Source organism: Henriciella sp. AS95 (genome assembly GCF_038900055.1).
GTDB lineage: Bacteria > Pseudomonadota > Alphaproteobacteria > Caulobacterales > Hyphomonadaceae > Henriciella.
The window spans coordinates 949196-1408551 of the sequence record NZ_JBBMQM010000001.1 but is presented as its reverse complement, the minus strand read 5'-3'; the positions used below and the strand labels follow the sequence as shown (position 1 = coordinate 1408551).

Here is a 459356-nt window from a genome sequence, read left to right as displayed (position 1 = left end):
TTTCCGGGCTTGCGCAGCGGCAGGAAACCCGCCCCAAGACGCACGGCCATGGCGCCGCCCAGAATGAAGCCGCGCGCGTCGATCCCCGCGACCTTGCTAATCCCCTGCCCTTCAAAGGGGCGGCACATCTCCTCGACCGCGCTCGCAAACGTGTCCGCATCGCTCATCAGCGTCGTCACATCGCGAAACATGATCCCTTTTGCCGGATAGTCCGGGATCGTCCTGATACGGGCCTTGTAATCCACGCGCGGGCTATTCCGCTGCATCGGCAGATTTGCGGGGTTTGTCCTCATCCTCATCGTCTTCGCCGGGCACGGTATCATCCAGCTTGCCGGTTTCCGGGTCTGGCTCAAAGGCGCTGAGGTCCGCAGCGTTCAGCACCGCGAACGGATCGTCCGCCGGTTGCCCGGACGGCACAGCCGCGGCAGCCTCGATTTCCGCATCGACAGGCGCGTCAGGCTCTGGGGTTGAGACGGCCTCCTCGACAGGCGCTTCTTCGTCAGACGCGTCCTCGTCGTCTTCGACGGCGTCATCGGCATCAGCATTGGCATTGGCATCGGCATCGGCATCGGCAAAGGCCGGGTCGACTTCGGCATCGTCTGAGAAATCCGTTTCGTCGGCCGGGTCTTCGACAGGGTCGGCGTCGTCATCTTCAGTTTCGGCGTCCGCGTCTGCACTTCCTTCGTCGCTGGTATCCGCCTTCACATCGATATCGGGTTCATAGGACACCGGCTCGATCTCTTCGGCCTCGTCCATATCATCCTCATCGGCAAGCTCGGACACCGCAGCCGCTGCGGCGGCGGCTGGCGCAATGGCCGCAGCCTCGACGACGGGCGTCTCTTCCGTTTCCTCGACCTCATCGGCGGACACCATAACGGCGTCCTCTTCCGCCAGCGCGGCCTCTTCGGCCTCGCTCTCCTCGAGACGGCGCGTTCCGAAAACGCCGCGCGGATCAGCATGGCGGTCGTACTGGCGCGAATAATATTCGTGCGCCGTCAGCGTCAGCGGCTGCGGCGTGAGCTCCATACCATTCTGGCGGAGGTCTTCCACCACCGCATCGCGCAGGGCCAGACCGGACAGGAGGTCCTGGGTAAAGCCATGCGCTTTCATCCAGTCACGCACCCACCAGCTGCGGGTCGAACGGGCCTTCTCAGGCGGTGCACCTTCATGGTCTTCCCAGAGATAGAGCGTCGAGATGCCCTGCACCGTGGCCGCCTTCAAAGCGGTCATCTCTTCATCATCAACCGCGCCATCTGCTAGTTGCATGCGCACGCGCCGCTTGCGCGCTTCGAGGATCTGATAGGTCGCCTGAATGGCGGCAAGCGCCCGCTTGTCTGTCGCAATCATTTCGCCAAGCACCGCATCGAGCTGCGGATGGGCCAGCGTCGGCAGATCAACCGGCAAGCGGATCATGCCGTCTTCGACGTCATTAATCTCGCGCACCATCTGAAACATGTTGAACCGGAACTCGTGTCCGATCCCCTCTAGCGCCAGGCCAACAGCCTCGCGCCGAACGTCATCCTGTCGCCAGAGCAGCCACGCAATGGAGAGCGCTGCCGCAACCATGAGCGCGAGCCCACCGACCATGAATGTCTCAAAGTACGTCCCGTTCATGCGACCTCACCCAAGTTGCATTTCCGGAAGCTTAGCAAAAGCAGACTCAGGCGTCGACAAGCGTCTTTACGTCTCGTTAAGACTGCGCGTTTGACGTCACACAGGCGCTCAGAGAACGCGCCCCGCGACCGCGTCCAGCTTTGCCAGAACGGCCGGGTCGCGAGCGTCAGGCGCAGTGATCATTGCGAAATCAAGACAGGTCTCGATGCCTTGCGGCGACGCGGTTCGCTCGGTTCCCTGCAGGCCGCCAACCAGTGCTTTCAGCGTCTGGCGCGCCTTGTCTGTATTATTTTTCATGACTTCCAGCACATTGCTCACCGAAACCGCTTCGCTGTCATCGCGCCAGCAGTCATAATCGGTCACCATGGCGATGGTCGCATAGGGAAGCTCCGCCTCGCGGGCGAGCTTGGCTTCCGGCATGTTGGTCATCCCGATCACATCGCAGCCCCATTGGCGATAGAGATGGCTTTCGGCCCGCGAGGAGAATTGCGGCCCCTCCATGGCGATATAGGTCCCGCCGCGATGCACCTTCGCGCCCGCCTGTTCAGCCGCGTCACCGGCCAGCCCGGATAGGCGCGAGCAGACCGGGTCCGCCATCGAAACGTGCGCCACCATGCCCGGCCCGAAGAAGGTCTTCTCGCGGGCGAAGGTCCGGTCGATGAACTGGTCGACCATGACGAAGTCTCCCGGCGCCAGCGCTTCCTTCAGCGATCCGCAAGCCGACACTGACAGGACATCGGTACAGCCGAGCCGCTTCAGCGCATCGATATTGGCCCGGTAAGGCACAGCGGTCGGCGTCAGTCTGTGCCCCTTGCCGTGGCGCGGCAGAAAGACAAGCGTGACATCCCCGATCTGACCTTTCACCAAGGGATCCGACGGCGCACCCCAGGGCGTCTCGACAGAAATCGTCTCGGCGTTTTCCAGCCCCTCTATCTCGTAGAGGCCAGACCCGCCGATAACACCGATCACCCATTTGCTCATCTTTTTCCGTCTCCACTCATGTTCTGCAATGGCTGAAGCAGGCGGGCGGACCGAAATCAAGAGCGCGAGCGTAGATGGCGGAACCAAGTGGTCATTCAACGCCTTCCTTCATCATGCAGAACTCCGATATCGCCGATAACGTCGCGTCTTCGAAAGCCTTCCTGGCTCGGCTGGGGCTTGGCGCCCGCGCCTTCGTCTATTTCGCTGTCGCGGTGGTCCTTCTGGACTCCGCCTTCACCTCAAAGCCGGAGAACGGGGCGAGTGCAGGTGACGCATTCCGCGCGATCGAGACCGAACAGGGCGGACGAATCCTCCTGATCACGCTCGCCATCGGGCTTTTCCTTTATGCGCTGTGGCGTTTCCAGCAGGCCGTGCTCGACCCTGAGGACCAGGGCAATGACGCAAAGGGCATTCTGGCGCGCGTCGGCATGGCCTCCTCAGGCATCAGTTATCTGCTGGTTGGCGTGGCAGCCGCCTCGGTCACCTTCGGCTCGAATGATGGCGGCGGCGGCGGCAAGACCGAAGAAACCGCGAAATGGCTGATGGAACAGCCTTTCGGCAGCTGGGTGGTCACTCTCGCTGGCCTTGCCCTTGTTGGCGTCGGCTGCGCGCAGGTGTGGCGCGCCAAAACCGGCCAGTGGAAAGACCATATCGATCTTTCAGGCTGGGCCGGCAATCTGACAGGCGTCATCTCCGCCGGCATAGCGGGCCGCGGTATCCTCTTCGCTCTGGTCGGCATCTCTCTTGTTGTCGCCGGCTGGGGCACTGATCCCGGCGATGTGCAAGGCCTCGCCTCAACGCTCGGCTGGATCCGCGCCCAGCCTTACGGCCTGTGGCTGTTCATCGCCTCGGCCCTGACCATCGGCGTCTATGGCATCTATTCAGCCGTCCAGGCCCTGCGCTATCGCTTCCCGGAAGACTAGGCTGGCGATTGTAGACCCAGTCGCCAGGTCCAGATGTTCTGCGTCACCTCATGAATCAAAAAGGCCATCCGCGAGACGTGCTCTGCGGATGGCCAATTTGGGATCAGGCAGTGTGATGCCTGGTCAGGCTTAGTGGTCGATCTTCCGCCAGATGCGGTGGAAGGAGAACCAGAGCAGCACGGCCAGAATGATCAGGTAGATCAGCGCAGCAAGACCGGTGGACTTGCGTTGGCTCTGTTTCGGCTCGCCAGCCCATTGCAGGAAGTTCGCAACGTCATGGGCCATCTGCTCGACCGTGGCTTCCGTGCCGTCGAGATAGGAGACGCGGCCTGGTGTCAGCTGCGGCGGCATCGCGAGGAAACCACCCGGAGGCGCATGACGCGGGTCACCGCGCCACTGGGCGGTCGTATCGCCTGCCATGTACGGATTGTAGTACTGGCCGACCGGCTGAATGAGGTCGCCCTCAAAGTGATGATCGCCATGAGAAAGCGCCTCGACACGGGACGGGTCGATGACGGTTTCGGTCTGCGGCGCGGCTGGTACAGCCGCTTCGGTTGCGTCTGCCGCAGCTTCGTCCATCGACGTGCCGTCTTCGGACACATCCGCATCCGCGGTCTGGTCAGGCTGCGCAGCGCCATCAGCGGCGGCAACCTCTTCCTCGACAATCGGCTCGCCTGCGATTTCACGGGTCGAAATCGCGTCTTCGGACGGGTAACCGGTCAGAAGGCTGTAGACATAGCTCGCACCGCCGTGACGCGCCTTGGTGATGACCGACAGGTCAGGCGGAAGCGCGCCGCCGTTTGCTGCGCGAGCCGCATTGGCGTTCGGATAAGGTGACTTGAACGGATCAGACGTGCGTGCCGGGCGATAGTCATAATCGCCGACATCATTCGGCTCAGTGCTCAGGATTTCATCCATGGCCGCGAAAGACTTCACCAACGGGTTGTCATTCGCGTTCGGATATTCCGGATCGTAGAACGGTCCACCCGGCTCACCGAGGTTGCGATAGCTCATAAGGCGCATCGAGTGACATGAGGAGCAAACCTCACGGTACACCTGATAGCCGCGCTGAACGCTATCCATGTCGAGCTCGCCAAGCGGGCCTTCAAAGGCCCAGCCCTCTTCAGGACCGTGGGCGTGGAGTGCGCCGCCAGCAGCATGGGCGCTCGCAACAATGGCAGCAGCACCCAGTCCAGCGGAGATAAAACGAAGGAATTTCATGTCCTTGACCTCTTATTCAGCTGGGGCCGGAGCGGCACGGTCATGACCGAGCACGGCTTTGTGGATGGAGGCTGGCTCATCCTTCGGCTTTTCGCGAAGGCCGAGCAGCGGCAGAATCACCAGGAAGTAGGCGAAGTAATAGAGCGTCAGGATCTGCGCGAGATGCACGAAGCGGAAGGCCGGTGCCTTCTGGACGGCAATCGTCGCATCCTGGCCCGCCTCGACACGCTGGTCACGGAACTCGGCGGCTGGCTCGTAGTCTTCATAGGTTTGCGTCGCGGCGTTGCCATTGGCGTCGGTATAGCTGACGACCAGCTTGTCCGAGCCCATCGGGATGATCGGATCATCCGGATTGGAAGCACCGCACCAGCCGAGAAGCAGGCCCGCGACAACAAAGCCAAGGAAGAACTGCCGGGCAACCGGGCGATACCGCATCGATTTGACCTTGGACGTGTCCAGCCATGGCAGAAGGAACAGGATCGCAATCGAACCGAACATCGCGATGACACCGAGCAGCTTGGCGTCGATCGGGCCGATATTGAAAGTGATGGCCCGCAGGATCGCGTAGAATGGCAGCAGGTACCACTCCGGCACGATGTGGGCCGGCGTCACCAGCGGGTTGGCCTCGATATAGTTGTCTGCGTGGCCAAGGACGTTCGGTGCATAGAACACGAAGGTCGCGAAGATGATCAGGAAGACGACGATCGCGAAGGCATCCTTGATCGTGTAGTAAGGGTGGAAAGGAACCGTATCCTTTTTCAGGCCTTCAGGGTCCTTGCGGGCCTCGACGCCGGTCGGGTTGTTATTACCCGGAACGTGCAGGGCCCAGATGTGCAGGATAACCACACCAGCGATCATGAATGGCAGCAGGTAGTGCAGCGAGAAGAAGCGCTGCAGCGTCTGGTTGCCGATCGACGGTCCGCCCATCAGCCAGGCCTTGATGCTGTCGCCGATGATCGGAACCGCACCGATCAGGCCGGTGATGACGTTTGCGCCGTGATAGGACATCTGGCCCCATGGCAGGACGTAGCCAAGGAAGGCCGTCCCCATCATCAGCAGGAAGATCACACAGCCGAGGATCCAGAGAATCTCGCGAGGGGCCTTGTAGGACCCGTAGTAGAGGCCACGGAACATGTGGATGTAGACCGCGAGGAAGAACATCGAAGCGCCATTGGCGTGGATGTAGCGGATCAGCCAGCCAAACGGCACATCGCGCATGATCCGCTCAACCGAGGCAAAGGCCCCGTCGACCGTCGGCGTGTAATGCATGGCCAGCACGACGCCCGTCAGGATCTGCGTCATCAGGCAGACCGCAAGGATACCGCCGAAGGTCCACCAGTAATTCAGGTTCTTCGGGGTCGGGAAGTCGACAAAGCTGTCATAGGCCAGCCGGACAACCGGCAGGCGCGAATCGAGCCATTTCGTGAAGCCGGTCTTCGGCTCGTATGTTGAGGGGTGTCCGCTCATCGTGTCGTCCGTCCTCTCCTAAAGCGAAATGTTGATGACGGTCGGGCTGACATAGCGGTAGTCAGGCACCGGCAGGTTTGCCGGAGCCGGACCACGACGAATGCGGCCGGACGTATCATAGTGAGAGCCGTGGCATGGGCAGTACCAGCCACCAAAATCGCCTGTATTGCCCTGTGCCGGACCAACCGGAACGCAACCAAGGTGCGTACAGCTGCCCGAGGTCACCAGGATGGCGCGGTTCAGTTCGCCATCTGGCAGCGGACGAAGGCGCTCATCGTCAGTTTGCGGGTCTTTCAACGAGCTGACGTCGACATTCTCTGCCGCCGAAATCTCTGCTGGCGTGCGGTGACGGATGAAGAACGGCTTACCACCGATCAGGACCCGGATCTCACCGCCCAGCGGGACTTTCGAAACGTCGACTTCAAGGCTGGAAGCAGCCTTCGTGTCGCTCGCAGCGTTCATCTGGTCAACGAAGACATATGCCAACGCACCCGCACCAGCGACAGCGGTGGCCGCCGTCGCAATGTGGATGAAATCGCGGCGATCTTCATCAATCGCTTCATGTGTATTGTTTGTCGCGTCGCTCACTCTTTTCGTCCTCTGGCCAAGGAATTCTCCGACTGCATACAATAGCGGGACAGGAAATCATTGCGGCGCAACGCCGCAAAACACACCTCCCCGCATGTTCCAGCGCTGCGGTTAGCGCGCTCTTCCTGCCTTTGCAAGCCACGCATGTACACCTGCGGCGGTAAGACGCCATGCAAGCTGCGTTTGCACATCCAGCCTGCGGCATTACAGCAGCTACGTAACCCGTAGCCGTACCGACTAGATTGCCGATTGCGCCTGAATGGAGAAGACCGGAATGTCCACCCCAGACCTCGAACACCAGAAGACAAAAGCCAAAGCCTGGTTCGAATCACTTCAGTCCGAGATCATCGAAAGTTTCGAGGCGCTTGAACGCGAAGCCCAGAGCCCGCTTTACCATGGCGAGCCCGGCACCTTCGAGAAAACCCCATGGACACGCGGCGACGGCTCTGAAGACCTCGGCGGCGGCACGATGGCGATCATGAAGGGAAAACTGTTCGAAAAAGTCGGCGTCCATGTCTCCTGCGTCCATGGCAGTTTTTCCGAAGCCTTTGCCGCGCAGATCCCCGGCGCCGACAAGTCAGGCGGCCGGTTCTGGGCGTCTGGCATCTCGCTCATCGCCCACATGCACAGCCCGCGCGTGCCAGCCGTTCACATGAATACCCGCATGCTGGTCACCTCCGAAAGCTGGTTCGGCGGCGGCGGAGACCTCACCCCCCTGCTCGAGAATCAGCGCCAGGACGACTTCCCGGACACGGTCGACTTCCACGCCGCCTTCAAAACCGCCTGCGACAGGCATGATCCTGAATATTATCCGCGCATGAAGCAGCAGTGCGATGAGTATTTCCATCTCGCGCACCGCGATGAACCGCGCGGCACAGGCGGAATCTTCTATGACCGCCACAATACAGGCGACTGGGACAAGGACTTCGCCTTCACCCAGGATGTCGGGCGCACCTTCAGGGATATCTATCCGCAGCTGGTGCGCCGGCGCATGGTCGAAAGCTGGACGCCAGAAGAGCGCGAGGAACAGCTCATCCGCCGCGGCCGCTATGTCGAGTTCAACCTGCTCTATGACCGCGGCACGACCTTCGGCCTGAAGACCGGCGGCAACGTCAACTCGATCCTCTCATCCATGCCGCCCGTGGTGAAGTGGCCTTAGACGGTTATTTGAATTCTCACTCGGCAAGTCGACGAAGAACGTCCTCATTCTCAACAAAGACATCTTCGGCAATAGCAAGAAGCTCGGCAATCTCGCGCTCGATATCGATCGGAGTTTCGCTGTCTTTATCATTGTTGCGATTGCACATAACACGCTCCCAATCAGAACTGGCAAGTATAACAAATTCGCTCAGAAGCTGAAATCATAAATTTTTCTCCAGCCGCCCCAACAGCTCTTCCCGCTCCGGCTGGAAGTCCTGATCGATCCACCATTCCTCGAGCTTGCGCAGCGCTTGGCCAATCTCTGGACCCTTCAAGCCGACGGCCAGCGCATCATCCCCGCCGACAGGGAATGCCGGCCGGCGCCACGCGAGGATCGCATGCACCAGGTCGCGCACATCCTGACCCGACAGCATCGCCCGGTCGACCACAGCCTGAGGCCCGTGCCAATAGAGCGCGCGGCGCAACTCTCTGCCATTAAACCCGGTCGGGTCGGGCAGATTGTCTGCTGCCCAGCGGCTGATTCGTTCTGTTTCGGCGTTCGACATTCGCAGGCGCTTCGACACGCCGACCACCGCCGCTGCCGTGCGCGGCAGCAGTGACATCAATCGCAACATCGGGTCTGGCCTGACCTTGAGCAGCGCCTCTGTGACGCGCAAATCGTAAAGCCCATCGACCATCACGGCTTCTGGCATCAGGATGGACAGCACACCGCTCCTGTCCATCGCCTCAACCGCGACAGACGGGTCTGGTGCCGCCAGCAGCTTGTGCAGCTCCTTCCAGATACGCTCGACCGCAATCTGTTTCAGGCCCTCTTTCTGGCGCTCACAGGCGGCCAGCCCCTCCTCATCGATGCCGGCGCCGTACCAGGCGTTGAAGCGGAAAAAGCGCAGGATACGCAGATAGTCTTCGCGAAGGCGCGTATCGGCGTCGCCAATGAAGATCACATGTCCGGTTTCAGCATCCGTGATCCCGCCACCCGTCGGGTCGTGCAGCGTTCCGTCGGCCTCGGCATAGATCGCGTTCAGCCGGAAATCCCGGCGGCCTGCATCCTCGGCCCAATCCTCGGTAAAAGCGACAACCGCGCGGCGTCCGTCCGTCTCGACATCACGGCGAAGCGTTGTGATCTCGAACGGCGTGCTGTTCGTGACGGCGGTAATCGTTCCGTGCTCGATGCCGGTTGGTATCGCGCGTATCCCCGCCGCCTCAAGCGCTTCGATGACGGCGTCCGGCTCCAGCTGGGTGGCGATGTCGATGTCTTCTTTGGCTGCCGCGCGGCCCATGATCGCATTGCGCACGCAGCCCCCGACAAAGCGCGAGCCGCCTTTCCGCGCCTTGTCCAGCGCCGTCATGACGGCGAGCGTTTCGTCTGCCGTCAGCCAGTCTGCGCCCAAGATCGATTTCATTCCGGTAAGTCTGGATCGTCCGGCAGCGTGTCAGACGCTGGCGGATCGTCTTCCGGCCGGATGTCCAGCGGTCCGGGCGGCGTGTCCGGCCCGGCCGGGTCTGTGTGGCCCAGCCCATTTGCCCGGCTGCCAGGGTCAAGGCTCGCCGGTATGCCGAGATCGGATTTTTCTTTCGGGCAAGGAATTTCCTGTCCCCCCACCATCTCGCCATCAACAAGCCGGCGCGGCTCATAGCAGGTCTCGCCGTCGCCACGGTCAATGATGATCAGGACAACCCATGCCGCAATCGCCAGGACAGCCCCAACAACAAAGAGAATGGTGATCGGCCAGGGCTTCTTGCCCTCTTCAATCGCCTCCTGACGCGCCAGACGGTAAAGCCCGAACGCGGCGAAGGGCGTCAGGAAAATGACCAATTCGAATATCAGCCTGTATGTCACGCGGCTCTCTCCCCCGAATCATATAGGCGTTCATATAAAGCGCGGATGATCCCCGCCGTCACGCCCCAGATCCTGTGGCCCTGATATGGCATCTCATAGTAGTCCCTTTCCCCGCCGCGCCAAACGGTCGAGCGGCGATTGTGATTCGCCTCATCCATCAGGAAGGAAAGCGGCGTCTCAAACACATCGGCCACTTCCGTCGGGTCTGGAACCGGAATGAAATCTGCGGGCAGCACGCCGATCACGGGTACGATGCGGAACCCCGTTCCCGTCAGATAGGGCGCGCCACGTGAGATGAGCTCCACGCTATCTGGCTCAACGCCGACTTCCTCATGGGCCTCGCGCAGCGCCGCCTCAACCTCGTCGGCATCAACCGGATCGACCTTCCCACCAGGAAAAGCAACCTGCCCGGGATGCGTCGGCATGGTATCGGGCCGGTGCGTCAGCAAAATCATCGGGCCTTGTTTGCGCGGGATGATCGGCACCAGCACCGCCGCACGGCGAATATTCTGGATCGTGCCAGCATCCAGCAGCTCGATGTCGCCGCCCTCCGCAAGGCGTTCCTTGCCGGTGACGCCATCAAGGCGCAGGCGCGCCCGCGCCAGAAAATCATCGAGATCAATAAAGGCCATGCGATCGAGGTCTCACTCCGTACCGGCTGGCCCAAGATCATAAAACACGCCCTGAGACCATACCCCCAGCCGATCTTCGCCGCCATCCGGCGCAGGCTCGGCCAGCTCTGCCAGCTCATAGAAGGCCGGGCGCGTCAGCTTCGCTTCAAGCCGCCCGCGCACCCGCACATAAGGCGACGGCTCCAGCGTTTCCGGATCGGTCTCAATACGCAGGGGATGATCAGGCCCCACCACGACCACATCGCCGAGATTGGTCTTCAGTACGAGCTGCTGGTCCCTTCCCCGCTCGCCCGCGACATCGACGCGCACGGCCATGAAGGGTGCATCCTCAACGTGTACAATGACCTTTTCATAAGGCGTGACCAGCCAGAAAGACCCATCCGCGTCCCGGCGCAGAATCGTCGAGAACAGCTTCACCAGCTTTTCGCGCCTGATCAGCCCGCCTTCATGCCACCAGCTGCCATCGGCGCGGATTTCCATGTCAATATCGCTCGAACGCTCCGGATTCCACGACTCCACGGGCGGTAAAGTCCGCCCGCTTGGGTCCGGTGCGATCTGTTTCAGCAGGTCTTCGAGGCTGATTGCAGTGTTTTGATTGGATTTCACGTCGCGCTCCGCCATGATTTTGCCTAGACGTAAGTCTCATGTACCCGGGAGTGAAGACGGAGACCTCATGGCAGACGATAATCAGGCAGTTGTTCAGGACGCAGAAGCAGCCGGCGAAACCCTCGCCAAGGTGAGGGATGAGATCGCGAAAGCCATCTTCGGACAGGAACGCGTCATCGAACTCGCCCTCTCGGCCATCCTGGCGGGCGGCCACGCCCTGCTGATCGGGGCGCCGGGCCTCGCCAAGACGCGCCTCGTCGAAGCCCTCGGCACAGCCCTTGGTCTCGATTCGGCCCGTATCCAGTTCACGCCTGACCTCATGCCGTCCGACATTCTCGGCTCTGAAGTGCTCGATGAAAGCGCTTCGGGCGAGCGCAGCTTCCGCTTCATCAAGGGCCCGATCTTCACCCAGCTCCTGATGGCCGACGAGATCAACCGCGCCTCCCCGCGCACCCAGTCTGCCCTTCTCCAGGCCATGCAGGAACGCCACGTCACCGTCGCGGGCGTGCGCTATGACCTGCCAGCACCCTTCCATGTGCTCGCCACGCAAAACCCGATCGAGCAGGAAGGCACCTATCCCCTGCCCGAAGCCCAGCTTGACCGCTTCCTCCTCAAGATCGACGTCTCCTATCCGGACGTCGACACCGAACGCAAAATCCTGATCGAGACGACCGGGCTTGGCGACGCCACAGTCGAAGCCGCCATCACGGCAAAAGAACTGATGAAGCTCCAGAAGCTCGTCCGCCAGATGCCGGTGGGAGAGAAAGTCCTCGCCGCCATTCTCGCCACGGTCCGCGAAGCGCGCCCCGAGCAGACCTCCGATGACCGCGTCAAACGTTTCGTTGACTGGGGTCCATCGCCGCGTGCCGGACAAGCCCTCATGCTCGCCTGCCGCGCCCGTGCGCTCCTGCGGGGCCGCCTGTCGCCATCCCTGGAAGATGTCGAAGCGCTCGCAGAGCCGTGCCTCGGCCACCGCATGGCGATGCGCTATGACCCAACCGGACAGGCTCCGCCCCTGCGCGACCTGATCGGCGACCTCGCGAGGGCACCTGCCTGAGATGACGCCTGCTCGTCCGACGCGAAAGGGGCTGGCAACGCTGGGACTGATTGGTCTTGGCGCCATCAGCGCTTGCGCGCCCACCAGTCGTGGGCCGGACACAAACGCCATGGGAGAATGCTACCGGACCATCCAGATCGCCTCGATCGCGGTGAATGCCGACGGCGTCGATCTGTCACCCGATGAGGTCGCAACGGCTGTCGACACGCTCGTTGAAGCCCGGTCTGACGTTCTTCTCGCCTGGGCCGAACGGGAAGGCGTTTCCCTGAAGCGCGACGACATCACCTACGAAACCCCGGCCGCCATTGAGTTTGTCAGGGGCGTCGAAGCCGAAGCGGCGCTGTCGCGTCAGGACATCCAGAACGAGATGGGTGAGGCCGACGCGAATCCGGAACAATGGTCGGACAAGCTGGACGCCGCCCATGAATGCACGGCGAAGGTCGCATCATGATGGACGCCGCCGCCCTGCGTGCCGAAGCCGAAGTGCTGGCCCGCTCCCTGCCGGGCCTCAACCTCAAGGCCCGCGCCGCTGATGCCGCTCATCTCGGCGCAGCGGGCCGCAAGCGCGCCGGCACCGGCGAACAGTTCTGGCAGTACCGCCACTATGCCGACGAAGACGCCGCACAGCGCGTCGACTGGCGCAAATCGGCGCGCGGCGACGAACTCTATGTCCGCGAAACCGAGCTTGAAACCGCTCGCACGGTCCTCTTCTGGTGCGATCAGACCGACGCCTTCAACTGGACCGGTCAGGCCGGGCGCATCACCAAGGCAGACGCCGCGCGCATCGCCATGCTGGCCGCCGGGCTGCTCCTGTCGAAAGCGGGCGAGCGCATCGGCGTCTTAGGCAGTGGTCGCCCCGCCAGCTTTGGCCGCGCCGCCGGCGAACGCCTCGCTGAAGACCTCAAACAGTCAACCAATGACAGCTTCCCGCCACCCCCGAAAAGCCAGGCCATCTTCGTCGTCGCGAGCGACTTCTACGATTCGATCGATATCTGGCGCGAACGGCTCGCCAGCCTCGCTTCGAAATCGAAGGAAGGCGTCCTCATCGCGGTCAGCGACCCGCTCGAAGAAGAATTCCCCTGGAAAGGCCGCACGCGCTTCTCCCGCCCGGGCGCACAGCTCTTCCGCATCTTTGGCCGCGCCGAAACCGTGCGCGATGAATATCTGGCCCGCTTCGACCAGCACTTCGCAGACCTTGAAAACCTCGCCTCAAGCTTTGGCTGGCAGCTGGTCCGTCACTCAACCGGCAATCACCTCCTGACACTTGGCGCAGACCTGAAAGCCGCGCTCGAAACCTTCGGGGCGCGCCTATGATGCTTGGCCCATTCCTCTTTGGCGCGCCGCTCGCCCTGATTGGCCTCATCGCCCTGCCGGTGATCTGGTACATTCTGCGCGCGACCCCGCCCGCCCCGAAAGAGGCAGACTTGCCGTCCCTGCGCCTGCTCGACGGTTACGCCCCACAGGAGGAAGAGCCGGCCCGCACGCCATGGTGGATTCTGCTGCTGCGCCTTGTCGCCGCTGCCGCCGCCATCATCGGCCTGTCCCAGCCGGTCTACGCGCCCGGTGCGAGCCCAAAAGCTGAGAGCGCCGGACCCGTTCTGGTCGTGGTCGACAATGGCTGGACGTCCGCTGCTCGCTGGAGCGAGATACGCAGCGTCGCGGCCAGCGCCCTGGACGGTGAGGCCCGCAATACCGCCGCCCACCTGCTGCTCACCGCCCCGCGCAGCCTCAATATTGATCCGGCCGAGCGCCTGTCGAAAACCGAACTGCCGCAGCGCGTGAACTCCCTCGACCCGGTCAGCTGGAACGCCGATCGCGCCGATGCGCTCACCCGTCTCGAAGAATCCGGCCTGGAGCCGGGCCGCATCTTCTGGGTCACCGATGGCCTGACGCCAGAAACCGCCGCGCCCTTCGCCAGAGAGCTCGCCGCCATCGCCCCGCTGAGCATCTATGCAGCGCCGCCGCGCGGGCCCGTCGCGATCAGCAATCTCAGCTCTGATGCCGAAGGCGCAAATGTCGAACTCACCCGCGCCAATATCGGTGAAGAGGCCAGCTATTTCGTATCGGCGCTGACGCTGGACGGCGCAGCCCTTGGCACCGCCGAGGCAGACTTTACCGACAGCGCAGCCACCGCCATTGCAAGCTTCGATATTCCAGCGGCAGCCCTCGCCCGCGTGGCCCGCTTCCAGATCACCGGGGCCGATGGTGCCGGCGCCGTCTGGCTCTGGGACTCGTCTGCCCGCTCCCGCCGCGTTGGCCTTGTCTCCGGCGATGCCACGGCCCAACCGCTCCTGTCCGACATGCACTATGTCCGCAAGGCGCTCGAACCATTCGCGAATATCACCGAGGGCGACGTTCTCGATCTCATCTCCGCCAATCCCGATGCCATCATCATGACCGACATTGGCCGCCTCGCGCCGAATGTCGAAGAAGAGGTGGCGGCATGGGTCGAGAAAGGCGGCGCGCTCATCCGTTTTGCCGGTCCGCGCATGGCCGCTCAGTCTGATAGCCTCGTCCCGACCCCGCTTCGTCGCTCATCACGGGCGATTGGCGGCGCGCTGACATGGGAAGAGCCGCAATCGATCGGAAGCTTCCCGGAAGGCTCCCCCTTCGCGGGCCTCACCGCACCTGAAGACATCAAGATCCGCCAGCAGGTCCTCGCCCGGCCGGACCCGGCGCTTGCGAGCCGCACATGGGCCCGCCTCACCGATGGCTCGCCGCTCGTCACGGCCGCCCCGCGCGGGCAAGGCATGGTGGTCCTGTTCCACATCACGGCCGGGCCAGACTGGTCTGACGTCTCTTATTCTGGCCTGTTCGTTGAAATGCTGCGCCGGGCCATCGCGGCTGGGCGTGGGGAAGCCGTTTCCGATACGGACGGAACCTATTCGCCTGACATTGTCCTCAATGGCTATGGCCGCCTTGTCAGCCCCGATTCAAGCGCCTCTCCGGTCAATGCAGCTGACTTTGCCGACATTGAACCAAGCGAAGCCCACCCGCCCGGTCTCTATCGCGGACCGGCAGGCACGCGCGCGATCAATGCCGGCCAGGATGCGACGGTCGAACTGATGACAGACTGGCCCGCCGGAGCGAAGCTGCTCGGTGACGCCGAAGCCAGGACCCTGCGCCTCGGCGGTCCGCTTCTTGGCCTCGCCGGCCTGCTGCTCGCCATAGACCTCATCGTCGCGCTCGCCATCGCCGGACGCCTGCCCCTGCCCGGCCGCGCCAGCCACGCCGTGATCGGTTTCCTCGCGATTGGCAGCCTCGCCTTGATCAACGCCCCTACCGCAGACGCCCGGCAATCCTACAGGCAAAGCCCCTATGGCTACGGCGTCAGTCCCGGTTATGGCGCGAACGTGCATGTGAATGGCGAGATCGACAAAGCCACCGAAGCCGCCCTCGAAATGCGCCTCGCTTACATCCCGACAGGCGACGCGGATGTGGACCGCGCCACGCTGGCGGGCCTGCGCGGTCTCTCCCTAATGCTTTACCGGCGCACCTCCGTCGAACCGGCTGAGCCGCACGAAGTCGACCCGGAAACCGACGCGATGGACGTATACCCCGTCATCTTCATCGGCCTGTCGGACGCAGCCGCGCCCCTCTCCGCAGAGGCTGTGCGCCGTCTCAATGAGTATCTGCGCAATGGCGGCACGCTCTTCATCGACACACGCAAGGGCGGCGACGCGGCAAACGCAAACAGCTTTGCAGACCTCGAACGCGTCCTATCCGGCCTCGACACCCCGCCGCTGGAGCCGGTGCCCAATGACCACGTCCTGACCAAGAGCTTCTACCTGCTCGACGGCTTTCCGGGCCGCTATGAAAACCGCCGCCTGTGGATCGAATCCTCCGGCATTGGCGACAAAACGGAACGCCGGGGCGATGGCGTCTCCCGCCTGATCATCGGCGATGCGGACTATCTCGCCGCCTGGGCCATCGATGAGCGCGGCCGTCCGATCTACAGCGTCGACGGCGGTGACACCCAGCGCGAAATGGCCCGCCGCTTCGGCATCAACCTCATCATGTACGTGCTCACCGGCAACTATAAGGAAGACCAGGTCCACATCCCGGCCCTTCTCGAACGCCTCGGCCAGGGCGAGGAAGGCGAGGACGATTTCGACATTGACGAAATCCCCCGCATCCAGGACGGAGGCCCGCGTTGACCGAAGCCGGACGCATCAGTTTCGACCCGCTGCTCGGCTGGCCCATCCTCTGGGCCTTGCTGGCTGTCGTGGCGATCACCTTCATCGCCTATATCCGATGGCGCGGCGCAGCCTGGCTGACCCGGCTTGCGGCCTTCGCCGTGCTCGCCGCCGCCCTCGCCAACCCGGCCTATGTCCGTGAGGAGCGCGAGCCGCTGCCATCCGTTGCCGCCCTCATCATCGACCGCTCCGAGAGCATGAGCTTCGGCGAACGCACCGCCATCGCAGACCGTGCCATGGAAGCCTTCCGCGATGCCATAGACGCGGACGCCTCGCTCGACCTGCGCCTCCTGGAATCAGACCCGGACGCCGACGGTACAGACCTCATCGCCGCTCTCGAAGGCCTGATGGCGGACGTCCCGCGTGACCGCATCGCCGGATCCATCCTCGTCACCGACGGACAGGTCCACGACGTCCCCGAAGACCTCTCTCCGCTCGCCGCTCTCGGCCCCGTCCACGCCGTCATCACCGGCGACCCAGATAGCGGCGACCGGCGCATCACCCTCGTCCAGTCCCCGGACTTTGGCATCGTCGGCGAGGAAGCGCCCTTCATCGTCCGCGTCGATGACCCGTCCGCAGACACCGCTACCGTTACCGTCTCCGTCAATGGCGGCCTGCCCCAGCGCATTACCGTCGAGACCGGCGAGGACACCCCGCTGCCCATCGAGATCGAGCGGCGCGGCGACAATATCGTCGTCGTCGAGACCCCGCCCGGCGATCAGGAACTCACCCTCGCCAATAATCGCACCGCCGCCACCCTGTCGGGCGTGCGCGACCGCCTGCGCGTGCTGCTCATCACCGGCAAGCCCAACGCCGCCGGCCGTGTCTGGCGCGACCTCCTGAAATCCGACCCCTCGGTCGATCTCGTCCACTTCACCATCCTGCGCCCGCCCTTCAAGCAGGACATCACGCCCCTCGAAGAGATGGCGCTCATCGCCTTCCCGACCGATGAGCTGTTCGAGGACAAGCTCGACGAGTTCGACCTCATCATCTTCGACCAGTATGAGCGCCGCACCGTCATCACCATGTCCTACCTCGCCAATATGGCGCGCTATGTTGCCGATGGCGGCGCGCTGCTGATCGCGGCGGGTGAAGACTTTGCCGGCCCGGCCTCCCTCGCCAACACGCCGCTTGCGGCCGTCCTGCCGGCGCTCCCCACCAATACGATCGAGGTTGGCGACTTCACGCCCGAGCTGTCAGACACAGGCCGCCGCCACACCGTCACCCAGGCTCTCGATGGCCGCTCATGGGGCGGCTGGGTCCGTTACATCGGCGCCACGGCAGAGGCCGGCGACGTCCTGATGACCGCCGAGAATGGCGACCCGCTTCTCGTCGTCGACCGCGTCGGCGAAGGCCGCGTGGCCCAGCTTCTGTCAGGCCAGATCTGGCTCTGGGCGCGCGGGCATGATGGCGGCGGGCCGTTTGCAGAGCTGATCCGCCGCATGGTCCACTGGCTGATGAAAGAGCCTGAGCTGGAAGAGCGACAGCTCCGCCTCGAAGCCCAGGGCGACACCGTCCGCGCCACGCTGCGCACCCTGTCGGACAATGCCCCCCCGCTCACCATCGAGACGCCCGACGGCAATACGATGGAGCCGGCCTGGCAGGAAGTCGGCCCCGGCGAGTTTGCCGCCGAAGCCCCGATTGACCGGCTCGGCCTGTTCCGCGCGCGCTCGGGCGGCCTCGAAGCCGTCACGCTGAATGGCCCGGTGAACCCCAAGGAATATGCCGCCCTCGAAGCGACACCGGATGTGCTCACCCCGCTGGCCGAGCGCACCGGCGGCGGCATCTATGAAGTCGACACCCCCTCAGCCGGCCTGCCAGACATCCGCCGCGTCAGCCGCAGTGCCGATGCCGAGGGCGCGAGCTGGCTCGGCCTCAGGGAACGCGGCGCCTACGCCGTGCGCAGCTCCACCAGCCTCCCCCTCCTGCCGGGCATACTGGCGATGGCGCTCATCATTTGCCTGCTGATGCTGGCGTGGAGACGTGAGGGGCGTTAGGAATGCACCGCCGCGGATGTCGGTTTGACATCGACATTTTTGAAATGGAGGTTTCTTGTGGCTCGGCCTAGTAAAACAATCGACGAGTACAGCTTTGCTGCACGTCCGCTGTTGTTTAGTTATGGCACTCAACAGTGCGGCATAGCTACGGGCTTTTTTTGGAAACATGGTGCCCAAGTTTTTCTTGTTACTAACTGGCACAACGTTACTGGGCTGGATCCGTCTTCGGGTCAGCCAATTCACTCGCAGGGTTGCCGACCAACAAATTTCGAAGTGTCTTTTTTCTCAGTGGCAGGCGACAATACGTTCGCGATACGATCATTCGATCTTTATTCTAATGGCAAACCTCGATGGCTAGTCCATCACGAACACGGCAAATTGGCCGACGTCGTAGCTATGCCGGTGAAAGTGCCAGATGGTCACACGGCACATCCGATCAATACTCTTTCACATCAGGATATGAAAATCCGGGTGGGACACGATCTTTTTATCCTGGGATTCCCATTCGCGACTACGATATTTGACCGAGGAGGTGTGCCGACATGGAAGCGTGCTTCCCTCGCATCAGAACCTGAATGGCAGATGGCATCCGAGGTATACTCCTTGGTCGACACAGCTTCTCGATCTGGTATGTCGGGTGCGCCCGTTATTCGCCGGACGTTTTCATCAACAGAGTTGAAGGACGGGACCTACCGAATTGGAGGGGCATCGAAATTCTTCGGGATTTATGCGGGCCGAATAGTATCGTCGAATAAAGAGGATCTTCAGCTTGGGCGAGTATACGAAAGGGATATAGTCGAAGAAGTGGTAACATTTGGAGTACCGGATACTTCGGCAGAAGAGCCGCCTGGCGCAGAAAAGAAGACTAAACTAATATCATCCCAGCACCTAAGTTCAGCTAACACCATGGAACTCTAGTTTTGAAAAAATTGCTCGATCACTCATTGCTCCGTTAATCATTGTTAGTTAACAACAGCCGTCGGGTCTTAAACGATTTAATAGATCGATATCTTCTCGCCGGAGATTCTTGCGGCCAGATCGCCGGGTACGGCGGTCCAAGTCGATGAGTGCGGTGACATAGGCTGAGTGGCGAGAATCGAGACTGCCAGCATCTTTCATTTGACGGACAGACGACTCTAGAATCCAACCTTGAGTACGGTCGACCTCCACTCCCTTCTGATCCAAATAGCGCGCTGCTCCTTCATTGAATATATGCATGGCGCAGCTTAGATGAGTTTTGAACTCTTCGACGAGATTTTCACCTCTGTTGACTTGCGCCTCTCCCGGCTGCGCACTTGAATTCAATGTATCTATCGCCGCCTGCAAATCGGCCAGTTGGCTACTCGCTAGGTCAATTGTACCAGCCGCCTCTTCTATATCCACCTTCAGAGTTTCAAACTTTTCACTTTGCTTACCCATTTGCGAAGTCAACTTATCTAGTGATGTCACTTGCCCCGGCAACTCGCTTAAAAATGTTCGCAAGGTAAGCACTTGCCCTAACATGCTAAGCCCTCCAACCAGCAATACTCCAATGGTGGGTACGGCTATGAGCACTGCAACGAACGGCCACGCCAGTGAGCTAACGTATTCGTCGGAAATACCTTGAGGGGTCGCTCTCAGCAAAAACCAAAACCCAGCTGCACAAACAACAATCCACACAACGAGCAAGGTTATGCCCAAGGCATAGAGGCCGAACCGAGCCAACAAACTCATCGCGCTCTCCTTCAGATACAACGCTAAGCCCTCTCATAACTTCAAATCAGAAGTAAACATCTTTTTCGAATCCATCCCCCTCCCCGCTGCCCCGTTTATAACCCTGCCGCATGGAGTTGACCCTCGGCATGATATGGAGCTGTCTGATGCGGGTGCCGGTGCGGCACTGGCGCACCCTGTTCCATTATCTCGGCTGCCTCCAGATGACCTTCGAGACAGCGCGGGCCGAAGGGCGCGGCTGGATCACCTGGCACCTTCGCCCGGATGGCGTCATCTGGATCTCGGCCTGGGAAGAGACAGAGGCCGAAAAGCGCGCCAAATGCGCCCTGCCGGACGGCTTTGACCGAACGCCCTGGACGCGGCTCGAGCCTGGCTATGACGCCCGCTTCCTCGCCCCGGTCCTCCGCCGCCTCGCACGAACGCAAGCCCTCGCCGCCCTGATGCTCAGCGCCGCCACCGGCCTCGCGCTCAATGGCGCAGGCGCGGATGCATCAGGCCTTTCCTCCCTCCCCTTCCTCTCCCCTTTAACCCACCCGGGCTCTCCCCTGCTTTTCCCGCCGTGAGTGAGCGATCACGTGTAATTCAGCCCCTCGCCGCGCTCCCAAACCGGAGTCTGCGGCCGCTGGTGCTGGTCCCAATGTCCGCCAGTCCCTGCGAAGGCAGGGACCCATGGTCGGACCTCGCGTCCAGACGTGCTGTGCCATCATGGATACCTGCCTGCGCAGGTATCGGCGGCACAAGAAAAATTCCGCTCATCCCAGCGAAGGCGGGGATCTCGTCCAGCAAGGTCCGACATCGCTGCCTGAGATCCCCGCCTTCGCGGGGATGAGCGGCGCCTCCTCAACGTGCAATGACCATTGCATCTCCCGCCGCAGCGCCGTAATCCCGCGCCCATGTTGCAAATCATCCCTGAGACGCCAGCCCTGCACGCCGAGGCCATCGAAGACCTGTTCGACCGCACCTTCGGCCCCGGCCACTTTGCCAAGACGGCCGAGCGCCTGCGTGAGTATTCGGCCTCCATCCCGGAGGTGAACCGCGTCGCCGTGCTGGACGGTGAGGTGGTCGGCGTCTGCCGCGTCTGGCCGCTCGTGGTCGGCCCGGCGAAGATGAAGGCGCTGTTCTACGGCCCGGTCGCCGTCGCCCGCGCGCATCGCGGCGACCGGCTGGGGCTGACCGTCACCGGCGAAGCGCTGGAGGCCGGCAAGGCGGCCGGCTGGCCCGCCGCGGTGCTGATCGGCGCGCCGGCCTATTTTGAAGAGATCGGCTTTGTCGTGACGCCGCGCGGCAAGCTGACCTTTCCCGGCCCGCAGGACCAGTCGCGCGTCATGGTCCGCGACCTGGCAGGCGATGCCTCGCAGCTGGAAGGGCTGGTCACGGCGCGTTAGCCTGTCATCGGCCTGAAATCGACCCGGTATCGGCCTAGGATCGGCCTATAATCGGCCTGCTTTCAGACCCGCCGTTCGATCACCTTGAAGACCCCCGTCCCGGTGAGCAGCGTCCGCTCCCCGCTCCAGATGCGGCCCTCCACGGTGAACACATCCCCGGCCTGCCCCACCACCGCGCCAGAGCCCTCAACCCACTCGCCAAGCTTGGCCCCTGATAGGAAGTCACAGAGCAGCCGGATCGTCACCCACCAGGTGTCGTCATCCTTCTCAACGGCCCCGCCCCAGCACATATCGGCAAAGGTCATCAGCATCCCGCCATGCGCATTCATCATGCCATTGGTGTGATGCTCCTCAACGCGGAATGCCCGCGTCAGGCCGGTGTCGTCGCGCTTTTCAAAGAGCGGTCCGACCTGCCGGCCAAAGCCGCGATGCCAGGGCAGAAGCTCAAAGCCATCCGGCACATCGAAGCTCTGCGAGCGGGTAAAATCATCAGTCATAGGCAGCGGCCTTTGCCCCATGCGGGCGGGTCCAGCAAGCCTTCACCCAGCGGGAGGCGCAAGGCTCGCGAGGAAGGTGATGGTAGCATTCGCGGCAATGTGCGCAGCGATCGGCACCATCATGCTTCCGCTCTTCAGGCGCAGCCACGCAAAGCCAACACCCGCGACAAAGACAACGACGAGCGCCGGGATGGAGTACTGGAAATGCAGGAAGGTGAAGGCCGCGCTCGACAGCACCATCGCCATCCACGGCGGCACGCCCCGGCAGACCATGGCCCCAAGCGCCACGCCGCGAAAGGTAACCTCCTCCAGGATCGGCGCAAGCAACAGTGCGAAGACGATATACGTCGCGCCCCAATTCTCCGGCGCGAACAGGCTGGTATTGACGTCGCCATTATATTCCCACCCCTCAGTGCCCCCGAATATCATCCCGGCGATGATGTTTGGCGCGAGCAGGATCGGCGGGCCGAGCAGAATGGCCGCGATCAGCCAGTTTGGCGTGACCCGCATATCTCCGGCAAAAGCGCCCGCACCGACGCGTTCGCTCCAGAGGCTAAGAACCACAAAATGAGCAAAATGGATCGCGGCCATGACCATCCAGATACTGGAGATTGCTTCGGGTGACGGCGCATCAGAGCCGATCGCATCGCTGAAGCCGGGCCAGGCCAGCGTTACGAGCGTCATGCCAATGACGGGAAAGAGGAGCGGTGCTACCAGGACCCAGAAGGCCGCTGTGAACGGCTCGCGGCCGAGCGCGATCGGGGTATTAAAGGGGCCGGTTTCCATCCTTCGGGCTTAGAGGCTCAGCGGACGATTGCAAAGCGCTCTTTGCGTTCTGGATGCTACAGTTCAACCATGTCGAAGTCAGATTTCGGCGTGCCGCATAGCGGGCATATCCAGTCTTCGGGCACGTCCGCCCAGCGCGTGCCTGGCGCGAGTCCCTCGTCCGGGTCGCCCTCGGCTTCTTCATAGATATAGCCGCAGGTTCGGCACTGCCAGGTCTTGTACGATGCATCACTCATGGCGTTCTCCTGCAGCGGTTTACGGTGCCAATTGAGCGCGCAGCGCACCAATCAGACTGTGGCGGATCGGCGCGATATCCGTCGACGCATCGATGAGGTTTTGCATCCGGATCCCAATGAGGGCGCACCCCGCCATAAGCGCTGTCGCATCCGCATCGACATCTGGGCGAACGCTTCCATCTTCCTGGCCGCGCTCGATGATCCGGCGGATCAGGACACGCTGCACCGCATGGGAATCGGCAAAAGCTTCCCGGATATCAAGCCGGTCAGCGACGGCCGCCGCGAGCAGCATATAGTACGCCTTGTCTTCTTCGTGGCCCTCCAATGTGCGGCAATGAAGCTCCACAAAAGCGCAGAGCGCCGACAGGCCATCCATCGACCGCACATGCGCTGCATCCAACGCACTCTGCTGCCAGTTATAAAGGCCATCGATCAGGGCGCGGATCAGCCCGTCCTTGGACCCGAACCGTTGCGTCACAAGCCCTCGCGAAAAACCGGCTTCGCGCGCAATGGCTTCGAAAGTTGCGCCGGCAACGCCCTGCTTGGAGACGACCCGCATTGTGGCTTCGAGCAGTTCCTGATGCGAGCGTTCACGCCGCTCCGCCTGGGTCAGGCGCTGGCTGGAATCGCTGAGAGCTTCAACATCGGACATGGTTGCCCGGTAACATATTTGTTGGCTGTATAGCAAGTATATGTTAGTCGATACCACGTGACGAGGCGAAACCGCCCGCGGAGGAAACCATGACCATACCCACCGACATTGCCAATGCCGTCGTTAACCCAAAAGCCTATGCCGACTGGGAACAGTCTCATCAGGCGTTTGCCTGGCTTCGCAAGAACGCCCCGCTCGACGTCGCGGAGGTGGACGGATACGACCCATTCTGGGTTGTCACCAAGCATGCCGACATCAAGGAAATCGAGCGCCAGAACGACCTCTTCCACAATGAAGACCGGTCTGCGACGCTGACGACAATCGAGGCGGATCAGAAAGTCCGCGCGATGATGGGTGGCTCACCCAACCTACTGCGGTCACTCGTCCAGATGGATAATCCGGACCACCTACAGTATCGCCGTCTGACCCAGGGCTGGTTCATGCCGCAGAATTTGCGCAAGCTTGAGGACGATATCCGCGAAATCGCCCGCGGATTCATCGACGGCATGGCCGACAAGGGTACCGAATGCGACTTCGCCAAGGACGTCGCTTTTCTCTATCCGCTTCACGTCATTATGAAGGTGATTGGCGTGCCGATGGAGGATGAACCACGCATGCTGAAACTGACGCAGGAGCTTTTCGGCGCGCAGGACCCCGATGTGAACCGCACCGGTGCCGCCGTCGAGAACACCGAGATGGGCATCGGAAACATCATGGCCACGGTCACCGACTTCATGACCTATTTCGGCGCCATGACTGAAGACCGGCGCAAATGCCCGCGTGAGGACCTCGCCAGCGTCATCGCGAACGGCGAGGTCTATGACAAACCCCTCGGCCAGCTCGAAGCCATGAGCTATTACATCATCGCGGCGACAGCGGGCCACGACACCACGTCAGCCACGACGGCCGGCGCGCTCTGGGCGCTGGCCGAAAATCAGGATGAGTTTCGCAAACTGAAGGCCGATCCATCGCTGATTTCATCCATGGTGGACGAATCCATTCGCTGGGAAACGCCCGTAAAACACTTCATGCGCACGGCCATGGACGACACTGAAGTCGCTGGCCAGCCAATCAAGAAGAATGACTGGCTGTTCCTCGCCTACCCTTCTGGCAATCGGGATGAAGACGTGTTTGATGACCCGTATACATTCAAGGTGGACCGGCCTTCGAACAAGCATGTCGCGTTTGGCTATGGCGCGCATGTCTGCCTTGGCCAGCATCTGGCCAAGATGGAGATGCGCATCCTCTGGGAGGAGCTGCTGCCTCGTCTCAAATCTGTTGAACTGAACGGCACGCCAACGCGGGTTCAGGCGAACTTCGTGTCTGGACCGAAGTCTGTGCCGATCAAGTTCGAGATGGCCTAGCTTGCCTGCAAGCCAACGCTCGACAGGGCTTCGGCCTGAAGGTTCGCCACTGTCTCTTCGCTGAAGCCTTCAAGGCTCTCTTCGAAGAGCTGATGGAAATTGAGTTCGGCCTTGAGGCGCAGATAAGCTGCACCAAGGCCGATGGCAGCCCGGTCCATGAAGACAAATTCTCGCGGGATCGTCACCGGCCCGCGCTCTTTGAGCAGCTTGCGAACCTCGAAGGCTTCCTTGCGGCCATATTCGCCGGGCTTCACCCCGTCCGCGACGCTGCGGACCCGGTTGTCCAGCAGCGGCCCATAGATGAACCGCGCCCAGATGTTCAGCACTTCGACAAGCTCACGATTGAGGTTCTTGAAGCCCCACTTTTCATAGGCCGCGTAGGACGCATCGAAATCATCGGCAAGCAGGGAGCGGTAGAGATCGACAACGCCGCCCACGAAGACCGGTGGAAAGATGCGAACGCAGCCAAAGTCCAGCAGGTTCAGGGACCGGCCGCCATCCGTCACCTGGTAATTGCCAAGGTGCGGATCGCCATGAATGACGGCGTGGTGTGTGAAAGGGAGCCACCAGGTCCAGTAGAGACGCTTTGCGATATCGTTTCGCACGCCCTGCGGCGCGTCTTCATAGGCGCTCAGCGGATCGCCGCTGACCCAATCCATGGTGAGCAGTCGATCTGTCGATAGAGCATCAATCGGCTCGGGAATATTCACGAAATCCTTGCCGCCCAGCATGTGCCGGTAGAGCTGCATGTGCTGGCGCTCGCGCTTATAGTCGAGTTCCTCACGCAGCCGGTCGGAGATCTCATCGACCATCTCGCGAGGGTCGATCGACCCATCCATGCGCCGGAAAAGGCCGAGCAGGTTTTTCAACTGCCCGACATCCGACTCAACGGCGCTCGACATGTCGGGGTATTGCAGCTTGCAGGCAACTTCGCGGCCGTCGGGCAATGTCGCACGGTGCACCTGACCGAGCGAGGCCGCATGGGCTGCTTCCTTGCCGAAGGTTTCGAACTTGTCCTGCCAGTCAGGCCCAAGCTCAGCGCGCATGCGGCGCTTCACGAAAGGCCAGCCCATGGCCGGCGCCTGCGCCTGTAGCTGGGAGAGTTCGGCGGCGTATTCGGCGGGCAGAAAGTCCGGAATGGTCGACAGCATCTGGGCGACCTTCATCAGCGGGCCCTTGGTTTTCCCCAGCGCCGATGCGAGCGCCTTGGCGACTTTCTCATCGCTGTCATCGCCGCCGAACATGCGATTGGCGGCAAAGGAAAGACCAGCCGAAGACAGATTGGTCCCGACCTTCGCTGTGCGGGCGATGCGGGCAGTCAGCCTGTTTCGTTCGGGGTCGCGTTCATCAGACATTTTCGAGTTACGGCTCCTGTTTCCGCAGATACCTGCGAAGGCAGGTATCCAAAGCTCAACCTTTCAGCTTGTCCAGCGCATCAAGGTCATGCCATGGACCCCTGCCTGCGCAGGGGTCTGCGGATGACCGGACCATGAGAGCCCTGTCACCACGACCCGATATTCTCGGCGCTCGCCCATGGCTCTTTCGGCGGTAGGGGGTCACCTTTCTGGAGGAGCTCGACCGATATGCCATCTGGCGAGCGGACAAAGCACATCCGTCCGTCGCGCGGCGGGCGATTGATCGTCACGCCCAGCTTTTCGAAGCGTTCAGTCGCCTCGTAAATGTCGTCGACCTTGTAAGCGAGGTGACCGAAGTTGCGCCCCCCTTCCAATTCCTCAGGGTCCCAATTGTGGGTCAGCTCGACCATTGGAAGCCCGGGTGGCAAACCCTGCTCGCCTTCGCGCGCCGCTGGGTAGCGGACGATATCTTCAGGCGAGGCAAGGAAGACCAGCGTGAACCGGCCGGCTTCATTATCGACCCGGCGTAGCTCCTGCAGCCCGAGGCCGTTACAGAAGAAGTTCAACGCCGCATCGACATCGCTGACGCGGATCATGGTGTGCAGATATTCTACGCTCATGAGTCTTTTCCTTCGAGGCGTTTGATCTCTGACCGCAAGGACGGCGGCGCGTTTCGATAATAGTGGGAGGTCACGAGGAAGAGAAAACCGACGATGATGGCCATCAGGAAGACGAACGTCATGAAGCTGTGGAACATATAGCCCCGCTGCATCGGCCCTTCGACAGCACCGCCCAGTCGCCAGAGAAAATCCCAGATCCAGTTGAAGGCCATGATCAGCGGCGGCAGAGCGATCAGGCTGACCAGGGCGGCGACCCAACGATAGGTTCCCGCAAGCGGCGCTTCGCACCGGATGAAGCTCTGCTTGAAGAGGTCGCGGTCAACCGAATCTGAGAGAAGGCCTTTCTCGACCATGGAATTATAGACCGCGTTCGAAAAATCCGGCAGCTCACGCCATTTCATGATGAGCCAAACGCCCCATAGCCCCAGCGCGACAAACATCAGCGCGTAGAATGTGAGTATCTGCATCTGGTATCCTGCAAGTTGGCGGGCGCGCCAGGCCTGCCATCACTACAGGTCAGGCCGCATGGGCACGCTCGAAAGTCAGCATGGCACGCTTACGCGCCACTCCCCAATGGTAATTATGTAGCCTCTTGTCCGAGGCAAGGGCACGATGGCAGGGAATGAGCCAGGCGATGGTATTGGCGCCGATCGCTGTGCCGGCTGCACGGGCGGCTTTTGGCTGACCTGCTGCGGCTGCAACCTCGCCATAGGTGCGGGTCTCGCCAGCCGGGATATCCAGTAGCGCGCGCCAGATCTGACGCCGGAAGGGTGTTCCGTATAGCGCGACGGGAACGGGGTCTCCAGACTGGAAGATACGCTGCGACCATTTCATCGCTTCAGCGTCGTCGCGGCGGGGCTCCGAATTGGGATAACGGCTCGCGAGATCGGCGAAGACGCGGTCTTCTGAATATCCCGGATGCTCAAAGCCGGACTTCTGCCCGGCGCCATCATCAGCAAAGCCAAGCCCGCAGAGGCCGCGCGGCGAGGCCATGAAGATGCCCGTGCCGAAAGGTGTTGGCGCCTTGCCGATGATCAGATCGGCGCCGCCGCCTCCGGCTTTGGCTTCGCCCGGGCTGAGGCCTTCATGAGCGATGAAGAGGTCATGGAGGCGAGACGGACCGGAGAGCCCGGTCTCCAGCGATGCATCAAGGACAGACGCCCCCTGACGCAAAAGGTCCCCCGCCTCTGCATGGGCCAGCGCGGCCTGAAACTGTTTCGGGCTGATACCGGCCCAGCGGGTAAACTCGCGCTGGAAGTGATGCGGAGAGAGACCCATCGCGTGGGCACACTGGCTGAGGTCTGGCCAGTCGCGCCAGGTATCCCCCAGGAAAGACAACGCGTCAGCCATGCGTTCATAGGCCACGGCGCGCTCATCGAGATTGGGAAGTGTCCTCGTCATGAGGGAGAGTGTCCCTCAATCGGTTTGGCCTTTCCACCCGTTTCTTGCGGATCAGACGCCCATGCCGGATTTCGCGTAGCTGATGCCTGCGCCCATCCAGATATTCATCATGATGGGCAAGCCGATCACGCCGGACACGCCGAGAGCGATGACTTGCGCGCTACGCCGGCGCTGCTGGCAGAAGAGCGCGGCACCGCTGAACAGTCCGAGCATGAAAATCTGCCGCCCAACATACCAGATGAGGCTGCCCTGAGGATTGCGACCATCGGCCATCATGCCAGACATCATTTGATTGAAGTCAGCGCCCGCGAGGATCGCGACCGCGAGCGCCGCATAAAAGCACATCGCGATGATGAAGCGCTGGTGCGGGAACTTGTTGGCCAGAAACTCGCCAATGCCCGCGCCAACCAGCAGGCCGAGCCCTCCCAGCAGGAAGAAACCCGGCATGAAGATGTTGACCATGACTAGCCGACTTTTTGCTCGTCACCGTCAAGTTCGTATTCGCGTATCTTGCGGTAAAGCGTCGACCGCCCGATGCCGAGACGGCGGCTGACTTCGGACATGTGGCCCTGATAGAAATCAATGGCGTACTCGATGATGTCGCGTTCGATTTCTGACAGCTGACGAAGTTCGCCAGCCTCGTCCTTCACCGCGATCGGCCCTGCTGAGGCAGCAATCTGGCTGGTATCATTCGCGGCACCGACAGATTGCGGAACCGGTGGCAGGTCAACCATCTCCGGCATCACGCCGGAGATTTGCGGGAAGTCGTGCGTCTGGAGTTCGCTTCCCTCACAAAGGATCACGGCCCGGAACACGGCATTTTCAAGCTGGCGGACGTTGCCCGGCCAGTCATGAGCGCAAAGCATTCGGATCGTCTCTTCGCTCGCCGTCTGCACGTCCCTGCCCTCGGACGCGTTGAAGCGCGAGATGAAGAGATCGACCATGGCTGGAATATCTTCCTTGCGCTCGCGCAGGGACGGCATGTCGATCGGGAAAACGTTGAGACGGTAATAGAGGTCTTCGCGGAAACCACCGGCCTTTACCTGCTCGGCAAGGTCACGATTGGTCGCGGAGATGATCCGCACATCGACTTTTGTCGGACGGCGCGAACCGACCGCGTCGACCTCGCCTTCCTGAAGGGCCCGCAGCAGTTTGACCTGCATGTCGAGTGGCAGCTCACCGACCTCATCAAGGAACAGCGTGCCGCCGTCGGCTTCGACGAACTTACCCAGGGATTTTGAAACGGCGCCCGTAAACGCGCCTTTCTCGTGACCGAACAGGATCGACTCGACGAGGTTTTCCGGGATCGCGCCGCAGTTGACCGTGACGAAAGGCTTGCCAGCACGGTCTGAAGCGCCCTGGATGCACCGCGCGATCACTTCCTTACCGACACCGCTTTCACCGAGAATGAGCACCGGAATGTCAGAACTTGCCGCGCGCTGGCCGAGGCGAACGACCTGGCGCATGGTCGGGGCGGCCGCGATCATGTCGTCAAAGCTCATCCCGCCTTCTGATTTGCGAGTCAGGCGTTTTACTTCGCCAGTCAGCGTAGACATTTTGAGCGCATTGCGAATTGAAACCACGACGCGTTCGGGATTGGCAGGCTTCACGATGAAGTCCACGGCGCCTGCGCGCATGGCCGAAACGATCGTGTCGATACCCGACGTCGCGGTGAGCATGATGACCGGCACATCCGGCACACGCTCTGACAGTCGCTCCAGCGTTTCCATGCCTGAAAGACCGGGCATTGTGAGGTCCAGAAGGATGACGTCGGCACCCGCCTCCGTCGCGGTGGTGAAGCCGCTCTCTCCATCGGGCGCCGTACGACAAGCAAAGCCGGCCTTCTCCACAGCCGCCTGAATCAGTCTGCGCTGCGTAGGATCGTCGTCGATCACCAAAACCGTTTTGGCCATATATCTCACCCGTGTTTCGGACCCATTGGGTCATTTCGTTACGGCCCGATATGGCACACAGAGATGGAGTTATGGTTCAGCCGATCCTTGAAATTTGATGGAAATACGATCTCTCGCGCAGAACGGTCTATTGCGTCACCGAGAGCTCACGCCCGTCCAGCGTTTCGAAGAAGGCGTCGTTTGTGACAACAAAACTGCCATCATTCATCTCGAACGCACGGTCGTATCCCTGTGGCAGCTCGATCTGACCGCTCGGCGTGTTGGCATTGTAGGTTTCAACGCCGCGGATCCACTCACTCGTCTCGCGCGGGCTTGATGAGGTGATTTCATTTCGCTTTTTCCAGCCATTGAAGGTGATGTCGGAAATCTCGTCATACGTATTGGAGACGACAGAGCTCGCACTCGGCTGGCGAGGGGTGTTTTTGGGCCGTGAGGCTTCGAGATACGCCTGAATCCGACGATCCCATTCAGGGTTGGAACGGTAATTCTTCAGGAACAGCATAAAAGCTGGCACATAGTCTTCGATCTGATCTTTCGGCGCTGCGATCAGGATTTGAACCACTGCAGCACCATATCCAGCCTCCAGAGGCTGTCCGAAGCCGAAGCTGTGTCCGCTAAGCATATAGCTGTGCGTCGAAAAGACGATCATCGCAGCGGTGTAGTCCTTGCCGTCGCGCTTGTAGTCGAATGTCACGCTGGCGGCGTCCCACCAGTTCTTGGAATAAGGATCGCCCTGCATCTCGTAAGTAAACGGTGGCTTGGCGAGGGCTTCGGAGGTCGCCGGATCGCGCTCCACACTGACGATCTGAGGGCTGTCGAGCTGGCCGATAAAGCCCTGCACATACTCATCGGCGGAATTAATGGCTGCAGGTATGCACCCCTGACCGACCGGCATGCCCTGATTATTGAAGCGCCAGCTCGTCTGCGGGAGCATACGGATCATGGCTTCACCGTCAGCAGAGGTCGCGGTCCAGTCGGTTCGAAAGCCCTTATTGCAGTCCATGCCCATCTGCCAGACAATCCCGCCTTCGGTCGTCCAGTCAGCAGGGATGACCGAGGTCGCGGCGACGATGGGCTTCTCGAATCCCGTCGGGTCCATGATCTCTGTGACCTTGAAGCGCATATCCTTCGGTTGCGCATTCGCGGTGAACATCGACATGGCCGCGATACCGCCAGCCAGGGCCACCCTGATGATGGATTTTGATAGCGTCGACATGAAAACCTCCGAAAACTCGCCTCTGTCATTAGAGGCGGGCTTTCGGAGGAAATCAGGTCAGAACGGAATGAGTAGTCCCGGCCAAACAGCCGGAAACAAAAGCTCTATATACGTTCGATGATGATGGCCGGGGCCATGCCGCCCGCGGCGCACATGGTCACGAGACCATACTTGCCACCGGAGCGCTCCAGCTCATCCAGGGCCGTGCCGATCAGGATGGAGCCGGTCGCGCCGATTGGGTGGCCGAGCGCCATCGCACCGCCATTGATGTTGACCTTCTCGCGGTCGAGCTTGAGGTCGCGGATGAACTTCTCTGCGACGACAGAGAAGGCTTCGTTGATCTCGTAAACGTCGATATCGTCCGTTGTCAGGCCAGCCTTTTCGAGGACTTTCTTCGCAGCCGGCACCGGTGCGTTGAGCATCAGCGTCGGGTCGTCGCCCATATTGCAGGTCGCAACAATCCGGGCGCGCGGCTTAAGGCCATGCTTGTCAGCATACTCTTTCGAGGTGACGAGGATCGCTGCTGCGCCATCGACGACGCCGGAAGAGTTACCAGCGTGATGGACGTGGTCCACGCCGTCCTTCAGTTGCGGATACTTCTTCTCGATCATGTTGCCATAGGTCAGACCCTTGTCGTCGACCGGCACATCCCAGAACATGTTGAAGACGGTCTTGAGGCCAGACAGGCTTTCCATCGTCGTGCTGGGGCGCGGGAACTCGTCCTTGTCGAGCGCCAGCGTGCCGTCGCGGTTGTAGACAGGGATCACGGACTTGTCGAAACGGCCTTCATCCATGGCCATCTTGGCGCGCTGCTGCGAGACGACGGCAAGTTGATCAAGAGCTTCACGGTCGATGCCCTCAAGGGTCGCGATGGCATCAGCGCAACAGCCCTGCTGGGACTGCGGATGAAGTTCGCGCAGGTGAAGGTTGCCTGCATCCATCATGGGCGGGTTCTTCGGGTCTGCAGTCGCAGCGGTGTAGCTCATCATCTCACAGCCGCCTGCGACGACGCAGTCTTCCATGCCGGACATGATTTGAGCCGCAGCGAGCGAAACCGTCGTGATGCCCGAGCCACAGAAACGATCGAGCGTGACGCCGGAAGCCGTCACGTCGTAGCCGGCGTCGAGCGCCGCCATGCGGCCCATGTCAGCCCCTTGTGCGCCGCGCTGGGAACTCGTGCCCCAGATCACATCATCGACGGTCGCGGTGTCGAGATTGTTGCGGTCACGGATTGCAGCCAGCACCGTGGCGCTGAGATGTTGTGGATGCAGGTGGGCAAGCGAGCCTTTGCCAACCTTACCGATGCCACGCGGCGTGCGAACCGCGTCAATTATGTATGCGTCTGCCATGAATGTCTCCCGAAGGCATTGATCGAATGGGATCAGCTAGCCGCCTTCCGCAGAGTAAATGCAATCTATGCCGTTGCGTCAGAGTCCGAGCACGTCGCTCATATCATAAAGACCCGGCGACTGGCGGATCGCCCAGCGGGCAGCGGCCAGTGCTCCATTGGCGAAAACAGCCCGGTCGAGCGCCGTATGGGAAAGCGACACGATTTCCATATCGCTGCCAAACGTGACTTCATGCTCTCCGATGACCCCGCCAGAACGGCGCACGGCAAAGCCGATCTTTCCAGGCTCCCGCTTTGCATCGGGTCCATCATAAGGCTCTGAGCGCAGCGTTTTGAGGTCAGCGCCCCGCCCGCTTGCAGCCGCATCCCCCAGCATGAGCGCCGTTCCAGACGGCGCGTCGACTTTGCGCCGGTGATGCGTTTCGAGGACCTCGATATCCCAGTCTTCACCAAGACTTTGCGCGGCCCGTTTTGTGAGCGCGCAGAGCAGGTTCACACCCAGCGAATAATTGCCAGCCTTGACGATTGCGAGGTCACCTGCCGCTTCTGAGATCTCTGCTTCGGCGGCCGCGTCAAAGCCAGTCGTGCCAATGATAACAGCCTGGACGCTTGTCTTGCGCAGGGCCGCCAGAGCGGCAAGCGTCGCCTTTGGTGTGGTAAAGTCGATCCATATATCGGCTTTCTTCGCGGCGTCTTCGACACTGTCGCTGATGGAGGTGGACAGACCCGGCCGGGCGAGCACTTCGCCGACCGTCTTGCCAATGTTTGGCGAGCCGGGTGCTTCGCTCGCGCCTGCAAGGATGTGACCGCCGTCAATGGCCGCATTTGCCAGTTGTTGGCCCATCCGTCCGGCGATCCCGGCAATTGCGATTTTCAGTCCTGAAGTCATGGCGACACTCTTAGACGGTTTTGCTCTGCTGCGCATAGGGCAGAAATTGGTCTATCAGCCAAGGACGTTACTCTGTTTCGACGCGGCGGACCGGCACGCTAAAACTGCAAATGTCCAGGATTTCCGGCGGCTTACGATAGAAGAATTCGTCGTTCCTGATCCGCTTTGAGCGCTTGAAGTCCTCAAAGGCCTGGCTGCCAGTCACCATCGCCTCCCATTTCGGCCGCGCCTCTTCCGGAAGGTCGGATGCCATCCGGAAAGACAGGATAACGTCACCCTGCAATGGGGGTTGGATCACACCATTCTCGATCTCGCGACTGCCGCGCTGGAGCGCCTGGACATGTTCCATCCCGTCAATGACGCGGCCAAAGACTGTGAGGTTTCTGTCAAGATAGCGCTGGGCATCAAGAACGATGTAGAATTCGGTCGAACCGCTGTCTGGATCGACATCTCGCGCCATCGCGATTGCGCCCGGACAATGAAGCAACCATTCGCGCCCGATCAATTCGCTGCGGCCGACCGGAAAACCAGTAATGTGGCCAACTTCGGGGGCGAAGAGATCTTTATTTCCGAGCGGCGTGAAGCGACCTGACGAATAGGGCCTGTCATTTTCATTGGTGAGGTTCGGCCAATCGAGAATAGCGGTCTCGTCCTGGAAGCCACCCTGAGCAACGAATCCGTCAATCACGCGATAGAAGCGATTACCGGCCATGATGCCGCCAAAGGCCAGCTTGCGCATACGATCAACATGAGCGGGCGCAAAGTCCGGATTGAGCTCGATGCTGATCGTCCCGTGTTCTGTCTCAATAAGCAGCAGGTTCTCAGCCTGGATCGGCCGCCATTCAGGCAGGACCTCCACACCGGCATCGGTCTCCTGCGCAGACCCAGGCAGCGAGATGATGCCAATCGCAGTTGCCACAAGGCACACCAGCATCGCTTGCCAGATGAAACGCGTCATTGCCTGCTCCCTGATTCCCGGTCGACACATGAAGACTATCGAGGTTTTGCGCGCTCTGCTATGCGCTTGCCGCAATGTATCAGATATCTGCAAAAGGCCCGCGTGAGGCCATTGAAGCGGCGTGGGACGCCCTCGCCTGGGCTGACCCTTCCCCTGCTGGCGCCGTCGATGCGAAAGAAGAAGGCCGCCATGCCTGGCGCCTCGACGCTTACGCGGAAGACGCCGATGACGCCGAAGCGTGCAAGGCGCTGATCCTGGAAACCTCTCCAGACCTCAACCCGGTTGTCGAAGAGCTGGAAGACCGCGATTGGGTGACCGTCTCCCTGGAAGGCCTTCCACCGGTCGACGCTGGACGTTTCATCGTCGCCGGTAGCCATGCTCTGGCCAAGTCGGCGCCGGGCAAGACACCAATCCTGATCGAAGCTGGCCCCGCTTTCGGGACCGGCCACCACGGCACGACGCTTGGCTGCCTGATCGGTCTGGAACATGTGTTGAAGGTGGGACGCCCGCAAAAAGTGCTGGATATCGGCACCGGCTCAGGCGTGCTCGCCATTGCCGCGATCAAGGCCGGGTCCAAGCGGGCGTGGGGCACGGAAATCGACGCCGACAGCGTCCGGGTCGCCAATGAAAACGCGGCGAAGAACCATGTTGCGAACGCATTCAAGACATTCGAGACCGCTGGCGGCGTCAATGCCACGCTTCGCGCGGATGCGCCGTACGATCTTGTTTTCGCAAACATCCTGTTCCGTCCGCTCGTCGGGCTTTGCCCAACCATCGCTCACCTGACCGCGCCGGGCGGCCACGTCATCCTGTCCGGCCTGCTGGCACATCAGGAACCACTGGTGCGCGACGCATATACCGGCCACGGCCTCAGCCTCGTCAAACGTATCCGCAAGGACGGCTGGGCAAGCCTCGTCTTTCGCAAGCCGCACTGAACAAGTTCTTCCGCTTCTCCACTGGAAGCACTAGATTAGCCGCATGAGACAGAATTTTGACGTGAAAGGCGGTCCACAGCTCGGCCGCAATAACCTGCCCAAGCTTCGCGACGCCATGAAGGCGCAAGGTCTGGATGGTTTCTACATCCCGCATGAGGATGAATATCAGAACGAGTACCTGCCCGCTTCGAATGACCGGTTGACCTGGGCCACCGGCTTCACCGGTTCGGCCGGCGCGGCAATGGTTCTGCAGGACAAGGCGGTCATCTTCGCCGATGGCCGATACACACTTCAGGTCCGCGACCAGACCGATCCTGACTTGATAGACGTGGAAAGCCTGCCCGATCCTGGTCCATTCGGCTGGCTCGCAGAACAATCGATGCCCGGCAAGACGATTGGCTACGATCCGCGCCTGATGACGCCGGATGAGTTGGCCAAACTCGAAACCGCTGCGAAGAAAGCCGGGGCGACCCTGGAGGCCGTAGAAACCAATCCAATCGATGCAGCCTGGGATGACCGGCCGGCTGAACCGATGGCCCCCGTCGTGCCCCAACCGCTGAAACATGCCGGCGTCGAAGCCACGACAAAGCGCGAAACAATCGCCAAAGCCCTTGAGAAGGATGGCGCGGACGCAGCCATCATAACGTCGCCTGCGTCCGTCGCATGGGCCTTCAATATCCGGGGCGGAGATGTCGCCTGCTCGCCGCTGCCGCTCTCGCGCGCAGTGATCAACAAGGACGGCTCGGCCGACCTGTTCCTCGATCCCCGCAAGGCGAGCAAGGACCTGCGCGAGCATCTCGGCAATACCGTGACGCTGCGTCCCATGGACGAACTCGAAACTGGGCTCGCTGGGCTGTCCGGAAAGACGATCAGCCTGGACCCGGCGCTCGCCTCGGCATGGTTCTTCAAACAGGTCGAAGATGCGGGCGCGACGATCCTTCGCCAGCCCGACCCCGTCTTGCTGCCAAAGGCCTGCAAGAACGAGACGGAAATTGCCGGTTCAGAAGCCGCCCATATTCGCGACGGTGCAGCGCTCACCCGCTTCCTGCATTGGCTGGACACCGAAGCGCAGTCTGGCGAGGTGACCGAAATCGATGCTGCGCTGAAGCTGGAATCGTTTCGAGAGGATCTCGGCGACCTCAACGACCTCTCGTTCGAAACCATTTCTGGTGCAGGTCCGCACGGGGCGCTGCCTCACTACCGCGTTTCTTCAGCGTCAAATCTGAAGCTCGAGCGCGGTACGCTCTATCTTGTCGACAGTGGCGGCCAATATCTCGACGGCACAACGGATGTGACCCGCACGGTGCCCATCGGCGATGCCTCAGGCGACATGAAACGGCACTATACGCTGGTGCTTCAAGGACACATCGCGCTGGCCAAAGTCCGCTTTCCGAAGGGCACGACGGGCACGCATCTCGACGCGCTGGCCCGCCACCCGCTCTGGCAGGCCGGCCTCGATTACGACCACGGCACCGGCCATGGCGTCGGCGTCTATCTTGGCGTTCATGAGGGGCCGCAGCGGATCGCGAAACCGTGGAATGCCATCCCGCTCCGGCCAGGCATGATCGTATCGAATGAACCGGGCTTTTACCGCGAAGGCCAGTACGGCATCCGCATCGAAAACCTGCAATATGTGACCGAAGCCACCGATATTCCCGGCGGCGAAAGAAAGATGCTGGGCTTCCAGTGCCTGACATGGGCGCCGCTCTCGCGCGACCTCATTGTGCAGGACATGCTATCGCCCGCTGAGCATGAATGGGTCGACCAGTATCATGCAGAGGTGCTCGAGAAGATCGGCCCGCTGGTCGAAGGCGATGTCAGCGACTGGCTGAAGGCCGCTTGCGCGCCGCTCTAAACGCCGGCCATCTCCAGCCACTCGTCTTCGGTCATCACCTGGATCCCGAGGTCTTCAGCTTTCTTGAGCTTTGAACCGGCGCCCGGACCTGCAACCACGATGTCTGTTTTACCAGAGACCGAGCCGGACACCTTTGCGCCGAGAGCCGTCGCGCGGGACTTGGCCTCGTCCCGCGTCATCTTTTCAAGCGTGCCCGTGAAGACAATCGTCTTGCCAGAAACCGCCGATTCGGAGGCCGGTGCTTCGGCATCGGCGACGTCGACCTTGTCGAGGAGGGCCGTCAGCATCTCCTGATTGTGCGGCTCGGCGGCGAACTCCTTCAGGCTTTTCACGGCCGTCTGCCCCACCCCATCGATGGACAAGAGATCGGCTTCCGCCGTTTCGTCTCCGCCCGCCGCTTTCTCGACCGTCTGCCAGAAAGCGGGCCAGCTAAGATAGCTGCGCGCAAAAACACCCGATGTCGTCTCGCCGACATGGCGAATGCCAAGCCCATTCAGAAATCTCTGGAAGGGCGGATTACGGCGGGCATCAATCGACGCGAACAGATTATTTGCAGATGTCTCGCCAAATCCTTCCCACTCCTTCAGAGGACGAAGGCCAGCTTCCTCAATCTTCTGCGCCAGCCGGAAAATATCCTGCGGGCCTTTCACAACGCCCGTGGAGTAAAAAAGCTCGACCTGCTTTGCCCCTAGCCCGTCAATATCCAGCGCCTTGCGCGAGACGAAATGTTTCAGTCTTTCAACGGCTTGCGCCGGACAGGTGAGACCGCCCGCACAGCGGCGGCGAACATCTTCCTCGCCGGTCTCGTCCGCTTCGCGAACGGCCGCTGCGCCACATTCCGGGCATTCAGTCGGCATCTCATAAGGCGCTGGCCGGTCGGTACGGTCCGGATCGACGACGCCGAGCACTTGTGGAATGACATCGCCCGCGCGCTGGATCTCGACCTTGTCGCCAGGGCGGACATCGAGCCGCGCAATCTCATCTTCATTGTGCAGCGTGGCATTGGAGACGACCACGCCGCCAACTGTGACAGGCGTCAGGCGCGCGACCGGCGTGAGCGTTCCTGTCCGGCCCACCTGGATTTCGATCGCTTCCAGTGTAGTGACAGCCTTCTCAGCGGGAAATTTATGAGCGATGGCCCAACGTGGAAAGCGACTGACGAAGCCGAGCCGTTCCTGCCAGTCGAGACGGTTCACCTTGTAGACCACGCCGTCAATGTCATAGCCAAGCGCAGCCCGCCGCTCTGCAAAATCATTATAGGCGTCGATGAGGCCAACCGTGTCCTTGTGCGGTTTGAACAGGTCATTCGTCACAAATCCCCACTCGCCCAGCATGGTGACGGCCTCTGTCTGCGTGTCGGCAAACTGGGCCGATACGGCTCCCCAAGCGTAGGCGAAAAAGCGGAGCGGGCGCGACCGGGTAATTGCGACGTCGAGCTGCCGCAAGCTTCCCGCAGCGGCGTTGCGAGGATTGGCGAACACCTTCTTCCCCGCGGCTTCCTGATTGGCATTGAGCGCCTCAAATGCATCGCCAGTCATGTAGACTTCGCCGCGTATCTCGATCATCTCAGGCCAGGTGTCGCCAGCCAGTTCGACGGGAATATCCTCAATCGTGCGGGCATTCGTCGTGACGTCCTCACCAACCTGCCCATTACCGCGCGTCGCAGCCCGGACGAGCTTTCCGTTTTCATAGGTGAGGCTGAGCGACAGTCCGTCGATTTTCGGCTCTGCCGTGATGACGAGTTCCTCAGTGTCAGCCAAGCCGAGATAACGTCGGATCCGAGCGACAAACTCTTCAACGTCTTCATCGGAAAAGGCATTGTCCAGCGAGAGCATGGGCACGCCATGGGTCACCTTCGAGAAAGCCTCAGACACCTCAATGCCCACCCGTTCGCTTGGGCTGTCTGAGCGTTTCAAATGCGGGAAACGCGCTTCGATCTCGAGATTACGAGCGCGGAGCGCATCATAGTCGGCATCGCTCAGGTGAGGATCATCATCCTTGTAATAGGCCGAATCGGCCAGCCGGATCTCGGTGGCGAGTCGGGCCAGTTCCCGTCGGGCGTCAGCTTCGTTCAACGCCTCGACGGGAACAGGCTTGCTCATACATCCTCCAGCAATCGCGATGCTGCCGCACGCGCCTCCTCAGTGATCGTTGAGCCGGAAAGCATGCGGGCAATTTCTTCATGTCTAGCGTCTGCATCTAGCCCGGTCAGCACCGTCCGGCCAAGTCCGTTTTGACCGTTGCTGTCCTTTGATATGAGCCATTGTCCGCTGGCGGCCGCTGCGACCTGCGGGCTGTGCGTGATGGCAAAGACCTGACGTGACGTGGCGAGGCGCGACAGGCGCTCACCAATTGCTGCGGCAACGGCGCCGCCAACGCCCTGATCGGCCTCGTCAAACACCATCACCGGCACAGCATTGGATTCCGCCAACACGCACTGGAGCGCGAGCGAAAAGCGGGCAAGCTCGCCGCCCGACGCGATCTGGCGAAGCGGACCAAAGCCGGCACCGGGATTGGTCTCGACCTCGAACTCGACTTTCTCTCGTCCCATCGCGCCAGATGCCCCTTCTTCGATCTCGTCGAAGCGAACACGCACACGTGTCCGGTCCAATTTCAGGGGTTTCAATTCGGTTTCGATAGAGGCCTCGAGCTGACGCGCCGCTGTCATGCGCGCCTGGCTCAACCGGTCTGCGACTGTTCGCCAGCGTGCCGCGGCATCCTTTTCTTCCGAGCGCGCCTTTTCGACATGGCGTTCAGGCGCATCGAACAGGTCGAGTTTCTCGGCGATCTCAGCGGTAAAATCTGACAGCTTGTCCGGCTCCACATTGTATTTGCGGGCGGCAGATTTCAGCGCAAACAGGCGCTGTTCGGCCTTTTCCAGTGAAGCCGGGTCATGGACCGCTGCATCGGCGAGCAGGTCCAGTGCAGAGCGCGCTTCCCCAAACTCGATAAGCGCCCGTTCAAGGGCCTCAGCAGCCGCCTTTGCCGCCTTCGACAGCGGACCACCCGACGCTTCAAGGCCATCAATGCGAAGCACGCGCTCGGCAGAGCGACTGGCCCGCGCCAATGCGCCCTCAATGTCGCCTTCGTCACAGGCAGCGACAGATTCAGCAACCGACTCGGCGATCTTCTCAGAATGCATCAAGACGCCGCGCTCACTGCTCAGCCGGTCATATTCACCGGCTTCAGCCCCGAGCACGTCCAGCTCTTCGGCGGCCGCGGACAGCCAGGCATAGCGTTCCTCTGATTCGGCAAGATCAGCTTCTAGAGCCTCACGCGCGGCGCGTTTTTCCTGATAGGTTTTCCAGGTCGCCGCGCATTGCGTGAGCAAGTCCTCATTTCCAGCAAAGAGATCAAGCATGGATCGATGCTGGGCCGGTTTCATCAGGCCGGAGGCGGCATGCTGACCGTGGATTTCGACCAGCGTCTCACCAACCGCCTGCAACAAGCCAGCGCTGGCGGGCTGATCGTTGATGAAAGCCCTCGCTGGTCCGGTCGATGAAATCACCCGCTTCAGCATCAGGGTTTCGAACGGCGACGCTTCGACGCCCTGCTCGGTCAGAACCGCCCAGACAGGGTGATCCGGCGGCAAACAGAATTCAGCCAGGACACTTGCCTGGTCTTCGCCCTTGCGGACGAATTTGCGATTAGCCGGGTCGCCAAGCGCCTGTCCCAGCGCATCAAGGATAATGGACTTGCCCGCACCGGTTTCCCCGGTGAGAGCGGTGAAGCCTTGGGCGACCTCGATGTCGAGTCGCTCAATAAGCAGGAAAGATCGTATAGAGAGCGCAATAATCATGCGCCCTCATAACACTGGAACAAAAAGAGAACAAGAGGTCTTGTTTAGACCGCTACCAAGGGGTCAGCTTCTGCAGCAGCGTCCGTTCAGATGACGTCCGCTGGGCCCCTGAGCTGTTGTTCTCGATGAGGTCATAGCTCATCTCGTACCAGGGCGAATTCGGATAATTGTAGCCGAGCACGGAAGCAGCAGCCACGGCCTGGTCACGCAAGCCAAGCGAGAGGTAAGCCTCGACCAGACGGTGGAGGGCCTCGGGCGTATGGGTGGTGGTGTCGAAGTCTTCGACCACGGTTTTGAACCTGTTCACTGCGGCCAGATGTTCATTCCGGCGCAGATACCAACGGCCGATCTCCATCTCCTTGCCAGCGAGCTGATCGCGGACCATGTCGATCTTCACTTCAGCATCACGCGCATAGTCGGTCTGCGGGAAGCGGCGGACAACATCGTTCAGCGCGGCCAGGGCGAGTTCGGTTGTCTTCTGGTCACGGCCGACGTCGACGATCTGCTGGAAGTAGCTGAGCGAAATGATGTAATACGCATAAGGCGCGCCCTGACCGGCCGGATTGAGCGACAGGTAGCGCTGAGCCGTCGATACCGCATCATCATACCGGCGAGAGCGGTAGGAGGCATAAGCGGACATCAGCGTGGAGCGGCGCGCCCATTCGGAATATGGGTGCTGGCGCTCGACTTCGTTAAAGAGCTCAATCGCGCTGATATAGTCCCGCTTGTCCAGTTCCTCAGCGCCGGCATTGTAAAGCGCTTCCACCGGCCGTTCGACATAGGCAAGGTCCCGTGCTTTGCGGCTGGAGCTACAGGCGCTCACGGCCAGGGTAGCTGTCGCGATGACGAGAAGGGATGACGACTTCAACTTCATGGATATGTCCACTGTCCACTAGAGTGGTCTGCACTTTGCCGCTGGAGCGGCTGATGTAAAGTGGGTGCGTGCAGGAACTTCTGTTCACATTCCTTGTTATTTTGACCGAACGGACTACCATCCGATTTGGACCACGCCGAAACCGGGAACGATAGGCGCCCGGCGATCAAGGCCGATAGCAATGACGACGAAGGAAAATAGCGGTTTCGCCGCCTCAGAAGTTGATACAATTGTCGGCGAGCGAATCCGCCGCCGCAGAATTCTGTCTGGCCTTACCCAGGACCAGCTTGGCGAAGCGCTCGGCGTTTCCTATCAGCAAATCCAGAAATACGAGACCGGTGCCAACCGCGTCAGCGCTGGCAGACTCTATCTGCTCGCGGCGGAACTCGACATTTCTCCGGGCTGGTTTTTCGAAGGTCTCCACGACACTCAGGACCCTGCCGACGACGAGATCGCGTCTTCATCGCGCTTCGCGATAGATTGCGTGCGGAGTTTGACCAAGATCAAGGATGAGCGCGTGCGCGCCGCCATTCAAACCATGATCCGGACTCTTGCAGAGGCTGATGATGTCGATGAGGCCGTAAGCCTGAGCGCGGCGCCTATTCAGCCATCCAACGGCCTGCCCGCCGAATAGACGGGCGCCCGTTTCCTGAACTCACACAATTTGAACGCGATAGACGCTTAAAGATGGGCGGCGGTAACAGCGTGCGTGGCGAGGGCCTCATCGGTTTCCCAACACCAGGCTGCAGGACGATCCAGCAGTGCACAGACCAGTTTGTTGTTCAGCGCATGTCCGGGCTGACGCGCTTCGTACACGCCAGCGATGGGCGCACCGGCCAGCATCAGATCACCAATTGCATCGAGGATCTTGTGACGAATGAACTCGTCATTCGTGCGCAAGCCTTCAGGGTTCACGATGTCATCACCGTCAAGGACAACCGCATTGTCGAGTGATCCACCACGCGCCAGACCCATTGCTTGCAGTTTTTCGACGTCTTTGGCGAAGCCGAATGTCCGGGCGAAGGCAATATCACGTGCGAACATGCCCGGAGACAGGCGCATGGACATCTGCTGCGTGCCGATCGCGCGGCTTTCAAATTCGATCTTGGCGTGGATTGAAAGATAATTGTCATCGGACGGGCTGAGACGCGCCACCTTCACACCGTCAGTGACTTCGATCTCTTCAAGGATGCGGATACGGCTGCGCAGCGCGCTCTGCTCGCGCAGCCCCGCCGACAGCAACAGCTCACAATAGACGGCTGAAGAGCCATCCATGATGGGTACTTCCGGCCCATCAATCTCGATCATGAGATTGTCGACACCAACGCCGGCGCAAGCGGCCAGAAGGTGCTCAACAGTGGCGACGGTGATGCCAGCTTCATTGCGCAGCGTCGTTCCAAGCTGGACTTCCGAGACCTGATCTCCGCGCGCAACAATCTCATTGTCACGGTCAGAAATATCTGTCCGGCGGAAACGGATACCTGTTCCAGCCTTGGCCGGTTTCATCACGATGCGCGCGCGCTCACCGCTGTGAACGCCAACGCCTGCGCAAACGACAGGACAATTGATGGTTTGCTGGAATTGCACGCTACTCATGAGAAGGACGCCCCTTTGTCATGGTTCTTATGAAGGGAGTCATCGTCCAGCTTCAAAACAAGGAGTATTGCGCTTTATTACAAAAAGGGCTCCGGGAGACCCCAGAGCCCTGATTTCATGTTAAAATTTAGGCTTCAAAACCTGCTGCTTCTAGTGGTTAGCAGACCGTCTCAGGAAGGCCGGGATTTCAAGATCGGCGTCATCGAATGGAGCGGCATTTGGATGGTCGTCGGGCGAGGAAACAATCTTCTCAGGCTGCTCGACGGCGCCCTCATCATTGTCTCCCGGTGTGGTGCCCTTGCGCCAGCCGAAAAGGTTCGCAAAGCCTGCCCCGCCATCATCCTCGTCCCGTTTTGAAGATTTTTGCGGCGTTCTCGAAAAAGCCTGATCAGCGGAGACCTGGTCGCTGCCCTCAGCGCGCTCAATGTGGGCTGGGGGAAGTGAGCGACCTTTGAAGTCTGGACGCGGGTCGCTTTCGAACATGTCATCCTGTTCGGAGGCGCTTCCACTGACCACGACTTTTGGCTGTTCTGTCTCAGCCTCATCCGGTGCGGCCTCGACCGAAACAGCCGCTGGCGCTTCAGCGTGGGCGACCGGGCTCGCAGCCTCGCCAGCCACTTCAATGCCTGCTGCAACAACAGACACGCGAAGGCGGCCTTCAAGTTCCGGGTCGAAGGTGGAACCAAGGATGATGTTGGCGTCTGGATCGACTTCACGGCGAATTTCATTGGCCGCTTCGTCGAGTTCAAACAGGGTCATGTCATAGCCGCCAGTGATGTTGATCAGGACGCCCTTGGCACCCTTCATCGAAACATCGTCCAGCAGCGGATTGTCGATGGCAGCGCGGGCAGCTTCGAGCGCGCGGCCTTCGCCTTCGCTCTCGCCCATGCCCATCATGGCAGAGCCCATGCCCTTCATGATCGTGCGCACGTCCGCAAAGTCGAGATTGATGAGGCCAGGCATGACCATGAGGTCGGTAATGCCTCGAACACCGGAATAGAGCACGTCGTCGGCCATGCGGAAGGCTTCGGCGAACGTGGTGCGCTCATTGGCGATGCGGAAAAGATTCTGGTTTGGAACGACGATCATCGTGTCGACGCCGTCGCGCATTTTTTCGAGACCGCTCTCGGCGATCTTCATGCGCCGCGCACCTTCGAAACCGAAAGGCTTCGTCACAACGCCAACGGTCAGGATACCTTTGTCGTGGGCAGCCTTGGCGATGACCGGTGCAGCCCCCGTACCGGTTCCGCCGCCGAGACCAGCAGCGATGAAGACCATGTGCGCACCTTCAAGGTACTCATTGATGTCGTCGATGGATTCTTCGGCAGAGGCGGCGCCGACTTCCGGACGAGCCCCGGCACCAAGGCCGGAGGTGGTTTCGAGACCAAGCTGGATGGAGTTCTCAGCCTTCGAGCGCTCCAGCGCTTGCGCGTCTGTATTCGCCACAACGAACTCAACGCCTTGCAGCTTCGCCTCGATCATGTTGTCGACAGCGTTACCGCCAGCGCCGCCGACACCAAATACTACGATCCGGGGCTTGAGTTCTTGAGTCATGAAAATAGTCCGCCTTTACAAATCTACCATGCAGGTTGTCAGGCTATAGATTGACGGCCTCAGACTAAGAGACAGTTAAGTGAAGTCTTCTGGCGTCAAAAATTTTCACTTAGCCAGCGAAAGACTTTCTTCAGCAATCCACCTTTGCCCGGCGTACCTCCACTGTCGGACGTGCTGCCAGCCCTAGCAACGTCCTTAAATCCCCTGAACTCATAGGATAGCAGACCTGCGGCTGTGGAAAAGACCGGATTGGCATGAGATTCACCTAAAATATCGGCTTCCACAGGCTTTCCAAGCCGTACAGGCTGCTGCAGGACGCGCGTGGCGACATCACGAACACCAGGCAGCAGGCTTCCGCCGCCGGTAAGTACGGTTCGTCTCGGCATGATTTTCTTCAGTTCGCTGCTGGAAAGCAGTTGCGATGTATATTCGAAGATCTCTTCGACGCGCGGTGCGATAATCTTGGCAATCTCGCCGCGTTCCATCCGATAGCCATTGAGCCGGCCATCATCACCAAGCCGCGCCACTTCAACGCGCTCGGCCATTCCCGGACCATCAGCGGCCGCATTGCCATGGATTGTCTTCATGCGCTCGGCAGCCGCAAACGTCGTCCCGATGCCTTGAGCGATATCGCCCGTCACATTGGCGCCGCCCGCGGGAACAAGGCCCAGCCACGCCGGAGACCCATTGATGAACGCGCAGGCCGCCGTCACGCCGGACCCCATGTCGATGCACAGCGCACCATTCTCGATTTCATCATCGATCAGCGTGCCAGCACCACTGGCGACAGCTGACGGAACGATGCGGTCAACATGCAGGTGTGCCCGGCCAACGCATTCAACGAGGTTGCGCACGAGCGATTTCGGCGCAGAAATGACGGACAAGAGGACGCTCAGCTTCTCGCCGATCATTCCAACCGGGTCCTTGATTCCTTCCTGGTCATCGAGTTGGTAGACCACCGGATGGGCGCTCAGGATTTCGCGCTGTTTCGGATTGACCTTTGAAAGCGCCGCGGCGTGCAGTTTCTTCAGGTCTTTCGCCGTGACGTCCCGTCCGCCGACATCAACCAGCGAAGCGACAAACTCACAGCCAACGCGCGGCCCTGTAATGCCGAGCACGACGTGCTCAATCCGCTCGCCTGCCTGGCGCTCTGCGTCTTCCACGGCGAGACGGACAGAGCGCTCCAGCGCATCCATGTCCTTGATCGAGCCACCGTTAAAGCCGCGCGATTGTTGCCGGCCACCACCGAGAAAAGTGAAACCCGCCTTTGAAGACGGATCGTACCGGCCAATCAGGCAGGTCACCTTCGAACTGCCGATGTCGAGCGACGCGATTGCCTGCCCGATACGGGCGGCCTTTGCAGGTTTCAGTCGTGACTCGGCAGTTGCCATGATCAGCTTTCCGCTGGCGCGCTACCGGCGCCAACTGTGCGTGTGGGTTTGAGAAAAATCTTTCCCGGGACACGCAGATCGATGCGGTCCAGGCTTCTTGAAGTCAGGGAGGTTTTGTTGTCGAGTTCGGCCAGCATCGCTGCAGCACCGCCAACAGAATGATCAACCGGCAGACGAATGGTGGCCCCGGTCTTGAGCTTGATGTCCCAACGGCGCTCGGAAACGCGCTGTGCATACGAAACCTTGGTTGCAAGGGACTGGTTAATGCCCATTGCCCGCACAAGCGCCGGAACGCCATCAGGTGCGCCCTGCCCCGCGACGCGGATAAGATCGGCGTGCTGCTCGGGCGGGACACCTTTTATGAGCTTCCCAAGGCTGTCGACCACGGTCCATTTTTCTCCATCATGCCACAGAGCAACTGGCTCGGCGGGAGACGCATGGATCAGGATCTGGTTCGGCCACAAGCGGTAAACCCTGGCGTCGGTCACCTGCCCTGTCGCCAGAATGCGGCGGCGGATCTTGTGTGGGTCAGAGGTAAACATGTTGTCGCCGCTTTCGACTTCAGCCTGGCGGACCACCATGGCAGCAAGAGCGGCATCGCCTTCCAGGCCGACAACTTTGACATCGGCAATGGCGAGGCCAAACGCCCCCGCCACGCCATCAAACGCTCCGGTCGCACGATTGCCCATTTTCGACAGTGAGCCGCCCATCAGCGCCGCGCCAGCGACGATAACGGCCAGAACCATGACGAGACCGAAGACGACCGATGAGGCATCGACGCTTTCATATTCCGGCTCAGGCGGTGGTGGCGCGGCCTTGCGGCGGCGTCCTCGCGCTGGCTCTACGGCCTGTTGTCTGCGTCCTCTTACCGGCGGCATGAAGCGTCCTCGATCATCCACGAAACGAGGTCCTCGAACGCGATGCCGGTAAAGGCAGCCTGTTCGGGCACTAGGGATGTCGGGGTCATGCCTGGCTGGGTATTTGTTTCCAGTATCACGAGCCGGTCCTTTTCCTCGTCAAAACGAAAATCGGACCGCGTCACGCCTCTACAACCGAGAGCTTGATGCGCCTTCAGGGATGCCTCCAGAGCCTGTTTAGTAACATGCTCGGGAATGTCTGCGGGCACAACGTGGCGCGATCCACCTGCAGCATATTTTGCGTCAAAATCGTAAAACTCCCTTAACGTTGTGATTTCAGTGACAGCCAGAGCTTTGTCACCCAGCACGGCAACGGTGAGTTCGCGGCCGGGAATGTATTCTTCGGCCATGAGATTGTCGCCATACTTCCAGTCGTCAGACAGCAGCAATTGCGACGGGCCGTTGTTTTCCTCGCGAACGAAGACGACACCGAAACTCGATCCTTCATTGACCGGCTTGATCACATAAGGCGGCTTCAATGGGTGCGCCCGAGCGGCTTCCTCGCGGGTCACGGCAACGTCCTGCGCCACATCCAGCCCAGCCTGGAGGTAGACCGCTTTGGACTTGCGCTTGTCCATGGCGATCGCGGACGCAGTCACACCCGAATGGCTGTAGGGAATGTCGAGAATCTCGAAGAGGCCCTGCACGCAGCCATCCTCGCCCCATGGTCCGTGCAGTCCATTGAGAATGACGTCCGGTGATGCATCTGCGATCTGCTGAGCGAGATCTCGCGTCGCGTCGATACCGACAGCGTCGTAGCCCGCCGCCTTAGCCGCCCGCAACATCTGGGTGCCGGACGAAACAGACACCTCCCGCTCGGACGACCAACCTCCATACACAACGGCAACTCGTTTCATGACTTTCTCCAGATCGGCGCGGCCGGATACCCGGCCTCATTGTCATAGACCCAACCACTCTGACGGGCAGAAATTAAGGCAGTGCTACGACATCCGACACCCGACAAAACAGGCCCTCAACATTACGAAATAGTAAGTTGCGACCGAAACCGGATTCGTATCGTTACAAGTGTAACGCTATCGACAGGGTGTCGCACCTAATTACCCTTCTGGGAGGAAGTACCGAGTATGAGTTTTAGAACCGCCATTTTGGCCGGTACCGTCCTGACTGTGCCTTTTGCTGCCGCAGCGCTCGAACTGACATATCAGGCCGGCGCGCCCGTCGGCACAACTTATACGCCCGAAGACTTTGCCCAGTATTCACCGACGACAGCGCTGGATATGGTGGCACGTATACCAGGCTTTTCCATTCAGGAAGAGAACTCCAATGAGCGCGGCCTCGGCCAGGCGGAAGGCAATGTTCTCATCAATGGCCGCCGGGTCGCAGGCAAGTCGCTCACGCTCCGCGATGCGCTCAGTCGCATCCCCGCGACAAATGTAGAGACAATAGAGCTCGTCGACGGCGCAACACTCGATATTCCAGGTCTTTCGGGCCAGGTTGCGAATGTAAAAGCGACCGTTAATGGCATGTCCGGCACCTGGAAATGGCGGGCGCGGTTCCGTGAAAACCTTCCCCCCTATTATCATGGCGGCAACATCTCGGTGACCGGCAGGCAAAACGCACTCGCCTGGACGCTTGGCCTCACAAGCAATCCCATTCGCGGTGCCGCTCGCGGTCCTGAATTTGTCTATGATGGGACCGGCGCTCAAATTGAAAGGCGCGATGAGGATGCAAACAATGTCGGTGACGAAAGCGGCGTTTCCGCGTCGCTCGAATGGACACCGCTCAACGGGTCGATCGCCAATTTCAATGCCGAGTACAACATCTTCGAGATCGATTCGCGCGAAATATCGGAGCGGTTTCCAACGGACGGCTCCCCTGCCCGCTATCGCCGCTTCACGGATGCAGAAGATGAGTGGAACAGCGAAGTCGGCGGCGACTATGAATTCGCTTTGGGGCCGGGCCGACTGAAAACGACCGCGCTTTGGCGCTTCGAACACAGCCCCGTCATCTCCAGCGTTCAAACCACTCAAGCAGACGGTTCGCTCAGCGAACGCTCCATCTACGACCAGACCGTCGACGAGGGAGAATCCATCCTTCGCAGCGAATATGGCTGGCAGCCAGCTCCCGGCCGCGACTGGCAGGTCGCTCTGGAGGGGGCCTTCAATTTCCTGGAATCTGAAGCCGCGCTTCAGTCGCTGGACGGGTCTGGAGTGCTCGTTCCAGTGCCGCTCGACAAGGCGAATTCACGCGTCGAAGAGAAGCGCGCAGAAATCAATGTCACCCATGGGCGAAAGCTGTCCGACACGTTCAGCATCCAGGCATCATTGGGCGCTGAGTATTCCGAACTGTCGCAGACCGGCGGCGCGAACCAGACACGGGAGTTCACACGGCCAAAAGGCTTCGTGTCGGCCGCGTACGAAGTGAACGACAAGCTCACGATAAATGCCAAACTCGCGCGCGAGGTCGGACAGCTGAATTTCTTCGACTTCATTTCCTCTGTGAACGTCAATTCGGGCAATGGCAACGAGGGCAATCCGGACATCGTTCCCGAGCAGAGCTGGGTCGGCGAAATCGAGTTCGAAAGGCAATTTGGAGCAGCAGGCGCGCACACGATCAAACTCTATTACGAGGATATCGAAGATGTCGTCGACCGGGTTCCGTTCGGGGTTGACCGGGATGGACCCGGCAACATCGACAGCGCAAGCCGCTATGGCATCGCCGCAAACGGGACGTTCAAGTTCGCCCCTATTGGCGTTGAGGGCTTGCAACTTGAATACGAAGTCGAAGCTCGTGATTCTCAAATCAAAGACCCGCTGACCGGAGAAACGCGCCGCATCAACGATGACACAATCTTCGGGGGCTACCTCGAACTTCGTTACGATGTCCCCAATACGGACTGGGCGGTCGGCATTGGGGCTGAACGATATGACAATGCGAAATTCGTGCGACTCAATGAAGTCCAGCACTTCGAGGTCCGGCCTGTCTTCGGCTGGCTGTTCCTCGAAAACAAGGACATATTTGGCATGACTGGTCAGGTCGAGTATTTCAATATCTTCGATGGGGACGAGCAGTTCACGCGGCAGGTCTATACGCCGCGCCGCACCGGCGCCCTCCTGTTCACCGAAGACCGAAGCTGGAGCCCGGGCCCCATCCTGACTGTGTCGCTGAAAGGCAGCTTCTAGCGCTCACCCTGCAGGCGGCCGATCCGGCGGATTTCCCATCTGAGGTCAACGCCGGTCACATCGAGCACCCGGGCGCGCACCAGCTCGCCCAGCGCTTCGATATCAGCAGCGGTCGCGTCACCCGTATTGATCAGGAAATTGCAGTGCTTCTCGCTGACCTGCGCCCCGCCGACACGAAGGCCCCGGCAGCCGGCCGCGTCGACCAGCTTCCAGCTGGACCGCTGGTTTGGCGTGCCCGGCGGATCGGGATTGGCAAAAGTCGAGCCGCCCGTCTTGTCCTTGATCGGTTGTGTTTCGGACCGGCGCGCCTGGTGATCGGCGATCTCCTGGGCAAGCGTATCGGGATCGCCTTCGCCAGACCCTGTCAGCAGGATGCCGGTCACGATGACATCATCCGGGAAATTGGTGTGGCGATAAGAGAACTCGATCTTCGGGTCGCCATATTGAGCGATCTCGGCCTCGAAGCGCACGCGCTCGCCAGACCGCGTGACCCCTTCGATCTGGTTCGCCACGTCTTTCAGCTCGCGGCCATAGCAGCCGGCATTTGTCCGCACCGCGCCGCCGATGGAGCCCGGAATGCCCGAAAAGAAAGACAGGCCGGCAATGCCTTCGCGTGCCGCCGCCTTTGCCACCGACAGATCAAGCGCTCCCGCACGGGCGAAGAGGGAGTTTGGACCCGCTGGCTCCACCTTGCCCCAATAGCCGCCCATCAGACGGATCGTGACACCTTCGATGCCGCCGTCACGGACGATGGTATTGGAACCGACCCCCATGAAGGTGACCGGGACATTTTCCGGCAGCGCCTTCAGAAAGTCAGCCAGATCATCCTCGTCAGCCGGCAGGAACAGCGCATCGGCAGGTCCGCCCACCCGGAACCAGGTGTACGGCGCGAGCGGTTGATCCAGCAGCACTTTACCGCGGACGTCTGGCAGTTTGTCTCGCCACTCTGCCAAGTCAGCCGCCCAGTTTCGCGGCCAGCGCATTTGCATGCGCGGTAATATCGCCTGCCCCGAGGCAGACAATCATGTCGCCCGGCTTGGCGACATCACGGATCACATCCGGTAGCTCATCAAGGTCAGACAGGGTGCGCGCATCCTTGTGACCGTGGGAGCGGATGCTTTTGACAAGCTCGGTATGCGACGCGCCTTCGATAGGGTCTTCGCCGGCGGCATAGACCGGCGCGATCAGCGCGATGTCGGCTTCCCGGAAACATTGCGAGAAGTCCTCGAAAAGATCGTGCAGGCGCGAGTAACGGTGGGGCTGCGCAACGGCAATCACGCGGTTGGCGCCCTGCATCGCCCGCGCCGCCTTGAGCACGGCCTGGATCTCCACCGGGTGGTGGCCGTAATCATCAATGATCCGGATACCGTTCCACTCCCCTGCTGGCGTGAAGCGCCGTTTGACACCGCCAAAATTCTCGAAGCTGTGCTTGATCTGCTCGGGCGTGGCATTCAGCTCAAGCGCGACAGTGATGGAGGCGAGCGCGTTCGAAACGTTGTGTTCGCCGGCCATCGGCAGCCGCACGCCTTCAATCGTCATGTCTTCCCGACCGAGGCGTCCCCGCACCATCACGTCAAAGGTCACGCCGTTCGGGTCGGACTCCAGATTGACGGCGCGCACATCAGACTGGCGATTGAAGCCATAGGTGATGATCCGGCGGTCCGAGACACGGCTGACCATGGCAGAGACTTCAGGGTGGTCGGTGCAAAGCACGCCGAAACCATAGAACGGGATGTTGCCGACATAGGTGTCGAACGCTTTGCGCAGCGCCTCCATGCTCCCGTAATGCTCCATGTGTTCCGGGTCCATATTGGTCACGATGGCGATGGTGGGCCTGAGCTTGGTGAACGTGCCGTCGCTTTCGTCGGCCTCAAGCACGATCCAGTCGCCCGTCCCTGCTTTCGCATTGGAGCCATAGGCATTGATGATGCCGCCATTGATGACGGTCGGGTCTACGCCTGCGCCATCAAGCAGCGCGGCCACCATGGTTGTCGTCGTCGTCTTGCCATGCGTGCCGGCGACAGCGACCGTCCACTTCATGCGGATGATCTCGGCCAGCATGTCAGCGCGCCGAACGACCGGTATACCGGACTCCCGTGCCGCAACCACTTCAGGATTGTCGCTCTTGATCGCCGAGGAAATGATGACGGCACCGGCGCCGATCACATTCTTTGGAGAGTGACCGATCAACACAGTCGCACCCTTCTCGCGAAGGCGCTCGACATTTGCGCTTTCCTTCACGTCAGAGCCCTGCACCTGATAGCCAAGATTGATCATGATTTCGGCAATACCGGACATGCCGATTCCGCCAATGCCAACAAGGTGCGCTGGTCCGAGTTCGAAGGGAGAGGGTTTGAGTGTCATGAGCGTTGCTTTGCCACTTGTTCTGCCAGGTCCGCAAGATCGCTTGCTGCGGTTATGGTTCCCGTCACACGCGCCAACGCCGCCCTGTTTTTGAGATCGGTCGCATCTTCCATACGCACCTTGATGAGTTCGCCGAGCAGATTGGGATAGAGATTATCTTCCAGAAGCATGTCCGCTGCGCCAGCATCGACCAGCGCTTCAGCATTCGCTGTCTGATGATCATCCATCGCAATCTTCAGCGGGATCAGGATACTCGGACGGCCGACGGCCGCGATCTCGCTCACCGTGCCAGCGCCGGAACGTGCGATTATCAGATGCGCCGCTGCGAGCCGTTCCGGCATGTCAGAGAAAAAGGGCTTCAATTCATGGCGAAGCTGCACCTTGTCATAGACGGCGGCGACTTGTTCAAGCTGCTCTTCACGCACCTGTTGAACGACCTTCAGGCGCGAGCGTAAGGGGGCTGGGAGATGGTTTGCGATGGCGAGCGGAATGATGTCGCCCAGAATTTTCGCGCCCTGACTGCCACCGGTAATAAAGATGGTGAGGTCACCATCGGTCGACGGATAAGGCTTGTCTCGCATGGCCGCGATGGGCGCGCGAACCGGGTTACCGACCGGATGATGGATCGCGTCAGATGGCAGCCTGTCCAGGCGGTCAAAACCGGAGGCCACGATGGCAGCCTTGCTGGCAAAGCGACGATTTACGCGGCCGAGCACGGCATTCTGTTCGTGGATCAGGATCGGCACTTTGCGGCGCGCTGCAGCACTGAGCGCCGGAAAGGCCGGATAGCCACCAAAGCCCGCGACAAGCGACGGCTTAAGCCGCTTCATCGTCGACGCGGCCGAATTGATGCCGCCCCAGATTTTCAGAGCGGCGCCTGGCAGCGTCCACGGTTTGCGCGTGTTCGGGCTTGCCGCCTTGACCTCTTCCTTCCAATCAGCCGGAAACGTGTCGGCATAACGAAGGCCGCGCGCATCGCTCATCAGTCCGACCTGCCAGCCGCGTGAGCGCATCTCTTCGGCAAAGGCTGAAGCCGGGAACATATGACCGCCGGTTCCGCCAGCGCCGATGATGACGAGGGGTTTTGCTGCGTCAGGGTCTGCCATCTGGCCTCCAGGTCGTCGAACTCTGTCGCCGAATAAGCGCCAGGGCGAGACCCAGTGTCAACGCGATGCCGAGCATTGATGAGCCTCCATAGGAAATGAAAGGCAAGGTCATGCCTTTCGGGGGAATGAGGCTCACATTCACACCGATATTAATGGCAGCCTGAAGGCCGAAAAGCGCAAAGAGTCCGGCAGCGGCCGCTCGCGGGTACGGGTCGTGCACACGAGAGGCTGCACGAAAGCCGCGCCAGCAAATGAAGACGAAGAGCCCAATCAGTGCGAGCGCGGCGACATAGCCAAACTCCTCGCTGAGGACGGCGTAGATAAAATCGGTGTGGGCGTCCGGCAGCTCTGTTTTCACCGTGCCCTCGCCCGGTCCTGCGCCGAAAATACCGCCTCTTCCGATGGCCTGAGAGGCCTTGTCGATCTGGTAGGTGTCGTAATCCGACGGATTGATGAAGCTGTTCACACGAAACCGGACATGCGGAAGCAGCGCGTAGAGCGTCGCACTCAGACCGAGCCCACCGCCGAAGAACATCGCTGCCCAGCGCCAAGGCAGACCGGAGACAAAGAACGTGACGATGAACGCCGCGGTCAGCAGTGCAGACTGACCGACATCAGGCTGGAGCAGCAACAGCCCGAGCGTGACAACATAAAAAACCAGGGCAACGACCGCCCATGGACCGCCCGGATAAAGTTGACGCTGTGCGAGCAGCCAGCCCGAGAGAATGATAAGCGCCGGCTTCACGAATTCCGATGGCTGCAGCGTGAAGCCGCCATACTCGATCCATCGCTGGGCGCCCTTGGCTTCGTGGCCGATAATGAGGATTGCCGCCAGCAGGACGAATGCGCCGCAGAACACGAAAGCCGAGATGCGTCTGACCCATGTGCGGTCCAGAAGGCTCGCGCCGAACAGCGTAATAATCGCCGCCACGGCAAAGAAGGCATGTCGTTTGACGAAGTGGAACTCGTCGGCCTTGTCCAGGCGTTCCGCAGCTGGCGGTCCAGCGGCCAATGACAGGATGAGGCCAAGGCCAAGCAGAACCAGCGCGGAAATGAGGATCGGCCAATCAACACTGCGGCGCCACTCGGTGATATGAGACCGGTCGGATCGCGGCAGGATCAGCGCTTCTCCGAGCTGGACGCTCATGCTGATTCCTTCATCACTTTCACAAGCGCATTGCCACCAATGTCTTCCACGATGTGGCGGAAGGCGTCCCCGCGAGCCTCAAAGTCCTTGAACTGGTCAAAGCTCGCACAGGCGGGAGAAAGAAGGACGATCGGGCTCTCATCTCCGGACGCTTTTGCGTCGCGATAAGCAGCCGAAACGGCTTTTTCGAGCGTTCCCGACTTCTCGCAAGGGATGGCATCATCAATCGTGCGCGCGAACGCGTCTGCCGCGTCACCAATCAGATAAGCCTTTGCGACCCTTTTAAACAGACCGCTAAGCGGGCCGATCCCTTCGGCCTTCGGTACGCCACCGGCGATCCAATAGACCTTCGGGTAGGCGCGCAGGGCCTGTTCGGCTGCCTGAGCGTTGGTCGCCTTGGAATCATTGACGAAGCGCACGCCATCAATCTCGCCGACCTGCTCCATGCGGTGGGCGAGCCCCGGAAAGGACTGGATCGCCGCATAGATCCGAGCCGGATCGATGCCAAGCGCGCGACAGGCGGCGTAAGCAGCAGCCGCATTCTGATGGTTGTGGCGCCCAGGCAGGGCGGGCGCTTCAGTCAGATCGCCAACACGGAGCGCATTGCCGGACAAGCTGTCGAACAGATTGCCGTTGATGGCGCTGACACCGCGCCCAAGTGCAAACTCTGAGGAAACCTGAGTGACCCGGACACCGCCGCGGGCCGAAAGGTCCATGGCAAGGGTCTGCGTGATCGTGTCGTCTACAGCGATGATCGCCGTGTCGCCCGGCTGCTGGTTGAGGAAAATGCGGCGCTTGGCGTCGACATAACCCTTCATTCCGCCATGGCGGTCCAGATGGTCTGGCGAGACGTTGAGCATCACGGCAACATCGCAGTGCAGGCTCTTCACCAGGTCCAGCTGGTAGGAAGACAGCTCCAGCACGTAGCAGGCATTCGCATGCAGCGGCGCCATATCCAGCACACCGGTGCCGATATTGCCGCCAATGCGCGCATCCATGCCGCACTCTGTCAGGATGTGTCCGATGAGAGCCGTGGTGGTCGACTTACCATTGGTCCCGGTGATCCCGATCACCTTCGGACGGCCACGCTCCGGCAGCTGCTGCACCGCGCGGGCAAAAAGCTCCATATCGCCAACGACTGGAACGTTGGTCATCTGTGCAAGGCGCACGAGGCGATGCGGCTGCGGGAAGCGATACGGAATGCCCGGTGACAGCACCAGCGCCGCGAAGCTCTGCCAGTCGCGCTTGTTGAGGTCAGACAGTGGAATGCCAGCGGCTTCGGCTCTGGCGCGGGTTTCCTCGCTGTCATCCCAGGCATGAACCCGCGCCTTACCAGCCTTCAAGGCGCGCGCAGCCGCAAGGCCTGTCCGGCCGAGGCCGTACACCGCAACGTCTTTTCCAGCATATTCGGTAATTGGGATCATAGGGTGCGGACTACCTCAGCTTCAGCGTGGCGAGGCCCGCGAGGGCGAACAGAACGGACAATATCCAGAAGCGAACGACGACACGGGTTTCCGGCCAGTTCTTCTTCTGGAAATGGTGGTGCAGCGGCGCCATCAGGAAGATGCGCCTGCCTTCACCGGTGAGCTTTCGGGTGATCTTGAACCAAGTCACCTGCATCATCACAGACAGGGCTTCGAGAACGAACAGCCCGCCAATGACGGCCAGCGCGAACTCGTGCTTCACAGCGACGGCAACGACGCCGATCAGACCGCCGAGTCCAAGCGACCCTGTGTCTCCCATGAAGACACGCGCCGGATAGGCGTTGAACCAGAGAAAGCCCATGCCAGCGCCAATCATCGCGCCGAGCAACACGCCCATCTCGCCCGCGCCCGGCGAGAACTGAATGCCGAGATACTCGGCAAAGATGAAGTTACCCGTCAGATAGGCAATCAGCGCATAGGACGCGCCTGCAAACATCATCGGCACAATCGCAAGCCCATCGAGGCCATCGGTGAAGTTCACCGCATTTGCGGCCCCGACAATGACGACCATTGCAAACAGGATGAACAGGCCGCCCAGCGGAACGAAATAGTCGTTGACGAAAGGCACCGCGACGCCGCCAGAGAAGGACTGATCATTCGGCTCGACGGTTGTTTCCGGCGCCAGGCTGGCAATCATCTGCGCCAGATCGTTCAGTGGCCCCCATTCGGCATGGCCAAGCGGCGTGTGCGCGCCATGAATACCCATGATGAAAGCACCAGCGAGCGCCGCAACGCCGAACTCGACAAGCAGACGGACCTTCGCCGACACGCCAGCATCATCCTGTTTGGTGACCTTGGCGTAGTCATCGAGAAAGCCGAGCGTTGCGTATGACACGGTCACAAAAAGGACCGTCCAGATGTACGGGTTTGTCAGGTCAGCCCAGAGAACGGTCGCGAGCAGCAGGCCGATCCAGATCAGGAAGCCGCCCATGGTGGGCGTGCCGCGTTTGGACAGCTGCGCCTCAAGAGAAAGATCGCGAATCGGCTGGCCCTTGCCCTGGCGGCGTTGAAGCTGGCCGATGACCCAGTCACCCGTCAGAACGGAGAAGAGGAAAGCTGTGACGATCGCGCCGCCCGTGCGGAACGTTGTGTAGTTGAAGAGGCGGAACAGCCCGTCATCGGCTGCCAGCAGATCATACAGCATCGTTACCCCCTGCCACTCGTTCTGAGTCGCGGTCCATCACTTGCTCGTCTGCGGTCTTGCTCCAATGGCGCAACCTGTCTGCGAGCCCGCCCATCCCGGATGCATTCGAGCCTTTTATCAAGAGAAGATCACCGTTTCTGACGGAGTTTTTAACAACCGAATCCAGCTCTTTTGCATTGACTTGCCAATGCGTCTCGATTCTCCCCTCGAGCGAATCTGCGAGCGGCTTCATCCCTTTTCCGGCGAGAAATACAATCTCGGCTCCGCACTCAAGAATGGGCTCCTGAAGCGAGCGATGTTCAGTCTCTGATGTGACGCCCACCTCAAGCATTTCACCCAGCGCAACGAGGTGGCGTGGGCCACGCCGGGCTGCGAAGCTCCTGAGTGCTGCGCGCATGGACGCCGGGTTTGCATTATAGGCGTCGTCCACCAGAGTGATTTCACCACCGGTTGGGAGCCTCAACACCTCGGCCGTGCCTCGCCCGGGGGGCGGCGTGTACCCCGAAAGATCGCGCGCCGCCTGATACATGTCGATTGAACTGTTGAGCCCGCTTGCGAGCAACGCGCAGGCAACATTGTCGGCCCAGTGGTCCCCCACGGCGTGAATTTCGACATCAAGCAGGCAGGTCAGGGCGTTGAGCGAAATGTGGCTCATACCACCAGCCGTGGCATAGCTCTCGACCCAGGCGAAGCCGTCCCGGTTGCTGACCCATTCGACCCCCGCACGATCTGCCTTCTGGCCAAACAGACCGATCGGCGCATCAGGCTTCAGGGCGCGGACATGCTCCACGAGTGTCGATAGCATCAGATCGGACGCCGGAAGCACGACCTGGCCGTCAGGCTCTATCAAACCCGCAGCGATGTCAGCCTTTTCTTTCGCCACACCCTCGATCGAGCCAAGCCCTTCAAGATGCGCAGACGCAATGCGTGTGATCACGGCAACATGCGGCTGGGCCATTTTAGAGCGCGGCGCGATTTCGCCCGGCGTCGACATACCAATTTCGAAAACCGCAAATTCGGTATCCGCCGGCATTCGAGCGAGCGTCAGCGGGACACCCCAGTGATTGTTGAAACTCTTGACCGACCAGTGCGCCTTGCCCGCACCGCGATGGATGCGCGCGATCATTTCCTTGACGCTGGTCTTGCCAACAGAACCGGTGATCGCAATGCGAACGGCATCTTTCGCCCGTTCACGCGCCGCGATTCCAAGCTTCTCCAGCGCCTCGAGCACATCATCCACGATGATCAGTGGCCCGGTGACACCCTCGATTTCGCGGCTCACCAGCGCGGCACCTGCCCCCGCCTCGAACGCGTTGGCAACAAAGTCATGCCCGTCGCGCACATCTTTCAGCGCGACGAAGAGATCGCCTGGCTCAAGGCTGCGCGTATCGATGGAGACGCCATTCACATCAAAGGGCGCCGTGACACGGCCTCCGGTAGCGGCGGCAATTTCATCTGACGTCCAGAGCGGGCGTGTCATGCTTTCACCCCCTCAAGCGCGGCTTTGGCGGTGTCCTGGTCTGAGAATGGAATGACGGTGGAGCCGATGATCTGTCCGGTTTCGTGGCCTTTGCCTGCGATGAGCAGCGTGTCGCCAGCCTTGAGATCTGCGATGGCTCTACGAATCGCTTCGCCGCGATCACCGATCTCAACGCCATTCGGAACGGCTTCGAAAATCGCCTTCCGGATACTGGCAGGATCCTCAGAACGCGGATTGTCGTCCGTGACGATCACCACATCTGCATGTTTGGCAGCGATCTCGCCCATGAGCGGACGCTTCTTGCGGTCACGGTCGCCGCCGCATCCGAAGATCACAACCAGCTTTCCCGCCGTGTGCGGACGAGCCGCCCTGATCAGGACATCGAGACCATCTGGCGTGTGAGCATAGTCGACAAAAACACCAGCGCCGTCAGCGGTTTCGCCGACGAACTCAAGACGCCCCTTCACGGGCTTCAGTTTCGACATGCCCTCGCAGACACCGCTCAGCGGAGCCTCCAGCGCCAGGGCAAGGCCCGCTGCTGTCAATGCATTCAACGCCTGGAACTCACCGATCAGAGGCAGCTCCACCTCGAACGCTTCACCGCGCCATTTCAGGAACAACTTCTGCCCCGTGGCGCGCGGCATCAGCTCTTCAATCTTGAGGTCTTCGCCGCGCCAGCCAACCAAAACCGGCTTGAGACTGGCCGCCTTTGCGCCGGCTTCGAAAGCACCCCGCTCAGGGCTGTCAGCGTTGACGACAGCTGGAGCGCCGGCAGGCATCAGCTCGGTAAACAGGCGCATCTTCGCAGCCCGGTAGTCGTCCATGTCGGTGTGGTAGTCGAGATGGTCCTGCGTCAGGTTCGTGAAGGCACAGGCAGAGAGCTTCACGGCATCGAGACGATACTGGACCAAGCCGTGAGACGAGGCTTCCATTGCACAATGCGTCACGCCCTGGTCGGCGAGCAGCGCCAGCGTTTCATGAATGGCGACAGGGTCAGGCGTGGTGTGGCCGAGATCGATATGTCCCTGAGGACCAATCGCGCCGAGCGTACCCATCGACGCCGCCGTCAAGCCTGATGTCTCCCAGATCTGGCGAAGGAAATCGACCGTTGAGCTTTTGCCATTTGTGCCGGTTACCGCGACTACAGTTTGTGGCTGGCGCGCATAGTAGGCCGCTGACGCGGTGGCCAAAGCGAGGCGCGGCTCCTCGACTTCGATAGCGATAGCGGGCGACACATCGGGCAGGTCGTGGCCGATGATCGCGACAGCGCCTTTTTCAATGGCTTGCGGAATGTAATCACGGCCATCCGCAGCGACACCCTTCAGGGCTGCAAACACAAAACCCGGCTGCACCTTGCGGCTATCGGCGGTGAGGCCCGTCACTTCAGTGCCGGCGTTGCTGTCCAGTCCGGGGAAAAGCGCACTCAAATTCATAGACTACTCCTTCTCTGAGAGACGGAGCGGACCATCGGGCTTTCACCGCGGCCCAGATCTTCGAATTTCGGCTCGACACCCAACATCGGCGCAACCCGTTCGATCACCCGGCCGACCGTCGGCGCAGCATTATATGCAGCTGTTCGTCCTCGGCCTGCTCCTGCTTTGGGCGCATCGAGCACGATCAATACGACATAATCAGGGCTGTCAGCTGGAAAGATTGCTGCGAATGAGGAGATGTTGTCGTCTTCAGCGTAGCCGCCAGCGACGGGCTTTTCGGCGGTGCCGGTCTTGCCCGCCACACGGTAGCCGGCAACCTCCGCATGAGAGCCTGTGCCATCCACCACCGCTTCCCGCAGCATCTGCGTCACAACGGCCGCGGTTGGCGCCGACATGACGCGGCGCGTGCGGCGACGCTTGCCGTCCAAAACGATGGTCGGTTCGACCACCTCTCCGCCATTGGCAAACACGGAGAAGGCCGTCGCAAACGCCATTGGCGAGACAGCGATACCGTGACCATAGCTGACAGTCGCGGCGTGAATATCATCGAACTGTTCCGGCAGCAGCGGCGCAGCGCTTCCCGCCAGCTCAATCGGCGAGCGATTGAACAGGCCAACCGCAGCCAGCATTTCCTGCTGACGGCGCGCGCCGAGCATGATCGCGATCTTCACCGTGCCGATGTTCGAGCTGTCCGCAACGATGCGCGTTGGCGAAGCCTGGCCTGAAATCGGGTGATCATCATGGATGGTGCGCCCGGAAATCGTCAGCGGCTCGCGAACATCGAAGCGGTCGCTCGGTCGGATTGCGCCAGTGTCGAGCGCGGCCGCAACCGTCAGCGGCTTGTAGACCGATCCAAGCTCGAAAAGTGCGCCAACCGCCCGGTTGAGCCGGGCTGGGTCATCGCGGTCAAGCTCGAGCACGCGGTTCGGATCAATAGGTGGCCAACTTGCCAGCCCCATGACTTCGCCATTGCGCGCATTCAGCACCACGCCCGCGCCGCCCTCGACTTCGTATTCACCCGCCGCCGCCGCAAGTTCAGCTTCGAGCGCGAACTGCACATTGGAGTCGATCGTCAGTTTGAGCGGGTCCGAACGGACGAGCAGCTCAGAATCCATGGCGTATTCGACACCGGCGAGACCTTGCCCGTCCGTGCCAGCATAGCCGAGAATGTGTCCGGCGAGCGTTCCACGCGGATAGGCGCGGCGGCTCTCTTCCCGGAAATCGAGACCTTCTAGCCCGAGCTCATAAACAGCCTGGCGCTGGCGCGGCGTCAGCCCCCGGCGCACCCAGACAAATGCCCGCTCCTTATCCGACAGGTCTGCCGTCAGCGCATCGACGTCGATATCCGGGAATATGCTGCCGATGCCTGTGGCAACTTCAGCCGGATCCCAGATGGCGCGCGGGTCAGCAAACAGCGAGTAGACAGCGACCGACGTCGCCAGAAGCTGACCATTGCGGTCGACGATGTCAGCGCGGCGAACGGGCTCTTCAAAGGCGCGGGATGCGCCCCCGTGAGACGATTGAGGCGTCATCGCGACCATGCCGGCCTTGCCAGCAATGACAGCAAACCCAAGACAAACACCGAGCGAAACGAGCTTGGCGCGCATTGAGGCGCCCTCAGTCGGCCCGGAGAAGCGGAGATCATCCATCATTGCCCCCTTCCCGCTCGCTGCGGGGCTCGCCAGCCTCATCATCCGCAGCAGGCGGACCGATCAAATGATCCAGGTCCTCTGGGCGGGCGAATTGCTCAGCGCGCGCGGGCACCATTCCGAGTTCCGAGCGAGCATATTCCTCAACCCATTCCTGCCGCGACAAATGGCTGAGCTCGCCGAGAAGAACGCGGCGTTCGCGAATCGCCTCATCGATTTCGGCTTCGACAGCGGCAATTTCCTCGGCGCTTTCCCTGGCGCCGTATTTTGCGCGGTACAGGCTGAAGATGAGGAGACCGATAATCGCCACCCCGACAATGAGGGCACGGCGGCTCATGATGCGGCCTCCAGCCCGGAAAGATCCGGCAGATCAACACCGGTGGACACAGGCAGCGCCATAGGCGGCGCATCGGTTCGCACGGCAACGCGCAAACGTGAAGAGCGCGCACGAGGATTGGCCTGGATTTCGGCGTCTGAAGGCTCGACCGCCTTCTTTGATGGCATCTCGAAGCTCGGGCGCGGCCCATCCAGTTTTTCGGGCATGTGACGGGAGCCGCCGCCCTGAAGACCTGAGCGCTCCCGCATGAAAAGTTTCACCATCCTGTCCTCCAGTGAATGGAAGGTCACGATGACGAGCCGGCCGCCTTCTTTCAGGACTTCTTCTGAAGCTGTCAGTGCGCGGGCAAGTTCTCCAAGCTCATCATTCACGAACATCCTGATCGCCTGGAACGAGCGGGTTGCCGGATGCGTGCGTGAGCCGCGCCGACCACCGAGCGTTTCCTCGATCAGATTGGCAAGATCGAGGGTTGAAGTGAAAGGAGACTTAAGGCGACGCTCTTTAATGGCGCGCGCGATACGACGGGACTGTTTTTCCTCACCGAGGCGGAAGAAAATCGTCGCAAGGTCGCGCTCATCCATCTGATTGACGACGTCTGCTGCCGACGGCCCGGACTGCCCCATGCGCATATCCAGTGGCCCGTCGCGCATGAAAGAGAAGCCGCGTTCGGCCTCATCCAGCTGAAAGGATGAGACGCCAAGATCAAGCGTGATGGCATCCACGGCAGGCATACTGGCGCTGGCAAGAAGCTGCTTGATGTCGCCGAATTGCCCCAGAAGCGGAACGAGACGCGGCTGCGATTTCGCAATCTCCATGGCACGCCTGATCGCATCGCCATCGCGGTCGATACCGATCAGCGTGCAATCGGCGGCAGCAAGAAGCGCTCTGGCATAACCGCCGCCACCAAAAGTGCCATCGACAAGCACGTCGCCATCGCGCGGCGCCATCGCTTCAACGACTTCATTCAACAGAACCGGGACGTGCGCCATTACTCACCTCCCCCGTTTCCGAGCCCTGGAAGCCCGCCCGCCGCCATGGCCTGCTGGAACGGCTCAGCCATGGCATCCTGGTTATTCAGGGCCGTTTCGGCCATTTGCGCATCGAAGGCGGCAAAGCGTGACGGCTCCCAGACATGGAAGCGGTCAAACGCACCCGCGAAGACAAGCTTTTTTTCGATACCGGCAGCCTCAAGCAGGGTGGCAGGAATCGAGATGCGGCCCGTGTCATCCATCTTCAGGTCGGCAGAGCGGGTGAAGATCGTGTGCATGAAAGCGCGCCGGTTGGGGTCATTGGGCGCCATACGGGCCAGCGTCTGGCGGTACAGCGTCATCAGCTCGTCACCGCCGCCTTCAAGGCAACCGGAACCATCGATCGCAGGCCAGAGAAAAATGCGACTTCCACCAGCAAGCGCCGCGCGGAAGGGAGCGGGCACAGAGACCCGACCTTTCGCATCAAGCGATGTTTCATAGGTGGAAACAAACACCAACCGCTTCCCTTGTGCCCTACCACCCCAGTTCTTGGGACAGCATCATCAGCATCTGGGATAGCATGGGTAAATTTGGGAACCAATGGGGCAAGCCCATGATTCGGTTACTCCACAAGAGATCAAATATAGAACATATTGAGAATAAAGCGGAATTCACCCAGCACCCACTGGGCTTCGCTCGCGTTAACAATTTGAAAAGGCTTTATTTACAGAGCATTAACCAGCCCGAAAAATCGCACAGCTTTTTTGAGAAAATCGCAGCGCGTTCAGGGCAATGCGGTCAAACCTGCACACCGAAAAAGCAATCTGTGAAGAAATTGACGGCTTCGCAGGGTTTTCGGTGTTAAGGGCAGTCCCGATGCAATTGCGCGCCGTCATATTTGCCATCGGACTGATGATCGCCCTTCTCGGCGCGGCCATGATTCCGTCAGCCCTGCTGGATATCGCAGACGGCACCGAACAATGGCACGTCTTCCTCATATCGGCCGCCATCAGTATCCTCATCGGCGCTGGACTCGCCGTCCTGGTTGGCGGCGCCCCGCCATCGACGGGGGCGCGAGAAGCCTTTCTTCTGACCGTGATGATCTGGATCGTCCTGCCTGTCATCGCGACGATCCCGTTTCTGAATTACGGCATGTCGTTTACCGACTCCATGTTCGAGTCCGTGTCAGGCCTCACCACAACCGGCGCAACGGTCATGACGGGGCTAGACACCACGTCACGGGGCATCCTTCTGTGGCGGGCTATCCTGCAATGGATTGGCGGCATCGGCATTATCGTGACCGCGATCGCAATCCTCCCGATGCTTCGCGTGGGCGGTATGCAGCTTTTCCAGATCGAAAGCTCTGACATGTCCGGCAAATTCCTGCCGCGAATCACCGAGATCACGGCTCAAACCGGCATTGTTTACGTCATCATCTCATCGGTTTGCGCGATCAGTTACGCCGCCTGCGGGATGAGCGCTTTCGATGCGATCGCTCACGCCATGACCACAATGTCTGCAGGCGGGTATTCGACGCATGACACGTCATTTGGATATTTCAGCGACACGCCGGCTGCCTATGCGGCGACCGTCTTCATGTTTGTCGCCGGCCTTCCCTTCAGCCTGCTGGCGCTCATGATCATCCATGGCCGCTGGCGCCCGATGTTCACCGACCCCCAGCCGCGGCTCTACGCCTTCCTGGCCGTTGGGTTCGCGACAGTGATCGTGGTCTGGCATGAAGCTGTGGTCGACCCGCCTATTTTCAATCACATCTTTCACGGTTTCCGGCAGGCACTCTTCAACATCATCTCCATCATGACCGGCACTGGCTATGCGTCGGCGCCTTATGACACCTGGGGCGAGCCGGCGGTTGTCATCTTCCTCATCGCAACATTTCTGGGTGGCTGCGCCGGGTCTGCAGCCTGTGGGATCAAGATGTTCAGGCTCGAGATTAGCTTCAAAGCGGTGCTGGCTTACGCCTCGCAGATCGTTCGTCCCAACCGCGTTGTCCGTGTGCGCTACGCTGGCCGCGTTGTTTCGTCCGATACGCTTCAGTCGGTGATGGTGTTTGTGTTCCTGTATCTTGCGACCTTCATTATCGCGACGATCCTGCTCTCAATGACAGGGCTCGATTTGCTGTCAGCAATCTCCGCCTCTGCGACAAGTGTTTCCAATGTCGGCCCCGGACTTGGGCCTCTGGTCGGTCCGTCGAGCACGTTTCAGGACATTCCCGAAGTCGCTAAATGGATCTGCTTCATCACCATGCTGATGGGCCGTCTGGAGTTCGTGGCCGTCTTTACGCTGATGACGGCGCGTTTCTGGAAGGGCTGAAGCCGCCCCCTATAAGAATGGCTACACAAGGCTTTAAGTTGCGAGGCTGCGCGCTTTGCGGCTAATAAGCGCCATGACCATGATTTCGAGCACCAAACATCCATCGCTCCAGGACCAAATGCTGGAGATTGGCCGCCGCGCCCGTACGGCGTCCACTCGCCTCGCCTCTCTGACAGCGGCAGACCGGACTCGCGGCCTGAACGCGATGGCAGATGCGCTTGAGTCTTCAAAAGACTTCATTCTCGACGCCAACAAACGCGATATGGCGGCCGCCAAATCCAAAGGTTTGACCGACGCAATGCTGGACCGGCTGATGCTGGATGGCGAGCGTTTGCGGGGTGTTGCCAATGCCGTTCGTGCCGTTGCCAAACTAGACGACCCCGTCGGCAGTGAGATCGCGCGATGGACCGTTCCATCCGGGCTCGACATTGCGCGGGTGCGCACGCCGCTTGGCGTGATCGGCATCATCTACGAATCCCGGCCGAACGTAACAGCCGATGCAGCGGCGCTCTGCCTGCGCTCGGGGAATGCCGCAATCCTTCGAGCCGGAAGTGAAAGCCTTCAATCGGCCCTCGCCATTGCAACGGCGCTGAGGTCAGGTCTGGAAGGCGCAGGCCTGCCAGCCGATGCGATCCAGCTTGTCGATACGCCGGATAGAGAAGCGGTTGGCCACATGCTGACCGGCCTTGAGGGCAAGGTTGATGTCATCGTACCGCGCGGCGGAAAAGGGCTGGTCGCTCGTGTCCAGCAGGACGCGCGCATCCCTGTCATCGGCCATCTCGAAGGCCTCTGTCACGCTTATATCGATGTCGATGCCGACCCGGACAAAGCCGTGAACGTGGTCTTCAATGCGAAGATGCGGCGGACGGGTATCTGCGGCGCGCTCGAAACGCTTCTCATCAACAAGAGCGTTGCCTCGCAATTGCTGCCGGCCATCGCTGCTCCGCTTCGTGATGCAGGCTGCGAGCTGCGCGGCGACGAGGCGGCTCGCGAAATCCTGCCAGACATGGTTCCGGCAACGGATGAGGACTGGCGTACGGAATATCTCGCCCCGATTCTCTCAGTCCGGATCGTCGACGACCTCGACGACGCCCTGCGCCATATCGCAACGTTCGGGACTGGCCATACCGAAATGATCATCACCGAGAATACAAGCACTGCAGAGCGCTTCCTGTTGACGGTGGACGCGGGCATTGTCTTGCACAACGCATCGACACAATTTGCCGATGGGGGCGAGTTCGGCATGGGTGCGGAAATCGGCATCGCCACCGGTCGTATTCACGCGCGGGGGCCGGTCGGCGCTGAACAGCTCACCATCTTCAAATATGTTGTACGCGGCACGGGACAGACCCGTCCGTGATATTCGACAAGCGGTCGTCGCCGTCTTTTCTATCACCTGTCCGCACACTTCCGCCGACCGGGACGACGCAGCGGATCGGCTTGTTTGGCGGGTCATTCAATCCGCCGCACTCGGGACACCTGCATGTGGCGGAGACAGCGCTGAAGCGTTTGCGCCTCGACTGGGTTTACTGGCTGCCCGCGCGTGGCAATCCGCTGAAATCCAAGCCGGCTGATTTTTATGAACGCGTGCATCAGGTCCGCGAACTCATTGGCCACAATCCGCGCATGTTCGTCAGCGATTTCGAGCACTGGGCTAATGTCCGTTACACGATCGACGTGCTGAACACCTTCACGCGGCACAGCCCGAAAGCGAATTTCGTCTGGCTCATGGGAGCTGACAGCCTCAGAAACTTTCACGACTGGAGAGCGTGGCAGGCAATCGCGGAGACCATCCCGATCTGCGTCGTTTCACGCCCTGAAGCGGGACCACGCGCGCTGCGAGCCCCATTTGCCAGACGGTATGCGAATTGTCGGCTGCGCGAACGAAATGCCGCCCTGTTGCCGAACTGTACCGCTCCGGCCTGGGTGTATCTCAAAGCTCCCTATGACTGGACTTCTTCGACCCAACTGCGGCGCAACCCGCAAAAACGCTAGAGCCAGATTGGCGGGCGTGATATGGTGCCCAGGAATCGAGATAAAGGAATTAAGACCCTGCCTTCCACGAGTACGCAGCCCATCAAGGCCGCCAAAGCTAGCATTGATGACATTCGCGCGCTGGCCGACACCGTCATCAACAGTCTTGAAGACGACAAAGCTGAAGACGTCACCGTCATCGATCTTCAGGGCAAGTCATCGCTCGCAGACATCATGGTCATCGCGTCTGGCCGCTCAGCCCGGCACGTCGCTTCCATCGCCGATCACCTTGCCCAGACTGTCAAGGAAGCCACGGGGCGACCGGTGAAGCTGGAAGGCCTGCCAAATGCCGATTGGGTTCTGCTCGATGTTGGTGACATCATCGTGCACCTCTTCCGTCCTGAAGTGCGCGCCTTCTACAATCTCGAAAAAATCTGGTCCGACGACAGCGCGCACGGCCACGCCTGATTGCCCGCGCACGTCCGGGCCGCCGGTTCAGGGATAGGACAAGAGCCTGAATGGCTGATCTTGAGCGATTTCGGCAAGCCCAGCAAGGCGTCTACGAAACGGCGCTTGGCGAAATCCAGACTGGCCGAAAACGATCCCACTGGATGTGGTTCATTTTCCCTCAGATAGAGGGCCTTGGACAATCTGCGATGAGCCAGAAATACGCAATACGTTCCCTCGACGAGGCGGTTCGATATCTGCGTGACCCGCTCCTGGGCACGAGGCTGAGAGACATCACCGCTGCCCTTCTGACCCACAGTGACAAAAGCGCGACCGACATCATGGGCACGCCTGACGACATGAAGCTGGGCTCCTCGCTGACGCTGTTTCATCTTGCTGCTCCGGACGACCCGATATTTCAGAGCGCACTCAACGTGTTTTTCGACGGCACGCTAGACCCTCTCACCCGCGAACGGGTTCAATACTAATGCGGATCACAATCATCTCGGTCGGAAAGCTGAAATCCGGCCCCGAATTCGATTTGTGCGAAGACTATCTCGACCGCTTCCGCAAAACGGGGCGTTCGCTCGGGTTTCGCAGCGCAGATGTTATTGAAGTCGATAGCGGCGGCGGGCTTGATGCCGAAGCCGAGCGACTTCTTTCAAAGATTCCGGCAGGCGCCCAATCAATCCGTCTGGACGAGTTCGGTAAGTCATGGCGCTCGACCGACTTCTCGCAATATCTCGCCCAGTTGCGAGATCAGGGTCAGCCCGACCTCTGCTTTCTGATTGGCGGCGCTGAAGGCTATGGCGATGCTCTAAAGGCGGTGGTTCCGCAAAAGATGGCTTTTGGCGTGCAAACCTGGCCTCATCGACTGGTGCGCGCCATGCTGGCTGAGCAGCTTTACCGCGCCGCAAGTATCGAGGCTGGCTCGCCCTACCACAAAGACTGACCCGGTCCGCTGAATTTCTTCGCCTACTCATAATAGAGGAACGAAGGAATTGAGGTCCCAGATCATGATCAAGCACTTGCTCGCCGCGCTCGTAATCCTGTTACCGCTGCACGCCTCAGCAGAACCTGACGATAACGTCATGACCGTGGAATCGCTCGATGCAGCCATCAAGGCCGCCGCTGAACAGGAAAACTATGAGGAAGTGCGCTGGTTGTCAGAAAAGGGATGCTTATTCGAGGTTCCCGAATTCTGCTACACATACGCCTTCGTGCTTCACAATGGATGGGGTGGCCCGGAGGATCTCTCCAAAGCCGAACCCGCATACACGCTGGCCTGTGAGAACGACATTCCAGATGCGTGCAATGCGCTTGGGACGTTTGCTGAAAACGGCAGCGTCGGAGAGGTCGACGGCGCAGCAGCACGTAGCTTCTACAAGAAAGCGTGCCGCCTGGGCGAACCCATCGGATGCTACAACCTGGCCTATACTTGGCAGGAGGGCATCGGCGGAGACGTCTCCAGAGACAGTGCGACCGAACTTTACAGGCGCGCATGCACGAACGGCATGGCCGAAGCGTGCCTGAACCTCTCCCTATTGCTCGATACAGATGACCCGGAAGCGCGTAGCGCGATGAACCTCGCCTGCGAGGCTGATATTCCATCGGCTTGTTACTATCACGGCGAGATGCTGCAAAACGGCGAAGGCGGCCCCGTGGACCTTGAAAAGGCTTATGACCGGTACGCGCTCGCCTGCTCAATGGATTACGCAGACGGCTGCTTCCTGCAAGGCGTGGCGCTAACTTCCGGCGACGGCGTGCAAGAAGACCCCGTTCTGGCGCGCAAGCTCTTCCACGCAACCTGCCAGAGCGACCACGCCCATGCATGTGCGCTTTACGCGTTCATGCTCGAAGATGGTTCGGGCGGCAAGAAGGACCTCAATGGGGCACATGACGCCTATGTCCGCGCATGCGATCTTGGCCTCGAGAACGAGATTTGCAGCAAGCTTTGATCATGCGACGTTGGCGTTTGTCGCTCTCAGGCCGTTCCCGCAGCCCGCTTGCACCAAATGCCTTCGCTGAACAGGGGCCTGCGCCCTGTTTTCACCGATAGGGCTTGGGCATCTCTATCGGGTCCAGCTCCAGCTTCGTCCGCTCTGAATTTATGGCTGAGGCCAGCTTTTTCTGAAGCGCGACATAGCGCGGCGTATCCCGCAGCGGTTCGAATACGGGGTTCATAATGAAGCCCATGCCGCGATTGCCATTATCTAAGGCCTGTTCCAGCATCGCAATGGCATCGTCTGGACGGCCTTCCATCAGAAGCAGCGCTGCTTCCAGACCATCAATGTCGCCGCCCTGAATGCCGTCCGCCCGAAACGCGTCGATGCGTCTTCTGTAGTCACTGACCAATGAATCCGCATCGGGATGTCCTGCCGCCTGTAGCGGAGGCGCCACTATGCCATAGGGAGGGAGGCTGTAACCATTTTCAAAAGCTTCCTTATCCCCCCAGGCCGTGTCGTAGAATTGGACGACCTCATCCCACTCGCCCGCGAAATATTGCGCGCTCACATAATCCTGTTGCACAAAAGGAAAATCGGGGCGTTCAGCCAGATGTCCCGTCACCCGGTCGATGGCCTCATCCTTGCGGCCAAGAAACAGAAGGGCCGTAACTTCCATGTCCTCAATGCCCGAGGTCAGAACCTCGTCGAACTCACCAAGGGACAGCAAGGACTGATACATAAGCCGCATGGCTCGAGGATCAGCAGGTGCGCGCTCAACAACTTTCTTGTCGAGCAGGTAACTCTGCGCAAGCTCCCCGCGCGCCCTGTGCATCGCTGACCGGAAGCCAAGAGGCCCAGTATTTTCGGGTGAGATCGCCTCCCAACGATCGATGAGGGCTTCAACCCGGTCAAAGTCGCGGAGACGCAAGAAATGTGCGGCGAGGTTTGTGTTGACATCATTCTGAGCAGGATCATGCGCCAGGGCGATTTCCAGCTGCTCGACGGATTCGTCTACGCGCCCCTGCGAGTTCAGGAGATAGCCGTAATCGTTTCGTGCCAGGGGAAAGTTCGGCTTCTCTTTGAGCGCCAGCTCATAATAGCGCTCGGCCTGGGCCCGATCTTCAGCATCAAATGACATGGACAGCCATCCCGCCCGTGCAAAGAGGGCGTCTGCTGACGCCGGGTCGAGAGCCAGGGCATGGCCGGTCCAGGCACCGGCACGCTCCAGCGCCTTTTCTATGGGTATGTTGCCGGCTGCTCCATCGCCATCCGACATCATCAGCTCGTAATATCCCCGCCACGCTAGCGCGGGCACAAAGTCCGGGTCGATGGACAAAGCGCTGTCCAACGCCTCGGCAGCAGCCTCATAACCGGCCATATTGCCCGCTGCGGCTTTCTGTTGTGCCAGCAGGTAGAGATCATAGCTGGAGATGTCGGTGCGCGGCGCAGCCACTGGCTCGATCTCACCCAGCAGTTGAGGCTTCAACGCTGTCAGGATGGCGTTTGCAATTTCGTCCTGAACGGCAAAGATGTCGATCAGGTCGCGGTCATAGGTCTCAGACCAGAGATGAAAGCCATTGTCGGTGCGCACCAGCTGCGCCGTGACGCGTATGGTGTTTCCGGATTTTCGGACTGAACCTTCCAGCACATGGGCCACATCGAGCAGCTGCCCGATTTCCCGCAAGTCCTGGTTCTTACCTTTGAAAGCGAAAGAGGATGTCCTTCCCGCGACGGCGAGGTCCGGCACCTGCGCCAGGACATTCAACAGTTCTTCCGAAATACCGTCGGCGAAATATTCCTGGTCCTGCTGCGGACTCATGTCCGCAAACGGCAAGACGGCAATCGAGAATTCGCCGGCATTGGCCAGCGTGGACGCCTTGGCCGTGGAATCTGCAGGCAGGAACCGGTCGCCGACAATTACGAGAACCAGCGCTGCAGCGGCAACCGCGATAACCAGATCAAGCCGCTTTCCTGTGCGCGAAGCGATGCTTTCGTCTTGTGATACCCGCGCCGTCGGTCGAATGCCGTCAGGTGTTAGCTCGAACGACCAGGCAAAGATGACCGCGATTGGAAATCCGATGATGACGAGGATGGTGACAAAGGTATCAAACCAGGGCGGCAAAAGCAGCGTTGTCTCGAGAACAACAGCAAGCTGCATCAATAACCACCCGGTGATGGCGTAGATCGAGGCGACGCGGAAGACATTCCGGCGTTGCAACTCGCGAAAGATTTTTTGCACGTGACGTCCCCGATTCAATCACCCGGCGGAAACCTAGCACAACCGGTATCGGTTGTCTTCGCACATGCGAGCGGCGGCATACGCCGCACTCATGACCTCTGACAGGATGTTGACGGAGGCCGACCGGCTCCGGCATTGATGGCCATCAACCACACTTCATGCCGGGGAAAAGAGACTATGCCGACTGGTGAACTGGAAGGCCGCAAGGCGCTGGTGACGGGATCTGCAACTGGGCTGGGCCGGTCAATTGCGATCCGCCTTGCTGAGCGCGGGGCTGAAGTGATCATCAATTGTACGCGAAGCGTGGAAGAGGCCGAAGAGACCGTCGCAGCCTGCAATGCAGCGGGCGCTCAGGCCCAGCTTGTAACGGGCGATGTGTCCACTGAGGAAGGCTGTAAGACGCTTGCAGACGCCGCCGCACAATGGGGCAAACTCGACATCCTCGTGAACAATGCCGGCATTACCCGTCATGCCAGAAACCACGCAGATCTGGACGCACTTTCGCGGCAGGATTTCATGGACACCTATGCGGTAAATGTCGCCGGTCCATTCCTTATGATGCAGGCCTGCCGTGACCTGATGGTCACAGCCCACAAAGAAAGTGGCCGCGCAGCCGCTGTGCTCAATGTTTCATCAATTGCCGGTGTCACAGGAATCGGCTCCTCGGTCGCATATGCCGCTACCAAAGGCGCTTTGAACACAATGACGCTCTCCTTGGCCCGTGCGCTTGCCCCAGCCATACGTGTAAATGCCATTTGCCCGGGATTCATCGGTACACGGTGGTTCAAGGATCGGCTCGACGAAGATCAGTACAACCGGATGGAGCAAGGCGTGCGCGATTCGGTCCCGCTCAATGTCGCCAGCGGCCCCGACGACATTGCAGATTCAGCGATTTTCTTCCTGACCGATTCGTCACGTCATGTGACGGGCGAAACGCTGCTCGTGGATGCCGGTATGCACCTCGGATATGCGCCTCTAAGCGCACGCTAATTGGCGAATCAGCACTTTTGACAGGCTGATATTGCGCCAGTTGCCCGATTTTCGTGCTGCAACGCAAAAAATGACGCGCTCGCCGTCATGTAAGTGGATCACACCCTCCTGCCGCCCCCACTCTTGCCGGGTGATGAGGACGAAAAGGAGGTTCATTATGAGCAAGTCATTCACACGTGCAGCCGTATTGGCAGTCGCAGCAAGTGTAATCGCAACGCCAGCCCTCGCCGAAGGCGAGTGGAGCGGCAACGTCACCCTGACCAGCGATTACGTCTTCCGCGGATTTACGCAGACTGACGGCGCACCGATGATTCAGGGCGGGTTCGACTTCGCTTCTGATGAATTCTACATTGGTACCTGGGCTTCGGGTGTCGATTTCAACGACGGCACGTCAACAGAAATTGACGTTTATGCTGGCTGGACACCAACTGTCGGCGTTTTCGACCTCGACCTTGGTGCTATTTACTACTGGTATCCGGACGCTCCGGACGATCCATCCCAGAACTTCGTTGAAGTATATGCCGGTGCCAGCACGACGCTCGGCGAGTTCGTCGATGTCGGCGCTTCGGTTGCTTACTCTCCGGACTTCTATCTCGAAGTAGGCGATGCCTTCTACTGGTCGGCCAGTGCTGGTATTCCACTGGGTGAAAGCTTCGGACTTGATGCGACCATCGGTTACTCCGACTTCTCGGATCTCAGCGGCTCTGACTACACCGACTGGTCCGTTGGTCTGACCACGGCGCTCGAAGGCTTTGATTTCGACTTCCGCTACATCGGAACCGATGTTGACGGCAATGACGACACCTTCGTCGTCTCCGTCAGCCGCGCGCTTTAAAGCCGCGCCAAGAACAGACCTGACGGGCGTTTCTCTCCTGTAAACGCTTGCCAGGACATCAGGCCGCCGCTCATTCCGATGAGCGGCGGCCTTTCTTTTGCCGGAGAACATATCAATATGTGTCAGAAGGAGGCTGGACATGGCGGATCCCGCAAGCACACCCGTTGATGCGCTGATTCCAGCGATGACCCTGCTGGCAGCGGGCGGCGCCGCCGCGCTTGTCTGCAAGGCGCTGCGCTTATCTCCGATCGTTGGCTACCTTGCCGTGGGCATCCTGATCGGCCCCGACGCCTTTCGGCTGATCGAGGAGAGCTCGACCACGCACCTGCTGGCCGAGCTCGGAGTGGTTTTCCTGCTCTTCGATATTGGCCTGCATGTTTCCCTTCGCGAATTGAAGGAAAGTGGCCGCGACCTCATGGGGCTGGCTCCGTCGCATCTGGTGCTGAACAGTTTGCCGTTCACAATCGCGCTCATGCTCTTCGGCCTCGACTGGCCCATTGCACTCGCCCTCGGCCTGTCATTCGGTCTGTCGTCGACGGCGGTTGTCTCGCGAGTGATGGCAGAACGTGGACTTGGCTCCTGCCCGCTCGGCCGGTCTTCCACACATGTCCTGATTTTCCAGGATATCGTGGCGATCTTCCTGCTTATCTTTGCGACATCAATCAGCTCCGGCGGTGATGCCGGGGCATTGGCGCTAACGCTGGCGCGCGCAGCCGGGCTCGCCGTCCTCGCCTTTATTGTGGCCTTTGCAGCCGGTCATTATCTCATGGGCCCAGTCTTCAAGAGCCTTGCGCAGACCCGAAACCAGGAAGCCTTTACCGCGGTTACGCTTTTACTCGTGCTCGGGGCTGCATCCGCAACCGCGCAGCTGGGCCTGTCGCTGACGCTTGGCGCGTTCCTCGCCGGGCTTGCTGTCTCCGGTACATCCTTCCGTCATCAGATCCAGATGGAGACCGGCCCTTTTCGCGGCCTGCTCCTGTCCTTCTTCTTCATGTCCGTCGGCCTTTCGGTGGACCTCAACGTGCTGGCAAGCCAATGGCCGCTCGTCGTCGGGATTGCCCTGTCCATTCTGGTCATCAAGACGGTCTTTGGGTTTGCAGCGGCTCGTCTCAACAAGTGGAGCAATCCGGGCAGCGTGCAGCTCGCCTTCCTGCTGGCGCAGGGCTCAGAGTTCACACTTGTCGTTCTATCCATCCTGACCTCTGTCACCGGCATGGTGCCGCCCTTCATCGCGACCATTTCCGTCGCCGCCGTTGCGCTGTCCCTTGCTGTCGCTCCATTCTGGGCGGCTGGGGGCATGAAGCTCTCGCGCAAGGTCGCCAGGCTGTTTGCCGGGCAGACCCGTCCTGACAATGAGATCACACCCGTCGCACCCAACCGGCCTGTCATCATTTTCGGCATGACTCCGGCCGGCAGGCTGACCGCAGATGCGCTATCAGACCATAATATCCCGCATGTCTGCCTCGATGCCGAACCGGAGCGCTTCGTCTCCGCAATTGCCGACGGTTACAAGGTTGCATTCGGGAATGCTGCGAACCTGCGCCTTGTCGAGGCCGTCGCTGGGCGCAATCCGCGCGCCGTCGTGATCGGTGCGCCGCGCTATGAAGTGTCGCGGGATCTGACACCAGCGGCGCAACGGGCGTTTCCGAATACGCCTCGCTTTGTCGCCGTCGACAATGAAGCTGACCGGCAACGCTTCTCCGACCTCGGCATGCGGGCGTGGCTATCGATGGGGCAGCCTGTGGGAATCGAAATGGCTGCCGATGCTCTGCGCCAGCTGGGCATAGAAGAGAAGCAAGTCGTCGATTGGATGTCGCGCGAAGCCGACCGCTTCGATGTCCAGGAACCGGAGGCTGAATCCAGCGACAGTCTGGAGAGCGAAGCCGCTTAAGCAAAAAAAAAGACCGGACACTCGAAGGCGTCCGGTCCTCTTATTCATTTGCCGAGCGGCTCGGTGGGGTCCTAGCCGGCGATCCTGCGTGGTTCGCTGTCGCTATTGGACTTGCGGTCGCGCTTGCGTTGCGGCTGGAACGCCACCTTGGCATGCTCCGCGCAGTACGGTCCGCATTCGGACTTGCGACCGCAGAAGGCAAATTTCGGATCTGCTGGATCACCGATTGGCCATTTGCACATGGAGTCGCGCAGGGTGAGGATGGTGGCGGCTTCACCGTCGGCCACTGGTGCCGGCTGGAGCGCGGACACAATGGCCTGCTGCTCGGAGCGGCGAATACGCGTATCTTCCGGCGACTTCGCCGGTGCTGACACGCTTCCATCCGGACTCAGCCGTGGCTTCGGACGCGCCAGACGTGGTGGACGCTTTACCGGTCGCGATGGCGTCGCACGACCTGACAGGCCGAGCCGGTGGACTTTGCCGATCACTGCATTGCGGGTGACACCGCCCAGTTGTTTCGCAATCTGGCTGGCTGAATGTCCTTCAGCCCAGAGTTTCTTCAAAACTTCGACGCGTTCTTCCGTCCAAGACATGGATAGCCTCCTGGCGCTTTGCACCCCTAGATGTTGTAGCAGCTAAAATCAGCCGCCCCCGTTAACACCTAGATATCGTATCAAGGGCGAAACGAAACACAACATGCTGAGTCAGGTTCTCCACAACCTTTCAACATATTGTGTCAGCTGTGGATAAAATCAAAAATAATCGGGGATTCGCGGTTTGCCTATCGTCATCTGCATCAACCATCCTTAAATAGCCGCGATGACTGATCAGACTTCTGCTGTATCCCGCCCCCTCCCAAAACCGCCGCGTTCCTATGGTGCCGTCAACTGGATTGGCCTCTGGACGCTCTACAAGCGTGAGGTTGGCCGGTTTCTGAAGGTATGGATGCAGACCCTGTTCGCACCCGTCATTACGACATTACTGTTCATGACCGTGTTCAAGCTGGCGTTCGGCAACCGCGGAACGCTGACGGGGGATTTTGAGGGCCTCGACTATAACAGCTTCCTTGCGCCCGGCCTGGTGATCATGTCGATGCTGCAGAACGCCTTCCAGAACACTTCCTCGTCGCTCACCATTGCCAAGGTTCAGGGCAGCCAGGTCGACTTCCTCATGCCGCCCCTGTCGCCGGTTGAGCTGACTCTGGGCTTTATCTTCGGCGCCGTCACACGCGGCCTGATGGTGGGCATCATTGGCGCGCTGGCGATCCACCTGACAGGGCTTGCCGATCTCAGCATCGTCAACTTCTGGCCCGTGCTGTGGTTCAGCCTGATGGCGACGATCTTCCTGGCCGCGCTGGGTGCGGTCGGCGGCATCTGGGCTGACAAATTTGATCACCTCGCTGCCGTGACGAACTTCGTGATCGTGCCTCTGACTTTTCTGTCGGGCACATTCTACGACATTAAAGTCCTGGTCGAACCGTTTCAGACGGCGGCACATTTCGACCCGATCTTCTACCTGATCGACGGCTTCCGCGCCGGGTTTATAGGCGTCTCCAATTCCGACTTGATGGTGGGCTTCATTGCCTCAGGCCTCTTCACTTTTGTCGCCTGCCTCTGGGTGTGGTGGCTGTTCCGGATTGGTTACAAGCTGAAAGCCTGATGGAAGCGGCTTGACGCAGCCGGCTCATCGGCACACCAGAAGCGCCATGGCAGACCTTCCCATCCTTCGCCTCGCCGAAGTCGAACTCACCTTTGGTGGCACACCGATCTTCACGGGCGTGACGTTCACCCTCGCCAAGGGCGAGCGGGCTGCGCTTGTGGGCCGAAACGGCGCAGGAAAGTCGACGCTCATGAAGCTGGTCACAGGCCGCCACGAACCGGATGCCGGCGACCTATGGCTGCAACCGGGGACAGACGTCGCGGTCGTCGAACAGGAACCTGACCTGTCAGCATTCGACACGGTTCTCGACTATGCCAGCGAGGGCACTGACGAGATATGGATGGCGGAAGCCGAACTTGGCCTGTTTGGTATAGATCCGGCCGCTAGCCCCTCAACGCTCTCAGGGGGACAAATCCGCCGCGCCGCCCTCGCAAGGGCTTTTGCCAAAGACCCCGACATCCTGCTGCTGGACGAGCCTACCAACCATCTCGATGTCCCGATGATCGAGACGCTGGAAGACCGTCTCAAATCCTTTCCAGGGGCTGTACTCCTCGTCAGCCACGACCGGCGCTTCCTTGAGAATGTCACGACGACGACGCTCTGGCTCCGGCAGGGCAAGGTCTGGAAGTCACCGCGCGGCTATGCCGAGTTTGACGACTGGGCCGCCGGCGTCGAAGCCGAGGAGGAAAAGCAGCTGCAGCGGATGAAGACCCACCTCAAGGAGGAGCAACACTGGCTCGCCCGGGGCGTCACCGCACGCCGCAAGCGCAATATGGGCCGACTGGCGCGCCTGCATGAGCTTCGCGCCCAGCACGCCAAACAGAAATCCCTCGTCAATGATGCAAAATCCACGGCGGGTCTTTCAGCCGAAAGCGGCGATAGCCAAAGCCGAAAAGTCCTCGAAGCTTTTGGCATCTCCAAAGCCTTTGGCGATCTCGTCATCGCGGATGATCTATCCCTGCGCATCTTGCGCGGTGACCGCATCGGCATTGTCGGACCAAATGGCGTTGGCAAGACAACGCTATTGAAAATCCTTCTGGGCGAGCTTGAGCCGGACAAAGGCTCGGTGAAGCTGTCACAGGCACTGACCGTGACTTATCTCGACCAGACCCGCGAAACGCTGAAACCGACCGACACACTCTGGGAAGCCCTCGCTCCGGCTGGCGGAGACGCGATCATGGTTCAGGGCCAGTCAAAACATGTGGCGGCGTATGCCAAAGACTTCCTGTTTTCGCCTGAACAGTTGCGCCAGCCCGTATCCGCCCTGTCCGGCGGCGAACGCAATCGGCTGACCCTGGCGATTGCGCTGGCAAAACCCGCTGACGTTCTCGTTCTCGATGAACCGACCAACGATCTCGACATGCAGACCCTCGACCTTCTGGAAGAGATGCTCAGCGATTTCGATGGCACCTTGATCCTTGTCAGCCACGACCGCGCCTTTCTCGATGCAATCGTCACATCCTGCCTGGTGCCCGTCGGTAAAGGCCGGTGGGTCGAGACGGCTGGCGGCTGGAGCGATGCGGCCGCGCAGGTCCCTGCCCTCACAAGCCAGAAGGCGGCCAAGGCAGAGAGTACGTCCAAGCCCAAACCAGCATCCCAGCCTGACCGGGCGGCCCGCCGTGACGCGAAACTTTCCTTCAAGGATCAGCACCGCCTGAAAGAAGTTGAAGCGGCGATGCCCCGGCTCGGAAAAGAAATCGAGAAACTGGAAGCCGAGCTCGCCGACCCTGACCTCTATGCCTCCAATCCCGACCGGTTTCAGACCGTTTCCGAACGTTTGGAAGACGCCCGCCGTGAACTGGATGCGGCCGAAGAGGCATGGCTTGAAATCGAGGCTTTGAAAGAGGACCTGGCCAGCGGCACTTAAGCCTAACACTGTCTTAAACGCTTTGCGCGATACAGATTGAAAGCCCACCGAAGGACGCCAGCCCAATGCTGCGCACGACGATATTCCTCGCGACTCTTTTGTTCCCACTGACGCTGCCGGGGCTCGCTCAACAGAGCCACCCCTTCGCCGCATCATCCGAGCACGGCCAGGATCTGCCAACTTATTATTCCCAGCGCGGGACGTCGCCCGCCGCCTGTGAAGCCAAATGCGCCGAAGACCCAAATTGCGCAGGCTGGACGCTGAGCCTGCCGACCTTCCGCATGGGACCGCGATGTGAGTTGAAGCAGGCCGCAGGGTCGCGGCCCGCCCTTAGCGCCCCCTCCCCGCGAAGAGTTGAAACTCCCCTGCCAGCGCCAATGAAAGAGCCGGTCAACATAAGCCAGAGCGCCAAAACGCCTCCTGTGGCCGCGGCGCCACCTCAGCCAGAACCGGTCGAGCCGAAGCGTCCAATACCGGCCCCGCCGAGACGATCTGAGCCCACCGCGCCGACGCAGCCGGCAAATGTTCAGCCTCGAACGAAACCGCCCGCTCCTCCGCCTCTAATTGCCCGGCCAAGCGTGGTGGAGGCGCCACTCGCGCGCCGGGAAGCTGCATCCATCCCAGCACCGGCGCCAACTCCCATTCCAGAACAGGATAAACCGCCATTGCCGTCTCTCGGGGGGCGGGTGGACCTGGCGCCTTTGCCTGCCCTCGGCCAGGATGACCGCCCGCCGCTGCCGCGGCGCAGGCTAAACGAGGGCGCAGGTTACTCGGTCCAAAACCTTGAACAGCTTCCAGGTGACCGGGAAGCAACCGCTGGATTTATCGATAGCGTCTCTGAAGAAAACGGTCCGGCCAAGCCTGCGCCCGCCGCGTCTGAAGACTAAGCGGGCGCTTTGGTCTTAAGGGCGAGCGCATGCAGCTCTCCGCCCATCTTTCCCTTTAGAGCAGCGTAGACCATCTGGTGCTGTTTCACCCGTGGCACGCCAGCAAACTGCGGAGAGACAATCTCGGCCTGCCAATGATCATTGTCCCCGGCGAGATCGGTTAGTGTGATCTCAGCGTCGGGAAACGCGTCCTTGAGGTGGGATTCGAGTGTTTCGCGATCCATTGCCATTGCAGGTGTCTCCTTTCGCTGGCACATGGCGCGCAACGCTCTTAGGGTCAAGACTAAGTCCTGATCCGGAGACATTGAATGAAGTACGTTTTATCAGCGCTCGGCCTCTGTCTGGTTGGGTGCTCAAGCGCGTCTGTGGAACCAGCGCCTTCAACCGTCCCGTTCAATATCGAAAACTACACCGCCGAGTATCATGATCAGGATCGAGCCCTCGATAACCTGAAGACACTTTCGTCGGATGAGTTTGAGGGCCGGAAAACCGGAACTGAGGGCAATCGCCGGGCAATGGCGTGGATAGAGGCCCGACTTCGCGAAAGCGGCGTCAGCCCCGCCAAAAAGGATGGCTACCAAGCGCCTTTCACTGCGCCAAATTTCGATGCGCCGGAAAACGTGATCGAGGGGACGAACCTCGTCGCTGCGATAAGGGGGACAACGACCCCACGAACCGCCCTTCTGATCTCTGCGCACTATGATCACCTTGGCGCGGCGGACGGAATTTATAATGGCGCAGACGACAATGCGTCAGGCGTCGCCGCTCTTCTGGAAACAATCGCCTGGTTTCAGGACAACCCACCCCAGAACTCCATCATATTTGCCTTCTTCGATGCTGAGGAACAGGGCATTGTTGGCTCATCGTCCATGGTCGACACGTTAAGCACAACCGAAAAAGAGAATATCGCGATCAACCTCAATCTCGACATGGTGGCCCGGGCCGACAAGGGCGAACTTTACGCCGTGGGCGGCTATCACTTTCCGGAACTCATTCCAGTGATTGAGGATGTCGCCTCGCGGGCGCCGCTGAAACTCCTGCGCGGACACGAAACGCCGGACCTTGGCATTGACGACTGGTCGTTCGCATCCGATCACGCGCCATTCCTGCGCTCGGGCATCCGCATCCTGTATCTCGGCGTCGAAGATCATGCTGACTATCACAGGCCAAGTGATGAGTTCGACAAGGTGAACCCGGCAGCGTTCGCCCGTTCGATCGACACGGTGATCATGACCGCAGAAGCGCTTGATGATTGGGTCGCGCAGGAACAGAGCGACGCTGATCAGTAAGCACCCTGCCCCATTGAGAAACCTTCTGGAAAGACTTTCGTAACCTTTTGGAAACCATATTCGGCCCGTTTTCAGACGGAGGCCGACCATGGTGCGCGCGTTCAAATCTTTTTTCTTCGGGCGTTGGCTCCGCGTTCAGGGCGGTGATGTTTCGATACTGCCGCTGATCCTGCTCATCATCATGGCGCTGGCGGTCTCTTACTGGAACAAGTCACGCGAGCAGACCGATGTGCTGGGCCCGGTCTTCTTTTCGACGTGCAGCGGCAATGTCCGCCTCAATTGCGTCGTCGATGGCGATACGATCTGGGCACATGGCGACAAGATCCGTCTGGCTGACATCGACGCGCCTGAAGTTTTCTCGCCTGATTGCCCATCGGAGAAAGAGCTCGGACAGAAAGCCACCATCCGTCTCGCAGCCCTGCTCAATCAGGGGCAGGTCGAACTACGCACCTCCGGTTCGCGAGACCGCGACAAGTATGGCCGCCTGCTGCGTGTCGCGACAGTCGATGGCCGGTCGGTCGGGCAAATCCTGATTTCTGAAGGTCTCGCCTACAGGTGGGGCAATCACCAACAGGGTTGGTGCTCATAAAAAATGCCCCAGCCTGCAATGAGGCCGGGGCAAGGCAAGTCAGAGCCATCGGCGCTGGAGAGATTTCGTTTTCCTAGCGAAGGCCGGGGGTGAGGGCCTTGTAGGCGCGGCGGATGCGATTCGGTCGCTCCGCAACGGGCGTAATATTTTCGTTCCAGATCGGATGGCGATCGGCAATCTGTGCGTTTGCTTCCGAAATGAGAGCGCGTGTGCAGGCCCGCTCGTGGCGCACGGCGTGGCGAAGCGACATGCCGTTCTTGCAGAAGTTACGCGCTTCGATCGTCAGGTTTTGCTTGATTTCAACACGACCGGCCTGCGTCGAGATGAGCGCCGGATTGTAGTTGAACTCGAACTTCTCAGACGTATTGGCCGCATGAGCCGCGCTTGCGATGGTAAATTGCAGGCCGATAAGGGTTGAGAGGGCTAATATCTTGGTCAGTTTCATTTTGGTTCTCCATTTTTTGCACTAAGGGGGTTGGTGTGTGTCAGGGCGCCAGTGCGTGAGCCGCCTTCTGAACGAACGGCGTTTGGGCGAGCGTGTGAAGAACCGTGGTAATTCAATCGAATAGCGTGGGAATTGGCAATTTCCCCAATTTTTGCATTTTTTGCATGCCCTGAGTCGGCAATAAAAAGCCCCGGACCAGAGGCCCGGGGCTGGATATTCAGAACGGAAGGCTTGTTAGTCCCAACCGCAGGACCGGCCTTCATTCTCTTCTTTGAGGTAGGTCATCAACGGGTCGAAATACTCGATAATGGCGGAGCCATCCATTTCACGCGTACCGGTGAAGGTTTCCAGCACGTCCGGCCATGGCTCGGAAGCGCCCATTTCCATCATCGCATTAAAACGCGCGCCGACCTCCTCGTTTCCATAGATCGAGCAGCGATGCAGCGGCCCTTCCCAACCGGCCTGCTCACAGGCGGCCTTATGGAACTGGAACTGCATGATGTAGCTCAGGAAGTAGCGCAGGTACGGCGTGTTGCCTGGAATGTGGTACTTCGCCCCCGGATCGAACGCATCGGCGGGGCGTGGGCCCGGAGGCACGATACCCTGATACTTGGTCCGCTTTTCCCACCATGCTGTGTTGTAGTCTTCAGGTGGCGTCGTGCCGTCGAGCACGTCCCAGCGCCAGCTATCGACTGTGATCGCGAAGGGCAGGAACGCGATCTTGTCGAGCGCGGTATTCATCAGAAGCGAGATATCGGCATCTTCGCCCGGAACCTGGCTCTCATCGATCAGGCCGATGTCGACCAGATAGGACGGCGTGATCGACAGGGCGATGAAGTCACCGATAGCCTCATGGAAGCCGTCATGGGCGCCATTCTTGTAGAGGTAATCCTGGTCCTTATAGGCGCGTTGGTAGAAATTGTGACCGAGTTCGTGATGGACGGTGTTGAAGTCTTCGGCGTTGACCTCCGTACACATCTTGATGCGCACATCCTCTTCGTCATCCAGGTCCCATGCCGATGCGTGGCAAACAACTTCGCGCGGGGCCGGCGGACGCACAATCATCGAGCGTTCCCAGAAGGTTTCCGGTAGTGGCGCAAGGCCAAGCGATGTGAAGAAGGCTTCACCCGTCTCGACCATCTTGATCGGATCATAGCCCTTTTCGACCAGCTCTTCTGTCAGGTCATAGCCCTGCCCCGGAAGGCCTTCAGGCTCGACAATCGGATAGATGCCGGCCCAGCTTTGCGACCACATATTGCCAAGAAGGTCTGCGCGGATTGGCCCGGTAGCAGGCTGGACCTCATCGCCATATTGCTCATTCAGCTCCGCGCGGACATAGCAGTGCAGCTCTTCGTAGAGCGGCTCGACCTGCGTCCAGAGCCGGTCGACCTCTTCAGCCATCTCCTCTGGCGGCATGTCATAATTCGACAGCCACATGGTCTTGAGATTGTCATAGCCTAGCTCGTTCGCGCCAGTATTGGCGATCTCGACCATGCGGGCGTAATTGTCCTTCATCGGCGGCGAAATCGTGCGCCATCCTTCCCAGACGGTTTTCAGCTCTTCAGGGTCCCGGCTTGTCTCGATAATGGTCGAGAGCTGGTCGAGGTTCAGCTCCTCGCCCTTATAGGTGAATGTGCCGGTGCCATAGGTGGCGTCCAGTCCAGTCGTGATTTCAGACAATTCCTCCGCAGCACCTGGCGTCGATGGCGCTGGAATCGTGATGCCGGACTGAAGTCGCTTCATTTTGCGATCGAGGTCAGCCGGCAAATCAACATCCTTGAACTTCTTGGTTTCATTGGCGAGCGAGACAGCCAGCTTGGTCGCTTCGGCGCCCGCGACAGCAGCAGCGGCATTCGTCTCGTCCGTGATATTGGTCGCTTGTTCCCAGAAGATCGGGCTGACATCTTTCGACATCTGGGCCAGCTCAGCCTCGGCGCGGTCGAGGAAAGCACGGGCGTCTTCGACGGTCGGGCCGGCGTCGGCGACAGGCGGCGGCACCGGAGCTTCGGCAGGCGGGACGTCTGCACTGTTTCCGGCACATCCAGCCAGCATCGCAAAGCCGAGCGCTGCGGCGCTGGCAGAATAAAGGGATCGTTTCATTTGGGGAACCTCCATGATGGCGCAAACGAAGCGCTAACCTTGTTTAAGGTCAATGGCACTTGAGCAAATTTCGCATGACCAAAGGCGCAATTTTATTTCAGGCCAGCACACGAGGCAGGACGCAACCATGCGCGTTGTCCGGTCATTCCCGGAGCTTTCTTGCCCGAAAGCACGCTCATCAGGAATCTGAAAGTGGACATCGCGCTGGAAGTGCAGCCAGTTTGAGGGTGAAGCCGCAGTCTCCCAGCGCGATATGAGAGCAAAGCCGGACGTTTGGGTGTGGGGACGAAGTACGCCGCAGACTTTCCAGCTCTCATGGTTAGTACGCACGGGCCTCGAAAACGGGTCACTCGGCTGATCTTAAACTTATGTAATTGCGACCAGGGGCGCCTAGCCCTCGCCCGCCATATAGCGCGGCAGCCAGCCTTCATGGGCTTCGCGGAGCGTGGCCAGCGCGATGCGCGCATGCACTTCCTTCTCGCCCAGCACAAGCTCGGCCACCTCCGCATTGACCGCACCGCACTTCACCGCGCTCACGCCCGCCTTCGCCGCCGCCCGCAGCACGGCATCTGCATCACCCGCCGCGAGCGTCAGCACGAAGCAGCCCTGATCTTCAGCGAACAGCGCGGCGACATCCGCTTGCTTGTGACCCTTCAGCGGCGCTTCCAGCACATCGGTCCAGAGCGAAACGCCCTGGCCGGACTGCAGCGCAAGTTCGGCCACCGCGCAGAACACCCCGCCTTCCGACACATCATGAATGCCATGTATGCGGCCCGTCTGGACGAGCCCACGCACAAAATCACCGCTGGTTTTCGCTTTGCCAATATCCACCGGCGGTGGCGGGCCGAGGTCCTCACCCTTCAGGCCCAACCATTCGCGCGCATAGAGCGAGGCACCGAGATGGCCCTTCGTCTCGCCGATCAGGATCAGCACGTCACCCGGCTGCGCGCCTTTCAGCGTTGCGATCTTCGAGACATCCTCGATGAGCCCCACACCGCCAACGACCGGGGTCGGCGGGATCGCAACGCCATCGGTCTCATTATAGAGGCTGACATTGCCTGAGACGACGGGAAAATCGAGCGCGCGGCAGGCCTCGGCCATGCCTTCAATGGCTTTCACGATGTAGCCCATCGTGGCGGGCTTTTCCGGATTGCCGAAATTGAGGTTGTCGGTGATGGCGATCGGCGTCGCGCCGACGGCTGAGAGGTTGCGATAAGCCTCCGCTACTACGGCCTTGCCGCCTTCATACGGGTCGGCGGCGACGTAATGCGGGTTGCAATCGGAACAGATCGCCAGCGCCTTGTTCGTGCCGTGGATGCGGACGATCGCCGCGTCGCCCATGGACTGCGAGCTGTCGACCGTGTCGCCCATCACGTGGCGGTCATACTGTTCCCAGATCCAGCGCTTGGAGGCCATGTCAGGCGAGGACATAAGCTTCAACAGCACCGCGCCATAATCATCAGGCTCAGGATATTTCGAAATATCGAGTGGCGCGCGCGGTTCCGGCGCGGTCCATGGCCGGTCATAATTCGGCGCATCTTCGGCCAGCGGCGCGACGGGGATATCGCACACTGTCTCACCGAACTGCTTCAGCACCATGTTGCCAGTATCGGTCGTCATGCCGATGACTTCGGCTGACAGGTCATATTTGTCGAAGATCGCCTTCGCGACGTCGATCTTGTCTGGATAGAGCACCATGAGCATGCGCTCCTGGCTCTCGGACAGCATGATCTCATAGCCGGTCATGCCGGTCTCGCGCTGGGGCACCTTGTCGAGGTCCATCTCGATACCGATACCTTCACCATTCTCGCCGCCTGACGCCGCCATCTCTACGGACGACGAGGTGAGGCCGGCCGCGCCCATGTCCTGGATCGCCTGAATGGCGTCGGTGGCCATCAACTCCAGACACGCTTCAATGAGCAGCTTTTCGGTGAACGGGTCACCGACCTGCACGGTCGGGCGCTTTTCCTCATCGCCTTCAGAGAATTCAGCCGATGCCATGGTCGCGCCGTGGATGCCGTCACGGCCCGTCTTGGAGCCGACATAGAAGATCGGGTTTCCGGGCGTCGCGCCGCGGGCATAGAAAATCTTGTCCTGATCGGCGAGGCCAACCGCCATCGCATTGACGAGGATGTTGCCATTGTAGCCCTCGTCGAACTGCGTCTCGCCCGCAACGGTCGGCACGCCGACGCAATTGCCATAGCCGCCAATTCCAGCGACGACGCCGGCAACGAGGCTGCGCGTCTTCGGGTGATCAGGTGAGCCAAAGCGCAGCGCATTGACCAGCGCAATCGGGCGCGCGCCCATGGTGAAAACGTCACGCAGAATGCCGCCAACACCGGTCGCTGCGCCCTGATAGGGCTCGATGTAGGACGGGTGGTTGTGCGACTCCATCTTGAAGATGGCGGCCTGCCCATGACCAATATCGATGACGCCCGCATTCTCGCCCGGCCCCTGGATGACGCGGGCATTCTTGGTCGGGAATTTAGACAGGTGCCGGCGCGAGGATTTGTAGGAGCAGTGCTCGGACCACATCACCGAATAGATGCCGAGTTCCACAAGGTTCGGCTTACGGCCGAGGCGGGTGACCAAGCGGTCCCACTCCTCGGCGTTGATCCCGTGACCAGCCGCATCGGCTTCGGTCTGTTCAGCTTTCAGATGCTCAAGAATGGCAGATGTGTCCGTCATGCCCGCTCCATAGCCGCATGAGCGGCGAGTCGCCAGTCGCATTCGCGTCAAATACTGCAGTCTCAGCAACCCCCTGTACTTATAGGCCTTGAGCGTGTTGATAGATTTGGCTTAAGTCAGACACGGAAAACACATCAAGGAGTGCCCCCATGAGACTTGCTTTGCTGGCCCTGCTGCCGGTCATGCTCGCCGCCTGCGGCAATGAACGCATCGATCCCGAAGCCCGGATGCCAACACCATATCCGGAAGACAGCGAGCCGGGCGCGACCGTTTCGCCTACTTCCAACGAGTATGCCGTCGTGTCGACGGACGGCTCGGGAATCGAAGGCGAATGGACATCGACCCGTATCGATGGAAACGACTCACTCGTGTTCACGAGCGCCACTGAAGAGCAGATTGCCGGGGTCGGATGCAAGGAAACAGGCGAAGACGCACAAAACGGCGTCCTCTTTCACCGGTTCATGGCGTTTGACGATGTCGGCGATTCCATCTCGGTCTATATGTCGTCCGGTTCGAAATCCTACGGCCCGGCCGGCGACAACCCCGTGACGATCACGGTCGCCGAGGATGACCCATTTGCTGTAATGCTCGCCAGCGCTCAGGGCGATATCCGTATCGTGACCGGAAGCGGCGATGTTACCGTCATTCCAACAACCGAAGAGGTTCGTGAGTTCGTGGCTGAATGCCGCGGTGCCTATGTCTACACGCCTCCGGTTGAAGAAGATGAAGAAGACACTGAGAGCGAAGAATAAGACTTCTCGCTCGATACCATAAACAGAAGCGCCGCCCCGATCTCGAGGCGGCGCTTTTTTGTATCGTGTTGGTCAGGCTCTATTCGTCAGCGGGGTGGGCCGCGGCCCAGGCGTCTGACTGAGCACCAAGGATTTTGACCAGATTGCCCATGGCTGCGTGCATATCCACGAGGTGGAGGCCCCAGCCGGCATTCACGCCGTCCGCCCCGATAACATCGCCAACAATATCGTCCGCGCGCGGGTCTGACGGATCGCCATTCACCGTGATTTCCAAGTAGGAATAGCTGCCATCATCGACACACTCTGCCGTCAGCAACCCTGGGACAGACGCGAACGGCGTATCGACGCCTTCTCCATTCACGAATTCCGACTCGCCTTCACCATACCAGCCGCCTGATGACAGACGCGCGTCCAGCACGCCATCATCGCCGGAAAGCTCAGCCGGGTTTATACACAATGCCGAGGTCCCTTGCGGGCTTTTGCCGCCAAACAGCGCGCCCTGCTTTGGCGGCAATGTTGAGCGATAGGAAGAATAAGCAATGATGCAGCCGGTCTGGTTTATCGTGGTGCACGGCTCGTACGGACCAAAGTTGCCTGTTTCGGCATCGACATGGGTCGTCATGCCGATCGGCATCAGCGAGATGACCTTGTCTTCCATGTCCGAGCCGACAATTTCCTTCTTCACAAGGTCCTGGACCATGCTGGACCCTTGTGAATGGCCGACGATGACGACGCCGCGGCCATCATTGTAATTCTCGACATACTCATTCCATGCGCCCGTCACGTCAGACCAGCGCATGGCAATATCGGCGGTGAACCCTTGGCCACCGAGCCCCCGGCGAAGCTCTGGGACCGTGATCTGACGATACAGCGGCGCAAAGATCCGGCACTCCTGGCCAAAGGCGGCAAGCTGCCCTTCCACAACGCGCAGCTCTTCGTCATTCGCCGTCATGTCACTATTAGGCGTTTCGTCCATGGAGACAGTCGGATAAATGTAGAAGCAGTCGATCGGCGGGTTCTCAGCGAGTTCCACCTCTTCTACCGATGTCGTCCCGTCAGCATTCACCACAGTGTAAGTGAGATCGACATCGCACGCGTCATTTGCCTTGTCCGGGTGGCAAAGCCAGTTGGCGGCGTCTTCATAGTCTACGACCTCAAAGCCGCCGTCTGAGTCAGCGGCTGCCGTCGCAGTCTCGTCTGCATCCACCTCGGTTTCCGCCGGCGGCGTCTCAGCGCTTTCAACGTCCGCAGTCTCGTCAGCCGACGGGCTACACGCCGTCGCCAGCATCGCTGAGGCAAGCAGCGCACCATAAATTCTTTTCATCGCCATTCCTCCCTGGCCTTCATGATAGGCTACTCCATTAAGCGCAATCGTGCGGGCACGCAAAACGCTTTTCGAATTGCGTGAAATTTACTCGATCTGTTTCAGAGGATCTGAGTCTCCATTTGCTAGCTTTCTCGTCTGGAGGGAGCGTACATGGCCAAATGCAGGGAGCTTGTTGCCGGTGACATTCCGGCCATTGTGAAGCTGGCGCGCGAATCCGGATTTCCGGCACGAAGCGAAGCAGGCTGGCACTGGGCTCTTTTTGAAAACCCTGAACAGGCAGATCTTCCGGTCGGCTATGTTGCCGAACAGGATGACGAGATTGTTGCGATGCTTGGCACGCAGGCGCGGGGATTTCACTTTGGTGCCCGCCGTATTTTCGCTGCTTCTGGACACACGTTCATATCTTCGAAAAACGGCAAAGGCGCCGGTTTCGCCCTGGCAAAACGCGCGCTCAACAACACAGACTTTGCCGCGATTTACACGCTCAACAATAATGAGATTGCAGGCCGGTTTCACAAAAAAGTGGGCTTGAAGGCCTGGCTTGGCAATCGTGGCCGAACCCGGCTGGAGTGGCCGGTCAAGCCGGTCAGCATGGCGCTGGGAACAGCGCTTTCCAGATTGGCGCGCGATGAAAAAATGTATGCACGTCTATCGGAATCGGAGAAATACTCCGGCAGCGCCAGGGCCATATCACGCCTGAAGCATATGCCCGATCATGTGGTCTACCTCGACCCTCACATCCAGGCCGACGCCAGTCGCATCTCAGCATTCGATGAACGTCTCTCACGGGCCAGACCAGCCGCGCCTGTTCGAAGCCCGGAAGTTTTCTCTTATCAGCACCGCGACCCGGACGCCCCGGGCCGCTCAGCGCTGCTGGGCCTGTTGGACGGCGATCACATCGAGTGCCTGATGCAGGTCGTCATCACCAAGCCGAACGCTTATGAGCCTGCAGAGCTATATATTTCCGACCTTGAAGTCCTGCCGGGGCGTGACGGTGTTCGTGTCATTCCGCCATTGATACGAGCCGCGAAATACATCGCCCGCCAGCACGGCCTCGCCCGGCTACGCTTGCCCTTCGCGGACCGGTTTGAAGCGCTTTGTTTCAATCAAACCGGCGTCAGATTCTATCGTCAGCACAAATATGACTGCGCTCATGGGCGCTTCACAAAAGGCGTCGAGCAGCTTGAAAAGCACTGGGTGCCGACCGGGTTTGAGGGCGACTATTTCTTCGCGCTTCGGGTCACGCCCGAACGACGAAAAGCGTCTCGCGGGGAATCGAGCCAGCTTGCCAATACCGCCAACGGCTTCATTGACCGCCGCTCGCAGGCTTGAAGCTAAAGCGCGCCCATCAGGCTTTCGAACATCGCACGGCCATCGGTTCCGCCTTCATGCCCGCCAATCGCGCGTTCGGGATGTGGCATCAGACCCAGCACGCGACCATTCTCTGACAGGACACCGGCAATGTCGCGCGCTGATCCGTTTGGATTGCCGGCATAGCGGAATGCAACGCGCCCCTCGCCTTCCAGCCTGTCCAGCGTCTCTTCATCGGCGACATAATTGCCGTCATGGTGAGCGATGGGAATCGAGATTTCAGATTTTCCGGCATAGGCGCTGGTGAACGGCGAATTGCTATTCTCGACCTGCAGGCCCTGCGGCTTGCAGACGAATTCCAGACCAGAATTGCGAATGAGCGCACCAGGCAAGAGCTGTGTCTCGGTCAGCACCTGAAAGCCATTGCAGACACCGAGAACATATCCGCCGCGATCAGCATGTCGCTTCAGCGCAGCGATGATCGGCGAGTTCGCGGCCATCGCACCGCAGCGCAGATAGTCACCATAGGAAAAACCACCGGGCACCATGACCAGGTCCACGTTTTCAGGCAGGTCGCCATCCTTGTGCCAGATCATGTCTGGCGCCGAACCCGTAATGTCCGTCAGTGCGGTCTGGGCGTCGCGGTCGCAATTGGACCCGGGAAATACAATCACTGCGCTCTTCATAGCGCCCCAATAGCAGGGAGTCGGTGCGTTTGGAAATATGCGAATGACGTTCGGGCATGACCAGCCGCACCTGCGGCCCAATCTGGAATCATGAGCAGACCTCTGGCATAAGCCGTTGCCATGTCTATTCGCGTTTCAGCCTTCTACAAATTCACGCCGTTCGACGACATCGAAGCGATTCGCGAGACTGTGCGTACTGCCCTGTCTAACGTCGGTGCGATGGGGACCGTTCTCATCGCCAGCGAAGGTATTAACGGCACGATCGCCGCAGAGGGTGACGCGCTGGACGATGCCATGGCGACCCTGCGCGCCTTGCCCGGTTGCGCGGACTTTGAGCATAAGGAAAGCCATGCCGATGAAATGCCCTTCCTGCGCCTGAAAGTACGGCTGAAGCGGGAAATCGTGACAATGGGCGTTCCTGGCACAGACCCAAACAAGCTGGTGGGGACTTATGTTGAGCCAGAAAGCTGGAACGATCTGATCACTGATCCAGACACGGTCATCATCGACACCCGCAATGACTATGAATACGCAATCGGCACCTTCGAAGGCGCGGTCGACCCCGAAACGCGCGCCTTTCGCGAATTCCCGGACTGGTTCCGCCAGTTCCGCGCTGACCTTGAAGCAAAGGGCCGCAAACCAAGAATCGCCATGTTCTGCACGGGCGGCATACGCTGCGAGAAAGCGACGAGCTTCGTCAAATCCGAAGGCATCGACGAGGTCTTCCACCTAAAGGGCGGCATCCTCAAATACCTCGAAACGGTGCCTCAGGCTGAAAGCAAATGGCAAGGTGAGTGCTTTGTTTTTGACGATCGCGTTTCGGTCGGGCACGGCCTCGAACTCGGCACCTTCTATCTCTGCTATGCCTGCAAGACCCCGGTCAGCGAAGAAGAGCGACAGGATGCACGCTTTGTCGAAGGGCTCTCCTGTCCCTCCTGCCATGACAAACTCACCGATGACCAACGCGCCCGGTTCAGTGAACGCCAGCGACAGATTGCGCTCGCGAAACAACGCGGTGAATTGCATCTTGGGCGCGCAAAGGCGAAAACAGCAGGGTAATGAGCCTGCCGATCCTCTATTCATTCCGCCGATGTCCCTACGCCATGCGGGCACGCCTCGCCATTCAGTCGGCTGGTTTCAAGTGCCGGCTGCGCGAGGTGGTGCTGCGCGACAAGCCGCCGGAAATGCTGGAGATTTCGCCAAAAGGCACAGTGCCCGTTCTGCAGTTGACGTCCGGACAGGTCATTGAAGAGAGCCTCGATGTGATGAGCCACGTCCTGGATGAGGCAGACCCGGAAGGCTTGTTAGCGCCTGAAAGCGGATCACTGGCCGACATGACGGCGCTGATTTCTGCCTGTGACGGCCCGTTCAAGCACCATCTCGACCGGTACAAGTATCCTGATCGCTATGACGGCGCCGTTGCCGAAGATCACAGGGAGGCGGCCGAAGCCTTTCTTCAGACGCTGGACACGCGGCTTGAAACCATGGCGCAGCTCTTTGGAGACCGCATATCGCTCGCAGATCTCGCCATCATGCCGTTCATTCGCCAGTTCGCGAATACGGACAGAGCCTGGTTCGACGCTCAGCCTTATCCATCCTTGCAACGCTGGCTGAACGGGCACCTCGAGAGTGACCGTTTCAAATCGATCATGCCGAAGTTCGCACAATGGAAAACCGGCGACAGCGAACCGCTTTTTCCGGCAGAAGCCTAGCCAGCAAGCGCCTTGCGGACAGCCTCCAGCGCCGCTTCGGCCTTGTCGCCATCCGGGCCGCCTGCCTGGGCCATGTCTGGCCGGCCGCCGCCGCCCTTGCCGCCAACTTCCGCCGCCGCAACGCGGACGAGTTCAACTGCGGACACCTTGCCTGTCAGGTCATCGGTCACGCCGACTGCCACGGCAGCCTTGCCCTCGTTCACGCCAACGAACACCGCGATGCCTGACCCAAGCTTCGACTTCGCTTCATCGACGAGGCCGCGGAGATCCCGTCCGCCAACACCGTCTGCGACGCGGGCAATCAGCTTGTAGCCACCGATCTCTTCCGGCCCGGCTGGCGCCGATGAACCACCGCCGCCCATAGCGAGCTTTCGCTTGGCATCGGCAAGCTCGCGCTCCAGATTGCGGCGTTCCTCGCTGAGCGATGCGACCTTGCGGCCAACATCTTTCAGCGGCACCTTGAGCTGGTCCGCGAGGTCCAGCGCAACCTGAGCGCGGCCCTTTAGGAATGAAATCGCCTCAGCACCAGTTGCCGCCTCGATCCGCCGCACACCTGCAGAAACGCCGCCTTCTGACGTGATCACGAATGCGGCGATATCGCCTGTGCGGGCAACGTGTGTCCCCCCGCACAACTCGACAGAATAAGGGCGCTCATCTGAATCAAGCGACTGCCCCATGGAAAGGACCCGGACTTCGTCGCCATACTTTTCTCCGAAGAGAGCAAGCGCGCCAGCCTCAATGGCCTTGTCCGGCGCCATAACGCGAATTTTCGCTTCGTCATTCTGGCGAATGACGGCGTTCACCTGGTCTTCAACGGCTTCAATTTCAGCAGGGGTCAGCGGGGCGCCGTGAGAGAAATCGAAGCGAAGCCGATCTTCCTCGACAAGCGAGCCTTTTTGCGTGACGTGTGGCCCAAGCACGCTGCGCAGCGCGGCATGAAGCAGATGTGTGGCCGAATGGTTGGCGCGAATACGCTGGCGGCGCTCATAGCTGGCCACCAGTTTCGCAGGGTCACCAATCGTGATGGCCCCATCGGTCAGCTCGCCGATATGGACATGCACGTCGCCGGCGCGCTTCTGAACATCGCGCACAATGAAACGGGCACCACTTTCAAAATGGATTTCGCCATGGTCGCCCGCCTGGCCGCCACTCTCGGCATAGAAGGGCGTCTGGTCAAAGACGAGTTCGCAGTCGCCGCCCTCAAACGTGTCGGTCATCGCGCCGCCCGCAACGATGGCTTTCAATGCACCGCCTGCGTCGACGCCCTGATAACCGAGAAATTCGGTCGGGCCGACCTTGTCTCGCACGCGGAACCAGATCGCGTCAGATCCGGCATCACCGGAGCCTGCCCAAGCCTCGCGGGCCGCCTTTTTCTGCAAGTCCATGGCATTATCAAAGCCTTGCGTGTCCACGCTCATCCCCCGGCCGCGCAGAATATCCTGCGTCAGATCGAGTGGGAAACCAAAGGTGTCATAGAGCCGGAAAGCCGTTTCGCCAGGCAATTCGCCATCGTCCGCTAGGCCTTCCGTCGCCTCATCCAGCAGGGCAAGGCCGCGGCCCAGGGTCCGCTGGAAACGGGCTTCTTCCTGCTCGAGCGCGGCTTCGATTGCGGGCTTGGCGCGAACGAGTTCCGGATAGGCTTCGCCCATCTCTTCGGAGAGCGCACCGACAAGTTTATACATTGCCGGTTCGCGCGCGCCCAGGAGATGGCCGTGACGCATGGCGCGGCGCATGATCCGGCGAAGCACGTATCCGCGGCCTTCATTGGATGGCGTTACGCCATCGGCAATCAGAAAGGCCGAAGTGCGAAGATGGTCCGCGATAACGCGGAACGAAGCCAATTGATCACCAGTTGCTTTCGCGTTGTAGATGTCTTCTTCGGCGGCAATCAGCTTCTGAAATAGATCGATCTCGTAATTGTTGTGAACGCCCTGCAGGACGGCAGCCATACGTTCAAGACCCATACCGGTGTCGATGGACGGCTTGGGCAGGTTTGTGCGCTCGCCGTTCGCTTGCTGCTCAAACTGCATGAAGACGAGGTTCCAGATTTCGATGAACCGGTCGCCGTCTTCATCCGGTGACCCTGGAGGGCCGCCTGGAATTTTGTCGCCATGGTCGAAGAAGATTTCCGAGCAAGGGCCACAAGGACCGGTATCGCCCATCGACCAGAAATTATCGCTGGTCGCGATGCGAATGATCCGGTCATCCGGCAGACCGGCAACCTTCTTCCAGAGCGCCGCCGCTTCTTCATCTTCGGAATAGACAGTCACCAACAGCCGGTCCTTGGACAGTCCGAGCTCTTTCGTCACCAGCTCCCAACCGAATGCGATCGCATCATCCTTGAAATAGTCGCCGAACGAAAAGTTGCCGAGCATTTCAAAGAAGGTGTGATGGCGCGCCGTGTAGCCGACATTATCGAGGTCATTGTGCTTTCCGCCGGCGCGAACGCACTTTTGCGATGTCGTCGCGCGCGGGGCAAAGGGGGTCTCGGCGCCGGTGAAGATATTCTTGAACGGAACCATGCCCGCATTGACGAAAAGCAGGGTCGGATCATTATCCGGCACAAGCGGCGCGGATGCCTTGCGGGTGTGTCCCTGTCTCTCGAAATAGGAGAGAAAAGTCTCGCGAAGTTCGTTGACGCTTGTCATCTTTGGTATCCTGGCCCCGTAATCCATTAGCTGTCATGCAGGCAGTCGCCTGCACCAGCATCGAAGTAGCGGATATAAAGAGTCACTTGCGGCGCGCCAAGCGTCAGGCGCGCCGCAAGTCCTATTCAATTACAGTGCGACGGAAATGTCTCAGCCTGCCTCGGCCGCATCTGCATCACCGGCATCATCAGACTCGGCATTGTCTTCGGACAGCATAACATCAGAAAGCAGGCCAGAGCGCTTGCGGATTTCGTTCTCGATCTCATCGGCGATTTCAGGATTTTCCTTAAGGAATTGCCGGGTTTTCTCACGGCCCTGCCCGATCCGGTCTTCCTTATAGGAATACCAGGACCCCGCCTTGTCGATAACTTCGCATTTCACACCGAGGTCAATCAGTTCACCCGTCTTGGAAATGCCTTCGCCGTAGATAATGTCGAATTCCACCTGGCGGAACGGTGGGGCGACCTTGTTCTTGACGACCTTCACGCGCGTCTGGTTGCCAATCACTTCGTCACGGTCCTTGATCGCGCCAATACGGCGAATATCAAGACGGACGGACGCGTAGAATTTTAGCGCATTACCGCCCGTCGTGGTTTCCGGGCTACCAAACATCACACCAATCTTCATACGGATCTGGTTGATGAAGATGACCATGCACTTCGATTTCGAGATCGAACCCGTCAGCTTGCGCAGCGCCTGGCTCATCAGGCGAGCCTGAAGCCCCGGGAGGCTATCGCCCATCTCACCTTCGATTTCAGCGCGCGGGGTCAAAGCCGCAACCGAGTCGATAACCAGCAGATCCACAGCACCGGACCTCACCAGCGTATCGGCGATTTCAAGGGCTTGTTCGCCTGTGTCCGGCTGGGAAACGAGGAGATCATCGAGATCGACGCCAAGCTTGGATGCGTAGACCGGATCGAGCGCATGTTCCGCGTCGACAAAGGCGCAGACACCGCCATTTTTCTGGGCTTCCGCCACAGAATGGAGCGAGAGCGTGGTCTTGCCGGAACTCTCCGGGCCATAGATTTCGATAATCCGGCCTTTGGGCAGGCCGCCAATTCCGAGCGCAATATCAAGGCCAAGCGAACCGGTCGAGACCGCCTCGATGTCCATGGTCTGCTTGTCGCCCAGCCGCATGACCGAGCCCTTGCCAAAAGAGCGCTCGATGTTCGAGAGGGCTGTTTCAAGTGCTTTCTGCTTATCCACGCCGGATTCCTTGTCCACGAGTTGCAATGCGGGTTTGGCCATGAGTCGTCTCCTTAGGTCCATATCTAGCCCTGCATTGCAAGGCCGGCGTTTCATCTAGAGAGAACTCTGTACCACATATGTTCTCAAGAACAAAACAAAAACTTTCGTCATGTCTGAGACGCTTGCCAGCAAGGGTCGGACACGCCTAGACTCCTGTTCATTGGTCGTGGTTTCAGGGAATGTCATGTTGCAAAATCGCGCACTCTGGATAGCAATCTGCGCCGCGTCGCTGTTTGCGCTGCAAGCAGTCGCCCAGGATTCGACCACAGAGCAGGCGTCGGCAGCCGATGAGCCGCCACCAACGACTCTTCCCTTCGCGCCGACGGTTCAATCCGCCCCGCCGACCAGCCCGTCCTATCCGACAACCACGCGAGTTGTGGAAGCGCCGCCGGTCGATCCGGTTTGCCTGGAAATCGGCCCCATCATTCGCGCGGGCGTTGTTGCGTCCCGCTTTGCGACCCTGTCGCCGTCAACGCTCGATGGCGCGCCAATCGGCAAGCACCAGACGGGCGATGCCTTCAAGGCACTTGGCGCAGACTACTGCACCATTGTCATCCCGGCCGCTTCGGACCTGACCGCGGACAGTGTGTATAATCAGGTGACCTGCCAGCTCGACATGGCAAATGGCGAGGCCGAATACCTCGAAGATATGCGTGACCGGCGAACTGAACTGGCTGAACAGATTGCCGCTTGCCCCGCCATGGCGCGCTGGACGGCAACCCCGCCCGAAGAAGCAGATCTCTCCGCTGGCGATATCAATGAGGACTTCCTGTTCTCCCATCCCGACGTGCCCGTAGAGCTTGTCCTCAGGACCCGCCAGCATGCCCGTACCGGAGACTGGCCGCTCACTTATATGCGCAGTCTGGACCTGATCTTCCGGACGCCCAATCCGGACAGGCCGGAGCCGCTTGAAGATGAACCGGCCCCTTAAAAGAAGCAGCCGCGCGAGAAAGAGCCCTTTCACCGGACGCTCAAACGTATCATTATAGGGACATGCTGACACGAACTGGAAAACCTGCTGGTGAAGCGCGCCTGCGCTATCTCGATGCCGACCTCGAGGTCATCGAACCCGGCGACTATGTCACCTGCGCGGTCACAGGACGAAAAATTCCATTGCAGGCGCTCCGGTACTGGAGCGTTGATCGCCAGGAAGCCTATGTCGATGCCGAGGCGGCTGCGTCCCGCATGGTCGAGAAATAATCGGCAGCCAATGCTCTTTCTTCGCGACCTGATTTTTCCCGGTCTGCTGTTTCTCATTCCCGCGGCGCCGGCGGCCGCTGAACTGTCATGCGGCGGAATTGCCAAACAGAGCGGCCTGTTGGTGTGTTCGGGCCCGGCCGAAACAGAAATCGACGTGTCGACGGCGGGCGGCGAAAACGTGCGCACTGTAAAGACAGATGCTGACGGCCAGGTTGTCATCGGCCTCGCGCAGGACGAAGCGCCTGACCTTGTCCTGACCCCCAAAAGCCCCGGCGCAGCCCCCCTGAATATGTCGATAGCTCCGCGCAATGACGACTATCGGGTCATTCGCGGTCTCGATTGCGACAAGGTCGATGCCCGCACCGAAGAACAGAAGCAGCATGCCGCTGACAGCTGGGTAAAGAAACAGGCAGCCTTCGAGACATTCAACCGTGGGCCGGCCGCCTCCCAAGGCTTTGTCAAACCCGCTTCCGGTCCGACGTCGTCGCCTTTTGGACCGACCCGCAAATATATTGGCGTCGGGGCCGACGGGAAGGAATGCGAAAGCACGTCCGTTCACCGCGGCTATGATATGGCCATCCCGACCGGCACACCAATTGTCGCGCCCGCGAGCGGCGTCGTCATCCTTGGCGATCCCGACCTATACTATGAGGGCGGCGCTGTGTTCCTTGATCATGGCGGCGGCCTGGTGTCGGTTTTCATGCATATGTCCAAAGTCGAGGTGAAAGCGGGCGATTTCGTCGGCACGGGCAACCAGCTGGGCCTTTCAGGCAACACGGGCAGGACCACCGGCCCGCACCTTCACTGGGCGGTCAAATGGCGAAACACCGCAAGCGACGATCGCGACGGCGATTTTTACATCGATCCGGCGCTCCTCCTTGAGCTTCAGCCGGACAGCGCTGCTTCAGCCGAAGAGATGCCAAATTAGGGCCTCAGCAGTGTTGACCCTGTCGTACGACGATTTTCCAGCGCGCGATGGGCGTCAGCCGCCTTCTCCAGCGGAAAATCCTGGCCGATCTGCGCCTTGATGGTTCCTGTCTTCAATGCGCCGAGCAGCGCCGAAGCGCCTCGCCGCCAATCATCATCATTGGAGGTGAAATGATACAGGCCGGGACGCGTCATGACGAGCGAGCCGCGACGGTTTAGCTCCCCGGGAGCGAGTGGTTCCACCGCGCCAGACGCATTTCCGTAAGTCATCCACCAGCCGCGCGGCTTCAGGCTGTCGAGGGAGGCCTCGGCGGACGCCTTGCCAACGCCGTCATATGAAACGTCAACGCCTTTTCCGCCTGTTAGCGCTCGCACACGACCGGCCACATCTTCATGTGAAAAGATGACCTCATCGGCGCCAGCCTTGCGAGCCAGCTCCGCCTTGTCCTCGGTCGATGTGACGGCAAGCACGCGCACACCCATGGATGTCGCCCAGGGTACCAACAGCGATCCAACCCCGCCCGATGGCGCCCAGACGAGTGCGGTGTCGCCCGGGGCGGCGCGGCGGATTTCGAAAAGAAGCATCCAGGCAGTGAGCCCCTTCAGCAAGGTGGCGGCCGCATCGTCTTCGGATATCCCTTCCGGTAGCTTGATCATGCGCGCGGCAGGGCCCGTGAAATGCGTCGCATAGGTGCCGGTGCCCATATAGGCGACGCGGTCGCCAGGCTGCACGTTTTCAACACCCTCCCCGACGGCCTCGACCGTGCCGGCCGCCTCCTGGCCCGGGGTGAAGGGCAGCTTCACCGGATATAGCCCCGTGCGAAAATACGTATCGATGAAATTGAGGCCAATTGCGGACTGGCGGACCAGCGCTTCGCCAGGTCCCGGCTCTCTCGGCGCCATCGAAACCTTGGTTAAGACTTCGGGTCCGCCCAGCTCGTTAATCTGAATGCAATATGCGTCGCTCATGGTTAAGGCTCCCGGAATCATGATGGATTGGTATCGTTATGACCAAGATAGGAATGATCTGCGGCGTTGACGAGGCCGGACGCGGTCCCTGGGCGGGGCCGGTGACAGCTGGTGCGGTCATTCTGGACCCGGCACAACCCATTGATGGGCTGACAGATTCCAAGAAACTGACGGAAGCGCGTCGCGAGGCTCTCTACCCGGAAATCAAGGCCAAGGCGATCACCTTTGGTATTGGCTGGGCGAGCCCGGATGAGATCGACAAGCTCAACATTCGAGAGGCGACGTTTCTCGCCATGAAACGGGCCATCGCCATTATGGGGATCGTTCCTGACAAGATTCTTGTGGATGGAAACTCACTTCCACAGCCCCTTCCCTGTCCGGCCAACGCGATTGTGAAAGGGGATCTGACCGAGCCTGCGATTTCGGCAGCTTCCATCTTGGCAAAGGTCGCGCGTGACCGCGCCATGGTCGATCTGTCCAACCGTTTTCCGGGCTACGGTTTCCGCAAGCACAAGGGATATGGCACGGCGGCGCACTCCTCGGCGCTACAGGAACTCGGCCCCTGCAAATGCCATCGCATGACGTTCGCGCCCGTTCGAAAAGCGCTGGAAGCAGCAGCCTGAGCCTGGCACCTTATTCGAGGCAAGCGCCGACGGGTCGGTCAATCAGATCGGCAACCAGCGGCTCAGAAGGCTCACTTTCAAACTGGCGCGAAAAATCATTGTCAGGTGACATCGCGACCTGGCTTAACTCATGAACACATTCGGCGACCGAATCTTCGACACGGCTGAAAACCCTGAAGAAAACCGTGTCCGACAAGCCATAGACAAACAGTGCGCGTTCCAGTTGTGGCGTGCTCGATCCGAACCACTCGTCGACATCGCCAGCGCCCAGCAACGTCCCGGTTCCATTTGATGATCCGGCGTCACAGGTCTCCATGATCGCCAACTCAATTTCCAGCGCTACCAGGTCATCCGGCGACGCATCACTTAGCGTCCGGTAAGCCAGTTTTTCCTGACCGGCGATGCACGCCGCCTTATTATAATCCTCTGACGTCGTTGCCGTCAGATAGGCCAGAGCCTGAATGACGCCTGCCACATAGGCCATTTTTTCCGCCTTTGAGAAATCCGCCATCTCGCCAGCGCGGGCGGGCGGTATGGCGCCCTCGTCTTCCGCAATCGCCGGCAATGCAACTGACAGCGACACCGCAATGGCGGCTGTAATTCTGGATAGTTTCATCGAATAGCTCCCCTTTGCTGGGGCTGTTATGTCCCCATCTAACTAGGCGTAGAAACCTTCCAATCGGGGTCAGGACATTCCAAATCGCTGGATCGCTCACTCAAGAGGCAGGTGCGAGCCTGTCCAACTCTGACGACCAAACAACCTCCCCAGCGCCCCAATCTGTTAACCTGCCATTAACCATTCCGGCAGGAGTCTCCGCAAAAGTTCGGAGGAGGCAGGCACATGATCGTGTTTGGTGCTCATCCCTGGTTTGGAGAAACCGGGCGCAAATACAAATTCAACGTCACCCTCACCGACAAGGGCATTCCTGACGGTGCGGGCATTTACGTATTTGTACGCCGTCGCTTCGTGTTCTTTCTGGACCCGCTCTACATCGGCAAGGCAACCAACCTGAAAAGTCGCCTCATTGGCCACGAGCGCTGGGCGGAAGCCTGGTGGAACCGCGGCGCCACCGAGCGCCACATCTTGAAAGTGCCGAATGCTCGCGCCCGCGCGCGCATCGAGGAAGATCTGATCCGGCGCTACCAACCTGTCATGAACGACATGCTGATTCCGCGCGGACAGCTAGACGCCCCAAATCATCGCGGCCTCGAAAAAGCCTGGCGCCGCAAGCGCTTCTGGAACCGCTTCTGGTGGGGCAAACCTCACATCGGCTAGCCAACGCTACGTCAGCCCTCCCCGGTGCCCCTCTTTTCTGCTTATCTTGCTGGAAAATAAAAATAGCCACCAGGGAGGCAGCTCATCATGGGCGACAGCATCTTCAATCTCGGAGACATGCTCGACGCGGTCGGTCGCGAGCTCGGTCCAGACGATCCGGCCCTCATCCATGGCGACCGGGTGATTTCATGGCCAGAGATGACGAGCCGGTCGAACAATGTCGCGCGCCACCTTCGCGCCCACGGGATCGAAACCGGAGACAAGGCCGGGTTCTATCTGCGCAATCAGCCCGAATACATGGAAGCGCTCGCGGCCTGCTTCAAAGCCCGGTTCACGCACGTCAATGTGAACTATCGCTATCTTGATGATGAGCTGACCTACATCTTCGACAATTCAGATTCCGCTGTCGTTTTCTTTGATCGCGAGTTTCGAGAGAATGTCGAGCGCGTGCGCGCCAAGCTGCCCAAGGTAAAGGCCTGGGTAGAGATTGGCGGTGACGGTTCAGACACACCAGACTTCGCCATCGCATATGAGGACATCGCCTCAGACGGTGATGGCTCAGCCCTCGATATCGAACGGTCCGATGATGACCAGCTGTTCCTGTACACCGGCGGCACGACCGGAATGCCCAAGGGCGTCATGTGGAGCCACCGTATCTGGCGCGAAAGCTCTCGCGAAGCGATGGTGAAAGTCTACGGCTTCGCGCCAGAAAGCATGGAGCAGCACATCGCCTGGACGCAGGAGGCCGGCAAGCTTTCACGCCAGCTGCCTGCCTGTCCTCTGATGCACGGCACGGGTCTCTTCACCGCCATGGGCTCGATGATTGCCGGCGGCTGTATCGTGACCCTCGAAAATACGAAGAAATTTGATCCAGTCGAACTCTGGGAAACCGTCGACCGGCGCGGCGTGACGGCCATGGCGATTGTTGGTGATGCCTTTGCCAAACCGATGCTGAAAGTGCTCGACGCCCATCCTGGGAAGTACAATCTCTCCTCGGTGCAGACCATCACCAGCTCTGGCGTGATGTGGTCAATGGAGGTCAAGCGTGGCCTTATCAAACACATGCCCCAGGTCGCACTGATGGATAGCTTCGGGGCTTCTGAAGCGGTTGGTTTCGGCATGTCGGTGACCACGGCTGAAGGCGTTCAACAGACGGCCAAGTTCCAGATCGGCGACAAATGCAAAGTGTTCACCGAGGATCGCCGCGAGGTGAAAGCCGGATCAGGTGAAGCCGGCCTTATCGCACGAGGCGGGGCCGTTCCTCTTGGCTATTACAAGGACCCGGAGAAGTCAGCGAAGACGTTCTGGGAGGTTGAAGGCGTTCGCTATGCCGTGCCGGGAGACTGGTGCACGGTGGAGACCGACGGCACGATCACTCTGCTCGGGCGGGGGTCGAATTGCATCAATTCAGGCGGAGAAAAGATATATCCTGAAGAAGTCGAAGAGGCCCTGAAAAACCATGAAACCGTTCGCGATGCGCTGGTCGTCGGGCTTCCGGACGACAAATGGGGATCAGCGGTCACCGCCGTGGTCGAACTGAACGATGGCGCGCAGGTCGATGAAGATACGCTGCGCGGCTTCGTGCAGACCCAGCTTGCCCGATACAAAGCGCCCAAGCGCATCTTCTTCAAGCCAGACCTTGGGCGCGCGCCAAACGGAAAGGCCGATTACAAGTCGATCAGGGAATTCGCGCTCGAACAGGCCGGCGTGCAAGCCTGATCTGGTCGCTCCTGAAACACTGGCGGTCAATCCAGCTTGAATTCGCGACATCCCTGTGATGTCTAAGCGCCGGATTTGTCAGTCGAGGGGACGATAAATGCGCCGGGCCTTATTTATCCTACTTGCGCTTGTTCTGATTGGGGGCGGCATCGGCACAACGCTGCTTCTGCTTCAGCCGAAAACGACGCTTTTTCATCCTGATTTCGGCAATGACTGTCGCGACCTGCTGACACCACAGACCGAAGAGGCCGTCGATTGCGTTCGCGTTTTTTACGGCACCAATCGCAAGATTGAGTTTGATGGCTCCGCGCCGGCCGCTGACAGCGAAATTGATACCACAGGGGTCAAAAGCGAAGACGCTGGAGAACTCCTCATCGGCCGAGCCGATGTCTGGCTCCCGAAACTTGTCGAGGAAGGTGGCAGCCGTGAGCGCGGTGAGACGCCATTCCTGCAGGGCGAAGTCCCTGAAGAGCAGAATGAACTGGTCAAATACGTCTTCCTGACACGGATTACCAAGGCGGGCCGGGAGCGGTTCCTTGCCGAGCTCGATGACGCCTTGATCGCGAACAATTCCTACTCGGCCCTGCTGTTCGTGCACGGCTTCAACACACCATTTGAAGACGCGCTCATCCGCTCAGCGCAATTGTCTGTGGACCTCTCCCGCCGTGACCTGTTCGACGTCGGCGTGCCCATTCTTTTCAGCTGGCCATCCGCTGGCAAGGTTTCGCTGGGCGACTATCGCGGGGACCAGGATCGCTCACTGGCTGCCGCTCCATACCTGGAGGAATTTCTCGATCTCATCATTGAGAACGCTGACATCGACCGGATCAACATCGTCGCCCACTCCATGGGCAACCGCATCCTGACAAAGGCGCTGGAAGACTATGCCGCCGACTATCTGGAGCGGCACGGCGAAGACGATATCGAGTTCCGGATCATCCTCGTCGCAGCCGATGTCGACCGCGAGATATTCGACCAGGTGACCGGCGTTCTCGACAATCTGAAGGCCAATGTGACCATCTATACGTCCGATGCAGACCGCGCGCTGCATGTCTCCGAGATCGTCAACAAGAAGCTCCGTCTCGGCGATACGGACGGAAACAAGCCCTATATCCGGCGCAATGAGTTCTATGAAACGGTCGATGCGACGGGGGTTGCAACCGAGCTGTTCGGCCTCGGGCACAATTACTATTCAGACAATCCCTTCATCCTCGGCGACATGCTCTGTGCAATGGCAGAGGCCGCGCCGGAAGAGCGCGCGCTCGAACGGCTTCGTTTCGGCGCGCTGGAAGATGGCGACGAATATTACCGCGTTAATGCGGCCGTCGCACCAGGCTATGAAGAATGCTCACTCTTCCGGGATGCCTTCCCGCTGACCGATGTGCGAGAGGCCCCCGAAGGTGACCGCTTTAAGCCAGCGCGTGAGATGGCTCCACCGCCGCCGCCAGAGACACAGACAGAGACAACCCCGCGCAGCGCGCCGGAACCTGGACTCCTGCCACCGCTTGATGTGACGCTCTATATCGAGGACCGGGACAATTTCGACCCCGAAGCCTTCGCCCCGCAATTCATGCCAGCGCTCACACGCGGCGACGTCTCCATCATCACGATCCGCGCCCATACAGACACGGTCGGCACGCCTGAAGAGAACCAGGCCAGAACCAAGGCCTGGGCGGACGCCCTCAAGGCCTACATCGTGAATGAGACAGGCATCGAGCCAGACTTCATCCTCGCTGAAGGGCGCGGCGACACCGAGCCTGCCGTTGAAACAGACGACGAGGTCGCCGAACTACGCAACCGCCGCATCGAAATGACGGTGGAGTACGAGTAGAGGCACAATACACCCTGTCCGCAAACGCGAATAAGTGGAGGCTTGCGCGCTGCGACCGCTTCGGTGAGAGTTCTCCCGTGTTGAAGGGGGACATTTGATGCTCCAGCGCTATTTCTCGCTCCTGCCGCTTCCGGCGCGCGATCCTGATGTGCCGCACAGGGCCGCAACGCCTCTTGAGCTTTTCTTTGACCTGATTAGCGTCGTGGCGATTGCTGCGATCACTGCTGGCCTGCATCACGCGATCAGCGAAGGGCATGGTGTCGAAAAGCTCCCCATCTTCGCCTTTCTCTTTATCGGCATCTGGTGGGCCTGGATGAACTTTACCTGGTTTGCGTCTGCCTTCGACAATGACGGGCCGTTCTATCGCACGCTTGTCATGGTGCTGATGGGTGGCGAAGTTCTATTCGCAGGCGGTGCGGCCTATATGTTCGAGACCGGCGATTTTAGCTGGGGTATTCTTGGCTGGACCGTCATGCGTGTTGCCATGGCCGTGCTCTGGTTCCGGGCCGCCGGAAACATGGCCTATCGCAAGACCTGTCTCAGATATGGCTTCGGGGTGATGTTCGCACAATTGCTCTGGATCGCCTTCTACGTCCTGACTGTGCCCGGAAGTCCTTTATTCTACGCCGCGGGCATCGCCATTTTTCTTGTTGAATTTGCAGTGCCACTCTTCGCCGAGCGGGCAAGACAAACACCATTCCACCGCCATCACATGATCGAGCGCTATGGCCTGCTGACCATCATCTCGCTCGGTGAAGTCGTGCTGGCAATCAGTCTCGGCTTTGGCGCGCTTTACGGAGAACACGCCGCCATCGGTCCCGTGATCACGGCGGTCGCTGCACTCGTGCTCGTCTTCTGCCTGTTCAGCCTCTATTTCTGCAAAGGCGACCATCTGGTGTCGAGCGACTTTGCAACGGCATTTAGCTGGGGCTATGGCCACCTCCTCGTTTTTGGGTCGATCGCCGCCATTGGCGCTGGCATTGCGGCCGAGCTCGACTTGGCGACTCATCATAGCCACACCACACAGGACTATGTTGCCTGGTGGATGGGCGGACCTTTGGCGGTCTACTTCCTGTCACTCTGGTTCGTTCGGGATCGGTACCATTCCCTGGGCAACCGGCAGGTCGCCTTGCCGGTCATGGCGCTGGTCGCGCTTATTGCGTCCTTCCTGGGATCTCCGAGCTGGATGTTCGCGCTGATCGCATTTGGCGCGCTCGTCTGGCGGGTGCCACCGCCTCTGGCGTCAGAGGGGCAAGGCATGGCAGAAGGCCGTCATGGCTGACGATATGATGACGGGCATGGTCCCGCCGCTCTTTGCTGATGTGCCCAAGAGCGTGACCTTCAAGAAGCTGCGCAAGCGGATCGTGCGCAATGCGCTGCAGGCGATTGACGATTTCGGCATGGTCGACCGAGCGCGCGCCGACAAGCCGAAATGGCTGGTCTGCCTGTCAGGTGGCAAGGACTCTTATGGCCTGCTCGCCGCACTGCTGGACCTGCAATGGCAGGGCGCGCTGCCGGTCGAGCTGATCGCCTGCAATCTCGATCAGGGCCAGCCGGGTTTTCCGAAACATGTCCTGCCGGAATGGCTCGACAAGGTCGGCGTGAAATATCGGATCGAGACCGAGGACACCTATTCCATCGTGACGGAGAAGGTGCCGGAGGGGCGGACTTTCTGCTCGATGTGTTCGCGTCTGCGCCGGGGGATCCTCTACCGTATCGCGCGCGAGCAAGGCTGTGAGGCGATCGTGCTCGGCCATCACCGCGACGATGCGCTTGAGACCTTCATGATGAACCTTGTGCATGGCGGGCGGATGGCGGCGATGCCGCCAAAGCTGCTCAATGATGCCGGCGACATGTTCGTGCTGCGGCCGCTGATCACCTGCGCCGAGGACGACCTGGCGAAGTTTGCCGAGGCGATGAACTTCCCGATCATCCCGTGCAATCTCTGCGGCTCTCAGGATGGGCTCCAGCGCGTTGCGATGAAGCAGATGCTGGATGAGTGGGAGCGCAAGAAGCCGGGCGTGCGGCAGGTCATGGCACATGCGCTGGCCACCGTGCGCCCGAGCCACCTGCATGACCCGCGCGTGTTTGACTTTGCGGGCCTGGCACTTGGTGGGACCGGCGAGGACGATCCGAACGTGCCTTTCTAGGCGGCTCCCGCCCTAAGCTGCGCCGTTGAGACGCCGCGTACATTCCTCGACGCCAGCGCGGACATTCGCTTCCTCATAGAGATCAAGCGCTTCGCGCCAGTGGTCGACAGCTTCGGCGCGGTGGTCGAGAATATCCAGAAGGCGGGCGAGCGGCCGGATCGCATTCGCCAGCGTCGCAGGCGGCAGATCGTCAATCTCGCGATATAGATCGAGCGCTTCCTCATAATGGGTCTGGGCGAGGCCGAACCGGCCAAGCTCGGCGGTGACATCGCCAAGATGACGTATGACATGCGCTGTCACCAGCGGCGAGACACGCTCGCGCCGGCAAATATTGGTTGCTTCGACATAGAGCTTTTCAGCGTCCTCGAACCGGCCTTCGTCGCGATAGCACTGTCCCTTGGCCATCAGGGCGCGGACGAGCAGTTCCGGATCATTCGCGCCGCGCGCATATTCGAGTGCATCTCTGGCAAGAGCGTGAGCTTCGTCGGGGCTTGCGTCCCGGCGCGCGGCGTAAACCCGCTCGACCAGCTCGTGGATATCCTCTTGCATGACGATGTGAACCTAGCAGGTTTCCGCAAGGCTGGCGACTGAAACCGGGGCAATGGTTCCTAATCGCTAAATGTCACTTCGACGCCCTCATCGACCATCCCGGCAAGTTCAGTCGCGTCCCAGTTCGTCAGGCGGATACAGCCATGTGACTGTTCCTTGCCAACAAGGTGCGGATCTTCGGTGCCGTGGAGGCCGAACGTGTCCTTTTCCAGATCGATCCAGACCGTACCGACGGGGCCGTTCGGGCCGGGCGGAAGCGTCATCGCCTCTGCATTATCGCCCTGCTGGAAGTTCTTTTCCGGATTGTAGGAATAGGTCGGATTAATCGCGATTGCGGTCACCTTGTAGCTGCCTTCCGGGCTCGGCGTGTCGCTGGAACCGATCGTTGCCGGATAGCTGGCGATAAGCTTGTCATCAGCGTCATAGGCGAGGAGCTGCGCCCTGGACTTGTCAGCGGTGATCTTCGCGACCTTGCCTTCAAGAGCGGCCCCCGGATCGAGCACCGCCACCTCCGACCCGGCTGACCAGTCGGCGTCCGGGTTCATGTCGATGAGAAGGTCGCGGTCCATGTGGTAGGCCTCTGCGACCAGTTCCTCGATAGTCCGGAAGCCAAGCCGGTCGCGTTTGGCGAAATCGCCATAATCATGGGTCAGGTCCGGCATCAGGCCGGCGAGGTCTTCTTCGGTGATCGTGTAAGTCGTGGTGAGCGTGTCAGCCTCGCCGAGCGCTTCCCAGACTTTCTCGTCCATGACGCCGTCGATCTCAAAGCCATTCATCTCTTCAAAATCGCGAATGGCATTGTCGACATTCTCACCCGTGTAGCCGTCAATTACGCCTGGCGAGACGCCAGCCCGATCGAGCATGACCTGCACTTTCGCAGTGATGGCGCTCTGACCATCCGGCAGCGCGCCGCCCTCATAACTGGCCGAATTCACATCCTCCGGGGCGACGGACGCCAAAGCGGCGGGCGCGGCGATACCAAGAGCGAGCGCGGCGGTAGTGAGGTGGAGAATTGGGCGGGTCATGAGCGATCCTTCTGATCAGGGGGACGTTTGTTCCTGACTGATCAACGCGTCGCTGACGCCAAGGCTCCGATGCGGCTGTTCAGTCTTCCGTCCAACCAAAGACATCTTCGAGACCGACGCCGAACACGCGCGATATCCGGAAGGCGCTTTCAAGCGAGGGCGAATAGCGCCCCTGCTCTATCGCGATGACGGTCTGGCGAGTGACGCCGATCGCCTTGGCGAGTGCGGCCTGGCTCATGCCGTCATGAGCTTCGCGCAGTTCCTTCACGCGATTGGTGATCGGGGGGCGTTTGGCCATTGTCAGACGCCTCGGCGGTAATTGACGAGTTGAATAACCGCGCGGCCGAGTTCGCCGAAGACAAGACCCACTACAACGCTGTGAAACAGCAGGTTTGCATTCTGGTGAATGAACCAGGCGGCGAGGGCGAGGAACATCACGGCCGAGACCAGGTGGCCATACCCGGCTTCGGATTTCGTTTTCACCAGAGTATCGCGTTCATCCATGCCGCCGGGCAGGCCCGCGAGTTCTCCGCCTTTTGAGGCTCGAGCGGTCGAAACCGACACGCCAATCGCCGAAATCGCGATCTGAAGGACGAGGTAGCTGATGAAGGTGAACAGGCTGGGCGGTGCGACGGCGCCAATGGCCATCGACTGGATGAGCACCATGACGAGATAGTAGGTACCACCGATCAGGCTGCCGAGCCCCAGGATGATGGTATTGCGTTCCCAGTAAGGCATGGAAGTCTCCGTGTTTGAGGCAGACATGGGTTCAGGTCGGCTCAGAAGCCGCCGCGGTAGTAGACGATCCGCGCGCCATATTCGGCGATCTGGGCGATCATCATCGCGCCGAAGACAGTGTGGAACATGAGGTTGCCATCATAGGTGAAGAGGTAGGCGCCCAGCCCGCCCAGCACGCCGAGCCCGAGCAGCACGCCAGCGATGTTTCCGGCGCGGGCGGCGATCAGCTTGTCGCGCTCATCCATCGTGTCGTCGGCTTCGGACGGTTTGGAGATGGCGATCAGGATATGGCTCGCAATCGACAGGATGACGATGACGACCACATAGGTCACCACGACCGGCAGGACGGGCGGCGCGAGCGTCTCCATGCCCTTCGACATGCGGTCAACCAGGCTGAAATAGTAGATGAGGCCAGCCAGCATGACGGCGGCCATCGCCCAGGACGATTTCTCGTGGAATGACATGACGTGTCTTCTCTCCGTGTCAAAAATATCTGACACGATAGATAGTCAAAAATTTTTGACTGTCAAATATTTTTTACAAGTACGTCGCCCTGCCCTAGTCCGCTTTGCTGATCCGCCAGACGGTGTTGCCGACATCATCGGTCACCAGAAGCGCGCCATCTTTTGCGGTCGCGACATCGACCGGACGGCCGCGTGCCTTGTTGCCATCGAGGAAGCCGGTCAGCACGTCCTGCGGCTGGCCCGAGGGCTGGGCGCCGTCAAACGGGACGAAGACGACCTTGTAGCCGCTTCGGGGTTTCCGGTTCCAGGAGCCGTGCTGGCCGATAAAGGCGCCTGAGGCGTAGTCAGCGCCGAGATCTGTCTCTTCGGAAAATTCGAGACCGAGAGAGGCCGTGTGGCTGCCGAGCCCATAGTCAGGCGCGATCGCCTTGGCGACCATGTCCGGCCTGGCCGGCTTGACCCGCGTGTCGACGGTGTCACCATAATAGCTCCACGGCCAGCCATAGAAGGCGCCATCCTGAACCGAGGTCATATAGTCAGGCACCAGATTGTCGCCGAGTTCGTCGCGTTCATTGACGGCGGTCCAGAGCATGCCGGATGAGGGATTCCAGTCCATGCCATTGGGATTGCGCAGGCCCGTTGCAAAGAGGCGTTTCTCGCCGGTTTCGATATCGACTTCCCAGATCGCGGCGCGGCCCTCTTCGGCGTCGATGCCGTTCTCGGCCACGTTCGAATTGGAGCCCACGGTCGCATAAAGTTTCGTGCCGTCTTCAGAGGCGAGGATGTTTTTCGTCCAGTGATGATTGATCTCGCCGGCCGGCAGTTCCGTCAGCGTTTCGCCGAGCGCGCTAATACTTGTTGCACCCTCCTCATAGGGAAAACCGACAATCGCATCTGTGTTGGCCACATAGAGCGTGTCGCCGACAAGCTGCATGCCGAAGGGCGAATTGAGATCGGTGAGAAAGGCATGGCTTTCATCGGCCACGCCGTCGCTGTCGGTGTCGCGCAGTAGCGTGATCCTGTTGGCGCTCGGCACGGCGGCACCGGCTTTCTCCATCGCCTGTTTCATGAAGAAGCCTCGAATACCCCCGCCATTCTCTGGCCGTGGCGGCGCATTGGTTTCTGCGACCAGCACATCGCCATTCGGCAGAACGTGGAGCCAGCGCGGATGGTCGAGCCCGCTTGCGAAGGCCTGTACCTCCAGCCCGTCAGCGGCAATCGGCATCTCGCCGGCCGGCCAGCCCGTCGCATCGGCGACCTTTACCGTCGGGATCAGCTTGTTTTCCGGCTTCGGCAGCACGGGTGACGCGCCGTAACCAATCGAGACAGGCGCATCGGCCTTGCCTGCGCAACCGACGCAAAGCGCCGCAATCGAAACTATGAGAATGGGGGACATCTGGCGCATGGGGACTCCTGGGCATCGCTAGGGCAATAGCGATGAAGCTGGAGCGATGTTCCCGCACGTCTAGCCCGGTGGCGACTGCAGCTGCGTTATTTGCTCGATCCACGGCGTAAAATGGTCCGCCCGCGTATAGACACCGGGGCTGCCGGCGCGGGCGCAACCAAGCCCCCAGCTGACAATACCAATCTGGGTCGGCTCGCCATAATCGTCGCGCATCACCAGCGGACCGCCACTATCACCGTAACAGGAATCTGTCTGTCCACCGCCCGCGCACACAGTGGTCTCACCGATACTGTAATCACCATAAATCCCCCCCAGCTCATGTCGTTCGATGACATCATCGAGGGCGGCTTTGCATTCATCAGGACCTATGAGCAGGAGCGCCGCTTGCTGAAGTCTCAGGCTCGGCGCGTAGACAGCGCGCCCACGCGCATTCAGGCTGCCTTCCGAAGCGTCCATCTCCTCTGTATTTCCATAGCCGGCAACGTAACCGTACGAGCCCTCGACCAGATCGACCGGCCCAGAGTCCAGCCCGTCGACACGCATATATGGACCTTTATAGCCTGCCTCGATCTGCAGCAGGGCAATGTCACTGCCACGCTCGAACTCTCCGGCGACATAATCGGGATGGATGTGAATGCCGGTCACCGCATAGGTTTTGACATCTTCGTCGGCGGCAAGGTCGGTGCGCCCGATTGCAACCCGCATGGGGCCGAGCCGCTGCATCATGCCGTCTTCGCGCCGCCGGAATTGAGCCGCTTTGCCACTTCGCTCGATCCGGGCCTCGTCTACGCAATGGGCTGCGGTCAGGACCCATCGCTCTGCAATGACCGAAGCGCCGCATTCGTGCATCATTGACCGGCCTTGCGCAAACTGCAGAGAGGCAATGCCCGGCCAGTCTTCGGCCAGCGCATCTTCACCTTCAACCACACAGGAAGCGGCCAGCAGCAGCGCCGCTCCCAGCAGAACAGAACTTTTACCGTCAATTCGTTTCATGTCGCGTCCCCTTGCAATGCAAGCTTGTCAGTCCGGCCAGTTTCACTGACCCAGGAACAATACATGACAAATCGACCGAACTGAAAAGTTTCAATCCCAACCTCTCGCCTTCCGAGCAGGAGAGTGCTTTGTTGCCAGCCAGCACTGAGTCAGAGCACCGAAAAGCGTGCGGCCAGCATGAGGAAAACGACAATGAAAAAGACACTCACCGCCAGCCTTGGCATTCTCGCTTTGGCGGCATGCAGCAGTTCGCCGACCGACTCCGAAACGGCTCCCGCCATTGCGCCTGAAGCGGCCACGCCTTCGGACATGGTTTATACGATCCTCGTCAGCGGCACGAAGATTGGCGACATGGTCGTCACCGAAGCCGATGACACGATCAGTGTCGACTACGAATACCGCAATAATGGACGCGGTCCGACCATGCTGGAAACTGTCGAGATTGGTGAGAACGGTATTCCGGTTTCGTGGACGGTCAAAGGCAACTCAACGTTCGGAAATGCGATCAATGAGACCTTCACGCTCGACGGCTCGTCGGCCAGCTGGACAGACTCGACAGGCGATGGGTCTGCTGAAATCACCGAACCTTCAATGTACATCGCCCAGTCCGGTACGCCCTATTCTCTCGCTGTGTATTCCGATGCATTGCTTGCTGACCCTGACCAGTCGCTACCAGCATTGCCCGGTGGCTCCCTGTCCCTTCAAAAGCTCGAGGACTTCCCTGTCAGTGGACCTGAAGAGGAGACGGTGACATCCTATGCGCTGATCGGGCCGGAACTCGATCCGACCTACTTTCTGCTCGATGATCAGGATGATCTGTTCGCGCTGATCTCCCCGGAATTCCTGATCGTGAAGGAAGGCTATGAGAGCGAAGACGTCCGCTTGCGCGAAAAGGCCGTCGAGTATTCAACGGCCCGGTTTGAGCAATTGCAGGCGGACACGGCTCATTCATTCGATGCGCCCGTCCGCATTACAAATGTCCGCATCTTCGATCCTAACACCATGGACCTCACACCCCCCGCGTCGGTGCTCGTGGACGGTGAGCGGATCGTGTCGATCGATGCGGCTGGCGCATCGGCCGCTGGCGAGTATGTCATTGATGGCGCGGGCGGCACGCTGGTGCCGGGCCTGTCGGACATGCATGGTCATATGGGACAGGACGCAGCCATGCAGAACCTGGCGGCCGGCGTCACTTTCGTGCGCGACATGGGCAATGACAATGACGTCCTCGGGGACCTGATCGAGAAGATCGAAGCCGGCACGCTCGCGGGGCCACGCATTGTCCGCTCGAGCTTCATCGAGGGCAAAAGCCCATACAACTCGAACAATGGCATGATCGTCACCAGCCAGGAGGAGGCAAATGACGCCGTCCGCAAATCCTGTGAGATGGGCGTCTTCAACCAGATCAAGATCTACAATTCCATGAAGGGCGAATGGGTGCCCGAAATGGTGGACCTGGCGCACGAATGCGGTCTGCGCGTCGCCGGACACGTTCCGGCTTTCTCTCGCGCCGACACGATGATCCAAGCCGGATATGATGAGCTGACCCACATCAACCAGGTGATGCTGGGATGGGTGCTTGATGCAGACGAGGACACGCGAACCCTGCTGCGCCTGACAGCCCTGCAGCGCCTGCCGAAGCTCGATCTCTCATCCGACGCGGTTCAGCACACTCTGGACCTGATGGTGGAGAACGATGTTGCAATCGATCCGACCTTCGCGATCCACGAATCCCTGCTGCTGTCACGCAATGGCGAACTCAACCCGGGCATGGTGGACTATATCGACAACATGCCAGTCGGCGTACAGCGCAGTGCCCGTCAGGCCTGGTCGAACATTGAAACGCCCGAAGACGACGCCGCCTATGCCGGTGCCTTCGATCAAATCACCGAGACTCTGCAGATGATGAAGGATCGCGGTATCCTGATCCTCTTCGGGACCGATCTCGGCGGCGCGCTCACGCTTCACCGTGAGCTTGAGCTTTACCAGACCATCGGATTTACGCCGGGCGAGATCCTGCGGCGCTCCACACAGGATGCCGCTGATTATCTTGGAATGGGCGATGAGGTCGGTTCAATCGAAGAGGGCAAGCTCGCCGACTTCTTCCTCATTCAGGGCAACCCTGTTGAAGACCTGAAGGCGATCAAGACGATCCGGATGGTCATGAAAGACGGCGTCGCCTACTTCCCGACAGAGATATATCCGTCCTTCGGTATCGAACCCTTTACGGACGTGCCGGTGATTGAGGCGCCAGAGGAGTAGACATGACAGCCACCTCCACCAGATATGCCGTGGCAACCCTGGTCGCCAGCCTTGTCGCGGTTTCGCCTGCCCTCGCGCAGAGGCTGTCTTATGAGACCAACCCGTTCTTTGTGTTCGACTGGGACGAGCGGCTCACGGCGGGGGTAGAGCTGGCCGATGTGGACGGGGACGGCGACCTCGACGTGCTGGTCGCCAATGGCCGGCACTGGGCGCAGCCGGATGTCGTCTACTACAACACGGGCAATGGCCGACTGACCACGGCGCGCCAGCTCGGCGACGTGCATGGGCCGAGCTACATCGTGCGCGCAGGCGATCTCGACGCGGATGGCGACATGGACGCGGTCATTGTCGGCGACGGTGTTCCGGCAAAAGTGTTCACCAATGACGGGACGGGTGTTTTCACGCTGCTTGGAGAAATCGAAGGCAGCGATGGACCCGCGCGCAATGCCTTGCTGGAAGACCTCAATGGCGACAGCGCGCTGGACCTCGTCACCGTACAGCGGAGGGGCGGCGTTCGGATGTTTGCCGGCCTCGGCGACGGAAGTTTCGATGCCCCCTACCAGATGCCGGGCGACCTGCGCGGCTCAACCGGTATCGACATGGGCGACTTCAACGGCGATGGCCGGCCGGATCTGGCGGTCGCCTGCCGCGATGGTGGCCCGAGCTATCTGCTGATGAACCTCGCCGGACGTGGCTGGACCGCTGAAGCACTGGCCGGCAGCGAAGGCGATCACCGCCAGATCGTTGCGGGTGACTTCAACGGCGACAGGTACGCCGATGTCATTCTGGGCGCGGTCGATGGCGGCCTGCATGTCCTGCTTGGCGGGTCAGAGCGGAGGTTCACGCCGGGCGGGTCGATTGACGATGCCGGGCCGTTGCCGCCCTCCCCCGAAGACCTGCCGATCCAGGCGCTAGCAGCCGCCGATCTTGATGGCGATGGCGATCTCGATTTCGTCGCCGGGCTGGAGGAGAAGAACAACCGGTTCTACATCAATGATGGCGCGGCAAACTTCACAGTGTTCACACTCGAGGACGAGGCAGAGGACACGTATGGCGTCGCAATTGGCGACATGAACAGTGACGGTTTGCCTGATCTCGTCTTTGCCAGTTCCGGCGCGCCGAATTTCGTCATGCTCGCAGGCTGGATGGAGCCGGAAACGGACCTGCCTTGAGCCTTGTCATTCATGTCGATGCCGATGCCTGCCCTGTAAAGGATGAGGTCTACAAGGTGGCGCTTCGCCATCGACTGCCCGTCAATATCGTGGCCAACAGTTTCATTCGCGTGCCGCAGAACCCGCTGTTCAAATTCATCATGGTGCCGGACGGGCCCGATGTCGCCGATGACTGGATCGCCGAGCGGGCGGATGCAAGCTCGGTTGTGATCACCGCGGATATCCTGCTCGCCGAACGCTGCCTGCAGAATGGCGCGCGCGTGCTTTCACCGAAAGGCAGGGCCTTCACGGCGAACTCCATCGGCCAGCAGGTCGCCACGCGCGCCATCATGGAGGATCTGCGCTCGACAGGCGAACAGACGAGCGGGCCAGCGCCCTTCAAGCCTGCCGACCGCTCGAATTTCCTGTCAGCGCTGGAAGTCGAAATCCAGAAGGTTAAGCGCGGGCGCTAGCGGCTCGCTGGTCCCCGCATCAGCTCCGGGTCGAGTTCGCTGATACGCGTCGCGCCGAGAAGCGCCATTGTCCGCAGGAACTCATCCTCGATGATCTTCAGCGCGCGCTCAACGCCCGGCTGTCCGCCAGCGCCTAGCCCATAGAGCGATGCCCTGCCCAAGGCGACACCCGTCGCCCCGCGCATGAGAAGCTTTGCAACATGGCTCCCCCGGCGCACCCCGCCATCAGCGATGATATCCGCCCGGCCCCGCACAGCATCGACAATTTCGGGGAGCAGGTCGATGGTCGGCACCGAGGTATCGAGCTGACGCCCGCCATGATTGGACACCCAGACAGCGTCCGCACCGATATCGATCGCACGCTTGGCGTCCTCGGCTCGCGAAATGCCCTTGATCGCGAAACCTGGCCCCCAGAACTCGCGCATCCATTCCACGTCTGACCAGGTAACAGCGCGCGAGAACTGTTGGTTCACAAAGCCGACAACCCCGCCCTGGTCACCCTGTTTTCGCATGTGGCTGAAGTTGGCCGGTTTGATCTTCGGACTGCGCATCAGGTCCCAGGCCCAACCGGGCTTTGTCGCCACCTGCCTTGCCAGGCTGAAATTTGGCTTGGGCGGCACTGAAAACCGATTGCGCGGATCGCGTTCGCGATTGCCGCCCACTGGCAGATCGACCGTCAGGATGCAGCCCGTAAATCCCGCCTCCTTGGCGCGGGCAAGGAAGTTTCTGACGATCTCCTTGTCCTTCCAGACATAGATCTGCACCCATTTCGGCCCAGAGGTCGCATCGGCGATATCCTCCACCGTTTGCGACGCCAGCGTGGAGCATGAATAAATCACCTCGCGCGCTTCGGCCGCTCGCGCCATGGCAAGTTCGCCCTCGGCCGGATGAAACAGGCGCGTCGAAGCTGTCGGTGAGATGAAGAATGGAAGCTTGGTCTGCTGCCCCATGATAGACGTCGATGTGTCGATCTTTGTGACATCTCGCAGGGCCCGCCAGGTCAGCTGATAGTCGTCAAACCGGCGAACCGATTCGCGAAGCGTCACCTCATCATCCGCGCCGCCATCGATATAATCGAACACCATGCGAGGAAGCTTACGCTTCGCCATAGTGCGCAGGTCGTCAATATTGAGCGCCTGTTTGAGTTTCATCGCTCAAGCCCTCCCGGCCCCTGCGGCTCTTCGACCGCAGGCAAGCAGTACCGGCTTGATGGCCTCCGCGTCAATTTTCCTCTTATCGCAAGGTTTGCGGCACGCACTAGCGAGCGCGCGTAGACCGTGTAGTCTCTAGCCCGACTCAAGGAGACAGCCCAAATGCGCCTCATTATGCTACCCGCCCTTGCCCTCCTCGCATCTGCCTGCGGAGGCGGCGACAGTGACCTGCCCGCCGACGATATGGCCGCGCCCACCCCGCCAGCCGAAACCAGTATTGTCGACGAAAGCGAAACCGACATGCCGATCGTCGGCGGTCCATGCAGCTACGATGACAGCGTCATCGATGCGCACGTTATCACCATCGAGGATGGCATCGTCGAGCTTGCTGGGACGGACAGCGAGAGCTTCTACATGCCGGTCGAGGACTTTCCCTCTGTCCCGGAAGCCGGCGCCGACTACACGATCAAGGCGGAGCTGATCACCGAGGGCACCTGCACCCCTGAAATCTACACCGTGATCGAAGGCGATGTCGGCGGTGTTGAGTAGGGCGGCTCGGCAAGCCTAGCGCCGTCCGAAGAGGCGTTCGATGTCGGCGAGTTTCAGCTCGACATAGGTCGGGCGGCCATGGTTGCACTGGCCTGAATAGGGCGTTGCTTCCATCTGGCGGAGCAGCGCATTCATCTCTTCGGCATTGAGACGGCGCCCGGCGCGCACGGCCCCGCCGCTGCAGGCCATATTGCCCATGACGTCTTCAAACCGCTCCTTCAGGGCCAGGCCTTCATCATACTCAGCAAAGTCATCAGCCAGATCCTTGATCAGGCTGGCAGCATCCATATTGCCAAACAGGGCCGGTGTCGCCCGGACGCAGACTGCCCCAGCCCCGAACGCCTCGACTTCCAGCCCCATTTCAGAGAGTTCGTCGGCGCGTTCGATAATCCTCGCCGCCTCATCCTCACCCAGTTCAACTACTTCAGGAATGAGCAGCGCCTGTCGCTTCACGCCGTCTCCCGCCATCTGGGTTTTCATCTGCTCGTAGACGAGGCGTTCATGCGCCGCGTGCTGGTCGACGATAACGATGCCGTCGCGGGTCTGGGCAACGATATAGGTTTCGTGGAGCTGCGCCCGCGCAACACCAAGCGGAAAATCATGCGTCGGCGCCTCGGCAGCGGGAGTGTCCTCCATACGCACCGACGGCGCGTCATACCGCGCTTCATTTTCAGCCACTCCAGCGGGCGGCGCGGGTTCGAAAGATTGCGGCTGCTGACGCGGCGGCGTCGCACCATAGCTGTCCCGGAATAGCGAGCTTCTGTCCCAGACCGAAGGCTGCGGCAGCGGTGCATCGCGCTGCACACCCTGCTCTGCCTGCATCTTGCCAAGCGCATAGCCCGCCACCGTCGTGCTGGCACGATGGCCTGCAGCCGCGAGCGAGTGGCGCAGTGACCCAATGATCAGGCCGCGCACATTGCCGGCATCGCGAAAGCGCACTTCGGTCTTGGCCGGGTGGACGTTCACATCGACCAGCTCCGGGTCGCAATCAACAAACAGCGCCGCCATGGGGTGACGATCTCGCGCCAGGAAATCCTGATAGGCGGCGCGAATGACTCCTGTCAGCATCCTGTCCTTTACCGGGCGCCCATTCACGAAGAGATACTGGTACGACCCGTTCCCGCGGTTCAATGTCGGCAAGCCGGCAAACCCGGACAGCTGCACCCCATCGCGCTCGGACTCGATGGGGATCGCATTCTCACGAAAGTCACGCCCCATGATGGCGCCCAGGCGCTCGAGATGACCCTCAGGTGTGGCACTATGCGCGGAATAGCGAAACGTGTTGCGGCCATTGCTCTCGAGAGAGAAGGACACATGCGCATTCGCCATGGCAAGGCGCTTGACCGCGTCCGTCACCGCCATGGTCTCGGAGCGCTCCGACTTCATGAATTTCAGGCGCGCAGGCGTTGCGTGAAAAAGATCGCGAACCTCAATGCGTGTCCCCGTCTCTCCTTTACCGGTCCAGGCGGCTGGTTTCGGGCCTTCGACACGCCCGGCTTCAACGAAGACTTCGGCAGCATCTTCACCGGCTGCTCTCGACGTGATCGTCATGCGTGAGACGCTGGCAATCGACGGCAACGCCTCTCCGCGAAAGCCCATTGTGTGAATATTGAGAAGGTCAATCAGGCCATCATCGCCGGGAACGAGCTTCGATGTCGCGTGTCGCTCCAGCGCCATCAGCATGTCGTCGGCGCTCATGCCGCAACCATTGTCTTCAACGAGGAGGCGTTTGAGTCCGCCATCCTCGATGCTGATGGAAATGGCGCGCGCACCCGCATCGAGCGCGTTTTCGACAAGCTCCTTCACGACCGCTGCCGGGCGCTCGACGACTTCGCCGGCCGCAATGCGGTTGACCGCGTCAGGCGGCAGCTGGCGGATGACCGGACGGTCTGGAAGGCGCGCAGAATCAGGCATGAGGTCAGTTTACAGTATGCACAGCCGCCTGTCGCCCGAACGGCTGGTCAGAGCGCCAGTTGTGGACGATCTCGGAACCAGATTGAAAGGAGCCACTTTTCTCCGCTCGTAGGTGTGCGCCCACTATGAAGCGTGCGCTCATCTGGCTGGCCATTGCTCACACTGTCGAATGCGAGCATGCCACCAGCGGGCATACGGATTGCCTGGTCGAGCCGATCAAAGCCCGTTTCACCGCCTTCAAATGCGTCATTCAGATAGACGAGTGCCGTCGCGACGCGCTGACCGTGCACCTTGATGGCATCTGCGAAGGCAGGATTTTGGGGATCGAAAAAGTCGTAGTGCGACGAATACTCTTCGCCAGGCTGATATCGCAGGACATTTGGCGGCTCATGATGCGCGAATGGATGACCAGCTGCTCCCGCAATTCTGACCATGCAGGCCTGCGTAACAAAGTCGGTGTGCGTGAAGCGCAGCCCCGCATTCATATTGGTGCGAACGTCATCGGGACGCGTGCCACCCTGCTCTGCGTCCCAGACCGTTGCGCGCTGAAGACGGGTGCGCGCTATCTCGATCCACCACTGGCACATCGGCGCTGGCAGGCAATCCTCCAGCGTGACGATCCGCGGAGACTCGCTGCGAGTTTGCGCTTGTCCGGGGCTCAGGAAGGCTTCCAGCGCCTCGTCATTGCGGATGCCAGACTGCAACAGCAGGTTAATCTGCGTCGCTGCATGGACATCACCGGCCCTGGCCGCATCGGTCAGCAGCGCCAGCGCACGCCGAGGAGCACGTTCACAGCCGACGCCAGAAATACGCAGCATCGCGAGCGCCCGCATGGCTGGCAAGTACCCGGCGCGCGCGGCCATCTGCACCCACTTGAAACCGTTTTCGGGATCGATTGGCGCGTCCAGTCCGCTAACGAGCCGGAACCCCATTTCGACCGCAGCTTGAGGATGCCCAGCCTTCGCGGTCGCCACGATCACCTCAAAGCTGCGCTCAGGCTGGTTGTTTTCAGCGAGGACGGAAGAAAGCTGCAAGCCTGCCTCAAGGTCATTCTGCGCGAACAGTGACTCCAGCCTCTCGATCTCTGTCTGTGCTTCTGCGGTCGTCATTACATTTCTCGTCCATGGAGCAGCCTGTCGCGCGGACCGCTCATCCACATATTGCCAATGGCCTAGCCGTGATCCGGGTCCGGCATGGCGTCGGTTTCCTCCGCCTCGTGCTCTTCCATGTCACCGGCCTCATCCAGCGTGACAACCTCGCCGGCGTCCAACGTCAACGCGGTTTCTTCGATGCCGTCCGGCTCACCAACCACGATGAATGTGAAATTCTCGGGCTGCAGATACTCCGCCGCGATCCGGTTCACATCGTCCAGCGTCACCGCCTCAACAAGCGAATTGCGCTTGTCGAAATAGTCGACACCGAGTTCCTCCAGCCGAACGCCCATCAGATTGGACGCAATCTTGGAGTTGCTATCGAAGGAAAGCGGATAAGAGCCTGTAAGATAAGCTTTTGCGTCCGACAGTTCCTGCTCGGTCACACCATTGGCGACGATGTCGTTCATCTCGGTCTTGATGCCTTCAATGAACTCACCGGCGCTCTCATTCTTGGTACGGCCACCACCGCGCCAGGTGTTCAGGTGATCTCCCGTCGAAATGCCCGTTGAGACGCCATAGGTGAGGCCTTTCTCAACCCGAAGATCCTTCATCAGGCGGCTTTCGAAGCCGCCGCCGCCAAATGTGTAGTTCAGTACGTAAGCGCCGAAAAAGTCGGGATCATCACGGGCAGGCCCCGTCGCCGTGAAGCTGACGAGACTTTGCGGCTGCGGCAGGTCGACCACGATCGGTGCCTGGAGCGGCGCGTTGAGTGTCACATCCTGGATCGCCGGCAATTCAGAGCTTTCCGGCAGACCAGACAGGGCCGCATCGAGCAATGGCGCAAGCTCATCCGGTGACATCGCGCCGACAGCCGTCACCAGAAGCCCGTCCTGCACCATGATCTGATCCTTGCGGGCCATTATCAGATCCTGGGTGATTGCCGTGATGCTGTCTTCGCTTGTCTCGCGGGAGAATGGATGGTCAGGCATCAGCGCCTGATCGCGCGCCCGGGCAGCCAGATAGCCGTCATTGGTCTCACGCGTGCGAATGCCAATGAGTTCCTCGCGCTTGAAGCGCTCGATCGGGTCGGTATCGAAACGCGGCTCCGTCATGGCCAGAGCGACAAGCCCCATGGCGTCATCGGCATTGTCAGTCAGCATGCTGGCTGAGCAATACGTCGCCTCATTGTCGGAACCGCACCCGAAGCTCATATTGAGTTCTTCCATGCGGGTTGCGAAGGCCAGCGAGTCGAGGTCGCCCGCCCCCTCATTCATCATGTAAGTCGTCGCATTGGTTAGCCCCTCAAGGCCTTCCGGATCCGTCGCGGCGCCTGTCTCCCACGCCATTCGCAGCGCCATGATCGGGATGGAGGGCTCTTCAACCAGCCAGACGGAAATGCCGCCTGGCGTGGTGAACTGCTGGATCGTTGCGAAATCGCCTTCATGAACCGTGACGGCCAGCTCATCGCTATCAGGCGCGACCACATCCATCGCCGTCGTCGTGTCTGCGGTTTCTGCTGGCACCTGGCACGCGGCCAGAAGCAGCGAAACTGCGACACTGGCTCCAAGACCGAGTTTGAACTTATTCATCATCCTGGCTCTCCTCTTCCGGAAGCAGGTGGGCTTCAATGTAATTCTTGTCTTCCGCGAGAACGCGGCGCAGGGCGGCAATCGCGTCGTCGGCTGTCACAGCGCGAATGTCGTCAGGATAATCGAGCACGTCTTCAATCGAGCCGCCGATCGCAAGCGTCTGCCCGTAATTGTTTGCCATGCTGGCCTGACTGTCGCGCTGATAGATGGCGCTCGCTGCGAGGGAATTGCGAGACCGTTCCACCTCGGCCTCGGTAAAGCCGTTTTCGAGGACGTCTGCCACCACGGCCATATAAGCCGCCTCCAGCTCGTCCAGGCTCACGCCATCAGACGGCGACGCGGACAAAACCGTCGGCGCGGTATCGTGCAGGGACAGCCAGGCGCCAGCTGAGGCGCTGACCGCGATCTTCTGGTCTTCAACAAGTGCCTGATAAAGACGGCTGGTTCGCCCACCGCCAAGAACATCCAGCGCCACATCCAGGGCGTAGGCGAATTCCTTGTCCTCCTGATAGGAGGTCGACAGGTACCAACGGTCCCATTCCGGCTGGCGGACTTTCGGGTCGCGGTGCTCGATCGTCTGGGTTTCAGCAAGGGGCTGAACCTCCTGCCATCCGCGGGTCGGGATTTCTGTGCTGGCGACCTCGACCTGACCATAGGTCTTTTCCGCCAGGGTCCGGACCTCATCGGCTGTCACATCACCGGCGACCACAAGGATCGCTTCAGATGGCGTGTACCATTTCTTGTAAAAATCGAGGCCGTCCTGCGGGGTCAGCGCGGCGACCTCATCCATATTGCCAATGACCGTGATGTGGTAGGGATGATCCTGATAGAGCGCGGACATCACCTGCTCCTGCAGAATAACGCCCGGATTGCTGTCGATCCGCTGGCGGCGCTCTTCTTTCACAACGTCGCGCTCGGAAATGAACGGCCCTTCCGGATCATCATTGATGATGAGATCCGTCATGCGCTCGACTTCGAGCTCCATCATCTTTTCAAGGTGCTGTTTGGCGACGCGTTCGTAGTAGGCTGTGTAGTCCCACGAGGTGAAGGCGTTCAGCTGGCCACCATTGCGTTGAACGATCGTCGTAAACTCTTCCGGGCCGATATCGTCGGTTTCCTTGAACATGACGTGCTCAAAGAGGTGGGCGATACCGGATTTGCCGGGGTCTTCATCGACGGCGCCAACCTTGTACCAGACCATATGCGTCACGACAGGTGCGCGATGGTCGGGGATGACGACAACTTCCATCCCGTTCGACAATTCGAACGTCGACGGCGCCGCTTCAGCCTCTGCTGTGTCGGCTTGGGCAGGTGCGACCGCAAATGCGACCGTTGCCACCAGACCCCCCGCAAGAAATGCTCTCATATTCTTACTCCGGTATTTGTCTGGGCTAACAGATAGATTGGATAGGCCGCTTACGTTCCTGGCAGTTTGATGCGTTCGCCGCTGCCGCGCGCAATGGACACGTCTGCTCCGCCGGTTGCGGAATCGTCGGTCACGCCGTCACCATTGTTAGTCAGGATGGTGTCGGCACTGTCGCGCGTCTTGCGCACGATACCGGCTTCTTCATAGTCGATCACTGAGCGGATCATCGGGTTCACGGCATTGGCGCCAGCCGCTGTGACAAGCGCGCGTTCAACAGGGCTCGCATCCTGGCCCATTGAGGTCCCGAAAGCCGTTGCAACCGGTGCGCGGGTCGCATCGGCTTCGGCAGGAATGGTCTTGCCGGCTGCCGGTGGACGAAGGCTATATTCCGGCGGGACCGAAAGCGGAGCTTTGGTCACGACACGAAATTCGTCTGGACCGGGCGCACTGCCACCCCGAAAAATGGAGCATCCACTGGTCGCAAGGAGCGCCCCCAATGCCGCGCTGGTCATAATTGCCTTATTCATTGGCGTCCTCACTTCAAAAACACGTTCTAAACACCGGTCGCATCGCCGGTCTCGTTTCGAGACATTAAAAACTGATCGAAAAACAGCAAGACCGCGCCGACAGTAATCCCGGCGTCTGCGATATTGAAGACCCACGGGAAGCCGACGGGCCAGTTGCCGATATAAGCGCCGAACCAGGGTCCCGAGAAATCCAGAAAATCGACGACGGCGCCAAAGCGGATACGGTCGATCAGGTTGCCAATTGCGCCGCCGATGACGAGCGCCAGTGACAGGGAGGTCAGCCACCGCTCAGCCCGCAATAGCCAATAGCCAAAGGCTGCAGCAATGCCGGTCGTCACCAGGACCAGAACCCAGCGCATCAGGCCGTCGGACTGAAGCGTGCCGAAACTGATACCGAAATTCCAGAGCATGGTGAGATCGAACACTGACGATATCTCGATCTTGCCGCACTGGCTTCGATCGGGAAGACAATTGATGGCATTGAACGCCGGCTCATTAAGAATGAGCCATTTTGTCAGCTGATCCGAGATGATGACCGCGGCGATGACCGCCAGCCAGATCGCCCTATTCCGTGCAGACGCCATCAGGCAGCGCTCCTTATGGCTTTAACAGCGGCCGCATCGCGCGGCGTGATGTCCGGATAGGCCGGATCTGCCGTCGCAGGGTCGAAGTACTTCCAGCTGCGCGCGCATTTGATACCCTCTGCCTTGGTCGGCACAACGCTGACACCAGCCGTATCGTCCAGCCTGTAGGCATCTGCAGGCCCGGACCCCTCGATGAGCTTGGCGCCCGACGTGATGAACAGGTCAGCCGGGTTTTCACCCTCAAAGGCCGCGATCAGGTCAGCATTCTCAACATAAACCTCAGGCGCCGCCTCAAGCGATGCCCCGATCCGCTTTTCGCGGCGTTCGATCTCGAGCGCCCCTGTGACGACCCGGCGGACCTTGAAGATCTTCTCCCAGCGCGCCGCCAATTCAGGATCGAGCCAACTGTCTGGCGTCTCCGGGAATGTCAGCAAGTGGACGCTGTCTGCCTTGTCAGCGAAGTGGCTCATCAGAAAGGCCTCTTCAGTGGTAAACGGCATGATTGGCGCAAGCCAGGTCAGCAGGCGCTCAAGCACCAAGCTCATCACCGTGCGCGTGGCGCGGCGACGGACGTCCGATGGCGCATCGCAGTAGAGGCTGTCTTTCCGGATATCAAAATAGATCGCCGACAGGTCCACACCGCAGAAGTTCAGCATGGCGGACATGACGCGTTTGAAGTCGAAATTCTCGTAGGATTTTCGCACCAGCGCGTCGCTTTCGGCCAGACGATGCAGGACCCATTTTTCAAGGCCCGGCATCTCGTCGCGCGAAACCGTTTCATCTTCGCTATAGCCGTCCAGCGCGCCGAGCAGATAGCGCAGCGTATTGCGCAGGCGGCGATAGGACTCCGCATTGGTCTTCAGGATGTCGTCGGAGATGCGGAGGTCTTCGGTGAAGTCCGAAGACGCCGTCCAGAGACGCAGGATCTCGATCCCGAACTGGTCAGCGACCTTTTGCGGCTCGACCGTGTTGCCGAGCGACTTGGACATCTTTTTCCCGTCAGCGTCGACGATGAAACCGTGGGTGACGACCGTCTTGTAAGGCGCCATACCGCGTGTGGCACAGTTCTCCAGAAGCGATGACTGGAACCAGCCACGATGCTGGTCGGACCCTTCAAGATAGACATCGGCCTGACCGGTGTCTTCGTCGATGATGCCGCGATCGCGCAGGGTGAAGGCGTGGGTCGTGCCGCTGTCGAACCAGACATCGAGCACGTCGTTGACCTTCTCCCAGCCCGCCGGGTCCACGATCCCATCGAGGAATTTGGCAGCGTCGGCGGAGAACCAGGCTTCGACCCCCTCGGCTGCGATGGCATCGAGGATCCGTTTGTTGACGTCCATTGCCTTGTCTTGCGGCAGGGAGACCGTATGCGGCTCGCCATCAGGGCTGACGAGCAGCGTGATCGGCACGCCCCAATTGCGCTGGCGTGAGATCAGCCAGTCTGGCCGGTCTGCGACCATGCTTGTGATCCGGTTGCGCAGTTGCGGCGGCACGAAGGCCGTGTCCTCCAGCGCGTTCAGCGCGAGATCGCGCAGCGGTTTGGAGCCATCAGAGGCCGTCTTGTCCATTGCGATGAACCATTGCGGCGTCGCGCGGCGGATGACGGGGGCCTTGGAGCGCCAGGAATGCGCATCGCGGATCATGGTGACGCCGCGCGAGAGGAGGTTTCCGGCCTCTGTCAGGAGACGCATGACCTCCTGATTGGCCTTGCCCTGCTCGCCTCGCTTCTTGCCGGACGTGCGGATGATATCGAGGCCCTGCAAGGCTTCCGGCAGGTCGTCATGCTCGTAGACGCCGTCCTGGTTGACGATGTCGCGGATGTCCGACGCCTTGTGACCCGACGCGATCCAGACAAGGAAGTCGTCCTCGCCATGGGCCGGCGCTGTGTGCACGAAGCCGGTACCCGCATCATCGGTGACATGGTCACCAGCGAGCATGGGAATGTCGTGCTTGTAGAAGTCCGAGAGATCATGGAGCGGGTGAGAAAGCACCCAGCCTTCCGGATTGACGTCCGAGACGCGCTTGAAAGACGACACTTTAGCGCTGTCCATGACGCCCTGCGCGAGCGCATCTGCCAGCACATATTTATCACCGGGCGCAGCGAACGGTGCGAAGCCTAGTTCTTCCTCGCTCATCACGGTCTCGACTTCGTAGAGACCGTAATCGATAGAAGGATTGAAGCTGACGGCCTGGTTGGCCGGGATCGTCCAGGGCGTGGTCGTCCAGATGATCACCGACGCGCCGACCAGCGCATCGATCTCTTCCTTCGAGCCGATATCACCCCAATGCTCAGCATCGGTCTTGATCGGAAACTTCACCCAGATCACCGGCACCTTGCGGTCGTAATATTCGACTTCGGCTTCGGCAAGCGCGGTACGCTCCACAGGGCTCCACATGATCGGCTTGGAGCCGCGCACGAGGCGGCCGGACATGGCGACGCTCAAGAATTCGCGCACCGTGGCGGCTTCGGACTCGTAATTCATCGTCAGGTACGGATGGTCCCAGTCACCCTCAACGCCGCAGCGGCGGAAGCCCTGCTTCTGGACCTCGATCCATTTCTCGGCATAGGCGCGGCAGGCGCGGCGGAACTCGTCGCCCGGCACATCATCCTTGGTGCGGCCCTTTGAGCGGAACTCCTCCTCGACCTTCCATTCGATCGGCAGGCCATGGCAATCCCAGCCGGGGATGTAGGAGGCGTCATAGCCCAGCATCTGGTGGCCGCGCACGACAAGGTCCTTGAGGATCTTGTTCATCGCGGTGCCGAGGTGGATCGGGCCGTTCGCATAGGGTGGGCCGTCATGCAGGATGAAGGGCTCAGCGCCACGCGCCTTCGCATCGGCCCGCATGCGCTCATACAGCTTCATCTCATCCCAGCGCTCGATCCATTTGGGCTCCGCTTTTGGCAGGCCGCCGCGCATCGGGAATTCGGTTTTCGGAAGAAAGAGCGTGTCGCGGTAGTCATTGCCCGCGTCGCTCGTCGTTTCGTTACTCATTGTCTCTGATCAGTCTCGAATTAGCAGTTGTCCTCAGGTCGCACGGGATAGCCCCGGCTTCGCATGACGCCTCTATTCGAGGCAGGTCATAGCAAAGCCGGGCGGCTAATTCGAATCGCGGAATATTTGGCCGGGTTCGTCATCACGTCTGGCGTCTAGCAGAGCCTTCCGGCAATGTCATCTTCCCGACAGCAAGTCGCGCCCTACTCTTCGTAGAACATGTCGATCACGGCAGGAACGATCGCGATGAAATTATCAAAATTGATCTGGATGTTTTCCTCAGTCATCCCGCCATCGAGGATCACATAGCGCGAAATGCCAAGCGTATTGTCCAGCAGCCAGACGCTGACGGCGGCCCGCCGGATATTGGCGTCATTGATCGTTTCCAGTGTCACCTGCTCGTTCGCGTCGAAACGCGCGCTCATATTGATGCCGGTACAGGTCCCGTCCGTGCAGGCAGTGCCCGTGAGATAGTAGACGATCCCGTCAGCGCTCTCCGCGCGCACGGAAACCTCGCCCGCTTCACCATACCCCAGAACTTCATGGCCCTGCGCCTCTGCGAAAGCAGCGAGGCTGTCCTCCGTCACCGACGAGATCAGCCCTGCGTCCTGCGCCATAGCCGGCAGCGACACGGCCATCGCTGCTGCAACAAGTGTTGTGAATTTCATTATCTTCCCCTCTCCTTCGAGATTGGTAATGTTTAAGCCGCTTCGCCGGTTTGTCACCCCGCGCAGCCGGCTCAACTTGCAAGGAGCGCTTTGGCATCCTCGCAGTCAGCCTTCATCTGCTCGACCATGTCATCGACAGATGGAAAGGCGAGCTCGGGTCTCAGATAGTGGTGGAGTTCGACTTCGACGAAATGGCCGTAGATGTCGCGATCAAAGTCGAAAATGAATGTTTCGAGCAGCGGGTCGCGGACACCTGTGGTCGGTGTCCGTCCGAAATTTGCGACGCCCGGTAGCCACTCTCCGTCACGATCAATTCTGAGCTTGACGGCATAGACACCGTGTCTGGGGTGAATGAGGGTCCCGAGATGGATATTGGCCGTTGGGAAGCCCAGGGTTCGCCCGCGCTTCTCGCCATGCTCGACCGAACCATCGGCGATCCAGGGGTGACCCAGCATCGTCGCGGCTTTCTGAGGATCGCCGGAGATCAAGGCTTCACGTATCGCCGTGGAAGAGGCCTTGATGACATCAACGCCCTCGACACGGTCGACAATGCTGACATCAAAACCGAGCGAGCGCCCTAATGAGGAGAGTCTGGTCGCATCGCCCATCCGCCCTCGGCCGAACCGGAAATCGAAACCCACCGCGACATGACGAACACCCAGTCCGTCGTGAAGCACCACCCGACAGAATTCCTCATCCGTCATGGAGGCCATTTCGCCATTGAACGGTAACTCGTACACCGCATCGGCACCGAGTTCGATCAGCCGGTCGTTGCGCCTGCTGGGCCGGTAAATTCTGAACGGCGGATCGTTCGGCCGGAAATAGGCGCGCGGTGGCGGCTCGAACGTTGCCACGCCAAGCGGCGCAGCGTCGATCCGCGCGGCTTCAATGACGGCCTGGTGACCGGCATGCACACCGTCGAAATTGCCGAGCGCAATCGAGTGGCCCCTGGCGGACTCCGGTAGGCCGCGAAAGTCGGCGAAGACGGGCATCAATCGTCCTTGCCCGGCACCATGACCTTGGCTTCTCCGGCCACAACCGCCTTGCCATCCACGCTGCAGGTGATCTTGAGCGTCACGCGGTTGCCGCGCTCGAACATTTCCGTGATTTCTGCGCGTGCGGTAACGGTGGAACCGATAAAGACCGGACGCCGGAAACGCATTTCAAGATGGGTGAAAATGGCGCCTGGACCGGGAAGGTCATTGCCGAGAATGCCTGAGATATAGCTCGCCGTGAGGGCGCCGTGAGCAATCCGCTGACCGAAGGGCGTCTTCTTGGCAAACTCCTCATCCATGTGAATCGGGTTGTAATCACCCGATACCTTGGCGAACATTTCAATGTCTTCTTCGGTAATCGTGTGGTGGGTCTCATGCGCCATGCCCACACTCAATTCCTCAAATTTGTAACCGTCCTTGACGCTCATCAGCGGTACTCCGAATTTCAAAACCTGTTACTGTTACAATGCGACGGACGTGCCGTCACCACCTGAGCGCGGGCATCGCCCATCGCGCCGTTGTGTCATACTGCTCAAGCAGCGAAACCAGTTCCTGCCTGAAATTCTCCCCGTGCTCAGCAAGTCCGGTGCCGACATAAAGCCCGTCATGGCCGTGCATGATCGCCCCGCGCATATCCGTCGCAGGACTGTCTCCGATACACAGCACCTTTTCGGGAGCCCTCCCGCGAATGGAGGACGCGCGCTCCGCCGCCAGCTGATAGATCGCCTCGTGCGGCTTGCCCGGATAGATAACCCGGCCGCCCTCTTCTTCGTAGATTTTGGCCAGGGCCCCGGCACACCAGACGAGTTGGTCACCGATGCGAACCTTTATATCCGGGTTTGCACAAATCATCGGCATATTCCGCTCGACGCCTTGCTTCAGCATCTCGCGATAATCTTCCGGATCATCATTCACCTGGTCACGCAAGCCAATACACAACAGCGTCTCTGCCTCATCGGGTTCGACGAAGTCGAGGTCGAGCCCCTTATAGAGAAACGCATCGCGCTCCCAGCCTGAGTCGACGCCGAGCCGCCAGATCTTTTCATGCCGCCGCTTGTTCAGCTCTTCGCGTGTCGCGTCACCAGACGAGACACAATCGTCGAATGCATCCGCCGGAACGCCCATCGGCTTGAAATAGGAGATGACCTGCGCCTTTGGCACCGGCGCATTGGTGATCAACACCACGGTGCCGCCTTGTTTCCGGAAATTCTGAAGCGCCTCACAGGCGGGTTCGAAAGCCCGGCGGCCATTATGGATCACGCCCCACACATCGCAAAAGACGGTGTCATAGCGGGACGCGATTTCGGACAGGCCGGCAGGAAAATCTGGTTGGGTCATGCGGAAAGCTCAGTAGTGAGCGCTGCACCAGCGGTCAAACCCCGGCGCCACTTCAGCCGAATGCAGACAGCTTCGCGATGAAGTTGGCGGGCGGTGCCGTCTCTTCCATCAGGGAAGACTTGATCGGTTTCGGCGCACCAAACACATGCCCCTGACCGTATGGGATCTCATATTCGAGAATTTCCACCACGCTCACTTCTTCTTCGATCTTTTCGGCAACCAGCGTCACGCCAAAGCGCGAACATACTGCCGAAACCTCTTCGCCCTGAATGCGCCGCTCAACATTCGAGATCGGACGCGGACCGGACGGGTCGCGAAGCTGGTCGATGAGGTCGCCGCCCCTCATTTTCACAAACCGGACACCTGCATCCTGCATGCGTGGCAGGTCGAGCGCGAGATCGCTTGCATGATCGATCGAGAAGCGGAAGCCAAGCGCAGTCAGCTTCTCCATGCTTGCCCGCAATTCGCGCGAGCGGTTTTCGAACCGGTCTGCTGGGATCTCAAAAATGAGCGCACCGGAGAGGTCACGGTTCTCCTGCATGAATTCGAGGAATTGCGGGAAGAAGTGCTCATCCGTGAGCGAATGGGTGGAGATGTTGCAGAACACCCCAACGCGCCGATCGCGCTCTGACAAGCGGCGGACGATCTGTACGCAGCGGAACAAGAGCATGTTGTCGATCACACCCATCAGGCGCGCGCGGCGGGCTGCGTCAAGGAATTCAGCCGGCAGGATCAGGGAGCCATCCGGGCGGCGCAGGCGCGTGAAGCCTTCGTAAAAAGCCACGCGGCGCTGCGGCAGCGACACGATCGGCTGGAGATGGAGGTCGACACGGCCATCCTGTAGCGCATCTTTCACGTTGCGCAGGACGGCGTCTTCCTGGGGTTTCACCTCTGCTGGGCTGGTCTCGGAAAGCTTGTTTTCGAAATTGCGCGAGAGCCGATCAATGAGTCCTTCAAGCTGGCGCATCTCGGAGACCAGCGCATCGCGCCGCTCGGTGAGTTCATGCTTCAGGGTCGATTCCACGCTCTCAGTGCGCGCCTCGATCATCTCAATTCGCTCACGCGCAGCCGATTGCGTCTTTTCCAGGTGCTCGATCCGGTCTTCAGCGTCGCCGGTCTTGGTGACGTGCGCGATCAGCAGGTGAAATTGGCCCAGAATTGCCGTGGCGACGGCGCCCAGCGCAACAGACACAGGAATGGTGAAACCGGCATAGGAGTGCAGGCCGAAGCCCAGCGCAGCGCCAATCGCAACATAGAAAAAGAACAATATTCCAATCATTAATTCGGCAGCCCCAAACTCGCTTAACCTTAACAGCTATGTGCCAAGAGTTAACGAATTGGTAGCAATAGGCCTGATTTGGGGTCCTTGCCAATGTTCTCAGCAGAGTTGCCCACAGCGTGTCGCATAGGACACACTTTCCCGCCGCATGCGGAACAAGACGACAAGAAGTTTGACTCAAGACCGAACGGCGGTACTCATAAAAGGTGACCCGCGCCTTGATGTCCGCGGCCTATTTGGCCGGACGGGGGCGTCTCGGGGGAGACCGGGGTCCTGCCAAGGCGGGACCCCGTAGCTTTTTCAGGCCAGATTATTTCGTGATTTTGATAACGTCCCGGATCGGCCAGTTAAGGTCGGCGTCTTCGCCATCACACGCAATGACAGTTACGGATCGCGGCTCTGCATCATAATTTGGCGCGGCCGGCTCGGGCCCGGAACACGGCTTGAGAACCAGATCATGCCAGTTACCAGCAAGATCACGGTAACCTATTCGGTACGTCAGGTGTGAGCCCGGGCCAGACACACCCGACACTTTCAGATCTCCGGAATCGAAAGCAGCCGCTTCGGACACGACCTCAACACCAGCTTGAAGAAGCGCCGCATTGAAGCCCCCGCGCGGGGCACCCTCCTCCACATAACTCAGTGCGTCGGGCTGCTCGAAAGCCAGATTAAGCGCCGTAATCATGTCGCCCACGCCTTCAGGTCCGGCAACAATCAACGCATCGGCGCGGCCCGCTCTCCAGCCTCGATTGCGCACCTCATCAAGTCCTTCGACATCGCGCGGCATCAGCGAAAACAGGAACGTGCTGTCGAGACTGGCAAGCCTGTCTTCAGATATGCCATTCGAGAGGCCGGCAGGCGCTCCAAACAACAAGCCCTTGCCACCTGCGAACACAAGCACGCACGCGGCATCCTGCGAGGCACCACATGGCACGAGTGCGAAATCGTTCGAGCTGATCACGACCTCGGCGGGCGGTTCGGCGGAAACGGCAATTGCTTCTGTTGAGCCGCTGTCGCACGCGGCGAGAAGACTTAGCGGCAGAAATAGGCAAACCGCCCACTTCACAAGGGCACCCCGCCGATTTCTGCGGTATCTGGCTCGTCGATCACTGGGTTCTCCAATACGCCTACATTTTCGATCTCAACCCGGAACCGGTCTCCGGCCTTCAACCACTTCGGCGGCGTATGACCGATCGCGACGCCCGCGGGCGTCCCGGTGAAAATAATATCGCCCGGTTCCAGAGTGAAGGCAGCGCTCAAGTGTGCAATCTGTTCCGCGATATTGTGGATCATGTCACCGAGCTTGGCATTCTGGCGCAGCTCATCGTTGACAAAACCCTTTATGCTCAGCTGCTCCAGCGGGCCGACCTCGTCTGGTGTAACGAGCGCAGGCCCAAAAGGCGCATGCGTGTCGAAGCCCTTGCCCATCATCATTGTCGGGCTCGCTTTCTGCCAGTCGCGCACGGATGCGTCACACCCGCACGTAAATCCCGCAATGATATCCATCGCGCGGTCAGCCGGGACATGGCGACCGCTTTGACCGATCACCACGACCAGCTCAGCCTCGTAGTCGAGCATGCTGGAGACCCGGGGAACATGGATCGGATCGCCCGGCCCGGACGCCGCTGTTACCTGTTTGTTGAACCATATCTGGGCGCTCGGTTTTTCTGTGTCGACAAAGCTCGCACTTTCAGCGACATGCGCGGCGTAATTGAGCCCGATCGCCAGAATTTTTCCCGGCCGGATAACCGGCTGGCGAAGTCTCACACTTTCTAGCTTGAGCGGCTCAGCAGTGAGCGCTGCGTTTTTTTTGGACGGAAGATCGCCTAGAAAATGACTGAGGCAACACGGTTCAACCGGATGAACCCGTTGATTATTCAGCAGTCCGCACCATAATTTCCCGTCAACCTCGAAGTTCACCCATTTCATCTGTTCGTTGCCCTCCCGACACACCTGTTCGAAAACGTCCGAACCAAGAGTGTATTCAATGACTCCTGGACGCTAATCCGAGCGTATCTAACGTCTACTAAGTCTATCGGGGATATCAATGGATTCAGGGATAAAGGCGCAGACCTGCAGCCTCGCAGAGCTGCTTGCACGAGATGTCGAACTCAAAATGCCCCCCTACCAGCGCAGCTATGTCTGGGACAAGGAAGAAGTCGGCGAACTTCTGGGGGATTTGAAGGAGGCGTCGGGCGACATGCGTCATCACTTCATCGGCGCGATCGTTCTAGTCGACCTCGACCAGTACACCTCGCTTGTCGTCGACGGCCAGCAACGGCTGACAACGTTGACCATGATCCTCGCAGTACTGCGCGATATGGAAGATGACGAAGCCACGACAACCAATATTCACAGCATGATTGGCGATCGCGACCGGGCCAGAAATGGCCAGGGACGCGCCTGGCGCCTCACCCTCAACCATGTCGACAACCCATTTTTTCGCGAGGCTGTTCAGGAGGAAGGGGCCACCCAGCGCCGCGACATAGAGACGGACGAGACCTCCAACCACAACCGCATTCAGAAGAACCTGCAATTCCTTGAGACCGAACTGAAAAAACTGTCGGCCGCGCAGCGGTCTGCCCTGTTTCAGACGATCCGCGACCAAGTGGTCGTCGTTCGCGTCACCGTTCCCAATCGCAACGAAGGCAATGAGGTGTTTCGCGTTCTCAACACGCGCGGCAAGGCGCCAAACGCCCACGACATCATCAAGACCGAGATTCTCCAGAAAGCCGACGTTCCGCTCGAGCAGGCCGGAAAGTATGCCCGCGACTGGCTGGACTTCGAAGCCCAGCTTGGCGGTAGCGGCCTCAATGACCTGATGAACATCATCCGGCAAATCTACAGCAAGGGCCAGCGCGGCAAGTCGTCTGACTTCGCAAAGGTTGTCCTGTCAAAAGTGGACGCGAAAACCTTCCTCGAGAAGGAGCTGCCGCGATACGTGGAAGCGTACCGCACCGTCCTGAAGGGAGACCCGGAATTCGGCTCACATAGCGAAGAGATCAAGACAGCGCTGGATCATTTGCGCCTGATCGATCACGGGCTTTGGCGCGTGCCGGCCGTCGCCTACCTGTACAACAATGGCCATGACAGCGAAGAAGCCCTGAAGTTCTTTCGCCTGCTGGAACGATTTGCCTTCGTGATGATGCTGCACATCACCGACCGCACGCCCCGGCAGAAGCGATACACCAAGCTCACCCAGAGCGTGCTGGGCGGCAAACAGCTGTTCGACGGCAAGAGCGTCCTGTACTTCTCGAAGGAAGACCAGAAAAAGGTCCGCGACCGCCTGGGGGGACGTTTTGGCAATTTCTCGCAGCGCCGGGCCATCGCCTTGCGCCTGAACGCGGCCTTGGAAAACGGGCAATCGATTACCCCGGAAGACGACGCCACGGTCGAACATGTATTGCCCCGCGCGGTCCCGGAGGATTCCTTCTGGAACACAGTCTGGCCCAAAGGTCCGGTTCAACGCGAACTCTGCGAGACCATCGGCAACTTTGTGATCGTGCCGCAGCACATCAACCGCGCAGCCGACCGAAAGGATTTTCGTGAGAAGAAGAAGATTTTCTTCGAACAGGGCGGACAGATCTTCTCTCTCACGGAAGACCTGCGCACACGCCAGAGCTGGACGGCCGAAGATGTTCGCGCCCGCACCGAACAATTGGTGGACATCCTGATGATGGCCTGGTTCTCGGATCAGGACGGTTAGGCAGACAGGCGCGCGTCAACGCGCCGTGCCGATTGATTGCTAATCAGCTGCTGGCGGTCTGAGCAGGTGTATCGTCGGCATAAGCGCTCGCCAGCTGGTCTGCTGACAAACGGGCTTCGTCAATGGACGACGCCAGCTGCGCGAGGGCGAGTTCAGCGCCGGTCAGACCCGTATTCCCGCGGCCGCCTGCAATGCCTGCCGCTTCGGAAAAGCTGCGATAGCTTTTTTGAGCCACCACGAGGGCGCTTTCGAAACTGATGACATCAGCGCGAGAGACCTCACCGCTGAGCAGCAATTCGCCGGCAAGAACATCAAGTTCCGTCAGGGACGTCGCGGCCTGGCGCGCATCGGTCTCGATGGTCTGGAAGACGGCATCGACATCCTCGTCACCCGCTCCGATCTTGTCGCTATAAGACGCTGGCGCGCGGTCGGTCTGCTCAGAGGCGCCGCCAAACAGAATATTGGCAAAGTCGGCAAGACCTCTGGACTCAGACACCCAGCCCTGGGTTTCGGCGCTGGTCTTGAAAGCGTCAGCAGAGTCGCGAAGCGCTGATTGCTCGGCTGCAATTTCGGTTTCAACGATGGCTTGCTTCGAGACCATGGAAACGGTCGCGCATCCTGACAGAAGCAGGACTGACAGAGAAGAAAGCACTTTCATCATCGACAATTGATCGCCCGTAAATTACGCAACCCCGCACTGAGGATTACAGATTGGCCATTACGCGTCCAGACCTTAATCCCATATAGAATTGCAATTGTGTGAAGAGGGCGTGAACAAAGGATTACAATGTTAAAACTTTATCCACCAATTGAAGCGCGCAAAACCGGGCGCCTGAAAGTTTCCGACCTCCACGAGATCTACTGGGAAGAGTCGGGCAACCCTGACGGCCTGCCAGTCATCGCGCTACATGGTGGACCTGGTGGCGGCTCAAACCCCGAAATGCGCCGCTTCTTTGATCCAGAACTTTACCGCATCATTCTCTTCGATCAGCGCGGCTGTGGCCGCTCGACACCGCATTCAGAGCTACGCGAAAACGATACCTGGGCTCTTGTCAGCGACATGGAGGAGATCCGCACGCATCTCAGAATCGACAAATGGGTCGTTTTCGGCGGCTCCTGGGGCTCTACCCTGTCATTGTCTTATGCGGTCACCCATACAGACCGCGTGCTTGGCCTGATCCTGCGCGGCATCTTCCTGATCACTGAAGCAGAGATCCAGTGGTTCTATCAGGATGGCGCCAGCCGGCTCTTCCCCGATGCTTACGACCGCTATGTCGCCCCTATTCCCGAGGACGAGCGCGGCGACCTGTTGCACGCCTTCCATAAGCGCCTCACCAGTGATGACCGGCAAGAACGGATCACGGCCGCCAAGGCGTGGGCCTGCTGGGAAGGTGAGACGATTTCGATTCAGGGCCCATCATCACGACCAGCCAAATTCGAAGAGGATGCCTTCGCGGATGCATTCGCTCGCATTGAGTGCCACTACTTCGTCAATAAGGGTTTCTTTGATGAAGATGGCTGGCTGCTGAAGCAGGCTGAAGAGAAGCTCCAAGGCATTCCCGGCGTCATCGTGCATGGCCGGTATGATGTCGTCACGCCGCTGTCGACCGCCTGGGCACTCACCAAGGTCTGGCCGGATGCAGAGCTGCACATCGTGCCGGACGCAGGACACTCCAGCCTCGACAATGGCATCATCGACCAGCTGATCCGCGCAACGCGGAGCTTTGCGAAGAAGTTCGGATAAGACGTCTCCAACCGGTGACAACAAAGCTATCACCAATTGAGGCCGCACCACCCCCGTGGTATATGATATCATATCACATAGGGAAGCATGATGAAGCCACTCGTCACCTTCGCAGGCCTGGCCATTCTGGTCGGGGCCGTCGCACAGGCCGAACCGTGCAACAAGTCGACGTTTAGCAGTAAGACCGGAGAGGCCTATCTCGAAGCCGAGACTGCGCTAATGGAGAAAAACGATCCGGCAGCGGCGCTGCCCATCACCACGGCGCTTTGGACGTCCAACCTCAACTGTTTTGAACGCGATTCCGTCCGCAAGCTGCGGGCGGCTGTCTTCGTCGAACTCAAGGACTTCGGGAACGCCATCTCCTTACTGGACCCTATCGTCTCTGATGAGAGCCAGCCGCGCGAAGAGCGTGCACGGACCGCTTACAATATCGGACAGCTTTATCGTGCCATGGGCAATGTCGAGGCAGGCGCCCCCTATCTGGCACTCAGCGAAAAGCTGAAGGCTGAGTAGGCTCGGCCCAACAACATAAAGAATAAGGGCGCCGCGATATGGGCGCCCTTTTCTTTTGCCTGTACCCTGCCCTACTCCGCCGGCAGCTCATTGTTCGGGCCGAGGAAGCTCGTCATGAAGCCCGGCAGCTGGACGTTGTATTGCTGCTGGATCTTGTCGAAGAAGCCAAAGAACAGAACGAAGGCGAGGAAGATTGGCACAGGCCAGCGCATCAGGAAGCGCCAGATATTCATCACCGTGCCTTCACCGATTTCGCTTTCCAGCATGTCTCGCGAGAGAATCCAGCCTGCGAAGATGACCGCCAGCAAGCCGCCGAGCGGCAACAGCAGATTGCCCGTCAGGAAGTCCACGAAGTCGAGATAATCGAGCGAGAAGACATAGGCCGCCCCGACAACGAACAGGATCACGCCCATACCCAGCGAGGCCCCGAACCGCGTGACGCCCTGGCGCTCTTCAAGCCATGACACCGACACCTCCATAAGCGAAATCGAGGAGGTGAACGCTGCGAACAGGGCGAGACCAAAGAAGATCACGGCCATCAGCTCACCGCCCGGGATGCTGCCAAAGGCGACGGGCATGGAGACGAAGAAGAGGCTTGGACCGCCAGCCGGGTCGAGTCCGGCTGCGAAGACGATCGGGAAGATCGCGAAACCGGCAATCAGCGCGACAAGCGTATCTGAGCCCGCCACAATGCCGGATGCCCGCGGGATGTCCGTATCGCGCGCAAGATAGGCACCATAGGTGATCATCAGGCCAACCCCGACGCCAATCGAGAAGAACGCCTGGCCAATCGCTTCCAGGAACGTGTTGAAACCAACATCCTCCCATTTGGGCGTCAGAAGGAATTCAGCAGCCGCACCGCCATCGCCATTGGCGAGCGAGAAGCCCACGACCACGACAAGCATGATGAAGAAAGCCGGCATCAGCACGGTCGCCGCTCGCTCAATACCGCCTTTCACACCGCGTCCGACGATCCAGACATTCGCGGCAAGGAACAGCGCAAGAAGGAAGAGGATATACCATTTCGATGTCATCGGGTGCGCACCGATGCCGATAACGTCGGCGAAATTGGTGCCGGAAGCGGCGGCATCCATGTCGGTGAATTTGCCCTGCACCGCCTGCGTCGTGAACGCCATCAACCAGGCGGAGATCACAACATAGAAGCTGAGAATAAACGACGCCGTGAGCGTGCCGACCCAGCCGACAATGCCCCAGTTGAGGCTTTTTCCTTCGGCGCGGGCGAGCGATTCCACACCTTCTACAGCCGACATGCCCGACTTTCGGCCCATGGCGTACTCAGCCATCAGCAAGGGTAGACCGATGAGGGCCACACAGACCAAGTAGATGATAATGAAAGCCCCACCGCCGTTTTCACCGGCCGTGTAAGGAAAGCGCCAGAAATTGCCGAGGCCAACCGAAGACCCCACGGCGGCCATGATGAAGCCGAACTTCGAGCCCCAGGTCTCTGTCTTGCGGCCAATTTCCATATTTCGCTCCCTCAAGGAAATGATTTTCGCCGGACAGTATCCACGGCGGGATAAAGGTCAACGCTTGGTCGCGCTTCGGGGTTAAATTCCCCCCTGCGCCGCCAACCGCTCTCCACGTCCCAGATGGACTGAGATGATAATACCGAAGCACGCCATTGTCGTGAACATCACGGTGCCGCCATAGGAGACGAGCGGCAAGGGTACTCCCACCACGGGCACGAGTCCGAGAACCATTGCGACATTAAACAGGATGAAGAAAGCCACCGTCGCGACCGACCCTACGGCTGCAAACCGGCCGAACACACTGGTCGAACGCCCCGCAATATAGAGTCCCCAGGACAGGATGATTCCCCAGATCAGCAGCAGCCCCGACGCGCCGAGAAATCCGAACTCTTCGGCGATTACCGTCAAAATGAAGTCTGTGTGCTGCTCCGGGATATAGTCGAGCTGGGCTTGCGTGCCTTCCATGAAGCCCCGCCCTTCCCAGCCGCCCGAACCAATGGCGATCTTGGCCTGCTCGATCTGGTAGCCGTCATCCAACGTGTTGACGGACTCGCCCGTCAGCTGCGCAACGAACGTATCGACGCGCTCCTGCTGGTATGGCTCAAGCACGAACTGGTACACCGGCCACGCGCTGAGAAGCGCGGCGACGACCACAGAAATGATGACGCGGTACCAGAGGCCGCCGAGATAAATCAGCACAAAGCCCGACGCGAACAGAGCGAGCGTGGTGCCGAAGTCCGGCTGTTTGAAAATCAGCGCCGCCGGCACGAGGATCATCAGCAGCGGCGGAAAATGTATGAGAAGCCGGCCTGACTGATAGCTGAGATTGTTGTGATAATAGCGGGCAAGCGCCAGTGTCAGCGCGAGCTTCATGAACTCGGACGGTTGCACGGCGATCGGCCCGAGCGGCAGCCAGCGCTGCGCCCCACCGCGTGTCACGCCAAACAATTCGACACCAACCAGCATGGCGAGCGTGACGAAATAAGCCGGCCACGCGGCCTGCAGCCATACGCGTATGGGCACCAGCGCCACCACAAACATCAGGCCGAGCGCAATCGCGAAACGGACCGCATGTCGCGCGGGAAGCGCTGCTTCATCCGGGTTTGTGAATGTGGCACTGAACAGAGCCGCCGTGCCGATGCAGGCGACCATCACCAGAAGCAGGATGAGGCCCCACGGCAATGACGCGAGCGTCTTGCCGAAGTCGCGGTCCTCAACGCGGACCGAAGAGGCGCTGGATGTCCAGGCCATCAGGGGGCGCCGCGGTCACTGCCGCCGGATGGACGCCCGGCCGTCTGCTGCCACTTTGCGGCTTTGCGGGAATCGCGGCGGATCGCTTCAGCGAGAATGTCGCGTGCGACAGGGGCGGCCGTACTCGAACCACCCTCGCCGTGCTCGACAACTACGGAAATCGCGTATTTGGGATCGTCAGCCGGCGCATAGGCCACGAACAAGGCATGGTCGCGAAGCTTGCGGTCAATCTGGTCACCCTTGAGAACACCAGACCGGCGTTCAGCCTCGGAGATGCGGCGCACCTGCGCCGTACCCGTCTTGCCCGCAAGGCGCGGCCCGCCGAGACCAAGGTCACCGGACCGCCAGGCGGTGCCACCCGCCTCGGATGTGACACCATACATGCCGGCCATCATCCGTTCCATCATCTCCGGATCGAGCGGCGCATCTTCCTTGATCGGCTCGTCAGGGCGTGGACCGTCACCGATGATATAAGGCTCGATGATGCGGCCCTTCGCAGCGATCCGCGCCGACATCAGTGCCAGTTGAAGCGGAGTCGTCGAGAGATAGCCCTGGCCGATACCATAGTTCAGCGTCTCGCCTTCATACCATGGCTCGCCAAGCGCCTTGCGCTTCCATTCATCGTTCGGGACGGTGCCGGAACGGCCACCGGTCAGACCGAGCTCCCAGCGTTGACCAAAGCCAAACTTCTTGGACACTTCAGCAATCTTCTCGACGCCCACGCGGCGTGCGATCTCATAGAAATAGACGTCGCAACTGCCCTTGATGGCCCAATGCATGTTGACCGACCCGTGGCCGCCGCGCTTCCAGCAGTGCCATGTCCGATTGCCGAAACGATAGTAACGATTGCAATGCACACGCATGTTCGGGTCGATACCCGATTCAAGCGCAGCCGTTGCCACGACCATCTTGAACGTCGAACCGGGCGGATAGGTCCCGTCATAGGCCTTGTGATAGAGCGGCGAGCGATCATTCTCACGAAGCAGATTATAGTCTGCGTAAGAGATGCCGTTGACGAAGTCATTCGGGTCGAAGGCTGGCGTCGACACGAAAGCGAGAATGGCGCCGGTCTCGATATCGAGGACGACGGCCGCGCCGCTTTCCTCACCGAACCGGTCAATTGCCGCCCGCTGGAGTTCGGCGTCCACGGTCAGGCCGATATCCTTGCCGGGCGTCGGCGCGAGATCGTCACTGTCCAGTTCACGAATGACGCGGCCGGCTGCATTCGTTTCCAGCCGCCTGAACCCCGGCTCACCGCGCAACCAGCTCTCGGCATGACGCTCGACGCCTGAACGCCCGGTGCGCATGTCGGGATGTTTGAACAGCCGCGTCAGCAACCGAGTCTCTTCGTCGCCAAGCTCTTCAGTCAGACGGGCCAGATCATCCTGACTCGCCTTGGCGACATAACCGAGCACATGGGCGAAATCCCGCCCGCGCGGATAGGAGCGCGTTGCAGCCATATCGACCTGCACCCCGGGAATATTCGCTGCGATAAGCGACATGCGCGCAAAATCTTCATACGATAGCTCGCTGCGCACAATGGCCGACTGGAACGAGGCCTGCTGGCGCGCCTGACGCGCAATTCGCGCCTGCTGCTCAGGCGGCAGATCAATGTGTTTCGCGATCTCGGCGAGCGATGCTTCGAGATTGGGGGTCTGCTCGCGCACGATGGAGACACGCCCTGCCTGACGGTGCGATGCGAGCGGCACGCCGAAGCGGTCATAGATTGTACCCCGGAGGGGCGGGGCAAGATCCAGCTTGACCCCGTTCTCCTTGGCGATCTCCATATAGCGTTTGCCTTCGAACAGCTGCAGCTGTGCGAGGCGCGCGACCAGACCCGAAAACATAAGACCACCGGCAATCCCGGTGGCGACCGTTCGCCGGTTCAGTCGATCATCAAAATCCTTGGGAGAACTCATACCATGCTTCCTGTCATGGGAGTGATGCGGCGTCCGAGATCAAATACCGGCGCCACCAGCATATGCATTATGTAGGTCACGACGAAAGCGCCGACGAGGGGTGACAGTTGCACCATATGTCCGGACGCAAAGCTCGCAAGTAACCAGACCAGGCCGAAGGCTGCTGAATAAAGCAGGATCGGAGCAAGCATTGTTATGATCGGTGCACGCTCACGGTCGAACGCCCGGCTGAGTGCCGCGCTCATGCCGAAGACGCTGAGATTGATGAAGCCGAAGCAACCCAGCGGCGCATAGGCACTGACATCCTGCGCCACGCCGAGGATGACCAGAATGACCATGGGGCGAAAGGCAACGCCGCTACGGCCCCACCCAATGGCGGCCACCAAGGCGGCATACGGCCAGATCAGTTCCTGGCTGAAAAGCGTCTTGGGCGTCAGCCCGACGATCCCGATCAACGCCACAATCAACGTGCCGACAATCAGACGGCTGGTCGGTCCTGCCTCATGCCAGAGACGGGATATGCCAGAGAATGGGCCCTGTTTTTGACGGTTGGCCATGAGCTACGGCGCCCCCGGGTTCTGCGCGCCCTCTGGTTCTGACCCGTCGGATGCGGCTGTCTCGGTTTCGTCGATCGGCTCTTCTTCGATTGGGAATTCTTCCGGTGTCGGAATCTTCATGCTCGGCATCAGGCGCACAAAGCCGCCTTGCGACTCCAGCATTGAGAACTCCACGCGCCGAGCGCCGCCGCGCTGCACAATCTCTCCCACGACAACACCGCGCGGGAAGATACCGCCCTCACCTGACGTCAGTACGCGCTCGCCCAGAATGAACTCGCCTCGCTCGGGCAGGTCGGTCAGCGTTCCGAGGTCATCGCGGTCCCCAAACAGGATGCCACGAAGCCCGCTCGCCTCACCCATGACAGGCACGCGCGAATTGAAATCCGTCACCAACAGCACCCGCGCCGAGCGTTCGCCAAGCTGCACCACCCGGCCCACCAGGCCGCCTTCATTCTCGGCATAGGCTCCGCCTTCGACGCCCTGAAGCCGGCCAGCATTGACAAGAATGGCTTCGCGGAATGGCCCATTGGTCTCAGACGTAATCCGCGCCGTGACACCACGTACGGGAGGTTCGCCCATCACATTGAGCATGTCCTCATAAGCCTCAAGACGCGCCGCCATGGAGATCGCAACAGAGCGATAGCGCGTCAGTTCGCGGACCTGCGCTTCCAGTTCGACGATCCGCGCTTCACGCGCCGCCTTTCCGGTAATCTTGTCCCAGAGACCAGGCCGCGCCGAGCTTGCTAGCTGATCAGCTGCCATGGCGCGCGTCGGGTCGACCATCGCACGCAGTCTTGGAGATGTCTGGAGAAGTAGCACGCCGAAAAGGCCCACGAGAGCAATAAAAAGGGCGTATCGCCGCAATGGGCGACCCTTTAGACGCTTTCCTCGCACACGGGGCATGGACGTCCCTTCTGGCTCCGACCACTCGATTAATCCTGAATTGATCCGGCTGGTTTCGCAACCGGCAAATCAGCGTTGCTGCTCTTAGACTTCCGGCGACAGGACGTTCTTCATCCGCACCAGGTTTTCCAGAACATAGCCACAGCCATTGGCAACACATTTCAGCGGATCATCGGCAATCATCACAGGAAGCTGAGCCTGCTCACGGATCACGACATCCAAGTTGCGCAGCAAGGCACCGCCGCCCGTAAGGACGATGCCGCGGTCGACAATGTCAGCGGCCAGTTCGGGCGCCATCGCTTCGAGCGCCAGCTTGATCGCTTCGACGATTTCACCGACCGGATCGGCTAGCGCTTCTGCCATCATGGCTTCGTTGACTTCAACTTCGTTCGGAACGCCATCTGCCGATCCGCGACCGCGCACGGTCACGGTCAGGCCTTCGCCGCTTTCCGGCGCCTTGGCAGACCCGATTTCCTTTTTGATCCGCTCAGCCGACATTTCACCGATCATGATCTGCTTTGTCTTGCGCAGATAATTCATGATGGCGTGGTCCATCTTGTCGCCGCCGACGCGGACAGACCGCGAGTAGACGATACCGCCAAGCGAGAGAACAGCGACCTCTGTGGTGCCACCACCAATGTCGACGACCATGGAGCCAGCCGGCTCCTCGATTGGCAGGCCAGCCCCGATTGCAGCGGCCATTGGCTCCTCGATCAGCTGCACGTCGCGCGCACCGGCTGCCAGCGCAGACTGGTGAATGGCGCGGCGTTCAACGTTCGTAGCAGAGCTCGGCACACAAATAATGATCAGCGGGGAAACGAAGGCGCGGCGATTGTGCACTTTGCGAATGAAGTGCTTGATCATTTCTTCAGCGACTTCAAAGTCCGCGATCACACCGTCGCGCATCGGACGGATCGCTTCCATATTGAGCGGCGTCTTGCCCAGCATCTGCTTGGCCTGGTTGCCCACCGCGTAGACGACCTTGCGTCCACCCTGGTTCATATACGCAACCACAGACGGCTCATCGAGCTTGATGCCCTGACCCTTGACGTAGACGAGCGTGTTCGCCGTCCCGAGGTCAATGGCCATATCCGTGGAAAGCATGCCGAGGAGGCTACCGATCATTTGCAACGTCGCTTTTCTAGTGGCGCAAACGAAATTTCGTCCGCACGCAGGTGTGGATCTTGATCAGCCCCTTAACACCAATGCCGTTTCCACTCCGTTAACGCAAGTGAAACACTGTTGACAGACGGAACTCATCGTTCCCTCAAGGGATATGACAGTAGTGACGGGCGATCCGGGCAAGTGCGGGGAAAGAGCAATATCGTTTCAGAAACGAAACGTTCGGTACCCCGCAGGCCCCGTTTCAGGAAGTCTTAAGCTCAGCTCGGAGACGATCCGGGCACGCCTTCCTCCTCGAGTGTTTCCCCGAGGCCAATCCGCGCCGCGTTGAAATCCCGGCTGGCATCCTTCATCTGCCTGGCCGCCTTGGCCTCGTCACGCCGCGCGCGGTTGACCCGGTCCTCGGCCTTTTCGAGTGCCTGTTCGGCATGGTCGAGATCCTTGCGCGCGTCGCGCAGGTCATTACGGGCATCCTGCAGGCGGTCGTCATCATGGGCGACTTTCGCCTCTGCGATCTGGATCGGCGTCTTAGGTGCAGAGTTGGAAAAGCCGGCGCAGCCGCCGGTAAGTGTCAGGAGGGCGGCGGCGGCAGCCATCAGATGATAGGTTTTCATGGGTGGTCGTCCTTGTCATACGGCAACCCGAAAGGCAAAGGGGCGTCCGTCCGGGATCCGGCCCATAGGGGTCGGCGCCAGCTCCTGAATTGGGGAACCCAGCCGGTCAATGTAAGGGCTCATCCACCGCTGGCGGACGATTACTTCAGGCCGCCATGCGCTTCATCCGACGCGCTTCAAGCTTGTTGAGCGCGTGGATATAGGCCTTGGCGCTCGCGACGAGCGTATCGGGATCGGAAGCCCGCCCCACAGCCATGATGCCTTCGCCCTTGAGCCGCACACTCACCTCTGCCTGGGCATCGGTGCCACCTGTCACCGCGTGCACCTGATAGAGATCCAGCTTGGCGTCATGTTTCACGATGGACCGGATGGCGATGAAGACCGCATCAACCGGACCATTGCCTTCGCAGCTCGCAGCGCTCTCTTCACCATCAACAATCAGCGTAAGATCGGCGGTCTGAGGGCCTTCGGACCCAGCCACGACGCGCAGGCGCTTGAAAGCAACCCGCTCTCCCATGGCGGACAGCTGGTCATCGACCAGGGCCAGAATGTCATCGTCGAAGACGTGCTTTTTCTTGTCGGCGAGCGCCTTGAACCGCTTGAAAGCCTCGTTCAGCGACTCCGGATCGAGCTCATACCCCAGAGACTGCAGCTTGTCGCGGAAGGCATTGCGCCCGGACAGCTTGCCCATGACCAGCGAAGACTTCGAGACGCCGACGTCTTCCGGCTTCATGATCTCATAGGTCTCGGTGTTCTTCAGCATGCCATCCTGGTGGATGCCGCTTTCATGCGCGAACGCGTTCTTGCCGACGATGGCCTTGTTGTACTGGATCGGAAAACCAGTAATCCGGCTGACCATCTGGCTAGCTCGCGCAAGACGGGTCGTGTCGATACCCGTTTCAAATGGCAGGCTGTCGCCGCGCACCTTGAAGGCCATGACAACCTCTTCGAGTGAGGCATTCCCTGCCCGCTCGCCGAGACCGTTTATTGTGCACTCGATCTGGCGTGCGCCGTTCGCAGCCCCGGCAATCGAATTGGCCACGGCAAGCCCCAGATCATTGTGGCAGTGCGTTGACCAGACCACCTTGTCGGAGTTCGGGATATTCTCCCGCAAGCTACGGATCAGCGCGCCATACTCATCAGGATGCGTGTAGCCGACTGTGTCGGGCACATTGATTGTGGTCGCCCCGGACGTGATGGCCGCATCGATACATTTGCAGAGAAATTCGAACTCGGTCCGCGTTGCGTCTTCGGCGCTCCATTCCACGTCATCGACCAGATTACGCGCTTGGGCAACAGAGCGGCCAACCGCTTCAAGCACGGCATTCGGGCCCATTTTCAGCTTGTGCTTCATGTGGACCGGGCTGGTCGAAATGAAGGTATGGATGCGCGGGCGGGCAGCGGCGCGCACAGCTTCACCGCAACGGTCAATGTCACCGGGCGTGGAGCGGGCAAGTCCCGTAATCACCGAGGATTTGGATCGGCGGGCAATCTCCTGCACAGCGGCAAAATCGCCCTGTGAAGACGCCGGGAAACCGGCCTCGATGACATCCACGCCCATGGTTTCGAGCAGGTCGGCGAGATCCAGCTTTTCATTGTGCGTCATGGAGGCGCCGGGCGACTGTTCGCCGTCGCGCATGGTAGTATCAAAAATAAGGATTCTGTCTTTATCTGTCGTCATGGTCTGACCTGTTGGAAACTTGGGGGCTGGTACGGTGTGTACGAGGCTTGAAGCGTTCCCCTGACCAGGCGCCAGACAACTAGTGTCCGGCGGCGACCGGCCAGGGGCCGATAAGCAGCAGGTTAGATAGCGACAGCAGGGGCAATTTCTTGCGCATAAGCAGACTAATCAGATTTCTCACGCCGCGTGTCAACCGATTCAACCACGTCAACCGCAACAATCTTGCCCGCCCGTCGACGCTGGCGGGCATAGAGCCAGACGGCGCCAAAAACGACACCGGCGGCCAGCGCAAGCCCCAGCGCAAGAAGCGGTGACCCCTTTATGGCCGCCATCAGGCTTTGGCCCGCAAAGGTGACCAGCAGGATTTTAGGGATAATACCCACCGCCATTCCCAAAAAAAATGCAATGAATCTGGCACGAACGGCGCCGAAAGCCATGTTCACGATCAGGAATGGGCCAGTCGGAACATTGCGCACGATGGCGCTTGCCGCGAAAGCGTTCTTGGAAACAAACTCAGTGAATTTCTGGGTCCGGCGACCAGACAGGCGCGCGATAGCGGCCTCTCCGCTGAACCGCCCCAGCCAGAACGTAATCGCACCAGACACGAGGGTCGCAATCCACGAGTAAAGCGCACCGTAAACAGGACCGAATGCGACGACGGCCGCGCCAATCAGCCCGAACTGCGGAAAGCCGACAAAGGCAGCCCCACAAAATAGCGCGATAACCGCAGGCAGCGCCCAAGGCGTATCGGCAAGATCCTGCATCCGGCCGATAAACTGCTCCAGCGAGCCGAGCACGCCCGTCTTGCCGAGAATGAACAGAAGAATGACCGCCGCGCCGAGCGCGAGGCCGAACCACAGCGCCTTACGGGAACGGCGCGCGGGAAGAGAGGGGCTCTCAGGCTGCATCGCCGCTCCTTTGTTTCAGACCGCGCCTCGCGTCAAGCGAGACCGGCAGACCTCTCCGGTTCGCCCCGATCAGCCAGCTGGCTTCTCGAACTTGATCATGAACTGGTCGGTCATGCCGCGGACTTTTTCGTCAAAGACATTAACGGTGAGATCATCGTCCGGATTGTCGAAGAGATCGCTTTCGGCAACGAGGACGAAGCCCGCCTCTCTCGCCATGTCCTTGATGATCTGCGGATCGATGCGATGCGTATCTCCACCGTTGCTCGCGGGTGCCCCGGCAGGTGCGGTGTGGTCGATCACAACCAGAGTTGCACCCGGCTTCAATACGCGAAAAATCTCAGGAAACGCATTGTCAGGATTGGTCACCAGCTTTGTACCGCTCTCCGGCGTGTACCAGAGCTCGTGCGGTCCCTGGAACCAGGTCGCGACATCGATCGATGCGTCATCCAGCATCATCTCGTCGAAATTGACCTTCAGATATTCGACATTGCCGAGACCATCGAGACGGCTTTCAAGGCTGTTACCGAGAAATGCGTCAAACGCTGCAGGGTTCTGCATGTATAGCTTCGCGTCATCGTTCAGATAGCGCGAAAAGATCTCAGTGAAATAACCGCCCCCAGCTTCGAGCTCGAGCAATGTGTCGCCTGGCTGGAGGTCCATGAACTCGATGACCGCCGCCGGATTGCGCAGCGTGTCACGCTCAATGTCGGTTTCGGGACGCGCATCGTTGATGATCGCCGCATTGATACGCTCAGCATTCGCGTCGACCGTTGCCTCAGTCGGCGGCATCGGCACGTCAGCGGGCGCAAGCCCGGCTTCCTCATTCGTGGCGGCACATGCCGTCGCCAGCAGGACTGCCGCAGCACCCATCATCACTTTGCACTTCATGTCTTCCTCCCGGTTGCCGCAGCTGACGCGACGGCGCATCCAATTATCGACGCCTCGGCCCCATATTGGACCGCCAAACAGGTCTTCGCCAGAGCGAATGTTCAAGATCGCAGCGGATCAAACCCTCGCCAGCATGCCTTCGCTCATCTGCCAAAGCCGGTCCGCCTTGGTTTCATCGGTGATCCAGACGCGCGCATGCTGCCAGCGCGGGCTGTTCTCGTCTGCGAGCGTCGCGATGTCACAATCCTCGCAATACTCGCCGCCGCGCCCTTCCAGCTTCGGCGACGTCGCTGCCCAGACGGCTGTCGAGGCGCCCTGCTCAGGCGTTTTGAACATGGCTTTCACGGCCTCCGGGATCGTGCCGTCAGCATTTTTCCAGCCGAGGGCGACCAGTTCCTCTTCAGGCAAGTGGCGCTGCAGCGGCGTAAAAATACCGCCCGGATGAACAGAGAACGCTGTCACGTCCTTATGCTTCCACTTCCGGTCGAGCGCATTTGCAAAGAGGGCGTCAGCCGACTTTGCCTGACCATAGGCTTCCCACTTGTCATAGTCGCGCGTCTCATAATTGGGGTCATCCCAGATCACGTCGCTTCGAATATGCGCCGACGAGGACAGGCTGACGACGCGCGTCTGATTTGCCTTGTCGATGGCCGGCTCGAGCGCCAGCGTCAGCGCCATATGCCCGAGATGATTGATCCCGAACTGTGACTCCCAGCCCGGCCCTACCCTGTTGAGCGGGGACGCCATGACGCCAGCATTGTTGATCAGGATGTGGAGTGGACGCTCAGACGCAACGTAATCTCCGGCGAATGCCCGCACACTGGCGATATCCGCAAGGTCGATTTCCGCAATGGCAATTTCTTCGGATAGGTCCGCAAGCGCCGCCCTGGCGACGTCCAGGCGCCGTGCCGGCACCGTGACATGTGCCCCCGCTTCGGAAAGCGCACGCACCATTTCCAGCCCGATACCGCTATATCCGCCCGTCACGATGGCATTCATCCCGGAAAGGTCGATCCCTTCCAGCACCTCTTTCGCCGTGCTCTTGGCATGAAACCCTGACCCTACGGGCAACTGGTCCTTCGCAGCCATCCACGTCTCCCTTCATCCTTCTTTTCGGCGAAAGTGGCGCATAGCACCCCGCGTTGCAAGCAGAGACCGATCGGGGATGCGCGGGGCCTAGGAGGCGGGCCGGACGCTCCGCACGATCACCCAGAGGCCGGCGCACATCGCCAGCGGACCGATCACGCTCATGAAGATGGCGATCAGGAAGGGAAACTTGAAACTGCGCTCATACAGCTCTCCATCGGGAGCGCGCTTGACGCTGTGGCGGCTGCCCGGGCTGAACTTTTCCGCGACGCGATTGGCGCTGCCACGCGTATTGAGCGGCACCTCTGCCCCATCCGCGCGCTCGACAACGATATGGGCGGTGTAAGCAAGCCGTCCGCCGGCCCATGGGCTGGACGTGATCTCGTTCGAAACGGCCTCAACCTCCTCATTCGGCCAGAACAGCGAGGTCGGCGGCGGATCGCCGAACCCCCACATGAACCGCAGCAGGATCAGGGGAAGGACAATGAAACAGGTGCCGACGCCGGCGAGGAAAAGGCGCGTGCCGCCGGTCTCGGAAAAGAAAGACGCGATGAAGAAGCCAAGGATCACGATCGCCCCGCCCGTCACGACCACGGCCGTCCAGAGTTTGAGGCGCGGGTCGTCAGCGGCGAAGGCTTTAGATCCAGAGGGCTTGAGACGAAGCTCGACGGCGCTGCCAACCGGCCAGGCGGCCTTCACCGCATCGCCATCATGCGGCGCTTCGATCTGGATGCGGTAGACCTCACCTGCTGCAGTCGTGGCCTCCGGATAGGTGAAGTCCGCCATGCCGAAGCCGGTCTCCAATGCCTCTTCCGAATAGCCAGTGACATTGGCGCTTGCGGTGTCCCAGAACACCGCTTTTGGCGGCGGCGATCCGATCGACCAGACCAGGAAGATGGCGATGAGCGGTACGATGCAGCCAAGGATTATGCGCATGGATTGTCCCCCTGGCGACGATTGGTACCGATTCTTGACGGTGCCGCCAGCCCCATCGTTCAATACAGTGCCCGACAGGAAACCGCCACATTCGCGGCGTGTTATTGAGTTACAAGACATCCTCGCCCAAGGAGCCAGACCATGACCCGCCTGAAACTGTTTGCCGCCGCGACCCTCCTCGCCGGTTGTGTCACCCTGCCCGTCTCCGCCCAGTTTGGCCGCGAGCAGGTCGCGCGCCCTGACGCCGACGAGCTCTATGCCGACCGCGCCGTACAAAGAGGCTGGATTGACGATGCCGTCGAGCGTTACACACCGGCTTGCGAAGATGAGTCCCGCCAGAAAGCGGTGTGGGCTCGCAATTGCCGCAAGCTCGCGAACATCTACAGAATGGGAAACGGCATCCCGCAGGATTATGCCAAGGCCGAAGCGCTGTATGACCGCGCCTGTTTCGAAGGCGATGATGCGGCCGCCTGCAGCCAACAGGCGCATGTCTCCTTCAAGGGAAACAATGGCGAGGTCGACCTGCCCTATGCCCGCAAATTGTACAAAGCCGCTTGCGATCTGGGTGACCAGACATCCTGCGCCGGATATGGCTCGATGCTGTACCGTGGACAGGGTGGAGCCATGCAACGCAATGAAGGCAAGCGATACATTCAGAACGCTTGCGCCGCCGGAGATGAATGGGCGTGTGAACGGGCACGCGGCTTCGGCCTTCCAGAGCGCCAGGGATTGTAGCTAATTGAGCGGCATATGCAGCGTCCAGACCTGTTAAGCCGCTCAAATTGCATAAAATTTTCGATACGACATTACGCACATCTTTGCATTATCGGCGTACACATACCTCATGCCGAAGGACTATAAGCTTGTGAATGCGAGTTCGGGTGCCGCATTGCGCGCGCTCAAATTCTTCGCGTTCGTTCTGCTGACCGCTCTGTCGCTCGCGACAATTTTCGCGGTCTGCATGATCGCGTTTGGTGGGCTCCCACATGAACGCGCTGATTTCATCATTTCCGTAATTGCGATTTCTGCCTGCGTATCCGCGCCGATGGGCGCCATGGCGGCGCAGAACCAGTACCAACTGGACCGCTACCATTCGACCTTGCACGCAATGGCGTCGACTGACCCACTCACAGGCCTGTTCAACCGTCGGTCTTTCGAACGGTTTGCCGGAGAAGAGCTGGAACGCATCAAACGCACCGGCCACGAGTCGGTTATTGCCATTTTTGACCTCGACAATTTCAAGGCCTTTAACGACAGCTATGGACACGCCTTTGGCGACCACGTCCTGACGGAAATAGCTGCTATCAGTCACGGCCAGCTTCGAGGACCGTTTGACAAGATTGGTCGCTGGGGTGGCGAGGAATTCGTGGTTCTGCTGAGCAATTTGTCGATCGATCAGGCCGTCGGCGTTTGCGAACGCCTCCGCATGCGCATTGAAACCTCCCGGATGTTGTACAAAGGCAAGACCGCCAGCGTCACCGCCAGTTTCGGCATTGCGCCGCTCGATCCAGTCGCGGGTCTGGCTGCGAGCCTCGAGCGCGCCGACGAATTGCTTTACCAGGCCAAAGGGCGTGGCCGTAACCAGGTCACCGTCGCCCCCGGTGCTCGCGACGCCGCCTGACGCGAAGCGGCGACTGTTGCGTTCATTTGATTGCGGACCGGCTGAGCCCCCCTACATGTTAGGGCATGATACCGTTTTCTGTTCTCGACCTCGCCCCCATCGTTGAAGGTAGTAACCCTCAGGAGGCCCTGGCACGTGCGCGGCGCCTGGCAACCCATGCAGACAGGCTTGGGTACAAGCGATACTGGCTTGCCGAGCACCATAATATGCCCGGCATCGCGAGTGCGGCGACCGCCGTCATGATTTCTCATGCGGGTCAGGACACAAAAGACATCCGCCTCGGCGCCGGTGGCATCATGCTGCCGAACCACGCCCCAATCATGGTCGCTGAACAATTCGGTACGCTGGAGGCGATCTATCCCGGCCGTATTGATCTTGGTCTTGGACGGGCACCCGGCGGAGACCAGGCCGTGGCTCACGCGCTACGCCGAACCCTTGTGGGCGGCGAAGACCGGTTTCCTAAAGAAGTGGTCGAGCTTCAGGCCTGGCTTGACGACGTTCAACCCGGCCAGCGAATTCAGGCCGTGCCCGGCAGCGGCACCAAGATTCCGCTCTGGATTCTCGGCTCCTCGACTTTCGGGGCACAGCTGGCCGCGCATCTCGGCCTGCCATACGCTTTCGCATCTCACTTCGCGCCACAGCAGATGGAGCGAGCCGTCCAGATTTACCGCGAGACGTTTCAGCCATCAGCGCAGCTGAAACAGCCCTATGTCATGCTCGGCTACAACATGATCGCAGCAGACACGGACGCAGAGGCAGAGCACCTCGCCTCATCCCTGCGGCGGACATTCGTCAATCTTCGCCGGGGAACGCCAACCCGTCTGGCCCCACCTGACCCGTCCTTCGATGAAGAAATCCAGCCACACGAACATGTCATGCTTGAAACGATCCTGTCCTGCTCGGCGGTCGGTTCGGCCCAGACCGTGAAGGACAAGGTCGACGCATTCGTCAAACGCACCGGCGCGGATGAACTCATCCTTTCAGCCCATATCTTCGATGAGACAGCGCGCCACCGCTCCTATGAAATCGCCGCGGACGTGCGCGAAAGCCTGACGCCTGCGAAAGCTGCCGAATAAAAAAATCGGCGAGGCATAGCCCCGCCGACATTTCGTTGACTTGGAAAGTCTGTCCGCTTCCTAGGAAGGCGACTTCTGGATACGCATCGCGATTTCGTTGCGCTGGCGGTCAATATTCACCGCGTTGCGTTTCGCTTTATAGAGCGAGTCCAGATAGGCAACATCCCATTGGGTCATGCCCTTCACGTTCGTATCAGCTTCTTCGCCGGTCTCGAACAGGTTCATCACCGTCTCAAGGCCGCGCGTATTTGCATTAGGGTCGATCTGGGCAAGAGCCACCATCGAAATGTAGTCTGCCAGCGTCGACAGCGACACGCCTTGCGTCTTGCTTGCATCGACGATGATGATCACACGGGCGAGGTCCTGACGGACGCTTGCTTCGAGCCGCGAGCCGTTTGACCGCACGGTCGGCGCGTTCGAAAAGCCATCGCCGAAGCCACTGGCGATTGCATCACCCTTCAGAGGAATACCGTCCTTCGAGACCGTTTGTGACACGTGCCACCAACGCACGGCGCGGGGCGTATTCAGGAAATCGTCGAACGCATCGCGGCCCATGGTGGAGGTGTTGTCGTTATCATAATAGGCGAAAACTGAGCTGTCCTTTTCGAACATGCCCTGCGCGAGTTCGTTGCCGTCCGCAGTGACGAAAACGATGATGTTTCCGTCGCAACCCGGCTTTTCCGGGCGCAGACCAATGTCCATCGCCCGCAACGCAATCTGATCGACGATGAGTTGGCCCTGCTCGGCTGGCAGGCCGACGACCGTCGGACAGATCTTCTTGTTCCAGCGCGAGAGTTGCTCGGCAAAACGCGGCGCGGCCGAAAGCTGCTCAACAAATTGCTGTGCTTCATCCATCCGGCGCGCGGTGACCACAACGCGCTCGTTTACGAGCGGCGCCTCTTCGCTGGCTTCCTCGGTCTGGTCGACTGGCGCTTCGTTTGTGGCGCCGTCCTGCGCTGCAGCCATCGTTGAAGGCGCGCAGATAAAGCTCATAATTGCTGCGGCTGATACCGCTTTCCAAAGTGATTTTGGCATATTCATATGTTCCGTGTCTGTGTTCGGTTTCCCGAGTTGGTCTGTCGCTGTTCACTTCCCCTGTTGTCGTTTATCGATATCAAATTTGGCGTCCGCTGCCAAGCATTATTTATCGAAAAACGGAAAATAACATTCGCGGCGCCAGATTTTCTATGGTCAGCGGCGCGCGATCAGCGATAGAAGCGGGCGCTATGCTCGCACGCCTCCTCGCCGCCCCTATGCTTATTGCCGTCGTCGCAATTGCGATGGGGACCGGCATCGATGCGGCGGTAAAAGGCGTCGCGCCTGATGCGGGGCTGCAGCACCTTCTGGCGTGGCGTTTTCTGTTCGGGGGAATCATTGCTTTTGCGGTCTTCAAAGCAAAGAGAAGACCTGCCCCCAAAGCGGAGGCCATACGCTTCCACACCCTGCGCGGACTGCTGCAGCTGTTCTGTGCCTTTACATTCTTCTATGCGCTGACGCAGCTACGCCTGGCCGAAGCAACAGCGCTCGGCTTCACCGCTGCCCTGATGGTGGCACCTGTCGCTCGGCTTGTGATCGGCGAGAAGATTAGCCCCGTCGCTGTGGGTGCAGCGATAATCGGATTTCTGGGTGTCCTGCTTGCTGTCGCAGGGTCAGGCCAGACCGGCGCGGTCGAAGCCGGAAACAATCGCACGCTCGGCCTTGTCGCTCTGTTTTCCTCGACAATTGGCTATGCTTTTGTCCTCGTCCTGCTGCGCATGCGGGCGACAAAAGAAGACGCGACCACGATCGCGATGTTCACCAATGTCGTGCCCGCCATTGCTCTATTGCCAGTCACGTTTGGCCTGTTCGGCTTTACCACGCTCAGCTTGCTGCCGATTTTCCTGTTGTTCGGGCTGGCCGGATATTCCGTCTGGTTCCTGATGACGCTGGCTTATGCCAAGGCTCCAGCCCAGCGCCTCGCGCCGATCGAATACACAGCGCTCATCTGGAGCGCGATCCTGGGGCTCGTCTTCTTCGACGAATGGCCGGGCTGGCAGCTCTGGGCGGGCGCCGTCATCATTATCGCCAGCTGTATGATTGTCGCTGTCGATGGCCACTTCCGCACACGCCGGGAAGCGGGCCTTCCTGCCAGCGACATTCCAGAATGAAGCTTACGCCCCGCGGCCGATCTTCACGGCATCTCTGGCTTTGTCGGTGATCGCCGCCCAATCGCCATTCGCCATTTCGTCCTTGGTCGCGATCCACGAACCGCCGACCGCAATCACGTTCGGCAGCCCGAGATAGTCAGACGCGTTCTGCGGGGTGATTCCACCGGTCGGCATGAAATCCATATGGGGCAAAGGGCCCGCAAGTGCTTTCAGGAACTTCGCACCACCAGCAGCTTCCGCCGGGAAGAACTTGAGAACGCCATAGCCCTCGTCAAAGCGCGCCATGGCTTCGCTCGCCGACGCCACGCCCGGTAGGATGATGCCATCGTGACTGGACAGAGCCTCCAGCAAAAGCGGCGATGTGCCTGGCGTTACGAGGAAATCCGACCCTGCCTTCAGCGCCGCATCGACATCGCCTTCCGATATAATCGTGCCTGCGCCGACGAGCAGATCCTTTTGTGCTTCGCTCATCCGCCGGATGACTTCGAGCGCGGCTGGCGTGCGCAGTGTAATCTCGACACTGGTCATGCCGCCTTTAATCAGCGCTTCGGCGAGCGGTTCGGCATGGGCGGCTTCGTGCACTGTGAGGACCGGAACGATCGGTGCTGCTTCGATCGCCGCCCGGAAGGCTGTCATATTCTTCATTCGTCCCGTCCTTCATCGAAATAGAGCGCTGCTGCGCCGACTAGCGCCGCTTCACCAGCAAGCAAGAGGCGTACAGAGATAGGTGGCATGTAATCGCTCATGGGTCCGCGTTGCATGAACCTGGCCAGAGCCTCTGGTGCAAGCAGCCACTCTTCAAGCCGTTCGGCCACACCGCCGGTCACCACGACGCCGCCCTTGGTCCCGTTCATAAGCGCTGCATCGCCAAGGGCATAAAGGGTCCCACGGGCGCGGATTTCACAGATGTCCTTGCAGATCGGATCACCCTTGCGCGCAAGGTCCAGCATGTCACCGGGCGGAATTTCCTGCCACTCAACGCCGTCGATGTCGCAAAGCGCCTTGTGCACGGCGTTGAGGCCCGATCCCGACAGGACAAGCTCGCGTGAAACATATCCATGAGTCTCGAGCAGTTTCTCGTACAGCGCCCACTCGCGTTCATTGTACGGTGCAAAGGCCGCGTGACCGCCCTCGCCCGTCAGCACGCGCCAGCCGGTGCGGCCAACCGGGATCAGCGTGGCCATGCCAACCCCGGTTCCGGGGCCCGACACCAGAATGGGCTCGCGGCCATCATCCTCTTCATCCCCAGGGTGGATAACCCTGAAGGCACTATCGGGAAGCTCGGGAATGGCGCGCGCCATGGCGGCGTAATCATTGACCAGCTGCACCCGGTTCAGCCCGCACGCTTCGGCGAGGCGCCGCGAATCCACGATCCAGTCGCGATTGGTCAGCTTGACCACGCCATCCTCAACCGGACCGGCAATGGCAATCAGCGCATGCTCTGGTTTCTTGTGCCCGATTTCGGTGCAATAGGTCGCGAGAGCGAGGTCGAAGGTTTCGAAATCATCGCCCGGCATGACCGACACATCTGAAACGACCGGATGTCCCGCAAAACCCCGGCGGGCGAGCGCGAAGCGGACATTGGTGCCGCCAATATCACCAACAAGGACCTGCTCGCTCATGCCTTCAGGCTTCCCGGCAGAAAGAAGTCGAACAGGCTGCCTCCGGATTCAGGCCGGTCAGCATTGTCCCGGAAGGCGGAAAATAGTTCGCGGCCAAGCCCTTGGCCTGAAATGTTCGGACGGAACTGCGCCGGTTCACGCGCCTCAAAGACGCTCGGATCGATATCAACGTCCAGACGCCCCGTTTCAGCGTCGAGCGTAATGACATCTCCGTCCTGCACACGCGCAAGTGGTCCGCCGCGGGCCGCTTCGGGGCCCACATGGATCGCCGCCGGGATCTTGCCGCTCGCGCCTGACATCCTACCATCGGTGACGAGCGCAACCCGGAAGCCCTTGTCCTGAAGCGCGCCAAGCGCCGGCGACAGTGCATGTAGCTCGGGCATACCATTGGCCGCTGGCCCCTGGAAGCGCACCACGGCGACGACATCCTTGTCGAGCTCACCGGCCTTGAAGGCTTCCTTCAGCGCTTCCTGATTGTCGAAAACGCGCGCTGGCGCGGTGATCACACGCCGGTCTTCCTTGACCGATGACACCTTGATCACGCCGCGCCCAAGCGGGCCTTCCAGCATGCGCAAGCCCCCTTCGGCCTGAAACGGGTCAGACACCGGCCTCACAATGTCTGTGTCGCCGCTCACCGTCGGCGCATCGCGGAAAGCGAGTTTGCCGTCATCGAGCCACGGCTCCCTGGCGTGCTCGGCGATCGGTCCCATCACGCCTTTTGCGTCAGCATTCATCAGCCCGGCATCCAGCAGCTCGCGCATGACGAAGCTCATACCGCCCGCGGCCTGGAAATGGTTCACGTCGGCTGGCCCGTTCGGATAGATACGGCAGAGCAGCGGCGTAACGGCGCTGACATCCTCAAAGTCTTCCAGCGTGATCTGATAGCCGGAAGCGGCAGCCATCGCAGGGATATGAAGCGCATGATTGGTCGAGCCGCCTGTCGCCATAAGGCCGACCAGCGCGTTGACCCAACTCTTCGCATCGATCATCTCGCCCATCGGCGTGTAGTCGCGCTTGACGGTCAGCTCGACCGCCCGCTCGACAGACGCCCGCGTCAGCGCGTCGCGAAGCGGTGTGCCAGGGTTCTCAAACGCCGCACCGGGCAGGTGCATGCCCATGACTTCCATCAGCATCTGGTTGGAATTTGCGGTGCCGTAGAACGTACAGGTGCCGGGGCTGTGATAGCTCTCGGACTCGGCTTTGAGCAGCGCGTCACGGCCCACCTTGCCGAGCGCGTATTCCTGGCGAATGCGCTGCTTTTCAGGGTTCGGCAGGCCTGACGGCATCGGGCCGCCGGGCACAAAGACATGCGGCAGCCAACCAAAGCGCAGCGCAGCGATCATCAGGCCGGGCACGATCTTGTCGCAGATCCCAAGGTGTAACGCGCCGTCGAACATGTCGTGGCTGAGCGAGACAGCCGAGGCGAGTGCAATCACGTCGCGGGAGAAGAGCGAAAGCTCCATGCCCTCCTGGCCCTGGGTGACGCCATCGCACATGGCTGGCACGCCGCCTGCCACCTGCGCCGTCGCATTTACCTTGCGGGCCGCGTCGCGGATGATTTCAGGATAGTGCTCATAAGGCGCATGGGCTGAGAGCATGTCATTATAGGCGGTGATGATGCCAATGTTTGGCCAGCTCGCACCGAGAAGCTGCGTCTTGTCGATGACTGCGCAGCCGGCAGAGGCATGCGCAAGGTTACCGTCCGCGAGCTTTTCACGGGCAAAACCGCTCGGCTTTCGTGACCGTATCAGCTCAAGATAGGCCGCACGAGTCTCCGCTGAGCGCGCTTCGATCCGCTCAGTGACCTCTTTCAGCTTGGGGTGCAGGCTTGTCATTTTCCGTTGCTCCACCAGTCGCGGTCATCCTCGCGCAACAACATGCGCGCTTCAACCGGGCCATCTTCGAGACCCGCCGAGTAAGTCTGCATTGGCGTCTTGGAAGCGGCCCAGGCGTCGAGCAGGCCATCCACCCACTCCCAGGCTTCCTCAACCTCTTCGCGGCGCATGAAGAGCGCAAGATTACCTCGGACCACATCCATGAGCAGGCGCTCATAAGCATCCGGGTAGCGGACCTGGAAACTCTCCGCATAAGACAGGTTCAGCGGCAGCGATTGCACCCGCAGGCCGCCCGGTCCCGGCTCCTTGATCTGGACGTATAACTGCACGCCCTCGTCTGGTTGCAGACGAATGATCAGGCGGTTGGAATGGGCCTGTTCTTCGCCGAACATTGCGTGCGGCGCGGCTCGAAACTGGACGACAATTTCCGAGTGACGGCTCTTCATGCGCTTGCCCGTGCGCAGATAGAAAGGCACGCGCGCCCAGCGCCAATTGTCGACCCACGCCTTGACGGCAACGAAGGTTTCCGTGTCGCTCTCGCCGTCTTCAAGCTCCTCAAGGTAGCCTTTTACCGATTTGCCATCGACAGTGCCTGCCTTGTATTGCGCGCGAACGGTCTCCCGGTCAGCGCATTTGGCATCAAGCGGCCGCAGCGCATTCAGGACCTTGATCTTTTCGGTACGAATTTCGTCTGCCTCGACCGAATTTGGTGGCTCCATCGCGATCAGGCAGAGCAGCTGAAGCAAGTGGTTCTGGACCATGTCGCGTACAGCGCCAGCGCTGTCATAATAGCCAGCACGGTCACCCACGCCGACGCTTTCCGACACGGTGATCTGGATATGGTCGATCGCAGTGCGGTTCCAGAGCGGCTCGAACAGCGTGTTGCCGAAGCGAAGTACGAGAAGGTTCTGGACCGTTTCTTTTCCGAGATAGTGATCGATACGGTAAATCCGGTCCTCATCGAACACGGCGCCAACACCCTTATTGATCGCCCGCGCCGATTCCAGATCGGTCCCGATCGGCTTTTCCAGCACCACACGAGTATCGCCCTTCGACAGCCCCGCCTTGCCGAGCGCCTCACAGATCGGAACGTAGATTTTCGGCGTCACTGCGAGATAGAAGATGGTCGGACGGTCGTCGCTACCCAGCTTGTCTTTCAGGGCGCTCCAATCGGCATCCGGATCGGTCGCATCCATGCCGACATAAGACAGAAGCGTCTCAAAGGCCTTCCACTCCTCAGGTTTGAAGTCCTTTCCCGTCGAGGCCTTGCAGGCTTTCAGCGCGAATTCGCGGAATGCCTTGTCGGTCATCTCCGTCCGGGACACGCCGATCAGGCGCGAGTCTTCAGGAATCTGTCCATCCAGAAAGCGGTGGTAGAGCGCCGGAAGGAGTTTTCGTTGTGAGAGGTCACCCGTACCGCCAAAGATGACGATATCGAACGTATCAACAGGGATAAATTTGGCCATATGCCCCAGCGTGCTTGCGGTGCCGCGGCGGCGACAAGTCGAAGCCGCAGCATCCAGTTACGTTTGCTTGCACGCCCAGCTTCTAATGCCAGAACCGGGTCAGGTCTACCGAAATCCTTGCCCATTTTTGCATTGAGCTTGCACGATTTTGCAATGTCGCGACCCCAATGGCTGTTGCCTCAGCTGCAAGTGGGGCTCAGTTTTTTTGCAGAGGCGGATACGATCACGGGAACCTGGCTTTCCGCGGTGCCTGTCCAGCCTGTTGCATTAAGCTGAGCGGTGTCTCCGCTCATGCTCAGCAGGCCTTTCAACTCACCGGTTGGCGCGCCGGTACACTGCAGAGTGAACCGGTATCCAGCCCCCTCATACGCCCCGTCAGCGACTTGGCAGTCAGGATTGATGTCGTTCAACATGGCCTCGAACGAAGAGTCTGCGAAGGCCGGATCGACACAGTGCGTGCCTGCATCATTCATCGGGATCGGCCCCATCGCGGCGCGCGCTTCATAAGACCAGAGGCCCGGTGATACACTTTCTTCAGCCTGCGCCGCGACCGGGGCAAGAACGCTGACGGCGATACACGCACAGATAATCTTCATTTTCGATCCCATTGCTGACGATCCGGAGTGTCCCGAACTCTCGTCGACAGCTCAACACAAAGTAATTTAATTCATCGTTCAGCGCGAATTCAGATTGGCCTCGAACCGCTATGATTGTGTAGCAGCCCCTACACAATACGCGTGGCGGCCATGCCTGACAGGCGCCTTGATTCCCAATGGTGACGGGCGTGTCTGGACTGCCGGTAACCTTTTCTTCACTAACCTTAAGCAAATTTGACCTCAGGACATGCGCATCAGCAAGGGAGCGCACATGACCTTGGGCAGATTAAAACTGGCATCAATTTGTGGTGTTGCCGCCGTCCTGGCGGGCAACGCGTCGGCGCAGTTCGATATACAGGGCACATCAGAGCTCAATCGCGGAACCCTCGAGCGCCAGATCAAGGTGAATGACTTCGTCGACGTTCGCGCCAATGCGGAAGTGATCGCCGTCAAACCCGCTCATGCTCTCAACGAGCGGGACACCGAAACCGAACTCGAATTCGAGAGCCTTGGCACATTTGTCGATGTGCGACCGTTCCAGAACAGTTTCGTCATCACCGGCGGCCTCTATTCCGGCGACCGCTCGCGAATCGATGCTGCCACTTCGGGCACCACAACGAATGGCGATACCACGCGCTATCTCCCTGAACAGAACGGCAAACTGAAAATGGCTGTGAAGGGTGACGATGTCGCGCCATTTGTCGGCTTCGGATATGACACGACCTATAATAGCGACAGGCGCTGGGGCGTGAAAGTGATGGCCGGCGCCCTCTTCTCGGGAACGCCGGAAGTCGCCATGACCTCGCGCAGTGGCCCGCAATCCTCCGATTCGATTGTGCGCCTGCAGCTCGACCGTCAACGCCAGCAATTCGACACTGAAGACCCGGCGAAGACCGTCCACCCCGTCGTCCAGGTCGGCCTGTCTTACCGCTTCTGATCGACGGTTAGTCGCCTTGACCGTCTAGAATTGCGGCTTGCCTTGCAACGTAATCCGGATCTCTTCCCGGCCAGACCCTTCGGTCGCTGGAAGCTCATGAGACTCGAGCCTTACACCGTCAAGATCGCACGAAATGCCGAGCGCGCCGCGCTGCGTATAAGACCGGCAGGCCAGTTCGTTCGGCGACGTCTTTCCCGCCGCTGTGAACTCCGCCTTCAAAACCGTGTCGCCGGTCTCGGGCGTCATGTCCTTTTCCTTGAAATTGATGCCCGTCGTTTTGACTGAAATCGTCGATGGTAGCACCTGATCGGTGTCCATGCCGGTGACGCGCGCGTCCAGATCATCATCTGACTCGCACTGGCCGGTCCGCGTCAGCGTGAACGAGGCTTCGATCACGTTTGCGGTGTCTTCTTCAAAGACGAAACGCTCATCGCTCAGATCATAAGCGCACCGCAGGATCGCTGCGCTTTCAAACGTCTCGCGCCGCGTCCCTTTCGCGTCAACGTCGGCAATCTCGGTGACAACGCGCCCACTCGCCGCTGCCGCAGTCTCGCTCGACGCTGATGGAGCTTTGGTCGTTGTGGTCTCTGATGGCTCAGCGTCGCTGTCGCCGCCCCCGCAAGCAGCAAGCGCAAACCCCGCCAGAACGCTGGCCAGAAGAAGTGATGATCGCATGTGTGACGTCCCCGTTTAACGAAGATTCTGCGTGGCATACTCCCGCCGCATCATCAACCAGAGCCATCGATTCAAAAAACCGGAAAGTCCTCAATCCGGCGGCGCCATTACAGATCGCACGGCTATTAAATGCCGGAAAGGTTCGTCAATCAGGCGCGTGACGCACCGGTCTGCCCGTCTTTCTTGGGCCGATAAATCATGCCGCGCAGGCCACCGCTCGTCAGAATGGCGACATCCGCCAGCGCAATAGCAAGGTTCTGGCGCTCCGGGCCGCAGAGATAAAGCGGCTCCCAGACAGGGTCGAACTTGTTCTTGTAGCGGCGCAGCCCCTCGAACCCATAGACATCTTCTCCGTGCGAATAGATGAAATTGCCAAGCCGGCTCAGCGCATTCGCCTCGCGCTCCGTCGCAAGTCCTGAAAGCGGCGCCATGCCGAGGTCGAGCCGCACCGCACCCTGCTCACGCCCCCACAAGGCGAGCTGCGTGAACAGCGCGTCCATGGTGACGGCGAGCGCGTCAGGCCGGTTGCGCATCAGGTCGATACAGAGCGTTTTTCCATCGCCGGACTGCCAGACATTGGCGAAGGCGGCGAGGTCGTCGCCATACCAGATGGTCGCGATGAACTGCCGGTCGAGATAGGCTTCATCAAAGGCGCCGAGGGTAAAGCGTTTCTCCGCGCCCGAATGGTGCGCGAGCCAAGCGTCCGAAATCGATTTCATGGCCGCGCCGTGCTGGCTCATACTGCCCGGAGGCAGCATTTCGAAGCGGCCATTCTCCCGCTCCATCCGGCTGACGGCATGGCGAAGCTTGGCGCGGGCCGGACCGGCAAGGGTGAAGGTCTCGAGCGGAATGATCGCCGTCTCGCCAATCTTTCTCGCCGACAGACCAAGGTCGAGCGCGATCGGCAGAAAGCCCGTCGGCACAGCATAGAAGACAAGGTTGGCCCTGGCCCGGTCGGCCCGGCGCATTAGGTCGAAAGCGAGGGTGCGCGCCCTGTCCGGCGGCCCCATGGGCGGGCCCATCACGATCCAGTTGCGCCCGCGCACGCCGAACATGGCGAAGGCGTCGCCCTCATCGGTGAAGTGGAAGTGCTTGTCGGGAAGGAAGGCGAGGGCCGCATCCGGTTGCGGGGTACGCGGATCGCTGACGACCGCTGCGATCTTGCGGTCCAGTTCCGGCGTCCGCTCAGGCAGCGCCGGCGAGGTCGACTGGCTCAGCACACGCCAGAAAACAAAAAGAACCAGCGTCGAGACGATGATGACGAGCGCGCGCAGGAAGCGGGAGGCATCAGCATCGGTGGCGAAGGTCCACCAGAGATCATCGCGGTATTCGACATTGCGATACGCGAAGAAACCCAGCCAGGCGATGCCAGACACAATGATGATCAGGCTGATGATGGTCGGGATCGATACGCCCGCTCCGGCGACAGTCCCGCGCCGGTAAAAGGCATCCCGACTAGCGAAAAGGCCGAGACCGGCAAGGACAAGCCCGGCCGTCAGAAGGATATGATGCCCAACCAGGAAGCTGGTCGCCGCCAACAGGCCATAGACAGCGACTGTGATCAGCCATGCCATATGAAGACGCCGGCGAATGCCAAAGGAGAGCAGCAACAAAACCGTCGCCGCAAAGGACGACACAAAGTGCGACGCTTCCAGCACCGGAACGGGCAGACCGCCCGGAATGCGCTCAGCGGCGGCCGGCACGGTCAGTGCGACCATGACCAGCACCGCCGCCAGCGCCGTTATGATAGAAAAGGCCGTCGGCGCGAAAACGAAACGCAGCTCAGCAATAAGGCTTTGAAGGGCGGTCGGCTGCCTCGCCGCACCGCCCTTCGTTTCGCCTGCGGATGAGCGATCCGCTTCGCTCTTGTCGCTCATCGGCCCGGAGTGACCCTAGTTCCGCGACTTGTCGACGAGGCGATCATTCTGCGCCCAGTGCATCATGCCGCGCAGCTTTTCGCCGACTTCCTCGATCAGATGGTCGTTCATGCGGGCCCGCTTGGCGTGGAAGCCCGGCGCGCCGGCCTGGTTCTCCAGAACCCAGTTGCGCGCAAATGTGCCATCCTGAATGTCTTCCAGAACCTTCTTCATCGCCGCCTTGCTCTCGCTCGTCACAACGCGCGGGCCGGAGACGTATTCGCCATACTCCGCGGTGTTGGAGATCGAATAGTTCATATTGGCGATGCCGCCTTCATAGATCAGGTCAACGATCAGCTTGGTCTCGTGGAGGCATTCGAAATACGCCATCTCAGGCGCATAGCCCGCCTCGACGAGGGTCTCAAACCCGGCCTTGATCAGCTCGACAATACCACCGCAGAGAACGGCCTGTTCGCCGAAGAGGTCGGTTTCGGTCTCTTCGCGGAACGAGGTCTCGATGACGCCAGCGCGGGTGTTGCCGATGGCTTTGGAATAGGACAGCGCCACATCCTTGGCCGATCCGGTCGCGTCCTGATGGATCGCCACGAGGCCCGGCAGGCCGAAGCCGCGCTGGAACTGGTCCCGCAGCGTGTGGCCTGGGCCTTTCGGCGCCGACAGCGACACGTCAACGCCGGCTGGCGGACGGATCAGATTGTAGTGAACATTGAAGCCGTGGCCGAACATGATGTGCTGGCCATCGCGCACATGCGGCTCGATCTCGTTTGCCCAGAGGACAGACTGTTTCTCATCCGGGATAAGGATCATCACAACATCGGCCCAGTCGGTCGCTTCCGACGGCGTCATCACTTCGAGGCCAGCGTCCTTGGCCTTCTTGCGGCTGGACGAGCTCTCCTGCAGGCCGACGCGCACCTCGACACCGGACTCCTTCAGGTTCAGCGCATGCGCATGGCCCTGGCTGCCATAACCGATGACCGCAACTTTTTTCTTCTGGATGAGACCGAGGTCCGCATCCTGCTCGTAATAGACTTTCACTTCGATTTACTCCGATTTATTTGAACTATAGATTGACTGGTTCAGGATGGACCCATTTCACAGATTTAAGGCGAGGCGGACTTCCTCGTTTAATACTTTCGCGGCTCTCCAAGAATGTTCTGCTGATTTCCCGCAGCGGCACGACCTTTTGGTCTTTGTATCGATCGGTGTTTGCCTTGATGTACGACAACATCACGAAGCCGTTGATATCGAATGTAAACTGAGGCTGGTGTGGTGGCGCCCAATTGTACGCAATCGCGTCCGAATGGATGATCCTGTTTAGGGACCTTCCGATGTTATCATCCACTTCAACATGCTCGTTGATAATAACGATGCTTTTCTGGGGCAGCTTGTGAGCCGATAGATCAAGTCTAATACGCTCTGCGAGCGCCCGGAAGTGAAACGCGAAGCGATAAATGAGAGGCGCAACGATCAATCCTAGCTCGTCGCGGAATTCCCGAGGCAACAAAGCATACGTGACACTCATAATTTGAAGAGCTGACGATTCAGCTTCTCTGAAATGCATTGCCGCTGTCGCATCAAGATTACTGCTGCTCATCCCGCATCCTTCCCGCGGCGGATGCTGAGCACGCCGGTGCGGCTCACTTCGACGAGGCCGAGCGGTTCCATCAGTTCGGTGAACTGGTCGATCTTGTCGGAGGCGCCGGTGATCTCGAAGATGAAGCTTTCATTCGTCGTATCGATGACGCGCGCGCGGAAAATCTCGGCAATGCGCAGCGCCTCAACACGTGGATCCCCGGACCCGGCAACCTTGACGAGCGCCAGTTCGCGTTCGATGCCGCGCTTGGACTTTGTGATGTCGATCACAGCCGCCACCGGCACGAGCCGCAGGAGCTGCGCCTCTATCTGCTCCAGCATGTGCGCTGTGCCCGTCGTCACGATGGTGATGCGCGAGCGGCGCTTCGAACGATCGACTTCAGCGACCGTCAGGCTTTCAATATTATAGCCCCGCGCAGAGAACAGCCCGACCACACGGCCCAGCACGCCCGGCTCATTGTCGACCAGGACAGCAAGCGTGCGGCGCTCATCGACCTCTTCGGCATGGTCCATGTCATAGGCGCTGGCGGGGATCGGCTCTTTCGTCATTCAGCGGCTCTTTCATAGTCTTCATCGGGTTCGTCCGCGCGCTCGAAGGCGAGCTGCGGGCGGCGGGCTTTCAGTCGGTTCTTGAGCGATGACGAGCCGCGGATCGCATCTTCGCGATGGGCTTTGCGTTGCTTGTCATAGCGGCCGAGGATCATGTCGCGGCGGCGCGGATCGGTATGAGCCTGCAGCTCTGAAACCAGCAGTCGGCGGCATTCTTCGATAAAGTTCGCCGAATTGTCACCGGTCGGGCCACCTTCGCGCGTCATGGCCTCCAGCTCGTAATAGGCAAAGACCAGAGCATCGAGAATGGGCGGACGATTACCGCGATAAGCGCCTTCTTTCTCGGCGCCCTTCCCGTTCGGATCGATATTGGGGAAGTACATCCGGCCTCTCTCAATAATAGAGGAGAGGTTCATCATCAGATTGACCTTGTTATTATTGAACCCCTGATCATTGGGCTGTGCGCGCCGGGTGCGGGCGAACATGGCGATACGGCCGAGAATATCGATCGCCTGCGCGCCCCAATCGAGGCTGGCGCCATCAACACTCATGCGCAGGGTTTCGACCCGGATTTTCTCCTGCCGCCGCGTTTCAAGATGCGACGCGATCGCCCCGATCATGGCGAAAATCGCTGAGCCAACCGTGACGATAATCGTCCAGTTGCTCGAAGCAGAATCGATAAAGCTGCTGGTGTCCATCACTCTATTCCCGGAAAATAAGCTGATCCTCAGACTAGCTTACGACCTTCCGCATCAATTTCATCCCCGGAAATGCTGCCAAGGATCATCTCATTGTGCGCTGCACCCGATGGGATCATCGGCAGACAATTTTCAGCCTTGGTCACCAGACAGTCGAACACGACGGGCCCGGGATGCTCGATCATCTCCATGATCTTCGCGTCCAGTTCAGCCGGGTCGGAGCACTGAATGCCGTGCGCGCCATAGGCTTCGGCGAGTTTCACAAAGTCCGGCAGGCTTTCAGAATAGGAGTGCGAATAGCGCTCGCCATGCAGCAATTCCTGCCATTGGCGCACCATGCCCATCCACTCATTATTCATGATGAAAATCTTCACCGGCAGCTTGTGCTGAACGGCCGTCGACACTTCCTGCATCACCATCTGAACTGACGCTTCACCCGCAATATCGATGACGAGGCTATCTGGATGCGCGGCCTGGATACCGACCGCTGCCGGCAATCCATACCCCATCGTCCCGAGACCGCCCGACGTCATCCAGCGGTTCGGCTCTTCAAACCGATAGTGCTGGGCCGCCCACATCTGGTGTTGCCCCACCTCCGTCGAGATATAGGTGTCGCGGTCCTTGGTGAGTTGATACAGCCGCTCAACGGCGTATTGCGGGCGGATCGAGCCTTCATTGGCCGGATAGGAGAAGCAGTCGCGCTCACGCCATTTGTCGATCTGGGCTTTCCAGTCTTCCAGGTCGGGCTTGGCCCCCTTCATTTTCTTCCATCCCGCCAGCAGCGCTTTCAGCGCGGCCTTGCAATCAGCGACCATCGGAACATCCACACGGATGATCTTGTTGATCGAGGACGGGTCAATGTCGATGTGGACCTTCTTCGAGCCAGGCGAGAAAGCCGAAACCTTGCCCGTCACGCGGTCGTCAAAACGCGCCCCGACACAGATCATCAGGTCGCAATCGTGCATCGCATTATTGGCCTCATATGAGCCATGCATGCCAACCATGCCGAGCCAGTCCTTATGGCTTGCCGGAAATGCGCCCAGCCCCATCAAGGTAGATGTGACCGGAAACCCCGTCGCCGCCTGCAGCTCACGCAACAGTTCGGACGCTTCCGGACCGGAATTGATGACGCCGCCACCAGTATAGAAAATCGGGCGGCGCGCAGCTTTCATCAGCGCCAGCGTATCCTTGATGGCATGCGGGCTTGGCTCCGTCTTCGGCTGGTAGGTCGGCTTATGAACGCCCTTCTTGCCGATATAGGTCCCCGTCGCGAACTGGATATCCTTCGGGATGTCGATGACAACCGGGCCTGGCCGCCCGGACGTCGCGATGAGAAACGCCTCGTGGATAACGCGCGCGAGGTCGTCAACTTCGGTCACCAGATAATTATGCTTGGCACAGCAGCGCGTGATCCCGACCGTATCGCATTCCTGAAAGGCGTCCGTGCCGATGAGGTGGCTCGGCACCTGGCCTGTGATCACGACCATCGGGATCGAGTCCATCATCGCATCTGTGATCGGTGTGACCATGTTGGTCGCGCCCGGTCCGGACGTCACCAGCGCCACGCCCGGCTTGCCGGTGGACCGCGCATAGCCTTCTGCAGCGTGCCCTGCGCCCTGCTCATGGCGAACGAGGATGTGGCGGATTGAATCTTCGGAATAGAGCGCGTCGTAAATCGGAAGCACCGCACCACCCGGATAACCGAACATGGTCTCGACACCCTGCTCCTTGAGCGCCTCAATGACGATCTGTGCGCCGGTCATCGTGCGGGCTTTCGTCTCTGTTTGCTTCAATGTCTGGGTAGTCATGGTGGGGCTCATAAAAGTTCAGGTTTCAAATCACGCGAGCTGATAAAGAAAAAGGGCCTCACTTGAGACCCTTCCATACGCACCCGCGCCGACATCTTTAGATGTCGGTCACGGGCTAATAAGTACGACGACCTTCTGCTTACGCAAGGCTGTTTCCTCCAAAACGAAATTGGGGCATAACCTGCCTCAGCCTAGCGGTCAACCTCCTTGTAAAGGGCAGAAACAACCCTCATTCGGGTTTTCAGGTCAGACCCCGGAATTCTTGGCCAAAATGGAAACTGCCGTCCGATCCAGGTGAACTGTCGCTTGGCATAGCGACGGGTGTCGCGCTTGGCATTCTCAGCGGCGAGTTCGGAATTTATCTCGCCGCGAATGAACGCAGACAACCACGGCATGCCATGTGCCTTCATCGCCGGAAGGTCAGGATCAACATCCATGCGGACAAGTTCCCGCGCCTCTTCCATCGCCCCTTCCATCAACATGCCCTCGAACCGCTTGTCGATGCGCGCATAGAGTTTCGACCGCGGCGGCGTGAGCGCGACACCAAGCCATTCGTCGGCATTCAGGACAGGGTTGGACCGAATGTTCTGAAAGCTCGTGAGTGACTTGCCCGTGGCCAGCCAGACTTCATAAGCCCGCATCAGGCGCTGTCGGTCATTGTCCTCGATCCGGCGCGCCGCATCGGGATCAACGACCTGCAGGCGCACCTTCAAACCGCGCACACCGTCAGTCTTCAGGATCTCGATGACTTCGTGACGAATATCTTCCGGCACCGGCGGAATATCCGACAGGCCTTGCGTGAGCGCCAGCAAGTACAGACCCGTACCGCCAACCACCACTGCGGTCTTCCCGCGTTTCTGGATATCCTCAATGACCGGCCGGACCTGTTCGAGCCACTGTCCTGTCGAGAACCGCTCAGCCGCAGAGACATGCCCGAACAGGTGATGCGGCACATCCGCCATCTCTTCCTCGTCGGGCCGGGCGGAAATGACCTTCAACTCGCGGTATACCTGCATCGAGTCTGCATTGACGATTTCGCCATTCAGCTTACGGGCAATCTCGATAGAAAGCTCGGTCTTGCCGCTTGCAGTTGGGCCGTGGATCAGGATTGCAGGTCTCATCACGGAAAGCGTAGAGAGTTTAGCAACAGACGTTAAGTCAGGAGATGGCGCAAATGGATGAAAAAACTTCAGATTACAGCCATGTCGCGACAATCGTGGCGCTCGGCAGCGACAAGCGCCAGGTCCTCGCCGACAGGCTGGAAACCGTGCTGCGCGATCATGGCGCGGTCCACATTGCGCCTGTTCGCCTGCTGAGCGGCGACAGCAAGTTTACCGCCATCGAACAGGCGCTGAACTCAGGCGATCCGGCCAGCCTTCGCAGATCCCTCGAAGCCGAATTTGCCAAAGAGGCAGACATCTGCGTCACCCCGACGCTGAACCGACGCAAGTCGCTTCTCATTTCAGACATGGACTCCACGATCATCCAGCAGGAATGCCTGGACGAACTGGCAGATTTTGCCGGTCTGAAGGCTGAAATTTCGGCGATTACAGAACGCGCCATGCGCGGCGAGTTGAATTTCGAAGAAGCCCTCAGAGAACGCGTCGGCATGCTGGAGGGCCTCCATATTTCGGCGCTGGAGCGCTGCTATACCGAGCGCATCACACTGATGCCGGGCGCTCGAACACTTGTCGAAACCATGAAGGCCGGCGGCGCGCATTGCGTCCTCGTTTCAGGTGGTTTCACCTTCTTCACGTCGCGCATCGCCAAGGCGGCAGGCTTCCATGCCGATCAGGGCAATACGCTGCTCGACGACGGTAAAGCGCTCACCGGCAAGGTCGGCGAACCGATCCTTGGCCGCGAAGCGAAGCTTACCGCCCTGCAGACCGAGGCGAAGAAACTGAACCTCACACCCAGTGACACGATCGCCATGGGCGACGGGGCAAACGACCTCGCCATGATCGAAGCGGCCGGGCTCGGCATTGCCTATCGCGCCAAACCGGTTGTGACCGCCGCTTCCGACTGCGGGATTTCCGTCACCGATCTCACAGCAGCCCTCTACTTCCAGGGCTACTCCGACAGCGAGATCGTCTGGGAGAACTAGCGAGCCAGCTTGAAGCGATCAGGGTGGCTCGGAAATACGCCGATAATCTTCAGCGATGTCGAGAAGAAACCGAGCTCTTCCAGGGCCAGTTGAACAGACCGCTCATCGGGGTGGCCTTCGATCTCCGCGTAGAATTGCGTGGCCGTAAAAGACCCGTCCACCTGATAGCTCTCCAGCTTCGTCATGTTGACGCCATTTGTCGCGAACCCGCCCATCGCCTTGTAAAGCGCGGCAGGAATGTTGCGGACCTGGAACAGGAAGGCCGTGACGGTTGGCCCGTCTGAATGGTCATGCTCAACCGGCTCAGGCGACATGATGACGAACCGCGTCGTATTGTGCTCCGCATCCTCGATATTGCGAGCCAGAATTTCCAGATCATAGACTTCGGCCGCCAATTCCGGCGCAATGGCCGCAACAGATGGATCGCCAGTCTCCGCCACAATGCGCGCGGCCCCGGCCGTATCGGCCGCAATGACGGCTTCAATCGCGTGCTCGCGCAGGAACCGGCGGCACTGGCCGAGCGCCATGATATGGGAGTGCGCCGTCTTCACCTCGCTGATCGGCGTGCCCTTGAGCGCCATGAGCTGGAAGCGAATGGGCATGAAATGCTCAGCTATGATGTGCAGGCTTGTGCCAGGCAGAAGGTGGTGAATATCACCAACACGGCCAGCGATCGTGTTTTCCACAGGGATCATGGCCAAGTCCGCATCACCGCGCTCGACCATTGCAATCACGTCTTCAAACGTTTTGCAGGCCACAGGCTCCATGCCTGGATACGTTTCTTTGCAGGCAATGTGAGAATTGGCTCCCGGTTCGCCCTGGTATGCAATCCGGCCGTTCTTCGCAGTGGTCATGGCGCACAGCCCCAAAAAAGATCCCGCACTATTCCATTGGTCGCGGGAATTAAAGTAGCGAATGGAAATTTCGCTCGGCTCGAGCGCTCATATCACGTCGTTCGACCGGTCAAATTGAGTGCGCCGTTTCGCCGCTGCTAGCAAAGGCGCAATCTATAAGACATCCCGTTATATTGCCACCGACTCGATAGCGTGTCAGAAGGCGCGCGAACCAAACTAACCACGTTAAAGGATGATCCCTATGGGCGATCTCTTCTGGAACAAAGTCTTCGGTGCCCTGCTCGCAGTGGCGCTGGGCGTCATGGGGCTGCGCGTTCTGTCTGAAACGGTGTTTTCAGGTGGGCACGGTGGCGGCGACCATCATGGCGAAGAAGAAATGTCGCTGAACGACTGGGCACACAGCCGTTTTGCTTATTACACCGATATCGCCGACACGGGCGGCGGCAGCAGCGAGCCAGAAGAAGTTTACGACCTTGGCGCGCTCCTCGCATCGGCTGATGCGACGTCAGGCGAGCGGGCCTTCAAGTCGAAATGCTCGACCTGCCACACCATTGAGCAAGGCGGCTCAAACGGCACCGGCCCGAACCTGTACGGCATTATTGGCTCAACCCATGCCCACCGCTCGGACTTCGGATATTCCTCCGCCATGGCCGCAACCGCTGGTGAGCCATGGAATTACGAGAACATCGACCACTGGCTGACCAATCCAGGGTCTTACATCCGCGGCACATCGATGGCGTTTGCAGGCCTGCGCCGCGATGATGAGCGCGCTGACGTGATCGCTTACCTCGCGTCGAACTCTCCGGACGCGCCGGCCTTCCCGGAACCGCTTCCTGAAGACGCTGGCGATGAGGCCGCAGAGGGCGAAACCGAAGGCGAAGCGACAGATGCATCTGCTGACGCAACCGAAGGCGACGCCGTCGAAGCCACGGTTACCGAAGAAACCGTGACGGAAACGCCGACCGAAGCGACCGGTCAAATCGAAACGGTCGATACGATCGACGATACCGCTCAGCCAGAAGGCAATGAAGGCGAAGTCGAACTCGCGCCGGCTGATGCCGAAGACGAGACAGCGACTGAGACTGAAACTGAAGACGAGTAGACGCTAAGCCGCGCTGAGCCATTCAGGCGTGCGCAGTCTTTCTTCGTAAATATTGATACGGCGGGCTCCAATGGGCTCGCCGTAATGCTTTGCGATCCGCTGGATTGCGCCTGACAGGGGCTCGGCCTCGACCGCCATGTGATACGCATTGGCATGCAGCAGCGTCATATCGTCGAGCATGATGCCAACATGACCTTTCCAGAAAACAAGGTCATTGCGCTGCAGGGCACCGGCCGCCTTCCAGTCCGCAATTGGCGCACCACTCCAGGCAAATTGCATGTCGCTGTCGCGAGGAAGCGTCACGCCACAAGCATCAAAAGCGGCCCGCGTGAGGCCGGTGCAATCAAGTCCCTTGGCGTCGCATCCTCCCCAGAGGTAGGGCGCGCCAATGAAGCGTTCGGCGGTCTTTGCAGGGTCGCTTTCGAGGTTCTCGACAGGCACGACATGCTGTTCGGGCACCCAGAATCCGCCTTCGATCTCAACAAAGCGCTCATCAGCCTTGCTGACGGCAAGGCGCGCCCCCATTGGCAGTTGAAGGCGCATCGCTGACTTCAGGTCTGGCCGCGCATAAGCGTGGCTTTGCAATGCAGAGACGCGATGGGTTGGCGCACTTTCGGTGCGGGCAAGATCGGACAGCAGGATCCAGCCGACATAACGGTCACGATTGAGCTGCGCGAGGCCGAATTCACCGACACGCTCGTATACACACAGGGTTTCGCCATACAGCGCCTGTGTCACCATTTCGCTATCAAGTCTCGGCTTGGACCGCACCGGCGCAAGACCTGCGCTAACGGTAACGGTGGAAAGCAGGGCGCCCTGAGTGATCGTCAGGCGCGCATCATCATAAGTCGGCACACTAGGTCCCTCGTCCCTTGCACGTCAGGCCGCAGCGGTTTTCCTGTCCACCGTCTGACGACCAATATCTTCACCCGCATCTGCTGCAACAATCAGGCCAGCATATTCGCGCAACCAGTTCATTCCATCGACTGTGCGCTCAAGGAAGACACTACGCAGGTCATTTTCGTCTTTTTGACGGCGAACAAAGCCTAATTTTTCAAGTGCATCCAGAGCACGGGTCACGGCCGGCTTGGCAAGATTGAGGTCCGCAGCGAGACCGCGCACTGTATGCGGTCCGGGCTGGAGGGCGATGGTCATGAAGATGGCCTGCTGCCGCACGGTCAGATCGCCGTCACTTGTGCGAACATAGGAGGCCACAGCACGGCGCCAGAGATCGAGGGCTTTGCGTTCTGTAAGAGCCATTGCGTTCACTCCAATTCGTTTCATCACCGAATCGGATGAGAATCTGATTTGGAAGACTCGTAAAGAGTCAACCATGCATGAATTGAATGGGTGACTCTAGCGGTCTGGATCGACGGTAAAAAACATTGTCTGGCCTGCGCGATAAACGCGAATCAGCAGGCCGCGGTCGGCTGGGGCATTCGCCGGGTCCAGCGCATCATAGGCGTCCTCGAGGCTGGAAATCTTCTCAAATCCCATTTCCGTGATGACGTCGCCCTTCTGCAATTTGCCAAAGCTCGGCCCGGTTGCCGACACCGAGTTCACCAGAACCCCATCGACATCGCGTGCGATCCCATAACGGCGCCGCGCATCATCATCGATCACCTTGATTTCTGCCCCGAGTGGATTTTGGGCCAGGGCATTCTCCGGCAGCGGCTCGCGCTCGGGCACATCAGCAGTGTTCTCAAGCTCGCCAATCGTGAAACTCACCGTACGGCGTTTCCGGTCGCGGATGATATCGACGTCCACCTCGCTATTGATTTCGGTTTCCGCGACGACGCGGGACAGGCCACGTACATTGTCGACGGGCTTACCGTCGAATGCCAGGACGAGATCTCCGACTTCAAAGTCAGCGCTGGCGGCCGGCCCCTCATCATCAATCGATGTGATGATGACACCTTTGGGCTCATCGATGCCATAAGCGCTGGCGATCCCCTGATCGATGCCCTGCACGTTAACGCCAAACCAGCCGCGCCGGGGTTTGCCGAACTCCTGGATCTGTTCCGACACCTGCCTCACCAGATTGGACGGAATCGAGAACCCCAGGCCGACCGAGCCGCCGGTCGGAGAAATGATGGCCGTGTTCACCCCGACAACTTCGCCATTCAGGTTAAACAGCGGCCCGCCTGAATTGCCGCGGTTAATGGCAGCATCCGTCTGGATGAAGTCATCATAGCGGCCTGACTGGATGTCACGATTGCGGGCGGAAATGATGCCTGCTGACACCGATCCGCCAAAGCCGAACGGGTTGCCAATCGCCATGACCCAGTCACCGACTTCGGCCGTATCGCTGTCGGCAAAGTCGACATGCGGCAGCGGATCGTCGCTCGTCACTTTCAGGACCGCGACATCTGTTTCCGGGTCGGTGCCGATAAGTTCGGCTTTCAGCGTACGGCCCGAATTGAAAACGACATTGATCTCGTCAGCGTTCTCGATGACGTGATTATTGGTGATCACGATCCCATCCGGCGTGACCAGAAACCCGGAGCCCAGAGACCCTTCCCGGCGGAAACCATCCGGGTCGCGCCCGAAGAACTCATTGAAGCGCTCCAGGGGCGACCCGTCGGGGAATTCCGGCAGGCCGTCGGGCGCAATCGTCTGGCTCGTCGTGATATTGACCACGGCCGGCATGAGGCGTTTGGCGAGGCGCGAAAAGGATTCTGGTGCCTGCTTCTGGTCAATGACCGAGACACTGTCGGATAGCGAAGAATCGGACTGGGCAAGGCGTTCTGATTGCGCTGTCGCCGTCAGCATCATTGAGCCTGCAACACTCGCCAGCAGTGATATGGCAATACGCTTCATGATCGGTCTCCGCGTCGGTCAGGCATCAATAATAACCAATAACTATGGCGCTTCGCAGGCAAAGCGCAACGGATCATGCAAAGCGGATTGCAGCGTAGAAAATGACGATGCCCAGCAAGGCCGACCAGATGCCACCACTGCGAATGCTCTCGACTGGCATTTTCGACAGCCAGTCAGCCATTCGCTTCATCGTTTCTGGCGCGGCCGCGTAAAGGATACCTTCAATCGCGAACCAAAGGCCGATGGCGGCAAGGATGATGCACCAAAGCATTGGCCGTCTCCCTTGCCGCCCTCAAACTAGCGCGGCGTACCGCTAATCCGGGCCTGATCGATGAAGTCATTGCACAGGCCGAGCTGGTTCGGCGCAACCACAATACGCGTACCATCTGTGAAAGCCTGCTCGCAGGCGATCAGGGCGCGCTGGAACCGGAAGAACTCCGGATCACGCTCATAGGCTTCGGCATAGATCTCGTTGCGTCGGGCATCGCCCTCACCACGAATCTCTTCCGACTCCTGACGCGCTTCAGCCAGAAGAACAGTCCGTTCACGCTCAGCTGTTGCTCGAACGAGGCGCGCGCGCTCATCACCTTCCGCGCGGATCTGCTCGGCTTCCTGGTTACGGGTCGCTTCCATCCGGCTGAACACCCGCTCGGACACATCGTCCGGCAGGTCTGCACGGCGGATACGCACATCGATGATCTGGATACCCCGGCCTTCAATTGCCGATGCAAGATTATCGCGGATTTCGTCCATCAGCTCGGAGCGTTGCCCGGAGATGATATCCTCCGGCAGACGCGAGGCCAGCGCGTTACGGATGGCCGCATCCGTGAAGTTCAGAAGCTGGCTCTCGGCTTCGCTCTGACGGTTGAGGCGCTGATAGAAGGCCAGCGGATCGGAAATCTGCCAACGCACGAAGGCATCAACGATCAACTGCTCCTGGTTCGATGCGTACGCTTCGATATTCGGCACATCGAGGCCAAGGTTGCGTTTGTCGTAAACGATGACGTTTTGAAGAAGCGGGATCTTGAATTTGAGACCTGCCTCTTCGGTGCCCGGTTCATTGTAAGCTTCAACAGCACGACCAACCTGCAGGAGCAAAGCCTGCTTGCGCTGATCGACGATGAAGAACGAATTGAACGCGATGATCAGGATGAGAACGATCGCGACAATAGAAATTATTCCAAACGGTTTCATGTCTATCGGCCCTGATTGTTGCGGTTGACGCTATCGAGCGGGAGATAAGGTACAGCGCCGGAATCATTGTCGAGAATGAGTTTGTCGCTGCGCTCCAAGACGCGTTCCATGGTTTCAAGATACATGCGCTCGCGAGTCACCTGCGGCGCCTGCTGATACTCAGCCAGAATTTGCTTGAAGCGATTGGCCTGACCGGTCGCATCGGCAATCACCTGATCGCGGTAGGCTTCAGCATCCTGCAGGATCTGTTGGGCCGCACCACGCGCGCGTGGAATGATGTCGTTCGCATACTTGTTGGCTTCCTGGACGGCACGTTCTGCGTCCTGGCCGGCATTCACCACGTCGATAAACGCGTCGCGAACCTGCGCTGGTGCCTGGGCCTGCTGGATCTCGACGTTCTGAATCTGCACGCCAGCGCGATAGTCATCGAGCAGGGCCTGCAGCTGTTGTCTCACCTGAACCTGAAGCTCATTCCGGCCCGTGGTGATGACATCGTTGAGATTAGATTTGCCAACGACTTCACGCATGACGCTTTCTGCGGCCGCTTTCACCAGGGGCGCACCAGCATCGATGTTCAGGATGAAATCTTCCGGGTCTTCATCGTCATAATACCAGAAGACACGGAACTGGACGTCGACGATATTCTCGTCGCCCGTCAGCATCAGCCGCTCATCATTGTTCTGACCGATCTGGGTAACCTGTTGCTTCTCGGACGGCATGACTTCATGCGTCTCGATCGGTGCTGGCAGGTGTACATGAAGACCAGGCGGAAAGTTCTTCTGCCATTGGCCAAAGCGGAACACAGCGGCGCGCTCGCCTTCGTCAACAACCACAACGCCGGTGCCGAGCCAGGCAATCACGGCGACCAGGCCAAGAAGCGCGAAGCTGAAAGGACCAAGGCCCTGACCGCCGCCGCCTCGGCGACCGCCACCATTGCCGCCGCGTCCGCGACGGAACCGTTCCTGCATCCGGCGCATTTGCTCTTCGAGGTCAGGGCGATTGCCGCCGCCGCCTCCACCGCCGCCGCCAGAGCCACCGCCTCCCGGGCGAGTCCATGGCGAGTCAGACTTTTTTTCGCCAGATCCCCATGGGCTGCCATTTCCCTTGGACGGGCTGTCCCCATCCTTGTTCTCATTCCAGGGCATTGCCCCTCCTTCATGACTGTCAGTCTATGGCCATATAGGCTTTGCAGAGATATGTGCACCCCATAAGGTCCGCATCAAGGAGTAAGCCGCATGTTTCGTGGCAAACCGCGACAATCCGACAAGCTTGAAAGCCGTATTCGCGCCGCTCTCGGCGACCCCGAATGGTTGCAGGGTATTGCAACGAAACCGGACGGCGCTGTCACCCTCGTCATCGAAGGCGATCCAGACGCCATGGAGGCTTCAGAGACCCGCCGGGTCGAAGCCGAAGCCCGCGCGCTCAACGTGAAGGGCGTCAAATCAGCCCGCGCCATTCTGACAGCAGAGCGCGCGCCCGGTTCCGGCCACACGCATGCAGAGCCGCCCCAGCGTCCCGGCACGCAGCGTGTCCGCAAAGGAGCCCGCCTCTCTGACGAAGCGGTTTCGCAAGGTCAGCCAAGTGCGCCTTCAACCGACCGCATCCCCGGTATTTCCCGCATCCTCGTCGTCGCCAGCGCCAAGGGCGGCGTTGGCAAGTCGACCATCGCAACCGGTCTTGCCGCTGCCTTCGCCAAACAGGGCCTTCGCACCGGCCTGCTGGATGCTGACATTTACGGCCCAAGTGCCCCGACCATGCTCGGCACGGGCGGCGAAGCACCCAAGACAAATGCGGACGGAAAACTGGTCCCAATTGAAGCGCACGGCATCCAGTCTCTCTCGATCGGCAATCTGTCAGACCCGGATGCGCCAATGATCTGGCGCGGGCCGATGGTCATGTCGGCGATCACCCAGATGCTGAACGATGCGGCCTGGGGCACCCCGGAAGACCCGCTCGACCTGTTGATCATCGATACGCCGCCCGGCACAGGAGACGCCCAGCTCGCCATCGCGCAGAAAGTCCCGGTCACGGCCGCCATCATCGTCACGACGCCGCAGGAAGTCGCGCTGGCAGATGTCAGACGCGGCGCCGCCATGTTCGCAAAAACGGCCGTGCCTGTGCTTGGCATCGTGGAAACGATGAGCTGGTTCGAAGACCCGGCCGGCAACAAACATTATCTGATGGGCGAAGGGGGCGGCAAAGCCATGGCCCAGAATCTGGGTCTGCCCCTGCTCGCACAGCTACCGATGCTGACCGAAATTCGCGAAGGCGGCGATGCCGGCAAGCCATCAGCCCTTGGGAATGGCCCGGCCAGACAGCTGTTCCACGACCTCGCCCGCGCCGTCGCGCTCAATCTCGACAGCCTGCAGACCAAGGCCCCGCCGAAAATCATCTTTGAGGAATGAGCCACTGATGAGCCATGATGTACTCTACCTGCTGAAACCCGGCGAAGACCCCGACTATCCCGGCGAGACGTTCTATTGCCCGCCCTGTGCGATGGTCGAAGGGGTGCTGGCCTCCTTCCCGGAGCTCGCCAGGAAGCTGGATATCAGGCGGGTCGATTGGCCCCGCCCGCGCAAGGATGTGGTCGCCGTGGTTGGGCAGGACAATCAGTCCCTTCCGATGCTGCTGCTGACTGAAGGCGAGACCTCGGCGCACCAGTCGGGCACGTTTGAAGGCCGCGCCTTCATCAATGAGCGGGATGCCATACTGGCAGCACTGTCTGAACGCCACGGCTTCCCGGCCCCGCACCCCTAATCAGCGGACGCCTCACGCGTTGAAGTTCAGCGTCAATCCCGGCTCCGGCCAGCGGCATTTGATGAGCTTTCCTGTGCCCGACATCGTGATGTAGGCATCGCGCATATCCTCGCCGCCAAAAGCAATATTCGTGACGAACGGGTCGGGCAGCGCGATGTGGGAGTGTTCGCCATTCGGCTGCACGGTCGTGATTCCGCCCTTAAGGATGGTGGCGACGCAGACATTGCCCGCTGCCGAAATGGCCAGGCTGTCGAAGTATCGAAGGTCAGGCATGCCAGCGACCACTCGGCCTTTGGTGAAAGGTGTCGCCTGTTTCGCAACGCCGGGGCTTTCGAGGTCATAGGCCCAGACGCGGCCTGTCATCGTGTCGGCGAAGTAGACGGTGTTCTCGTCTGGAGAGAGGCCGATGCCGTTCGGTGATATCTGGTTGTAGTCGAGTTCCTCCACCGTGTCCGACCCCGCCGCCATGAAATAGACCCCGCCCGTATCGCGATGCGTCGGATAGGTTTTGCCGAGATCGGTGAAATAGAGGTTGCCCGCCTTGTCGAACACAAGATCATTCGGCCCCATCAGGGGGCGGTCGCCACAATGGGTCGCGACCACCTCAACCGTTCCGGTCGACAGATCGATCCGCTCAATGCGCCCGCCCGAATAGTCTGGTGGGCAGTGTCCCGGGATCAGCAAGCCGTTGCGCTCATGATATAGGAAACCGCCATTATTGGTGCACCAGAGCGCGCCATCCGGTCCGATCGCCAGACCGTTTGGTCCACCGCCCGGCTCGGCGACAGTTTCGGTCTTCCCGCCCGCCCAGCATCGCGTAATCTTCTTGCTATCGATTTCGACGACAATGACCGAGCCGTCCGACATGACGACAGGGCCTTCCGGAAAGCGCAATCCGTCGGCAAAGATTTCAAAGTCCATTGCGAAGCTCCCTTTATTTTTCAGGAACTGTCGCTCGGACACTGTGAGGTGGCAAGTCGGTCCGCCGCGTCAGACGCCAGCTTCGGGACGCTCCAGAATACGGAAAACGAAGCTGTACTCGTTCTTCTCGTCTTTCTCATGAGAAGAGCGGCCGGCCTCGACAAACTCACTTTCATCAAATTCCGGGAAGCGGACGTCGCCATCGATCTCGGCGTCGACATCTGTGACATAAAGCCGGTCTGCGATCGGGACCGCCTTCTCATACAGCGATGCCCCGCCAATCACAAAGACTTCGTTTTCGCCTTCTTTCGCGGCGATTGCCCTGGACGCATTCACAGCCGCATTAAAGCTCGAATAGACCCGCGCGCCCTCCGCAGCATACGACCAGTCGCGCGTCAGCACGATATTGGAGCGGCGCGGCAAAGGCTTCTTCGGCAGGCTTTCCCACGTTTTGCGCCCCATGATAATCGGTTTGCCGGACGTGACCTTCTTGAACATCGCCAGGTCAGCCGCCAGGCGCCAGGGCAGATCACCATCCTTGCCAATCACGCCATTTTTTGCGCGTGCTACAATAATGGATAGTCTGACGTCGGCTGGCATTTAGACGTTCTCCTCATCGATCCAGCCAAACGAGTCCCAAGCTGAATATTTGTTCACCCGACTCTGTTCATCATGTATCCATTCCCCTAGTTCAATACCGCGCGCACTCAGGCAGAAAAGTTTCAACCGATGATACATATTTGGGATGGCATTGTTTCTGTACTGACGCGTCAACCGGAAGATCTGCCCCTCGTCCTGATCGGACTGACAGCCACTCTGGGACTGATTTACTACTTCAAGGGGCGGTTCTGGGCCTTTCTCTATTTCGCGACCATCCCGTTCCTGAACTGGTCGTTCGGCATCATCGAACCTTGGACGCTCGTCTCAGCGAACGACACCTTTAAACAAGGGGTTGAGCTTCACCCGCTGACCATGGTTACCGGGCTCGTCTTCGTGTTCCGCGACTTCGTGCAGCGCGGCATGGGCCATAAGGTGCTGGTCGTCATGGCGCTCGCGATTGCATGGTCATTCTATTACGCGTGGCCGGTTATCGCCTTGGCGTCGGGGATCGCTTTTGCCATTTCGGAAATCACCGACTGGTTGATTTTTACGTTCACGAAGTACCGCCTGTCGACGCGAATTATTCTCTCCAGCGCGGTTGCAGCGCCCGTCGACACGACGGTTTTTCTCTATGGCGCAGACCTCGCCATCCAGCTCAAGGACAAGGGCGCGCTGGAATATGGCGAATTATTCGGCCTGATACCGATGCCTCTGGCTGACGGTAACATGCTTCACTGGGCGAACTGGATTGTCTTCATCATCGGCAAGATGGTGGGCGCTGTCATCGTGTCCTATCTGATCCGGCGGCGCGAAGATGCCGGCACGATTGACCCCTATGATGATGACGGCTTCACGCCGGATGCCGCAAAGGCATGACCTGACGGGACTGTTTTCAAGCCGTCATTAGAAGCTATCCTTCCTGAAAACGCTTGTCAGGGAGATCAGTCATGGACATTGGAAGCAACACACCCGCCGTCGTTACAGGCGGCGCATCAGGCCTTGGCCGCGCCACGGCCGAGGCGCTTGCCGCACAGGGTGTAAAAGTCGCCATCTTCGACATTCAGGAAGACTTGGGCAAGCAGGTCGCCGACGCGATTGGCGGCGTCTTCTGCAATGTGAACATCCTTGATGAGGCCTCCTGCGAGGCCGGCTTCGAGAAGGCCCGCGGGGCACATGGTCAGGAGCGGATTACCGTCCACTGCGCAATGACCTCCGGACGTGGCAAGACGCTCTCCTTTGACAAGGAGTCGATGAAATACAAACGTACGCCAACCGAACAATATGATCGCGGCGCGCAGGGCATCCTCGTTTCATCCTACCGCATCGCCTCCATGTCTGCTGAGGGCATGGCAAACACAGAGCCGCTGAATGAAGACGGTGAGCGCGGGTCGATCACGCTAACCGCCTCGGTGGCCGCGCAGGACGCCCAGATCGGACAGGTCATCTATGGCTCATGCAAGGCCGGCGTGAACGGGCTCGTCCTGCCCATGGCGCGTGACATGATGGATGTCGGCATCCGCGTGAACTCCATCATGCCGGGTATTTTCGCAACGCCCCTCATGCTTGGCGCGCCGGAGAAGGTGCTGAGCAGCCTTGCCGCCTCAGTCCCCTTCCCGAAACGCCTCGGCAAACCGGAAGAGTTCGGCTCCCTGGCGGTCGAGATTGCCCGCAACACCTATCTCAACGGCCACAATTTCCGTCTTGATGGTTCGATCCGGATGGCGCCGCGCTAAGTCGACACGAGCGGTTCCGTATTTCCCCCTATCGCTTCCTGCGCTCTTCCTCCCCAGATGACCGGTGAGTTACACAGAAAAGGAGACCGCCCATGGCAACGGGAAAGAAGGATTATGCCGCCATCACCAACGGGGTGAATGAGGGCCTGTCTGGCCTCAGCAAAGTGGCCGGCGGAACGCTGAGCGCGTTCAGCAACCTGTCCAAGGCAGCAAATGCTGACGGCGCGATCGATCACAAGACCAAGGAACTGATCGCCCTCGCAATCGGCGTCGCCAAACAGTGTGATGCCTGTATCGGCTTCCACACCAAGGCCCTGAAAAAGCTCGGGGCGAGCGATGAGGAAGTCGCCGATGCGCTCGGCGTCTGCGTCTATATGGGTGGCGGTCCGTCGCTGATGTACGCCGCCGATGCGTGGACAGCGTGGCAGGCGCTCACGGACGCCGGATAAGAAGGTCCGGCGTCCGCATTCGCGGCGTGCGCTCTATTCTTCCGCTTCGACAATGCCCGCTTTCAGAACGAGGCCGGCAAGGCCTGCGCCGATCAGCGGAGCGACAAAGAACAGCCAGAGCTGCGTCAGGGCTGCCCCGCCGACGAAGACAGCCGGGCCGAAGCTGCGCGCCGGGTTCACCGACACGCCGGTCACCTGAATGCCCGTAATGTGGATCAGGGTCAGCGTCAGGCCGATGGCCATGCCGGCAACAGCGCCCGGTGCCGCCTTCTGGGTTGAGCCGAAGATAACGATCAGGAAGATGAAGGTCGCAACGATTTCAAAGACGAAACCAGACAGCAGGCTGTAACCGCCTGGTGAGTGCTCGCCATAACCATTCTGGCCGAGACCGCCCGAGGCGAGGTCATAGCCGGACTGACCGCTGGCGATCAGGTAGAGCACGCCGGCCGCGACAACCGCGCCAACGAATTGCGCGGCCCAGTAGAGCAGCATTTCATTCAGCGGCATCCGCCCGGAGACGAAGCTGCCAAATGATACGGCCGGGTTGATATGGCAGCCCGAAATCGGACCGATGCCATAGGCCATGCCGGTAATGGTCAGACCGAAAGCGAACGCAATGCCCAGCTGGCCGACCTGCTCACCAGCAAGGACGGCCGCGCCACATCCGAACAGGACGAGCGTAAATGTGCCGATCAGTTCGGCGACAAACTTTTTCATGATGATATTTCCCCTCATGAGCGGCCCCACGCCGCGGGGGATTTATCTGCCAAAGTTTGAACGTCTTGTCTCGCTAACAGTATGCTGCAGTGCGTCAGACGGCGACAGGCGCCTTGATGTGCTTGTGCGCCTCATAACCGACAAGCTCAAAGTCCTCATACTCCCAGCCGAAGAGATCAGTCTTGTCCGGATTGAGGATCATCTTCGGCGGAGCAAGCGGCTCACGGGTGAGCTGCAGCTTCGCCTGCTCAACATGGTTTGAATAGAGATGCGCATCGCCAAAGGTGTGCACGAACTCGCCCGGCTTCAGTCCTGTTGCGCGCGCCATCATCATGGTCAGCAGGGCATAGGAGGCGATGTTGAACGGCACGCCGAGGAAGATGTCCGCCGAGCGCTGATAGAGCTGGCAGTTCAGCTTGCCATCCATGACGTTGAACTGGAACAGGCAGTGGCAAGGCGGCAGCGCCATCTCATTCACGTCCGCCGGGTTCCAGGCGGAAACGACCAGTCGGCGCGAGTTGGGATTGGTCTTGATCTCGTTCAGAACCCAGTCGATCTGGTCGATCACACGGCCGTCCGGCGCGGCCCATGAGCGCCACTGTTTACCATAAACGGGGCCAAGATCGCCATTCTCATCGGCCCACTCATCCCAGATGCGAACACCATTATCCTTCAGGTACTTGATATTGGTGTCGCCCTTCAGAAACCACAGCAGCTCAATGATGATCGAACGCAGGTGCAGCTTCTTGGTGGTGAGAAGCGGGAAGCTGTCTTCAAGATCAAACCGCAATTGACGACCGAAGACACCGAACGTGCCTGTCCCTGTCCGGTCCCCACGGGCCGAACCATTGTCGAGCACATCCTGAAGCAGATCGAGATATTGGCGCATATCCGCATCAATGCCGACTCGGCCGCGCAAGTCCAGATCAGTTGCAGGCTGGAGCCTGCAAAACCCGTGAAAAACGCTCGATCCGCCTGACAGGAAGTTAACAAACTCCTTCCTCGATGCAGACAAAACCGGGCTTGGCTTAAGCGTGACTTTCATCTGCACACCGTACGGGTACGGCATAATAGCTGGAGCTAGTACAATGTTTGGGTTGGGTAAAACAAAAAATTTCCGCGCCGATAAGCGGGCCAATGTGTCCATGATTTTTGCACTGACGATGGTTCCGATCATCGCGGTTGCGGGCTTTGCGATCGATCTCCAGCTGGCTTTTTCCAAAAAGGGCAAGGTTCAGCATTCGATCGATTCAGCTGTCCTGGCTGGTGCGCGCATGATGCAAAGCACCAACAGCAAGGCGGAGGTTCGCAAGCACACACGCGCCTATTTCGAAGCGATGACCAGCACAGAAACCGGCGGTCTGACCTGCGAATCTCTCGCCATCGAATTTATCGACGACGAAAACATTGAAGCCTCCACAGTCTGTTACCAGCCGACCACGCTTTCGCGGGTCATCGGCCAGGAACGCGTGACATTCAAAGTCAACGCGGCTGCCACTTATGGCATCAGTAAACTCGATGTGGCTTTCGTCTTCGACATTTCAGGCTCCATGAGCTGGGGCACCAAGCTTTCAGACCTCAAGGAAGCGGCAAAGGATGCTGCAGACACCATTCTGCCAGAGCCAGGCTCATCCGGCGAAGGCGACGTTCGCATCGCCATGGTCGCCTATAATGACATGGTGAATGCGGGTGACTACTTCGAAGAAGTGACCGGCCTGAAACCACGCCGGACATACACGGCCACGAACAATACCCAGAAACGCGAAACCTACATCGAAACCGAAGAAGAGTGCGGTTATGTGTGTACAAGGTTTACTGGGCGATTTGGCTGGTGCCGTCAGTATGAGTACCAGTGTCGCGAGGAAGAGGTTGAGAAAGAACGCTGGGTCGATGTTCAGGAAACGGTTTACAAGACCATGACATCGACCTGTGTCTGGGAACGCGCTGGAGACCACGCGTTCAGTGACACCCAGCCTGAACAACTCCCAATGGGTGCCCTTGTCAGCGAGTTGCCGGAGCGGTCACTGAACGCCAGTGACACTGGCAACAATGAAGAAGGCTTCCTGTCGGCTGGATTTGCCTACTGGGACGACTACCGCGACCGCTGGAATACGACCGGCACGTCCTGCCGGAACGTCGAGCCTTTTGAACTCAACGACAATTCAACCCAAATCGCCAAGTACATCGATGATCTTTGGGCGAGTGGCGGTACGGCTGGCCACCAGGGCATTGAATGGGGCTGGTATCTCATCTCCGAGCGCTGGGGCGACGTATTTGATGTAAAAGCGACACCGCTTCCTTATGACGAGCCGGACTCGGTGAAAGCGATGATCATTATGACGGATGGTGACTTCCTGAACGAGCACCACGTCTCACAAGGGGACTCAAACGAGCAAGCCAGAAAACTGTGTGACGAGATCAAGAAAGAAGACATCGTCATCTACACGGTCGCATTCGAAGCTCCCGAAAAGGGCGAGGAAGTCCTGGAATACTGTGCGTCTGGCCCCGAATTCGCGTTCAAGGCAACCAACGGTCTCGAACTGAAGAAGAGCTATCAGTCGATTGCCCAGTCCATCGCGGACCTGCGTATCAAGAGCTAGACTCAGACGGATAATCAGCACAGGCCGGGCAGGGTTAATAACACCCTGTCCGGCCTGTCTCAATTGGACGGTTCACCTAAAACCCCCGGCAAGAGAAGCAAGCGATAGTCTATCCGTTGCTGGGTGGTGTTTGCGGGGGTGTGCCATGTCGATACCTGTTTCTCTGTGCAAGAACACAGTGCGTCCGCTCAGGCTGGAAGCCCTCGGCGATCGCGCATTCTCGCACATAAGATCCTTGACGGTTCGCGAGGGCGGGCAAGTCATCGTGCTGTTTGCTCTGGCGATACTGCCGATTGCTTTCATCGCCGGCTTCGCGATCGATTTCCAATTGCTGACCCAGAAGAAGGCCAAGGCACAGTACAGCCTGGATGCCGCAGTGATCGCCGGCACGCGCGCCTATCAGAGCGGCGCCAGCGCGACGGAAGTCACAAATGTCGTCAACAATTATTTCTACTCGGTGATCTCAAACACCGAATACAATCTCGAATGCGACCAGCCCACCGTCACCATAGACGATACGGAAGTCGAGGCGGCGGCCCAGTGCATCATGAACACGACCCTGTCAGCGATTGCCGGTATCGAGGAAATGAAGTTCAAGGTCGAAACCGGAACGGCGTACGGGATTGGCAAGGTCGATGTCAGCTTCGTGTTTGACGTGTCGGGCTCAATGTCCGGGACCCGAATCTCAGATCTGAAGGTCGCCGCCTATGACGCGGTGGACATTCTCATCCCGGATGATCCGCAGCCGGGTCATGAAGACGATGTGCGCTTGTCCATGGTCTCCTATAACGGGGCCTTCAAAGCCGGACCCTATTTCGAGGATGTGACGGGCCAGTCTCCCAACCAGACCTATACCTATTACAGCGATGGTCGCTGGAGGGATTTCGACTACACCACAACATGTGTGTTTGAACGCGGCGGCAGCGAAGCGTTCACGGCAGTCCTGCCCGGCCCTGGCCAATACCTTGAAGGCGCTGACGTCTTCGACCGGAACGATTGCGACAATGCCAGCCCTCCGCTCGAACTCACTGCGAATGAGGAGAGCCTCAACGCTTATATCGAAGCGCTCGAAGCAGGCGGCAATACCGCCGGCCATCTGGGTGTGGCGTGGGGATGGTACATGATCTCCCCGGAATGGGCATCGCTTCTTCCGACGACGAGCGCGCCGCTTCCCTATGATGAGCCAGATAGCGCGAAAGCAATCGTGCTGATGACAGACGGTGCCTTCAATACTGTCGGTGACCCCGGTATCGGGTCGTCGACCTGGCAGGCCAAGAAAGTGTGCGACAACATCAAGGCCGCAGATATCGTCATCTATTCGGTGGCCTTCCAGGCGCCCTCGGCCGGCGAAGAGGTGCTTCAGTACTGCGCCAGTGACGCCGAATCCTTCTTTACCCCGCAGAACGGCGAACAGCTCCGCTCAGCCTACCAGGCCATCGCCAGCTCGATTTCGGATCTCAGAATATCACACTGACGCCCTTTTAAGGGGGCGCCCGCAGCGCTATATTAAATGTGTCCTTCGGGACTATGGCGATAAACGCGCGTGTAATAAGCGGTTCGGACCCGGGGGCGGTACCCGGCGCCTCCACCAATATCCCTTCCTTCAGCGGGACGGTTTTGGGGGCGAAATAGGATCGACGGACGTGTAAAGACGATGCCTTCGCCCGGATGAGCTCCGTTAGAAGCTCACTCAACAATAGTTGCAAATGACAACTTTGCTGAAGGTGAACTGATGGCCGCGTAAGCGGTCGGTAAGTGAACCGAACTTAACTCCTAGGGCTTCAGCGCCTTAGGCGGGGCCCGGAGGCGCCTGGCAACAGAAGCCTCCACCTTACCCCCTTTTTTCCTCCCTGCCGGAACAGCCGGACAGGCTTTGGCGTTGCTCCTGAAACGAATGGAGTAAACTATGTCATCTTTCGCACTGTATATTTTAGGCTTTGTGATCTTTCTGGGCGGTCTGATCTGGGCAGCAGTTGCGCTCGGACTACCGGGCCAGTGGGTTGCGATCGGCGCCGTGGTGCTATTGGGCATCGGCCTCATCACTGCAGTCACGCATACGCGCGCCAAAGATGAGACCGTCGCATCCGATGGTGAGCCCAGCGGCTAATTTTAGCCAAAACTAAAATACGGCCCGCGCTTGTATTATTGCAGTGCGGGCCTTTTTTATGTGCTGTAACGAGAATTATAAACGTCGGCGCGCGAACGTGGTAAAATAGCCTCGCTTTCTGAACGAAGCGAGTTGAATGCGCCAAATTCTGCCTTAAAACGTACCTATAGACAGGGATGGACTGGATGACGGATTATATCGGCTACGAAGCGCTTACTCAGGCTGCCATGCGAGGCGTGGTCCGGGAAGCCCTTCGCGAGACCGCTCGCAATGGGGCAGCACCTGGCGACCACCATTTCTATGTGACCTTCCGCACCAAGGCGCCGGGCGTAAAAATGGCCGAGCACCTTGTCGAACGGTTTCCTGAAGAGATGACCATTGTCGTCCAGCACCAGTTCTGGGACCTGGAAGTTTTTGACGGACATTTCGAAGTCATCCTCAAATTCAATGGCGTGCCTCAGCACCTCTCCATCCCGTTCGCAGCGCTGTCCCGCTTCGTCGATCCAGCCGTGAATTTCGGCCTTTCCTTCGAGAAGAATGACTCCGCAACGTCGACGGGTCAGGACGTCGTCGCTCCTGCTGCTGCGGCCATGGCAAATCCCCAGGCCAATGAGCAGAAGCTAGCCTCCGGCGATGACGGCAACGGCACGGTCGTCAATTTCGAAGCGTTCCGCCGAAAGTAGGCCATTGGCTGATCCGAACGAGGAAAAACCGCGCCTTAGCGACGCTGAAATGCTCGCGCGTTTTCGCAATTCGGATAAGCGCCCCGCCTGCTCAAATACGCTGGGCATGCAGCTTGCCGAAGTCCACCAGGATGAGATGCGGGTCGTCGTCGACTTTGTCGCCGATGAAAGCTTTGCCAATCCCACAGGCGCCATTCAGGGCGGCTTTATCGGCGCCATGCTCGACGAAGCCATCTCGACCAACATCATCATCGCATCGAATGTAACGATGACGGCGCCGACACTCGAGATGAAAGTCTCCTACCTCGCCCCGCTTTTCGTTGGCCCGGCCAGGGTTGAGGCAAAGATCCTGAAATTCGGAAAGACGGTCTGCTTCTCGGAAGCGAGATGCATGGATCCCGACGGCAAGGTCGTCGCCACGGCCACCGCCACCGCCGCCCCGAAACCCTTCAAGCGGTTCTGACAGGCAGAAATCCGCCGCCGGGCGTGACTAGAGCGCGCCGGTCGCGCAGACGTAGAGTACCATCAGCGTCCCGAAGAGGCCCACTGACCAGACGATGGTGCGAATGACAGAGATGCCCAGAAGATAGATCGGCGCATAGGCAAGGCGTGACCAGAAATACAGCGCCGCGCCCATCTTGGTCACGCTGTTTTCAAGGTCTGCCGTCTCGATGATCAGGATCGCAAATCCGAATAACACTAGGCCTTCGATATGATTGGAAATCGTTCGTTTCACACGGCCGGAAAACACGTTTTCACGGGCAGCTTCATCCCGAGGGCCAACGGCGTAGCCCATACCATTGTGGACGACGGTGTTTGCCGCCTGCGCCACTAGCAAACCGATCAAAATGACAATCGAACCGAACAGATACATCAATTCCTGAGACATGGTGGCGCTTCCTTCCCGTTTTAGTTTTATTGAGCGTATTCCTGTTCGGTCTGATTTTCCATTTCGCTAAATTAAAGCTGCAAATTCAATCGGTTGCCCGGACGCTCATAGATAGGCCGTTGCGATCGCCCACCCTGCGCCCTGCCGGCCGTGATCCAGTATCCATAAGACGGATGCTGGGCCGTTCACCTGCCCTCGCCGGCGATGACAAAAATAAATCAATCCGGGAATGAACCGATTTCTCCCGATCCCGCGCCAATACTCATAGGGCAATGCGAGCGCAGGAGATGATGATGCTGGGTAAATTGTTCAGCCGGAAGAAGAACAAACGCAGCGAAGATGCTTCCGCCGATTCGCCTCAATCGGGCCGCGAAGCCGACTTCACACGTCCAGAGGATTTCTCGGTAACCGCCCGTGACCTGATGACCGAGCCAGCCAAACTGGAGACCGCCTTCGCGACGGCTGTGTCGAAAGCAGACGCGGGCGAGCCCTTTGGTGTCGCTCTGTTCTTCGCGCTTCGCGAGATTGCGCAAAACAGCCAGTATGTGGATGAGATGGTCGACGAACTCCCGCCATGGGCGTTCGGCAAGCTACCCACCGAACATTTCGCCTATATCGCGCATCAATGGGCCCGCGCCACGACGGAAGACGAAAAAGCCGAGCACACACGCTTCAAAACCTATGCGATCCTCGCTGGATGGCGGCCGGGCGATGCCAATGCATACTGGTTGAGCTACCGGACCGGCGGAATCCGGGAGCTGCCCTCTCTGACACGCGACCCACTCGGGCGCGAGCACCTGCCGGAAAACCTGGAGATCAGCGAATCTGAATTGCAGGTCTACGCTCATCTGAGCGCCGAGGCGGAGAAATTCATGGGAGCTGCCGGTCATGCTTGAAGCCGAACTGATTCGAGGGCCGATGGGCCATGATGTGTCACCGAACAAGGTCGGTCTTGATTTCCAGACCACATATGACGCCATCGGCGCGGCGACGGAGAAATGCAAGGAAGCGTTTGATTTCTATGGCGCTCAGCTCTGGACGGAGCTGGCCAATGCCGGGGGCCGACTCTCTGCTATCGACCAGACCGTCGACCGCCTGCCACCTACGGCATTCGGTCGGGTCGCGCCATCAACGCACTTCACTGCCTTGACCAAGGAATGGGCGACCTATCGAACCCAGTCCATTCCGACCGGCTACGCCCTGTTCAAGAAGACCATGCTGTACGCAGGCTGGAAGCCCTCGCACGTGAATTCATTCCTCGTCATCTCCATGCGCATGGAGGAAATGATGTTTGGCGAAGCGATGATCGCAGAGTCGCCGCCGGATTTCAGCACACTCGACCAGAGCGACCTGAATGAACGTGAGCGATCTGTTGTTGCGATGATGCAGGAGAAAAATGAAGTTCAGTCGGCCTGAACCGGTTCAGCCACCCTTCTGAATTCAAGCTGCAAATTCAATCCATCGCCTCGACGCGCATATAGATGCCTTCGCGGTCGCCAACCCTGCGCTCGACCAGAAGACGGGCCACCTGATGATCGTCGACAAAGGCGTTTCCTGTCACGCTGTCGAGAAGCGCCTTGGCAAGATTGTCGAGATCCATCCACGGCGGATCGCCGGTATATTCCATCACGATGTGGACGGCATAATCGCCATGCCCCGGACGCAGACGCGTGAAATCCTTACGGAAGAATTCCCTCAGCAGCGGCTTGTAATATTTCGCCTGCGTCGTCAGCCCGAAACAACGCACTTCCAGCGCGCCTTCGTCAGTGATCCGGGCACGAACCTTGCCGTTCTTGATCCACTCGTCCATGGCGTCAGCGTATCGAACCGGGCAACCTAGTCTACCCAGCCGGCAAGCTCGCGCCCGGCCAGCGCTTCCAGTACATCGATCGCCCGGGTGCTGTCATTGAGACAGGGCGCGACGGAGAAATGCGTCCCGCCTGCTTCCATGAACGTATCGCGGCCTTCCATGGCTATCTCTTCCAGGGTTTCGAGGCAGTCTGAAATAAAGGCCGGGGACACCACGACCAGCTTCTTCACGCCTTCGTCCGGCAGCGCTTCCAGCGTCTTGTCGGTATAGGGTTGCAGCCATTCCGTGGGGCCAAACCGGCTCTGAAAGGTCGTCATGGCAAAGCCAGCTTCCCAGCCGAGCGCCTCGGCGACCAGCCGTGTCGTCTTGTGACACTGGCAATGATACGGGTCACCCTTGTCGAGATAGGCTTTCGGCACGCCGTGATAGCTCATCAGAACGCGGTCGGGCTGAAAATCCAGGCTGGCAATATGATCGGTGATCGAGCCGGCCAGTGCGTTGATATAGGCCGGCATATCGACAAATTGCGACGCCGTGCGAACGGCAGGCTGCCAGCGCATCTTGCCGAGAGCGGCGAAGGTGCGGTCGTAGACGCTTGCCGTCGTCGTGGCCGAATATTGCGGGTAAAGCGCGATCACCGCGATGCGCTCACAGCCCATATCCTTCAGCTTCTCAATCTTCGACGCGATGGACGGATTGCCGTAATTCATGGCGAAGTCGACGATGAGGTCTTCACTGCCAATCCGCTCGGCCAGTTTTTCCGCCTGGCGCTTGGTATACACCAGCAGGGGCGAGCCCTCTTCCATCCACACCTTCTTATAGGCCCGGCCAGACTTTGATGGTCTGAAGGTCAGGATCGGCCCTTGCAGGATAGGCTGCCAGAGCAGCGGATGAATCTCGATGACGCGCCGGTCCGACAGGAATTCAGACAGATAGCGCCGCATGGACCAGTAATCGGTACCATCGGGCGTCCCCAGATTGACCAGCAGCAGCCCGGTCTTGCCCTGCGCAACGGGCGGGTGGTTACCGGGCGCATGGGCGGGGATCTGTGACGCGTTCGTATTGCTGTTGCTCATACCGGTACTGACCAATGCTCTTTCAACAGCCCCATAGATAGATCGCTTTGGTTCGGGGCAAGCCCCCTGCTCTGCAAGGCACCGGAATCTTGAACCAATTACCCTCGCCAGCGGGAAGCCGGAGGCAGCCGGGTCGATCCATAACGAACAGCGTGCATGCGATAACGGCGAAGTAAGCGCGTGCGGTCCCATCGCTGGCGCTGACATATTCCTCAGCCACAGTGCCACAAAGCTGCATCGGGCCTTGCCTTGAACATGCACTACCTGCCACAAGGCCACAGTGGCAGTCAGGAGAAACCTGTATGACGGCAAATGTGACGACGGGTTTGATCGCCCTCTCCCTGTTCGCCCTCGCCGGCTGCGGCAATAATGACGACAACTCTATCCGATTTGAATACGCAGGCACCACCATGGACACCTGCGCGGAGACGAGTATCGGCTTCCATCCCGACAGCGTCGAAATCACGCCCACCGCTGAAACCATCCTGTTCGACACAGTCGACCATCTCGGTGTCGACTGCGTGGGCGCCAGCATCGACATCACAGCCTACCGGGGCGGCGAAGCCGAAGGCGTGGCCAACTCCAGAGCCCACGCCGTCGAAGCATCCATTCTCGACAATTACGACGTCTCCGACAGCCGCATCTCCAAGACAGTGGGTAAGCCACCTGCACCTGAAGAAGGTGGCCGCGTCCATGTTGCGCTGATGGTGGAAGTCCCGCTCGAAGAGTAACCATTGTATCGCATTTGCTACGCGCTGCCTGCATGCTAAAGCGCGCGGTAAGACAACAGATTTGCCGACTTTAAAGGAGTCTCCCGATGGGTATTTTTGGCGACAAGCAAGCCAAGCCACGCACCGAAACCGATACAATGGGCCCGGTGGAAGTTCCCGGAGACAAGTATTGGGGCGCGCAGGCCGAGCGCTCGCTCGGCAACTTCAAGATCGGCTGGGAAAAACAGCCCGAACCGATCATCCGCGCCCTCGGCATCGTCAAGAAAGCCGCCGCCCAGTCGAATATGGAACTTGGCAAGCTCGACCCGAAACTCGGTGATGTGATCATTCAGGCTGCCGAGGAAGTGATCGAGGGCAAGCTGGACGAGCATTTCCCGCTTGTCGTCTGGCAGACCGGGTCAGGCACCCAGTCCAACATGAACGCCAATGAAGTGATCTCCAATCGCGCCATCGAGATCCTTGGCGGCGAGATGGGCTCGAAAAAGCCCGTTCACCCGAACGATCACTGCAACATGTCGCAATCGTCGAATGACACCTTCCCCACCGCCATGCACATTGCCTGCGCCGAGGAACTGACCCACCGGCTGATCCCCGCGCTGTCCAAGCTGCAGGACGCCCTGCACACCAAGGCCGAAGCCTGGACCGACATCATCAAGATCGGCCGCACCCATACTCAGGACGCAACGCCCGTCACGCTCGGCCAGGAATTCTCCGGCTATGCCCAGCAGCTCGCCAATGGCATCGAACGCGTAAAGCAGACCCTCCCCAAGCTGATGGAGCTCGCTCAGGGCGGCACGGCCGTCGGCACGGGTCTCGCCTCGCCGGTTGGCTTCGATGAGCTTGTTGCCAGCAAGATCGCCGCCATTACTGGCCTGGAGTTCAAGACGGCCCCGAACAAGTTCGAGGCCCTGGCCGCGCATGACGCGATGGTCTTTGCCCACGGGGCGGTCAACACGGTCGCCATGTCCTGCTTCAAGATCGCCAACGATATCCGTTATCTCGCCTCCGGCCCGCGCTCGGGCCTCGGGGAACTGTCGCTGCCGGAAAACGAGCCGGGCAGCTCGATCATGCCGGGCAAGGTCAACCCGACCCAGTGCGAGGCGATGACGCAGGTCTGCGCCCATATCCACGGCAACAATGCCGCGATCGGTTTTGCTGGTTCACAGGGCCAGTTCGAGCTCAACGTCTTCAATCCGATGATGGCCTACAACTTCCTGCAATCGGTCCGCCTGCTTGCAGATGCCGCCGTCAGCTTCACCGACAATTGCGTCGTCGGCATCGAACCACGCCTCGAAAATATCGAGCGCGGCCTCAAGAACTCGCTGATGCTGGTCACGCCGCTCAAGGAAAAATACGGCTATGACCGCGCGGCCAAGATCGCCAAGACGGCTCACAAGAACGGCACCACCCTGCGTGAAGAAGCCATCAAGGACGGCATCCCCGAAGAGGATTTCGACGCGATTGTCGACCCAAGCAAGATGATCTCGCCGGGGTAATGACCAAACTCGCGGACTTCGCGGCCAGATGGGCGGATGCCGGAGACGGCTTCCGCTGCTGGCTGGGGGATGTCAGCGACATACCGGGCTCCAGTCGCGTGACAGCGATCGCCCGACAGGCAGGTTATGCCCCCCATTCCGACAAGGACTTCTTCCAGATTGATCGCCGGACAGCTGCGCGCGTCATGGCATACCTCCAGGAACAGTCCCTCGCGCACGGCGACCGCCGTTTTACCGAGACCAGAGCCAGTGAAATGCTCGGCATGCTGACCGAACTCGGACCGTCTGCTCAGTTCTGGTCGAATTCCCGCCATAGCGATTTTGAGGACGACACGCCCACTTTCACGCCCGACAATGCATGGATGTGGATCGGCCTCAGCGATGTCTGCTTCGACACCGGCGTCATCGCGTTCAACGACACGACCGGCTTCATCTTCTGGGTCGAGGAAGACGACTAGAGACTAATTTTAGCGATAGCCCGCTCCACCCACTTGCCCCTGCGCCCGTCATCCGCCAAAAGCTTCACCAGTGAAGCATAGGAGGACACGCCATGAGCAATGATTTCAGCAATCTCTTTTCCGTCAAAGGCAAGACTGTGGTCATCACGGGTGGCTCCCGCGGGATCGGTGAAATGCTCGCGGCGGGCTATCTCGCCAATGGCGCCAAGGTCATCATCTCATCGCGCAAGGCCGATGCCTGCGAAGAGACCGTTGAGAAGCTGAAGAGCGAATATGGCGGCGAGATCTACGCGATCCCGTCAGACGTCGGCCAGATGGTCGGCATCCAGCACCTCGCCGATGAGATTGCCAAGCGTGAAGACAAGATCGACGTGCTCATCAACAATGCCGGGGTAGCCTGGGGCGCGACGCTGGAAGAGTTCCCGGAAAGCGGCTGGGACAAGGTGATGGACGTCAACGTCAAAGGCATCTTCTTCCTGTTCCAGAAGCTGATCCCGCTCCTGCGCAAGTCCGCCAGCGCCGAAGATCCGGCCCGCGTGATCAACATCGCCTCGATCGATGGCCTGCATACCTCGCCCTTCAGCGGCTATGCCTATGGCACGTCCAAGGCCGCCGTCATCCACCTCACCCGTTTCATGGGCGCCCAGCATGTCGGCGAGCACATCCTCGTCAACGGCATCGCCCCCGGCCCCTTCCCGACCTGGATGCTGTCCACCGGCGTTGGCTTTGGCGGCAAGACCGAAGGCGTCGACTGGGACTCCGTGGCAGAGCGCAACCCGTCCGGCCGCGTCGGCACCCCGCAGGACATTGCAGGCCTCGCCATGTTCCTCTCGTCGCGCGCAGGCGCCTTCATTTCCGGCCACACTATCCCGTGCGATGGCGGGATCGTCTCGTCGAGCTAGGCAACAGCCACCGAGAAAATTCAGCTCCAATGACGGTCTTCGTGTTGCGCCGCAGCATGAAGGCCGTCATAGGCATGCCATGACTTTGAAACTGAACGGGTGGGCTGCCGCGTGACGACCAAGACAACCTTCCAGACATTCGCTGACCGCCTCGGGGCACAGAACTTCTCACAGGCGAACCTCGCCAAATTCACGCCGAGCCGCATCAAGACCGAACTTCTGTCCGGCCTGACGGTCGCGCTGGCCCTTGTCCCTGAAGCTGTTGCTTTCGCCTTTGTCGCGGGTGTGCACCCACTGGTCGGGCTTTATGCCGCCTTCATCGTCGGCCTGATTACGGCCTGTATTGGCGGGCGGCCCGGCATGATCTCCGGCGCAACAGGCGCGCTCGCTGTCGTCATGGTCGCGCTCGTCGCCCAGCATGGCGTCGAATACCTGTTCGCCACCGTCGTCTTGATGGGCATCCTTCAGCTGGCGGCGGGCATCTTCAAGCTCGGCAAGTTCATCCGGCTCGTGCCGCACCCTGTCATGCTCGGCTTCGTCAACGGCCTCGCCATCGTGATCTTCCTGGCGCAGCTCAGCCAGTTCCAGGTCCCCGGCACCGCAGAAGCTTCAGGCCATGGCATGGCGGGCGGCGAATGGATGACCGGCTGGCCGCTCATCCTGATGCTCGGTCTCGTGGCGCTCACCATGGCGATCATCTGGGGCATGCCCAAGCTGACAAAGGCCATCCCTGCGCCGCTTGCCGGCATCGGCCTCGTCGCCGCACTGGTCATCGGCCTCGGCCTCGACGTGCCGCGTGTGGGCGACCTCGCCTCCATCCAAGGCGGTCTGCCGAACTTCCATATCCCGATGGTGCCGATCAATCTGGAGACGCTTCAGATCATCCTGCCTTACGCTGTCATCCTTGCCGCCATCGGCCTGATCGAGAGCCTGCTGACGCTGAACCTCGTCGGCGAGATGACAAACAAGCGCGGCGGCGCGAGCCAGGAGTGCATCGCGCAGGGCACAGCAAACCTCGTCACCGGCTTTTTCGGCGGCATGGGCGGCTGCGCGATGATCGGCCAGTCCATGATCAATGTGAAATCGGGCGGGCGCACGCGTCTCTCCGGCATTTCGGCAGCGCTCTTCCTGCTTGCCTTCATCCTCGTCGGCTCCGGCATTATCGAACTCATCCCGCTCGCCGCACTGGTCGGCGTGATGTTCATGGTCGTGATCGGCACCTTTGCCTGGAACAGCCTCCGCATAATGACGCGTATCCCTCTGACCGATGCCATCGTCATCGTGCTCGTGACCGGCGTCACCGTCATGTATGACCTTGCCACCGCCGTCGTCGTCGGCGTGATCGTGTCGGCCCTCGCCTATGCCTGGAACAATGCGCGCCGCATCCGCATCATCGAGCGCGACTCGGTGCGCACACCCGGCGCCCACGTCTATGAGATTGAAGGTCCGCTCTTCTTCGGCTCCACCGATGGCTTTGCCGAACTCTTCCATCCTGAGACAGACCCGGACGTCGTCATCGTGGACTTCATGCGCTCACGCGTTGTCGATCAGTCAGCCTTGCAGGCCATTGAAGACCTCGCTGCAAAGTATGAAGCCCACGGCAAGACACTCCGTCTACGCCACCTCTCCCGCGACTGTCACAAGCTCCTGAAAAGAGCCGGCCAACTCATGGTCGATAGCGATGATGACCCCGATTATACGCTCGCAGCGGACTATTCGGTGCGCACCGGCGTGTTCGGCGGCGGGCACTGATACAGACTGGACAGGGCGTTCAGGCTGGTCTGGCTGCGGTGAACCGTGACAAGCGAATGCCGTCACGAATGTTCAGCCCGATCAGGGTAATATTGGTCGCCCCAGCGGCGAGCTCTATGCCCTGAACTACGGCAAAAGACAGATCGAAGTCGCCCTGGCCCGCCTTCCACCACAGAAAGACCGCGCTCGGCACCAGGATCAGCAGCCCATTGAGCGCAATGAAAGGCATCCGCTTTTTCTTGGCGTTCACAAGCCGCCCGACCCGCTTGCCAGCCAGGGCAAAGCCGCTGCCGGCCGTGATCATGAGGGACGGGATGAGCAATGCCATTGCGTAAAGAATGCTCCGCTTGGCCAAAAAGATCGCCTCTTCGCGGCCGCTAAGCTCGGTCAGAATTGTCGCCAGCCAGAAACTGCTGATCAGTAAGAGCGCCAGCGTGCCCGCCAGACGATGCACGATCTTTTTCATGACGCGCCTCCTTTCCCCTTCACGGGCAAGGCCGGGCGCCTCGTCGCGCCGCAAAGGTCCGACAGCGCCTTAAGCGTCGCGAGCGCGGCCCGGGCCTGTTCACCATCGATCTCAGACGCAAGCTCGCTGGCCCAGTCGTCCTGCCGCTTGATGGCATTTCCATAGGCCGCCTCTCCTTCAGGCGTCAGCGTGATCAGGGGCGCGCGTTTGTGATCTGGGTTCTCCATCGGCTGGACGAGGCCCTGCGCCGTCAGATCGTGGACGACACGCTGAACCGCCTGCCTCGACAGCCCCATGCGGCGGGCAATCTGCGCCACGGTCTGAGGCCTGCCCTCCAGCATGATGGCGCCCAGCACTTGCCAGCGCGCGCTGGTCAGGCCGAGGTCTTTGACAAGCCTGTCGCCCGCTTCGAGCAACGCCCCGTTCAGCCGGAACGTCTCCAGCATGAGATCCGTGATCACGGCGCCATCGGTCTGTTTCGTCTTCGTCATACGCACTCCATTTGTCCGCTTGTTGTCATTTCGACAACATATTGTCAATCAAGATTTAATGAGGGCGATGCTCTGGCAGCAGAATTGTTGGTCGGCGCGTCGTCTTCGACGGCGGACACTAGGTGGTTCTCCGCAGGTGACGCGAACGCGTCATTTACCTAGTCTGCCGACCATACCGGGAAACTGATTCGAAAGGCGCGCATCCATGTCCAAAGCCCCCATCGGCTCGAAAGCCAATCCGTCCGAATTCGACGTGCTCGACAAGATCGCAGACGACGAACCGTACTTTGTCATCCGCGCGCACGATCCGCTTTCGTCTGCCCTGGTCGAGCTGCACGCCTATATCGGCGCCGGACAGGCGGGGGCCGCTCACAACAAGCTTGCCGAGATCATGGCCCTGACATCCGCGCGCGCCCCGCGACCGGCCTCCAGTCCGAAATACCGTGAAACCTTCGCCATCTCGCTCGCCATGGAACAGTGGCGCGACACGCACGGCGACTAGAAAAAAGGCGGCCTATTCAGCCGCCTTCATCAGATTGTTCATGGTCTCGATCCAGCTGAGCCAGGCCTTGCGTCCTGAATCGGTGAGGAAGACGCGTGTCTGCGGCCGCTTGTCGACGAACCGCTTTTCCTGGCGCACATACCCAGCCGCCTCGAGCTTCTTCAGATGCGTCGAGAGGTTGCCATCCGTGGCGCCGACCTTGTCGCGTAACTCGCCAAAAATCGCCGGGCTCGCTGCTGTCAGATAGGCCATGATACCGAGGCGCAGGCGCCCATGGATGACATCGTCAATCGCTGCGTGATCAAAGGGATTGGTCTCACTCATCGTTCAGACCACCTCGGATGGCTCCTGGCGCATCAGGATGAGGCCAGGCAGAAACACAGTCAGCGCTGCGACAACGGCTCCAACCAGCCAAACCGTATTCGACCCGGTAAAGATTGCGGCGACACCAGACGATGCAATCGCGCCCCAGCCAGCAATCATGAGCGGGCGGCTTTTGGCCAACAGCCCTGATGTGAGCTGGCAGATGCCATAGATGCCCAGCACCAGCGGCACGGACCAGAGAAAGCCGATGCTCGCCTGCCCTTCCATGATGGACCGGATGATAACGCCCGCGAAAAATGAAAACAGCACCATGCCGCCCGCCATCCAGATAACGGCGCTGATCTGGTTACCGACAGAAGACGCGCCCGGCTTGGACTTCGGGAAAGTGGCCTGCATGATTTTAAAACCACCGAAGCCGATGACACCAAACGCGCCCCACATCCACGCAAACGCTGTGTCCGGCAAGCCAAAAACATCCGCCGCGATCGCATAGTGGGCGAGGTAGGCAATGGTGACGAGACCACCCCACCAGGCCAGGAAGCGCCCGCCCAGCAAGGGCGCGGTCTGCCCGCTCTCAGCAAGGTCTCTCAAATAGGATAAATCGTCGGTCAGGGACTGGTTCATACTTTGCTCCACTATCAACTTTGAACTTCAAAGTACTCTGTCAGCGCGATTTGTCAATGTCTTTTGCTGCGGGTGAGGATATAAACGAAACAGTCAGGACATTACGCGAGAGACCAAACGATGACGTCACCCATCAATCTCAACAAGGCTCGCAAGGCCAAAGCGCGGGCCGACAAAGAGCAGAAAGCCGAGGAGAACCGCGCCAGATTTGGCCGGACGAAGGCTCAGAAAGCCAGTGAGAAAGCCGCCGCCGACAAGACCAAAAAAACGGTCGAAGGCGCGAAACGGGAACGATAATCGAAGCGTGCGCGTTAACCCTGCAATCAGACCGGCTCGCATTCGAGGGCGCGAGACTGGCCAGACAAGCAAGGACTGACATGACCCGCATCCTCTACAAAACTTCGATCATCACCGCATGTTTTGCCGTCGCCGTCGGTATCGGCTTTCTGATGGGAATGGCGTAGACACGCCCGCCTAGCTTCCAGCCTCGCTCTCAGCAGGCGGAACGGCCATCCATTCGTCTTCACTGCGCACCAGCCTGTCGAGCAGTTGCAGCCCCGTCCTGTAAGACGCCATGCGCGCCAGAGACTGGCTGTAGTCTTTCATCGGCTGGCCGGTGCCACTCATCGCCGCTGACTGTTCCGCCGCCTCGGCGTAGAGCGTATGGGCGCCAAGGAAATCCCCAGACGATTCATAACAGGCCCCGAGATTGTGCGTCACCGCCGGCGCATTCGGATATTGATCCTTCAGAGCCCGCCACGTCGCGCACGACTCAAACGGTGCGTCCCGGCCTGCCTTCACGGCCTGCTCGAAGCGTGGATCAGCCCCGAGCACAGGATCGAGTGTCTCATCGACGAAGGTCGCACGCGCTGTCGTATTGCGCGGGGCGATATCGTTTCGAATCTGGTGCAGCGTATCTGACAACGCATCGATGACCATGTCGCGCGGCGGCTGCACGCCACCGATCAGGCCATATGAATAGCCGCCACCGTGGTGCTTCTTGCCGCGCCGGCCGCGCCAGTAAACCTCATCGCAGCTCTCATAGCTGTCAGAGCCATAATAAGTCTGGGAAAAGAGGACCCGGCCACTCCCATATTCTACCAATCGCGGATTGACCGACACCTCCACCTCTTCGCGAAGACAGATCTCCTCGACATCCTCGCGATGTTCACAATCGAACGCGCCGTCCCACTCAACACATTTGGATACGGTGCGTGAATACTCTTCGGCCTCATAGGACTCGATATTGGTGATGCCTTCATAGATGCCTGCCCGCTGGCCCTGCGGCACGTAGCCATCGGAATAGCGCGCGATCTTGAACCAGGGCTGGCCATCGAAACTCGCATTCACCAGCATCGCTTCGAACTGGCTCGCATACCAGTTACCGCCGGGGCCATCGAAGCGGCCGACATCGACAGTTCGCGTCTCGACTGCGGCTGTGTGCGGCGGAACGATCGCTGCGGAATAGTCGATGCCAGGCGTCGAACAGGCGGCCAGCGCGGCCAGTCCGGAAATCGCAATAAAAGCTCTCATCCCATTTCCCCTTTGGCGGAGTAAGTGACACCAAGTTTAGAATTGCTCAAGTGAATGTGTTCTGAATGTTTTGTCCGCTTATGGTCATTGATTGACGCTGGCGGTCTGCCCAGATACTTGCCCAGTGAAATAAATGGAGATCCTTCATGTCATCAGCCGCACCGCTGTTTGAACCGTTCAAGCTTAAATCGCTGGACCTGCCCAACCGGATCGTCATGGCGCCGATGACGCGGGGCTTCAGCCCGAATGGCGTGCCAACCGATGACGTTCGCGACTATTATGCCCGCCGCGCTGGCGCAGATGTTGGCCTGATCATCTCTGAAGGCACGCTGGTGCCGCGCAAGGGCGCGTCTGACAATCCAAATTACCCCCTCTTCCACACAGAGCCGGCGCTCGCGGGCTGGAAGAAGGTGATTGACGCCGTACACGCTGAAGGCGGCAAGATGGGACCGCAGATCTGGCATCAGGGCCTGCTCCGCAAGAGCGGCACCGGACATTATCCAGATGCGCCCTCCGACAGCCCGTCCGGCGTCACCCACAAGGGTAAGCAGATCTTCGAAGAGCCAAGTGAGTCGGAAGTGGCTGACATGGTCGCCGCCTATGCCAAGGCTGCAGCCAGCGCCAAGGAGCTTGGCTTCGACACCGTCGAAATCCACGGCGCCCACGGCTATCTGATCGATGAGTTCTTCTGGGATGTCATGAACAAGCGCGAAGACAAATATGGCGGCACCCTCGTCGATCGCGCCACCTTCGCTGGCGAAGTGATCTCCGAAGTGAAAAAGGCCGTCGGCCCGGACATTCCGGTCATCCTGCGCTTCTCACAATGGAAACAGCAGGACTATGACGCCAAGCTGGCCCAGACCCCTCAGGAATTCGAAGCCTTCCTGAAAGTCTTCGTCGATGCGGGCGTGGATGTTCTGCACGCCTCCCAGCGCCGCTTCTGGGAAGCCGAATTCCCGGACGTCGATGGCGAGAACGGCCTCAACACCGCTGGCTGGGCAAAAAAGCTGACCGGCCTTCCAACCATCACCGTTGGCTCCGTCGGCTTGTCGGGCGAGTTCATCGGCGGCATGCGCGGTGAAGACTCCAAGACCCGTCCGCTCACCGATGTGATCGAGCGCCTCGACAAGGGCGAGTTTGACCTTGTCGCTGTTGGCCGCGCCCTCCTTCAGGACCCGTTCTGGGCCCAGAAGGTCAAGGAAGGCCGCACTGACGAGCTGGAAGGCTACGACGCCAAGGCCATGGCAACGCTCTACTAGGCAATCCGCATTCGCAGACGCTCGCCTCCCCCCGGATTTGGGGGGAGGCTGAGCGACGCTGTGCACTTTCGAGAAACTTGACGATCTGCCTCTTTCGTGCGCGGCTTGCGGTCTGACAAATCAGGGGAAACGCACATGAAAAACATTATTGCCTTCACAACCTTGGGCCTTGTTGCTGCCACGGCTGGACTGTCCGCCACGGCGCAGACGCCGCCGGTTGATCCGGAAATGGAAGTCGTCGAAGCGGCCGAAGACGCCGCGTCTGCGACGAATTTGGTGAAGGGCGTCTATGCCGGTTTCGAGAGTGGCGACATTGCCGCCGCCACGAGTGGCTTTGCGGAAGAGATCACCTGGAACGAGGCAGAGAACAGCCCATACGCCGACAAGAACCCCTATGTCGGCGCCGAAGCCATCGTCACCGGTGTGTTCGCCCGTCTCGGCGGCGAGTGGGACTATTTCAATGCGGTGCCATCCGAATACATCGCACAGGGCGACAGGGTCGCCGTCATCGGCCGCTACCAGGCCAAGCATGCGACGACCGGCAAGGAGATGGACATTCCCTTCGTGCACGTCTGGACGGTTGAAGACGGGGCGATCACGGGCTTCCAGCAATACACCGACACGCTCACCCACACCGAGGTCATGTCCGACTAGGGTCGCGACACCGCCCGTGGCCTGAACCAGTTTGGATGAATGTGTTCGCAGGCAGCGAGACAATCAGCGCCTGACGGCGAATCTCAGGTGCCGGGTGGCCTGACGCCCCACATGCCGAGAATTCCGGCATGTCCCTCGGCCATCTGGCAGTGTTTGACTTTGACGCCGGCCGCCTCGGCGATGGCTGTGGCGGTTTCCCTGGCGAAAGTCGTGCGCATATCGTATCGCGGGTTGGTCGGCCGGTCTTCGGCGATCAGCAGCGCCTCGCCCTGCTTCGGGATAAGCCACCAGGTATCGATGACGCTTTCGGTGCCGAGCTGTGCGTAGAGTTCCGGGCGGCACTCGACGCGAGAGAGGTCGCTATAAGCCACCACGCCCGAATAGGCAGGAGGTCGATGATACAGGGATCGGCCGGACGGCAAGGACACCACTGCGTGATCTGACCTGACTTCAACCCGCCAGCCCCACTTGCCCTGCAGATCGCGCAACATGTACCGAAGGATCAGGCCGAGCGGGATCGCAATCGACGCCACCACTAGGGCCCATATATATTCGGAGGCCTGCCAGAGCTGGACCGCGCCTGCCAGCGTTGCGACCGCAACGAGTACAATCGACATCACAATCACGGCTGCACCAATCCGGCCGCCAATGGATATCCTGAAAACCTGCTTCGTCTCGGCCATGCCCGCTCCTCAATGCCTCTAACTCCAGAGGCGCAGGACCGGACAATTTCGGGTCAGGGCAGTTTGTGTGCCGGCCTGTTCACGCCCGATTATACGCCGCCTTGAGCCAGGCTTTGACCTCGTCATCGACTTCTTCAGCCGCCTGAAGCTTGATCTTGTGCGTGCACATCGAGCCAGGCTTTTCTTCGGTAAGACGCATGGTTCCGTTCTCGCCCTTGAGGTTCAAGCCGAGGTCGACCCGCGTCTTGGTGGCCGGGGTGACGACCGCGAAATTCTTTGACCGCCGGAAAGCAACGGAGGTCTTCTTCGGCGCGATCTCGACATCGCTTCCCAGCGTCTTCGCGAAGCTTTCAAGCGCCTCATAGATGGGCTTCAGCCCTTCCTTGCCCTGATACTGACCGGCAAGCAGATCATCCTCGCTCGCATCCAGCCGGCCCTTCGCCGCCTGGCAGATGAAGTTAGCGTAGCCATGCGTGAGGCCATGGTCACCTTTGAGCAGCTTCATCTGCTCGCCATGCTTCTCAAGCCCGCTCGACTTCACGATCGCGGTCCAGTGATCCAGCGGCTTGCCAGTCTTCTCCTCAATGCCAGCCTTCATGCTCTCCAGCATTTCCTCGGATGTCTTCGCCATTCTCGTCTCCCCACTCTTGGTTTTAGAACCCCTTATAGCCCCCTCGATCTAATCCACAGAGTCAAGTTTGATCCGGCCACCCTCCGCCAACGTATCCTGAGGCAAAGGAGACACGTCATGAAAGCGTCCGCACCTGCAGCAGGAGCACTAATCGCGACATCGCTCGCCGCCACCGCCTGCGTATCCAACGAAATCCAGGATTTTTCCGGAGCCGAAACGACACTTCTTCTGGAAGACTATTTTGTCGGCGAGTCGAAAGCCTATGGCATCTTCGAGGACCGGTTCGGCAAGATCCGCCGTCAGTTCGACGTGGACATCACGGGCACGCTGGACGGCAACACGCTGACGCTGGTCGAGGACTTCGACTATTATGATGGCGAGCAGGACACCCGCACCTGGACCATCGAAATCCTCGGGAATGGCCGCTATCGTGGCACCGCCAACGATGTGCCGGACATGGCCGAAGGCCAGGCTGTCGGCAATGCGTTCAACTGGAAATACAAGGTCGACCTGAAAGTGGGCGATGACACCTGGAATGTCGGCTTCGACGACTGGATGTACCTGTTACAGGATGATGTCCTGATCAATCGCGCCTATGTAACCCGCTACGGCATTCGCATCGGCGAAGTCACGATCGCCTTTCGCAAATAGCCTAGCGGAGATCGACGTTGTGCTTGCCCATCACGACGTCATTTCGGAACGCCAGACAGTCTGACTTGCCCGGCGCAGCTAACCCCTGCCAATGGGCGTGACACCTGCTATATGTTCTCCATGAGTTCCAACCCGAATCGCCAACGCTCGATCTCCGAAATGGCCGCCGCCCGTGCGCCCGTGGCAGATCGCAATGCGGACTATCTCGAAGGTCTGAATCCGGAGCAGCGCGAGGCCGTCGAGACGACCGATGGTCCGCTCCTCGTGCTTGCAGGCGCTGGCACCGGAAAGACACGTGTTCTGACGACCCGCCTTGCCCACATTATCGGCACCGGTCTGGCCTGGCCGTCGCAGACCCTCACCGTCACCTTCACCAACAAGGCCGCCCGCGAAATGCGGGAACGTGCGCTAAGCCTGATCGGCGATGCGGGCGAGGGACTTAGATGGCTCGGCACTTTCCACTCGATCAGCGCGCAGATCCTGCGAAAGCACGCAGAGCTCGCCGGCCTCAAATCCAGCTTCACCATTCTCGATACCGACGATGCCATCCGCCTCTGCAAACAGGTGATCGAGGCCGAGAACATCGACACCAAACGCTGGACCCCGCGCCATCTCGCCAGCCTGATTGATGGCTGGAAGAACCGCGCGCTGACCCCCGGCAAGGTCCCGCAGGACGAGGCCTGGAACTTCGCGGACGGCAAGGGCGTCAAACTCTACGAGACCTACCAGGCCCGACTCAAAGTCCTCAATGCCTGCGACTTTGGTGACCTGCTGATCCACAACATCACGATCTTCCAGGAAAACCCTGACCTGCTCGCCGACTATCACAAGCGGTTCAAGTACATTCTCGTCGACGAGTATCAGGATACGAACGTCGCCCAGTATCTGTGGTTGCGCCTGCTCGCGCGCGGCACCGGAAATATCTGCTGCGTCGGCGATGACGACCAGTCGATCTATGGCTGGCGCGGCGCCGAGGTCGACAATATCCTGCGCTTCGAGAAGGACTTTCCAGGCGCGAAGGTCATCCGGCTGGAGCGCAATTACCGCTCGACGGCGCACATTCTCGCGGCCGCCTCCTCGGTCATCAATTTCAATAAGGGCCGCCTCGGCAAGACGCTCTATGTCGGCGAGGAAACCTCCGCCGATCCGGACGCCGACAAGGTCAAGGTTCGCGGCCTCTGGGATGGCGAGGCTGAAGCGCGCCTCATCTGCGACGACATTGAGAGCTATGTGAACAAGGGCGGCCAGTATGAAGACTGCGCCATCCTCGTGCGCGCCTCATGGCAGATGCGCCTCTTCGAAGAGCGCCTCATTATGCTCGGAATCCCGTACCGCGTCATAGGCGGCCCGCGCTTCTTCGAGCGCGCCGAGATTCGCGATGCGCTTGCCTATCTGCGCCTCATCCGCAGCCCGGACGATGACCTTGCCTTCGAGCGCATCGTCAACCAGCCCAAGCGCGGCGTTGGCGCGACCACGATCCAGAAGCTGCAGACCTTCGCCCGCGAGGACGGCCGCTCGCTCTTCACCCTGGTCCCGATGATCCTGCAGACCGATGAGGTCAAAGGCCCCGCCAAGCGCGGCCTCACCACCTTCATCGACCAGATCAATATGTGGCGCGACCGGCTCGCCAATGACATGCCGCATCACGAACTCGCCCAGGTCATCCTCGACGAGTCCGGCTATACTGACATGCTGCAGAAGGACCGCAGCCCCCAGGCCCAGACCCGTCTCGACAACCTCAAGGAGCTGATCCACGCCATCGGCCAGTTCGACAGCCTCGCCGGCTTTCTCGAACATGTGCAGCTGGTCATGGATGTCGGCGGACAAAGCTCCGGCAATGAAGTCCAGATCCTGACGCTTCACGCCGCCAAGGGCCTTGAATGGCCGATGGTCTTCCTGCCGGGCTGGGAGGAAGAGGTTTTCCCGTCCCGCCGCTCGCTCGATGAGAGCGGGATGAAAGGCCTCGAGGAAGAACGCCGCCTCGCTTATGTCGGCATCACCCGCGCGCGCGAAAACTGCTCGATCAGCTTTGTCGCCAACCGCATGATCTTCGGGCGATGGCAGTCTGTCCTGCCATCCCGCTTCGTTGATGAGCTGCCGCATGACCATGTCGAGGCCGTCAGTGAGACCGGCTATTCCACCATGCCCGGCGGCGATACCGGCTTCACCGGCACGATCGAAGACCTGGGCGAGCGCAGCAACTACACCTCCCCCGGCTGGCGCCGCCTGAAGGAGAATGCCAAGTCCGCCAGCTCAAAACCCGGCCCCATCATCGACGGCAAGGCCGAACTCCTCGCCACCAGCGCCGGCAAATCCGCCTTCAAGATCGGCCAACGCGTCCACCACGACAAATTCGGCTACGGCCAGGTGCTCGCGGCGGACGGGACCAAGCTGCAGGTCAACTTCGAGAAGGTGGGCCTGAAGAAGGTGATCTCCACGTTCGTGACGGGGGTTTGAGTGGAGGCCTAGTCTCCACTTTATCGAGGAAGCCAACAAAAAAACCGAAAAGTAACCATCCCAACCGATAGATTAGGGAATCTCATCTTTTGGTTGATTTTCAATGTCCAAACGACTTGTTGATTCTTATCGAAATCTGCTGCCTCTGCAGTCACACTGTCCCCTTTGCCGCAGAGGCTTCAGTGATCAAAACAGGCCCACGGACGAACATATAATACCTTCTTGGCTCCAACAACGATTGGCGCTCCGACATCGTCGGCTTACTCTCCCGAATGGAATTCTTAGAGAGTATAAATCCATCCGCGTTCATGTTTGTAGAATCTGCAATACCCAGCGCTTTTCTCAGCTAGAAAATAAGATCACCCGCGCATGGGATAAGTGCTCTTCCAATGGCGAGGGCTTCTACGAAGAAGCAACAAATGTTCACGACGAAGAATTTGCCTTTTGGCTTGCCAAAATTTTCTGGCTACTTGCGCGGGTAGGCTACGAGTCTCCAGATCCGAAAACTCGCAATGACGTGACACCGAATACCGTCGTGCCAAGGGAATTGATGCCATTCATAACGTGGCTTGGGCTTTTCATCGCAATCTACGCACAAAAAAAATCAGCTTGGAGCTGCTTTCGCGACGATCCGGCAGACAAAAAATTCTATGGACCATCTTTTTCGCTTTATCGTTTTCGAATTGATGATCAGGGACAGGAAATTGAACGCTTTGACTTACACGATCACTACATAGCTACCGGAATATCGATGCGTTTAGGGGACTTGGGGCTCGTTTGTCTCTTTGACGATGGGTTACACGCGAATTGGAGGTCGCATAGATATGCTGACCTAATATCCACTTGGGTTCACCCTATTCAATTCGTCGAGATTGTCGGTCAAATGTACTACGACCAGCTTATGCTTCATCCCACTGCAAGAAATTTTGGACCGTTTTGGAATGGGCAGCATCGAGCACTGATCACATGCAATCACTGGCTCAGAAACTGGGATCCATACTGTGCAATTGATCACGATCTGGGTCTTTATATCGAGACTATAAACCGCCTTTTGCCCCGAGGCTGTCATCCAATCGAACGTATAGAAGATCGCTGTACAACCTACTTGCGTGACGCCGACGGCCGGCTTTGGGATTGCGTAAATAACAAGCCGCGCGATTAAGCCTACAACTCGATCGAATTGTTGAGTTCAGCCTAGCCTCACCCCACCCGCCGATAAATCTATGTCCTGACCTTCTCTTCCGGCCCCACGCCGCAGACCCCTGCGCAGGCAGGGGTCCAGGGGATGACTTTTGAGCCTCACTCAACACGCCGGTGGGGCGCCTGGGATACCTGCCCCTCATGGTGAGCCGGCCGAACCACGCAGGTATCTGCGGCGAACGAGACGCATTCGGTCGGGCGTCTCCCCGGACGTGATCCGGGGTCCATCTCCTGCCCTTCAGGCTGGATGAAACGGTGGGAGATGGACACCATGGTCAAGCCATGGTGAGGCGCAGAACTGTGACCCTAGCGCCCCCTCATCCCCGGCCCTTCTCCCGCGGGGAACAGAGAGCTGGCGCCTCACCCCACACGCCGATATATCTCTGTCCTGAGCCTGGCTTCCTCGACCTTGCCGGGATCGTCCACATAGACTTCCCAGACCGGCATCGCCTTCTTCAGCCCTTCAGCGTCACAATGGGCCCAGACCGCCTGGTGGCTCTGGTTCATGTTCGCGTAGGGCCCGACATGCGTCGTCGTCACCGCCTCGCCCGCTGGAATGACGCCCGCTTTCACATTGCCCGACGCCTTCGCGGCATCATCGGCTGACACGAATACGCCTGCGTGGAATCTGATCGTCGAACCGTCCGGCATCGCCGTGTAGAGCGTCATCGGCATGCTCTGCGGCGTGATCCCGGCCTGCCCGACAAAGCCGAACACTTCGCCAAAGCCAGACCCCATCGCCGTGCCAATCTCCGGCCCCATCGCGGCTTCGCGCTCGACATACAGATAATGCTGCTCAGGCAGCGTCTTCTTCTCGATGGCCATGTGCGTCTCCCTACCTCAGCGAGAGCTTTAGCCCATCACCCTCGGGGCGTCACCCCGGACTTGATCCGGGGTCCATCTCCAGCCGTTCAGGCTGGATGAAAGGGCGGTTGATGGACACCATGGTCAAGCCATGGTGAGGCGCAGATTTGATAAATTGGCACCCCCTCATCCCCGTCCCGAGATCTTCACCCCGCCACCTCGTATTGATCCTGATACCGCGTCACCACTTCGACGATCACAACCGACACGGCGTGGCCCGACAGGCCCACCGTCCACCAGATACTTGGCTGGAGCATCGCATAGCCCGGCCCGCCGACGGAGATACTGATCCCCGCGAAAATGAGCATACCCATCGCCCAGCTGGCCAGATGGATCCAGAAGACCAGCCGCATTATGGCGCGCGCTCTGGCGTTCTTCTGCGCGATCATGCTCGCCGCCTCGGCCTGCTGGTCGACCGCCAGCGCCATGACATCGACATTGAACGCCGCCGCCAGCGCTTTCAGCGACTCCTGCGAAGCGGGCTCGCCCGTCTCGATCCGCTGGACGGTGCGCACACCAACGCCAGCAAGCTCGGCCAAGTGCTCCTGCGACCAGTGACGCTCCTCGCGCCAGCGTTTGATTTTGGCTGAATCGGCTTTGAAGGACATTCATTCACTCCCGGCTTTGTTTGAATAACAGATGCCTCCAGAAAGTCGAAAACCAGCGCGACAGGCCACGCCAGCGGCCCGCCACCGTGCCGCCAGTCGCCCGCCAGCGCGCCGCCACGCTCACCCGAGCATGCAGTCCCAGCTGACAGCCCGAAACCCGCCTGGAACCCTGAAATCGTCCAGAAAACTGATTTCGATCAGTGCCGAAGCTTATGGAAAGCCTAGAAGTTCGGATGCATATCTGATGTAAATACGTCAGAGGCGCTGGAGAAAATTTTTGGACGAGCACCATCTAGCGACCGAGAACTGGCGCCTTAGCCCGGACATGTTGTGCATTCTGGACCAGAATGGTTGCTTTGCCGCCGTCAATCCGGCCTGGGAGGCGACGCTCGGATGGACGCCCAAGGAGATGGTCGGCCGCCCCTATCTCGATTTCCTCCATCCCGATGATGTCGCTCGATCGATGGAAGGGTTTGAGGAGCTGCGTAAAGGCCACCCTGTCCTGCGTTTCGAGAACCGATACCGCACGAATGACGGCAAATATCGATGGCTGTCATGGGTCGCCGTGCCCGAAGAAGGCATTTTCTACTGCACGACACGTGACGTCACCGACCACAAGGAACGTGACCAGACCATTCTGGATCAGCGCCTGGAAGCCGAACTGCGCGAACAGTTTCTCGCCATCCTCGGACATGACCTGCGCAACCCCCTGGGCTCGATCGTCTCAGGTCTGAACCTTCTGTCGCGTGAGTCCCATAGTGAAAAATCCGAAAAGGTCCTGCAGGGCATGCGCGCAAGCTCAGCCCGCATGTCCGAACTGATCAGCAACATGATGGACTTTGCCCGCGTGCGGCTCGGCGACGGTATTGGTCTGGAGAAGCGGCCTCATACGGATCTGGCGGACCAGATATCCCAGGTCATCAGCGAAATCAGGAACGCGCACCCCGCAGCTGTCTTCAAGGTGGACGTAGACATTGAGGGCGCGGTCACATGCGACGCCGCCCGGATCATGCAGGTCATGTCGAACCTTATCGGCAACGCGGTCACGCATGGCCCGCCAGGCGAGCCCATCCACATTCAGGCCGGACGCACCGGCGACAAGCTGAAAATATCGGTGTCCAATTCCGGCAAGGCCATTCCCGCCGACAGCCGCGAAAACCTGTTCCGGCCCTTCTTCAAGGGAAAGCCGCAGGCCAGCCCGCAGGGGCTCGGGCTCGGCCTTTATATCTCCGCGCAGATCGTCGAGGCGCATGGCGGCGAGATCAACGTGCTGTCGGACGATACGGCGACGCGGTTCGAGATCACCCTGCCCTGCTGAGGCAAGCCCCGGCGCCGTTCATCCCCTCATCTTGCAAAATTGCGCGAACCAGCCCCAACTTCCCTGATCCTGTGGGAGGGACGTGGAGAGCATGGCAAGACGCCCAAAGGCCGGTGAGCCCTTTTTTCAGTATTTCAGCCTGTTCCTGCTGCTGCTTGCCCTGGTCGGTCTCGGCGGGCGGGCAGCGTTCGATTATACAAACGACTCTCAACCGCCCCTCCCGGTCGTCGCGCATGCCATCTTCATGCTGACCTGGTATGCGCTCGTTGCGTTTCAGGCGACACTCATCCGCGGTCACAACATGATCCGGCACAAGCGGTTTGGTGTCCTCAGTCTCGCAGTGGCCGGCGGACTCATCTATACCGGCGCCTACGCCGCCGGTCGCCACTTCCTGATCCATGAAGACCCCTATGCCGTGCTCGCCAGCGCCCAGACCGTCGTCTCGTTTGCGATCCTGTACCTGCTCGGCTTCATCGGGCGGCGCGTGCCGCGCGCTCACAAGCGCTTCATGATCTACGCCAGCATCTCTGTCCTGCCGCCAGCCCTTATCGGCCTGCTCGCATCAATGGGCCTTTCCGGCCTGTTTGTTCTGCCGCTCTGGATTCTGATGATCCTTGTCCCGGTCCTGTATGATTGGCGCAAGAATAAGACGGTCTACGCTTCGACCTCTATCAGCGCGGCTTTCCTCATCGTCGGCCTGATCGTGGCCGTCACCGTCGGCCTGAACCCGGCCTGGGCGCATTATCTGGAAAGCATCAGAGCCTAGGACGCCTGGTCCGCGCCCCGGCCTTTCCACAACCAGGCGATCACGCAGAGGCTGAACATGGTCGCTGACATCCCCGCGGCAAGGACGGCGTTTCCGACCCAGCCAAACGCATCATAAACGGCCGTCCCCGCAGACGATGAAATCCCGCCGCCAGTGAACATGATCACAATGTACACCGTCATCAGGCGGGTGCGGATTTTTGGGTCGAGATTGAGGAAAGTCATGCGGCTGGAAATGTCGACGCCCGGCCCGACAAATGTCATCACCATGATCGGGATGATCAGGAGCCAGACACTGTGCCCCATCGGCCAGAGCAGACAGACGCCGAGGAAGTTCACTGACGCGAAAATCAGCCTCGCTTTGTAGGGCCCGATATTATCGGCCAGTTTTCCCAGCAAGGGTGTGGTGAAGAGGTTGAGGATCGAGAATGCCGCCAGATATCCGACCGTATCGACACCATAGCCCATGTCCGGCAGGTGTAGGCCAATCCCCATCCAGACCGACAGGAAGATGCCAAAGCCGAGCCCCTGGATCGAACCGGAAATCAGGATTTCCGGGTTCTGCCTGACGAGGCCGAACATCGAGAAAAGCAGGCTGAAATAGCTTTGCTTGGGCTGTTTATCGCTCCCGGCCTCACGCTCATCCATAATGAATGGCAGAAGCACCGACACGATCAGCATGAGGCCCGCAGCAAGGTAATAGACCGTCCGCCAGCCGAGCGTTTCAGCAATGACACCTGCACCCGCCCGCGCCACCAGAATGCCACCGATCACGCCGGTGGTCAGCGTCGCCGTAACCGCACCGAGCCTCGCCGGGTCGACCCGCTTGGACGCGTAGGTTGGCAACAGGTATGGCGCGATCGTGAAAAAGCCGAGAATCGTGGATGCCAGCGTGAACAGGCGAAAATCCTGCGCGAACGCCATGCCCGTGATCGACAGGAACTGCCCGGCCACGGTGAACGTCACCAGCTTGCGGTTTGAGATGCGGTCGCCCAGCGGCAGCAGCAACAAGACACCCAATGCGAGCGCAATCTGGTTCGCCCCCGGCACAATGCCGATGAGCCCCTGACCGACATCAAAGCCGCGAGCGACTTCAGAGATGATAGGATGGATGTAATAGGCGTTCGCCGTGACCACCGCCGAAGCGAGCGTGAGAAGCAGAACTTCGCTTCGCGAGAGACGACGCTCGGGCATGGAGGATGGCGGCGATGTGCTTTCCATGACGTCCTGACCCCGGCACTCAAATGCAAGGCCCTGACATAATTTGGTTCACGCCTGAAGCAATATTGACTCTACGCGACCCTTTCGAGCGCTGGGCCGGCATTGACCTGTAATCGGCCCGGTATCGGCCCGTAATCGGCCTAAAATCGGCCTAAGATCGGCCTGTCCAAACCGAGCTGAAATGACCGAAATTCCCAGAGGATTTATTCCAGTAACTGGACCATGGCGTAGCGGTTCATTGCCTTCTCATCGATACCGAAACCAGGGTCCTGCAGGGGCCGGTGCTTTCCATAATTCTGATAGGATTCAAAGGCTTCCTGAGGCACGCCCTGCGCCACCAAATAGGCTTCCACTGCCTTCGCCCGTTCCCGGCAGATACTCAGCTTCATCTCATCGCCCGAACAGCCTGAAACGACCCGTATGGTGCCGTTTTCAGCGTGCCCAGACGCCGAATAATCTGCAAATAATTCAAGGTGCTCAGCCGCTTCCGGCGTGATCTCTGCGGACTCGAAACCGAAAAAGACAAACAGGTCATCATCAAGCCGCGAGAATTCCGGGGCACCATCACTGGTCCGTGTCATAAAGGCTGCCTTCGCCGCCGTTTGCATGACATCTTTGCGCCAGGGTGAGACCATGTCACCGATCAGCGTATCGACGCCCAGTATCGCTTTCACCTGCCCCTCTGTAAGCGCGACGCTTTCCGGCTCTTCCTGGCTTTCAGAGGGATCGATGATCTCGCCCTCACTGTTGTAGCCACGGGAGATGTCGACGTCGCCAGGCGCATCCAGGGACTCCGATGGATCGGTGAGGGACGCGCCCTCCTCATCACTCAGGGCTTCCATCTCGGTTGGGTCCGGCGCCTCCAATTGGCGAAGGCGAGTTTCCACCAGTGACCGGCTTTTTGTGTTCGGGAAAGCCGCCAGAAAACTCTTCAGCACGCCCGGGCTCTCTGACGTGAGAGACGCCATCAAAGCCGCCGCTTCAGCTTTTTCACCCTCATCGGCGTCGCACCCGGCAAAACAGTAGTCCTGCGTCCCGCGAAGGCCACTTTCGACCCATGGCTGTTGGCGATAGCCCGTGCGTTGCTCCACCCGCGTCGCCACCCGCCGGAACAGCGTTTCAGCAGAGACTCCTGGCTGAGAGATAAGTTCGGACAGGGCCAGCGTGAACTCGCTGTTTCCGTCCACACCATCTTCTGCCACGGCGCCAGGCGCTGTCGAATAAGCGATCAGCGTTCCACGCACACGTCCGGCCGGTGCCAGCCCACCCGCGGTGCTGCGAACTGCAGCGGGCAAGGGATTATTGCGGCAGGCGTCAAGCACAATGAAGTTCGCTGCGTTGCCCGCATTTTCCAGATAGCGAAACAGCAATTCCAGACGCGGGGCATTGGCCCAGATGTCGGCCTCGTTATAGGCGACGAGGTCTGTCGGGATCAGATAGTTGAGGCCTTCGGACTGCACGCCATGGCCTGCAAAAAAGAAGAAGCCTGTCGCATCCGGACCGGCTTCCTTCAGCGCCGCGCCAAAATCAGCAAACGCCTGCTCCATGCCGTCCTCATCAGCGTTGAGGACCGTCATCACTTCGTAGTCGAGCCCTTCCAGCGCTGCCTTCATCAGGCGCGCATCACGCTCCGGGTTTTCCAAGGCCCAGCCGGGGGTTTCATATGTCGAATTACCAATGACGAGCGCAATTCGCGGCTCAGCCATCATCGGCAAGGCGAACAATCCGGCAAGTGCCGACGCGATCAGAATCCGCATAAAATCTCTCCCACCCGATGCAGACGCGCATCAGGCGGGAGGATAGGACAGTCCATGATGAACGGGCAAGTCGATTGCCGGTCCTGCAATATCTAGGTCGGATTAGGCTCGGCAATGCTTCCCGCAGCGGGCTTCGGCGTCTTACGCTGATCGAGGCGGAACATGGCCGGCCGGGTGTACAGGAAGTTCAGCGGCGTCGACTTGATCATCCAATGGAAGACCAGTGGCGAGGCAACACCAATCACCAGAACCAGCAGGCTGGCCGTGCCGATATCGGGAATGATCCCGGTCGACGCAAAGACTTTCTGCGCAACCTTCATGGGGATGAAGAATGTCAGGTAAATCACGATCGAGTTCTTGCCTGCATAACGGATGACCTCACCCACGCTGAAGCGCGCCATCAGAGACGCCACGGTGACGATGGCGAAAGCGCCTGCAAAGCCGAGAACCAGGCTGACACCGGGCAGTTCGCTCACGCCAAAGCTGACGATCGTGCCATTCCAGACGGCCCAGGCCAGAAGACCCGCAATGGCAACTTCAAAGTGGTTTGACACCTCTTTTGCGAATTTGAACACGAATGGCGCAAAGGCGTAGCCTGCAAAGAAGAAGACATACCAGTTCGCGAAACGGTTGGTGACAGACCAGCCGGTCTCGACGGCGCCGCGATAAAATGCTGCGTGCAGCAGAGCCGCGCCGAGGAAAACGGCGAACGGAGGCAGCTGGCGCACCAGACGGGTCACCACATAGAAAAACAGAAGTTGGTGGATGAACCACAGGCTGCTGGCCGGAAATATCAGCTGCTTCAGGAAAATCATCCCCACCGCAGCCGGATCATTCAGCAACAGATTTGCTTCGAATGCGACCGTCTGAAGCGCAAGCCACAGCACGTAGAAATAGGCGAAATGGACGACCTTGCGGTCAATATAGTCCCGGATCGGGCCATTGATCGACCGCGACAGGAAGAGACCTGCAATCATGAAAAAGTCCGGCATGCGGAACGGTTTGGCGAAGGCGACGACATCGTGCATCCATCCCGTACCATGTACCATGTGACCATAATTGATCGTGGAATGCATCATCACGACCAGGATGATGCAGATGCCTTTGCCGTAATCGACCCAGTTTACACGATTGTCGGTCATTTTCGCTGTCCTCGGAACTATCCTGACAGGCGAAATGCAAGTTCCGTGCACAATTCTCGAGGAGTATCCGTTAACAATTGTGGCAATCTGAAACACGGAATGCCTTCAAATCGTCTTCGTCCCCGCCAAGCTCTGCCACACCTGCAGTCTTCACTAATCCTTGACCGGGGGTTCCGGCATGGAGAAAAGCATGGTTCAAGACACGATGTACAGACAACCTGGCTCAGCCGGATTGGGTTTGAAGGAGGCAGCAATGGCGACGATCGCCCTGGTGGATGATGACGAGAACATCGTGGCATCGCTGAAAATGTTTTTTGAGGCGGAAGGCTATACCGTCAAAACCTACCATGATGGACTTGCCGCCCTGTCAGGCTTGACCGAAACGCCGCCTGATCTCGCCATTCTTGACGTCAAGATGCCCAAAATGGACGGTATGGAATTGCTGCGCCGCCTGCGCCAGACGTCTGAATTGCCCGTTATTTTTCTCACCTCCAAGGATGAAGAGATCGACGAGGTGATCGGCTTCAACATCGGTGCTGATGATTTTGTTCGGAAGCCCTGCTCCAACCGGTTGCTCTCAGAGCGCGTCAAAGCGGTTCTGCGTCGCTCGCGCGCCGGTGAGCCTGGCAATGAGGAAACCGACCAGAAACCGATCGTTCGCGGTCGTCTGACGCTTGACCCGAACCGCCATGCCTGCTCGTGGGATGGTGACCCGGTGCGTCTCACCGTTACTGAATTCCTGATCCTGCAGTCGCTGGCGCAGCGGCCCGGCTATGTGAAGTCACGCGACCAGCTTATGGACGCAGCCTATGACGATCAGATCTACGTCGATGACCGCACTATCGACAGCCACATCAAGCGCCTTCGCAAGAAGTTTCGCGAAGTCGACGATGAGTTTGACGCGATCGAGACGCTTTATGGCGTCGGTTATCGTTACAATGAAAGCTGATATTCTGGCCGCCCAATCGGGCGGCCACTTATTTTGTCTGACACACCGATAGCAACACACCCGGCTTGCAAGGCGCGCGTTTGGCGCACATCTCCTGAGTTCCCTTTTGCCTGCCTGTGCGTTAGGCGGGACAACAAGAAAACTGCTGAACAAGGAAAGGCCGCATTATGGCTGACGCTGAAAATACGATCCTCATGGAAACAACTCAGGGCCCGGTAAAGATCGAGCTTCGCCCAGACCTCGCGCCACAACATGTTGAGCGTATCAAAGAGCTGGCCCGCGAAGGCTTCTACGATGGCATCGTCTTCCACCGTGTGATCGATGGCTTCATGGCGCAAGCCGGTTGCCCGAATGGCACCGGTACCGGCGGCTCTGACAAGCCGGACCTGGCGCAGGAGTTCAACAATGAGCCGCATGTTCGCGGCACGTGCTCGATGGCGCGTACGAACAATCCGAACTCGGCCAACTCTCAATTCTTCATCTGCTTCGATGATGCCAGCTTCCTCAACCGCCAGTACACAGTGTGGGGCAAGGTCACGGACGGCATGGACAATATCGACAAGCTGAAGCGCGGTGAGCCTGTCCGCAATCCAGATTCGATCGTATCGATGAAAGTCGAAGCCGACGCATAGGGCGTTCGTGCAGGCAGACGACAGGTCGGCGCATGGCAAGGCAGGATAAAAGCAAAAGGGAATTCCGGGAGGGGAGCAAGCGGCTCGTCGGCTCGCGTATCGCCCGGCTTATCTTTGCATCCAACCTCGCCGGCCTTGCCATTCTGATCATCGGCGCAATGGTGCTGAACGAGATGCGGGCGAGCTTCGTCGTCGCCAAGAAACAAGACCTGATCGGACAGGCGCAGGTCTTTTCAAACCTGCTGGCCGAAGGCGCAACCTTTGGCCAGCCACAACCTGTCATGGACGAAGAACTCGCGCGCGCAACGCTTGCGGACCTGTCCTTGCCGGTGTCGGTTCGCGGCAAGGTATATGGGCCGGATGTCGATCTGATTGGCGATAGCTATTTCCTGTCTGATCGCGTGATCGTTTCAGCGCTTCCGCCTATTCAGGAGCCAAGCCAGTTATCGCGGTGGGGCCGGTCGCTGTCGGAATGGGCTGTCTCCACGTTCGGAGCGCTTGTACCAAATCGCGGCGGCGATGCCGTGCGCACGCAAACTTTCGAGGAAGAATTCGCTGTTGCCCTCGATGGCGGCGAAGCGGCAAGCCAGCGCTTTAATGACCGTGGCCAGCGCATCATCTCAGTGTCGGTCCCGGTGCAACACGTTTCGGCGGTTGTCGGCGTCCTGACGCTCGAATCCAACGATATCGACGATATCATTCGCGCCGAACGAGCGGCCCTCATACCCTTTATCGGCGTCGCTGTGCTGGTGGCGCTTATTACCTCAGCTTTGCTCACCTTGGGCATCGCTCGCCCACTGCGCCGGCTCTCCAGGGCGGCCGATGACGTTCGCTCCGGATCCACGCAACAGCTTGATCTGCCCAACATTACGCGCCGCCGCGATGAGATTGGCGCTCTCGCAAGCTCGATGGAAGCGATGACGGAGGCCTTGTTTGAACGCATCACCTCCAATGAACGTTTCGCGGCTGATGTCGCGCACGAGCTGAAAAACCCGCTAACCTCCATTCGCTCAGCCGTCGAAACCGCTGAGCGGGTGCAGGACAACCCCGAAGCCATGCAGAAACTTCACAAGGTGATCGCTCAGGACGTCGGGCGTCTCGACCGGCTGATCACCGACATTTCCAATGCCTCGCGCCTGGAGGCTGAAATCACGCGCGTGCCGACCGAAGCGCTTAACATTTCCCGCTTCGTTTCGGACATTGTCTCCACCTACGAACACATCGGTCTGGATGAGGACATGCCGTCTGTCGCGTTTGATGACCAGACCATGGGTGCCGGCCTTCGTGTGCGCGGCCGCGAAGGTCCGCTCGGCCAGGTCATCCGCAATCTCATCGACAATGCGATATCCTTCTCACCCAGGCATGGCACAGTGTCTGTTCGCATCGAGCAGGGACGGGACGGCCCACAGACGACCGCTCGTGTTATCGTCGAAGACGAAGGTCCAGGCATTCCGGACGACAAGCTGGAGAAGATTTTCGACCGCTTCTATACGGACCGCCCAAAAGGCTCGGCCTTCGGCAAGAATTCCGGTCTCGGCCTGTCTATCGTGCGTCAGATCGTGACAACTCACATGGGCAGCGTCAGCGCGGAAAACCGCGCACAGGGTGGCGCGCGCTTCATCGTGGAGCTCCCTGCGACCTGACCAAGACGGCAATTTATTCTTGACGTACCGCCGATGTCTGTCAGCATTCTGACGATAGGGGCTGTAGGTAGAGAAGACATGATCGGCATTGTGGTCGTCAGTCACGGTAAACTGGCGCGTGAACTCGTCAGAGCCACCGAGCACGTCGTTGGCGAGCAGGACTATTTCCGATCGATTTCAATTGAGGCCGAAGACGACATCGACGCGCGCCGGGAACAGATCCGCGAAACCGTCGCCGCCTGTAATACCGGCAAGGGCGTCATCATCGTTACCGACATGTTTGGTGGGACACCTTCAAATCTCGCCATTTCGGTCATGCCAGATGCGAAGATTGAAGTGATCGCGGGGGTAAATCTGCCCATGTTGATCAAGCTGATCGAAGTCCGCGAGCATTCGAAGCTGGACGAAGCGGCCAGCGTTGGTCGCGACGCGGGACAGAAATATATCCGCATTGCTTCAGAAGTAATGGGTCAGACGGCTTGACTGAAAATACAACGAGCATCGAACGGCGTGTTCGTATCGTGAACCGCAAGGGGCTGCACGCTCGTGCATCTGCCAAACTCGCCCGTTTGGCGGCAACGCTGCCAGCGGACGTTTATGTTCTGCGGAACGGCGATGTTGCGAACGCCATATCAATCATGGATTTGCTCATGCTGGCGGCCCATCAAGGCAGCGAAGTCGACATAAAGGCGAGCGGGCGTGAGGCTGAGGCTGCTGTCGATGCTGTTGCGGCGCTCATCGCCGACGGCTTCGGCGAGAGCGATGAAGACGACTGATTAGCCTACAACACCATCGGTGCGATCCAGAACCCGATTGCCGTGATGATCACAATACCGGCCATGTTGATGGCAAAGCCGCGCTTGACCATGTCCTCCACAGAAACATGCCCCGTCGCATAACCAATCGCGTTGGGCGCCGTGGCAACAGGCAGCATGAAAGCACAGGACGCCGCCACAGCTGCCGGTGCCAGCAAGGCTTCTGCAGGCAATCCAACCGCAGCCGAAAGCGCGCCCAGAACCGGCGCGAGCGTGGTCATTGTCGCGACATTGCTTGTGACTTCGGTCAGGAAAATCACCAAGAGCACCACTGCGCCGACAAAGAAAAGCGGCGGCAAGGTATTGAGAACGCCCAACTGCTCGCCGATCCACTCAGATAGTCCGGTCGTCTTGATAACCTGGCCAAGGCTGATGCCGCCTCCGAACAGCAGGATCACGCCCCAAGGCAGGTCCTCCGCCTCCTTCCATGTCAGCAGGCCGCGGCCACGTCCCGGTCCGGCGGGCACGAGAAACACAAACACAGCGCCGGCCATGGCAATCGACATGTCTGTGAGCGCAGCCAAGGGCAGAATATCGTTGGCCGTTCCAATCGAGTTGATGAACGGGCGAAGGATCCACAAGAGAGCGACCGCGCCGAACACGAGAGCAACGCGGGTTTCCGGCGCGCTCATCTTGCCCAATTCGTCGAGCTGCCGGCGAAACCTGGAGACGGCGGCTCTGCCATGCTCCAGCTTCGGCATATTGCGCGTCACAACAAACCATGCGGTCGGCAATAGAAGAAGCAGCGCTGGTATGCCGAACATCATCCAGGACGGAAAGGAGATGTCTGCGCCCGTATTTTGCCGCAACCAGTCAATGGCGATGAGATTGGTTGGCGTACTCACGGGGGTCGTCACACCGCCGATCGAGGCGGCATAAACCACGCCCAGGATGACAGCGACGTCAAATGTTCCAGTCTTGTCGCCAATCATCGCGGCAGCCGACACCGCAATCGGGATCATCATGAGGGTCGTTGCGGTGTTTGAAATGCCGATCGACAGCGCGGCCGTGGCCACCATGAACCCTCCGACCAGCGTCGCTGGGCCACTGCCAGATCTCGAAACGATGTTCAGCGCAATCCGCGTATGCAGATTCCAGACTTCCACACCGCGCGCTATGATAAAGCCGCCCAGCAGCAGCATGATGATCGGGCTGGAATAGCCCGCCGCCGCCTCGACTGGCGAACCTGCTCCAATCAGTGGGACAATGACCAATGGTAAAAGCGCAGTTGCGGCGATGGGGATAGGTTCCGTTATCCACCAGACCGCCATCCAGACCAGCAGGCAGAATGTGTACCAGGCAGGATAGTTGAGGTCCGGACTGTCAGGCGAAAGAACCAGGCCTTCTGGCGGCCCGACCAGCCCCAGCCCGATCGCGATCAGAGGCCCGAGGGCCAGCCCGATCCGCTTGATTGACATGACGTTTTCTCCCATTGGCGCGCAATGGGCCAGCATGAGCCAGTAACGTCAAGAAATTTTCGATGGGTGGCTATCGTTCCAGAACGAGATCATCACGGTGGATGATGGCAGGGCGTCCACGGTAGCCAAGTCGAACTTCAATGTCTTCGCTTCTGAGGCCGGCAATCCGCTGAACATCCGCTGCATCATATGCCGTTACGCCCTTGGCGACAGTTTGGCCTGACTGGTCCCGAATCGCGACTGCAGCCCCCTTTTCGAACCGGCCATCTACGCTGGACACGCCGACTGCCAGCAGACTTGATCCGCCCCTCAGAGCTGCGATAGCGCCGTCATCAACGATAATGGCACCTTCCGGCGTGAGATGTCCCTGAAGCCAGGTCTGCCGCGCCGTCGCCGGCGAAACGGGTGGGATGATCCAGGTTGCCCGCTCCCCCGCAGCCAGCGCGCCGATAGGATTGACCCGATCGCCAAGCGTAATCGCTGTTGCACAACCAGCGCCAAAAGCAATTCTTGCGGCGGCAAGCTTGGTCGCCATGCCGCCGGACCCGACACCCGCGCTATCATTGGCATCGCCCGCCATCGCATCATGCTCTTCCGTGAGCTCTGTCAGATGCCCGATATGTTCTGCCCCCGCATCCTTGCGCGGATCAGCCGTGTATAGTCCATCAATGTCGGACAGCAGGATGAGGACATCGGCGCTCAACATCTGAGCCACGCGGGCCGCGAGCCGATCATTGTCGCCGTAGCGGATTTCGTCCGTCGCCACGGTGTCATTCTCATTGATGACCGGCACGGCCCCCGCCGAAAGAAGCGTGTCGAGCGTGGCGCGTGCATTCAGCCAGCGGCGACGGCGCTCTGTGTCCTCAAGCGTCAGCAGCGCCTGGGCAACGCGGATGTCGTGCGGCTCGAAAGCCTCTGCAATCGAGGCGATCAGGCGAGGCTGACCGAAGGCGGCAGCGGCCTGCTTTTCCTCCAGCTTTTTCGGCTTGCCGATGCCAAGCGCCGTCCTGCCGAGCGCGACAGCACCTGATGATACCAGGACCACTTCCTTGCCTGACTGTTTGAGCCCGGCAATATCTCTGGCAAGTCCCGCCAGCCACTCACGCCGGGGCTCGCCCTGCGCCGCGATCAGGGCCGACCCGGTCTTGATGACAATCCGGTTCGCTTTTTCCAGAACGCCCTGCATCAGGGCTCCCAGCCTTCCTCTTCGGCCACGTCATCTTCTTCCATGGCGTCGAGGTGACCAAGCTCCTTCGCGATCAGGCCGAGCGCCTTTCGAACACCTGCGCCGGAAACCGAGGAAACTCTCAGCGGTTCATGTCCACAAGCGGCTTTCAGCTCGGCGGCCTGTTCGTCCACCATTTCCTCGGTCAGCGCATCGATCTTGGTCAGCGCAACGATTTCAGGCTTGGTCGCCATCTCAGGATCGTAATCTTCCAATTCCTTGCGGATGGTTTGCCAGGCTTCCCCAATATTGTCCTGCGTGCAGTCAACGAGATGCAAGAGGACGCGGCAGCGCTCAACATGGCCGAGGAAGCGGTGGCCGAGGCCGGCGCCTTCGGCTGCACCCTCAATGAGGCCCGGAATATCGGCCAGCACAAAGCGCGTGCCGGGGCCGAGATCGACGACGCCAAGGCCGGGATGAAGCGTGGTGAACGGGTAGTCCGCGACTTTTGGTTTGGCGGCTGTGGCCGCGCGCATGAAGGTCGACTTGCCGGCATTGGGCAGGCCCAGCAGACCGGCATCGGCGATGAGCTTGAGGCGCAGCCAGATTGTCCGCTCTTCGCCCTCCTCGCCCGGATTGGCACGGCGCGGGGCGCGGTTGGTTGAGGTCTTGAAGTGGAGATTGCCCCAGCCGCCATTGCCGCCGCGCGCCAGCATGACGCGCTGGCCGACTTCGGTCAGGTCAGCGATCATCGTCTCCTGGTCTTCCTCGAAGATCTGCGTGCCGACTGGCACCTTGATCACCTTATCGGCCCCACCCTTGCCATGACGCTGCTTTCCCATGCCATGCCCGCCGCGTTCGGCCTTGTGGTGTTGCTGGTAGCGATAGTCTATGAGCGTATTGAGGCCTTCAACGGCTTCGGCCCAGATATGGCCGCCGCGTCCACCATCGCCGCCATCCGGGCCGCCAAATTCGACATAGGCTTCGCGCCGGAAAGAAGAACTTCCGCGCCCGCCATCGCCGGCCTTGATGTAGATCTTCGTCTGGTCGAGGAATTTCATAAGCTGTCCTTACTGCGCCTTGGCGCGTCTGACCATGAAGATGTGGTCGATATGCGCGTGGCGCCCGAGGCAATAGACCGGCGCCTGGTGCGTCTTCGTAAAGCCGAGCTTTTCGAGCACTCGGCCTGAGGCGGGATTGTCGGCGAAATAGCCTGAGATGAGCTCATCACCGCGGCCATGCTCCTCGAGCCAGCCGATAAGGGCGCGGGCGGCTTCAGTGACATAGCCCTGCCCCCAATGCGCCGGCGCAAGCCAGTAGCCGATCTCGAAGGTCTCGCCCGCGCCGTTTCTATGCGCCGAGACGAGGCCGACGAGCGCGCCGTCCTTCTCGATGATGTAGATATGATCGGTATCGAGCACGCGCCCGCGCTGCGTCTTCAGGAGGAATGTCTCTGTCTGCTGTAGGGTCTGGCCGGCCGGGATGCGCGCGACCTTCTCATAGATGCGCGGATCGCCGACAAGGTCGGTAACCGCCTCTGCGTCCGAGACGCGAGGCTCGCGCAGGAGGAGCCGCTCTGTCCTGATTGCCTCGACCATGTCCGGTCATCCTTCCTTGGAACAGTGCCTTCCTGCCCGCTGCATAGCAAAAGGGGAGACAGCCACCTGTCTCCCCTTCGCAATTTCTTGTCCGGTTTGATCAAACGGTGGCAAGAAGCCCCGTTTGGCCCCGGCCTTATTCTGCAGCGTCAGCCATCGGGACGACCGACACATACTGACGGTCACCGCGCGAGCGCTTGAACTCGACCTTGCCTTCTTCAAGCGCGAAGAGGGTGTGGTCCTTGCCCATGCCGACACCCTTGCCTGGATAGGTCTTGGTGCCGCGCTGACGGATGATGATATTGCCGGGCACAACGTGCTGGCCGCCAAACTTCTTCACGCCGAGATATTTCGGGTTCGAATCGCGTCCGTTACGTGATGAACCGCCTGATTTCTTGTGTGCCATGAGGGCGTTCCTTCAATCTTTCCTTGAAGCCTATACCAGACTTCAGGCGTCCTTTGCCAGTTTCTTGGCCTGTTTGACCCATTCGTCACGCTCGATGCGTCCGCCGAGACCGGCCTCGTCATCAAGCTCAGACGCCTGCGTCTTGTTAAGGTCTGCAACCTGCCAGAAGTGGAAGATACCCGCTTCGTTGAGTTTCTTCTCCATGGCGGGGCCGACACCGGTGATCTCTTTGAGATCATCCTTCTTGCCTTCAGCCTTCTTCAGGCGACCGCGCTCGTCCGTCTTTGGCTTGGCGTCTGCTTTTGCCTCAGCCTTCGGTGCTGCTTCTTTCTTAGGAGCGGCCTCTTTCTTGGGAGCAGCTTCCTTTTTAGCAGCCGGCGCTTCCTTCTTAGGTGCAGCCTTGGCTTCGGTCTTCGGAGCGTCTTCTTTCTTAGGCGCAGCAGCCTTCTTCGCCGGGGCCTTCTTGCCGTCCGTCAGGATCGACGTGATCGTGACAACGCTTTCAAGCTGGCGGTGGCCTTTTTTGCGGCGATAGGTGTTGCGCTGACGCTTCTTCATGATCAGCTTCTTGTCGCCCTTGCGTTGGGCAGCAATCTCACCGACGACGCTCGCGCCCGACACGAGCGGTGCACCAACAGTGACGTTCTTGCCGTCGCCAAGCATCAGAACGTCAAAAGTGACATCTGCGCCAGCATCAGCAGCGAGTTTCTCGATGACAATCTCATCGCCTTCGGCGACTTTATACTGTTTGCCACCAGTCTTAATGACCGCGAACATGCCTCATCCTTCCGGAAGGTGAAATTAGTTTATTGTCCGCACGCGCACGGCGCCGGACATGAAGGCGCGGATAAACACTATCATCTGGCCCATGTCAAACCCCGATATGCATGAAATCCAGGGCTTGCGCCACTTCCCCGCACACGCTATCCCCCCGCCCCACGGAGAGGTGCTAGAGTGGTTGAATAGGCTAGTCTCGAAAACTAGTGAGCTCGCAAGGGCTCCGAGGGTTCGAATCCCTCTCTCTCCGCCACTTGGGCCCCTGATTTGAAGACCAGATCCGGGACGTCGCCAAATCGCCCGCCACTGGCGGGCTTTTTCATGGACTCGAGTCTCAGCGCGCCCGATTTTCCCTGCACCTCCCGCAATTTTCGTCGAAAGTCTCTAACCGCCATTTTCGTCAGATCTGCTAGAACTTGATCGCAGAATGCGGTTTACGAGAAACAGCTCAGCAGCTTCGATTTCGCCTCACAGCTCTGTTGCTCCCCCCTGTCTTTATTCGCCGACGCTACAATTTCCAATATTGCATAATATAAAAGAATTATGTTACTCATATCGGTAATATAATTATGGTGTCGTCGAGAGAAATTAGACCCACCCGAATAACGACCAAAAGCGACTTACACCGCCAAACGCTAGATCAAACGGTGAAGGATAAGAGGATAAAATGACAAAAGAAAAACGGATTCTTCTCGTAGGCGGCGGCGGACCGACGGGGCCCATTATCGTAAACTCCCTCATCGCTGAAGGACATGAGGTCTCGGTCATGAACACAGGACGTCACCCCGTCGAGTACGACGCGCCGGTCGAACGTATTATCGCAGACCCGAATTTCCTTGAGCCTGTACAGGATGTCGTGAGTGGTCGCTACTTTGACACAGTCATTGCATCGTACGGCCGACTGCGTTTCGTGGCGCAGGCCCTCACAGGTCATGTCGAACACTTTATTGGCGTGACCTCTACTTTCTATCCCAACTGGATCGATCCGCCAGCCACAATGCGCCCAAGTTCGGAAAGTGGCGTGGAGCGCGATTGGACAGCAACCTACCTTGATGAAGGTGGTGCCATGCCGCCTGAAACGCCGCTCGATCCGGTCGGAAAGTTCGGCCAACGTGTCGTCGAAACCGACACTGCGCTTCAGTGGGCTCATCGCCATGGTGACTTTATAGGGACCGTCCTGCGATATCCGAAAATTTATGGACCTCGCCAGCCTGGCGCCACGGAATGGAGCATCATCCGCCGTCTACTCGAGGGACGAGAGCGGATCATCGTTCCCGAAGGCGGCTTTCTGCTTCAAAGCATCCTCTATGCTGAAAACGCAGCTCGTATTGTTCTGGCAGCTGTTGCAGACCCCGACGCTTCAGGTGGCCAGATCTTCAATTGCGCCGATCCAGAACCAATCACGCTCCGCAAATGGATCCGTCTGATCGCTGAAACCATGGGCAAGACTGTCGACATGGTTTCAGCGCCGGCTGCAATCGCCAGGCCTGCCTGGCCATATGCGCGCTGGCCCCTAACAATTGGTCACCACATTCTTGATACCAGCAATCTGAACCGGCTGAACTATACGCCCGTAACAGCAACCACGGCGCTGCGTCGCACGGTAGAGTGGTACCTGGAAGATCCGAAAGAACGCGGCACAGCCGTGGAATCACAACTACGCGACACGTTCAGCTACGATTTGGAAGACCGCATTCTGGCGCAGTTAGACAAGGCGAAGTCCGAAATCGAGGCGATGGATTTCCCCGAATTCGATATGTCTCACTACTACGCGCATCCCAAAAGCGCTGACGACGGGAAACCGTCCAAGGAAACGTCCGCTTAAGTTGGCATGCTGCCGGCTGATGCCGACGCGGCGGGTCCGGTTTCCTCAGACCGGACTTCGCCGGTCATTTCGATATCCTTGCGGAGCGATCGGGCCGCGACGATATAGGCGATCATCGACAGGACACTTGCCAGCACGCCGGCCAGGAGTGCGAACCGCAGGGAATTCTCGCCGAGAGATGGGCGCAATACATCACTCACAAATCCGATCACGAGCGGGCCAAGACCGAGCCCGATCAAATTACCAATCAGCATCTGGATTGCCGCCGCCCTCGCCCGCATTCGGACGGGCGCGAGGGTCTGCACTGTTGCGATCAGCGGTCCGATGAAAACCATTCCCAGCGCCAGCGGAATAGCCAGCGCCCCGATGGCGAGCAAGCTGTTGTCGAGAATGATCACGATCGGCCAGAATGGCAGCGAGACGAGCGCTGCAATCGCCGGCACATACATGTTCCAGCGCATATCCTTCCGGCTGAGCCTGTCGGCAACAACACCGGAAAGGAAGGTGGCGGTGCCGCCGCCAAGCCCGACAAAGAGCGCCAGGATCAAGCCCACATCCGCAGGGTTCAGTCCATGTGACCGCATCAGAAAGGACGGCACGAACATCGTCACGCCGTAGCTAGCGAAAGCGCTGAGCCCGCCACCGATGATCAACCACAGGAAAGACTTGCGCTGCCAGAGTACCTTGACCGTATCGACAAGCGTCGGATTGTCGGGCTCATCGTCCTTACTGATGCGGAGAGGCTCTTTCACGAAGGCCATCAATATCAGTACGAGAACGAGCCCCGGCAATCCGGCCACGATAAAGGCCACCCTCCAGCCAAATTCCTGCGCGATCCAGCCGCCGCAGAAAAAGGCGATCATCAGCCCGACATTCACTCCGACTGCGTAGCCGGCCTGCGCCGTCGCGCGCTCATGAGGCCTGAACAAATCTGATATAAGCGACTGGGATGCTGGGCCGGTCCCTGCTTCCCCAACGCCGGTCAGAACGCGGGCGATCAGCAGTTGCCAGAACTGGGCGGCGAGCCCACAGGCTAGCGTCATCAGACTGAAAAATCCCAGCGACCAGGCGATCAGCCTCTTGCGACTGGTTCTGTCCGCCAACATGGCCAGCGGCACGCCCACGGTTGCGTAGAAAAGCGCGAAGGCTGGCCCGGCAAGCAGGCCGAGCACCGTATCGGACACGCCAAACTCAGCCTTGATCGGATCAAGCAGGATCGCGACGATCTGTCGATCAACGTAATTCACGCCGTAAATTGCGCTGAGAATGACGACAACGACGAACTTGTTCTGGTGCTGGGGGCCGGTCATCGGATTGCCGCTCGATTCTGTTTCGGGATAAGGATCAAGCTGTGCTCAGCTTGTAGTCTTTGAACTGCTCGCGCAGCGCTAGCTTGTTGATCTTGCCAGTCGCGCCAAGCGGGATGGCGTCGACAAAGACGACATCGTCCGGCGTCCACCATTTGGCGATCTTGCCCTCGAGTTCAGCCAGCACGTCTTCGCGCGTCGGGGGCTCATCCTTGACTGGCTCGATGATCAGCAAGGGCCGCTCATCCCATTTCGGGTGATAGACGCCGATCGCTGCGGCGTTGGCGACTTTAGGATGGCCGACCGCAATATTCTCGATTTCGATCGATGAAATCCATTCGCCGCCAGACTTGATGACATCTTTGGCGCGGTCAGTGATCTGCATCGTGCACTGCTCGTCGAGGGTCGCGACATCACCGGTGTCGAAGAAGCCGCGACCGTCGAGAACATCGCCGCCATCACCGCGAAAATAACCTGCGGCAATCGCCGCGCCGCGCACGAGCAGCCTTCCGGAAACTTTCCCGTCATGCTGGAGGGTCTGCCCCTCATCATCGGCGATCCGGAGCTCGACTCCGAAGGGCGGGCGCCCCTGTTTGAGTTTGTGCTGAATGCGCTGGTCGAGGTCTGCCTCGGCAAGGTCTGCCGGCAAGGTGCCGAGCGTGCCGAGTGGCGACGTCTCCGTCATCCCCCATGCATGGATAACCTCAACGTCATAATCCTCTTCAAAGGCGCGCAGGATGCGCTCCGGCAGCGCCGATCCGCCAATCACAACCTTGTTCAGATGCGGCAGCTTAAGGTCGTTTTCTTGCAGATGTGTCATCAGCATGAGCCAGACGGTTGGAACCGCGGCGGTAAACGATACCTTTTCGACTGTAAGCAATTCATAGATCGAGGCGCCGTCCATCTGGGCGCCCGGCATCACGATCTTCGATCCGACTGCTGGACACGCGAACGCCAGACCCCACGCATTCGCGTGAAACATTGGTACAACCGGCATGACCGAGTCCTGCGTCCCGATGCCAAGCGCGTCTTTGTTCAGGGCGATGAAGGTGTGCAGCAGGTTTGATCGATGCGAATAGACAACGCCCTTGGGGTTGCCCGTCGTGCCGGACGTGTAGCAAAGACCGCAAGCGGTATCTTCGGGAAAGTCCCCCCAGCGTGCTTCCGCCGGGCGGGCACGAACCCAGGTATCGAAGGCCACGGCCCCGAGCGTATTGTCGGGCATGGTGTCATCATCAGCATAGATCACAAACCGCTTTACTGAAGTCAGCTTCTCTCGGATCGACTCGATGATGGGCAGGAAGGTCTTATCGAGGATCAGCACCTTGTCCTCGGCATGATTTACGATCCAGGCAATATGATCGGGATGCAGACGCGGATTGACCGTATGCAGGATTGCACCGATGCCCATGGCTCCGTACCAGGTTGCCATATGGCGTTCGGAATTCCAGGCCAGCGTCGCGATGCGGTCGCCAAGACCGATCCCATCATCAATCAATGCGTTCGAAACCTGTTTGGCCATGATGTAGATGTCACGATAGGTCGTTCGCTCGATATGTCCTTCGACGCGTCGCGTGACGATTTCCCTTGTCGGGTTCACATGATTGGCGTGTTCGATCAGCTTGTTCACCGTCAGCGGCCAAGACTGCATGATACCCTTCATTGCGGTTCCTCTTCCCTGTGCGAGCAGCTTTCAAGCCCACTCTTTTGCTCTGTACACGAATTTTTTTGCTGTCCTCACGACCACATATCGACGAGGATGTGCCAGGCTTCCTGTCCGCTAAGCTGGCTCGCCGGCGTGAATTGCCCGAAACGGCTTTTCTGGAACACGAGCGGCGCGGCTTCCGCGATCTCGGCCTCCCTGATCTCACCAATGATGATCGTGTGATCGCCAGCCACATGCAGGTCTGCGACGCGGCATTCGATACGGGCCATTGCCCCGTCGATTTTTGGCGTGAGCCCACTGGCCTCGTCTGCGCGCTGCTCCAGGCCGGATGCGCCGGACCGGGCAAACTGCATCGCTGTGTCTTCCTGCCCTTCACTCAGAATATGGATCGAGAACGGCGTGCCGTCTGAAAAGGTCGAGAGGTGCCGGCTGCGATTGTCGAGGCACCACAGCACCAGCGCCGGCTCAAGCGAAACCGAAGTGAACGAATTGGCCGTAATGCCGAGAGGCGCGCCTTCATCATCATAGGCTGTCACGACTGTGACGCCTGTCGCGAACGCACTGAAAATCTGGCGAAGATCGCGTTGGTCCATGATCACGCTCCGTCGGTGCGCGCGGCGACACTCTTTACCGGGACATATCCGATCAGCGTCATTTCGCCTCCCGGGGACCGGCAATTGCCCCGGCCTCATGCAATCTTTGAATGTCTTCGCTACTAAAGCCGTACCCAGCCAGGACATCGTCCGTATGCGTTCCCGGCGCCATGGACGGCGTACAGTCTCCCGCTGGCGTCCGGCTGAACCTTGGCGCTGGTGCCGGCTGGACGGACCCATCAACATCGACGAACACGCCTCTGCTCTTATTGTGAGGATGCGAAGGCGCTTCTGTCATGCGAAGGACGGGCGCAAAGCACACATCGGTGTCCTCCAGGATCGCGGTCCATTCGTCCCGGGTGCGGGTCTTGAAAATCGCCTCAAGCATGGCGCGCTGGTCGGGCCATTGTCGCGGATCATTGCGATTGCCGAATGTCTCTTCATCCACGTCCAGCCGGGCCATCAACTCTGCAAAGAATTGCGGTTCGAGGGAGCCAATCGTGATGTGCTCGCCGTCAGAACACTCATACACCGCATAGAATGGCGCCCCACCATTGAGGATGGTTTCGCCGCGTTTTTCCTGGAACATGCCTTGGGCCAGCATGCCGTGAACGCCCGCTGTCAGCAGAGCGGCACCATCCACCATCGCTGCATCGACGATCTGTCCTTGGCCGGACCCCTTTGCCTCCATCATCGCGCACACCATCCCGAAGGCCAGCATGAGGCCGCCACCGCCAAAATCACCGACCAGATTGAGGGGCGGTACAGGCGGTCCATTCTTCTCGCCAATACTGTAGAGGGCGCCGGCCAGCGCGATGTAATTGATATCGTGGCCGGCTGTCTGGGCGAGAGGGCCATCCTGGCCCCAACCGGTCATGCGCCCAATGACAAGACGCGGATTGCGCTTCAGCAATTCCTCAGGGCCAAAACCGAGCCGCTCGAGCACACCTGGCCGGAAGCCTTCTATCAGGCCGTCGGCCTGTTCGAGCATCTGCATCAGGGCCTGTTTACCATCCGGATGCTTGAGGTCGAGCCGCAAGGTCTTGCGATTGCGGGCCAGGACGTCAAATTTTGCCTTAACGCCGATCCCGCCACCGCCGCTTGTCCGGTCGATCCGGATGACTTCCGCCCCCATATCGCCAAGCAGCATCGCGCCAAATGGGGCCGGCCCCAAACCGGCAAGCTCTATAATCCTCAAGCCGGCCAGCGGTCCTTTCCTGGCACTCATGATTTGCCACTTACGGGTGGCTCGTTTTCGCTCGCATCCCAGATATCCTTGTCCGGCACGGCCATCAGCTTTTCGTAGATGCCGGGCGGATAGTTCGACATGTGCGGGCCCGGCCCGCTCGTGTCAGGCTGGCGGACGGGTTGCTCGGGCACATCGAATTCCGGCGGATTCAGGTAACGCGCCAACTCTTCATCATTGATACCCGCGCGCGAAACGACGTCCGGGTCGATCCAGCTCATTGGCTCAATCGGCCCTTCCGAACAGGACAGTTCCAGCGCAAGGCCTTCAGGTCCGGCAAAATAGATGGATTTGCAGAAGCCATGATCGACCGGCCCAAGCACCGGCACCTCCTTGGACCGCAAGCGTTTCTGCATACGGAACAATTCGTCCATATCGGCGACTTTGAGGGCGATGTGCTGTGTGGTCCCAGCTGCGCTCGGCGCTGTCGGGTTGCCCGCATGCGTTTCGCCAAGCTTCGGGGCGACCTTTCCAACCAGCGGGCTCTGCACAAACGCAACCGAGCTTTCGTCATTCATCCTGAGAAAGCCGTGCCAAGTCTCCTTGGCGCCGTGCATCCAGTAAAGGGCAACCAGCTCCATGCCGAGCTTGTCGGTGAAGAAGTCGATCTGTGCCTTTATGTCCGCTGTACTGATCGCGAGATGATGCAGTCCCTGCACTTTGTTATCCATGATCAACTCCTTTCAATTTGTGTCTGATTCCCGCTCTGAGGCTCAGCGTCCCCGATAGTCGGGCTTGCGTTTTTCCAAGAAAGCCTTTGGCCCTTCGATGGCGTCCTCGGTGGCATGAACGCGCGCCGAATACTCGGACTCGATTGCGAGAGCCTGCTGTTCGGGAACACCCGTACAATCGCGAAACGAACTGCGGATGGCCTGAACCGCCAGCGGCGCATTCGCCGCGATCTTCTCAGCGATCTTCATCGCTTCTTCCATCAGGCTGTCGGCAGAAACGATGGCGTTCACCATTCCATATCTGAGAGCATCCTCCGCCGAAAATGAGTCGCCGGTCAAAAGGGCGTGCATCGCGTGCGCAAACGGGATCTGATCGCGTAGCCGGACTGTCGATCCGCCGCCCGGAAACAGGCCGACCTTTACTTCTGGAATCCCAAATGTGGCGTGCGGTGCACAAATCCGAATATCGGTGTTGAGAACCAGCTCCATGCCGCCTGCAACAGCATGCCCGTTGACCGCCGCGATGACCGGCTTGCCGACGTCAGTTTTGAACGGACCGCCGGACTTGCGGATTTCGAGCCACCGCCGTTCACACTCTGTTTCTGGCGGCCGGGCGCCAGTCATCAGGGGAATGACGGCTCCAAGGTCGCCGCCCGCACTGAAGGCCTTTGTGCCGGCCCCCGTAAGGATGGCGACGCGAATGTCCTCCGACTGACGGACCTGTTCGAAGATATCGATCAGTCCAACCGCCATTTCGGCATCCATCGCGTTCAGCTGCTCTGGACGGTTCATGGTGATCAGCGCGATCGACCCGCGAACTTCGAGATCGACTACCGCCATCTCACAACCTCCCGGAGCGAAGCCAGCCGCATTTCCTGGACGATCATACCAGGATCCCCGGAATTTCCTCGCCCAGCATCGCTGCTCCATGAAGTTCGAGGCGCGCATCAAGGTCGAACACGATGTGTGCGCCCACCGTGTTGATATCCCGGGCGGCCCGGCCAAGCGGGCTCGACTGGAAATGACCAGAGGCGCCAGCGGCCTCGCACACATAAGCAATTACGCTCTTGCACTGATCAACAGCGAAGGCGAGCTGGGTGGCCCAGCGTGTCCGGTCCAGCCGGGTCGCATTCTCGCGCAGCTCCATGACATCCTCGACGAGATTTCGAAGCAGAAGATAAATCTGATCGACCCGCACTTCGGCATGGGCGAGGCGCATCTTGCTAGCGGTGCCAACCCGCCGCGTTCCGTGAATTTCCATCCGGTCGTGCAGGCGTTCCTGGAACATCCGCACGCAGGCCCGCGCCTGTCCGAGGGCTGGCATGGCTGCGGCCAAGCCAAGCGTCGGAAGCATCGGGGTCTTGTACACTGGGCTCGGGTGTACCTTGGCTCCGGGCGCTTCGCCCTCGATCATCGCCTTGAAGGACAGCATTCTGTGCTCTGGAATGAATTTATCCTTGATCAGAACATCGTTGCTTCCAGTGCCCTGCATGCCGTCTACGAACCAGACGTCTTCAACCTCGACCTCTGATCGCGGCAGCGCGAAGAAGACAGGCGCCCGCTTACCATCTTCACCGGTCACGATAGCGGCTGGCAGCACCCAGTCGGCATGCATGATCCCGGTGCTCCAGGACCAGCGACCGTTGAGCCTGAAACCGCCCTCTTCGTTGGTCACCTGTCCGGTCGGCGACAACATGGCTGGCGCCAGAGCGTAACTATTGTCTGCGAACAATTCGTCCTGAAACTGTTCTGGAAACAGGCAAAAAATCCACACATGCTCGATATAGAAATTAGCAACCCAGGCCATTGAGGCATCGCCCTCACTGAGAGCAAGCCCAACCTCGAAAAACGTGTCCAGATCCATCTCGAAGCCACCATATTTTTTTGGTGCCATCAGCTTGAAAATCTCTGCGTCCTTCAATGCCTGAATAACCTCATCTGTCGGCCGGCGAAGCTTTTCAGCTTCGCCCGCCTGTGCAGCGAGGAGCTTGGACAGATCACGCGCCCTTTCGATCATTTCAGCACTGGTGGGCAAACTTTTGCTATCGATCCCCTTTTGAAGCACTGCTGCTTTTGCTGTCATGAGTATTCTCCTTTTAGATTTGATGGCGACGCTATGCGCATGGCTATTGGAACCGGTACTTGACTTGAAATGCCAATGTTCGCGGTGGATCGACGTATTGCTGGTAGTTGTTGCCCAGCAGGTTCGACAACGGAATGTCGTCGCCAAAATGAGCTGTTGTTTCGTCAGTCAGATTCTTTCCAACGAGAGCCAGCGTCCATGTGTCGTTGGGCGACGTAAATGTCAGAGACGCGTCGACTTTTGAGAACGCGTCCTGGGCGACAGCCGGATCGAGGTCGCCAGCGGTCGAAAACTCAGTCGTATGGAAGACCTTGCCCTGAAGCTCATAACCCCAGCCGGAAGAGAGTGTATCTGCCCAGCTCGCGTTAAATGCTCCAGAGAATTCCGGCGCATATGGCAGCGTTTTACCTGACAGGTCACAAACAGTTCCCTGACCGAAAGAGCACGGACCTGCCTCATACGAGTCGTATTCGGAGTTCAGAAACGTGCTGGAAACGCCCAGAGTGAGCTGATCAGTGGCCGCAAACTGGCTCTGAAACTCCAGTCCCGAAGATGTTGCCGAAGCCGCATTGCCCACCAGGAGCGCAGCGACGCCATCGAAGATACTGACCTGCAGATCGTCGTATTCGGAATAGAACGCAGCGGCTTCAAAGCGAAGCCTGCGATTCAAAGTTTCGCCTTTCAGGCCAATCTCGTAGCTGTCAGCGGTTTCATCGTCGAAGATGATCCGATCGAGAATCCCGCTGGAGTCGCCCTCGTCAAACCCGCCAGCCTTGAAGCCTTGCGTATAGGACGCATAGTACATCAGGTCGCCCGGTTGATAGCGAACCGTGAAAGCAAGCGAATCGTTGCTGGTTGTGCGCTCCAGGTCTCGAATAATATATGGCGAACCGAGACCGGCCGCAGTGAAAGGCGGCAGATCGGGATTGGGCACTGTCGACCCGAGGGCCGCAAAGTACATATCCCGATCCAAAGTCTTCTTATCGTCGGTGTATCGATATCCGAAAATGAATGAGAGCTCGTCTGTGGCGTTCCAGGTGCCTTCCGCAAACGCCGACCAGTTGTCCGTTTGCTGATGAAAGTCACGAACCCTGCTTCCGTCGCCAAGCGGAATTCCCACCGCGCCAAAGTCCAGCGATTCGACCTTGAAGCTCTCGAGCTCTTCGCTGGCAAGATAGACACCAGCTTGATATTCAAACGTCTGGCTCGCCGTTGACGCTATCCGCAACTCCTGCGACCAGGAGTGCCAGCGCTGATCCCACCCCTGCTGAATGAAATCGAGCGGCGTGAAATCACTGTCGAATGAATAATCGACATCATAACCAACATAGCTTGAAACACTCGTCAGATCATGAGCCCCCAGATCCCATACTGCGGTCAACGTCCCGTTATAGGTCGTATTGTCCTCGAATTCCCGATTGAACGGCGGATTTGTTCCGGGTCCGGATTTTACGTGATCCAGATTGAACTCGGCGTTTGGAGCGATCGGTAGAATGCGCTGGATCAGGGACGGCACAGCCTTTGTGATCTGTGATCGCCCGCCCTCCATTTCGGCCTCGCCATACTCCGCTTTGAGAGTTGCCTCGAATGTATCGGAAGGCTCCCAGACAAGGATCCCTCTGGCGACCCAATCGTCTCTTGATGGTGCGTCGGTTCCGAGGAAGTTGTTTTCAACAAATCCATCGGTCGTGTAGTGACGCGCGACGAGCCGACCGCGCAAAGTTTCAGAAATGGGGCCTGAAACGACAGCGGTGGTTCTGAACGTCCCAAATTCGGGTTCGACATACTCATCGAGCGAAAATTCGAACGCGTCGGTGGGTTTGCGCGTCGTGATATTGAGCGCGCCACCGATCGTATTCTTCCCGAAAAGGATTGGCTGGGGGCCTTTCAGCACCTCAATCCGGTCAATGTCGAGAAACGCATGACGCGATGACCGGCCTCGACCGTAATAGACGCCATCAATGAATGTCCCCACTGACATTTCGAAGCCCTGATTTTCACCAGACCCAATGCCACGAATAAACAGCAGGTCTCCAACCGGTGTTGGCGTTACGCTGACCCCCGGTACCGCCTGAAGCGCTTCCCCCAGCTGCTGGACACCCGTTTTCTCAAGGTCGGCTCCAGCAACCACCGAGACGGAGAGCGGAACGGTTAAAAGGTTTTCTTCTTTCTTCCTCGCTGTAACCAGCACGCTATCCAGCGTCCTGGCCGAAGTTTCCTCATCGCCGTCCTGTGCGCTGGCCTCGGTGACACCAGTGATCACCACAATAGCGGATACAGTTGCGTATAAAGCGCGAAGCCGCGCCTTCCTTCCTTCATTTCTAAACATTATATTCCTCCCAAAATAACAGATACGGTCTTCTTCCGGACGCTCTTGTTCCGTTATTTATCCGCGGCTCTTTGCTTTCTCGGCTTGTTGGACTTGTTCATTGGAGGAACCGAGCGCCCCCAATAATTCCTCATTGTCCTGACCAACCGACGGCGCAGGATGTCTGATGCTCGTTGGTGTTCTGGAAAACTTCACGGATGGCCCTGTCAGGGGCGCTTCAACGCCATCTACCAGCCGCACCGTCTGCAACATGTCGCGCGAAGCGGTGTGCTCTTCCGACGCAACATCCGTATACGTATTAACGCGTGTCGCTGCGAGCCCCTTCGCGGCGAAGGCATCGACAACCTCTTCGACCGGACGCGCACGGCACCAGTCCGCCAGAAGCGCGTTGAGTTCTTCCCGCCGCTCCAGCCGCTCAGGTAGTCGCAAGCCGGTCAAATCCGCCCGGCCCATAAGCTTGGCCATCGCATCCCAGTGGGAATCCAGCAGCGTGGCAATATAGGCAGACCCGTCACTGCACGAAAATACATTCGCCGGCATGGCTTTTGGAAACTGGTTACCGGTTTTTGGAATATCGATACCAAAAGCGCCTGCCGTGAGATGGCCATTACTTGCATAAAGCAGACTGTCGATCAGGGCGACATCGACGTGCTGCCCCTCGCCGGTGCGATCACGATGTCGCAGCGCAGCTAGCGCTCCGAGAGCGCCATGCATTCCCGCAAGGTCGTCACCCAGGAACGTCGGGGCCTTCATTGGCGGTTGGTCTGGGTCGCCGGCGATTGATGTCCAGCCACAATAGTTCTGAGCAACCGGGTCATAGCAAGCGCGGTCGGATAACGTCCCGAACTGGCCAAATCCGCTGATCGAAACGTACACGATGTCGGGCTTCACAGCCGCAACGTCGTCATAACCGATGCCCCACGAAGCCAGCGTACCCGGTCGGAAGTTTTCAATCACAACATCGGCGCGCTCACAGAGTTTCAGAAAACTGGCCCGCCCGTCAGGATCGCGCAAATCCATCGATACATTCCGCTTATTTCGATTGACCGTTTCGTGCATGATCATCAGCTGCGAATCCGGAATGCCGAGCGGCTGACGGCGCATGACTTCGCCGGCCGGGTGCTCGACCTTGATCACCTCCGCACCGAAATCAGCCAGAAGACACCCCGCCATTGGGCCCGCCCAGGATGTCGTGATTTCGATAACCACCAGTCCCTGACAGGGCCCCGTGCAATCGGTGCGTGCGTTCCTGTAGAAGTCTGCCTTTTCCATCCTGTTCCTCCGAATCTGCTCTCTTGCGGAGCTGTTGCGTTACAAGTTGAATGAGAATCCGCCATTCACCGGGTAGGTCTGTCCTGTGATCCAGCTCGCCGCGTCCGACGCCAGAAACAACGCCATATTGGCAACGTCTTCTGGCTCTCCGAATCGACGGATCGTGTACTGGCTCAACATTCGTTTAGCGCGTTCCGCATCTTCCGTTACGTCAGCAACGCCGGGCGTCCTCGTGGTGGCTATCGCAACGCTGTTTGCGGTGATGCCGTGGCGCCCCATTGACCGCGCCACGCCTCGCATGAAGCCTGCCGCGCCAGCTTTCGCCGCCGAGTAGATCTCAAGGCCGGACTCACCGACGCGCCCGGCATCCGACACGATCGTGACCAGTCGCCCCGATTTGTCCTCGATCATTCCGGGAATGACCGCGCTTGTGCAGTTCAATACACCGTACAGGTTCACCGCCAGAAACGCGTCCCAGGTGTCTGTCGACGCCGTCCAGAAGGGCGCCATTTCCACTTCATCGGGCTTGGCCCCCATATTGCCGGCATTGTTGACGAGAACGCCGATCGTGCCGAGCTCCCTGCTGGCCTTGCTGACCATCTCGTTAACCGAAGCGCGGTCAGTGACGTCTGCTGAGATCGCCATCGCTTGGCCGCCCATCGCCTTGATTTCTTCAGCGACATCGTCCGCGCGGTCCTGATGAAAATCATTCACGACGACCGCATCGGCACCGCTGCTGGCAAAGTGTAGCGCGACCTGTCGGCCGATGCCCTGCCCCGCCCCGGTCACGAGGCACACACGCCCCTTCAAGCTAAGTATCTGCTTTTCCACGGTTCTCTCTTTCAATTTGACTTGGCTTTTGTTGCCGAAAAAATTCCCGCGTAAACTGAGCTCTTCGCTGCCGATCGCGCCCGGAATTCTTCCCGCTCCTCATCCGACGCCATATCCCTTATGACCCTGCGCTCCAGCGTCAGGCCTTCATCTAAAGGAATACTCAGCGCTTCATTCATGAGGCGTTTGCCGGCGGCCAAAGCAAATGGCGCCTTATCAGCAAGCTTTGATGCGAGATCCCGAGCCGCCTCCAGCAGCTTTTCGCGAGGCACAATGGCCGTCACAAGTCCGGCGCTCAGAGCCTCATCTGCGGATAGGGGATTCCCGAGCAGGATCATTTCCTTGGCCTTGGCCAAACCCACGATACGCGGTAGCCGCTGGGTGCCCCCCGCCCCCGGCAGAGCTCCAAAGCGGATCTCTGGCAGCCCAATCTTCGCGTCCTCGGACATTATTCGAAAATCGCAGGCTAGCGCGATCTCGCACCCCCCGCCCATAGCCGCACCATTGATGACGCAGATCACTGGCTTCGACACTTCTTCTATATGTCGAATGAAGTCGCGCCGCGGATCACCTGTGACGCCCTCTTCGGTCATCATATTCTCGATCTCGCGAAGATCCGCACCGCCGCAAAAGTGCTTTTCGCCAGCGCCCATAATTAGAATGCAAGCAATATTCGGGTCGCGCTCAAGCTCGTCAAGCGCATCGTTGAAGTCGATTGTGAGCTGCAGTGTGATCGTGTTTGCCCGGTCTGGCCGGTCCAACAAAATGGTCGCCACCTCGCCCTCATATCGGACCTGAATTGGTTTGGTGTCTTTCACCTTATCCGTCCCTTTAATTCCTTGACTGGATAATTTAAGGACATCATATTATGCACGTCAACACATATTTCAAATTTGAGGGGAGAAGCGTGTGCACAAGCTTTATGATGATGAGGAGATGCCGCCGCGCCTGAAGGGGCAGCGCTGCGGCAGCTGCGACAGGGTCGCGTTTCCGCCCAACCCTTATGGATGTGAAACTTGTGGTGCCTTCGGTGCGCAAGTTGAAGAACAGCTGCTGGCAGGAAAGGGGCGACTGCTTGCATTCGTGACGACGCATCACGCCAATCAGCGCGATATTTCTGTGCCTTATACGATCGCTTCAATTGCGCTCGAAGATGGACCGGTCGTGCGAGCCCTTATGAATACGCCGACGGACTCCGCGTTGAAGGTGAACGATGCTGTCGAATCCGTTCTCGTCGGTCGACAGGCTCCGACAGGCGACGCCGTCGACGAACTTAGATTTCGAGTTTCGGGGGCAGACTGATGCGCAAGCCGCTTAATGAATTTCGGCCGGTCTATGTTATCGGAATCGGGCTCCATCGATATCAGTCCATCAGCGAAAAGACCTATGTCGAACTCGGCCTCACCGCTATACGTGAAGCGCTCGCTGATGCCGACATCGCGTTTTCGGAAGTAGAATCCGTCTATACAGGAACGACCTTTCTTGGGATGGCGCCAAGCCGGGCGATGTTGCGCCATCTCGGAGCATCCGGCCTGCCTATTGCACAGGTCGAGAATGCGTCAGCGTCCGGATCGACCGCAGTTCGGCAGTCTGTCATGGAAGTCGCAACCGGCGCTTGCGACGTCTCGCTGGCCATCGGTTTGGACAAGCCTGGTCGTGTGAGGCTGGCCCATGAGCAGGCTGGCGTACCGGACCTCGTCAATGAGTACGTTTCTCCATTCACACACTTTTCGCTGCTCGCGCATGAGTACATGACGACCTACGGAACGACCGCCGAACAGGTCGCAGCCGTCGCCGTCAAAAATTACAAGAACGCATCAAAAAATCCCTACGCGCATCGTCAGCAGGGGTTCACAATTGAAGACGTGATGGCGGGCCCGCCGATCTCAGGCACGCTGACCAAGCTGCAATGCTGTCCCATCGGCGAAGGCGCCGCGGCCGTCATTGTTGCTTCAGAACAAGCTATCAAGCGGCTTGGTGTCGATCCGGCGCGCTGTATCCAGGTTCTATCGTCCACCTCACGCTCTGAAAAAGTTTACGGCCCCGGCGCCGACCCGGATACCGAACTTACCCGCGAAACCCTCGCCATGAGCTGCGAGGAAGCGGGCATTGCCCCGGACGATCTCGACATTGTCGAATTCCATGACGGCTTTTCGATCGAGGAACTTCTTTATGTCGAAGCGCTTGGCATCTGCCCGCCGGGGAAGGCAGCCGAACAGCTGGAGCGCGGCGACTTCGACATCGGCGGCCGTGTCGCCGTCAATCCCTCGGGCGGGCTCTTGGCAATGGGGCACCCCATCGGCCCGACCGGCGTCGGACAGGTCTGCGAAATCACCCGCCAGCTGCGCGGCGAAGCCGGTGAACGTCAGCACCCGGACGCGCGGCTCGGTCTCGCCCATATGGTGGGGATCGGATCGGTCTGCCTCGTTCACATCCTGAGCAAGTCGGGTCCAGCCTGAAGCGGCCCCATGCCTCTCAACAGAAAATCGGAAACAGTCATGAGAATAGGTCAAATCGTACCGAGCTCGAACACTACGATGGAAACGGAAATTCCGGCCATCCTGCGCGGGCGCGAACGCACCCTGCCGGGCGAGCAATTCACATTCCATTCAAGCCGTATGCGGATGAAAAAAGTCACAAAAGAAGAACTGGCTGCGATGGACCGTGACAGCCTTCGCTGCGCTGCTGAACTGGCGGATGCCGAAGTGGACGTCGTCGGCTATGCCTGCCTCGTTGCCATCATGAGCATGGGGCTCGGATATCACCGCACCAGCCAGGGTGCTCTTCACGCCCGAATGAAAGAAGAAGGACATGCCGCCCCGGTCGTCACGTCCGCCGGCGCGCTCGTCGACGAACTGAAGCTCGCCGGCATCCGCTCGATTTCCATCGTGACACCCTACATGCCCGCGCTCACGGATCTGGTTGTCGACTATATCAAGGATCAGGGCATCGACGTCATCGATTCCATCGCGCTGGCGATTCCGGACAATCTCGAAGTGGGCCGGCGCGATCCGATGGCCCTGGTCAACGATGTCGACCGTCTGAACACCAGAGGCGCAGACCTCGTCGTCGTGTCGGCTTGCGTGCAAATGCCGTCGCGCGAAGCCATCCCGGTCGTCGAAGACAAGCTCGGACTGCCCGTCACCTCCGCCGCTGCGTGCACGACGCGGTCGATGCTACGCGCGCTCGGCCTCGACCCTGTTGCACCTGATGCAGGCTTCATCTTGAGCGAAGCCGCGAAAGCTGCGGCTGCCGCTTCCAGCGAAGACATTCAAGGCTAGTAAAAGGACAAGAACACCATGGCCAAGGAAGCCCCACGATTTACCACCTCGCCCGTCCTCATCGCGTTTACCGAAGAGAGCCAGTCCCGCGACACCTATGGCGGCGGCGTCTCCAACGTCATCCTTCAGGGCATGCACATGCGCCGCCCCGACGCGACAAAGGACACCGTGCTCGTCTTCATGCATCCAACGGCGACGCTCGACACGCTGCCTTTGCCGCGTGATCTGGCCCGCCTCGGCGTGCCGGTTCTGACCTGTGGCAGCCGCTACCCACACAATGACAGCGCGCTCATCATGGAAAAGGTGCTGGTCGACCTTGGCCAGTACATCAAATATGCGCGTGAAAGGCTTGGCTACAAACGGGTTGTCCTCGCCGGGTGGAGCGGCGGCGCGTCACTGTCGGTCTTCTATCAGTCGCAGGCCGAAGCGCCCAATATTACGCAAACGCCGTCCGGTGAGCCGGTGGACCTTTCGAGCTTGCCACCCGCAGATGCGATCATGCAGATGGCCGCCCATTCTGCGCGGGCGCGGATCATGACCGAATCGATGGACGCCTCGATCCTGAACGAACTCAACCCCGGTGAACGAAACCCGGAGCTTGATCTCTACGACGACAAGAACGGCCCAAAACCTCCGTACTCCGATGACTTTGTCGCCGCTTACCGGGCCGCTCAGATCGCACGCAACCGGCAGATCACCGCCTGGGTGAAAGACACGCTCGACCAGCTTCAGCGCAAGGGCGGCGACGACCAGGAGAGATGTTTTGTCACCCATGGCACCATGGCCGATCCACGATGGCTCGATCCGCGCATTGATGCGAATGACCGGGTTCCGGGCAAATGTTATCTCGGTGATCCTGCCGTCGTGAATAACGGCCCGATCGGGCTCGGCCGGTTCGCCACGTTGCGCAGCTGGCTGTCACAGTGGAGCATCGACGAGTCCCGCGCGATGACTGAGCGACAAGGCCCTGGCGTGAAAGTCCCGGCAATCGTGATTGCCAACTCGGCTGATGATTGCTGCCCACCCTCCCATACAGAGACGATCTATCAGAGCCTTGGAGGCCCCAAGGAGCTGCACACCATCCAGGGCGCCAATCACTACTACATCGGCCAGCGCGAACAGCTGAAGACCGCTTTGGATCTTTCCACCTCCTGGCTGCTCAAGACGGGCATGCTCGATGGCCTGCCTGACTGATGATCGACCAAAGGGCGTTTTTCCTCGCGCCATGCCTGCGCCGCAGTCCTTCGGGTCTGCGGCGCTTTTTTTGGGGCGCGTTAATGGCGGCGCTCTCTGCCCCGGGCCACTCTAGCCTGGGTCGACTGCGCGTTTTCACGGCTCATTCGCGCAAGGGGCGCCGACTACTTGTTCAAAACTGTAAATGCTACAGTGCCTCTGTATCACGCAGTGTAGAATTATAAGGGCTTAATTTACCTTGATCTCTTCATTATGTTGAATTGTTGGTGATTAGTCGGCACCAGGATCGGCAGCTGCCAGGCGCTACAGGCTCATCCGTGATAGCTGAACGAGCCTTGTCGCGTGAGGAAATTAGCCTCCAGCGTTTGGCAAACAGGCAGCGCCAGGAAATCTGAGGGACGAGAAAGACATGACCCTGAAATCGAAACCGGACGATGCTGCAGGCAAGGCTTCAACCTCGACGGGCGAAAAGAAGCGCCCCAAACGGCGCAAGAGACGAGAACAGCAGCGGGCGATCGATACAAAGCAGGCGATATTGACGTCGGCGTTGCGAGAGTTTGCGGACAAGGGCTTTGAAGGGGCGAGTACGCGCGAAATCGCAGAGCGCGCTGACGTAAACCACCGGCTCATCGGCCATCATTTTGGCAGCAAGGAACTACTCTGGAAGGCAACCGCCAAGGAGGTCTTCGGAACCTATGTGATCAAGCAGCGCGAACGCTATCAGGGACTGGACGGCGTCGACCAACCGATCCTTCTGAGGCTGATGCTGAGGGAATTCATCCTGTTCAGCGCAAGAGTGCCCCAACTGCACCGCTTCATGGTTCAGGCAAATGAAAGCGCAAATGAGCGCTTGTCCTGGTTGATTGAGAACCACCTCGCACCAGGCATTTCTCTGGATCTTCTATTGCTCAAGAAGGCGCAGGAAGCCGGCATGTTGCGCGACGGAGACGTGATGCATCTGCGCTATTTGTTTATTGGAGCCTCTACTTCGGTATTCACTCTCGCTGAAGAATATAAATTCATGTCAAAACAAGATCCTTTCGACAACAAATTTGTCGAGCAGCATATTGATATGGTGCTTTCCCTTTTTCTCACAGAGGCCGACTAATACCTCACGTTGCCAATTACCGTCGACGATACCGCCCAGCAGGGCATCGTCAGAAGAACTTGGCTTGAGAGCGGATAGCTAACCGCCCTACTGTGCTTGGCATGGCCAAGTTCCCCTTTCGCTATTTCATGACTTCGCCCGAGATCATTCGGCTCGCTGTGATGATGCATGTCCGCTTCCCGCTCTCGCTTAGAAACGTAGAAGACCTGTTGCACGAGCGCGGAATCGAAGTCAGCCACGAGACAGTCCGGTACTGGTGGAACCGATTTGGGCCACTCTTCGCAGGCGAGATCCGGAAGCGCCGTTCCCAGCAGCTTCGTCAGGTCACTCAATGGCGCTGGCACCTCGACGAAGTCTACGTGAAGATCAATGGCGTGACCCATTATCTTTGGCGTGCCGTCGATCATGAAGGCGAGGTGCTCGAAAGCTATGTCACGAAAACACGAGATAAATCAGCGGCCTTGAGATTTTTAAAAAAAGCAATGAAGCGCTACGGCGCACCGCGGACAGTCGTAACCGATCGGCTAAGATCGTACGGCGCAGCGATGAAGGAGGTCGGAAATATCGATCGCCAGGAGGTCGGTCGACATCTCAACAATCGGGCTGAGAATAGTCACCAGCCCTTCCGACGACGGGAGCGAGCAATGTCCCGATTTCAAAGGATGGGCAATCTACAAAAGTTCGCTTCGACTCACGCCTCGTTTCACAACCACTTCAACCTTGATCGGCACCTCAATTCAAGAATTCGCTTCAAGCTGAACCGAGACACCGCCCTCCTCGAATGACGCCATCTTCTGGCCGCCTAAACGCACTCAACTCCGGTCTAGCAGAGACGAGTTTGCATTAGTCTGACAACACCGCCACCCAGTCCCTGATTTGAAGACCAGATCTGGGACTTCCCCAAATCGCCCGCCACTGGCGGGCTTTTTCTTGGGCTGCAGTCTGTGCAGCCCACTTTTCAATGCATTTCCCGCAATATTCGGCGGAAGTCTCTGAGCGCCATCTTAGTCAGATCTCCTAGGATCTGAATTCATAATGCGGTGTATGCGAAAGAGATTGGCAGCTTCGAATTCTGCCCTCACCTGCAGTGATGATGTAGGTCCGTTTCCCGTGGTCACTGCGAAGTGTCGAAGACCTGCTCGCCCGCGAAAAACGAAGACGGGTTCGAATTCGTTCTGACCGTTCCGCCAGCCAGACCTCATAACAGAGAAAACCACACCCACCTGCGAATTCGGTCTGTAAATCAGCCCATCAAACTTGCATCTTGAAGCTGTGTCAGCAGTCTCATGCAATCCGGACCTGGTTATTTCGGATCAGCTGCAAGGGAGTGGGGGAAGCTCAGGTGAGTTCATATTCGTATTATAGCGTCATGCCGCACCGTTTGGCTGTCACGTGCCCCGAATGTGGAGGTGAAGCTGCTTTCGAGTATGCGGAACGCGTCAGGATAAAGACGAACGATGATCTTCGTTGGTTTGAAAAATCGACATACTTCGATTGCCTGAAGCAGGCAGGTTTGGATGGGCAGTATTATCGTACAGCGATCTACTACCATCAGCTTATGGGAAATACCCTCCCGATGATAAGCGATCTTCCGCGCGGCTATAAAATCGAGGATTGGGCACATTCCGAACATAAGTTCCGTCCCTTGAGTGATTGGCGGGGGACACTTGTCTGCGGCTCCTGTGGCAAACGTAGCAAGCATATTCTGGACTGGCCAAGGGAAGCCTATTTTCAAATTGAGTATCGGAATCAGAATTTGTGGGCATTTGATCGCGCAAGCACCGCAGAGTTGATAGACTATATCTGCGCGTCGCACCGAAGGCAGGATGATTTTGTCTATTGGCCGTTCCTGATGAGAATTCCTCACGTCTTCCTGACAAGGCAGGCGCGAGAGACCGTCGTGAAGCGTTTGAGAAAGAGACTAGCGTGAAATGGACACCGCAGCGAAACTCGAGGAAGGCAACGAGATCCGTCTGATCTGCTGGCGGGATTGGTATGACGGGCCGGTGTCCGGGCTCGTGCTATGGGAAGGCAAAGAGGTCTGGTTCCACCTCAGCAGCGATGCTGGGGAAGAGATCCGCACGTATGAGATTTTTGCACTTACGCCGGAACAGGTCGCGGAATGTCTGGCCTGGTTTGAAGAAAAGCGCGAATGGTTCGAAACCCGAGCGCCGCAAGTCCGGAAGATAAGACGCGACATTGCCGACACAGCCGAACAGGAACGCCTGATCGCAGTGCAAGGGTTGGCTTTACGGGAGTGGAATGGCCCTGAGATAGGCTCGCCTGCCATTGCGCAGTTTACCGATGATGATGCGGGGGCTGGGTGGTTCGATGCCGAGCGGTGGTGCCCGCTGCAAGACGAACCAAACCCGACCTAGGAAAAGCCATTGTTTTACGTCTTGATAAGCTGGATCGAGCTTATCGAACGTTTTATCAGGGGGACTATATTCATGAGACTTATATTTGTTGCGGCATTGTCCATGCTCGCGCTGAGCAGTCAGGCGGAACCTGCTTGCGACTTTCAGGAAGACATGTGCTTGGCGCAAGAAGCGTTTGAAGCGGCCGACGCGCAAATGGAACAAACGCTTGCAGCTATCGAGACCAAAATCGAGAACAACGGGTTCGAGGATTACTTTGTCGAGCCTGATGACATCCGCGACAGTCTGGAGCTGGGGCAGACATCCTGGTCGAGTTATCGAGATGCGCATTGCGCCGCCGTCTTTCGCCTGATGAGCGGCGGCACCACCCGCCATGAGGATGAGCTGGTCTGCCTTGCAGAGCTGACCGAGGCGCGGACTACGCAATTGCAGTCGCTTTATGAAGTGACGACGGACGCTATTACGGATGACGATCTCAGCTGGCTGAATGGCGTATGGTTTGAGAGCTGCGGCTCCAAACAGGCTTCATTCCGGTTCTATGTGGACAGCGACGGAGTTTTTGCCGAAGTGGCTCCAGATGCGGACATGCCTTTTGATCAAGTCCAGTTGACGAAAGTGGACATTCTTCTTGCCCGCAACGGTTTTATAGAAGTGACGCCGTATGGCTGGGACAATCTGTTCTTGCGGGTCAAATCAGCTGGTGAAGATCACATCATCGGAGACCTGGTCGAAATTTTTCCCAATAGCGTCGCTCCGATTGAAGCGATTGATCTTGTTCGATGCTCGGCCGCGCCGGACTCAGATGAATGAGCGTATCGGAAGATGATGTTTTAGGTGTTCTGAAAAAGATCGAGACGGGTGGTGTAACGCTCGTGCCTGATCACGATCCACAGGAGCGCATCAAGGGCGACATTTTATATCGCGCCAGCAATGGCTGGACGATCGAAGTATCCAATTGGAACGGTGAGTTCGCCGGGATCGTGGAGATTGGCCTTCCGGATGGCAGCGTTCTGGATATCGACCACCTTGATCGGCAAATGCCAGGTGTCGCCGAGTATTTTCCCGACAAAGACGTCGCCTGGCGGGCCTATCGCATGAAAGCGCTTGAGACAGGTTTCATCTATCTTTCCGATGACAAGCTTGGCCGGTTTGCGGATGCCAAGGAGGGGGCTGTGGTGTCCAACTCATCTCGCGAACCGCCATGGATCATTGTGGATCACAGCTTACGGGATGCGACGGTCGCTCGCTGGCCAGGCCGGCTTTGGCTGGCGCAGGTTCTGGACAGGCTGGAGCCGCAGGATCATCGTGGAAACTATACGCGATGCGTTTCCGTGAAGATCGTCCGGGAGATGCCTACGCATAATCTGTTTGGTCCGCATGGAGAGCAGGTGGAGAAAGTCCTGCGTTTTGCAGCCGGCCTTGATCGCGGAGGTGCTGATAGGTTCGCGGGCCATCGTCACCCGGACGCAGCCGACCTCACCTCTCAAGGCTGGCATCGCTGGCAAGCATTGGTGACGGGAAAAGACAATAGGCGGGACCGGGACATGCGCGGGGTCGTGACAGCGGCGAATAATCTGAAGTCACCTGTCGGCCACGGACTGTCGCTTGCTCATCGTGCTGTCTGGGATGCGGCCGAGCGAATTGACGGTGATGCGGCGTTTGAGGAAGATGAGGACGAACGCTGGCTGATCGGGCCGTGGGCAGCGGCCGGAAGCGCCATGCTGGAAACGGTCTGGGCGCTCGGCGCGCCGGAACTGTTTGACGTGCCTGAGCGGGAAAAACTTCTGCGGGCATGGCAGAACAGGCCGGGGCATGACGAAGTGAAATGTTGACCTCGAAGTACTTTATCGACGGCTCCATTCTTCCCAGTACGACTTGCAAAGATTGTCCAAAAATTCAATCGAATAGCAGGTGTGGTTTGCGTCCCAAACGTTTGCGCTTTGTGTCCGGAGAATGAGGTCGCCCCCGATAAAGTCTGACGGAAAGGCATGTTGAGCACATGTGACTTTCACAGTGCCATCATCTTCTTTTGCTTCGAGGATTTGCAGATCAGTGGACATAATAAATTCCAGATCCGTCAGCGTGCTCGACTTTTTTGTCTCATGGTCTGGCCAGGTCACGAATTTGATCGGGCCGGAAATTTCGAGTTCGACATGAAATCCCTTTAGTTCCGGAGAAATCCTTTGAGCCAGATACAGGATGCCAACTTCAAGAATGAGCTTGTCCTGCCTTAGTTCGTGTTGCTTAATTTCGCCGTCGTGAAAAAGTGAGAAAAGACGCGCTATGTCGCTGCTACCTGTTATCATTTGAGGGTGACCTTTGTTCGGTGAGGCGTCATCATCACGCTCAGAGATGAGAATCGATCCAGATTTCTTGAGAGTGCGAACCGTGAAGACGCGGTAGAAGACGCCTTAAGCGTGACGTTGTTGCCCCAATAATTCTTGAGCGTAGACACCGTAGCTTTCAGCTGCCCACATACCATTTCGGGTCATGACTTTCGGCATAAACGGTCAATGCGCGCTGGTGGATCTTCAGATCTTTGTGCTTTTTCCCATCTGGAAAATGAATGCAGAAACAGCCTTCGCCCACATGATCGATTTTGTACCGAACGTTTTGGTATTCGACATAGCCACCCCGACCTTCATGCACGACTTCTATTTTATCAGACATTGTCCGCCTCGTTATTCCAACACCTGCCACTCGGTGATCGAAGTCGCCGGGCGGACCTCCCAGTTCTCACCGTCGCGGCTGCGGTAAGCCGCATAGGAGGTGCAGCATCCGCCTGCGCCCAGTGCCTGAGTGCCGATTTCGATCTGGATATACTCCCCGTCAAATTCGAGGCGTTCTCTGACGCATTGTTGCGGCAAGGGATAGGGCGCGGGCTCAAACAGGAGCGTCCAGTTTTCCGGTGCGCCACCAGACGACGAAGATTTGTACACCTTGCAGGATTTGATTCCGAAAAGAACGGGCTCGCCAGTTGCTAATGGAAGCGCGACGGTTGGCGTCGTGAACACCGGCTCAGCCGCAGGCAAACTGTCCGGGGCCTGATGTGTCGGAGGTGTCGGTTCAGTGCAGGCAGTCACGGCAACCATAATGCCGATAAGGGTGATGAAAGGGATTGAGGGGCGCCATGACAGTATCTGTTGGCCACCCATCCGCTTATTGCGCTTCATGGCCCTCAACACATCCTTGATGAAGCATTCATGCGTGCAATCACTCTTCATCCTCCCAAATGAAGGCGCAGTCTTCGTCTTCCAGGAAAAGTTTCAGACGTGCTTTGTCGCCCGCAAAGACATAAGTCTTGTCCGGCATGGGGACGGCATCATTCAAGACATCTCCAATAAAGCCTTTGATTGCCGAATTCATGACGGCTTTGGAGCTGTATGGCAGACCGGCTTCCAGATAAGTCGAGCGTTCCACATATTTTTGAAGGCTGGCAATAACGGCATCATCATGTGCGCCTACACGCTTAAAGCTAAAGCTGACATGATCGTTGAGAATAATCCTGAAGATGATCTCCACATGGCCTTGGTAAACATAGATATCTCGCGACATCCCATAATAGGATTTGAGATAGGCACAGTCCTCAAAGTGCGTGATCAGTTTGCTCGATTCTGACATGATCACCCGGCAAACGCACGGCTGAAGGCAGTGATGAGTTTTGTGGTCATCGCTTTCAGGAAGTGTTCGAGCCGCTCAGTCTCCACATCGGCGTCATACTCGTGTTCGAACAATGCGAATGCGTCTTCCGTCTTCATGGTACCTTGAATCGCTTTCCTGACTTCGTTGTAAGGTTAGCCCTGACAAGGTGACGGGATAAAGGCGCAGATCGCCATAATTTGTTACCTTTCAAGCGTGTATGCACGCTCGCAGGAGGGATGCATGTTCAGGCATTTTGATATAAATCCGGAAGCCTCTTGGAGTGACTATGCCCGTAATGGCGTTCTGGCGGACCATATCTACAATCTGGCCCTGTCCAGGGTGAACGAGCAGGATTGGGCCTACATTAATCCGGCGAGCGGGATTGGCATATTTGAAGATGCCGCAGGAAATTACCTGTGCCTTGAGACAGCGGACGAGAGGGCAACGAATGTCATACAGTCCATGCATGGCGGACTGGAAGACGAGGCGCCTTCGGAGATGAAAACATTTATTGATCAGTTCGTGACGGATTTCGATCTGATCGTCGCACTAAAAGAAGACACTTAACGCAACGCCGAATTCGATAGAGCAGCAAGGCGTCAGATCACCGGCTTGGGTGATGGAAGAGGGGGGGATCCATTGAGCTTCAAAGCACTTGTCACAGCCACATTACTTTTCTTGGTGACCGAGCGTGAAAGATAATATGGACAACGCGTCGCTCGAGCACGCTGTCGCCTATTTAAAGCGATGCGGGGTCGAAGCTGTGCAGACTGACTATGGATTTCGGGTTTTGTATCCGGAGTTCAGTGATCGCATTTTTGCCGATTGCGGTGTGGATAATGATAGCTCCATTTCACTGTCAGTGAATACGGAAGAGTCGCCGCCGGTGATCTGGTTCTTCCGCAAGGATTATCTGGAAATGGCGAACTTCATCGCGCAGGCCTATGAGCATTGCGGCGATGTCGCTCCCACACCAGCCGCAATTGTAAGTGCTATGCGCGCGCTTGAAAAAACTTATGACGACACAGCTCTACGCGAAATGACCGCAGCGTTTCTCGGTGAATTAGAGGACGATCAAGGGTCGGCTTAAAGCCATTGCGCTAACCGACATTTTTGAAGGACGAACGGAATTTGAAGGACTCAAAAACACAACTTCACAGTAGAGCGGTCAATACGACTGACGTACACTTAACGTCATCCTTATTCCGGCGCCTTTGGCCAGCGGCTGTGGCGACGGCCGCCTTCTCTGCACTGGCGCATGCCGCGCTTGTCGCCGTCGCTGCGAGGTCGTTCGGTCTGGAACTCGCCTATATCGCAGTCCTCAGCTTTGTCGTGGCGCTGGTTGTCGCCCTGATTGGCGGGGCAGTTTTGCTCGCAATTGTCGGAGTATTAAGGCTGGGGCTCATCTCGTCCTTGCTGTTGTTTCTGATTGCTATTCAGGCGGTCGCCATCTGGCTGGAGTTCTATTTCTTCGAGTTCCAGAATGGCTGGGCCGATATGTCCTGGCAATATGGACTGATCTCTGTTCCCGCCTCGTTTGTCGCGTGGCACCAGTCAGTGTTTTACAATCATAAGCGTGCTTGAGGAGCGGCCCATGTCGAGATTTTGGATACCTGCAGCGATTGCCACACTTGGTGTTTGCCTCGCTGGCTACGCAAAGGCTGAGCCGCCGGAAGCAATGGACGAAGCGGCGGTGGTGCAAGACAGCGCTGAATCTGATCCGTCCTTCGCAGAACTGTCGCCGGACGATTTTGATGACCCCGGTATGTATGACCGGCTCGTCTTCATCAATACCTTCTCAGAACGCCTGAGAAGCGGTGCTGCGGTGGCGGACATGATGGCGCCAACCTTCTTCTTCGTATACGCGGAACAACATGAATGTGCAGGCTACACGACAGGGTTTGAGCCTGCGATGCCCGCCAGTGATATCGACAGACGTTTCATGTTTCCGGCGACCTTTGCATGGGATGGGGACGACTGCGACGTCCCACCCGATCCCAACATGGTTCTGCCGTTTCATCTCTCCGATACGGTTTCTAGCTGGGACCGGATAGATATTGAGGCCGTGGATGCCAACTACACCGTGTTCAGCCTGATGGACCCAAGCCGCCATGATTATGTGTTGTTGAATTCGGAGCCTTCTGGTGACACCTACGAGATCACCCAGATCGATTATCGGTGGGTATTCAAGTGATGCACAGAACGAGTGACGCATGTTTTGCGCAACAATGCACGCAGTGCGCTGACACGAGACCCAGCGGCTGCTTATCGATCGATAGAGAAGCTCGATGACAGAGTTGGTTGTCACCGTCGATAAACCTCGCCCTGACTTTCGGGTGTTTGTCGACCTTATGTATGGTCCGGACCGCAACGTGGACACTGAAGGTGACGCTATCAACGTGTGGAGCCGGGACTGGCGCGAGCTTTACATTCGCGAGCGCGAGCATGATACGCCTCGCGTGGAAATATACGCCGCACCGGAACAGCCGCTGAAATTTGCCGTTATATCGGATGACGCCGAGCTTGCGGAACTCGTGGCACTCTATCTGTATTTGTCTTGCGGAGCGGTGATTGAGCGAAATGGACACGCTTTTTCGGCGGAAGAAATATTACGCCTGAAAAAGAAGTACACAGATGAGGTTACTCGAGCTGCGAATTCTATCTGGCACCAGTCCGGTATCGACAATCCTTTTCCGAATTTAACGGCATGTCAGTCATGAGCAGGAAACCGCGAGAGCAAGACCGCCGTACAGCACGCAAGATAGCGCAGGCAAAGACTGCTTACATGAGCAACGCCAAGTGGCGGAAGCTCTTTTCTGCCTTGCACAAATTGCCAGGCGGATGCGCTGTGGTGGGGATCAAACTGATCAGTCATCCTACTGTACTCAGCGTGCCTACGCCCGGGCCGGATTTTGAGTTTGAAGATCATTTCGGTGAATGCGGCGGTGTTTCTTGTGTGCCGTTCACGCATATCGATTTTGTGGGCGTTTCTAATTTTCGTGCCACGAATTCGGAGCTGATCCAGCACCTCAATGCGTTTGGGAAATGGCCCGTCACGGAGGCCGACGAAGGCATCCTTATTCAAGGCTATGAATGGAGTTGAATGCAGCGATGGCACTGGATGTTCACGCGTATAGAGGTGGCCGTATGGGACGGCTTTTGTATCAGATCGATGATAAAACCTATGGTGTCCTTCAACCGGCCTTTGACAGGTTCCGGCAACGCACCGGAAGTTTCGTGGATCCGTATGGAGATCTTATCGTGGATTCGCAGCTTTCTGTTCTGATTTCCGAAATTGCCGAACTGAAAGTAAAAACGGATCTGTTGACCGTGCTTGAGGCGCGCAGAGACGAGGGCGGGGCGATTGTCTTCGTTGGGGATTGAGTTCGTCTGGATGGTGGAGGTCGATTGTGACTGACGCTCGCACCTTGCGCTTGTGCGTCCAATTCTATCCTCCGAGCCAGGGCGGCCGGATGGCCCTGCCGGACTCAATACCGCCCGCACCTGGTTTTGGATGACGAAGTGAACCCGGATTACCTGGGCGTGCAGTTTGTCGTGTGCGCCGATCCGGTGGATTTTGGCGTCGATTTGCAGGTGAGCGTCCAGCTGCTTTATGACGGGGTCGACTATTCCGGTCTTGTGCCGGGCAGCGCGTTCGCCATCAGGGAAGGCGCACGAACAGTGGGGGCAGTGCATGTCGTATCTTGCTGAGCAGCTTTCAGACTGGACGGACATCGACGTGGCCGCTTGGCACCTCGCCGTCTCACTGGGCTTGATGCAACCGCCACAGCCGGATGCACCGGCGTTTGCTTTCGGTGGCCGGAAGGATCTTTTCTGGACCAGCAATCCGCTTGGCGATCTGATGTTCCGGCTGCTTGGTGACCTGCAGACTCTGGGCGCTGTTGAGGAACACCCAAAGGACGACCATCTGCTCCGTTGGAATCCCGTTTATCAGAGTCCGGACCGATGATGCGGACATCGGTCGGCAAGACCAGCCACCAAATTTGTACTAGGGTTACCTCAAGGCCAAGGTATTTCGAGACGGCCTTGTCAGCGGAACCGGGGTTTAGGAGGTGAATTCGGAAGCGTAGCTTCGGCAAGTGACGAAATCACCCTTCCGCTACTTCAAGACATCACCCGAGATCCGCAAACGTCGATCTGAAAAAATGAGGCAGTTACCGCAATGGCGGCGGCATCCGGCCGAGGTCTTCGTGAAGATCCGGGGTGAACGGCATTACTTGTGGCGCGCGATCGATCATGAGGGCGATGTCCCGTTTCCGGCGCATGCGAAGTCTGCAAAAGTTCGTTTCAATCCCTGCGCCAGTATACAATCACTTCAACTTTGAAAGGCACATCAACTCCAGAATTCGATTCAGACAGAAACGTGGCGCCGCTCTACTCGAATCGCGGCAATCTCTGTCTTTCTGTGGTCCTTCTGTTCCTGCTACCCTCCCACCTTTGCGAAGAACCGCCAGAGATTGATGAAGACTGAAGACGCATTCGCCCTGATTGACCATGAGTATGAGGCCGATGACGGCCTGCTCATCAAGTTTCGCTTGAGCGACGATGTCGAAACCGAACGACTTGAACGGTTTCATGAGGCCCTTCAAACGCTCGCTGAACATTATGACCAGCAAACGCATATCGAGAGCGACGTGGCGTATAAAATCATGTCCTTGCGGGACACATTGTCAGCGAGTGCCGGCCACTGGAAAGTCTCCCGCCCCGAGGGCCTGACCGTCGAGATGACCACGAAGCTCATAATTGCCCTGAGCGGAGTCTTCGCCGGTGGTGGGACCTCACAGGCGAACCCGAACAAGCTGAACGGCACCATCCAGCAAAAATGGCGCGAAGGCTTTGTGGTCGGCTATGATTGCATTGCCTATGGCGACGGGCACATCGTCTTCGCGAATGCCTACAGCGTCTACGATCCGAATACCCATGAGACGACGCTCTACTGGTCGCCTCTCTGCGATACGACCGTCGCCTCGCTTCTCAAATATAATGACGATATCTGGACCGAGGTCGATATCTTCCGCGATCCCTTTGAGTTTGAAGGCCAGAAGATCGTCTTCGGTGATGGTGGCATGGGTAATGAAGGCTACATCGCCTCCGTGACGCCGGACAATGATCTCAACTGGAGCCTGTTCTTCACCAATTCGAACCCGATCATGCGCGCAGAAATGCGCGGCCGGACGATTGTGGCCTATGGCGAGACGGGCTTTATCGCCCACATCAACATCGACAATCCGGCGGACATCTCCGTCACCCATGAAAACGCGATCAGGGACACGTGAGCGCCCGTGTACCGCTACATCCAGATCGGCAGTGACCCGGCCTACTCCCAAAGCCTTCCGCGGCAGCAGATTGAAAACAGTCTGCGCGCATTGCCGGAGACAGTCGCAGACCGCCTTCCTGCTAACTGAAGAAGACTGGCCAGAGCAGGCTCCCGGCTTGGCAAAGAACCTTCATTCCGTGCTAAGGCAGTCGCTTGAGGCTTGGTGCATTGAGAACAACGCCAAACTGGTTATCGATGAGACCGGCATTGCCTTCTGAACCTGGTCAATTTTGCTAGCGGAGTTTCATCCCATGCCGAGTGGAAAACAGATTCTCCTATCTCAGCTGACCGAATACTCGCAGCGCCAAACCGCTGAGGATGAGATTGAAACCGCCAGTGAACGGATCAGGGCCGGCCTGCTCCTGCACGGGTCTACCTCACACGAGATGTGGAAAACCGTTTCTCATCTCGCATGGGTCCAAAGTCACAATCATACGGAAGGCCGACCGCCCTACCTTGAAAGGCAAGGATTGGGGCTTGGAAAGTCTGGCCTTCTTCTGAGTGATTTATTCGAAGCCCTCACCGATGATCCGGCAATAGCCGAGGCGTTCGCAGCCGATGACCCGAATTTGTCGAAGGACAGCGTACAGGCAGGCTTGCATGTGATCTGGCTGCTCCTCAAGGCACTGGAATGGTCGAAAGCCCATGAGGCGGTCGAGATTGATGGAAGTTTCAGTGAAGATCGCAAGACGCAGCTGATCGGGAGCTATGTCGACAAACTCAATGCGTTCGAAGCAAATCCGGATGATTTTTCATGAGATGGCGCTGATAGGTCTGCAGCACCTCCCTGGCTTCCCTGCATTCATCCATGCGAATTCGGGGCCTTCTCCATAAAGCAATCGGGGGCGGGCTGGTCCGGTTTAACCCGGATCTTCGCTTCGATATTCGAGCCTGTCTATGCGGAGCTCATCTTCTTCACCGGCAAGTTGGACGACCAGATAGTCAGACACGCCGCGTCCTTCGATGGATCCCCGGTACGGATCGTCTTCGTGCTGATACACTTCAAACCTGTCCCAGTCGGCCAGCATTTTCTGGAGGTCAAACGTGATTTCAGATTTCGAAACTGGCTTGCGTTCACATGCCCAACCGTCGCCGTCATTTGTGACTTCCAGGCGGAATGGCCCGTCAACGCGACTGGCGGGGAGCGCATCAAGCACGCCATCCGTATTTCCGTCGCACCGGTTGTCGACGTGGTAGACGAAGGTGAATTCGGGGGCCATGAAGGCTGAGACAGGCTGTCCGTTCTCGAGGCGCTCGGACAGTTCCGTTAGAAAGACGAGCGGTGCGTTTGCCTGCGCAACTGGCTCGGCATTGTCTGTTTGAGATGCCGGCGTGTCGCTTCCGGTTGTGGCTGTGGTCACAGTGTTTGGCGTTTCCGGCTCATGACATGCGGCAAGCGACAGTGCGACCGCCAGGACAAGAGCGCGGGGCGCTTGAGCGAACAACTTGCCGATGGCCTGCGGCGACTTGCGTGTGCTGAAACTTGCTTTGCCCATATCAGATCCGGTTCTTTCCGGAGAATCTGGAATGTTTGTCGCGGGCCGTCCCGTCGGCAAGAATTTCGAAGCTCTCACTATCGGCGTCCTTCAGGACGAAACTCATGAAGTAGATCTTGTCGCCGCTCGTCGAATAAGGCGGCTTGAGAAACGCCCAGTCATCCGCCTTAGCCCCAGCAAGTTTCTTCGAGTTATAGAAAACGCTCTGTGCATCGCGCGAAAAGCCATTCCTCACCATCTCCCAAGTCGCCACATCCGCGCCCTTGATGAGCGCGCCTTCGTAGAAGCACTGCGTGTCAGTCGTGGCGGCCGGAATGGGATACTCCCCGGTCTGTTCGACCAGCTTCAGGGTCATCGGCGAGGTACAGCTCGCAATCGGCCGGCCGCAATAATAGGCGAAGGCGGCGTCGCGCGCATATCCAGCGCCGATGACCTTGAGCCCCTCGGCAGAGCCGCTTTTCAAGGGCTTCAAGCTGGTTTCGAACTCGCAATAGCCGCAGTCCTTGTCGCGAAAATACCCATCTCTAAGCGGGGTGAAACTATCGCGATCGACGGTCTTCATCGTCGTCCAGGCATGGTACACAAAGGCTTTGTCACGGGCGATGAAGTCAGAGCCTTCCAGAACTTCAAAGCTTTCAACATCCGCTGAGCGATTCACCCGCGTCTGGTGCACGATCTTATCGTCCGTGACTTCCCAGAAGGATTTCGCCTTGTCGATGTGCATGGGCACGCGTTGGTCCGGCAGATCAGTGAGCTTGATCCAGGTCATGTGTCAGGCCTCCAGCCAGTCGATATGCGCAACCGCCGTGCCGCGCCGCTTTCCGGACAGGCGCTCATAGGTGTTGAGAAGCGTATCGAGCTTCTTGCGATTGCAGGCCGGGCAGAAGGCCCGCTGTCTTGAACCGATCGGCTTTATGAGCCCCATCGCGCCGCACTTGTCGCACGCATCCTCGGCATAGTTGGCCAGAAGATGCGGCACTGCTTTTTCACACCCCTCCGGCAGATACCGTTCCAGCTCCGCATAGAATTCAAAAGGGTGATGGAACGGGCTGATGTGGATATAGCGGAGCTTGCTGAAAGCCTGAAAGTCCGCCGCGTTGAACACCGTCTTCTTGCTGAAGAATTTCAGGTGTTCGAGGTTTGTCAGGGTGAACAGCGCGTCAATGTCCGGCAGCACACTGCCACGTCCATGCAGGTCGCCTTCAATCGCAAACTCGCGGAGGTTTGGAAGCGTGGCGAGGGCACTGATATCACTGAGCTTCAGCAGCTCTGACAGGAACAGGCTCTCAAGCTGCGCCATGCCGCTCAGGAATGACAGATCGGCCTGCTTCTTCACGTCGTAGAGGATGAGGTATTTGAGCGCCGAAAGCGGTGCCAGAGACGGCCAATCCTCCTGGCTGTCATGGCTGATCTGCATCACTTCCAGCTTTGGCAGCCGGGACAGGCTATCGAGCAGCTCAGCCGAAAACGTGTTCCTGCCCAGCCCGACATACCGAACCGATCTAAACTCAGGCAGAAGATGCAAATTCTTCGCCTTCGACCCGAAGCTGATCAGCTCGGCCTGCGGGTCAAGTTCCGCGAAATCGCCAACCGAAACCTCTCCCTCGTACACGCCGAGATACGGCATTTCGTAGCCACCATTTATTCTGGTGGTGAACGTCTTCATCGTCATCGTCCTCTGGTCCCCCTGATCCTATCCATGCGCCGCTCTAGTCAGCCAGGTCCGGAAAGACCTTGGACGCGACCTCGTAATCGACCCCCATGCGGCCTCTCCAGCCGGCCAGCGGATGCACGATATCGGAGCGTGCGGGCTGGCCATCCGTCTCAGGATCGCTCGGAAGAACGCCCGTGACAGCGAGTGTCTGAAGCATGCCGTAGCGCTTGTACTTGTCGGCCTTGGGCAGAAGTTTGAGAGACGCGATACGCTTTTCCAGCTGGCCGGGCGTTTCATCTTCGCTCGCATCATTGATCGCGCGCAGTAGCGCGGATAACCGCGCAATCTGCTCCTTCGTGACCTCCGGCGGCTCGAATGTGGAAGCCTCCTCCAGCTCCGGCAGGAAGTTCGCGGGGGCCTCATTCCAGCTATGGCCGAGATAATAGGTGTAGAGCGCATGGGTCCTGTCGAAGACGCTCTGCTTAGGCAGGCCGCAGACATCGCAATTCACATGGCGCTGCGATGGCGCAAACGCATGCGCTTCGAGCCCCGACATGAAGTGAAAACTCATCAGCGTTTGCCGGTAGCGCGGAAGATCGCCGGACAGACCCTTGATGAAAAAGCGCGAACAGGACTGCCAGGTGAGGCTGGTACTCTCTCTGAGCTTCAGGAACGCGCCAAGCAATTCGTCATGGCTCAGCGTCTGGAAATTGTTCGGCTGCAGATTGTGCTGGCGAAGCAAATCGGCGTCATCCGAGCTCAAGCAGTCCGTCTTGTATCCGATCTCACCAAAGTACTTTTTGTTATAATCGGTATTGTCATAACTGTAGACAGTCTTGAGCAATCGGAGAATTTTCGACAGTTTCTTGTACGGCATAGTCTTCTACTTAACGGGCAATGCGACAGAATTTCGACAAGTCTTGACCGACAATCAAAATACTAAAGGTGAACATGCTATGACGACATTCCAGTTTCAGCCGAAATGGATGGAAGAAATCGTCGTCAACGCCTCGGATGGAAGTTCCAGACTCGATCTGACCATGAGGGTCGTCCGCGCCACCTGATCGAAGGCGTGCCTGGCATTTCAAGGAGAGGAAATCATGGCGCTCTCAGAACAGCACCTGACCACCATCAGAACTGACTTCTCCGAGGAAGACATCCCCAGGGTCATCGCGGAACTGGAGCGGATCACCACTGCCGAGACCATGGATTCCGAGCACAATCGCGACAACGCCATCGGCGCCATTCTGAGTTTGAGCAAGGGCGATCTCGGGGAACTGAAAAATCTCGTCACCGCCGCAAAGACCGATTTCCGGGATGTGATCTACTGGTGGTATCTGGAAAACAAGAAGGCCACGCACCCTGAATGAGCCGGCCGAGCCAGGCGTTCGAATGACTGAAAACATCAAGACCGTCCACGAAGGCTTTCATTCTTCGCCTTCTCCGGAAGTGCCTGAGCATTTGTAAAGCGTGAAACGCTCGCTCGTGTCCCAGATCATGTCCGTGGCATCGCGCCTTGCCAGGATCGCATCGGCTTGCCCAGCCCCGACTGGCTTCAGGCGCAGTTCGGAGTTCAGCCAGTTCTGCGGACGAAACCGGGTATGCCCCTTTGACACGCCTTCGACATGTACGCGTCCCCTGCGTGGTGGATCGCTCTGCGCCTGGGCTTCCATGCCGGTGAGACCTTCAATGCCATCTGCTGAAACGATGAAACTGATCATGACATCCTTTGTATCGCAGCTTCGGTACCAGGTGCCGTCAATCCAGCCATGTTGTCCGAGAACAGACGGTTTCGGCCCGCAGGCGGCGAGAGTTGCCGTCGCAGCAACAGCAGCGATCGCATGTTTGTGCCAGACAAGCTTTGTCATGCGCCGCGCCAGATCATTGAGTCGCCGCAACCGGGTCGATCTTGAACAGTCTGCAAAGCGGGTGTTCGGCGCCGTCATAGAAATAGTCTGACCCTTCCCAGCCTTCCTGAAGCGGCTCAGCGCAGACCGGATGATCGAGAAAACTCGGATCGTCTTCACTGCCCCCCTTTGCCTCCCAGTCTGCGACCAGCCCAGGAAACTGAAGCCCGAAAGTTTCAAGTTCGTCCCAATAATATCGTGACTTGAAAACGATCGGCTCGGCATCCGTGCCATAAGAATCGTAAAGCCGAGAGAGATCGCTGGCATGGGCTTCGCAATCCCCTATTTCCGCTTCTTGAAGGGCCTGATCACCCTCTTGCAGCCAATAGTCAAAGCAATGCTGGGGCGGCTTATAATCCGGGTTCTGTTGCCACCCAAGGCGTGCGAACGTTTGTTGCGCTCCCAAATCCTCGATTAGCTGTCTTGCTGCCTCATCAGCTCTTGCGACGAAGTCGCCTCTGGGTGAATTCGATGCAGAGCTATTGAACTCTGCACTTGACTGCGTGCTGTTCTCGTTTGTTCCCACTTCAGTCGACGAACATGACACCATAAAACAGATGAGCGCCAAACCGACGACGCCTCTATTCAAGCCACCGAGTTTCATCAAGAATCGCATACATCCCCCACCGATCAGCAAAGGTTGAAACAATATTTTCGGGCGAAATAAGGGCATAGGGGCTTGTCAGTGGAACAAGCCGATTGAGCGGGCGGCGAGATCAGGCTGGCCTATCTAAATACCCCGAAATCCATCCGCTACTTCAAGACGTCGCCCGAAATCATCCAACTCGCGGTCATGATGTATGTGCGATTCCCGCTGTCTTTGCGCAATGTGGAGGATCTGCTTCACGAACGCAGCATCGACATCCGCCATGAAAGGCACTGTCAGACTAAATCGGCATTGAGCGCCTAGGTGGATCTGGATAAGTTTAGTCTATATCCAAGAGCCCCTTTCGCTATTTCATGACTTCGCCCGAAATAATACGTCTTGCGGTGATGATGTATGTCCGGTTTCCGCTTTCGCTCCGGAACGTAGAAGACCTGCTTCACGAACGAGGTGTAGAAGTCAGTCACGAGACCATACGCTACTGGTGGAATAGGTTTGGACCAATGTTTGCAGGAGAGATTAGGAAACGTCGATCTCAGCAGCTTCGTCAGGTCACGCACTGGCGCTGGCACCTCGACGAGGTCTACGTGAAGATCAATGGCGTGACCCATTATCTTTGGCGTGCCGTCGATCATGAAGGCGAGGTGCTCGAAAGCTATGTCACGAAAACACGAGATAAATCAGCGGCCTTGAGATTTTTAAAAAAAGCAATGAAGCGCTACGGCGCACCGCGGACAGTCGTAACCGATCGGCTAAGATCGTACGGCGCAGCGATGAAGGAGATCGGAAATATCGATCGCCAGGAGGTAGGTCGACATCTCTCCAATCGGGCTGAGAATAGTCACCTGCCCTTCCGACGACGGGAGCGAACAATGTCCCGATTCCGAAGATGGGCAATCTACAAAAGTTCGCTTCGACCCACGCTTCGTTTCACAATCACTTCAATCTAGACCGTCACCTCAATTCAAGAACCCGCTTCAAAAAGAACCGGGATGCCGCCCTCTTCGAATGGCGCCAGCTTCTGGCCGCCTAATTGCGTTTGCTTCTTCGAAAACAGAGACGACTTCGCATTAGTCTGACAACACCGCCACTTGGGCCCCTGATTTGAAGACCAGATCCGGGACGTCGCCAAATCGCCCGCCACTGGCGGGCTTTTTCATGGACTCGAGTCTCAGCGCGCCCGATTTTCCCTGCACCTCCCGCAATTTTCGTCGAAAGTCTCTAACCGCCATTTTCGTCAGATCTGCTAGAACTTGATCGCAGAATGCGGTTTATGAGTAGATCGACGCCCTGGCCCCGAGCGGCAGTAGATTAACGTGCTAACAAGTAATGAAGACTTAAAATTGATTGGCGGTTGTGCCTTCTCCGGCAGCTGGTAGTAATGAGAGGTAGAGAAAAAGACTATCATTAGGGGGAGGCGTTGGGCGCGGTATTCATCAGTTCGTCCGGCGACATGCGTCTTGAACGACAGCGAGCAAGTCGCGCCGTAAATCGTATCAGTGCCGAATTTGGCCCCCGAACCAAGTCTTTCAGTCCTTACGTATGGGAACAAGACGATCGGCTTTCAGATTATTCGGATGTCTACCAAGAAAATATCCCTCGCGCCGGAGGGGATTCAACCGAAGTCGCGGTTTTCATACTTGGCGAACGGGTCGGTCTCCCGCTTCCTCCGGATGCCTCGATACCGACACAAGTCGCCGAATATCTTGAACCGCTATCGGAACTATTCGATTGGCCGGGCCAGGCTGGCTACCCCTCGCCTCATAAGGTTCCGCTCACCGGCACCTTGTATGAACTGATAGATGCGCTCGCTTCTGACCATGTAAAATGTCTGATTTACATTAAGGCTCCTCCGCCATCCGATGTTGCTCCCCAGTTGGTGGCCTCGGCGAGGCGATTTGGATTTGGGTCTTATTTACGTGACTATACCGAGCGCTGCGGCGGATTCTTGAATGCAGAACAGCAGGCCTATTACGGTTCTCAAATCGAATGCATGGCTAGGGTCCAGAACTGGTTGGTTGGCCGCGCTACGCGGTACTTTGAAACCCCTGAGCAGTTTCAATTTCAGCTTGAGGCCGACCTAGGCAAGCACCTTCGTGGCACAAGACCTGCGGACGTGGAAGCGGCGTTCAAAGGCCTGGAGCACTTCGATATATCTGATGCGGCGCTTTTCTTCGGTCGAGACGAGGAAATCCGCGACGTTTTCAATTTCTTCGAAAGCTGTGGCGAGAGTAGTTCGCATACCTTGCAAACGTCTATTCTTCTGTCGGGGAGGAGCGGCGTTGGGAAAACCTCATTTCTTAATGCGGGCCTCTCCGCGACGGCTTTGAACCCGAATTCGAGGCTGAGATCGCTTGCCGATGAGCTTTCGGTAGAACCCCTCGTAGTTTCAGTACAAGACATAGAAGCCAGCTTTGACGGTCACTCGAAACGCCATGCGACACGCCTTCCTGCTTTCTTGAAGCTTCTAAAGCAGGGTTTCGATATGGATCTGTCGGAGACGATGGACCTCGACCAGATCAAACAAAGAATGGAAAATTACCCGTCCAAGATTCTTCTCCTTCTAGACGAGGTCGAACAAGCCTTTCAGAGCGAAGACGTAGCGACGGCGGCGCGTTGGCAGCAGATATTTGACCTATTAGACTATCTCACGAAAGCGCATGCGATTTGGTTAGTCGTTTCGATTTCCGACACTAACCGTATTGATGACGTTTCCTCGGGCTTTGTACATAAGTGGCAAGAACTAGGATTTCTTGAAGGCTCGCGACCAATGGAAATTTTTCCATTAGAGCCGACACCGATAATTTCTGCACACCAGGCGTGCTTTTTGGCCTGCGGCATGGTGCTCCGGGACGACACGAAAGACATCCTTAAGAAAAAAGTTCAGTACCTCTTTCAGTCTAACCAAGATCGGGATGGATCGACTCAAACACTCGTAGCAGTTGCTATGCAGATGACCGCGGAGGCGAGCCAGAAGAGAATAAGTAAAGAAATGAGTAGCCTCGTGCCAGCCCGGCGTGATGGCAGATCGCGCCGAATGTGGCGCGAACAATTTCTACAAGACCGCCCTCCAGTGCAGATTGCTCCAGATATGATGGTGGAGCCAGAAAAAGCTATCGCGCACTTGGCTGACCAGGCTTTCTTTGGCTTTCTCAGAACCGATCTTGGCTACGATAGCGTATCCGATCGCCCCCAAGCTGAGGCGGAAGGCCTCAGAATGTTGTCGAGTCTTCTCAGTTGGCTGGTCGTGGACAATGGTGCCGCCGCTTCGGGGCGCTTATCGGCTAAGCAAGAATTTTCGGCACGGCGCCTAGCTTGCCGTACCGCAAATCAAAGGCGTGTTGAGAAAGCACTAGGAGCAGACGGACCGGCTCTGGTTCAACGCTTCGTGAACGTCAGGCTCCTCCGGCGTGACAAACAGCGCAATATCGGACTCTCCCACCGCCTGCTGCTGGAACATTGGCCTATTGCCGAAAAGGCGGCGTCGATGGAAATCGAAAGACTGGCGGCCTATCGGAGACTTAGAAATCACAGAGAACGAGATGGGGTAACTCCTACTGACGAAGAGCGCGAGTCTTGGGCTTTTTTGTATCGAGCTTGGGGTGCGGCAGGGCCTTGGGACACCGCGGCGCGCGGAAAGGATCGGCTCACGGATTTGGACTGGCTGCGACTTGAATTGTTTGGCTCCATCTCCTCTGAAAGCGACCCTGCGACTCTAAAAAAAATACTGCAGAGCGCGTTAGAGGCGGGCGACGATCTCGTCGCATTCCAGGCTGTTCAGCAAGCCCAAAACGTTAAAGGCGACGCTATCACCATTCTGTCTTCGCGCGTGCCGAAGACCACGAACCCGATGAACCCACCTTTCATCATGCAGGCTGCTGAGCGCGGGATGGACAATACAGTTGAGCTCTTGATCAATACTCTATCGCAGCCATTCAGTCGGAATCTTCGCGGTCAGAGTATCCTTCACTTGCTAGCTTTCTCCCAGAAAGCCCGATTGCTACAGGTCGCTTCTGACAAGCTGGAGACCATGCACTGGAAACGCATAAGGTTCGTGAGATCATCCGAGCTTGGAAGCGCGCCGCTGGTTTCTCGTGGAGGCTGGACGCCACTTCATTATGCAGCTCGTGGCGGATCCGTTGCGGTGGTTAACAGCGTTTTGCGGATATACAGCGCGCTAGGTATCAAGCACGTTTCAAAGATCAACAACTATGCAAATGCCTTACCGGGAGCGAATCCTTTTCATCTAGCGGCGCATGCACCCCGCTGGCAAGCAACGAGAATGATCCGCGCGCTAGCGAAACTCGACGATAAGCGGATGTCGCCGGATCAGAGAGGGTATCTGCCGGCTCATCATGCCATCATGAATGATAATGCCCCCGCGTTAGCCGAACTCTGCAAGGGTGTGTTGAAGGCGAAACTGGGCGCACGATACCCGCTCGAGAACTCGCAAACGAAAGGCGAGCCTAACAAAGACGACACGTTGACGATTTTTGCGGCGCGCAGAGATGCTTCTCACTGCATGCAAGTGCTCAAGAGCTTCGGACTCCTAGATAGCAAGAAAGTTTTCCCTGAAGCATTCAGAATTGCCGCTGGCTATGGCGCTGACAGGGTGTTGGAAGTCATGCAAGAGCGATTGAGCAAGACCGGTATCGCGCAACTAATGCAGGGCAATGCTTTGGATTCCCAGAACCGCAACCCTCTGCATCTTGCGGCCCAGTACCGCCGAGCAGCGTTCGTAGATTATTTTTGTGGCCGTCCAGACGTCTCCGAGATTTTGCCCAGCCGAATGCTCGGAGGGCTTACCGCCCTTCACCTCGCCGCGAAATTCTGGCACGCGGACTCCGCAGAAGCGACACGCGGAATTGTTCGTCGGCTTCTCGAAGCTGGCGCTGATTTCGAAGCCAAGGACGACAACGATTTTACACCGTTGGACTGGGCTTTAGCGTCAAGAAACGTTGAAGCACTCCTAGCGATCCTAGATCACGTCCACGGCGGAAGGTTTCAACTTACACCGTGGCGACTAAGACAAGCCGCCTCTCTTCCCAATGAAACGGCAAGGCATCGCGTTTTTGACCTTGCGACCGATGAACAGTTTTACATTGCACTTGGCGAAGAGGTTAGCCTTGTTCATGAGCTGGCCCGGATGAATGATACCGAGCTCCTTGGGCGCGCAATCCAAGTTGGGCGGGGTATTCCGGACCTGGTTGAAAAGTCCGATTCCACCGAGGACGGCGGGGGGTATGATCGAACGCCCCTGATTGCTGCCGCTGAAGCTGATGCTGATGATTCAATTCGCTTGCTGACGAGACTAGGGGCTCGCCGGACGGCCGTTCAGCAAGGCCGACGCAATGCTTTGCATCTCTGCATTATCAAGGACAGCATTTTGGCTATGAATGCGCTGTTGGAAGGCGCCACTGCAGATGAGCTAAGAATGCTCGTTACCCAAGCTGATGAAGTGGGGAAGACCCCGCTGCATGTAGCCGCTGAGATGTCCTCCCCAGATGTTATTGCCAGACTACTCGATATAGGCTCCGATCCGGCCAGCCCTCAAGAAAACACGCCGCAGGTTAAAAAGTTGGAATCTGGACGTACGCCAGCCCACATTGCCGCGTATAACGGATATGCAGATACCCTTCGCCAAATGGTCTTGGCACATCCCGAGGTGGCAGCTATCCGGTCCCCACAATCAGGTGATTCCCTCTTGCACAGTGCGGCCGCGGGCGGACGTTCAGCGTGTGTTGATGTTCTGTTCGAGACCGAACCAACGGCTGCCTACGAAGCCCTGAGGTCGTGTAATTCAGCGGGTAGAACACCATTACATTCGGCTATCCGGGCGATACCGAAAGCGTCGAAGAATGGCAAAGCTGCGGAGGCCGAAGCAAAGGCGACTTTTGAGGCTTTGCTCAAGCGCCAGTTGAACACGCCCCTCGAAGATTATCCGGTCTTGGACCAGCAAGCGAACTCAAACAGGATCTGCTCTGATCCGAGCGCCTTGTCTGGCGCTGTCGCTGAGAATGATCTGGATACTTTAAAGCGGCTTATTGAGCTCGGCATGACAGAAGTTAGCGTCGCTCCGCCCAAAGCGTCGCCGTTGCACACGGCTGCTCATTTCAACAGACTTGAAGCGTTCGACCTACTATCGAAGTTCGCTGAAGAAAAAGATTATGAAAAGCTTGATCGATACAATCGATCTGTTTTGGAGACTGCGTGTGCTTCTGGTTCGGTCGAAATTGTCCGCCGTCTAGTTAAGGATGACACCGATATCTTGCTGTATTCAAAGAGAAATAGACCATCTCCGTTGTGCTACGCGATCCTGTCTGGGCGCAAATCGATTATCGAACTGGTGGACAAGCGTCGATTGAGACAATTCGCGTTAGATGAACCGGCATTTGCGGCGACCTGTATTCGCTTCGCAATATTTGGTGAGCAATCGCAAATCATGAGGAACCTCGTTGAATTGGGATTTCCGGCGGACGTCGAGCTGAAAACTGCGCAGAACGACTTAAAAGAGATTGGGGATCAGGAAGTTGGCATTGTGGACCAGGCCAAGATTTCTGAAGATCTGGACCTAGTTGAAGAAACACCTACGGGGCTTGGAAGCAACTCCCACGCTGGTACCACTGAAAAGCCCAGTACCTCCGACTCAGCAACACCGCGCAAGTTCCATGACTGGCCACTTTACCTAGCTTGGATGGTTTCCACTATCATGGCGATCTTGCTAGTAATTGCCATCACTTAGGTACCAATGCAGTGTATTCGACTGCGCGCGGGGTGACCGACCCCAGTAACAAAATTTGGCCCGACGTCTTTTGAGTTGTAGAGACCCGAAAGTTCGCTGGAATTCGCCGTTGACCTTGTCTCACGCGGGCCGTATCAACCCGCCTTCGCAACCGGATTGCCCAGGTGGCGGAATTGGTAGACGCGCACGGTTCAGGTCCGTGTGTCTCCCGACGTGGAGGTTCGAGTCCTCTTCTGGCACCAGCTCTCAGAAAAAAACCCTGTCGGCTTACGCTCTGATCGTTCGCCATATCTGTTTCGTTATTCGGCCAAGTAGCTTAATCTTGTTCGTCGGGTATCGCTGGCGGGCTAGTCGACGGACGGTCGCCTGTAATGTCTGCATCGATTTCGAAAGACGTCGGCGCTCCTTGGCCATCCTGAGTTTTATAACCATCTGCCTGTACGCTTGCATCATCTGAATGACTTTCTTGAGCAACTGATTGTGGTGCACTGTAGCGAGGTCCCTTCCAGGTGCTTCTGTTAGAAACCTCATACTTATAGAAGTGGCTTTCCACGGCTTGCATCAACTGCTTATAGCGCAGTTTATCCTGAGGCCCTGTCATGTCGTAGATTTGCACGAAGAACCTGCAGTCTCGTGCTTCTGAGGTATCGAAAAGCGGTTTTGTGAGCATCCGGAATTGGCTTGAAGATAGAGGCTGATCATACATTGAGCTGGAGAGCGGCAAAGCTTCTTGCTCTGCTTCCCATCTAGGTAGCGCATTGTCATAAATCACGATGCCGTCGGGGCGCAGAGCGATATCAAATATGTAGTCTGGCGTTCCCACTTTTCGCGCCCAGCAGGCAGGATACCCCAACCCATCTTGCTTCAATCGCCTCGATGCGTTGGCTAATTGTCCTTCGAGTCGATCCTGAGCCCGCTCGGCGTCTTCTAGAGCTTTGCGCATCGCTTCGATGTCGGCTTTTTCTTTTAGAGCAGCGTCTTCCGCCGCTTGTCGTTCGGCACTCTCTGCTGGCGGTAAAAGCTCTTCCAATTGCTTGGCAATATTGAGCACTTGTTGCACCTGATCGGGAGACACCTCCGAAGGAAAAACTTCGTTCAGAACCTCTCCGCGTGCAGCTGACTCTTGCAGAGCATCCGCAGAGCTCTTGCCATTCTCCGACGCCCGTTCCACAATCCGCTTGGTACGGTGTAACTCTTCAAGATCTCTTTGCTGCTTGTTGACCTTCTCCGTCAAACTAGCGAGCTTTGCTTGAGCCCTGTCTCGTTGCTCAATAGCTAGTGTGAGTTCTCCAAAAAAATCGTCGAAGGTTTGCTCAGCGTCCGAAGGAAAAGAAGCCTTCAGAGTGTCGATTGCCGCAAGCTTTGGTTGCGCACGATTGAGCTCCGCTTTCAGTTCATCGCGTTCCTGATTTTTCGTGACGATAATTGATCCCAGAGCGAGCAGAATTCCAAAGAGAATTAGCAAAAGAGCCTCTGCCACGGTAAAGCCCAAAACAAGTCCGCGGCGATAGGACTGGCGCGTTTCGTTGATGAGTTCCGAGCTCATGCTTTCTCAATGCGCTTAACAATGTACTCGGCCATGTCCGCAAGATCCGAACGAACTTTGGCGACAGACTTCTCGCTTTCCGCCATGCGTTCGGCGAAAAGATTTCCGCTGTTCATAAACTTCTCAGACACGGCGTCTAATTCGCCAACCGTCTTCTTGATGGAGGACAGAATATCGGAGACCTCCGACAAGTCTTTTTTGTTTCGTTGGTCAATTTGGTCGAAGGCGTGATCGAGACGACTTTGAGCTGTCTCCCCCAGAGCGACGATGGATGTTCGGGCTTTCTCGGAATCCTCCGAAAGCCCAGCAATTGCAGCGGTCATTGACTCTGTTGCCGTTCCGAGAGCCGCTATATTCCCAAGACTGTCTTTGAGGTCGTGTGCTGCCTTGGACAGGTTGCTGGAAACAGCGTCGAACTTTTCTGCTTGTTCGCCGAGCTTTTCTGTGCCGTCCATCGCTTGCTTTATTCGGTCCGACTGCTTGTCTAACTCATCCGCATGGCGCTCAAATGCGGCATTAAGCTTGTCCATGGCAGCTTGAACTGGACCGACAAAGGAGTCCTCATCCATATCGAGCGCTTCGACCGTTCGCTTGTGTTGGTCGAGCGTCTTTTCCATCGCCTCAGTGGTGCGAGCGAGTGTGCTTTCGATCGCTTCGTCGACTGATTGTTTCAAGCCAACCTGAAAGTTGCGAAGCTCTCTCGCGCTATGCTCAAGCTCCGTCCGAAAACTGCGAGAGAGCGACAGGAGGCTTGCACGCGTTTCTCGTTCGACATCTGCTGGGTCATCGCGCATCTGAGAAATAACGACTCGGAGCATCAATCCGACAATCGTCGTGACGAGTGCGACACCAAAGTTTCGGAGAATTGCGTCTGCGGCGTTTGGATCGTTGGAAAGCCGGATAATGGCTGCGGCCAGGCTCATCAATGTGTAGAGCAAACCGAGATAATAAACGTTGTCACCGATCTGGTCGGCGCGCGCCCGCATCGAAGGTATAAAGTAGGTACCCATCGCGTATGCCAGCAACAGTGCCACGCAGATCGACATCGAGTAGAGCTTGTTGAACTCAGTAACTTCGATGGCCGAGATCGTTAGAGCGCCCACCACTGCGAAAACTGCAAACATCCACTTTCCTGTCCTGTCCTGGAACCGGCTAGTGGAGCGCGAAACTTTCTGAGCTTCAGAAATCGCCATCCTTCATCCCTCAACTGGAAATACGCGAGACACCAAACCGTTCAGGTGCGCGAAGTAGGACTGCCAAAACTCTATGTGCTTGGCACCCTGAACGTCGCTTCGTGTGGTGCGGCGAATATACCAAAGCTCCACTTGGCCGCCCTTCAGATCGGTCTTTAGACGGCTGTACGAGGGCGTATCAAAATCCGTCTCTTCGATTCCTGCTGGGCTGTAGTGGCTACGCTCTGCGTCATACTCGAGCATGTCGGAAACGACGATGAGGCGGCGGTCGGTCGTGTCGGGCCACCGACCAAACCCCTTAACCGAAGCAGCCTGGATAGCCCGCATCAGCGGCGTGTGGTTGGAGCTTTCGTCTACGATTAAGTCATTGAAGGCCTTTTGCAGCGGAGCGACAAAGGCCGACTGATAGTTCTCTTTGATCTTCTCAGGATTTGAAATCGCCACGTTTGCGTTGCTGCCGTCGCCAGGCCGGCACTTTTCGAAAAGCGGCGTTAGCAAGTCAGCTTTGTCACTTACGGCAAACAGCTCAACGCGCTCGCCCTCCAACAAAGAACCAACGAGCCTATCGATTTGATTAGAAATCGACGCTCGCTGTACTGCGTTTAGGCTATCCGTAGCGTCGACCAGAATCAGCGTTACGCGGGGTGGGGCCGCACCTGAGCAAAGAGTTTCCTCGTCCAAGGTTGGCGCATTGGCTCGCAGGAACGCGCTTCCGAAAAGCACCAAAACAGCAATTATGGCCGCGCCACCCACAACAAATTTGTGAAGATTTGAACCCTTCGATTGGGCACGACGACTTCTTGAAGAGCGACGAGCCATTACAAGTCCGCCTCATCGAGCTCAAAGGAGGAGAGTTCATTGAGGCGCTTGTAAGCGGCATCCAAGTGACCGTTGAGCTCAGTTAAGCCCTTCTCGAGAACATCCTGGCCGCTCTCGACATCGCGGAGCTGACTAATGTCTTCTTCGAGCTCGCGAACTGGGGCGACGAGTATCATAGGCTCTAGCTCCCAGAGCGGTTGATCAAAATGCGCGGGTCTAGGGTCGGTGCGAACCGCTACGTTTTGCTCTCGGTATGCTGCGGCCAACTCATTTGCCGTTGCCTGGAGATAGTTCCCGTAGTCGGCAAGATCAGATTGGAGATGCTCAACACGCTTTTGGATTTCAATCGCTTCAGATTGAGCATTAGCTATGCGCTGGCGGGTCGCGACTAGCTCATTTGTGTGAGCCTCAAAAGCCTCATCGATTGCTTCTACGGCCTCTGCACGCTTATCGTTGAATTCGTCTTGGGCTTCCTGTCGATACGCGTCATAGCGCGAGTAGCTTGGGATCGGATCGCGAAAGGCAAGCGCGTCGACCATCGTGACGACTGAGACAGCAAACCCGATCGCAAAGAGCACCCAAGATTGCATTGATGCTAGATCAAAAGGACCATTGAGCAGCGTGGTAAGAGCTTCCGCTTTCGCGGCATCCGGATCGAAACTCGACAACGCATCCCTAAAATGAGCGACCCCCAAGTTAAAGGTCGTTGCAAACCCTAAAAAGCCGGCCAAGCCAAATAGCCCAATCGCCTTCTTGAGAAATTCGCGTCTCCAAAGCTGGCGGACGCTCCAAAAGACAATCAGCCAACAGATGGAAATGTTGATTGCAGGAATGAGCACCGCCTCCAGGGCTGCGCCTAATATTCCTGCGTCGTTTCCGGCTTCGAAGAAAAAATAGGAGTTAGCCGCAATCTCTAATAGGGCAACCAACGCAACGGGCGTCAGTGCCTTCCATAAATCTAACGGTGGCCGGGGTGATCGCTCGATACCCTGGTCTTCTTTAAAGCGCCGAAAATCTTCGGTCTTTCGCTTGACCTCGCGCTCTGGCTGGATGAGCAGCGCAACCTCATCAGTCGCCTCTTGCTCGAGAGCAAGGCCGGCTCGCTTTGCCATTGTACGGAGCTTGGCGACTTCTAGTCCCTCGCTACTCGCTTTTACCCGGCCAGAGTAGATCTCAAGAGCTCGACGAGCCTCCTCGAGGGTCGTGCCTCTCCAGTTGTCACACCGTCGACGAATTTCGAGCTCAGTTGAAGAGGGAGACGTCGCATCGTGGGGCGGCACATTCTCCGCTCCGTCTTGTCGACCTTTCTCCCCCAGATTCAATTCGTCTTTGATGCGGTCAACATCAATCGCTGAGAATACTTGCGTACCTGGAATATAATCGTGCCTCGGGCGAAATACCTTCTTCGCCATCGCATTGATCGACATACCCACCCCTCTTGGTCCCACTCATATTTGTTGGCACGAAGAGCGATTGTGAACAAGCCGCTAGTTTGAATCGGTGGTTGAGCACCCGAAGTACTGGGCCGGCGCACCAAGCATGTTCCCAGTCGCACGACAAAAGCTATTGTCGACGCGATTGCATAATTGCTGGTCATAGGAAGCTGACCGGTGTGTTCGAAGCCGGTTCTCACGCACGGGAGCGATTCCTTGGGCGAAGACGGAATTAGCGCTGGACTGTACGCTGTCGGTGGTTTTCCATTTCACGAGCCTTGAACAAAGGGGGAGGAAACGATGAAAGCCATGGCCGCGCCTTCCTCCATACCTGTCGTCAGTGCTGCCGCCACAGGTGACATCGCGGCCTTCATTCGCAAGTGCGGACTGGATGCCGAACCGGTCTTTCGGGATGCCGGACTGGATGTGAGGGTTTCCACCGATCCCTACCAGTTGATCGAACTGGCGAAATTTACCCGTCTACTCAAGGCTGCTGAGGAAACGACGCAGTGCGCCACAATTGGAATGCAAGTGGGCGGCCGTCAGGACCCGGCCCGCTGGGGGGCCTTCGGCTATCTGGTCCTCAATTCTCCGACGATTGGCGACGCGCTCAGAAACGTCGTCTCCCACGCCACGATATGGCAGACCGGGACCCATTTCGCCTTCCGGCAGACGAAAGAAGATATCGGCGTCGAATATGCGATTACACATCCTGCTGTTGATGACAGGCCGCAGGACGCCGAGTTCTCAATCGCCTATGTGAAAAACATCGTCGACCGGCTGAACGAGCGTCCGGCCACGCCATCCGATGTCTTCTTCGAGCATGATCCTATCGCAGGCATGGACGCCTACGAACAGGTTTTCGGTGTACGCCCCCTCTTCAATCAGCCGACAAATGCCATCTATTATCCCCGGCTCTATGAGAACAGGCGGATCGCGTTCGCGGACCTGCAGCTCTTCCCCGTCATCAAGCGCCATCTGATGGACATGGCATCCGCCGTACCCAAGAGCGAAAGCCTTGAGGGCGATGTCATCTACCACATCCGCCAGTCTCTTCCGCGCGGCACGGCAACCCTTGAGAACATCGCCGCCGTCATGGGCATTCAGTCTCGCACCCTGCAGCGGCGACTGAAGCAGGACGGCGTCAGCTTTACCGACCTTCTGGATCGGGTCCGGCACGAAACTGCCACCCATCACCTTGCCGAAACATCCATGTCGATCAGTGAGATCGCCTATTTGCTCGGCTATTGCGACACGAGCGCCTTCATCAAGGCCTTCAGGAAGCAGACCGGCACGACACCGTCACGCTTCCGCGATGCGCAAGGGGACGGACCGGCTGGCGGCGCGACTGGCGATCAGTAACGCACGCCGAGCTCTATGCCGATCTGGCTTGGCGCGCCAAGCATCAGCTGGTTCGCACCAATCGTATCGACCAGATCGAAACCATGCGAATAATACTCTTCGCCGCCGATATTCTTGGCGAACAGAGCCGCGTGCCAACGCCCGGACTCGCTTTCCACGCCGAGCTGCGCATTCCATAGCCAGTAGGCATCCTGGGAGAGCGGCTCGGCATTGTCGGAGGTGAAGTAGACCTTGTCCTGATAGCTGAAATCGACCTGGGCAGAGTAAAGCAGAGACCCGAAGAGAGGCCGCTCATACCGGGCCATGCCATTGGCGCTCCATTCCGGCGCCTGGACCAGCGCGTTCCCGGAGAAATCGCTCCCGCTATCTGTCTGATAATCCTTGAGCTCAGTATCGAGATAGGCGAGCCCAAGGGAAAGGTTCAGCCCTTCAGCTGGCAGCGCGGTCAGTTCGATCTCGGCGCCCTGCGTCACGGCATTGGCCGCATTGTCGAGCACCGCGAACGCAACCGGCCCGCCACCAGAGACGACGGTGAAGATCTGCATGTCGCTATAGTCATTGTAGAAGACAGCGGCGTTGAGGCGCGCCAGACCGTCTGCGAGGTCTGTTTTCACACCGAGCTCATAAGCCGTCACCGTTTCCGGGTCATACGGCTTCTGCTCGCTGACGTCGAAAAGGAAGCCGCCATTATAGCCGCCGCCCTTGAAGCCATTGGCGACGCTGGCATAGAGCAGCCCGCCCTCATAGGGCAGATAGTCGAGCCCGACCTTCCAGGACACTTCTTCATCGCTTTGCTCGTCACTGAAGTCGAAGAGCGGAATGGCACCCAGCGCGGCTTCATCGAAGCTCGCTTCCTGCGTGAAGTCCCTGTCTTCCTTGGTGTAGCGCAGGCCGAGCGTACCTCGCCACTGGTCGGTGAATTCGTAGTCGGCCTGGCCAAAGAGAGCATAGACCGTTGTTTCGAGACTATTGACGGTGCGGTAATCGAGCGCTGGCACGCCGATCGCGGCGCCGACCGGATCGAACCCGCCGGGAAACGACTGCGGGTCGACCGATTCAATCAGGGGCCGGAACTCCTTGTAGAGGTCGAGGCTCTGGTCCTGGTCGAGTGTGGAATTGGAATAGAACCCGCCGAGCAGCCAGTTCAGCCTGTCCTGGCTGCCCGCGATCTGGATCTCCTCGCTGATGTCCTCTGATTCCACGCCGTACTGGACGGTCAGGATATCTGCAGGCGACGAGTCACTGTCCTCAAGGAAGACCTTGTCGAGAGACTGATAGCCAGTGATCGAGGTGATGCTGAAACCGTCAAAGTCCCAGATCAGCTTGGCCTGCGCGGCATAGCTGTCGGCGTCGAGATATGCCGGCGTGTTCTGGTCGACGGCGTAGAAGCTGTCAGGGTTCTGGAAGCCCAGAACATTTACGCAATCATTGGCGATGATGGCCGCTGTATCGCACGGGGTCGCGGCATCGAGAGGGCTGAGCGCGCCCTGGCTGCGGTAGCGTGGCCCCGGCTGATCGACAAGCGATCCGTAAACACCGAACTCGCCTGAAAGCGTGTCAGAGAAGTCGACGTCGAGCAGGCCGCGGAATGACAGATTGTCCATTCCGCCGGCATCCGATCCGTCAAAACGGTTTGTGATGTAACCGTCGGAGTCGTTCTTCTCGAAGGCGACCCGGCCGCGAACCGCGCTTGAGATCGGTCCGGAGAGGAAACCGGTAAGTTTCGTGGTTCCGAACTCGGCATACTGCCCCGTGAGGCCAGCCTCGAGCGTGTCGGTTGGCCGGGCTGTCACGAACTTGATGGCGCCGCCCGTCGTGTTGCGGCCATAGAGCGTGCCCTGAGGCCCCTTCAGCACTTCGACGCGCGCAAGGTCGAAGACCTGCATCACCTGCGCGCCCGGCGAAGAGATGAAGAGATCGTCGACATACACGCCGACTGGCCCGAGATTGTTTGTCGCAAAGTCGTTCAGGCCGATCCCCCGGAGGAAGATGGCAGGCTGGTTCCCGGCGCCGGTCGGCAGGCCGATATTCAGGCCCGGCACGAGCCGGGCAAGGTCATTTGAATCAGACAGGTTCGCATCATTCAGTTGTTCGCCGGTGTAAGCCGTGACCGAGATGCCGACATCCTGCAACGACTGCTCCCGCTTCTGCGCGGTGATGGTGACCGTGCCGAGCCGGTTGGTTGCGTCTTCCTCCACCGGCGTTTCGGGGGCCGCCGCCTGCGCGAGGACGGAGGGTGCGAGAGCGAACACTGCAGCGCTCAGCAGAAGAACAGACCTGTACATATCTAAGACCCCTTGTTTGGTTGCGGCGACCCAATCCCACGGGCGCGATGAGGAGAGGCTACGATTGGCTGGACAAGGGGATTAGGACTTTTGCGACAACAAATGGTCCATACGCGTCATACGGAATGGGATTGAGCCGAATTTCCCGTATGTCTGCCGTTAGAGGCGGCGATTGACGTTCCGGATCCGGGCTTCCGTCTGGGTGCTGAAGAACTCCGAGGAGGTCAGATCGACCGCGTCCGCCTCACTGATGCTCTTCTCGACCAGCGCCATCAACTCCTCGGCCTCCTCCATCGTCATGATCAGAGGTGGCATGAACTGCGCACAGACCCGGTCATTGTTGGAGAAGACACAGAAGACGCCGTTTTCGTTGAGGCGGGCGACAGCCGAAATGCAGGTCGCGACATCGACGAATTCGATCGCCTGGAACATGCCGATCTGACGTAGCCCGGCCACCTTGTTGGACCGTTCGGCGAGCTCTTCCACGGCGTTCCGGAAAAAGTCGGAGAGCGCATTAACATGGGCCAGGAAGTCAGGATCGGTTGCATGGTCGAGCACGGTTTCAGCGGCGGCGCATCCGATTTCGCTGCCGCCGAAGGTCGAGAAGTGGATCATCGGATTCTGCTCGTAGACCTGTTCCATCTCATCCCTGTAGACGGTCGCGGCGATGGGATAGATGCCGCCTGAGAAGCCTTTGCCGGTCGCGAAGATGTCCGGCATGATATCGTAATGCTGGAAGGCCCAAGTGCGCCCCGACCGGCCACAACCGGTCTGGATCTCGTCAAGGATCAGCAGGACACCATGCTCGCGCGTCACCTTGCGGATGTGTTGCATCGTCTTTCTGGGGATCACGTTCATGCCGAGCGTTGCCGGGATCGTCTCCAGCGACACGGCAGCCGTATCCTCGTCGAAGAAGGTCTCGATCCTGTCGAGGTCCTCGAGGCTGACCTTCACGAACCCTTCGGGTTTGTAGTTCCAGGCATCGGTGTACTTCTCATCGCCTGCGCCCATGGAGAGACCGGTATGGCCATGATAGCCGCCTTCAAGGCAGAGGATTGTCGACTTTCCGGTGTAGCCCTTGGCCATCTTGAACGCGAAATCCATGGCTTCGCCGCCACCCGAGGCGAAGACCACCCGCCCCATGCGCTCGCCAGAGGATGTCTCGCCGGCAGACTCGACGAGCTTCTTGGCAAGGCGCGAGCGTTCCGACGACATGAGATGGTGGTTGCCGAGATCGACATGGTCGAGCGCGTCGCGCACGGCCTTCACCACTTTCGGATTGCGGTGGCCGAGATTGTAAACCCCGCCGCAGACATGGCAGTCGAAATAGCGCTTTCCATCGAGATCCCAGAAGAAAACGCCCTCGCGCTTGCCTTCCACCACGTCCCAGCCGAACTGCTTGAACAGGGGAAGCTTGTGCTTGGAAAGATAGGTCTCGTGCAGCTGAACGGTCTCGTCGCGGCTCGTCATCGTGGGCATCCTTGGAAGTGTGGGAATTGGGAAATCGAGATCACAGCCCGGCTGGCTGGCCGGCCGACACCGGAAGCGCGACGCCGGTCATGAAAGACGCGGCGTCTGTGGCGAGGAAGGTCACCACGCTTGCGACCTCTTCCGGCTGCGCGCCCCGTTTCAGAGCATTCTGCTGGGCGAGGGCGTCCCGCGCCTCCTCGAACGAGCATCCTTCGAGGCCCGCGATCATTTCGTATTCCTTGTCGCCCATTTCGGTGAGCACCATGCCGGGACAGACCGCGTTCACGCGAATGCCGGCTTCGCCAAGTTCCAGCGCCATGGTCTTGGTCAGGCCGACAATGGCGTGCTTGGTCATCACATAAGCCGACACAAAGGGCGCTGCCCCGAGGCCATAGATGGAGGCGTTATTGATGATATTGCCGCCGCCCCGCTCGATCATGGACGGGATCACCGCCTGGCTGACCTCGATCAGTCCGAGGACATTTACGTTGAAGGCATCCTGGAAGTCTTCCGGGGTCGTCTCGGTAAAGGCGTTGGCGAAAGCGGTGCCTGCATTGTTGAAGAGAATATCGACACCGCCGAAGGTTTCGACGGCAGTGGCCACGACCGCCCTGACCTGCTCGGGCTTTGCAACGTCCATGGGCAGCGCCATGCAGCGGACATTTTGAGCCAGCACCTGAGGCACCAGATCCTCGAATGCCTTGAACCGCTCGTCGCCGGTGACGGCCAGCCGGTCATCAATCTGGCCGCTGGTGCGCGCTGTCATGATGATATCGGCGCCCGCCTCAGCCAGCTTGAGGGCGGCGGCAAAGCCCATACCGCGCGCAGAGCGCGCGCCGGTAATCAGCGCCACCTTGCCCTCCAGCGGACGCGCCGCCTTTATTGAGCTCGCCGGGCGTGTTTCCGTTGTGGGCGTCGTCGCTTCAGCGGGGGCCCCGGCATCGGCCAGATACTCAGACGCGAGCGCACAGACGCCTTCGACGAGGGCTGGGCCAAGCTCCTTCGCCGCTTCGGTTTCTGCGCGGCTCTGGGCCCATGCCATATAGCTGAAGCCGCGCGCCAGAATCAGCCCGGGAAGCAGCGCCAGATGGTCATCCGGCAAGGAGCGTTCCGAGCGATATCCCTCAAGCAGGCCATCAAGGGCGGTATCGAAACCCGGCTCGCCCGCGAGGAAGAAAAGCGAGGTCGCCAGATCCATCAGGTGCCAGCCAAATCCGCAATCGTCGAAGTCTATGATCCGCAGCGTGTTGCCGTCCTTGAGCAAATTCTCCGGCAGGAAATCCCCCTGCGTCAGGCCATAGCGGTCAGCGCTCTTGCCATATGCGCTGAGTTCGTCGCGCAATTTCTCTCGTGCGGCGAGGAGGAGGCGGCGCTGGTCATCGCTCAGCAGGTCATACTTCCAGAAACATCCGAAATGGCCGTCGTCGCCAAACAGGCCCTCTTCATCCCAGTGCCGGCGTGTAAAACCGGCAGGCGGCGTCCAGCGCTCGGTAAAATTATGGATCTGCGCAGCCAGCCTGCCTGCCAGGACATGGTTCTCCCGCAGATTGCCGTCCGCTTCACCCGATTGGCTTTCAATCGCCCCGATAGGCGCACCGTCGACCCAGCCAAGAATATCGATCTGGCGCGGCTCGGGCACTTCAGGATGCTGAAGCGTGACGAACTGGTGTCCCTCTTCTGTCGCAATGGGTTCGGGCGTCGCAATCCCGCCCTGGCGCAGGGCGTCCATGAGCACGAGTTCCGAAGCAAGTTCAGCGTCGGAATGATAATTGGCGCGGTGCACGCGCATGGCGAAGCGGCCGCCCTGCTTGGGCTCGACTTTGAAGACTGCATTCTCGCGGTATTTTATAAGCGTGACCGCGGCATCCTCGAAGCCCCACTCGCCCAGCGCTGCGCGGCCGAGTTTTACCAGCCTCTCGACCTGCTCATCCTGCGGCAGGGCGTAAAAGGTCTCTGGAGCGATAGCACTTTCCTTGCTCTTGTCTCCGGCCTTGTTTTTCATCCAGTTCAGCATCGCCGCCCTCGCCATAAAGAAGTTGTTGCCGGCCAAATCAGGGCCGCCATTATGCGATGAGACGATAAGAGGACGAGGCTAGAGCGCGTTGTGAATACACGACAATGAATATGCCATAGGCGACAGACGTTCGTGTTATGACTTGCGCGAGGGTCATCTCCAGCTCAGTTGGCCGGATACTTCCTACTGTTCCGAACAATGCGGTGGGCCAGTCCTGACAGATGCTGACTTCATCACCTCCTGGCGCACAAAATCCTCTTCATGATCTGCCAGGTTCCCAGCAACGTCACCTGCGGGCAATACCAAGTGCGTCGAGGACATCATGATCTTCTGCGGCAACGGTCACGACCTCGCCCGCCGCATTGATCATGTCGATTGGACCCGCCTCGATCGGGTTGCACGCGCCGCTCGGCACCGCATGGGCCATCTGCTGGCGGTAGATCAGCCAGGCCTGATCAAAGGAATAGACGTCCATGCCGGCAGAACGCGCGGCGTCGAGATAGTGCCGCAGAAGGCGCTGCTCTTCCTTCCGGCGATCCTCGACCGAGAGCGCGCTCACAATCAGCCAGGAGACGTCGTGCATGTGTGTGCCGGCGAAATAGAGCTGGAAATCGAGAACACCGGGCGTTCCATCGCGCTCGAAGAACATGTTTCCGCCGTGCGCGTCGCCGTGGCAAAGCGTTTTGGGCGCAGCATCGTTCAGCTCCCACAGCCGTGTCAGCGCGTCCCGCAGCAGTTGGGGGTCCGGAAACACCCGATCGAGGCGAGGCCCGAACTGGCGTGTCTTCAATTCCTCCCAGTGCTTGTCGCGGAGCACGTACTGGAAGAACTCTCTCTGCGGCTTTTCAAACCCGTCTAGCCCCTTGAGCCGGGAGTCATCCGACCATCGCGCGTGCATGCGGGCGAACTGCTCCAGCAGGGCCGCGACCTCGTCGACGGTGAGCGCGCCCCAATTGCCGAACCTCGCGCCGCGCGTGGCCACGATATCTTCCAGCATTGTGAGGCCCTGCCGCTCGTCATCGCAGGCGGCAAAGTAGCAGAGTGGAATATTCATCGGCACATCTTGCGCCATGTCGTTGAAGAAGCGGACTTCCTGCTGCAGGACGACCCAGTACCGATTTAGCTGCTTCTCCGTGAACCCGCCCTTGATGTAAACGGAGCCGGGCGGATCGCCGACGCTTCCGCGGTCTGAGTATTCCAGCGAAAACGTACACGAGGCGGACGTCCCGATCCGGTCCCCGCTGCGGGTGAAATTGCTGACCTTTACGCCTGGGAATTTCACTGAAAGCGCTTCGGTGAACCAATCGGTTGTAAAGTCTTCGAAGGCGTGTGGCAGCATGAGTTCACTCATAGCGAATATCCTTTTTACAATTAAAACACTTGTATAATTTAATCGGTGACCTGGGACCTCAGGAAGTCATGAGGAAATGCGATGAACGGGCATTGTTTCAGGGGAAATTCCAGGTTCTACGTACTGAGCCGCTCCTACCCGGTTTGACTGTCTTTATCTCCGGCGCCCGGAGAGCCAAGAAGCTCGGCGTTGTGTTCTCCGAGCCTGGGGGCCCGACCTCTCGGACCTACAGCTGAACGGCTGAATGAAGCCGGGAAGTTCAGATGGCGGATCGCGCCGTACTCGCCGTCCTCGAGTTCTGTATAAGCCCCCGCATGCAGCGCCTCTTCGCCCTGCATGAACGTCGCGATATCGTTTACAGGCCCAAAGGGAACACTGTGTTTGGACATCAACGCCAGAAAGTCTTGCGTAGACATCGCTGAAACGATGGGCGCCACCTCCTTGTAAAGCAATGGAGTATTTCGCACGATCGACATCGCATCGCCAAAGCGGGGGTCAAGTGCAAGGTCCGGAACTCCGAGGGCTGTACAAAATTGCAGGCATTGTTTCGGCTGCAGGATCATGCCAATCACCCGCCCGTCGCGCGTATCGAGCGTGCTGAACATCCCTACAGGCCTGTCGACCACAGGGAATTCAGCGTCCCGGAACGTATGGTGATCCATGTTTTCCAGTAGCATGAAGGCCGCGTAGGCCGCGACCATATTCACAACGACTTTCTGGCCAACCTCTCCGTTCCGCTCCTTGTCGAGAAGGGCCGCCATTACCGAGTTTGCGGCCCAGATGGCTGTGATTTTGTCCGCAATGACGGTGTGGATTGCCTGGGGTGCGCCAGGAGTACCTTGCAAAGGCATGAAGCCCACAACGCCCTGCACAACCGGATCATAGGCCGCGCGATCCTTGTGAGGGCCATCTGCACCAAAGCCGCAGACTGACACATAGATCAGCTTTGAATTCAGAGCCTTGAGGTCTTCGTAACCGAAACCGAGCTTCTCCATTACTCCGGGGCGGCTATTTTCCAGAAAGATGTCAGCATTTCGTACTAAGGCCCTGACCTGCTCACGCCCTTGTTCGGACTTTACGTCAATTGATACGCTTTTTTTACCCCGGTTCACCTGCTCGAAGTAAGCGGACATATCGCGGTGGATTGGATCGACATGTCGTATGACATCGCTTCCCGGAGTTTCCACACGGATTACTTCAGCGCCGAGATCGGCAAGAATTTGGCTGCAATATGGGCCGGAAATCAACGCGGACATATCAATCACACGAAGTCCAGAACAAGGTCCAGGTTTCATCCTATACTTCCTTTTTTGTTCGGCGGTCCTGGTGCCGTATCCCTGCCAGCATCGCCGGATTTCCGGCGGCGCAGTTCAGAAGACACGTATTCGTAGAATGCTTGGGGTACGGGTTATTGAGGCCCGTACCCCAAGTGCCATTCTGCCAAGGCCTAGCGGTGAATGCTGAATTGAAGCGCTACCGTGCGAGGGGGCGCGAGAGAGGCATTGACGACACCGTTGATGAAGGTTGATGCCCGCGCATATGCAATCGTTTTCTCATCAGTCAGATTGCGACCGACCAAGGCGAGATCCCAGCCCTGAGACGCATTCTTCAACATGATGCGTGCGTTCACTTTCGTGTAGGCATCCGTACACGGTATCGTATTGCTCGGCGCTGACCCCGTGCAGGTGTTCTGGTTTCTCAAAGACCAGTACAGTTCTGAGGAATAGTCGATCCCGGCTTCGGCGGTAATTTCCAGATCATCGCTAATGGGAGCATCATACCGCAAATTGGCACTACCCGACCACTCTGGCGTGTTAAGTGGCCTGAGGCCATCTGCCTGCGGACTGAGATCTGTCTCATACGAAACATCTGCATATGTCGCTGTCGCGTTGATACCCCAGCTTGGTGTAAAATGGTATCGCGTATCGAACTCGAAGCCTCGAGACGACAGGTCGTACGGGCTCGTATCAAATCGGGTTCCGTTGAACAGGGCTTGCTGCAGCGCCTCAATCTGCGTGTCGAATGCGGCTATATTGAAGTAGCCCCCATTGAAATTGATCTTGGCGCCGATCTCAAAGCTGTCAGCCGTTTCTTTTGGCGCCGACGAGTTTGGAATATTCGTCGGCTGGGCAATAAAGCCCTCTCCTTTCGAACCTCTAGAGAAGGACGCATAGATCATGTGATCATCGTTCAACTCGTATTGAAGGCCGATCGACCCATCCACTGACGTTTCGTCGATTTCCGGTGGGGAGCCCACGAGATCAGGAAACAGGAAAGTGGTGAAAAGCCCGGAACGGCTTGCAATCCGCATGTATTCAGCTGAACGTTTTTCATTTGTGACCCTAAGGCCGAGGCTGCCCGTCAGGCGGTCATTGAACTCATAATTGGCTTGCGAAAACAACGAGTACGTATCTGTGGACTGGTCGTAATTATCCTGGTTGGCCCCGGCTATGGGAGACCCTCCGGCGATACCCGCAGCGAGGTCGGAATAGATGTCGTACTTGCGATGAATGTAGAAGTCTTCGTTTTGATAGTAGAGGCCGGCCAGCCAATTGAAGCGGTCGCCTGCCGGAGAAGCAATCCGCAATTCCTGGCTGAATTGCTCGTTGCCATTTTTGACGGGGTTCTGGTCTGCCCAGAGGCCTGGCCCGATATCAGTATCGAAGAAGCGCACCTGGTTGTACTCAGCACCTGCCGTGACCGAGGTCAGCGTATAATCACCGATGTCGTAATTCAGTGTAAGGATGGCCCGGCGGCCTGTGGTTCGATCCTTGATATCGCCGAAGTTCGAGCCTTGTACCTGATTTTTGTAGTTGAGCCGAGCTTCTGTCTGAATGCCTTCCAGCGCACCCCTGGCCGCAAGGATACCCAATGTGTCCGACGCGGCCTCCTCTGAACTTCCAATCATTTCGACTTCATAGTCATTGTAGGAGAAGATGGCATTGAAGCGGGCTGCAGGGGTCCAGACCGCCGTAAAGCGGCCGGCCAGGCTGTCGTTGCTCTGCTCGGTTCCGAGCGCGGTGTTTTTCACTGGGCCGGTAGCATTCATCGCCTGTCCAGCAAGCCGGAAGGACAAGGTATCGGATACCGGCAAGGTCACCCCCACATCGACGATGCTGGATCCCAACTCCATCTCGTACTGTGTCGACAGGTCGTAGCTGAACTCGTGGCCAGGTTTGCGCGTGGTCAGGCTTATGGCACCGAGGCTGGTGTTCTTGGCCAGCAGAGCGGCCTGCGTGCCCTTGATCACCTCAAGGCGCTCAAGGTCATAAAGTGGCTGATTATACTCACTCACACGACCAAGATATGTGCCATCAATAAACAGGGCGACGGACTGCTCAAAGGACTCAGAACCTCCTCCCGTACCAAGACCCCTGATCCGGAATGTCGGGATGTTGTTAGCGTTCCGTGACACGGTCAGCCCCGAAGTAACGGCGGTGACCTGCTCGATTGTTACTACTGCCTTTGCGCGAAGGTCTTCTTCACTGACAGCAGTAACGCTCAATGGGACATCCTGCACGCTTTCCGCGCGTTTACGGGCTGTCACGACAACTTCCTTCATTACAGCCTGGTCGGAGTCATCATCGCCAACCTGAGCCGTAGCAGCCGGCGCTAAAATCGCGGCCATCGCGATAGCGAAGACAGCTTTGCCTGTGATCTTTCTCATTTATTTCCTCCCATATTCCTCAGCGGCGCGCGCGGACGTGCGACCTTGAGCGCATAGCCAAGGGTTGGCGGCTAATGCCGCGCATTGGTGTTATCCGTTTTCCTATGAGGAGCGGCTGCGCCTTTGCTCCAATATACTTGTGGCTTGCGCTCTCGCATCGCCACAGGACTTGTCTTTAACTGAAACGGCTTCAGCCCCTGCCTTTGTTTATCTCAAGGGGGTGATGCCGAATTTGATAGTATGACTTTATGTCCCTCCCTTTTTCATACGCTGATATACTCATTAAGCCGTGAAATGCGCCCGCCACGCACGGTTGCGACAAGACAGATCGGTTTCGTGCTGCCCTGTTGCGAGGCACCGCGCATCCTGGTTGTAACGAGATGCTCTTGAACAAAGCCAAGCTCCGTGCGGCTTCGCGAAACCACCCGAACTGAGACCTCATCGAGTGACAAGAACCAAAGCCGGGCTCGCTCGACCGCATCGTCTTTTGGTTGCAACTGCTGATCATGGCTATGCCAAACAAGCGCCTCATCAGTGTACAGGGCAGCAAGAGCTGCGGCATCGCGCTCCTCGATGGCTCTTGTGAACGCCTCTGCCACAATGAGCGCGTCATCTGGGGTACGTTCAGCGGCGGCGCTCTTCATGACACATCAGCCTTGCTGGAGCGAAGTGTTGGAATTTCTCCGACATCCATGCCCATCATGTTCCACAGGCTGGGAGTGAATTTTCCTTCGAGTTCTGGTGAAACGAAGCGGTACCAAGGCCTCTGCAGGATCAGGAACGGTCGCACATAATAAGCAAACAGACCCGTTCTCGATTGATCCGTCGTCAGATTATCGCCCGTCTGATGCCACGTCCGTCCATCTATTGCGAAGAAGGACCCTGCTGGGCATTCGATGGCCTTCTCATCGGGATAACCTCCCTCTGGGGCTGGTCCGTGGCTCTTGTGATTACTCCCGGGAACATAGACCGTTCCACCATTTTCGAATGTGAAATCATCTATGGCCCAGCCGATATTGATCGCGAAAGGGTATGGTGGCCACGGGGCCGGCACGAATCCCTGATCGGCATGCATATACATCCGCTGGGAGCCTGGGCCTGTGACATTCCCACTGAAGTTTGACAGTCGAAAGTCTTCGCCCATGGCATGTTCAACGAACGTCAATGCGAGCGGATTCTCGGCCAGCGCACGGAAAGCCTCATGCTTGAGGACAAGATCTCGTATCCGAATATTTCGATCATCTGGATCATAGGAGAAACCGGTCAACTGTTCGCCACGCGCCCTATCCGTGGCAATGACCTCTTCTACGGCGTCGCGAACGTGCTGAAGCTCAGCTGGCAGCAGGACATTGGTGACGATCGCGACACCCTCTTCATCAAAGGCGGAAAGCGCATCAGACAGATCAAAGGCTTCGGCGTTAAACATTATACTATTCCTGCTTTGCTTTTTTGTCGTCGCTTGCGTGCCAAAGAGGTGGAAGGCCATTCACCATGCCAAGCCCGCGAGTGCGATAGCCAAGCAGGACCTGAAGCTCTCTTGAGGCCATTTGAACAACAAGGGGATTCACCGACAGGAACATGTTTTCCTGAGTGCGGTAGATATTGGTCACATAGTTCGCGAACAGTCCGGCACGAGCCTGGTTCTTGCTCCTGTTTGCGCCCGTCTTGTGCCAGAGACGTCCTTCAAATGCGATTAGCGATCCAGCAGGCACAATCCCCTGAATGCCGTTCTGGCTCTGGCTTTCCTGGCTTGTTGGCGAACGCTTGAGGCGATGACTGCCGGGTACGAAATGTGTCGCCCCGTTTTCCAGCGTAAAATCATCGATAGCCCAGCCGATATTAAGGCTTAGAGGCCGGTCCCAGACGCCCGGCACAAAGAACTGATCGGCATGCAGTGCGCCTGCATCTCCGCCTGGATAAGCTATGTTGGCCGAGAAGCTGGACAAAAGGCAGGGCCAGCCAAGCACGGCCCGCAAGAGATGCAGCACTGTAGGATGCTCGGCGAGTTCAACAAAAACTGAGTTAAGGCTTAGCAGATTCCATATCCGATGGTTTTTGTCGTCATAGTCGAGTTCGAACTGGTCTATGTGGTCACGTGTCTCGTCATGCTCGGCGGCATCATAGACAGCGTGATGGGCTCTCTCCAGTTGCTGGGAGGATAGGACGTTCGCAATAAGGCAGATGCCGTGATTTCGAACGTTTGATGCTGCTTGTTCGAGTTCGCCAGGCCCGATCAATCGTGGCAAGTCGGCTGTCTGCATCTGCGGCATTACGTACGCCCTCTCCCTGATCTGGCCCACTCTGCGCAACGCGCTGGAGAGCACTTGAGAAGAGGCATAGTTTAAGCGATCGCATTAGTCAATTGAATTAATCGATCGCATTAATCGTGCTCGGACGTTTACTCCGAGGAGACGGGTGCCATCAGAAGGCCAACCGAAGTGTCGACAATATTCCGCCGTGCATCATCTTTGATCCAGACGCTTCCTTGCTCGTTTGGGTCAGCCAGGAAGGCTTCATATGCGCTAAGTGTCGCGAGCTGATACCATGCGAAAAATACGAGCCGCTGCCGCATGGTGTGCTCTGGAATATCCGGAAGAAGCTCCGTGATCATCTGAAGTAAATAGTTGAACGAGGACATGTCGACGGAGTCCGCCAAGCTGCGGACAGATTTACGACGCGTGCAGAACACGTTCATCAGGAACCTGGTCACTGTCGGGCTTGAATCGGAGTCTGTCCCCCATTCAGCTTCTTGCACAATGACTTCCACAACATCGCGAACCGTTTTTGGCCCCCCACGCGCTTCAAGCGCTTGCAACCGGGCCTCCCAACGCTGTGCGGCATACTTGAAAATGTCTGCCATCAGCTCACTGATGAGGTTCTCTTTGGATCCGAAATAGTAGTTCAGCAGGCTGGAATTCCTTGCCTCGACTTCTTTCATGATGTCGCGCGTGCTCACCGCCTCGACGCCGCGTTCCGCAATTAATTTTCTGGCGGCAGACTTAATTCTGGTTCGCGTATCATCCTTATCTGAGGTGATGTTCGCGTCGTTAGAAGATGATTGGGCCATGGATTCTCCGGACCAGATCAGCGGCTGATCCTTCATGAAAAAGAGACTCGGGACTTGCCTGAGTTTATCGTCACTCAATGTGAATGTGCTATCGAAATTACATAGTCATGGCACTGCCCGAGGACAGGACCGGTAAGGCATGCTTAGACACAATTGATTGAGCATTGCAAACCCGAAGGTTTAGGGCTCTGAAAGTCTCTTCAGGAAGCTTTTACCATCACTTCCGAGATATGGATGACTTCGCAGCTTGGCAGCAATAAGGCGCATACTTACTGCGCCCATTGGCACGCCCTTTCCAATCAAGATGAAGTCAGCGCAAAACAAATGTTTTCAACGAAAACCGCTTCAACAGCGCGAATAACCACCATCGACAGTCAGCGTGGACGCCGTCATTCCACTGGAAAGGTCTGAGAGTAGGAATGCAATCGAGTGGGCGACCTCTTCCGGATCAAGAAGGCGCTGCATGGGCACCTCCGAGATCCAGCGCTCAATCATGTCAGGCCGACGCGCTCGCGCCTTTGCGGTCAATTCCGTATCAATATGGCCGGGCTCGACAGCATTGACCCGTATACCCTCCCGTGCCCACTCGATACCAAGTCTTGCCGCAAGAAATGACATGCCCGCCTTTGACGTCGAGTACGACGCAACAACGAGCGGTATTGTGTTGATCGTCCCGGCGATCGACGAGACCATGACCACCGAACCTCCCCGCCCACGCATATTTCGCGCGAAGGCTTGCGCCGTGTAGAAAGCACCGTCGAGATTGACCGCAAATGTCTTGCGCCAATCCTCCGCAGACAAATCGAAGGAATTGCCAGGCCACGCACCCGCAGCATTGGCAACCACGCCCCATACAGGCCCAACCTCCTGCTCAATTCTGCCGGCCAAGACGTCGGTCGCCTGCGGGTCCGTCACGTCCTGCTCGTAAAAGTGTACGCGCCCGTCAAATTCATCGGAAAGTGCCGCAATCGCCGCCCGCCCCTTCTCCGCGTCACGTCCGGTCAGCACCACGCGGCCACCATGCTTCAACAGGAACCGGGCCGTCGCCATGGCAATGCCACCATAGCCGCCCGTGATGACATGGATCTTTCCATCCAAACCTTGCAAAGCTTTCTCCCCTTTTTTTGCGCACAATAATGCGATCGTTCAAAAGCTCAACTTATAAAAAACAAATGTTTTAATCGACATCGCTCGCACAGACATACACAATGGGCGTATCCATAAATTCAGGGCAAACACACTACGGGCATTGTCAGCGCAACAAAGCCAATTGAGCGGGTCGGCTATCCTGGCAAACGTCGCTTCATGTCCCGAAATCCCTTCCGCTACTTCAAGACGTCTCCAGAGGTCATCCCGCTTGCGATGATGCTATATGTCGGGTTTCCGCTCTCGCTTCGGAATCGAAGATCTTCTCCATGAGCGCGGAATTGATGTCTGCCACGAAAGTATCCGGCTCTAGGTCGATCGGTTCGACCCGATATTTGCCGGCAAGATTCGCGTGAAGCGCGCGTCTTTCATGCGTCAGGTCACACAATGGCAATGGCACCTGGATGAGGTCTTCGTGAAGATCAATGGAGAGGCCCACTATCTCTGGCGCGCCGTCGATCACGAAGGCGAAGTCCTAGAGAGCTATGTCACGAAAACCCGAGATAAATCAGCGGCCTTTAGGGTCCTGAAGAAAGCGATGAAGCGATATGGCGCACCAAGGACTGTCGCGACGGATCGTCTCCGGTCCTACGGAGCCGCAATGAAAGATATCGGGAATATCGGCCGCCAGGAGGTTGGTCGCCATCTCAACAATCGGGCTGAGAACAGCCACCTGCCGTTCCGGCATCGAGAGCGTCGAATGTCCAATCTTCAAAAATTCGCTTCGACCCACGCCTCGTTTCACACTCGCTTCAATCTTGATCGCCACATCAACCGACGCCAGAGCGAGATTGTTTGCAGGCTAGCAGAGACGAGAGTTTGCATTAGTCTGACGACACCCACCGCCGGGCTTTGCGGTATCGCTATCGTCCTCGACCACGCAATCAGCCTGAGCGGCATGAGCTTGGAAGCATCTCGATCCTCGCGCTTCGCCGACGTTCGCGCTATTAAAACCGCATTGACCTTATCATGGTCTCAGGCGAAGGTTATAACATGACAAAATTTTCCCGTACCGCACGTACCTCAACCTCCATTCTAATGAGCGCATCCGCATTGGCCTTGCTGGCGGGATGTTCAACACTTCCGGCAGACACCCCGGCAAACCCGCAAACCGGAGCCGCTGCTATGACGGAAGAAGCGCCGACCATCCCTGAAGGAACGGGTTATTTCGCCTCCGACAGCACGCTGCCGTTCAAGGCTCCTGATTTTACCAAGATTTCCGAAGACGACTACATGCCGGCTTTTGAGCAAGGCATGGACATCCACACTGCAGAGGTTCAGGCAATCATCGATAACCCTGAAGCGCCGACCTTTGAAAACACCATCGTCGAGCTGGAGAAGTCTGGCCGTATGCTCGGTCGTGTGAGCCGCGTTTTCTTCACGTATGCCGGGTCCAACACGAATGACCGTATCGATGAAATCAATCGCGAGGTCTCGCCGAAACTCGCAGCGCACGGGTCAGCGATCACCCTTAACCCGGAGCTATTTGCGCGGGTGAAGGCCGTCTACGATCAGCGAAGTGATCTCGACCTGGATCCGGAAAGCGCCAAGCTGCTGGAAGAGACCTATGAGAATATGGTCGAGGCTGGCGCCGAATTGACTGACCTCGAGCGCGAACGGGTGACGCAGATCAATACCGAACTGTCTGGCTTGACGACCGAGTTCGCCCAGACCGTGCGGGAAGCCACGAGCGACCAGCCGCTGATCGTCGACACGGCCGAGGAACTTGCCGGCCTGACCGACAGCCAGATCCAGGACGCTGCCGCAAAGGCAAGCGAGCTGGGCATGGACGGCAAGTATGCGATCATGCTGCAGAACACGACGCAGCAGCCGCTCCTGCCAGACCTGGAAAACCGCGATGTCCGCGAACGCCTGTTCAAGCTGAGCTATCACCGCTCAGACGGCACCAATCCCGAATATGACACGCGAATGCTGGTCGCGAAGATCGCATCACTTCGCGCCGAGAAGGCGGCATTGTTCGGCAAACCCGACTGGGCGAGTTACATCATGCAGGGCAGTATGGCCGAAGCGCCGAATGTCGCGCTTGATTTCATGGAACAGATGGTTCCGGCGCTGGCCGAGACGCAACGTGAGGAAGCCGCGCTTCTGAACGCGAAGATTGCCGAGGAAGGCGGGAATTTCACAGTCCAGCCATGGGACTGGTATCGATATGCGAACATGGTGCGCCAGGAGCGCTACGACTTCGACGAGGCCGAGGTCGCCGAATATCTGCAGATGGACCGGGTGCTTGAAGACGGCGTCTTCTACATGGCCAATCAGCTCTATGGCCTGACGTTCGAAAAGCGCACAGACATTCCGGTCTACCACCCGGACGTATCGGTCTACACGGTTTTCGACGCCGACGGCTCTGAGCTTGCCCTGTTCTATTTCGATCCGTTCCAGCGCCCGTCGAAGCGCGGCGGTGCGTGGATGAACAGCTTCGTGCCGCAATCCTATCTATGGGGAGAGAAACCGGTCGTTCTCAACACGCTGAATATTCCCAAGGCCCCGGAAGGCGAGCCGCAGCTGGTCAGCTTTGACTGGGCAAACACCATGTTCCATGAGTTCGGCCACGCGCTGCACGGCATGTTCGCAGAGCAGCAGTATCCGAGCCTCTCGGGCACAGCGACGCCGCGCGACTTCGTCGAGTATCCCTCGCAGCTCCACGAGGTGTGGACCGATTACCCTCAAGTGCTGCAGCATTACGCGAAGCATTACGAAACGGGCGAAACCATGCCAACGGAGCTGCTTGAGAAGGTCCAGGCCGCCTCGAAGTTCAATCAGGGCTACGATTTCGGCGAAGTAATGGAAGCCGCGCTTCTCGACATGAAATGGCATTCGCTGTCGGCAGAGGAAGCTGGCGAAATCGACACGGCAGATGAGGTCATTGCGTTTGAAAACGGGGCGCTCTCGGAACTCGGTCTCGAGGTCGACTTGGTTCCTCCGCGCTATCGAGGGACCTATTTCAATCACATCTTCTCCAGCCCGACCGGCTATTCTGCGGGCTATTACAGCTATCTGTGGACGCAGATGCTCGATCATGACAGCCGCAACTGGATTCTCGAGAATGGCGGTTTGACGCGTGAAAATGGTCAACACCTTCGCGAAGCGATTCTTAGCCGCGGCGGGACCATGAAATATGACGAGATCTACCGGAATTTCACAGGACGAGACCCGGATGTGAAATATATGCTGATCGCGCTCGGCCTCGCCGAAGATGAGAGCGGCGCTCCCAACGAATGATTGTTCACCGGCCCGAGGCGCTGACATTGCTGCACACACCATTCTTTGGAGGTAATAATGCATTGGAATAGAGCACACGGCATCATACTGGCGACGTGCCTGCTCGCGAGTTGCGGTCAATCAGGCTCGCCAGCCGACGCGAGCGCGCCCCAAACCGACAGCGCAGAGACACCGGCTGTTTCAGAGGCTGCCTGGTCGCTTGAAACAGAAGCGTCTCGCATCTCGTTTGTCTCAATCAAGGCCGGTGAATTGATCGAGACCCATTACTTTTCTGGTCTCTCCGGGCAGATTAGTCCGGACGGAAATGCCGAGATCACCATTCCGCTAGATGAGGTTGAGACGAAGATCGATCTCCGCAACGAGCGGATGCGCGACATGTTCTTCGAGACGGATCGCTATCCCGTCGCGACGATCCGCGCCGAGGTGGACCCGGACACCTATTCGGACTTGGCAGTCGGCGCGCGGAGGTCGGCGGAGATCGAAGGCGTTCTGTCACTGCACGGTGCCGATGCGACAGTCTTCGCCAATGTCTTCGTGACCCGGGTTGCCAGCAACCGCGTCGAAATATCGTCGGCGGAACCGGTGGTCCTGGTACTGTCGGACTTCAACCTGGACGCTGGGCTCGAAGCCTTGAGAGAAATCGCGAACTTACCGTCCATCACGCCCGCCTCTCCCGTCACGTTCACCTTCATGTTCGAAGCGGCCCCTGGCTGAAGTACCTGGACCGGGCCGGAGTATCTCAGCCAAGTCGTCTTGCGCGATTTAGAGTGTCAGCAATTCAAAAAATGGAGCGCCCAGAACTGGTCGCCCCATGTTTGTCAGACGATCATCATTGAGGATCACTAATCGTCAGCCGATGTCTCAGACGCCTCGGCGCCGCCGGTGGCAGCTTCCTCGTCCACAGCTTTCGCAGTCATGGCAACGGTGTCCATGAGATGGCGATGCCTTATGTTCCTGGTTCCCAGCGCGCTATGTCCTCTTTCCAGCTAGTGTGCTCTGCCTTGAAAGAGCTCACCAGCGCCTCCTTTCCTTCACCTACTCAACGCGAGGTAGCCGCCTACCCTCATCCATAGGTCAGGCATAAGCGACCCAGCCACGCCAGGTGAAGCCAGCGTAGAACATTGAAACATTTTTGAATCCAGCTGCCTCGAGGATGGCTTCGTCTTCCTCCGGAGCAAGCAACGGCACATGTTCGACGCCCTCGCGCGCTTGCCTTGCCATGTCCGGGTCCACGCCCGACTCAATGGCGAATGCCTCATAGCGGTCGAGCCACTGAGCATACTGTTCAGGCTGCTGCGTGAAACTCGCATGCGCCACAACAAAAGGCGCATCTGGCTTCAGGCGCCGCCTGATCTCGCGGGCGGTGCGTTCGCGCCCTTCATGATCGAGGAAATGCATCGTCAACAGACAGACCGCACCGTCAAACGGGCCTTCCGTGGCATCCTCAATGTAACCCTCGACGAACTGAACGCGCTCAGCTGCCGTTCCAAGACTGTCGCGGGCAAGCTTCAGCATTTCAGGTGCGGGGTCGATGCCCTCAAACGTCCAGGATGGCCTTGCTGACGTCAGGGACTGTAGTTCCAGGCCGCCCCCGGCACCAAGCACCAGGATCCGCGCATGCTCAGGCGCGCGCTCCGAGAGCAGGACGGTGGCCATCCTGTGAACATCAAAGAAGCCCGGCATGAATTTGGGTGGGCCATCCTGGTATTCTGCGACGAATTCCGGATCGGCGAAGGCCTTCAGGAACGGATTTTCAGGGAGGTCCATCAAACAAGACCTTTCAGTGAACAGGACTTCCAACCAGGCCGCTCAATGTCCATGACCAGAACAAGGCGCGAAACCGGCGATGACGCTATGGGCGGCGAGCGATGGAATATGCGCTGTCGCCGGTCGTCCCGCTGCCCGAGGAAAGCGCCGACGCTGAACGGCGCAAACTGATGGATGAGCGGTTCAGTGTCCGGGCTGGCAGCATCGATCCATTGCGTGCCGGGGCCTCTATAGGTCGTGATGATCCGCATATCAGTGCGATCCTTGTGAAACTCCCGGCAGGCATCATCGGACACGCACTCCATGCGAAGTGTATAGCGCGGCGGCCAGCAAGCGCTCGCGTCGATGATCTGCCGAACATCCTCAAGCACCTGTTCAACGGCGTTGCGTGGCCATTGAAGAGAGACAAGCCTTTGGCCCAGCTCTGCAAGCAATGTCACGCCAGAGCCGTGTAGACGGATATCCTCGAAATGAGAGAGATCGAGCGCGGCAAAGTCAGCGGCGCTCTGCGCTGAGATAGCGCGGTTCCAGAGCGCAAGTTCGGACTCGTCACGACCGGCCACTTCAACCAGTTCTGCAAGACCTGAGCAGAGACATGCCGAGATTGGATCTTGACTGGCGTCCACCGCCATTGACGACACGGGCATCAACCTCGGCTCCAGACCGGAAAGGGATCTGCACTAGAGTCCGACGCGATAATCTCGCCGCTGGAATCGCGCCGCGGATCGGTGAGGCAGCTATCCAGCCGCCGAGTAATCGCCTCCTGATCCATGTCGATCCCGATAAAGACGATCTCCTGGCGACGGTCGCCAAATTCGTCGTCCCAGACGGAGGCCAGATAGGTTTCAAGATTGTTGGCGTCGGGCCAGCGTTCGCGCGGAACGGCCGACCACCATGTACCAATGCCATTGTGGCGCACCAGTGCGCCCGCCTGGCTGACTTCGCCGAGCCAGCCCGGACGGCTCGAAATCCAGAAGAAGCCTTTGGCGCGAACGACATTCGGCCAAGGCTCGTTGAAGAAGCTATGGAGCTTTTCCGGATCGAACGGCCGTCGGGCGCGATAGACGAAACTCTCGATGCCATACTCTTCGGTCTCCGGCACATGCTCATTGAAGCTGTAAAGTTCCTTCGCCCAAAGCGGGTGTTCATGCGCCTTCTCGAAGTCGAACCGACCGGTGCCCATAACCTTGTCCAGGGGCACATCACCAAATCTGGACTCCACGATATCGGCATCCGGGTTCAGCGACCGCACGAGCTTTCGCACAATATCCAGTTGGTCAGGCGCGACGATGTCGGTCTTGTTCAGGATGATGACGTCGGCGAACTCGATCTGATCGACGAGTAGCTGCACGAGTGGGCGGTCGTCATCCTCACCGAGACTTTCGCCGCGATCGGCCAGGAAGTCCGAGCTGCTATAGTCCTTCAGGAGATGTGCTGCGTCGACGACGGTGACCATGGTGTCGATCTTCGAGACGTCGCCGAGCGAGAATCCGGTCTCATCGCGAAAGTCGAACGTCGCGGCAACCGGAAGTGGTTCCGAAATGCCAGTGGACTCGATCAGCAGATAGTCGAATCGCCCTTCCTTCGCGAGCTGTGTCACCTCTTTCAGCAAATCATCCCGCAGCGTGCAGCAGATACAACCATTGCTCATCTCGACAAGCGCTTCATCGGTCCGGGAAAGGTTGGCATCGCCGTCGCGCACGAGCGAGGCATCGATGTTCACCTCACTCATGTCATTGACGATCACAGCAACGCGGCGGCCCTCGCGGTTTGAGAGGACATGGTTGAGCAGCGTGGTCTTGCCAGCACCAAGAAAGCCGGACAGCACGGTAACTGGGAGGGGAGCGGACATGAGGAATCCTTTTTACTTGAATGGCGACTTTTCGGTCTTTGGAGCAGGTCCATTACGCGCAGTGTGAAGAGACGATCTGGTGCCGCATCCAGCGCCAGATGTGCGGCAGGCGGTAAGCCCCCTGAATTCGCGAAAATCGGTTGAGCATCAACACTTCTAGTTTCGTAATATTATAACATACTGTTATAAAGTGATCTGGCCCTTGGCAAGAGGCGATTTCAACATGGTAAAACCCACGAACCAGCTCTGCGACACAGCCCAAATGGAAGCGCAGTTCAAAATTGCTGACCGTGCGGCCCAGCGCGCTGGCGTGCACATGACCCGCATCCGCCGTCACGTCTATCGAGTTCTGCTGGAAACCGATGCACCGCTAAACGCCTACGACCTTGCGGAACGGTTGACCGGCATCGCATGCCCTTAGCCACCCACCGCCTATCGGGCTCCGGATTACCTAGAGAAAATCGGCCTCGTCAGAAAGATTCGGTCGAACAAGTCACCGCCACCAGGGAAAGCGACGCCCTGTTCGACCGTGCCGAGCTTTTCGGTTTCACCAAAATTGATCCGACCATCGAACTGATGAGCTGGCTTAGTCGCTACCGAATCTATAGGTCAGGCTGACGCCGTAAGTACGGGGGTCGCCGTAAACCAGTTCATCGAAGCCGAAATCAGCCACATCATAGGCATCGACAGTATACTCTTCGTCGGCGATATTTTTTACGAACGCCGCCACTTCCCAGCGTCCGGTCTGCGGGCGTAGCGCAAGACGGGCGTTCGCCAGCCAGTAACCATCCTGGGCGAGCCGATCGGTATTTTGCGTGTCGAAGTACTGACCGCCGGTATAAGCCGCATCGGCGCTGGCCACGAGACCGAGGTCACCCCAGATCGGGCCGGTATCGTAACGCCCACGCGCCACAAGGCTCCATTCTGGTGCTGCCACCATCGTATTGCCCGAAAAATTCTGGCCGATAGGGGTCACGAAGTTGGTGTATTCAGCATCGAGATACGTCCCGGCCAGTGACAGTTCGAGGCCGGAAGCTGGAAGAGCCGTGAGGTCAAATTCAAGCCCCTTGATCTCGGCCTCTTCGGCGTTGAACAGGGTCTGTGTTGGAACTGCCCCCGGCGCGAGGCCAAAGACCTGAAGATCGGTATAATCGTAATAGAACACCGATGCATTGGCGCGAAGCGAGCGGTCAAACCATTCAGATTTCACGCCGGCCTCGTAGGCCATCAGCTTTTCAGGTTTGACTACCGAGGCTTCGATCGGGTCTGACGTCGCGCCGGTATTGAAGCCACCGCTCTTGAAGCCACGCGACACGGACGCGTACATCATCACGTCATCGCTGACATCATAGGAAAGAGCAGCGCGGAAGGTCGGCTCCTCGAACGTAAGTTCATCCGTTGCAAAATTGCTCGTATCGAGCAGCGTCGCATAAACAGGAACCTTTTCTGTAAGCGGGACAGCATCGACCGGCCCGGCATAGGCAACGTGATCGAGCGTACGCTCCTCCCAGGTGAAACGGGCGCCAAGCGTGGCGGTCAAGCGATCCGTCAGCTCATAGTCGGACTGGGCAAACACCGCGAAGGTGTCGGTCTTCTGGGTATAGAACCGGTCTGTCCGCAGAATGAAATTGGTGGCATCGAAATACGGCGTGCCGGGCGTCGGGTTGAGGCCGGCAAGCAGCTCAAACGAATCCTGACCAGTCAGCTCATCCTGAAGATAGAACGCGCCTGCGATCAGGCTGAGCGGACCTTCCCAGTTCGATGCGAGGCGTAGTTCCTGGCTGAACTGTTCAGACCCATCCTTGATATACTCTTCGACAAGCCGGTTCGGAGACGCATCGACTTCAAGGATCGCTTCCCTGTTGGTGTCGAGATACCCTGTGACAGACGTCAATTCAAAGTTCCCGAGATCCCATTCGACCCGCAGATTTGCGGTGAAGGCCTCGACCTCCTCCGGCGTATCCTTGAGATTTTCCGCGCCAGAATACGGATCGGAATTATCGACATAGCCGAAAGCATCGCCGCAGACCGCAGCGCCGCGGCCGCCGCAGACGCCGTCGTAGTCGGCAAGTCCGTACTGCCCTGTTGTGAAATTGATCAGACCCTGGCTCTCATAGGAGCGAGAGGTCGCGCTGCTCTTGCCATATTCCAGCTTGCCGAGAATTTTCAGTGCATCATTCGGCTCGAACAGCATTTGCAGCCGGGCAGCCTGGAAATCGACGTCGTTCTTTTCGCGGCTGGTTCCGTTCGGAAAAGCGATGTCGCGCGTGCCATCACGTGTATTGGAGACGCCGGACAGGCGGAAAGAGAGCTTGTCGCTCACAGGAAGCGTGACGGCGCCCTCAAGGTCCAACTGATTGAACCGGCCATAGGTCGCGTTGACATAACCGCCCGTTTCGAAGCCAGGCTCCTTGGTATGAATACTCAGAACGCCGCCAGTGGTGTTACGGCCATAGAGCGTTCCCTGCGGCCCCTTCAGCACTTCCACCCGGTCCAGATCGAACAGTTGGAAAAGCTGCCCAGTGGTCGAGTTATAGAACATGTCATCGATCATGACACCAATCGCGCCACTATTGGCGGGGTTGAAGTCATTGATGCCAACGCCGCGGATAAAGATGGTCGGGTTCGATGCCGAGAAGGACGATTTGATCTGCAGGCCGGGGATCTGCTGGGCAAGATCCTCGCTGGTGCGATAATCGCCTTCGCTCAACATCCGCTCATCGACAGTCGCGACTGTGATCGGGACATCCTGTTGTGAGGCTTCTCTGCGCTCAGCGGTCACTTTTACGGTCTGAAGGACGCGGCTGCGGCTATCTTCCTGGTCCGCATTCTGCGCCATGGCAGGCGCCGCGATAGACAGAACAAGAGTGGATGCAGCCCCCATCATCAGGGACCATCGATCTGTTTTCTTCATATTATCCTCCCGGAGCCGCGTTGCGGTGTTTTTTGATTGATTGAAAGATCAGAAAGGAAGGTCTTCGGGCTTCATCTGTACGAAGACGCTCTTCTTCTGGGTGTAGGCATCAAGGACGTCCCAGCCATTCTCACGGCCAATGCCGGACTGCTTGTAGCCGCCGAACGGTATCTGCATGGGCTGGGCCTGGTAGGTGTTGATCCAGAACATGCCGGTCTGAACGCTCGCCGCCACGCGATGGGCCCGGACCAGATCTTTCGTGACCACGCCGCCCGCCAGGCCGTAGTCGGACTGGTTTGCGCGGGCGACGACTTCGTCCTCGGTATCGAACTTCAGAACGGTCATGACCGGCCCGAAAATCTCCTCGCGAACATGCTCCATATCGTCCGTGCTGTCGGCGATGACCGTAGGCGCATAGAACGCGCCTCCCTCATGTCCCGCGACATCGACACGGTGACCACCGCACAGGATCGTCGCGCCAGCTTCGCGCGCCCGCTCAACGAAGCCATTTACGACACCGAGATGGTTCTCGGAGATAAGCGCGCCAATCTGCGTTTCCGGATCATCCGGAGCGCCGACTCTCAGCGTCTTGGTCCGTTTCACAATTTCTTCGAGGACGTCGTCATAAACGTCAGCCTGAACAAAGACGCGCGTGCCGTTCGCGCAGATTTCGCCCTGGGTCAGGAAGTTCGCATACATGGCGAGACGCGCTGCATATTCAGGATCGGCATCATCGAAGATGATCAGCGGGGACTTGCCACCAAGCTCGAGCGAGACTTCCTTTAGGCGCGGGGATGCAGCTTCCATCACCTTGCGCCCCGTCGGGGCACTCCCCGTCAAGGAAACCTTGGCGACAGCCGGATGCGCTGCAAGCGCGGCGCCGGGATTTCGTTCGCCCTGAAGGACGTTGAAGACGCCGGGCGGCATACCCGCCTCGCAATAGATCTCAGCCAGAGCCACGGCATTGATTGGCGTTAGCTCCGACGGCTTGAAGATCATGGCGTTTCCAGCCGCGAGTGCCGGAGCGGACTTCCAGCAGGCTATCTGCAGCGGATAATTCCAGGCGCCGATACCACCGCAAACGCCGACTGGTTCGCGGCGCGTGTAATAGAAGCCGTATCCGAAATCCTGATACTCACCTGCCAGGCTGCCGGCGAGATTAGCATAATGTTCGATCGCGTCTGCACCGGTCTGGATGTCGACAACACTGGCCTCAGCAATAGGTTTGCCAGTGTCCTGCACCTCTATGCGCGCGAGTTCGTCGTTGCGAGACCGCAAAATCTCGGCCGCCTTGCGAAGGATCCGGCCGCGCTCTTCCGCTGGCATCGCAGCCCAGCCTTTTTGGGCCCGGGTGGCAGATGCAATCGCGGCCTCAATCTGGTCGGGACTGGCCTCACGGAACCGGCCGATCTCTTCGCCTGTGGCTGGATTGCGGCAGATAAACTCTGTCTCGCCCTCTCCGGCCACACGCTTTCCGTCGATAAACAGGTCTATGGCGTAGCTCACGTCGCGCTTCCTTTTCCCTTGCGGATGACTGTCTCGTCGATTACGTCTAAAAAAATAACTGCACGGTCAATTACATTTTGTCAATTGCGTGTATTTCGCAGTTTCACAGCCCGCTGGCCGCTTCATGGAGAAGCCCCAGCCGAACAGTCAGTCAGAGGAGAAACGCATGCGTGTTGGATTTATCGGTCTCGGGAATATGGGCGCCAACATGGCGATGGTGCTGCAGCGCTCGGGCTTGGAGCTTAAAGTGCATGACATCGACAAGGCGCGCGCCGCCCAGCATATCGAGGCTGGTGCGAGCTGGGCCGAAACGCCGGCAGAGTGCGCTCGCGATGTCGACATTCTGATCACATCCCTCCCCAAGCCTGACATTGTCGACACCGTCATGCGCGGCGAAGCTGGTGTCTTTGAAGGGCTCGGCGAAGGCACAATCTGGGTGGACACCACCACAAATGATGCGGGCCTGGTCATTGAACTGGCCGAACAGGCCGAAAAGCTTGGCGTCAAAACGGTCGACTCGCCCGTCACTGGAGCCGTCGACGGCGCCCGGCGTGGTGAGCTGACGCTGTTTGCTGGCGGCGAGGACGATGCGCTGGACGCCGTCGAACCAATCCTGTCGCGCATGGGCCGCGTGATCCGCTGCGGCAAGCTTGGCACAGGGAATGCCGTGAAGCTGGTCACCAATTATCTCTGGTTCACGCATGCCGCCGTCATTGGCGAAGGCTTGATGCTGGGTCGGCGCGCCGGCGTGCCGCTTGATGTGCTGTGGGACGCTATCAAGGATAGTGTCGGCGACAGCTTTGTTGCTCGCCACGATGCACCGTCCATCTTCGCCGGCCACTATGATCCGTCCTTCACCCTGGACCTCTGCCTCAAGGATTTGCGCCTTTGCGCGGCTTTGGCGGAGAGAGGCAATGTACCGATTCCAATCGGTGCCCGCGTGCGCGAACGCTTTGCCGATGCCGCCGAAGCCTATGGCGGCGGCGCTGGTGAACTTCACGTCGCAAAGCTGATCGAGGATGCCGTTGGCGAAGACTTGCGCCTTGACGGCGATTGGCCGCTACACTGGGAGGCTTGAGCCGCTATCGCCCAAGCCTGGCCGCAAGGCAGCCTTGGGCGATTTCATTCGCCTCAAGTGCCGTCAGTTCATCAGCGTTCTGAGCGTGCGCTACCCAAAGCCCGTCAATGATGAGCGAAACCTCGCTCGCAAAGTCGCCGGCAATCTCCGGCGCCATCACGCGGCGGGCATAGCGGCTCAAACTGCGGTGCAGCAGCCGGTCGCTCAACCGCTCTATCCGCGCGAACGCCGGATCCGACTGCGCATTGGCCCAGAAATGAAGCCAGACGGTACAGAATGCCGAATTGAAAAGCCCGGGCGCAAACTTTGAAGATATGACCGCCTTGAGCCGATCAGCATCTGTATCGGCTCTTGCGACGGCTTCGCCTTCCTCGGCCAGGACAAGTTTCAACAAGTGGCGCATCGTCGCCGCGAAGAGATCGCGTTTGTCGTTGAAATGACGGTAGATAGTGCCACCGGTGAGACCAGCTTCGGCGGCGATGCGCTGAATGGTCGATTGGGCGTAACCATATCTGGTGACGCAGGTAACCGTCGCCTCGATCAGGCTCTGCTTGCGTAACAGCTTTTTCTCTGCCCGTCCCATCTCGCTTAGCCCCCCTGCCCTGCCGCAGAGACGAGCCTGCGCTCAAGATAGGAAAACACCATGGCGCACGCGGCGTCGGGCGTGACGGCTTGATCTTTCTGAGCCTTGTGAAGCCAGAGCCCATCCACCATCGCGACCAGCTCCTGAACGATGCGCTCAGCCTCCTTGCGAGGAAGAAGCTTAACCAATGCATCAAGAAGGTTCCGGCGAAAGCGCAGAGCGTTGATGCGCTCAAGCCGGGCCAGCTCTTCGGACCTCGCCGTCTCGGACCAGAATTGAAGCCAGACAAAGCAGTTGCGATGGGTATAAAGTGGCTCTGACAGGTTGGCCTTAATGATCGCATGAGCCCGCGCCAAAGGCGTATCAGCCTTGCCGAGCTGATAGACGAGTGTGTCACTGATGTCGGACATCAGCTGACGCATGGCCGCTGCAAACAGCTCTTCCTTGGACCCGAAATGGTAGTGGATATTGCCCGCGGACAGTTTCGCCTCTTCGGCTATTCTCTGCGTCGTGGCTTCATGGAAACCATGCTTGTAGATCGCCGAAATCGTCGCGTCGACCAGATGTCTCTGGCTTTGATCGCGATGGCGTCGTTGGCGAGGCGCTGTCTGCATGGCTCCGGTCTAATTCAATTCCACTCAATCTGTCGCATAGGTTTTCAGACCTACAAAGGAAAGCCTGCGCGTCCAGAACCGACCCAGGCAGCAGAAAATCATATTAGTAATTGCTTGACCATTTACTTTTTGCGCATTTTCTGAAAATGTGCCGAAATATAGACAACATCATTCGGAGGAAGCTGATGGGTGCGACTGTGGAGAGGCTATCAGGCTCATGCTCTGGCGATGACATCAATGCCGCGCTGGAAACAGACGGGGTTGTCATCGTGGAGAACTTTCTGGCGCCGGACATCGTGAATGCGCTCAATGAAGAGCTTCAGCCCTACATCGACGCCAGCAAGCCCCGCGAACAAAAGAGTATGTATGACGACTTTCTCGGGGGTTACACGGTTCGCCTTCATGGCATCGCCGCAAAGTCCTCGAGCTTTCCGGATGTCTTGATCGATCCACGGATCATGACCGTCATGGACAGTCAGCTCAAACCAAATTGCACTGATTACCGCCTAAGCTCCGCCGAGCTGATCGAAATCCGGGGCGGAGAGACAGCCCAGCCGATACATCGCGACGACGATTCCTGGCCGCGAGTTGCGCAAAGTGCCGCGCCGCTCGTGGTGAATGTCATGATCGCGCTCAGTGATTACTCGGCCGAGAACGGCGCAACGGTGGTCGTTCCGGGCAGCCACAAATGGGACCGCGCAAGGGAACCCAAAGCCGAAGAGATCACGCAGGCGGTCATGTCCCCAGGCTCGGTGGCCATGTTTACCGGCCAGACGCTGCATGGCGGCGGCCAGAATGTCAGCGGCGTACCCCGGCGCGGCCTGTCTGTCTCCTACTGTCATGGATGGCTTGTACCGGTCGAGAACAGCTGGCTTGGCGTTCCACTTGAAACGGTCCGCACGCTTCCGGAGCGCGCCCAGAGCCTGCTCGGCTATGACCTCTATGACGGCACAAGTCGCGGCGGCGGTCTGATCAATATGTACGAAGTCGGCAGCCCGCGCTCACTGCTAGACGGGTAGCTATGGCCAGATCGCTTGAAATCGGCACGGCCGACTATGTCGTCGTGGGCGCGGGCTCTGCTGGCTGCGTCCTGGCAAACAGACTCTCCGAATCCGGGGAGCACGATGTGGCTCTGTTGGAATATGGCGGTTCGGACATTGGTCCATTCATCCAGATGCCGGCCGCTCTCTCCTATCCGATGAACATGAAACGCTATGACTGGGGCTATCGCAGTGAGCCAGAGCCGCATCTCGGCGGACGCCAATTGGCCGCGCCGCGCGGGAAGGTGCTAGGCGGGTCCTCCTCCATCAACGGGCTCGTCTATATTCGTGGTAATTCCAGAGACTTCGACAGCTGGGCAGACAAGGGCGCAGCGGGCTGGAGCGGCCGTCATGTCGCCCCCTATTTCCGCCGCCTCGAAAATGTCGAGGGCGCAGACCCGGCCATTCGCGGCACGTCCGGCCCCATGCACATAACCGTGCCGGAACAGCAGCACCCGCTGGACCAGGCCTTTATGGCAGCCTCCCAGGAAGCGGGGTTTTCAAGAACGCAGGACTGCAACGGCCTTCAACAGGATGGCTTCGGTCCGATGGATCAGACCATCTGGAAAGGTCGCCGCTGGTCAGCCGCGAATGCCTATCTGAAGCCAGCGCTAAGCCGGGAAAATCTTACGCTTCATCGTGGCTTGGCCTGCCGCATTCTCTGGAAAGGGAACACGGCAACCGGCGTAGAGATTCTGCATCGAGGCAAGCGGCGCCTCTTGCTTGCCCGGAAGGAAGTCATCCTTAGCGCCTCGGTTTTCAACTCGGCGAAACTGCTCATGCTATCTGGGGTCGGCGCATCCGAAGACCTGTTGCCGCTTGGCATCGACATGGTCAGCGAACGCCGCGGTGTCGGCAAAAATCTGCAGGACCATCTGGAGATCTATCTCCAGATGCGCTGCACTGAGCCGATCACGCTGCGCCGGTACATGAACCCGGTTAGCAAGGGTTTGGCCGGCCTTCAGTGGCTCCTCACCAAAACCGGGATTGGCGCCAGCAATCATTTTGAAACGGCCGGTTTCGTCCGACTGGATGACACAGCCGATTATCCCGATGCCCAGTATCATTTCCTGCCGGCGGCGATCCGCTATGATGGCAGCCAACCAGTGCGGGCACACGGTTTTCAGGCTCATATTGGCCCCGGTCGCACGACGGCACGTGGGCGCGTTCGTCTGAAATCCGCCGATCCCATCGCCGCGCCGTCGATCCAGTTCAACTACATGTCCAGCGCTGCTGACTGGGAAGCCTTCCGCAAATGCGTTCGCTTGACGCGCGAGATCTTCGATCAGCCGTCCCTCAAGGCTTTCAGTGGCGGCGAAATCGCCCCGTCTGCAGACTGCAAAAGCGACGAGGATATCGATACCTTCGTCGCCAGAGAGGTCGAAAGCGCTTATCATCCATGTGGCACATGCCGGATGGGGAGCGCCGACGACCTTGATGCTGTTGTTGATCAGGACTGCCGGGTCATCGGCGTGGAAGGGTTACGCGTGGTCGATTCTTCGGTGTTTCCAAACATCACCAACGGCAACATCAACGCGCCAACCCTGATGCTGGCGGAAAAGGCTGCCGATCAAATTCTGGGCAGGCCCCTTCTTCCAGCTGATGCCGCGTAATGGTCATGCCCCCCGAAACCGAAAAGCGCACACAACCCGGCCAGCTAGAGCTGATCGCTGCCATTCTGATGGGCGGACTTGGCATTACGCAGGTGGTGGCCATGCCATTATTGGCAACTCTGATAGCCTCCGCTTTCCAGATTGAAGGGGCCGATTCCGGGCTTATCGGACTGGCAAACTTGCTTGGCACAGCCTTTGGCTCATTGCTCGTGACGGTTTGGCTGCATCGTCTACCCTTGCGACGAACCGCAATTGTCTCAGCACTGTTCGCCTTTGCGGCACAGATCGCAGTCCCATTCATAACAGACTTCACCGGCATCATCCTGCTTGAAGCCCTGGCAGGAATTGGCGCGGGCGTCCTGATCGCGCTGTCTGCGGCCATTGTCGGTGCGTCAGCCAATCCGGACCGCGGCTTCGCCTTCATCCTGACATTGCAGGCTGGTGTCGCAGTGCTGGTCTTACTCGTGATTCCGTTTCTGGCTGAGGCGTACTCCTTACTGGAGGTTATGGTTTTTCTCGCTAGCACACAGGCACTTCTGATTCCGGTCGGGCTGACGATGAGACACGGGCCGATTGCCGAGAAGGCTCTGAAGACATCAGAGGCTAGCGGGTCGCGTTTTCAGATGACACTTCTTCTGAGGGCTGCGTCCTACTTCGTCTTTTCGGCGGCCGTCGGTGTCCTCTGGGTCTTTTCCGGCATCCTCGGATCAATGGCAGAAATCGCGGATGCACAGCTAGGTCAGGCCTTGGCATTCGGCAATGTGGCCGCGATCGCTGGATCCCTACTGGCGGCGATGATCACGTCTCGCTTCGGCCGTCTTGCACCAATCCTGGCCGTCTGCCTGACGCTTGCGCTGAGCGCGCTGCTCTTCACGGCCGATATGGCGCTCATGCAGTTCTACATCGCAAGCAGCCTCTTCCTGTTTGCATGGGGCGGCGGGCTACCCCTGCTCATGGGAAGCGTCGCGGCAGCGGACTCAACAGACCGCGTAACCTCGCTCTTGCCCGTCCTGGCGTTTGCCGGGATGGGAGTGGGACCGGCACTTGTCGGCCTCGCACCCGGAGCGTCGGGGCTTTTTCAGCAAGTGAGCTACACAACAATCGGCCTGGTCGTCCTGGCTTTTTGTCTTCTGGTCAGCGCACACACCGGCCCAAATTCGAAAAAATATATCGGCTAGCCGGGAACGAGCGAAGCTCTCTCCACGCCTCTTTTCACAACCACTTCAATCTCGACCGTCACCTCAATTCAAGATCCCGTTTCAAGCTCAAACGTGACGCCGCGCTCCAGGAATGGCGCCAGCTTCTAGCTGCCCAAACCCGCTTAATCCTGGGAAAACAGAGACGACCTTGCTTTAGTCTCACACCACCGTTCTTGATACAGGTCAGCCGCTCGTTGCCTCTGTCCAGAATGTCTCAGCGAGCGGCCGAAGCGAATCTGACCGGCGCCGGATGACGAAGTGAGTCCTGATCCCCTCGTCTTCAAATGGAACGGTCCGGGAATGGCTCCCGCAGGTCTCAGTATCTTCAGTGAACCAGCCAAGGTTGATGGCTGGCACCTGAAGCCGGCGTGCGAGTCGGAGCGTTGATACCGCGTTCGATTCTGGCAGCTTATACTGCGTGGCTCCGTGCGCATTGAGGAAACGGGCGAGTCCCTCCGATAGCGCAACTCCGTGAACACGGCTGATGGACGCGACCGAGCGGCCTTCCAGGTCGGCGGCCCTGATCACTGTCTCTCCATACAGGTCACCCGACTCCGGTACGGATAACTGAAGTTCACGGCTCTCGATGATATGTCCGCGCAGATCGGTCTCGGCTGCGGGGCTGATCGCAGAATCAAACCAGTGTTCTTCAGGCTCCAGCACAAGTGCAAGATCAATATCTTCAAAAGCAAGCGCCCTGTAGAGCCTGTCATGGCTCATTCCGATGATTTCGATGCCGTCTGCCCCGTGGTTGGCAATGAAATCATCTGTCAGCCTGGTTCGCGCCGGGATGTTCGACGAATAATAGGGAACACCGATCCTCACTGCATTCGTTCGGATATCCCTGATCTTCTGATGCATCCATTCGGTTTCGAGGACCATACGCCGCGCATGCGCAAGAAATGAGCGTCCGCCAGGCGACAGTTCCACATGGCGTTTGCTCCGCTTGAGCAGGTCGAAGCCCAACCGACGCTCAAGCTCCTTGATCTTCGCCGACAAAGCCGGCTGCGACATGTTCAATTCTTCGGCTGCCCGCGTGAAAGATTGCGCCTCCGCAACCGCCAGAAACGCCCTCAATGGTGTCGCATGTAAGTCCAACGGTCATTCCTTCCAATCGGCGATTTCTTATAATCTAATCCTATTAATCCGCAAAAAAAATCAAATTCGACGCTCGCCCCCTCGATTGATAGCTAAGGCCTGAAGTTCTAGTTTCAGATTGAGGAAATACCTATGTGGTCATTTCAGACAGACCCGGAATTCCAAGCCGAGCTTGATTGGATTTCCGAATTTGTGCGGGAAGAGGTCGAGCCCCTGGATGACGTGCTGGGCAGTCAGTGGAATATTCGAGATCCGCTGTTTGAAAAGCTTGTTCGACCGCTCCAGGAAGAGGTCAAGAAACGCAAATTGTGGGCATGCCATCTAGGCCCGGAACTTGGCGGGCCAGGCTATGGCCAGCTCAAGCTGGCCCTCATGAACGAGCAGTTCGGCCGTTCACGTTTCGGCCCTATCGTCTTCGGCTCTCAGGCGCCCGACACCGGGAACTCTGAAATTCTCGCCCATTACGGAACGGACGAGCAAAAGGAGAAGTATCTGAAGCCGCTGCTCAACAATGAGATCGTTTCCTGTTTCTCATTGACCGAGCCTCAAGGGGGAGCCGACCCGACCATGGTGAAGACCATGGCGGTCCAGGATGGGGATGACTGGGTCATCAGTGGCGAGAAATGGTTTGCCTCCAATGCACGCTTTGCAGAGTTCTACATCATTGCGGCTGTTACGGAGCCAGAGGCAAACAACCTCCATCGCCGTATGTCGATGTTCATCGTCCCGGCCGACTCGCCAGGAATCGAAATTGTCCGCGACTATACCTTCCATGGCGAGCCGGAAGGCACGCACGGCCACGTGAAGTGGAACAATGTGCGTGTACCGAAAGAAAACATGCTGGGAGGCCGGGGAGACGCTTTTGTCGTTGCACAGGTAAGGCTGGGTGGCGGGCGCATGCACCACGCCATGCGGACCATCGCTGAGGCGACGAAGTGCTATGACATGATGTGCGAACGCGTCAGATCACGGGAAACAAAAGGCGAGCCGCTTTGGCAGAAGCAGCTGGTTCAGGAGAAGATCGCCGACAGCTGGATTGAGCTTAGACAGTTCCGCCTTCTTGTGCTGGAAACCGCCTGGCTCGCCGATCAGGGACATGACTGGAAAGCCATCCGCCAGAATGTCTCTGCCGTGAAAGCCATCATGCCGAAAATCCTGCATGATATCTCTGCAAGAGCCCTTCATCTGCATGGGGCCCTGGGCCTGTCGACACAGATGCCGTTTACGGCCGCGCTGGTGAACAGTCATCATGTCGGTCTCGCAGACGGGCCGACGGAAGTACACAAATTGGTCGTGGCACGCGAGATCCTGAAAAAAGTCGAGCCAGCAGAGTCCGATTTCCCTGAATATATCGCCTACAAGCGCGAAGCTCGCGCCAAGAAAAAATTTGGCATTAGCTGAGCGAGGCTGACGAAATGAACAATCCACTCGATTTTTCCGGTAAGAAAGTTCTCGTCGTTGGCGGCACGACGGGCATTGGAAATGCAACCGCCCGCACGTTTCGCGATGCCGGCGCAAAGGTCTGGGTCTGGGGAACAAGGCCGAACGCTGCAGACTATGACAATGAAGAAGACAGCGACCTGTCCGGTATGATCTACCAGACAATGGATGCTACGGATTACAACAGTGTCCGTGACTATCAGGCGGAATTCGACGGCCTAGATGTCCTTGTCCTCTCCCAGGGACTGGTCCTCTACAACCGGCAGGAATACGAAATGGACGGCTTCCGCCGGGTCGTTGATGTGAACCTCAACAGCCTGATGGCCTGCGCAATGCGCTTCCATGAGGATCTGAAGCAGGCCAGCGGTTCACTGATTATCGTCAGCTCCTCGGCCGCATTCCATGCGACGCGAGGAAACCCGGCCTACAATGCCTCCAAGACGGGTGCATACGGGCTTTGCCGGACCCTGGCCCAAGCCTGGGCACATCATGGGATCAGGGTTAACGGGCTCGCGCCCGGGTTCATCCCCACACGCATGACTGCGCAGACAACAGAGAATGAGAAGCACAAGGATGCCGCGATGTCGCGCATTCCCATGGGCCGGTTCGGCACGCCTGACGAAATGGCGTCAATCGCGCTCTTCCTGGCCTCTCCGATGTCATCCTACATGACGGGCCAGATGCTCGTCGCGGATGGCGGATTGCTCCTTTAGAAAAGGGCCCGAGAATGGACAGTTCAGCGGTGCCGGGTATCGATCAGGTCCGACTTGAGAGATGGATGGATACGAATGGGATCGGAAGAGGTCCCATTACTGGCCTCACACAACTTGCCGGCGGCACACAGAACATTATTGCGAAATTCGAGCGCAGCGGTGACCCTTGCGTCCTGCGGCGGCCAAGCGTGACCCCTCGCGCGAAAGCCAACGAAGTCATGGCCCGCGAAGCCCGGGTTCTTGCCGCTCTTGCGGACACTAACGTGCCTCACCCCCGTTTTATCGCTGTCTGCCATGACCCGGATGTTCTGGGGGCAACCTTTTATCTGATGGAGGCGGTCGATGGCTTCAACGCTGTGACCGGCCTGCCCGACCTGCATCGTTCAAGCCCGCAGATCCGCCGCGAAATGGGGTTTGCCATGGTGGACGCCGCGGCTGAACTTGGCAGTTTGGACCATGAAGCCCTTGGCCTCGGAGACTTCGGTAAACCAGAAAACTACCTGTCGCGTCAGGCCGGTCGGTGGATGTCGCAGCTGGAAAGCTACACCAAGCACGAAGGATGGCCCGGCGCTGAAGGACTCGGTGACGTCAACACGCTGGCTGACTATCTGAGTGCCAATCTGCCACCGGACTTCAAGCCAGGAATCATGCATGGTGACTACGCCATAGGGAATGTCATGTTCCGGAATGACGGCCCGCAACTGGCGGCCGTCATAGATTGGGAATTGTCCACCATCGGCGATCCCCTCATCGATCTGGCCTGGGTCATCTGCACATGGCGAGATCCTGCCTGGCGGGACCTGCCGGTTCTGGTGGTGGAGCCATGGGAAGGATTTCCGTCGATTGATGAGTTGATCCAGCGATATGCAGACCGCTCACAACGCGACCTGTCACATATCGACTGGTACATCGTCCTCGCCTGCTTCAAGCTCGGCATCATCCTTGAGGGCACTTATGCGCGCGCATTCAGCGGCGCCGCGCCCAAGGCCATTGGCAACACTCTGCACGAAACGTCCGTAACCCTGATTGAACGGGCTCATGCCCGAATAAACCGAACCGTCTGGCGATAGACAGCCGTGACCACCCGTGGCGTCCGAAAATCTCCTCCCGACAGGCTTGCTTCGCGAAACACATAAACAGAAGGACCATTCAAATGACCCAACTCGACAAGAAGATTGCCATTGTCACCGGTGCCGGCAGCGGTATGGGCGCGGCAACTGCTGTTCTGTTCGCCCAGAACGGCGCCAAGGTCGCACTGCTGGACCGGAACAAGGACGGTCTTGAAGCGACGCTAAAACAAATTGAGGAAGCAGGAGGCAAGGCGAAGTCCTGGCCGATCGACCTTGCCCTCACGGACAAGATTCCCGCCGTCATCGAAAGCGTGGCCGCAGAGTTCGGGGGCATTGACATTGTCGTGAACAATGCCGGAATCGCAGGCTTCCTCGCCATAGATGATCCGGACTATGACGCGCACTGGGACCGGATGATCAGTATCAATCTTACTGCGCAACAGAAGATTGTCCGGAGCGCCCTGCCCTGGCTTCGAAAGAGCAAGTCGCCCCGGATCGTGAACATCGCCTCCACCGAAGCACTCGGGGCCACGCCACTCGACAGCGCATATGTTGCAAGCAAGGCGGGTGTTGCCGGACTGACGCGGGCGCTGGCTGTAGATCTTGGTCCGGAAGGCATTCTGGTCAATTGCATCTGCCCCGGCCCCATCGACACGGCGATGACGTCGTTCGTGCCGTCTGATCACAAGGTGATCTTTGCCAAGCGGCGCACCGCCCTCAAACGCTATGGCGGTCCTGAAGAAGTGGCACAGATGTCCCTCGCCATGAGCCTTCCGACACAAACGTATCTGACTGGAACTGTCGTGCCTGTCGATGGCGGTCTAATGGCGCGAAATGCCTGACGGGAGCGTTGGCGGGAGAACAGCCAATGGGGCGGGCAGATCATGTCCGCCAGCATTGCCTATTTGTCTTGATTCTGGCTCCGCTATTTAAAGGAGACTGCTCAATGAAAGCGCTGCAATGGGTCTTGGCAACGCCTGTCGTCGGCATGCCTTCCAGTTCGAATTTCTCTCTGGTGGAAACCGACCTTCCCTCTCCCTCAGATCAGGAGGTGCTGGTCGAAATTCGTTACCACACGGTCGCTCCCGGTATCCGGGCGCGTATCGGCGCAGACACCTATGCAGCGAAGATCGAGGTTGGAGAAATCATACCAGGGATGGGCGTCGGGATCGTTCTGGAATCCGCAAGCGCCTTGTTCGAACCCGGCGATCTGGTCGTAGGACAGCTGGCCTGGGCAACACATGCCGTCGTAGCAGCTTCTGACATAAGTCGCATTAGCAGCCAGCATTTGAAGGATTTACCGCTCCACACTGCCCTCGGCGCGATGGGGCCATCAGGATTGACGGCATATTTCGGCTTGACGGATGTGCTCGCCATCCAGCCCGGCGAGACGGTTGTGATCTCGTCGGCGGCAGGCTCTGTCGGTAGCGCCGCCGGACAGATCGCCAAAATATTGGGGTGTCATGTGATTGGTATTGCCGGCGGCGAAGAGAAGTGTCGTGACCTGATCGAACATTACGGATTCGACGACGCTCTCGACTATAGGGCATCAAAGTCACTTGCTCATGACCTGAACGCAAAAGCCCCGGAAGGCATCGACGCCTATTTCGATAATGTCGGGGGTGAGATTTCTGATGCCGTCATTCAGAACATGAGATTGTTCGGCCGGATCGCCGTCTGCGGTCAGACCAGCGAATACAACAAGAGCGAGCCTCGCGGCTGCCGTCAGATGACATCCGTGATTACGAGAAGACTAACCCTTCGAGGCTTTGTCGTATTTGATTTCCAGGACCAATTTGATCAAGCGCTGGACCACATCCGGGAATGGCTCCTGTCTGGCGCGATGCAAGACAGTCCCAACATAATTACCGGCATCGACCTGGCGGTCGATGGATTTGTTTCACAGTTCTCAGAAAGGTCCGCCGGGAGACTTCTGGTCAAGTTTGGTGACGCCGAAGTGTGTGGACATGAAGCCCGCAACTGAGCCCATACAGGCGAGGTTAGCCGGGTGGGTATTGTCAGGGCAAGTCGCTTAGGGCCTGTTGGTCCGCGAAAAACGGAAACGGGTTCGCCTCCCTCACCTCTGTATCTTATCGTCTGCAGTCAGGCGCTAGATTTCGGCTTTTGCTGCAGCAAATGCGGCAATTGTCGTCTCCAGCTCCGCAGTCTCATGAGCGGCTGTTATCTGACAGCGGATGCGCGCCTTGCCTCGTGGCACAACCGGGTACGAGAAGGGCACTACATAGACGCCGCGCTCTACGAGCGCATGGGCCAGCCGAACAGCACGCTTGGCATCATAAAGCATGACTGGAATGATTGGATGGCTACCTGGGATCAGATCGAATCCGGCATCCGTCAGACCGTCGCGAAACAACTGCATGTTCCGGGTAAGCTTGGCACGAAGGCCCGCGCCAGCGTCGGCTATCTCTACAGCTTTGACGGCGCCGGCAACCAGAGCCGGGCTAACGGTATTGGAAAAAAGATAGGGGCGAGACCGCTGGCGCAGCAACTCAACCACCTGCTTGCGCCCGGAGGTAAAGCCACCGCTTGCGCCTCCAAGCGCCTTGCCGAGCGTTCCGGTGACGATGTCGACACGGTGCATGCATTCACAGGCTTCTGCTGTTCCCCTACCCGTCGGGCCGACAATGCCGGTGGCATGGCTATCATCGACATGGACCAGTGCGCCATATTGCTCGGCGAGGTCGCAGATCTCTTTCAGATTGGCGAGCAGCCCATCCATGGAAAAAACCCCATCGGTAGTGATCATGATAAACCTCGCGCCACCCCGCTTTGCGGCCTTGAGCTGGGCTTCCAGGTCATCCATGTCATTGTTGCGATAGCGAAAGCGGCGCGCCTTGCAGAGCCGGATCCCATCAATGATCGACGCATGGTTTAGCTCATCGGATATGATCGCATCCCGGTCGTCCAGCAACGTCTCGAACAGTCCGCCATTCGCGTCATAGCAGGACGGATAAAGGATCGTATCCTCCGTGCCCAGGAAGTACGTGATCGATTCTTCCAGCTGTTTGTGGATGGTCTGAGTTCCGCAAATAAAGCGGACGGATGCCATGCCATAGCCCCAGTCATCCAGCCCCTGTTTCGCGGCCTCCCGGATCTCAGGATGCTGTGCAAGACCTAGATAGTTGTTTGAACACAGATTGATCAGACTCTGGCCCGTCTGGACCGGAACAGCCGCGCCCTGCGGACCGGTAATCATCAATTCGTGCTTGTAGAAACCCTCCGAACGAATGTCGTCCAGCTGAGCGTTCAGGCTTTCAAGGAATGTTTCGGTCATGGGTGTCACCCGATCAGGAGTTTTGGGGAGCGATGCGCACTTTCTCAACCGCCTCCAGCGCGCGCGTGAGCGTGGCGGTTTCTTCCTTGAGCGCCGCTTCGATCACCGACCGACCCGTTTCAGTGTAGACGCGCTTCACCGCCTTCAGCAGATCCGGCGCCAGGGCGAGCAGGTCCGAGGCTACGGTCTCGACCATGGCCGCCGCTTTACCGGCTTCCGCCAGATGGGAAGCGAGCCCCATACGCTCCATGTCTTCGCCCGTTACCTTTTCCCCGGACGTGAAGAGTCGCATGGCCTTGGGATGACCGATCCGCTCAGGCAAGAGCGTCGTGACGGCCCCGCTCATGAACAGGCCAAGACCGATTTCCGGGAAGAACCCGCCTGCTGTGCGTTCAACAATCGCGAGATCGGCATTGAGGACCCAGGACAGCCCCCCGCCGATCGCCCATCCCTGAACACAGACGAGGTAGATCTTGTCGCTGAACATCATCGACCGTGTAATGTCCTGCAACCGGGCGACCAGATGGGCCGGTTCGACCTCGATTTCCGCTCCGGAACTGAGCTCCTTCAAATCATCACCGGCACAGAAGGCTCGTCCCGTCCCGGACAGAAGAACGATCCGGACATCCGGCAAGCTGTTGACGTGGTCGAGCGTATCAGCGAGCTCTTCAAGCAGCTCATTGTTGATCGCATTCAGCACGTCGGGGCGGTTGAGTGTCACGCGGGCAAGCGGACCATCGATTTCGTGGAGCACGGCACTCATGACTGCACCTCGTCGCTATGGGTGAAGGCCTTCTCGGCATCGTTTTTCAGGGCGACCTTATCGACCTTGCCGATTGCGAGCAGCGGCAACGCCTCGCGTATCCTGAACGTTTTGGGAATCTTGTAATTGGCAAGTTGCCGGCCACAGACGTCACGCAGGCATTCTTGCGTCAGGGCGCCGTCCCGATCAGGTTGCACATAAGCCACGCCGGACTCACCGAACACCGGATGAGGGGCCGCAACAACCGCCGCGACGCTCACGCCCGGAATCGCCTCCAGGACCTGCTCGATCTCTCGCGGATAGACATTGTAGCCACCTGACTTGAACATGTCGGTCTTGCGCCCTGTGAGCCGCAAGAGGCCGTCTTCGCCCCACTTGCCGACATCTCCCGTATGCAGGAAGCCCTCCTGGTCGATTGTCGCTGCCGTCGCTTCGGGACGGTTGAGATATCCCAGCATCAATCGGTCGCTGCGCACCTGTATCTCGCCATCGCGATCCGCGCCCAGCACCTCTCCGGCCTCGTCGACAATCCGGATGTCGCAATCAGGAGCAGCCTCGCCGACCGTTTCAGACAATTCGCGCGCACTGGCGTCAGGTCTCGTATAGCAGACATTGCTCGTCGCCTCTGTCATCCCGTAGGCATTGAGAAGGCGCGGGGCGAGCGTCTGGAGGCGCTCAACGAGGGGAACAGGTGCAACACCGCCGCTCCAGAAGATGAGTTCGAGGGAGCTGAGGTCATGGCGCCCAAAAGCTTCGCTTTCCAGCGATTGCTGGAGCTGGACAGGCACCTGCCCCCAGACGGTCAGCTTCCTGCTTTCAATTGCCTCAAGCGATCCCGCCGGATCGAACCGGTCCATGAAGTGGATCAAGCCGCCGGCGATCAGGGCGTGAGATGACACATCGCCAACACTACCAATATGGTTGATCGGAAGATTATTCAGTATCCGGACATTTTCGACGCCTGCCACACGGTACTGCGTGAAAAAGCTGCCGACCATGCCGCCTTGGGACAGCATCGCCCCCTTTGGCTTCCCGGTGCTGCCGGACGTGTACACGATCAGAGCTGGTCTCTCTGGCATGACGGCATCGATGGCCTTGGCCAGTGTCTCGCTACCGGTCGCGCTGCCTTGCGCGAGGAAGCGGTCGAAGGATTCAGCCTGATCAATAACAACGAGGCTTTCCCGACCGATTCCTAGTTCGGACAGGTCTGCGCAGAAGTCGCGTTCGCCCATACCTTCGATACTGAAGACGAGTTTTGGATCAGAGTCGTCCAGGATATGAGCAAGTTCACGCTGGGTCGCGCGAGGGTTCAGACCGAGCCAGATCGCCCCGATCCTTGCCGTCGCCAGGAAGAGAATGAAGAACTCGGCCCGCGGCGGAGATAGGGTTGCGACGACATCGTCGGCCTTTATCCCCCGCGCCAGCAACGCCGCGCTGACGGCGTCTACTCGTTCGGCAAACCGTGCATAGCTATATTCGCCGCCAACCCCGGAGAGCGCCTCCGCATCCGGCGTCTGAGCCGCATAATAGGCGGGATAATCGCTGATGCGGCTCAGCCGCGGCGGGAGATCAGGTGGAGGATGCATCACTTGGTTCACTTCCTTGAAATCGGGCAAGGCCGACAATCATGCTGCCGACGAACAATCCCACGAGGGAGTTCAGCATCAGCGGCAGCACCATTTCCGGCGTTTTGAGCAGGGTAAGGGCGATGAAGATGCCAAGCCCCTCCTGCTTGATGGCATGTTCGAGGGTCAGAGCCCGGCGTTCGGCCGCGCGGGCGCGCGCCAGAAAACCAATCACCGTCCCCAGCAGAACCGAAACCAGGTTGAGCAGAATGACGGGCACCGCTGTGACCTTCAGGGCGGCGAAGAAAGTTTCGCGTTCCGAGACGATGATGGACAGGAACACCGACACAATCAGGACGCCGGCGAAATTCTTGAGTGGGTCAGCAATACGCTGCGCGAGACGGGGCCTGACCCGATTGATGACCATCCCGACGGCGACAGGCAGAATGGTCAGAAGCATTATTCTCAGCATCGTCTCGCCGACAGGCAGGACAATCGTGCGGGCTTCGCCCAGAAATCGCGACAGGGCAAACTCGACAATCACGGGCATGGTGAAGATCACGAAGAAGCTTGCCAGCGCTGTCAGGCTCACGGAAAGAGCGAGGTTGCCGCGCGCGTAGTAGGTGAGCAGGTTGGAGAACGTGCCCCCCGGACAGGCCCCGACCAGAACGAGTCCGACTGCCAGAACCGGCGGCAAGCCAAACAGGGATGCAATTACAAAAGCCATGCATGGCAGGAGTATGAGCAGGCTGACCAGACCGCCCAGCACTGGCGCTGGCCGCGAGACGAAACGTCCGAAGTCTTCGGCTTTGAGAGAAAGCCCCATGCCCAGCATGATCAGCGCAAGGGCCCCCGGAAGGATGAAATCGGATACAATGGCCATCAGATTGGCACGGCCTCCTTATCGGTAACGGTGCCAGCCACGAGCTGGACCGCCGCATGAAACAGAACCAGCAGGCAAAACACCGGCACAACCATCATGACCAGAGCAAGATTGAGCCCCAGCGCCTCGGTATGACGCAGCGAGGCCCGTGAAAGCATACCTGCCGAATGATAGAGAAGCGTGCCTGCAAAGATGCCGACAAACAAGAAACGCGCAATTCGTGCTCCGCGCTTTTGCGCCGTTGGCGCGTTCGACCCGACCTTGATCAGAGCGGGATCAACGCCCTGATAGAAGGCGCAGCTTGCAGCCAGAAGCGCGCTCCAGACCATGCAGTAGCGGGCCGCCTCCTCTGTCCAGGCCGGAGCATCCTGAAAGATGTACCGGGCAACGACCTGCACGACGACGAGCCCAACCATCAGGCAAAGCAGGACGGATGCCAGCATGAGCGCAGCGGTGTTCGCCCGTGCGCTCGCCCGTCGCAGATGGCGGCTAGAGATTGGGACGGACGTACTCATTCCGCGACCTTTCCCGCAAGCGCTTCTGCTTTTTTGATCAGGCCAGCAGGCGCATATTCCGGATAGGCCGCGCGGGCACGGGTCTTGAATTGCTCCCGATCTTCCGCGCCCGGTACTATCGCCTCGATGCCCATTGCGGCCAGCGATTCAAGATCATTCGCCTGCCGCTCAACTGTCCACACCCGGTTCGCCCGGTGCCCGGCCCGGAAGGCTTTTTCAAGCAGAGCACGTTCGTCGGACGTCAGGCGCTCAAGCCAGCGCGCAGAGGCGACGATTAACCGGTGCGCGGGGGCAATCCGCAGGTCCGTAAAGTACCGCAGATAGGTCCCGTGACCGAACAGGACCGGAGCGAGCGGCGGGTTCAGATAACCGTCGGCGATCCCGGTTTGGAGGGCCTGCGCCGTTTCCTCCCAGGCGACCTGCACCCCTTCGGCCCCAAAGGCCCGGATCAGGACGAGGTCGCGGCGGTCCATGGCGCGGAGGCGAAGGCGCCGCATATCTTCCAGGCTGTGGACCGGTTGGCGAGTCGTGAAAATTCCGCTCATCCCGCCGAGAAAGGTTGCATCGATCAGCACAAGGCCAGCGCGCCCCAATTCTTCGTTCACGTCATGCAGGAACTCTGGATCAGATATGAGGCGGTCGAAATGGGCAAGGTCGTCAAAGAGAAAGGGAAGCTGCGCCGTCAAATAGATGTCACTGAAGGCCGTCACCTCGGAAATGCCCGCGTCATTGAGGTGCAATAGACCGAGACCCACCAGCTCACTCCGGTCTTCCTCGCGCCCCAGCGCTGCATTTGAGCTGAGAAGAAAGTCCATACCGTCCTGGCGCAGCAGGTTGAGGCAGGCCTCCATCCAGATCCATACGCCATTCGCATCAGGATTGGCACCGCCGGCAAGACAGGCGCGCAGCCGCCCAGCCGATTGTTCTCCAGAACAGGCCGCCAGAAAACTGCCGCCCGCCCCCATCAGAAACATGCGTCGATCGACACTGAGCATCACAACAGTCCCAGCGCCCGCGGCAGCGCCAGTGTCAGCTCCGGGACGTAAAGCAACAGCCCGAGCACCGCGAACTCGATCAGGATGAAGGGCAGCAGAGCCCGCATCAGCTGCCAGTAGGATTCGCGAGTGGCGGCTGACACAACAAGCACAACGCCTCCGAGAGGCGGGGTGATCAGGCCAAGCGTGATGGTGAAGCACACCACAACGCCCAGGTGCACGGGGTCGGCGCCTAACGGATAGGCCGCAGGCACCAGAATTGGCGCAAGCAGGACCAAGGCGATCTGTGTGTCGAGCAGCATGCCGACAAGAATGAAGACCCCGGTCAGTACGCCGAGATATTGAACAAGCCCGAAATTGCTATCGATAAGCCAGGTCGAGATTGCCTCAGGCGCACCGATCACGCCGGCCAGATAGTTCAGGCTCGCTGCGGCGAACATGATCGCGAAAATGGCGCCCGTGAAAATAGCGGCGCTCTCTACCGACGATCTCAACATAGACCAGCTAAGCGCCCGCCCCAGACCGATGACACCGAGGGAAACCACAACGGCGATTGCAGCGGCCTCTGTCGGGGTGACGATACCAAAGACAATTCCGCAAAGGATGACGACCGGCAATGCCAATGCCGGGCCGGCTTTCAGCAACGTGCTGGCGACTGGCGGTCGGCTTCCCATGGCCGGGTGGTTCTGAATGTGCGCAAATATGCCGTTCGCGACCAGCAACGCCACGCTCAGCAGCAAGCCCGGCACAATGGCCGCAGCAAACAGCGCGGCGATGTCCACATTCATGATCGCACCATAGAAGATCATGATGATGCTGGGCGGAATCAGCGGGCCGATAATCGAAGACGCCGCCGTGATCGCCCCGGCATAAACGCCGGAGTATCCCTCCTCCTTCATCGCCGGAACCAGGGTCGAAGACAGGGCGGCTGCGTCCGCCATGGCTGAGCCGGAAACCCCGGCGAAGAAAACGCTGCTGGCAACATTCACATGGCCAAGACCGCCGCGCGCCGACCCGACAAAGAGCGACGCAAGACTGATCAGCGACCGCGTGATGCCGCCCCGGTTCATCAGCTCGCCGACCAGGATGAAGAGCGGCATTGCCATCAATGCGAACACGTCGAGCTGGGAGAAGGCCCTGCGCGGCAAAGCCTGCAGGAACTCCCCCATACCCATCGCGTAAAAGCTGATGATGCCTGCCGCCCCCATGATATAGGCCAGCCCGACTGCCAGACAGGACGTGGCAGTTAGAACAGCAAGGGCGGAAAGGCGGTTCATCTTGATGTCGACGGCCTAGAACTTGCCGCGAAGCTCGACACCAACCGTGCGAGGCGCACCGAGCGACTGGATCTGCTGGCCTGGAATGATAACGCCGGCGCTGCGGCCGACCGCATATGTTTCATCCGTGAGGTTCCGCCCCCAGAGTGTGACGCTCCAACTGTCGTCGGCTGCCGCCACACCGATTCTCGCATTCACCAGCGTGACGGCATCCTGCGTGTAGTCCGGGTTGTTTGAGGCATTAAAGAAGACCTCGCTGCGATAATTGGCATCACCGTGCAGGGTGAAATCGAGCGCCGATGTAAGCGGATGGCGATAGTTGCCAGCCAGAGAGGCCGAATGCTCAGGCGCTTCCGGCAGCGTATTCCCGCTATAGTCCGCGCCGGCGGACGTGGCGTTCTCGAAATCGGAATACTCGCCGTTCAGATAGCCGTAAGATGCCGTCAGGACGAGGTCATCGATCGGCATCCAGTTTCCTTCCAGCTCAATTCCCCAGCTCTCGGCTTCAGCAGCGTTCGACGTTGTGAAGGTCGGCACCCCGCCGACATTGATAAGCTGGTTCACCTGAAGGTCGGTGTAGTCGAGGAAAAAGACGGCTGCGGCGCCATACAATTTGCCGTTCGCGAACGACGACTTTGCGCCCAGCTCATAGCTGTTCACGAATTCAGGGCTATACTCGGCCGAATCCGTTGGCGAAATCGAGAAGACATTGAAACCCCCGGATTTGTAGCCCCGTGAATAGGAGGCATAGACCAGTCCGTCATCACCGACATTCCAGTTCAGGCTGAGCGATGGCGTCCACTCATCATCCTCTCTGGATTGCTTCGACTCCGGCAGGGTTTGCAGAAGCGCCCCGAACGGATCGCCGATGGATGAATGGGTGACTTCCTTTTCGTCATGGGCGGCACGCAAGGCTGCCGAGATCCCCAGCGCTTCGTTGAAGTAATAATTAGCCTGCCCGAAAATCGCATAGGATGTCGTTTCCAGATCGGCGAAGATATCGATGGGCGTCTCCTCAGCATAGACACCGAGATCCGGACCGATGACAGCATTCGAAATCGCCGAGAGCTCTTCCTTCAGGAAATAGGCGCCCACGATATAGTCAAACGTATCCCCCGGCGCGGAGGTATAACGCAATTCCTGGGAGAACTGGTTCTGCTCTTCGGTAATGCCCGAGCGAAGCTGGTTCAAAAAGGTAAAGTCGTTATCGCTGGCATTGTACCATTGATAATCCCGGTAAGCGGTCAGCGAGGTCAGCTTGCCAGTTCCGATAGACCAGTCGGCCTGTAGCGAGGTGCCCCAGAGATCACGGTTCTGCACAGGGTCGAAATCATTGGAGATGCGAAAGTCTTCCGGATCGTCATCGGCTAGAGGTGAGCCAGAGAGCGCGCCATTATTGAGCACTTCCGACCCGCCAAGGTTCGTACGGTCCTCCGCCACATCGCCGCGCCAAATCAGCTGCAGGTTGTCGACTGGATCGAGAACCAGCGCAAACCGCATTGATGTGCCGTCGAGATCGTTGAGATCCGACCCGGTGAAGGTGTTCTCGGTGAAGCCTTCGCGGCGCTGGGAGGATGCCGACACGCGGGCTTTCACCTTGTCGCTGAAGACGAGGTCGGCCGCGCCGAACAAAGTGAGCGCTTCATAATCGCCAAGGCTCAGAACACCTTCCGCGCCGCTCTTGTCTCCTGGCAATTTCGAGATGAGATTGACGGCGCCCGCGATTGTGTTCTTGCCATAAAGCGCGCCTTGCGGCCCCCGCACAACCTCGACCCGTTCGAGGTCATAGAGATTGGTGTTTATGGTCGTCGGGCGGCTTTGATAAATGCCATCCACAAACACGCCTACGCCTTGATCTACACCCGGATTGTTGGGATTCGAGGCAACGCCGCGGATGGTGATTGTCGTGGTCCGCAGTGAGTTGTTCGTATTGAGATAAACGTTCGGGAATGAGGTCGAGAGATCGTCGAGACGGGTCACCCCTGCCGCCTCCAGCGTTTCCGCCGATACGGCGCTCACTGCAGCCGGCACATCCAGAATGGATTGTTCGCGCTTCTGCGTCGTGACTGTGACGGTATCCAGTGTCTTTGCATCTTCGGCATGGGCGCTTCCGATCAACGCGGCCGAGACCACGGACAGTCCACCATATTTCAATATGGCCCGCGCCTTTGATTTATTTCTGCTCACCTCAGTCATGACTGCTCCCATTCCAATAAGCCCCAGGCATCAGCTGCTGCCCACAGTGGGGAATGCAGGCCTGCAATCGCTCTTTATTTAATTTTGAGGTCATGTTCAACTTTTTTATGACGACGGAGCCGAAAGGCGGGTCGCCGACAAGTTTTCAGGCTTACAGCGCTTCTGGTGCTCGAATGATAATCGGCGGCAACGGATCGAACGGCCAGAGCGGGCGGCGTATGCGCCGGAAAGGCAGACCTGGCAGATCCGGATTCATTTCCGCAGGAGAACCGACTTCCAGGATCTGGTGGCTGAAATCCGAAAAGGCCGCACGAAAATGCGCCGAGGATTTGATGACCAGTATCCTGAGCTTGCGCGGATCGACGCCGAGCACCGAAAACAGGGATGGCGACAGAGCCTGCCGGCGCTCACCGCCGACAACGATCACGCCAAAGTCGGCCTCAAGCAGAGCCAGCGGACCGGACGACGGCCCGCCAACCGCTCCCTGTCCATCCTTGCCATCCCCATCCGACAATGCTGCTACACGGAAGGTCGCCTTCAAAGGGGCACCTGAAAACGGGGACAGCTTGCCGCCGAGCGAAAATGGGCCCCGCCCACCCAGACCAAGTTCTTGCGCCCTAGCGAGAGATTGAGGATCGTTCAGCAGAGCCAGACCAATTCCTCGTACATTTGCGTCAATCAAGGCCTGTAACAGATGCGTCGCATCTCCACTCGCGCCACCACCCGGATTGTCGGAAACATCAGCGAGAATGAACCTCTCTTCAGGATGGCTCACCACCGTATCGACAGCATCAGCGACCGGCATGGTCGATATAACGGCCTGCTCAAAGATTGCTCGAAATCGCTCTGCGCCCTCTTCTGCGACATCCGCTGAGAGTCTTTCATTGTCAGCATAGACAAGCACTTTCGCCCCGGCATCGGGGCTGTCGCTCCACGGAAAGCTCTGGATAAGGGACACAGACACAATGCCTGGCCGGGATTCAGCCTCTTTCATCCAGCGGACGAATCCGGCCATGGGCTCACTGACGGTCGGAAACCCGCCGATCAATCCGAGCTCTGCAACGCGGCAGACCGGCCGCCGACCGGTCGCCACCATGTTCGCACTCGCATCGTAAAGTTCCCCTGCCCGCACCATGACATCGGTATGAGGATATTCCTTATAGGCATGGAGCAGATCGCTGGATGTGATCATCTTCTGGCTCAGAACGGCGTGTGGATCGATGAGCACCCCTATGACGGTATAATTGCCGACAATTGCCCGCACAGCGTCGATGAGGTCGCCTTCGCAATCTATTGTTTCTTCGGCGACCATTGCGCCATGCAGGTCCAGCAAGACCATATCGACCGGCAGGGCTTGCCTCAGATCCTGCAACAGGGTCTCTTTCAGGTCCGCATAGACTGACTGCTCTACCGCACCACCTGGCACCGCATAGGCAATGATGCCGCGCGCCAGATAATCACCCCTCTCCTGGGCCGCGGCCAGGAAGCCTGCATAGCCGGGGTGCAGCCCCGGATCGACGTGGACAGCATGTGCTCGCGTGACGTCCCCGTTCAGAAAGTCGCGTTCGCCTGTGGGCCGGGCCACGAACGTATTGGTCTCAGTCCGGATACCACCGATGAAAACGCGCATGCTCACCCCTCAACAAAGGTCGACATAAAATTATTGATATTGAATTCAATTTCATTTATTTCCTCTCGGGACATTGCTCAACCCCCTTTTTAGGGCAGGGTGCGTTTGTTGAGCCGGCCGTCCCGCAACCGGTTCGAACGCACGCAATCAACAAGGAACGACCATGCGACCAGGCTTTTCACTCACCAGACTGACGCTATCGAGCATTCTTGGAGCGCTCGCGCTCGCCGGAACGGCAGCCTGCCAGAGCAGCGCCGAGCGCGCACGCGACATTGGCATCACCTTCGACGGCACACCAGGCACTCTGAATGCGGTAACCGACGTGGCCGGCGTCGAAGTCGGCCACGTCACCCTGAATGAAGGCAACGCCCGCACGGGTGCTACGGTCGTCTTCCCGCTTGGCAAGGACGCAACAGAAGGGGTGGCCGCTGGCTACTTCGCCTTCAACGGCACTGGCGAACTTACAGGAACCCATTTCATCGAGGAATTCGGCGCCTTCTTCGGCCCCGTCACCCTGACCGGCACGCTTGGCGTCGGCGCCGCCCGGGACGGTGTCCTGCAATGGACAAAAGAGCACTTCGCCGGAAATGATGACGTGAAGTTTTCGCGTGTCCTGCCCGTCGTCGGAGAAACATATGATGGTGGACTGAACGACGCCTGGTCGTTTCCCCTGACACCGGCCCATGTCATCAAAGCGCTCAACGAAGCCCGTACCGGCCCTGTCGAGGAAGGGTCTGTTGGCGGCGGCACCGGCATGGTCGCGTATTATTTTAAGGGCGGCATCGGCACCGCTTCGAGGATTGCGAGCTATGGATCCGGTATGGACTTCACGGTTGGCGTTCTTGTTCAAGCCAATCACGGAGCCCGGGACCAACTGGTGATCGACGGCGTCGACATTGGAAAGATGATCACCGATCTTCAGCCACAGCGTGCGCCAAAGGCGGACACCGAACGCGACGGGTCGATCATCATCCTGATCGCGACCGATGCCCCGCTTCTTCCCAGCCAGCTTAAGCGCCTGGCGCGTCGCGCCGCCATCGGCATGGGCCGCACGGGTGGACAGGGCGACAGCCTGTCGGGGGACATTTTCCTGGCCTTCTCGACGAGCAACAAGGTTACGCTCGGCGGCGAGGGGCCCCTCACATATACCAGCATTCCGAACGAAGCCCTCGATCCGCTTTTCACAGCGGTCGTCGACGCCACGGAAGAAGCGATCATCAATGCCCTGGTCGCCGCTGAGGACATGCAAGGGGGCCGCGGCGGGCACGTCTACGAACTGCCGGAAGAGCGCGTGCGCGCCCTCCTGCAATCCAACGCAAACTAACCACTTCACCGGAGACCGCTTTCATGCTTGTCCGCACTATCAAGACCGCCGCGCTCGCGCTCAGCCTCGTCGGCTGCGCTGTCGCTCAACCCGTCACGCCACCGACCGATGCGATCGCAGAACTTGTCAGCCAGAGCCAGGAAGCGGCCCCCTATCCGGCTCTTGCCATCTCCGTGCGCAAAGGAGACGAGATTCTATATGAGGGCGCCGTCGGCACAGCCGATCTCGAACAGGATGTACCAGCTACGCCCGACACGGTCTTTGCGATCGGCTCAATCACGAAGTCATTCACGGCCATCGCCGTCGCCACGCTGGCTGCGGAAGGCAAGATCGACCTCAACGCCCCTATCAGCACGTACATCCCGGACTATGACGGCCCTGCAGGCGATGCGCCCGTCTGGACGCTGATGAACCACACTTCCGGCATCCTGAACTACAATGCGCAGCCCGAATTTCCGCAAGGGACGCGAAAGGCATTCACGCAACGGGAAATGCGCGACATGTTTGAAGCAGCGCCGCTCATGTTCGAGCCGGGAACAAATTTCAGCTATTCTAATTCCGGTATCTTCCTGCTCGGCGTGATCGTGGAAAACGTCACTGGCAAGCCGTACGATACTTATCTCGAAGAAACTATATTTGCGCCGCTTGGCCTTGAGCGGACCTATTACAACCGTCCGCAGACAATTATTCCGCACCGCGCCAGTGGTTATGTCCTCAGCGAGGACGGATATCAGAACGCGCCGATTCTCGATCCCAGCGTACCCTTCTCAGCCGGCGCTCTGGCATCTACCGTTCAGGACCTTCAAGCCTATGTAGACGGGGTGCACCGGCAAAACCTGCTGGGCGATGATGTCCGAAATACGCTTTATGAAATGCGCGAATTTCCCGATGGCGAGGCCAACCCCTACGCCCTTGGCGCCCTGATCATCCGCAACTGGGAAGGCCATCGCAAGATTGCCCATGCCGGCGACATAGATGGCTTCTCGGGCTATATGGCTTTCTATCCCGATGAGGATCTCTCGATTATCGTCCTCGCCAATTCTCGCAACGTCTCGCCATCGCCGGTTGGCCTCGAACAGAAGATCGCCCGGCTGGTCTTTGACACCCCGCGCGGTGAGCCGTCCAGCGAGCCCCTTACACCAGCGCAACAAGCCATACTGGTCGGCGACTACGATGTCGGCCGCGTACGTATCGGCATCGACCAGATTGGTATCCTCAAACAAGATGACGGGCTGGCCATGAAGTTTGGCGGAACCGCCTCGGATGGCCCGGCCATCCCGCTTGTCCGTCTCGACGGCCTACATTTTTATGCCGCCAATGATGACGAGATGACCTTCACCTTCATTCCCGGTGAAGACGACACACCAACCCGCGTCATGGTCGACTATGTCGGCGGCTTGTTTTCTTTCTACAAGACAAACTGAGGGCCACTCAACATGACCGATTTCCAACAGGCCCGCGAGGCCTATGATCGCGATGGTGTGTGCATCCTGCGCGGCGTCTTCGACCGCCCATGGCTGGATCTGGTCGAGCGCGCTATCGATGAAGCCCTTGCCCATCCCGGACCAGACGCCGAGCGCTATGGTCCGGCTGGCGCAGAGCGTTTCTTCGGTGACCTCGACATGTGGACCCGCCATGAGAGCTTTCGTGACTTCATCCTGAAGTCCCCTGCCGGCAAGCTGGCAGGCCTCATCATGGGCTCATCAACATCGACCTTTTTCTACGACCAGATGCTGGTCAAGGAACCAGGGACCCAGCAACGCACGCCCTGGCACCAGGATCAGCCTTACTGGGCTGTCAGCGGTCGCCAGGTCTGCTCAATCTGGCTGCCCGTGGATTCTGTTCCGAAAGACGTTGCCCTCGAATTCGTTGCCGGTAGCCACAATTGGGGACAAGCCTACAATCCGGCCCACTTTGCCGACGGCAGTCCCTATGACGGCACCGGCCTGCCGGAGCTGCCAGATATCGAAGCCGCGCGAGACGATTACGAGATTCTCAGCTGGGATGTCGAACCGGGCGACTGCCTCATCTTCCAGGCGATGCTCGTGCATGGCGCTCCGGCCAATCCCAAGGCCGGGCGCAGACGGGTACTGTCGACAAGATGGCTGGGCGACGATGCACGCTACACCGTGCCAAAAGGCGAAGTAGCAATTCCGACGACGAAGCCGGACCTTGCCGATGGAGCCCCCTATTCCGGAGCGCTCTACCCCACCGTTTGGCGGGCAGCCACGGCCTAGGTCATGGCCGTTTCATTGCTGAGCTGGGCGATCTTGGCCGCCGCGCCGCGCAGGCCCTTCGGAATTTCGCTGGCGGGATAAAGCGTTCTGAACCAGAGAACGCTCAGGGCATCGGCCAGCGCCTTGTCTGTCGGCACAATCTTGTCGGTCAGTCGGATGAGATTCTGATCAGGATAGATGACCAGTCTGCGGACGATCTCATCCATCATGGAGCCGAGGGCATAGGCGACCAAGAGCATCGAATCCTCATCCACCGCGCCTTCGGGATAGTGGCGGATCACACTCCGGGACACACGAGTGTACCAGTTCAGGTTTACGTCCTGAACAAGCGCGGAATAATCAGGGTGCTCGTCGACCACCTGTAGCATGCATCGCATCAGGCCCGCGTTCGCACGTGACAGGCGGATGAACCGGCAATTGGTTTCACGGATCGTATCGAAGGCCGAACGGCTGGTATTGCCAACTGTGGCGCCGGGCGGGATGAACTCCACGAATTCGGACAACACCGCCAGGGCGGCCTCGCTCTTGTCCTTGAAGTAAACATAGAACGAGCCGTCCGCGACACCCGCTTCCTGCGTAATGTCCAGCACGCGCATCGCATGATAACCGAGGCGCTCCAGCATCCTTGCCGTTGCAAGCTTGATACGTTCGCGGGTTCGCTCACCTTTGCGTTTCGGTGGATTTTCCTCAAGCCGAAGCGCGAGCGCATCGACAAAGCTGGATGGCTCGGCGCGAGAGGCAGTGTCAGAAACTGAAGCGACATTCATAAACTTCGTATAGCCGCATCCGCCCCTTATCGACAACCGAATTCCGCCGGGACATGCGTCAATCCTTGTGCAGTATTCCCGCGGCCAGAAAGCCTCCATCGACCGCAAGGACATGACCGGTGACGTAGGCCGCTTCAGGCGTGGTGAGGAATATTGCGGCCGCGGCCACCTCATCCGGGGTGCCATAGCGGTCTGCCGGAATTGCCCGCCGGTAAACCCTGCGGGTGGTCTCGCTATGCATTTGAGCGACGAGATCGGTCTCGATGGCCCCCGGCGCCAGAGCATTGACGGTCACGCCTGATGTCGCAAGCTCTACCGCCAGCACGCGGGTCAGCATCACAACGCCGCCCTTGGCCGCTCCATAGGCCGCACGCCCAGTGCCGCCAGCGACGCCCGCCGTAGAGGCGATATTGACGATGCGGCCATAGCCCTGTGCCTGCATCACCCGGCCAGCGGCACGGCAGCAATAGAAGGCCCCGGACAGGTCGACATCGAGCATTCGCGACCATTCTTCATCGGTCGTTTCCAGGAACAGCCTCTCCAGCCCGATACCAGCAGAATGAACCAGAATATCCAGGCGCCCATTACCGCTTGTTGCGGCGGCGTCGACCGCTCTGTCGCAAGCGGCACTGTCAGCCACATTCACCTCGACACAGGTGACGTCGGCGCCCATCTCAGCCAGGGTCGCCTGCGCGGTTTCGAGTTGGCGCGCGTCGAGATCGGCAAGGACCAGACGCACACCCCTGCGCGCCAGACCTTTCGCAATCGCAAAACCGATCCCTCTCGCACCGCCCGTGATCAGGGCCGTTTGCCCGCTCATGCCATCATTCATGCCTTACCCCCAGAAGCGCTCGGGCGCTGGCATGGCCACGCCGCTTTTATACTCAACGCCATTCGGCAAGTCCTTCGACAACAGGAGCGGACCATCCAGGTCGGCGAAGTCGCATAGACTCGCCAGAGTAAGAGCAGGTGCCATGGATAGCGAAGTTCCCGCCATGCAACCCACGAGTACTTTAAGGCCATGCTTGCGCGCCGTCCTGAGAAGGGCGAGCCCGCCTGTCAGCCCGCCCGCTTTGTCGAGCTTGATGTTCACAGCGTCGTACAGGCCGACAAGCGCGGGCACGTCTTCCGCCGTGAAACAGCTTTCGTCGGCGCAAAGTGGGACGGGTGACCGATACTCCGCCAGCGCGCTATCGCCACCGGCAGGCAATGGCTGCTCAAGCAGGACAAGCCCGGCCTCGGCGAGCAGAGGCGCAACCTCGACAAGCCGCGCCAGGTCGAGATCTTGGTTGGCATCAGCGAGCAAGATGGCCTCCGGGCGGATTGCGCGGACAGCCTGAACCTGCTCAACGATGCGCGCCGCATCGACCTTGAGCTTTAAGCGCGGTCCGGCAATCGAGGCCGCTGCTTCCGCCATGACTTCAGGGCTATCGAGGCTGATTGTCTGAAATGTATCAACCGGTCCGCCCGGCGCACCAATCTTTTCGTGAATTCGAATGCCATCACGCTTGCACCGAAGATCCCAGATTGCACAGTCGAGTGCGTTCCGGGCTGCGAAGGATCGCAATCCGGCGCAGGCCTCTACCGCCTCATCCATGGTCGTGAAACCACCCTTATAGGTCCGCAGTTCCTGAATACCTTTTTCGGGACTGTCACCGCGAAAGAACACGCCAATGCCCTCACCGCGGCCTCGATGGTCTTCGTGCCGCAGCTCGACCGTAAGGACATCGATTGCATTGAGTTCAGCAAAGGCAAAACGCAATGGTGTCCTGAGCGGCCACGACGCTTCAGTCACCGAGATCTTGATCGTCTCGCTCATGGCTTGGGCGGGATTGATAAAAGGCGGTCAACCAGCGGACCTGCCCCCATTCGAATGGGATCAGTGACCGGCAGCTGGAGCTCCGCCGACAACGTCTTGCACAGCGCCAACGCTTCGTCCTCGGCCAATGACTTCGTATTGAGGCTGATGCCCGCGCACCGCACATCCAGACTGGTCAGGCGCGCGGCCTCAAGATGGCGGGCAATTGCCAGATCAAGAGACGGCGTTGGGAAGTCCTCGAAATAGCCGAGCCTCTCGCGTCCGGCTTCATGGCAGAGGATGATCGCTTCGGGCTGGCTGCCATGCAGGAGGCCAAGCGAGACACCCGCATAGGCCGGATGAAAGATCGATCCCTGTCCCTCAATCACGTCCCAGTGCGCCGGATCGTTCGCCGGAGCAAGACGCTCGGCAGCACCAGATATGAAGTCGCTGACAACGCTGTCGATGGCAAACCCCTTGCCGGAGATCAGCACCCCTGTTTGCCCGGTGGCACAGAAATCACCCGCTTCGCCGCGCGCCCGCAGTTCGCGCCAGACAGCCAGCGCCGTGAACTTCTTTCCGACGGCGCAATCTGTCCCGACGGTCAACACGCGGCGACCGCTACGCGGCTTGCCCGTACCGACGGATAGATCGGCCGGTGGGTCGCGCAGATCCACAAGACGCCGTCCCAGCTCGCTTGCCCGCTCAGCCAGTTCCGCATCATCATGCAGGCGCTCATGCATGCCGGCAACGATGTCCAGACCGGCTTCAAGCGCCTCGTGAAGCACCGCCCGCCAGGCTGGCGGAATCGCGCCGCCAATTCCGGCGACACCGATAACCAATGACTTGGCGCCCCTCGCGGCAGCGTCCCTCGGAGAAAGGTCTTCCAGGCCGAGATCTATTGCCTGCGTCGAAAGCCGGTATTGGCCGACGCACCGCTCTGGCGCCCACTGGACAATTCCGACCCCGGTCTTTGCGAGCAGCAGGCGATTCTCGTCACCCAGGAAGACGAGATAGGGCGGAACGGGGCCGGTCATTGTCAGGTCTTCGTTCGTCATGCCGGATCAGAAAGATTTCTCGAGGCGCACACCGAAGGCGCGGCCAGGGGCGCGCTGTATGAAGTTACCGATCTGATAGGTGATATAGCGCGTATCGCCGAGATTGTTGGCATATGTGGTCACACGCCAGCTCTCACCCTCAAGGCCGATTTTCAGGTTGATGATTTCGGGATGCTCGGACTCAATCTGGTTTGCATTGTCCTGATAGCCATCCCAGGAATTGCTATAGCTGCCATAGAGGAACAAATCGGCCAGATCCGTCAGCGGCGCCGTATACAAGGCATCGAGGCTGACGCTCTGGCGGAAGCTGCGCGGAACCTGGTTGCCCGAATAGTCAACCTCACCGCCGCCCGTCAGCGGTACTACGAATTCGTCGTAGGTCGCATCGAGATAGCCGTAGGCCGCATTGAGGCGCAGACCATCAATAGGCTGCGCGGACAGCTCACCCTCGACCCCCGCAGTCTGGATTTCACCAGCATTGATGCCGAGGCCGTTCACTCCGGCCGGGAATGTCGGGTCGATCACGGATTCGTCCACGGAGATCAGCGCATCTTTTCGCTTCTGCGAAAACGCCGCCAAGGACAGCTGCGCACGTTCCCCTAGAGACGCTTTCAACCCGGCTTCGTAGCTCAGTGACGTCTCACTATCGAACGGCAGGTATTTCGGCTGGCTGGCCCCTTCATTAATCCCGCCAGCCTTGAAGCCGGTCGAGACCGTCGCATAGACCATGACATCGTCAGAGACGTCATAGCTCAATGTGCCGGCCGGCGACCAGTTCTCAAAGACCGGGTCGGAGGTCACGCCATAATCGAGCGAGCGCCCGACGATAGCGATACAGGCCGTGCAGCCGGGCGTAGCCTGCTCAAAGTCAACGTCACGCTCATCACGCGTATACCGCAAACTCGCATCAAGGGTCAGCCGATCGGTCAGATCATAAGACAGTTCGCCAAATGCCGCGTATGACATCAGCTCCTGATCATTATCGAGATCAAACAGGACACTATCCAGATTGTCCCCCGTCAGGCCGCCATTGTCAGGTCCGAAGAATGATCCCAGGCCCGGCACGCCGACTGAAATCAGAAAATTTGTATCGAAAAAAGCTTCTTCGCGTATCAGCGTTGCACCGACCAGGTAACGAAACGCCTGATCCTGAGCGGACGCATAGCGCAGCTCAGCGAAGAGAGTCTCAAGTTCGATATCGCGCGTTGAGGTTTGCAGATAGGCGCTGGAAAAGTCGGTATCGTCCTGTTGAAAGACATCGACCGTCCGATAGCTCAGGACATTGGTCAGCGTCCCCGTGCCTAGCGCGGTATTAAATTCGGAATAGAGCTGCCACTCCTCTGAATTATACGGCGTTTCGGTATCGTAGGCGAGGTTCTCCGGATCGTCGCCAATTCGGTAGACGCCCGGCGTCTGCCCTTCATCCTTGCGATAAGCCGCAGTAAGCAGCAGGTCGGTGGTCTCACTCGGCTGCCAGAGCAGGCGCCCGCGCGCCGACAGGTTCTCGCGGGCTTCCAGTTCCTCGTCGAGAAAAGCGTTGCGCGTAAAGCCGTCATCCTGGTTCACCAGTTTCACGCTCAGTCGCCCAGCGAGCTGGTCGGAAAAGGCATAATTGCCCATGCCGATGACTTCCTGGCGGTCGTAGCTCCCTAAACGCAAATCAATCTTCGCCGTATTTTCAAAGACCGGACGAGCCGTAACGATATTCACGGCCCCACCAACTGCATTGCGCCCGTAAAGTCCCGCCTGAGGCCCACGAAGAATCTCGACCTGCTCAAGGTCATAGAGATCTGAGAGTGTCGTGACAGGACCGCCGACATAAACGCCGTCGCGATAGATCCCCACACCCGGTTCCTCAGTAGAGCGTTCGCGGCTCACACCCCGGATGGCGATGTTGGAGCTGACGAAATCTCCGCCGGGCTCGAACGTCACATTCGGGCTGAGTGAAACAAGATCGCCGATCTCATCCAGCGCCGCTGCGTCCATCAGGTCTGCCCCGAAAGCCGTTACGGCCAACGGTGTATCCTGAATGGCCTCTTCGCGCCGGCGCACGGTCACGGTGACGACATCATAATAGGTCGCCTCAGTCTCGTCCGACGCCTCCTGCGCCTGCGCCTGCGCACCCGCCATCACGGAGCCGCTCATGAAAAGCGCCAGAGTCAAAAGCTTGTGAAGACTTGAATGTGTCATTGCGTCCTAAAATCCTTCCTGCACCAAAATACTGGTGATGGGTCCTGCCCCGCCACACGTCGAACCGAAGAGCCAGAAGGCTCCCAACTGGGCCATATTTGCACTATACTAAATTTGAGATCATTTTCATATTTTAAGCAACTCTTTTTCTGATTTTGCCCAAATGAGCACCACCTAAACTATCGCAGCGCCCAGAAAACGGCCTCAGGATGCCCTGAGCTCGTCCATCAGACCAATCGCAAAGATCAAGACCTCTTTCTCCAGACCGCCCTTGTTTATGGAGAGCGCGAGTACGCGCTGGGAGTCCGGTTCAATCATGAGCACCGACACTGCCCCCTCGCTGGTTCCGGTGTGCCAGTAGAGCGGTCGGCCAGCCACCTGATCCATCAACTCCTCATACAGCGCCTCAGGAAGGTAAGCTCTCCTCGCCTCAAGGAAATCCGGCAGGCTGACATACAGGCCGAGGCCATAGTCGGTGAACGCCCCGCTATTGAGCCTGGCCGGAGAGACAATCGCCTTTTCATCTTCCGGCGTCAGAAACCCCTGCCCAACCAAATTCGCCCCAAACCTGGCAAGATCGCGGGTCGACGCCAGCATCCCGGCACCGGCATACTTGTAGCTATAATCATTGAATGGTGCATTCTCGAGTTCGCCGCCCTCCGACTCCACATAAAAAGCGGCTCGGCCCGGAATGACGCGCACAGCATCATCAAGCGCAACGCTGTCCAGGCCCAGCGGATCGAGGACTTGCGCGTTTATCAGCTCACCAAAGGACAGACCGGACGCCTCGGCAAGCACAGCAGCCAGCAAGGTGTACCCGTAGCTTGAGTAGTTGAAGGCATCGCCCGGCGCGCAAATCAGATCATCATCGGAGAAGCGAGCCAATGCCGCCTTCATGCTGGCATAATGCGTTAGGGAAATCTCTTCTTCGGGCGAGTCATAGCCTCGCACACATCCGGTATGGGATGCCAGTTGCCGAAGCGTAACCAAGCGGGCCGGACCCGTAAATCCAGGCAGATAGTCGCTGACTGTCGCATCCAAATCGACGAGACCAGCCGAAGCGATTTTTACCGTCGTCACGGCCGTTATTGTTTTAGAGATGGACCCGATCCGCATGAGGCTCTGTGGCGTCATCGGCGTCATCTGTTCAAGGTCCGCATATCCCTGCGCACCGTCCCAAACTATCTCTCCCTGCTCCATGATTGTGAGAGAAAGTCCCGGCGTTCCAACTTCCTCTGCGAAGGACTGGACGGACTCATCGATCCAGTCAGGGCTTTCTGCCACGCACGGCAGCGACAAAGCCGGGCCGAGCGGAAGCATGATCATTGAGAGAATTAAGCTTTTCACGGCACCACTCCTATAGAACATCCATCCGGCCAGATGTGGTCATCCTTCAATTCCCGAGCACCTCACGACCGAAGCGCCAGAGCGACAATCCAACAGTTCAGAACCTTCACATAAAATGAATATGACTTCAACTTTTATATCTTGCTTGCTCGTCCAGCGTGGTCATCACTAGAAACGGGCATTGTCAGAAGACGTCGCTTTATGCTGCGACGCCTTCGGGATCGATCCTCGCTCGCCGCGATAAACGATCACGTCAATCAGGACTGCCACCTTTCTTCACGATCCCGGTTCAAACAGAAAAGAAACGCCATCGCTCGAACGGCATCAGATTCTGACTGCCTGGAAAGGCTCTGCCGTCGGCCGGCGGAGACGTGTTTGTATGTGTCGGACGTCACCTACTCGAGAGCTAAGGCCCTAAACCGCGCGATAAATCAGCGGCTTTGAGAGTCCTGCGCAATGGTAAGCGTGCTGAGGCGGCCTTCTATATCCCGTTCGGTTCTGGCGATCAGGAAGGTTTCTGCCTGGAAATCCCTGGCGGCGATCGTGTTGACGCGAACATATCTCGCCTCGACTGATCCTTCGGTCACCTCCAGCAAGACAAAGCCCTTGTCGCGGACATTTGCTGCCCGCACGCCTTCATTCTTTTCGACAGTGGCGGAGGCTGCGATCCCAAAGATCCTCTCATCCGGTGAAAGGCTTTGATAGCCGCCAGGAGACGTGATGCTGCCAGTCGCGAATTCGACACCCGCGAACATGTTGTCCGGTTCGCGAAAGAGATCATTTGCCCAGAACATGTGACTGTCACCTGACAAAACGACAAGATTGGCGTTGGCCTTTATTGCCGATGAGAGAAGCCGTGCCCGTGCAGCCGGATAGCCGTCCCAGGAGTCGAGATTGACAGGAAGTCCCAGTGCCGAGCGCCGGACCCAGTTTGCTGCATACCCATCTGCTGCGAGGATCGGGTCCAGAATATCGTCCGGAAGGATCTGCAGATAATCCGGCGTCAGCATGGGGGACATCACGGTCTGGTTGCCGAGAAGCTGCCAGGCGATTCCGTTCGAGACGGATGCAGAAAATTCATGTTCCAGCCACTTCTCCTGGCGAAGGCCAAGCATTGTTCTCCCCGGATCGGACAGGACAGCGTTCGGTGCTTCGGCCGAGGCTGCAATTGCCGAAAGGCTGAGAGGCTGATCCCGGCCCGTCAACCTCGACTCGATCAGGTGAAGCGATACAACTTTTCCGAATTCATAGGTTCTGGCCAGTGACCGGAACGCCTCGCCGGGACGCGGGTCGCGCATCGGCATCCACTCGAAATAAACCTGCAACGCAGCGTCGCGCCGGCGTTCCCAGGAGCCTTCGGCGTCAGCATCATGATTACCCGCACCCCCCATCCAGCTATTATTGGCAGTCTCGTGATCATCCCAGACAGAAATGAACGGCGCAGCGGCATGTGCAGCCTGCAGGTCGGTGTCCTTGCGATAACAGGCGAAGCGCTTGCGATAGTCGTCCAGCGTAATCGTTTCGTGCGGCGGGTCGACGAGTCTGCCGAGTGCCCTTCCAGTCTCGCCGTCATAGCCATCTATGCCATACTCATAGATGTAGTCGCCAAGATGAACGATCGCATCGAGGTCATCTTGTTCTGCGATCGCGCGATAGGCATTGTAAAAACCCGAACCGTAATTGGCACAGGATGCAACGGCCAGCCGGACCTTGCGAGCCGACGCTTTGGGAAGCGTTCGTGTCCTGCCAGTGGCTGACCGTATGCTGCCCGCCCTGAACCGGTAAAAATAGCGCGTACCGGGAGAGAGGGAGGTCACGTCGACCTTGACCGTGAAGTCGCGCGCCGCGCTCGTAAGGGTCTTGCCGGAGCGTATGATGTCCTGGAAGGCCGCGTCTAACGCAACTTCGAATTCGACGGTGATAGCTTCGACGCCTGGGCTGGAGACTCTCGTCCAGATGACAATGGCAGTTGGAGTAGGATCGCCGCTCGCAACGCCGTGCAAAAACTCGGCATCGATATCCGCTGGCCGGCTTGTCGATGTACAGCTTCCCAAAAGGACATAGCCGCCACCCAGACCGGCGATCACCCTCCTACGACTGATCTCCAACGTTTCTCCGACGCGGTCCGAGCGGTGTTTCTTCGGTGGTCCAGGTCTCTTTCCGATTTTCAAGCGATAGCCCTCTCTCACCAGAATCACGTGCTCTGAAATGTTAGGTGTTATGTTTGACATTAATGCGTCAACCACTGACACTGGAAATTCTGATTCCAACCAAGATCAGCATGATCTCAGGTAAGGGATTCCCCCGAGAGACAAGAACGGTCGGGCTGTGCCATTGGAGTCGGTGAAAGATAGAAGACAAAAAGGGAGGGACGCATATGAGCATTCAAGACAAGATCAGGCCTCGCCCGGAGACGACGCCGTTTCAGCCTCAGGGTTTCAGCGACATCCGCCACACAGAAGATTGGGCCCCTGAACTTCAGAAATCCAAGGCGTACGAACAGGTTCTGCTCGACATCATTCTCGGCATTTTGCCGCCCAATGCCCGTCTGGATGAAATGGGCCTAGCCAAACAATACAATCTCGGCGTCGCAGGCGTACGCGATGCATTGGGACGCCTCTCGCTGGAGGGTCTGGTTCTGCGCCGCCCCCGCTCCGGCACAATCGTGACGTCGATAGACGTTCAGGAGGTACAGCAAGCATACGATGTCAGATGCCTGCTCGAACCGCATGCGGCATTTCTGGCGTCTCAATACGCCACCAGCTCGGAGGTCGAGGAAATCATCCATGCATTCGATGGCGCTGAAGAAGCGGCCACCACTCGGGATTTTCGGGCAATCATCGCCATGGATCAGCGGTTTCACCAAGCCGTTGCAATCGCCAGCCACAATCTGAGCCTGGCCCGCATCATCATCAACCTGCACAACAAGGCCGCGCGTTATTGGTATTATTCGATGACGACCCGCCCTGACGAAGACAGGCTGGAAGACATTGCCAACCACCGGGCAGCGGCAATTGCCATATCAGAAGGCGACGGCGAGACAGCGAAGCTGGCAATGCGAAAAGTGATGGGTGAGAAGTTCGCCGCGCAGTAGTGGACCTGACCTGTTTGCCTCATTCCGAGCTGGACGCAGGTTTGCTTCTTAAGTCGTCCAATACTCCAAATCAGAAATGAACTCTGCGCGTCTGGGACGGAACATGTCCTTATGAGGCGCTGCCGGGCCGCCCTGGACGATGTCTGGAGGGCGCGCGCGTCCGTGCTTATTTGCATGGTCCGCACGATTTCTAAGCTGGTGCGCGTCCTTTCTGCATAGTATTTAAACATTTCAACTGAAATTTCAGAGTAAATTTCAGAGATGCTTCCTCGCGGCTTCTGATTGGCCCTTCAAATGCCCTTCCAATCAATGGCTGTAGTTTTCGAGGGGTACAGACACATGCGCGCATTGTATTATCTGACAGGCGTTCTGGCAGCGATATCATTGGCCAATCATGCTTTGGCACAGGAGCAGGTCGAAGAACCGGCAGCAGAAACTGATGATGAGGCGGTACTGGACCGCGTCCTGGTTGTCAGTGACCGGATAGGTCTGCTTGAGCAATCCTCCAGCGAGAGCGTATTCGGCATGGGCAAGTCCCTGCTGGAGACGCCGCGCTCCGCAACACTTGTCAGTGATCTGACGCTGGAGCGTTACGGCATCGAAGAGGTGGACGATCTCATTGCGATTGCACCGGGGACGTTCACCAGCAGCTATTACGGCGTCAAAGGCGCCGTCAATGCGCGCGGCACGCTCGCCGAAACATACTTCAACGGCTTCAAGCGCGTTGAGAACCGCGGGACCTACCCGACATTGCTCGGCGCGGCCTCCCAGGTTGATATCGTCCGCGGTCCGCCCACGCCCGTCTTTGGGCCAGGCAAGGTCGGCGGCGCGATTAACATCATCCCGAAGACCGCTCGCGCCACGGGCCGGCAATTCATCGAAGATGTAACGGGCGAGGCTGAGGTAACGGTCGGCTCTTACGGCAAGTTCAATGCAAACGGCCAGATCGGCGTTCCGGTCACGGATCGCGGTGGTCTCTATGCCTATGTTGAGGTCGAGGACTCAGACTCCTTCTATCGCGGCGTGTCGGCAGAGCATGTCATGCTGCAGCTATCGGGTGAATTCGACGTCACCGATACGCTGAGCGTCACGATGAGCGGTCAGTATTTCGACTCCGATGGCTACGTTCAGTCACCAGGTTGGAACCGGGTCACCCAGGAACTCATCGACAACCAGACCTACATCACCGGGCGCAACACGGTCATCGTTGATACCGACGGTAACGGCCGCATCACGCCGGATGAGGCCGGCGGCAGCTTTGTCGTGGGCTATTTCGGCTTCACGCCGCCTGTCGATCCGCGTTTCCAGCTGACGGAAGGCGTCGGAACCGCGAAGCTGGATCCACGCACCATCTTTATCTCAGATGCGGACTTCTCGGAGACCACCACCAACACGCTGTACTTCGAAGCCGAACAAGCCATCGGCGACAATAGCCTCAGCTTCGAAGTCTTCTACGATGACCTCGAGAACCAGCGTTTCGTCAGCTATGGCTTCCCGGCAGACTATGATGCCTGGGCCGCCGAAGCGCGCCTGTCCTACGATTTCGACATTGGCTCTGAGGACAGCTTCTTCCGCGCCACGAACAAGGTCGGCATCGGCCATCGCCAACAGGATGCCGTCAAGAAGGAATCGTTCAATGCGGGCTATATCTCGCTGGACCGCCGCGACATCATTTTCGGCGCAACGCCCAACGATATCATCGATGATCCTTTCTCCAACGAGCCAAATACGACGGGCGTGGGCTGGGATATCGTTGTCGATTCCAGCTGGAAAGACACCGGCGTCTTCGCCCTGTCGGACATGGCTTTCGGCGACTATGTGAACCTGCTTCTCGGGGCACGGTTTGATTCCTACGAGGTCAGCACAATCGATACCGGAGCCCTGTGTTACTGCCCCTCGAACACTCAGTTTGATGACGACGACACGGCCTTCAGCTACAATGCCAGCCTTAGCTTCAACACACCGGTCGGTCTGTTCCCATACGTGACGTATGCCGAATCCGCTGCGCTTGAGATTGGCCAGGCGGGCGATATCGCGCCGGCGCTGGTGCAGAGCGACCAGTGGATCTCCGACTCAGAGCTGCTCGAAGCCGGGGTCAAGTTTGAACTCCTTGAGGGTACGCTGGTCGGCAGCCTTGCAGGCTACGAGCAGGAACGCACGCGCGTCGGCATCAATAACAGCGTCGTCGGCACCACCTCGGAAGGCGTCGAACTTGAAGTGCGCTGGCTGGCGACGGACAACGTGTCCTTCACCTTTGCAGGCAACACCCAGAAGACCACCACGAAGGGACCGGATGGCAGTTTTGCTTATATCCCGGTCTGGGCAACCGGTCTTGATCCGGTCGACGGATACGGCGCCGCCTATGCGGTCTACAATCTCGCCGACTCCGGCCTCGGCCCAACGGGAGATTATGAGTACCGCCTCGTCCCGCAAACAGTGTTCTCTGTCTTCGGCTCATACGTTTCGGATGAGAAAGACTGGGGCCAGTTTGGCCTCACGGCCGGCCTCACCAGCGTTTCGGAGACGGCTGGCAAGCTGACCGAAGCGATCATTCTGCCAGCCTACGAGACCGTGAACCTCTCCGCCTTCTACACGGTGAATGGCTACGAGCTGGCGCTGAACGTCGATAACGTCTTCGACGAGCTCTATTTCCAGCCCGTAACGGACACCTATTCCGACATGGCAGTCCTTCCCGGGCGAGGAACGGAATACAGGGTTTCCTTGAAGAAGCGCTTCTAGGAAGCCGGTTCAGGCTTCCATAGAGGAGTATCGGCCCCGCATAACCTCCCAAATGTCCTCACCCATGTGGGGCCGGCGCTTTCTGAAACCGAACATCGAGTTGAATGAGTATTTTCTTTGAATAAACACACACCCTCCGCCGAAAGCCTGTCCGACTGGGTCGCCCCGGCAAGAACAGCTGTCATCGTTATCGATATCCAGGTCGACTTCGCTTCAGCCGAAGGCGTGCTCGGAAAAGCCGGCGTCGATATGAGCATCACCGAACCGGCCGTCGCCGCAGCATCGCAACTCGTTGAAGATGCACGAGAGGCCGGCGTCCCGGTGATCTTCGTTGGCCTGCAGACAGATGCGGCAACCGACTCGCCCGTCTGGGGGGAATGGCGGCGACGCAAGAACGGCGTTGACGAGGGCGGCGGCATTTGCCGGAGCGGAACCCCTGGCGCCGACTTTTTCGGACCAAAACCCGAGCCTGGTGAAACGGTCGTTCCAAAGCTCCGCTATAGCGGCTTCTTCGGCACCAGCCTCGATGCCATATTGCGTGCGCGTCAGATCGATACGCTCGTCGTCTGTGGGCTAACCACCGAATGCTGTGTCGACTGCACGGTGCGCGATGCGTTCCATCTCGACTATTTCGTTTATGTGCCGACCGATGCGTGCGCCGCCTATGATGAGCAAATTCACATCGGCGCCCTGAATTCGCTGGAACTGAACTGCGCAACGCTGGTGACCACGGCTGACCTGCGCAGCGCCTGGGCGACACAAGAAGAAAGCAACCAATGAGTCTGGATTTCAAGAATTTGCCCGAGGCCGCCTACGCGGTCTCGGAAGACGAAGTCGCGGCCTTGGCTGCGGCGCTCGACAAGGAAGAAATGACCCGCGTCGCCCTCGAGCTGGGCAACATTAAAAGCCCCGCCCGCGGCGAGGCAGAGGCTGCTGAATATGTCTATCAGTGGCTCTCCAAAGAAGGGTTTCGCCCTCGCAAGGTTGGCGCGACTCCCGAGCGCCCGAACATTATCGCGACCTATGGCGGAAAGGGAGACGGCAAGAGCCTGCTCTATACCGCGCACCTGGATACTGAGAGCCCGGTCGGCAATCCTGACGAGGACGCGCTCAAATTCCGCGACAGTACGCTGGAGCAGCGAGAGTGGACCGAGTGCTGGTTGGAGAACGGCCAGCTCCACGGCTTTCCCATCGCGAATGACCGCGGTCCGATGACCTGTTTCCTCTTTGCCGCGAAGGCGCTCAAGGCTTGCGGTTTCGATCTGTCGGGACGCCTGTACCTGACCGCGTCGCCCGGCGAGATCGGTCCCGAGCCGATCGAGGAGATGCGCGGGATCGACTATATGGGCAAGGAAATTGGCACGCACTACGTGTTCAATCATGGCGGCGTATCGGCTGACTATGCGATTGCCGCAGAAGGTTGCGACTATGGCCTGACCTGGGTCGGCAGCGGCTATTCGGTTTTCAGGATCAAGCTTTACGGCGACAGCGTCTTCACGCCCCTGCTTGAATCTCCTGAACTGGCCAGCGACCATCCAAACCCGATTTACCGGATGGGCGCGGCCGTACAGTCAATCCTCGACTGGAGCCGCAAGTTCGAAACGGAAAGCCGTTACGAATGCGAGGGCGGCGCATCCTATCCGAAGGCACAGATTGCATCGGTTCGGGGCGGTGTGCCGCATGCGTTCGGTGCTGGAACCGAAGTTTGCGCACTTTATCTCGAAGTCGGCCTGGCGCCGAACCAGCAGATCGGTGATGTCCACCGCAGCCTCGAAGCCTTTCTTCGCGAATCCGGCATTGGTGAATTCGAGCTCGAGCCCGTTGTCGTTCGTCATGGCTTTGAGGCCGATGAAAACAAAGTCAAACCCCTTGTAAGCGCAGTGGATCTGGCGACACGGCTAGCGACCGGAGAGCCGCTGAAACGGGCTGCACCGATCTATTCGAGCATGTGGCGCGACCACAACGTCTTCAATATGAACCGGGTGCCCGCGGTTACGACAGGCTTCAAGCGCTGGCGTCCAACCCCTGAGGACCTTGTGAAAGGGGCGCTGATCTACGCCGTAACCGCACTCGCTCTATGCGGCAGGGCGAAGCAGTCCGAAGGCGGCACAGCAATCAAACCTGTCTATGGCGACAACCCTTTCAGAGGAGGTGAAACGTGACCCAATCGATAGATGTCGGTCTTTGGCGTGAAGCCATGGGCGGCTTTCTGAGCGGGATTACCGTCGTCACGACCCGTGGCGAGGCCGGCGTCGCAGGAACGGCCGTCAACGCGTTTTCCGCGGTCTCACAGGATCCGCCTCTGCTGCTCGTTTGCCTCGACCGCAAGAGCCGGTCACTCGACGCTATCCGTAAGTCCGGCATTCTGGCTGTGAATATCCTTTCGAACGCACACATGGACGTCGTCCGCCGGTTTGCCGCCAAGTCGGAGGACGACCGGTTTCGTGATGTCGATTTCTTCGATGGCGTTACCGGCGCTCCGGTCTTGGCCGAGTCTGTGGCCTGGTTTGATTGCGAAGTGCATGCCCTTCACGATGGTGGCGATCACGAGATCGTTGTCGGGCGCGTGCTGGATCTTGGGTCTAACAAGAATGCTGCGCCGCTGGCTTATCACCGGGGGAACATCTGGTGTCTTGATGCCGGCGCGGCGACGCCTGAACAGCGTTCATGACAACGCCGTCAGCGGACTCGCCCGCTCACCTCAAGGGCATGGTCGCGCTTCGGCGTGTCATGGCTGACTCCTCCTATCGCAGCCTGTTTCTGGCCTCCACCACCGTCATGGCCAGCCAGTGGATGCAGCGCATCGCGCTTGGCTGGATCATGTGGGAATTGACCGGCAGCACCACCTGGCTGGGACTGCTTGCACTGGCTGAACTCGCGCCAGGACTAGTCTTCGGCCCCTTGGGCGGCGTCCTGGCAGACCAGAACGACCGCCGGAAAATTATCATCCGGTGCCAGACCGTTCTTTTCGCGGTCGCTCTCCTTACCGGCGTCGTTGTGTTTTTTGGCTGGAGCACGCCCATCATTCTCGTTCTGCTGACCGCTGCAGCAGGGATCGGGGCAGCCATCCAGGAATCCGCACGTGCTCTGCTGATAAGGGACGTTACCCCTCGCGATTGTCTCCCGACCGGCATGTCGATGACGGCAATCTCGGTGAATGTGACGCGCTTTATCGGGCCGGCAATCGCGGGGCCGCTTGTGATCTGGCCCGGACCGGCATCGATCTTCTGGATCAATGCCGTGGTCGCGCTAATCATGATCGCGACCGTGCTTCGCCTGCGACCGATCCAGATGTCGTCGACGCCAAACCAGCCGACTGGATTCGTGAAACAGCTCTGGACAGGGTTCAAGGCGGCCTCAAGCCATTCGATCGTGACGCCCGTACTCGTCGTATTTGCCGCGACAGCCTTTCTGGTACGGCCAGTATACGAGCTTATGCCTGCCTTCGCAGATCGCCTGTTCGGGGGCGATGTTCAGGCTTACTCTTATCTTGTGATGGGCGTCGGTGCCGGAGCTCTGGTTGGCGCCATCATCGTCACCCTCAATGCACCTCAAAAGCCGGCGGGTCTCTTCTTCCAGGCGTCAATAGCCGCCTCTGTCGCGCTCGTCGGCTTTTCGATGACATCAGGCCTCACTGCGGCGACCGTGGCCGCAATGGTTCTAGGCTTCTTCATGTGCATCAGCGCGGCCGCGTCCCAGCTTGTGATGATCCTCGATACCGACGAGGCGGTGAGTGGCCGGGTGCTCAGCTTCTGGGGCGCCTTGATGAGGGGCGCGCCGGCGCTCGGCGCGCTTTTTGGCGGGGGTGTCCTCGACCTGCTCGGCTACCGGGTGCCACTGGCGGGCGCTGGCGCCATCGCAGCAGTGCTGTCTGTGCTGACGTTCGTGCTTTTTATCCAATACCAGTCATCGCTGCGTCGCCGGGAGGCGGCGTAAGTCACCGGAATGCTTGGCGTGGTCAATTCCTGAGCACTACCCCTGCACCAGTGACCCATTTCTAACATTTTCTCTGAAATGTCAGATGAAAGGTTTCCCGTTCGAGCCGCCTCATCATGGAGCTGCTAGCCCTGATCGCGATACGAAGAGGGTTTCGAATGCTGCTATCAGGAATGATCCAGTCCGTACGGTCCGTCCCCCGGATGGCGGCGGCCCACATGGCGACTTTAAGTGCCCTGGAGCTTCTCATCAGCGCAGCGACATTCTCGTCGCTTGGCGTCGTCTTGCCTCACATGGTCTCAGAGCTGGACTGGAGCTGGTCGCAAGCTGGTTTTGGCTTCACTATTCTCGGTGCAGCCTGCGGTGGCTCATCCCTCGTCCCGTCGCTCGTTATCCGGAAGTTCGGCGTCCGAATGGCTCTCATCCTGGGCGCGGCCATGATGGCTGCCGGCCTGTTTACCATGAGCAGCGTGAACAGCCTCATCCAGTATTTCTCGGCGGCCGCCATATGCGGTGTGGCATTCCAGATGATGGGCGCGATCCCGGCGACATTTGTGATCAGTCGGCAATTCAAGCGCAGGTCTACCGCGCTCGGCCTCTATTTCACCATCGGCGGCCTCGGCAATGTATTCGGACCGTGGATGGTGATGGGCGTCCTGTCTATCGAAGGTCAAAACTGGCGCGACTACTGGATGTACCAGGCGCTCATCCTGCTTGCGACGGGACTCGTGGCGGCACTCATCATCGGGCTCGACAAACGCTTTTCCACCCCCGCCAAGGATGAGCTCGAGCAGCCAGGGACTGATGAGACGGTCGACGTAGACGGCAATCGCGATCAGGCGGATGCCATTGCGGCCCAAGCCGAACCCGCGCCTCGCACGTCAAACGTCTATGTCACGCCGGTCGACTGGGGTGTGAAAGAAGCGATGGGCTCAATCCAGTATTACGTGCTGGTCTCCGCTTACTTCGCCAACCTTATTGCCCTCGTCACGGTGACCAGCCTTTCGGTCGGACACCTGGTCGAGCGCGGCGTCTCGCCCCAGATCGCAGGCGCGATGCTGAGCCTCGAAGCCTTTATCGCCGTCATTGCCCGCGTCGGCGGGGGCTTCCTCGGCGAACGGATCGATCCCAGATACCTAATGGTCGTTTCGCTGGCCTGTACGGCGGTCGGTTGCTGCGTGCTAGCGACGTCCGGCTCTCATTCCGTGCTGCTCATCTACGCAATTGGCACGGGCATTGGGTTCGGCATGACGTCGCTCACCTGCACCGTTCTGATGCTGAACTATTTTGGCCAGCGCAATAATCTGGAGCTGTTCTCGACAATGTGTCTGGTCGGCGCGGCCTCTGCCCTTGGGCCGACCATTGGCGGCGTCATTCACGACGTCACCGGCAGCTTTGTCCCGATGTTTCTGATCCTCTCGGCCATCGCAGCAATTGTCTGGGTCGGCGTGGTCTTCATGCGTGCGCCGCAAAAAGACGACGCCGCTCCCAAGCGACGCGAAGCGGAGCGACCGGAGCAAACCGGCGCTGAGCCACACACGATCTCGTAAAGTCATCCAATAAACTCCCGGAGGGACCCATGCTACCCAACCACAAAATGTTCGGCGTTTTCCTGCCCATCGCTAATGGCGGCTGGATCATCTCGAAGAACACACCGACGCTCGACGGGCTCTACCAGACCAATCGTGAGGCGGCGATCATCGCGGACCAGATTGGCCTCGACTTCATCATGTCGATGTCGAAGTTCCGTGGCTTTGGCGGGGAGACCAACCACTGGAGCACATCCATGGAGTCGATGACCATGATGGCCGGGCTCGCGGAAGTGACAAAGAATGTGAAAGTGTGGGCCACGATGCATGCGCTGCTTCACAATCCGGGCGTTGTTGCGAAAATGGTCACCACGCTCGACCACATCTCGAACGGCCGCGCGGGTCTCAATATTGTGGCGGGTGCGTACCGGGAAGAATTCTCTCAGATGGGCGCCTGGGACGAGGCGCTGACCCACGCGGACCGGTATGCCCTGACAGAGGAATGGATCACGCTGATCAAACGCCTCTGGTCTGAGGAAAGTGTTTCTTCGGACGGACGCTTCTTCCAGTTTGATGACTGCCAATCCGATCCCAAGCCGATATCGAAGCCCCGTCCCGACCTGATCGCGGCAGGCCAGTCGGATCGCGGCTTCCGCTTCTCGACGACCCATGCTGATGCCTGCTTTATCGGTGGCCGGAGTGTGGAGGAGCGGGCGGGTCTCAGCCAGCGCGCGCGTGAAATCGCAGCCGAAAACAACACGACCATCAAGGTGTGTTCGATGTGCACCGTCATCCATGATGACAGCGACGCCAAAGCCGAGGCATTGCTCCAGCGTTTTGAAGACGGCAAGGATCTCGGCGCTATCTCGGCACAGATGAAGAGCTGGGGCCTTTCGGCAGAAAACGTCGCGGCGGCCGCTCATAAAATGAGCGCCAGCCAGAACCATACCGTCGTTGGATCTCCCCAGACCTGCCGGGAGAAGATCGAACAATACGTTGAGGATTGCGCGCTCGATGGCGTCATGCTGATCTTCCCCGATTATAAGGCAGGCTTGGAAATGTTCGGGGACATCCTCCCTAAACTTCGCGGTCACTACGCGGCCGAGAGCCATGAACCTGCTTGATCAAGGGACGGATACGGCAGGAGAGATATAAAAATGGCCGACGGAATAACAAAACCTTCGATGATGGGTGCGTTCTCAGACGAGGATGTCAAAGCCATCACCGATGCGATTGATATCAACGAGCTGACTGACCTGATCTTGGAGCTGTCCAACATTTACAGCCCCTCCACTGGCGAGGCGGAGGCATCGGCCTTTGTTCATGCGTGGATGGAGCGGGAAGGCTTCAACCCCTTATCGGTAGGCGCAGTGCCCCATAGGCAGAATGTTATCGGCACCTATGGCGGCCACGGTGCGGGCCGCAACCTACTCTTCACGGCTCACCTCGACACCGAGAGCGAGCCTTCAGACCCGACTGTCCTTGCAAAGACACGCCGGCCATCAAGCGCTGAGAACCGCGAATGGAAAGAGTGCTGGCTCGAAGAGGGCAAGTTCTACGGCTACGCGGTGGCAAATGATCGCGGCCCGATGAGTTGTATGCTGATGGCCGCAAAAGCCCTGAAGAAGGCTGGCTTCGATCTGGCGGGCCGGATGTACCTGACCGCCTGCCCCGGCGAGTGCGGACCGGAGCCGATCGAAGAGCGCGGCGGCATTGACTATATGGGCAAGGAAATCGGCGCCCACTACATGTTCCACCATGGCGGCGTTGCACCTGATTATGCCATCGCCGCAGAAGGCACCGATTTCGGCGTGACCTGGCTCGGCGCAGGATCGTGCACCTTCCGTGTGCAGATCTATGGCGAGTCAATTTTCCGCCCCCTTCTCAAGGCACCGGAAAAGACAGCCGACCATCCAAGTCCGCTCTACAAGCTCGGCCCCGTCATTGAGGCGCTCCACGCCTGGACACGGGACTATGAGCGCGACAATACCTACGACACCAAAGGCGGCACCTGTCTGCCAAAAGCGACGATCTCAAGCATCCAGGGCGGCTTCCCTTATAGCGGCGGGACGCAGATCTGTTCGCTCTATATCGGGTGCGATCTTGGGCCGAAACAGAAAGCAGCCGACGTGCTCCATAGTCTGGAGTCGGTCATGCGCGAGCTTCCCGGTATCGAATTCGATGTAACGCCGGTGAATGTCTACCATGGCTACGAGGCCCAGGATGATGAAATCGAGCCGCTTGCCGCTAGCGTCGGATCGGCGGTTCAGTCGGTGAAAGGCCACCCTGTCGAAAAGGCGAAGTCCGTTTATTCCAGCATGTGGCGAGACCACAATGTCTTCAACATGCACCGCATCCCTGCCCTGACCTTCGGTCCGACCCGCTGGCGGCCGACACCGCAGGATTTCTTCGAGTGCACATTGATGTATGCCCTCATCGCCCTGTCAGTTTGTGGGCAAATGAACGAACAGGTGAGCAGCACAACGGCCAAGGGCGTCTACGGAGGGATGAGCAATCCATTCGAAAATTGATCAGAACCGAATTCGTCGTGTCCCGGTCGACTGGCCAAACAACAATGACGGGTCCTGCGCTAACCTCAGGACAAAGTTTCGGAGCTTCCCATGACGCGCCAGATAACACCGCACACAGCTGTCGATCCCTCCTTCGTTGAACGCTGGTCTCCGCGTGCATTTGAACCTGTAGACATGCCGAAGGCAGATCTGATGACCCTGTTCGAGGCAGCGCGCTGGGCGCCCTCGGCGTTTAATTCGCAACCCTGGCGGTTCATCTGGTCGCGGCGCGGCGATCCCAATTGGGAACTGTTTCTAAGCCTGCTGATACCGTTCAATGCAGATTGGGCAAAAAATTCATCCGTTCTCGGTTTTGTCGTTTCCAGAACCCGGCAGTCGAAGCCGGATGGAACCAGCACGGCCCTCGTTTCCCACGCTTACGATGCCGGCTCAGCCTGGATGCAGCTTGCCCTGCAAGCGATGAAGCTTGGCTATCACGCTCATGGAATGACCGGCATCGACTTCGATGAGGTAAGAACCAAGCTGCGTGTACCTGAGGAATTTGAGGTGAATGCAGCGTTCGCGGTGGGAAAACTCGGAAGCCCGGACAGTCTGCCGCAAAAACTGCGGGACCGTGAAACACCCAGCGACCGACTACCCCTGGACGAAATCTGCTCAATGGGATTCTTCGACGCGTCAAATCAGTGGTAGGCGCACGAGCGGGCATGTAATCGGAACGGGCAGATTGAACGGCTCAGATGAGCCGGTAAATTTGCCTACCCGCCCGCCATCTATTTCGTTACGACAAGATGTCGCGCGCGATCATCCAGTCAACGGTTATGATGTACGTCCGCTTCCCACTTTCATTGCGTAACGTCGAGCACTTGCTCCACGAACGCGGCAACGATGTTTGCCACGAGAGCGTCCGGCACTGGGTTGATCGCGTCGGCCCGATGTTTGCCGGCAAGATCGGCGTGAAGCGAGCGCCTTCTTGCGTCAGGTCACCCAGTGGCAGTGGCATCTGGATGAGGTCTTCGTGAAGATCAACAGAGAGATGCATTTCACATTCGTATGGCTCGGCCCTTGTGCCGCCTGCTCGGCGTAATTGACGACCAGATGCTCCCACAAGCGTTCGTTCGAAAACTGGCAGGTTCAGACTGTCTTCGCTCACGGTAAAGCACGCCGCGCTTCGACTGCCATCTTCTCCGAAAGAACTGTATGATCGGGAGGATGTGGTGAAGCCAAGTCGCGAGCAGATGCTCTGGATGTACGAGAAGATGGTGGCGAGCCGCCACTTCGAGAACCTCATCAAGCCAGCCTATTTCGAAGGAAAGCAGCCGGTCTTCAACATGGCCAAGGGGCCGCTGCCGGGTGAGATGCACCTGTCGGACGGGCAGGAGCCTTGCGCTGTCGGTGTATGTGCGCATCTGAGGCCGACCGACACGGTCACGGCAACGCACCGGCCGCACCACATCGCCATCGCGAAAGGCGTGAATCTCAAGGATATGACGTCGGAGATATTCGGGCGGGCGAACGGCCTGTCCGGTGGGCGCGGCGGTCATATGCACCTGTTCGACCCGCGGGTAAATTTCTGCTGTTCGGGCATTATCGCGCAAGGCATGGGCCCGGCCGTCGGGGCCGCCATGGCAGCAAAGCTGCGCGGGCGCGATGATGTCGCGGTCGCTTTCATCGGAGAAGGGGCCGCCAATCAGGGGGCCTTTCACGAGACGCTGAACCTCGCAGCGGTCTGGAAGGCGCCGGTCGTCTTCGTCATCGAGGACAATGCCTACGGCATTTCAGTCTCGAAGCGTCAGGCAACCGCCGTTGAAGGCAATGCCGAAAGGGCGGCTGCCTACGCCATGCCGGGGCATTTTGTGCCGGACAATGACCCGGACGAGATCTTCCGGGTCGCCGGAGACGCCATCCAGCACGCCCGTGCCGGCGGCGGGCCGAGCCTGATCGAGATCGAGACGATCCGGCTGGAAGGCCATTTCATGGGCGACGCTGAAGGCTATCGCCCCGAGGGCGAGAAGACCTCGCTGCAGGAGAAGGACCCGATCACCCGGTATCGCGCGCGGCTGGAAAACGCGGGCGCGGCAGCCGGCGATCTCGACGCGCTCGAAGAGGACGCACGGGGCCGGGTCGCTGCCGCCTTCGATCATGCGCGCCAGTCCGCGTCGCCGAAGCCGGAAGACGCATTCACAACAGTTTTTGCCTGAGGACCGACATGCAGGAAAAGAAACGCAAACTGACGATCGCGAAGGCCATGGCCGAAGCCATCTCGCTGGAGATGCGTGCCAGCGATGATGTGCTCGTCATGGGAGAGGATATCGGCAAGCTCGGCGGTGTGTTTGGCAATACGCTCGGGCTTCTGGACGAGTTCGGGACGGAGCGCGTCCGGGACACGCCGATTTCGGAAACCGGCTTCATCGGCACCGCCGTCGGCATGGCCGCAGCGGGCATGCGGCCCGTCGTCGAGCTCATGTTCGTCGACTTTTTCGGTGTCTGCATGGACTCGATCTACAATCTCGCCGCCAAGCAGAGCTACTTCTCCGGTGGCAATGTGACCTGCCCGATGGTGCTCATGACGTCCGTAGGCGGCGGCTATGGCGATGCGGGGCAGCACTCCCAGACGCTCTATGCCACGTTCGGGCATCTGCCGGGGCTGAAGGTCGTTATCCCGTCGAATGCCCATGATGCAAAGGGGATGATGGCCGCAGCGATCGCCGACCCGAACCCCGTCATCTTCATGTATCACAAGGCGCTTCAGGGCATGGGCTGGCTCGGCACTGTCCAGCGGTCGATCACCCATGTGCCGGAGGGGCGCTACACCGTGCCGCTCGACAAGGCAGAAGTCGTCAGGGCCGGGCAGGACATCACTCTGGTGGGCCTCGGGCATACGGTTCACGTCGCTCTTGATGCCGCCGCTGCCCTTGAGGCGAAAGGGATCGAGGCGGAGGTGATCGACCTGCGCTCGATCGCGCCGCTGGACCGGGAGACCATCCTGGCGTCCGTCGGAAAAACGGGCGCGCTCCTGAGCATCGATGACGACTACCACTCCTATGGCGTGGGCGCGGAAATCATCGCAACCGTCGCCGAGAGCGGCAAGGTGCGCCTCAAGGCGCCACCGAAGCGGATTTCCTATCCGGATATTCCGGTGCCTTTCGCGCCGGAAATGGAACATGCCGTCCTGCCCAATAGCGACAAGGTTGTCAGCGCTGTGTCGGCCATGCTGGAGGCGCCTGCTCATGTCTGATGTTCGTATTCCCCAGGATTGCTGGGATGATGACAGCGAAGGCGCGATCTCAACCTGGTTCTTCGACTCCGGCGACATGGTCGAGAAGGGCGACGTGATCTGTGAGGTCATGAACGAAAAGGTCGCGACCGAGATCGAGGCGCCGGACACCGGCAAGCTGACCATCAAGGCAGAGGCCGAGGCCGCCGTGCGAAAAGGCGAGCTGATCGCGACGATCGAGAGCGCGTAATGGCGGAGGCCCAACCGTTCCGCGGTGTCCGCAAGGTGATCGCCGATCGCATGATGGCCTCCTTGCAGGGCAGCGCGCAGCTCACCTATCACGGCGATGCCGACATCACCGCGCTGATGCAGATGCGGCGAGGCTGGAAAGAGCAGGGCGATCCGGTCAGCCTTGAAGCCTGCGTGATCTTTGCGCTTGCGCAGACCCTTCGCGCATTCCCGGCGTTCAATGCGACGGCCGATGAGCGGTCGATCACGGTCAGTGAACCGATCGACCTTTCGATTGCCATCTCGACACCCGCCGGACTGATGACTCCGGTCGTGAAAGATATCGGCGGAGACAGTCTCAAGGCCTTGGCCGACAAGCGCCGAGACCTGATCGGGCGAGCCATGTCTGGAAAGCTGGCCGTGTCAGAGATGAAAGGCGGCAGTGTCACCCTGTCCAATCTTGGTCATACGCGCGTACGCTATTTCACGCCGATCCTGAATGCCGGACAGGCGGCTTTGCTTGGCGTCGGACGGCTTGAGGAGACGGTCTCGCTGAATGCTGAAGGCGGACTAACGGTCAGACAGCTCCTGCCGCTGTCGCTGACGGCTGATCACCGCATCATCGACGGTGAGCCGGCCGGCCAGTTTCTGGACAACCTCTGCAAGGCGCTCGAGGCGTTTGATGCTGCGCCCTGACGCGCCGGACATCGTCCAGTTTCAGGCGCCCGACGGTCTCGCCAATGAGGAGCAAATTTTCCAGCAAGCGTTTGGAGCAGGGGCTGAACGTTTCAGGCTGGTCTTCTGGCAGCAGTCAAGGTGCCTGGTCGTCCCTCGGCGCTGGCAGTCAATGCCCGGCATCGATGCTGCGCAAACCATAGCCGCCGTTAAAGGATGGCCTGTCACATTCCGTCGCTCAGGCGGAGCATGTGTCTTTCACGGGCCGGGCGTTCTGTGCGTGTCCGGCATATTGGCCAGCCAGCACGATCCCGCACCGGTCGACCGGATCTATGAGGACTTTGCGAACGGCCTCGGCTCGGCGGTCTCATCGCTGGGGGTAAGCGGTGTTACCGTCGGCCCCGCACCTGATGCCCCCTGCGATGGCCGGTTCAACCTGCTCGTGGAGGGCCGAAAACTGGCCGGGCTGGCGATGCGCAGGCGCATGCGGGACCGCAGAACGGTGACCCTGGTGCATGCCTGTCTCTGGCTAGGTGGTCCAATGGACGCGCCTATCGATGCGATCAACCAGGTCGAAAGCCAGCTTGGAATGCCAGGCACCTACAGGACAGATGCCTGCATTACGCTGGCCGAAGCAACGGCCTGGACGGGACGCCTCGACAGCCTGAGCATGGCGTTTTCAGACGCCGCGCTCAGGGCCGTCTTCATGCCTACATGCTGAGGAGGCGGGTGAAACCGCCGTCCACGACAATGGATTCGCCGGTGACATAGCTCGACGCGTCACTGGCGAGGAAAAGCATCGTGTTTGCAATCTCCGATGGCGATCCGACACGCTTCAGGGCCACGGTCTGCGACAGCGCCTCGCGCAAGGCTTCCTGCCCACCGGGGGCCAGGCCTTCTTCGGCGCGTTTGAGCATGGGTGTATCGATCAGGCCCGGATGGACCGTGTTCACGCGGATGCCGTACGCGGCGAGATCGTTCGCCGCAGCCCGGGCCAGGCCAAGCACAGCCATCTTGCTGGTCGTGTACGGGCTGGTATTGCCGAAGGCGCGAAGGCCATTCACCGATGATGTGATGACGATGCTACCACCGCTCGCCTGCATGGCGCGGCCGAACACCTGAACGCCTTCAAAAACGGCCCTGACATTCACCTTGAGAACCTGGTCGAAGTCTTTCGGATCGATGTCCAGCAGAGGCGCCATGGGGCCGTCCATGCCAGCATTGAGGATGGCGATTTTCGGGGCGCCGAACTGATCTGCAGCCTTGGTCAAGGCCCTGTCCAGAGTCGCGCGCTGGGTGATGTCTCCGGCGACAAAGGCGAAGGATGCGCCAAGATCGCCCGCCAGAGCCTCAAGGCCTGCCGTGTCGAGGTCGATGCCGACAACACTGGCACCCTCGGCGACAAACAGGCGTGCCGCCGCCGCCCCGATCCCGCTGGCCGCGCCAGTTATGATGGCTGTTTTTCCGGTTAGTTGCGTCATGAGTAAGTCCTCTAGGAAGGCAAGGGTGCTGACCTGAGTAGATCAGCACCCTTTCAAGTTTGAGCGCTTTATCCGGCTGGATCGAGCGCCCGGGAGGAAAGCCGTGAAATGGCTCATTGTGCGACAAAGCCACCATCGATGATGAGCTCGATTCCGGTAACAAAACGGGATTCATCACTTGCGAGGTAGACAGCGCCGTGCGCGATATCATCCGGCGCGCCGACCGTGCCAAGCGGGCAAAGTCCCGACATGGCGGCCATGCGATCGCCATCGGGCAAGAGCCCGTGATCTTGCCATTTTATGCTCGCTTCGCGCAGCATTTGGGTGTCGATGCAGCCGGGATGGATTGAGTTGCAGCGGATCGGTTTCTTACTGGCGCCCCACTCAATCGCCAGTGTTTTGCTCAAATGGCGCACGGCGCCTTTGGACGTGTTGTAGCTGGGCTGGAAAGGGAAGCCGATTATGCCGGCGACCGATGATATGTTGATGACGGAGGCCAGGCCGCTCTTGCGGTCGGCGAGCATGTCGGTGGCAAGCTTGCAGCCCAGGAACACACCATCGACGTTTACGCTCATGACTTTGCGCCAGCTATCGAGTGTCACCTCTTCCAAGGGACACTCAAGCTCAATGCCCGCATTGTTGACAAGAATATCAAGGCCGCCGGATGTTTCCTTGATTTCGGCGAGCAGGGATTTCCAGTCGTCTTCAGAGGCGGAGTCCTTTTGACGCGTACGCTCGCCAGGAATCTGTTGGAGATCCGTCCTCCAGACAGTCGCGCCCTGTTCCTCGAACTGATGTGCTATGGCAGCACCGATGCCCTGGGCTGCGCCCGTTACGAGTGCAATCTTGTTTTCGAGACGCTTTGTCACGAGCTCCTCCTGAATAGTGATTGATCCGAAATCGGAGCCGGAGCGCCGCCAACAGGGCGGGCATGACCGCTGCCCCACGATGGGAGCAGCTGATCTTCAGCCGGCTTGCCGAAACAGTTGAATGCGACTTACGCGTCGACGGTGAAGGAGACCGGCTGGATCTTGCCTTCTGCGACATCGCTGAGAAGCCTGGCGTCAAGGATTTGTGCGATACTGCCATCTTCACCGGTGAAGGCGATGGGACCGTAGCCGATAAACAGAAGCTCGGTCTCCATCTCGACATTGGTGTCGGCATGTACGGCACCGAGTGGTTCGTATCCCCAGTCGCCGGCCTTGGCGGTGCTGTCCTTGTATTTGAGCTCACCCTTCAGCATCAGGAACTCGCCCGCGCCGAGGTGATAGTGGCCGGCAAACATGCCGCCAGCATCAAGCTTCAGGATGATCGAAAAGTGTCCGGTTTCCGGGCTGACCCGCAGCAGGCGGTAGTGGGCGCCATTGCCCAGGCTGTGCCAATTCAGATCCTTCGGATTGTAGAGTAGTTCTTCTTCTTCACGCATGTCAGTCTCCTGTTTGTCTAGAATTCGATCCGGGCTTCCAGGCCCCAGCTCTCGCGTGGGCCGTAATAGGTTGGGATGAAGCCAAATGTTGCTCTGAGGTCCCCGGCATCGACGATGTATTGCTCGTCGCCAATATTCTTGGCCCAAAGGGCGATCTCCCAGTCAGATGTCTCCGGCGAGAGGGATAGCCGGGCGTTCACAAGCTCATGTGATCCACGTGAGCTGATGGCCTCAAGCTGGTTGGAGTCGTAGTAGCGCTGGTCGACATAGACATACTCGACGCGCGGCGTCAGGACCCATCCATTCGGCAGCGAGAAATCCTGCTGCGCGGACGCATTGATGTTCCATTCAGGTGCGCCCGGTAGCCGGTTCCCACTGAGGTCGCCAGCGATGGGCGAGACGTAGTTTTCATAGGACGCGTCGAGATAGCCGATGCCGAGCGACAGATGCATGCCGTCAACCGGAATGGCGGTAAATTCACCCTCGAACCCGGAAACTTCGGCGTCGGCAGCGTTTTCCAGCGCGATTACGATCGGGTTGGCGGTGCTTGAACCCTGGGTAAAGGTGAAGACCTGCAGGTCGGTATAGTCATACATGAACACCGCCATGTTGGCGCGGAACCGATCATCCAGCAGGGTGGTCTTCAGGCCGATCTCGTAAGAGGTCAGGAATTCCGGATCGACAGTGGTGAGCTCGTTCGGGTCAAAAAACGCGCCGAGATTGTATCCGCCCGACCGGAAGCCGCGCGACACGCTACCATAGACCATGCTGTCGGCGCCGAATTCGTACTTGGCGAGGAGGCGTCCGGACCAGGCGTCCCAACTTTCCGAACGGCTTGTTTTCGGAATGAGCGGGACGACAAGGCCTGCCGGTGACGTACCGAACTCGCCATAGGTCAGCAGGCTATCGAGAACCGCATCCTTTTCCTCATATGTATAACGAAGACCGCCCGTCAGGCTGAAGGCATCGGTCAGCTGGTAGGTCGCTTCGCCAAATACTGCATAGGTCTTGGTGTCGCGTTGCGAGTGCGCATCGAGCGGTAGCGCTGCGCCGGGAACATCGCCAAAGAGAGGCCCGGACGTGCGGTAGCCGAAATCCTCCTTGAGGGCGAACAGGCCGGAGATCCAGGTCACGTCGCCGCCGCCATCATAGGAGAGGTTGAACTCCTGGCTGACCTGTTCGCCATCCTGCTGGAAGCGAAGCTCGTCGAGGCTTTGCGGACTCTGATCGATATCGCCGAGATAGTCGGTCTCGACATCTTCATAGGCGGTGACCGACTTTAGAGTGTAGTCGCCAATGTCCCAGGTGATGGCGACACTGGTGCCCCACGTGTCGGCGTGATGGCGATTGTCGGTGCGATTAACGTTGATGTATTTCGCGTCGTCCGGCACCGGATCGACATAGCCAAGTGCATTACCACCATTAATCGCGCCGACGGACTTGCCCTGTTGGTAGTCGGAGCGATCGCGTCCATAATGCAGGTTCCACAACAACTCGACATCATCATTCGGCGTGTACCGGGTAATGGCGCGAATGGCGGCCAGGTCGACGGCATTCGCCCGCGACCCATCGTAGAGGTTTCGGCGGTCACCATCATTCGCCTGCATCTTGCCGGCGATGCGTGTGGAAAGCTTGTCCTCAATCGCAACGATGGTACCTGCCGCTTCGACTTCGCGGGCGTTGTAGCTGCCAATGCCGACGCGAAGATAGCCTTCCTGCGTGTTGCCAGGCTTGCGGGAATAGAAGTTGATCGCGCCGCCTGTCGTGTTGCGGCCAAACAGGGTGCCCTGCGGGCCACGAAGGACTTCGACCCGCTCAAGGTCGAACATCTGCATCAGCTGCCCGCCGGTCAGACCCTGCAGGACATCATCGCTGTAGATGCTCACTGGCGATACAGTCGTGCCGTTGAAGTCATTGTTCCCGACACCCCGGATGAACAGGTTCGGGTTGCCGCCGAAAGTCTTGATTTCAAGGTTCGGAACCTGGTCGTCGATGGCCAGTGAATCGGTAAATCCGTAGTCGGCCAGGGCTTCGGCATCGAAGGCCGACATGGACAGCGGAACATCCTGAATGTCTTCGGATGTCTTGCGTGCGGTAACCGTGACGGACTGGAGCCTTTTCGGGCTTGTGCCTTCGTCGGATGAGGCTGTTTGCGCGGCCGCTGGCCATGACAGGGCACCAGCAATGGCGAGCGCAGCGACTGATGCGTAAAGTTGTTTGTACACGGAATTCCTCCCAGAACTCTAATCTTGTTTTTCGTGTTTCTGATAATGCTCGGCATGGATCTGCCGTAATTGCTTCTTGTCGACCTTCCCGGTTGCTGTGAGGGGTAGTTCGTCAGCGATGACCGCGTCCTCCGGCACCCACCATTTCGGCAGTTGTGACGATAAAAATGCCAGCGCGTCGGCCGAGGACACGGCGCTTCCAGCTTTCTTTGAAAAGACGAGCAGCGGACGCTCATCCCATTTGGGATGAGGCAGGCCGATCGCGGCCGCAGATGTGATGTCGGGGTGTTCGACAGCGGTGTTCTCGAGCTCGATCGAACTGATCCACTCGCCGCCTGACTTGATGATGTCCTTGGTCCGATCGGTGATCTGCATGTAGCCAAGTGGATCGATCGTCGCGACATCGCCGGTATCAAACCAGCCCTGCTCATCCGTGACGGGCGCTTCGTGCCCGAAATACTGGTTGACGACCCATGGGCCGCGCACCATCAGCCGTCCGCTGGCGGCGCCGTCACGCGGCAGGGTCCTGCCGTCTTCGTCCACGATGTTGAGCTCGATGCCGTAGGGCACGCGGCCCTGCTTGGCGTGAAGAACTTCATCCTGTGTTTGGGAGGACTGCTGCTTCAGGGCAGCGCTGGGCGTGCCAATCACACCGAGCGGGCTGGTCTCCGTCATGCCCCATATCTGCACGATTTCCACATCGAGATGCTCGGCAAAGTCGCGTTTCAGCTGTGGTGGGACCGCAGAGCCGCCAACATAAAGGCGGCGCAGCGCCGGCAGCTTACGGTTGCTATGCAGGGCTGCGTCGAGCACGGCCTTCCAGATCGTCGGGACGCCCCAGGCGTGTGTCACACCTTCACTGGCGCACAGCTCAAGCAGCGTTTCGCCATCCAGCTTGCTTCCCGGCATGACGAGCCGGGCCCCATTCATCGGCGCGACCATCGGAAGGGCCCATGCCGTCGCATGGTACATGGACGCGCAGGGTAGAACCACGTCGCCTGGACCAATACCGAAGTTGCCAGGGGCGCTGGCGGCGAGGGCGTGGATCATACAGGAGCGATGGGAGTATAGAACGCCCTTTGGATTGCCCGTCGTTCCGGATGTGTAGCAAAGAAACGCGCCATCCCGCTCGGATAAGTCGGACGGGCCGTCATCGGGCGCTGCCGCCGCGATGAAGCTTTCATAGTCGGTCAGGCCGGGCAGCGTCAGGTCTGGCAGATGATCTGCCGGGCAGAGCGCCACAAACATCTGGACTGACGGGCAGTCCTTCGCGATTGCTTCGGCCTGTTGCGAAAAGGCTGGATCGAAGAAGATGACGGCGTCATCGGCCTGTTCGACGGTGAAGCGAATCTGCTCGGCGCTGAAGCGTGGATTGATCGTATGAAGGATGTGGCCGGCGGCGGTCACGCCGTAATAGAGTTCCATGTGCCGGCGCGTATTGAGCGCGAGCGAGGCGATACGGCTCTGATGGTCCAGACCGAGCGATGCGATGGCGCCAGCAAGCTGTCTGGCTCGGTGCCAGGCATTGCTGTAGGTGTCCCGATTCCAGCGTCCTTCCTCGTCGAGCGAGGGCATGGTGAGATCGCCATGTTGCTCGGCGGCATACCGGAGAATGTCCGGGATGCGCAGCTGAATGTCCTGCATCAGGTAATCAGACAAAGCGGGTTTCCTCCTCCCTATGTTCTTATGATGCCGATTACGCGCAGATTTCCGGACGCGCGCTTACCCTGGAGTGACAGGTGTCTTTTCCCTCAGTGCACAAAGCTCTCGGGACGTTTTGAAAGGCGGCGGTTTGCGAGTAAGGTCCCAGAAATAACAAGAAGAAAAACAAACAAGGGAGGCGGTAACAGTGATGCACGAGAGCAATCACTCTATCGACAACCGCGAAGTTCGCCTCGAAAAGGTAAGCTTCTCGGATTTCTGTGAACGGCTTTGTGCCGTTCATTCCAACTGGGCACTGGACCGTCCGGACAGACAGGCCTTCGACGCCCGTTTCCGGCAGGAACGGATCGGCGATGTCGGCTTTACGGATGTGAACGTTGGCTTCGGGCTTTCCGGCCATAGGACAAGCACGCATATCCGCCATCTCAGCGACACGTTTTACGGCGTGATCCTGATGCTCGCTGGAGGACAGCGCCTGGTCCAGGACGGCCATGAAGTCCTGCTTGAACCGGGTGAGCTTTCAGTCTGGGATGCGACCCGGCCTTGCGAGTTCAGCTCGACCGGCCCCGTACGCCAGATTTCGCTTCTCATCCCTCACAACAAGCTCAGGCTGTACTCGTCGAGCATTGAAGATGTCTGTGCCCAGAGGATCAGCGGACGCTCGGGGCTTGGCCTGTTGCTCGCGTCCCATCTGCAGGCGTTGAGCGAAGTGCTGCCCTGGTCGGATGAGGCCGAAAAACTGAGTACCGAGGCAGCGACGCTGGATCTCATCAGCGCCGCCATACGGCCTGACAAAGCAGGCGACTTCAAGTCATCGATTCACAAGACGATGCACCGGCGGATCCAGGATTATATCGTCAACAATCTGCGCGATCCCGACCTTTCGCCCGGCAAGATCGCCGGCGCTTTCGGCATCAGCCCGCGCTATCTGCACAAGCTGTTCGAGGCGACAGAGTACACCGTATCGCAATGGATCCTGCGGCGCCGGCTGATGGCGTGCTATTCATCACTGAAGGACCCGGCGCTCAACCATATGACGATTACAGAGATTGCCTTCAATTGGGGATTCAATAGCGCGCCTTACTTCTCACGCGTCTATCGCCAACAGTTCGATCACACCCCAAGCGACACAAGGCAGCTCCAGGTAGATGCAAAGTGCAAGCAAGGCGGTAAGTTCTAAAGTCGTCTTCTGGGCCCGTCGGGAAATGTCAGTAGATCTCAGAAAATGAGCGGGGTGGCCCATCCGCCGGCCTATGGCGAAGGTAAGCGGGCGACGGATGCCGAATCCTCAAAAGTTTGCGTCCGCCTACGACTCACTCAAGAATTATTCCAATTCTGACGGCCACACCCACTTCAGTCGGGGCCGCCCCGATTGATATCTCGGCCAGCCAGTTTCCCGAATTCAGCGTATTTCCGGTCAGTTGATGAACATGTTCTTGGATGCGCTTTTTCGATTTTCAGGAATTGGTGCGCTCGCACTCATCGCTGTGCTCACAATTCGAGACAATCGGGCCTGGCGAAGCGCTCCCTATTTGCTGCTTGCCTGTTTGAGCGTAGCGGCACTGTTTGTCGGGTATACGCTCGAGGAATTTCGCGCCCCGTCATCGATACATGTGGCCGCTCGCCTGCTTGATGTGCCCCATCTCGTCCTTGTTTGGCTATTTGCCTTGTCGCTCTACCAGAGGGAATTCCAGCTGCGCGCTGCTCACGTCATTGTGGGTCTTGCCTATACAGGCCCGATTTTCTGGATCCGGTTCGCTGAGTTTGGACTCGTGCCACTCGTGCCAGCGTGGCTGATCTCATTTGTGAGCGTGACGTCCATCCTTCTGATCGGACATTTGATCTTTGCGACCCTTCGAGAGTGGCCCGACGACCTTGTGGCTGAAAGGCGCCGGTCCCGCCTCTTTTTCGTTCTGACGATCATCTTTGTTGTCATGGTTGCTGCCGTCTCTGAGCCCTTCCTTGTTGGCCGTGACGGGATCGCTGCGGAGACATTCAAGGTCGTATCGATTTGGCCGGCCATTGCGATTGGGGCGGTGTGGCTTCTACAGGCGAACACAAATGGTGTCCGCTTCCATGAAGCTGGCCTGAGCCCGTCGAACATCTCAGCGTCAGACGCAGCGTTGAAGGAGAAGCTCGACCGCGTGATGATAGAGCAGAGTGCTTTCAAGAGACGCGGGCTAAGCATTGTCAGCCTGGCTTCGGAACTCGGCGTGACGCAACACCGCCTCAGGGCACTGATCAACGGAACACTCGGTTTTCAGAACTTCAGCACTTATGTGAACGCCTTGCGCATTGCTGAAATGAAGGTCTGGCTCTGCGATGAGGGTAAGCGGCATCTGCCCATTCAGACATTAGCGCTCGACTGCGGTTTCAAGTCGCTTGCGCCGTTCAACCGCGCCTTTCGTGAGAGCGAAGGGATCACCCCGAGCGAATATCGGGCCCGCCAGCTTGGTCCGCACCCGTCATAGCCTTCATTCTCGATGATACGCGGTTTCGATCAGCTTTTCCGCGATTTCAACAAGCATGGAAAGGAGCGTTCGCGGCGCAGCGCAGTACCATGGGCATCTTGCGAAAATGACCAGAGGGAATGCGGATGTTGAAATCGAAGAGATCGTCGAGAAAAGCCATGCTTGGTGGCGGGCTGCTCGCCCTGTGCGCGGGCCTGACGCTGGCGGGCTGTACATCGCCTGCAATCGTTGCGGAGCCTGAGCTAAAGACGTCCCACTCTTCCACCGAAAGTCAGACTGAGACAGCCGGTTACAAAGCAGATTTGCAGGAACTCGCAGAGCGGATCAAATCGGAGCATCCGCGGCCGTTTCGATATATTTCAGAGCCCGATTTCGATCGGCTTGTCGCGTCCAGCGTGGAGAGCATGGGCCCGGAGTCTTCCCGCGCGGATGCGCTATGGGCGGCTAGTGAAATTCTCGCCAGCATTCAGTGCGGACATACGGGTATGTCATACTTCAATCAGGAAAACGCCCTGATCGAAGTCGAAGACCGGTTTCCCGTAGATGTGCGTTTCGTGGGCGAGCAGCTTTTCGTTCTGGACCCGCTTGCCAATTCAGACCGACTGGAAAAAGGCGATGAGATCGCGAGCATTAACGGCCAAAGCATCGATGACCTGCGAACGATAATACTCCCGCACATCAGCGCAGAGGGCGTGGCTGAAACCTTCAAGGACTATGCGTTCAACTATTATGCGACGGCTTACCTGACCTACGCGCTTGGTTTTCCGGACGCTTACCAGCTTACACTGGTTGGGCAGACCGCGCCCACTGAGCTCAAGCCTCTCACGGACTTTTCGTCTAAACCCGTCATCAATCCAGCCGCACTTTGCCAGGAAGGGCTTTGCTATCGAGAGGATCTCGAAACTGGCGCCGGCATTATGACGATCCGGTCGTTTGCCTATTATGGCGACCAGGGTCAGGTCTTCGCAGACTTCGTCGGCTCTGCACTCGCCGATGTTGTGGAAAAGGACCGACCTGCACTGATCATCGATATTCGGGGCAATCATGGCGGCTCTGGTTTAGCGGTCGCGTACGTCTTAAGGCGCCTCGCTGAGGACCCGTTTGTTTACTGGTCAGATCAGGCTGACAAGCGAGGAGTGCTGGAGCTGTTCGACACCCAGCGGCCGGTGGATGTGGGTCTTGATGCTCCTGTCTTTCTATTAGTGGATGGAAATACGGTCTCCACGGCGCCGCATTTTGCCGCCCTTTTCAAGGAACATGGTATGGGCACCATTGTCGGTGAGGCGATGGGCGGAAATGCATCCACGAATGACGGTGCGCAGAACTTTAGTTCAACCGTGCACGGCATTGAGTACAGCATTGCCCGGATGCGGTTTGACGTTGCCGCGCCCAGCCTGTCTCTCGATGAGGCGGTGCAACCGGACATACCGCTATCCTACACCGTTGATGATGTCCTGTACGGCGAGGATTCGATGATGGAGTTTGTCTCCAACATGATTGAAGCTGAACACAATTAGTCCGCAAAGCTTTGCGCTTATGCAGTGCTGTTCTTCATCGTCGCCCGGGCCGTGGACTGAGTGTCCTTCAGGCTTTGAACGACGAGCCGTCTTGTCAGGCGGTCCTCGAGTGTGGAAGCCTTATTGAGGTCCAGTCTGACAAAGTGGGCTTTGAAACGTTCGAACTCGGGAGGCGATGAAAGGCCTTTCAGGGCATATCGGAAACGCCCAACCCAGTTTGCCGTCTGAAGTTGCAAATACTCCAGCGCGAGCGCCAGATCCTGCTCGACCGGACATCTTCCAGCTCGTGCGCCTGCGCGACGAAATTACACTGGCCGCCGACCCCGCTGCGGCCCGCCCCACCGAATGGTCAGCGCTTGCACGAAGCGCAGCCTGAACTTCCTTCCAGACCGAAAAGACTGGCCTTGGCAGCCCCGGTCAGAAGAGAGCGCCGGCTTAGCCCAGCTCCGTCCAGCCCGTGTTTGGTTTTTTGGTCAGCCCCATGAGTCCAGTCTCCTTGCCTGGAATCTACCAACCAGCCATGTGAAGGGCGCTCACCCAAAAGAATGAGGTGCACTCACAGCGCCTGCAGATCGCTGCGCGTCCGCAGCGAGCCCCGATAAATTCATCCCGGTCACCAATTTGGGTGAGGTGCAGCGGGACGGCTGCTTCTAATCCTGCCTTTGGAAGCAGGCTGGGGCCCGTGGGGGGACGCAGTCGCAGTGGGACCGCCGGGTCGCGATGGCTCGTTGGAACAGGAAGGTCAGGCAATCATGCTCAGGACACAGGCTTTGGCACTTGGCTTGATGGTCTCTCTACTGGGTGGGTGCAGCGACGGTGCCCCCAGCGACGGGGCAGCGGCAAGCGCCCCGGCTGGCTCCGGCGAGGTCAAAATGTCCGAGCTCAACGGTTTTGCCCGCTCGCTCGTCAAGGAAGACGGGTGCGACCCTCGCATCGCCAAAGCGATGGCGCCCTTCGAGAGCGACTATGGCGAATGCACCATGAACAAGCTGACCGATATTTGCGGCGAAGAGAATTTTGATCGCGGCGTCGCGCTGATCCCCACAGTGCGTGAAGCTAACCCCGGCCTCAACCCCTGGCTCTGGGCCTGCTCGCGCAACAACGACGTCCGAACCGCCATATTCGCGACCTGCAAGGAGCGCTATCGCCAAAGCGATGAGACATGCGACTGCGCGGTCGATGCCTTCCTCGCGTCAGAAAGCGATAGCGAACTGGTCGAATGGTTTTCCATTCAGCACGCTTTCGACGCCCGTGGCGCAGAAGGTAAATATCAGAGCTGGGTCGGCTATGGCCCGGACTCGCGTTTGACCGACCTTAGCGACATATCCGGCCGCTACAGCAATAAGCTGGAGGAATGCGGCTACCGCTAGGTCCGCTCCGGCGAACCGTCGAGCACGAGCGAAAAGGCGCCGCTCAGAAGCCTCGAGACAAGTTCACTCTGGCTTCTGACATTCATCTTCTCGAACACCGATTTCAGGTGCGTGCGCACCGTGTTCACAGATACGGCAAGCTTCTCTGAAATGCGGTCGGGCGAAAGCCCCCTTGAGACAAGCAGGGTCGTTTCGGCCTCCTTGTCCGTGAGACCATAGGCAAGCCTCAACAATTCCTTCTGATCCTCGCTTGCGACCGCCTCCTCTGCGCGGTCTATCAGGATCACGACGCCTGATCCCGTGCTCGGCACCATGCCCATCTTGTGCATGATCGGCGGATGGAAGAAAAAGCCGACAGTCTCGTCACCCTTGACCAGAAGCGTCTCCCTGCGATCGGTCTTTGGTTGCTCAAGAACACATTTACCCAAGGCCCTCAGCGGGTCTGCGCCTTCACCCCCGAAGTGCCGGTCAAGCGCCTGATAGAAAGCCGGGTTTCCATAGAGAAGGTTTGAATCGGTCGTAAAAATTCCGATCCCGATCCCGAACCGGCCGATGATGTCCTGCAGGATACTGCCGATAACCGCATTCTGCATCATCTGCTTGCTCAGCATGAAGGCCCGCTGCCAGTGCGGCATGATCTGGCGCAGCATGTCGCCGACCCGGTCATTATCGAACTCGCTGGAATGGGCGATTTCGAAAGCGAGCTGGTAGAGCGCTTCGGTCCAGTGGCGTTCACTGTCGATGGCAGTGTAACAAAGCTCAACAAGGTCTTCCGAACGGATATCGGACCGGGGCGTGGAGCCAAGCCGCTCAAGCATGGTGGAGCTGACCACATGCAGACCGCTCTGGCCTTCTGGGACCTGGAATTCCGCTTTCATCTGCGACATCGTCCTGATCGGCAGGTCGCCGCTTTCCCAGCGTGCCAGGAGCGACGAGATCTGGAATCGCTCTTCCTCGATCAGCAGACCGCCCCGGCCTTCCGGGATACAATAAGCTCCGACATCGTCGCTCCCGATCGCTAACAGCGTGCGCATCATCGGCTCAATGAAAAGTCCGCGCGCGCTGACCGGATCCTCACCGCCATATAGCAGCAGGAACCGCGTCCCGGCCTTCACAGACTGCCCCTCATCCCAGGTCCAGCCCCGCTCGATGCCGCGAAACATCTCATGGAAATAGCCGGTCGTCGGGATCGGCCAGGCATAGGGGTCGCTCATCAGCTCGCGGACAATTTCGGGGTCGGACGACACCACATCGATCAAGGAAGACTGGCTCTCAAGATGTAGGCCCAGGAAGCGGTAAAGCTGTTGCAGGGTCAGCTCGTCCTGATTGTCCTCACCGTGGAAAAGTGTTCTCGCTTTCGTGAAAGCCTGGCCCATCCGCATCAGGCGCGGCTCCGAAGGCGGCGGCGAAGAGAGCACAATGTTCTTGGCGAGGTCCGGCCAGGTCTTGAGAATGTCGAGTGTCAGGGACGTGCCGATATTTGGCGCAACGATGAGGCGCTCGTCCCAGTTCGTACCGTCGAAGGCGACTTTAAACGCCTTGCGAAGGTCTGCGACCAGAAGGTCCCAGCCCTTGTCGATCTGCATATGGCCAAGCGGCGCCTTCTTTCCGGACGAATGACCATGGCCGCGAAGGTCGACGGCATGAACATCGAAACCACGGTTTGCGAGCCCCTTGATCGTCTTGAGGAGATTTAATGAGTGCTGCGCTTGTGTGTGCGTGACGAACGCCGTCTTTCCGGAAGGGTTGTCCGAGCGGCAGAAGATGTGCTGCAGCACGGTTCCGTCATCGGAGACGATGTGAGATCTGATCATCGGCGCACTCTGATTCTACTGTAATTTATTGTTTGATTATCCCCGCGCGCGCTTCCTTCAAGTCAAGATCGACATCGGTCGCGCGGTGGGGGCTATCAGCCGTTTGGTTGTGAGATGTTCCGGGCATCGCGTAAATGGGAGAGCAGTCTCGCGCCAAGGTGGATCTAACCTCCCCTCTTCAGGGAGGCCGGTCGCCACACTTTTTAGGCAAAGCTGCGTGCAAACTGTTCTGAAACACGGAAGCGGGAAGCTGCGGGCAGATCAAACTGACGCGCCGCCTAGAGTAGCGGACGCGATGCGCCGGTGCCATTGGAAAGAAAAGTGCGCGGGCCTAAGTCCGACTCTCTGCAATCAGCAGTCTGGCATTGTCGACATTGGACGCCGAATTGTCGCCGCTGCTCATTTTGAACCTCGATACGACAGGCGCATCCTTCTCAGGGCCATCCAGCTGGATCAGCAACATGTCGCCGCCATCCAAATGGACATAGCCAATATGAAGAGGCTCATCGAGCGGTTCAGGCGTAAAGCTCGCATAAGCCCCGGCCATCACAAGGGAATCGCCCCGTCGGACGGTCGAGCGAGGAAACTCCGCCGGCGCTTCGAGCGTCACAGCGCGCCCTTCTGAGGCTGCAGCTTCGCAGAGTTCCAGCCATGGGCTCTCATCAAGCAGGCCACCGCAGGCCTCACTTGACTGCCCGTCGATCTCAATGCGCATCGTGCCCGTGAGCGCGTCATCATTTTCCGTAATATCGACCAGCATGTACGCATACTGGCGGCCGAGCGCCATTCGTGCCGGCATGCGCTGGCCGGGCGCCAACTGAGACAGCGGAGTCGATTCAGGCGCTTTGCTCGCGGGCTCTTCTTTGTCGGCCGGTTCGCCGGAACACGCTGAGAGAACGAGCAGAAAAGCGACGAGGGCGGTCGGGTATGAAAGCGGACGACGTATCAACATTCCTCGATTGTGCAGCATCACGGTGTAACGAGCTCACCCAAACGGGTGAGATGGAACAAAAACCCCGATCAAACCGAAGGTGGAGCATCCGGTTTCACGCTGGAGAGACGGAAGTGAACACTCTCAAAAGCCAGAACCATTCTGGACGAGGTTTCGACCGCAGTCATGCAATGGTCCGCCATTGCCGCTCAGGCGGGATTGCCCGAAGCCGACAAGAAACGGGTCGAGCGCGTCCGCGCACCGGTCGATCATCAGCGAGGTATGCTGCTCAGGCCGCCTCGAACTTCACTGGCACTTTCTTGGGCCCACTAATAAACAGTGCAGGTATATTTCTGGGTTCGCCATTCAGGCGAACGGACTTCAACCTCGGCAGCAATTCTTCGAAGAGAATCTTCATCTCCAGCTTGGCCAGATGCATCCCCAGACACAGATGCGGTCCGAATCCAAATGAAACGAGCGGGTTCGAGGAACGGTCGACCCGGAAGGTGTCCGGGTCATCAAAAACAGCCTCGTCGCGGTTACCAGATCCGTAACAGAGCATGATCCAGTCGCCCTTGCGCATGGGCGCGCCGCCGACTTCAACGTCTTTTGTCGCGAATCGCATGAAACTCTTGATCGGAGCTGCCCATCGAATGGCTTCATCAACGAGGCCGGGAATAAGAGCTGGATTGGCTTTTACTTTTTCGAACTCGGCCGGGTTTTCTGCAAGCTTCCACATCGCCATCGCCGTGGAGGCCGACGTCGTGTCGTGGCCCGCTGTGGCAACGGTGATGTAGTAACCCATTTCCATCTTGTCCTGGATTGGCTCCCCATCAACTTCCGCATTGGCAATAACACTGCTCAAGTCATCCTGCGGATTTTCGCGCCGTTTTTTGCTCAGCTCTCTGAAGTAATCCTCAAAGCCAGCAACCGTCTTGCGAAGATGTTCACCTTGCTGCTCTGCGCTCAGTATTTCCGCAGCCCCAGACATCTCAGGGTCCTGCGCCCCGAACAATTCCTGTGTCAGCTTGAGCATGATCGGTTCATCCTCAGCAGGGACACCGAATATCGACATGATGACACGGAGCGGATAGAGAAGCGCGACTTCAGAGACGAAGTCACACTCGCCTTCTGTCGCCATCATCTTGTCCACAAATTCGCGCGCGATCGAACGGATATCCTCTTCCAGCTTCTTCACCGATTGAGGCATGAAATAGCCTTGTGCCAACCGGCGGTACTTGAAGTGCTCGGGCGGATCCATCGACACCAGGGAGTGGACCAGATGCGGGTCTCCTCCATTCATGGCCCGGATATATTCGTCGCTGCCTTTATCCATGAATGAAAACTGGCCATCACCGGAATGAAACGTTTCATTATCGCGGCTGATCAGCTTTATATCTTCTTGCCTGGTAACGACCCAGAAGGGGTCAAAGCCTTCCACAACGGCCTGGCCGAGCGGCATGTTGGTGCGGAGCCAAGCATAAGTGTCGTAAATCCGTCCATCTGCGTACGCCTGCGGATCTGTCAGGACCGCAGATCGCTCGTCCGGGATGATATGATTTTCAGCGGCGCTTAATTTATCAGACAATTTCGATCTCCCTCAGCTGACTTTCAGCTTTTTATTTGTCGCCGGACGCTGTGCATGTTTCAGCCAGAGCACCTGGCGGCCTCCTGTCCCGGCACTTCAGTATTGTCAGTTCCAATAGACGCTATGATTGACCGAACCATCACGTCACAACCGTGATCGATGAACCCAGGACGTCGGTGAAATTCGCCGGTATGATCAAAGACACACCCCCACGATGCTGGTCTGGTCCCTCACTCTACCAATTCGCACTTTTGAGATTAAAACGACAACATAATACTATGCGCTAATATCCGTATTTAACAGGTATTATTTGAAATATATTGTCTTTTCGTTTTAATACGTAATGATAAATATGCGCCTTGGGGATTGCCAAAGCTACAAGCGCGCCCGCCCCTTCCCCAAACGCTCAGGATACGCCTCACAGGATGACACCCGAGCGAGCGATGGGGAGCATTTACAGAAAACCAGGCAAGGAAAACGCCAGATTAAAATAAAAGCAGCCGTAGCATACGCTCCCGCACAGGCATGATCGATTGAAAGCATGGAGCTCGATGGTCCACGCGCTGGCGAAATACTGCTGGAGATCCACGCCGTCGGCATATGTCATCGTGACATCGCCTATCGGGATCAGCATCTGCCACATGACCGCGGCGCCGCCCCATGCAACCGGCGCGAATACCGCAGATCAAAAGTCACACGCCCGGCATCCATAAGATGCCGGGCGCGGTTTTTACCCTGGACTTATGCTCAACCAGCAAAGCCGCTTGAGCCTGCGCATGATCCCCGATCAGGGATGGTAAGTAAGTCTGAACATGACCTGGCGTCCTGGATTAACCGACGCAGCCAAATCAGAAAATGTCGTCGCATTTCCCGTTGCCGGCACCTGCAAACCGCTCGCGAGCGTGTTCTCATCAGTCAGGTTTCGGCCAATCACCGCAAACTCCCAGATCCGGCTGCTATCCATAAAGGCGAGGCCGGCATCGACAGTAAAAACAGACTCCTGTTGCGAATGCGGAATGGCCTCCGACATGGATTCATATTCTGTGTTGTACTGCACACCGGCATTAATCCGGTAATCCAGTGAACTGGTCAGTGTGCCCTCGTATGCTCCGCCGAGGGTCGCCGACCACTCCGGCGCGCGCGGCAATCTCTTACCGGCCTGATCCTGAAGATTCAGAACCGGGTCACAGCCCGCAGCCGCTGTCTGACCATTATAGCAGGCCGCCAAGTACTCGTCGTACGTTGCGTCCGTATAAGCAAACGCGCCATTAATGCGCAGACCGTCAATATCAGCAGGGCGGTACTCAAAGTCGACCTCAACACCCTCAATCGTCGCAGCGCCGACATTGTCCAGAACTGTCGCAACGACTACCGGGTCGAAACGGCCGAGTTGAAGGTCTTCATACTCAAAATGATATGCCGCACCTGCCAGTCGAAGCGACTGATCGAACAGATACATCTTCGACCCCACCTCAAAGCCGCTAACGAGTTCCTCTTCAAAGGAATTGTCGATGCTGGCGCCAGCGGCCAGCGTCGCAGGTATGGCAACATGCTCCGTCTGGAAGCCACCGGATTTGTAAGCCTCCTTATACGCAACATAAACGTTGGCATTTGGATTGATCGCGTAAGAAGCCGTGATCTCAGGCGACAGGTTGTAGAAATTGACTTCTTTGCGGTACTGACCCTCAAATTCGCCATGGCCAATCTTCTGCTGTTTCGTCTCATCCGAATAACGGACGCCTGCAGAGATATTCAGCTTATCGGTAATATCGAGCCCAAGCTGAACGAATGGCGAGATTGTAGTTCCGGTAAGCTCAAAATCAGCCGACGGAGTCAGCACACCGATAACCGTCGATTGCGATTCGACAAATTCATCATCCTGCAGGAAAACCCCTGCCACCCAGGTCAGACGGCTGTCGGGATCATTAGCCAGACGGAATTCCTGAGAGTAAGAAGTCTTCTCGACGCTGCTTGCATATTCAATAAAGGGAATAGCACCACTCGATACGTTGTCTGACGCATCCAGGTTGATGCTGTAGAGACCCGTGATCGAGGTCAGACTGATAGAATCCGTGATGTCGTAGGAGACATCAGCCACCAGGTAATGCTGCTTCACCCGAAGATAAGGCGACCCATCAGCATTAAATCGCCCATCAAAGGCATCCAGGCCGGGCGGGTTGTACGGCTGCGTGGTCACATTGTCCGCGACACAATTCTGATCCGGAAGGGCGAATGGCCCCTGGGCCTGTCCGTAGGGGCAGTGAATCCGCTGAGTGATCATATAACCTGAACCCGCATCGAGGTCAGAATAGCCGCCGCGAAGCTTCAGGGAAAAGTCAGCGCTGGGATCAATGAACAGACTACCCTTTGCCAGGAATTGCTCCTGTTCCGGACCCTTGTCGTCACGGGGAGGAACCGCCCCTGGAACCGTTGGCACGACATTATCCAACCAGCCGTCTGCATCGGTGTAACGCACCGCCAGACGCCCGAGCACCCCTTCAGCCAACGGGCCGGAGACATAGGACTCAATGCCATACCTCTGCGATTCTGTTTCGTACTCGCCGCGAATTCGGTAATCGAATTCTTCGGTCGGCGCCGCCGAAGCCAGAGAGACGATGCCGCCGGTGGAGTTCTTGCCAAAAAACAACGCCTGCGGCCCTTTAAGCACTTCGACCTGCCCCAGATCAAACTGGCCGAGCTTGACCACGCCCGCGTATGAGATCGGAATACCATCCACATTGACGGTAACCGCCTGATCGACCGAAGCTGTGGAAGTCGCGCTCGAAACACCGCGCAGCGTCAGGTTGCCGCCGTAAGCGATCGTATTCTCAGAAATCCTCAGCTCTGGCACAACAGTAGACAGCTGCGAGAGATCGTTCAGACCTCTCTGGTCGATCTCGACCGCCGGCACAGCAGCCATGGCAACAGGCGCGTCGATTTCGCGCTCCTCACGCTTACGCGCATTCACATAAACGACCCCAAGGGTGCGCGCAGATGAACCGTCTTCAGCCTGGTCGGAGTCGACGGAAACCGCCTCTTCGCTCTCGACAGTGTCTCCCGACTCGTCTTGCGCTATCGCTTGCAATCCGCCGGTGGCGACGCTCAGCGCAATCAGCGACACAGCACACTTTTGCACAACGGTATTAGACAACTGCTTCATTTTTAAAACCTCCCTAAAATCTTACCTAATCATTCGGATATGCCGGCGGCGGCTATCATCCGCTGTACGGCCAGACAACAGGCTCTATCTATTTTTGAAGCATTTGTTTTATATTTGTTGCGCAAAAGCCGCACGCCGCGACAAAGCGGGTAGCCTTATCACCCACGCGACGGCGTCCCACCCTCGAATCGACTTGATTGCAGAACGCAAAACGAAAAAAAACACCCCTGACGGGATCGCCAAGAACCCTTAGTTGTGGGTGATCCCCGACAGATTCTATCGCTCGCCGGAATCTTGAAGGACCGGTCTACGCCGCTCGAGCAGATAGCGGCTTGGCGGTTTGCCGACCATCTTTCGGAACATGGTCACGAAACTGCTGGCGCTTTCATAGCCGAGATCCATCGCAACGGCCTGGACCGTCTCGCCAGCGCTCAGCTGCCGCAAGGCGAGGATCACATGCAACTGCCGGCGCCAGCGACCGAAGCTCATCCCCACCTCTTGCGCCAGCAGACGGCTCAGGCTGCGCTCGCTGAGCGCGACGCGGGCAGCCCACTCCGCGACGGTCGCACGATCCGCGGGTGCCGCGATCAACAGGTCGGTGAGTTTCTTCAGGCGCGGATCGGCGGGGATCGGCAGGCGCAGGTCTTCAACCGGTGCCGCAGCTAGCTCATCGAAGATGACATCGACGATCCGGCCGTCCGGGCCGTCGATGTCATAGAGTTCCGGAAGCGCGTTGGCCCGCATCAGCAACTGCCGGAAAAAGTTCGATACCGTGACCGTGCAGCATTCGGTCGGCAGGTTCACAAACTCGGGTGGGTCGATGAAGAGGGAGGTGCACTCCACCTCACCTGAGCCGAAAACGGTGTGGGGCACCCCGCCGGGAATCCACACCGCGCATTGCGGCGGCACGATCCAGACAGCGTCGTCAACTTCGCAGTTGATCACGCCACGGACCGTGAAGAGCAGTTGCGCCTTTTGATGATGGTGCCGCGGCGATTGCTCCAGGGCCTCAAGATTAGCGACCGCGTTGGCCGCGACGAGCGCGCGAGGAATCTCGTCCACATGGGACAGCCATTCGCTACGGACGTCTAAATGCATCAAAGATCTCGGTATTTTCTGAGTTGGCTGTATTGAAACATATAATGGCAGGGTTTCGCAATGACGCCATTCACTGTCTGACATATTGGTTTCGTCAGATGGGACATGCCGAAGGAGACGAAACATGCCTGTGGATAATAGGAATTTCCCGTTCGTCTGGATGAGTTATGACGAAGCGCCCGGTCACCACCACGACGAGGATTTCAAGGCGTTCGAAGCGAGTCTTGAGCGCGGCGAGCCGTTCGTGATCCTGACCGATAACGCGCCGACCGAAGAGCACCATCACAGTCAGGAAGAAAAGAAGCGCACCGTGCTGTGGATGAAGAAACACAAGGCCGAGCTGCGGTGCCTTGTGATGGCGATGATCGTGATTGAGCCGAACACAGCCAAACGTCTGGCCGTCAAGCCTTTCGGCGTGGCCTTCTCCAAATTCTGGGGCTATCCGATGAAACTCGCCTCGTCCCGCAAGGAGGCGATGGAAATCGCCGGGAAACTGCTGTCGGAGCGGGCTGGGCCTGAAACAGTCTGACAAACGACCAAGCGGCGTGCTGACCTGAGGCAGCAGGGAACTTTGAATGTGGCCCTCGCCGGACTGGATAGTCGATCCGCCTCGATAGCGCGGTAAAATAATTGTGCCATCCGCTGCGGCACTGGTCCCGCCAAAAATGTTTTAAGGCACGACTTGATTTCGGTCGCCTGCAAGTTGAAGCTTTCGCTTTCCGCTGGCCATGGGGCGGGTCCTTGCGAGCGAGAATATAGATGACCAAACTGCCAAATATCGTCGCCATCGGTGCCTCAGCCGGAGGCCTCGAAGCCCTTCAGCTCTTTGTCCAGGCCATCCCGAATGACAGCGGTCTCGCTTATGTCGTGATCCAGCACCTGGCGCCGGATCAACCGTCGCTCATGGATAAGCTGCTTGGCGCGCACACCCCGGTGCCCGTCGAACGCATCGAGGACGGGGCATCGATAAAGCCCGACCATATCTACATCATCCCGCCGGGTCCGTTCCTGGAGATCGAAAACGGCGTTTTCAAACTGGTCGAACATGAACGTGAAGAAGGTGTCCGCACACCTATCGACCGTTTCTTCAAGTCGCTCGCCGAGGAGGCCGGTCGACAGGCGTTCGCAGTCGTTCTCTCGGGCACGGGATCCGATGGCACACTGGGCGTGCGGGCCATCAAGACATATGGCGGCATCGCGCTCGTTCAGGAAAGCGGTAGCGCGCGGTTCCCCGGGATGCCGGACAGCGCTGCCGCGACCGGCCTGGTCGACTTCGTCCTTCGGCCCCAGGACATGCCCGGACGGATCATTGAGATCGTTCGGCACCGTGAACAGATTGAAGAGTCCGGCGGCCGCGAGGATATGCTCGAGACCGTCGAGCAGCGTCTGGACGAGGTGCTGGAACAGCTCGAAGAGGACGCGAGCAACTCCTTTGGGGGATACAAGCCCGGCACACTTGTCCGGCGCATCGCGCGACGGATGACGCTGCTTCGCCAAAGCTCTCTGGACGGCTACCTGCAGACACTTGCCGACAAGCCTCAGGAACGAAAGCTCCTCACACAGGATTTCCTGATCGGCGTCACGAAATTCTTCCGCGACCCAGAGGCTTTCCAGGTCTTGAAGGAGCAAGCGCTCGAGCCCCTGCTCGATAGCGACTGTTCAAGTTTCAGGGTCTGGGTTCCGGGGTGCTCGACGGGCGAGGAAGCCTATTCCATCGCCATGCTCGCTTGCGAACTGGCCGACGCGAAAAACGACAAGAGGCCGTGGAAGATCTTCGGGACAGATATCGATCTCGACGCGCTGCGGCACGCGCGCACTGGCCGCTTTGCGGAAGCCGCGATGGAAGGCCTTTCGAAGCAAAACCGCGATCAGTTTTTTGCGAAGGACAATGACCTTTGGCACGTCAACAGCCGGCTGCGTGAGATGTGCGTTTTCGCGCCGCACAACCTGCTGGCCGATCCGCCGTTTTCGAAACTGGATCTTGTGTCCTGCCGAAATGTGATGATTTACCTCAATGCCGACAGTCAAGCGATGGTCCTGCCCCGGTTTCATTATGCCTTGAACCCGCGCGGCTATCTCTGGCTGGGGCCGTCAGAGACGCTAGGCCGCAACGAACGCTATTTCCAAACCGTGGATCGTGCCGCACGCCTGTTCCAGCGCGACGACAGCACGCCAGCGGCATTTTCGGCATTGTCGGTCAACCGCCGCCGCGAGGGTCGCGTTGGTTTCAGCACTGGACTTGCGCCCAGCCAGCAGCAGCCAAAGCCGCGCGAACCGGATGTCGAACGCGTGACCGAGCAAATGTTCCTTCAAAGGCGGGCCGCGCCGTTCGCCGCGATCAATCGTCAGAACGAAGTCGTCTACCTGTCGGAAGCAATGACATCCCTGATCAAGCCGTCACGCGGCGCGCCCAGCACCTCGCTCGATGATTTCCTGACGGCGGAACTGCGTCTACCCGTCCACTCGGCGCTCGACGAGGCGCGGCGCACCGGGCTGGAGGCCGAGATTGCCAACATCGTCACCAATATCGGAGACACGCCAAGGCTTTTCGACGTGGCAGTAACGCCGTTCGGCTCGGACAGCGATTTGATGCTGGTTTCTCTCAACGAGGTGCGCCAGCGCGATAGCGGCGAAATTACCGATAGTCCCGACAGTCGGACTAGCGGCGACTATGAGGAGGAGCTCATCCTGACGCGCAAGCGTCTCAGCTCCCTCGAGCAGGAGTTCGAAACCTCGGAGCAGGAACTGCGCAGCGCTAACGAAGAGCTGCTGAGCATGAATGAGGAGCTGCAAAGCTCCAACGAAGAGCTCGAGACCAGTCGCGAGGAACTCCAGTCCATCAATGAGGAATTGGAGACAATCAACGCCGAACTGAGCGAGAACAATCGGCAACTGACGCGCGCCAACAGCGACATGAGAAACCTGCTTGAGAGCACAGATATCGCCACGCTGTTTCTGGACCAGGCCGACTGCGTGCGGCTCTATACACCGGAACTTAACCGCCTGTTTGGGGTACAGGAGCGGGACGTGGGCCGTCCTATCCATGATATGGCGAGCAAGGTCGAATATCCCGATCTGGCGACCGACGCCGATCAGGTGCGCAGAACGCTGCAGCCGATCGAGCGCGAACTGCGAATCGAGGCCACCGACGAGACCTTCCAGGCGCGCGTGCGTCCATACCGTACTGTAGACAACCGGATCGACGGCGTGGTCATCACCTTTGTCGACGTCACTTTTAGAAAGCGCAATGAACGCCAGCTCGAAGACAATGCGAAGACGCTCAGCGAACAATATTCCGAACTTGAGACACTCTACGATACCGCGCCGGTTGGTCTGAGCCTGGCCGACCGGGATTTGCGCTATCTGCGGATCAATGAGCGGCTTGCATCGATCAACGGACTGCCGGCCGAGGCCCATGTCGGCAAGCTTCAGGAAGACCTCCTGCCGTCGGCCCATGAGGCAGTCTACCCGCTGCAACGCAAAGTCCTGGAGACCGGCGAGCCGATCTTTGGCCATGCCGTCAGCACGCAAACTCCGGCGGAGCCCGGCAAGACCCGCGAGTTTCTTGTAGATTTCTACCCCGTGAAGAGCGGCGAAGAGGTTGTTGCCATCGGCAGTTGCGTGCGCGAGGTGACCGCAGAACGGGAATTGGAGCGGCGCATTGCCGAAAGTGCCATCCGGCAGGGCATTGCGGTCGATGCAGCAGGGCTCGGTATTTTCGAATGGGATATGAGCACGGATGACGCGCTGTGGGAAAATGAGCGGATGTTCGAAATTTTCGGCCGCACGTCTGCAGATGGCACCCTGACTTTCGAAGAGTTCGAGCGGAATGTGTTGCACTCCGAAGACCAGGAGCGGTTCGCGAAGGCGGTTGAGGCATCAGTGGCATCCGGCAATCTCGACATCACGGTTCGGATCAGGCGCCGGGACGGGGAAGAGAGGTTCATCCAGTATTATGCGCGCGTCGGCCAGGTTCAGAACGGCGCACACAGGATGATCGGGACGGTGGCCGATGTCACCGACAAGACACTCTCGCACCAGCGCGAAACCAGGCAACGCCAGCGGATGAAAACCATTCAGGACAGCCTGAACGCCTTTGTCGGTCTTCTGGACCCGGACGGAACGGTCATCGAAATCAATGCGCCTGCGCTGGAGCGTGGCGGCTTGGAACGTGACGATGTCATCGGACGCAAATTCTGGGACTGTTGGTGGTGGTCTTTCAGCGAGGATTCGAAGGCGCGGCTAAAGGAGGCCGTCGAGAGCGCAGCACAGGGCGAAAGCATCCGCTACGACGTGCCGGTCCGCATGGCCGAAGGGGAAATGATTGTCATCGATTTCCAGTTGGTGCCCAGAATCGGAGATGATGGCGAAGTCGAAGAGATCATCCCGTCTGCCGTCGATGTGAATGAGCGCGTCGAAGCCGAGCGTCGCAAGGATCTGCTTCTGGCTGAACTCGAGCACAGGGTGAAGAACATTCTCGCCACCGTGCAGGCCGTCGCCCGTTTCACAGCCCGGATGTCGCAGGACAAGGATCAAATGGCCGAAAGTCTCATCCAGCGTCTGGGCGCAATTTCCCGCACTCACGACGCTTTGACCTCCGGCGGGTGGAAGGAACAGACCCTGCGTGCGTTGGCGGAAAGCGAAGTTGACCCTTATGCGAACCCAGACGATGGCAGGTTCACTTATTCCGGAGACGAGATTTCTCTGTCCCCAGCGGCTGCCCTTTCGATGGGACTTGCCTTGCACGAGCTTGCGACCAACGCGGCGAAATATGGAGCCTTTTCATCAGATTCCGGACGGGTAGAACTCTTTGCCGAAGGCGATGGGGACGCGTTCTCCAGGATCGAATGGCGCGAGCGCGGAGGTCCCCCTGTCGCTCCGCCGGAGCATCAGGGCTTTGGTACATTTCTGATCCAACGACTTCTGGAACGGGAACTAGACGCGACCATACGCGTTTTGTTCGAGCGTGAGGGACTGTGCTGCATCATCGAAGGAAAAGAAACGCTCCGCGATGGTGAGTAATAACCAAGCTAGGTTAGAATGACGTCATCGGACCGTGACCCGAAAAAGCCTGCTCTGAAAGTCCTTGTCGTCGAGGACGAACTTCTCATCGGCATGGATCTCGTTATGGAGTTGGAAGACTGGGGCTATGACGCCAATGGCCCACATAAAAGTGTGGCCGAGGCTCTTAGCGAGATCGAGCAGTTCGCACCCGATGTGGCAATCCTCGACGTCAATCTCGGCAATGGCGTCACCAGTATGCCCATCGCCAAGAAGCTGAAAGAGGCAAACATCCCGTTTGTATTCCTGACCGGCTACGATCCATCTCGGTTTGATTCCGATGGCCTCTGGGAGGCTGCGCCGCGCCTTCGCAAACCAATCATACTGAACCAATTACACGACACTCTTAAGCAAATTGCGCCAACCGCGTAAGTGTCTGAAGATGATCGCTATTTCGCGGTCAAAGGCCGAGCGCAAGCGCAGTACTGTTCCAACCCTCGAAGACGATGCCCTTAATGTCCTCGATGAAGAGCTTCGGCGTCCACACAATGTTGATATCGGAATGACGCGCGCCGGGACTGGACGACCCGGGCTCGCTAAAGCGGGAATCCTCCGGTCTAAACACATCGGTCTTCGAACCGCCGCGCGCCGTACCATTAATCGTCAACGTCGCTGATCCGGGCGTGCCACAATTGTTTCGGTGTTACTGGCGGGACTGGCTCGAGACGGCGTCGTAATAGATCCGCGTTCTGTCTGCACCTTCCCCAATCGAGCGAACGCGACCCCGCGATACGGTTGGCTGCTGGAGCGTCACCCTCAGACCTCTATTGATCCCGACCGCCACTTGCAGGAGCGGCCAAGTTTCAAGTCTTACAAGCAAGCTCATCGGTTCGCTGGATTTACCCGTTGACGGAAGAGGCTCCCAGCCCTATCACCCCGCCTTCCGATCCCAAGTGCCCAGGTGGCGGAATTGGTAGACGCGCACGGTTCAGGTCCGTGTGTCTCACGACGTGGAGGTTCGAGTCCTCTCCTGGGCACCATCGCTTTTTCCAATACAGCCCGAAAAGCTCCATAATCCCTTCTAAAATAGAGATATTTAGACAAAACCTTGACGGATATCGTCCAGCTGGGTGCGGGTATGTCCGTTGGCATGCGGGTATTTTGCGGGTAGGATTGAGGGTATTCCGGGTTTTGCTACCCGCCTGGCCGCTCTCGATACCCGCAAATGCCACTTACAGATATTCAGCTTCGCCAACTCAAGCCGCGCGAAAAGGACTACAAGACTGCCGATGGTGGCGGGCTTTACGTCCATGTCAGCACGACCGGCTCCAGGCTCTGGCGGTTTCGCTATCGCTTTGATGGCAAGCAGAAGCTGCTGGCGCTTGGCGCCTACCCCGCGATCAGCCTGGCGCGGGCGCGCGAATTGCGGGCCGAAGCAAAGACACTGCTGGCGGAAGGGATAGATCCGGCCGCGCATGCCAAAGCCGAGAAGGCGCAACAGACTGCGCTGACAGAACACACATTCGAAAAGATCGCTGCCGAGCTTGTCGACAAGCTGCGCAAGGAAGGCAAGGCGGAGGTCACACTGAAAAAGAAAGAGTGGCTTCTGGATATGGCGACGGCCGATTTCGGCCGCCAGCCGATCACTCTGATCACCGCCGCCGAGATTCTGAAGACACTTCGCAAAGTTGAAGCCAAGGGCAATTATGAGAGCGCCAAGCGCCTGCGCTCCACCATCGGGCAGGTGTTTCGCTATGCGATCGCCACTGCGCGGGCCGAGAATGATCCGACATATGGGCTTCGCGGGGCTCTCATCGCGCCCAAAGTGTCTCACATGGCAGCCGTGACGGACGCGAAAGGCTTTGGAGAGCTTACTCGCGCCATCTGGGCCTATGACGGCGGCTCGCCATCAACACGGGCGGCGATGAAGCTGATGGCGCTTCTCTATACCCGCCCCGGCGAATTGCGCCTCGCACTCTGGGATGAGTTTGACCTGCAGAGCGCGACCTGGACGATCCCGGCGGCGCGCACAAAGATGCGCCGGGAGCATACCAAGCCTTTGCCGCCGCTCGCGGTTGAGATCCTGCGCACACTGAAGCACGAGACAGGCAGCAACTACCGCGCCTTCCCGTCATCGATCGCGCGCGACAAGCCGATCAGCGAGAACACGCTTAATCAGGCGCTCCGGCGGATCGGCTTTGATAAGCATGAGCATACATCGCACGGCTTCAGGGCGAGCGCCTCTAGCCTGTTGAATGAAAGCGGGCTCTGGAACGCTGACGCGATCGAAGCCGAGCTTGGCCATGTCGGCGCCGATCAGGTGCGCCGCGCCTATCACCGCGCGCGGTACTGGGATGAGCGCGTGAGCATGGCGGACTGGTGGTCAGACCAGATTCAGAAAATTCTAAGGAAGGGTTCGCGTAGTGACGAACAACCCGTTTAAAGCGCGCACTAAAGCGCAGAAGGAAGCCGTTCAAGCGCGAAAGACCAGGGACTCAGACTCGCTTGGTGTAAGCTACGACGCATTCGATCTTTCGTTGCAGCACAGCCGCACAACAGGTTATTTCAACGAGTTATCTATACACTACAAAGCTGACTATTCTATTGAGCGTTACGTTCAAATGAGGCGAGCAAACAAAGGCAAGCTAATTGAAGTTGGCACAAGTTGGTCAATGGATTGGCTCCTAGCAAATATCGACACGCTGGAGCAGTTTGACATTGATCCGCAGATCATGGCGGGTGCTCTTGACGCCGATCCTGCGTGCATAAGCGAGGTCAGCTTGCGATTGCTAGAGCGGCTCATTGAGCGGAGATCGCTTGAATCGCGCGGCCAAACTCATGTCCAAAGTCGCAAGCTAGCCATCGGCGATAGTCTCATAAACTACCTCGCTTCGATGATGCTGGATGCTTTGGATTACAATGATGAGCTCTACATCCCGAGAGATTTGATCGTGCTAATCAAACACCAGATGGGTGCGGATACATCTGCTGAAGCAAGGGCCGCCGAAGTCCACAACAATCGATTCTCTGCCATTTGGTTGGCGGCAAAGTTGAGATGCCAAGGCAAAGTTGGATCAATTCGGCAAGTCGCCAAAATTTTTGAGACTAGTCCATCAACTGTCGCGCGCTGGTTTGATAATCATCAACAGTTTGAGCGCGAAGTCCAAGAGGCATTGGTTGCTATCAATAGTGACTGGTTCAAAGATCTTCGGGACCGTGTGGACAAACAGAATCTTTGATGTTGCGTTGAATTTAGCGTGCGCAACACGTGGGTTTTCTGAGACTTATGCGGTGCGCTGTCGTTCGGCAGTGTGCGATGTGGCCGCTTCGCCTCGACGTGACCAACAATGACTTACTACCAAGACTTACCGGAAACTGGTTTTCTTCGTCTTAAATCAATAATCGCTCCCTTTGGCCCGATCCCCGTAAGCAAGTCGACGTGGTGGGCGGGCGTGAAAGACGGTCGATTTCCGAAACCTCAGAAACTGGGCAAGCGGATAACCGTCTGGCGAGTGGAAGACATCCGTGCGCTGATTGATGCTGAGAACAATTCAAACTGAGCTATGAGTTTGGATGAACTGATTTGTCTCAGCCCGTCTATCCTGCGAGCCGGCACGATCGCCCACATGCCAGAATCTACGATCACGATTTGGCGCATCCTGCATGGAAAGCACTGTCAGGTAACGCGCTAAAGTTGCTTTGCTGCCTACTCGCTCAATATCGGCCGAACCAGTGCAATTGTTTTCCAGTTGGCGCTAAGCGAGTGGCTTGGATGATTGGCGCGTCAGAGGCTACGGCAAAACGGGCAGTCGATGAGCTCATAAAAACTGGGCACGCGCGCATTGAGCGCAAAGGAAAGAATCGGGGCCCTAACGCGACCCGCGAACGGGCAGTTTCGCTGACGCGTTGGAATACAGAGACCGCCGCCGGTAATCCATCGCGTCCGATTGAGATATGGGAGAAGCGCAATCGGGCCACTTAAAAAGTGTAGTTTGGGCCCTTCAGTTTTGAGGGGCCTGGGAGTGGGTCTAGGTGCGCAAACTGCTTACAGATGCACCCGCTCTACCGCCACGCAACACGCCTATCAGCTTAAGCAGCTTTCAGTTTGTCGACACCCATATACAGTTACGATCTCAAAAGACCTCTCAGTAACGACTAGACCAGGGCTGACTTTGGAACGGCGAGCGGACCGCCCCACGAGTCAAGCCGCCGGGCCACTGTCAGCCCCCGGGTCTTGGTGCTACGATTCAGCATCGCGCATGCGCCCTGCTGAGTTTGAAAATAAGTCCAAGGGCGAGTGAGAGTGTCCACTTCGCACATGATTGCGAAAAATCTGGAGGCGATCCATGGGAGGGTTTGGCTCAGGCCGTGGCGGCCGTTTCGCGCCAAAAGTCGATGAGTTCCACAAGGTGGATCTGTCTGACTTCAAAGAGGACTGGTTCCGACGCGGCTATGTCGGGACTCTTCAATGGTCACTTGGCGGGCAAACAACAGGCTCGATTGGCTACCGGCTTTCGCCTGAAAGCATGAGGCTGGTCTATTCGACGACGGGCCAGGGGAAGACGCGGCACATCGATGAAGAGATACAATGCACGTTCACCGATCAGCCATTCGGCGGAAAGCGGCGCTGGATCGCCTGCAAGTCATGTGGAGCGCGCTGCCGTGTCCTCTATGGCGGCACCCTATTTCGCTGTCGGCAATGTTATAGCGCAACATATCCCAGCCAGTATGAACCGATCTATGTGCGCGGACTTAATCAGACCATGCGCGTGCGCGAAAAGCTCGGGGGCGAACCGGGGTTGGCGTACCCGTTTCCACGAAAGCCGAAAGGAATGCATTGGCGGACATATCGACGGCTGGAGCGAGCTGATTGGGCTGCGGTTATCCGCATGGAAGAAGCTTTGACATCGCGATGGTGAACACTTTTGGGAGCAAAGCCGCCTTCGTTGAAAATCATTCATAAGTTTAGCGATTTGGAAGTCTGGAGATGCTAGCAGGCTTTCATGAGCACCCTTGGAAGACTGGAAAAGGTCGACCTTCGCGAGATCTGGCGAACGGAAGATCAGGATTTTACACCTTGGCTGGCACGAGAAGACAATCTCGCCGTCCTCTCTGAAACACTGGGCATGGAACTTGAGCTCGAAGCTGAAGAGAAAAGAGTCGGTCCGTTCCGTGCTGACATTCTCTGTCGTAGTTCAGATGATGGCTCATGGGTGCTGATAGAAAACCAGCTTGAGCGAACCGATCATTCCCACCTTGGTCAGCTGCTGACTTATGCATCAGGCCTTCAGGCCGTAACCATTGTCTGGATCGCAGCACGCTTCAGCGAAGAACACCGCGCGGCGCTTGATTGGCTGAACGAAATCACGGACGACCATTTCAGCTTCTTTGGGCTTGAGGTCGAACTCTGGCGGATCGGAGACAGCCCGGCCGCGCCGAAATTCAACATCATCTCTCGGCCAAACGACTGGAGCCGCTCCGTTTCTGATGCTGCGCGCCGCATCAAGTCTGACGCACTCACAGAAACGAAAGCCGCTCAACTCCAATTCTGGACAGACTTTGCCGTCTACCTGCAAGAACATGGAAGCTCGCTGCGGTCACAAAAAGCCTATCCGCAACACTGGACGAACTTCAGCATCGGTCGATCAGGATTTCTTCTGGGAGCCCTACACAACACCGCAGATTCACTGATCGCTGCCGAACTGTATATGAATGACGATTTCGCCAAAGCTTACTTTGCCGAGCTGCTTCAACACAGAGACGAGATTGAAGCCGAACTTGGCTTTCAACTGGACTGGCGGGAACTGCCCGATCGAAAGGCCTGTCGCCTCATCATCGAAAAGCGCGTAGATGACCCACTCGATACAGACTTCTGGCCGCAATACTATGCTTGGCTCAAGGACAAGCTCGACGCGATGCACCGCGTCTTCCGCCCGCGCGTTCGCCAGCTGACTGTCAGCTAATTCCTGTGCGCTTCGCAATCTGAACGGCTTGCCCCGTCATACCGATTCCCATTCTATGGCGAAGTTCCATTTGAGATGACAAAGGCTTGGGATGTTCGAAAACGCCTTCAACAATATCGACAAGGCGCTGCGTACCGAGCAGGGCGTCGCCTCAGAGCTGGACTATGCCGAACAGACCAGCTGGATCATGTTCCTTAAGTATCTCGACGACATGGAGGGCGAGCGCGCCGACTTGGCGGAGCTTGAAGGCAAGGCCTATCAGCCGATCCTCTCCCCGGAATATCGATGGCAGACTTGGGCCGCGCCCAAGGACAAGGACGGCAAGTTCGACCATAACGCCGCACTGACGGGCGATGACCTGATCAAATTCGTCAATGACCAGCTCTTCCCCTATCTCGGCAGCTTCCGCGAAAGTGCCGTGTCCCCCGACACGATCGAGTACAAGATCGGCGAGATCTTCAACGAGATCATCAACCGCTTCCGTTCGGGCTATGTGCTTCGCGACGTGCTGGAGATTGCCGATGAGCTGCGCTTCAACAGCCAGGCCGAAAAGCATGAGCTGTCGGACCTCTACGAAGCGCGCATCAAGCGGATGGGCAATGCGGGCCGCAATGGCGGGGAGTATTACACACCGCGCCCGCTGATCCGCGCCATGATCGAGGTGATCGACCCGAAGATCGGAGAGACCATCTATGACGGCGCGGTCGGCTCGGCAGGCTTTCTCTGCGAAGCCTATTCCTACATGCACAAGCCCAATATCAGCTCGGCGCAATTTGCGGCGCTGCAGAAGCGGACCTTCTATGGTCAGGAGAAGAAGTCGCTCGCCTATGTCATCGGCATCATGAACATGATCCTGCATGGCATCGAGACGCCAAACATACTGCACACAAATTCCCTCAACGAGAATGTGATGGATATCCAGGAAAAGGACCGTCACGACGTGGTGCTCGCCAATCCGCCCTTTGGCGGCGGGGAGCGCGCTGAGGTGCAGCACAATTTCCCGATCCGCTCCAGCGAGACGGCCTATCTCTTCCTGCAGCATTTCATGCGCAAGCTTAAGGCCGGTGGCCGCGCTGCCATCGTCATCAAGAACACCTTCCTCAGCAATACCGACAATGCGAGCGTCGCGCTTCGCAAGGAGCTGCTGGAGACCTGCGACCTGCACACCGTGCTCGACTGTCCGGGCGGCACTTTTCAGGGCGCGGGCGTCAAGACGGTCGTGCTCTTCTTCGAGAAGGGAAAGCCGACACGCGAGACCTGGTATTATGCGCTCGATCCCGGCCGCTCGCTCGGCAAGACCAATCCGCTGAATGATCAGGACATGGTGGAGTTCGTGAAACTCCAGAAGACGCGCGAGGAAGGCGAGAAGAGCTGGACGGTCAAGACCGCCGATCTGGATGAGGCGACCTATGACCTCTCTGTGAAGAACCCGAACACGCCGCAAGAGGCCCCGCTGCGCGCGCCCGAAGAGATCATCGAGGACATGCTGGCGCGCGACCGTGAGACGGCGGAGATTCTGGAGAATATCCGGGGGCTGCTGTGAAGGCGGGGTGGGAATTGCGAGCGTTAGGCGAGTTTTCGGAGATAAAATACGGCTATACCGCGAAAGCTGCACGCGACGCAGTGGGACCCCGCTTTTTGCGTATTACCGACATTCAGGATGGTCGGGTAGATTGGGATCAAGTGCCGTACTGTAAGATCACCGAAAAGGATCACGCAAAACATTCAGTCAGCAAAGGCGACATTGTCTTCGCTCGAACCGGCGCCACCACTGGGAAAAGCTTTCTGATATCCGAAGCGCCCGACACCGTTTGTGCATCGTACCTGATTAAGGTCAGACCAAACGACGAGATTGTTGAGTCGTCTTTTCTGAATCTTTATTTCCAAACTTCGGAGTACTGGCAGCACATATCACTAGGAACTGAAGGTGCGGCTCAAGGTGGATTTAACGCCACAAAGTTGGCGGCACTGCCAATTCCGCTTCCCCCGCTCCAAGAGCAGAGGCGGATTGTGGCGGTGCTGGATGAGGCCTTTGAGGGCCTCGCCCGCGCCCGCGAAAACACCGAAGCCAACCTCGCCAGCGCGCGGGAGTTCTTTCCAAGTGGAGTATCTCAGATTTTTTCTGAGTCGGATGGCTGGGAACGGCTTTTGATAAGTGAAGTTGGTGAAGTCTTCGACGGACCACACGCTACACCAAAGACAATTGATAAGGGGCCATTATTTTTAGGCATCTCGTCCCTTATCGATGGACGCATAGAACTCGGAAAGACACGTCATGTCACCGAAGAAGACTTTGCTAAATGGACGCGCCGCGTCGAACCAGAGGCCGGCGATGTCGTGTTCTCTTATGAAACTAGACTAGGCCAGGTTGGACTCATTCCAGAGGGAATGCGGTGTTGTCTTGGACGACGAATGGGACTGGTGCGACTAAACGAAGATATTGTATCACCAGAATTCTTTGTGGCTTACTATTTGTCGCCCTTTTTTCAGGACTTCCTCCGGAAAAGCACCGTCAAGGGCGCGACTGTGGACAGAATTTCGATCAAAGACTTTCCAAATTTTCCGGTCCTCGTCCCGCCCAAGAAGGTACAAGGTAAAATTATAGACCAAATTGCGCACTTTAGAGAGGTGAACGACGGTATCGTCGAAAAAGTTCTAGCTAAGCTCCAAGATCTTGCGGACCTCCGCCAATCCCTTCTCCAAAAAGCCTTTGCAGGGGAGCTGACCTGAGCCATGGCGAAATCATCTCGCATTCCCGGCGACATCAATCGCAATGACCAGATCCTGATCGCGCGCACAGACCTGCCCGGCACCGACCATCTGCAATATGTCTGGGTGCTCACCTGCGCCCGCCGTGATGAGACCGGCGCGATCTGCGGCGCCCGCTACGGCGCCAACGGCTCAGACTTCCACCAACGCAAATGCCCAGATTGCCAGGGTGGCATGCCGGGTCTCGACATTTCTGAATGGGTGATGTGTCAGCCGTAGTGTCCAGCGTGAGTGTCAGGCCTCAAAGTAGGCTATGATTGCCTGCATCTTGACATGACAATGCAATTGCATTACCTGTTTCATTGTTAAGAGGATCAATGATCATGCAAACCGCATTACAAGCTAGCTCCAAGCTCACCGACCGGTATCAGACGACGGTGCCTGCGGAAGTGCGCAGCGCGCTCAATCTGGGCAAGCAGGATCGCTTGAAGTACAATATTTCCGCTAATGGCGACGTTGTTCTCCAGAAGGATAACGGCGACGAGGAAGATCCTGCAATGGTGGCATTTCTCAGCTTTCTCGCCCGCGACATGGAAGCCAACCCACAGCGCGTTGAGCCGCTTGGCGCCGAGTTCATGGCGCGCGTGGCGTCGTTGACGCAGGATGTCGAGATTGATCTGGATGCGCCCCTGTCGCCAGATGATGAATGACGACGCCTGAACAGAAACCCTTGGTGATTGGGGGATGGACGATATTCGCTCATCCCCTTTTTCTTGCCCAGCTGGCTGAATTGACGTCGGCGGTCGAGAAGCAGAAGGCGAAAGACCCGAACGGCTATCACAAGAAGAACACGGCCAAGCGCCTCGCCGCAATTCAGAAGATCGTGACTGAAAACATCCCGGCCGATCCAGCCGCAGCGGAGTTTCGGCAAGGCGATACGCTGGGTGCGGAGAACAAGCACTGGTTTCGCGTAAAATTCTTCCAACAATACAGGCTATTTTATCGTTTCAACTCCAAGGCTAAGGTTATCGTTCTTGGATGGGTGAACGATGAGGGCACAAAGCGCGCCTATGACAGCAAGACGGACGCTTACCGCGTCTTTGCGCGCATGCTCGATTCAGGGCAACCGCCGGGAAACTGGGAAGAGCTGCTTGGTGAAGCCGAGCAGGCAGAAGCCGGGCTTGGAGCGGCGATGAAACGTGTCTGAAGAAACCGAAGCCGACACACGTGCCAACCGGATCGATCCGGTTCTGGAGGCTTCTGGCTGGAAGTCGACGCAAGGCGCGCGGGTGCGCCGTGAAGTCATCTGCCCCGGCCGCATCATGAGCGGCGGGCGGCGCGGGCCATCCAAGACAGCCGATTACGTCTTTGAGTATCGCGGCCAAAAGCTAGCCGTGATGGAAGCCAAGAAGGCGGGCGTCGGCTATACGGTCGGCATGGGGCAGGCCAAGGACTATGCCGGACGCCTGAAGACGCGTTTCGGCTTTTCCAGCAATGGCATCGGCTGGCGCGAAGTCGACATGGTGACGGGCGCCGAGCGTGATATCAGCCTGCCTTTCCCGACGCCAAATGAGTTGTGGGACCGCGTCTTCGCAAAGGATAGTGCGTGGCGCGATCGCTTTGGCGCTGTCGCCTTCGAGACCGGCGGCGGCAAATGGGAGCCGCGCTATTACCAGCACAATGCTATCAATGCGGTGCTTGAGGCCGTGGCGAAGGGCGACAAGCGCATCCTGCTGACGCTCGCGACCGGGACAGGCAAGACCAGCATCGCCTTCCAGACTGCGTGGAAGCTGTTTCACGCAAGCTGGAACCTTACGGGTGAGCCGGTGCGCCGCCCGCGCATCCTGTTTCTGGCCGATCGCAACATCCTCGCCGATCAGGCATTCAATTCCTTCTCCGCATTCGAGGCGGGTGCACTGTCGCGCATCAATCCGAAAGAGATCCGGAAACGCGACGGCCGGATGCCGAAGAATGCGAGCGTTTTCTTCTCCATCTTCCAGACCATGATGACGAGCGGCGCTGGCGAGGAAAACGAGGATGAGAGCGGCGAGATCGTCGCCAACGGCCCGCCGAACTATCTGCAATATCCGGCCGACTTCTTCGACTTCATCATTATCGATGAATGCCACAGGGGCGGGGCGAATGACGAAAGCACCTGGCGCGCCATTCTGGAACATTTTGCGCCCGCCGTGCAGCTTGGCCTGACGGCGACTCCCAAGCGCACGGACAATGTCGATACCTATGCGTATTTCGGCGAACCGGTTTACACCTATGCCTTGAAAGAAGGGATCGAGGACGGCTTCCTCACGCCCTTCAAGGTACGCCAGATGGCGAGCACGATCGATGAATACGTCTTCGGGGCGGGCGATACCGTGATCGACGGCGAGATCGAGGAAGACCGCAAATACACCGAAGGCGACTTCAACACGAAGATCGAGATTGCCGAGCGCGAACGAAGCCGTGTGCGCGAGTTCATCAAGCAGATCGACCCGCGCCAGAAGACGCTGGTCTTCTGCGCCACTCAGAACCATGCCGCCCGCGTGCGCGACTATATCAATGAGATGAAAGTGGTGCCCGACCCTCATTATTGTGAGCGGGTGACGGCCGAAGATGGCGAGATCGGCGAAGCGCACCTTCGTACCTTCCAGGACAATGAGAAGACGATCCCGACGATCCTCACGACGTCACAGAAACTCTCAACCGGCGTTGATGCCCGCAATATCCGCAACATCGTTCTGATGCGGCCGGTCCGCTCCATGATCGAGTTCAAGCAGATCATCGGGCGCGGGACCCGCACCTTCGAAGGCAAGGACTTTTTCACGATCTATGACTTCGTGAAGGCCTATGAGCACTTCAATGATCCTGAATGGGACGGCGAGCCGCTGGAGCCAGACCCTAAAACGCCCGGCGAAAAGGACGACAAGCCAGCGGGCGGCATGGAAGACGAGGGCAAGGACTATGTCGATGACAGTCCCGGCGAGCCGCGTCCGGCAAAGATCCGCGTGAAGCTCGCCGACGGAAAAGAGCGCCGCATCCAGTACATGGCGTCGACAAGCTACTGGGTCGATGGAAAGCCGATCAGCGCCGAAGATTTCATGAAGCGCCTGTTTGGCGATCTGTCTGATATTGTCGCCGGCGAAGATGAACTTCGCGAGAAGTGGAGCGACCCGGAATTGCGCGCCGCACTGTTCACCGTGCTGGAAGAGCGCGGTTATGATCTGGAACGGCTCGAAGAGATGGGCGCCCTCATCGATGCGCGAGATAGCGACGTTTTCGACGTGCTGGCCTATGTGCGCTTCTCACTCGATCCGAAGACAAGACGCGACCGCGCTGACGCTGCTCGGCGGGACGGCCTTGAAGGACATGAACTCGAAATGCGCGACTTCCTTAAGGACGTACTGAGCGCCTATGAGCAGGAAGGTGTTTCAGAATTGGGGTATGAGAAACTCGGCGACAGGTTACGCATTCGATACGGTTCGACGAGCGATGCGAAGCGATACCTGGGCGATCTGGGCAAAGTGCGTTTAGTGTTTTCGGGGCTTCAGAAGTTCATTTATGCCGAGTGACACCGGCAGAATGCGGGTATGTTTGCGGGTATCAGAATACCGCTTCAAAAAAACAATCAAATATATCAATATTCTATAATACGATTTTGATGCCTCTCCTGGCACCATTCTGCAATCCACGAAACGCCAAAACGATTCCTAAATTGTTTTAAAACGAGCGTTTTTCAGTTGAATTGACGGACAGCATTATCTGACGAAGTGCGGGTACATCCAGGCACTTTGCGGGCACTTGATGCCTCTGACTGAAGCGCTGAATTTCTTGCTCCGCTTCGGGTCGCTGACCTCGTCGGCCATTTCCTCGACGACTTGTGCCGTCTGGTCGTTTGCGGACCAGAGGTCTTGCAACTCTTCCAAATAGAGACCTTTCAGGTCTTTCGGACTGGACAGTTTTCATGGTCCACGAGACTTGCTGGACCGCAGAATACAACGTCTCCCTTACGACTTGCGTCCTTGCCGCGTGAACGAAATCCATAGTTGCCTTGCTGCAAGTTAAGACCGGAACCCTTTTAGCGCTTTCGCCCCGCTCATTTGCGATGTGCGGAGGAACATTCGGCGATGACGGCTGCTTATTCATCTTTCAGAGGAATTCTCCATGACAAAGAAAGACCTGCCGGAGCTCGACGATGGCGGCGCGCCGCATCAAACTGCCGGCGAGGGCGTTGAGACGCTGACCACCCAGCAGGGCGTCCCGGTCGCCGACGACCAGAACCATCTGAAGGCGGGCCCGCGCGGGCCGATGGTGATGGACGACTTCCACTTCCGTGAGAAGATGTTCCACTTTGACCATGAGCGCATCCCTGAGCGGGTTGTCCATGCGCGCGGCTTCGGCGCCCACGGCTACTTCGAATGTACCGATCCCCTGAGCGACGTCACGCGCGCCAGCCTCTTTCAGGTAGCCGGCAAGAAAACTGATGTTTTCCTGCGCTTTTCGACCGTTGCGGGCAACAAGGGCTCACCAGACCTTGCACGCGACGTGCGCGGTTTTGCCGTGAAGTTCTACACCGACGAAGGCAACTGGGATCTCGTTGGCAACAACATTCCGGTCTTCTTCATTCAGGACGCTATCAAGTTTCCTGACTTGATCCACGCTGCCAAGCCGGCGCCTGATCGCGGGTTCCCGCAGGCCCAGACCGCGCACGACAATTTCTGGGACTTTATCTCCCTCACGCCCGAAACCATGAACATGGTGATGTGGATCATGTCTGACCGGACGATTCCGCGCTCCTTCCGCTTCATGGAGGGGTTCGGGGTGCATACGTTCCGACTGATCGACAAGGACGGTAAGTCGACTTTCGTGAAGTTCCACTGGAAGCCCAAGCAGGGCCTTCAGTCTGTTGTCTGGAACGAAGCGCTGAAAATCAACGGCGCCGATCCGGACTTCCATCGCCGCGATCTCTGGGACGCGATCCAGATGGGCGATTACCCGGAATGGGAACTCGGCGTTCAGCTGTTCGACGACGAATTTGCCGAGGCGTTCGATTTCGACGTGCTCGACGCGACCAAGATCATTCCTGAAGAGCTGGTCCCTGTCCGGATCGTTGGCCGCATGGTGCTCGACAGGGTCGTCGACAATTTCTTCGCAGAGACCGAGCAGGTGGCGTTCTGCACCAATAATGTCGTCCCGGGCATCGGTTTCTCTAATGATCCGCTTCTGCAGGGACGCAACTTCTCTTACCTCGACACGCAGCTGAAACGTCTCGGCAGCCCGAACTTCACGCACATCCCAGTCAATGCGCCGCGTTGCCCTGTGCATAATTTCCAGCAGGACGGCCATATGGCGATGCGCAATCCGAAAGGCCGCGCCAATTACGAGCCCAATAGCTGGGGCCCGGAGCAAGGTGGCCCACGAGAAGACCCTGAGCGCGGTTATGTCCACTATCCCGAAGAGATGAGCGGACAGAAAGTAGCGGCACGTTCTGAAACCTTTGCTGATCATTACAGCCAGGCACGCCAGTTCTATGTAAGTCAGACCGAGACGGAGCAGACACACATTGGCAGTGCGCTCACCTTTGAGCTTAGCAAGTGCCAGGAAGTGCGCGTTCGCTCGCGTGTTGTCTCTCATCTCCGCAACATCGATGAGGATCTTGCGAAAACGGTTGCCGAGGGTCTAAATCTGAAGCTGCCTCAAGCTGCAACACCGGCCCGCGAGCCAATCACTGACCTGCCCGTCTCCGACGCTTTGAGCATCCTGAAGAACGGTCCGGACAGCTTTGCTGGCAGGAAACTCGGCCTGCTCATCGCAGAGGATAGCGACGCCGACCTGGTCGACGCCATTCAGGCGAAGATGAAGGACGAAGGCGCGATCGTTGTCATCGTGGCGCCGCACATTGGCGGTGCAAAGCTGAGCGATGGCAAAATGCAGGAAGCCGACGAGAAAATCGATGGCGGTCCGTCCGTGCTCTTCGATGCCGTGGCGGTTGTCCTGTCAGAGAAAGGCGCGAAGACCCTCGCAGATATGCCGCCTGCCCGTGACTTCCTGACCGATGCTTTCGCGCACAAGAAGTTCATCGCCCATACGGACGGTGCGATGCCACTGTTCAAGAAAGCTGGCGTCGAGCCCGATGACGGATGCTTTGAAGTCTCTGGCGAGAGTGACCTCGATGACTTCGTGAGCACCCTTCCCGATCTCAGATTCTGGGACAGACAGCCCTAGGCGGCGCACGTCTATTTCAACGTCTCGCCGGCGGTCTTACACGCCGGCGAGACGACGGGCGACTGCAGAGTTTTCTTTGGGATTGAGCGTCCAACAATTTTGAGGCGGCCATTAGGCAGGCGGCTGCAGGTGGTCAGAGGAATGACGCGGATTTGACTTCGACCAAAACTTAATGTGCCGCACGATCAGGGGTGCGCGGGGACCCAATCCAAATTCAATGAACCATAGCGGTTCCTGTAATCAGACATCTCGGCAAGGCTGTCATAGTCTTTGACTTTGAGAAACGACTTGTGACGTTGGATCAACCCGTTTGCTTCCATCTGGCTGAAGGTGCGGCTTACGTGCACACTCGAAAGACCGACGAGGTCGCCGATCTCCTGCTGGGTCAAAGGGCATTGAAACTGGTCGCGCAGATTGGAGTTCAGCAGTTTGAGGCGATCGAGCGTTTGCAGGACAAACAGGGCAAGTTTAGCTGCTGCATTGTTCCTGCAGAACTGGCTCGCCCGGTCTTCCTGCTCGGCACGCTCAATCGTGACCGCCGCAAATATCAGCCGTGCCAGCCTTGGGCTTTCTACAAACAGGCGGCTAAGCCGGCTCGAAGGAAAAGGACACATTATGCCGGATGTCCGGGATCGCGCCTGATACGAAGTTTTCTGGAAGGGCAATTCCGAAAAACCAATGATGTCCCCGGGCAGAAAGACATGCACGATAGGACGGCTGTCCGCGTGGCTCATTTTTTCCGCAATGACCCATCCCTTGGTGAGGACATAAAGCCTGTCGAGCGCCGTTTCTGACCGGATGATAATGTCATCTTTGATGAAGGAGGTGGGCGATTTCTCGAGATCTTCGAGCAGATCCAACTCATCTGCATCCAGGTAAGCCAATTCGCCCAATTTATTAGCGAGACAACTTTCCGATTTTCTTTCCAATCCCACGCTAGACCTGAATTTCACTTTCTCACGTCACGACATGCGCGATGTGTTGTGGCGTTGACCGCCCGACCCGTTGTCATTGCGATCAACCAGATCAGTCAGGATTGGTTCCACGAAAGGCTCTGTCGCCTGTTTATAGGCAAACCTGCTCATCGAGCAGGAATCGGCCCCCAGGACCGGCCTATCGGACGCCAGCCTCGAATGCGTCCCCGATTGCGCGCGATGGCGCAAGCTGGGCCGATACGGTGTCGACGATGAGAGTCTCGGGAATTTCGATGACTGTCTCAACACCGACATCATTTGCCGACGTGTTGGCCTGCAGGCGGTACTGTCCGGCTTCAACGATCCATTGCGAGGTCTCTGGATCGAAGGAGGCGAGGTCCTTCATCGTGATCTGCATCTCGAGCCGTGCCGTTTCACCCGGCGCGAGGGACGGTGTTTTCGCAAACGCCTTGAGCTCGCGGCGCGGCTTGTGAAGCTTGCCATCCGGAGCCTCGACATAGATCTGCGCAACCGTGCGGCCTGCAGTCTCGCCGGTATTGGTGGCCGACAGGCTCACAGACACCGGCGCGCCGGCAGAGGGCCTTTCCGCCTCGAGATTGTCGAAGGTGAATGTCGTGTAGGAGAGGCCATAGCCGAACGGGTAGGCAACCGCCTTGTCCGCGCTGGTGAAATAGCGATAGCCGACATAGATGCCCTCCTCATAGGCTGCCTCGCTTTCATACTGCTCCATCAGGCCGCCCATGATCTCGATCGGCTTGCTGCGGTCTTCGGTGCCCGGAAAGTAGGGCGCGGACGGGGTATCGGCATAGGAAAGCGGGAAGGTCATCGGTAGCTTGCCCGACGGATTGACGTCGCCAGACAGGACATCCGCCACCGCACGGCCGGCTTCCTGTCCGCCCTGCCAGGGCAGGATGATGGCATCGGCGAGGTCCCGCCAGGAGGCTGTCTCAATGACATTGCCGATATTCAGCACGACGATGACCGGCTTGCCTTCGGCGCGGAACGCTTCGGACACCGAGGTCAGCAGCGCCTTTTCCTCTGCCGTGAGGTCAAAATCGCCATCCACTTCCCGGTCTGTGAACTCACCAGCATTGCGGCTGATCGTCATGATAGCAGCGTCATTCGCATGAGCCGCGGCGGCCACATTTTCTTCGCTAAAGGTCATCTCGCCCGGCCGAACATGAAGCAGGAACTGCTCAAGCAGATCTTTTGGCTTCGGCTTGTTGGCTTCGAAATCGGCGATGAAAGCGCGGTACTGGCTCGCCAGCGTGTCGTCGAGCGTCCAGCCGTGTTCGCTGAGGCCGTCAGCAACGTGGATCGTATAAGCTTCGTTCACGTCACCGCTGCCGGTTCCACCGGAGACGGTGGCGTACGCGCCGGTGCCGAACAGGGCGATGGTTTCGATGGACGGCGAAAGCGGCAGCGCGCCGGTATCGTTCTTCAGGAGCACAGTGGATTCGGCGGCAGCGCGGCGCGCGAGCGCGGCGTTCTGTTCCAGCGGCGGCTGCTTGTCCGGCGCAGGTTTCGCCGCGTCTCTAACCTGTTCGATAGCGGCGAGAATCCATCCGACATTCGCGTCTATGGTGGCCTCGCTCAGGCTGCCATCCTCATAGGCGCGCTTGAGCGCTTCGTCCTGCTCTGCGCTGCCGGGCATGATGAGATTGTTGCCGGCGCGGATCTGCTGGGGGGCGTCATCACCGGAGAACCAGTCGCTCATGATGACTCCGTCAAAGCCAAGTTCATTGCGCAGGATATCGGTGAGCAGTTCGCGGCTCTGCGAGGTGTGGGTGCCATTCAGCTTGTTGTAGGACGTCATGATGGCCCAAGGCTCGCCGTCCTCGATGGCGATCTCGAAGCCGCGCAGATAAAGCTCGCGGAGCGCGCGCTGGCCAATCAGCGTGTCGACAACGAAACGGTTGGTCTCCTGGTTGTTGGCGATGAAATGCTTGATCGTCGCGCCGACCCCTTTCGACTGGATGCCCCGGACGGCGGCGCCGGCCATCCGGCCGTTCAACAAAGGATCCTCCGAATAGTATTCGAAGTTACGGCCCGCCAGCGGGTTGCGGTGCAGGTTCATGCCCGGTCCGAGAAGAAAATCTACGCCAAAGGCGGCGGCTTCGGCCCCCATGGCTTCACCAACGGAGGACGCGAGGTCGGTGTCCCAGCTCGACGCAATCAGGGTCGCGATCGGGAAGGCGGTGACGTATTGAGGCTCGCCGGTTTCCGGGTTTACAGGGGCGAGGCGAAGGCCTGCCGGGCCGTCGGCGAGGACGAGCGAGGAGATGCCCTGATCGTCGATCGCATAGGTGTATCCGGCGGCACCGGGGACGAAACGGTCCGTCTCCGGCAGACGCTCGCCATTGCGGGAATAGCCCTGCCCTGTCAGCAGCTTGAGCTTGTCGCCGACGGTGAGCGTCGACAGGGTCTCCATGATCTGGTCGTCGCTCGAAGCCGTCTGAGGAGCAGCATCCGAGACGTCCACCTCAGCGTCATTCGGCGCGGTCGCGCAGGAGGCAAGAAGGCCCGTTATGGCGGCCACCGCGACTACATTCCACGCCTTGCGATTGTTGGTTCTTCTCATGCCTTCGGCTCCCTTTTTCCGCAGCCTTTATCCGGCAGGTTTTTCCCGCCTGGCTGTCGACGTTATGATTTCATACTTTCCATATGGAAAATTTCAGGGCAATAGGAAATTTGAGATTGGTTCTCTAGGTTGCGTGTTCGCTGACCTGCGACTCATCAGATCGAAGGATGGAACGGCAATGCCAAAATCCGGGGACTACACACAGCCAACGCGGCGCCCGCCGACGCAGAGCCGCGCCGAGGAAAGCCGCGCAAACATATTGGACGCGGCGCGCCGCCTGTTCGCCAAGAACGGCTTTGAAGGCACGAATGTGCGGGAGATTGCCCAGCAGGCCGGCGTGACGCATACGCTGATCCGTTATCACTTCGGGAGCAAGGAAAAGCTCTGGAAGGACGTGGTGACCGACATGTACCGCCGGTTAGATCAGGAGATCAGCGGCGATTCAATTGGCCGGATCGACTATTCAACGGTCGACGGAACGCGCGAATTCTTCCGCCGCTATGTTCGCTATTGCGCCCACAATCCTGAACAGATCCGGATCATGATCCACGAATCGATGGTCGGCGGCGAACGGCTAGACTGGATGGTCAGCTACATCCTGAAGAGCCACAAGACGCTGGCGCCGTTTATGCGCCAGCAAATGAAGCGCGGCGAAGTACCGGAGGTCTTTTTGGTGTCCTGGTTTTACGCGGTGTCATCGCTATGCCAGCTGCCCTTTGCGCTCTCCAGCACGATCAAGCGGCTCTACGGCGTCGACATGACAAGCGATGCGGCGATCGATGCGCATATCGATGCCGTCCTAGCGATATTCCTGCGTGATCCGCCGGAATCAAAGGCCCGCTGGCCCGAACTGCCAGACTGGACCAAAGGGCCTCCCACCAGAGAAAAGTAACGCGGGCACCGGGTTTGCCCGAGTGCAGGCATCTCTCGGATGCCGATATTTTTGCTCTCCCAAGCGACAAAAAGTAATTCTACCAGTTGACAAACTTTCCTAATGGGTAATTTTCCAGATGGAAAAATATAAGCATGACTGGGAGGAAGAACATGGCTTTTAAACGAGGACTATTGTGGTCGGCTTGCGCCGTGGCTCTGGGAACGAACGGCTTGGCCTTCGCCCAGAACTCGGACGGCGATGACGACAAGCGGCTCGCCACCGTTACGGTGACGGCCCAAAAGGTTGAGCAGAACCTGCAGGATGTGCCGATCTCGATCACCGCGATCGATGCAGCGGCGCTCGAAACCCGAGAGATCGATGGCTTCGACCAGCTGCAATACGTGGCGCCGGGCCTCGCCTTCAATGCGGGCGTCAATGCGCGCCAGTCCGCCTCGACCATCCGCGGCATCGGCACCAGCCTGTTCAATATCGGTATCGAGGCGAGCGTTGCGGTCTCCGTCGATGGCGTCATCATGGGGCGTGAGGGCGCCGGTATCTTCGACCTGTCCGATGTTCAGCGCGTCGAGGTGCTTCGCGGGCCTCAAGGCACGCTGATCGGCAAGAATGCGTCGGCGGGCGTGATCTCGATCGTGACGAAGGATCCGACAGATGAATTCGAAGCGCACCTCTCCGCCGCCTATGGCTCCTTCAATGAGGTGAACGTCTCGGGCGCCATGTCAGGCCCGTTAACCAGCGGAATCAATGGCCGGATTTCGGCCTATTCGAACACCCGCGACGGCTATATCGACAACATCAATCCCAATGCGCCACAAGACGAAGTCAATGAGCGCAACGAGCAGGGCGTACGCGCCAAACTGGACTTCAAGCTGAGCGACACGTCGAACTTCCTGCTGAGCGCTGACTATGCCACACGCGATGAGGCGACCGGCGCACTCACGCTGCGCGAGCCATCTGCGGGCGGCCCTGGCACAGGGCTTCTTGGCTTCGGTGTTCCGGTCATCGGGCCGGTCTCTGCCGCGAACGGCATCACAGCCGGACCGGAGAACACACAGATCGCGTCCGAAGCCGAATTTTCGTCCGAGATGGATGCCTTGGGCGTCTCCGGGGAGTACAGCCAGTCCTTTGGCGACTTTGAATTCGTGTCGCTGACAGCCTACCGGGAATGGACCAGCGTCGACAACAACGACTCCGACCTGATCCCTCTGCCATTTCTGGCAATAAATTCGGGCGACCTCGCTCAGGACCAGTTCAGCCAGGAACTCCGGCTCGTGTCGCCACGTGACCAGACGCTAACCTATACGATTGGCGCATTCTATTTCCGTCAGAACATTGAGCAGGACAACATCCAGTTCGGCACGGCAGGTCTCGACTTGCTCGGCGCGCTTCCCGCTGGCCTCAGGGTTGGCACCAATCTGCAGTCTGACTTCGAAGAAACCAATTACGCTGTCTTTGGGCAGGGCCAATATGCCGTGACCGAAAAGCTGTCGCTGATTGCAGGCTTGCGCCTTCTGCGCTCGGAAGTTTCCGGTGGACAGGAGAAATTCGTCGCCGATGGGGCTGTCGCGCCATATGCAGGACAGGCCGTATCGAACGGTCGGGAGTCCGCGTCCGATGAAGAGTCTGCCGTGGTCTGGCGCCTTGGTGCGCAGTATTACGTCAACGACAACCTCAACCTGTTTGCCACGCTGACCCGAGGCTACAAGGCCGCGGGCATCGTGCAGGGCCTCTCGGTCAGACCGATACAGGGCAACATGCTGCCGACAGTCGATGCCGAGATCCCGACCCAGTTCGAGGCTGGCTTCCGCAAGACGTCGCTCGACGGCCGGCTGGTCACAAACCTCACCGGTTTCTACAGCGAGATCGAGGACTTCCAGGCCCAGACGCTGATCCCCGGCCCGTCCGGCACGCCGATCTTCACGGTCGCGAATGCCGGCAAGGTGGAGACCTATGGCCTCGAAGGCGAGGTGACGGCCCTGCCGACTGACAATCTCACCCTGTCGACGGCGTTTGCCTATACGAATGCAACGTTCGACGAGTTCGACCAGGCGCCGTGCTACGCCCTTCAGACGGCTGCGCAGGGCTGTGTCACTCAAGGCGGCAATCGCTTTCAGGATCTCGCCGGAAAGGACCTCGCCAATGCGCCGGAATGGGTGATCAATGCGCTTGCCCGCTATGATTTCAGCCTGACCGACAGCATCGACGCCTTTGCGCAGGTTGGTGTGCAGTATCGCGGCGAAAGCCAGTCCGGGATCACCGGCGATCCAAATACGGTGATGGATGACCGCACGCTGATCGACGCCCAGATCGGGACGCGGCTCTGGAACGGGCATGGCGAACTGACCGTGTTCGGTCGCAATCTGACCGACGAGCATTTCGTGGAAGCGATCGTCGGCATGCCTTTCGACACGGGCGGCTATGCTCAATTTCGCACGCTGGAAGCCGAACAGACCTTCGGCGTGAAACTGAAACTTTCCTATTAGTGGCTTGCGCCGCCGGGTGCCCTAACTGACTGACGGGCACCCGCCTATTTTCTCAGGAGAAAACACCATGATGCGGCCCCTTGCGCTCGTTTTATCCGTCGCCCTGCTGTCGGCCTGCCAGTCCGTCGCCGCTGCGCCAGAAGCCCCTTCCAATGCGACAGAGGCGAAGCAGCCGAACATCATTGTTATCCTCGCTGACGACATGGGCTGGGGCGATATCGGCCTGAACGGGGCCAGCCTGATGAAGACGCCGAATATCGACCGCATCGGCCGGGAAGGTGTCCAGCTGACCCATTTCTATGCTGGCGCGAATGTCTGTACGCCTTCGCGTGCAGCCCTGCTGACTGGGCGCTATCCGATCCGGTCCGGTATGCAGCACGTCATCTTTCCGCACACCGAAACGGGCATGCCGCCTGAAGAGATTACGATTGCAGAAGTCCTGAAGGATGCGGGGTATGCAACGGGCATGATCGGCAAATGGCACCTGGGCCATCATGATGAGTACTGGCCGACTAATCAGGGTTTCGACTATTTCTATGGCGTTCCCTACAGCAACGACATGCAGCCCTTCGACCTCTACTTCCACAAGACGGTCGTGGAATCGCCTGCCGACCAGAAGGCGCTTTCCGACAATTATACAGATGCGGCGACCGGCTTCATCCGCGACCACGCCGACGAACCCTTCTTCCTCTATTTCGCGCAGACCTTTCCGCACCTGCCCCTGCACGTGCCGGATGACGAAGCGGGTGTGTCGGAGGCGGGTCTCTATGGCGACGTCGTCGAACACATCGATGACGGGGTCGGCGCGATCCTGGAGACGCTCGAGGAACTCGACCTTGCCGAAAACACGCTGATCATCGTGACCTCGGATAATGGTCCCTGGTTCGAGGGCGACCAGGGCAACCACCGCGACCGCAAGGGCGGCACGCATGAGGGCAGCTTCCTCGTGCCTTTCCTCGCGCGCTGGCCGGGCGTCATCGAGCCGGGCACAGAGTCCGGGGCGATGGCGATGAACATCGACCTCCTGCCGACGCTCGCCAGCATAGCCGGGACAGATGCGCCGGGCGACCGCGTGATTGACGGGTTAAATATTTTGCCGCTCATGGAGGGCGCAGAAACGTCGCCGCACGATGTGCTGTTCTTCTTCAATGGCAACGACATCGCCGCCGTGCGCGATGCGCGCTACAGGCTGGTCCTCAACACCTATTATCGCGAATTCTACGTGCCTTTCGAACAGTATGGCGCGGCGCTGCTGTTCGACCTGGAGAAGGATCCGGAAGAGCGCTTCAGCTATGTGCGTGAGAACCCTGACGTCATTGAAGCACTGATGGCAAAGGTCACGGTGATGCGCGACGAGGTCAGCGATCTGAAGAAGCCGCCCATACCGCCTCAGCCGCCTGGCGATGAACCCGTTGAAAAGGGCCCCGTGTTGTCGCCGGAGAAAGACTAGGCAGAGGTGAGGGTGTCTTCGTGTGGGCGATACCGTCTTACGAAATCGCGCCGCAGCAGGCACAAGACCGCTCAGCTGGCGTCATGTGCGAGCGGCACCGTATTGCGGCTCATCCGCCTCAGTGAGCCAACGACGGATACGGATCATCAGCTCATCCGGATTGAACGGTTTGGAAATGTAGTCCGTCGCACCCATTTCGAGTGCCATGACAGCGTCTTCTTCGCGGCGACGGGCCGTAAGCATAATCACTGGGAGATTGGCTGTCTTCGGATTGGCGCGCATGCGTTGAAGCGCCTCGGTGCCATCCATCACGGGCATCATGCCATCCAGAATGACGAGATCGATCGAGACATTGTCTAGAACGTCCAACGCCTCCTTGCCGTTTTCGGTCTGGATAATTTCGCAGTCCAGCGCCTTCAGCTTGTGAGACAGGAGAGCGCGCAGCATGCGGTCATCGTCGGCGACAAGAATTTTCAGTTTCGACATGGTGATGCTCCTGCATTTGATGGGCTCGTTGTACCCAATTGTAGTTCGTTTCCGGTGGACGCGCGTCGAGCAATTTCAATCTAGACGGTAAGAGATCGTTAGGGCTGGTGCGTTCGCCGCAGCGGTCAGGCGGCCTTCTGGCTCAGGTCCAGAAGAGTCCTGACACCCGCCTCGATATCAACGTCGGCGACATCTTTGTCAGCTGCAGCCAGCGCAAGGTTCTCGAGATCGAAAGCCGCCTTGGAAACGTCATCAAATCCGAAGGTGCCAGCCGTGCCTGCGATCGCATGAGCCAGCTTCGCCACCTGACTTGCCATATCTGACTGGTTGCTGGACGCCAGAATTTTGGAGAACTCTTCGCCCAGCGAGTTGAGATATTGCGCATATTCGGAACGAAGAGCCGCCATGGCGTCATCTTCAGAGCCGTCGGCTTCGCTCACAGCGCCCCGTCTGGCGGCGCCCAGATGACGATCGACAACAGCCTCCAGCCGGTCCAGGTCGATTGGCTTGGCGAAATGGTCATCCATGCCGGCAGCCTTGTATTCTGCGATCTGCTCGCGGAGCGCATTGGCGGTGAGCGCAATGATCGGGACATTGCAATTGGGCTCGGGCAAGGCGCGGATCGCACGTGTTGCGGTAACGCCATCCATACCAGGCATCTGAATATCCATGAGAACGAGGTCGACATGTTCTTCATTGCGAATGAAGTCGACCCCCTTACGCGCGGATTCGAAGGTCACAAGGTGGTAGCCGGTATGCTTGAGACCTAGTTCAATCAGGCTGAGATTGGCTTCCACATCATCTATGACAATGATCGTTGCCGTATCGCGGCGCTCAGTAGCAATCGGCTGAGCCGGCGCAATAAGTTCGCTTGTTTTCGCTCTCTTCAGGGGCAGCGTGAACGTGACGCGCGTGCCCTTGCCTTCTTCGCTTTCCATGGAGAGGTCTCCGCCCATGAGCTCAGCCAGGGAACGGCTGATGCTAAGGCCAAGACCCGTGCCGCCGAACTTGCGAGAGACGGTGGCGTCAGCCTGTCGGAAGCCTTCAAAGACATGTCTGATATTTTCTGCGGAAACACCGATTCCGGAGTCCTCGACTGTGATGCTCAGCATTGACCCGCGGATTTCGGCGGACACGTCGATCTGGCCTTCCTCGGTGAATTTCGCTGCATTGCCGATAATATTGGTCAGCACCTGACGAACGCGCGTTTCGTCGGCCAGAATGCCCATGTCGGCGTGGGGGTCGATATGTTGCCTGATCGGGACTGACCTGTTCTTTCGACCGGCATCAACCAAGTCTATGACGTCCTCCAACACGCTGCGCATGCAGAACGCATTGTCCTGAATATCAAGGCGGCCGGCTTCGATCTTCGAGAAATCGAGGATGTCGTCGACAATTTCGCGAAGCATGCGGCCGGCACCCTGGATGCGCTCAACATATTCCTTCTGCTCATCACTGACATCGGTCCGCGCGATCAGCTGGGTGAAGCCGAGAACACCATTAAGGGGCGTTCGGATTTCGTGGCTCATATTTGACAGGAATTCCGCCTTGGTTCGCGTCGCCGCTTCGGCTTCTTCCGTTGCGGCGGCCAACATGTCTTCGCGTTCACGCCGCTCAGTCACATCGCGCAATGTGTTGATTACCGAAACAGGCGTTCCTGTTTCATCACGCACGATGTTTGGGCTGCCTTCCAGCCAGATGATTTCGCCGTCCTTTCCGCGCACACGATATTCCCGCCGAATTTTGGCATCTGGCTCCTCGCCGGAAAAAATCTTCCGGCTTGCCTCAAGAGCCGCAGGCCGGTCTTCTGGAATGACGAAATCCAGCGTGCGCATGCCGATGGCCTGCTCAGGTGTCACGCCAAGCTTTTTACAGGCGGGCGAGGCATAAGTGATCACCCCGCCAATCGTGGTTTGCAGCACGATGTCAGTCGAGTGCTCGGCGAGCATGCGATATTGGCGCTCGCTCTCCTGCATTTGGTGCTCCATCAGCTTTCGGTCGGTGATGTCGCGATAAGACGATACGACCGAATGGGGCACTCCGTGTTCATCGCGAATAAGCGTTGGGTTACTTTCCAGCCAGATATAACCGCCACCAGCTTTCGGGGCGCGATGCTCGCTTCTGATCGTAACGGATGGATCGTCGTTCTTGACGAGGTCTCGAATGGCTTGAGCCGCAATTTCCCGGTCTTCTGGAAGGACAAAGTTCTGCGCTGGCTCACCGATCGCCTGTTCTTGCGTTATGCCCAGGACGCGACAGGACGGTGATACAAATTTAACGGTCCCGTCGAGGCTGAAGTTCAGAACGATATCGGTTGAGTGCTCGGCGAGAAGTCGATATTGCGCCTCTCGCTCGCGCAGATCATTCTGCAAGCGTCGTTCATCGGTAACATCACGAAACACGCCAAAGATAAGCTCGACCTTGCCATCGGCATTCTTCATGCACTCGCCCATGGAATGCACCCAGCGACGGTCTCCATCGGAGTTGCGGATCAGGGTCGCTTCGAACTGCCAGCCTTCGCCCGAAGCAATACTGTCTGCCACCAGCGCGTTGACGCGGTCGCGGTCTGGCTCGTCGTAAAAGGCGACAGCATCATCAAAGCTCGGGTCAAACTCTTCCGGATCGACGCCGTGAATGAAATACACTTCGGGCGACCAGAAGACCGCACCGGTCTCCGGGTCGAGCGTCCAGTGGCCAACTTTCGACATCTCCTCGGCGAGTCGGGATTTGCCAAGCATCTCATCGAGTTCGCGCGACTTGCGCTTCAACCGCGATTGAGAGCGCTGCAGATGTGACATGAGACGGCGGCGCTGTGTCACCGCCCCAGCCACGGCGAGTGTGAGGACTGAGTTCACGATAAGGAACGCCTGCAACACCAGGATCTTCGTTTCCATATCCGCGTCCATGAGCGATGTCGGTCCGTGATCCGTCAGCGCAAAGGGCAAGGAGATGGCCGTCGTCGCCAGAAGGCCAAGCGCCGCGCCTCTGATGCCACTGGTAAAGGCGAGCGCGACCAAGGCCGGCGGTACAAAGAACAGGAATGGATAGTCGGACTGGGCAAAGACAAGAAATGCCACACCACAAGCACCAACGAAGGTCAGGATCTGCGCGTGGCCGAACTCCAGGACATCGACTTTGGTCGACCGTTTGACGAGGCTTTTGACAACTGGCGTGAACAGAATGATGCCAAGCATGTCAGCAATCCACCAGATGGCCGCTTCATGGGCGAGGATATCGGATCCAAAAAGCGCAAGGCCCGACACAGCCAGAAATGTCGAGAGCAGACAACCGACCGTCGCTGCGCCGATCAGTTTCAAAAGGCCCATCTGGCTGATCAGTCTAGGGCTTCCACCGAGCATATATAGGCGCGCCACCAGAGCCACCTCGACCACATTGGCGAGTGACAGAAATCCCGTGAGCAGAAGTTCGTCGCCGACAATGCAGTTAGCCGCAAACAGAGCGCCTCCCATAGCCGAGAGAATGAACGGCCATGTCTGTCTCGCTCGCCATAACAAGAGCGCCAGCACAAACCCATTGACCGGCCAGATCGCAGCAATGCGTCCCTGTTCGCGCGTAAAGTTGATCGAGAGCATCGCCAGGGTAAAAATTACTGCCGCCAGAAGCAGCAGACTCAGGCCGTTTTTCAATAAAGGCTTTGCCTTGAATACGCCGAGCGCTGAATTTATCGACTTGAAAACAAATTGCGTCATCTTCAACCTTTGATCGATGGTCCGCCCGAAGGCTAACGGCGATGCGTAGACGGATATGGTTTCAGATCGCTTATTAAACCCTGTAATATCTGCGCAATCTGGTGCTGCCCTCTGGTCAGGACAGCGACGTCAAACTGTGAGGATAGCGTGCCAACTGCAGTGCATTCAACTCACAGTAATCTCGCGTCAACCAGTTCTCGCTAGGGTTCCGGCTTTGGGAAAGGTGAAGTGTCTTGGCGTCAAACCGGGCAAAACAACTCCTTTACGCGTCAGCCCTGTTGGCCCTGCTGGCAGGCGCGCCGTCTGCTGTTGCGGACGAGCAAAGCCGCATTGATCAGGCGACGGAGGCTCGTCTCGATGGCCGATTTGACGAGGCCGAGGCGTTACTTCTTGAAGAGACATCCCAGAATCCCGAAAACGCTGACGCCTGACTGCAGCTCGGGCTGGTCAATTCCACACAAGGGGACTTCGACGCTGCGCGTGACGCCCTGAACCGAACTCTGGACATCGCGCCAGACTATGCCGACGCCAAGCTCGCCCTCGCCCGCCTCGACTGGTATGAGGGGCGTAGCGTTGCGGCGTTGGACCGCCTCTCAAAAATGGCCCCAACGCAGGAAACGCGTGCGCTTCGAGACCGTATTGAGGCAGCACAGCAATCGTATCAGAATAATCCGCGCTGGAGAGTAGATCTCGGCGCGGGGCGGAGCGCTTTGACAAAGGGTTTGCCCGACTGGACCGAGCTGTCTGCAGCTTTGACACGGCGGACGGATGGCGGCCAGAGCTACACCATCCTGGCTGATTATGCAGAGCGCTTTGACCTTTCCGACGTTTATCTCGAAGGTCAGATAGGGTCGCGTCTCACCAACAGGGTGTCCGGATATATCGCAGCGGGCGGAGCGCCAGATGCCATCTTCCGCCCTGAATGGGCTGTCGCTACCGGGCTGACCACCACGGTCGGACCTGGCGCCAACACACCAGATGCGTTTCTCGTTTCAGCAGACCTTCGCTATGCTGACTATCCTGCCGGAATTGTCCAAAGCGGCAAGTTTGGCGTCGCCAAGCCCTTTGCCAGCGATACCGTCCGATTGAGCGGGAGCCTGATTCTTCTCTCAGATGAGCAAAGCGCAACGCGCCAGGGCTATTCGCTTCAGGGCGAATGGCAGGCGGCGGTTTCCAGCCGGATCCTGCTTATCTATGCAGATGCGCCAGAAACCTCCGACGGAGTCACTCTGGATGTAAAGTCCGCCGTGCTGGCCTGGCGGCAGTCACTGAGTGACCGGCAGTCGTTACAGGTCAACCTCCTTCATGAAACGCGGTCTGCTTATGACAGGACCGGGATTTTCATTTCCACGGGCATCTCTTTTTGATGCCGGATCCGCTGCTTCTTGGACTCTGGACGGTGTCGATTGCCATGGCATCGATATCCATTGGGGCTTTCCTGGTGCTCGTTCTGCATCGATATTTCTCCGGTCAGGAAAAGATCCGCAGCGAGCGCCGGCATGATGAAACCACCAACGCGTTCTTCCTGGCCATTGAGGATCATGACGAGGCTGTCCAGACGCTCCGACCACTGATCAAGTATCGCGCAATCTATACGCAGTCCCTTCTCGAATATGCTTCTCTGGTGCGAGGCGATGACTTTCTGCACGCGGTGAAAGCTTCGAGGGAGGCTGGCGCCGAGGTCGAAATCATCAAGTCGCTGAAACGCGGCAAGCGCATATACCGTCGTTTAGCGGCTGAGGCGCTGGGCTTCTTTCCGTCAGACGCCGCAAAAGAGACGCTCTTCAGCGTGCTGGACACCAAAGCACCCACACCCGTGAAAGTGGCGGCAACCCGTGCCCTGCTTGCCATGGGTGAAACGCCCGACCTTGCCGACATTCTGCCCCAACTCGACCTTAGCGACCTCCAGGCTCCGCTTGAAATGGCTGCGATCTTCCAGCTTTTTGCGCGAGACAATCCCGAACCCATTATCCGGCGCGTTCGCATGGCAGTCGATGATGAAGGCCTTCAATCAATGATGATCGAGGCGCTCGGGCGGTGTGGCGTCTATGACGCCATTCCGGTTCTCGAGATGCGAACGCAGGATAAAAGCGCCAGCATCCGCGCCTCGGCGATCGAAGCGCTGGGCCGGCTTGAGCTGCCGATCGGACCTGCAATCATTGAGGCGGCCCTGTGCGACGACAATAGCGTGGTACGCGCTGAGGCTGCCGAAGCGGTCGGCAACGTTGTCATGCCAGAATATGCCGCGCGGCTCGAAACGCTCCTGTCCGATATTGACTGGAATGTCCGCTTCAGCGCTGCGGCCGCCATGCTGCAGCTCGGCGCGGAAAGCCGCGCCTTGCTGGAATCCGCCGCCCTGCAAAGCCCATCCGAACGTGCACAGCGCACAGCAAGCCTTGTGCTGTCTGAGCGGACAGCAGCATGAGTATGCTGACCGAAGCCACCCTCCTGACCACTGCGGTCTGGGTCACGATATTCGTGATTACAGTCGGCTTGCTCCAGAACTTGCTTTATCTGGTCCAGTTGCTGATTGCCTGGCGGTCTATGCTTCGACAGCCGCTGGTGCGCCGCCCTGCGCTGTTGTGGCGTCGCTACGCTGATCTTGCTCCGCCAATTGCGCTTATCAGCCCAGCCTACAATGAAGAGAAGACGATCGTCCAAAGCGTGCGGTCGCTACTCTCGCTGGAATATGCCTCCTTCGAAGTCATCGTCATAAACGATGGATCGAGGGACAACACATTGGTTGAGCTGATTTCCGCGTTCGATCTGAAGCCGGTATCCAGGGCAAGCGATCAGGAGCTGGACCATGAAGTCGTTCGCGGCATTTATGGGTCCAGGCTCCACCCCAATCTGATCGTCGTCGACCAGGTGAATGGCGGCAAGGCCGATGCGCTTAACGCCGGTATCAATATATCCCGCTCACCCATTTTCTGCTCGATGGATGCTGACTCCGTACTCGAACGCGATGCGCTCTTGCGCGCTGTCAGGCCTTTCATTGATGATCCGAGCCGCGTCGTGGCCGTTGGCGGAACGGTACGGCTCGCCAATGGCTGCCGCATTGAGGATGGCCGGGTAATTTCCACCGGGCTTTCAAACAATCTGCTGGCTCTGTTTCAGACGGTCGAATATGTCCGCGCCTTCCTCATGGCGCGGCTCGCCTGGAGCGACATTGGCGCTCTTACCATCATCTCCGGGGCGTTTGGCTTGTTCAGGCGCGCCTCTGTCATTGAGGTTGGTGGGTATTCGAACGGGACTGTCGGCGAAGACATGGAACTGGTCGTGAAGCTTCACAAACACTTGCGCCAGCAGAAACGCGACTACCGCATTGCCTATATTGCCGAACCCATTTGCTGGACCGAAGCCCCTGAGGATCTTCGGACACTACGACGTCAGCGCGAACGCTGGCTGCGAGGCTCACTGGAAACCTTCTTCCGGCACAAGGACATGTTTCTCAACCCGCGCTATGGGCGTGTCGGCAGCCTCGGCTTTGCCAATATTCTGATGGTCGATGTACTGGGGCCGGTCGTTGAAATCATGGGCTATATTCTCATCCCGTTATTCTATGCGATGGGACTGCTCTCTCTCTGCCCTACCTGCTCGCCTTTCTAGGCGTGAGTTTCATGTTTGGCATCATGATCAGCGTTTTCTCGCTGGTTCTGCAGGAGAGCGCACTGCGCCGTGTCCAGAAGGTCAGTGAGCTGCTGAAACTTGGCGTGATCGCCATTCTGGAGAACTTCGGCTATCGCCAGCTCAACAATGTCTGGCGGATCAGCGGTTTCTGGCAGTTCCTGCGAGGCAAGAAGGATTGGGGCGAGATGTCTCGCAAGGGTTTCGGCCGCGTAGAATCGTCCAGTCAGTCCTAGGACAGGCTGTATCAGCGCGGACAACACCCTGTCGACTTACTCGATCCAACCGACTGATTGCAGCTTAAAACTTATGCGAAAACGACCCGACAAAGGTGTGGCGTTCGCCGGGGAATGTCTGCTGCACATGCGTCACGGGCAAATTGTCGTGCCATGTCTGGCGTTCGAGCACCAGGCAAGGCGAACCAATTTCCACGTCAAGAAGGCGCGCGGTCTCCTCGTCTGCCGCCTTGGCCGAAATACGATGTTCGGCCTGCGACCACGGCACATGATCGAGAAGCCATGTGCCCGGCGGCGAAACTGAGAAGTCAGCGTCCGCTGCATCGCTCACTGTTTCCAGGCTGATCAGGCGCTGTTCGAGCGCATAAGCCTTACCATCTGCGCCGTGCAGGCTAACCAAATCCAGCAGCCGGCCGTTTCGTGCGAGTTCCATCTCGTTGTTTCGCGTTTTTCGGGCATTGCGAATACGGCGCTTCAGCAATCTGTAGGAATACGCCTTGCCCCGTTGCTGCAAATCCGCCTGAATGTCCGGAATGTCGAGCATGGTCGAGTCGCTCGGCGGCTGGGCAACAAATGAGCCAGCCCGGCGGCGGCGCACAATCAGGCCTTTGTTCACGAGTTCCGTGACCGCTTTGTTCACGGTCATCCGCGAGCAGTCATAACTTTCCATGAGTTCGTGTTCGAACGGGATGCGATCACCAGGTTTGAGCTCACCGGAGAGTATCCGCTTTTCAATGGCGCTGCGTATGGTTTCGTGCAGGGTCGGTTTGGATTTTGAAGTCGTCGACCGGGAAGAAGGGCTCATCAGTCCAGAATCCTTTTGAGCGCCCGTAAAAAGTCAGCCTCGAACTCAGACCGCCTGACATGTCGTCCTTGTTCAACCATACGGCCCCCTCGAACCCAAACCTCGGCTATAGAAGCTTTCCCACGCCTGAATACCCACTCGTCGAGAATGGCGTCATTTGTGTCCTTGCCTGACAGGATTTCGGACGGCGCAAGAACCAACATGTCGGCTGAATGCCCCGGCGCAAGCCGCGCAGAGGTGCCCGAGGCTCGCCTGCCTCCCTCCAGCGCTGCCTCGTAAAGCATTCTGCCTGAGGAGCCGCCGCTGTCGGTATTTATCACGTTTCGCCGCTTGAATCGCAGCCTCTGACTATACTCGAGCAGCCGCAATTCGTCCGCAGCATCGATCGAGACATTCGAGTCGGACCCGACTCCAAAGAGGCCGCCCGCTTTCAAAAAAACAGGAAGCTCAAAAATGCCGTCCCCCAGATTGGCCTCGGTAATGGGGCAAAGACCGGCCACCGCACCGCTCTTCGCAATATTACCCCGCTCAGTTTCGTCCGTATGCGTCGCGTGGACCAAACACCAATGCTCATCGACATCTGCGTGCTCCAACAACCATTCGACAGGACGCGCCCTGCTCCACTCCAGACAAGCTTCGACTTCCTTAATCTGTTCGGCGATGTGAATATGTATAGGTTTATCTGGCCGGAAAGTACGCATGGCGGCCAGTTGTTGATGCGTTACCGCGCGAAGACTATGTGGTGCCACCCCCACAACGGCACCTTCGAGTGTCTCGCAATGTCGCTCAGCATGATCGAGCAGTGACGAGAACGAATCCAAAGTGTTCAAGAACCGCTCTTGGCCATCTGATGGCGGTTGTCCGCCAAAACCGCCTTGAGCATAAAACACGGGCAGTAAAGTAAGACCGATCCCCGCAGCATTGGCAGCCTGTGCGACTTGACCGGCGATCTCAGCCGGGTCGGTATAGGGTGAACCCGCAGGCGTGTTGTGCAGGTAGTGAAACTCACAGACCCGCGTAAAGCCGCCTTCAAGCATTTCCGCGAACGCCAGAGCACTGATAGCCTTGATGTCGTCCGGTGTCGCATTGCGAATGAACTTGTAAAGCTGCTCGCGCCAGGTCCAGAAGCTGTCCTCCTTGGCAGACAGCCTGTACTCGGTTCGACCGGACATGCCGCGCTGAAAGGCGTGGGAGTGCAGATTTGGCAGGCCAGACACAACCGTCAGGCTGGATCGAGATGACGAAATCCCGGCGCAATCGGTCCTGATAGCGTGGATGAGACCATCGGCGATATCGATCTCGACATTCTCCGCCCACCCATCCGGAAGCAGCGCCCGTCCAAATTGCAGAGTGTGCGAAAGAGGTGCCGGTTCTGATGCCTGGATACGGGCCAATGGACGCTTCCCAATTTACATGATTATGTATATACATTAGTTGCATTTTGGGCAACTGACGAATTCGACTGGACGAGACAGGTCACATGAGAATCTGGACAAACGCGAAGTTGGCAACTTTGTCGGCCGCCCGGTCCGACCTGGGAGCCATCGAAGGTGGAGCGATCGTTGAAGACAGCGGACGCATCGTCTTTGCCGGTCCAGCATCAGACGCCCCCACGGTCACCAATGCGGAGACGGTAGATTGCGAGGGGCGCTGGATCACGCCCGGCTTCATCGATTGCCATACGCACCTTGTTTATGCTGGCAGCCGTGCGCGCGAGTTCGAGATGCGCCTGCAAGGCGCAACCTATGAAGAAATCGCTGAGTCTGGCGGAGGGATTCGATCAACCATGCTTGCGACCCGAAAGGCGAGCGAAGAGCAGCTGGTTGAAGACGCACTTCCACGTCTTGATGCCTTGCTGGCCGAAGGCGTCACGACCATCGAGATCAAGTCCGGCTATGGACTGGATGTCGAGCACGAACTCAAGCAATTGAGAGCCGCCCGCACGCTCGGCGAACGGCGCGACGTCGAAATTCGCACCACCCTGCTCGCCGCCCACACGCTTCCGCCCGAATTCGACGGGCGGCCCGACGACTTTATCGACCTTGTGTGCAATCAAATTATTCCCGAAGCGGCAAGCGCCGGTCTCGTCGACGCGGTCGATGCCTTCTGTGAATCGATCGGTTTCACGCGAGAGCAGACCGAGCGCGTCTTCGAAGCCGCACGCAGTGCTGGCTTACCGGTCAAACTGCATGCTGAGCAATTATCGAACAGCCATGGGGCACAACTCGCAGCAAAATACGGCGCTCTGTCGGCCGACCATTTGGAGTATCTAGACGAGGACGGGGTGCGCGCCATGGCACAAGCCGGCACAGCGGCGGTCATCTTGCCGGGCGCCTTCTATTTTCTGCGCGACACCAAACTTCCGCCTTTTGACCTGCTCAGGAAGCATCGCGTGCCGATGGCCATCGCGACCGACTGCAATCCTGGCACGTCGCCGCTGACCTCCGTTCTTCTCGCCATGAATATGGCGGCGACTCTGTTTCGTTTGACCGTTAAGGAATGCCTGAAAGGTGTGACATGCAATGCTGCCGCCGCACTTGGCATGGCTCACAAGGTCGGCAGCCTGGAGGTCGGCAAGCAATGCGACCTTGCCATTTGGGACATCGAGAGCCCCGCTGAACTTGTATACAATATCGGCCTCAACAAGCTTCATCAGCGCGTGCGGGGTGGGCGATGACAAAAGTGACCCTCGAGCCCGGACAAGTATCCATCGCTGAGTGGCGCCGCATCTGGAAGGGCGCCCCCATCATGCTCGACCCGGCCTGTCACGATGTTATTCGTCAGTCCGCACGTGCGGTCGCCGATATCGTGGCAAGGGGTGCCCCCGTTTACGGGATCAATACCGGGTTCGGGAAACTGGCCTCCGTCAGCATACCGGACGAACAATTCGAGCTTCTGCAACGAAACATCGTCATTTCGCATGCGGCCGGTGTTGGCGATCCACTTCCGGACGCGGTGGTACGATTGATGATGGTCCTGAAGCTCGCCAGCCTGGCGAGGGGAGCGTCGGGCGTTCAGCTGGAAACAATCGAGTTGCTTGAGAGCATGATTTGCAGGGGTGTTCTGCCGATTGTACCAGCCCAGGGATCGGTGGGAGCGTCAGGCGATCTTGCACCGCTATCTCACATGGCCTGCACCATGATTGGCATAGGAGACGCCAATTTTGGCGGCGTCCGCATGCCTGCATCTGAGGCCTTGCACGCGGCTGGCCTCAAGCCACTGCCGGCCTTCGCGGCGAAGGAAGGGCTCGCGCTTCTCAACGGAACGCAGTTTTCCACCGCGTGCGCCCTTACGGGTCTGTTCGAGGCTGAAAGATTACTACAGACCTCGCTTGTAACCGGCGCAATTTCTACAGAAGCGGCAAAAGGGTCTGACAGCCCTTTCGATGAACGTCTTCACCTGCTTCGAGGGCACGAGACCCAAATTGAGTGTGCAGCAGCCCTTCGTGCGCTCATGTCTGAGTCGCAAATCCGCGCGTCGCACCTCGACAATGATAATCGCGTTCAGGATCCATACTGCCTGCGATGTCAGCCACAGGTTGCCGGCGCCGCGCTCACACTTCTGAGGCAGGCCGGCGCGACACTGGAAACGGAAGCGAATGGCGTTTCTGACAATCCTCTAATATTTGCAGAAACCGGCGAAGCGATATCCGGCGGAAATTTCCATGCCCAGCCTGTCGCATTCGCAGCCGACATGATGGCCATGGCCGTGTGTGAAATCGGATCCATTGCGGAGCGCCGTATCGCACTGCTGGTTGACCCCACGCTGTCCGGACTGCCGGCATTCCTCACTCCAAATCCGGGGCTGAATTCGGGCTTTATGATCCCGCAGGTTACTGCGGCGGCGCTGGTGTCGGAGAACAAACAAATGGCCTACCCGGCGAGCGTGGACTCCATCCCGACTTCGGCGAACCAGGAGGATCATGTTTCAATGGCCGCGCACGGCGCCCGGCGGCTGATGCGGATGGTCGCGAACGCCAACAATGTCCTCGCGATCGAATTGCTCGCAGGCGCACAAGGGTGTGACTTCCACCAGCCCCTCAGGTCCAGTGCACCCCTCCAACGAGCCCGCGCCGTCATCCGAGCGAAAGTGCCCAGACTGGACGATGACCGCTTGATGTATCCTGATATCGAAGCAGCCGCGTCGCTTGTGTGCTCCGGAGAGATCGCATCAGCTGTCGAAGTGGACTTGCCGGAAATTGGACGCCAATGACCGACGACTGGCTTGAAATCAAGCGCGGCGACAGGCCCCTGATCGTGACCTTCCCCCACACAGGCACTGATGTCCCGGATGACATTTCGCGAGACTTCATTTCGCTTTCCCGAACCCGGAAAGACACCGACTGGTGGGTGGATCGACTTTACGCCTTCGCCGCGGATCTTGGCGCGACCACGATCCGGACGCCGATTTCACGGTCTGTCATTGACGTAAACCGTGACCCATCCGGTGCGTCTCTTTATCCAGGGCAGACGACGACCGGACTATGCCCGCTCACGACTTTTGATGGAGAGCCGCTTTACATCGACGGCCATGAGCCGGACGAAGACGAAATTGCCCGTCGGCTGGCCACGTACCATCAGCCTTACCACCAAGCCATTCAACAGCAGATCGACCGGCTCATGAGCGATCATGGCCGCGTTGTTCTCTATGATGCACACTCAATCCGGTCGAAAGTCCCTCGGCTGTTCGATGACCTGCTTCCCATTTTCAATATCGGCACCAATCATGACCAGACCTGCTCTTTGGAGTTGGGTGATCAGGTTGAAACCATCTGCGCGCGATCCGGCGAGCCAATTGTTCGAAATGGACGGTTTCGCGGCGGATGGACGACACGCCACTATGGTCAGCCTGATCGAAACGTTCACGCCATCCAGATGGAACTGGCTTGCCGCGGATATCTGGACGAACCTATCGGAGACGTGGACGACGATATCTGGCCCGCTCCTTTTGAGGCCGAGCGGGCGGCACCCTTGATAGAGACATTGAGACAGGTCCTGCTGGCCTGCCTGGAATTCGCCGAGAAGTAGTGAGGAGTATCCGATGACCTATCGTGCCAACGCGCGAACAATACGTGCGCCACATGGGACAGAAATCAGCGCGCAGACCTGGCAGTCCGAAGCGGCCCTGCGGATGTTGATGAACAATCTCGATCCGGACGTTGCCGAGTGTCCGGAGGAATTGGTGGTCTATGGCGGTATTGGCCGGGCGGCCCGAAATTGGGAAGCCTTCGAAACAATCCTATCGACACTCAAGCGCCTCAAAGCCGATGAGACCCTGCTGGTGCAGTCGGGAAAACCTGTCGGCGTGTTCCGCACGCATGCCGATGCACCACGCGTGCTGATCGCCAACTCCAACCTCGTGCCCAAGTGGGCGACATGGGATCACTTTAACCAGCTCGATAAGAAGGGCCTCATGATGTACGGCCAGATGACGGCTGGCAGTTGGATCTACATTGGCGCTCAGGGAATTGTTCAAGGCACCTATGAGACCTTCGCCGAAATGGGGCGGCAGCACTACAATGGCGATCTGACGGGCAAGTGGCTGCTTACTGCCGGTCTTGGCGGCATGGGTGGTGCACAGCCTCTGGCTGCCGTCATGGCTGGAGCGTCATGCCTTGCCATTGAGTGCGACGCCTCCCGCATCGATATGCGAATGCGCACGGGCTATCTGGACGCCCACACCGCCGATCTGGACGACGCTCTTGGTATGATTGAAGAGAGCTGCCAGTCTGGAACCGCCCGATCGATCGGCCTGCTCGGAAATGCGTGCGAAATTCTGCCAGCGCTACTGGAACGCGGTGTCTTGCCGGATCTACTGACAGACCAGACTTCGGCTCATGATCCGGTGAACGGCTATCTGCCAAAAGGCTGGTCACTTGAGGAATGGAAGTCCGCAAGAGAAACCGACCCGAAACGCGTCGAGAAAGCGGCCCGCGCCTCGATGGCCGACCATGTCGCCTCAATGCTGGAATTTCAGAAACGCGGCGTTCCGACAGTCGATTACGGTAACAATATTCGACAAGTCGCATTCGACGAAGGCGTCGCCGATGCATTTGCCTTTCCAGGGTTCGTGCCGGCCTATATTCGGCCTCTCTTCTGCCGGGGCATCGGACCGTTCCGGTGGGCGGCATTGTCCGGCGACCCTGAAGACATTTACCGTACCGATGAAAAGGTGAAGGAGCTGATGCCGGACGACGCCCACCTCCACAACTGGCTCGACATGGCGCGCGAGAGAATCAAGTTTCAGGGGCTTCCCGCGCGTATCTGCTGGGTGGGGCTGGGCGACCGCCATCGTCTGGGCCTGGCTTTCAATGAGATGGTTGCTTCTGGCGAGTTGAAGGCCCCTGTCGTCATCGGCCGAGATCATCTGGATTCCGGGTCTGTGGCCTCACCTAACCGGGAAACGGAGGCCATGAAGGATGGGTCGGATGCTGTGTCAGACTGGCCGCTTCTGAACGCACTCCTCAATACGGCTTCCGGGGCAACCTGGGTCTCGCTGCATCATGGTGGCGGCGTCGGCATGGGGTATTCACAGCATGCTGGCATGGTCGTCTGTTGCGACGGTACGGATGATGCTGCCCGTCGTATAGAGCGTGTGCTCTGGAATGATCCAGCAACGGGTGTGATGCGTCATGCCGATGCGGGTTATGACGACGCCATTGCCTGCGCGCGCGAGCAAGGTCTGGATTTGCCGAGCTTGGACTGACCCGACCGTTTACGCCGCACCACGTTCTTGCATGTTAGCATGCTTTGACGCATTACGCGCCATGCGAATGTTTTTCTCCGCCTCGATTTGTGCCGCCATTAATGCCGTAACTAACCGCGCTGCTGAGATGGATCTGGCGATCACCGTATCATTCATGGATGCGGCGGGAAATGAAGCTGCATTCTACCGAATGCCGGGGGCCTTTCTAGCCTCGACCGACTATGCGCGCTGGAAAGCGTGGACCGCCGCGAGCTTCCAGACCCCAACAGAGCCTTTTGCGGACATGCTGGCCGGACTGCCACAAAATATAAGAGAGGGTTTGCTTGCCCATCCGAAGGTTACGGACTTGCCTGGCGGCGCTTTGATCAAGGACGAGAACGATGTTCTGGGTAGTGTGGGTATTTCCGGCGGTTCTGGCGAGCAGGATACCGAACTCGCCCTACTGGCGGCGCGAACACTCTTGCAGCACCCCGATCAGAATGCACCGGGATAAAGCCCTCCATCCATCTGGATGTTCTGACCATTGACATAGCCGCAGTGCTGGCTGGCAAGAAAGGCACACATCGCCCCCATCTCGGCAGGGTCTCCAACCCGTCCGGCGACCTTGTTACCAGTCAGGTGCTTGGTGATCTCCTTCGACTTGCGAAGTCTGTTGGTATCAAATGGCCCGGGCAGCAGGTTATTGATTGTGACGCCCTTCGCTGATACCTGAGGCACCAGCCCAAAGACAAAGTTGGTCAAGCCTGCCCGCGCTGCATTCGACAGGCCCAATACCGGGATCGGCGTGCGAACGGTTGACGATGTGATGTTGATAATCCGGCCAAAGCCCCTTTCGGCCATGCCATCTATCGTCAATCGTATAAGCTCTATGGCACTCAACATATTCTGGTCGAGGGCGCTGATCCAGGTCTCGCGATCCCAGTCGCGAAAATCACCGGGAGGTGGGCCGCCGGCGTTATTTACAAGAATATCAGGAGCCCCAGCTGCGCTGACCAGTTTGTTTCGGCATACAGGGTCGGTCACGCTGCCCACGACCTGCGTGACCTCAACATCCGGAAAGCGGGCCCGGATGTCTTGCGCTGTTTGATCAAGGGTCTCCGTTGTCCGGCCGTTGATCACCACGTTGACGCCCTCGCCCGCTAGCGCCATGGCACAAGCCTGCCCGAGACCACTGCTCGCAGCGCAGACAATCGCTGTCTTTCCCTTCAATCCCAAATCCATCGATATTCTCCCTTGAACTGCCGATCTGACCCGGCATTTTCTATATTAACATGCTTGCATGTAAGCTGTATTTGGTTATTCTGCGACAATCAAGATGCCGGGGGCTTGAGCATTGCGCCAGCCACACCGCCACAAACAGGTGTCCGAAATCTCGACGTTTCGGTAGGCGCCAAGGGAGAGACAGACATGAACGACGGGACGAACAAGACTGAAGGGGTCGATGCTGTTGCCCTGAAACAGCGGTATGATGCCGAACGCGACAAACGCCTGCGGCAAACCGCTGACAACCAGTACCTGGACCCCGCAAGCGAGTTCACCGAATTCGTAGATGACCCCTATATCGACGAGCCGCTAAAGCGCGATGCGATCACTGAAGAGATTGATACAGCCGTCATTGGCGGAGGGTTTGGTGGACTGTTGACCGCCAGCGATCTTGTGAAAGCCGGTGTTGAGAACTTCAGGATTATCGAACAGGCCGGGGATTTTGGCGGAACGTGGTACTGGAATCGCTACCCAGGCGTGCGCTGCGATATCGAAGCGTATTGCTACATGCCGCTGCTTGAAGAAGTCGGCACCATGCCTACCGAGCGCTATGCGAGCGGCGACGAAATCTTTGAGCATTGTCGTGCAATTGGCCGTCACTTTGACCTCTACGAACGGGCCCTATTTCAGACGAAGGTCATGCGCATTGAATGGAGCGATGCTGACGAGCGTTGGATCATCAGCACGGATAGAGGCGACCGGATAAAAGCGCGCTTCGTTACGGTCAGCCAGGGGCCTCTGGCAAAGGTCAAGCTCCCCAGAATTCCTGGCTTGCGCGATTTCAAAGGCAAGATGTTTCACTCTGCCCGTTGGGACTTTGACTATACGGGCGGCGATATTCGCGGCGGCATGGACAAACTGAATGACAAGCGCGTCGCCGTCATCGGCACCGGGGCGACAGCTGTCCAGATTGTTCCGAAGCTCGCAGAGTCGGCGAAGGAGTTACTCCTGTTCCAACGGACGCCTTCAACCGTCGGAGCACGCCATAACAGGCCAACTGACCCTGAATGGTTTAGAAACCAACCTCCCGGATGGCAGGCCAAACGCCGCCTGAACTTCCTGGAAAACATTACGCCGGGCGCCCATCCGCATGGGGATCTCGTGGATGATGGCTGGACGGACTTTTTCAAACGTGTTGGCGCCCGGATGGGGGCGGCGCATCAGTCTGGTCAACCCTTCAATCCGAACGAGATTTTCCAGGCTGTCGATTTCGAAAAGATGGAAGAAATTCGACAGCGGACCTGTGAGGTTATCAAAGACCAGGATGTCGCCGAACGGTGCATGCCCTGGTACAATTATCTCTGCAAACGCCCGCTGTTCAGCGCCTACTTCCTGGAAAGCCTGAACGAGCCAAACGTCCATCTTGTCGATACGGATGGACAGGGCGTGACCCATATTGACGCAGCAAAGATTTATGCAGGCGGAAAAGGTTATGAGGTCGACTGCATCATCTTCGCGACCGGGTTCGATGTGGGCGCTGCCGCGCATAAGGTAGGCGGCTACGACCTCATCGGCCGTGATGGCGTTTCAATCGATGAACATTGGGAGAATGGCGTGCGAACCGTCCACGGTACCCAGATGAACGGATTTCCTAACTTCCACGTCGTCGGCGGCACCGAACAAGGCACAACAGCGTTCAACTTCACGCACACGCTGGAGATGCAATCTCGCCATGCTGTCGAAATGATCGCGAAATGCCTGAACCAGGACATCAAGGTCATGGAGGTCACAAGAGAAGCGGAAGATCGTTGGCTAGAAACCATGCAGAAGCCACATGCGATTGACCTTGGACGCTACTACGCTGAGTGCACGCCAGGCTTTCTCAATAATGAGGGCCAGACGGACGGCAATAAGGCCACCTTCATTGGCGGCACTTATGGCGGCGGGCCGATCGAGTATGACCAGCTAATCACAGCCTGGCGCAACGGTGGGTATAAACAAGATGTCCGGACCGTGCAGAAAACATCACAGCCAGCACGAAGCTCTCAGTTCGTCAGTTGAAGCTAGCCAGAACGGCCTCCGCAATCGCCGTGATGTGAGCCTCCGACTCTGCTCCGGCACGCTTTGCGTCCTGCTTTTCGATCGCATCAACGATCTGCTCATGCTCGTCTACCGTTGTACCGCCAGTCATCAGATGCCCGAAGCCGAGCGATTGGCCGATGAAGAAGTCAATCATATTGAAATTGTTCTTCTGCTTCCGAGCAAGGATCGGTGAATGCGCCATCAAGTGGAGCTGCCGGTGAAAGGCCTGATTGAGTGCGAGATACCGCGACGGCGATGCGTCGGACGCGGCCTCCATCATCGCGAGCCGCTGATGCGCAAGCTTCAGTTCAATAAGATCATCGCCCGTCCTGCGCTTTGCTGCCAGTTCGCCAAGCAGCCCTTCGAGCCTTTGGAAGAGTTGGAAAAAGTCACCAATATCCTCCGGCGACGGATTGATGACTTCACAACCGACCTGCGGAACAATGTGCACGAAACCTTCCGCACTTAGCCGATTAAGAGCTGACATGATCGGCTGACGGCTGGCCCCTGTCTCTGCGCCAAGTTCCTTGACGAGAAGCCGGTCGCCGAAGGCGTAATGCGCGCTCACCAATCGCTCGATAACGAGCTCATATACTTCATTGCTCTTGCTCATGGTTCAGAGCCTTCATTCTAGCATGCTTGAGCTGGATAGCGCATTGAGCGGTATCATCAAGACGCATCTTGTCGCGCTGCGGAGTGGAAGATCATTACCCACCAAAACACTTTACATGCCATGCTTGCATGCTAGTATGTGTTTAAAGAATTGGAGAAAGCCATGGCCCATATCTGGCCCACCGTCTCACGCGGCGCATTCAAGCTCGATTACGTGGATGCTGGCGGCATTCGAACACGTTTCATTGAGGCCGGAGACTCGTCGTCGGACGAAGCAGTAATATTCGTGCATGGCACTGGCGGGCACCTGGAAGCCTTCACGCGAAACCTTTTGCCTCACGCTGAGAAGCACCGAACCATTGCCCTGGACATGATTGGGCACGGCTACAGCTCAAAGCCTGACCACGATTACGAAATCCACCATTATGTGACTCACCTGCTCGATTTCTGCGATGCGATGGGCCTGAAGAAAATCCATGCTCATGGTGAGTCATTAGGCGGGTGGATCGTCGCCCAATTTGCAATCGACCACCCTGATCGGGTTGCCTCGCTCACATTAAATACGGCCGGCGGTCTCAACACAGACCCGAAAGTGATGGAACGGGTTTACAACGTCACCATGAAAGCGGTTCGTGAAGCGAGCCCGGACACGGTTCGCGCCCGCCTCGAATGGCTAATGAACGATCCGTCCCGCGTCACTGACGATCTGGTTGAGATGCGGCTCGGCATTTACACGCAACCAGGTTTCGAAACGGCGATGGAACACATCCTCTGCCTGCAGAACATGGATATCCGACTGCGCAATGTTCTCACCGATGAGACGCTCACGCGCATCAAGGCCCCCACACTTGTCATCTGGACTGATCATGATCCGACGGCGCCAGAAGCCACCGGTAATCGGTTCGTGGACGCCATTCCGAACGCACGGCCACTCGTCGTCATGACTGATTGTGCACACTGGCCACAATGGGAGAAGGCAGATGAGTTCAACGCCCTCCACCTGGATTTCCTTGCTGAGTGTACAGCAATGGCAGATGCCTGAAGGACAGATCTGACATGCCCGTACGAATGATCTGCGCTTCGCACACGCCGCTTATGGACCACGTGGCGACTGACCCTGCCGTGGATGCGAAAGTTCGCGCTCACTTCGCTCAGCTCTCTGACGAGGTCAGTGAATTCGACCCCGAGTTGGTGATCATCTTCGCACCGGATCACTTCAAGGGCTTCTTCTACGATATGCTGCCAGCCTTCACAGTAGGCATCAGAGCAACCGCGATTGGTGACTACGATATCGGAGATGGCGACTTCGACGTTCCCGAAGACTTGGCGCTCGACTGCATTTCTTCTCTGCACAATGCGGGTGTTGACGTCGCCATGTCGTACAGGATGCAGGCTGACCACGGCTTCGCGCAAATGCTGGTCCTGCTGGGCGAAACAGTGGACCGTTATCCAGTCCTGCCAATCCATATCAACTGTGCCGGCCCTCCCCTTCCGCCAATGAAGCGAGTGAGAGAGCTCGGCGCGGCTGTTGGAAACTGGGCCAAGAGCCTGAACAAGCGTGTCCTGGTTCTAGGATCTGGCGGCCTGTCTCATGACCCACCAATTCCGACGATCGCAACAGCGTCACCCCCAATAGCCGAAAAACTCATTGCCGGTCGCAACCCGCCAATCGAAGAACGCCGCGCAAGAGAGCAGCAAAACTTTGAAGTCGCGCGAGCCCTGGCTCGCGGCGAGGGAAAGGCGATCGCGCTCAGCCCTGAATGGGACCGCGCTTTCATGGATCACATGGATCGCGGCGAGCTCAATTTTCTGGATGATGTCGCGGATGAGAAACTGACTGAAGTGGCTGGGTGTGGGGGACACGAAGTACGCACCTGGATCGCGGCCTATTCCGCGATGTCTGCTTGCGGTGAATTCGAAAACAAGAACTTGTTTTACCACGCTATTTCGGAATGGAATGCCGGAATGGGCATAGCGTCAGCACGCGCGAAAGAAACGGCGAAGGCCTGAACAATAAAGATATCCAAGGGAGGATACGTTGGTTCTATCTCTGCAACACTTGTCACTTTCGGTCCCTGACCTGAAAGAGGGCGCTGATTTCTATTCAGCATTCGGAATGAATATGAGCGAGGGCCACAGCGCGCTCGGCTTTCGGTGTGACAACAAGCCCGATGATGAAATCGTCCTTGTTGAATCCGGTCAGAAGCGGAAGTTCAATCATATCTCATTTGCATCCGACGCGGCCGGCTTCGCGGCCATTGAGGGCCGCTTGAAGGACAAGAACATCGAGCTTCTCTCAAAGCCATTCAAGGATGCGCCCGATGGGCTGTGGTTCCGAGATCCCGATGGCAATCTGGTGAACGTTCAGGAAGCTGATATCGCTGCCAGGCCCGCTGAGCCCGTTCCTCCTGTGAACCGACCGGGCGTTATAGAACGGTCTGCACAACGCGGTTGCCCGAAACCGACGATTGCGGCTCGGCCACGTCGGCTCGGTCACATGATCCTGTTTACACCAAGCGTGCCGCGCCAATTGCAATTCTACACTGAAGTGCTCGGCATGCAGATCAGTGATACGATTGTCGAGGAGTATGGAGCATTCCTGCGTACCGCCGGCGACAGCGATCACCACGTGGTCGGCTTCCTGCACTCAAATGCGCCGGGCTTCCATCACGCAAGTTTCGAGATGGGGTCGATCGACGAAGCCGAGCTTGGCGCGATGCGCCTCTTCGGAAAAGGTTACAAACATGCTTGGGGGCCTGGGCGCCACGCGATCGGCTCGAATTATTTCCACTATTTCCGCGACCCATGGAACGGCATGGCAGAGTACTTCTTCGACATCGACTATATTCCGAAGGACTCTGAATGGGAGCCCGCCGAATGGACCAAAAAGGACGGTATGTTTCTCTGGTCTGCCGACGGCCCGCCACCGCCGGATTTCGGAAAAAATTACGAGGCCGATTGAGTTTCTGCCGGGCGAGGAAACACCAGCCCAAACCCGGCACGGTCTGAAACGTTTCCTCCCACGTTTCAGACCTCCCTTTTTACGACCTGCTTGGCATTCATCCAGACATGACGCACGAGCGCCGCGATGATGGCGACTTCATCGACATTGCGCGGCGCATAGAGCATTACCGTGTCAGGAGAGACTGTTGGCATCCCTGCAAAAGGGTGCGGTTCAGCCCAGCCCTTCTCAATCGCATCGGAGCGAAGCGGCTCCGGAAGAACGGTATGCAGGCTTCCATCGTCTTCGCCATGGATATGAGCAAATTCAGCCCCGAGTAGGAACGCTCTCTCAGCATGAGGAGGTGGGTTCGTTGCCATGTGAAAGCCGGTCGTTCCAGGAGGCGCCCGCCGACTACCTCCAACCACGGCTTCGGGCAACAAGGAGATCTGGGCGGCCAGTAGCGAACTGAACGCGGCGCGGTCCGCAACCGATGGCAGTTGATCAAGCTGGCTGTGAGGCGCTGCTTTAGACGTCCGCGGCCGGTCTCCCTGCCGCGCCGGAAGATCTTCTGGAGCGCTGATAATGAAGGGAAACATCTGGTCCTTCACGTCACGCCTCTACTCTTCGACGAGCGCAGGATGAATGTCTCCATTTCGCAACCCTGGCCAGTCGAGGCTTGAGTCGAGTGAATGCGGACCGTCTCCGAACCCCAAGTCTGCTCCTTCCAGGCAGTCGACAACACTTTCCACGACTTCACCCGGTGTGTCGCTCCACGCCGCAAGCCCTTGTTTGAAGGAAAGCAGATTTGCGCTCGAGGAACTGGAACCGGCGATCCGGCTCACTTTCACGATCTCGGTTTGGAACGGGCTGGCGGCATTGATGGCATCAAGCGTGGCTTCGTCAGCATCTATCCAATGCGCCCCTTCTACTGAAAGCAATGGAGGGATGAGCGGCAGGAAGCCATCAGGTGTCTCACTCATGATCGACCAGCTGGTCGCGTCGATTTCGCCGCTGGCGATCGCCGCAGGCAAGTCGGGCGGAGCAATATCGACCAGAGTGACTTCGTCCAGAATCCCCCACCCATCCCTGAGCAGAACTTCCGTAAACCAACGCACCGAAGACGCACGGGCAGGTACACCGATCCGCCTGCCGCGCAGATCGTCAAACGATTTTATATTCTCATCAAAAACCAGAATTCCGAACGCCACGTCATACAAATCCGCAACAAACTTCAAATCGCTGACCGGCGGTGAATAGGCATGCCAATCTGGCGCTGTGCCATCGATCGCTGTTTGAAAATCAAGGACAGTCATGATCGGCAGGTGATATGGCCGAACGGTCGGATCCACGCGCCTGATTTCATCAATGGCGCCAGGGAGAGCAACCGGTTTGGTCTCCACCGTTCCAAATGCGTCGCACGACTCCAATTGTGCCGCGAGCGATCTATTGTGCGCGTCCAGCATTATGTTTGGCGGCGCAGGCGAATAGAGAACGAGATCGACCGGCTCAGCGACTCCAATCGGGCTGGAGCACGCAACAATTGAAGCGCTACCAATTATCACTCTCGCGATCGACAACGCTCTCGAGTTCGACGCTTTACCCATAACCCAACTCCTCCAAGCCTTATTTGCATGCTTGCATGTTAGCTGTTCGCAGTGCTATTGCAACCCAGTGGATGGCGCGCTCTCACGCTGTCAGCATTCATAGTGCTGGTGTTCTGGAGGTCTAATAATATGGCAGCTTTCCCTCCTCTGCGGAGCACACTTATCCTCGCTTGCGCGGGAGTATTTGCTGCCGCCTGTAGCGGTAGCAGCGCTGAAGAGGCCGTTGATGGAACGGCTCAAAACGATACCAGACTCACTGTCACAATTCTTGGATCCGGTACGCCTGTCCCAAATCGCGATCAGGCAGGCACGGCCATACTTGTTCAAGCGAATGACGAGACCCTGCTCGTCGATTGTGGCCGGGCATGTTCGACGCGGCTGGCTGCGTACGACCCCTCACTGCTTACCAAGGTGGATCGGGTCTTCCTCACCCACCTGCATAGCGATCACATTTCAGGGTTACCCGATCTTTGGCTCAACGGATGGACGCAAGGCCGCACCGGCCAGTTTCAGGTGTGGGGGCCAGCCGGCACCTCCGATCTGTTTGCTGGGATAGAAGCGGCCTACAGCACAGATATAGCCTCGCGCATAAGACCCGCCGGCCCGATGGAGGCCGGGTCACTAAATGTTTCTGTCACGACACTCCCGCTGGACGGAGGTATGATCTTTGAATCAGGCGACCTTTCGGTCACCACTTTTCCTGTGCGGCATGGCAATCTCAGCGCCTATGGCTATCGGGTCGCTTATGGCGAAGAGTCAGTCCTGATTTCTGGTGATACGACCGTCACGCCGACACTCACCGAGTTTGCGGCTGACACGGACGTCCTCCTGCTGGAGGTCGCGTCGCCGGCGATGGTGTCATACGTCCGCAACACGTTCGCCGAACCGCAGGCCGATGCCATTATTGGCCTTCATATGACGGCGCCTCAAGCCGCCGGCATCATGGCGCAGGTGTCCCCGCACCTGGCGGTTTATTACCATACCGTCGCCAGCTGTGAAACCGACCCCGCGCTGCTTGAAGCCACGGAAGACCTCTACGCCGGAAACGTGATGGTTGCCCGGGATCTGATGCAAATCAGATTGACGCCTGCAGGGGTCGAGACGAGCTATCTTGGGCTCGACCCGGCCGACTGCGACTAGTGTCTCTACGCATACGTGTCCTGGAGCGTCACAGCGATCCCGGGTCGACCTAGAAGTCGTAGTCGACGCGAATACCAGCCGTGCGCGGCTTGGAATAAGCCGTCGTCGCGCTCAATCCGACAAAGCCGGGGCTCACGAAAACATTGGTCTTCTGAACCTCGTCCTCAATGTTCGTGACATACCCAGTGACCCGTAGATTGCTATTGGCTGGACGGAACGTCACCGTCACATCTGTCTTGCCGTTGGCTTCAACCAGATCAATCATTGGATTGTTGTACTCACGCAAGTAGAGGTCATCGCGCCACGCATGGTTCACGGTCGCCGTCAGGCTGCCTAGATTCCCAAGATCAGTATCGTACTGCAAGCCCAGATTGAGAGTGTTTTCCGAAACGTATGGCAGCTTGTTGCCAGCCAGGTTTGTCCGGCCAAGCCCGTCCGGATCTCCTGGATTGAAGACCGGGCTGGGATCACGCGGATCCGTGCTGTAAAGCTCATCGAACTCGGCATCTATGAACGAATATGACGCGTTCAGCAGCCAATTTTCGCTAAGCACGAACTGCGTATCGATCTCCACACCATAGAGCGTTGTTGCGGCAGCGTTGGTGGTGAACTGGCCCGGCGCATTGTTCACGGTGCGCAAGGTTGTCAGCTGAAGGTCAGTATAGTCGTAATAGAAGGCGTCGACATTTACCCTGGCACGATCGCCCCAGAAGTCTGACTTGATACCAGCCTCGTAAGCCATGATCTCTTCTGGATCGTAAGGTAGTCCGTTTGACGTCGCGTTGAAGCCGCCAGCCTTGTAGCCGTTCGATGCCGACGCATAGACGAACATCTGATCGGTCGCATCCCACTCAATGCCAGCCCGCCAGGTTACCTTGGAGAAGTCAGCTTCGCCCGGGAAGGATGCGTTCGGAATGTCGGGCGGGAACGGAGCGCCAAAATTGCCCCTCGTGACCTTCGTGCCTTTTTTCTCGTCTTCGGTGTAGCGCACGCCAAGCGAAGCGCGGAAGTCAGGTGTCAGCGCATAGGTGGCCGTTCCAAAGGCCGCGAGCGTCTGGCTTTCGCCGTTCTCGTCGAGAAGGAAGTCCGGCAGGTTGATAACACCCCCGGGCGTCAGACCGTTGAGCTGGACCCGGCGGAAGATGTAGGTGTCTTCGCTGAAATAGTAGCCGCCAACGATCCAGCTCAGAGCCGAGTCAGTGTCGGAAGACAAACGAAACTCGAGACTCTCAGCGGTCGTGTCATCAAACTTGTTGAACACGCTGATATCGACGGGCGAGCCATCAAAATCTTGCATGATGTTCGCTTCGAGGTCGTAATAGCTCGCCTGCACGAAAGCCTCGACGCCGCCAAAATCCTTTGTGACGCGGCCGAAGACACTGAAACTCTCCGTCGTATTATAGGCTGGCGAGTCATTGTTCGCGACCAGTGGATCGGTGGGGTCTGGCGGCAGTGTTGCCAAGAGCGCCTGGGTCGGTGGCGGACCGCCAATGTTGCGCTCCAGATAGGTCATGTTGACGCCTGTGCCGTCGCGATCATTGTAGGTTGCCGACAGGAGAACATCGAGCCCATCATCACCTTCATATTTCAGCTGGCCGCGGACCATCGTGTCGCCGTTTGACCCAAAGAAATTATCCGTTCCGGGTTGAGTGGAGCGGTTCTCGACGTAGCCGTCTTCCTCATTGTATAGGGCGGAGATCCGCGTCGAGAGTTTGTCCGTTAGCGGCACGTTCAAAACGCCGCGGACTTCCATGAAATCGCGCGAGCCATAGCTTGCCCCAATCGTTCCCTCGAAAGCGTTGACCGGCTCCTTGGAAATAACGTTAACCACGCCGCCCGTTGCGTTCCGGCCATAGAGCGTTCCTTGTGGGCCACGCAGAACTTCAATCCGTTCGATGTCAAAGAAGGTCGCCGTGCCGCCGATCGGCCGGGCGATATAGTTTCCGTCGATATAAAACGCGACGCCGGAGTCAGAAATCGTAGAGGTCCCCTGCAGGCCGATGCCGCGGAGCGAAATCTTGAACTGCCCCTGTTCTTCGCCGACATGCAGGTTCGGGATATAGGACTGAAGGTTGGCAATATCGTCGATACCGCGCTCTTCCAGCGCCTCGCCTTCAAAGGCAGAGATTGCGACGGGTGTGCTTTGCAGCGACGTTTCCCGCTTCTGAGCGGTCACGGTCACGGAATTAAGACGGCGGCTTTGATCGACCGCAGGTTCGCTTAAGTCGGTCGGTTCGTTGCTCTGTGCGTACACAATGTTTGGGACCAATACGGTCGCGGCCAGCAGGATCGCTGTTTGGGTCTTACGTGTCATTTTTCCTCCCGAGCATCTCTTTTGGGATGCTTGCATGCTACCATGGAACACGCTTGTCCGGAGGGGTCAAGAGTCTGCGCCTGCCGACTCAAAACAGATTCTCACAATGTGGTAATTACTGTTGCACGTTTTCGCGTCGCTATGCTCAGTCGTCAGGGCGTCTGTGAGCTTTGACCTGCCAGGTCGAGCGCATTTCAATTTGCATGACCGACTGCGGCTGAAACTTTTTCGACCGCGTCTGCGCACGCGTTGGCCTATCCCTCCCAGAACTGGCGGCTGAGCGGGTCAAACAATCGAGACGGCCAACCCTTGCAAACGCCACTCGCATGAAGGATGACAATCACACCATTAGCATCAGAGACGATATATGAACTCCGCCCACGGTCAGCGAGAAAACGATACGCCCACACGGGGACTTAGCCGCCGAACAGTGCTGCAACTGGCGGGAACCGCCACAGCGGGCTCCATATTGGCCGGCACAGCTGACAGCCAACAGTCTCAAGCAAAGCCTACCGGAACACCTCAAGCAGACCGATCGTCCCCACAACGGCGCTGGGCCGCCAGCAATTTGAGAGGCCTTGCCAACCTCTTCCTGCCCAGCCTGGCGACGGACATGAAGACACTCGACCAGGACGGCATTCGACATGATGTTCGGCACGCAAAGGCAATGGGGTTCTGCGGCACCATGCCCATGGTCAATTGGACCCCGCCAGGCGATCCGCAATGGGACGTCTTCTATCGCACTATTATTGATGAGTCCGCGGGGCAGCTCCCAGTGCACGGGATCATGCTGTACGATAATGTGGAGCAAGACATCGCCTTGCTGAGAAAGCAGGAGGCACTTGGTGTAGACGCCGTTTTACTCGCTGCCCGCTACCGACCGAATATAACGGCTGACGAACTTTATGACGAGATGGCACGACGCATCGAGGCGACCGACCTGCCAGTCATCCTTTATGCTGCATTGAATAAAGGGCGGGCCTTCCCTCATCTCGGTCCCGCCGGACAACCTCTCGATGTTTATGATCGGATTGCAGACCTGCCGAACATCGTGGCGCTGAAAGTCTCACAACCGATCTCTCTGACCTCTACCATGCAGCTCTGCGATGCGGTTGCCGACCGACTTCTGGTCGCACCGGTCAATCTCGACTTCGTCCCGCTTCTGGCCCGCCATTATCACATGCAGTGGTCAGGTCAGTGGAACGGTGAGGCCGTACAGACACCAGACGCCCAGCTCGGCAACCAGCTTCTCGCGGCGACCGCCGCACAAGACTTCGAGACCGCTGACAAGATCGCCGAGACTCTGCAACCGGTGCACGACCACTTCTTTCAGCTGCAATCGGAAGTGATCCGTGCTGGCGCGCATCCTTGGCAGCACAACAAGTACTATTCATGGCTCGGCGGCGGCAATGGCGGTCTGCTGACCCCGCCTGCGAGCGAAGCCGACCATGTGCCGGTCCTGACGCCGGCCGACCGCACAAAAATACGCGCCGCATTCGAAGCGTCCGGCTTGACGCCGTCCGACGGGCCGGAAGAGAGCTTCGTCACTGGCCGCGCCGCCTGGTCGCGAGGCGTGCGCGCCGCCGATATGAGCTCTGTGCCACGCTACGAAACTTAGCGGGACACAGGCTCGCGCACCTCAGCAATCCGACGCAGATTAGCTCAGTTCCGGCTCCCACGCCGCGCAGTGGCTCTCACAACATCGTAACGGCTCATGAATTCGCGCTCGGCCCGGAACGGATCGTTCACGACCCTGGCAGGGACCTCGAAATGCATAACCGGACGGTTAGCCAGGTCATAGGTCGGCCAGTCCGGAATGCCGGAATGGTTGGGATTTCCGTTCGCCGAGAAGGCCAGCCAGGCGCCCGCCATGGCCTGCGTCATGTATTCGGTTTCCTCACTAGGCGGGCCGGTGAGGTGCTGACTGGTGGCAACATTATCGAACATGAACGGCAGATCGATTGTGTGCTGGCTGTAGCGGCGACCGTTTTCTGCCGGTGAGTGCCAGGTAACATTGTACATCCAGGTTGGGTTCTCCGAGCCGTTCAGCTCTGCCCGCTTCTCAGCCATGACGGTGGCGTTGAGCACATAGGAGCGCCAGCTTGTCATGATGAAGTATAGCTCAGTCGGGTTCGCGTCCGGATTGCTCTCCCTGAACGTACCAATCAGCTCGTCCACGTCTTCTGGCGGAAAGAAACGCTCGATGCGCGTGCGCAGTCCGGCGTCATCCATCTGGTAGACACGTTCATCACGGCCAAGCTGATTGGCCAGTTCGGTGCGCGTATGGCCGACCATCATGGGCACCTGAGCGGTGCGGCGGGGCGCCTGAGGGACAAACGGGTGCTCGGTAAAGCTGATGCCATCGAGGTTGGGCTCGAAACGGTAGCCCGCCGCACCAATGACCTTGCGCTGGGCAGCAGAGAGTTGCGAAATCGGTACATCTTTGAGCTTCAATGCATCACCGGGCGCGATTGAAAGCTCCTTCAGCAACGCCTCTGTTAGCGCAGATGATTGCTCCGCCGTCTGCACCATATTGTGCGAGCCTGACTGGACGACGCCTTTCTGGAACTGGCCTGCTGCCTCGGTTCCGGCATAACAGACGCTGACTTTGCGGCCACCGCCGGACTGGCCGTAGATCATGATATTGTTGGGGTCACCGCCAAACTGGCTGATGTTCTCCTGGACCCATTTCATCGCCGCGACGAGATCGAGATAGCCGACATTGCCGGACTGGGCGTACTCGGCGCCCAGAATGCCGGAGAGGTCGCAATAGCCGAACACATTGAGCCGGTGATTGATTGTGCAGACGACGACATCGCCGCGCAGGGCCATATTCGTGCCGTCATATATGCCGCCGGATCCGTGGCCCGCTTCCCAGCCGCCGCCATGGAACCAGAGCAGCACCGGGCGGCGTTTATTGTCGGCCGCCGGGGTCCAGACATTGATGCGCAGGCAGTCCTCGCTTTGTGGCATGTCGCCGAGGAGTGGGCTCGTCAGTTGCGGCGCGCTATCGCCCCAGCTCAGCGCATCCTGGATGCCAGCGAAAGATTCGGCAGGCCTGGGCGGCATGAAACGGAGCGGCCCGCCGGTTGCTGCCCCATAGCGCATGCCCTTGAAGACCTGCACGCCGTTGAGGCTTACCCCCTGATATCGCCCCTGAGCCGTTTCCACGACATCGGGCGGAAGATTCGATACCCGCGAGTTCACGCAGCCCGAAAGGATAAGCGCGCCCGTGCCAAGCAACATGCTGCGCCGGGTGAGGTCTGGATAGATCATGAGAATTTCCCGATGTTCGCCCGTTCTTCGCGGGGCGTTTGTTGATGCTGGATGCGGCAGGTCTATTGGGTTCGAAGCGTCTCAACCCACTCTTCGTCGGACCTGAAGGACTGATGGACCACGGGCCCACCGGTCGTGAACTCCAACACGGGATGCTGGGTCTCCGTGAAAGCTGGCCAGACAATACCATTGCCACAATCGATTGGCCCTTCGCCATCATAGAAAGCGAAGGCCACCCAGCACGGGTGCATCGCGTCTGCGACAGCCTGGTTCGGTGGGTTAGCCTGGTCTGGATCCAGCGTGTCCCAGGCAAATTGTAACTCAGCCGAGTGGATCGCGCCTCTCGACTCATCGAGACCTTCGCGAACGTGAGAGAAGTGGTACTGGAAGGCTGGCTCTCCCGCCTGTTCGAACTGCTCCGCAATCCAACGGTCACGGGCCCACAGTGCGCCTTCGCCGTCATTCCCGCCGACCACGAATGGGACAAGTGCGTGGCGTTTGTAAGCGATCGAGTTGATCCAGGGCTCCTTGAAATAGACGCCGTCCACAGCACCACCAACGCCCCTCCCGAGCGTCTCGATCGGAACGGCGCGCATCTCTTCCAGCGTCGCATTGGCGCCATCCAGCCCCCATTCAGTCGCCCTGCGGATACCGCGCAGCTCAACGAGGTCCATTTCCGGGCTCGGCCGGATGTAAGTCGCCGAATGGACCATCGCCTTATCGAACAGCCCCTCTGCCGTCGGCGACATCAATTGCGCGTAGACGCCATACCCGCCGGCCGATTGGCCGAAGATGGTGACATTATCCTTATCGCCACCAAAGGCCGAGATATTGCGCTGGATCCAGCGCAGCGCTTCGGTCTGGTCCATGCTTCCATAGGACACCAACGGCTCGCCTTCGTCTGCCGCCTCCGTCAATGCCGGGTGCGCGAACCATCCCGCCGCGCCAAGACGGTAATTCATGGTGACGATCACCACGCCGTCTTCCGCAAATGACTGGCCATCATAAGTCGAGAGATTGCCTGCTCCAACGACGTTCCCGCCTCCGTAAAACCACAGCATGACAGGCGCGGAGCCGTCCGCATCAGCCGGAGCGTAAACATTGAGGTAAAGGCAATCTTCCGATGTCGGCCCTGCGACACCGCCAAGATTCAGCGTCACGCCGTCGGGGTTGGTCGCCTGGTAGCACGGCAGCTTGTACTCGGTCGCATCATAAGCGGTTTCACCCCAGGGAGTCGGCGGCACCGGCGGCTTCCAGCGCAAATCGCCGACCGGCGGTTTCGCGAACGGAACCCCGAGATATCGCTCGACGCCGTTCACTTCAGTACCGGTTATTACGCCAGCATCGATTGTCGTTTGCACTTCCCCGTTACCAGCCTGAGCCGTCGCGCAGCCTGTTGCCATTGTCGCCGCGATCATGCTTGCGCCTAAGAGCATTAATTGTCTGATCGTCTTCATTTCGCCTCTCCCTGGGCCCGGCATTCCTGCGGACATTATTCGGGCGTTCGATCGATGGATCAGCCCACGTTTTGGTGCCCACAATCGCGAAACGTTTCGAAATGACAAGACATTATGTTCCAAAATATGGAATATTGTTTCAAAAAAAAGAGCGGTTGGGGCTAGGATTAATCAAGGGCTCACCCTCTCCTTAATCACCTGTGGGGCGCGATCGGGCCTCATGTCCGCTGCCTCGTCACTTCTTGTTGTCGTGATTGAGCGTTCCAAATAGTGGAATTGACTTTGTATTCGTCGTACCAGTTATCTAACTAAGAATTGAAAGGCGCTGCACTATGGACTCCACGATGGAAAAGGGACTTCGCGTTCTGGAGATGATCGTGGCCGCACCGGGCCCGGTCCGCCTCTCCACGGTTGCGCAGGAACTTGGACTCCAGAAAAGCAATGCCCACCGCTCCATCGCTACCTTGGTTTCACTGGGGTATGTCACTCAGGACGAAGCATCCGGCCTCTATCGCCCAAGCCTCAAACTGTTCGAACTGGGGGCGCGCGTCGCCGGTGTTCACCCCGTGCGCCGGGCTACAGCGCCATACCTTCAGGACTTGCACCGCACTCTGGGTGAAACGGTCAACTTCTACGTATTGGAGCACAATTCAGTTCTTGTCGTCGACAAGCTGCTATCGCCGCGCCCATTGCGGTTTTCGAGCCAGCCGGGGTCTCGTCTGCCAATCGCGACGACGGCTGCTGGCAATGCCATGCTTGCCCATGCCCCGGACCCAGAGGCTTTACTTCAAATGTCGCTGAAGGCCATACCGCCGCGCGCTGATACGCCTCTGGACCCGGCGAAAGTCCTGAAAGGTCTGGCCAACATCCGAAAGAACGGCTTCGCCGAGGCCACCAATAGCTGGACTCCGGGAATCTTTTCCATTGCTGTCCCGCTAAAGGACCCGGATGGCCACGCCACAGCCGCATTGGGTGTATCGGGGCCAATCGAGCGTCAAACCCCGGACAACCGCGCAGCCATTATTGAAGCGTTGATGACGACGTCAGCGCGGATTGCCGAGAACTTCGCGCTCGCCTGAAACAGGTTGCAATGTCCTGCGTCCGAAATAGGAAGCAGGAGTGAACACAAACGATCACTCCGAGCCAGACGCAGCCAAGGTCCTGGACACCCCGGACAATGAGCCTGGGCAGCCGTCATCTTTTCGGCCGCGTGCGCAGTACACAGTCTGGCTCCTGTTCATTGTGCTGACGCTCAATATTGTTGATCGCCAGGTCATCAATATTCTCGCCCACCCGATCAGCGAAGAACTCGACCTGGCCGACTGGCAGCTAGGGCTTCTTACCGGGCTCGCTTTTGCATTCTTCTACAATTTGTCAGCCATCCCGCTCGGCCGGCTCGCCGATAATCCGCGTACCAACCGCGTCTGGCTGATCTCAGGTGCCGTCGCTGTCTGGTCGACCGCCACAGCCGCTTGCAGCACCGCAAGCAACTTTTTTCACCTTGTCCTGGCCCGCATCGGCGTTGCCTCCAGCGAGTCGGCCTGTACGCCGACGGCTCACTCAATGATTGCTGACCTCGTGCCAAAGTCTGCACGCGGACGCGCATTAGCCATCTTCGGTCTCGGCGTGCCTCTCGGTGCCTTGATCGGAAAAGCTGGCGGCGGCCTATTGACCGAACACTTCGGCTGGCGCTCGGCTTTTCTTCTTGTGGGGCTACCCGGGCTCGTCATCGCACTCATTTTCTTGATCACGGTGAAAGAGCCGCGCAGAGCCTCCAGCCACATCGCCAAACCTAAAATGCGGCTGGTCGACGTCCTGAAAATTATCGCGAAGTCACCAGCTGTGCTCTACATGATGTTCGGCACGGCCTTCGCCATGTTCCTCGTCACTGGCGGCAGCGTCTGGGGCATGATCCACTTTCTGCGCAATCACGGTCTGAGCGAGGGGACAGCAGGCGTCTGGCTAGGCATGACGGGCGGCATCGCCGGCCTTACCGGCACGTGGCTTGGCGGCTGGTTGGCAGACAAGCTTGGCCAGAAAAATCCGGCCTTCTACATCCTGCCGGCCATGTTCGCGATGTTATTGAGTGTCCCGTTCCTATTCTTTGCCTGGTGGACGGACAATTGGGGTGTCGCGATCATCCTGCTCTTTCTACCCGATATGTTTGACAACATGTACTATGGCGGCACCTTTGCGTCGCTTCAGCTGTTGCTGCCACCGGAAACCCGCGCGACGGTCACGGCGTGCTTTCTATTTGTGACCACCATGATCGGCTACGGGCTGGGAGCCTTCACCTTTGGCATCGCGTCTGATGTCCTGAAGCCTTACGTTTCCGGCGCGCCATCCGAGAGCATCCGCTGGGTACTGATGGGCGCTGCGATCCTCTATCTCGTTCCAGCGGTTTGCTATTGGCGAGCGAGCATTAGTCTTGGCCGCGAATTGCCGACAGGCTCTGAAAAGCCAGGGCCCGCCTAGCTGCTGCGAGACCATAAGACTTAACGACTGTCTTCGCTCCCCGGCGCTTTTCCGCTCGGGTCAGCAAGTCAGTGGGCGCCGTAGCGCCAGCTGCACTTCCGCCTGGAGTGAATGTCCTTGATACCCAAGAGCCACTGCTGCATACATATGTTCCAAAAGATGGAACATAGTTCCACACCATATGAAACCGCAGACAGCCAAAGCGCATATAAGCCTTCGACAATATCAATGACGACGCCTCGCACTGACGCGGTCCGGAACACGATTGAAGGCCATTCGGGGAGAGAAGATGACCAAACAAACAGACGCCGTGTCAGACAAAACACGCGAAAACCTTACTCGGCGCGATGCCTTCAAGATGGGGATTATCGGTGGATCGATGAGCCTCGCCGCCTGCGCCTCTGCCCAAGGATCGGCAGCGCAGGAAACCAGCGGCAAGACCGAGGCAGAGGCCGCCAAACCCGAACCTGTCTCCATCCCTGAGCCCACGACCGATCTGAATTTGACCGGCACGATCAGCGAGTACATTGCAAATATCCGAACCGCGAAGGTCGATCCGGAGTTCCTCGAGCTCGGCAAGCGCCACATCCTCGATACGCTCGCCGCCGCCGTGTCTTGCAAAGACCTCCCACCCGCGATGTTGGGTCGCCAATATGCCCTCATGAAATCGAGGGACGCTTCGAATGGCGCGACAATGCTCGCCACGAAGGAACGCGTCGGATTGGTTGATGCAGTCTATGGCAGCTCAATGATCGTCCACGGTTCGGAAATCAACGACTTCATTCCGTCAGCCTTTGTCCAGCCGGGCCCAGCGGTCGTCGGCGCAGCCCTCGCGCTGGCTGAGAATCGCGGCGGCACGGGCAGCGACGTGCTTCGCGCTGTGATCGCTGGATATGAACTTTGTGGGCGCATGCCCAAGGCCCTTGGCGTGCGCACGCTCTACAGTCTCGGCATCGCGAACCATAGCGTCGGGCCATGTTTCGGCGCTGCGGCGACATCAGCGTCCATGCTCGGCCTGACAGCCGACCAGATCCGCATTGTCATGTCCTATGCCTGCCAACAGGCGTCGGGGTCGTGGCAGTGGCTGCTGGATAATGATCATGTAGAAAAGACGTTCGTCTTCGCGGGCGTCGGGGCGCGCAACGGCGTGGAAGCGGCCCTGCTCGTCGAGACGGGCTACACGGGCGTGAACGACTGTTTCGACAATGCAGACGGCTACATGAACCACTGGATGTTCCGCCAGGGAGCGGACCACAACCCGGCCTATCTCATCGAAGACCTCGATAGCCGATCCGAGCTCCCTCACACGGCCTATAAGCGCTACCCGGTTGGCGGACCAACCCAGCCAGCCGTGCAGGGCGTTCTCCAGCTTCTGCCGAAGACATCCCCTGAGACCGTCGAAAGCATCGTCATGGAAATGCCGGGCCGTTGGGACGCTTTCAGAAATGCGGAAATGCCGGCGCTCAACCTGCGCTACCTCGCATCAATCATCCTGATCGACGGACGCCTGGATCTTGTTGCCGCGCAAGATCGCGAGCGGTTCAACAATGATGCGGAGGTCCACGCCCTCATGAAAAAGATGGACGTCGTCCATGCTCCCGATCTCGAAGTCGAGGAAGGCGAGACACGAACAGAACCCGCGCGGATTAAGTTGAAGGACAGTAAAACAGGCGAACACAATCTCTTCGTTCCATTTGTCCGCGGATTTCCGAGCCATCCGATGACTCGTCAGGACGTCATGGACAAGGCCATGGAATTGATGGGTCCAGTGCTCGGTAGCGATCGCGCCAAGTCCGTCATCGACACGACTATGGCGATGGAGTCGCTCGATCGTGGCGCTGACCTCGTTTCAATGATTGCAAGCTAGGCCCACGGGAGTGACAGCCATGACCAAAATACTCGCCAGCGTATCCGCTGCTGCCCTCTTCGCCGTCGCCTGCGCCGCAGGAACCGCGCAAGAGACAGCGCCACCGCGCCCAGTTGAAAATGCTGCTGCAGGCCCTGCACGCTCAGCCGACGAGCAAACCGCCGCAGCCATGTCGTCGCGCTCAGACGTATCGCGCCATGATGCGGCTCGAGGCGCTGGCTACCGCGCGCTCCATCTCTGCTCGGGACTGTTCGAATCTGAAATGTCCGAAGAGCTTGTTTATGCAACGCTCTCGCGCTCATCGCGGGCGTCCAGCGACTTGAAAGATGCAATCGACAGGGACGCCAGGACCGTCTCGGTCACCTATCTCGACGACATGCCACCGCGCATCGCTGTTTACAGGGACAATCTCGGTTGCACACAGCTACCGATCGGGGCGTCTATAGATGCTTCAGAAAACCTGATCCCCTGGCCTGCTGACCTTCCCACGCCGCAGCTCGACAGTGAAAACTGGCCGATGGGTGACATGAATGCGACGGCCGACCTTCCCGCCGCGAAATCGGCAGCGCTGGAAGCGGTGCTCGACGACGCCTTTCTTGATCAGGAAGGCCCGTTCAAGGGCGACACCTGGGGCGTTGCGATCATCCTTGATAGCAAGATTGTCGCCGAGCGATACGAGGAGGGCTATGACAAGCACGTGTCGGCGCGCACAAACTCCATGTGCAAGAGCTTGTCGGTAAGCTTGGTTGGCGTCGGTGTTCAGAAAGGCCTCGTCGACATCAACGCGAAGGCACCCCTTTCTGCGTGGAGGACGCCGGGCGATCCGCGCGGCGAGATCACACTCAACGACATGCTTCACATGGCGAGCGGCTTCTGGACATCCGGCCCCGGCAATCCGCAACTCGATATCTATGGGTCAGGCGCACCGCCGGTCGAAATCTCGGCGCTGAACATGATGGACGCAGAACCGGGCACGCGGTTCGTCTACTCCGGTTCAGACACAATCCTGTCGACACACGCCGTGCGCGAAGCGGCAAATATCGGCGATGAGTGGATCAGCTTCCCGCACCGCGAATTCATGTGGAAACTCGGCATGACGCGAACCGCTATCGAGACGGACTGGAAGAATGACTTCCTGATCTCTGGCCAATGCTGGAGCACAGTCCGCGATTTTGGACGGTTCGGCCTGCTCTACCTGAATGATGGTATGTGGAATGGCGAGCGCATTCTGCCTGAGGGCTGGTCGGAATATGTCTCGACCCCTGCCCCGGCACAACCTCGCTCGACCCTCGTCGGCGGCGCGGGATACGGCGCACAGTTCTGGCTCTATGGAGAAGATCAGGGAATGCCGGTCAATGGGTATTCTGCGGCCGGCGCGCTCGGCCAGTACGCCATGATCGTCCCGGACAAGAATCTCGTCATCGTGCGACGCGGCCTCGATAATGGCGAAGGCATTTCAATCGCTGAATTCACAGCAGCCGTCATCGCAGCGCTGGAAACAGAATGATGCAGAACTTGGACCGACGCGCATTTCTGCTGGGGTCGGCAGCACTCACAACGGCCTGCTCGACGAGCGCAGGCCAATTCGCAAGTCAGACTGCCGACGGCCCAGGTCTCGGCGACTGGCAGACGGCTGCACCAGACGCCTACGGGCTTTCCAAAGTGGCGCTAGACTCGGCTGCCGCCAAACTCGCAGAACCCGGCGAACGACAGGGCCTCGTTGTCATTCGCGGCGGCAAGCTCATCTATGAACAATACTGGGCGAATGACTATCACCGCGCGACGCCTGACTGGCAGAATGTCAGCTTCTCTTCAGGTAAATCATGGGGCTCGACAATGGTCGCACGCGCCCAGTATCTCGGCTTCCTCGACATTGACGACCTCGCATCGAAATATCACCCGGCAGAACTGTCCGGACTAAACCCGAACACCACCATCAAGCACCTCCTGACCATGTCGTCGGGCGGTACGCTCAACACGAAGCCGAGCAGTATCCCGCCGAAACGGCTGGACGATCTAACCCCGCCCGGGCCTGGCGTTGAATATGAATGGCATGAGACGCAGGAAGAGGGAAAACCGGACGGCTACGGCACGACCATCCAGCCGGGCACCGAATTCATCTATGACGGCGCGCCGGCCGACCACCTCGCCGATATCGTGTCCGGTGCCACGGGCATGAAAAGCCATGATTTCATGATGAGAGAAGTCGTCGCCCGGCTTGGCTGTCGCAATTTCGACTATCAGCCAGAGGGCATTGACCGGAATGGAAACGTCAGGATCGGCGGCTCCATACTGATGTCGTGCCGGGATCTTGCGCGTCTCGGACAGCTCTATCTCAACAAGGGCGCATGGGGCCGAAATCGCATCATCTCAGAGCAGTATGTTGACGAAGCCACTTCACCGTCGCGGCTCAATCCGGCCTATGGCTATCTCTGGTGGCTCAACACCGAGGGAAGTGCCCCGCAAGCACCGCGCAACATGTACTATGCGGCCGGCGCACTTGGTCAGTACTGTTTCGTCCTCCCCGACCAAGACACAGTGGTTTCCACAATGGGCTTCGGCCGTCCCGGTCTCTCAGTGGAGGCGGCCTGGGACGCACTTGCCCCCGCCCTGCTCGCCTGAACCACCGATTCAAGGAAGACCCTGATGAAATTGCTCTTAGCGTCGTCTGTTGCAGCGCTCGGCCTGATCGCGGCCGGATGCACCACAACTGGTTCTGGCCTACCGGACGGCACGGTACAGACCGGTTCTGGTCTGATTGCTGGTGCCACGGAAAATGGCATGCCGGTCTATCGCGGCGTGCCATTCGCCAAACCACCCGTTGGTGACCTCCGCTGGAAACCGCCTCAGGCAGTGAGCTGGGATGGTGTACTCGACGCGACCGAGTTTGGACCGGCCTGCCCGCAACCCGTAAACGCAGATGGGTCGCCCAATTTCGGCGGCTATGCTGGCCCTGTTTCTGAAGACTGCCTGACCATAAATATCTGGACGCCCGAGGACGCCAAGGATGCGCCAATCATGCTATGGCTGTTCGGCGGCGGCGGGGTCGTCGGTGCCGGTAGTATTGAAACATACAATGGAACCAAGTTCGCGCGCGACGGCGTCATCCTCGCGACGATCAACTACAGGCTCGGCGCATTAGGTGGATTTGCCCACCCTGCAATCACTGCTGACGCCAAAGACGGAGAGCCTGTCACCAATTTCCACCTGCTGGACGCGATCGCCGCTCTGCAGTGGCTTAAAACAAACGCCGAGGCATTTGGTGGCGACCCTGACAATATTACCCTCTTCGGCGAATCTGCCGGCGCGACCATGACAGCCAACATCGTGACGTCTCCGCTCGCTGACGGTCTGGTCGACAAGGCCATTATCGAGTCGACCGGCTCGCTGCGCGCCGACAGCCTTCCTCTGGACCGCGCCGAGACGCTTGGCGCGAAGTTAGCGGGCGACCTCGGTCTCGACGGGGCGAACGCCACCCTGTCGGAATTGAAAGCTCTCGAGGTCACCGACATTCTGAGCAACCGCACATTCGGCCGGGGCTCGCGCACCACGCAGGACCCGATGGTGAAACCCCAATCGATCATTGAGACTTTCCGCGCTGGGACGGAAATCGACATTCCGATGATCATCGGCACCAATTCCGATGAAGACCGCCTCGCCGGTACGCAGGAGGTTGCCTCTCTGGCTCAGGACGGTGCGCCAGTCTGGCAGTATTTTTTCCATTACGTGGCCAGTTCCATGCGCGAGGAAAACCCGAATGGCGCGCCACATGCGCACGAAATTCCATTCGTGTTCGACACGCTTGATCGCTATCCACGACTGCCAGGTCCGACCGCAGAAGATGAGGCTGTCGCTGACATGCTGCACTCATGCTGGGTTGCTTTTGCAAAACTTCCAGCCGGCGCCAGCGAGATAGAGTGCGCTGGCGATTTCACCTGGCCCGCCAGAAGTGATGCGAACAATCAGGCTGTAGCAGTATTTGAAGCCACGCCATCAGTGGGCACTGCAACGGAATTGAAATCCCCGCCCAATGGGGCGGAGCCTGGTAGAACCAGCAGACCTGGTTCCTGACTGTCTAAAGTTGCTGCACCACTGTGTCTGGCGCGCGGTAGCCGCCTAAGTCTGCGCAGAGCAATTGCATCACCCGCTTCCAATGGCGTTTGGACGTCCGGTTGGAAACGCCAACTTTTCTGGGAGGGTGTTGGCGTTTCCATGCCGGAAGAAACCGCGACAGGGCAAACCAGCTGTATCAGTTTCCGGGCCTTCGCGGCAGGGCTCCCTACTGATCGGAGCCCTGCCATCTCTTATTAGAAGGTTGCTTTCACGCCGACTTCGAAGGTCCGCTTGAGCGGGTTCGCAATCCGGGGATCGTAGCCGAACTCGTTCAAGATGAACGGTGGGTCTTCGTCGAAGATATTCGAGACCGTTCCTGTCAGTCGAATGTTCTCATTCAGTTCGAAGACATAAGTCGCGTCGAACATCAGGGAGCTATCAACTGAAGGATAGTTCAGAGCGGGGAATGGGCTTGTTGTTCCCGGCTGGAAACCGCCCGGAATATAGCCATTCTCATACTCACCGCCTGCGATGAAACGCTCATCGGTCAGCTCTGAAACATAACGCCCCGTCAGACGCGCATTGTGGCGATCACGATTGTAGTTGACGAAGGCGTTGACCCGCCACTCTGGCGACGCGAACCCGACAGAAGAAAAGTTCAGGTTTCCGAGGAAATCCTGAGCTGGCGCGACTTCTACACCGTCAAGCACGACGGCAGAAGATTCCTGCTCGGTCACCCGGGTCGCTGTCACACCAAAGCTCAGGTCCGCAGCGCCGACAGGCAGATTGTAGTTTGCCTGAATGTCGAAGCCGGCAGTCGACCGGTCGGACCCGTTGCCAAAGTCGGTCTGGACCGTGTTGAGATCAGCTGACGTTGTTACGCCCTGCACACAGGTCCCGTTATTATTCGTGGTTGGGCTCGCATTGAGCGTGACACGATCAATAAACGGGCTGGAGCAATCGGCGAAGTACGGTCCCGTTCCGCCATCCTGCAGGAATACAGCAGACGCGATCTGCGCGTGCGACGCCAGCTCATCAATCTCACCTTCGATTTCGATATCGAAATAGTCGATAATCAGAGAGAAATTGTGATCGGACTGGAAGCCTTGACCCTGCCAGATCGCACCGACATTCCACGAGGTCGCCTCTTCAGGTTCAACGTCGTCACGGGTCAGCGTCGTCCCGCCGAGCCAGTTGCCGCCAGCGACCGAATAAGACCGGACGACCTGATTGACATTGCCTGGGCTAAGACCAGCAGGTGGTGCCGTGAAGTTCGTGCCATACGAACCGCGCAGCGAGAGCGGTCCAACCACATCCCATTTGCCGGAGATCTTGTAGACCGTCGAGCCCAGACCACCGGAGAATTCTTCGCGGCGAACAGCAGCCTGGAAGTTCAGATTATCCAGAACGGGCAGGCTTGTTTCACCAAAGAAGGAATAGCTCTGCTGGTCCAAATTGTCTGGCTCATTGATGCCACGGAAACCGAACGGCCCCTGGCCAAATTCACCCGGGCAATTGAGCGTGCCCGGATAAGGACAAGGCGTCGCGCCGTTGTAGAGGTCGCTTGGAATGATATCCTTGATCTCAATCTGCCGGCCTTGCGCACCAAGGGCCCAGCCAATTTCACCGCCTGGGAGCTCAACACCCGTCATGCCGTTGAACACGAGGTCATAGGTCATGCTTCGCGTAACCGTTTCCACTTGCAACGGATCGAATAGCCAGCGGATCAGGTCCGGGTCGTTTTCAGAGCCTGGCACGTAATTCGGGTTCGTTGCACCTGTTTCCGGGTTGCCCGCATATGAAGACGAGAACGGGTTGAAGTACTGACACCCGTTGGTACCGCCGAGGCCAGGAGCCTGGGTACCTGGCGTAAGCGGATCCTGGTCCTCAACAGCACATCCGATACCGCCGAAGCCGTTCAGCGCCTCCTGAACGCGGAACCCCACATAGTCCGGATCCTGATAATAGGTCTGTGCCTCATTGTAGGTAACCGCAAAATCGTAACCGACGTCCTGGAACGGGCCTGCGAAGTCACCGAGCTTGCCATCAATACCGGCTGACACACGCCACACCTGATAATCGACTTCCGAATTGGCAGAGTTACCTTCGCCATCACCCATCGCCGGGTTGCCCTGGTGCGCAAACGGCCGGAAAATGATGATGTCATAGTAGTTGGCAAATCCCGACAGTGGATTGGCTGAGAACCCAGTCCTGTCTGCGAACTCCTGAACATAGGGGTTCGAGGACGGGACACGGTACTGGAACGTTGCACCCGTCGATGGCGCCGGACCGCGAAGCGCCGGTTGCGACGGTGATGCAAACTGGTTCGGCGCCTTGACCTGGCCATACGCTGCATCGACGTGAAAATTCATGTATTCGTTGACGCGGGCATTGAGCTGACCATAACCCCGGAAGATATCTTGCTCCTCCGTAAGGTTGTAGAACGGCGCATAATTGTAGCGGCAATACGCGGGCACACCCGGCGAGTAGATACCGCCCTGAGTTTCACAGCCATCTTGGGTGAAATCACTCACCGCACCAAGCGCCGTCCCTCCCGCAGTGCGCGGAACGTAAGTCGCAAGGTTAGTCAATGTCGACCAGGGAACCGGGTTCTGCCCATAGGGCAGGCTGGAGAAATCGCGCTCTTCCGTCTCAAGCCGCGAACGATGCTCCCATTCGGCGGAGACGAGGAAGTTGGTGTCCCCTTCGCCGAAACCAGCCATGACGCCGAGATCAAAGTCACCATCCGAACCATCAATGAATGTGTAGTTGCCGCGCGCTTCGTATCCGACAAAATCGTCACGGGTGATGAAGTTGACGACGCCGCCAACTGCGTCAGCACCATAAATCACGGCCGCGCCATCCTTCAGGACCTCGGTGCGCGAAATTGCGATGCTTGGAATGTTGGACAGGTTCTCGCTCATGCGACGCCCATTAAGGAGCGTCAGCGTCTTGTCGGCACCAATACCGCGAAGGTTAAAGCTTGGGGAGCCGAGCAGCGGGCCGCCGCCGAAATAGTTGGACTCACCATTCGTCGGACCGGATATTGTAAGGTCCTTCGCAAATCTGAGTGCTGTTGGAGAGCCTTCCAGCTCGAGGTCTTCCTGGGTGAAGACCTCAACCGGCAACGCCGCATCTTCAGGCGTTCCGGCAATCGCCGACCCGGTCACAACAACCTTCTTTTGACGGGCTTCCTCTTCCACGCCCGCATTCAATCTCGATACTTCTTCTTCGACCTGCTGAGCCGAAACTGATATCGGCACGCTGAACGCAATCGCCGCTATGGAAGCGGTGTAAAGTAATTTATTCAATTTTCCCTCCCTTGGAATGCCGTTCCGCTATTTGGAATCAACAAGCGTTTATTAGACAGTCCGCTCGTCGTGTAAATGGCTTGCGCACTAATAGGATCAAAAACGCCTACTTTTTTCTAATAAGAGCCCCACACGATTCTGAGTCGGAATCCGCATATTCTTTCGCATTCATCAACGTTTACCGCCTTTGTTGCGGTAAAGCTATGCGCCTATCACAAAAATGTCGGCAATATTCATGCGCACCAATAAATACACCGAAAGCCCACCGGATGGCCCGAGGGGGTCGCGCTGATCTTCAACATCGATCGAATTCGATGAGACGATCGACGGAATAGAGCATCTCCATATTTCGGCGGCTCTTTGCGCGTGGAGATTGCCCTCACAGGCATGAGCGGCGCTGGAAAAGAACCGATGTTGACTTCACTCTCTTTTGAGTGAATATCTTGAGTCATAACGACAAGCGTCCCGGAGAGACCTCCGAAAGGACGCAATGACGGGGTTAATTGTCCCGCGGGAGGAAATATGAGCATCGACGCACCTGGCGCCAAAGCTGCCAATGAGACATCGTCTGGCGACGGCACTACCGCGCCTCAGACGCCTTACTCAAAGCCCCTTTACCGGTTTTACGTTCTGGCGGTCCTGACGGTCGTTTATGTCTTCAACTTTGTTGATCGACAGCTGCTCGTCATCCTGCAGGAGCCAATAAAGGATGAGCTCAGTCTTTCTGACACGCAACTTGGCCTGCTGACGGGCTTTGCGTTCGCGCTGTTCTACGTCATTTGCGGAATTCCGATTGCCCGCTGGGCTGACAAAGGAAACCGGCGCACCATCATCGCGATCGCCTTGACGATATGGAGCGTGATGACCGCCATGTGCGGGCTGGCCGCGAACTACGCCCATCTCCTGCTCGCCCGCGTTGGCGTCGGGGTTGGCGAGGCTGGCGGCAGTCCTCCTGCCCACTCGATGATCTCCGACATCTTCAAGCCGAAGAACCGGGCATTGGCGCTCTCCGTATATTCCATCGGCATCTATATCGGCATCTTGATCGGCTTCGCACTCGGCGGATTTCTCGCCGACGCCTTCAGCTGGCGCCTAGCCTTTTTCGTAGTCGGTATTCCAGGTATTGCACTTGCCCTGCTCGTGCTGCTGACCGTTCGCGAACCCATCCGTGGTTGGTCCGAAGGTGACCAAAAGGCCACCGAACCAGCGCCGCCCATCAAGGACGTTGCGAGTCTTCTCTGGACGCGAATTTCTTTCCGGCACATCGCGCTTGCCGCCAGCCTCCAAGCCTTCATCATCTACGGCATAGGCAACTGGCTCCCTTCTTATTTTCTACGAACATATGAAATGGACCTCGGAACAATTGGCGCATGGATGGCACTGACCACCGGATTCGGCGGCGGTCTCGGCTCATTCTGCGGGGGCTGGCTCGCGGACCGGTTCGGAGCAAAGGATGTACGTTGGTATCTCTGGGTCCCGGCAATTCTGACCTCTTTGCTGGTCCCGGTACAACTGGCAATCTTCCTGTCCGGATCGGCCAATTTCGCGCTCATCATGACCGCGCCATTTCATTTCCTGTCAGCCGCCTATCTCGGCGCCGTGCTTGCGGTATCGCACACACTCGTCAATGTCCGGATGCGCGCGCTGACCTCTGCGGTGCTATTCTTTGTTCTCAATCTGATCGGTCTGGGTATTGGCCCCGTGCTCGTCGGCTTCCTCAGCGATATGTTCACGCAGAACGCGGTGACGGCTCCTCTGGGCACAGCAATGCTGATCTGTGGGACAATCGCCGCAATCTGGTCCGTGATTCACTACGTTCTCGCAGCGAACAAGGTCCGCGAAGATATCGCGCGCCGACAATCCTGACGATCTCGGCACGCAGGTCAGCTTCAAGGCAGAATTGTCGGACTGATCTGCAAAGCCATGTGAAGCTTGGCAAAGCGTATTAGCCCACCGGAGACATGCGGTCGCGCCCAGCCTCAACGCTTCAGAAAAAGCTATTCGAGCGGCTCTGCTCCAAGCCCGACACGCATGAACCAGCCTTCGCCTGCCGCTTTCCGCTGCTGGTAGAGCGCTTCATGGAATTCGAACATGCCGGGATAGGCGTCCTGTCGCAGTTCGGGCTCATCCCCGATATGGAGATAGGCCTCGCCCTCGCTATAAGGCGCCCAGTCCGGCCCATCAGCGCTTTGCGGCTGGCCTGTCGCGGCGAAGGAAGCCCAATAGTCCACCAGGACGGACGACAGCGCTTCAGCTTCCTCGACGGGCGGCTTCGGCCATTGCTCCGGATAGGAGTCGAGATCCCCGACCGTCCCGAAGACGAAGGGCACTTCACTCGCATGGAAGGCACAGAGGTCGCGCTCTGCCATGGCTGGGTAGCAGTAGTCGAAAACATAGAGATAGGCCGGCTCGCCTGCTTCGCTGGCGCTGCGGACGATGCGCTCTGTGGACCAGCCGAAGACATTGTCCCGGTTCACCGCCAGCATGGATTCGACCATGTCGTCGGCGGGATAGAGGTCGAGGAAGGCATCGGCATCTTCTCCGTAGCGAGCGCGGATCGCCGCCTCATAACCTTCAGGCGACTCCGGCTTTTTGGGCAGAAGCATGCGGTAGGTGCGCGCCTCGCCGCTATTGAAGCCGGCAAGCACGGGCACCTGCGCGAATTCGCCATCATCAAAGGCTTCATTGAGCTGGCGCGGTATATATTTGCCGTCGACCGTTCCGGCGGGCGCGTAACCTGCCAGCGTTGTGCGATTGATAAGAGACTGAGCATCGAGCGCGCGCGCAGCCTCCAGCGTGTCGATCTTGAGTTTATCGAACAGGTCGGCGCCCTCTGTTTCCGCTGCCGGAAGGTCGTATGCCGCCTGTCCGAGCTCAGCGAAATTCCGCGTATTGGTCGATTCGATGATCGCCTTGTCTAAAAGCCCCTCGGCGGGCGGACTCGTCAATAGGTAGCTCACGCTGAGCGCGCCCGCGGACTCACCCATGACCGTCACGTTGGACGGGTCTCCGCCAAAGGCTTCAATATTGCCGCGCACCCATTCCAGCGCGGCAACCTGGTCCATCAGGCCATAATTGCCAGACAGGCCGTGTTCGCTCTCGGCCATAAGCTCCGGATGCGCGAGCCAGCCAAGCACACCGAGCCGGTAGTTGATCGAGACGAACACCACACCGCGCTCAGCATAGGCCGTGCCGTCATAGACAGGCTGCGCTGCCCCGCCGATGCGTAGTGACCCGCCATGGATCCAGACGATCACGGGCGCATCTTCTGCATCTGCCGGGGACCAGACATTCAGGGACAGGCAATCCTCCGACGCGCTTTCAGGCGGATCGTTATAGACACTCGTCGGCGGCACGGGAGGCTGGACGCAGCTCGGGCCGAAGGCGCTTGCATCGCGAATGCCTTCCCAGCTGGCGGGAGCGGTTGGCGGCGCCCAGCGCAGGTCTGCGACCGGAGGCGCAGCGTACGGTATGCCCCGAAACACGTTGATGCCATCCTCGCTGAGACCTTTGACGTCTCCCTGCGCGACGCTGACAACAGGGCCCGCCGAAGCGGAGTCCTCTGCCAGCGCCGCCTGGGAGGAATCTGTCTCACCGTTCGAGCATCCCGACAGGGCAAGTGCGGCGAGGCCCGTAGATATCAGGGCAGGTTTCAGTCGTTTCATGTGTCAGCTCCTGCCGCTTCAGGCTGAGCCATAAAGGCTCCTGAGGCGGATCTTGTCGATCTTTCCGGTTCCGGCGAGCGGCATCGCCGGCACACGGATCACCGCATCCGGCAGCCACCAGGATGGCACACGGTCTTTCAACGCTTCAATCAGATTATCGTCTTCGAGGCTCTCACCATCGCGAAACTGGACGAGCAAGACAGGACGCTCACCCCATTTCTCATGCTCGCGCCCGACCACAGCCGCGAAAGCGACTTCCGGCAGGCTGGATACGAGCGCCTCGATCTCCGCCGGATTGATCCATTCGCCGCCGGACTTGATCAAATCCTTGGCACGACCTGTGATGAAAAGCTGTCCGTCTTCAGTGATCTGAGCGAGGTCACCCGTTGGAAACCATCCATTGAGCGTGGCAGCTTCCGCCTGTCCGAAATAGCGCTCAACGACGGAGGGGCCGCGCACCCAGAGATGGCCCTCTTTTCCACGCTGATCAGCGAGCGGCGTTCCCTCAATATCGGTGAGCATCAGATCGATGCCGAGCGCAGGGCGGCCGGCGGTGTCGGGCGAGCGCGCATCTCCAGGCGGCGCCGCCGTGCCGAGCGGTGAGAGTTCCGTCATTCCCCATGTCGTCTGTACGGCGATGCCGCGCGCCTCGATCCGGCGCATCAGGGCTGCATTCATCGGCGCGCCGCCAACCATGATGCGTTTCAGGCTCGGCACGTCCAGCCCGTTCGCATCGATATGGTCGAAAACGTCGAGCCATAGCGTCGGCACACCGACCGCAACGGTGACGCCTTCGCTGATGATAAGGTTCGCAAGCGTTTCGCCATCGGCCTGACGGCCACTAAAGACCAGCCGTGCGCCGGTCGCAGGGGCCGAATAAGGCAAGCCCCAGGCATTGGCGTGGAACATGGGCACGACGGGCAACACAACATCGTGAGAGTTAAGGCCGCTGACATCAGCCTGGAGTTGGCGAAGCGTGTGCAGATAGCTGCCGCGATGCGTATACGTCACGCCTTTAGGGCGGCCCGTCGTGCCCGATGTGAAGCAGAGGCCGCACGGCGTTGTCTCCGGAAACTCGCCCCAGACAACGCCGTCGGAACTCGCCTTGGAGAGCAAGGCTTCAAGGTCCCGTGCCTGTGGCAGGTCGACATCCGCGCAGCAGTCCGGACCAACTGGATCGATGACGAGCACGTGATCGATAGATCCGGCCTTTTCCACGATCTCGGCGGCTAGCGGCTGGAGATCGCCGCTAACGATCAGGATGCGGGCCTCCGACTGGCCGATCATCCATGCGAGTTGTTCGGACGTCAGGCGCGGATTGAGTGTGTGGCAAACTGCGCCGAGACCCATGATGCCGTACCAGCATTCCATATGGGCCTGGCTGTTCCAGGCGAGCGTCGCGACTCGGTCGCCCTTGTTCATGCCAAGGCTCTGGAGCACGGCGGAGACCTTGAGCGCGCGCACCCGGAGGTCGGCATAGCCGATGCGGGCAAGGCTGCCGTCGAGGCGGCGTGTCACCACATCCTTCTCGGGATGCCATTTGGCTGCGTGGTCGATCATGCGATCGAGCGTCAGCGCATAGTCCTGCATGGCGCCGTCATTCAGTTGCACGCGGGCACCTCCGGCGGCAGGGGCGGCGAGATGATGCCGACATTCCAATTCCACTGAAGGCTGCCTTCGGCACGCCTCCGGCAGACGATTGCTTCGTGAAGCTCAAACCGGGCGCGGGCAAGACCCGGCCAGGCCTTGGGTGTTTCGGAGAACACCATGCCGGTGGCGTTCTCACCATAGGCCGGCCAGTCCGCCGTGCCTTCAGCCGATGGGACGCCCGTCCGCGCGAAACTCGCCCAATACTGCATCATCGCTTTCATCAGATCGCGTTCAGCTTGCTTGCGCGGGGCCTGCGGCCAAGGCTCGGCAATGTCGAAAAGCGTGCCGAACACGTAAGGGATTTCCATCGCGTGAAAGGCCCGAAGGCCAAGCTTGTCGGCGGCCGGATACGTATGGTCGAAAAAGTAGAAATAGGAAGGCTGGCCAGCGGCAGTTTGCGAGGCGGCGAGCCGTTCTGCCGTCCAGCCATACATGGCGTCACGCGTTGTCGCGAGCATGCTGGCTTCGGGATTGTCGGCCGGATAGGTCTCAAGGAAGCGGTCTGCGAGGTCGCCATGGCTTGAGCGGATCGCGGCTTCATACGCGTCGCTGCCCGGCACGGGGGGCAAGAGGAAACGCAGGGAGCGGATCTCACCCTCATTAAACCCGGCAAGGACCGGCACCTGCGCCTGCTCGCCCTTGTCAAAGGTTGCCGGCATCTGGTCTTTCAGCCAGACGCCGTCGATGACGCCGAACGGGACGAAAGCGTTGCGCCCGGCAATCGAGACCAGCTTGTCGGCGTCCATCTCACGCAGCTCAGCGAGCGAGGCCGCTTTAGCCTTTTCCTGGAAAGCGACGCCCGCTTCTTCAGCTGACGGGTGGCCATTCGCTGTACCCCTCAGAGGCGCCATCGAGACCATATAGGCGCTCTCGGCAACCGCCTTGTCGAACAGGCCCCGCGCTTCAGGCGAGACCATGAGCAGGACCACGCTGAGCGCGCCGGCCGACTCGCCTGCCACAGTGACATTGTCCGGATTTCCGCCGAAAGCTTCAATATTGCGCTTCACCCATTTCAGGGCCGCCGCCTGGTCTTTCAGGCCATAATTACCGGAAATATTCTGCGGCGACTCGGCGCTGAGCTCGGGATGAGCAAGGTAGCCGAGGACGCCAAGCCGGTAATTGATGGTAACGACGATGAGGCCCGTTTCGCGGGCAAGTGCGGCGCCGTCATACATCGCCTGACTGCCGGCGCCGGTGACGAGCGAGCCGCCATGGACCCAGACGAAGACGGGCGCGTCTTCTGCGCCGTCCGGCACCCAGACATTGAGACTGAGACAGTCCTCGTTCACCTCATCGAGCCGCTCATAATAGATGCTGCCCGGGCGGGCGCCGGGCTGCGGACACGCCGCGCCGAATTCTGTCGCCTGGCGAACCCCTTCCCAGTCCGGAAAGGCTTCCGGCGGGGCCCAGCGTCGCTCGCCGACAGGGGCGAGCGCGAACGGGATACCACGATAGATCGAGACCCCATCCTCAGCCTCACCCTGCAGTGAGCCGACCGGCGCATTCGTAATGGCCGCGGGCTCAAGCGTACCAACGCTCGCCTGCAATCCATCACGCGCCGCACAACCGGCCTGCCAGAGCACTGCCGATGCAAGGATCGACCAGGCGATTACCTTGCCGATGCCGGGGGGCGTTCTGCCACCGTCCAGCATTCTTCCAACATTCAGCACAGTCTTGCTCCCGATCAGTATTCAACGCTCACGCGGACACCAAAGGTCTGCGGCCTTTGGCGAGCATAGCGCCCGTCAAGGAAGGATTCGGGGTGGACGTAAGTGATGGAGTTGTCGTCGAAGAGGTTCTCGACATATCCCGCCAGTTTCCAGTTATCCTTCGACAGGCCCGCCTGCAGGTTTACGACCGTGTAGGCATCCGTGTAATCGAAGGTCGGTGCTGGAACGCCCGGTTGTCCGGGGACATTCGGAAGCATGGCCGGGAAGTCGCCAACATAGGAAGCCGTGCCAGCCACGAAAGCATCCATCTGGCCGAGATTGAAGTCGTACCGCGCCGTTGCTGAGCCTTGGAAGTTCGGCATGGCAAGCTGCAGGCCAAGTTCAGCGCCCGAGATCGCGGCCTCTTCCGGGGTCAGTTCCGTGATTTCGGTATCGTTCAACGATCCGTTCAGGAACAGGGTAAACCCGCCGCCCGGATAGTAACCCACTTCGAACTCGAGGCCCTGGCTGACCGCCTGACCGATATTCGTCGCAAACTGGACCTGGTCAGAAAGTCGGTTGGCCTGCACCTGGATGTCATCCCAGATGATGTAATAGGCGGCAAGGTTCGACGTCAGCTTGTTGTTGAAGAAGACACCCTTGGCGCCGACTTCGTAGTTAACGAGCTTGTCGGACTCTGCACCATTCGGAATGACGAGATCATTCGGATTCACGACGCTCACCGCGCCGGCACGAGCGTTCGCGACCGGAGAACGGAAGCCTGTGGAGATCGATGCGTAGGTCGTCAGGTTCTCCATCGGCTTGAAGGAGAGGCTACCCTTGTATGAAACGTTGTCGGCCTCGACCTTGAGGCCGTCTGCCGCTGCAACAGGAAACACCGTCAGCTGAACATTCGAGAACCCGCCCAGCGCAACCGCCAGGTAGTTGGAGTTGTAGCCGCCAGCCAAGGTGTGGGACTGAATCTCTGTTTCCGTATAACGCAAGCCACCGGTCGCCCACAGCCGGTCGGAGAAACGATAGGTGAGTTCGCCGAAAACGGCAGATTCGATCGCGTCGAAATAGCCGCTGAAGCTCTGATAATACTCGTCCGGAAGCCCGGTCAGGTTGCGGGCCTGCAGGAAGTCGATGGAGGAGCGGTAGTCATAGTCGATGTCACGGCGCTTGTTGAAATAGAAGCCGCCGATGATCCAGTCCCAGTCGCCGCCATCGGCCGAAGAGAGACGCGCCTCCTGCACGAAGTTCTCGTCATAGCCGACAGCATCGAGCGCGAAGGGAATGGCCTGGTTGAAGGTGCCGGCAAGGTCGACGATGAACTTGCCGTCAATCTTGGAATAGGTCGACGAACTGGTCAGCGTCGCCCAGTCCATTTCGTAATTGCCGGTCAGATTGTAGCTGGTGAAGTTCGACTGGAAGAGGTCCGGCCGCTCGGTGAAGCGGATATATTCGCCGCGATCAGGATTGGTGAGACCGGAGTCGGCCGGCTTGTTGTCTTCGTGGATGATCAGCAGGCCAAGATCGAAATTGCTGGTCGGCTCCCAGAGGAGGTGTGCGCGGCCACCGACCGATTCGAGCGAGTTTGCGCCCTCAATGCCGGTCCCGAGATTGTCGACCCAGCCATCTTCGTCGCGATAGAAACCGACGAGGCGCAGGGCAAGCTTGTCTTCGACGATTGGCAAATTGACCATGCCATTGTAGCGCTGGCGGAGCGCATCACCATCGACGAGGCCGAAATCAACGAGAGCAGAAGCTTCAAATTCGTTGGGGTTGGGCGCCTTGGTAAGAATGCGAACCGCACCTGATAGCGAGTTGGCGCCGAACAATGTGCCCTGAGGGCCGCGCAGGACTTCGACACGCTCGACGTCATAGAGCGTTGG

The 459356-nt window shown here is 58.7% G+C and carries 416 protein-coding genes, 3 tRNA genes, 1 other RNA gene and 6 pseudogenes (2 of these 426 running past the window's edge); 196 read left to right on the top strand and 230 right to left on the bottom strand.

The features are described from left to right. The 3 genes from WNY37_RS07010 to WNY37_RS07000 all read right to left on the bottom strand — a co-directional run. On the bottom strand, positions 1-266 hold the 5' portion of the coding sequence (locus WNY37_RS07010) for an adenine phosphoribosyltransferase (RefSeq protein ID WP_342974876.1). It extends 283 nt beyond the left edge of the window; the window shows 266 of its 549 coding nt (coding positions 1-266); its start codon is at positions 264-266; the stop codon falls past the left edge of the window. Beyond that, the gene (locus WNY37_RS07005; protein WP_342972751.1) at positions 253-1614 is read right to left on the bottom strand and encodes a hypothetical protein; all 1362 of its coding nucleotides are present in this window, start codon (positions 1612-1614) and stop codon (positions 253-255) included. The genes WNY37_RS07010 and WNY37_RS07005 overlap by 14 nt, the downstream gene beginning before the upstream one ends. A 108-nt stretch (positions 1615-1722) precedes the next feature. Continuing rightward, on the bottom strand, positions 1723-2595 hold the full coding sequence (locus WNY37_RS07000) for an S-methyl-5'-thioadenosine phosphorylase (protein ID WP_342972750.1): 873 nt from the start codon (positions 2593-2595) through the stop codon (positions 1723-1725). 74 nt (positions 2596-2669) lie between these two features. On the opposite strand from WNY37_RS07000, the gene WNY37_RS06995 reads away from it, so the two are divergent. After that, positions 2670-3518: a DUF1206 domain-containing protein gene (locus tag WNY37_RS06995; protein WP_342972749.1), complete on the top strand. Its 849-nt coding sequence runs from the start codon at positions 2670-2672 to the stop codon at positions 3516-3518. 129 nt (positions 3519-3647) lie between these two features. Here the strand turns inward: WNY37_RS06995 and WNY37_RS06990 are convergent, their stop codons facing one another. From WNY37_RS06990 to petA, 3 genes are read right to left on the bottom strand one after another with little or no spacing between them, the layout of a single operon-like run. Beyond that, the gene (locus WNY37_RS06990) at positions 3648-4739 is read right to left on the bottom strand and encodes a cytochrome c1 (protein WP_342972748.1); all 1092 of its coding nucleotides are present in this window, start codon (positions 4737-4739) and stop codon (positions 3648-3650) included. A 12-nt stretch (positions 4740-4751) separates the two neighbouring features. Then, complete coding sequence (locus WNY37_RS06985) at positions 4752-6206, bottom strand: cytochrome b N-terminal domain-containing protein (protein ID WP_342972747.1); 1455 nt, start codon at positions 6204-6206, stop codon at positions 4752-4754. 18 nt (positions 6207-6224) lie between these two features. After that, positions 6225-6794, bottom strand: a complete 570-nt coding sequence (petA, locus tag WNY37_RS06980) for a ubiquinol-cytochrome c reductase iron-sulfur subunit (RefSeq protein WP_342972746.1) — start codon at positions 6792-6794, stop codon at positions 6225-6227. Positions 6795-7068: 274 nt separating this feature from the next. Here petA and hemF point away from each other — a divergent pair, with 274 nt between their 5' ends. After that, entirely contained in the window at positions 7069-7953 is an 885-nt protein-coding gene (hemF, locus tag WNY37_RS06975; protein ID WP_342972745.1) for an oxygen-dependent coproporphyrinogen oxidase, read from the top strand. Between the two features lie 16 nt (positions 7954-7969). Here hemF and WNY37_RS06970 read toward each other — a convergent pair whose 3' ends face one another. Genes WNY37_RS06970 through WNY37_RS06950 form a run of 5 tightly spaced genes read right to left on the bottom strand, consistent with a single transcriptional unit; the run spans position 7970 to position 11033 of the window. Beyond that, positions 7970-8101 (bottom strand): hypothetical protein, encoded by a 132-nt coding sequence (locus tag WNY37_RS06970; protein ID WP_342972744.1) that lies wholly within the window; start codon positions 8099-8101, stop codon positions 7970-7972. A 54-nt stretch (positions 8102-8155) separates the two neighbouring features. Beyond that, positions 8156-9358 carry a CCA tRNA nucleotidyltransferase gene (locus tag WNY37_RS06965; RefSeq protein WP_342972743.1) on the bottom strand — a complete coding sequence of 401 codons (1203 nt, stop codon included), beginning with the start codon at positions 9356-9358 and terminating at the stop codon, positions 8156-8158. Next, positions 9355-9795 (bottom strand): DUF6111 family protein, encoded by a 441-nt coding sequence (locus WNY37_RS06960; protein WP_342972742.1) that lies wholly within the window; start codon positions 9793-9795, stop codon positions 9355-9357. Before WNY37_RS06960 ends, WNY37_RS06965 begins: the two co-directional genes overlap by 4 nt. After that, positions 9792-10427 carry a CoA pyrophosphatase gene (locus WNY37_RS06955; RefSeq protein ID WP_342972741.1) on the bottom strand — a complete coding sequence of 212 codons (636 nt, stop codon included), beginning with the start codon at positions 10425-10427 and terminating at the stop codon, positions 9792-9794. Before WNY37_RS06955 ends, WNY37_RS06960 begins: the two co-directional genes overlap by 4 nt. A gap of 12 nt (positions 10428-10439) precedes the next feature. Beyond that, complete coding sequence (locus WNY37_RS06950) at positions 10440-11033, bottom strand: DUF1285 domain-containing protein (RefSeq protein WP_342972740.1); 594 nt, start codon at positions 11031-11033, stop codon at positions 10440-10442. Positions 11034-11100: 67 nt separating this feature from the next. Here WNY37_RS06950 and WNY37_RS06945 point away from each other — a divergent pair, with 67 nt between their 5' ends. The 6 genes from WNY37_RS06945 to WNY37_RS06920 are packed head-to-tail and all read left to right on the top strand — an operon-like array spanning position 11101 to position 19201. After that, the gene (locus WNY37_RS06945; protein WP_342972739.1) at positions 11101-12090 is read left to right on the top strand and encodes a MoxR family ATPase; all 990 of its coding nucleotides are present in this window, start codon (positions 11101-11103) and stop codon (positions 12088-12090) included. Position 12091: 1 nt separating this feature from the next. Further along, the gene (locus WNY37_RS06940; RefSeq protein WP_342972738.1) at positions 12092-12541 is read left to right on the top strand and encodes a hypothetical protein; all 450 of its coding nucleotides are present in this window, start codon (positions 12092-12094) and stop codon (positions 12539-12541) included. Further along, the gene (locus WNY37_RS06935) at positions 12538-13404 is read left to right on the top strand and encodes a DUF58 domain-containing protein (RefSeq protein WP_342972737.1); all 867 of its coding nucleotides are present in this window, start codon (positions 12538-12540) and stop codon (positions 13402-13404) included. Before WNY37_RS06940 ends, WNY37_RS06935 begins: the two co-directional genes overlap by 4 nt. Then, entirely contained in the window at positions 13401-16247 is a 2847-nt protein-coding gene (locus WNY37_RS06930) for a DUF4159 domain-containing protein (protein ID WP_342972736.1), read from the top strand. The genes WNY37_RS06935 and WNY37_RS06930 overlap by 4 nt, the downstream gene beginning before the upstream one ends. Beyond that, positions 16244-18283, top strand: coding sequence for a hypothetical protein (locus tag WNY37_RS06925; RefSeq protein ID WP_342972735.1), 2040 nt, complete (start codon positions 16244-16246; stop codon positions 18281-18283). The genes WNY37_RS06930 and WNY37_RS06925 overlap by 4 nt, the downstream gene beginning before the upstream one ends. Before the next feature lie 24 nt (positions 18284-18307). After that, positions 18308-19201: a trypsin-like peptidase domain-containing protein gene (locus WNY37_RS06920; protein ID WP_342972734.1), complete on the top strand. Its 894-nt coding sequence runs from the start codon at positions 18308-18310 to the stop codon at positions 19199-19201. Positions 19202-19249: 48 nt separating this feature from the next. Here the strand turns inward: WNY37_RS06920 and WNY37_RS06915 are convergent, their stop codons facing one another. Next, positions 19250-19996, bottom strand: coding sequence for a hypothetical protein (locus WNY37_RS06915; protein ID WP_342972733.1), 747 nt, complete (start codon positions 19994-19996; stop codon positions 19250-19252). A 146-nt stretch (positions 19997-20142) separates the two neighbouring features. On the opposite strand from WNY37_RS06915, the gene WNY37_RS06910 reads away from it, so the two are divergent. Both WNY37_RS06910 and WNY37_RS06905 read left to right on the top strand, forming a co-directional pair. Next, positions 20143-20559, top strand: a complete 417-nt coding sequence (locus WNY37_RS06910) for a hypothetical protein (RefSeq protein ID WP_342972732.1) — start codon at positions 20143-20145, stop codon at positions 20557-20559. A 330-nt stretch (positions 20560-20889) separates the two neighbouring features. Further along, a complete protein-coding gene (locus WNY37_RS06905) occupies positions 20890-21381 on the top strand; it encodes an N-acetyltransferase (RefSeq protein WP_342972731.1) in 492 nt (163 codons plus the stop codon). A gap of 62 nt (positions 21382-21443) precedes the next feature. Here the strand turns inward: WNY37_RS06905 and WNY37_RS06900 are convergent, their stop codons facing one another. From WNY37_RS06900 to WNY37_RS06885, 4 genes are read right to left on the bottom strand one after another with little or no spacing between them, the layout of a single operon-like run. Continuing rightward, positions 21444-21878 (bottom strand): PaaI family thioesterase, encoded by a 435-nt coding sequence (locus tag WNY37_RS06900; protein WP_342972730.1) that lies wholly within the window; start codon positions 21876-21878, stop codon positions 21444-21446. A gap of 42 nt (positions 21879-21920) precedes the next feature. Beyond that, positions 21921-22664, bottom strand: a complete 744-nt coding sequence (locus WNY37_RS06895; RefSeq protein WP_342972729.1) for a type II CAAX endopeptidase family protein — start codon at positions 22662-22664, stop codon at positions 21921-21923. A 56-nt stretch (positions 22665-22720) separates the two neighbouring features. Next, positions 22721-22900 (bottom strand): rubredoxin, encoded by a 180-nt coding sequence (locus WNY37_RS06890; protein ID WP_342972728.1) that lies wholly within the window; start codon positions 22898-22900, stop codon positions 22721-22723. Positions 22901-22919: 19 nt separating this feature from the next. Beyond that, positions 22920-23552: a TetR/AcrR family transcriptional regulator gene (locus WNY37_RS06885; RefSeq protein WP_342972727.1), complete on the bottom strand. Its 633-nt coding sequence runs from the start codon at positions 23550-23552 to the stop codon at positions 22920-22922. 89 nt (positions 23553-23641) lie between these two features. Here WNY37_RS06885 and WNY37_RS06880 point away from each other — a divergent pair, with 89 nt between their 5' ends. Then, positions 23642-24916: a cytochrome P450 gene (locus WNY37_RS06880; protein WP_342972726.1), complete on the top strand. Its 1275-nt coding sequence runs from the start codon at positions 23642-23644 to the stop codon at positions 24914-24916. On the opposite strand, the gene WNY37_RS06875 is transcribed toward WNY37_RS06880, so the two are convergent. The 10 genes from WNY37_RS06875 to WNY37_RS06830 all read right to left on the bottom strand — a co-directional run bounded on the left by WNY37_RS06875 (position 24913) and on the right by WNY37_RS06830 (position 34616). Next, positions 24913-26271 carry an AarF/ABC1/UbiB kinase family protein gene (locus WNY37_RS06875; RefSeq protein WP_342972725.1) on the bottom strand — a complete coding sequence of 453 codons (1359 nt, stop codon included), beginning with the start codon at positions 26269-26271 and terminating at the stop codon, positions 24913-24915. The genes WNY37_RS06880 and WNY37_RS06875 overlap by 4 nt on opposite strands. 146 nt (positions 26272-26417) lie before the next feature. Then, positions 26418-26891 carry a VOC family protein gene (locus WNY37_RS06870; RefSeq protein WP_342972724.1) on the bottom strand — a complete coding sequence of 158 codons (474 nt, stop codon included), beginning with the start codon at positions 26889-26891 and terminating at the stop codon, positions 26418-26420. Next, positions 26888-27358, bottom strand: coding sequence for a hypothetical protein (locus WNY37_RS06865; RefSeq protein WP_342972723.1), 471 nt, complete (start codon positions 27356-27358; stop codon positions 26888-26890). Before WNY37_RS06865 ends, WNY37_RS06870 begins: the two co-directional genes overlap by 4 nt. Before the next feature lie 49 nt (positions 27359-27407). Further along, positions 27408-28292 (bottom strand): bifunctional helix-turn-helix domain-containing protein/methylated-DNA--[protein]-cysteine S-methyltransferase, encoded by an 885-nt coding sequence (locus WNY37_RS06860; protein ID WP_342972722.1) that lies wholly within the window; start codon positions 28290-28292, stop codon positions 27408-27410. A gap of 51 nt (positions 28293-28343) precedes the next feature. Next, entirely contained in the window at positions 28344-28754 is a 411-nt protein-coding gene (locus tag WNY37_RS06855) for a hypothetical protein (RefSeq protein WP_342972721.1), read from the bottom strand. Between the two features lie 2 nt (positions 28755-28756). Next, the gene (locus WNY37_RS06850) at positions 28757-30205 is read right to left on the bottom strand and encodes a sigma-54 dependent transcriptional regulator (protein ID WP_342972720.1); all 1449 of its coding nucleotides are present in this window, start codon (positions 30203-30205) and stop codon (positions 28757-28759) included. A 127-nt stretch (positions 30206-30332) separates the two neighbouring features. Next, on the bottom strand, positions 30333-31421 hold the full coding sequence (locus WNY37_RS06845; protein WP_342972719.1) for a hypothetical protein: 1089 nt from the start codon (positions 31419-31421) through the stop codon (positions 30333-30335). Positions 31422-31525: 104 nt separating this feature from the next. Further along, complete coding sequence (locus WNY37_RS06840; protein ID WP_342972718.1) at positions 31526-32770, bottom strand: acetyl-CoA C-acetyltransferase; 1245 nt, start codon at positions 32768-32770, stop codon at positions 31526-31528. Positions 32771-32848: 78 nt separating this feature from the next. After that, positions 32849-33658 carry a 4-hydroxy-tetrahydrodipicolinate reductase gene (dapB, locus tag WNY37_RS06835; protein WP_342972717.1) on the bottom strand — a complete coding sequence of 270 codons (810 nt, stop codon included), beginning with the start codon at positions 33656-33658 and terminating at the stop codon, positions 32849-32851. Between the two features lie 67 nt (positions 33659-33725). After that, complete coding sequence (locus WNY37_RS06830; protein ID WP_342972716.1) at positions 33726-34616, bottom strand: peptidylprolyl isomerase; 891 nt, start codon at positions 34614-34616, stop codon at positions 33726-33728. Between the two features lie 74 nt (positions 34617-34690). Here WNY37_RS06830 and WNY37_RS06825 point away from each other — a divergent pair, with 74 nt between their 5' ends. Both WNY37_RS06825 and WNY37_RS06820 read left to right on the top strand, forming a co-directional pair. After that, a complete protein-coding gene (locus WNY37_RS06825) occupies positions 34691-35551 on the top strand; it encodes a 50S ribosomal protein L11 methyltransferase (RefSeq protein ID WP_342972715.1) in 861 nt (286 codons plus the stop codon). 43 nt (positions 35552-35594) lie between these two features. After that, positions 35595-37406, top strand: coding sequence for an aminopeptidase P family protein (locus WNY37_RS06820; protein WP_342972714.1), 1812 nt, complete (start codon positions 35595-35597; stop codon positions 37404-37406). Here the strand turns inward: WNY37_RS06820 and ligA are convergent. Genes ligA through WNY37_RS06805 form a run of 3 tightly spaced genes read right to left on the bottom strand, consistent with a single transcriptional unit; the run spans position 37403 to position 42079 of the window. After that, on the bottom strand, positions 37403-39508 hold the full coding sequence (gene ligA / locus WNY37_RS06815; protein WP_342972713.1) for an NAD-dependent DNA ligase LigA: 2106 nt from the start codon (positions 39506-39508) through the stop codon (positions 37403-37405). The two genes, WNY37_RS06820 and ligA, sit on opposite strands and share 4 nt — an antisense overlap. Further along, on the bottom strand, positions 39505-41205 hold the full coding sequence (gene recN, locus WNY37_RS06810) for a DNA repair protein RecN (RefSeq protein WP_342972712.1): 1701 nt from the start codon (positions 41203-41205) through the stop codon (positions 39505-39507). Before recN ends, ligA begins: the two co-directional genes overlap by 4 nt. 52 nt (positions 41206-41257) lie before the next feature. Next, positions 41258-42079 carry an outer membrane protein assembly factor BamD gene (locus tag WNY37_RS06805; RefSeq protein ID WP_342972711.1) on the bottom strand — a complete coding sequence of 274 codons (822 nt, stop codon included), beginning with the start codon at positions 42077-42079 and terminating at the stop codon, positions 41258-41260. Between the two features lie 181 nt (positions 42080-42260). On the opposite strand from WNY37_RS06805, the gene WNY37_RS06800 reads away from it, so the two are divergent. Further along, positions 42261-42713, top strand: a complete 453-nt coding sequence (locus WNY37_RS06800; protein ID WP_342972710.1) for a helix-turn-helix transcriptional regulator — start codon at positions 42261-42263, stop codon at positions 42711-42713. Positions 42714-42760: 47 nt separating this feature from the next. On the opposite strand, the gene lpxC is transcribed toward WNY37_RS06800, so the two are convergent. The 5 genes from lpxC to WNY37_RS06775 form a co-directional block, all read right to left on the bottom strand. After that, positions 42761-43675 (bottom strand): UDP-3-O-acyl-N-acetylglucosamine deacetylase, encoded by a 915-nt coding sequence (lpxC, locus tag WNY37_RS06795; RefSeq protein ID WP_342972709.1) that lies wholly within the window; start codon positions 43673-43675, stop codon positions 42761-42763. Positions 43676-43825: 150 nt separating this feature from the next. Further along, the gene (ftsZ, locus tag WNY37_RS06790; RefSeq protein WP_342972708.1) at positions 43826-45229 is read right to left on the bottom strand and encodes a cell division protein FtsZ; all 1404 of its coding nucleotides are present in this window, start codon (positions 45227-45229) and stop codon (positions 43826-43828) included. A gap of 95 nt (positions 45230-45324) precedes the next feature. After that, entirely contained in the window at positions 45325-46620 is a 1296-nt protein-coding gene (gene ftsA / locus WNY37_RS06785; RefSeq protein ID WP_342972707.1) for a cell division protein FtsA, read from the bottom strand. Between the two features lie 2 nt (positions 46621-46622). Then, positions 46623-47498 carry a cell division protein FtsQ/DivIB gene (locus WNY37_RS06780; RefSeq protein WP_342972706.1) on the bottom strand — a complete coding sequence of 292 codons (876 nt, stop codon included), beginning with the start codon at positions 47496-47498 and terminating at the stop codon, positions 46623-46625. After that, positions 47486-48394, bottom strand: coding sequence for a D-alanine--D-alanine ligase (locus tag WNY37_RS06775; RefSeq protein WP_342972705.1), 909 nt, complete (start codon positions 48392-48394; stop codon positions 47486-47488). Before WNY37_RS06775 ends, WNY37_RS06780 begins: the two co-directional genes overlap by 13 nt. Positions 48395-48622: 228 nt before the next feature. On the opposite strand from WNY37_RS06775, the gene WNY37_RS06770 reads away from it, so the two are divergent. Continuing rightward, a complete protein-coding gene (locus WNY37_RS06770; RefSeq protein ID WP_342972704.1) occupies positions 48623-50680 on the top strand; it encodes a TonB-dependent receptor in 2058 nt (685 codons plus the stop codon). Here the strand turns inward: WNY37_RS06770 and murB are convergent. Genes murB through WNY37_RS06710 form a run of 12 tightly spaced genes read right to left on the bottom strand, consistent with a single transcriptional unit; the run spans position 50677 to position 64307 of the window. Further along, positions 50677-51633, bottom strand: a complete 957-nt coding sequence (murB, locus tag WNY37_RS06765) for a UDP-N-acetylmuramate dehydrogenase (RefSeq protein WP_342972703.1) — start codon at positions 51631-51633, stop codon at positions 50677-50679. The two genes, WNY37_RS06770 and murB, sit on opposite strands and share 4 nt — an antisense overlap. A gap of 1 nt (position 51634) precedes the next feature. Further along, positions 51635-53044: a UDP-N-acetylmuramate--L-alanine ligase gene (gene murC, locus WNY37_RS06760; protein ID WP_342972702.1), complete on the bottom strand. Its 1410-nt coding sequence runs from the start codon at positions 53042-53044 to the stop codon at positions 51635-51637. After that, positions 53041-54150: a UDP-N-acetylglucosamine--N-acetylmuramyl-(pentapeptide) pyrophosphoryl-undecaprenol N-acetylglucosamine transferase gene (locus tag WNY37_RS06755; RefSeq protein ID WP_342972701.1), complete on the bottom strand. Its 1110-nt coding sequence runs from the start codon at positions 54148-54150 to the stop codon at positions 53041-53043. The genes murC and WNY37_RS06755 overlap by 4 nt, the downstream gene beginning before the upstream one ends. After that, positions 54137-55297, bottom strand: coding sequence for a putative lipid II flippase FtsW (gene ftsW, locus WNY37_RS06750; RefSeq protein WP_342972700.1), 1161 nt, complete (start codon positions 55295-55297; stop codon positions 54137-54139). The genes WNY37_RS06755 and ftsW overlap by 14 nt, the downstream gene beginning before the upstream one ends. Then, positions 55294-56721, bottom strand: coding sequence for a UDP-N-acetylmuramoyl-L-alanine--D-glutamate ligase (gene murD, locus WNY37_RS06745; protein ID WP_342972699.1), 1428 nt, complete (start codon positions 56719-56721; stop codon positions 55294-55296). Before murD ends, ftsW begins: the two co-directional genes overlap by 4 nt. Positions 56722-56731: 10 nt before the next feature. After that, positions 56732-57925 carry a phospho-N-acetylmuramoyl-pentapeptide-transferase gene (gene mraY, locus WNY37_RS06740; protein ID WP_342972698.1) on the bottom strand — a complete coding sequence of 398 codons (1194 nt, stop codon included), beginning with the start codon at positions 57923-57925 and terminating at the stop codon, positions 56732-56734. Then, positions 57915-59405, bottom strand: a complete 1491-nt coding sequence (gene murF / locus WNY37_RS06735) for a UDP-N-acetylmuramoyl-tripeptide--D-alanyl-D-alanine ligase (RefSeq protein WP_342972697.1) — start codon at positions 59403-59405, stop codon at positions 57915-57917. The genes mraY and murF overlap by 11 nt, the downstream gene beginning before the upstream one ends. After that, positions 59402-60838, bottom strand: coding sequence for a UDP-N-acetylmuramoyl-L-alanyl-D-glutamate--2,6-diaminopimelate ligase (locus WNY37_RS06730; protein WP_342972696.1), 1437 nt, complete (start codon positions 60836-60838; stop codon positions 59402-59404). The genes murF and WNY37_RS06730 overlap by 4 nt, the downstream gene beginning before the upstream one ends. Continuing rightward, the gene (locus WNY37_RS06725; RefSeq protein WP_342972695.1) at positions 60835-62490 is read right to left on the bottom strand and encodes a penicillin-binding protein 2; all 1656 of its coding nucleotides are present in this window, start codon (positions 62488-62490) and stop codon (positions 60835-60837) included. Before WNY37_RS06725 ends, WNY37_RS06730 begins: the two co-directional genes overlap by 4 nt. Then, a complete protein-coding gene (locus tag WNY37_RS06720; protein ID WP_342972694.1) occupies positions 62480-62824 on the bottom strand; it encodes a septum formation initiator family protein in 345 nt (114 codons plus the stop codon). Before WNY37_RS06720 ends, WNY37_RS06725 begins: the two co-directional genes overlap by 11 nt. Continuing rightward, positions 62821-63813, bottom strand: a complete 993-nt coding sequence (rsmH, locus tag WNY37_RS06715) for a 16S rRNA (cytosine(1402)-N(4))-methyltransferase RsmH (RefSeq protein ID WP_342972693.1) — start codon at positions 63811-63813, stop codon at positions 62821-62823. Before rsmH ends, WNY37_RS06720 begins: the two co-directional genes overlap by 4 nt. Continuing rightward, positions 63813-64307 (bottom strand): division/cell wall cluster transcriptional repressor MraZ, encoded by a 495-nt coding sequence (locus tag WNY37_RS06710; RefSeq protein ID WP_342972692.1) that lies wholly within the window; start codon positions 64305-64307, stop codon positions 63813-63815. The genes rsmH and WNY37_RS06710 overlap by 1 nt, the downstream gene beginning before the upstream one ends. 361 nt (positions 64308-64668) lie before the next feature. Between WNY37_RS06710 and WNY37_RS06705 the strand changes: the two genes are divergently transcribed. The 7 genes from WNY37_RS06705 (at position 64669) to WNY37_RS06675 (ending at position 70502) form a co-directional block, all read left to right on the top strand. Next, on the top strand, positions 64669-66123 hold the full coding sequence (locus tag WNY37_RS06705) for a TrkH family potassium uptake protein (RefSeq protein ID WP_342972691.1): 1455 nt from the start codon (positions 64669-64671) through the stop codon (positions 66121-66123). Positions 66124-66196: 73 nt separating this feature from the next. Further along, entirely contained in the window at positions 66197-67483 is a 1287-nt protein-coding gene (locus tag WNY37_RS06700; protein ID WP_342972690.1) for a glutamate-5-semialdehyde dehydrogenase, read from the top strand. Between the two features lie 80 nt (positions 67484-67563). Beyond that, positions 67564-68118 carry a nicotinate (nicotinamide) nucleotide adenylyltransferase gene (nadD, locus tag WNY37_RS06695; RefSeq protein WP_342974875.1) on the top strand — a complete coding sequence of 185 codons (555 nt, stop codon included), beginning with the start codon at positions 67564-67566 and terminating at the stop codon, positions 68116-68118. A 21-nt stretch (positions 68119-68139) separates the two neighbouring features. Beyond that, on the top strand, positions 68140-68565 hold the full coding sequence (gene rsfS, locus WNY37_RS06690) for a ribosome silencing factor (protein WP_342972689.1): 426 nt from the start codon (positions 68140-68142) through the stop codon (positions 68563-68565). A gap of 50 nt (positions 68566-68615) precedes the next feature. Continuing rightward, entirely contained in the window at positions 68616-69032 is a 417-nt protein-coding gene (locus tag WNY37_RS06685; protein ID WP_342972688.1) for a DUF1810 domain-containing protein, read from the top strand. Beyond that, entirely contained in the window at positions 69032-69496 is a 465-nt protein-coding gene (locus WNY37_RS06680; RefSeq protein ID WP_342972687.1) for a 23S rRNA (pseudouridine(1915)-N(3))-methyltransferase RlmH, read from the top strand. Before WNY37_RS06685 ends, WNY37_RS06680 begins: the two co-directional genes overlap by 1 nt. Positions 69497-69560: 64 nt before the next feature. Beyond that, positions 69561-70502: a tetratricopeptide repeat protein gene (locus WNY37_RS06675; RefSeq protein WP_342972686.1), complete on the top strand. Its 942-nt coding sequence runs from the start codon at positions 69561-69563 to the stop codon at positions 70500-70502. A gap of 91 nt (positions 70503-70593) precedes the next feature. Here WNY37_RS06675 and WNY37_RS06670 read toward each other — a convergent pair whose 3' ends face one another. Continuing rightward, entirely contained in the window at positions 70594-72729 is a 2136-nt protein-coding gene (locus tag WNY37_RS06670) for an adenylyl cyclase (RefSeq protein WP_342972685.1), read from the bottom strand. Positions 72730-72906: 177 nt separating this feature from the next. Between WNY37_RS06670 and WNY37_RS06665 the strand changes: the two genes are divergently transcribed. The 3 genes from WNY37_RS06665 (at position 72907) to WNY37_RS06655 (ending at position 76445) form a co-directional block, all read left to right on the top strand. After that, entirely contained in the window at positions 72907-73719 is an 813-nt protein-coding gene (locus WNY37_RS06665; protein WP_342972684.1) for an SDR family oxidoreductase, read from the top strand. A 157-nt stretch (positions 73720-73876) separates the two neighbouring features. Next, entirely contained in the window at positions 73877-74554 is a 678-nt protein-coding gene (locus tag WNY37_RS06660; RefSeq protein WP_342972683.1) for a TorF family putative porin, read from the top strand. A 139-nt stretch (positions 74555-74693) separates the two neighbouring features. Beyond that, a complete protein-coding gene (locus tag WNY37_RS06655) occupies positions 74694-76445 on the top strand; it encodes a cation:proton antiporter (RefSeq protein ID WP_342972682.1) in 1752 nt (583 codons plus the stop codon). A gap of 71 nt (positions 76446-76516) precedes the next feature. Here WNY37_RS06655 and WNY37_RS06650 read toward each other — a convergent pair whose 3' ends face one another. Further along, complete coding sequence (locus WNY37_RS06650; RefSeq protein ID WP_342972681.1) at positions 76517-77038, bottom strand: GcrA family cell cycle regulator; 522 nt, start codon at positions 77036-77038, stop codon at positions 76517-76519. Positions 77039-77264: 226 nt separating this feature from the next. Here WNY37_RS06650 and WNY37_RS06645 point away from each other — a divergent pair, with 226 nt between their 5' ends. Both WNY37_RS06645 and WNY37_RS06640 read left to right on the top strand, forming a co-directional pair. After that, positions 77265-78104: an ABC transporter permease gene (locus WNY37_RS06645; protein ID WP_342972680.1), complete on the top strand. Its 840-nt coding sequence runs from the start codon at positions 77265-77267 to the stop codon at positions 78102-78104. 46 nt (positions 78105-78150) lie between these two features. After that, on the top strand, positions 78151-79971 hold the full coding sequence (locus WNY37_RS06640; protein ID WP_342972679.1) for an ABC-F family ATP-binding cassette domain-containing protein: 1821 nt from the start codon (positions 78151-78153) through the stop codon (positions 79969-79971). 883 nt (positions 79972-80854) lie between these two features. Here the strand turns inward: WNY37_RS06640 and WNY37_RS06635 are convergent. Next, positions 80855-81088: a BolA family transcriptional regulator gene (locus tag WNY37_RS06635; protein ID WP_342972678.1), complete on the bottom strand. Its 234-nt coding sequence runs from the start codon at positions 81086-81088 to the stop codon at positions 80855-80857. 78 nt (positions 81089-81166) lie between these two features. On the opposite strand from WNY37_RS06635, the gene WNY37_RS06630 reads away from it, so the two are divergent. Beyond that, a complete protein-coding gene (locus tag WNY37_RS06630) occupies positions 81167-82147 on the top strand; it encodes a M20/M25/M40 family metallo-hydrolase (protein ID WP_342972677.1) in 981 nt (326 codons plus the stop codon). Between the two features lie 88 nt (positions 82148-82235). Continuing rightward, positions 82236-82736, top strand: a complete 501-nt coding sequence (locus WNY37_RS06625) for a thermonuclease family protein (RefSeq protein ID WP_342972676.1) — start codon at positions 82236-82238, stop codon at positions 82734-82736. A 73-nt stretch (positions 82737-82809) separates the two neighbouring features. Here WNY37_RS06625 and WNY37_RS06620 read toward each other — a convergent pair whose 3' ends face one another. The 3 genes from WNY37_RS06620 to purL all read right to left on the bottom strand — a co-directional run bounded on the left by WNY37_RS06620 (position 82810) and on the right by purL (position 87969). Then, entirely contained in the window at positions 82810-83181 is a 372-nt protein-coding gene (locus tag WNY37_RS06620) for a UrcA family protein (protein ID WP_342972675.1), read from the bottom strand. A gap of 234 nt (positions 83182-83415) precedes the next feature. Beyond that, positions 83416-85281, bottom strand: coding sequence for a M2 family metallopeptidase (locus WNY37_RS06615; RefSeq protein ID WP_342972674.1), 1866 nt, complete (start codon positions 85279-85281; stop codon positions 83416-83418). 390 nt (positions 85282-85671) lie between these two features. After that, entirely contained in the window at positions 85672-87969 is a 2298-nt protein-coding gene (gene purL, locus WNY37_RS06610) for a phosphoribosylformylglycinamidine synthase subunit PurL (RefSeq protein WP_342972673.1), read from the bottom strand. A gap of 149 nt (positions 87970-88118) precedes the next feature. Between purL and WNY37_RS06605 the strand changes: the two genes are divergently transcribed. Further along, positions 88119-88721 (top strand): hypothetical protein, encoded by a 603-nt coding sequence (locus WNY37_RS06605; protein ID WP_342972672.1) that lies wholly within the window; start codon positions 88119-88121, stop codon positions 88719-88721. Between the two features lie 79 nt (positions 88722-88800). Here the strand turns inward: WNY37_RS06605 and WNY37_RS06600 are convergent, their stop codons facing one another. Next, positions 88801-90045 (bottom strand): DUF3089 domain-containing protein, encoded by a 1245-nt coding sequence (locus WNY37_RS06600; protein ID WP_342972671.1) that lies wholly within the window; start codon positions 90043-90045, stop codon positions 88801-88803. 153 nt (positions 90046-90198) lie between these two features. Here WNY37_RS06600 and WNY37_RS06595 point away from each other — a divergent pair, with 153 nt between their 5' ends. Then, a complete protein-coding gene (locus WNY37_RS06595; RefSeq protein ID WP_342972670.1) occupies positions 90199-91380 on the top strand; it encodes a hypothetical protein in 1182 nt (393 codons plus the stop codon). A gap of 2 nt (positions 91381-91382) precedes the next feature. Here the strand turns inward: WNY37_RS06595 and purQ are convergent, their stop codons facing one another. Further along, positions 91383-92045 (bottom strand): phosphoribosylformylglycinamidine synthase subunit PurQ, encoded by a 663-nt coding sequence (gene purQ / locus WNY37_RS06590; protein ID WP_342972669.1) that lies wholly within the window; start codon positions 92043-92045, stop codon positions 91383-91385. A 120-nt stretch (positions 92046-92165) separates the two neighbouring features. Between purQ and WNY37_RS06585 the strand changes: the two genes are divergently transcribed. After that, entirely contained in the window at positions 92166-93104 is a 939-nt protein-coding gene (locus tag WNY37_RS06585) for a rhodanese-related sulfurtransferase (protein WP_342972668.1), read from the top strand. Continuing rightward, positions 93104-93757 (top strand): glutathione S-transferase, encoded by a 654-nt coding sequence (locus WNY37_RS06580; protein WP_342972667.1) that lies wholly within the window; start codon positions 93104-93106, stop codon positions 93755-93757. The genes WNY37_RS06585 and WNY37_RS06580 overlap by 1 nt, the downstream gene beginning before the upstream one ends. Here the strand turns inward: WNY37_RS06580 and alaS are convergent. Next, complete coding sequence (alaS, locus tag WNY37_RS06575; protein ID WP_342972666.1) at positions 93754-96405, bottom strand: alanine--tRNA ligase; 2652 nt, start codon at positions 96403-96405, stop codon at positions 93754-93756. The genes WNY37_RS06580 and alaS overlap by 4 nt on opposite strands. 150 nt (positions 96406-96555) lie before the next feature. Next, positions 96556-97653: a recombinase RecA gene (recA, locus tag WNY37_RS06570; protein WP_342972665.1), complete on the bottom strand. Its 1098-nt coding sequence runs from the start codon at positions 97651-97653 to the stop codon at positions 96556-96558. Between the two features lie 184 nt (positions 97654-97837). On the opposite strand from recA, the gene WNY37_RS06565 reads away from it, so the two are divergent. From WNY37_RS06565 to WNY37_RS06555, 3 genes are all read left to right on the top strand, one after another. Continuing rightward, positions 97838-98584, top strand: a complete 747-nt coding sequence (locus WNY37_RS06565; protein ID WP_342972664.1) for a hypothetical protein — start codon at positions 97838-97840, stop codon at positions 98582-98584. 62 nt (positions 98585-98646) lie between these two features. Continuing rightward, on the top strand, positions 98647-98853 hold the full coding sequence (locus WNY37_RS06560; RefSeq protein WP_342972663.1) for a DUF2093 domain-containing protein: 207 nt from the start codon (positions 98647-98649) through the stop codon (positions 98851-98853). A 10-nt stretch (positions 98854-98863) separates the two neighbouring features. Then, complete coding sequence (locus WNY37_RS06555; RefSeq protein ID WP_342972662.1) at positions 98864-99781, top strand: M23 family metallopeptidase; 918 nt, start codon at positions 98864-98866, stop codon at positions 99779-99781. On the opposite strand, the gene WNY37_RS06550 is transcribed toward WNY37_RS06555, so the two are convergent. Next, positions 99778-100749, bottom strand: a complete 972-nt coding sequence (locus WNY37_RS06550; protein ID WP_342972661.1) for a quinone oxidoreductase — start codon at positions 100747-100749, stop codon at positions 99778-99780. The genes WNY37_RS06555 and WNY37_RS06550 overlap by 4 nt on opposite strands. Positions 100750-100787: 38 nt before the next feature. On the opposite strand from WNY37_RS06550, the gene rnhB reads away from it, so the two are divergent. Continuing rightward, positions 100788-101372, top strand: a complete 585-nt coding sequence (gene rnhB, locus WNY37_RS06545; protein WP_342972660.1) for a ribonuclease HII — start codon at positions 100788-100790, stop codon at positions 101370-101372. 10 nt (positions 101373-101382) lie between these two features. Here rnhB and WNY37_RS06540 read toward each other — a convergent pair whose 3' ends face one another. Further along, on the bottom strand, positions 101383-101988 hold the full coding sequence (locus WNY37_RS06540; RefSeq protein WP_342972659.1) for a hypothetical protein: 606 nt from the start codon (positions 101986-101988) through the stop codon (positions 101383-101385). A gap of 225 nt (positions 101989-102213) precedes the next feature. On the opposite strand from WNY37_RS06540, the gene WNY37_RS06535 reads away from it, so the two are divergent. From WNY37_RS06535 to ttcA, 5 genes are all read left to right on the top strand, one after another. Further along, complete coding sequence (locus WNY37_RS06535; protein ID WP_342972658.1) at positions 102214-102648, top strand: GIY-YIG nuclease family protein; 435 nt, start codon at positions 102214-102216, stop codon at positions 102646-102648. Positions 102649-102735: 87 nt separating this feature from the next. Next, positions 102736-104367, top strand: a complete 1632-nt coding sequence (locus tag WNY37_RS06530; RefSeq protein WP_342972657.1) for an acyl-CoA synthetase — start codon at positions 102736-102738, stop codon at positions 104365-104367. Positions 104368-104464: 97 nt separating this feature from the next. Continuing rightward, entirely contained in the window at positions 104465-106198 is a 1734-nt protein-coding gene (locus WNY37_RS06525) for an alpha/beta hydrolase (protein WP_342972656.1), read from the top strand. A gap of 97 nt (positions 106199-106295) precedes the next feature. Next, positions 106296-107480 carry a low temperature requirement protein A gene (locus tag WNY37_RS06520; RefSeq protein ID WP_342972655.1) on the top strand — a complete coding sequence of 395 codons (1185 nt, stop codon included), beginning with the start codon at positions 106296-106298 and terminating at the stop codon, positions 107478-107480. After that, positions 107473-108348 carry a tRNA 2-thiocytidine(32) synthetase TtcA gene (gene ttcA, locus WNY37_RS06515; RefSeq protein ID WP_342972654.1) on the top strand — a complete coding sequence of 292 codons (876 nt, stop codon included), beginning with the start codon at positions 107473-107475 and terminating at the stop codon, positions 108346-108348. Before WNY37_RS06520 ends, ttcA begins: the two co-directional genes overlap by 8 nt. Before the next feature lie 12 nt (positions 108349-108360). On the opposite strand, the gene WNY37_RS06510 is transcribed toward ttcA, so the two are convergent. The 7 genes from WNY37_RS06510 to WNY37_RS06480 all read right to left on the bottom strand — a co-directional run bounded on the left by WNY37_RS06510 (position 108361) and on the right by WNY37_RS06480 (position 113522). Next, positions 108361-108897 (bottom strand): tetratricopeptide repeat protein, encoded by a 537-nt coding sequence (locus WNY37_RS06510; RefSeq protein ID WP_342972653.1) that lies wholly within the window; start codon positions 108895-108897, stop codon positions 108361-108363. 59 nt (positions 108898-108956) lie between these two features. Beyond that, positions 108957-109922 carry a L,D-transpeptidase family protein gene (locus WNY37_RS06505; protein ID WP_342972652.1) on the bottom strand — a complete coding sequence of 322 codons (966 nt, stop codon included), beginning with the start codon at positions 109920-109922 and terminating at the stop codon, positions 108957-108959. Positions 109923-110001: 79 nt separating this feature from the next. Beyond that, positions 110002-110220: a helix-turn-helix transcriptional regulator gene (locus WNY37_RS06500; RefSeq protein WP_342972651.1), complete on the bottom strand. Its 219-nt coding sequence runs from the start codon at positions 110218-110220 to the stop codon at positions 110002-110004. A gap of 2 nt (positions 110221-110222) precedes the next feature. Next, positions 110223-110660, bottom strand: coding sequence for a hypothetical protein (locus tag WNY37_RS06495; RefSeq protein WP_342972650.1), 438 nt, complete (start codon positions 110658-110660; stop codon positions 110223-110225). Between the two features lie 41 nt (positions 110661-110701). After that, entirely contained in the window at positions 110702-111124 is a 423-nt protein-coding gene (locus WNY37_RS06490) for a hypothetical protein (protein WP_342972649.1), read from the bottom strand. Between the two features lie 94 nt (positions 111125-111218). Next, positions 111219-112529, bottom strand: a complete 1311-nt coding sequence (locus WNY37_RS06485; protein WP_342972648.1) for a sorbosone dehydrogenase family protein — start codon at positions 112527-112529, stop codon at positions 111219-111221. 60 nt (positions 112530-112589) lie between these two features. Next, a complete protein-coding gene (locus WNY37_RS06480) occupies positions 112590-113522 on the bottom strand; it encodes a serine protease (RefSeq protein WP_342972647.1) in 933 nt (310 codons plus the stop codon). A gap of 192 nt (positions 113523-113714) precedes the next feature. Here WNY37_RS06480 and WNY37_RS06475 point away from each other — a divergent pair, with 192 nt between their 5' ends. The 3 genes from WNY37_RS06475 to WNY37_RS06465 are packed head-to-tail and all read left to right on the top strand — an operon-like array spanning position 113715 to position 117408. Next, positions 113715-115784: an amidohydrolase family protein gene (locus WNY37_RS06475; RefSeq protein ID WP_342972646.1), complete on the top strand. Its 2070-nt coding sequence runs from the start codon at positions 113715-113717 to the stop codon at positions 115782-115784. Between the two features lie 2 nt (positions 115785-115786). Then, complete coding sequence (locus WNY37_RS06470; protein WP_342972645.1) at positions 115787-116956, top strand: VCBS repeat-containing protein; 1170 nt, start codon at positions 115787-115789, stop codon at positions 116954-116956. Continuing rightward, positions 116953-117408 carry a YaiI/YqxD family protein gene (locus WNY37_RS06465; RefSeq protein WP_342972644.1) on the top strand — a complete coding sequence of 152 codons (456 nt, stop codon included), beginning with the start codon at positions 116953-116955 and terminating at the stop codon, positions 117406-117408. Before WNY37_RS06470 ends, WNY37_RS06465 begins: the two co-directional genes overlap by 4 nt. Here WNY37_RS06465 and WNY37_RS06460 read toward each other — a convergent pair. After that, positions 117405-118559: an alpha-hydroxy acid oxidase gene (locus tag WNY37_RS06460; RefSeq protein ID WP_342972643.1), complete on the bottom strand. Its 1155-nt coding sequence runs from the start codon at positions 118557-118559 to the stop codon at positions 117405-117407. The genes WNY37_RS06465 and WNY37_RS06460 overlap by 4 nt on opposite strands. A gap of 162 nt (positions 118560-118721) precedes the next feature. On the opposite strand from WNY37_RS06460, the gene WNY37_RS06455 reads away from it, so the two are divergent. Next, complete coding sequence (locus WNY37_RS06455) at positions 118722-119108, top strand: hypothetical protein (protein ID WP_342972642.1); 387 nt, start codon at positions 118722-118724, stop codon at positions 119106-119108. 15 nt (positions 119109-119123) lie between these two features. On the opposite strand, the gene mutL is transcribed toward WNY37_RS06455, so the two are convergent. From mutL to WNY37_RS06385, 14 genes are all read right to left on the bottom strand, one after another. Further along, complete coding sequence (gene mutL, locus WNY37_RS06450) at positions 119124-121022, bottom strand: DNA mismatch repair endonuclease MutL (RefSeq protein ID WP_342972641.1); 1899 nt, start codon at positions 121020-121022, stop codon at positions 119124-119126. A gap of 47 nt (positions 121023-121069) precedes the next feature. Continuing rightward, a complete protein-coding gene (locus tag WNY37_RS06445; protein WP_342972640.1) occupies positions 121070-122131 on the bottom strand; it encodes a 2OG-Fe(II) oxygenase in 1062 nt (353 codons plus the stop codon). Between the two features lie 62 nt (positions 122132-122193). After that, on the bottom strand, positions 122194-123708 hold the full coding sequence (locus WNY37_RS06440; RefSeq protein ID WP_342972639.1) for a pitrilysin family protein: 1515 nt from the start codon (positions 123706-123708) through the stop codon (positions 122194-122196). Then, a complete protein-coding gene (locus WNY37_RS06435; protein ID WP_342972638.1) occupies positions 123698-125071 on the bottom strand; it encodes a pitrilysin family protein in 1374 nt (457 codons plus the stop codon). The genes WNY37_RS06440 and WNY37_RS06435 overlap by 11 nt, the downstream gene beginning before the upstream one ends. A 50-nt stretch (positions 125072-125121) precedes the next feature. Further along, positions 125122-125598, bottom strand: a complete 477-nt coding sequence (locus WNY37_RS06430; RefSeq protein WP_342972637.1) for a DUF3035 domain-containing protein — start codon at positions 125596-125598, stop codon at positions 125122-125124. 26 nt (positions 125599-125624) lie between these two features. After that, the gene (lspA, locus tag WNY37_RS06425; protein WP_342972636.1) at positions 125625-126182 is read right to left on the bottom strand and encodes a signal peptidase II; all 558 of its coding nucleotides are present in this window, start codon (positions 126180-126182) and stop codon (positions 125625-125627) included. Then, the gene (gene ileS, locus WNY37_RS06420; RefSeq protein ID WP_342972635.1) at positions 126182-129175 is read right to left on the bottom strand and encodes an isoleucine--tRNA ligase; all 2994 of its coding nucleotides are present in this window, start codon (positions 129173-129175) and stop codon (positions 126182-126184) included. Before ileS ends, lspA begins: the two co-directional genes overlap by 1 nt. 203 nt (positions 129176-129378) lie before the next feature. Then, positions 129379-129843 carry a YbjN domain-containing protein gene (locus WNY37_RS06415; RefSeq protein WP_342972634.1) on the bottom strand — a complete coding sequence of 155 codons (465 nt, stop codon included), beginning with the start codon at positions 129841-129843 and terminating at the stop codon, positions 129379-129381. 71 nt (positions 129844-129914) lie between these two features. Then, positions 129915-130835: a riboflavin biosynthesis protein RibF gene (gene ribF, locus WNY37_RS06410; protein ID WP_342972633.1), complete on the bottom strand. Its 921-nt coding sequence runs from the start codon at positions 130833-130835 to the stop codon at positions 129915-129917. Continuing rightward, positions 130835-131266 (bottom strand): MaoC family dehydratase, encoded by a 432-nt coding sequence (locus WNY37_RS06405; RefSeq protein WP_342972632.1) that lies wholly within the window; start codon positions 131264-131266, stop codon positions 130835-130837. The genes ribF and WNY37_RS06405 overlap by 1 nt, the downstream gene beginning before the upstream one ends. Positions 131267-131321: 55 nt before the next feature. After that, on the bottom strand, positions 131322-132176 hold the full coding sequence (locus tag WNY37_RS06400) for a TIGR01459 family HAD-type hydrolase (RefSeq protein WP_342972631.1): 855 nt from the start codon (positions 132174-132176) through the stop codon (positions 131322-131324). A 52-nt stretch (positions 132177-132228) separates the two neighbouring features. Continuing rightward, a complete protein-coding gene (locus WNY37_RS06395) occupies positions 132229-133455 on the bottom strand; it encodes an EAL domain-containing protein (protein ID WP_342972630.1) in 1227 nt (408 codons plus the stop codon). A gap of 310 nt (positions 133456-133765) precedes the next feature. Next, on the bottom strand, positions 133766-134521 hold the full coding sequence (locus WNY37_RS06390; RefSeq protein WP_342972629.1) for a hypothetical protein: 756 nt from the start codon (positions 134519-134521) through the stop codon (positions 133766-133768). Further along, the gene (locus WNY37_RS06385; RefSeq protein WP_342972628.1) at positions 134518-135222 is read right to left on the bottom strand and encodes a fumarylacetoacetate hydrolase family protein; all 705 of its coding nucleotides are present in this window, start codon (positions 135220-135222) and stop codon (positions 134518-134520) included. The genes WNY37_RS06390 and WNY37_RS06385 overlap by 4 nt, the downstream gene beginning before the upstream one ends. A gap of 280 nt (positions 135223-135502) precedes the next feature. On the opposite strand from WNY37_RS06385, the gene WNY37_RS06380 reads away from it, so the two are divergent. Next, a complete protein-coding gene (locus WNY37_RS06380; RefSeq protein WP_342972627.1) occupies positions 135503-137161 on the top strand; it encodes a DUF262 domain-containing HNH endonuclease family protein in 1659 nt (552 codons plus the stop codon). Between the two features lie 43 nt (positions 137162-137204). Here WNY37_RS06380 and WNY37_RS06375 read toward each other — a convergent pair whose 3' ends face one another. Next, positions 137205-137822 (bottom strand): hypothetical protein, encoded by a 618-nt coding sequence (locus tag WNY37_RS06375; RefSeq protein WP_342972626.1) that lies wholly within the window; start codon positions 137820-137822, stop codon positions 137205-137207. Positions 137823-137948: 126 nt separating this feature from the next. Here WNY37_RS06375 and pip point away from each other — a divergent pair, with 126 nt between their 5' ends. Further along, positions 137949-138905 carry a prolyl aminopeptidase gene (gene pip / locus WNY37_RS06370; protein ID WP_342972625.1) on the top strand — a complete coding sequence of 319 codons (957 nt, stop codon included), beginning with the start codon at positions 137949-137951 and terminating at the stop codon, positions 138903-138905. 87 nt (positions 138906-138992) lie between these two features. Continuing rightward, positions 138993-139418: a hypothetical protein gene (locus tag WNY37_RS06365; protein WP_342972624.1), complete on the top strand. Its 426-nt coding sequence runs from the start codon at positions 138993-138995 to the stop codon at positions 139416-139418. 71 nt (positions 139419-139489) lie between these two features. Here the strand turns inward: WNY37_RS06365 and WNY37_RS06360 are convergent, their stop codons facing one another. The 12 genes from WNY37_RS06360 to WNY37_RS06305 form a co-directional block, all read right to left on the bottom strand. Then, entirely contained in the window at positions 139490-140905 is a 1416-nt protein-coding gene (locus WNY37_RS06360; RefSeq protein WP_342972623.1) for a sodium-dependent transporter, read from the bottom strand. Positions 140906-140986: 81 nt separating this feature from the next. After that, on the bottom strand, positions 140987-142159 hold the full coding sequence (rodA, locus tag WNY37_RS06355; protein ID WP_342972622.1) for a rod shape-determining protein RodA: 1173 nt from the start codon (positions 142157-142159) through the stop codon (positions 140987-140989). Continuing rightward, positions 142159-144078 carry a penicillin-binding protein 2 gene (mrdA, locus tag WNY37_RS06350; RefSeq protein ID WP_342972621.1) on the bottom strand — a complete coding sequence of 640 codons (1920 nt, stop codon included), beginning with the start codon at positions 144076-144078 and terminating at the stop codon, positions 142159-142161. Before mrdA ends, rodA begins: the two co-directional genes overlap by 1 nt. Next, a complete protein-coding gene (locus tag WNY37_RS06345) occupies positions 144075-144635 on the bottom strand; it encodes a hypothetical protein (protein WP_342972620.1) in 561 nt (186 codons plus the stop codon). Before WNY37_RS06345 ends, mrdA begins: the two co-directional genes overlap by 4 nt. A 3-nt stretch (positions 144636-144638) precedes the next feature. Continuing rightward, positions 144639-145418: a rod shape-determining protein MreC gene (mreC, locus tag WNY37_RS06340; protein ID WP_342972619.1), complete on the bottom strand. Its 780-nt coding sequence runs from the start codon at positions 145416-145418 to the stop codon at positions 144639-144641. A gap of 204 nt (positions 145419-145622) precedes the next feature. Further along, on the bottom strand, positions 145623-146663 hold the full coding sequence (locus WNY37_RS06335; protein WP_342972618.1) for a rod shape-determining protein: 1041 nt from the start codon (positions 146661-146663) through the stop codon (positions 145623-145625). A gap of 257 nt (positions 146664-146920) precedes the next feature. Next, positions 146921-147274, bottom strand: a complete 354-nt coding sequence (locus WNY37_RS06330) for a hypothetical protein (protein ID WP_342972617.1) — start codon at positions 147272-147274, stop codon at positions 146921-146923. 145 nt (positions 147275-147419) lie between these two features. Then, positions 147420-148955: a 2-isopropylmalate synthase gene (locus WNY37_RS06325; RefSeq protein ID WP_342972616.1), complete on the bottom strand. Its 1536-nt coding sequence runs from the start codon at positions 148953-148955 to the stop codon at positions 147420-147422. Positions 148956-149119: 164 nt separating this feature from the next. Then, complete coding sequence (locus WNY37_RS06320; RefSeq protein ID WP_342972615.1) at positions 149120-149863, bottom strand: VTT domain-containing protein; 744 nt, start codon at positions 149861-149863, stop codon at positions 149120-149122. A 69-nt stretch (positions 149864-149932) separates the two neighbouring features. Then, positions 149933-150751: a methyltransferase domain-containing protein gene (locus tag WNY37_RS06315; RefSeq protein WP_342972614.1), complete on the bottom strand. Its 819-nt coding sequence runs from the start codon at positions 150749-150751 to the stop codon at positions 149933-149935. A 117-nt stretch (positions 150752-150868) separates the two neighbouring features. Beyond that, positions 150869-151840 (bottom strand): oxidoreductase, encoded by a 972-nt coding sequence (locus tag WNY37_RS06310; protein ID WP_342972613.1) that lies wholly within the window; start codon positions 151838-151840, stop codon positions 150869-150871. 87 nt (positions 151841-151927) lie between these two features. After that, positions 151928-152773, bottom strand: coding sequence for a hypothetical protein (locus tag WNY37_RS06305; RefSeq protein ID WP_342972612.1), 846 nt, complete (start codon positions 152771-152773; stop codon positions 151928-151930). A 141-nt stretch (positions 152774-152914) separates the two neighbouring features. Between WNY37_RS06305 and WNY37_RS06300 the strand changes: the two genes are divergently transcribed. The 3 genes from WNY37_RS06300 (at position 152915) to WNY37_RS06290 (ending at position 155470) form a co-directional block, all read left to right on the top strand. Continuing rightward, positions 152915-153508 (top strand): tetratricopeptide repeat protein, encoded by a 594-nt coding sequence (locus tag WNY37_RS06300; RefSeq protein ID WP_342972611.1) that lies wholly within the window; start codon positions 152915-152917, stop codon positions 153506-153508. 109 nt (positions 153509-153617) lie between these two features. Further along, entirely contained in the window at positions 153618-154394 is a 777-nt protein-coding gene (locus WNY37_RS06295) for a GGDEF domain-containing protein (protein ID WP_342972610.1), read from the top strand. A gap of 65 nt (positions 154395-154459) precedes the next feature. Beyond that, on the top strand, positions 154460-155470 hold the full coding sequence (locus tag WNY37_RS06290; RefSeq protein WP_342972609.1) for an LLM class flavin-dependent oxidoreductase: 1011 nt from the start codon (positions 154460-154462) through the stop codon (positions 155468-155470). 60 nt (positions 155471-155530) lie between these two features. Here WNY37_RS06290 and WNY37_RS06285 read toward each other — a convergent pair whose 3' ends face one another. Then, positions 155531-156505 carry a hypothetical protein gene (locus WNY37_RS06285; protein ID WP_342972608.1) on the bottom strand — a complete coding sequence of 325 codons (975 nt, stop codon included), beginning with the start codon at positions 156503-156505 and terminating at the stop codon, positions 155531-155533. A 191-nt stretch (positions 156506-156696) separates the two neighbouring features. On the opposite strand from WNY37_RS06285, the gene WNY37_RS06280 reads away from it, so the two are divergent. Beyond that, positions 156697-157617, top strand: a complete 921-nt coding sequence (locus tag WNY37_RS06280) for a DMT family transporter (RefSeq protein WP_342972607.1) — start codon at positions 156697-156699, stop codon at positions 157615-157617. Between the two features lie 3 nt (positions 157618-157620). Here the strand turns inward: WNY37_RS06280 and eda are convergent, their stop codons facing one another. From eda to WNY37_RS06255, 5 genes are all read right to left on the bottom strand, one after another. Next, a complete protein-coding gene (eda, locus tag WNY37_RS06275; RefSeq protein ID WP_342972606.1) occupies positions 157621-158262 on the bottom strand; it encodes a bifunctional 4-hydroxy-2-oxoglutarate aldolase/2-dehydro-3-deoxy-phosphogluconate aldolase in 642 nt (213 codons plus the stop codon). After that, a complete protein-coding gene (locus tag WNY37_RS06270; RefSeq protein WP_342972605.1) occupies positions 158259-159239 on the bottom strand; it encodes a glucokinase in 981 nt (326 codons plus the stop codon). The genes eda and WNY37_RS06270 overlap by 4 nt, the downstream gene beginning before the upstream one ends. Then, entirely contained in the window at positions 159236-161074 is a 1839-nt protein-coding gene (edd, locus tag WNY37_RS06265; protein WP_342972604.1) for a phosphogluconate dehydratase, read from the bottom strand. The genes WNY37_RS06270 and edd overlap by 4 nt, the downstream gene beginning before the upstream one ends. After that, complete coding sequence (gene zwf, locus WNY37_RS06260) at positions 161071-162540, bottom strand: glucose-6-phosphate dehydrogenase (RefSeq protein ID WP_342972603.1); 1470 nt, start codon at positions 162538-162540, stop codon at positions 161071-161073. The genes edd and zwf overlap by 4 nt, the downstream gene beginning before the upstream one ends. A 179-nt stretch (positions 162541-162719) precedes the next feature. Then, positions 162720-163136 (bottom strand): DUF3617 family protein, encoded by a 417-nt coding sequence (locus tag WNY37_RS06255; protein WP_342972602.1) that lies wholly within the window; start codon positions 163134-163136, stop codon positions 162720-162722. Positions 163137-163407: 271 nt separating this feature from the next. Between WNY37_RS06255 and WNY37_RS06250 the strand changes: the two genes are divergently transcribed. After that, positions 163408-164073 carry a hypothetical protein gene (locus tag WNY37_RS06250; RefSeq protein ID WP_342972601.1) on the top strand — a complete coding sequence of 222 codons (666 nt, stop codon included), beginning with the start codon at positions 163408-163410 and terminating at the stop codon, positions 164071-164073. Positions 164074-164097: 24 nt separating this feature from the next. On the opposite strand, the gene WNY37_RS06245 is transcribed toward WNY37_RS06250, so the two are convergent. The 8 genes from WNY37_RS06245 to miaA all read right to left on the bottom strand — a co-directional run bounded on the left by WNY37_RS06245 (position 164098) and on the right by miaA (position 172391). Next, entirely contained in the window at positions 164098-164748 is a 651-nt protein-coding gene (locus tag WNY37_RS06245; protein ID WP_342972600.1) for a hypothetical protein, read from the bottom strand. Between the two features lie 149 nt (positions 164749-164897). Further along, a complete protein-coding gene (locus WNY37_RS06240) occupies positions 164898-166625 on the bottom strand; it encodes a phosphatidylglycerol lysyltransferase domain-containing protein (RefSeq protein WP_342972599.1) in 1728 nt (575 codons plus the stop codon). Positions 166626-166640: 15 nt separating this feature from the next. Next, positions 166641-167657 carry a ketol-acid reductoisomerase gene (gene ilvC, locus WNY37_RS06235; protein WP_342972598.1) on the bottom strand — a complete coding sequence of 339 codons (1017 nt, stop codon included), beginning with the start codon at positions 167655-167657 and terminating at the stop codon, positions 166641-166643. A gap of 25 nt (positions 167658-167682) precedes the next feature. Next, complete coding sequence (locus tag WNY37_RS06230; protein ID WP_342972597.1) at positions 167683-168216, bottom strand: hypothetical protein; 534 nt, start codon at positions 168214-168216, stop codon at positions 167683-167685. Then, positions 168213-168764: an acetolactate synthase small subunit gene (gene ilvN, locus WNY37_RS06225; RefSeq protein WP_342972596.1), complete on the bottom strand. Its 552-nt coding sequence runs from the start codon at positions 168762-168764 to the stop codon at positions 168213-168215. Before ilvN ends, WNY37_RS06230 begins: the two co-directional genes overlap by 4 nt. Further along, complete coding sequence (locus WNY37_RS06220) at positions 168761-169462, bottom strand: hypothetical protein (RefSeq protein WP_342972595.1); 702 nt, start codon at positions 169460-169462, stop codon at positions 168761-168763. The genes ilvN and WNY37_RS06220 overlap by 4 nt, the downstream gene beginning before the upstream one ends. 29 nt (positions 169463-169491) lie before the next feature. Next, complete coding sequence (locus WNY37_RS06215; RefSeq protein ID WP_342972594.1) at positions 169492-171270, bottom strand: acetolactate synthase 3 large subunit; 1779 nt, start codon at positions 171268-171270, stop codon at positions 169492-169494. A gap of 191 nt (positions 171271-171461) precedes the next feature. Beyond that, positions 171462-172391 (bottom strand): tRNA (adenosine(37)-N6)-dimethylallyltransferase MiaA, encoded by a 930-nt coding sequence (gene miaA / locus WNY37_RS06210; RefSeq protein WP_342972593.1) that lies wholly within the window; start codon positions 172389-172391, stop codon positions 171462-171464. A 53-nt stretch (positions 172392-172444) separates the two neighbouring features. On the opposite strand from miaA, the gene serB reads away from it, so the two are divergent. Next, complete coding sequence (serB, locus tag WNY37_RS06205) at positions 172445-173374, top strand: phosphoserine phosphatase SerB (RefSeq protein ID WP_342972592.1); 930 nt, start codon at positions 172445-172447, stop codon at positions 173372-173374. Here serB and WNY37_RS06200 read toward each other — a convergent pair. Beyond that, positions 173371-174228: a prephenate dehydratase gene (locus WNY37_RS06200; RefSeq protein ID WP_342972591.1), complete on the bottom strand. Its 858-nt coding sequence runs from the start codon at positions 174226-174228 to the stop codon at positions 173371-173373. The genes serB and WNY37_RS06200 overlap by 4 nt on opposite strands. Positions 174229-174469: 241 nt before the next feature. Between WNY37_RS06200 and WNY37_RS06195 the strand changes: the two genes are divergently transcribed. Continuing rightward, positions 174470-175330 carry a cytochrome c family protein gene (locus tag WNY37_RS06195; protein WP_342972590.1) on the top strand — a complete coding sequence of 287 codons (861 nt, stop codon included), beginning with the start codon at positions 174470-174472 and terminating at the stop codon, positions 175328-175330. A gap of 3 nt (positions 175331-175333) precedes the next feature. Here WNY37_RS06195 and WNY37_RS06190 read toward each other — a convergent pair whose 3' ends face one another. The 6 genes from WNY37_RS06190 to hflK all read right to left on the bottom strand — a co-directional run bounded on the left by WNY37_RS06190 (position 175334) and on the right by hflK (position 180489). Next, positions 175334-176185 carry an NlpC/P60 family protein gene (locus tag WNY37_RS06190; protein ID WP_342972589.1) on the bottom strand — a complete coding sequence of 284 codons (852 nt, stop codon included), beginning with the start codon at positions 176183-176185 and terminating at the stop codon, positions 175334-175336. Between the two features lie 24 nt (positions 176186-176209). After that, complete coding sequence (locus tag WNY37_RS06185; RefSeq protein ID WP_342972588.1) at positions 176210-176590, bottom strand: MarR family transcriptional regulator; 381 nt, start codon at positions 176588-176590, stop codon at positions 176210-176212. A gap of 96 nt (positions 176591-176686) precedes the next feature. Then, a complete protein-coding gene (locus WNY37_RS06180) occupies positions 176687-178150 on the bottom strand; it encodes a Do family serine endopeptidase (protein WP_342972587.1) in 1464 nt (487 codons plus the stop codon). Between the two features lie 73 nt (positions 178151-178223). Then, on the bottom strand, positions 178224-178421 hold the full coding sequence (locus WNY37_RS06175) for a DUF2065 domain-containing protein (RefSeq protein WP_342972586.1): 198 nt from the start codon (positions 178419-178421) through the stop codon (positions 178224-178226). Between the two features lie 26 nt (positions 178422-178447). After that, positions 178448-179344 (bottom strand): protease modulator HflC, encoded by an 897-nt coding sequence (locus WNY37_RS06170; protein ID WP_342972585.1) that lies wholly within the window; start codon positions 179342-179344, stop codon positions 178448-178450. A gap of 2 nt (positions 179345-179346) precedes the next feature. Further along, on the bottom strand, positions 179347-180489 hold the full coding sequence (hflK, locus tag WNY37_RS06165) for an FtsH protease activity modulator HflK (protein WP_342972584.1): 1143 nt from the start codon (positions 180487-180489) through the stop codon (positions 179347-179349). A 90-nt stretch (positions 180490-180579) separates the two neighbouring features. Between hflK and WNY37_RS06160 the strand changes: the two genes are divergently transcribed. Next, positions 180580-181749, top strand: coding sequence for a P-loop NTPase (locus WNY37_RS06160; protein WP_342972583.1), 1170 nt, complete (start codon positions 180580-180582; stop codon positions 181747-181749). 7 nt (positions 181750-181756) lie between these two features. Next, positions 181757-182101, top strand: coding sequence for a DUF3088 domain-containing protein (locus tag WNY37_RS06155; RefSeq protein ID WP_342972582.1), 345 nt, complete (start codon positions 181757-181759; stop codon positions 182099-182101). 12 nt (positions 182102-182113) lie between these two features. On the opposite strand, the gene WNY37_RS06150 is transcribed toward WNY37_RS06155, so the two are convergent. After that, entirely contained in the window at positions 182114-183022 is a 909-nt protein-coding gene (locus tag WNY37_RS06150) for an SMP-30/gluconolactonase/LRE family protein (protein WP_342972581.1), read from the bottom strand. Between the two features lie 69 nt (positions 183023-183091). Continuing rightward, positions 183092-183622, bottom strand: coding sequence for a dihydrofolate reductase (locus WNY37_RS06145; protein ID WP_342972580.1), 531 nt, complete (start codon positions 183620-183622; stop codon positions 183092-183094). Positions 183623-183751: 129 nt separating this feature from the next. On the opposite strand from WNY37_RS06145, the gene WNY37_RS06140 reads away from it, so the two are divergent. The 3 genes from WNY37_RS06140 to WNY37_RS06130 all read left to right on the top strand — a co-directional run bounded on the left by WNY37_RS06140 (position 183752) and on the right by WNY37_RS06130 (position 185804). Continuing rightward, a complete protein-coding gene (locus WNY37_RS06140; protein WP_342972579.1) occupies positions 183752-184498 on the top strand; it encodes a VUT family protein in 747 nt (248 codons plus the stop codon). Between the two features lie 71 nt (positions 184499-184569). Next, positions 184570-185355, top strand: a complete 786-nt coding sequence (locus WNY37_RS06135; RefSeq protein ID WP_342972578.1) for an SDR family oxidoreductase — start codon at positions 184570-184572, stop codon at positions 185353-185355. 92 nt (positions 185356-185447) lie between these two features. After that, on the top strand, positions 185448-185804 hold the full coding sequence (locus tag WNY37_RS06130; RefSeq protein ID WP_342972577.1) for a carboxymuconolactone decarboxylase family protein: 357 nt from the start codon (positions 185448-185450) through the stop codon (positions 185802-185804). Between the two features lie 33 nt (positions 185805-185837). Here the strand turns inward: WNY37_RS06130 and aqpZ are convergent, their stop codons facing one another. Continuing rightward, positions 185838-186521 (bottom strand): aquaporin Z, encoded by a 684-nt coding sequence (aqpZ, locus tag WNY37_RS06125; protein WP_342972576.1) that lies wholly within the window; start codon positions 186519-186521, stop codon positions 185838-185840. A 94-nt stretch (positions 186522-186615) separates the two neighbouring features. Beyond that, positions 186616-187410, bottom strand: coding sequence for a thymidylate synthase (locus WNY37_RS06120; RefSeq protein WP_342972575.1), 795 nt, complete (start codon positions 187408-187410; stop codon positions 186616-186618). 256 nt (positions 187411-187666) lie between these two features. Between WNY37_RS06120 and WNY37_RS06115 the strand changes: the two genes are divergently transcribed. The 6 genes from WNY37_RS06115 (at position 187667) to WNY37_RS06090 (ending at position 192374) form a co-directional block, all read left to right on the top strand. Beyond that, positions 187667-189121, top strand: coding sequence for a pilus assembly protein TadG-related protein (locus tag WNY37_RS06115; RefSeq protein ID WP_342972574.1), 1455 nt, complete (start codon positions 187667-187669; stop codon positions 189119-189121). A 145-nt stretch (positions 189122-189266) separates the two neighbouring features. Further along, a complete protein-coding gene (locus tag WNY37_RS06110; RefSeq protein ID WP_342972573.1) occupies positions 189267-190595 on the top strand; it encodes a pilus assembly protein TadG-related protein in 1329 nt (442 codons plus the stop codon). A gap of 1 nt (position 190596) precedes the next feature. Next, positions 190597-190952: a transfer-messenger RNA gene (gene ssrA / locus WNY37_RS06105) on the top strand. A gap of 75 nt (positions 190953-191027) precedes the next feature. After that, on the top strand, positions 191028-191228 hold the full coding sequence (locus WNY37_RS06100) for a hypothetical protein (protein ID WP_342972572.1): 201 nt from the start codon (positions 191028-191030) through the stop codon (positions 191226-191228). Positions 191229-191413: 185 nt separating this feature from the next. Then, positions 191414-191911 (top strand): ClpXP protease specificity-enhancing factor SspB, encoded by a 498-nt coding sequence (locus WNY37_RS06095; RefSeq protein WP_342972571.1) that lies wholly within the window; start codon positions 191414-191416, stop codon positions 191909-191911. Positions 191912-191915: 4 nt separating this feature from the next. Continuing rightward, the gene (locus WNY37_RS06090) at positions 191916-192374 is read left to right on the top strand and encodes a PaaI family thioesterase (RefSeq protein ID WP_342972570.1); all 459 of its coding nucleotides are present in this window, start codon (positions 191916-191918) and stop codon (positions 192372-192374) included. 27 nt (positions 192375-192401) lie between these two features. On the opposite strand, the gene WNY37_RS06085 is transcribed toward WNY37_RS06090, so the two are convergent. Next, positions 192402-192800: an MAPEG family protein gene (locus WNY37_RS06085; protein ID WP_342972569.1), complete on the bottom strand. Its 399-nt coding sequence runs from the start codon at positions 192798-192800 to the stop codon at positions 192402-192404. Positions 192801-193093: 293 nt separating this feature from the next. Here WNY37_RS06085 and WNY37_RS06080 point away from each other — a divergent pair, with 293 nt between their 5' ends. Both WNY37_RS06080 and WNY37_RS06075 read left to right on the top strand, forming a co-directional pair. Then, positions 193094-193696, top strand: coding sequence for a hypothetical protein (locus tag WNY37_RS06080; RefSeq protein WP_342972568.1), 603 nt, complete (start codon positions 193094-193096; stop codon positions 193694-193696). Further along, entirely contained in the window at positions 193689-194216 is a 528-nt protein-coding gene (locus WNY37_RS06075; RefSeq protein WP_342972567.1) for a hypothetical protein, read from the top strand. The genes WNY37_RS06080 and WNY37_RS06075 overlap by 8 nt, the downstream gene beginning before the upstream one ends. A 37-nt stretch (positions 194217-194253) precedes the next feature. Here WNY37_RS06075 and WNY37_RS06070 read toward each other — a convergent pair whose 3' ends face one another. After that, a complete protein-coding gene (locus tag WNY37_RS06070; RefSeq protein WP_342972566.1) occupies positions 194254-194610 on the bottom strand; it encodes a RusA family crossover junction endodeoxyribonuclease in 357 nt (118 codons plus the stop codon). 26 nt (positions 194611-194636) lie between these two features. Then, entirely contained in the window at positions 194637-195686 is a 1050-nt protein-coding gene (gene hemH, locus WNY37_RS06065) for a ferrochelatase (protein WP_342972565.1), read from the bottom strand. Between the two features lie 302 nt (positions 195687-195988). On the opposite strand from hemH, the gene WNY37_RS06060 reads away from it, so the two are divergent. From WNY37_RS06060 to WNY37_RS06040, 5 genes are all read left to right on the top strand, one after another. Continuing rightward, the gene (locus WNY37_RS06060; protein ID WP_342972564.1) at positions 195989-196417 is read left to right on the top strand and encodes a hypothetical protein; all 429 of its coding nucleotides are present in this window, start codon (positions 195989-195991) and stop codon (positions 196415-196417) included. Positions 196418-196503: 86 nt separating this feature from the next. Beyond that, a complete protein-coding gene (fumC, locus tag WNY37_RS06055) occupies positions 196504-197913 on the top strand; it encodes a class II fumarate hydratase (protein ID WP_342972563.1) in 1410 nt (469 codons plus the stop codon). Then, the gene (locus WNY37_RS06050; RefSeq protein WP_342972562.1) at positions 197913-198371 is read left to right on the top strand and encodes a hypothetical protein; all 459 of its coding nucleotides are present in this window, start codon (positions 197913-197915) and stop codon (positions 198369-198371) included. Before fumC ends, WNY37_RS06050 begins: the two co-directional genes overlap by 1 nt. A 92-nt stretch (positions 198372-198463) precedes the next feature. Then, positions 198464-199273, top strand: coding sequence for an SDR family oxidoreductase (locus WNY37_RS06045; protein WP_342972561.1), 810 nt, complete (start codon positions 198464-198466; stop codon positions 199271-199273). A gap of 111 nt (positions 199274-199384) precedes the next feature. Continuing rightward, entirely contained in the window at positions 199385-201025 is a 1641-nt protein-coding gene (locus WNY37_RS06040; RefSeq protein WP_342972560.1) for a SulP family inorganic anion transporter, read from the top strand. Positions 201026-201044: 19 nt separating this feature from the next. Here the strand turns inward: WNY37_RS06040 and WNY37_RS06035 are convergent, their stop codons facing one another. Both WNY37_RS06035 and WNY37_RS06030 read right to left on the bottom strand, forming a co-directional pair. Next, positions 201045-201491, bottom strand: coding sequence for a hypothetical protein (locus WNY37_RS06035; protein WP_342972559.1), 447 nt, complete (start codon positions 201489-201491; stop codon positions 201045-201047). Next, positions 201488-201982: a MarR family winged helix-turn-helix transcriptional regulator gene (locus WNY37_RS06030; protein WP_342972558.1), complete on the bottom strand. Its 495-nt coding sequence runs from the start codon at positions 201980-201982 to the stop codon at positions 201488-201490. Before WNY37_RS06030 ends, WNY37_RS06035 begins: the two co-directional genes overlap by 4 nt. 205 nt (positions 201983-202187) lie before the next feature. Between WNY37_RS06030 and WNY37_RS06025 the strand changes: the two genes are divergently transcribed. After that, on the top strand, positions 202188-202484 hold the full coding sequence (locus WNY37_RS06025) for an aspartate decarboxylase (protein WP_342972557.1): 297 nt from the start codon (positions 202188-202190) through the stop codon (positions 202482-202484). Positions 202485-202496: 12 nt separating this feature from the next. On the opposite strand, the gene WNY37_RS06020 is transcribed toward WNY37_RS06025, so the two are convergent. Both WNY37_RS06020 and WNY37_RS06015 read right to left on the bottom strand, forming a co-directional pair. Then, on the bottom strand, positions 202497-202808 hold the full coding sequence (locus WNY37_RS06020) for a transcriptional regulator (protein WP_342972556.1): 312 nt from the start codon (positions 202806-202808) through the stop codon (positions 202497-202499). 3 nt (positions 202809-202811) lie between these two features. Further along, complete coding sequence (locus tag WNY37_RS06015) at positions 202812-203432, bottom strand: hypothetical protein (protein WP_342972555.1); 621 nt, start codon at positions 203430-203432, stop codon at positions 202812-202814. Between the two features lie 120 nt (positions 203433-203552). Here WNY37_RS06015 and WNY37_RS06010 point away from each other — a divergent pair, with 120 nt between their 5' ends. Next, the gene (locus WNY37_RS06010) at positions 203553-203729 is read left to right on the top strand and encodes a DUF4169 family protein (protein ID WP_342972554.1); all 177 of its coding nucleotides are present in this window, start codon (positions 203553-203555) and stop codon (positions 203727-203729) included. A 177-nt stretch (positions 203730-203906) separates the two neighbouring features. Here WNY37_RS06010 and WNY37_RS06005 read toward each other — a convergent pair whose 3' ends face one another. Then, on the bottom strand, positions 203907-204965 hold the full coding sequence (locus WNY37_RS06005) for a hypothetical protein (protein ID WP_342972553.1): 1059 nt from the start codon (positions 204963-204965) through the stop codon (positions 203907-203909). A 146-nt stretch (positions 204966-205111) separates the two neighbouring features. Here WNY37_RS06005 and WNY37_RS06000 point away from each other — a divergent pair, with 146 nt between their 5' ends. Together WNY37_RS06000 and WNY37_RS05995 are read left to right on the top strand one after the other, a co-directional pair. Beyond that, positions 205112-206224, top strand: a complete 1113-nt coding sequence (locus WNY37_RS06000; protein ID WP_342972552.1) for an NADH:flavin oxidoreductase — start codon at positions 205112-205114, stop codon at positions 206222-206224. Between the two features lie 135 nt (positions 206225-206359). Next, positions 206360-206878: a nuclear transport factor 2 family protein gene (locus WNY37_RS05995; protein WP_342972551.1), complete on the top strand. Its 519-nt coding sequence runs from the start codon at positions 206360-206362 to the stop codon at positions 206876-206878. Between the two features lie 83 nt (positions 206879-206961). On the opposite strand, the gene WNY37_RS05990 is transcribed toward WNY37_RS05995, so the two are convergent. Next, complete coding sequence (locus WNY37_RS05990) at positions 206962-207561, bottom strand: hypothetical protein (RefSeq protein WP_342972550.1); 600 nt, start codon at positions 207559-207561, stop codon at positions 206962-206964. A gap of 79 nt (positions 207562-207640) precedes the next feature. Then, entirely contained in the window at positions 207641-208192 is a 552-nt protein-coding gene (locus WNY37_RS05985; protein WP_342972549.1) for a DUF5655 domain-containing protein, read from the bottom strand. A 117-nt stretch (positions 208193-208309) separates the two neighbouring features. Between WNY37_RS05985 and WNY37_RS05980 the strand changes: the two genes are divergently transcribed. Both WNY37_RS05980 and WNY37_RS05975 read left to right on the top strand, forming a co-directional pair. Continuing rightward, entirely contained in the window at positions 208310-208843 is a 534-nt protein-coding gene (locus WNY37_RS05980; RefSeq protein ID WP_342972548.1) for a DUF3833 domain-containing protein, read from the top strand. Positions 208844-208954: 111 nt separating this feature from the next. Continuing rightward, positions 208955-211300, top strand: coding sequence for a UvrD-helicase domain-containing protein (locus tag WNY37_RS05975; RefSeq protein WP_342972547.1), 2346 nt, complete (start codon positions 208955-208957; stop codon positions 211298-211300). Between the two features lie 1560 nt (positions 211301-212860). On the opposite strand, the gene WNY37_RS05970 is transcribed toward WNY37_RS05975, so the two are convergent. Further along, positions 212861-213325, bottom strand: coding sequence for a GyrI-like domain-containing protein (locus tag WNY37_RS05970; protein ID WP_342972546.1), 465 nt, complete (start codon positions 213323-213325; stop codon positions 212861-212863). A gap of 185 nt (positions 213326-213510) precedes the next feature. After that, complete coding sequence (locus tag WNY37_RS05965) at positions 213511-213972, bottom strand: helix-turn-helix transcriptional regulator (protein ID WP_342972545.1); 462 nt, start codon at positions 213970-213972, stop codon at positions 213511-213513. A gap of 277 nt (positions 213973-214249) precedes the next feature. Here WNY37_RS05965 and WNY37_RS05960 point away from each other — a divergent pair, with 277 nt between their 5' ends. Beyond that, positions 214250-215290 (top strand): PAS domain-containing sensor histidine kinase, encoded by a 1041-nt coding sequence (locus WNY37_RS05960; protein WP_342972544.1) that lies wholly within the window; start codon positions 214250-214252, stop codon positions 215288-215290. A 91-nt stretch (positions 215291-215381) separates the two neighbouring features. Further along, complete coding sequence (locus tag WNY37_RS05955; protein WP_342972543.1) at positions 215382-216056, top strand: hypothetical protein; 675 nt, start codon at positions 215382-215384, stop codon at positions 216054-216056. Here the strand turns inward: WNY37_RS05955 and WNY37_RS05950 are convergent. From WNY37_RS05950 to WNY37_RS05940, 3 genes are all read right to left on the bottom strand, one after another. Then, the gene (locus tag WNY37_RS05950) at positions 216053-217276 is read right to left on the bottom strand and encodes an MFS transporter (protein WP_342972542.1); all 1224 of its coding nucleotides are present in this window, start codon (positions 217274-217276) and stop codon (positions 216053-216055) included. The two genes, WNY37_RS05955 and WNY37_RS05950, sit on opposite strands and share 4 nt — an antisense overlap. Positions 217277-217479: 203 nt before the next feature. Further along, complete coding sequence (locus tag WNY37_RS05945; protein ID WP_342972541.1) at positions 217480-219033, bottom strand: caspase family protein; 1554 nt, start codon at positions 219031-219033, stop codon at positions 217480-217482. A gap of 92 nt (positions 219034-219125) precedes the next feature. Next, positions 219126-220175, bottom strand: a complete 1050-nt coding sequence (locus WNY37_RS05940; RefSeq protein ID WP_342972540.1) for an acyltransferase family protein — start codon at positions 220173-220175, stop codon at positions 219126-219128. 253 nt (positions 220176-220428) lie between these two features. Between WNY37_RS05940 and WNY37_RS05935 the strand changes: the two genes are divergently transcribed. From WNY37_RS05935 to WNY37_RS05915, 5 genes are all read left to right on the top strand, one after another. Then, positions 220429-221124 (top strand): response regulator transcription factor, encoded by a 696-nt coding sequence (locus tag WNY37_RS05935; protein ID WP_342972539.1) that lies wholly within the window; start codon positions 220429-220431, stop codon positions 221122-221124. Between the two features lie 167 nt (positions 221125-221291). Next, positions 221292-221756, top strand: a complete 465-nt coding sequence (locus WNY37_RS05930; RefSeq protein ID WP_342972538.1) for a peptidylprolyl isomerase — start codon at positions 221292-221294, stop codon at positions 221754-221756. A 32-nt stretch (positions 221757-221788) separates the two neighbouring features. Then, the gene (locus WNY37_RS05925) at positions 221789-223399 is read left to right on the top strand and encodes a stimulus-sensing domain-containing protein (protein ID WP_342972537.1); all 1611 of its coding nucleotides are present in this window, start codon (positions 221789-221791) and stop codon (positions 223397-223399) included. Between the two features lie 78 nt (positions 223400-223477). Continuing rightward, positions 223478-223882 carry a PTS sugar transporter subunit IIA gene (locus WNY37_RS05920; protein ID WP_342974874.1) on the top strand — a complete coding sequence of 135 codons (405 nt, stop codon included), beginning with the start codon at positions 223478-223480 and terminating at the stop codon, positions 223880-223882. Further along, positions 223879-224175: an HPr family phosphocarrier protein gene (locus WNY37_RS05915; protein WP_342972536.1), complete on the top strand. Its 297-nt coding sequence runs from the start codon at positions 223879-223881 to the stop codon at positions 224173-224175. Before WNY37_RS05920 ends, WNY37_RS05915 begins: the two co-directional genes overlap by 4 nt. Before the next feature lie 5 nt (positions 224176-224180). Here the strand turns inward: WNY37_RS05915 and WNY37_RS05910 are convergent, their stop codons facing one another. The 6 genes from WNY37_RS05910 to WNY37_RS05885 all read right to left on the bottom strand — a co-directional run bounded on the left by WNY37_RS05910 (position 224181) and on the right by WNY37_RS05885 (position 229578). Next, positions 224181-225632 carry an SLC13 family permease gene (locus WNY37_RS05910; protein WP_342972535.1) on the bottom strand — a complete coding sequence of 484 codons (1452 nt, stop codon included), beginning with the start codon at positions 225630-225632 and terminating at the stop codon, positions 224181-224183. Between the two features lie 70 nt (positions 225633-225702). After that, the gene (gene proB / locus WNY37_RS05905) at positions 225703-226830 is read right to left on the bottom strand and encodes a glutamate 5-kinase (protein WP_342974873.1); all 1128 of its coding nucleotides are present in this window, start codon (positions 226828-226830) and stop codon (positions 225703-225705) included. Continuing rightward, positions 226818-227858 carry a GTPase ObgE gene (obgE, locus tag WNY37_RS05900; protein ID WP_342972534.1) on the bottom strand — a complete coding sequence of 347 codons (1041 nt, stop codon included), beginning with the start codon at positions 227856-227858 and terminating at the stop codon, positions 226818-226820. Before obgE ends, proB begins: the two co-directional genes overlap by 13 nt. Positions 227859-227867: 9 nt before the next feature. Further along, entirely contained in the window at positions 227868-228395 is a 528-nt protein-coding gene (locus WNY37_RS05895) for a GNAT family N-acetyltransferase (RefSeq protein WP_342972533.1), read from the bottom strand. 136 nt (positions 228396-228531) lie between these two features. Further along, a complete protein-coding gene (gene rpmA / locus WNY37_RS05890) occupies positions 228532-228801 on the bottom strand; it encodes a 50S ribosomal protein L27 (RefSeq protein WP_342972532.1) in 270 nt (89 codons plus the stop codon). Positions 228802-228843: 42 nt separating this feature from the next. Next, on the bottom strand, positions 228844-229578 hold the full coding sequence (locus WNY37_RS05885; RefSeq protein ID WP_342972531.1) for a 50S ribosomal protein L21: 735 nt from the start codon (positions 229576-229578) through the stop codon (positions 228844-228846). Positions 229579-229741: 163 nt separating this feature from the next. Here WNY37_RS05885 and WNY37_RS05880 point away from each other — a divergent pair. Beyond that, a tRNA-Ser gene (locus WNY37_RS05880) sits at positions 229742-229831 on the top strand. Positions 229832-230245: 414 nt separating this feature from the next. Further along, positions 230246-231403, top strand: coding sequence for an NAD-dependent epimerase/dehydratase family protein (locus WNY37_RS05875; protein WP_342972530.1), 1158 nt, complete (start codon positions 230246-230248; stop codon positions 231401-231403). Here the strand turns inward: WNY37_RS05875 and WNY37_RS05870 are convergent. The 11 genes from WNY37_RS05870 to WNY37_RS05820 form a co-directional block, all read right to left on the bottom strand. Continuing rightward, the gene (locus WNY37_RS05870) at positions 231400-232713 is read right to left on the bottom strand and encodes an MFS transporter (protein WP_342972529.1); all 1314 of its coding nucleotides are present in this window, start codon (positions 232711-232713) and stop codon (positions 231400-231402) included. The two genes, WNY37_RS05875 and WNY37_RS05870, sit on opposite strands and share 4 nt — an antisense overlap. Positions 232714-232747: 34 nt before the next feature. Next, a complete protein-coding gene (locus tag WNY37_RS05865; protein WP_342972528.1) occupies positions 232748-234373 on the bottom strand; it encodes a long-chain-fatty-acid--CoA ligase in 1626 nt (541 codons plus the stop codon). A 74-nt stretch (positions 234374-234447) separates the two neighbouring features. After that, on the bottom strand, positions 234448-234969 hold the full coding sequence (locus WNY37_RS05860) for a flavin reductase family protein (protein ID WP_342972527.1): 522 nt from the start codon (positions 234967-234969) through the stop codon (positions 234448-234450). A gap of 58 nt (positions 234970-235027) precedes the next feature. After that, positions 235028-236197: a CaiB/BaiF CoA-transferase family protein gene (locus WNY37_RS05855; protein ID WP_342972526.1), complete on the bottom strand. Its 1170-nt coding sequence runs from the start codon at positions 236195-236197 to the stop codon at positions 235028-235030. Continuing rightward, positions 236194-236886, bottom strand: a complete 693-nt coding sequence (locus WNY37_RS05850) for a VOC family protein (RefSeq protein WP_342972525.1) — start codon at positions 236884-236886, stop codon at positions 236194-236196. Before WNY37_RS05850 ends, WNY37_RS05855 begins: the two co-directional genes overlap by 4 nt. 42 nt (positions 236887-236928) lie before the next feature. Continuing rightward, complete coding sequence (locus tag WNY37_RS05845; RefSeq protein WP_342972524.1) at positions 236929-237726, bottom strand: enoyl-CoA hydratase-related protein; 798 nt, start codon at positions 237724-237726, stop codon at positions 236929-236931. 43 nt (positions 237727-237769) lie between these two features. Next, on the bottom strand, positions 237770-238969 hold the full coding sequence (locus WNY37_RS05840) for an acyl-CoA dehydrogenase (protein WP_342972523.1): 1200 nt from the start codon (positions 238967-238969) through the stop codon (positions 237770-237772). A 43-nt stretch (positions 238970-239012) separates the two neighbouring features. After that, positions 239013-241298, bottom strand: coding sequence for a TonB-dependent receptor (locus WNY37_RS05835; RefSeq protein WP_342972522.1), 2286 nt, complete (start codon positions 241296-241298; stop codon positions 239013-239015). Positions 241299-241355: 57 nt separating this feature from the next. After that, positions 241356-242570 carry a CoA transferase gene (locus WNY37_RS05830; protein ID WP_342972521.1) on the bottom strand — a complete coding sequence of 405 codons (1215 nt, stop codon included), beginning with the start codon at positions 242568-242570 and terminating at the stop codon, positions 241356-241358. A 39-nt stretch (positions 242571-242609) separates the two neighbouring features. Next, entirely contained in the window at positions 242610-243401 is a 792-nt protein-coding gene (locus tag WNY37_RS05825) for an SDR family oxidoreductase (protein ID WP_342972520.1), read from the bottom strand. 11 nt (positions 243402-243412) lie between these two features. Beyond that, the gene (locus WNY37_RS05820; protein ID WP_342972519.1) at positions 243413-244219 is read right to left on the bottom strand and encodes an enoyl-CoA hydratase/isomerase family protein; all 807 of its coding nucleotides are present in this window, start codon (positions 244217-244219) and stop codon (positions 243413-243415) included. Between the two features lie 91 nt (positions 244220-244310). On the opposite strand from WNY37_RS05820, the gene WNY37_RS05815 reads away from it, so the two are divergent. From WNY37_RS05815 to WNY37_RS05770, 10 genes are all read left to right on the top strand, one after another. Next, positions 244311-244703 (top strand): OB-fold domain-containing protein, encoded by a 393-nt coding sequence (locus tag WNY37_RS05815; protein ID WP_342972518.1) that lies wholly within the window; start codon positions 244311-244313, stop codon positions 244701-244703. After that, positions 244703-245860, top strand: a complete 1158-nt coding sequence (locus tag WNY37_RS05810; protein ID WP_342972517.1) for a thiolase family protein — start codon at positions 244703-244705, stop codon at positions 245858-245860. The genes WNY37_RS05815 and WNY37_RS05810 overlap by 1 nt, the downstream gene beginning before the upstream one ends. 39 nt (positions 245861-245899) lie before the next feature. Next, the gene (locus WNY37_RS05805; RefSeq protein ID WP_342972516.1) at positions 245900-246682 is read left to right on the top strand and encodes an Asp/Glu racemase; all 783 of its coding nucleotides are present in this window, start codon (positions 245900-245902) and stop codon (positions 246680-246682) included. 18 nt (positions 246683-246700) lie between these two features. Then, positions 246701-247876: an alpha/beta hydrolase gene (locus WNY37_RS05800; protein WP_342972515.1), complete on the top strand. Its 1176-nt coding sequence runs from the start codon at positions 246701-246703 to the stop codon at positions 247874-247876. A 409-nt stretch (positions 247877-248285) separates the two neighbouring features. Continuing rightward, positions 248286-248984: a TetR/AcrR family transcriptional regulator gene (locus WNY37_RS05795; RefSeq protein WP_342972514.1), complete on the top strand. Its 699-nt coding sequence runs from the start codon at positions 248286-248288 to the stop codon at positions 248982-248984. A gap of 101 nt (positions 248985-249085) precedes the next feature. Next, positions 249086-249769, top strand: coding sequence for an IS6 family transposase (locus WNY37_RS05790; protein WP_342972513.1), 684 nt, complete (start codon positions 249086-249088; stop codon positions 249767-249769). Positions 249770-250326: 557 nt separating this feature from the next. Beyond that, positions 250327-250914 carry a hypothetical protein gene (locus WNY37_RS05785; RefSeq protein WP_342972512.1) on the top strand — a complete coding sequence of 196 codons (588 nt, stop codon included), beginning with the start codon at positions 250327-250329 and terminating at the stop codon, positions 250912-250914. Between the two features lies 1 nt (position 250915). Beyond that, positions 250916-251362, top strand: coding sequence for a hypothetical protein (locus WNY37_RS05780; protein ID WP_342972511.1), 447 nt, complete (start codon positions 250916-250918; stop codon positions 251360-251362). A 9-nt stretch (positions 251363-251371) separates the two neighbouring features. Further along, positions 251372-252172, top strand: coding sequence for a lysozyme inhibitor LprI family protein (locus tag WNY37_RS05775; protein ID WP_342972510.1), 801 nt, complete (start codon positions 251372-251374; stop codon positions 252170-252172). After that, positions 252169-253194 (top strand): hypothetical protein, encoded by a 1026-nt coding sequence (locus WNY37_RS05770; RefSeq protein ID WP_342972509.1) that lies wholly within the window; start codon positions 252169-252171, stop codon positions 253192-253194. Before WNY37_RS05775 ends, WNY37_RS05770 begins: the two co-directional genes overlap by 4 nt. 12 nt (positions 253195-253206) lie before the next feature. Here the strand turns inward: WNY37_RS05770 and WNY37_RS05765 are convergent, their stop codons facing one another. The 5 genes from WNY37_RS05765 to WNY37_RS05745 all read right to left on the bottom strand — a co-directional run bounded on the left by WNY37_RS05765 (position 253207) and on the right by WNY37_RS05745 (position 255120). Next, complete coding sequence (locus WNY37_RS05765) at positions 253207-253668, bottom strand: hypothetical protein (RefSeq protein ID WP_342972508.1); 462 nt, start codon at positions 253666-253668, stop codon at positions 253207-253209. A gap of 157 nt (positions 253669-253825) precedes the next feature. Next, complete coding sequence (locus WNY37_RS05760; RefSeq protein ID WP_342972507.1) at positions 253826-254032, bottom strand: hypothetical protein; 207 nt, start codon at positions 254030-254032, stop codon at positions 253826-253828. 11 nt (positions 254033-254043) lie between these two features. Next, on the bottom strand, positions 254044-254535 hold the full coding sequence (locus tag WNY37_RS05755) for a hypothetical protein (RefSeq protein WP_342972506.1): 492 nt from the start codon (positions 254533-254535) through the stop codon (positions 254044-254046). Between the two features lie 40 nt (positions 254536-254575). After that, positions 254576-254983 (bottom strand): hypothetical protein, encoded by a 408-nt coding sequence (locus WNY37_RS05750; RefSeq protein WP_342972505.1) that lies wholly within the window; start codon positions 254981-254983, stop codon positions 254576-254578. Between the two features lie 2 nt (positions 254984-254985). Continuing rightward, on the bottom strand, positions 254986-255120 hold the full coding sequence (locus tag WNY37_RS05745; RefSeq protein ID WP_342972504.1) for a hypothetical protein: 135 nt from the start codon (positions 255118-255120) through the stop codon (positions 254986-254988). A gap of 124 nt (positions 255121-255244) precedes the next feature. On the opposite strand from WNY37_RS05745, the gene WNY37_RS05740 reads away from it, so the two are divergent. From WNY37_RS05740 to WNY37_RS05685, 12 genes and pseudogenes are all read left to right on the top strand, one after another. Then, entirely contained in the window at positions 255245-255571 is a 327-nt protein-coding gene (locus tag WNY37_RS05740) for a hypothetical protein (protein WP_342972503.1), read from the top strand. Positions 255572-255695: 124 nt separating this feature from the next. Further along, a complete protein-coding gene (locus WNY37_RS05735) occupies positions 255696-256094 on the top strand; it encodes a hypothetical protein (RefSeq protein ID WP_342972502.1) in 399 nt (132 codons plus the stop codon). Positions 256095-256231: 137 nt separating this feature from the next. Beyond that, positions 256232-256588 (top strand): hypothetical protein, encoded by a 357-nt coding sequence (locus WNY37_RS05730; RefSeq protein ID WP_342972501.1) that lies wholly within the window; start codon positions 256232-256234, stop codon positions 256586-256588. Positions 256589-256598: 10 nt separating this feature from the next. Continuing rightward, positions 256599-257198, top strand: a complete 600-nt coding sequence (locus WNY37_RS05725) for a hypothetical protein (RefSeq protein ID WP_342972500.1) — start codon at positions 256599-256601, stop codon at positions 257196-257198. A 94-nt stretch (positions 257199-257292) separates the two neighbouring features. Next, entirely contained in the window at positions 257293-257724 is a 432-nt protein-coding gene (locus WNY37_RS05720; RefSeq protein WP_342972499.1) for a hypothetical protein, read from the top strand. A gap of 65 nt (positions 257725-257789) precedes the next feature. Continuing rightward, positions 257790-258107 carry a hypothetical protein gene (locus WNY37_RS05715; protein WP_342972498.1) on the top strand — a complete coding sequence of 106 codons (318 nt, stop codon included), beginning with the start codon at positions 257790-257792 and terminating at the stop codon, positions 258105-258107. Between the two features lie 8 nt (positions 258108-258115). After that, on the top strand, positions 258116-258388 hold the full coding sequence (locus WNY37_RS05710) for a hypothetical protein (RefSeq protein WP_342972497.1): 273 nt from the start codon (positions 258116-258118) through the stop codon (positions 258386-258388). 138 nt (positions 258389-258526) lie between these two features. Beyond that, positions 258527-258715: a hypothetical protein gene (locus tag WNY37_RS05705; protein WP_342972496.1), complete on the top strand. Its 189-nt coding sequence runs from the start codon at positions 258527-258529 to the stop codon at positions 258713-258715. Then, positions 258699-258974: a hypothetical protein gene (locus WNY37_RS05700; protein ID WP_342972495.1), complete on the top strand. Its 276-nt coding sequence runs from the start codon at positions 258699-258701 to the stop codon at positions 258972-258974. Before WNY37_RS05705 ends, WNY37_RS05700 begins: the two co-directional genes overlap by 17 nt. A 169-nt stretch (positions 258975-259143) precedes the next feature. Next, positions 259144-259486: pseudogene (locus WNY37_RS05695) on the top strand (DDE-type integrase/transposase/recombinase); the annotation flags it as partial. Next, a complete protein-coding gene (locus WNY37_RS05690; protein WP_342972494.1) occupies positions 259486-260301 on the top strand; it encodes a hypothetical protein in 816 nt (271 codons plus the stop codon). The pseudogene WNY37_RS05695 and the gene WNY37_RS05690, both read left to right, overlap by 1 nt. Positions 260302-260593: 292 nt before the next feature. Beyond that, complete coding sequence (locus tag WNY37_RS05685; RefSeq protein WP_342972493.1) at positions 260594-261100, top strand: hypothetical protein; 507 nt, start codon at positions 260594-260596, stop codon at positions 261098-261100. Between the two features lie 102 nt (positions 261101-261202). On the opposite strand, the gene WNY37_RS05680 is transcribed toward WNY37_RS05685, so the two are convergent. The 4 genes from WNY37_RS05680 to WNY37_RS05665 are packed head-to-tail and all read right to left on the bottom strand — an operon-like array spanning position 261203 to position 264369. Next, positions 261203-261838, bottom strand: coding sequence for a hypothetical protein (locus tag WNY37_RS05680; RefSeq protein ID WP_342972492.1), 636 nt, complete (start codon positions 261836-261838; stop codon positions 261203-261205). A 1-nt stretch (position 261839) separates the two neighbouring features. Further along, the gene (locus WNY37_RS05675) at positions 261840-262607 is read right to left on the bottom strand and encodes a DKNYY domain-containing protein (protein ID WP_342972491.1); all 768 of its coding nucleotides are present in this window, start codon (positions 262605-262607) and stop codon (positions 261840-261842) included. A 3-nt stretch (positions 262608-262610) separates the two neighbouring features. After that, on the bottom strand, positions 262611-263504 hold the full coding sequence (locus WNY37_RS05670; protein WP_342972490.1) for a hypothetical protein: 894 nt from the start codon (positions 263502-263504) through the stop codon (positions 262611-262613). A gap of 43 nt (positions 263505-263547) precedes the next feature. After that, the gene (locus tag WNY37_RS05665; protein ID WP_342972489.1) at positions 263548-264369 is read right to left on the bottom strand and encodes a hypothetical protein; all 822 of its coding nucleotides are present in this window, start codon (positions 264367-264369) and stop codon (positions 263548-263550) included. Between the two features lie 223 nt (positions 264370-264592). Here WNY37_RS05665 and WNY37_RS05660 point away from each other — a divergent pair, with 223 nt between their 5' ends. Next, a complete protein-coding gene (locus WNY37_RS05660) occupies positions 264593-264862 on the top strand; it encodes a hypothetical protein (RefSeq protein ID WP_342972488.1) in 270 nt (89 codons plus the stop codon). Between the two features lie 57 nt (positions 264863-264919). Here WNY37_RS05660 and WNY37_RS05655 read toward each other — a convergent pair whose 3' ends face one another. Both WNY37_RS05655 and WNY37_RS05650 read right to left on the bottom strand, forming a co-directional pair. Continuing rightward, positions 264920-265360 carry a hypothetical protein gene (locus WNY37_RS05655; protein ID WP_342972487.1) on the bottom strand — a complete coding sequence of 147 codons (441 nt, stop codon included), beginning with the start codon at positions 265358-265360 and terminating at the stop codon, positions 264920-264922. Positions 265361-265373: 13 nt separating this feature from the next. Next, positions 265374-266003, bottom strand: a complete 630-nt coding sequence (locus tag WNY37_RS05650) for a hypothetical protein (protein ID WP_342972486.1) — start codon at positions 266001-266003, stop codon at positions 265374-265376. Between the two features lie 189 nt (positions 266004-266192). On the opposite strand from WNY37_RS05650, the pseudogene WNY37_RS05645 reads away from it, so the two are divergent. The 4 genes and pseudogenes from WNY37_RS05645 to WNY37_RS05630 form a co-directional block, all read left to right on the top strand. Next, positions 266193-266286, top strand: a pseudogene (locus WNY37_RS05645) (IS6 family transposase); the annotation flags it as partial. 73 nt (positions 266287-266359) lie between these two features. Continuing rightward, a pseudogene (locus WNY37_RS05640) lies at positions 266360-267036 on the top strand (IS6 family transposase). A gap of 387 nt (positions 267037-267423) precedes the next feature. Next, the gene (locus WNY37_RS05635; RefSeq protein ID WP_342972485.1) at positions 267424-272745 is read left to right on the top strand and encodes an ankyrin repeat domain-containing protein; all 5322 of its coding nucleotides are present in this window, start codon (positions 267424-267426) and stop codon (positions 272743-272745) included. A gap of 158 nt (positions 272746-272903) precedes the next feature. Beyond that, positions 272904-272987 (top strand) — tRNA-Leu (locus WNY37_RS05630). Between the two features lie 74 nt (positions 272988-273061). On the opposite strand, the gene WNY37_RS05625 is transcribed toward WNY37_RS05630, so the two are convergent. Genes WNY37_RS05625 through WNY37_RS05610 form a run of 4 tightly spaced genes read right to left on the bottom strand, consistent with a single transcriptional unit; the run spans position 273062 to position 277730 of the window. Continuing rightward, the gene (locus WNY37_RS05625) at positions 273062-274291 is read right to left on the bottom strand and encodes a hypothetical protein (RefSeq protein WP_342972484.1); all 1230 of its coding nucleotides are present in this window, start codon (positions 274289-274291) and stop codon (positions 273062-273064) included. Beyond that, on the bottom strand, positions 274288-275484 hold the full coding sequence (locus tag WNY37_RS05620; RefSeq protein WP_342972483.1) for a hypothetical protein: 1197 nt from the start codon (positions 275482-275484) through the stop codon (positions 274288-274290). The genes WNY37_RS05625 and WNY37_RS05620 overlap by 4 nt, the downstream gene beginning before the upstream one ends. 3 nt (positions 275485-275487) lie before the next feature. Continuing rightward, positions 275488-276303, bottom strand: a complete 816-nt coding sequence (locus WNY37_RS05615; protein WP_342972482.1) for a hypothetical protein — start codon at positions 276301-276303, stop codon at positions 275488-275490. Further along, positions 276303-277730 (bottom strand): hypothetical protein, encoded by a 1428-nt coding sequence (locus WNY37_RS05610; RefSeq protein ID WP_342972481.1) that lies wholly within the window; start codon positions 277728-277730, stop codon positions 276303-276305. Before WNY37_RS05610 ends, WNY37_RS05615 begins: the two co-directional genes overlap by 1 nt. Before the next feature lie 306 nt (positions 277731-278036). On the opposite strand from WNY37_RS05610, the gene WNY37_RS05605 reads away from it, so the two are divergent. Then, positions 278037-279098 carry an AraC family transcriptional regulator gene (locus WNY37_RS05605; protein ID WP_342972480.1) on the top strand — a complete coding sequence of 354 codons (1062 nt, stop codon included), beginning with the start codon at positions 278037-278039 and terminating at the stop codon, positions 279096-279098. Here WNY37_RS05605 and WNY37_RS05600 read toward each other — a convergent pair. The 11 genes from WNY37_RS05600 to WNY37_RS05550 all read right to left on the bottom strand — a co-directional run bounded on the left by WNY37_RS05600 (position 279092) and on the right by WNY37_RS05550 (position 294059). Next, the gene (locus tag WNY37_RS05600; RefSeq protein WP_342972479.1) at positions 279092-281383 is read right to left on the bottom strand and encodes a TonB-dependent receptor; all 2292 of its coding nucleotides are present in this window, start codon (positions 281381-281383) and stop codon (positions 279092-279094) included. The two genes, WNY37_RS05605 and WNY37_RS05600, sit on opposite strands and share 7 nt — an antisense overlap. Before the next feature lie 159 nt (positions 281384-281542). Continuing rightward, a complete protein-coding gene (locus tag WNY37_RS05595; RefSeq protein WP_342972478.1) occupies positions 281543-282853 on the bottom strand; it encodes an aminotransferase class III-fold pyridoxal phosphate-dependent enzyme in 1311 nt (436 codons plus the stop codon). A 40-nt stretch (positions 282854-282893) separates the two neighbouring features. Beyond that, positions 282894-284903: an SDR family oxidoreductase gene (locus WNY37_RS05590; protein WP_342972477.1), complete on the bottom strand. Its 2010-nt coding sequence runs from the start codon at positions 284901-284903 to the stop codon at positions 282894-282896. A gap of 250 nt (positions 284904-285153) precedes the next feature. Then, positions 285154-286218, bottom strand: coding sequence for a phosphotransferase (locus WNY37_RS05585; protein WP_342972476.1), 1065 nt, complete (start codon positions 286216-286218; stop codon positions 285154-285156). A gap of 134 nt (positions 286219-286352) precedes the next feature. Further along, complete coding sequence (locus WNY37_RS05580; protein WP_342972475.1) at positions 286353-287513, bottom strand: CoA transferase; 1161 nt, start codon at positions 287511-287513, stop codon at positions 286353-286355. Between the two features lie 152 nt (positions 287514-287665). Continuing rightward, entirely contained in the window at positions 287666-289885 is a 2220-nt protein-coding gene (locus tag WNY37_RS05575; protein ID WP_342972474.1) for a TonB-dependent receptor, read from the bottom strand. 263 nt (positions 289886-290148) lie between these two features. Beyond that, positions 290149-290529 (bottom strand): nuclear transport factor 2 family protein, encoded by a 381-nt coding sequence (locus WNY37_RS05570; protein ID WP_342972473.1) that lies wholly within the window; start codon positions 290527-290529, stop codon positions 290149-290151. Next, complete coding sequence (locus WNY37_RS05565) at positions 290526-291311, bottom strand: phytanoyl-CoA dioxygenase family protein (RefSeq protein ID WP_342972472.1); 786 nt, start codon at positions 291309-291311, stop codon at positions 290526-290528. The genes WNY37_RS05570 and WNY37_RS05565 overlap by 4 nt, the downstream gene beginning before the upstream one ends. Positions 291312-291315: 4 nt before the next feature. Beyond that, a complete protein-coding gene (locus WNY37_RS05560; protein ID WP_342972471.1) occupies positions 291316-292155 on the bottom strand; it encodes a phytanoyl-CoA dioxygenase family protein in 840 nt (279 codons plus the stop codon). Between the two features lie 128 nt (positions 292156-292283). Continuing rightward, the gene (locus WNY37_RS05555; protein WP_342972470.1) at positions 292284-292988 is read right to left on the bottom strand and encodes a TetR/AcrR family transcriptional regulator; all 705 of its coding nucleotides are present in this window, start codon (positions 292986-292988) and stop codon (positions 292284-292286) included. A 309-nt stretch (positions 292989-293297) separates the two neighbouring features. Next, positions 293298-294059, bottom strand: coding sequence for an SDR family oxidoreductase (locus WNY37_RS05550; protein ID WP_342972469.1), 762 nt, complete (start codon positions 294057-294059; stop codon positions 293298-293300). 198 nt (positions 294060-294257) lie between these two features. On the opposite strand from WNY37_RS05550, the pseudogene WNY37_RS05545 reads away from it, so the two are divergent. From WNY37_RS05545 to WNY37_RS05535, 3 genes and pseudogenes are all read left to right on the top strand, one after another. Continuing rightward, positions 294258-294879: pseudogene (locus WNY37_RS05545) on the top strand (IS6 family transposase); the annotation flags it as partial. Positions 294880-295091: 212 nt separating this feature from the next. Further along, positions 295092-297341, top strand: a complete 2250-nt coding sequence (locus tag WNY37_RS05540) for a M3 family metallopeptidase (RefSeq protein WP_342972468.1) — start codon at positions 295092-295094, stop codon at positions 297339-297341. Positions 297342-297398: 57 nt separating this feature from the next. Continuing rightward, positions 297399-298055, top strand: a complete 657-nt coding sequence (locus WNY37_RS05535) for a YceI family protein (protein ID WP_342972467.1) — start codon at positions 297399-297401, stop codon at positions 298053-298055. Between the two features lie 360 nt (positions 298056-298415). On the opposite strand, the gene WNY37_RS05530 is transcribed toward WNY37_RS05535, so the two are convergent. The 3 genes from WNY37_RS05530 to zigA are packed head-to-tail and all read right to left on the bottom strand — an operon-like array spanning position 298416 to position 300960. Then, entirely contained in the window at positions 298416-299108 is a 693-nt protein-coding gene (locus tag WNY37_RS05530; protein ID WP_342972466.1) for a methyltransferase domain-containing protein, read from the bottom strand. Beyond that, a complete protein-coding gene (locus WNY37_RS05525; protein WP_342972465.1) occupies positions 299108-299755 on the bottom strand; it encodes a DUF1826 domain-containing protein in 648 nt (215 codons plus the stop codon). The genes WNY37_RS05530 and WNY37_RS05525 overlap by 1 nt, the downstream gene beginning before the upstream one ends. Further along, a complete protein-coding gene (gene zigA / locus WNY37_RS05520; RefSeq protein ID WP_342972464.1) occupies positions 299755-300960 on the bottom strand; it encodes a zinc metallochaperone GTPase ZigA in 1206 nt (401 codons plus the stop codon). The genes WNY37_RS05525 and zigA overlap by 1 nt, the downstream gene beginning before the upstream one ends. Before the next feature lie 223 nt (positions 300961-301183). Here zigA and WNY37_RS05515 point away from each other — a divergent pair, with 223 nt between their 5' ends. Continuing rightward, the gene (locus WNY37_RS05515; RefSeq protein WP_342972463.1) at positions 301184-301381 is read left to right on the top strand and encodes a hypothetical protein; all 198 of its coding nucleotides are present in this window, start codon (positions 301184-301186) and stop codon (positions 301379-301381) included. Between the two features lie 165 nt (positions 301382-301546). Here the strand turns inward: WNY37_RS05515 and WNY37_RS05510 are convergent, their stop codons facing one another. Both WNY37_RS05510 and betB read right to left on the bottom strand, forming a co-directional pair. Then, entirely contained in the window at positions 301547-303874 is a 2328-nt protein-coding gene (locus WNY37_RS05510) for a TonB-dependent receptor (protein ID WP_342972462.1), read from the bottom strand. 48 nt (positions 303875-303922) lie between these two features. Further along, positions 303923-305380, bottom strand: a complete 1458-nt coding sequence (gene betB / locus WNY37_RS05505) for a betaine-aldehyde dehydrogenase (protein WP_342972461.1) — start codon at positions 305378-305380, stop codon at positions 303923-303925. Between the two features lie 88 nt (positions 305381-305468). Here betB and WNY37_RS05500 point away from each other — a divergent pair, with 88 nt between their 5' ends. Continuing rightward, positions 305469-306458, top strand: coding sequence for an NAD(P)-dependent oxidoreductase (locus tag WNY37_RS05500; protein WP_342972460.1), 990 nt, complete (start codon positions 305469-305471; stop codon positions 306456-306458). Between the two features lie 4 nt (positions 306459-306462). Here WNY37_RS05500 and betI (WNY37_RS05495) read toward each other — a convergent pair whose 3' ends face one another. Continuing rightward, entirely contained in the window at positions 306463-307041 is a 579-nt protein-coding gene (gene betI / locus WNY37_RS05495) for a transcriptional regulator BetI (protein ID WP_342972459.1), read from the bottom strand. Positions 307042-307046: 5 nt separating this feature from the next. Next, a complete protein-coding gene (betI, locus tag WNY37_RS05490) occupies positions 307047-307655 on the bottom strand; it encodes a transcriptional regulator BetI (RefSeq protein WP_342972458.1) in 609 nt (202 codons plus the stop codon). Between the two features lie 185 nt (positions 307656-307840). On the opposite strand from betI (WNY37_RS05490), the gene WNY37_RS05485 reads away from it, so the two are divergent. From WNY37_RS05485 to WNY37_RS05470, 4 genes and pseudogenes are all read left to right on the top strand, one after another. Beyond that, positions 307841-308674: a phytanoyl-CoA dioxygenase family protein gene (locus WNY37_RS05485; protein WP_342972457.1), complete on the top strand. Its 834-nt coding sequence runs from the start codon at positions 307841-307843 to the stop codon at positions 308672-308674. A gap of 2 nt (positions 308675-308676) precedes the next feature. Next, a complete protein-coding gene (betA, locus tag WNY37_RS05480) occupies positions 308677-310308 on the top strand; it encodes a choline dehydrogenase (RefSeq protein WP_342972456.1) in 1632 nt (543 codons plus the stop codon). Beyond that, positions 310308-311486 (top strand): hypothetical protein, encoded by a 1179-nt coding sequence (locus WNY37_RS05475; protein WP_342972455.1) that lies wholly within the window; start codon positions 310308-310310, stop codon positions 311484-311486. The genes betA and WNY37_RS05475 overlap by 1 nt, the downstream gene beginning before the upstream one ends. Before the next feature lie 8 nt (positions 311487-311494). Next, positions 311495-311620, top strand: a pseudogene (locus tag WNY37_RS05470) (IS6 family transposase); the annotation flags it as partial. A 70-nt stretch (positions 311621-311690) separates the two neighbouring features. On the opposite strand, the gene WNY37_RS05465 reads toward WNY37_RS05470, so the two are convergent. Then, a complete protein-coding gene (locus WNY37_RS05465) occupies positions 311691-312584 on the bottom strand; it encodes a LysR family transcriptional regulator (protein ID WP_342974872.1) in 894 nt (297 codons plus the stop codon). 153 nt (positions 312585-312737) lie between these two features. Between WNY37_RS05465 and WNY37_RS05460 the strand changes: the two genes are divergently transcribed. The 5 genes from WNY37_RS05460 to WNY37_RS05440 all read left to right on the top strand — a co-directional run bounded on the left by WNY37_RS05460 (position 312738) and on the right by WNY37_RS05440 (position 317812). Continuing rightward, positions 312738-314006 (top strand): acyl-CoA dehydrogenase family protein, encoded by a 1269-nt coding sequence (locus WNY37_RS05460; RefSeq protein WP_342972454.1) that lies wholly within the window; start codon positions 312738-312740, stop codon positions 314004-314006. Between the two features lie 14 nt (positions 314007-314020). Next, positions 314021-314758: an SDR family oxidoreductase gene (locus WNY37_RS05455; RefSeq protein ID WP_342972453.1), complete on the top strand. Its 738-nt coding sequence runs from the start codon at positions 314021-314023 to the stop codon at positions 314756-314758. A 14-nt stretch (positions 314759-314772) separates the two neighbouring features. Then, positions 314773-315828, top strand: coding sequence for a phosphotransferase family protein (locus WNY37_RS05450; protein WP_342972452.1), 1056 nt, complete (start codon positions 314773-314775; stop codon positions 315826-315828). Between the two features lie 83 nt (positions 315829-315911). Continuing rightward, positions 315912-316670: an SDR family oxidoreductase gene (locus WNY37_RS05445; RefSeq protein WP_342972451.1), complete on the top strand. Its 759-nt coding sequence runs from the start codon at positions 315912-315914 to the stop codon at positions 316668-316670. 26 nt (positions 316671-316696) lie between these two features. Beyond that, a complete protein-coding gene (locus WNY37_RS05440; protein ID WP_342972450.1) occupies positions 316697-317812 on the top strand; it encodes an NADP-dependent oxidoreductase in 1116 nt (371 codons plus the stop codon). Positions 317813-317938: 126 nt separating this feature from the next. Here the strand turns inward: WNY37_RS05440 and WNY37_RS05435 are convergent, their stop codons facing one another. From WNY37_RS05435 to WNY37_RS05395, 9 genes are all read right to left on the bottom strand, one after another. Next, the gene (locus WNY37_RS05435) at positions 317939-319123 is read right to left on the bottom strand and encodes a glycine C-acetyltransferase (protein WP_342972449.1); all 1185 of its coding nucleotides are present in this window, start codon (positions 319121-319123) and stop codon (positions 317939-317941) included. A 13-nt stretch (positions 319124-319136) separates the two neighbouring features. Continuing rightward, a complete protein-coding gene (locus tag WNY37_RS05430; protein ID WP_342972448.1) occupies positions 319137-319886 on the bottom strand; it encodes an enoyl-CoA hydratase/isomerase family protein in 750 nt (249 codons plus the stop codon). Continuing rightward, positions 319883-321472 carry a class I adenylate-forming enzyme family protein gene (locus WNY37_RS05425; protein WP_342974871.1) on the bottom strand — a complete coding sequence of 530 codons (1590 nt, stop codon included), beginning with the start codon at positions 321470-321472 and terminating at the stop codon, positions 319883-319885. The genes WNY37_RS05430 and WNY37_RS05425 overlap by 4 nt, the downstream gene beginning before the upstream one ends. Next, positions 321456-322334, bottom strand: a complete 879-nt coding sequence (locus tag WNY37_RS05420; RefSeq protein ID WP_342972447.1) for a bile acid:sodium symporter family protein — start codon at positions 322332-322334, stop codon at positions 321456-321458. Before WNY37_RS05420 ends, WNY37_RS05425 begins: the two co-directional genes overlap by 17 nt. Next, positions 322334-322849, bottom strand: a complete 516-nt coding sequence (locus tag WNY37_RS05415; protein ID WP_342972446.1) for a TRAP transporter small permease subunit — start codon at positions 322847-322849, stop codon at positions 322334-322336. The genes WNY37_RS05420 and WNY37_RS05415 overlap by 1 nt, the downstream gene beginning before the upstream one ends. Then, entirely contained in the window at positions 322846-323844 is a 999-nt protein-coding gene (dctP, locus tag WNY37_RS05410) for a TRAP transporter substrate-binding protein DctP (protein WP_342972445.1), read from the bottom strand. Before dctP ends, WNY37_RS05415 begins: the two co-directional genes overlap by 4 nt. Continuing rightward, positions 323844-325121 carry a TRAP transporter large permease gene (locus WNY37_RS05405; RefSeq protein WP_342972444.1) on the bottom strand — a complete coding sequence of 426 codons (1278 nt, stop codon included), beginning with the start codon at positions 325119-325121 and terminating at the stop codon, positions 323844-323846. The genes dctP and WNY37_RS05405 overlap by 1 nt, the downstream gene beginning before the upstream one ends. Before the next feature lie 15 nt (positions 325122-325136). Further along, on the bottom strand, positions 325137-327317 hold the full coding sequence (locus tag WNY37_RS05400; protein WP_342972443.1) for a TonB-dependent receptor: 2181 nt from the start codon (positions 327315-327317) through the stop codon (positions 325137-325139). Positions 327318-327468: 151 nt separating this feature from the next. Beyond that, the gene (locus WNY37_RS05395) at positions 327469-328947 is read right to left on the bottom strand and encodes a M81 family metallopeptidase (RefSeq protein WP_342972442.1); all 1479 of its coding nucleotides are present in this window, start codon (positions 328945-328947) and stop codon (positions 327469-327471) included. Between the two features lie 163 nt (positions 328948-329110). On the opposite strand from WNY37_RS05395, the gene WNY37_RS05390 reads away from it, so the two are divergent. From WNY37_RS05390 to WNY37_RS05380, 3 genes are read left to right on the top strand one after another with little or no spacing between them, the layout of a single operon-like run. Next, entirely contained in the window at positions 329111-330271 is a 1161-nt protein-coding gene (locus tag WNY37_RS05390; RefSeq protein ID WP_342972441.1) for a P1 family peptidase, read from the top strand. Between the two features lie 23 nt (positions 330272-330294). Then, the gene (locus WNY37_RS05385; RefSeq protein ID WP_342972440.1) at positions 330295-331695 is read left to right on the top strand and encodes a serine hydrolase domain-containing protein; all 1401 of its coding nucleotides are present in this window, start codon (positions 330295-330297) and stop codon (positions 331693-331695) included. A 12-nt stretch (positions 331696-331707) separates the two neighbouring features. After that, positions 331708-332508: a phytanoyl-CoA dioxygenase family protein gene (locus WNY37_RS05380; RefSeq protein ID WP_342972439.1), complete on the top strand. Its 801-nt coding sequence runs from the start codon at positions 331708-331710 to the stop codon at positions 332506-332508. On the opposite strand, the gene WNY37_RS05375 is transcribed toward WNY37_RS05380, so the two are convergent. The 7 genes from WNY37_RS05375 to WNY37_RS05345 form a co-directional block, all read right to left on the bottom strand. Next, the gene (locus tag WNY37_RS05375; protein ID WP_342972438.1) at positions 332505-333275 is read right to left on the bottom strand and encodes a TetR/AcrR family transcriptional regulator; all 771 of its coding nucleotides are present in this window, start codon (positions 333273-333275) and stop codon (positions 332505-332507) included. The genes WNY37_RS05380 and WNY37_RS05375 overlap by 4 nt on opposite strands. A gap of 58 nt (positions 333276-333333) precedes the next feature. Continuing rightward, a complete protein-coding gene (locus WNY37_RS05370) occupies positions 333334-334107 on the bottom strand; it encodes an SDR family NAD(P)-dependent oxidoreductase (protein WP_342972437.1) in 774 nt (257 codons plus the stop codon). Positions 334108-334110: 3 nt separating this feature from the next. Next, positions 334111-335094: a dipeptide epimerase gene (locus WNY37_RS05365; protein ID WP_342972436.1), complete on the bottom strand. Its 984-nt coding sequence runs from the start codon at positions 335092-335094 to the stop codon at positions 334111-334113. Continuing rightward, the gene (locus WNY37_RS05360) at positions 335091-336131 is read right to left on the bottom strand and encodes a DUF1611 domain-containing protein (RefSeq protein WP_342972435.1); all 1041 of its coding nucleotides are present in this window, start codon (positions 336129-336131) and stop codon (positions 335091-335093) included. The genes WNY37_RS05365 and WNY37_RS05360 overlap by 4 nt, the downstream gene beginning before the upstream one ends. 6 nt (positions 336132-336137) lie before the next feature. Then, complete coding sequence (locus WNY37_RS05355) at positions 336138-338276, bottom strand: TonB-dependent receptor (protein ID WP_342972434.1); 2139 nt, start codon at positions 338274-338276, stop codon at positions 336138-336140. A 249-nt stretch (positions 338277-338525) separates the two neighbouring features. Beyond that, a complete protein-coding gene (locus WNY37_RS05350; RefSeq protein ID WP_342972433.1) occupies positions 338526-339668 on the bottom strand; it encodes a serine hydrolase domain-containing protein in 1143 nt (380 codons plus the stop codon). A 431-nt stretch (positions 339669-340099) separates the two neighbouring features. Next, positions 340100-341755, bottom strand: a complete 1656-nt coding sequence (locus WNY37_RS05345; protein ID WP_342972432.1) for an alkaline phosphatase D family protein — start codon at positions 341753-341755, stop codon at positions 340100-340102. A gap of 290 nt (positions 341756-342045) precedes the next feature. Here WNY37_RS05345 and WNY37_RS05340 point away from each other — a divergent pair, with 290 nt between their 5' ends. From WNY37_RS05340 to WNY37_RS05265, 16 genes and pseudogenes are all read left to right on the top strand, one after another. Beyond that, entirely contained in the window at positions 342046-342762 is a 717-nt protein-coding gene (locus tag WNY37_RS05340) for a GntR family transcriptional regulator (protein WP_342972431.1), read from the top strand. Between the two features lie 339 nt (positions 342763-343101). Then, on the top strand, positions 343102-345501 hold the full coding sequence (locus tag WNY37_RS05335; protein WP_342972430.1) for a TonB-dependent receptor: 2400 nt from the start codon (positions 343102-343104) through the stop codon (positions 345499-345501). A 117-nt stretch (positions 345502-345618) separates the two neighbouring features. Beyond that, positions 345619-346281: a cysteine hydrolase gene (locus WNY37_RS05330; protein WP_342972429.1), complete on the top strand. Its 663-nt coding sequence runs from the start codon at positions 345619-345621 to the stop codon at positions 346279-346281. Then, on the top strand, positions 346278-347663 hold the full coding sequence (locus WNY37_RS05325) for a peptidase M20 (protein WP_342972428.1): 1386 nt from the start codon (positions 346278-346280) through the stop codon (positions 347661-347663). The genes WNY37_RS05330 and WNY37_RS05325 overlap by 4 nt, the downstream gene beginning before the upstream one ends. Beyond that, a complete protein-coding gene (locus WNY37_RS05320) occupies positions 347660-348172 on the top strand; it encodes a flavin reductase family protein (RefSeq protein ID WP_342972427.1) in 513 nt (170 codons plus the stop codon). The genes WNY37_RS05325 and WNY37_RS05320 overlap by 4 nt, the downstream gene beginning before the upstream one ends. Next, a complete protein-coding gene (locus WNY37_RS05315) occupies positions 348169-349437 on the top strand; it encodes an MFS transporter (protein WP_342972426.1) in 1269 nt (422 codons plus the stop codon). The genes WNY37_RS05320 and WNY37_RS05315 overlap by 4 nt, the downstream gene beginning before the upstream one ends. Positions 349438-349595: 158 nt before the next feature. Further along, complete coding sequence (locus tag WNY37_RS05310) at positions 349596-350987, top strand: MFS transporter (RefSeq protein WP_342972425.1); 1392 nt, start codon at positions 349596-349598, stop codon at positions 350985-350987. 29 nt (positions 350988-351016) lie between these two features. After that, entirely contained in the window at positions 351017-352090 is a 1074-nt protein-coding gene (locus WNY37_RS05305; RefSeq protein ID WP_342972424.1) for an LLM class flavin-dependent oxidoreductase, read from the top strand. Positions 352091-352123: 33 nt separating this feature from the next. After that, positions 352124-353497: a M20/M25/M40 family metallo-hydrolase gene (locus WNY37_RS05300; RefSeq protein ID WP_342972423.1), complete on the top strand. Its 1374-nt coding sequence runs from the start codon at positions 352124-352126 to the stop codon at positions 353495-353497. A gap of 90 nt (positions 353498-353587) precedes the next feature. Next, positions 353588-354187, top strand: a complete 600-nt coding sequence (locus tag WNY37_RS05295) for a nitroreductase family protein (RefSeq protein WP_342972422.1) — start codon at positions 353588-353590, stop codon at positions 354185-354187. A gap of 128 nt (positions 354188-354315) precedes the next feature. Further along, positions 354316-354545, top strand: a pseudogene (locus tag WNY37_RS05290) (IS6 family transposase); the annotation flags it as partial. A 163-nt stretch (positions 354546-354708) separates the two neighbouring features. Further along, positions 354709-355695: a thiamine pyrophosphate-dependent dehydrogenase E1 component subunit alpha gene (locus WNY37_RS05285; RefSeq protein ID WP_342972421.1), complete on the top strand. Its 987-nt coding sequence runs from the start codon at positions 354709-354711 to the stop codon at positions 355693-355695. 8 nt (positions 355696-355703) lie between these two features. Continuing rightward, positions 355704-356732, top strand: a complete 1029-nt coding sequence (locus WNY37_RS05280; protein WP_342972420.1) for an alpha-ketoacid dehydrogenase subunit beta — start codon at positions 355704-355706, stop codon at positions 356730-356732. Next, on the top strand, positions 356725-356961 hold the full coding sequence (locus WNY37_RS05275; RefSeq protein ID WP_342972419.1) for a lipoyl domain-containing protein: 237 nt from the start codon (positions 356725-356727) through the stop codon (positions 356959-356961). The genes WNY37_RS05280 and WNY37_RS05275 overlap by 8 nt, the downstream gene beginning before the upstream one ends. Further along, positions 356961-357635 (top strand): 2-oxo acid dehydrogenase subunit E2, encoded by a 675-nt coding sequence (locus WNY37_RS05270; RefSeq protein WP_342972418.1) that lies wholly within the window; start codon positions 356961-356963, stop codon positions 357633-357635. Before WNY37_RS05275 ends, WNY37_RS05270 begins: the two co-directional genes overlap by 1 nt. Then, positions 357622-358335 (top strand): hypothetical protein, encoded by a 714-nt coding sequence (locus WNY37_RS05265; protein ID WP_342972417.1) that lies wholly within the window; start codon positions 357622-357624, stop codon positions 358333-358335. Before WNY37_RS05270 ends, WNY37_RS05265 begins: the two co-directional genes overlap by 14 nt. Here the strand turns inward: WNY37_RS05265 and WNY37_RS05260 are convergent. From WNY37_RS05260 to WNY37_RS05240, 5 genes are all read right to left on the bottom strand, one after another. After that, on the bottom strand, positions 358325-359095 hold the full coding sequence (locus WNY37_RS05260) for a glucose 1-dehydrogenase (protein WP_342972416.1): 771 nt from the start codon (positions 359093-359095) through the stop codon (positions 358325-358327). The two genes, WNY37_RS05265 and WNY37_RS05260, sit on opposite strands and share 11 nt — an antisense overlap. 113 nt (positions 359096-359208) lie before the next feature. Further along, positions 359209-359964 (bottom strand): SDR family oxidoreductase, encoded by a 756-nt coding sequence (locus WNY37_RS05255; RefSeq protein ID WP_342972415.1) that lies wholly within the window; start codon positions 359962-359964, stop codon positions 359209-359211. Between the two features lie 128 nt (positions 359965-360092). After that, positions 360093-360521 carry a 2,4'-dihydroxyacetophenone dioxygenase family protein gene (locus WNY37_RS05250; RefSeq protein WP_342972414.1) on the bottom strand — a complete coding sequence of 143 codons (429 nt, stop codon included), beginning with the start codon at positions 360519-360521 and terminating at the stop codon, positions 360093-360095. A gap of 17 nt (positions 360522-360538) precedes the next feature. Then, complete coding sequence (locus WNY37_RS05245; protein WP_342972413.1) at positions 360539-362746, bottom strand: TonB-dependent receptor; 2208 nt, start codon at positions 362744-362746, stop codon at positions 360539-360541. An 18-nt stretch (positions 362747-362764) separates the two neighbouring features. Further along, the gene (locus WNY37_RS05240; protein ID WP_342972412.1) at positions 362765-364405 is read right to left on the bottom strand and encodes a long-chain fatty acid--CoA ligase; all 1641 of its coding nucleotides are present in this window, start codon (positions 364403-364405) and stop codon (positions 362765-362767) included. Positions 364406-364598: 193 nt separating this feature from the next. On the opposite strand from WNY37_RS05240, the gene WNY37_RS05235 reads away from it, so the two are divergent. The 4 genes from WNY37_RS05235 to WNY37_RS05220 all read left to right on the top strand — a co-directional run bounded on the left by WNY37_RS05235 (position 364599) and on the right by WNY37_RS05220 (position 369766). Further along, complete coding sequence (locus WNY37_RS05235; RefSeq protein ID WP_342972411.1) at positions 364599-365588, top strand: helix-turn-helix domain-containing protein; 990 nt, start codon at positions 364599-364601, stop codon at positions 365586-365588. Positions 365589-365955: 367 nt separating this feature from the next. After that, on the top strand, positions 365956-366879 hold the full coding sequence (locus tag WNY37_RS05230) for a helix-turn-helix domain-containing protein (RefSeq protein ID WP_342972410.1): 924 nt from the start codon (positions 365956-365958) through the stop codon (positions 366877-366879). A gap of 125 nt (positions 366880-367004) precedes the next feature. Then, a complete protein-coding gene (locus WNY37_RS05225) occupies positions 367005-368396 on the top strand; it encodes a S41 family peptidase (protein ID WP_342972409.1) in 1392 nt (463 codons plus the stop codon). A 752-nt stretch (positions 368397-369148) separates the two neighbouring features. Further along, positions 369149-369766 (top strand): hypothetical protein, encoded by a 618-nt coding sequence (locus WNY37_RS05220; RefSeq protein ID WP_342972408.1) that lies wholly within the window; start codon positions 369149-369151, stop codon positions 369764-369766. Here the strand turns inward: WNY37_RS05220 and WNY37_RS05215 are convergent. The 6 genes from WNY37_RS05215 to WNY37_RS05190 all read right to left on the bottom strand — a co-directional run bounded on the left by WNY37_RS05215 (position 369763) and on the right by WNY37_RS05190 (position 378357). Next, positions 369763-371580, bottom strand: coding sequence for an alpha/beta fold hydrolase (locus tag WNY37_RS05215; protein ID WP_342972407.1), 1818 nt, complete (start codon positions 371578-371580; stop codon positions 369763-369765). The genes WNY37_RS05220 and WNY37_RS05215 overlap by 4 nt on opposite strands. Positions 371581-371911: 331 nt before the next feature. Further along, the gene (locus tag WNY37_RS05210) at positions 371912-372532 is read right to left on the bottom strand and encodes a hypothetical protein (RefSeq protein WP_342972406.1); all 621 of its coding nucleotides are present in this window, start codon (positions 372530-372532) and stop codon (positions 371912-371914) included. Positions 372533-372655: 123 nt separating this feature from the next. After that, positions 372656-372784, bottom strand: coding sequence for a hypothetical protein (locus WNY37_RS05205; RefSeq protein WP_342972405.1), 129 nt, complete (start codon positions 372782-372784; stop codon positions 372656-372658). A gap of 16 nt (positions 372785-372800) precedes the next feature. Then, entirely contained in the window at positions 372801-374099 is a 1299-nt protein-coding gene (locus WNY37_RS05200) for a cytochrome P450 (protein WP_342972404.1), read from the bottom strand. A 787-nt stretch (positions 374100-374886) separates the two neighbouring features. Then, positions 374887-377259, bottom strand: coding sequence for a TonB-dependent receptor (locus tag WNY37_RS05195; protein WP_342972403.1), 2373 nt, complete (start codon positions 377257-377259; stop codon positions 374887-374889). A gap of 276 nt (positions 377260-377535) precedes the next feature. Continuing rightward, positions 377536-378357, bottom strand: coding sequence for a helix-turn-helix transcriptional regulator (locus WNY37_RS05190; protein ID WP_342972402.1), 822 nt, complete (start codon positions 378355-378357; stop codon positions 377536-377538). A 124-nt stretch (positions 378358-378481) separates the two neighbouring features. On the opposite strand from WNY37_RS05190, the gene WNY37_RS05185 reads away from it, so the two are divergent. The 3 genes from WNY37_RS05185 (at position 378482) to WNY37_RS05175 (ending at position 383790) form a co-directional block, all read left to right on the top strand. Further along, the gene (locus WNY37_RS05185) at positions 378482-378886 is read left to right on the top strand and encodes a hypothetical protein (RefSeq protein ID WP_342972401.1); all 405 of its coding nucleotides are present in this window, start codon (positions 378482-378484) and stop codon (positions 378884-378886) included. 230 nt (positions 378887-379116) lie between these two features. Then, a complete protein-coding gene (locus WNY37_RS05180; protein WP_342972400.1) occupies positions 379117-383379 on the top strand; it encodes a chemotaxis protein CheB in 4263 nt (1420 codons plus the stop codon). A gap of 18 nt (positions 383380-383397) precedes the next feature. Continuing rightward, positions 383398-383790 carry a response regulator gene (locus WNY37_RS05175; RefSeq protein WP_342972399.1) on the top strand — a complete coding sequence of 131 codons (393 nt, stop codon included), beginning with the start codon at positions 383398-383400 and terminating at the stop codon, positions 383788-383790. Between the two features lie 28 nt (positions 383791-383818). On the opposite strand, the gene WNY37_RS05170 is transcribed toward WNY37_RS05175, so the two are convergent. Continuing rightward, the gene (locus tag WNY37_RS05170; protein ID WP_342972398.1) at positions 383819-384025 is read right to left on the bottom strand and encodes a hypothetical protein; all 207 of its coding nucleotides are present in this window, start codon (positions 384023-384025) and stop codon (positions 383819-383821) included. A gap of 288 nt (positions 384026-384313) precedes the next feature. On the opposite strand from WNY37_RS05170, the gene WNY37_RS05165 reads away from it, so the two are divergent. The 13 genes from WNY37_RS05165 to WNY37_RS05105 all read left to right on the top strand — a co-directional run bounded on the left by WNY37_RS05165 (position 384314) and on the right by WNY37_RS05105 (position 398249). Then, a tRNA-Leu gene (locus tag WNY37_RS05165) sits at positions 384314-384398 on the top strand. Between the two features lie 185 nt (positions 384399-384583). Next, positions 384584-385801 carry an integrase arm-type DNA-binding domain-containing protein gene (locus WNY37_RS05160; protein ID WP_342972397.1) on the top strand — a complete coding sequence of 406 codons (1218 nt, stop codon included), beginning with the start codon at positions 384584-384586 and terminating at the stop codon, positions 385799-385801. Beyond that, positions 385782-386597: a hypothetical protein gene (locus WNY37_RS05155; protein WP_342972396.1), complete on the top strand. Its 816-nt coding sequence runs from the start codon at positions 385782-385784 to the stop codon at positions 386595-386597. The genes WNY37_RS05160 and WNY37_RS05155 overlap by 20 nt, the downstream gene beginning before the upstream one ends. Positions 386598-386705: 108 nt before the next feature. Next, positions 386706-386918 carry an AlpA family phage regulatory protein gene (locus tag WNY37_RS05150; protein WP_342972395.1) on the top strand — a complete coding sequence of 71 codons (213 nt, stop codon included), beginning with the start codon at positions 386706-386708 and terminating at the stop codon, positions 386916-386918. Between the two features lie 786 nt (positions 386919-387704). Beyond that, entirely contained in the window at positions 387705-388277 is a 573-nt protein-coding gene (locus WNY37_RS05145; RefSeq protein ID WP_342972394.1) for a hypothetical protein, read from the top strand. A gap of 84 nt (positions 388278-388361) precedes the next feature. Next, complete coding sequence (locus WNY37_RS05140) at positions 388362-389321, top strand: DUF4268 domain-containing protein (RefSeq protein WP_342972393.1); 960 nt, start codon at positions 388362-388364, stop codon at positions 389319-389321. A 91-nt stretch (positions 389322-389412) separates the two neighbouring features. Next, positions 389413-390864 (top strand): N-6 DNA methylase, encoded by a 1452-nt coding sequence (locus tag WNY37_RS05135; RefSeq protein WP_342972392.1) that lies wholly within the window; start codon positions 389413-389415, stop codon positions 390862-390864. Then, on the top strand, positions 390861-392051 hold the full coding sequence (locus WNY37_RS05130) for a restriction endonuclease subunit S (RefSeq protein ID WP_342972391.1): 1191 nt from the start codon (positions 390861-390863) through the stop codon (positions 392049-392051). The genes WNY37_RS05135 and WNY37_RS05130 overlap by 4 nt, the downstream gene beginning before the upstream one ends. 3 nt (positions 392052-392054) lie before the next feature. Next, the gene (locus tag WNY37_RS05125; protein ID WP_342972390.1) at positions 392055-392309 is read left to right on the top strand and encodes a hypothetical protein; all 255 of its coding nucleotides are present in this window, start codon (positions 392055-392057) and stop codon (positions 392307-392309) included. Between the two features lie 104 nt (positions 392310-392413). Continuing rightward, positions 392414-392740: a type II toxin-antitoxin system PrlF family antitoxin gene (locus WNY37_RS05120; RefSeq protein ID WP_342972389.1), complete on the top strand. Its 327-nt coding sequence runs from the start codon at positions 392414-392416 to the stop codon at positions 392738-392740. Beyond that, complete coding sequence (locus tag WNY37_RS05115) at positions 392737-393237, top strand: type II toxin-antitoxin system YhaV family toxin (RefSeq protein ID WP_342972388.1); 501 nt, start codon at positions 392737-392739, stop codon at positions 393235-393237. Before WNY37_RS05120 ends, WNY37_RS05115 begins: the two co-directional genes overlap by 4 nt. After that, a complete protein-coding gene (locus WNY37_RS05110; RefSeq protein WP_342972387.1) occupies positions 393230-395596 on the top strand; it encodes a DEAD/DEAH box helicase family protein in 2367 nt (788 codons plus the stop codon). Before WNY37_RS05115 ends, WNY37_RS05110 begins: the two co-directional genes overlap by 8 nt. 592 nt (positions 395597-396188) lie before the next feature. Continuing rightward, the gene (locus tag WNY37_RS05105; protein WP_342972386.1) at positions 396189-398249 is read left to right on the top strand and encodes a catalase; all 2061 of its coding nucleotides are present in this window, start codon (positions 396189-396191) and stop codon (positions 398247-398249) included. Positions 398250-398434: 185 nt separating this feature from the next. On the opposite strand, the gene WNY37_RS05100 is transcribed toward WNY37_RS05105, so the two are convergent. Both WNY37_RS05100 and WNY37_RS05095 read right to left on the bottom strand, forming a co-directional pair. Beyond that, positions 398435-399109, bottom strand: coding sequence for a Crp/Fnr family transcriptional regulator (locus WNY37_RS05100; protein ID WP_342972385.1), 675 nt, complete (start codon positions 399107-399109; stop codon positions 398435-398437). A gap of 253 nt (positions 399110-399362) precedes the next feature. Beyond that, positions 399363-401765, bottom strand: coding sequence for a glycoside hydrolase family 3 C-terminal domain-containing protein (locus tag WNY37_RS05095; RefSeq protein WP_342972384.1), 2403 nt, complete (start codon positions 401763-401765; stop codon positions 399363-399365). 178 nt (positions 401766-401943) lie between these two features. On the opposite strand from WNY37_RS05095, the gene WNY37_RS05090 reads away from it, so the two are divergent. From WNY37_RS05090 to WNY37_RS05080, 3 genes are all read left to right on the top strand, one after another. Then, positions 401944-402657: a TetR/AcrR family transcriptional regulator gene (locus tag WNY37_RS05090; RefSeq protein WP_342972383.1), complete on the top strand. Its 714-nt coding sequence runs from the start codon at positions 401944-401946 to the stop codon at positions 402655-402657. Between the two features lie 152 nt (positions 402658-402809). Beyond that, positions 402810-405140 (top strand): TonB-dependent receptor, encoded by a 2331-nt coding sequence (locus WNY37_RS05085; RefSeq protein WP_342972382.1) that lies wholly within the window; start codon positions 402810-402812, stop codon positions 405138-405140. Positions 405141-405207: 67 nt separating this feature from the next. Then, a complete protein-coding gene (locus WNY37_RS05080; protein ID WP_342972381.1) occupies positions 405208-406590 on the top strand; it encodes a sulfatase in 1383 nt (460 codons plus the stop codon). A gap of 81 nt (positions 406591-406671) precedes the next feature. Here the strand turns inward: WNY37_RS05080 and WNY37_RS05075 are convergent, their stop codons facing one another. Both WNY37_RS05075 and WNY37_RS05070 read right to left on the bottom strand, forming a co-directional pair. Next, the gene (locus WNY37_RS05075) at positions 406672-407076 is read right to left on the bottom strand and encodes a response regulator (protein WP_342972380.1); all 405 of its coding nucleotides are present in this window, start codon (positions 407074-407076) and stop codon (positions 406672-406674) included. A gap of 125 nt (positions 407077-407201) precedes the next feature. Then, positions 407202-410786 carry a PAS domain S-box protein gene (locus WNY37_RS05070; protein WP_342972379.1) on the bottom strand — a complete coding sequence of 1195 codons (3585 nt, stop codon included), beginning with the start codon at positions 410784-410786 and terminating at the stop codon, positions 407202-407204. 233 nt (positions 410787-411019) lie between these two features. On the opposite strand from WNY37_RS05070, the gene WNY37_RS05065 reads away from it, so the two are divergent. From WNY37_RS05065 to WNY37_RS05045, 5 genes are all read left to right on the top strand, one after another. Then, a complete protein-coding gene (locus WNY37_RS05065; RefSeq protein WP_342972378.1) occupies positions 411020-411217 on the top strand; it encodes a hypothetical protein in 198 nt (65 codons plus the stop codon). Between the two features lie 168 nt (positions 411218-411385). Next, positions 411386-412153, top strand: coding sequence for a YaiO family outer membrane beta-barrel protein (locus WNY37_RS05060; protein ID WP_342972377.1), 768 nt, complete (start codon positions 411386-411388; stop codon positions 412151-412153). Further along, positions 412153-413211 (top strand): HEAT repeat domain-containing protein, encoded by a 1059-nt coding sequence (locus WNY37_RS05055; protein ID WP_342972376.1) that lies wholly within the window; start codon positions 412153-412155, stop codon positions 413209-413211. The genes WNY37_RS05060 and WNY37_RS05055 overlap by 1 nt, the downstream gene beginning before the upstream one ends. Further along, positions 413208-414395 carry a glycosyltransferase family 2 protein gene (locus WNY37_RS05050; RefSeq protein WP_342972375.1) on the top strand — a complete coding sequence of 396 codons (1188 nt, stop codon included), beginning with the start codon at positions 413208-413210 and terminating at the stop codon, positions 414393-414395. Before WNY37_RS05055 ends, WNY37_RS05050 begins: the two co-directional genes overlap by 4 nt. A gap of 11 nt (positions 414396-414406) precedes the next feature. Continuing rightward, positions 414407-414649: a hypothetical protein gene (locus WNY37_RS05045; protein WP_342972374.1), complete on the top strand. Its 243-nt coding sequence runs from the start codon at positions 414407-414409 to the stop codon at positions 414647-414649. Positions 414650-414713: 64 nt separating this feature from the next. Here WNY37_RS05045 and hutC read toward each other — a convergent pair whose 3' ends face one another. Together hutC and WNY37_RS05035 are read right to left on the bottom strand one after the other, a co-directional pair. Next, a complete protein-coding gene (gene hutC, locus WNY37_RS05040; protein ID WP_342972373.1) occupies positions 414714-415454 on the bottom strand; it encodes a histidine utilization repressor in 741 nt (246 codons plus the stop codon). After that, positions 415454-416848, bottom strand: coding sequence for a formimidoylglutamate deiminase (locus WNY37_RS05035; protein WP_342972372.1), 1395 nt, complete (start codon positions 416846-416848; stop codon positions 415454-415456). Before WNY37_RS05035 ends, hutC begins: the two co-directional genes overlap by 1 nt. A gap of 86 nt (positions 416849-416934) precedes the next feature. Between WNY37_RS05035 and hutI the strand changes: the two genes are divergently transcribed. From hutI to WNY37_RS05010, 5 genes are all read left to right on the top strand, one after another. After that, positions 416935-418131 carry an imidazolonepropionase gene (gene hutI / locus WNY37_RS05030; protein WP_342972371.1) on the top strand — a complete coding sequence of 399 codons (1197 nt, stop codon included), beginning with the start codon at positions 416935-416937 and terminating at the stop codon, positions 418129-418131. Continuing rightward, on the top strand, positions 418128-419666 hold the full coding sequence (hutH, locus tag WNY37_RS05025; protein ID WP_342972370.1) for a histidine ammonia-lyase: 1539 nt from the start codon (positions 418128-418130) through the stop codon (positions 419664-419666). Before hutI ends, hutH begins: the two co-directional genes overlap by 4 nt. Continuing rightward, the gene (gene hutG, locus WNY37_RS05020) at positions 419663-420481 is read left to right on the top strand and encodes an N-formylglutamate deformylase (RefSeq protein ID WP_342972369.1); all 819 of its coding nucleotides are present in this window, start codon (positions 419663-419665) and stop codon (positions 420479-420481) included. Before hutH ends, hutG begins: the two co-directional genes overlap by 4 nt. Positions 420482-420494: 13 nt before the next feature. Then, entirely contained in the window at positions 420495-422159 is a 1665-nt protein-coding gene (gene hutU, locus WNY37_RS05015; protein ID WP_342972368.1) for a urocanate hydratase, read from the top strand. 61 nt (positions 422160-422220) lie between these two features. Beyond that, complete coding sequence (locus tag WNY37_RS05010; protein ID WP_342972367.1) at positions 422221-422652, top strand: heme-binding protein; 432 nt, start codon at positions 422221-422223, stop codon at positions 422650-422652. Here the strand turns inward: WNY37_RS05010 and WNY37_RS05005 are convergent. Further along, positions 422634-423380 carry an SDR family oxidoreductase gene (locus WNY37_RS05005; protein WP_342972366.1) on the bottom strand — a complete coding sequence of 249 codons (747 nt, stop codon included), beginning with the start codon at positions 423378-423380 and terminating at the stop codon, positions 422634-422636. The genes WNY37_RS05010 and WNY37_RS05005 overlap by 19 nt on opposite strands. A 186-nt stretch (positions 423381-423566) precedes the next feature. Between WNY37_RS05005 and WNY37_RS05000 the strand changes: the two genes are divergently transcribed. Continuing rightward, entirely contained in the window at positions 423567-425423 is a 1857-nt protein-coding gene (locus WNY37_RS05000) for an NAD(P)/FAD-dependent oxidoreductase (RefSeq protein WP_342972365.1), read from the top strand. On the opposite strand, the gene WNY37_RS04995 is transcribed toward WNY37_RS05000, so the two are convergent. Next, positions 425416-426057 carry a GntR family transcriptional regulator gene (locus WNY37_RS04995; protein ID WP_342972364.1) on the bottom strand — a complete coding sequence of 214 codons (642 nt, stop codon included), beginning with the start codon at positions 426055-426057 and terminating at the stop codon, positions 425416-425418. The two genes, WNY37_RS05000 and WNY37_RS04995, sit on opposite strands and share 8 nt — an antisense overlap. A gap of 162 nt (positions 426058-426219) precedes the next feature. Here WNY37_RS04995 and WNY37_RS04990 point away from each other — a divergent pair, with 162 nt between their 5' ends. From WNY37_RS04990 to WNY37_RS04980, 3 genes are read left to right on the top strand one after another with little or no spacing between them, the layout of a single operon-like run. Then, the gene (locus WNY37_RS04990) at positions 426220-427098 is read left to right on the top strand and encodes an alpha/beta fold hydrolase (RefSeq protein WP_342972363.1); all 879 of its coding nucleotides are present in this window, start codon (positions 426220-426222) and stop codon (positions 427096-427098) included. A gap of 14 nt (positions 427099-427112) precedes the next feature. Continuing rightward, entirely contained in the window at positions 427113-428066 is a 954-nt protein-coding gene (locus WNY37_RS04985) for a 3-carboxyethylcatechol 2,3-dioxygenase (RefSeq protein ID WP_342972362.1), read from the top strand. 28 nt (positions 428067-428094) lie between these two features. Next, positions 428095-429018 (top strand): VOC family protein, encoded by a 924-nt coding sequence (locus WNY37_RS04980; RefSeq protein ID WP_342972361.1) that lies wholly within the window; start codon positions 428095-428097, stop codon positions 429016-429018. A gap of 65 nt (positions 429019-429083) precedes the next feature. Here WNY37_RS04980 and WNY37_RS04975 read toward each other — a convergent pair whose 3' ends face one another. Together WNY37_RS04975 and WNY37_RS04970 are read right to left on the bottom strand one after the other, a co-directional pair. Beyond that, on the bottom strand, positions 429084-429608 hold the full coding sequence (locus WNY37_RS04975; protein ID WP_342972360.1) for a luciferase family protein: 525 nt from the start codon (positions 429606-429608) through the stop codon (positions 429084-429086). A 9-nt stretch (positions 429609-429617) separates the two neighbouring features. Next, entirely contained in the window at positions 429618-430463 is an 846-nt protein-coding gene (locus tag WNY37_RS04970) for a TAXI family TRAP transporter solute-binding subunit (RefSeq protein ID WP_342972359.1), read from the bottom strand. Positions 430464-430733: 270 nt separating this feature from the next. On the opposite strand from WNY37_RS04970, the gene WNY37_RS04965 reads away from it, so the two are divergent. Beyond that, positions 430734-431744 (top strand): MBL fold metallo-hydrolase, encoded by a 1011-nt coding sequence (locus tag WNY37_RS04965; RefSeq protein WP_342972358.1) that lies wholly within the window; start codon positions 430734-430736, stop codon positions 431742-431744. Positions 431745-431793: 49 nt separating this feature from the next. Here the strand turns inward: WNY37_RS04965 and WNY37_RS04960 are convergent, their stop codons facing one another. Then, the gene (locus WNY37_RS04960) at positions 431794-434058 is read right to left on the bottom strand and encodes a TonB-dependent receptor (protein ID WP_342972357.1); all 2265 of its coding nucleotides are present in this window, start codon (positions 434056-434058) and stop codon (positions 431794-431796) included. A gap of 613 nt (positions 434059-434671) precedes the next feature. Here WNY37_RS04960 and WNY37_RS04955 point away from each other — a divergent pair. Next, on the top strand, positions 434672-435676 hold the full coding sequence (locus WNY37_RS04955) for a dihydrodipicolinate synthase family protein (protein ID WP_342972356.1): 1005 nt from the start codon (positions 434672-434674) through the stop codon (positions 435674-435676). 44 nt (positions 435677-435720) lie between these two features. On the opposite strand, the gene WNY37_RS04950 is transcribed toward WNY37_RS04955, so the two are convergent. Both WNY37_RS04950 and WNY37_RS04945 read right to left on the bottom strand, forming a co-directional pair. Next, positions 435721-437334 carry a carboxylesterase family protein gene (locus WNY37_RS04950; RefSeq protein WP_342972355.1) on the bottom strand — a complete coding sequence of 538 codons (1614 nt, stop codon included), beginning with the start codon at positions 437332-437334 and terminating at the stop codon, positions 435721-435723. 62 nt (positions 437335-437396) lie between these two features. Then, the gene (locus WNY37_RS04945) at positions 437397-438791 is read right to left on the bottom strand and encodes a carboxylesterase family protein (protein ID WP_342972354.1); all 1395 of its coding nucleotides are present in this window, start codon (positions 438789-438791) and stop codon (positions 437397-437399) included. Between the two features lie 332 nt (positions 438792-439123). On the opposite strand from WNY37_RS04945, the gene WNY37_RS04940 reads away from it, so the two are divergent. From WNY37_RS04940 to WNY37_RS04915, 6 genes are all read left to right on the top strand, one after another. Then, complete coding sequence (locus WNY37_RS04940) at positions 439124-439870, top strand: IclR family transcriptional regulator (RefSeq protein ID WP_342972353.1); 747 nt, start codon at positions 439124-439126, stop codon at positions 439868-439870. Positions 439871-439910: 40 nt separating this feature from the next. Continuing rightward, complete coding sequence (locus tag WNY37_RS04935; RefSeq protein WP_342972352.1) at positions 439911-441266, top strand: MFS transporter; 1356 nt, start codon at positions 439911-439913, stop codon at positions 441264-441266. Between the two features lie 289 nt (positions 441267-441555). Continuing rightward, positions 441556-443133 (top strand): MmgE/PrpD family protein, encoded by a 1578-nt coding sequence (locus WNY37_RS04930; RefSeq protein WP_342972351.1) that lies wholly within the window; start codon positions 441556-441558, stop codon positions 443131-443133. A gap of 19 nt (positions 443134-443152) precedes the next feature. Continuing rightward, on the top strand, positions 443153-444640 hold the full coding sequence (locus WNY37_RS04925; protein ID WP_342972350.1) for a serine hydrolase: 1488 nt from the start codon (positions 443153-443155) through the stop codon (positions 444638-444640). Further along, positions 444637-445755, top strand: coding sequence for a serine hydrolase (locus WNY37_RS04920; protein ID WP_342972349.1), 1119 nt, complete (start codon positions 444637-444639; stop codon positions 445753-445755). The genes WNY37_RS04925 and WNY37_RS04920 overlap by 4 nt, the downstream gene beginning before the upstream one ends. A gap of 24 nt (positions 445756-445779) precedes the next feature. After that, positions 445780-447204, top strand: coding sequence for a carboxylesterase family protein (locus tag WNY37_RS04915; protein WP_342972348.1), 1425 nt, complete (start codon positions 445780-445782; stop codon positions 447202-447204). Positions 447205-447440: 236 nt separating this feature from the next. Here WNY37_RS04915 and WNY37_RS04910 read toward each other — a convergent pair whose 3' ends face one another. After that, complete coding sequence (locus WNY37_RS04910) at positions 447441-450497, bottom strand: TonB-dependent receptor (RefSeq protein ID WP_342972347.1); 3057 nt, start codon at positions 450495-450497, stop codon at positions 447441-447443. A gap of 522 nt (positions 450498-451019) precedes the next feature. On the opposite strand from WNY37_RS04910, the gene WNY37_RS04905 reads away from it, so the two are divergent. After that, entirely contained in the window at positions 451020-452363 is a 1344-nt protein-coding gene (locus WNY37_RS04905) for an MFS transporter (protein ID WP_342972346.1), read from the top strand. Between the two features lie 131 nt (positions 452364-452494). Here the strand turns inward: WNY37_RS04905 and WNY37_RS04900 are convergent, their stop codons facing one another. The 4 genes in view from WNY37_RS04900 to WNY37_RS04885 are tightly spaced (at most 18 nt apart) and all read right to left on the bottom strand, a layout consistent with a single transcriptional unit that may run on beyond the window. Next, positions 452495-454162: a carboxylesterase family protein gene (locus tag WNY37_RS04900; RefSeq protein ID WP_342972345.1), complete on the bottom strand. Its 1668-nt coding sequence runs from the start codon at positions 454160-454162 to the stop codon at positions 452495-452497. An 18-nt stretch (positions 454163-454180) separates the two neighbouring features. Beyond that, positions 454181-455752 carry an AMP-binding protein gene (locus WNY37_RS04895; RefSeq protein WP_342974870.1) on the bottom strand — a complete coding sequence of 524 codons (1572 nt, stop codon included), beginning with the start codon at positions 455750-455752 and terminating at the stop codon, positions 454181-454183. A gap of 11 nt (positions 455753-455763) precedes the next feature. Continuing rightward, a complete protein-coding gene (locus tag WNY37_RS04890; protein WP_342972344.1) occupies positions 455764-457482 on the bottom strand; it encodes a carboxylesterase family protein in 1719 nt (572 codons plus the stop codon). Between the two features lie 14 nt (positions 457483-457496). Continuing rightward, positions 457497-459356, bottom strand: the 3' portion of a protein-coding gene (locus WNY37_RS04885; protein WP_342972343.1) for a TonB-dependent receptor. Its footprint extends 411 nt past the window's final position; 1860 of the gene's 2271 nt are visible here — the last part of the coding sequence; its start codon lies beyond the right edge, outside the window — the gene reads right to left on this strand; it ends in the stop codon at positions 457497-457499.

What these genes read in the sequence shown, in the direction of transcription:
- WNY37_RS06510 (WP_342972653.1), bottom strand. Translation starts at nt 108,897, where the DNA reads ATGCAAGAGGATATCCACGAGCTGGTCGAGCGGGTTTACGCCGCGCGC.
- WNY37_RS06640 (WP_342972679.1), top strand. Translation starts at nt 78,151, where the DNA reads ATGGCAGACCTTCCCATCCTTCGCCTCGCCGAAGTCGAACTCACCTTT.
- WNY37_RS06075 (WP_342972567.1), top strand. Translation starts at nt 193,689, where the DNA reads ATGCTTGAAGCCGAACTGATTCGAGGGCCGATGGGCCATGATGTGTCA.
- WNY37_RS06005 (WP_342972553.1), bottom strand. Translation starts at nt 204,965, where the DNA reads ATGAGAGCTTTTATTGCGATTTCCGGACTGGCCGCGCTGGCCGCCTGT.
- WNY37_RS06010 (WP_342972554.1), top strand. Translation starts at nt 203,553, where the DNA reads ATGACGTCACCCATCAATCTCAACAAGGCTCGCAAGGCCAAAGCGCGG.
- WNY37_RS05250 (WP_342972414.1), bottom strand. Translation starts at nt 360,521, where the DNA reads ATGCGTGAAGAAGAAGAACTACTCTACAATCCGAAGGATCTGAATTGG.
- WNY37_RS05150 (WP_342972395.1), top strand. Translation starts at nt 386,706, where the DNA reads ATGACTTACTACCAAGACTTACCGGAAACTGGTTTTCTTCGTCTTAAA.
- WNY37_RS06965 (WP_342972743.1), bottom strand. Translation starts at nt 9,358, where the DNA reads ATGAAATCGATCTTGGGCGCAGACTGGCTGACGGCAGACGAAACGCTC.
- WNY37_RS06270 (WP_342972605.1), bottom strand. Translation starts at nt 159,239, where the DNA reads ATGAGCGAGCAGGTCCTTGTTGGTGATATTGGCGGCACCAATGTCCGC.
- WNY37_RS05800 (WP_342972515.1), top strand. Translation starts at nt 246,701, where the DNA reads ATGGCCAAGGAAGCCCCACGATTTACCACCTCGCCCGTCCTCATCGCG.
- WNY37_RS06150 (WP_342972581.1), bottom strand. Translation starts at nt 183,022, where the DNA reads ATGGACTTTGAAATCTTTGCCGACGGATTGCGCTTTCCGGAAGGCCCT.
- WNY37_RS06995 (WP_342972749.1), top strand. Translation starts at nt 2,670, where the DNA reads ATGGCGGAACCAAGTGGTCATTCAACGCCTTCCTTCATCATGCAGAAC.
- WNY37_RS06520 (WP_342972655.1), top strand. Translation starts at nt 106,296, where the DNA reads ATGCTCCAGCGCTATTTCTCGCTCCTGCCGCTTCCGGCGCGCGATCCT.
- WNY37_RS06550 (WP_342972661.1), bottom strand. Translation starts at nt 100,749, where the DNA reads ATGAGCGACGCATATTGCATTCAGATTAACGAGCTGGGCGGACCCGAA.
- WNY37_RS05400 (WP_342972443.1), bottom strand. Translation starts at nt 327,317, where the DNA reads ATGACTGAGGTGAGCAGAAATAAATCAAAGGCGCGGGCCATATTGAAA.
- alaS (WP_342972666.1), bottom strand. Translation starts at nt 96,405, where the DNA reads ATGACAAGCGTCAACGAACTTCGCGAGACTTTTCTCTCCTATTTCGAG.
- WNY37_RS06290 (WP_342972609.1), top strand. Translation starts at nt 154,460, where the DNA reads ATGATACCGTTTTCTGTTCTCGACCTCGCCCCCATCGTTGAAGGTAGT.
- WNY37_RS06870 (WP_342972724.1), bottom strand. Translation starts at nt 26,891, where the DNA reads ATGAGCGTAGAATATCTGCACACCATGATCCGCGTCAGCGATGTCGAT.
- WNY37_RS06665 (WP_342972684.1), top strand. Translation starts at nt 72,907, where the DNA reads ATGCCGACTGGTGAACTGGAAGGCCGCAAGGCGCTGGTGACGGGATCT.
- WNY37_RS05045 (WP_342972374.1), top strand. Translation starts at nt 414,407, where the DNA reads ATGTTTGGCATCATGATCAGCGTTTTCTCGCTGGTTCTGCAGGAGAGC.
- WNY37_RS05295 (WP_342972422.1), top strand. Translation starts at nt 353,588, where the DNA reads ATGACGCGCCAGATAACACCGCACACAGCTGTCGATCCCTCCTTCGTT.
- WNY37_RS05700 (WP_342972495.1), top strand. Translation starts at nt 258,699, where the DNA reads ATGTCGTATCTTGCTGAGCAGCTTTCAGACTGGACGGACATCGACGTG.
- WNY37_RS06680 (WP_342972687.1), top strand. Translation starts at nt 69,032, where the DNA reads ATGCGGATCACAATCATCTCGGTCGGAAAGCTGAAATCCGGCCCCGAA.
- WNY37_RS05810 (WP_342972517.1), top strand. Translation starts at nt 244,703, where the DNA reads ATGCGCAAGCCGCTTAATGAATTTCGGCCGGTCTATGTTATCGGAATC.
- WNY37_RS06990 (WP_342972748.1), bottom strand. Translation starts at nt 4,739, where the DNA reads ATGAAATTCCTTCGTTTTATCTCCGCTGGACTGGGTGCTGCTGCCATT.
- WNY37_RS06250 (WP_342972601.1), top strand. Translation starts at nt 163,408, where the DNA reads ATGACCTTGGGCAGATTAAAACTGGCATCAATTTGTGGTGTTGCCGCC.
- WNY37_RS05175 (WP_342972399.1), top strand. Translation starts at nt 383,398, where the DNA reads ATGACGTCATCGGACCGTGACCCGAAAAAGCCTGCTCTGAAAGTCCTT.
- WNY37_RS06505 (WP_342972652.1), bottom strand. Translation starts at nt 109,922, where the DNA reads ATGACCCGCCCAATTCTCCACCTCACTACCGCCGCGCTCGCTCTTGGT.
- WNY37_RS05180 (WP_342972400.1), top strand. Translation starts at nt 379,117, where the DNA reads ATGACCAAACTGCCAAATATCGTCGCCATCGGTGCCTCAGCCGGAGGC.
- WNY37_RS05615 (WP_342972482.1), bottom strand. Translation starts at nt 276,303, where the DNA reads ATGGCTCGTCGCTCTTCAAGAAGTCGTCGTGCCCAATCGAAGGGTTCA.
- WNY37_RS05985 (WP_342972549.1), bottom strand. Translation starts at nt 208,192, where the DNA reads ATGGCGAAGACATCCGAGGAAATGCTGGAGAGCATGAAGGCTGGCATT.
- WNY37_RS05920 (WP_342974874.1), top strand. Translation starts at nt 223,478, where the DNA reads ATGATCGGCATTGTGGTCGTCAGTCACGGTAAACTGGCGCGTGAACTC.
- WNY37_RS06220 (WP_342972595.1), bottom strand. Translation starts at nt 169,462, where the DNA reads ATGGACACCAGCAGCTTTATCGATTCTGCTTCGAGCAACTGGACGATT.
- WNY37_RS05205 (WP_342972405.1), bottom strand. Translation starts at nt 372,784, where the DNA reads ATGATCGACCGGTGCGCGGACGCGCTCGACCCGTTTCTTGTCGGCTTC.
- WNY37_RS06460 (WP_342972643.1), bottom strand. Translation starts at nt 118,559, where the DNA reads ATGAAACTCAAACAGGCGCTCAATATTGACGACCTGCGCACTATGGCG.
- eda (WP_342972606.1), bottom strand. Translation starts at nt 158,262, where the DNA reads ATGAAGAATATGACAGCCTTCCGGGCGGCGATCGAAGCAGCACCGATC.
- WNY37_RS06880 (WP_342972726.1), top strand. Translation starts at nt 23,642, where the DNA reads ATGACCATACCCACCGACATTGCCAATGCCGTCGTTAACCCAAAAGCC.
- WNY37_RS05440 (WP_342972450.1), top strand. Translation starts at nt 316,697, where the DNA reads ATGGGGCGGGCAGATCATGTCCGCCAGCATTGCCTATTTGTCTTGATT.
- WNY37_RS05865 (WP_342972528.1), bottom strand. Translation starts at nt 234,373, where the DNA reads ATGAAGGGTATCATGCAGTCTTGGCCGCTGACGGTGAACAAGCTGATC.
- WNY37_RS05445 (WP_342972451.1), top strand. Translation starts at nt 315,912, where the DNA reads ATGACCCAACTCGACAAGAAGATTGCCATTGTCACCGGTGCCGGCAGC.
- WNY37_RS06555 (WP_342972662.1), top strand. Translation starts at nt 98,864, where the DNA reads ATGCTCTTTCTTCGCGACCTGATTTTTCCCGGTCTGCTGTTTCTCATT.
- ftsW (WP_342972700.1), bottom strand. Translation starts at nt 55,297, where the DNA reads ATGAGCGTCCAGCTCGGAGAAGCGCTGATCCTGCCGCGATCCGACCGG.
- serB (WP_342972592.1), top strand. Translation starts at nt 172,445, where the DNA reads ATGGATGAAAAAACTTCAGATTACAGCCATGTCGCGACAATCGTGGCG.
- WNY37_RS05530 (WP_342972466.1), bottom strand. Translation starts at nt 299,108, where the DNA reads ATGGACCTCCCTGAAAATCCGTTCCTGAAGGCCTTCGCCGATCCGGAA.
- WNY37_RS06440 (WP_342972639.1), bottom strand. Translation starts at nt 123,708, where the DNA reads ATGATGAATAAGTTCAAACTCGGTCTTGGAGCCAGTGTCGCAGTTTCG.
- zwf (WP_342972603.1), bottom strand. Translation starts at nt 162,540, where the DNA reads ATGGCCAAATTTATCCCTGTTGATACGTTCGATATCGTCATCTTTGGC.
- WNY37_RS06595 (WP_342972670.1), top strand. Translation starts at nt 90,199, where the DNA reads ATGGCCAAATGCAGGGAGCTTGTTGCCGGTGACATTCCGGCCATTGTG.
- WNY37_RS04920 (WP_342972349.1), top strand. Translation starts at nt 444,637, where the DNA reads ATGATGCAGAACTTGGACCGACGCGCATTTCTGCTGGGGTCGGCAGCA.
- WNY37_RS05405 (WP_342972444.1), bottom strand. Translation starts at nt 325,121, where the DNA reads ATGAACCGCCTTTCCGCCCTTGCTGTTCTAACTGCCACGTCCTGTCTG.
- WNY37_RS05510 (WP_342972462.1), bottom strand. Translation starts at nt 303,874, where the DNA reads ATGAAGAAAACAGATCGATGGTCCCTGATGATGGGGGCTGCATCCACT.
- WNY37_RS06970 (WP_342972744.1), bottom strand. Translation starts at nt 8,101, where the DNA reads ATGTGCAATCGCAACAATGATAAAGACAGCGAAACTCCGATCGATATC.
- WNY37_RS06820 (WP_342972714.1), top strand. Translation starts at nt 35,595, where the DNA reads ATGAGACAGAATTTTGACGTGAAAGGCGGTCCACAGCTCGGCCGCAAT.
- WNY37_RS05115 (WP_342972388.1), top strand. Translation starts at nt 392,737, where the DNA reads ATGACGACGCCTGAACAGAAACCCTTGGTGATTGGGGGATGGACGATA.
- WNY37_RS06910 (WP_342972732.1), top strand. Translation starts at nt 20,143, where the DNA reads ATGCGGGTGCCGGTGCGGCACTGGCGCACCCTGTTCCATTATCTCGGC.
- WNY37_RS06320 (WP_342972615.1), bottom strand. Translation starts at nt 149,863, where the DNA reads ATGCAGCCTGAGAGCCCCTCTCTTCCCGCGCGCCGTTCCCGTAAGGCG.
- WNY37_RS05050 (WP_342972375.1), top strand. Translation starts at nt 413,208, where the DNA reads ATGAGTATGCTGACCGAAGCCACCCTCCTGACCACTGCGGTCTGGGTC.
- miaA (WP_342972593.1), bottom strand. Translation starts at nt 172,391, where the DNA reads ATGAGACCTGCAATCCTGATCCACGGCCCAACTGCAAGCGGCAAGACC.
- murF (WP_342972697.1), bottom strand. Translation starts at nt 59,405, where the DNA reads ATGACACGCCCGCTCTGGACGTCAGATGAAATTGCCGCCGCTACCGGA.
- WNY37_RS06645 (WP_342972680.1), top strand. Translation starts at nt 77,265, where the DNA reads ATGACTGATCAGACTTCTGCTGTATCCCGCCCCCTCCCAAAACCGCCG.
- pip (WP_342972625.1), top strand. Translation starts at nt 137,949, where the DNA reads ATGTTAAAACTTTATCCACCAATTGAAGCGCGCAAAACCGGGCGCCTG.
- lspA (WP_342972636.1), bottom strand. Translation starts at nt 126,182, where the DNA reads ATGGCGTCTGCACGGAATAGGGCGATCTGGCTGGCGGTCATCGCCGCG.
- WNY37_RS05385 (WP_342972440.1), top strand. Translation starts at nt 330,295, where the DNA reads ATGCTTGTCCGCACTATCAAGACCGCCGCGCTCGCGCTCAGCCTCGTC.
- WNY37_RS06565 (WP_342972664.1), top strand. Translation starts at nt 97,838, where the DNA reads ATGTTGCAAAATCGCGCACTCTGGATAGCAATCTGCGCCGCGTCGCTG.
- hemH (WP_342972565.1), bottom strand. Translation starts at nt 195,686, where the DNA reads ATGAGCAACAGCAATACGAACGCGTCACAGATCCCCGCCCATGCGCCC.
- WNY37_RS05005 (WP_342972366.1), bottom strand. Translation starts at nt 423,380, where the DNA reads ATGGATTTGGGATTGAAGGGAAAGACAGCGATTGTCTGCGCTGCGAGC.
- WNY37_RS05940 (WP_342972540.1), bottom strand. Translation starts at nt 220,175, where the DNA reads ATGACCGACAATCGTGTAAACTGGGTCGATTACGGCAAAGGCATCTGC.
- WNY37_RS06080 (WP_342972568.1), top strand. Translation starts at nt 193,094, where the DNA reads ATGCTGGGTAAATTGTTCAGCCGGAAGAAGAACAAACGCAGCGAAGAT.
- WNY37_RS05560 (WP_342972471.1), bottom strand. Translation starts at nt 292,155, where the DNA reads ATGCCGCAGATGCAGACAGCCGACTTGCCACGATTGATCGGGCCTGGC.
- mreC (WP_342972619.1), bottom strand. Translation starts at nt 145,418, where the DNA reads ATGGTCGACCCGACGCGCGCCATGGCAGCTGATCAGCTAGCAAGCTCG.
- WNY37_RS05780 (WP_342972511.1), top strand. Translation starts at nt 250,916, where the DNA reads ATGGACACCGCAGCGAAACTCGAGGAAGGCAACGAGATCCGTCTGATC.
- WNY37_RS05895 (WP_342972533.1), bottom strand. Translation starts at nt 228,395, where the DNA reads ATGGTCGAGGCAATCAGGACAGAGCGGCTCCTCCTGCGCGAGCCTCGC.
- WNY37_RS06720 (WP_342972694.1), bottom strand. Translation starts at nt 62,824, where the DNA reads ATGAGCCGCCGTGCCCTCATTGTCGGGGTGGCGATTATCGGTCTCCTC.
- WNY37_RS06180 (WP_342972587.1), bottom strand. Translation starts at nt 178,150, where the DNA reads ATGAAGCGTATTGCCATATCACTGCTGGCGAGTGTTGCAGGCTCAATG.
- WNY37_RS06855 (WP_342972721.1), bottom strand. Translation starts at nt 28,754, where the DNA reads ATGGTCAACATCTTCATGCCGGGTTTCTTCCTGCTGGGAGGGCTCGGC.
- WNY37_RS06800 (WP_342972710.1), top strand. Translation starts at nt 42,261, where the DNA reads ATGACGACGAAGGAAAATAGCGGTTTCGCCGCCTCAGAAGTTGATACA.
- WNY37_RS05925 (WP_342972537.1), top strand. Translation starts at nt 221,789, where the DNA reads ATGGCAAGGCAGGATAAAAGCAAAAGGGAATTCCGGGAGGGGAGCAAG.
- WNY37_RS05060 (WP_342972377.1), top strand. Translation starts at nt 411,386, where the DNA reads ATGGCCCCAACGCAGGAAACGCGTGCGCTTCGAGACCGTATTGAGGCA.
- WNY37_RS06890 (WP_342972728.1), bottom strand. Translation starts at nt 22,900, where the DNA reads ATGAGTGATGCATCGTACAAGACCTGGCAGTGCCGAACCTGCGGCTAT.
- WNY37_RS05650 (WP_342972486.1), bottom strand. Translation starts at nt 266,003, where the DNA reads ATGAAACTCGGTGGCTTGAATAGAGGCGTCGTCGGTTTGGCGCTCATC.
- WNY37_RS06130 (WP_342972577.1), top strand. Translation starts at nt 185,448, where the DNA reads ATGGCAACGGGAAAGAAGGATTATGCCGCCATCACCAACGGGGTGAAT.
- WNY37_RS05595 (WP_342972478.1), bottom strand. Translation starts at nt 282,853, where the DNA reads ATGACGAGCCGCGACGAGACCGTTCAGCTGCACGAGACCTATCTTTCC.
- WNY37_RS05425 (WP_342974871.1), bottom strand. Translation starts at nt 321,472, where the DNA reads ATGCATCCTCCACCTGATCTCCCGCCGCGGCTGAGCCGCATCAGCGAT.
- WNY37_RS05660 (WP_342972488.1), top strand. Translation starts at nt 264,593, where the DNA reads ATGGCGCTCTCAGAACAGCACCTGACCACCATCAGAACTGACTTCTCC.
- WNY37_RS06185 (WP_342972588.1), bottom strand. Translation starts at nt 176,590, where the DNA reads ATGGCTCTTACAGAACGCAAAGCCCTCGATCTCTGGCGCCGTGCTGTG.
- WNY37_RS05090 (WP_342972383.1), top strand. Translation starts at nt 401,944, where the DNA reads ATGCCAAAATCCGGGGACTACACACAGCCAACGCGGCGCCCGCCGACG.
- WNY37_RS05870 (WP_342972529.1), bottom strand. Translation starts at nt 232,713, where the DNA reads ATGACCGGCCCCCAGCACCAGAACAAGTTCGTCGTTGTCGTCATTCTC.
- WNY37_RS05930 (WP_342972538.1), top strand. Translation starts at nt 221,292, where the DNA reads ATGGCTGACGCTGAAAATACGATCCTCATGGAAACAACTCAGGGCCCG.
- lpxC (WP_342972709.1), bottom strand. Translation starts at nt 43,675, where the DNA reads ATGAGTAGCGTGCAATTCCAGCAAACCATCAATTGTCCTGTCGTTTGC.
- WNY37_RS06635 (WP_342972678.1), bottom strand. Translation starts at nt 81,088, where the DNA reads ATGGCAATGGATCGCGAAACACTCGAATCCCACCTCAAGGACGCGTTT.
- WNY37_RS06655 (WP_342972682.1), top strand. Translation starts at nt 74,694, where the DNA reads ATGGCGGATCCCGCAAGCACACCCGTTGATGCGCTGATTCCAGCGATG.
- WNY37_RS05525 (WP_342972465.1), bottom strand. Translation starts at nt 299,755, where the DNA reads ATGCCCGTGTCGTCAATGGCGGTGGACGCCAGTCAAGATCCAATCTCG.
- WNY37_RS05995 (WP_342972551.1), top strand. Translation starts at nt 206,360, where the DNA reads ATGAAAAACATTATTGCCTTCACAACCTTGGGCCTTGTTGCTGCCACG.
- WNY37_RS04940 (WP_342972353.1), top strand. Translation starts at nt 439,124, where the DNA reads ATGGACTCCACGATGGAAAAGGGACTTCGCGTTCTGGAGATGATCGTG.
- WNY37_RS06115 (WP_342972574.1), top strand. Translation starts at nt 187,667, where the DNA reads ATGATTTTTGCACTGACGATGGTTCCGATCATCGCGGTTGCGGGCTTT.
- WNY37_RS05675 (WP_342972491.1), bottom strand. Translation starts at nt 262,607, where the DNA reads ATGACCTGGATCAAGCTCACTGATCTGCCGGACCAACGCGTGCCCATG.
- WNY37_RS06050 (WP_342972562.1), top strand. Translation starts at nt 197,913, where the DNA reads ATGACCAAACTCGCGGACTTCGCGGCCAGATGGGCGGATGCCGGAGAC.
- WNY37_RS06430 (WP_342972637.1), bottom strand. Translation starts at nt 125,598, where the DNA reads ATGAATAAGGCAATTATGACCAGCGCGGCATTGGGGGCGCTCCTTGCG.
- WNY37_RS05990 (WP_342972550.1), bottom strand. Translation starts at nt 207,561, where the DNA reads ATGGCCGAGACGAAGCAGGTTTTCAGGATATCCATTGGCGGCCGGATT.
- WNY37_RS05540 (WP_342972468.1), top strand. Translation starts at nt 295,092, where the DNA reads ATGACAAAATTTTCCCGTACCGCACGTACCTCAACCTCCATTCTAATG.
- WNY37_RS05220 (WP_342972408.1), top strand. Translation starts at nt 369,149, where the DNA reads ATGCTCAGGACACAGGCTTTGGCACTTGGCTTGATGGTCTCTCTACTG.
- WNY37_RS06825 (WP_342972715.1), top strand. Translation starts at nt 34,691, where the DNA reads ATGTATCAGATATCTGCAAAAGGCCCGCGTGAGGCCATTGAAGCGGCG.
- WNY37_RS04965 (WP_342972358.1), top strand. Translation starts at nt 430,734, where the DNA reads ATGGCAGCTTTCCCTCCTCTGCGGAGCACACTTATCCTCGCTTGCGCG.
- WNY37_RS06295 (WP_342972610.1), top strand. Translation starts at nt 153,618, where the DNA reads ATGCCGAAGGACTATAAGCTTGTGAATGCGAGTTCGGGTGCCGCATTG.
- WNY37_RS06375 (WP_342972626.1), bottom strand. Translation starts at nt 137,822, where the DNA reads ATGATGAAAGTGCTTTCTTCTCTGTCAGTCCTGCTTCTGTCAGGATGC.
- ligA (WP_342972713.1), bottom strand. Translation starts at nt 39,508, where the DNA reads ATGAGCAAGCCTGTTCCCGTCGAGGCGTTGAACGAAGCTGACGCCCGA.
- obgE (WP_342972534.1), bottom strand. Translation starts at nt 227,858, where the DNA reads ATGAAATTCCTCGACCAGACGAAGATCTACATCAAGGCCGGCGATGGC.
- fumC (WP_342972563.1), top strand. Translation starts at nt 196,504, where the DNA reads ATGGGTATTTTTGGCGACAAGCAAGCCAAGCCACGCACCGAAACCGAT.
- WNY37_RS05120 (WP_342972389.1), top strand. Translation starts at nt 392,414, where the DNA reads ATGCAAACCGCATTACAAGCTAGCTCCAAGCTCACCGACCGGTATCAG.
- WNY37_RS06935 (WP_342972737.1), top strand. Translation starts at nt 12,538, where the DNA reads ATGATGGACGCCGCCGCCCTGCGTGCCGAAGCCGAAGTGCTGGCCCGC.
- WNY37_RS05835 (WP_342972522.1), bottom strand. Translation starts at nt 241,298, where the DNA reads ATGTTTAGAAATGAAGGAAGGAAGGCGCGGCTTCGCGCTTTATACGCA.
- WNY37_RS05360 (WP_342972435.1), bottom strand. Translation starts at nt 336,131, where the DNA reads ATGACGAACGAAGACCTGACAATGACCGGCCCCGTTCCGCCCTATCTC.
- WNY37_RS06415 (WP_342972634.1), bottom strand. Translation starts at nt 129,843, where the DNA reads ATGAAATTCACAACACTTGTTGCAGCAGCGATGGCCGTGTCGCTGCCG.
- WNY37_RS05305 (WP_342972424.1), top strand. Translation starts at nt 351,017, where the DNA reads ATGCTACCCAACCACAAAATGTTCGGCGTTTTCCTGCCCATCGCTAAT.
- WNY37_RS06070 (WP_342972566.1), bottom strand. Translation starts at nt 194,610, where the DNA reads ATGGACGAGTGGATCAAGAACGGCAAGGTTCGTGCCCGGATCACTGAC.
- WNY37_RS05710 (WP_342972497.1), top strand. Translation starts at nt 258,116, where the DNA reads ATGGCACTGGATGTTCACGCGTATAGAGGTGGCCGTATGGGACGGCTT.
- WNY37_RS05435 (WP_342972449.1), bottom strand. Translation starts at nt 319,123, where the DNA reads ATGACCGAAACATTCCTTGAAAGCCTGAACGCTCAGCTGGACGACATT.
- WNY37_RS05655 (WP_342972487.1), bottom strand. Translation starts at nt 265,360, where the DNA reads ATGACAAAGCTTGTCTGGCACAAACATGCGATCGCTGCTGTTGCTGCG.
- WNY37_RS05430 (WP_342972448.1), bottom strand. Translation starts at nt 319,886, where the DNA reads ATGAGTGCCGTGCTCCACGAAATCGATGGTCCGCTTGCCCGCGTGACA.
- WNY37_RS05135 (WP_342972392.1), top strand. Translation starts at nt 389,413, where the DNA reads ATGTTCGAAAACGCCTTCAACAATATCGACAAGGCGCTGCGTACCGAG.
- hflK (WP_342972584.1), bottom strand. Translation starts at nt 180,489, where the DNA reads ATGCCCTGGAATGAGAACAAGGATGGGGACAGCCCGTCCAAGGGAAAT.
- WNY37_RS06895 (WP_342972729.1), bottom strand. Translation starts at nt 22,664, where the DNA reads ATGGAAACCGGCCCCTTTAATACCCCGATCGCGCTCGGCCGCGAGCCG.
- WNY37_RS05390 (WP_342972441.1), top strand. Translation starts at nt 329,111, where the DNA reads ATGCGACCAGGCTTTTCACTCACCAGACTGACGCTATCGAGCATTCTT.
- WNY37_RS06500 (WP_342972651.1), bottom strand. Translation starts at nt 110,220, where the DNA reads ATGGCCAAACGCCCCCCGATCACCAATCGCGTGAAGGAACTGCGCGAA.
- WNY37_RS05145 (WP_342972394.1), top strand. Translation starts at nt 387,705, where the DNA reads ATGGGAGGGTTTGGCTCAGGCCGTGGCGGCCGTTTCGCGCCAAAAGTC.
- WNY37_RS05670 (WP_342972490.1), bottom strand. Translation starts at nt 263,504, where the DNA reads ATGAAGACGTTCACCACCAGAATAAATGGTGGCTACGAAATGCCGTAT.
- WNY37_RS06135 (WP_342972578.1), top strand. Translation starts at nt 184,570, where the DNA reads ATGGACATTGGAAGCAACACACCCGCCGTCGTTACAGGCGGCGCATCA.
- WNY37_RS06805 (WP_342972711.1), bottom strand. Translation starts at nt 42,079, where the DNA reads ATGAAGTTGAAGTCGTCATCCCTTCTCGTCATCGCGACAGCTACCCTG.
- rnhB (WP_342972660.1), top strand. Translation starts at nt 100,788, where the DNA reads ATGACCAAGATAGGAATGATCTGCGGCGTTGACGAGGCCGGACGCGGT.
- hemF (WP_342972745.1), top strand. Translation starts at nt 7,069, where the DNA reads ATGTCCACCCCAGACCTCGAACACCAGAAGACAAAAGCCAAAGCCTGG.
- WNY37_RS05275 (WP_342972419.1), top strand. Translation starts at nt 356,725, where the DNA reads ATGTCTGATGTTCGTATTCCCCAGGATTGCTGGGATGATGACAGCGAA.
- WNY37_RS04915 (WP_342972348.1), top strand. Translation starts at nt 445,780, where the DNA reads ATGAAATTGCTCTTAGCGTCGTCTGTTGCAGCGCTCGGCCTGATCGCG.
- WNY37_RS06840 (WP_342972718.1), bottom strand. Translation starts at nt 32,770, where the DNA reads ATGGCAGACGCATACATAATTGACGCGGTTCGCACGCCGCGTGGCATC.
- WNY37_RS05665 (WP_342972489.1), bottom strand. Translation starts at nt 264,369, where the DNA reads ATGCCGTACAAGAAACTGTCGAAAATTCTCCGATTGCTCAAGACTGTC.
- WNY37_RS04970 (WP_342972359.1), bottom strand. Translation starts at nt 430,463, where the DNA reads ATGCTGGACGCGCACAATAGATCGCTCGCGGCACAATTGGAGTCGTGC.
- WNY37_RS05105 (WP_342972386.1), top strand. Translation starts at nt 396,189, where the DNA reads ATGACAAAGAAAGACCTGCCGGAGCTCGACGATGGCGGCGCGCCGCAT.
- WNY37_RS06885 (WP_342972727.1), bottom strand. Translation starts at nt 23,552, where the DNA reads ATGTCCGATGTTGAAGCTCTCAGCGATTCCAGCCAGCGCCTGACCCAG.
- WNY37_RS05745 (WP_342972504.1), bottom strand. Translation starts at nt 255,120, where the DNA reads ATGAAGACGGAAGACGCATTCGCATTGTTCGAACACGAGTATGACGCC.
- WNY37_RS04925 (WP_342972350.1), top strand. Translation starts at nt 443,153, where the DNA reads ATGACCAAAATACTCGCCAGCGTATCCGCTGCTGCCCTCTTCGCCGTC.
- WNY37_RS06540 (WP_342972659.1), bottom strand. Translation starts at nt 101,988, where the DNA reads ATGAAACTATCCAGAATTACAGCCGCCATTGCGGTGTCGCTGTCAGTT.
- WNY37_RS06470 (WP_342972645.1), top strand. Translation starts at nt 115,787, where the DNA reads ATGACAGCCACCTCCACCAGATATGCCGTGGCAACCCTGGTCGCCAGC.
- WNY37_RS06155 (WP_342972582.1), top strand. Translation starts at nt 181,757, where the DNA reads ATGAGCCATGATGTACTCTACCTGCTGAAACCCGGCGAAGACCCCGAC.
- WNY37_RS05555 (WP_342972470.1), bottom strand. Translation starts at nt 292,988, where the DNA reads ATGAAGGATCAGCCGCTGATCTGGTCCGGAGAATCCATGGCCCAATCA.
- WNY37_RS05085 (WP_342972382.1), top strand. Translation starts at nt 402,810, where the DNA reads ATGGCTTTTAAACGAGGACTATTGTGGTCGGCTTGCGCCGTGGCTCTG.
- WNY37_RS04945 (WP_342972354.1), bottom strand. Translation starts at nt 438,791, where the DNA reads ATGAAGACGATCAGACAATTAATGCTCTTAGGCGCAAGCATGATCGCG.
- WNY37_RS05515 (WP_342972463.1), top strand. Translation starts at nt 301,184, where the DNA reads ATGGTAAAACCCACGAACCAGCTCTGCGACACAGCCCAAATGGAAGCG.
- WNY37_RS04995 (WP_342972364.1), bottom strand. Translation starts at nt 426,057, where the DNA reads ATGAGCAAGAGCAATGAAGTATATGAGCTCGTTATCGAGCGATTGGTG.
- WNY37_RS05080 (WP_342972381.1), top strand. Translation starts at nt 405,208, where the DNA reads ATGATGCGGCCCCTTGCGCTCGTTTTATCCGTCGCCCTGCTGTCGGCC.
- WNY37_RS06490 (WP_342972649.1), bottom strand. Translation starts at nt 111,124, where the DNA reads ATGTCATTCCACGAGAAATCGTCCTGGGCGATGGCCGCCGTCATGCTG.
- WNY37_RS06675 (WP_342972686.1), top strand. Translation starts at nt 69,561, where the DNA reads ATGATCAAGCACTTGCTCGCCGCGCTCGTAATCCTGTTACCGCTGCAC.
- WNY37_RS06455 (WP_342972642.1), top strand. Translation starts at nt 118,722, where the DNA reads ATGCGCCTCATTATGCTACCCGCCCTTGCCCTCCTCGCATCTGCCTGC.
- WNY37_RS05075 (WP_342972380.1), bottom strand. Translation starts at nt 407,076, where the DNA reads ATGTCGAAACTGAAAATTCTTGTCGCCGACGATGACCGCATGCTGCGC.
- WNY37_RS04955 (WP_342972356.1), top strand. Translation starts at nt 434,672, where the DNA reads ATGAAGACACTCGACCAGGACGGCATTCGACATGATGTTCGGCACGCA.
- WNY37_RS05840 (WP_342972523.1), bottom strand. Translation starts at nt 238,969, where the DNA reads ATGACAGCAAAAGCAGCAGTGCTTCAAAAGGGGATCGATAGCAAAAGT.
- WNY37_RS05605 (WP_342972480.1), top strand. Translation starts at nt 278,037, where the DNA reads ATGAAAGCCATGGCCGCGCCTTCCTCCATACCTGTCGTCAGTGCTGCC.
- aqpZ (WP_342972576.1), bottom strand. Translation starts at nt 186,521, where the DNA reads ATGAAAAAGTTTGTCGCCGAACTGATCGGCACATTTACGCTCGTCCTG.
- WNY37_RS05690 (WP_342972494.1), top strand. Translation starts at nt 259,486, where the DNA reads ATGAAGACTGAAGACGCATTCGCCCTGATTGACCATGAGTATGAGGCC.
- WNY37_RS05380 (WP_342972439.1), top strand. Translation starts at nt 331,708, where the DNA reads ATGACCGATTTCCAACAGGCCCGCGAGGCCTATGATCGCGATGGTGTG.
- WNY37_RS06120 (WP_342972575.1), bottom strand. Translation starts at nt 187,410, where the DNA reads ATGCGCCAATATCTCGATCTGCTTCAGGATGTGCTCGACAATGGTTCG.
- WNY37_RS05485 (WP_342972457.1), top strand. Translation starts at nt 307,841, where the DNA reads ATGGGTGCGACTGTGGAGAGGCTATCAGGCTCATGCTCTGGCGATGAC.
- WNY37_RS06480 (WP_342972647.1), bottom strand. Translation starts at nt 113,522, where the DNA reads ATGAAACGAATTGACGGTAAAAGTTCTGTTCTGCTGGGAGCGGCGCTG.
- WNY37_RS06310 (WP_342972613.1), bottom strand. Translation starts at nt 151,840, where the DNA reads ATGGCTGCGAAGGACCAGTTGCCCGTAGGGTCAGGGTTTCATGCCAAG.
- WNY37_RS06175 (WP_342972586.1), bottom strand. Translation starts at nt 178,421, where the DNA reads ATGCTTTGGTGCATCATCCTTGCCGCCATCGGCCTTTGGTTCGCGATT.
- WNY37_RS05340 (WP_342972431.1), top strand. Translation starts at nt 342,046, where the DNA reads ATGAGCATTCAAGACAAGATCAGGCCTCGCCCGGAGACGACGCCGTTT.
- WNY37_RS06945 (WP_342972739.1), top strand. Translation starts at nt 11,101, where the DNA reads ATGGCAGACGATAATCAGGCAGTTGTTCAGGACGCAGAAGCAGCCGGC.
- WNY37_RS06600 (WP_342972671.1), bottom strand. Translation starts at nt 90,045, where the DNA reads ATGAAAAGAATTTATGGTGCGCTGCTTGCCTCAGCGATGCTGGCGACG.
- WNY37_RS05570 (WP_342972473.1), bottom strand. Translation starts at nt 290,529, where the DNA reads ATGAAGAGCGCCGCCGCTGAACGTACCCCAGATGACGCGCTCATTGTG.
- WNY37_RS06915 (WP_342972733.1), bottom strand. Translation starts at nt 19,996, where the DNA reads ATGAGTTTGTTGGCTCGGTTCGGCCTCTATGCCTTGGGCATAACCTTG.
- WNY37_RS05460 (WP_342972454.1), top strand. Translation starts at nt 312,738, where the DNA reads ATGTGGTCATTTCAGACAGACCCGGAATTCCAAGCCGAGCTTGATTGG.
- murD (WP_342972699.1), bottom strand. Translation starts at nt 56,721, where the DNA reads ATGATCCCAATTACCGAATATGCTGGAAAAGACGTTGCGGTGTACGGC.
- WNY37_RS05765 (WP_342972508.1), bottom strand. Translation starts at nt 253,668, where the DNA reads ATGATAACAGGTAGCAGCGACATAGCGCGTCTTTTCTCACTTTTTCAC.
- WNY37_RS05585 (WP_342972476.1), bottom strand. Translation starts at nt 286,218, where the DNA reads ATGAGTGAACTCATGCTGCCACACGCCTTCGAAGACTTTACAACCGAT.
- rsmH (WP_342972693.1), bottom strand. Translation starts at nt 63,813, where the DNA reads ATGGCGCACGTCCCGGTTCTGTTGAATGAAGTCGTTGAAGCGATGGCG.
- WNY37_RS05395 (WP_342972442.1), bottom strand. Translation starts at nt 328,947, where the DNA reads ATGCGCGTTTTCATCGGTGGTATCCGGACTGAGACCAATACGTTCGTG.
- edd (WP_342972604.1), bottom strand. Translation starts at nt 161,074, where the DNA reads ATGACAAGCCTGCACCCCAAGCTGAAAGAGGTCACTGAGCGGATCGAA.
- mraY (WP_342972698.1), bottom strand. Translation starts at nt 57,925, where the DNA reads ATGCTGTATGATCTGCTGGCAGCCGATGACGGGCTGTTCCGCCTCTTC.
- WNY37_RS05235 (WP_342972411.1), top strand. Translation starts at nt 364,599, where the DNA reads ATGCACGAGAGCAATCACTCTATCGACAACCGCGAAGTTCGCCTCGAA.
- WNY37_RS05685 (WP_342972493.1), top strand. Translation starts at nt 260,594, where the DNA reads ATGCCGAGTGGAAAACAGATTCTCCTATCTCAGCTGACCGAATACTCG.
- WNY37_RS05300 (WP_342972423.1), top strand. Translation starts at nt 352,124, where the DNA reads ATGGCCGACGGAATAACAAAACCTTCGATGATGGGTGCGTTCTCAGAC.
- WNY37_RS06035 (WP_342972559.1), bottom strand. Translation starts at nt 201,491, where the DNA reads ATGAAAAAGATCGTGCATCGTCTGGCGGGCACGCTGGCGCTCTTACTG.
- WNY37_RS06485 (WP_342972648.1), bottom strand. Translation starts at nt 112,529, where the DNA reads ATGCGCCAGATGTCCCCCATTCTCATAGTTTCGATTGCGGCGCTTTGC.
- WNY37_RS06585 (WP_342972668.1), top strand. Translation starts at nt 92,166, where the DNA reads ATGTCTATTCGCGTTTCAGCCTTCTACAAATTCACGCCGTTCGACGAC.
- WNY37_RS04990 (WP_342972363.1), top strand. Translation starts at nt 426,220, where the DNA reads ATGGCCCATATCTGGCCCACCGTCTCACGCGGCGCATTCAAGCTCGAT.
- WNY37_RS05185 (WP_342972401.1), top strand. Translation starts at nt 378,482, where the DNA reads ATGCCTGTGGATAATAGGAATTTCCCGTTCGTCTGGATGAGTTATGAC.
- WNY37_RS06400 (WP_342972631.1), bottom strand. Translation starts at nt 132,176, where the DNA reads ATGACCCAACCAGATTTTCCTGCCGGCCTGTCCGAAATCGCGTCCCGC.
- WNY37_RS06345 (WP_342972620.1), bottom strand. Translation starts at nt 144,635, where the DNA reads ATGGCCAACCGTCAAAAACAGGGCCCATTCTCTGGCATATCCCGTCTC.
- WNY37_RS05095 (WP_342972384.1), bottom strand. Translation starts at nt 401,765, where the DNA reads ATGAGAAGAACCAACAATCGCAAGGCGTGGAATGTAGTCGCGGTGGCC.
- WNY37_RS06560 (WP_342972663.1), top strand. Translation starts at nt 98,647, where the DNA reads ATGCTGACACGAACTGGAAAACCTGCTGGTGAAGCGCGCCTGCGCTAT.
- WNY37_RS06580 (WP_342972667.1), top strand. Translation starts at nt 93,104, where the DNA reads ATGAGCCTGCCGATCCTCTATTCATTCCGCCGATGTCCCTACGCCATG.
- WNY37_RS05610 (WP_342972481.1), bottom strand. Translation starts at nt 277,730, where the DNA reads ATGTCGATCAATGCGATGGCGAAGAAGGTATTTCGCCCGAGGCACGAT.
- WNY37_RS06725 (WP_342972695.1), bottom strand. Translation starts at nt 62,490, where the DNA reads ATGATGGATGATCTCCGCTTCTCCGGGCCGACTGAGGGCGCCTCAATG.
- WNY37_RS05850 (WP_342972525.1), bottom strand. Translation starts at nt 236,886, where the DNA reads ATGGATAACAAAGTGCAGGGACTGCATCATCTCGCGATCAGTACAGCG.
- WNY37_RS06530 (WP_342972657.1), top strand. Translation starts at nt 102,736, where the DNA reads ATGGGCGACAGCATCTTCAATCTCGGAGACATGCTCGACGCGGTCGGT.
- WNY37_RS05830 (WP_342972521.1), bottom strand. Translation starts at nt 242,570, where the DNA reads ATGGAAAAGGCAGACTTCTACAGGAACGCACGCACCGATTGCACGGGG.
- WNY37_RS05070 (WP_342972379.1), bottom strand. Translation starts at nt 410,786, where the DNA reads ATGACGCAATTTGTTTTCAAGTCGATAAATTCAGCGCTCGGCGTATTC.
- dctP (WP_342972445.1), bottom strand. Translation starts at nt 323,844, where the DNA reads ATGCTCAGTGTCGATCGACGCATGTTTCTGATGGGGGCGGGCGGCAGT.
- WNY37_RS06845 (WP_342972719.1), bottom strand. Translation starts at nt 31,421, where the DNA reads ATGTCGACGCTATCAAAATCCATCATCAGGGTGGCCCTGGCTGGCGGT.
- WNY37_RS06700 (WP_342972690.1), top strand. Translation starts at nt 66,197, where the DNA reads ATGACCATGATTTCGAGCACCAAACATCCATCGCTCCAGGACCAAATG.
- WNY37_RS06000 (WP_342972552.1), top strand. Translation starts at nt 205,112, where the DNA reads ATGTCATCAGCCGCACCGCTGTTTGAACCGTTCAAGCTTAAATCGCTG.
- WNY37_RS06100 (WP_342972572.1), top strand. Translation starts at nt 191,028, where the DNA reads ATGTCATCTTTCGCACTGTATATTTTAGGCTTTGTGATCTTTCTGGGC.
- WNY37_RS04895 (WP_342974870.1), bottom strand. Translation starts at nt 455,752, where the DNA reads ATGCAGGACTATGCGCTGACGCTCGATCGCATGATCGACCACGCAGCC.
- WNY37_RS05125 (WP_342972390.1), top strand. Translation starts at nt 392,055, where the DNA reads ATGGCGAAATCATCTCGCATTCCCGGCGACATCAATCGCAATGACCAG.
- WNY37_RS06240 (WP_342972599.1), bottom strand. Translation starts at nt 166,625, where the DNA reads ATGAGCGACAAGAGCGAAGCGGATCGCTCATCCGCAGGCGAAACGAAG.
- WNY37_RS06380 (WP_342972627.1), top strand. Translation starts at nt 135,503, where the DNA reads ATGGATTCAGGGATAAAGGCGCAGACCTGCAGCCTCGCAGAGCTGCTT.
- WNY37_RS05755 (WP_342972506.1), bottom strand. Translation starts at nt 254,535, where the DNA reads ATGAAGCGCAATAAGCGGATGGGTGGCCAACAGATACTGTCATGGCGC.
- WNY37_RS06095 (WP_342972571.1), top strand. Translation starts at nt 191,414, where the DNA reads ATGACGGATTATATCGGCTACGAAGCGCTTACTCAGGCTGCCATGCGA.
- WNY37_RS06985 (WP_342972747.1), bottom strand. Translation starts at nt 6,206, where the DNA reads ATGAGCGGACACCCCTCAACATACGAGCCGAAGACCGGCTTCACGAAA.
- WNY37_RS05580 (WP_342972475.1), bottom strand. Translation starts at nt 287,513, where the DNA reads ATGAAACCTGGACCTTGTTCTGGACTTCGTGTGATTGATATGTCCGCG.
- betA (WP_342972456.1), top strand. Translation starts at nt 308,677, where the DNA reads ATGGCCAGATCGCTTGAAATCGGCACGGCCGACTATGTCGTCGTGGGC.
- WNY37_RS05935 (WP_342972539.1), top strand. Translation starts at nt 220,429, where the DNA reads ATGGCGACGATCGCCCTGGTGGATGATGACGAGAACATCGTGGCATCG.
- dapB (WP_342972717.1), bottom strand. Translation starts at nt 33,658, where the DNA reads ATGACTTCAGGACTGAAAATCGCAATTGCCGGGATCGCCGGACGGATG.
- WNY37_RS05680 (WP_342972492.1), bottom strand. Translation starts at nt 261,838, where the DNA reads ATGGGCAAAGCAAGTTTCAGCACACGCAAGTCGCCGCAGGCCATCGGC.
- WNY37_RS05955 (WP_342972543.1), top strand. Translation starts at nt 215,382, where the DNA reads ATGGCAAGACGCCCAAAGGCCGGTGAGCCCTTTTTTCAGTATTTCAGC.
- WNY37_RS05215 (WP_342972407.1), bottom strand. Translation starts at nt 371,580, where the DNA reads ATGATCAGATCTCACATCGTCTCCGATGACGGAACCGTGCTGCAGCAC.
- WNY37_RS04930 (WP_342972351.1), top strand. Translation starts at nt 441,556, where the DNA reads ATGACCAAACAAACAGACGCCGTGTCAGACAAAACACGCGAAAACCTT.
- WNY37_RS05225 (WP_342972409.1), top strand. Translation starts at nt 367,005, where the DNA reads ATGTTGAAATCGAAGAGATCGTCGAGAAAAGCCATGCTTGGTGGCGGG.
- WNY37_RS05370 (WP_342972437.1), bottom strand. Translation starts at nt 334,107, where the DNA reads ATGAATGATGGCATGAGCGGGCAAACGGCCCTGATCACGGGCGGTGCG.
- WNY37_RS06445 (WP_342972640.1), bottom strand. Translation starts at nt 122,131, where the DNA reads ATGACGACCGCAGAAGCACAGACAGAGATCGAGAGGCTGGAGTCACTG.
- WNY37_RS05725 (WP_342972500.1), top strand. Translation starts at nt 256,599, where the DNA reads ATGTCGAGATTTTGGATACCTGCAGCGATTGCCACACTTGGTGTTTGC.
- WNY37_RS05620 (WP_342972483.1), bottom strand. Translation starts at nt 275,484, where the DNA reads ATGGCGATTTCTGAAGCTCAGAAAGTTTCGCGCTCCACTAGCCGGTTC.
- WNY37_RS05010 (WP_342972367.1), top strand. Translation starts at nt 422,221, where the DNA reads ATGCGAATGTTTTTCTCCGCCTCGATTTGTGCCGCCATTAATGCCGTA.
- WNY37_RS06325 (WP_342972616.1), bottom strand. Translation starts at nt 148,955, where the DNA reads ATGACGACAGATAAAGACAGAATCCTTATTTTTGATACTACCATGCGC.
- WNY37_RS06145 (WP_342972580.1), bottom strand. Translation starts at nt 183,622, where the DNA reads ATGCCAGCCGACGTCAGACTATCCATTATTGTAGCACGCGCAAAAAAT.
- WNY37_RS06940 (WP_342972738.1), top strand. Translation starts at nt 12,092, where the DNA reads ATGACGCCTGCTCGTCCGACGCGAAAGGGGCTGGCAACGCTGGGACTG.
- WNY37_RS05190 (WP_342972402.1), bottom strand. Translation starts at nt 378,357, where the DNA reads ATGCATTTAGACGTCCGTAGCGAATGGCTGTCCCATGTGGACGAGATT.
- WNY37_RS05315 (WP_342972426.1), top strand. Translation starts at nt 348,169, where the DNA reads ATGACAACGCCGTCAGCGGACTCGCCCGCTCACCTCAAGGGCATGGTC.
- WNY37_RS06900 (WP_342972730.1), bottom strand. Translation starts at nt 21,878, where the DNA reads ATGACTGATGATTTTACCCGCTCGCAGAGCTTCGATGTGCCGGATGGC.
- WNY37_RS06605 (WP_342972672.1), top strand. Translation starts at nt 88,119, where the DNA reads ATGAGACTTGCTTTGCTGGCCCTGCTGCCGGTCATGCTCGCCGCCTGC.
- WNY37_RS05365 (WP_342972436.1), bottom strand. Translation starts at nt 335,094, where the DNA reads ATGAGCGAGACGATCAAGATCTCGGTGACTGAAGCGTCGTGGCCGCTC.
- WNY37_RS06830 (WP_342972716.1), bottom strand. Translation starts at nt 34,616, where the DNA reads ATGACGCGTTTCATCTGGCAAGCGATGCTGGTGTGCCTTGTGGCAACT.
- WNY37_RS06335 (WP_342972618.1), bottom strand. Translation starts at nt 146,663, where the DNA reads ATGATCGGTAGCCTCCTCGGCATGCTTTCCACGGATATGGCCATTGAC.
- WNY37_RS06140 (WP_342972579.1), top strand. Translation starts at nt 183,752, where the DNA reads ATGATACATATTTGGGATGGCATTGTTTCTGTACTGACGCGTCAACCG.
- ilvN (WP_342972596.1), bottom strand. Translation starts at nt 168,764, where the DNA reads ATGACGAAAGAGCCGATCCCCGCCAGCGCCTATGACATGGACCATGCC.
- WNY37_RS05975 (WP_342972547.1), top strand. Translation starts at nt 208,955, where the DNA reads ATGTTCTCCATGAGTTCCAACCCGAATCGCCAACGCTCGATCTCCGAA.
- WNY37_RS07005 (WP_342972751.1), bottom strand. Translation starts at nt 1,614, where the DNA reads ATGAACGGGACGTACTTTGAGACATTCATGGTCGGTGGGCTCGCGCTC.
- rodA (WP_342972622.1), bottom strand. Translation starts at nt 142,159, where the DNA reads ATGGCCTGGACATCCAGCGCCTCTTCGGTCCGCGTTGAGGACCGCGAC.
- WNY37_RS06215 (WP_342972594.1), bottom strand. Translation starts at nt 171,270, where the DNA reads ATGACTACCCAGACATTGAAGCAAACAGAGACGAAAGCCCGCACGATG.
- WNY37_RS06775 (WP_342972705.1), bottom strand. Translation starts at nt 48,394, where the DNA reads ATGAAACGAGTTGCCGTTGTGTATGGAGGTTGGTCGTCCGAGCGGGAG.
- ftsZ (WP_342972708.1), bottom strand. Translation starts at nt 45,229, where the DNA reads ATGACTCAAGAACTCAAGCCCCGGATCGTAGTATTTGGTGTCGGCGGC.
- WNY37_RS05855 (WP_342972526.1), bottom strand. Translation starts at nt 236,197, where the DNA reads ATGAGTGCCAGGAAAGGACCGCTGGCCGGCTTGAGGATTATAGAGCTT.
- hutI (WP_342972371.1), top strand. Translation starts at nt 416,935, where the DNA reads ATGAGAATCTGGACAAACGCGAAGTTGGCAACTTTGTCGGCCGCCCGG.
- hutG (WP_342972369.1), top strand. Translation starts at nt 419,663, where the DNA reads ATGACCGACGACTGGCTTGAAATCAAGCGCGGCGACAGGCCCCTGATC.
- WNY37_RS05715 (WP_342972498.1), top strand. Translation starts at nt 257,790, where the DNA reads ATGAGCAACGCCAAGTGGCGGAAGCTCTTTTCTGCCTTGCACAAATTG.
- WNY37_RS05415 (WP_342972446.1), bottom strand. Translation starts at nt 322,849, where the DNA reads ATGAGTACGTCCGTCCCAATCTCTAGCCGCCATCTGCGACGGGCGAGC.
- WNY37_RS06365 (WP_342972624.1), top strand. Translation starts at nt 138,993, where the DNA reads ATGATGAAGCCACTCGTCACCTTCGCAGGCCTGGCCATTCTGGTCGGG.
- WNY37_RS05420 (WP_342972447.1), bottom strand. Translation starts at nt 322,334, where the DNA reads ATGGCCATTGTATCCGATTTCATCCTTCCGGGGGCCCTTGCGCTGATC.
- WNY37_RS05805 (WP_342972516.1), top strand. Translation starts at nt 245,900, where the DNA reads ATGAGAATAGGTCAAATCGTACCGAGCTCGAACACTACGATGGAAACG.
- WNY37_RS05270 (WP_342972418.1), top strand. Translation starts at nt 356,961, where the DNA reads ATGGCGGAGGCCCAACCGTTCCGCGGTGTCCGCAAGGTGATCGCCGAT.
- WNY37_RS05335 (WP_342972430.1), top strand. Translation starts at nt 343,102, where the DNA reads ATGCGCGCATTGTATTATCTGACAGGCGTTCTGGCAGCGATATCATTG.
- WNY37_RS05455 (WP_342972453.1), top strand. Translation starts at nt 314,021, where the DNA reads ATGAACAATCCACTCGATTTTTCCGGTAAGAAAGTTCTCGTCGTTGGC.
- WNY37_RS06860 (WP_342972722.1), bottom strand. Translation starts at nt 28,292, where the DNA reads ATGACGAGGACACTTCCCAATCTCGATGAGCGCGCCGTGGCCTATGAA.
- WNY37_RS05535 (WP_342972467.1), top strand. Translation starts at nt 297,399, where the DNA reads ATGCATTGGAATAGAGCACACGGCATCATACTGGCGACGTGCCTGCTC.
- recA (WP_342972665.1), bottom strand. Translation starts at nt 97,653, where the DNA reads ATGGCCAAACCCGCATTGCAACTCGTGGACAAGGAATCCGGCGTGGAT.
- WNY37_RS05625 (WP_342972484.1), bottom strand. Translation starts at nt 274,291, where the DNA reads ATGAGCTCGGAACTCATCAACGAAACGCGCCAGTCCTATCGCCGCGGA.
- WNY37_RS06755 (WP_342972701.1), bottom strand. Translation starts at nt 54,150, where the DNA reads ATGGCAGACCCTGACGCAGCAAAACCCCTCGTCATCATCGGCGCTGGC.
- WNY37_RS05160 (WP_342972397.1), top strand. Translation starts at nt 384,584, where the DNA reads ATGCCACTTACAGATATTCAGCTTCGCCAACTCAAGCCGCGCGAAAAG.
- WNY37_RS06230 (WP_342972597.1), bottom strand. Translation starts at nt 168,216, where the DNA reads ATGAGCAGCAGTAATCTTGATGCGACAGCGGCAATGCATTTCAGAGAA.
- WNY37_RS06685 (WP_342972688.1), top strand. Translation starts at nt 68,616, where the DNA reads ATGGCTGATCTTGAGCGATTTCGGCAAGCCCAGCAAGGCGTCTACGAA.
- WNY37_RS05885 (WP_342972531.1), bottom strand. Translation starts at nt 229,578, where the DNA reads ATGTTCGCGGTCATTAAGACTGGTGGCAAACAGTATAAAGTCGCCGAA.
- hutC (WP_342972373.1), bottom strand. Translation starts at nt 415,454, where the DNA reads ATGAGCCCTTCTTCCCGGTCGACGACTTCAAAATCCAAACCGACCCTG.
- WNY37_RS06195 (WP_342972590.1), top strand. Translation starts at nt 174,470, where the DNA reads ATGGGCGATCTCTTCTGGAACAAAGTCTTCGGTGCCCTGCTCGCAGTG.
- WNY37_RS06525 (WP_342972656.1), top strand. Translation starts at nt 104,465, where the DNA reads ATGCGCCGGGCCTTATTTATCCTACTTGCGCTTGTTCTGATTGGGGGC.
- WNY37_RS05600 (WP_342972479.1), bottom strand. Translation starts at nt 281,383, where the DNA reads ATGTACAGGTCTGTTCTTCTGCTGAGCGCTGCAGTGTTCGCTCTCGCA.
- betI (WP_342972459.1), bottom strand. Translation starts at nt 307,041, where the DNA reads ATGGGACGGGCAGAGAAAAAGCTGTTACGCAAGCAGAGCCTGATCGAG.
- WNY37_RS06875 (WP_342972725.1), bottom strand. Translation starts at nt 26,271, where the DNA reads ATGTCTGATGAACGCGACCCCGAACGAAACAGGCTGACTGCCCGCATC.
- WNY37_RS05260 (WP_342972416.1), bottom strand. Translation starts at nt 359,095, where the DNA reads ATGACGCAACTAACCGGAAAAACAGCCATCATAACTGGCGCGGCCAGC.
- WNY37_RS04905 (WP_342972346.1), top strand. Translation starts at nt 451,020, where the DNA reads ATGAGCATCGACGCACCTGGCGCCAAAGCTGCCAATGAGACATCGTCT.
- purL (WP_342972673.1), bottom strand. Translation starts at nt 87,969, where the DNA reads ATGACGGACACATCTGCCATTCTTGAGCATCTGAAAGCTGAACAGACC.
- WNY37_RS05845 (WP_342972524.1), bottom strand. Translation starts at nt 237,726, where the DNA reads ATGGCGGTAGTCGATCTCGAAGTTCGCGGGTCGATCGCGCTGATCACC.
- WNY37_RS05875 (WP_342972530.1), top strand. Translation starts at nt 230,246, where the DNA reads ATGACAAAAGAAAAACGGATTCTTCTCGTAGGCGGCGGCGGACCGACG.
- zigA (WP_342972464.1), bottom strand. Translation starts at nt 300,960, where the DNA reads ATGTCCGCTCCCCTCCCAGTTACCGTGCTGTCCGGCTTTCTTGGTGCT.
- WNY37_RS05000 (WP_342972365.1), top strand. Translation starts at nt 423,567, where the DNA reads ATGAACGACGGGACGAACAAGACTGAAGGGGTCGATGCTGTTGCCCTG.
- WNY37_RS05310 (WP_342972425.1), top strand. Translation starts at nt 349,596, where the DNA reads ATGCTGCTATCAGGAATGATCCAGTCCGTACGGTCCGTCCCCCGGATG.
- WNY37_RS05265 (WP_342972417.1), top strand. Translation starts at nt 357,622, where the DNA reads ATGCTGCGCCCTGACGCGCCGGACATCGTCCAGTTTCAGGCGCCCGAC.
- WNY37_RS06160 (WP_342972583.1), top strand. Translation starts at nt 180,580, where the DNA reads ATGTTTCGTGGCAAACCGCGACAATCCGACAAGCTTGAAAGCCGTATT.
- ileS (WP_342972635.1), bottom strand. Translation starts at nt 129,175, where the DNA reads ATGAGTAACGAAACGACGAGCGACGCGGGCAATGACTACCGCGACACG.
- rpmA (WP_342972532.1), bottom strand. Translation starts at nt 228,801, where the DNA reads ATGGCACACAAGAAATCAGGCGGTTCATCACGTAACGGACGCGATTCG.
- mrdA (WP_342972621.1), bottom strand. Translation starts at nt 144,078, where the DNA reads ATGAGTTCTCCCAAGGATTTTGATGATCGACTGAACCGGCGAACGGTC.
- recN (WP_342972712.1), bottom strand. Translation starts at nt 41,205, where the DNA reads ATGATTATTGCGCTCTCTATACGATCTTTCCTGCTTATTGAGCGACTC.
- WNY37_RS05450 (WP_342972452.1), top strand. Translation starts at nt 314,773, where the DNA reads ATGGACAGTTCAGCGGTGCCGGGTATCGATCAGGTCCGACTTGAGAGA.
- WNY37_RS05355 (WP_342972434.1), bottom strand. Translation starts at nt 338,276, where the DNA reads ATGAGCGGCTCCGTGATGGCGGGTGCGCAGGCGCAGGCGCAGGAGGCG.
- WNY37_RS06015 (WP_342972555.1), bottom strand. Translation starts at nt 203,432, where the DNA reads ATGAACCAGTCCCTGACCGACGATTTATCCTATTTGAGAGACCTTGCT.
- WNY37_RS05790 (WP_342972513.1), top strand. Translation starts at nt 249,086, where the DNA reads ATGGCCAAGTTCCCCTTTCGCTATTTCATGACTTCGCCCGAGATCATT.
- WNY37_RS05750 (WP_342972505.1), bottom strand. Translation starts at nt 254,983, where the DNA reads ATGTCAGAATCGAGCAAACTGATCACGCACTTTGAGGACTGTGCCTAT.
- WNY37_RS05140 (WP_342972393.1), top strand. Translation starts at nt 388,362, where the DNA reads ATGAGCACCCTTGGAAGACTGGAAAAGGTCGACCTTCGCGAGATCTGG.
- rsfS (WP_342972689.1), top strand. Translation starts at nt 68,140, where the DNA reads ATGGTGCCCAGGAATCGAGATAAAGGAATTAAGACCCTGCCTTCCACG.
- WNY37_RS06405 (WP_342972632.1), bottom strand. Translation starts at nt 131,266, where the DNA reads ATGAGCGTCAAGGACGGTTACAAATTTGAGGAATTGAGTGTGGGCATG.
- purQ (WP_342972669.1), bottom strand. Translation starts at nt 92,045, where the DNA reads ATGAAGAGCGCAGTGATTGTATTTCCCGGGTCCAATTGCGACCGCGAC.
- WNY37_RS05055 (WP_342972376.1), top strand. Translation starts at nt 412,153, where the DNA reads ATGCCGGATCCGCTGCTTCTTGGACTCTGGACGGTGTCGATTGCCATG.
- WNY37_RS06330 (WP_342972617.1), bottom strand. Translation starts at nt 147,274, where the DNA reads ATGAAAACCTATCATCTGATGGCTGCCGCCGCCGCCCTCCTGACACTT.
- WNY37_RS05970 (WP_342972546.1), bottom strand. Translation starts at nt 213,325, where the DNA reads ATGGCCATCGAGAAGAAGACGCTGCCTGAGCAGCATTATCTGTATGTC.
- WNY37_RS06200 (WP_342972591.1), bottom strand. Translation starts at nt 174,228, where the DNA reads ATGACCACTGCGAAGAACGGCCGGATTGCATACCAGGGCGAACCGGGA.
- WNY37_RS06315 (WP_342972614.1), bottom strand. Translation starts at nt 150,751, where the DNA reads ATGAAGTGCAAAGTGATGATGGGTGCTGCGGCAGTCCTGCTGGCGACG.
- WNY37_RS05475 (WP_342972455.1), top strand. Translation starts at nt 310,308, where the DNA reads ATGGTCATGCCCCCCGAAACCGAAAAGCGCACACAACCCGGCCAGCTA.
- WNY37_RS05195 (WP_342972403.1), bottom strand. Translation starts at nt 377,259, where the DNA reads ATGAAGCAGTTGTCTAATACCGTTGTGCAAAAGTGTGCTGTGTCGCTG.
- mutL (WP_342972641.1), bottom strand. Translation starts at nt 121,022, where the DNA reads ATGCCTGATTCTGCGCGCCTTCCAGACCGTCCGGTCATCCGCCAGCTG.
- ttcA (WP_342972654.1), top strand. Translation starts at nt 107,473, where the DNA reads ATGGCTGACGATATGATGACGGGCATGGTCCCGCCGCTCTTTGCTGAT.
- WNY37_RS06300 (WP_342972611.1), top strand. Translation starts at nt 152,915, where the DNA reads ATGACCCGCCTGAAACTGTTTGCCGCCGCGACCCTCCTCGCCGGTTGT.
- WNY37_RS06030 (WP_342972558.1), bottom strand. Translation starts at nt 201,982, where the DNA reads ATGACGAAGACGAAACAGACCGATGGCGCCGTGATCACGGATCTCATG.
- WNY37_RS06705 (WP_342972691.1), top strand. Translation starts at nt 64,669, where the DNA reads ATGCAATTGCGCGCCGTCATATTTGCCATCGGACTGATGATCGCCCTT.
- WNY37_RS06865 (WP_342972723.1), bottom strand. Translation starts at nt 27,358, where the DNA reads ATGCAGATACTCACATTCTACGCGCTGATGTTTGTCGCGCTGGGGCTA.
- WNY37_RS06955 (WP_342972741.1), bottom strand. Translation starts at nt 10,427, where the DNA reads ATGGCCTTTATTGATCTCGATGATTTTCTGGCGCGGGCGCGCCTGCGC.
- WNY37_RS06535 (WP_342972658.1), top strand. Translation starts at nt 102,214, where the DNA reads ATGATCGTGTTTGGTGCTCATCCCTGGTTTGGAGAAACCGGGCGCAAA.
- WNY37_RS06495 (WP_342972650.1), bottom strand. Translation starts at nt 110,660, where the DNA reads ATGCCTTACTGGGAACGCAATACCATCATCCTGGGGCTCGGCAGCCTG.
- WNY37_RS06025 (WP_342972557.1), top strand. Translation starts at nt 202,188, where the DNA reads ATGTCCAAAGCCCCCATCGGCTCGAAAGCCAATCCGTCCGAATTCGAC.
- WNY37_RS06285 (WP_342972608.1), bottom strand. Translation starts at nt 156,505, where the DNA reads ATGCCAAAATCACTTTGGAAAGCGGTATCAGCCGCAGCAATTATGAGC.
- WNY37_RS04960 (WP_342972357.1), bottom strand. Translation starts at nt 434,058, where the DNA reads ATGACACGTAAGACCCAAACAGCGATCCTGCTGGCCGCGACCGTATTG.
- WNY37_RS06085 (WP_342972569.1), bottom strand. Translation starts at nt 192,800, where the DNA reads ATGTCTCAGGAATTGATGTATCTGTTCGGTTCGATTGTCATTTTGATC.
- WNY37_RS05965 (WP_342972545.1), bottom strand. Translation starts at nt 213,972, where the DNA reads ATGTCCTTCAAAGCCGATTCAGCCAAAATCAAACGCTGGCGCGAGGAG.
- hutU (WP_342972368.1), top strand. Translation starts at nt 420,495, where the DNA reads ATGACCTATCGTGCCAACGCGCGAACAATACGTGCGCCACATGGGACA.
- WNY37_RS05740 (WP_342972503.1), top strand. Translation starts at nt 255,245, where the DNA reads ATGTTCAGGCATTTTGATATAAATCCGGAAGCCTCTTGGAGTGACTAT.
- WNY37_RS07000 (WP_342972750.1), bottom strand. Translation starts at nt 2,595, where the DNA reads ATGAGCAAATGGGTGATCGGTGTTATCGGCGGGTCTGGCCTCTACGAG.
- WNY37_RS06280 (WP_342972607.1), top strand. Translation starts at nt 156,697, where the DNA reads ATGCTCGCACGCCTCCTCGCCGCCCCTATGCTTATTGCCGTCGTCGCA.
- WNY37_RS06305 (WP_342972612.1), bottom strand. Translation starts at nt 152,773, where the DNA reads ATGCGCATAATCCTTGGCTGCATCGTACCGCTCATCGCCATCTTCCTG.
- WNY37_RS06630 (WP_342972677.1), top strand. Translation starts at nt 81,167, where the DNA reads ATGAAGTACGTTTTATCAGCGCTCGGCCTCTGTCTGGTTGGGTGCTCA.
- WNY37_RS06615 (WP_342972674.1), bottom strand. Translation starts at nt 85,281, where the DNA reads ATGAAACGATCCCTTTATTCTGCCAGCGCCGCAGCGCTCGGCTTTGCG.
- WNY37_RS06730 (WP_342972696.1), bottom strand. Translation starts at nt 60,838, where the DNA reads ATGAATTTGAGTGCGCTTTTCCCCGGACTGGACAGCAACGCCGGCACT.
- WNY37_RS06930 (WP_342972736.1), top strand. Translation starts at nt 13,401, where the DNA reads ATGATGCTTGGCCCATTCCTCTTTGGCGCGCCGCTCGCCCTGATTGGC.
- WNY37_RS06620 (WP_342972675.1), bottom strand. Translation starts at nt 83,181, where the DNA reads ATGAAACTGACCAAGATATTAGCCCTCTCAACCCTTATCGGCCTGCAA.
- WNY37_RS06060 (WP_342972564.1), top strand. Translation starts at nt 195,989, where the DNA reads ATGACGGCAAATGTGACGACGGGTTTGATCGCCCTCTCCCTGTTCGCC.
- WNY37_RS05980 (WP_342972548.1), top strand. Translation starts at nt 208,310, where the DNA reads ATGAAAGCGTCCGCACCTGCAGCAGGAGCACTAATCGCGACATCGCTC.
- WNY37_RS06110 (WP_342972573.1), top strand. Translation starts at nt 189,267, where the DNA reads ATGTCGATACCTGTTTCTCTGTGCAAGAACACAGTGCGTCCGCTCAGG.
- WNY37_RS06780 (WP_342972706.1), bottom strand. Translation starts at nt 47,498, where the DNA reads ATGCCGCCGGTAAGAGGACGCAGACAACAGGCCGTAGAGCCAGCGCGA.
- WNY37_RS04950 (WP_342972355.1), bottom strand. Translation starts at nt 437,334, where the DNA reads ATGATCTATCCAGACCTCACCCGGCGCAGCATGTTGCTTGGCACGGGC.
- WNY37_RS04985 (WP_342972362.1), top strand. Translation starts at nt 427,113, where the DNA reads ATGCCCGTACGAATGATCTGCGCTTCGCACACGCCGCTTATGGACCAC.
- WNY37_RS06245 (WP_342972600.1), bottom strand. Translation starts at nt 164,748, where the DNA reads ATGCGATCATCACTTCTTCTGGCCAGCGTTCTGGCGGGGTTTGCGCTT.
- WNY37_RS06435 (WP_342972638.1), bottom strand. Translation starts at nt 125,071, where the DNA reads ATGAGAGCATTTCTTGCGGGGGGTCTGGTGGCAACGGTCGCATTTGCG.
- WNY37_RS06660 (WP_342972683.1), top strand. Translation starts at nt 73,877, where the DNA reads ATGAGCAAGTCATTCACACGTGCAGCCGTATTGGCAGTCGCAGCAAGT.
- WNY37_RS05795 (WP_342972514.1), top strand. Translation starts at nt 248,286, where the DNA reads ATGACCCTGAAATCGAAACCGGACGATGCTGCAGGCAAGGCTTCAACC.
- WNY37_RS06905 (WP_342972731.1), top strand. Translation starts at nt 20,890, where the DNA reads ATGTTGCAAATCATCCCTGAGACGCCAGCCCTGCACGCCGAGGCCATC.
- WNY37_RS06255 (WP_342972602.1), bottom strand. Translation starts at nt 163,136, where the DNA reads ATGAAGATTATCTGTGCGTGTATCGCCGTCAGCGTTCTTGCCCCGGTC.
- ribF (WP_342972633.1), bottom strand. Translation starts at nt 130,835, where the DNA reads ATGCCCGTCTTCGCCGACTTTCGCGGCCTACCGGAGTCCGCCAGGGGC.
- betI (WP_342972458.1), bottom strand. Translation starts at nt 307,655, where the DNA reads ATGCAGACAGCGCCTCGCCAACGACGCCATCGCGATCAAAGCCAGAGA.
- hutH (WP_342972370.1), top strand. Translation starts at nt 418,128, where the DNA reads ATGACAAAAGTGACCCTCGAGCCCGGACAAGTATCCATCGCTGAGTGG.
- WNY37_RS06020 (WP_342972556.1), bottom strand. Translation starts at nt 202,808, where the DNA reads ATGAGTGAGACCAATCCCTTTGATCACGCAGCGATTGACGATGTCATC.
- WNY37_RS06170 (WP_342972585.1), bottom strand. Translation starts at nt 179,344, where the DNA reads ATGAAACCGTTTGGAATAATTTCTATTGTCGCGATCGTTCTCATCCTG.
- WNY37_RS05910 (WP_342972535.1), bottom strand. Translation starts at nt 225,632, where the DNA reads ATGTCAATCAAGCGGATCGGGCTGGCCCTCGGGCCTCTGATCGCGATC.
- WNY37_RS06625 (WP_342972676.1), top strand. Translation starts at nt 82,236, where the DNA reads ATGGTGCGCGCGTTCAAATCTTTTTTCTTCGGGCGTTGGCTCCGCGTT.
- WNY37_RS05325 (WP_342972428.1), top strand. Translation starts at nt 346,278, where the DNA reads ATGAGTCTGGATTTCAAGAATTTGCCCGAGGCCGCCTACGCGGTCTCG.
- WNY37_RS05210 (WP_342972406.1), bottom strand. Translation starts at nt 372,532, where the DNA reads ATGTTGATACGTCGTCCGCTTTCATACCCGACCGCCCTCGTCGCTTTT.
- WNY37_RS06475 (WP_342972646.1), top strand. Translation starts at nt 113,715, where the DNA reads ATGAAAAAGACACTCACCGCCAGCCTTGGCATTCTCGCTTTGGCGGCA.
- WNY37_RS05950 (WP_342972542.1), bottom strand. Translation starts at nt 217,276, where the DNA reads ATGGAAAGCACATCGCCGCCATCCTCCATGCCCGAGCGTCGTCTCTCG.
- WNY37_RS06395 (WP_342972630.1), bottom strand. Translation starts at nt 133,455, where the DNA reads ATGATTGGAATATTGTTCTTTTTCTATGTTGCGATTGGCGCTGCGCTG.
- WNY37_RS04900 (WP_342972345.1), bottom strand. Translation starts at nt 454,162, where the DNA reads ATGAAACGACTGAAACCTGCCCTGATATCTACGGGCCTCGCCGCACTT.
- WNY37_RS05280 (WP_342972420.1), top strand. Translation starts at nt 355,704, where the DNA reads ATGCAGGAAAAGAAACGCAAACTGACGATCGCGAAGGCCATGGCCGAA.
- WNY37_RS05860 (WP_342972527.1), bottom strand. Translation starts at nt 234,969, where the DNA reads ATGGACCAACGCGATCTTCGCCAGATTTTCAGTGCGTTCGCGACAGGC.
- WNY37_RS06045 (WP_342972561.1), top strand. Translation starts at nt 198,464, where the DNA reads ATGAGCAATGATTTCAGCAATCTCTTTTCCGTCAAAGGCAAGACTGTG.
- ftsA (WP_342972707.1), bottom strand. Translation starts at nt 46,620, where the DNA reads ATGGCAACTGCCGAGTCACGACTGAAACCTGCAAAGGCCGCCCGTATC.
- WNY37_RS05770 (WP_342972509.1), top strand. Translation starts at nt 252,169, where the DNA reads ATGAGCGTATCGGAAGATGATGTTTTAGGTGTTCTGAAAAAGATCGAG.
- WNY37_RS05565 (WP_342972472.1), bottom strand. Translation starts at nt 291,311, where the DNA reads ATGTTTAACGCCGAAGCCTTTGATCTGTCTGATGCGCTTTCCGCCTTT.
- WNY37_RS06770 (WP_342972704.1), top strand. Translation starts at nt 48,623, where the DNA reads ATGAGTTTTAGAACCGCCATTTTGGCCGGTACCGTCCTGACTGTGCCT.
- WNY37_RS05575 (WP_342972474.1), bottom strand. Translation starts at nt 289,885, where the DNA reads ATGAGAAAGATCACAGGCAAAGCTGTCTTCGCTATCGCGATGGCCGCG.
- murC (WP_342972702.1), bottom strand. Translation starts at nt 53,044, where the DNA reads ATGACACTCAAACCCTCTCCCTTCGAACTCGGACCAGCGCACCTTGTT.
- WNY37_RS05945 (WP_342972541.1), bottom strand. Translation starts at nt 219,033, where the DNA reads ATGCGGATTCTGATCGCGTCGGCACTTGCCGGATTGTTCGCCTTGCCG.
- WNY37_RS06360 (WP_342972623.1), bottom strand. Translation starts at nt 140,905, where the DNA reads ATGGAAATTGGCCGCAAGACAGAGACCTGGGGCTCGAAGTTCGGCTTC.
- WNY37_RS06650 (WP_342972681.1), bottom strand. Translation starts at nt 77,038, where the DNA reads ATGTCTTGGACGGAAGAACGCGTCGAAGTTTTGAAGAAACTCTGGGCT.
- WNY37_RS05375 (WP_342972438.1), bottom strand. Translation starts at nt 333,275, where the DNA reads ATGAATGTCGCTTCAGTTTCTGACACTGCCTCTCGCGCCGAGCCATCC.
- WNY37_RS06850 (WP_342972720.1), bottom strand. Translation starts at nt 30,205, where the DNA reads ATGGCCAAAACGGTTTTGGTGATCGACGACGATCCTACGCAGCGCAGA.
- WNY37_RS05720 (WP_342972499.1), top strand. Translation starts at nt 257,293, where the DNA reads ATGACAGAGTTGGTTGTCACCGTCGATAAACCTCGCCCTGACTTTCGG.
- WNY37_RS05760 (WP_342972507.1), bottom strand. Translation starts at nt 254,032, where the DNA reads ATGTCTGATAAAATAGAAGTCGTGCATGAAGGTCGGGGTGGCTATGTC.